406 protein-coding genes and 3 tRNA genes (1 of these 409 only partly in view) are annotated in these 461,373 nt (G+C 43.6%); 198 read left to right on the forward strand and 211 right to left on the reverse strand.

Annotated elements, in window-relative coordinates:
• Positions 1 to 215 precede the first annotated feature (215 nt).
• The gene (locus IRJ18_RS00005) at positions 216 to 710 is read left to right on the forward strand and encodes a DUF922 domain-containing protein (protein ID WP_194104149.1); all 495 of its coding nucleotides are present in this window, start codon (positions 216 to 218) and stop codon (positions 708 to 710) included.
• A gap of 137 nt (positions 711 to 847) precedes the next feature.
• Here the strand turns inward: IRJ18_RS00005 and IRJ18_RS00010 are convergent, their stop codons facing one another.
• Together IRJ18_RS00010 and uxuA (IRJ18_RS00015) are read right to left on the reverse strand one after the other, a co-directional pair.
• Complete coding sequence (locus IRJ18_RS00010; protein WP_194104150.1) at positions 848 to 1,060, reverse strand: YtxH domain-containing protein; 213 nt, start codon at positions 1,058 to 1,060, stop codon at positions 848 to 850.
• A 392-nt stretch (positions 1,061 to 1,452) separates the two neighbouring features.
• Positions 1,453 to 2,640: a mannonate dehydratase gene (uxuA, locus tag IRJ18_RS00015; RefSeq protein ID WP_228072452.1), complete on the reverse strand. Its 1,188-nt coding sequence runs from the start codon at positions 2,638 to 2,640 to the stop codon at positions 1,453 to 1,455.
• A 562-nt stretch (positions 2,641 to 3,202) separates the two neighbouring features.
• On the opposite strand from uxuA (IRJ18_RS00015), the gene IRJ18_RS00020 reads away from it, so the two are divergent.
• From IRJ18_RS00020 to IRJ18_RS00085, 14 genes are all read left to right on the forward strand, one after another.
• A complete protein-coding gene (locus IRJ18_RS00020; RefSeq protein WP_194104151.1) occupies positions 3,203 to 6,379 on the forward strand; it encodes a SusC/RagA family TonB-linked outer membrane protein in 3,177 nt (1,058 codons plus the stop codon).
• A gap of 24 nt (positions 6,380 to 6,403) precedes the next feature.
• Positions 6,404 to 7,936 (forward strand): RagB/SusD family nutrient uptake outer membrane protein, encoded by a 1,533-nt coding sequence (locus IRJ18_RS00025; RefSeq protein ID WP_194104152.1) that lies wholly within the window; start codon positions 6,404 to 6,406, stop codon positions 7,934 to 7,936.
• Between the two features lie 11 nt (positions 7,937 to 7,947).
• A complete protein-coding gene (locus IRJ18_RS00030) occupies positions 7,948 to 8,661 on the forward strand; it encodes a hypothetical protein (protein ID WP_194104153.1) in 714 nt (237 codons plus the stop codon).
• A gap of 59 nt (positions 8,662 to 8,720) precedes the next feature.
• Positions 8,721 to 11,189: a glycoside hydrolase family 2 protein gene (locus tag IRJ18_RS00035; protein ID WP_194104154.1), complete on the forward strand. Its 2,469-nt coding sequence runs from the start codon at positions 8,721 to 8,723 to the stop codon at positions 11,187 to 11,189.
• A gap of 4 nt (positions 11,190 to 11,193) precedes the next feature.
• Entirely contained in the window at positions 11,194 to 13,761 is a 2,568-nt protein-coding gene (locus tag IRJ18_RS00040; protein ID WP_194104155.1) for a glycoside hydrolase family 95 protein, read from the forward strand.
• An 11-nt stretch (positions 13,762 to 13,772) separates the two neighbouring features.
• A complete protein-coding gene (locus IRJ18_RS00045; protein ID WP_228072454.1) occupies positions 13,773 to 14,756 on the forward strand; it encodes an alpha-L-fucosidase in 984 nt (327 codons plus the stop codon).
• A gap of 13 nt (positions 14,757 to 14,769) precedes the next feature.
• A complete protein-coding gene (locus IRJ18_RS00050; RefSeq protein ID WP_194104156.1) occupies positions 14,770 to 16,896 on the forward strand; it encodes a glycoside hydrolase family 31 protein in 2,127 nt (708 codons plus the stop codon).
• A 150-nt stretch (positions 16,897 to 17,046) separates the two neighbouring features.
• Entirely contained in the window at positions 17,047 to 18,231 is a 1,185-nt protein-coding gene (locus tag IRJ18_RS00055) for an alginate lyase family protein (RefSeq protein WP_194104157.1), read from the forward strand.
• Positions 18,232 to 18,398: 167 nt separating this feature from the next.
• Complete coding sequence (locus IRJ18_RS00060; protein WP_194104158.1) at positions 18,399 to 20,291, forward strand: alpha-L-fucosidase; 1,893 nt, start codon at positions 18,399 to 18,401, stop codon at positions 20,289 to 20,291.
• A 20-nt stretch (positions 20,292 to 20,311) separates the two neighbouring features.
• Positions 20,312 to 21,496, forward strand: a complete 1,185-nt coding sequence (locus IRJ18_RS00065) for a glycoside hydrolase family 88 protein (protein WP_194104159.1) — start codon at positions 20,312 to 20,314, stop codon at positions 21,494 to 21,496.
• A gap of 52 nt (positions 21,497 to 21,548) precedes the next feature.
• Entirely contained in the window at positions 21,549 to 22,898 is a 1,350-nt protein-coding gene (locus IRJ18_RS00070) for a polysaccharide lyase 6 family protein (RefSeq protein ID WP_194104160.1), read from the forward strand.
• Between the two features lie 96 nt (positions 22,899 to 22,994).
• Positions 22,995 to 24,527, forward strand: coding sequence for a putative Ig domain-containing protein (locus tag IRJ18_RS00075; protein ID WP_194104161.1), 1,533 nt, complete (start codon positions 22,995 to 22,997; stop codon positions 24,525 to 24,527).
• A gap of 118 nt (positions 24,528 to 24,645) precedes the next feature.
• Entirely contained in the window at positions 24,646 to 26,424 is a 1,779-nt protein-coding gene (locus IRJ18_RS00080) for an alpha-L-fucosidase (RefSeq protein ID WP_194104162.1), read from the forward strand.
• 28 nt (positions 26,425 to 26,452) lie between these two features.
• Positions 26,453 to 27,244, forward strand: a complete 792-nt coding sequence (locus IRJ18_RS00085) for a heparin lyase I family protein (RefSeq protein WP_194104163.1) — start codon at positions 26,453 to 26,455, stop codon at positions 27,242 to 27,244.
• 75 nt (positions 27,245 to 27,319) lie between these two features.
• Here the strand turns inward: IRJ18_RS00085 and IRJ18_RS00090 are convergent, their stop codons facing one another.
• The 3 genes from IRJ18_RS00090 to lpdA all read right to left on the reverse strand — a co-directional run bounded on the left by IRJ18_RS00090 (position 27,320) and on the right by lpdA (position 30,971).
• Complete coding sequence (locus IRJ18_RS00090; protein WP_194104164.1) at positions 27,320 to 27,859, reverse strand: RNA polymerase sigma factor; 540 nt, start codon at positions 27,857 to 27,859, stop codon at positions 27,320 to 27,322.
• A 263-nt stretch (positions 27,860 to 28,122) separates the two neighbouring features.
• Positions 28,123 to 29,142 (reverse strand): UDP-N-acetylmuramate dehydrogenase, encoded by a 1,020-nt coding sequence (murB, locus tag IRJ18_RS00095; protein ID WP_194104165.1) that lies wholly within the window; start codon positions 29,140 to 29,142, stop codon positions 28,123 to 28,125.
• A gap of 425 nt (positions 29,143 to 29,567) precedes the next feature.
• Complete coding sequence (gene lpdA, locus IRJ18_RS00100) at positions 29,568 to 30,971, reverse strand: dihydrolipoyl dehydrogenase (RefSeq protein WP_194106596.1); 1,404 nt, start codon at positions 30,969 to 30,971, stop codon at positions 29,568 to 29,570.
• A gap of 124 nt (positions 30,972 to 31,095) precedes the next feature.
• On the opposite strand from lpdA, the gene IRJ18_RS00105 reads away from it, so the two are divergent.
• The 4 genes from IRJ18_RS00105 (at position 31,096) to IRJ18_RS00120 (ending at position 37,255) form a co-directional block, all read left to right on the forward strand.
• Entirely contained in the window at positions 31,096 to 32,385 is a 1,290-nt protein-coding gene (locus IRJ18_RS00105; RefSeq protein WP_194104166.1) for a DoxX family protein, read from the forward strand.
• An 86-nt stretch (positions 32,386 to 32,471) separates the two neighbouring features.
• Positions 32,472 to 34,376 (forward strand): CocE/NonD family hydrolase, encoded by a 1,905-nt coding sequence (locus tag IRJ18_RS00110; RefSeq protein ID WP_194104167.1) that lies wholly within the window; start codon positions 32,472 to 32,474, stop codon positions 34,374 to 34,376.
• Between the two features lie 49 nt (positions 34,377 to 34,425).
• Positions 34,426 to 35,541: a Kelch repeat-containing protein gene (locus tag IRJ18_RS00115; RefSeq protein ID WP_194104168.1), complete on the forward strand. Its 1,116-nt coding sequence runs from the start codon at positions 34,426 to 34,428 to the stop codon at positions 35,539 to 35,541.
• Between the two features lie 43 nt (positions 35,542 to 35,584).
• Complete coding sequence (locus IRJ18_RS00120; protein WP_228072459.1) at positions 35,585 to 37,255, forward strand: M1 family metallopeptidase; 1,671 nt, start codon at positions 35,585 to 35,587, stop codon at positions 37,253 to 37,255.
• A gap of 64 nt (positions 37,256 to 37,319) precedes the next feature.
• Here the strand turns inward: IRJ18_RS00120 and IRJ18_RS00125 are convergent, their stop codons facing one another.
• From IRJ18_RS00125 to IRJ18_RS00135, 3 genes are all read right to left on the reverse strand, one after another.
• On the reverse strand, positions 37,320 to 37,592 hold the full coding sequence (locus IRJ18_RS00125; RefSeq protein ID WP_194104169.1) for a hypothetical protein: 273 nt from the start codon (positions 37,590 to 37,592) through the stop codon (positions 37,320 to 37,322).
• 62 nt (positions 37,593 to 37,654) lie between these two features.
• Positions 37,655 to 37,921, reverse strand: a complete 267-nt coding sequence (locus IRJ18_RS00130; protein ID WP_194104170.1) for a hypothetical protein — start codon at positions 37,919 to 37,921, stop codon at positions 37,655 to 37,657.
• An 11-nt stretch (positions 37,922 to 37,932) separates the two neighbouring features.
• Positions 37,933 to 38,502: a sigma-70 family RNA polymerase sigma factor gene (locus IRJ18_RS00135; RefSeq protein WP_194104171.1), complete on the reverse strand. Its 570-nt coding sequence runs from the start codon at positions 38,500 to 38,502 to the stop codon at positions 37,933 to 37,935.
• Positions 38,503 to 38,824: 322 nt separating this feature from the next.
• Between IRJ18_RS00135 and IRJ18_RS00140 the strand changes: the two genes are divergently transcribed.
• The 4 genes from IRJ18_RS00140 (at position 38,825) to IRJ18_RS00155 (ending at position 41,822) form a co-directional block, all read left to right on the forward strand.
• Entirely contained in the window at positions 38,825 to 39,160 is a 336-nt protein-coding gene (locus IRJ18_RS00140) for a cupin domain-containing protein (protein WP_194104172.1), read from the forward strand.
• A gap of 124 nt (positions 39,161 to 39,284) precedes the next feature.
• The gene (locus IRJ18_RS00145; RefSeq protein ID WP_194104173.1) at positions 39,285 to 40,166 is read left to right on the forward strand and encodes an ROK family protein; all 882 of its coding nucleotides are present in this window, start codon (positions 39,285 to 39,287) and stop codon (positions 40,164 to 40,166) included.
• 145 nt (positions 40,167 to 40,311) lie between these two features.
• On the forward strand, positions 40,312 to 40,815 hold the full coding sequence (locus IRJ18_RS00150) for a hypothetical protein (protein ID WP_194104174.1): 504 nt from the start codon (positions 40,312 to 40,314) through the stop codon (positions 40,813 to 40,815).
• Between the two features lie 47 nt (positions 40,816 to 40,862).
• Positions 40,863 to 41,822 (forward strand): acetyl-CoA carboxylase carboxyltransferase subunit alpha, encoded by a 960-nt coding sequence (locus IRJ18_RS00155; RefSeq protein WP_194104175.1) that lies wholly within the window; start codon positions 40,863 to 40,865, stop codon positions 41,820 to 41,822.
• A 128-nt stretch (positions 41,823 to 41,950) separates the two neighbouring features.
• Here the strand turns inward: IRJ18_RS00155 and IRJ18_RS00160 are convergent, their stop codons facing one another.
• The 17 genes from IRJ18_RS00160 to miaB all read right to left on the reverse strand — a co-directional run bounded on the left by IRJ18_RS00160 (position 41,951) and on the right by miaB (position 62,921).
• On the reverse strand, positions 41,951 to 44,059 hold the full coding sequence (locus IRJ18_RS00160) for a M1 family metallopeptidase (RefSeq protein ID WP_194104176.1): 2,109 nt from the start codon (positions 44,057 to 44,059) through the stop codon (positions 41,951 to 41,953).
• Positions 44,060 to 44,153: 94 nt separating this feature from the next.
• Positions 44,154 to 44,507 carry a Spx/MgsR family RNA polymerase-binding regulatory protein gene (locus tag IRJ18_RS00165; RefSeq protein ID WP_194104177.1) on the reverse strand — a complete coding sequence of 118 codons (354 nt, stop codon included), beginning with the start codon at positions 44,505 to 44,507 and terminating at the stop codon, positions 44,154 to 44,156.
• A 12-nt stretch (positions 44,508 to 44,519) separates the two neighbouring features.
• Positions 44,520 to 46,976: an outer membrane beta-barrel protein gene (locus tag IRJ18_RS00170; RefSeq protein ID WP_194104178.1), complete on the reverse strand. Its 2,457-nt coding sequence runs from the start codon at positions 46,974 to 46,976 to the stop codon at positions 44,520 to 44,522.
• A 109-nt stretch (positions 46,977 to 47,085) separates the two neighbouring features.
• On the reverse strand, positions 47,086 to 49,488 hold the full coding sequence (locus IRJ18_RS00175) for an outer membrane beta-barrel family protein (protein WP_194104179.1): 2,403 nt from the start codon (positions 49,486 to 49,488) through the stop codon (positions 47,086 to 47,088).
• Positions 49,489 to 49,630: 142 nt separating this feature from the next.
• Positions 49,631 to 50,194: an aminoacyl-tRNA hydrolase gene (gene pth / locus IRJ18_RS00180; protein ID WP_194104180.1), complete on the reverse strand. Its 564-nt coding sequence runs from the start codon at positions 50,192 to 50,194 to the stop codon at positions 49,631 to 49,633.
• Positions 50,195 to 50,317: 123 nt separating this feature from the next.
• Positions 50,318 to 50,899 carry a 50S ribosomal protein L25/general stress protein Ctc gene (locus IRJ18_RS00185; RefSeq protein WP_194104181.1) on the reverse strand — a complete coding sequence of 194 codons (582 nt, stop codon included), beginning with the start codon at positions 50,897 to 50,899 and terminating at the stop codon, positions 50,318 to 50,320.
• A 66-nt stretch (positions 50,900 to 50,965) separates the two neighbouring features.
• Positions 50,966 to 51,910 carry a ribose-phosphate pyrophosphokinase gene (locus IRJ18_RS00190; RefSeq protein WP_194104182.1) on the reverse strand — a complete coding sequence of 315 codons (945 nt, stop codon included), beginning with the start codon at positions 51,908 to 51,910 and terminating at the stop codon, positions 50,966 to 50,968.
• Positions 51,911 to 52,051: 141 nt separating this feature from the next.
• Positions 52,052 to 52,122: transfer RNA gene (locus tag IRJ18_RS00195), tRNA-Gln, on the reverse strand.
• Positions 52,123 to 52,294: 172 nt separating this feature from the next.
• Entirely contained in the window at positions 52,295 to 53,722 is a 1,428-nt protein-coding gene (locus IRJ18_RS00200) for an L-serine ammonia-lyase (protein ID WP_194104183.1), read from the reverse strand.
• A gap of 46 nt (positions 53,723 to 53,768) precedes the next feature.
• Positions 53,769 to 54,644, reverse strand: coding sequence for a mechanosensitive ion channel family protein (locus IRJ18_RS00205; RefSeq protein WP_194104184.1), 876 nt, complete (start codon positions 54,642 to 54,644; stop codon positions 53,769 to 53,771).
• Positions 54,645 to 55,089: 445 nt separating this feature from the next.
• Positions 55,090 to 56,727: a chaperonin GroEL gene (gene groL, locus IRJ18_RS00210; protein ID WP_194104185.1), complete on the reverse strand. Its 1,638-nt coding sequence runs from the start codon at positions 56,725 to 56,727 to the stop codon at positions 55,090 to 55,092.
• 117 nt (positions 56,728 to 56,844) lie between these two features.
• Positions 56,845 to 57,138 carry a co-chaperone GroES gene (locus IRJ18_RS00215; RefSeq protein ID WP_194104186.1) on the reverse strand — a complete coding sequence of 98 codons (294 nt, stop codon included), beginning with the start codon at positions 57,136 to 57,138 and terminating at the stop codon, positions 56,845 to 56,847.
• A gap of 342 nt (positions 57,139 to 57,480) precedes the next feature.
• Complete coding sequence (gene secG, locus IRJ18_RS00220) at positions 57,481 to 57,837, reverse strand: preprotein translocase subunit SecG (protein WP_194104187.1); 357 nt, start codon at positions 57,835 to 57,837, stop codon at positions 57,481 to 57,483.
• Positions 57,838 to 57,849: 12 nt separating this feature from the next.
• Positions 57,850 to 59,631: a hypothetical protein gene (locus tag IRJ18_RS00225; RefSeq protein WP_194104188.1), complete on the reverse strand. Its 1,782-nt coding sequence runs from the start codon at positions 59,629 to 59,631 to the stop codon at positions 57,850 to 57,852.
• A 13-nt stretch (positions 59,632 to 59,644) separates the two neighbouring features.
• Positions 59,645 to 60,166: an LPS assembly lipoprotein LptE gene (gene lptE, locus IRJ18_RS00230; protein ID WP_194104189.1), complete on the reverse strand. Its 522-nt coding sequence runs from the start codon at positions 60,164 to 60,166 to the stop codon at positions 59,645 to 59,647.
• A gap of 17 nt (positions 60,167 to 60,183) precedes the next feature.
• A complete protein-coding gene (locus IRJ18_RS00235) occupies positions 60,184 to 61,425 on the reverse strand; it encodes a sigma-54 interaction domain-containing protein (protein WP_194104190.1) in 1,242 nt (413 codons plus the stop codon).
• Positions 61,426 to 61,475: 50 nt separating this feature from the next.
• Entirely contained in the window at positions 61,476 to 62,921 is a 1,446-nt protein-coding gene (gene miaB, locus IRJ18_RS00240; RefSeq protein ID WP_194104192.1) for a tRNA (N6-isopentenyl adenosine(37)-C2)-methylthiotransferase MiaB, read from the reverse strand.
• A 328-nt stretch (positions 62,922 to 63,249) separates the two neighbouring features.
• Here miaB and IRJ18_RS00245 point away from each other — a divergent pair, with 328 nt between their 5' ends.
• The gene (locus IRJ18_RS00245) at positions 63,250 to 65,100 is read left to right on the forward strand and encodes a hypothetical protein (protein ID WP_194104193.1); all 1,851 of its coding nucleotides are present in this window, start codon (positions 63,250 to 63,252) and stop codon (positions 65,098 to 65,100) included.
• Positions 65,101 to 65,109: 9 nt separating this feature from the next.
• Here the strand turns inward: IRJ18_RS00245 and sov are convergent, their stop codons facing one another.
• From sov to IRJ18_RS00330, 17 genes are all read right to left on the reverse strand, one after another.
• Positions 65,110 to 72,108, reverse strand: a complete 6,999-nt coding sequence (gene sov, locus IRJ18_RS00250) for a T9SS outer membrane translocon Sov/SprA (protein ID WP_194106598.1) — start codon at positions 72,106 to 72,108, stop codon at positions 65,110 to 65,112.
• Between the two features lie 77 nt (positions 72,109 to 72,185).
• On the reverse strand, positions 72,186 to 72,770 hold the full coding sequence (ruvA, locus tag IRJ18_RS00255) for a Holliday junction branch migration protein RuvA (protein ID WP_194104195.1): 585 nt from the start codon (positions 72,768 to 72,770) through the stop codon (positions 72,186 to 72,188).
• Positions 72,771 to 72,864: 94 nt separating this feature from the next.
• Positions 72,865 to 75,171 (reverse strand): NADP-dependent malic enzyme, encoded by a 2,307-nt coding sequence (locus tag IRJ18_RS00260; RefSeq protein WP_194104196.1) that lies wholly within the window; start codon positions 75,169 to 75,171, stop codon positions 72,865 to 72,867.
• A 96-nt stretch (positions 75,172 to 75,267) separates the two neighbouring features.
• Positions 75,268 to 75,660: a DUF1801 domain-containing protein gene (locus IRJ18_RS00265; protein WP_194104198.1), complete on the reverse strand. Its 393-nt coding sequence runs from the start codon at positions 75,658 to 75,660 to the stop codon at positions 75,268 to 75,270.
• Positions 75,661 to 75,755: 95 nt separating this feature from the next.
• A complete protein-coding gene (locus tag IRJ18_RS00270; protein WP_194104199.1) occupies positions 75,756 to 77,138 on the reverse strand; it encodes a lytic transglycosylase domain-containing protein in 1,383 nt (460 codons plus the stop codon).
• 61 nt (positions 77,139 to 77,199) lie between these two features.
• Complete coding sequence (gene gatA, locus IRJ18_RS00275; protein WP_194104200.1) at positions 77,200 to 78,627, reverse strand: Asp-tRNA(Asn)/Glu-tRNA(Gln) amidotransferase subunit GatA; 1,428 nt, start codon at positions 78,625 to 78,627, stop codon at positions 77,200 to 77,202.
• A gap of 233 nt (positions 78,628 to 78,860) precedes the next feature.
• Complete coding sequence (locus tag IRJ18_RS00280) at positions 78,861 to 79,031, reverse strand: Sec-independent protein translocase subunit TatA/TatB (RefSeq protein WP_194104201.1); 171 nt, start codon at positions 79,029 to 79,031, stop codon at positions 78,861 to 78,863.
• A gap of 32 nt (positions 79,032 to 79,063) precedes the next feature.
• On the reverse strand, positions 79,064 to 79,495 hold the full coding sequence (locus IRJ18_RS00285) for a Sec-independent protein translocase subunit TatA/TatB (protein WP_194104202.1): 432 nt from the start codon (positions 79,493 to 79,495) through the stop codon (positions 79,064 to 79,066).
• A gap of 54 nt (positions 79,496 to 79,549) precedes the next feature.
• Positions 79,550 to 80,842: a murein hydrolase activator EnvC family protein gene (locus IRJ18_RS00290; protein ID WP_194104203.1), complete on the reverse strand. Its 1,293-nt coding sequence runs from the start codon at positions 80,840 to 80,842 to the stop codon at positions 79,550 to 79,552.
• A 6-nt stretch (positions 80,843 to 80,848) separates the two neighbouring features.
• Positions 80,849 to 81,649 carry a DUF4292 domain-containing protein gene (locus tag IRJ18_RS00295; protein WP_194104204.1) on the reverse strand — a complete coding sequence of 267 codons (801 nt, stop codon included), beginning with the start codon at positions 81,647 to 81,649 and terminating at the stop codon, positions 80,849 to 80,851.
• Entirely contained in the window at positions 81,642 to 83,363 is a 1,722-nt protein-coding gene (locus tag IRJ18_RS00300) for a tetratricopeptide repeat protein (RefSeq protein ID WP_194104205.1), read from the reverse strand. The genes IRJ18_RS00295 and IRJ18_RS00300 overlap by 8 nt, the downstream gene beginning before the upstream one ends.
• A gap of 39 nt (positions 83,364 to 83,402) precedes the next feature.
• The gene (locus IRJ18_RS00305; protein WP_194104206.1) at positions 83,403 to 84,887 is read right to left on the reverse strand and encodes a polysaccharide biosynthesis C-terminal domain-containing protein; all 1,485 of its coding nucleotides are present in this window, start codon (positions 84,885 to 84,887) and stop codon (positions 83,403 to 83,405) included.
• Between the two features lie 34 nt (positions 84,888 to 84,921).
• Positions 84,922 to 85,206, reverse strand: a complete 285-nt coding sequence (locus tag IRJ18_RS00310; protein ID WP_228072460.1) for an acylphosphatase — start codon at positions 85,204 to 85,206, stop codon at positions 84,922 to 84,924.
• Positions 85,207 to 85,356: 150 nt separating this feature from the next.
• Positions 85,357 to 88,515: a protein O-mannosyl-transferase family gene (locus IRJ18_RS00315; protein ID WP_194104207.1), complete on the reverse strand. Its 3,159-nt coding sequence runs from the start codon at positions 88,513 to 88,515 to the stop codon at positions 85,357 to 85,359.
• 132 nt (positions 88,516 to 88,647) lie between these two features.
• Complete coding sequence (locus tag IRJ18_RS00320) at positions 88,648 to 89,361, reverse strand: SGNH/GDSL hydrolase family protein (protein ID WP_194104208.1); 714 nt, start codon at positions 89,359 to 89,361, stop codon at positions 88,648 to 88,650.
• Positions 89,358 to 90,098, reverse strand: coding sequence for a lipoyl(octanoyl) transferase LipB (gene lipB / locus IRJ18_RS00325; RefSeq protein WP_194104209.1), 741 nt, complete (start codon positions 90,096 to 90,098; stop codon positions 89,358 to 89,360). Before lipB ends, IRJ18_RS00320 begins: the two co-directional genes overlap by 4 nt.
• A gap of 2 nt (positions 90,099 to 90,100) precedes the next feature.
• Entirely contained in the window at positions 90,101 to 90,745 is a 645-nt protein-coding gene (locus tag IRJ18_RS00330; RefSeq protein WP_194104210.1) for a 4'-phosphopantetheinyl transferase family protein, read from the reverse strand.
• Positions 90,746 to 90,818: 73 nt separating this feature from the next.
• Between IRJ18_RS00330 and dcd the strand changes: the two genes are divergently transcribed.
• Positions 90,819 to 91,355, forward strand: coding sequence for a dCTP deaminase (gene dcd / locus IRJ18_RS00335; RefSeq protein WP_194104211.1), 537 nt, complete (start codon positions 90,819 to 90,821; stop codon positions 91,353 to 91,355).
• A 59-nt stretch (positions 91,356 to 91,414) separates the two neighbouring features.
• Here dcd and IRJ18_RS00340 read toward each other — a convergent pair whose 3' ends face one another.
• On the reverse strand, positions 91,415 to 92,452 hold the full coding sequence (locus IRJ18_RS00340) for a YncE family protein (RefSeq protein WP_194104212.1): 1,038 nt from the start codon (positions 92,450 to 92,452) through the stop codon (positions 91,415 to 91,417).
• A 184-nt stretch (positions 92,453 to 92,636) separates the two neighbouring features.
• On the opposite strand from IRJ18_RS00340, the gene IRJ18_RS00345 reads away from it, so the two are divergent.
• The gene (locus IRJ18_RS00345) at positions 92,637 to 95,351 is read left to right on the forward strand and encodes a carboxypeptidase-like regulatory domain-containing protein (RefSeq protein WP_194104213.1); all 2,715 of its coding nucleotides are present in this window, start codon (positions 92,637 to 92,639) and stop codon (positions 95,349 to 95,351) included.
• 83 nt (positions 95,352 to 95,434) lie between these two features.
• On the opposite strand, the gene IRJ18_RS00350 is transcribed toward IRJ18_RS00345, so the two are convergent.
• Entirely contained in the window at positions 95,435 to 96,313 is an 879-nt protein-coding gene (locus IRJ18_RS00350; RefSeq protein WP_194104214.1) for a DOMON domain-containing protein, read from the reverse strand.
• 125 nt (positions 96,314 to 96,438) lie between these two features.
• Between IRJ18_RS00350 and IRJ18_RS00355 the strand changes: the two genes are divergently transcribed.
• Positions 96,439 to 96,720, forward strand: a complete 282-nt coding sequence (locus IRJ18_RS00355; protein WP_194104215.1) for an ATP-dependent Clp protease adaptor ClpS — start codon at positions 96,439 to 96,441, stop codon at positions 96,718 to 96,720.
• Between the two features lie 283 nt (positions 96,721 to 97,003).
• Here the strand turns inward: IRJ18_RS00355 and IRJ18_RS00360 are convergent, their stop codons facing one another.
• A complete protein-coding gene (locus IRJ18_RS00360) occupies positions 97,004 to 98,071 on the reverse strand; it encodes a branched-chain amino acid aminotransferase (protein WP_194104216.1) in 1,068 nt (355 codons plus the stop codon).
• Positions 98,072 to 98,208: 137 nt separating this feature from the next.
• A complete protein-coding gene (locus IRJ18_RS00365) occupies positions 98,209 to 99,159 on the reverse strand; it encodes a tryptophan 2,3-dioxygenase family protein (protein WP_194104217.1) in 951 nt (316 codons plus the stop codon).
• Between the two features lie 114 nt (positions 99,160 to 99,273).
• Here IRJ18_RS00365 and IRJ18_RS00370 point away from each other — a divergent pair, with 114 nt between their 5' ends.
• Entirely contained in the window at positions 99,274 to 100,521 is a 1,248-nt protein-coding gene (locus tag IRJ18_RS00370) for a voltage-gated chloride channel family protein (RefSeq protein ID WP_194104218.1), read from the forward strand.
• Here IRJ18_RS00370 and IRJ18_RS00375 read toward each other — a convergent pair whose 3' ends face one another.
• Positions 100,522 to 101,058 carry a hypothetical protein gene (locus IRJ18_RS00375; protein WP_194104219.1) on the reverse strand — a complete coding sequence of 179 codons (537 nt, stop codon included), beginning with the start codon at positions 101,056 to 101,058 and terminating at the stop codon, positions 100,522 to 100,524.
• Positions 101,059 to 101,273: 215 nt separating this feature from the next.
• Between IRJ18_RS00375 and IRJ18_RS00380 the strand changes: the two genes are divergently transcribed.
• Positions 101,274 to 101,753, forward strand: a complete 480-nt coding sequence (locus tag IRJ18_RS00380) for a universal stress protein (RefSeq protein WP_194104220.1) — start codon at positions 101,274 to 101,276, stop codon at positions 101,751 to 101,753.
• Here IRJ18_RS00380 and IRJ18_RS00385 read toward each other — a convergent pair.
• Positions 101,750 to 103,390 carry a S41 family peptidase gene (locus IRJ18_RS00385; RefSeq protein ID WP_194104221.1) on the reverse strand — a complete coding sequence of 547 codons (1,641 nt, stop codon included), beginning with the start codon at positions 103,388 to 103,390 and terminating at the stop codon, positions 101,750 to 101,752. The two genes, IRJ18_RS00380 and IRJ18_RS00385, sit on opposite strands and share 4 nt — an antisense overlap.
• Before the next feature lie 110 nt (positions 103,391 to 103,500).
• Here IRJ18_RS00385 and murQ point away from each other — a divergent pair, with 110 nt between their 5' ends.
• From murQ to IRJ18_RS00405, 4 genes are all read left to right on the forward strand, one after another.
• Positions 103,501 to 104,322 (forward strand): N-acetylmuramic acid 6-phosphate etherase, encoded by an 822-nt coding sequence (gene murQ, locus IRJ18_RS00390; protein WP_194104222.1) that lies wholly within the window; start codon positions 103,501 to 103,503, stop codon positions 104,320 to 104,322.
• A 129-nt stretch (positions 104,323 to 104,451) separates the two neighbouring features.
• Positions 104,452 to 105,018 carry a hypothetical protein gene (locus IRJ18_RS00395; protein ID WP_194104223.1) on the forward strand — a complete coding sequence of 189 codons (567 nt, stop codon included), beginning with the start codon at positions 104,452 to 104,454 and terminating at the stop codon, positions 105,016 to 105,018.
• 60 nt (positions 105,019 to 105,078) lie between these two features.
• Positions 105,079 to 105,813: a Bax inhibitor-1/YccA family protein gene (locus tag IRJ18_RS00400; protein WP_194104224.1), complete on the forward strand. Its 735-nt coding sequence runs from the start codon at positions 105,079 to 105,081 to the stop codon at positions 105,811 to 105,813.
• A 194-nt stretch (positions 105,814 to 106,007) separates the two neighbouring features.
• Positions 106,008 to 106,580 (forward strand): thiamine pyrophosphokinase, encoded by a 573-nt coding sequence (locus IRJ18_RS00405; protein WP_194104225.1) that lies wholly within the window; start codon positions 106,008 to 106,010, stop codon positions 106,578 to 106,580.
• Positions 106,581 to 106,731: 151 nt separating this feature from the next.
• Here IRJ18_RS00405 and IRJ18_RS00410 read toward each other — a convergent pair whose 3' ends face one another.
• From IRJ18_RS00410 to IRJ18_RS00425, 4 genes are all read right to left on the reverse strand, one after another.
• Positions 106,732 to 107,244, reverse strand: a complete 513-nt coding sequence (locus IRJ18_RS00410) for an anti-sigma factor family protein (protein ID WP_194104226.1) — start codon at positions 107,242 to 107,244, stop codon at positions 106,732 to 106,734.
• On the reverse strand, positions 107,241 to 107,822 hold the full coding sequence (locus IRJ18_RS00415) for an RNA polymerase sigma factor (RefSeq protein ID WP_194104227.1): 582 nt from the start codon (positions 107,820 to 107,822) through the stop codon (positions 107,241 to 107,243). The genes IRJ18_RS00410 and IRJ18_RS00415 overlap by 4 nt, the downstream gene beginning before the upstream one ends.
• Positions 107,823 to 107,924: 102 nt before the next feature.
• On the reverse strand, positions 107,925 to 110,111 hold the full coding sequence (locus IRJ18_RS00420; protein WP_194104228.1) for a TonB-dependent receptor: 2,187 nt from the start codon (positions 110,109 to 110,111) through the stop codon (positions 107,925 to 107,927).
• 75 nt (positions 110,112 to 110,186) lie between these two features.
• Positions 110,187 to 110,543, reverse strand: a complete 357-nt coding sequence (locus IRJ18_RS00425; RefSeq protein ID WP_194104229.1) for a hypothetical protein — start codon at positions 110,541 to 110,543, stop codon at positions 110,187 to 110,189.
• 214 nt (positions 110,544 to 110,757) lie between these two features.
• Here IRJ18_RS00425 and IRJ18_RS00430 point away from each other — a divergent pair, with 214 nt between their 5' ends.
• The gene (locus IRJ18_RS00430) at positions 110,758 to 111,114 is read left to right on the forward strand and encodes a DUF6249 domain-containing protein (RefSeq protein ID WP_228072461.1); all 357 of its coding nucleotides are present in this window, start codon (positions 110,758 to 110,760) and stop codon (positions 111,112 to 111,114) included.
• Between the two features lie 54 nt (positions 111,115 to 111,168).
• Here IRJ18_RS00430 and IRJ18_RS00435 read toward each other — a convergent pair whose 3' ends face one another.
• Together IRJ18_RS00435 and IRJ18_RS00440 are read right to left on the reverse strand one after the other, a co-directional pair.
• Complete coding sequence (locus tag IRJ18_RS00435; protein WP_194104230.1) at positions 111,169 to 111,681, reverse strand: DinB family protein; 513 nt, start codon at positions 111,679 to 111,681, stop codon at positions 111,169 to 111,171.
• Positions 111,674 to 112,900 (reverse strand): sensor histidine kinase, encoded by a 1,227-nt coding sequence (locus IRJ18_RS00440; RefSeq protein ID WP_194104231.1) that lies wholly within the window; start codon positions 112,898 to 112,900, stop codon positions 111,674 to 111,676. The genes IRJ18_RS00435 and IRJ18_RS00440 overlap by 8 nt, the downstream gene beginning before the upstream one ends.
• A 169-nt stretch (positions 112,901 to 113,069) precedes the next feature.
• Between IRJ18_RS00440 and gltX the strand changes: the two genes are divergently transcribed.
• The gene (gltX, locus tag IRJ18_RS00445; protein ID WP_194104232.1) at positions 113,070 to 114,590 is read left to right on the forward strand and encodes a glutamate--tRNA ligase; all 1,521 of its coding nucleotides are present in this window, start codon (positions 113,070 to 113,072) and stop codon (positions 114,588 to 114,590) included.
• A gap of 68 nt (positions 114,591 to 114,658) precedes the next feature.
• Here the strand turns inward: gltX and carA are convergent, their stop codons facing one another.
• Positions 114,659 to 115,759 carry a glutamine-hydrolyzing carbamoyl-phosphate synthase small subunit gene (gene carA / locus IRJ18_RS00450; protein WP_194104233.1) on the reverse strand — a complete coding sequence of 367 codons (1,101 nt, stop codon included), beginning with the start codon at positions 115,757 to 115,759 and terminating at the stop codon, positions 114,659 to 114,661.
• A gap of 590 nt (positions 115,760 to 116,349) precedes the next feature.
• On the opposite strand from carA, the gene panB reads away from it, so the two are divergent.
• The gene (gene panB, locus IRJ18_RS00455) at positions 116,350 to 117,165 is read left to right on the forward strand and encodes a 3-methyl-2-oxobutanoate hydroxymethyltransferase (protein ID WP_194104234.1); all 816 of its coding nucleotides are present in this window, start codon (positions 116,350 to 116,352) and stop codon (positions 117,163 to 117,165) included.
• A gap of 104 nt (positions 117,166 to 117,269) precedes the next feature.
• Complete coding sequence (locus IRJ18_RS00460) at positions 117,270 to 118,019, forward strand: RluA family pseudouridine synthase (RefSeq protein ID WP_194104235.1); 750 nt, start codon at positions 117,270 to 117,272, stop codon at positions 118,017 to 118,019.
• Between the two features lie 176 nt (positions 118,020 to 118,195).
• Here IRJ18_RS00460 and sucD read toward each other — a convergent pair whose 3' ends face one another.
• The 3 genes from sucD to dctA all read right to left on the reverse strand — a co-directional run bounded on the left by sucD (position 118,196) and on the right by dctA (position 121,040).
• Entirely contained in the window at positions 118,196 to 119,071 is an 876-nt protein-coding gene (gene sucD, locus IRJ18_RS00465) for a succinate--CoA ligase subunit alpha (protein ID WP_194104236.1), read from the reverse strand.
• A 268-nt stretch (positions 119,072 to 119,339) separates the two neighbouring features.
• Positions 119,340 to 119,789 (reverse strand): hypothetical protein, encoded by a 450-nt coding sequence (locus IRJ18_RS00470; RefSeq protein WP_194104237.1) that lies wholly within the window; start codon positions 119,787 to 119,789, stop codon positions 119,340 to 119,342.
• A gap of 12 nt (positions 119,790 to 119,801) precedes the next feature.
• Positions 119,802 to 121,040 carry a C4-dicarboxylate transporter DctA gene (dctA, locus tag IRJ18_RS00475; RefSeq protein ID WP_194104238.1) on the reverse strand — a complete coding sequence of 413 codons (1,239 nt, stop codon included), beginning with the start codon at positions 121,038 to 121,040 and terminating at the stop codon, positions 119,802 to 119,804.
• A 59-nt stretch (positions 121,041 to 121,099) separates the two neighbouring features.
• Here dctA and IRJ18_RS00480 point away from each other — a divergent pair, with 59 nt between their 5' ends.
• Entirely contained in the window at positions 121,100 to 121,342 is a 243-nt protein-coding gene (locus IRJ18_RS00480; protein ID WP_194104239.1) for a MoaD/ThiS family protein, read from the forward strand.
• Between the two features lie 112 nt (positions 121,343 to 121,454).
• Positions 121,455 to 121,874 carry a molybdenum cofactor biosynthesis protein MoaE gene (locus IRJ18_RS00485; protein WP_228072462.1) on the forward strand — a complete coding sequence of 140 codons (420 nt, stop codon included), beginning with the start codon at positions 121,455 to 121,457 and terminating at the stop codon, positions 121,872 to 121,874.
• Positions 121,875 to 121,877: 3 nt separating this feature from the next.
• Here IRJ18_RS00485 and IRJ18_RS00490 read toward each other — a convergent pair whose 3' ends face one another.
• From IRJ18_RS00490 to moaA, 5 genes are all read right to left on the reverse strand, one after another.
• Positions 121,878 to 122,930 carry a HesA/MoeB/ThiF family protein gene (locus IRJ18_RS00490; RefSeq protein WP_194104240.1) on the reverse strand — a complete coding sequence of 351 codons (1,053 nt, stop codon included), beginning with the start codon at positions 122,928 to 122,930 and terminating at the stop codon, positions 121,878 to 121,880.
• Positions 122,930 to 124,102 (reverse strand): NTP transferase domain-containing protein, encoded by a 1,173-nt coding sequence (locus tag IRJ18_RS21185; protein WP_194104241.1) that lies wholly within the window; start codon positions 124,100 to 124,102, stop codon positions 122,930 to 122,932. Before IRJ18_RS21185 ends, IRJ18_RS00490 begins: the two co-directional genes overlap by 1 nt.
• On the reverse strand, positions 124,083 to 124,556 hold the full coding sequence (moaC, locus tag IRJ18_RS00500; protein ID WP_194104242.1) for a cyclic pyranopterin monophosphate synthase MoaC: 474 nt from the start codon (positions 124,554 to 124,556) through the stop codon (positions 124,083 to 124,085). The genes IRJ18_RS21185 and moaC overlap by 20 nt, the downstream gene beginning before the upstream one ends.
• A gap of 108 nt (positions 124,557 to 124,664) precedes the next feature.
• Entirely contained in the window at positions 124,665 to 125,861 is a 1,197-nt protein-coding gene (locus IRJ18_RS00505; protein WP_194104243.1) for a molybdopterin molybdotransferase MoeA, read from the reverse strand.
• A gap of 5 nt (positions 125,862 to 125,866) precedes the next feature.
• Complete coding sequence (gene moaA / locus IRJ18_RS00510) at positions 125,867 to 126,856, reverse strand: GTP 3',8-cyclase MoaA (protein ID WP_194104244.1); 990 nt, start codon at positions 126,854 to 126,856, stop codon at positions 125,867 to 125,869.
• Between the two features lie 227 nt (positions 126,857 to 127,083).
• Between moaA and IRJ18_RS00515 the strand changes: the two genes are divergently transcribed.
• Positions 127,084 to 128,532: a ligand-binding sensor domain-containing protein gene (locus IRJ18_RS00515; RefSeq protein WP_194104245.1), complete on the forward strand. Its 1,449-nt coding sequence runs from the start codon at positions 127,084 to 127,086 to the stop codon at positions 128,530 to 128,532.
• A 121-nt stretch (positions 128,533 to 128,653) separates the two neighbouring features.
• Entirely contained in the window at positions 128,654 to 131,515 is a 2,862-nt protein-coding gene (locus IRJ18_RS00520) for a M16 family metallopeptidase (protein WP_194104246.1), read from the forward strand.
• A gap of 157 nt (positions 131,516 to 131,672) precedes the next feature.
• On the opposite strand, the gene IRJ18_RS00525 is transcribed toward IRJ18_RS00520, so the two are convergent.
• The gene (locus tag IRJ18_RS00525) at positions 131,673 to 131,927 is read right to left on the reverse strand and encodes a DUF3820 family protein (protein WP_194104247.1); all 255 of its coding nucleotides are present in this window, start codon (positions 131,925 to 131,927) and stop codon (positions 131,673 to 131,675) included.
• A 39-nt stretch (positions 131,928 to 131,966) separates the two neighbouring features.
• A complete protein-coding gene (locus IRJ18_RS00530; protein ID WP_194104248.1) occupies positions 131,967 to 132,428 on the reverse strand; it encodes a hypothetical protein in 462 nt (153 codons plus the stop codon).
• A 176-nt stretch (positions 132,429 to 132,604) separates the two neighbouring features.
• On the opposite strand from IRJ18_RS00530, the gene IRJ18_RS00535 reads away from it, so the two are divergent.
• The 5 genes from IRJ18_RS00535 to IRJ18_RS00555 all read left to right on the forward strand — a co-directional run bounded on the left by IRJ18_RS00535 (position 132,605) and on the right by IRJ18_RS00555 (position 136,913).
• Positions 132,605 to 135,199, forward strand: a complete 2,595-nt coding sequence (locus tag IRJ18_RS00535) for a ligase-associated DNA damage response DEXH box helicase (RefSeq protein ID WP_194104249.1) — start codon at positions 132,605 to 132,607, stop codon at positions 135,197 to 135,199.
• Positions 135,200 to 135,327: 128 nt separating this feature from the next.
• A complete protein-coding gene (locus IRJ18_RS00540) occupies positions 135,328 to 135,720 on the forward strand; it encodes a DUF4476 domain-containing protein (protein WP_194104250.1) in 393 nt (130 codons plus the stop codon).
• The gene (locus IRJ18_RS00545) at positions 135,720 to 136,055 is read left to right on the forward strand and encodes a tRNA-binding protein (protein ID WP_194104251.1); all 336 of its coding nucleotides are present in this window, start codon (positions 135,720 to 135,722) and stop codon (positions 136,053 to 136,055) included. The genes IRJ18_RS00540 and IRJ18_RS00545 overlap by 1 nt, the downstream gene beginning before the upstream one ends.
• A 1-nt stretch (position 136,056) precedes the next feature.
• On the forward strand, positions 136,057 to 136,440 hold the full coding sequence (locus IRJ18_RS00550) for an SdpI family protein (RefSeq protein WP_194104252.1): 384 nt from the start codon (positions 136,057 to 136,059) through the stop codon (positions 136,438 to 136,440).
• Complete coding sequence (locus IRJ18_RS00555; RefSeq protein ID WP_194104253.1) at positions 136,437 to 136,913, forward strand: nucleoside deaminase; 477 nt, start codon at positions 136,437 to 136,439, stop codon at positions 136,911 to 136,913. The genes IRJ18_RS00550 and IRJ18_RS00555 overlap by 4 nt, the downstream gene beginning before the upstream one ends.
• A 1-nt stretch (position 136,914) precedes the next feature.
• Here the strand turns inward: IRJ18_RS00555 and IRJ18_RS00560 are convergent, their stop codons facing one another.
• The 5 genes from IRJ18_RS00560 to IRJ18_RS00580 are packed head-to-tail and all read right to left on the reverse strand — an operon-like array spanning position 136,915 to position 141,878.
• Complete coding sequence (locus IRJ18_RS00560) at positions 136,915 to 137,937, reverse strand: asparaginase (protein ID WP_194106602.1); 1,023 nt, start codon at positions 137,935 to 137,937, stop codon at positions 136,915 to 136,917.
• 52 nt (positions 137,938 to 137,989) lie between these two features.
• Positions 137,990 to 138,757, reverse strand: coding sequence for a TatD family hydrolase (locus tag IRJ18_RS00565; protein ID WP_194104254.1), 768 nt, complete (start codon positions 138,755 to 138,757; stop codon positions 137,990 to 137,992).
• Positions 138,758 to 138,804: 47 nt separating this feature from the next.
• Complete coding sequence (locus IRJ18_RS00570) at positions 138,805 to 139,818, reverse strand: FKBP-type peptidyl-prolyl cis-trans isomerase (protein WP_194104255.1); 1,014 nt, start codon at positions 139,816 to 139,818, stop codon at positions 138,805 to 138,807.
• Between the two features lie 58 nt (positions 139,819 to 139,876).
• The gene (locus IRJ18_RS00575) at positions 139,877 to 140,860 is read right to left on the reverse strand and encodes an FKBP-type peptidyl-prolyl cis-trans isomerase (RefSeq protein ID WP_194104256.1); all 984 of its coding nucleotides are present in this window, start codon (positions 140,858 to 140,860) and stop codon (positions 139,877 to 139,879) included.
• Positions 140,861 to 140,867: 7 nt separating this feature from the next.
• Positions 140,868 to 141,878, reverse strand: coding sequence for a DHH family phosphoesterase (locus IRJ18_RS00580; RefSeq protein WP_194104257.1), 1,011 nt, complete (start codon positions 141,876 to 141,878; stop codon positions 140,868 to 140,870).
• 193 nt (positions 141,879 to 142,071) lie between these two features.
• Between IRJ18_RS00580 and IRJ18_RS00585 the strand changes: the two genes are divergently transcribed.
• Both IRJ18_RS00585 and IRJ18_RS00590 read left to right on the forward strand, forming a co-directional pair.
• The gene (locus tag IRJ18_RS00585; protein ID WP_194104258.1) at positions 142,072 to 142,491 is read left to right on the forward strand and encodes a nucleoside-diphosphate kinase; all 420 of its coding nucleotides are present in this window, start codon (positions 142,072 to 142,074) and stop codon (positions 142,489 to 142,491) included.
• A 145-nt stretch (positions 142,492 to 142,636) separates the two neighbouring features.
• Complete coding sequence (locus IRJ18_RS00590) at positions 142,637 to 142,843, forward strand: hypothetical protein (RefSeq protein WP_194104259.1); 207 nt, start codon at positions 142,637 to 142,639, stop codon at positions 142,841 to 142,843.
• Here IRJ18_RS00590 and IRJ18_RS00595 read toward each other — a convergent pair.
• Together IRJ18_RS00595 and recF are read right to left on the reverse strand one after the other, a co-directional pair.
• Positions 142,830 to 143,120, reverse strand: coding sequence for a DUF721 domain-containing protein (locus tag IRJ18_RS00595; RefSeq protein ID WP_194104260.1), 291 nt, complete (start codon positions 143,118 to 143,120; stop codon positions 142,830 to 142,832). The genes IRJ18_RS00590 and IRJ18_RS00595 overlap by 14 nt on opposite strands.
• Entirely contained in the window at positions 143,113 to 144,213 is a 1,101-nt protein-coding gene (gene recF, locus IRJ18_RS00600) for a DNA replication/repair protein RecF (RefSeq protein WP_194104261.1), read from the reverse strand. Before recF ends, IRJ18_RS00595 begins: the two co-directional genes overlap by 8 nt.
• A gap of 139 nt (positions 144,214 to 144,352) precedes the next feature.
• Between recF and IRJ18_RS00605 the strand changes: the two genes are divergently transcribed.
• The 3 genes from IRJ18_RS00605 (at position 144,353) to ytxJ (ending at position 146,147) form a co-directional block, all read left to right on the forward strand.
• Positions 144,353 to 145,027: a tetratricopeptide repeat protein gene (locus IRJ18_RS00605; RefSeq protein ID WP_194104262.1), complete on the forward strand. Its 675-nt coding sequence runs from the start codon at positions 144,353 to 144,355 to the stop codon at positions 145,025 to 145,027.
• Positions 145,028 to 145,115: 88 nt separating this feature from the next.
• A complete protein-coding gene (gene ribH, locus IRJ18_RS00610) occupies positions 145,116 to 145,610 on the forward strand; it encodes a 6,7-dimethyl-8-ribityllumazine synthase (RefSeq protein WP_194104263.1) in 495 nt (164 codons plus the stop codon).
• A 207-nt stretch (positions 145,611 to 145,817) separates the two neighbouring features.
• Positions 145,818 to 146,147 (forward strand): bacillithiol system redox-active protein YtxJ, encoded by a 330-nt coding sequence (gene ytxJ, locus IRJ18_RS00615; RefSeq protein WP_194104264.1) that lies wholly within the window; start codon positions 145,818 to 145,820, stop codon positions 146,145 to 146,147.
• A gap of 480 nt (positions 146,148 to 146,627) precedes the next feature.
• Here the strand turns inward: ytxJ and IRJ18_RS00620 are convergent, their stop codons facing one another.
• The gene (locus IRJ18_RS00620; RefSeq protein ID WP_194104265.1) at positions 146,628 to 147,437 is read right to left on the reverse strand and encodes an SDR family oxidoreductase; all 810 of its coding nucleotides are present in this window, start codon (positions 147,435 to 147,437) and stop codon (positions 146,628 to 146,630) included.
• Between the two features lie 238 nt (positions 147,438 to 147,675).
• Between IRJ18_RS00620 and IRJ18_RS00625 the strand changes: the two genes are divergently transcribed.
• Entirely contained in the window at positions 147,676 to 148,848 is a 1,173-nt protein-coding gene (locus IRJ18_RS00625) for an acyl-CoA dehydrogenase (RefSeq protein ID WP_194104266.1), read from the forward strand.
• A 52-nt stretch (positions 148,849 to 148,900) separates the two neighbouring features.
• On the opposite strand, the gene IRJ18_RS00630 is transcribed toward IRJ18_RS00625, so the two are convergent.
• The 7 genes from IRJ18_RS00630 to IRJ18_RS00660 all read right to left on the reverse strand — a co-directional run bounded on the left by IRJ18_RS00630 (position 148,901) and on the right by IRJ18_RS00660 (position 153,362).
• A complete protein-coding gene (locus IRJ18_RS00630; RefSeq protein WP_194104267.1) occupies positions 148,901 to 149,596 on the reverse strand; it encodes a ComF family protein in 696 nt (231 codons plus the stop codon).
• Between the two features lie 74 nt (positions 149,597 to 149,670).
• Entirely contained in the window at positions 149,671 to 150,309 is a 639-nt protein-coding gene (locus IRJ18_RS00635) for an SCO family protein (RefSeq protein WP_194104268.1), read from the reverse strand.
• Positions 150,306 to 150,902 carry a toxin-antitoxin system YwqK family antitoxin gene (locus IRJ18_RS00640; RefSeq protein ID WP_194104269.1) on the reverse strand — a complete coding sequence of 199 codons (597 nt, stop codon included), beginning with the start codon at positions 150,900 to 150,902 and terminating at the stop codon, positions 150,306 to 150,308. The genes IRJ18_RS00635 and IRJ18_RS00640 overlap by 4 nt, the downstream gene beginning before the upstream one ends.
• Positions 150,859 to 151,638: a YHYH protein gene (locus IRJ18_RS00645; protein ID WP_194104270.1), complete on the reverse strand. Its 780-nt coding sequence runs from the start codon at positions 151,636 to 151,638 to the stop codon at positions 150,859 to 150,861. Before IRJ18_RS00645 ends, IRJ18_RS00640 begins: the two co-directional genes overlap by 44 nt.
• 65 nt (positions 151,639 to 151,703) lie before the next feature.
• A complete protein-coding gene (locus IRJ18_RS00650; protein WP_194104271.1) occupies positions 151,704 to 152,462 on the reverse strand; it encodes a Spy/CpxP family protein refolding chaperone in 759 nt (252 codons plus the stop codon).
• 13 nt (positions 152,463 to 152,475) lie between these two features.
• A complete protein-coding gene (locus tag IRJ18_RS00655) occupies positions 152,476 to 152,796 on the reverse strand; it encodes a hypothetical protein (RefSeq protein ID WP_194104272.1) in 321 nt (106 codons plus the stop codon).
• Positions 152,793 to 153,362: an RNA polymerase sigma factor gene (locus tag IRJ18_RS00660; protein ID WP_194104273.1), complete on the reverse strand. Its 570-nt coding sequence runs from the start codon at positions 153,360 to 153,362 to the stop codon at positions 152,793 to 152,795. Before IRJ18_RS00660 ends, IRJ18_RS00655 begins: the two co-directional genes overlap by 4 nt.
• 154 nt (positions 153,363 to 153,516) lie before the next feature.
• Here IRJ18_RS00660 and IRJ18_RS00665 point away from each other — a divergent pair, with 154 nt between their 5' ends.
• From IRJ18_RS00665 to msrB, 3 genes are read left to right on the forward strand one after another with little or no spacing between them, the layout of a single operon-like run.
• A complete protein-coding gene (locus tag IRJ18_RS00665; protein ID WP_194104274.1) occupies positions 153,517 to 154,227 on the forward strand; it encodes an ATP-binding cassette domain-containing protein in 711 nt (236 codons plus the stop codon).
• 13 nt (positions 154,228 to 154,240) lie between these two features.
• Positions 154,241 to 154,750 (forward strand): hypothetical protein, encoded by a 510-nt coding sequence (locus IRJ18_RS00670; protein ID WP_194104275.1) that lies wholly within the window; start codon positions 154,241 to 154,243, stop codon positions 154,748 to 154,750.
• 19 nt (positions 154,751 to 154,769) lie between these two features.
• Complete coding sequence (msrB, locus tag IRJ18_RS00675) at positions 154,770 to 155,294, forward strand: peptide-methionine (R)-S-oxide reductase MsrB (RefSeq protein ID WP_194104276.1); 525 nt, start codon at positions 154,770 to 154,772, stop codon at positions 155,292 to 155,294.
• A 15-nt stretch (positions 155,295 to 155,309) separates the two neighbouring features.
• On the opposite strand, the gene IRJ18_RS00680 is transcribed toward msrB, so the two are convergent.
• The 5 genes from IRJ18_RS00680 to IRJ18_RS00700 form a co-directional block, all read right to left on the reverse strand.
• Positions 155,310 to 157,382, reverse strand: a complete 2,073-nt coding sequence (locus IRJ18_RS00680; RefSeq protein ID WP_194104277.1) for a putative porin — start codon at positions 157,380 to 157,382, stop codon at positions 155,310 to 155,312.
• A complete protein-coding gene (locus IRJ18_RS00685; RefSeq protein WP_194104278.1) occupies positions 157,382 to 158,197 on the reverse strand; it encodes a purine-nucleoside phosphorylase in 816 nt (271 codons plus the stop codon). The genes IRJ18_RS00680 and IRJ18_RS00685 overlap by 1 nt, the downstream gene beginning before the upstream one ends.
• Positions 158,160 to 159,224, reverse strand: coding sequence for a tetraacyldisaccharide 4'-kinase (lpxK, locus tag IRJ18_RS00690; protein WP_194104279.1), 1,065 nt, complete (start codon positions 159,222 to 159,224; stop codon positions 158,160 to 158,162). The genes IRJ18_RS00685 and lpxK overlap by 38 nt, the downstream gene beginning before the upstream one ends.
• A gap of 86 nt (positions 159,225 to 159,310) precedes the next feature.
• Entirely contained in the window at positions 159,311 to 160,057 is a 747-nt protein-coding gene (locus IRJ18_RS00695) for a LytR/AlgR family response regulator transcription factor (protein ID WP_194104280.1), read from the reverse strand.
• A 1-nt stretch (position 160,058) separates the two neighbouring features.
• On the reverse strand, positions 160,059 to 161,084 hold the full coding sequence (locus tag IRJ18_RS00700) for a sensor histidine kinase (protein ID WP_194104281.1): 1,026 nt from the start codon (positions 161,082 to 161,084) through the stop codon (positions 160,059 to 160,061).
• 207 nt (positions 161,085 to 161,291) lie between these two features.
• Between IRJ18_RS00700 and IRJ18_RS00705 the strand changes: the two genes are divergently transcribed.
• From IRJ18_RS00705 to IRJ18_RS00715, 3 genes are read left to right on the forward strand one after another with little or no spacing between them, the layout of a single operon-like run.
• A complete protein-coding gene (locus tag IRJ18_RS00705) occupies positions 161,292 to 161,510 on the forward strand; it encodes a hypothetical protein (RefSeq protein WP_194104282.1) in 219 nt (72 codons plus the stop codon).
• Positions 161,504 to 162,409, forward strand: coding sequence for an ABC transporter ATP-binding protein (locus IRJ18_RS00710; RefSeq protein WP_194104283.1), 906 nt, complete (start codon positions 161,504 to 161,506; stop codon positions 162,407 to 162,409). The genes IRJ18_RS00705 and IRJ18_RS00710 overlap by 7 nt, the downstream gene beginning before the upstream one ends.
• Positions 162,409 to 163,215, forward strand: a complete 807-nt coding sequence (locus IRJ18_RS00715) for an ABC transporter permease (RefSeq protein ID WP_194104284.1) — start codon at positions 162,409 to 162,411, stop codon at positions 163,213 to 163,215. Before IRJ18_RS00710 ends, IRJ18_RS00715 begins: the two co-directional genes overlap by 1 nt.
• A gap of 33 nt (positions 163,216 to 163,248) precedes the next feature.
• Here IRJ18_RS00715 and IRJ18_RS00720 read toward each other — a convergent pair whose 3' ends face one another.
• The 4 genes from IRJ18_RS00720 to IRJ18_RS00735 form a co-directional block, all read right to left on the reverse strand.
• Positions 163,249 to 163,839, reverse strand: a complete 591-nt coding sequence (locus IRJ18_RS00720) for a DUF7010 family protein (protein ID WP_194104285.1) — start codon at positions 163,837 to 163,839, stop codon at positions 163,249 to 163,251.
• Positions 163,840 to 163,931: 92 nt separating this feature from the next.
• The gene (locus IRJ18_RS00725) at positions 163,932 to 165,329 is read right to left on the reverse strand and encodes a M28 family metallopeptidase (RefSeq protein WP_194104286.1); all 1,398 of its coding nucleotides are present in this window, start codon (positions 165,327 to 165,329) and stop codon (positions 163,932 to 163,934) included.
• 136 nt (positions 165,330 to 165,465) lie between these two features.
• Positions 165,466 to 168,642: an ATP-dependent helicase gene (locus IRJ18_RS00730; protein ID WP_194104287.1), complete on the reverse strand. Its 3,177-nt coding sequence runs from the start codon at positions 168,640 to 168,642 to the stop codon at positions 165,466 to 165,468.
• 148 nt (positions 168,643 to 168,790) lie between these two features.
• A complete protein-coding gene (locus tag IRJ18_RS00735; protein WP_194104288.1) occupies positions 168,791 to 170,506 on the reverse strand; it encodes a glycoside hydrolase family 3 protein in 1,716 nt (571 codons plus the stop codon).
• Between the two features lie 211 nt (positions 170,507 to 170,717).
• Between IRJ18_RS00735 and IRJ18_RS00740 the strand changes: the two genes are divergently transcribed.
• On the forward strand, positions 170,718 to 171,395 hold the full coding sequence (locus IRJ18_RS00740; RefSeq protein WP_194104289.1) for a porin family protein: 678 nt from the start codon (positions 170,718 to 170,720) through the stop codon (positions 171,393 to 171,395).
• A gap of 80 nt (positions 171,396 to 171,475) precedes the next feature.
• Here the strand turns inward: IRJ18_RS00740 and IRJ18_RS00745 are convergent, their stop codons facing one another.
• Positions 171,476 to 172,438 (reverse strand): O-fucosyltransferase family protein, encoded by a 963-nt coding sequence (locus tag IRJ18_RS00745; protein WP_194104290.1) that lies wholly within the window; start codon positions 172,436 to 172,438, stop codon positions 171,476 to 171,478.
• 201 nt (positions 172,439 to 172,639) lie between these two features.
• Here IRJ18_RS00745 and IRJ18_RS00750 point away from each other — a divergent pair, with 201 nt between their 5' ends.
• Both IRJ18_RS00750 and IRJ18_RS00755 read left to right on the forward strand, forming a co-directional pair.
• Positions 172,640 to 173,731: an acyltransferase family protein gene (locus tag IRJ18_RS00750; RefSeq protein WP_194104291.1), complete on the forward strand. Its 1,092-nt coding sequence runs from the start codon at positions 172,640 to 172,642 to the stop codon at positions 173,729 to 173,731.
• Between the two features lie 61 nt (positions 173,732 to 173,792).
• The gene (locus tag IRJ18_RS00755; protein ID WP_194104292.1) at positions 173,793 to 174,641 is read left to right on the forward strand and encodes a hypothetical protein; all 849 of its coding nucleotides are present in this window, start codon (positions 173,793 to 173,795) and stop codon (positions 174,639 to 174,641) included.
• Here IRJ18_RS00755 and IRJ18_RS00760 read toward each other — a convergent pair whose 3' ends face one another.
• The 5 genes from IRJ18_RS00760 to IRJ18_RS00780 all read right to left on the reverse strand — a co-directional run bounded on the left by IRJ18_RS00760 (position 174,642) and on the right by IRJ18_RS00780 (position 180,115).
• Complete coding sequence (locus tag IRJ18_RS00760; protein ID WP_194104293.1) at positions 174,642 to 175,733, reverse strand: glycosyltransferase family 4 protein; 1,092 nt, start codon at positions 175,731 to 175,733, stop codon at positions 174,642 to 174,644. It lies immediately after the preceding gene.
• A gap of 9 nt (positions 175,734 to 175,742) precedes the next feature.
• Complete coding sequence (locus tag IRJ18_RS00765; RefSeq protein WP_194104294.1) at positions 175,743 to 176,504, reverse strand: glycosyltransferase family 2 protein; 762 nt, start codon at positions 176,502 to 176,504, stop codon at positions 175,743 to 175,745.
• A 12-nt stretch (positions 176,505 to 176,516) separates the two neighbouring features.
• Positions 176,517 to 178,352 (reverse strand): ABC transporter ATP-binding protein, encoded by a 1,836-nt coding sequence (locus IRJ18_RS00770; protein ID WP_194104295.1) that lies wholly within the window; start codon positions 178,350 to 178,352, stop codon positions 176,517 to 176,519.
• An 87-nt stretch (positions 178,353 to 178,439) separates the two neighbouring features.
• Positions 178,440 to 179,225: a DUF5672 family protein gene (locus IRJ18_RS00775; protein ID WP_194104296.1), complete on the reverse strand. Its 786-nt coding sequence runs from the start codon at positions 179,223 to 179,225 to the stop codon at positions 178,440 to 178,442.
• Between the two features lie 11 nt (positions 179,226 to 179,236).
• Positions 179,237 to 180,115 (reverse strand): glycosyltransferase family protein, encoded by an 879-nt coding sequence (locus tag IRJ18_RS00780; protein WP_194104297.1) that lies wholly within the window; start codon positions 180,113 to 180,115, stop codon positions 179,237 to 179,239.
• A gap of 207 nt (positions 180,116 to 180,322) precedes the next feature.
• On the opposite strand from IRJ18_RS00780, the gene IRJ18_RS00785 reads away from it, so the two are divergent.
• Positions 180,323 to 181,366 (forward strand): NAD(P)-dependent alcohol dehydrogenase, encoded by a 1,044-nt coding sequence (locus tag IRJ18_RS00785; protein ID WP_194104298.1) that lies wholly within the window; start codon positions 180,323 to 180,325, stop codon positions 181,364 to 181,366.
• A 50-nt stretch (positions 181,367 to 181,416) separates the two neighbouring features.
• On the forward strand, positions 181,417 to 181,641 hold the full coding sequence (locus tag IRJ18_RS00790; protein WP_194104299.1) for a hypothetical protein: 225 nt from the start codon (positions 181,417 to 181,419) through the stop codon (positions 181,639 to 181,641).
• A gap of 67 nt (positions 181,642 to 181,708) precedes the next feature.
• Here IRJ18_RS00790 and lysS read toward each other — a convergent pair whose 3' ends face one another.
• The 3 genes from lysS to IRJ18_RS00805 form a co-directional block, all read right to left on the reverse strand.
• Entirely contained in the window at positions 181,709 to 183,430 is a 1,722-nt protein-coding gene (lysS, locus tag IRJ18_RS00795; RefSeq protein ID WP_194104300.1) for a lysine--tRNA ligase, read from the reverse strand.
• A gap of 214 nt (positions 183,431 to 183,644) precedes the next feature.
• On the reverse strand, positions 183,645 to 183,941 hold the full coding sequence (gene trxA / locus IRJ18_RS00800) for a thioredoxin (RefSeq protein WP_194104301.1): 297 nt from the start codon (positions 183,939 to 183,941) through the stop codon (positions 183,645 to 183,647).
• Between the two features lie 47 nt (positions 183,942 to 183,988).
• Positions 183,989 to 185,242, reverse strand: coding sequence for a YdcF family protein (locus IRJ18_RS00805; RefSeq protein ID WP_194104302.1), 1,254 nt, complete (start codon positions 185,240 to 185,242; stop codon positions 183,989 to 183,991).
• Positions 185,243 to 185,406: 164 nt separating this feature from the next.
• Here IRJ18_RS00805 and IRJ18_RS00810 point away from each other — a divergent pair, with 164 nt between their 5' ends.
• The 19 genes from IRJ18_RS00810 (at position 185,407) to IRJ18_RS00900 (ending at position 206,562) form a co-directional block, all read left to right on the forward strand.
• Positions 185,407 to 186,171 (forward strand): ABC transporter ATP-binding protein, encoded by a 765-nt coding sequence (locus IRJ18_RS00810; RefSeq protein ID WP_194104303.1) that lies wholly within the window; start codon positions 185,407 to 185,409, stop codon positions 186,169 to 186,171.
• Between the two features lie 85 nt (positions 186,172 to 186,256).
• Entirely contained in the window at positions 186,257 to 187,378 is a 1,122-nt protein-coding gene (locus tag IRJ18_RS00815) for an ABC transporter permease (protein WP_194104304.1), read from the forward strand.
• A gap of 144 nt (positions 187,379 to 187,522) precedes the next feature.
• A complete protein-coding gene (locus IRJ18_RS00820; protein WP_194104305.1) occupies positions 187,523 to 188,242 on the forward strand; it encodes a DUF2490 domain-containing protein in 720 nt (239 codons plus the stop codon).
• Between the two features lie 128 nt (positions 188,243 to 188,370).
• Positions 188,371 to 189,669, forward strand: coding sequence for a phosphopyruvate hydratase (eno, locus tag IRJ18_RS00825; RefSeq protein WP_194104306.1), 1,299 nt, complete (start codon positions 188,371 to 188,373; stop codon positions 189,667 to 189,669).
• 165 nt (positions 189,670 to 189,834) lie between these two features.
• Positions 189,835 to 190,341 (forward strand): hypothetical protein, encoded by a 507-nt coding sequence (locus tag IRJ18_RS00830; RefSeq protein ID WP_194104307.1) that lies wholly within the window; start codon positions 189,835 to 189,837, stop codon positions 190,339 to 190,341.
• 34 nt (positions 190,342 to 190,375) lie between these two features.
• Positions 190,376 to 191,209: a glycosyltransferase family 92 protein gene (locus tag IRJ18_RS00835; RefSeq protein ID WP_194104308.1), complete on the forward strand. Its 834-nt coding sequence runs from the start codon at positions 190,376 to 190,378 to the stop codon at positions 191,207 to 191,209.
• 130 nt (positions 191,210 to 191,339) lie between these two features.
• Positions 191,340 to 192,623 carry a DEAD/DEAH box helicase gene (locus IRJ18_RS00840; protein ID WP_194104309.1) on the forward strand — a complete coding sequence of 428 codons (1,284 nt, stop codon included), beginning with the start codon at positions 191,340 to 191,342 and terminating at the stop codon, positions 192,621 to 192,623.
• Positions 192,624 to 192,850: 227 nt separating this feature from the next.
• Entirely contained in the window at positions 192,851 to 193,843 is a 993-nt protein-coding gene (locus IRJ18_RS00845) for a glycosyltransferase family protein (protein WP_194104310.1), read from the forward strand.
• Between the two features lie 250 nt (positions 193,844 to 194,093).
• Positions 194,094 to 194,480: a response regulator gene (locus tag IRJ18_RS00850; protein ID WP_194104311.1), complete on the forward strand. Its 387-nt coding sequence runs from the start codon at positions 194,094 to 194,096 to the stop codon at positions 194,478 to 194,480.
• Positions 194,461 to 195,552, forward strand: a complete 1,092-nt coding sequence (locus tag IRJ18_RS00855; RefSeq protein WP_194104312.1) for a sugar transferase — start codon at positions 194,461 to 194,463, stop codon at positions 195,550 to 195,552. Before IRJ18_RS00850 ends, IRJ18_RS00855 begins: the two co-directional genes overlap by 20 nt.
• 3 nt (positions 195,553 to 195,555) lie before the next feature.
• Positions 195,556 to 196,272: a TolC family protein gene (locus tag IRJ18_RS00860; RefSeq protein ID WP_194104313.1), complete on the forward strand. Its 717-nt coding sequence runs from the start codon at positions 195,556 to 195,558 to the stop codon at positions 196,270 to 196,272.
• Positions 196,272 to 198,419, forward strand: a complete 2,148-nt coding sequence (locus IRJ18_RS00865; RefSeq protein WP_194104314.1) for an exopolysaccharide transport family protein — start codon at positions 196,272 to 196,274, stop codon at positions 198,417 to 198,419. The genes IRJ18_RS00860 and IRJ18_RS00865 overlap by 1 nt, the downstream gene beginning before the upstream one ends.
• 21 nt (positions 198,420 to 198,440) lie before the next feature.
• On the forward strand, positions 198,441 to 199,649 hold the full coding sequence (locus IRJ18_RS00870) for a glycosyltransferase (protein WP_194104315.1): 1,209 nt from the start codon (positions 198,441 to 198,443) through the stop codon (positions 199,647 to 199,649).
• 123 nt (positions 199,650 to 199,772) lie between these two features.
• Positions 199,773 to 201,299: an O-antigen ligase family protein gene (locus tag IRJ18_RS00875; RefSeq protein ID WP_194104316.1), complete on the forward strand. Its 1,527-nt coding sequence runs from the start codon at positions 199,773 to 199,775 to the stop codon at positions 201,297 to 201,299.
• Positions 201,296 to 202,516 (forward strand): glycosyltransferase, encoded by a 1,221-nt coding sequence (locus IRJ18_RS00880; RefSeq protein ID WP_194104317.1) that lies wholly within the window; start codon positions 201,296 to 201,298, stop codon positions 202,514 to 202,516. Before IRJ18_RS00875 ends, IRJ18_RS00880 begins: the two co-directional genes overlap by 4 nt.
• Positions 202,517 to 202,530: 14 nt before the next feature.
• Positions 202,531 to 203,418, forward strand: coding sequence for a glycosyltransferase family 8 protein (locus IRJ18_RS00885; RefSeq protein ID WP_194104318.1), 888 nt, complete (start codon positions 202,531 to 202,533; stop codon positions 203,416 to 203,418).
• Between the two features lie 50 nt (positions 203,419 to 203,468).
• On the forward strand, positions 203,469 to 204,326 hold the full coding sequence (locus tag IRJ18_RS00890; RefSeq protein WP_194104319.1) for a glycosyltransferase family 2 protein: 858 nt from the start codon (positions 203,469 to 203,471) through the stop codon (positions 204,324 to 204,326).
• Positions 204,327 to 204,411: 85 nt separating this feature from the next.
• Complete coding sequence (locus IRJ18_RS00895; RefSeq protein WP_228072464.1) at positions 204,412 to 205,755, forward strand: lipopolysaccharide biosynthesis protein; 1,344 nt, start codon at positions 204,412 to 204,414, stop codon at positions 205,753 to 205,755.
• A gap of 27 nt (positions 205,756 to 205,782) precedes the next feature.
• The gene (locus tag IRJ18_RS00900; RefSeq protein ID WP_194104321.1) at positions 205,783 to 206,562 is read left to right on the forward strand and encodes a 4'-phosphopantetheinyl transferase family protein; all 780 of its coding nucleotides are present in this window, start codon (positions 205,783 to 205,785) and stop codon (positions 206,560 to 206,562) included.
• Here the strand turns inward: IRJ18_RS00900 and IRJ18_RS00905 are convergent.
• Genes IRJ18_RS00905 through IRJ18_RS00920 form a run of 4 tightly spaced genes read right to left on the reverse strand, consistent with a single transcriptional unit; the run spans position 206,559 to position 209,072 of the window.
• Complete coding sequence (locus IRJ18_RS00905) at positions 206,559 to 207,083, reverse strand: ATP-binding protein (protein ID WP_194104322.1); 525 nt, start codon at positions 207,081 to 207,083, stop codon at positions 206,559 to 206,561. The genes IRJ18_RS00900 and IRJ18_RS00905 overlap by 4 nt on opposite strands.
• A 10-nt stretch (positions 207,084 to 207,093) precedes the next feature.
• Positions 207,094 to 207,441 carry an STAS domain-containing protein gene (locus tag IRJ18_RS00910; RefSeq protein ID WP_194104323.1) on the reverse strand — a complete coding sequence of 116 codons (348 nt, stop codon included), beginning with the start codon at positions 207,439 to 207,441 and terminating at the stop codon, positions 207,094 to 207,096.
• Complete coding sequence (locus IRJ18_RS00915; RefSeq protein WP_194104324.1) at positions 207,438 to 208,580, reverse strand: fused response regulator/phosphatase; 1,143 nt, start codon at positions 208,578 to 208,580, stop codon at positions 207,438 to 207,440. The genes IRJ18_RS00910 and IRJ18_RS00915 overlap by 4 nt, the downstream gene beginning before the upstream one ends.
• 9 nt (positions 208,581 to 208,589) lie before the next feature.
• Complete coding sequence (locus IRJ18_RS00920) at positions 208,590 to 209,072, reverse strand: hypothetical protein (RefSeq protein ID WP_194104325.1); 483 nt, start codon at positions 209,070 to 209,072, stop codon at positions 208,590 to 208,592.
• 96 nt (positions 209,073 to 209,168) lie between these two features.
• Here IRJ18_RS00920 and IRJ18_RS00925 point away from each other — a divergent pair, with 96 nt between their 5' ends.
• Both IRJ18_RS00925 and IRJ18_RS00930 read left to right on the forward strand, forming a co-directional pair.
• Positions 209,169 to 210,086 carry a glycosyltransferase family 2 protein gene (locus IRJ18_RS00925; protein WP_194104326.1) on the forward strand — a complete coding sequence of 306 codons (918 nt, stop codon included), beginning with the start codon at positions 209,169 to 209,171 and terminating at the stop codon, positions 210,084 to 210,086.
• A 63-nt stretch (positions 210,087 to 210,149) separates the two neighbouring features.
• Positions 210,150 to 211,325, forward strand: a complete 1,176-nt coding sequence (locus tag IRJ18_RS00930; RefSeq protein WP_194104327.1) for a glycosyltransferase family 2 protein — start codon at positions 210,150 to 210,152, stop codon at positions 211,323 to 211,325.
• 67 nt (positions 211,326 to 211,392) lie between these two features.
• Here IRJ18_RS00930 and IRJ18_RS00935 read toward each other — a convergent pair whose 3' ends face one another.
• Positions 211,393 to 212,922 (reverse strand): carboxylesterase/lipase family protein, encoded by a 1,530-nt coding sequence (locus IRJ18_RS00935; protein WP_194104328.1) that lies wholly within the window; start codon positions 212,920 to 212,922, stop codon positions 211,393 to 211,395.
• A gap of 114 nt (positions 212,923 to 213,036) precedes the next feature.
• On the opposite strand from IRJ18_RS00935, the gene IRJ18_RS00940 reads away from it, so the two are divergent.
• Complete coding sequence (locus IRJ18_RS00940; RefSeq protein WP_194104329.1) at positions 213,037 to 214,047, forward strand: formylglycine-generating enzyme family protein; 1,011 nt, start codon at positions 213,037 to 213,039, stop codon at positions 214,045 to 214,047.
• 93 nt (positions 214,048 to 214,140) lie between these two features.
• Here the strand turns inward: IRJ18_RS00940 and IRJ18_RS00945 are convergent, their stop codons facing one another.
• From IRJ18_RS00945 to IRJ18_RS00960, 4 genes are all read right to left on the reverse strand, one after another.
• A complete protein-coding gene (locus IRJ18_RS00945; RefSeq protein ID WP_194104330.1) occupies positions 214,141 to 214,632 on the reverse strand; it encodes a hypothetical protein in 492 nt (163 codons plus the stop codon).
• Between the two features lie 115 nt (positions 214,633 to 214,747).
• Entirely contained in the window at positions 214,748 to 215,350 is a 603-nt protein-coding gene (locus tag IRJ18_RS00950; protein ID WP_194104331.1) for a trimeric intracellular cation channel family protein, read from the reverse strand.
• A 201-nt stretch (positions 215,351 to 215,551) separates the two neighbouring features.
• Complete coding sequence (locus IRJ18_RS00955; protein WP_194104332.1) at positions 215,552 to 216,382, reverse strand: N-acetylmuramoyl-L-alanine amidase family protein; 831 nt, start codon at positions 216,380 to 216,382, stop codon at positions 215,552 to 215,554.
• A gap of 91 nt (positions 216,383 to 216,473) precedes the next feature.
• Positions 216,474 to 217,442, reverse strand: coding sequence for an NAD-dependent epimerase/dehydratase family protein (locus IRJ18_RS00960; RefSeq protein ID WP_194104333.1), 969 nt, complete (start codon positions 217,440 to 217,442; stop codon positions 216,474 to 216,476).
• A gap of 173 nt (positions 217,443 to 217,615) precedes the next feature.
• Between IRJ18_RS00960 and IRJ18_RS00965 the strand changes: the two genes are divergently transcribed.
• The 8 genes from IRJ18_RS00965 to IRJ18_RS01000 all read left to right on the forward strand — a co-directional run bounded on the left by IRJ18_RS00965 (position 217,616) and on the right by IRJ18_RS01000 (position 223,652).
• Positions 217,616 to 218,800, forward strand: coding sequence for a formimidoylglutamase (locus IRJ18_RS00965; protein ID WP_194104334.1), 1,185 nt, complete (start codon positions 217,616 to 217,618; stop codon positions 218,798 to 218,800).
• Positions 218,801 to 218,898: 98 nt separating this feature from the next.
• Positions 218,899 to 220,035: a TlpA disulfide reductase family protein gene (locus IRJ18_RS00970; protein WP_194104335.1), complete on the forward strand. Its 1,137-nt coding sequence runs from the start codon at positions 218,899 to 218,901 to the stop codon at positions 220,033 to 220,035.
• Between the two features lie 51 nt (positions 220,036 to 220,086).
• Positions 220,087 to 221,229, forward strand: coding sequence for a TlpA disulfide reductase family protein (locus IRJ18_RS00975; protein ID WP_194104336.1), 1,143 nt, complete (start codon positions 220,087 to 220,089; stop codon positions 221,227 to 221,229).
• A 133-nt stretch (positions 221,230 to 221,362) separates the two neighbouring features.
• Positions 221,363 to 221,731 carry a SpoIIAA family protein gene (locus IRJ18_RS00980; protein ID WP_194104337.1) on the forward strand — a complete coding sequence of 123 codons (369 nt, stop codon included), beginning with the start codon at positions 221,363 to 221,365 and terminating at the stop codon, positions 221,729 to 221,731.
• A gap of 12 nt (positions 221,732 to 221,743) precedes the next feature.
• Positions 221,744 to 222,511: a DUF72 domain-containing protein gene (locus IRJ18_RS00985; RefSeq protein ID WP_194104338.1), complete on the forward strand. Its 768-nt coding sequence runs from the start codon at positions 221,744 to 221,746 to the stop codon at positions 222,509 to 222,511.
• A 46-nt stretch (positions 222,512 to 222,557) separates the two neighbouring features.
• Positions 222,558 to 222,719 (forward strand): hypothetical protein, encoded by a 162-nt coding sequence (locus IRJ18_RS00990; protein ID WP_194104339.1) that lies wholly within the window; start codon positions 222,558 to 222,560, stop codon positions 222,717 to 222,719.
• 218 nt (positions 222,720 to 222,937) lie between these two features.
• Positions 222,938 to 223,168, forward strand: coding sequence for a hypothetical protein (locus IRJ18_RS00995; RefSeq protein WP_194104340.1), 231 nt, complete (start codon positions 222,938 to 222,940; stop codon positions 223,166 to 223,168).
• 10 nt (positions 223,169 to 223,178) lie between these two features.
• The gene (locus IRJ18_RS01000; RefSeq protein ID WP_194104341.1) at positions 223,179 to 223,652 is read left to right on the forward strand and encodes an inorganic diphosphatase; all 474 of its coding nucleotides are present in this window, start codon (positions 223,179 to 223,181) and stop codon (positions 223,650 to 223,652) included.
• A 7-nt stretch (positions 223,653 to 223,659) separates the two neighbouring features.
• Here the strand turns inward: IRJ18_RS01000 and IRJ18_RS01005 are convergent.
• Together IRJ18_RS01005 and IRJ18_RS01010 are read right to left on the reverse strand one after the other, a co-directional pair.
• Positions 223,660 to 223,743 (reverse strand) — tRNA-Leu (locus IRJ18_RS01005).
• 91 nt (positions 223,744 to 223,834) lie between these two features.
• A tRNA-Leu gene (locus IRJ18_RS01010) sits at positions 223,835 to 223,918 on the reverse strand.
• A gap of 166 nt (positions 223,919 to 224,084) precedes the next feature.
• Here IRJ18_RS01010 and IRJ18_RS01015 point away from each other — a divergent pair.
• Positions 224,085 to 225,110, forward strand: a complete 1,026-nt coding sequence (locus IRJ18_RS01015) for a WD40/YVTN/BNR-like repeat-containing protein (RefSeq protein WP_194104342.1) — start codon at positions 224,085 to 224,087, stop codon at positions 225,108 to 225,110.
• Positions 225,111 to 225,204: 94 nt separating this feature from the next.
• Here IRJ18_RS01015 and IRJ18_RS01020 read toward each other — a convergent pair whose 3' ends face one another.
• From IRJ18_RS01020 to IRJ18_RS01035, 4 genes are all read right to left on the reverse strand, one after another.
• Complete coding sequence (locus IRJ18_RS01020; RefSeq protein WP_194104343.1) at positions 225,205 to 225,582, reverse strand: VOC family protein; 378 nt, start codon at positions 225,580 to 225,582, stop codon at positions 225,205 to 225,207.
• Positions 225,583 to 225,662: 80 nt separating this feature from the next.
• On the reverse strand, positions 225,663 to 226,241 hold the full coding sequence (locus tag IRJ18_RS01025; RefSeq protein WP_194104344.1) for a Crp/Fnr family transcriptional regulator: 579 nt from the start codon (positions 226,239 to 226,241) through the stop codon (positions 225,663 to 225,665).
• A gap of 487 nt (positions 226,242 to 226,728) precedes the next feature.
• Positions 226,729 to 227,481, reverse strand: a complete 753-nt coding sequence (locus tag IRJ18_RS01030) for a hypothetical protein (protein ID WP_194104345.1) — start codon at positions 227,479 to 227,481, stop codon at positions 226,729 to 226,731.
• 161 nt (positions 227,482 to 227,642) lie between these two features.
• Positions 227,643 to 228,920 (reverse strand): hypothetical protein, encoded by a 1,278-nt coding sequence (locus IRJ18_RS01035; RefSeq protein ID WP_194104346.1) that lies wholly within the window; start codon positions 228,918 to 228,920, stop codon positions 227,643 to 227,645.
• Between the two features lie 429 nt (positions 228,921 to 229,349).
• Between IRJ18_RS01035 and IRJ18_RS01040 the strand changes: the two genes are divergently transcribed.
• Positions 229,350 to 231,605, forward strand: coding sequence for a DUF6259 domain-containing protein (locus IRJ18_RS01040; protein ID WP_194104347.1), 2,256 nt, complete (start codon positions 229,350 to 229,352; stop codon positions 231,603 to 231,605).
• A 684-nt stretch (positions 231,606 to 232,289) separates the two neighbouring features.
• Here the strand turns inward: IRJ18_RS01040 and IRJ18_RS01045 are convergent.
• The gene (locus tag IRJ18_RS01045; protein ID WP_194104348.1) at positions 232,290 to 233,348 is read right to left on the reverse strand and encodes a glycosyltransferase family 4 protein; all 1,059 of its coding nucleotides are present in this window, start codon (positions 233,346 to 233,348) and stop codon (positions 232,290 to 232,292) included.
• Positions 233,349 to 233,437: 89 nt separating this feature from the next.
• Between IRJ18_RS01045 and meaB the strand changes: the two genes are divergently transcribed.
• Positions 233,438 to 234,346 (forward strand): methylmalonyl Co-A mutase-associated GTPase MeaB, encoded by a 909-nt coding sequence (gene meaB, locus IRJ18_RS01050; protein WP_194104349.1) that lies wholly within the window; start codon positions 233,438 to 233,440, stop codon positions 234,344 to 234,346.
• Positions 234,347 to 234,377: 31 nt separating this feature from the next.
• On the opposite strand, the gene IRJ18_RS01055 is transcribed toward meaB, so the two are convergent.
• Positions 234,378 to 235,667: an aminopeptidase P family protein gene (locus tag IRJ18_RS01055; protein WP_194104350.1), complete on the reverse strand. Its 1,290-nt coding sequence runs from the start codon at positions 235,665 to 235,667 to the stop codon at positions 234,378 to 234,380.
• A gap of 149 nt (positions 235,668 to 235,816) precedes the next feature.
• On the opposite strand from IRJ18_RS01055, the gene IRJ18_RS01060 reads away from it, so the two are divergent.
• The 5 genes from IRJ18_RS01060 (at position 235,817) to recG (ending at position 240,909) form a co-directional block, all read left to right on the forward strand.
• Positions 235,817 to 237,169, forward strand: coding sequence for an OmpA family protein (locus tag IRJ18_RS01060; protein ID WP_194104351.1), 1,353 nt, complete (start codon positions 235,817 to 235,819; stop codon positions 237,167 to 237,169).
• Positions 237,170 to 237,251: 82 nt separating this feature from the next.
• The gene (locus tag IRJ18_RS21190; protein ID WP_317174036.1) at positions 237,252 to 237,395 is read left to right on the forward strand and encodes a DUF6728 family protein; all 144 of its coding nucleotides are present in this window, start codon (positions 237,252 to 237,254) and stop codon (positions 237,393 to 237,395) included.
• A gap of 94 nt (positions 237,396 to 237,489) precedes the next feature.
• Positions 237,490 to 237,867, forward strand: coding sequence for a RidA family protein (locus IRJ18_RS01065; RefSeq protein WP_194104352.1), 378 nt, complete (start codon positions 237,490 to 237,492; stop codon positions 237,865 to 237,867).
• Positions 237,867 to 238,787: an EamA family transporter gene (locus IRJ18_RS01070; protein WP_194104353.1), complete on the forward strand. Its 921-nt coding sequence runs from the start codon at positions 237,867 to 237,869 to the stop codon at positions 238,785 to 238,787. The genes IRJ18_RS01065 and IRJ18_RS01070 overlap by 1 nt, the downstream gene beginning before the upstream one ends.
• A gap of 4 nt (positions 238,788 to 238,791) precedes the next feature.
• Complete coding sequence (gene recG, locus IRJ18_RS01075; RefSeq protein ID WP_194104354.1) at positions 238,792 to 240,909, forward strand: ATP-dependent DNA helicase RecG; 2,118 nt, start codon at positions 238,792 to 238,794, stop codon at positions 240,907 to 240,909.
• Here recG and IRJ18_RS01080 read toward each other — a convergent pair.
• Positions 240,906 to 242,726, reverse strand: a complete 1,821-nt coding sequence (locus IRJ18_RS01080; RefSeq protein ID WP_194104355.1) for a MutS-related protein — start codon at positions 242,724 to 242,726, stop codon at positions 240,906 to 240,908. The two genes, recG and IRJ18_RS01080, sit on opposite strands and share 4 nt — an antisense overlap.
• 112 nt (positions 242,727 to 242,838) lie before the next feature.
• Between IRJ18_RS01080 and rlmH the strand changes: the two genes are divergently transcribed.
• Together rlmH and IRJ18_RS01090 are read left to right on the forward strand one after the other, a co-directional pair.
• The gene (rlmH, locus tag IRJ18_RS01085; protein WP_194104356.1) at positions 242,839 to 243,312 is read left to right on the forward strand and encodes a 23S rRNA (pseudouridine(1915)-N(3))-methyltransferase RlmH; all 474 of its coding nucleotides are present in this window, start codon (positions 242,839 to 242,841) and stop codon (positions 243,310 to 243,312) included.
• Between the two features lie 177 nt (positions 243,313 to 243,489).
• Positions 243,490 to 244,413 carry a cation diffusion facilitator family transporter gene (locus IRJ18_RS01090; RefSeq protein ID WP_194104357.1) on the forward strand — a complete coding sequence of 308 codons (924 nt, stop codon included), beginning with the start codon at positions 243,490 to 243,492 and terminating at the stop codon, positions 244,411 to 244,413.
• Between the two features lie 199 nt (positions 244,414 to 244,612).
• Here IRJ18_RS01090 and IRJ18_RS01095 read toward each other — a convergent pair whose 3' ends face one another.
• A complete protein-coding gene (locus IRJ18_RS01095) occupies positions 244,613 to 245,122 on the reverse strand; it encodes a DUF5606 family protein (RefSeq protein ID WP_194104358.1) in 510 nt (169 codons plus the stop codon).
• A gap of 84 nt (positions 245,123 to 245,206) precedes the next feature.
• The gene (locus IRJ18_RS01100; protein WP_194104359.1) at positions 245,207 to 245,665 is read right to left on the reverse strand and encodes a peptidylprolyl isomerase; all 459 of its coding nucleotides are present in this window, start codon (positions 245,663 to 245,665) and stop codon (positions 245,207 to 245,209) included.
• Between the two features lie 317 nt (positions 245,666 to 245,982).
• Here IRJ18_RS01100 and IRJ18_RS01105 point away from each other — a divergent pair, with 317 nt between their 5' ends.
• Positions 245,983 to 247,245 carry an asparagine synthetase B gene (locus tag IRJ18_RS01105; protein WP_194104360.1) on the forward strand — a complete coding sequence of 421 codons (1,263 nt, stop codon included), beginning with the start codon at positions 245,983 to 245,985 and terminating at the stop codon, positions 247,243 to 247,245.
• A 30-nt stretch (positions 247,246 to 247,275) separates the two neighbouring features.
• Here IRJ18_RS01105 and IRJ18_RS21095 read toward each other — a convergent pair whose 3' ends face one another.
• Complete coding sequence (locus IRJ18_RS21095) at positions 247,276 to 247,410, reverse strand: hypothetical protein (protein WP_262893246.1); 135 nt, start codon at positions 247,408 to 247,410, stop codon at positions 247,276 to 247,278.
• 134 nt (positions 247,411 to 247,544) lie between these two features.
• Here IRJ18_RS21095 and gldG point away from each other — a divergent pair, with 134 nt between their 5' ends.
• The 3 genes from gldG (at position 247,545) to IRJ18_RS01120 (ending at position 251,630) form a co-directional block, all read left to right on the forward strand.
• Positions 247,545 to 249,947 carry a gliding motility-associated ABC transporter substrate-binding protein GldG gene (gldG, locus tag IRJ18_RS01110; protein ID WP_194104361.1) on the forward strand — a complete coding sequence of 801 codons (2,403 nt, stop codon included), beginning with the start codon at positions 247,545 to 247,547 and terminating at the stop codon, positions 249,945 to 249,947.
• A 32-nt stretch (positions 249,948 to 249,979) separates the two neighbouring features.
• Complete coding sequence (gene dnaN, locus IRJ18_RS01115; protein ID WP_194104362.1) at positions 249,980 to 251,107, forward strand: DNA polymerase III subunit beta; 1,128 nt, start codon at positions 249,980 to 249,982, stop codon at positions 251,105 to 251,107.
• Positions 251,108 to 251,285: 178 nt separating this feature from the next.
• Positions 251,286 to 251,630, forward strand: coding sequence for an MmcQ/YjbR family DNA-binding protein (locus IRJ18_RS01120; protein ID WP_228072465.1), 345 nt, complete (start codon positions 251,286 to 251,288; stop codon positions 251,628 to 251,630).
• Between the two features lie 227 nt (positions 251,631 to 251,857).
• Here the strand turns inward: IRJ18_RS01120 and IRJ18_RS01125 are convergent, their stop codons facing one another.
• A complete protein-coding gene (locus tag IRJ18_RS01125; RefSeq protein WP_194104363.1) occupies positions 251,858 to 253,738 on the reverse strand; it encodes a M1 family metallopeptidase in 1,881 nt (626 codons plus the stop codon).
• Positions 253,739 to 253,845: 107 nt separating this feature from the next.
• Between IRJ18_RS01125 and IRJ18_RS01130 the strand changes: the two genes are divergently transcribed.
• From IRJ18_RS01130 to IRJ18_RS01140, 3 genes are all read left to right on the forward strand, one after another.
• Positions 253,846 to 254,544, forward strand: a complete 699-nt coding sequence (locus IRJ18_RS01130) for a DUF4397 domain-containing protein (RefSeq protein WP_194104364.1) — start codon at positions 253,846 to 253,848, stop codon at positions 254,542 to 254,544.
• Positions 254,541 to 255,269, forward strand: a complete 729-nt coding sequence (locus IRJ18_RS01135; protein ID WP_194104365.1) for a DUF4397 domain-containing protein — start codon at positions 254,541 to 254,543, stop codon at positions 255,267 to 255,269. The genes IRJ18_RS01130 and IRJ18_RS01135 overlap by 4 nt, the downstream gene beginning before the upstream one ends.
• Before the next feature lie 142 nt (positions 255,270 to 255,411).
• Entirely contained in the window at positions 255,412 to 256,059 is a 648-nt protein-coding gene (locus IRJ18_RS01140; protein WP_194104366.1) for a VTT domain-containing protein, read from the forward strand.
• 97 nt (positions 256,060 to 256,156) lie between these two features.
• Here the strand turns inward: IRJ18_RS01140 and IRJ18_RS01145 are convergent, their stop codons facing one another.
• A complete protein-coding gene (locus IRJ18_RS01145) occupies positions 256,157 to 256,873 on the reverse strand; it encodes a TMEM175 family protein (protein ID WP_194104367.1) in 717 nt (238 codons plus the stop codon).
• 2 nt (positions 256,874 to 256,875) lie between these two features.
• Entirely contained in the window at positions 256,876 to 257,835 is a 960-nt protein-coding gene (locus IRJ18_RS01150) for a zinc dependent phospholipase C family protein (protein ID WP_194104368.1), read from the reverse strand.
• Between the two features lie 188 nt (positions 257,836 to 258,023).
• Between IRJ18_RS01150 and IRJ18_RS01155 the strand changes: the two genes are divergently transcribed.
• From IRJ18_RS01155 to rny, 8 genes are all read left to right on the forward strand, one after another.
• Positions 258,024 to 258,722 (forward strand): DUF4397 domain-containing protein, encoded by a 699-nt coding sequence (locus tag IRJ18_RS01155; protein ID WP_194104369.1) that lies wholly within the window; start codon positions 258,024 to 258,026, stop codon positions 258,720 to 258,722.
• A 117-nt stretch (positions 258,723 to 258,839) separates the two neighbouring features.
• A complete protein-coding gene (rpsT, locus tag IRJ18_RS01160; RefSeq protein WP_194104370.1) occupies positions 258,840 to 259,094 on the forward strand; it encodes a 30S ribosomal protein S20 in 255 nt (84 codons plus the stop codon).
• An 84-nt stretch (positions 259,095 to 259,178) separates the two neighbouring features.
• Positions 259,179 to 259,877 carry a RadC family protein gene (gene radC, locus IRJ18_RS01165; RefSeq protein ID WP_194104371.1) on the forward strand — a complete coding sequence of 233 codons (699 nt, stop codon included), beginning with the start codon at positions 259,179 to 259,181 and terminating at the stop codon, positions 259,875 to 259,877.
• Positions 259,878 to 259,909: 32 nt separating this feature from the next.
• Positions 259,910 to 260,299, forward strand: a complete 390-nt coding sequence (locus IRJ18_RS01170; RefSeq protein ID WP_194104372.1) for a hypothetical protein — start codon at positions 259,910 to 259,912, stop codon at positions 260,297 to 260,299.
• A gap of 366 nt (positions 260,300 to 260,665) precedes the next feature.
• Positions 260,666 to 263,065: a phenylalanine--tRNA ligase subunit beta gene (gene pheT / locus IRJ18_RS01175; protein ID WP_194104373.1), complete on the forward strand. Its 2,400-nt coding sequence runs from the start codon at positions 260,666 to 260,668 to the stop codon at positions 263,063 to 263,065.
• 97 nt (positions 263,066 to 263,162) lie between these two features.
• Positions 263,163 to 263,450, forward strand: coding sequence for a hypothetical protein (locus IRJ18_RS01180; RefSeq protein ID WP_194104374.1), 288 nt, complete (start codon positions 263,163 to 263,165; stop codon positions 263,448 to 263,450).
• 22 nt (positions 263,451 to 263,472) lie between these two features.
• Complete coding sequence (locus IRJ18_RS01185; RefSeq protein WP_194104375.1) at positions 263,473 to 263,763, forward strand: cell division protein ZapA; 291 nt, start codon at positions 263,473 to 263,475, stop codon at positions 263,761 to 263,763.
• A 244-nt stretch (positions 263,764 to 264,007) separates the two neighbouring features.
• Positions 264,008 to 265,573, forward strand: coding sequence for a ribonuclease Y (gene rny, locus IRJ18_RS01190; RefSeq protein ID WP_194104376.1), 1,566 nt, complete (start codon positions 264,008 to 264,010; stop codon positions 265,571 to 265,573).
• Between the two features lie 116 nt (positions 265,574 to 265,689).
• Here rny and IRJ18_RS01195 read toward each other — a convergent pair whose 3' ends face one another.
• On the reverse strand, positions 265,690 to 268,584 hold the full coding sequence (locus tag IRJ18_RS01195) for a glycosyl hydrolase 115 family protein (RefSeq protein WP_194104377.1): 2,895 nt from the start codon (positions 268,582 to 268,584) through the stop codon (positions 265,690 to 265,692).
• Positions 268,585 to 268,647: 63 nt separating this feature from the next.
• On the opposite strand from IRJ18_RS01195, the gene IRJ18_RS01200 reads away from it, so the two are divergent.
• Together IRJ18_RS01200 and IRJ18_RS01205 are read left to right on the forward strand one after the other, a co-directional pair.
• Positions 268,648 to 269,511 (forward strand): NAD(P)-dependent oxidoreductase, encoded by an 864-nt coding sequence (locus tag IRJ18_RS01200; protein ID WP_228072466.1) that lies wholly within the window; start codon positions 268,648 to 268,650, stop codon positions 269,509 to 269,511.
• An 18-nt stretch (positions 269,512 to 269,529) separates the two neighbouring features.
• Positions 269,530 to 269,958 carry a VOC family protein gene (locus IRJ18_RS01205; protein ID WP_194104378.1) on the forward strand — a complete coding sequence of 143 codons (429 nt, stop codon included), beginning with the start codon at positions 269,530 to 269,532 and terminating at the stop codon, positions 269,956 to 269,958.
• A gap of 67 nt (positions 269,959 to 270,025) precedes the next feature.
• On the opposite strand, the gene uxuA (IRJ18_RS01210) is transcribed toward IRJ18_RS01205, so the two are convergent.
• The 4 genes from uxuA (IRJ18_RS01210) to IRJ18_RS01225 all read right to left on the reverse strand — a co-directional run bounded on the left by uxuA (IRJ18_RS01210) (position 270,026) and on the right by IRJ18_RS01225 (position 273,791).
• Positions 270,026 to 271,219, reverse strand: a complete 1,194-nt coding sequence (uxuA, locus tag IRJ18_RS01210) for a mannonate dehydratase (RefSeq protein WP_194104379.1) — start codon at positions 271,217 to 271,219, stop codon at positions 270,026 to 270,028.
• 192 nt (positions 271,220 to 271,411) lie between these two features.
• Complete coding sequence (locus tag IRJ18_RS01215) at positions 271,412 to 272,275, reverse strand: OmpA/MotB family protein (protein ID WP_194104380.1); 864 nt, start codon at positions 272,273 to 272,275, stop codon at positions 271,412 to 271,414.
• Between the two features lie 131 nt (positions 272,276 to 272,406).
• Positions 272,407 to 273,018 (reverse strand): gliding motility lipoprotein GldD, encoded by a 612-nt coding sequence (gene gldD, locus IRJ18_RS01220; protein ID WP_228072467.1) that lies wholly within the window; start codon positions 273,016 to 273,018, stop codon positions 272,407 to 272,409.
• On the reverse strand, positions 272,991 to 273,791 hold the full coding sequence (locus tag IRJ18_RS01225; RefSeq protein WP_194104381.1) for a shikimate dehydrogenase family protein: 801 nt from the start codon (positions 273,789 to 273,791) through the stop codon (positions 272,991 to 272,993). The genes gldD and IRJ18_RS01225 overlap by 28 nt, the downstream gene beginning before the upstream one ends.
• 124 nt (positions 273,792 to 273,915) lie before the next feature.
• Between IRJ18_RS01225 and IRJ18_RS01230 the strand changes: the two genes are divergently transcribed.
• Positions 273,916 to 276,375: a TonB-dependent receptor domain-containing protein gene (locus IRJ18_RS01230; RefSeq protein ID WP_194104382.1), complete on the forward strand. Its 2,460-nt coding sequence runs from the start codon at positions 273,916 to 273,918 to the stop codon at positions 276,373 to 276,375.
• Positions 276,376 to 276,379: 4 nt separating this feature from the next.
• Here the strand turns inward: IRJ18_RS01230 and IRJ18_RS01235 are convergent, their stop codons facing one another.
• Positions 276,380 to 277,567 (reverse strand): class I SAM-dependent rRNA methyltransferase, encoded by a 1,188-nt coding sequence (locus IRJ18_RS01235; RefSeq protein ID WP_194104383.1) that lies wholly within the window; start codon positions 277,565 to 277,567, stop codon positions 276,380 to 276,382.
• 116 nt (positions 277,568 to 277,683) lie between these two features.
• On the opposite strand from IRJ18_RS01235, the gene IRJ18_RS01240 reads away from it, so the two are divergent.
• Complete coding sequence (locus IRJ18_RS01240; protein ID WP_194104384.1) at positions 277,684 to 278,511, forward strand: N-acetylmuramoyl-L-alanine amidase; 828 nt, start codon at positions 277,684 to 277,686, stop codon at positions 278,509 to 278,511.
• Positions 278,512 to 278,605: 94 nt separating this feature from the next.
• On the opposite strand, the gene IRJ18_RS01245 is transcribed toward IRJ18_RS01240, so the two are convergent.
• The 5 genes from IRJ18_RS01245 to IRJ18_RS01265 form a co-directional block, all read right to left on the reverse strand.
• On the reverse strand, positions 278,606 to 278,929 hold the full coding sequence (locus IRJ18_RS01245; RefSeq protein WP_194104385.1) for a hypothetical protein: 324 nt from the start codon (positions 278,927 to 278,929) through the stop codon (positions 278,606 to 278,608).
• Between the two features lie 62 nt (positions 278,930 to 278,991).
• Positions 278,992 to 279,333 (reverse strand): hypothetical protein, encoded by a 342-nt coding sequence (locus IRJ18_RS01250; protein ID WP_194104386.1) that lies wholly within the window; start codon positions 279,331 to 279,333, stop codon positions 278,992 to 278,994.
• A gap of 37 nt (positions 279,334 to 279,370) precedes the next feature.
• Complete coding sequence (locus IRJ18_RS01255; RefSeq protein ID WP_194104387.1) at positions 279,371 to 280,372, reverse strand: NAD(P)H-dependent glycerol-3-phosphate dehydrogenase; 1,002 nt, start codon at positions 280,370 to 280,372, stop codon at positions 279,371 to 279,373.
• A gap of 147 nt (positions 280,373 to 280,519) precedes the next feature.
• Positions 280,520 to 281,860, reverse strand: a complete 1,341-nt coding sequence (locus tag IRJ18_RS01260) for an efflux RND transporter periplasmic adaptor subunit (protein ID WP_194104388.1) — start codon at positions 281,858 to 281,860, stop codon at positions 280,520 to 280,522.
• Between the two features lie 24 nt (positions 281,861 to 281,884).
• On the reverse strand, positions 281,885 to 283,237 hold the full coding sequence (locus IRJ18_RS01265; RefSeq protein ID WP_194104389.1) for a TolC family protein: 1,353 nt from the start codon (positions 283,235 to 283,237) through the stop codon (positions 281,885 to 281,887).
• Positions 283,238 to 283,324: 87 nt separating this feature from the next.
• Here IRJ18_RS01265 and IRJ18_RS01270 point away from each other — a divergent pair, with 87 nt between their 5' ends.
• The 3 genes from IRJ18_RS01270 to odhB all read left to right on the forward strand — a co-directional run bounded on the left by IRJ18_RS01270 (position 283,325) and on the right by odhB (position 288,699).
• Complete coding sequence (locus tag IRJ18_RS01270) at positions 283,325 to 283,942, forward strand: polysaccharide deacetylase family protein (RefSeq protein WP_194104390.1); 618 nt, start codon at positions 283,325 to 283,327, stop codon at positions 283,940 to 283,942.
• A 276-nt stretch (positions 283,943 to 284,218) separates the two neighbouring features.
• Positions 284,219 to 287,026 (forward strand): 2-oxoglutarate dehydrogenase E1 component, encoded by a 2,808-nt coding sequence (locus IRJ18_RS01275; RefSeq protein WP_194104391.1) that lies wholly within the window; start codon positions 284,219 to 284,221, stop codon positions 287,024 to 287,026.
• Positions 287,027 to 287,118: 92 nt separating this feature from the next.
• Entirely contained in the window at positions 287,119 to 288,699 is a 1,581-nt protein-coding gene (odhB, locus tag IRJ18_RS01280) for a 2-oxoglutarate dehydrogenase complex dihydrolipoyllysine-residue succinyltransferase (RefSeq protein WP_194104392.1), read from the forward strand.
• A 92-nt stretch (positions 288,700 to 288,791) separates the two neighbouring features.
• Here the strand turns inward: odhB and IRJ18_RS01285 are convergent, their stop codons facing one another.
• Positions 288,792 to 289,253: a DinB family protein gene (locus IRJ18_RS01285; protein WP_194104393.1), complete on the reverse strand. Its 462-nt coding sequence runs from the start codon at positions 289,251 to 289,253 to the stop codon at positions 288,792 to 288,794.
• 148 nt (positions 289,254 to 289,401) lie between these two features.
• Between IRJ18_RS01285 and IRJ18_RS01290 the strand changes: the two genes are divergently transcribed.
• Both IRJ18_RS01290 and IRJ18_RS01295 read left to right on the forward strand, forming a co-directional pair.
• Complete coding sequence (locus IRJ18_RS01290; protein WP_194104394.1) at positions 289,402 to 291,120, forward strand: ArnT family glycosyltransferase; 1,719 nt, start codon at positions 289,402 to 289,404, stop codon at positions 291,118 to 291,120.
• A gap of 7 nt (positions 291,121 to 291,127) precedes the next feature.
• A complete protein-coding gene (locus IRJ18_RS01295; protein WP_194104395.1) occupies positions 291,128 to 292,156 on the forward strand; it encodes a hypothetical protein in 1,029 nt (342 codons plus the stop codon).
• Between the two features lie 44 nt (positions 292,157 to 292,200).
• On the opposite strand, the gene IRJ18_RS01300 is transcribed toward IRJ18_RS01295, so the two are convergent.
• Together IRJ18_RS01300 and IRJ18_RS01305 are read right to left on the reverse strand one after the other, a co-directional pair.
• Positions 292,201 to 292,725, reverse strand: a complete 525-nt coding sequence (locus IRJ18_RS01300; protein WP_194104396.1) for a YceI family protein — start codon at positions 292,723 to 292,725, stop codon at positions 292,201 to 292,203.
• Positions 292,726 to 292,894: 169 nt separating this feature from the next.
• Entirely contained in the window at positions 292,895 to 293,779 is an 885-nt protein-coding gene (locus IRJ18_RS01305) for an NAD(P)H-binding protein (protein ID WP_194104397.1), read from the reverse strand.
• Positions 293,780 to 293,861: 82 nt separating this feature from the next.
• Here IRJ18_RS01305 and IRJ18_RS01310 point away from each other — a divergent pair, with 82 nt between their 5' ends.
• The 5 genes from IRJ18_RS01310 to IRJ18_RS01330 all read left to right on the forward strand — a co-directional run bounded on the left by IRJ18_RS01310 (position 293,862) and on the right by IRJ18_RS01330 (position 298,724).
• Positions 293,862 to 294,233 carry a winged helix-turn-helix transcriptional regulator gene (locus IRJ18_RS01310; RefSeq protein ID WP_194104398.1) on the forward strand — a complete coding sequence of 124 codons (372 nt, stop codon included), beginning with the start codon at positions 293,862 to 293,864 and terminating at the stop codon, positions 294,231 to 294,233.
• A 152-nt stretch (positions 294,234 to 294,385) separates the two neighbouring features.
• The gene (locus IRJ18_RS01315) at positions 294,386 to 295,105 is read left to right on the forward strand and encodes a DUF4397 domain-containing protein (protein WP_194104399.1); all 720 of its coding nucleotides are present in this window, start codon (positions 294,386 to 294,388) and stop codon (positions 295,103 to 295,105) included.
• A gap of 92 nt (positions 295,106 to 295,197) precedes the next feature.
• A complete protein-coding gene (locus tag IRJ18_RS01320) occupies positions 295,198 to 295,662 on the forward strand; it encodes a VOC family protein (protein ID WP_194104400.1) in 465 nt (154 codons plus the stop codon).
• Positions 295,663 to 295,720: 58 nt separating this feature from the next.
• Positions 295,721 to 296,677, forward strand: coding sequence for an EamA family transporter (locus IRJ18_RS01325; protein WP_194104401.1), 957 nt, complete (start codon positions 295,721 to 295,723; stop codon positions 296,675 to 296,677).
• A 103-nt stretch (positions 296,678 to 296,780) separates the two neighbouring features.
• Positions 296,781 to 298,724, forward strand: a complete 1,944-nt coding sequence (locus IRJ18_RS01330; protein WP_194104402.1) for a tetratricopeptide repeat-containing sensor histidine kinase — start codon at positions 296,781 to 296,783, stop codon at positions 298,722 to 298,724.
• Here the strand turns inward: IRJ18_RS01330 and IRJ18_RS01335 are convergent, their stop codons facing one another.
• From IRJ18_RS01335 to IRJ18_RS01345, 3 genes are read right to left on the reverse strand one after another with little or no spacing between them, the layout of a single operon-like run.
• A complete protein-coding gene (locus IRJ18_RS01335; RefSeq protein WP_194104403.1) occupies positions 298,725 to 300,458 on the reverse strand; it encodes a cellulase family glycosylhydrolase in 1,734 nt (577 codons plus the stop codon). It abuts the gene before it with no gap.
• A 15-nt stretch (positions 300,459 to 300,473) separates the two neighbouring features.
• On the reverse strand, positions 300,474 to 301,880 hold the full coding sequence (locus tag IRJ18_RS01340; RefSeq protein WP_194104404.1) for a glycoside hydrolase family 30 protein: 1,407 nt from the start codon (positions 301,878 to 301,880) through the stop codon (positions 300,474 to 300,476).
• Positions 301,881 to 301,888: 8 nt separating this feature from the next.
• A complete protein-coding gene (locus IRJ18_RS01345; protein WP_194104405.1) occupies positions 301,889 to 303,340 on the reverse strand; it encodes a glycoside hydrolase family 30 protein in 1,452 nt (483 codons plus the stop codon).
• Between the two features lie 397 nt (positions 303,341 to 303,737).
• On the opposite strand from IRJ18_RS01345, the gene IRJ18_RS01350 reads away from it, so the two are divergent.
• The 3 genes from IRJ18_RS01350 (at position 303,738) to IRJ18_RS01360 (ending at position 311,232) form a co-directional block, all read left to right on the forward strand.
• Positions 303,738 to 305,660 (forward strand): 7TM diverse intracellular signaling domain-containing protein, encoded by a 1,923-nt coding sequence (locus IRJ18_RS01350; protein ID WP_228072468.1) that lies wholly within the window; start codon positions 303,738 to 303,740, stop codon positions 305,658 to 305,660.
• A 500-nt stretch (positions 305,661 to 306,160) separates the two neighbouring features.
• Positions 306,161 to 309,319, forward strand: a complete 3,159-nt coding sequence (locus IRJ18_RS01355; RefSeq protein ID WP_194104406.1) for a SusC/RagA family TonB-linked outer membrane protein — start codon at positions 306,161 to 306,163, stop codon at positions 309,317 to 309,319.
• Positions 309,320 to 309,342: 23 nt separating this feature from the next.
• Positions 309,343 to 311,232, forward strand: a complete 1,890-nt coding sequence (locus tag IRJ18_RS01360) for a RagB/SusD family nutrient uptake outer membrane protein (RefSeq protein WP_194104407.1) — start codon at positions 309,343 to 309,345, stop codon at positions 311,230 to 311,232.
• Between the two features lie 216 nt (positions 311,233 to 311,448).
• Here IRJ18_RS01360 and IRJ18_RS01365 read toward each other — a convergent pair whose 3' ends face one another.
• Both IRJ18_RS01365 and IRJ18_RS01370 read right to left on the reverse strand, forming a co-directional pair.
• The gene (locus IRJ18_RS01365; RefSeq protein ID WP_194104408.1) at positions 311,449 to 312,207 is read right to left on the reverse strand and encodes a glycosyltransferase family 2 protein; all 759 of its coding nucleotides are present in this window, start codon (positions 312,205 to 312,207) and stop codon (positions 311,449 to 311,451) included.
• Positions 312,208 to 313,464 carry a glycosyltransferase family 4 protein gene (locus IRJ18_RS01370; protein WP_194104409.1) on the reverse strand — a complete coding sequence of 419 codons (1,257 nt, stop codon included), beginning with the start codon at positions 313,462 to 313,464 and terminating at the stop codon, positions 312,208 to 312,210.
• A 99-nt stretch (positions 313,465 to 313,563) separates the two neighbouring features.
• Between IRJ18_RS01370 and IRJ18_RS01375 the strand changes: the two genes are divergently transcribed.
• Genes IRJ18_RS01375 through IRJ18_RS01385 form a run of 3 tightly spaced genes read left to right on the forward strand, consistent with a single transcriptional unit; the run spans position 313,564 to position 318,118 of the window.
• Positions 313,564 to 314,097, forward strand: a complete 534-nt coding sequence (locus tag IRJ18_RS01375) for a serine acetyltransferase (RefSeq protein WP_194104410.1) — start codon at positions 313,564 to 313,566, stop codon at positions 314,095 to 314,097.
• 49 nt (positions 314,098 to 314,146) lie between these two features.
• The gene (locus IRJ18_RS01380) at positions 314,147 to 314,893 is read left to right on the forward strand and encodes a class I SAM-dependent methyltransferase (RefSeq protein ID WP_194104411.1); all 747 of its coding nucleotides are present in this window, start codon (positions 314,147 to 314,149) and stop codon (positions 314,891 to 314,893) included.
• A gap of 45 nt (positions 314,894 to 314,938) precedes the next feature.
• On the forward strand, positions 314,939 to 318,118 hold the full coding sequence (locus IRJ18_RS01385; protein WP_194104412.1) for a S41 family peptidase: 3,180 nt from the start codon (positions 314,939 to 314,941) through the stop codon (positions 318,116 to 318,118).
• Between the two features lie 118 nt (positions 318,119 to 318,236).
• On the opposite strand, the gene IRJ18_RS01390 is transcribed toward IRJ18_RS01385, so the two are convergent.
• Positions 318,237 to 319,430 (reverse strand): anhydro-N-acetylmuramic acid kinase, encoded by a 1,194-nt coding sequence (locus IRJ18_RS01390; protein ID WP_194104413.1) that lies wholly within the window; start codon positions 319,428 to 319,430, stop codon positions 318,237 to 318,239.
• Positions 319,431 to 319,554: 124 nt separating this feature from the next.
• On the opposite strand from IRJ18_RS01390, the gene nagB reads away from it, so the two are divergent.
• The 9 genes from nagB (at position 319,555) to IRJ18_RS01435 (ending at position 330,297) form a co-directional block, all read left to right on the forward strand.
• Positions 319,555 to 321,474: a glucosamine-6-phosphate deaminase gene (gene nagB / locus IRJ18_RS01395; protein ID WP_194104414.1), complete on the forward strand. Its 1,920-nt coding sequence runs from the start codon at positions 319,555 to 319,557 to the stop codon at positions 321,472 to 321,474.
• Positions 321,475 to 321,716: 242 nt separating this feature from the next.
• Positions 321,717 to 322,847, forward strand: coding sequence for an acyltransferase family protein (locus IRJ18_RS01400; RefSeq protein WP_194104415.1), 1,131 nt, complete (start codon positions 321,717 to 321,719; stop codon positions 322,845 to 322,847).
• Between the two features lie 142 nt (positions 322,848 to 322,989).
• Positions 322,990 to 323,601, forward strand: a complete 612-nt coding sequence (locus IRJ18_RS01405; protein WP_194104416.1) for a superoxide dismutase — start codon at positions 322,990 to 322,992, stop codon at positions 323,599 to 323,601.
• A gap of 174 nt (positions 323,602 to 323,775) precedes the next feature.
• Entirely contained in the window at positions 323,776 to 324,771 is a 996-nt protein-coding gene (locus tag IRJ18_RS01410) for a zinc-binding dehydrogenase (RefSeq protein ID WP_194104417.1), read from the forward strand.
• Positions 324,772 to 324,774: 3 nt separating this feature from the next.
• A complete protein-coding gene (locus tag IRJ18_RS01415) occupies positions 324,775 to 325,785 on the forward strand; it encodes a ferredoxin--NADP reductase (protein WP_194104418.1) in 1,011 nt (336 codons plus the stop codon).
• A 92-nt stretch (positions 325,786 to 325,877) separates the two neighbouring features.
• A complete protein-coding gene (gene namA / locus IRJ18_RS01420; RefSeq protein WP_194104419.1) occupies positions 325,878 to 326,954 on the forward strand; it encodes an NADPH dehydrogenase NamA in 1,077 nt (358 codons plus the stop codon).
• A 28-nt stretch (positions 326,955 to 326,982) separates the two neighbouring features.
• Complete coding sequence (locus IRJ18_RS01425) at positions 326,983 to 327,402, forward strand: OsmC family protein (RefSeq protein WP_194104420.1); 420 nt, start codon at positions 326,983 to 326,985, stop codon at positions 327,400 to 327,402.
• Between the two features lie 159 nt (positions 327,403 to 327,561).
• A complete protein-coding gene (locus IRJ18_RS01430; RefSeq protein ID WP_194104421.1) occupies positions 327,562 to 328,941 on the forward strand; it encodes a M16 family metallopeptidase in 1,380 nt (459 codons plus the stop codon).
• Between the two features lie 18 nt (positions 328,942 to 328,959).
• Positions 328,960 to 330,297, forward strand: a complete 1,338-nt coding sequence (locus IRJ18_RS01435) for a M16 family metallopeptidase (protein WP_194104422.1) — start codon at positions 328,960 to 328,962, stop codon at positions 330,295 to 330,297.
• Positions 330,298 to 330,379: 82 nt separating this feature from the next.
• On the opposite strand, the gene IRJ18_RS01440 is transcribed toward IRJ18_RS01435, so the two are convergent.
• From IRJ18_RS01440 to rlmN, 3 genes are all read right to left on the reverse strand, one after another.
• Complete coding sequence (locus IRJ18_RS01440) at positions 330,380 to 332,536, reverse strand: tetratricopeptide repeat-containing sensor histidine kinase (protein WP_194104423.1); 2,157 nt, start codon at positions 332,534 to 332,536, stop codon at positions 330,380 to 330,382.
• Between the two features lie 191 nt (positions 332,537 to 332,727).
• A complete protein-coding gene (locus IRJ18_RS01445; RefSeq protein ID WP_194104424.1) occupies positions 332,728 to 334,206 on the reverse strand; it encodes a glycine--tRNA ligase in 1,479 nt (492 codons plus the stop codon).
• A 150-nt stretch (positions 334,207 to 334,356) separates the two neighbouring features.
• Positions 334,357 to 335,433, reverse strand: a complete 1,077-nt coding sequence (gene rlmN / locus IRJ18_RS01450; protein WP_194104425.1) for a 23S rRNA (adenine(2503)-C(2))-methyltransferase RlmN — start codon at positions 335,431 to 335,433, stop codon at positions 334,357 to 334,359.
• Positions 335,434 to 335,544: 111 nt separating this feature from the next.
• On the opposite strand from rlmN, the gene IRJ18_RS01455 reads away from it, so the two are divergent.
• A complete protein-coding gene (locus IRJ18_RS01455; RefSeq protein ID WP_194104426.1) occupies positions 335,545 to 336,714 on the forward strand; it encodes an amidohydrolase family protein in 1,170 nt (389 codons plus the stop codon).
• A 52-nt stretch (positions 336,715 to 336,766) separates the two neighbouring features.
• On the opposite strand, the gene IRJ18_RS01460 is transcribed toward IRJ18_RS01455, so the two are convergent.
• Positions 336,767 to 337,534, reverse strand: coding sequence for a hypothetical protein (locus IRJ18_RS01460; protein WP_194104427.1), 768 nt, complete (start codon positions 337,532 to 337,534; stop codon positions 336,767 to 336,769).
• Between the two features lie 113 nt (positions 337,535 to 337,647).
• Here IRJ18_RS01460 and IRJ18_RS01465 point away from each other — a divergent pair, with 113 nt between their 5' ends.
• A complete protein-coding gene (locus tag IRJ18_RS01465; protein ID WP_194104428.1) occupies positions 337,648 to 338,904 on the forward strand; it encodes a prephenate dehydrogenase in 1,257 nt (418 codons plus the stop codon).
• Positions 338,905 to 338,932: 28 nt separating this feature from the next.
• Here the strand turns inward: IRJ18_RS01465 and IRJ18_RS01470 are convergent, their stop codons facing one another.
• The 5 genes from IRJ18_RS01470 to IRJ18_RS01490 all read right to left on the reverse strand — a co-directional run bounded on the left by IRJ18_RS01470 (position 338,933) and on the right by IRJ18_RS01490 (position 345,803).
• Positions 338,933 to 339,871, reverse strand: coding sequence for a PLP-dependent cysteine synthase family protein (locus IRJ18_RS01470; protein ID WP_194104429.1), 939 nt, complete (start codon positions 339,869 to 339,871; stop codon positions 338,933 to 338,935).
• Between the two features lie 253 nt (positions 339,872 to 340,124).
• Positions 340,125 to 342,596, reverse strand: a complete 2,472-nt coding sequence (locus IRJ18_RS01475; protein WP_194104430.1) for a YfhO family protein — start codon at positions 342,594 to 342,596, stop codon at positions 340,125 to 340,127.
• A 185-nt stretch (positions 342,597 to 342,781) separates the two neighbouring features.
• Positions 342,782 to 344,833 (reverse strand): PAS domain-containing protein, encoded by a 2,052-nt coding sequence (locus IRJ18_RS01480; RefSeq protein WP_194104431.1) that lies wholly within the window; start codon positions 344,831 to 344,833, stop codon positions 342,782 to 342,784.
• Positions 344,834 to 345,249: 416 nt separating this feature from the next.
• Entirely contained in the window at positions 345,250 to 345,540 is a 291-nt protein-coding gene (locus tag IRJ18_RS01485; protein WP_194104432.1) for a hypothetical protein, read from the reverse strand.
• Between the two features lie 11 nt (positions 345,541 to 345,551).
• The gene (locus IRJ18_RS01490) at positions 345,552 to 345,803 is read right to left on the reverse strand and encodes a DUF4834 family protein (RefSeq protein WP_194104433.1); all 252 of its coding nucleotides are present in this window, start codon (positions 345,801 to 345,803) and stop codon (positions 345,552 to 345,554) included.
• 479 nt (positions 345,804 to 346,282) lie between these two features.
• Between IRJ18_RS01490 and IRJ18_RS01495 the strand changes: the two genes are divergently transcribed.
• On the forward strand, positions 346,283 to 346,495 hold the full coding sequence (locus IRJ18_RS01495; protein ID WP_194104434.1) for a hypothetical protein: 213 nt from the start codon (positions 346,283 to 346,285) through the stop codon (positions 346,493 to 346,495).
• 67 nt (positions 346,496 to 346,562) lie between these two features.
• Here the strand turns inward: IRJ18_RS01495 and IRJ18_RS01500 are convergent, their stop codons facing one another.
• The 6 genes from IRJ18_RS01500 to pdhA all read right to left on the reverse strand — a co-directional run bounded on the left by IRJ18_RS01500 (position 346,563) and on the right by pdhA (position 357,235).
• Positions 346,563 to 348,047: a glycosyl hydrolase family 28 protein gene (locus IRJ18_RS01500; protein WP_194104435.1), complete on the reverse strand. Its 1,485-nt coding sequence runs from the start codon at positions 348,045 to 348,047 to the stop codon at positions 346,563 to 346,565.
• 121 nt (positions 348,048 to 348,168) lie between these two features.
• Positions 348,169 to 349,149, reverse strand: a complete 981-nt coding sequence (locus IRJ18_RS01505; protein ID WP_194104436.1) for a family 43 glycosylhydrolase — start codon at positions 349,147 to 349,149, stop codon at positions 348,169 to 348,171.
• 66 nt (positions 349,150 to 349,215) lie between these two features.
• The gene (locus IRJ18_RS01510) at positions 349,216 to 349,797 is read right to left on the reverse strand and encodes an RNA polymerase sigma factor (protein WP_194104437.1); all 582 of its coding nucleotides are present in this window, start codon (positions 349,795 to 349,797) and stop codon (positions 349,216 to 349,218) included.
• A 165-nt stretch (positions 349,798 to 349,962) separates the two neighbouring features.
• The gene (locus IRJ18_RS01515; RefSeq protein ID WP_194104438.1) at positions 349,963 to 354,114 is read right to left on the reverse strand and encodes a hybrid sensor histidine kinase/response regulator; all 4,152 of its coding nucleotides are present in this window, start codon (positions 354,112 to 354,114) and stop codon (positions 349,963 to 349,965) included.
• Between the two features lie 422 nt (positions 354,115 to 354,536).
• Positions 354,537 to 356,195, reverse strand: a complete 1,659-nt coding sequence (locus IRJ18_RS01520) for a pyruvate dehydrogenase complex dihydrolipoamide acetyltransferase (protein ID WP_194104439.1) — start codon at positions 356,193 to 356,195, stop codon at positions 354,537 to 354,539.
• Positions 356,196 to 356,239: 44 nt separating this feature from the next.
• The gene (pdhA, locus tag IRJ18_RS01525) at positions 356,240 to 357,235 is read right to left on the reverse strand and encodes a pyruvate dehydrogenase (acetyl-transferring) E1 component subunit alpha (RefSeq protein WP_194104440.1); all 996 of its coding nucleotides are present in this window, start codon (positions 357,233 to 357,235) and stop codon (positions 356,240 to 356,242) included.
• A gap of 695 nt (positions 357,236 to 357,930) precedes the next feature.
• Here pdhA and IRJ18_RS01530 point away from each other — a divergent pair.
• Positions 357,931 to 358,515: a C40 family peptidase gene (locus tag IRJ18_RS01530; RefSeq protein WP_194104441.1), complete on the forward strand. Its 585-nt coding sequence runs from the start codon at positions 357,931 to 357,933 to the stop codon at positions 358,513 to 358,515.
• 67 nt (positions 358,516 to 358,582) lie between these two features.
• Here IRJ18_RS01530 and IRJ18_RS01535 read toward each other — a convergent pair whose 3' ends face one another.
• Entirely contained in the window at positions 358,583 to 358,771 is a 189-nt protein-coding gene (locus IRJ18_RS01535) for a hypothetical protein (RefSeq protein ID WP_194104442.1), read from the reverse strand.
• 89 nt (positions 358,772 to 358,860) lie between these two features.
• Between IRJ18_RS01535 and IRJ18_RS01540 the strand changes: the two genes are divergently transcribed.
• Complete coding sequence (locus IRJ18_RS01540; protein WP_194104443.1) at positions 358,861 to 359,805, forward strand: SPFH domain-containing protein; 945 nt, start codon at positions 358,861 to 358,863, stop codon at positions 359,803 to 359,805.
• 77 nt (positions 359,806 to 359,882) lie between these two features.
• Here the strand turns inward: IRJ18_RS01540 and IRJ18_RS01545 are convergent, their stop codons facing one another.
• The 7 genes from IRJ18_RS01545 to IRJ18_RS01575 all read right to left on the reverse strand — a co-directional run bounded on the left by IRJ18_RS01545 (position 359,883) and on the right by IRJ18_RS01575 (position 370,106).
• Positions 359,883 to 360,425: a YciE/YciF ferroxidase family protein gene (locus IRJ18_RS01545; RefSeq protein WP_194104444.1), complete on the reverse strand. Its 543-nt coding sequence runs from the start codon at positions 360,423 to 360,425 to the stop codon at positions 359,883 to 359,885.
• Between the two features lie 100 nt (positions 360,426 to 360,525).
• Positions 360,526 to 361,296 carry a non-homologous end joining protein Ku gene (ku, locus tag IRJ18_RS01550; RefSeq protein WP_194104445.1) on the reverse strand — a complete coding sequence of 257 codons (771 nt, stop codon included), beginning with the start codon at positions 361,294 to 361,296 and terminating at the stop codon, positions 360,526 to 360,528.
• A gap of 91 nt (positions 361,297 to 361,387) precedes the next feature.
• On the reverse strand, positions 361,388 to 361,591 hold the full coding sequence (locus IRJ18_RS01555) for a hypothetical protein (protein WP_194104446.1): 204 nt from the start codon (positions 361,589 to 361,591) through the stop codon (positions 361,388 to 361,390).
• A gap of 72 nt (positions 361,592 to 361,663) precedes the next feature.
• Positions 361,664 to 362,836, reverse strand: coding sequence for an alginate lyase family protein (locus IRJ18_RS01560; RefSeq protein WP_228072469.1), 1,173 nt, complete (start codon positions 362,834 to 362,836; stop codon positions 361,664 to 361,666).
• On the reverse strand, positions 362,823 to 364,715 hold the full coding sequence (locus tag IRJ18_RS01565; protein ID WP_194104447.1) for a glycoside hydrolase family 97 protein: 1,893 nt from the start codon (positions 364,713 to 364,715) through the stop codon (positions 362,823 to 362,825). The genes IRJ18_RS01560 and IRJ18_RS01565 overlap by 14 nt, the downstream gene beginning before the upstream one ends.
• A gap of 286 nt (positions 364,716 to 365,001) precedes the next feature.
• Positions 365,002 to 366,819: a RagB/SusD family nutrient uptake outer membrane protein gene (locus IRJ18_RS01570; protein ID WP_194104448.1), complete on the reverse strand. Its 1,818-nt coding sequence runs from the start codon at positions 366,817 to 366,819 to the stop codon at positions 365,002 to 365,004.
• Between the two features lie 11 nt (positions 366,820 to 366,830).
• Positions 366,831 to 370,106 carry a SusC/RagA family TonB-linked outer membrane protein gene (locus IRJ18_RS01575; RefSeq protein ID WP_194104449.1) on the reverse strand — a complete coding sequence of 1,092 codons (3,276 nt, stop codon included), beginning with the start codon at positions 370,104 to 370,106 and terminating at the stop codon, positions 366,831 to 366,833.
• Between the two features lie 370 nt (positions 370,107 to 370,476).
• On the opposite strand from IRJ18_RS01575, the gene IRJ18_RS01580 reads away from it, so the two are divergent.
• On the forward strand, positions 370,477 to 370,632 hold the full coding sequence (locus tag IRJ18_RS01580) for a lmo0937 family membrane protein (protein ID WP_194104450.1): 156 nt from the start codon (positions 370,477 to 370,479) through the stop codon (positions 370,630 to 370,632).
• 70 nt (positions 370,633 to 370,702) lie between these two features.
• Here IRJ18_RS01580 and IRJ18_RS01585 read toward each other — a convergent pair whose 3' ends face one another.
• The 4 genes from IRJ18_RS01585 to IRJ18_RS01600 form a co-directional block, all read right to left on the reverse strand.
• A complete protein-coding gene (locus tag IRJ18_RS01585; protein ID WP_194104451.1) occupies positions 370,703 to 372,043 on the reverse strand; it encodes a TolB-like translocation protein in 1,341 nt (446 codons plus the stop codon).
• Positions 372,044 to 372,053: 10 nt separating this feature from the next.
• A complete protein-coding gene (locus tag IRJ18_RS01590) occupies positions 372,054 to 374,594 on the reverse strand; it encodes a glycosyl hydrolase (RefSeq protein ID WP_194104452.1) in 2,541 nt (846 codons plus the stop codon).
• 81 nt (positions 374,595 to 374,675) lie between these two features.
• Positions 374,676 to 376,028 carry an MFS transporter gene (locus tag IRJ18_RS01595; RefSeq protein ID WP_228072474.1) on the reverse strand — a complete coding sequence of 451 codons (1,353 nt, stop codon included), beginning with the start codon at positions 376,026 to 376,028 and terminating at the stop codon, positions 374,676 to 374,678.
• A 90-nt stretch (positions 376,029 to 376,118) separates the two neighbouring features.
• Entirely contained in the window at positions 376,119 to 377,327 is a 1,209-nt protein-coding gene (locus tag IRJ18_RS01600; protein ID WP_194104453.1) for a 3-deoxy-D-manno-octulosonic acid transferase, read from the reverse strand.
• Between the two features lie 55 nt (positions 377,328 to 377,382).
• Here IRJ18_RS01600 and IRJ18_RS01605 point away from each other — a divergent pair, with 55 nt between their 5' ends.
• From IRJ18_RS01605 to IRJ18_RS01625, 5 genes are read left to right on the forward strand one after another with little or no spacing between them, the layout of a single operon-like run.
• Positions 377,383 to 378,693 (forward strand): UDP-glucose dehydrogenase family protein, encoded by a 1,311-nt coding sequence (locus tag IRJ18_RS01605; RefSeq protein WP_194104454.1) that lies wholly within the window; start codon positions 377,383 to 377,385, stop codon positions 378,691 to 378,693.
• A gap of 2 nt (positions 378,694 to 378,695) precedes the next feature.
• Positions 378,696 to 379,682, forward strand: coding sequence for a UDP-glucuronic acid decarboxylase family protein (locus IRJ18_RS01610; RefSeq protein WP_194104455.1), 987 nt, complete (start codon positions 378,696 to 378,698; stop codon positions 379,680 to 379,682).
• The gene (gene galE / locus IRJ18_RS01615; RefSeq protein WP_194104456.1) at positions 379,682 to 380,707 is read left to right on the forward strand and encodes a UDP-glucose 4-epimerase GalE; all 1,026 of its coding nucleotides are present in this window, start codon (positions 379,682 to 379,684) and stop codon (positions 380,705 to 380,707) included. The genes IRJ18_RS01610 and galE overlap by 1 nt, the downstream gene beginning before the upstream one ends.
• Positions 380,708 to 380,713: 6 nt before the next feature.
• The gene (gene rfbB / locus IRJ18_RS01620; protein WP_194106609.1) at positions 380,714 to 381,766 is read left to right on the forward strand and encodes a dTDP-glucose 4,6-dehydratase; all 1,053 of its coding nucleotides are present in this window, start codon (positions 380,714 to 380,716) and stop codon (positions 381,764 to 381,766) included.
• A gap of 2 nt (positions 381,767 to 381,768) precedes the next feature.
• Positions 381,769 to 382,515 (forward strand): tyrosine-protein phosphatase, encoded by a 747-nt coding sequence (locus IRJ18_RS01625; protein WP_194104457.1) that lies wholly within the window; start codon positions 381,769 to 381,771, stop codon positions 382,513 to 382,515.
• 89 nt (positions 382,516 to 382,604) lie between these two features.
• On the opposite strand, the gene IRJ18_RS01630 is transcribed toward IRJ18_RS01625, so the two are convergent.
• The gene (locus IRJ18_RS01630) at positions 382,605 to 383,843 is read right to left on the reverse strand and encodes an ABC transporter permease (protein ID WP_194104458.1); all 1,239 of its coding nucleotides are present in this window, start codon (positions 383,841 to 383,843) and stop codon (positions 382,605 to 382,607) included.
• 146 nt (positions 383,844 to 383,989) lie between these two features.
• Here IRJ18_RS01630 and IRJ18_RS01635 point away from each other — a divergent pair, with 146 nt between their 5' ends.
• A complete protein-coding gene (locus tag IRJ18_RS01635) occupies positions 383,990 to 384,730 on the forward strand; it encodes a TlpA family protein disulfide reductase (protein ID WP_194104459.1) in 741 nt (246 codons plus the stop codon).
• A 61-nt stretch (positions 384,731 to 384,791) separates the two neighbouring features.
• On the opposite strand, the gene IRJ18_RS01640 is transcribed toward IRJ18_RS01635, so the two are convergent.
• A complete protein-coding gene (locus IRJ18_RS01640) occupies positions 384,792 to 385,145 on the reverse strand; it encodes a HesB/IscA family protein (protein ID WP_194104460.1) in 354 nt (117 codons plus the stop codon).
• A gap of 97 nt (positions 385,146 to 385,242) precedes the next feature.
• Here IRJ18_RS01640 and IRJ18_RS01645 point away from each other — a divergent pair, with 97 nt between their 5' ends.
• From IRJ18_RS01645 to IRJ18_RS01680, 8 genes are all read left to right on the forward strand, one after another.
• Positions 385,243 to 385,773 (forward strand): DUF7935 family protein, encoded by a 531-nt coding sequence (locus IRJ18_RS01645; protein WP_194104461.1) that lies wholly within the window; start codon positions 385,243 to 385,245, stop codon positions 385,771 to 385,773.
• 2 nt (positions 385,774 to 385,775) lie between these two features.
• A complete protein-coding gene (locus tag IRJ18_RS01650) occupies positions 385,776 to 387,326 on the forward strand; it encodes an acyl-CoA mutase large subunit family protein (protein ID WP_194104462.1) in 1,551 nt (516 codons plus the stop codon).
• Between the two features lie 416 nt (positions 387,327 to 387,742).
• Complete coding sequence (dnaA, locus tag IRJ18_RS01655) at positions 387,743 to 389,170, forward strand: chromosomal replication initiator protein DnaA (RefSeq protein WP_194104463.1); 1,428 nt, start codon at positions 387,743 to 387,745, stop codon at positions 389,168 to 389,170.
• A 144-nt stretch (positions 389,171 to 389,314) separates the two neighbouring features.
• Positions 389,315 to 389,953 carry an MBL fold metallo-hydrolase gene (locus IRJ18_RS01660; RefSeq protein WP_194104464.1) on the forward strand — a complete coding sequence of 213 codons (639 nt, stop codon included), beginning with the start codon at positions 389,315 to 389,317 and terminating at the stop codon, positions 389,951 to 389,953.
• Positions 389,954 to 390,038: 85 nt separating this feature from the next.
• Positions 390,039 to 391,265 carry an FtsX-like permease family protein gene (locus IRJ18_RS01665; protein WP_194104465.1) on the forward strand — a complete coding sequence of 409 codons (1,227 nt, stop codon included), beginning with the start codon at positions 390,039 to 390,041 and terminating at the stop codon, positions 391,263 to 391,265.
• A 10-nt stretch (positions 391,266 to 391,275) separates the two neighbouring features.
• Entirely contained in the window at positions 391,276 to 391,695 is a 420-nt protein-coding gene (locus IRJ18_RS01670) for a hypothetical protein (protein WP_194104466.1), read from the forward strand.
• 82 nt (positions 391,696 to 391,777) lie between these two features.
• Positions 391,778 to 392,149 carry a 30S ribosome-binding factor RbfA gene (gene rbfA, locus IRJ18_RS01675; protein ID WP_194104467.1) on the forward strand — a complete coding sequence of 124 codons (372 nt, stop codon included), beginning with the start codon at positions 391,778 to 391,780 and terminating at the stop codon, positions 392,147 to 392,149.
• Positions 392,150 to 392,165: 16 nt separating this feature from the next.
• Complete coding sequence (locus tag IRJ18_RS01680) at positions 392,166 to 392,852, forward strand: peptidoglycan DD-metalloendopeptidase family protein (protein WP_194104468.1); 687 nt, start codon at positions 392,166 to 392,168, stop codon at positions 392,850 to 392,852.
• 50 nt (positions 392,853 to 392,902) lie between these two features.
• Here IRJ18_RS01680 and IRJ18_RS01685 read toward each other — a convergent pair whose 3' ends face one another.
• From IRJ18_RS01685 to kbl, 4 genes are read right to left on the reverse strand one after another with little or no spacing between them, the layout of a single operon-like run.
• Positions 392,903 to 393,484, reverse strand: a complete 582-nt coding sequence (locus IRJ18_RS01685; protein ID WP_194104469.1) for a TetR/AcrR family transcriptional regulator — start codon at positions 393,482 to 393,484, stop codon at positions 392,903 to 392,905.
• Between the two features lie 4 nt (positions 393,485 to 393,488).
• On the reverse strand, positions 393,489 to 393,908 hold the full coding sequence (locus IRJ18_RS01690) for a Rieske (2Fe-2S) protein (protein ID WP_194104470.1): 420 nt from the start codon (positions 393,906 to 393,908) through the stop codon (positions 393,489 to 393,491).
• A complete protein-coding gene (gene pheS, locus IRJ18_RS01695) occupies positions 393,908 to 394,939 on the reverse strand; it encodes a phenylalanine--tRNA ligase subunit alpha (RefSeq protein WP_194104471.1) in 1,032 nt (343 codons plus the stop codon). The genes IRJ18_RS01690 and pheS overlap by 1 nt, the downstream gene beginning before the upstream one ends.
• A 41-nt stretch (positions 394,940 to 394,980) precedes the next feature.
• A complete protein-coding gene (gene kbl, locus IRJ18_RS01700) occupies positions 394,981 to 396,171 on the reverse strand; it encodes a glycine C-acetyltransferase (RefSeq protein WP_194104472.1) in 1,191 nt (396 codons plus the stop codon).
• 124 nt (positions 396,172 to 396,295) lie between these two features.
• On the opposite strand from kbl, the gene IRJ18_RS01705 reads away from it, so the two are divergent.
• Positions 396,296 to 398,752 carry a DUF5686 and carboxypeptidase regulatory-like domain-containing protein gene (locus IRJ18_RS01705; protein WP_194104473.1) on the forward strand — a complete coding sequence of 819 codons (2,457 nt, stop codon included), beginning with the start codon at positions 396,296 to 396,298 and terminating at the stop codon, positions 398,750 to 398,752.
• Between the two features lie 4 nt (positions 398,753 to 398,756).
• Here the strand turns inward: IRJ18_RS01705 and IRJ18_RS01710 are convergent, their stop codons facing one another.
• Positions 398,757 to 399,170 (reverse strand): hypothetical protein, encoded by a 414-nt coding sequence (locus tag IRJ18_RS01710; protein ID WP_194104474.1) that lies wholly within the window; start codon positions 399,168 to 399,170, stop codon positions 398,757 to 398,759.
• A 216-nt stretch (positions 399,171 to 399,386) separates the two neighbouring features.
• Positions 399,387 to 400,079, reverse strand: a complete 693-nt coding sequence (locus IRJ18_RS01715) for an SIMPL domain-containing protein (protein ID WP_194104475.1) — start codon at positions 400,077 to 400,079, stop codon at positions 399,387 to 399,389.
• Positions 400,080 to 400,233: 154 nt separating this feature from the next.
• Between IRJ18_RS01715 and IRJ18_RS01720 the strand changes: the two genes are divergently transcribed.
• Positions 400,234 to 401,880 carry a M28 family metallopeptidase gene (locus IRJ18_RS01720; protein WP_194104476.1) on the forward strand — a complete coding sequence of 549 codons (1,647 nt, stop codon included), beginning with the start codon at positions 400,234 to 400,236 and terminating at the stop codon, positions 401,878 to 401,880.
• Positions 401,881 to 401,925: 45 nt separating this feature from the next.
• On the opposite strand, the gene trmD is transcribed toward IRJ18_RS01720, so the two are convergent.
• Entirely contained in the window at positions 401,926 to 402,600 is a 675-nt protein-coding gene (gene trmD / locus IRJ18_RS01725) for a tRNA (guanosine(37)-N1)-methyltransferase TrmD (protein WP_194104477.1), read from the reverse strand.
• A 127-nt stretch (positions 402,601 to 402,727) separates the two neighbouring features.
• Here trmD and IRJ18_RS01730 point away from each other — a divergent pair, with 127 nt between their 5' ends.
• Complete coding sequence (locus tag IRJ18_RS01730; RefSeq protein ID WP_194104478.1) at positions 402,728 to 403,552, forward strand: patatin-like phospholipase family protein; 825 nt, start codon at positions 402,728 to 402,730, stop codon at positions 403,550 to 403,552.
• Here the strand turns inward: IRJ18_RS01730 and IRJ18_RS01735 are convergent, their stop codons facing one another.
• The 4 genes from IRJ18_RS01735 to IRJ18_RS01750 are packed head-to-tail and all read right to left on the reverse strand — an operon-like array spanning position 403,553 to position 405,508.
• On the reverse strand, positions 403,553 to 403,939 hold the full coding sequence (locus IRJ18_RS01735; protein ID WP_194104479.1) for a VOC family protein: 387 nt from the start codon (positions 403,937 to 403,939) through the stop codon (positions 403,553 to 403,555).
• 33 nt (positions 403,940 to 403,972) lie between these two features.
• Positions 403,973 to 404,173 (reverse strand): helix-turn-helix transcriptional regulator, encoded by a 201-nt coding sequence (locus IRJ18_RS01740; RefSeq protein ID WP_194104480.1) that lies wholly within the window; start codon positions 404,171 to 404,173, stop codon positions 403,973 to 403,975.
• 12 nt (positions 404,174 to 404,185) lie between these two features.
• Positions 404,186 to 404,596 carry a hypothetical protein gene (locus IRJ18_RS01745; protein ID WP_194104481.1) on the reverse strand — a complete coding sequence of 137 codons (411 nt, stop codon included), beginning with the start codon at positions 404,594 to 404,596 and terminating at the stop codon, positions 404,186 to 404,188.
• Positions 404,597 to 404,608: 12 nt separating this feature from the next.
• Positions 404,609 to 405,508, reverse strand: coding sequence for a hypothetical protein (locus IRJ18_RS01750; RefSeq protein WP_194104482.1), 900 nt, complete (start codon positions 405,506 to 405,508; stop codon positions 404,609 to 404,611).
• A 146-nt stretch (positions 405,509 to 405,654) separates the two neighbouring features.
• Between IRJ18_RS01750 and IRJ18_RS01755 the strand changes: the two genes are divergently transcribed.
• The gene (locus IRJ18_RS01755) at positions 405,655 to 405,891 is read left to right on the forward strand and encodes a hypothetical protein (protein ID WP_194104483.1); all 237 of its coding nucleotides are present in this window, start codon (positions 405,655 to 405,657) and stop codon (positions 405,889 to 405,891) included.
• Here the strand turns inward: IRJ18_RS01755 and IRJ18_RS01760 are convergent.
• Entirely contained in the window at positions 405,878 to 406,399 is a 522-nt protein-coding gene (locus IRJ18_RS01760; protein ID WP_194104484.1) for a hypothetical protein, read from the reverse strand. The two genes, IRJ18_RS01755 and IRJ18_RS01760, sit on opposite strands and share 14 nt — an antisense overlap.
• A 17-nt stretch (positions 406,400 to 406,416) precedes the next feature.
• Between IRJ18_RS01760 and IRJ18_RS01765 the strand changes: the two genes are divergently transcribed.
• Both IRJ18_RS01765 and IRJ18_RS21100 read left to right on the forward strand, forming a co-directional pair.
• On the forward strand, positions 406,417 to 407,346 hold the full coding sequence (locus IRJ18_RS01765) for an IS1595 family transposase (protein ID WP_194104485.1): 930 nt from the start codon (positions 406,417 to 406,419) through the stop codon (positions 407,344 to 407,346).
• A gap of 9 nt (positions 407,347 to 407,355) precedes the next feature.
• Complete coding sequence (locus IRJ18_RS21100; RefSeq protein ID WP_262893250.1) at positions 407,356 to 407,490, forward strand: hypothetical protein; 135 nt, start codon at positions 407,356 to 407,358, stop codon at positions 407,488 to 407,490.
• Positions 407,491 to 407,620: 130 nt separating this feature from the next.
• Here IRJ18_RS21100 and IRJ18_RS01770 read toward each other — a convergent pair whose 3' ends face one another.
• A complete protein-coding gene (locus tag IRJ18_RS01770) occupies positions 407,621 to 407,812 on the reverse strand; it encodes a hypothetical protein (protein WP_194104486.1) in 192 nt (63 codons plus the stop codon).
• Positions 407,813 to 408,609: 797 nt separating this feature from the next.
• On the opposite strand from IRJ18_RS01770, the gene IRJ18_RS01775 reads away from it, so the two are divergent.
• Positions 408,610 to 408,882 (forward strand): hypothetical protein, encoded by a 273-nt coding sequence (locus tag IRJ18_RS01775; protein ID WP_194104487.1) that lies wholly within the window; start codon positions 408,610 to 408,612, stop codon positions 408,880 to 408,882.
• Between the two features lie 140 nt (positions 408,883 to 409,022).
• On the opposite strand, the gene rimM is transcribed toward IRJ18_RS01775, so the two are convergent.
• Both rimM and IRJ18_RS01785 read right to left on the reverse strand, forming a co-directional pair.
• The gene (gene rimM / locus IRJ18_RS01780) at positions 409,023 to 409,568 is read right to left on the reverse strand and encodes a ribosome maturation factor RimM (protein WP_228072482.1); all 546 of its coding nucleotides are present in this window, start codon (positions 409,566 to 409,568) and stop codon (positions 409,023 to 409,025) included.
• 51 nt (positions 409,569 to 409,619) lie between these two features.
• Positions 409,620 to 410,201 (reverse strand): 30S ribosomal protein S16, encoded by a 582-nt coding sequence (locus IRJ18_RS01785; RefSeq protein ID WP_194104488.1) that lies wholly within the window; start codon positions 410,199 to 410,201, stop codon positions 409,620 to 409,622.
• A 148-nt stretch (positions 410,202 to 410,349) separates the two neighbouring features.
• Between IRJ18_RS01785 and IRJ18_RS01790 the strand changes: the two genes are divergently transcribed.
• Positions 410,350 to 410,922 (forward strand): 5' nucleotidase, NT5C type, encoded by a 573-nt coding sequence (locus IRJ18_RS01790; protein ID WP_228072486.1) that lies wholly within the window; start codon positions 410,350 to 410,352, stop codon positions 410,920 to 410,922.
• A gap of 87 nt (positions 410,923 to 411,009) precedes the next feature.
• Here IRJ18_RS01790 and pfkA read toward each other — a convergent pair whose 3' ends face one another.
• The 3 genes from pfkA to IRJ18_RS01805 all read right to left on the reverse strand — a co-directional run bounded on the left by pfkA (position 411,010) and on the right by IRJ18_RS01805 (position 414,373).
• Entirely contained in the window at positions 411,010 to 411,987 is a 978-nt protein-coding gene (pfkA, locus tag IRJ18_RS01795) for a 6-phosphofructokinase (RefSeq protein WP_194104489.1), read from the reverse strand.
• Positions 411,988 to 412,231: 244 nt separating this feature from the next.
• Entirely contained in the window at positions 412,232 to 413,962 is a 1,731-nt protein-coding gene (locus IRJ18_RS01800; protein WP_228072488.1) for a S41 family peptidase, read from the reverse strand.
• Between the two features lie 195 nt (positions 413,963 to 414,157).
• Complete coding sequence (locus IRJ18_RS01805) at positions 414,158 to 414,373, reverse strand: hypothetical protein (RefSeq protein ID WP_194104491.1); 216 nt, start codon at positions 414,371 to 414,373, stop codon at positions 414,158 to 414,160.
• Positions 414,374 to 414,620: 247 nt separating this feature from the next.
• On the opposite strand from IRJ18_RS01805, the gene IRJ18_RS01810 reads away from it, so the two are divergent.
• The 6 genes from IRJ18_RS01810 to IRJ18_RS01835 all read left to right on the forward strand — a co-directional run bounded on the left by IRJ18_RS01810 (position 414,621) and on the right by IRJ18_RS01835 (position 419,429).
• Positions 414,621 to 415,199: a porin family protein gene (locus IRJ18_RS01810; RefSeq protein ID WP_194104492.1), complete on the forward strand. Its 579-nt coding sequence runs from the start codon at positions 414,621 to 414,623 to the stop codon at positions 415,197 to 415,199.
• A 201-nt stretch (positions 415,200 to 415,400) separates the two neighbouring features.
• Positions 415,401 to 416,078, forward strand: a complete 678-nt coding sequence (locus IRJ18_RS01815; RefSeq protein WP_194104493.1) for an OmpA family protein — start codon at positions 415,401 to 415,403, stop codon at positions 416,076 to 416,078.
• A 138-nt stretch (positions 416,079 to 416,216) separates the two neighbouring features.
• Positions 416,217 to 416,591, forward strand: coding sequence for an HYC_CC_PP family protein (locus IRJ18_RS01820; RefSeq protein WP_194104494.1), 375 nt, complete (start codon positions 416,217 to 416,219; stop codon positions 416,589 to 416,591).
• Between the two features lie 88 nt (positions 416,592 to 416,679).
• Positions 416,680 to 417,177: a heavy-metal-associated domain-containing protein gene (locus tag IRJ18_RS01825; RefSeq protein ID WP_194104495.1), complete on the forward strand. Its 498-nt coding sequence runs from the start codon at positions 416,680 to 416,682 to the stop codon at positions 417,175 to 417,177.
• Positions 417,178 to 417,181: 4 nt separating this feature from the next.
• Positions 417,182 to 417,988, forward strand: a complete 807-nt coding sequence (locus IRJ18_RS01830) for a hypothetical protein (protein ID WP_194104496.1) — start codon at positions 417,182 to 417,184, stop codon at positions 417,986 to 417,988.
• 13 nt (positions 417,989 to 418,001) lie between these two features.
• Positions 418,002 to 419,429, forward strand: a complete 1,428-nt coding sequence (locus IRJ18_RS01835; protein ID WP_194104497.1) for a hypothetical protein — start codon at positions 418,002 to 418,004, stop codon at positions 419,427 to 419,429.
• A 2-nt stretch (positions 419,430 to 419,431) separates the two neighbouring features.
• Here IRJ18_RS01835 and IRJ18_RS01840 read toward each other — a convergent pair whose 3' ends face one another.
• The 9 genes from IRJ18_RS01840 to IRJ18_RS01880 all read right to left on the reverse strand — a co-directional run bounded on the left by IRJ18_RS01840 (position 419,432) and on the right by IRJ18_RS01880 (position 432,202).
• A complete protein-coding gene (locus IRJ18_RS01840; RefSeq protein ID WP_194104498.1) occupies positions 419,432 to 421,546 on the reverse strand; it encodes an OmpA family protein in 2,115 nt (704 codons plus the stop codon).
• A gap of 9 nt (positions 421,547 to 421,555) precedes the next feature.
• Positions 421,556 to 422,560 (reverse strand): PorP/SprF family type IX secretion system membrane protein, encoded by a 1,005-nt coding sequence (locus IRJ18_RS01845; RefSeq protein WP_228072490.1) that lies wholly within the window; start codon positions 422,558 to 422,560, stop codon positions 421,556 to 421,558.
• Positions 422,533 to 425,031 (reverse strand): T9SS type B sorting domain-containing protein, encoded by a 2,499-nt coding sequence (locus tag IRJ18_RS01850; RefSeq protein ID WP_194104499.1) that lies wholly within the window; start codon positions 425,029 to 425,031, stop codon positions 422,533 to 422,535. The genes IRJ18_RS01845 and IRJ18_RS01850 overlap by 28 nt, the downstream gene beginning before the upstream one ends.
• Before the next feature lie 216 nt (positions 425,032 to 425,247).
• Positions 425,248 to 426,918, reverse strand: coding sequence for a PAS domain-containing sensor histidine kinase (locus IRJ18_RS01855; RefSeq protein WP_194104500.1), 1,671 nt, complete (start codon positions 426,916 to 426,918; stop codon positions 425,248 to 425,250).
• Positions 426,919 to 426,926: 8 nt separating this feature from the next.
• Positions 426,927 to 427,247 (reverse strand): circadian clock KaiB family protein, encoded by a 321-nt coding sequence (locus IRJ18_RS01860; protein WP_194104501.1) that lies wholly within the window; start codon positions 427,245 to 427,247, stop codon positions 426,927 to 426,929.
• A 3-nt stretch (positions 427,248 to 427,250) separates the two neighbouring features.
• The gene (locus tag IRJ18_RS01865; RefSeq protein ID WP_194104502.1) at positions 427,251 to 427,550 is read right to left on the reverse strand and encodes a circadian clock KaiB family protein; all 300 of its coding nucleotides are present in this window, start codon (positions 427,548 to 427,550) and stop codon (positions 427,251 to 427,253) included.
• Positions 427,547 to 429,304 carry a circadian clock protein KaiC gene (kaiC, locus tag IRJ18_RS01870; RefSeq protein WP_194104503.1) on the reverse strand — a complete coding sequence of 586 codons (1,758 nt, stop codon included), beginning with the start codon at positions 429,302 to 429,304 and terminating at the stop codon, positions 427,547 to 427,549. Before kaiC ends, IRJ18_RS01865 begins: the two co-directional genes overlap by 4 nt.
• 479 nt (positions 429,305 to 429,783) lie before the next feature.
• Complete coding sequence (locus IRJ18_RS01875) at positions 429,784 to 430,995, reverse strand: peroxiredoxin family protein (protein WP_194104504.1); 1,212 nt, start codon at positions 430,993 to 430,995, stop codon at positions 429,784 to 429,786.
• Between the two features lie 67 nt (positions 430,996 to 431,062).
• On the reverse strand, positions 431,063 to 432,202 hold the full coding sequence (locus IRJ18_RS01880; RefSeq protein ID WP_194104505.1) for an acyl-CoA dehydrogenase: 1,140 nt from the start codon (positions 432,200 to 432,202) through the stop codon (positions 431,063 to 431,065).
• Positions 432,203 to 432,637: 435 nt separating this feature from the next.
• Between IRJ18_RS01880 and IRJ18_RS01885 the strand changes: the two genes are divergently transcribed.
• From IRJ18_RS01885 to pnuC, 3 genes are all read left to right on the forward strand, one after another.
• Positions 432,638 to 432,880 carry a helix-turn-helix domain-containing protein gene (locus IRJ18_RS01885; protein ID WP_194104506.1) on the forward strand — a complete coding sequence of 81 codons (243 nt, stop codon included), beginning with the start codon at positions 432,638 to 432,640 and terminating at the stop codon, positions 432,878 to 432,880.
• Between the two features lie 194 nt (positions 432,881 to 433,074).
• Positions 433,075 to 435,126, forward strand: coding sequence for a M13 family metallopeptidase (locus IRJ18_RS01890; RefSeq protein WP_194104507.1), 2,052 nt, complete (start codon positions 433,075 to 433,077; stop codon positions 435,124 to 435,126).
• A gap of 131 nt (positions 435,127 to 435,257) precedes the next feature.
• The gene (gene pnuC, locus IRJ18_RS01895; protein ID WP_317174040.1) at positions 435,258 to 435,890 is read left to right on the forward strand and encodes a nicotinamide riboside transporter PnuC; all 633 of its coding nucleotides are present in this window, start codon (positions 435,258 to 435,260) and stop codon (positions 435,888 to 435,890) included.
• A gap of 34 nt (positions 435,891 to 435,924) precedes the next feature.
• Here the strand turns inward: pnuC and pepT are convergent, their stop codons facing one another.
• Positions 435,925 to 437,175: a peptidase T gene (pepT, locus tag IRJ18_RS01900; RefSeq protein WP_194104508.1), complete on the reverse strand. Its 1,251-nt coding sequence runs from the start codon at positions 437,173 to 437,175 to the stop codon at positions 435,925 to 435,927.
• 78 nt (positions 437,176 to 437,253) lie between these two features.
• Here pepT and IRJ18_RS01905 point away from each other — a divergent pair, with 78 nt between their 5' ends.
• The 7 genes from IRJ18_RS01905 (at position 437,254) to IRJ18_RS01935 (ending at position 443,337) form a co-directional block, all read left to right on the forward strand.
• Positions 437,254 to 437,958 carry a porin family protein gene (locus IRJ18_RS01905; RefSeq protein ID WP_194104509.1) on the forward strand — a complete coding sequence of 235 codons (705 nt, stop codon included), beginning with the start codon at positions 437,254 to 437,256 and terminating at the stop codon, positions 437,956 to 437,958.
• A 9-nt stretch (positions 437,959 to 437,967) separates the two neighbouring features.
• A complete protein-coding gene (locus IRJ18_RS01910; protein ID WP_194104510.1) occupies positions 437,968 to 438,327 on the forward strand; it encodes an MmcQ/YjbR family DNA-binding protein in 360 nt (119 codons plus the stop codon).
• A 16-nt stretch (positions 438,328 to 438,343) separates the two neighbouring features.
• Positions 438,344 to 440,092 carry a M14 family zinc carboxypeptidase gene (locus IRJ18_RS01915; RefSeq protein WP_194104511.1) on the forward strand — a complete coding sequence of 583 codons (1,749 nt, stop codon included), beginning with the start codon at positions 438,344 to 438,346 and terminating at the stop codon, positions 440,090 to 440,092.
• A 90-nt stretch (positions 440,093 to 440,182) separates the two neighbouring features.
• A complete protein-coding gene (locus tag IRJ18_RS01920; RefSeq protein ID WP_377094899.1) occupies positions 440,183 to 440,701 on the forward strand; it encodes a rhomboid family intramembrane serine protease in 519 nt (172 codons plus the stop codon).
• 21 nt (positions 440,702 to 440,722) lie between these two features.
• The gene (locus IRJ18_RS01925; RefSeq protein WP_194104513.1) at positions 440,723 to 441,076 is read left to right on the forward strand and encodes a VOC family protein; all 354 of its coding nucleotides are present in this window, start codon (positions 440,723 to 440,725) and stop codon (positions 441,074 to 441,076) included.
• A 99-nt stretch (positions 441,077 to 441,175) separates the two neighbouring features.
• The gene (locus IRJ18_RS01930; RefSeq protein WP_194104514.1) at positions 441,176 to 442,672 is read left to right on the forward strand and encodes a DUF2271 domain-containing protein; all 1,497 of its coding nucleotides are present in this window, start codon (positions 441,176 to 441,178) and stop codon (positions 442,670 to 442,672) included.
• The gene (locus IRJ18_RS01935) at positions 442,672 to 443,337 is read left to right on the forward strand and encodes a PepSY-associated TM helix domain-containing protein (RefSeq protein ID WP_228072492.1); all 666 of its coding nucleotides are present in this window, start codon (positions 442,672 to 442,674) and stop codon (positions 443,335 to 443,337) included. Before IRJ18_RS01930 ends, IRJ18_RS01935 begins: the two co-directional genes overlap by 1 nt.
• 190 nt (positions 443,338 to 443,527) lie before the next feature.
• Here IRJ18_RS01935 and IRJ18_RS01940 read toward each other — a convergent pair whose 3' ends face one another.
• The 3 genes from IRJ18_RS01940 to IRJ18_RS01950 all read right to left on the reverse strand — a co-directional run bounded on the left by IRJ18_RS01940 (position 443,528) and on the right by IRJ18_RS01950 (position 445,706).
• On the reverse strand, positions 443,528 to 444,130 hold the full coding sequence (locus IRJ18_RS01940; protein WP_194104515.1) for an outer membrane beta-barrel protein: 603 nt from the start codon (positions 444,128 to 444,130) through the stop codon (positions 443,528 to 443,530).
• Between the two features lie 371 nt (positions 444,131 to 444,501).
• On the reverse strand, positions 444,502 to 445,278 hold the full coding sequence (locus IRJ18_RS01945) for an enoyl-CoA hydratase/isomerase family protein (protein ID WP_194104516.1): 777 nt from the start codon (positions 445,276 to 445,278) through the stop codon (positions 444,502 to 444,504).
• Between the two features lie 5 nt (positions 445,279 to 445,283).
• The gene (locus IRJ18_RS01950; RefSeq protein WP_194104517.1) at positions 445,284 to 445,706 is read right to left on the reverse strand and encodes a cobalamin B12-binding domain-containing protein; all 423 of its coding nucleotides are present in this window, start codon (positions 445,704 to 445,706) and stop codon (positions 445,284 to 445,286) included.
• A 189-nt stretch (positions 445,707 to 445,895) separates the two neighbouring features.
• On the opposite strand from IRJ18_RS01950, the gene IRJ18_RS01955 reads away from it, so the two are divergent.
• Positions 445,896 to 447,560, forward strand: coding sequence for a glutamine--tRNA ligase/YqeY domain fusion protein (locus IRJ18_RS01955; protein ID WP_194104518.1), 1,665 nt, complete (start codon positions 445,896 to 445,898; stop codon positions 447,558 to 447,560).
• A 285-nt stretch (positions 447,561 to 447,845) separates the two neighbouring features.
• On the opposite strand, the gene IRJ18_RS01960 is transcribed toward IRJ18_RS01955, so the two are convergent.
• The gene (locus IRJ18_RS01960; protein WP_194104519.1) at positions 447,846 to 449,684 is read right to left on the reverse strand and encodes a DEAD/DEAH box helicase; all 1,839 of its coding nucleotides are present in this window, start codon (positions 449,682 to 449,684) and stop codon (positions 447,846 to 447,848) included.
• Between the two features lie 220 nt (positions 449,685 to 449,904).
• Here IRJ18_RS01960 and IRJ18_RS01965 point away from each other — a divergent pair, with 220 nt between their 5' ends.
• Positions 449,905 to 450,465 (forward strand): NUDIX domain-containing protein, encoded by a 561-nt coding sequence (locus IRJ18_RS01965; protein ID WP_194104520.1) that lies wholly within the window; start codon positions 449,905 to 449,907, stop codon positions 450,463 to 450,465.
• A 61-nt stretch (positions 450,466 to 450,526) separates the two neighbouring features.
• Positions 450,527 to 451,264: a lysophospholipid acyltransferase family protein gene (locus IRJ18_RS01970; RefSeq protein ID WP_194104521.1), complete on the forward strand. Its 738-nt coding sequence runs from the start codon at positions 450,527 to 450,529 to the stop codon at positions 451,262 to 451,264.
• 184 nt (positions 451,265 to 451,448) lie between these two features.
• Here the strand turns inward: IRJ18_RS01970 and pyrH are convergent, their stop codons facing one another.
• The 6 genes from pyrH to rplM all read right to left on the reverse strand — a co-directional run bounded on the left by pyrH (position 451,449) and on the right by rplM (position 456,142).
• Positions 451,449 to 452,153, reverse strand: a complete 705-nt coding sequence (gene pyrH / locus IRJ18_RS01975; RefSeq protein ID WP_194104522.1) for a UMP kinase — start codon at positions 452,151 to 452,153, stop codon at positions 451,449 to 451,451.
• A 48-nt stretch (positions 452,154 to 452,201) separates the two neighbouring features.
• The gene (nagA, locus tag IRJ18_RS01980) at positions 452,202 to 453,320 is read right to left on the reverse strand and encodes an N-acetylglucosamine-6-phosphate deacetylase (RefSeq protein WP_194104523.1); all 1,119 of its coding nucleotides are present in this window, start codon (positions 453,318 to 453,320) and stop codon (positions 452,202 to 452,204) included.
• Positions 453,321 to 453,485: 165 nt separating this feature from the next.
• A complete protein-coding gene (gene tsf, locus IRJ18_RS01985; RefSeq protein ID WP_194104524.1) occupies positions 453,486 to 454,325 on the reverse strand; it encodes a translation elongation factor Ts in 840 nt (279 codons plus the stop codon).
• A gap of 89 nt (positions 454,326 to 454,414) precedes the next feature.
• Positions 454,415 to 455,272, reverse strand: a complete 858-nt coding sequence (rpsB, locus tag IRJ18_RS01990) for a 30S ribosomal protein S2 (protein WP_194104525.1) — start codon at positions 455,270 to 455,272, stop codon at positions 454,415 to 454,417.
• Positions 455,273 to 455,293: 21 nt separating this feature from the next.
• A complete protein-coding gene (rpsI, locus tag IRJ18_RS01995) occupies positions 455,294 to 455,680 on the reverse strand; it encodes a 30S ribosomal protein S9 (protein ID WP_194104526.1) in 387 nt (128 codons plus the stop codon).
• A 24-nt stretch (positions 455,681 to 455,704) separates the two neighbouring features.
• Positions 455,705 to 456,142 (reverse strand): 50S ribosomal protein L13, encoded by a 438-nt coding sequence (gene rplM, locus IRJ18_RS02000; RefSeq protein ID WP_194104527.1) that lies wholly within the window; start codon positions 456,140 to 456,142, stop codon positions 455,705 to 455,707.
• Between the two features lie 372 nt (positions 456,143 to 456,514).
• On the opposite strand from rplM, the gene IRJ18_RS02005 reads away from it, so the two are divergent.
• The 3 genes from IRJ18_RS02005 to IRJ18_RS02015 all read left to right on the forward strand — a co-directional run bounded on the left by IRJ18_RS02005 (position 456,515) and on the right by IRJ18_RS02015 (position 458,846).
• On the forward strand, positions 456,515 to 456,976 hold the full coding sequence (locus IRJ18_RS02005; RefSeq protein WP_194104528.1) for a MaoC family dehydratase: 462 nt from the start codon (positions 456,515 to 456,517) through the stop codon (positions 456,974 to 456,976).
• A gap of 87 nt (positions 456,977 to 457,063) precedes the next feature.
• Positions 457,064 to 458,014, forward strand: coding sequence for an NAD-dependent epimerase/dehydratase family protein (locus IRJ18_RS02010; RefSeq protein ID WP_194104529.1), 951 nt, complete (start codon positions 457,064 to 457,066; stop codon positions 458,012 to 458,014).
• 106 nt (positions 458,015 to 458,120) lie between these two features.
• Positions 458,121 to 458,846: a YebC/PmpR family DNA-binding transcriptional regulator gene (locus tag IRJ18_RS02015; RefSeq protein ID WP_194104530.1), complete on the forward strand. Its 726-nt coding sequence runs from the start codon at positions 458,121 to 458,123 to the stop codon at positions 458,844 to 458,846.
• Between the two features lie 70 nt (positions 458,847 to 458,916).
• Here IRJ18_RS02015 and IRJ18_RS02020 read toward each other — a convergent pair whose 3' ends face one another.
• Both IRJ18_RS02020 and ruvX read right to left on the reverse strand, forming a co-directional pair.
• Entirely contained in the window at positions 458,917 to 459,648 is a 732-nt protein-coding gene (locus IRJ18_RS02020) for an SIMPL domain-containing protein (RefSeq protein WP_194104531.1), read from the reverse strand.
• Between the two features lie 55 nt (positions 459,649 to 459,703).
• The gene (ruvX, locus tag IRJ18_RS02025) at positions 459,704 to 460,120 is read right to left on the reverse strand and encodes a Holliday junction resolvase RuvX (protein WP_194104532.1); all 417 of its coding nucleotides are present in this window, start codon (positions 460,118 to 460,120) and stop codon (positions 459,704 to 459,706) included.
• A gap of 148 nt (positions 460,121 to 460,268) precedes the next feature.
• On the opposite strand from ruvX, the gene IRJ18_RS02030 reads away from it, so the two are divergent.
• Positions 460,269 to 461,373 carry the 5' portion of a DNA polymerase III subunit gene (locus IRJ18_RS02030; RefSeq protein WP_194104533.1) on the forward strand. It continues 41 nt past the right edge of the window, so the window shows 1,105 of its 1,146 coding nt (coding positions 1-1,105); its start codon is at positions 460,269 to 460,271; its stop codon lies beyond the right edge, outside the window.

The raw sequence follows: 461,373 nt of genomic DNA on the forward strand, positions 1-461,373 counted from the left end.
AGAAGTTAAGCCCGCCAGAGCCGATGGTACTGCAGTAAAATGTGGGAGAGTAGGTCGGTGCCAAATCTTATCGTCCAGGCGACGTTAAACTTAAACCCTTCATCTATAAGATGAGGGGTTTTTTGTTATATGCACTTTTCACATCCCTCCCTTTCGTATCTCACCATAAATTGGTAATATCGTAACAAACTGCAGGCCTGCACGCTCTAAACCATATGTATATCAAAAAAGGATTAACCTTATTGCTGCTGCTATTTTTGTGCGTGCCTTTAAAGGTTTGCGCGCAATTTATTGACTGGGATGCCCACCGGCCCCTCACCTGGGCCGATTTTGAAGGAAAGTTTGATAAGGCCAACCCGTTTGATTCGTACACCCTGGCCAATGTTAGTTACACCTACCACTGGCAAAAAGGCGACAGGTTGTTATCCTACCAATTCAAGATAAAGAATGTGCTGCTTAAAGATTCATCGTGGGTGCGCAAAAATAAGGAGACGCCTGCGCTGCTAAAGCACGAGCAACTGCATTTTGATATTGCCGAACTGTATGCCCGCAAGCTGCTATTGGCTTTTAACGCTAAAATTTACACCGCTAACTACGATCAGGAGATAAAAAATATTTATGCACGGATACTAAAAGATACGCGCGATATGCAGGCCCGGTACGATTTGGAAACCGATCACTCAAAAAATAAGGCGGAGCAGGCACAGTAGGAAAGCTATATGGCTGCCCAGCTTCAACAGACCCCGCCTTATCATTAACGCCCATACCCGCTATACTAACGCTAAGCGCGGCGACACCAACAAGGCGCGACTAACTAAACTTGTGGGCCAGGTTATAAGCTCTGCCCTTAATAGGTTTGCTGGGGCGATATGGTTTGTTTAACCGCGTTTACCGCATCCTCTACAGCATGGCTGGCGTACGACTGCACATCCTTAACAATATCGGGCGGGTTATCCATAAAGTCGCTTAAAATGGACGAGCCGTCCTCGCGTTTTTTGGTGATATATTGTATCCCGTAGGCAACTGCTGCCCCCAGCACAAATGTTTTAATAAATCCCATAGTTTTTAAGTTTAATATCACAGCGCAAAGTTGTTAGGTTATAAAGGATTGAGGGGGTAGATTTGTTTGTAGGTTTTTTCGTGTACCATATTATTACCTATAATGCTACAAACTAGAATACTTACGTCCGCAAAAAAGGCTTATGAAGTTTAGCTTCATAAGCCTTTTTGGTTAATAAATGGTGGCGTAGCGGTGTCAGCGCTTAATTATATCGCTGTATTTTGGGGGCTTAGTGTATTGAGTTGGTAATCTCGCCCCTGCTAATACTTGCTGAGGGACCATCGCAGCGGGTAAAAATGTTATTTATTTTTATCTATTATTATTTATAATTATTCGTTTGTGATTTTGCCTGCCTATGCTGTTATTTATTTTAGTTGAATTTACCATGCTATTTACAGGGACCTGGCAATCCCCAGTTCCAGTCCGCGCAGCTCGGCCAATCCACGCAGGCGGCCAATGGCGCTGTAGCCCGGGTTGGTCTTTTTGGTCAGGTCGTCCAGCATCTGGTGGCCGTGGTCGGGCCGCATGGGGATGTTTACCTTCCTGTTTTGCATTATTTTAACCACCTCTTTTACAACGCTGTACATATCTACGTCGCCTTCCAGGTGATTGTCTTCATAAAAATCGCCGTCGGCATTGCGGCGGGTACTGCGCAGGTGCAGGAAGTTGATACGATCGGCAAACTGGGCCACCATAGCGGGCAGATTGTTATCCGGCCGCACCCCGAAGGAGCCGGTGCAGAAACATAAACCGTTGTTAAAGCTGGGCACGGCTTTTACAAGTGCCTCAATATCAGCGGCTGTGCTAACTACGCGCGGTAACCCTAAAATTGGGTACGGCGGGTCGTCGGGGTGTATCACCATTTTGGTGCCGCATTCATCGGCCACGGGGATAACCTGCTGCAGGAAATAGATCAGGTTGGCACGCAGCCTGTTAGCATCTACGCCTTTATAAGTATCAAGCGCCGCCTGGAATTTCTCGAGGGTGAAACTCTCCTCGCTGCCCGGCAGGCCGGCTATAATATTGCGTTGCAGCAGGGCTTTATCAGCATCGCTCATACCCTTAAAACGCTGCTCGGCACGGATGATCTCGTCGCTGGTATAATCATCTTCGGCGCCTTTACGCTTCAAAATAAACAGATCGAACGCCATAAAAGCGGCTTTCTCGAACAGCAGGGCTTTAGAGCCGTCCTGGACAGTGTAGGCCAGATCGGTACGTGTCCAATCCAGCACCGGCATAAAATTATAGGTAATTATATGGATACCGCAAGCGGCCAGGTTGCGTATGCTTTGTTTATAGTTGTCGATATATTGCAGATAATCACCGGTTTGAGTTTTAATGGCTTCGTGTACAGGTACACTTTCTACCACGTTCCATATCAGGCCGGCGTCGGTCACCTGTTGCTGCCGTTTGCGTATCTCATCTACCGTCCAAACCTGTCCGTTGGGAATGTGATGCAACGCACTCACCACGCCTGTACAACCAGCCTGGCGGATGTCGGCCAGACTAACGGGATCGGCAGGGCCATACCAGCGCATGGTTTGTATCATATGGTAAGGTTGATTTTGGGGATTGCTCATAGGTGTTTTTTTGTTAGTGTATTTAATCTGTCTTCAAAAATAAAAATACAGCTTAAACATTTGCATTTTTTATTAATTATAGCTGCGATTAGAAGTAAGCTAAATTAACATCATAAATTATAAAAAGCGATTAATTAGTGTCAAATCGACAAGAATTATAGGGCATTATATTATGCGAAATTTATAGTATTTATAAGGTTATAATGAAAAATTTAATAAAAACACACGCAAATAATAACTTTTTTTAAATGTTAAAAAAATGCCAATTTGATAATAACTCAACCATATATTCATTGTTTTGATTAAAATGGTAATTTATCATGTTAATATAGCTGAATAACTGGCTAATTTTACGAAACATTTCTATTGAATTTATGGTGTAATTGCTTTCACCAATTTTAACAGTAAACAATCATTTGTAGCGTATAGGGGAAGAGCGTCTCAATATTTTAACTGCGTGCGTAGTCAGACTGCGTGTCAGTAAAGTTTTTGGCCGGTAAAAGTTTACATAGTGTGCCGAAAGCAATTAACCAATTCCAATTATTAAACTAAAACTAAGTATATGAAAAAAAGATGTACTCACATTTTATTTAAACCTATTTCAAAAAAATCGGGAATAGCCCGATTAAAAAACAATGCGGCAGTACTATTGCTGTTATTGCTGTTCAGTGTATTTACCATCCCGGCCTGGGCGCAAAATGCTATTAAAGTTACCGGTGTTGTTAAGGATAATAAAGGAGCTACCCTGCCAGGGGTTAGTGTAAAAGTAAAGGGTACCACGGTAGGTACGTTAACAGATATTGACGGGAAGTACAGTCTTAACGTACCTAATACCTCGGCAATATTGGTATTTAGCTATGTAAGCTTTAATACCAAGGAAGTAACTGTTGGCAGTAACAAAGCTATTGATGTAATCCTGACAGACGCTTCTACAGATCTAAGCGAAATTGTTGTAACTGGCTACGGGCAATCGGTAACCAAGCGCGATTTAACAGGATCTATTGCTACTGTAAGCGCCAAACAAATCGAAGAACGCCAGCCAGTTAACTTGGCAGACGCTTTACAGGGGCAAATTGCTGGTGCACAGGTTGTTACAGATGGTGGCGATCCATTCTCGCAGGGAACCATCCAGATTCGCGGTGCTTCATCACTAAATAGCACTGGTAACGGGCCACTATATGTAATTGACGGAGTTATTAACAATGATGCTAACTTTTTGAACCCAGCTGATATTGCTTCAATTGAGGTATTGAAGGATGCATCTTCTGTAGCCATTTACGGTTCACGCGGAGCTAACGGCGTAATTATCATCACCACCAAAAGGGGTAAGGAAGGCAAGCCAAATGTAAGGGTAGATTACTATCACCTGTTTGGAAAGCTTGCACATAAACTGCATACCGTGTCGGCTAACGATTTGCGTTACTACCGTTCGCAACGCGGGGATGGTAATGCTACGCTTATTGATTCGACCAACCATTACCTGAATGCCGATAATGATTACCAGGACCTGTTGTTCAGAACCGGCAATAAAGATAATTTGAGTGTAAGCGTGAGCGGCGGTCAAAAAGGATTGACTTATTATACGGGTGTAAACTATTATTCAGACAAATCTATTGCGATTAATAGCTATGCTCAAAATGTACGGGTAACGTCAAACGTTGATTATCAGGGAAGTGAGAAACTTAAAATAAGCAATAATCTGTCTTATTCCTACATCACCGGTAATAGTATTGATGTTGGTTCATCGGCTAAACAAGTGTTTGAACGTAATCCGTGGACGTCGCTTTATAAGCCGGATGGTACTTATAATGGATATATCGAGTCAAAAAGAAACCCTGTAGCACAAGCGGTATATGGACAAAATGTACCTACGAATATTAGCGTACAGGATAATATCATGGTAAACTACCAGTTGTTAAAGGAGCTGAGGTTCACCACATCATTTAATAGTAGACTGGACAATAAAAACACTGCCAAATTCACGCCCGATATTATAACTAATGGTAGTGCGGGGCCCAATTCAGGCAGTAACGAGTTAGATAAGATACTAACTTATGAATTCCAGGCTTTTTTAAACTATAATAAAACATTTGTAAAAGATCATCACGTTACTGGTTTACTGGCATTTACCCGCGACAGGACCCGGGAAGATGATTACCAGTTTGCCGGTACCAACTATTTGAGCGAACTGGTACATACCACCAATGTAGCCACGCTTAATTTAGCCAACGGCGCCACAGCATATGATGCTACCTATTATGGGTCAGAATCTGTATTTGGCCGCCTGGGTTACGATTATAAAGGGAGGTATTTTATTAACGGAACCTTAAGGCGCGATGGTTCAAGCAGGTTTGGACCGGATAACAAATGGGGCAACTTTTACGCCGGCGCTATAGCATGGCGTTTCTCTGACGAGCCTTTTATGGCATGGACTAAAAACTGGCTGGATGATGGTAAATTACGTTATACCATAGGTACAGCAGGTAACGACAGGGTGGGTAACTTTACCTATTCATCTTTTATTGATTTTGGTGGAGGTAGCTATAATGGCAGCAATATTGCCTATCCCGATACGCAAATTGGTAATCCTACTATTAAATGGGAATCAACCAAAACGCAAAATTTTGGTTTAGACCTAACCCTGCTAAAAGGCCGGTTAACTATAACTCCTGAGTACTATATTAAAGCCACTTATGGGTTATTGTACCCAAAGAAAACACCTGAAGAATCGGGTGTAGTACAAGGTTCTATCAACTTGGGTAATATCGAAAGCCGTGGGTTTGAATTAGCTATAAGCGGTACTCCAATAAGCAAAAAAGACCTTTCATGGAATGTTAATGCTAATATTACTATCCAGAATGCAGCCGTAGTAAAATCACTGGCCGATCATCAGCCATACATTGTTAGTACATCATTCCAGATAAAAGAAGGCGGGCATGTAGGCGATTTCTATCTGCTTAAAAACTTAGGGGTTTACCAGTACGATGTATCTAACGCCTATGCAGCGGATGGAAGCCGCTTAACCCCAGTTGGCGTGGTGGTTGATAAGGCTACCAATACATCAACTGCAACCGGTTATACTTTAAATGGCCAGCCTTACACCGGCCCTATTCATCAGATATCCCGAAACGGTTATGTGCTTAAAGGTGGTAACACCATGTGGCAGGATACCAATAATGATGGTGTTATTAATGATGATGACCGTATAATTACCGGTAATGCTATACCTAAATTCTTCTTTGGTATAAATAACTACGTTAAATACAAAGGTTTTAGCCTGAACTTCTTGTTCAACGGTTCATTTGGTAATAAAGTTTATAACTCCGTGGCTAACGGACAAAATGCATTTAGTTCAACCTATTCGCCGCCTACTTATGCCGCTATTTACAATTCATGGCATAACCAGGGCGATGTTGTTACTTACCCCAACTTTAGGACTATAAATAAGGATCAATATGGCGATATTAGTAATGGTATTAATAGCCTGTATATGGAAGATGGTTCGTTTATCCGTTTATCAAGCGCTAAACTGACTTATGACCTGGGAGCAAGACTGGCTTCCAAAATCAAATCCAGATCCATTCAGCTATATATTTATGGTAACAACCTGGCCACGTGGACAAATTACGACTGGTACGATCCGGAGTTTACATCATCTAACGTACTTTCACAAGGGATAGATGGTGGTAAATACCCACGCCGCAGAGAAGTGGGTATAGGTGCGGTTGTGAATTTTTAATGTGTTATAAATAAAAAATTTGTGATGAAAAAAATATTAAATATTGCGGCCTGTGTAAGTATGATTGTACTTATTGGCAGCTGTAAAAAAGATGTTTCCCTTAACTCGCTTGACCAGGCATCGCCCGATACCTATTTTCACAGCGGTAAGGATATCACTGCTACTATTGCAGGTATATATGCCTCATTTCAAGTAGAAATGATAGGCAGTGGCAGCACTGCTAAAAGTAGCGCGTATGATGATGCTAATATTGGCGGCTTTTACCATTACTGGGGCGAAGGCAGGTCTGATAATTTTGACCGTTCTCAATATCCCAATTCCATTATTAATGAATTGGCGGCAAATAACCTTACTTATACCGATGCCGCGACAGATTGGGCGGGCCTTTACCGTACTATATTCAGGGCCAATATTGCCATTAAATATGTTCCGCAGGTTATAAAATATGATAACACGGTTACGCCAACTACTATTAATAATGCATTAGCCCAGGCTTATGCTATGCGTGCCGAAAGTTATTTTTACATTGTAAGGCTATGGGGCGATGCGGTAATATGGAAAGAACCTTATCTTGATATTACACAACAGGCCACAAGGCCACGTTCGCCGCAGGCTAAAGTAATAGATTCGGTTATTATCCCCGACCTGTTAAATGCTTATAAACTACAGCAAACACAGCAAACACCTGTGGTATGGACCATTGGCGAAGGTGCAATTTGTGCCATACTGGCTGATGTTTACATGTGGAAACATGATTATGTGAATGCTAAACTGTGGATGGAAAACCTGTGGAAAGCAAAAGGGCCAACCGGAAAAGCGTACACGGGAGGAACGGCTACTACCCTTGAACCAGCCGCTACGTGGAAAAATGTTTTTTTAACCCCGACCGCCTCAAGTGAACCTATCTGGAGTATAGCCTGGGATTATACCGTGAATGGTTGTGCCTGTATACCGCCGGCCGTGCAAAATAACAATAACCCTATTAAAGTAGATTCATTATTGCAGGCTAACTGGAAAAAGAATAAAACAGATATACGCATGCTGCAAACTATTGATACATTAACTACTACTGGCCACGCAGATAAAATGTATAAATATTATCCTTTCCAGGTAAATGTCCTTACTAAGGCGCAAGGCTTCGACCCGAATTTTACTAATATTTATTTACCAATGTACCGCCTGGCCGATATGTATTTATTGTATGCCGAAGCAGTAAACCAATTAGGGGATTTACCTACAGCACTTAAATATCTGAACTATATACACTTTAGGGCAACCGGTGTAAACTATCCAGCAACGCAATTCACAACAAAAGCCGCCATGGAAGATGCTATTTTGCAGGAAAGACAATGGGAGCTATATGGCGAGGGCAAACGCTGGTTTGATTTGGTACGTACTAATAAAGTACAAACTGTAATGGATCCTATCCTTATCCGCCGTCAGCGTAATGCAGGCAGTCCGCAGGTAGGTTTTGGCAATCCACAAAAGATCTTGTGGCCTGTTAGCCAATCAGCTTTGCATGCTAATAATTTATTAACTCAAAACCCTGGCTATTAATTACTGTAGATATGAAAAAGATAAAACTTTTATTTGCAATAACATTGCTGATATGTACGGCAGTAATTTCAAGCTGTACGTTGTTTGGCCTTAAAAAGCAAACAGATTTTAACCGTGTAACCAACGTGGATACCATTGATGCCCATTTGTATAAAACAGCATGGGCATATATAAAAGCCCGCTCGTATGCAACAAGTGTAGCCAGGGATACCATTTTCAGGCGGATGTATGATGCCATTATATATTCGGGGATTGATACTAACGAATATATTAAACCGGGACGAACCTATATTTTGATCAACAATAACTCGGTTAAGGCATTGTTTGCAAGCGTATTTACGTCAGCTAATAAAGCGGGGAAAAAGTGGCAGGACTATAGCGCTGCTGATGTTAAAACATATTTGCAATACCTGATATTGCAGGGGCAATACTCGCATTTTAGTTTACCAACCACTCCGTTTTTTGCAAAAACATTAGCCCCTGCCGGTGCATATACTACCAATCCTACAGGGTTTAATTTCAGGTCACCTGGTGTAGCTACGTATTTTCCAAACCCCGAGTCAACAATGGCTATTTGGGTGCTGCCTTCATCACCCGGTAACCAGTCTGATTATCCCTTGGTTATTAATGGTTCTGCTAATTATGTATACACAAGCGATTTAATGCCGACAAATGGTGTGATACAAGTAATGAATACCATAGTTACGCCGGTATTACCGCAATAAAAATAAATACACCCTTGGGTCAGCTATCATTTTTTTAGATGATAACTGACCCATTTTTTATGATACCTGTGAGAAAATTAAAGTCGCTGCTTATTCTATTATTGGCCACTGCCGGCCATATTACTATTGCCCAGCAAAAAACCCGGTTAATAAACAACTGGGAATTTGTGCGCCAGGATTTAGGCGGTGTGTGGGAGGCCGTACGCCCGGTAACCCCAGGCAACCCAGAAAGCCTGCCCATATGGGATAAAGTGAACCTGCCGCATTGTTTTAACGCCCGCGATGCTGTAGATCCTGATGTAAATTATTACCAGGGCCCGGGTTGGTATCGTACCACACTGAATATTAATAATCCCTATGCTAATGGCCGTACGCTTCTGCATTTTGAAGGTGCCGGACAAAAAACCGATGTATATGTATACACCACTAAAGTAACATCGCACCTGGGCGGGTATGATGAATGGACTGCCGACATTACTAAAGCGGTTGAAGATTTTAAAAAGACCGACGTTTTCAATAAACAATTTAAGGGTAAAGTACCTGTCGAGATCCGCTGCGATAACTCGCGCGATTTGGAAAGTATACCATCTCAGCTGTCGGATTTTAACGTTTATGGGGGCATTTACCGCTACCTGAATTTGGTTTATGTGCCGGCACTGTCGTTAGATAAGATCTTCGCTTCAGCGGAGGTTGATAAGGCAGGCGTTTTAGGCAAACTGGATATTAAAGCGAGGTTTTATAATCCGGGCAACAGCCAATCGGCCCAAGGCAAAATTGAAATAACAGACCCCCAGGGTAAAGTTATCGCATCAGCACCCTATAATTTAAACGCGATAAATACGGATGTAAAACTGGCGGGTTTCCAGGTGAAAAAGCCAAAGTTATGGTCGCCTGCCGACCCTGCTTTGTATAAAGTAACCGTTACGGTAAAATCGGGCGACCAAACTTTCACACAAACCGAGAAAGTAGGTTTCCGCAATTTTGAATTTGTTGATAACGGGCCATTTAACCTGAATGGAAAACGCTTGTTATTGCGCGGCACCCATCGCCACGAGGATAATGCCGGGGTTGCAGAGGCCATGACCGAAGATATGATGGTGAAGGAAATGCAATTGATGAAGGATATGGGTGTCAACTTTATACGTTTAGGGCACTACCAGCAATCGCGCATTATTTTGAACCTGTGCGATAGCCTGGGTATACTGGTTTGGGAAGAAGAGCCCTGGTGCCGCGGCGGTTTAGGCGGCGAAGTCTATAAAAACCAGGCCCGCGCCATGCTGACCAATATGATTGAACAACACTACAATCACCCGGCTATTATTTTATGGGGTTTAGGTAACGAGAACGATTGGGCGGGCGATTTTCCTGAATTCGACAAAGCCAAGATACACGCGTTTATGGCCGAGCAGAATGACCGTGCCCATCAGCTCGATCCGTCGCGCAAAACCACCATCCGCCGTTGCGATTTTTGTGCCGATGTGCCCGATGTATATTCACCTTCTATCTGGGCTGGCTGGTATCGCGGTATTTATACTGAATACAAAAAAACCACTGAAGAAGAATTTAAAAAAGTGAAGCATTTTTTCCATGCCGAATGGGGCGGGGATAGTCATGCCTTACGCCATTCGGAGAACCCGGATAATGCATTAAGCAAAGTAAAAACCGGCACAGGAACCGATGAGCGCCTAGGCGATGCATCGCTGGTTGGCGGCGCGGCCCGTGTTTCAAAAGACGGCGACTGGAGCGAAAGCTATATCTGTAACCTGTTCGACTGGCATCTGAAAGAGCAGGAAACGATGCCCTGGTTAACCGGTTCGGCATTTTGGATATTTAAGGATTTTTCAACGCCTATCCGCCCGGATAACCCTATCCCTTACATGAACCAGAAAGGGGTGGTTGAAAGAGATATGACGCCGAAGGAATCGTACTACGTATTCCAGTCGTACTGGACGGAAAAACCTATGGCGCATATCTACGGTCATACCTGGCCTATCCGCTGGGGTGAAGCCGGGGAATATAAAATGGTGAAAGTTTATTCTAACTGTGATAATGCCGAACTATTTGTAAACGGCAAAAGCATGGGCATTAAAAAGCGCAACAGCCAGGATTTTCCTGCGGCGGGGCTACATTGGCAGGTAACATTTAACAAAGGCAAAAACAATATTAAAGTAATTGCACACAAAGGGAAAACAACAGTAACCGACGAAATAGACCAGGAATATCAAACTGATAAGTGGGATAAACCAGCGCACATGGTGTTTCAGAAAATTGCCGAAGTTAACGGCATAATTACCGTACAGGTAAAACTGGTGGACAGCAAGGGTATACAATGCCTCGACGCGGTTAATTGGGTGAATTTTTCACTGGCCGGCGATGGTAAATTGCTGGACGATCTGGGTACATCAAGCGGATCGCGGAAGGTGCAGGTATATAATGGCCGCGCTATCATCAGCCTAAAAACTAATGGCGGTAAAAGCGTAGTTGGGGTGGCTTCGCCCGGGCTGCAAAGCGTATTTATAAACCTTTAATAAAATGAAACATCTGCCTAAAATAATAGGGACAATTGCCGGCGCATTATTTATACAAATAACAATCGCCCAAAGCAATGATGCTAACCTGAAATTGTGGTATAATAAGCCCGCTAACGCCTGGGAAGAAGCATTGCCTTTAGGGAATGCCACTACAGGCGCCATGGTATTTGGCCGTGTAAACATAGAACGCTACCAACTGAACGATCATACGTTATGGTCGGGCGGGCCGGTGCCGGGGAACAACCCACAGGGGCCAGCACATTTACCCGAAGTACGCCAGGCAGTGTTTGACGGTGATTATAATAAGGCTGCATTGCTTTGGAAAAAATACCTTCAAGGTCCGTATTCAGCCCGTTACCTGCCGCTGGCCGATCTGTTCCTGAACTTTAATTTAAAGGACAGTACCGCTGCAAATTACTACCGTAACCTGGATTTAAATACGGCTACGGCCACAGTAAAATATAATATTGGGGGCGTGAATTATCAGCGCGAAACCTTTATCAGTTATCCCGGCAGGGTAATGGCAGTACATATTACCGCCGATAAAAAAAGGGCGATTAATTTTACTGCAAAACTTACCAGCAAGCTGCATTTTACCACGTCGCCACAAGGCGGCAACTTACTGGTATTAAAAGGAAAAGCACCAAAGTATGTGGCTAACCGCGCCGATGAAAAAGACCAGGTATTATATGGCGACCCCAATGGCGAGGGCATGAATTTTCAGGTTGATTTGAAGATTAAAAATGTGGGTGGTAAGGTGAGCGCCGCAGGGGACGGTTTACAAGTTACTGGTGCCGACGATGTGACATTGTATTTAACTGAAGCCACCAGCTATAACGGCTTTGATAAATCGCCGGGATTGAACGGCAAGAACCCCGCAATTGAAGCTAATGCCAATTTAACAAAGGCATCGGGCCAAACCTTTACACAGTTAAGGGCAGCGCACATTGCCGATTACCAGCGCTTATTTAAACGGGTTAAATTTGATTTGGATACTAACCCGGGCATGGCAAAAATGCCGACTGACGAGCGCCTGAAAAATTTCAAACCAGCTAATCCTGATAAGCAATTACAAACGCTGTATTATCAGTTTGGCCGTTACTTGCTTATCTCCAGCTCGCGCCCGGGTACACCGCCCGCTAATTTGCAGGGTATCTGGAGCGACGCCGTGCAGCCGCCATGGGGCAGTAACTATACTACCAACATTAATACCGAAATGAATTACTGGCTGGCCGAGAATACCAATCTTTCAGAGTGCCACCAGCCGTTGTTTGATTTTTTAAAGGAATTAACAGTTAACGGCGCTGTTACCGCTAAAACAAACTATAACATTAACGAGGGCTGGGTAGAGCATCACAACTCGGATATCTGGGCAAAAACATCAACCGTAGGGAACTACGAAGTTGACCCTAAGGCCGCGCAACGCTGGTCGGCATGGCCGATGGGCGGTGCCTGGATGAGTTTGCACTTGTACGATCATTACCTGTTTACGGGCGATAAAAAATTCCTGAAGGAAACAGGCTACCCAATAATGAAAGGCGCGGCCCTTTTTATGCTTAACTGGCTGGTAACCGATCCCAAAACGGGCTTGCTGGTCACCAATCCATCTACCTCACCCGAAAACACGATGAAGAAGGATGGCAAGCAATACGAAGTAAGTATGGCTACTACCATGGATATGTCTATCATCCGTGAATTGTTCAGTAACTGCATCAATTCGGCTAATGCATTGGGTATTGATGCCGGTTTTGTGCAGCGGGTAAAGTCGGCATATGCTAAACTATACCCCTTCCACATTGGGCAGGAGGGACAGTTGCAGGAGTGGTTCGGCGATTTTGACGACCCGAAAGATACGCACCGCCATATTTCACATATTTTCAGTTTATTCCCTGGCAGGCAAATCTCGGTGTTTAACACACCCGACTTGGCAGCTGCGGCTAAGCAATCTATGATCTTCCGCGGCGATGTAAGCACAGGCTGGTCAATGGCCTGGAAGGTGAACTGGTGGGCGCGCCTGCACGATGGCAACCATGCTTATAAAATTTTAGGGGCAGCATTTAATTATATGAACCCATTGGAGCAAAAAGAAACGATGGGCGGCGGGGGCACTTACCCTAACTTGTTTGATGCCCATCCCCCGTTCCAGATTGACGGTAACTTTGGCGGCACTGCCGGCATGACCGAAATGCTGCTGCAAAGCCAAAATGGCGAGTTAGAGCTATTGCCTGCTCTACCCGATGCCTGGCCCAGCGGCACTATTAAAGGGATCAAAGCCCGCGGCAATTTTGAAGTAAGCATGAAATGGGATAAGGGTACACTTACTAATGCCACCATCCTATCTAATAATGGCGGAAATTGTCGCCTGCGTACGCCTGTGCCGGTGAAGGTTTTGGGTGCTGTGTCTGTTAAAGCAAGAGGAAATAATATCAACCCGCTTGTACAGGTACCAGTTGTGCCGGTTTATGAAAAAAACAATAAAAATGCACTGGCTGATATCACCTTTAACAAAGGATATGTGATAGATTTTAAAACTGAAAAGGGAAAGAGTTATACCATTGTAGCACAGTAATTACGGGAGCAATGAAAAAGGTTTGTGTGATAATTATACTGTTTATCTCATCGGCGCTGACCGATGCGCAAGACCGTGCAGCCTGGATGCAAACGGCCAAATTTGGCGTAATGACCCATTACCTGCCCGATTGGCTTAAACAAACCGAAAAGCTAAACATCGATGTAAAAAAATGGAACGAACTTGTCGATCATTTTGATGTGGATGGCTTAGCCGACCAGGTAAAATCTGTGGGTGCTAATTATATGATATTTACCATAGGGCAAAACTCGGGCTTCTACGTATCGCCTAATAAAACTTACGACCGGATAGTCGGGATCAGTCTCACAAAATGCTCGCGCCGCGATTTGATTGCCGATTTGGCCGATGCCATGCATAAACGCGGGTTAAAATTTATGGTATACCTGCCATCGGGTGCACCCAATGGCGATTCAGTTGCTAAAAAAGCCTTGCAGTGGCAAAACGGGGCGCATCCTAACAAGGAATTTCAAAGCAACTGGGAGCAAATTATCAGGGAGTGGTCGGTACGCTGGGGTAATAAGGTAGATGGCTGGTGGTTTGATGGCTGTTATTGGCCTAATGTGATGTATCGCGGCGAATCGGCCCCGAATTTTAAAAGTTTTGCCGCTGCCGCGCGTGCCGGTAACCCTAATAGTGCCATAGGTTTTAATATGGGGGTAATGTATCGTATTACCAGTGGTACACCTTACGAAGATTATATTGCCGGAGAGATAAATAAAGATGACCAACTAAGTATTAACAAACCTTATGACGGGAAAATTGACGGCGTGCAAATTCACGTTCTCAGTTTTTTGGGCGAGAAATGGGGAATGGGCAACCCGCGTTTTACAACAGCGCAAGTTATCGGCTACAGCCAAAAGTTATGGGATGTGAAAGGCAGCATGACCTGGGATGCGCCCATACAAAGCAACGGGCATATTTACCAGCCCTTTATTGATCAGCTAACCGAAGTAGGTAAAGCGTTAAAAAAATAGATACGAAACAAATATGAGATACAAATATATATTACTGCTTTTTATAGTTTGTTGTACTGCCGCCAGCGCACAGTCTATAGTATGGACACAGGTGCAACCGGGCGTATGGAAAGGCATAGTAGGTAAGCCCGAAGCTTTTAATTTATTAAGCGCGGCAGGTGCCACCCCATATACTGCGGGTTTGCAGCAAATGGGTAAGGCAGCTTTTCCTTTAGCGCAGCAGGATATTGCCGTAACAGTTGCTGATGGCAAAACCTATTTGCGTTTCCCCTTAGCTAAAGCCGAACAGTTATTTGGCTTTGGGTTGAATTTTCAAACGGTATACCAGCGGGGCAAAGTACTAACCTTGCATGTAGATAATTACGCCGGTAAGGATAACGGGCGCACCCATGCGCCAACGCCGTTCTATGTATCATCTAAAGGTTATGGGGTGTTTATTAATTCGGCGCGCTATATTAATGTTTACGCCGGTTCGGCTGTTAGGCGCGATAGTAAAACACCTGCCGAAGTAAAGGACAGGAACCTTGATAAAGCCTGGTCATCACACCCCTATTCCGACGCGGTAGAAATGCTGGTGCCTGCCGCCGGCGTAGAAATTTATGTATTTGCCGGACCTACTGCTATGGATGCTGTGCGCCGTTATAATCTGCTAAATGGCGGCGGTTGTTTGCCACCCCGCTGGGGCTTAGGCTTTACTCAGCGCGTGCAACGCCTAACCGACGCGCAAGGTGTAGCCGACGAAGCCAAAGCTTTTGAAGAAAAAGGTTTCCCGCTTGATTTTATTGGGTTGGAACCAGGCTGGCAAAGTAAATCGTACCCCTGCACATTCGAGTGGGATAAAACCCGTTTCCCCGAACCGCAGAAAATGGTGCAGGACATGCTGAAAAAAGGTGTGCGCATTAATTTGTGGACCAACCCTTACATATCGCCCGAATCCCCGATTTATAAAAGTATTTTGCCCTATACTGGAAGTCATACCGTTTGGAACGGCGCCGTGCCCGATCTGACCATGCCTGAAGCACGCAGGATCTTTTTCGGCGAACTTTATAAAGGCAAGGTTGATATCGGCGTAAGCGGCTACAAAATGGATGAGGTAGACGGCGGCGATGGTTACCTGTGGCCCGATGTAGCTACATTCCCATCAGGCCACAGTGCTGAACAAATGCGCCAAACTTACGGCTTAATGATGCAGCGTTATACCTATGAAATGTACCACCAGCAGAACCAGCGCACTTTTGGTTTGGTACGCGCATCCAACGGCGGCGGTTCATCTTTTCCGTATGTGATCTATAACGATTATTATAACCATCAGGATTTTATAACAGCCCTTATTAACAGCGGCTTTGCCGGGACATTATGGACGCCTGAAGTACGTGCTTCTAAAACGGCCGAGGAATGGCTGAGGCGTTTTCAATCAAACGTGTTTTCGCCGATGGCTATGATCAATGCCTGGTCGAGCGGAACCAAGCCGTGGACATTCCCCGAAGTTACCGACCAGATAAAAGCCTTCGCTAACCTGCGCATGCAGATGATGCCTTATTGGTATAGCGAATTTGCTAAATACCATTTCCAGGGTATCCCGCCGTTTAGGGCTATGAATTTAGAGCCGGGCTTTACCGTCAATGAAGCAAAAAAAGAAAATAAGAAAACCGACCTGGAGGAGAACCCCTACGAAGAAGCTTCATCAAAAGAAGTGAAAGACCAATATATGGCCGGCGAAAATTTATTGGTAGCGCCCATGTTTACGGGGCAAACCAGTCGTAAAGTGATACTGCCCAAAGGCAAGTGGTACGATTTTTACACAGGGAAATATGCGGGGAATGGCGAGGTGATCAGCGTTAACCCCGGGCTGGATAAGATCCCGGTTTATGTGAAGGACGGGGGCATTATACCTATGATGCCGGCCATGCTCCACGCACCAAAAGCTGGGCAAAAGGTAGACATTGAAGTGCGTTACTATGGCGAAAAGCCGGGTATCTATACGCTGTATGACGATGACGGCGAAACCTTTAACTACGAAAAGGGAGCATATAGCTTTCGCGAGATAAAGGTGAGCAAGGCAGGCGGCAGCATATCGCCGGCGGTAAAAGGCAAGCCGAATAATATTGGGAAAGTGACGTTTAAAATAATGACAGAGTAAGCGTGCATTAATTAGGTTGTCATTGCGAGGAGCGCAGCGACGTGGCAATCACGTAGTATGCTAATCAAACTATATGCTTGCGCTCGTCTATGACGAGTGCTTAAAATAGTTCAGCGTCTGCGACGCTTATTTTTATTAAAAAACATAAAAATGAAAAATATTAAAATATTAATCAGCAGCATGTTATTTGTATGCTGTGCCTTAAGCATATCATCGTGGAAAAGCGATGTAAAAGATGATATGAAAGCGCAGATTGTAGCTACACTGCGTAAACAAACGCTTGCCGAGGCTGCCTGGGCCCTGCAGCAAAAGCCAGTTACGGTAACTGCAGAAACCTGCCCGCGCAGTGCGGGTGGCAAGCACGATTTTTATTCGGAGGGGGATTACTGGTGGCCGGATGAAAAGAACCCCCACGGCCCGTACATCCAAAAAGATGGGATGACCAATCCTGATAACTTTGTGGCGCACCGCCACGCCATGATCCGTTTCAGCCAGATCATCGGCGCGCTGGCATCGGCCTATAAAATTACCGGCAATGTGAAATATATCAAGGCCGCGCAAATACACCTGCGTGCCTGGTTCACCGATCCTGAAACCCTGATGAACCCTAATCTGCAATATGCGCAGGCTATTAAGGGCGTTGCTACCGGCCGGGGCATCGGTATTATTGATACCATCCAGTTGATGGAAGTGGTACAAGGCTTAGAAGCAATGGAAGGCTCGGCCGCGCTGGATAAGCAAACATTGACAGGAGTGAAAGAATGGTTCAGCAAATATATTACCTGGCTAACAACGCATCCCTACGGGAAGGACGAAATGAATGCTAAGAATAACCACGGCACCTGCTGGTGTATGCAAACGGCCTGCTTTGCCAAATTTACAGGTAATACCGAAGTAATGAAGTTTTGTTCGGACAGGTTTAAAAATGTTTTACTGCCCGGCCAAATAGAGGCTAACGGCAGTTTCCCGCAGGAACTAAGGCGTACCAAACCCTATGGCTACTCTATTTTTAACCTGGATGCCATGACCACCCTTTGTCAGATATTAAGCACCAAAGAAGATAACCTGTGGGAATTTAAAACCCCCGATGGGCGAAATATCCGCAAAGGCATCGAGTTTTTACAACCCTTTTTAGCCGATAAAAGCAAGTGGCCCTACCAGCACGATGTGATGCACTGGGAAAGCTGGCCGGTGGCGCAGCCTGCACTGGCTTTTGGCGCAGTGGCCTATCACGACCAATCGTTTTTGGACACCTGGAAAAAACTGGACCATAACCCGAAGGACGAAGAGATCATCCGTAACCTGCCGGTAAGGCATGTGTTGATTTGGATGTAATGACGACGGTGGATTGAGGAAGGCTGTATAATTAATATTGCTAAGTTTTGGATAAAAAGTGATAATTCATGTCAAAAAAGCTTACTATTTGGACAAAAGCGGTAAAAAATAATCCGGCAAATAGTGCTCTATTGCAATATCCAATTAACCGTTAAAGTTTACTGATTATGTGTATCAATTATAGAAAGTTGCTTTATAGCGCATGGGCATTAGCTTTAAGTTTAGCATCGTTCTCAACCTTGGCCCAAAACACAGGTGATGAGGCCGGGATGCAAAACTCAGCCAAAGCACGGGATCAAAAAGAGATAAATAAAGCTGTTAATGGCTGGTGGACAGCCAGCATGAAAACACATGACAGCCGAATAGAATGGTGGCGCGAAGCGCGTTTTGGGATGTTTATACACTGGGGTATATATTCGTTACCCGGCGGCGAATGGAAAGGTAAGCAGGTTACCGGTTACGCAGAACACTTAATGCGTAAGGAAAAAATACCGCGTGCGGAATACCTTGAACTGGCCCATAAATTTAACCCGGTAAAATTTAATGCCGACGAATGGGTGCGCACCGCCAAGCGTGCTGGGATGAAGTATATGATCATTACTTCCAAACATCATGATGGTTTCGCCATGTATAATTCACAAGTATCTGACTATAATGTAGTAAAACAAACGGCCTGGCATCACGACCCAATGGCCGATCTGTCTGCCGCCTGCAAAAAATATGGGTTGAAATTTGGCTTCTATTACTCGCATGCGTTTGATTGGGAACATCCCGATGCGCCGGGTAACGATTGGGAATACGGCAATCCCGGCGGCGATCTGAAATTATTCGGTGGCGAATTTTGGTATGATATACATCCCGAATTGCTGCCTAAAGCCACCAAATATGTAAATGAGAAAGCTATACCGCAAATACAGGAACTGATTAGGTTGTATCACCCGGATATTTTATGGTTTGATACCCCCGGCAAATTGCCGTTCTCTGAAAACCTGCGTGTGCTTGAAGCCATTCGTGCGGTAGACCAAAATGTAGTTGTGAACGGACGGCTGGCCCGCAATGGCAATATGAACTATGGCGATTACCAAAACACAGCCGACCGCCCGGCCGAGTTTTTCCCGGTGGAAGGCGATTGGGAAGCCATCCCGACAACCAATGAATCATACGGGTATTCCAAATACGACCATAGCCATAAACCGGCCAGTCACTTTATTAAATTGGTGGCAAATTCGGCCTCAAGAGGCGGCAATTTGCTATTGAACATTGGCCCCAAAGGAGATGGCGAATTTGACACGAAAGACCAGCAAATATTGGATAGCATTGGCAAATGGATGGATGTAAATAGCGAAAGTATTTACAAAACCACCAAAACGCCGCTGCCTTTTCAAAACTGGGGCGTATCTACACGTAAAGGGAATTTGCTTTATCTGCAAGTATTTAACTGGCCCAGAAATGGTAAACTGGTAGTGGGGGGCTTGAAAAGCAATATCGCAAAAGCGTATTTATTAGCTGATGCGGGTAAAAAACCGTTATTGGTTAAACGTATCGGTCCGCTGGATGTCCAATTGAGTGTGCCGTTAACCGCTCCGGATAAGGTAAGCAGTGTAATTGTGCTGGAAACCAACGGTGCTATTGTAACCGACCCGGTGAGGGTTTTAGACGCAAAAGATTATACCAACCGCTTGCTGGCTTTCGATTCGGATATGCAACCGCATGAATTTCACTTTGGCGATGGCAAAGCCGGTAAGTATTATATAGACCGCTGGAATAAAAAAGACCACCCGGTTAGCTGGCAATTCAGGTTGTTGGATGTTGCTAAATACAAAGTGATTATTAAATATGTAGCCGATACCGATGATGCAGGGACTTACGAATTAACATTAGGCAGCCTGGATAAAAAGCAAGCAGTAGAAACAACGGATAAGGGTGATAAAACGATAACACAAACATTGGGTGAAGTAAGTTTACAACCAGGTATGCATACATTAAAAATCACTCCGGTTGAAATCCAAAAATCGGGCTTAATGAAAATACTGGAGGTGCAGTTAGTACCTTTGAAATAAGAGCCAAAATGAAACCAATTATGAAGAAGAAATATATTCTCCCATTATTATTCCTGGCGTTAAGCGCGGGTAAAACTTTCGCCCAAAACGATGCGGCTAAGGGTTTTGCTTTCGCTGAAAAGCAAACTGATCTGCTGCTGAAGGAAACCGCGGAAGCTAAAAAAATAGCAAAGCCGGGCATGGTGTCGCCGCGCTCGGTAGAGAAAGGTGAACTGGTTTTAATACCATCAAAAGACTGGTGCAGCGGCTTTTTCCCGGGTGAACTGTGGTACCTGTACCAATACACTAAAAACCCAAAATGGCTGAAGGAAGCTAAAGCCTATACTGCTAATATTGAGCAGGAAAAAACCAACGGCGGTACCCACGATATGGGCTTTAAAATATATTGCAGTGTTGGTAATGGTTACAAACTAACTAAAGACCCGCATTATAAAGAGGTAATACTGGAAGCCGCCAAAACCCTGGCCACCCGTTTTAACCCGACGGTGGGTTGCATCAAATCGTGGGATAATCGAAAGGATTGGAAATTCCCGGTGATTATTGATAATATGATGAACCTGGAATTGTTATTCGAGGCCAGCAAACTATCCGGCGATTCCAGCTTTTACAAGATAGCAGTAAGCCATGCCAATACCACCATGAAAAATCATTTCCGCGATGATTACTCATCATTCCATGTGATAGATTACGACCCCGAAACCGGAAAGGTACTGCATAAACAAACCCACCAGGGCTATGCAGATGGCTCGGCCTGGGCACGCGGGCAGGCCTGGGGCTTGTATGGCTATACGATGTGTTATCGTGAAACAAAAAATAAAATTTACCTGAAGCAAGCCGAAAACATCGCCAAATTTATATTCAACAACCCTAACCTGCCAAAAGATCTGGTGCCTTATTGGGATTTTAACGATCCGGCAATCCCCAAAGTCCCCCGCGATGCTTCTGCCGCGGCGGTAATAGCTTCAGCGTTGTATGAATTGAGCATGTATAGCGCCAACGGCAAGCAATACAAAGGCTGGGCAAATACTATTGTAAAAAACCTGACCGATAATTACCAGGCCAAGCCGGGCGAAAGCAAGGGTTTTATATTGCTTCATAGCACCGGTAACAAGCCTGCCAACGGCGAAATTGACGCGCCGATAAGCTATGCTGATTATTATTACCTGGAAGCTTTATTACGACAAAAGGGATTGTTTAAATATTAAATTTGCATAGCCGCGCATCATCACGCGGCAGCAAAACCAATTTCAATAACCAATGTTTAAGCTTAATACCCCTAAAGTCCTTTTTCTTTTGCTATGCAGCATTAGCAGCTACGCCAAGGATTACCCTGTGCATAATGCTGCCGAACTGGCATTTCTTAATTTAAAGCCCGGCGACCGTGCTATTATGCAGCCGGGGAACTGGACAAACCAGCAACTGGTATTTAAAGCCAAAGGGACTAAAGAAGCACCTGTTACCCTCATCTCATCCGACCCGGGGAAAATTATTATAAACGGTAATTCGCATTTGCTGATAGATGGCCAATGGCTGGTGGTTGACGGACTGAACTTCAGCCAGGGCAATTCACAAAAAAAAGATGTGATCACTTTCAGTAAGGATGCTGAATGGTGCCGGCTAACCAATACCTCGATAGTTGACTTTAACCCCGCCGATAAAAAACAGGATTATAAATGGGTATCCATCAACGGTTATCATAACCGGGTCGACCATTGCTATATTAAAGGAAAAACCCACCAGGGCACTACGCTGGTAGTTTGGGTAGCCGATAAGCCAAACTATCATGAAATTGACCACAATTTTTTTGATACACGGCCCGATCTGGGTAATAATGGCGGCGAAACTATCAGGATAGGCACCAGTACTGTATCCATGAATGATTCCTATACCACGGTTGAGGATAATGTTTTTTACCAGTGCAATGGCGAAATGGAAGTATTGTCCAACAAATCAGGCCATAACACTATCAGAAACAACCTGTTTTATGAGTGCGTGGGTACTTTAACCCTGCGCGAAGGTAATTTTGCCGAGGTATATGGTAACTATATGATCGGTAACGGCGTGAAAGGCACCGGCGGCATCCGGATCATCGGCGAAAGCCATAAAGTATATTACAATTATTTGCAGGGCTTAACAGGCACCGGTTTAAAAGCGGCAATTACTATAATGGACGCCATTCCTAATTCGGAGTTAAAAGGGTATATGCAGGTGAAGAACGCGGAAATTAAAAATAATACCATTATTAACTGCACAGAAGCTTTCGAGGTGGGGTCGGGTAAGCGCGATGGGCGCGGCCTGCCACCGCAAAATGTGACCATAACAAACAACCTTGTTTTAGCATCGGACCCCATCGTATATACCGATCAGCCGCAGGGGTTAAAAATATCGGGCAACATTTTGTTTAATATTAAATTAGCCGGCGATTTGCCCGATGGCTTTGATATGAAAGACCCCAGGTTGAATACCGATGCTACAAATATTTATCAGCCATCAAAGCGGAGTAAAATAGGCGCGCCGGGTTTAAGCGCCGGGCAAAAGCTGCTGTTCGATGCAGCCGGCATAGGCCCCGCCTGGTACAAAAACTTACCGGCTATCAGGGTAAAATAATTGAATATTACGCCGATTTTGGGGATAGCCTGTCTCTGGATGTTTATTAGTTTTACATGATAGCAGCTCTTGCTAACTAACCTAATATCTGTTTGTATGAAAAAATTATGGATAGCACTTGTTGTGCTATGCGGTATAGCGCAAATTACCAAAGCACAGGATACGCTTGCTAAGTATATCCTGACACCGAAGGAAAAACCCAGCCCCCAAATTAACGGCGCCAAAATATTTGGTGTAAGGCCAGGGCACCCGGTGGTATACACCATTGCCGCTACCGGTAACCGCCCAATGACTTTCTCGGCCAAAGGCCTGCCTGCCGGTTTAAAACTGGATAGCAAAACCGGGATGTTAAGCGGATCGGTAAATAAGACCGGAACATATACCATTGCATTATCAGCTAAAAATGCTTTAGGGACAGCCACCCGCAACTTTAAACTGGTGGTAGGCGAAGAAATATCCCTTACCCCGCCTATGGGCTGGAACAGCTGGAATATTTACGCTACCAAATTAACCCAGGCGCTTGTATTGGCTAACGCTAAAGCAATGGTAAGTTCAGGATTGATCAACCATGGCTGGAGTTATATGAATATCGATGACGTATGGCAAGGTAAGCGTGGGGGCGAGTTCCACGCGATACTACCCGACTCAACCACTTTCCCCAATATGCAGGCACTTGCCGACGAAGTACATGCTATGGGTTTACATATTGGTATTTATTCTACTCCCTGGATAGAATCGTACGGGCACCATGTAGGCGGTTCGGCCGATAATCCGGAAGGCGCATTTAGCCCGGTAAAAGAGAATGTGCCCCGTAACAAAAAGCTATTCCCTTACAAAATAGGGCAATATACTTTTGTTGATCAGGATGTAAAGCAGTTTGATAAATGGGGTATGGATTACCTGAAATACGACTGGAGCCCTAATGAATTGCCCGAAACCAAAAAAATGTTTGATGCTTTACGCGCGGGCAGCCGCGATATTATCTTCAGCTTATCAAACAGTACGCCATTCGCCTCTATCGGCGACTTATCAAAAGTATCCAATACCTGGCGTACCGGCGGCGATATCCGTGACAGCTGGAAAAGCCTGAAACCACGTGTGCTGGCACAGGATAAATGGGCGCCTTATGCTAAGCCCGGTCATTGGAACGACCCCGACATGATGGTGGTAGGCTGGGTAGGCTGGGGCAAAGGCCCATACCCATCGCATTTAACGCCCGACGAGCAATATACCCACATGAGCGCCTGGTGCCTGATGTCAGTTCCCCTGCTGTTAGGCAACGACCTAACCAAACTGGATGCGTTTACATTAAGCCTGCTAACTAATGATGAAGTAATAGCTGTAAACCAGGACCCCCTGGGTAAACAGGCTACCGTGATAGCAAGGAACGGAGAATTAGGCATTATGGCCAAAGACCTGTCTGATGGTACAAAAGCAGCAGGACTGTTTAATACAGGCGATGCTGGTACACAAAATATGGTACTAAGCTGGAAAGATTTAGGTATAAGCGGCAAATACATTGTACGCGACCTGTGGCGCCAAAAAGATATCGGGGTGTTTGACAACGAATTTAAAACGGATGTGCCGCAGCACGGTGTCGTGATGGTGAGTTTGAGAAAAGCGAAGTAAAATCAACCACTGTGTCATTTCGAACGAGGTACGAGGAGAAATCTTATACTTCGAGCCGGCTGCATATATAAGATTTCTCCCGCTGGTCGAAATGACACGGTGGTTAATTAAATATCATATGAAAAAATTGATCCTACCCTTGGTATTACTGATGTTGTTCAAATCGGCATCAGCCCAAACTATTACACAGGACCAGCGTATGCAGTGGTGGCGCGATGCCCGTTTCGGCATGTTTATTCATTGGGGGCTATACAGCATCCCTGCCGGTGAATGGAAAGGCAAAGAATACCCGCAGATAGGTGAATGGATCATGAAAAATGCCAGGATACCCGTAGCCGAATACAGCGAACTGGCCAAACAGTTTAACCCGGTAAAATTTGATCCGAAGGCTTTTGTGGCTACCGCTAAAAACGCGGGGATGAAGTATATTACCATCACCAGTAAGCACCACGATGGCTTTGCTATGTTTAAAAGCAATGCATCGCCGTTTAATATTGTTGATGCCACGCCTTATCATAAGGATATCATTAAACAACTGGCAGACGAGTGCCACAGGCAGGGCATTAAAATATGTTTTTACTACTCGCAATCGCGCGATTGGCATGAACCAAACGGCTTGGATAATGATTGGGATTTCCCGAAGGAGCGTAACTTTCAGCAATACCTGGATACCAAGGTTAAGCCGCAATTAACGGAATTACTGACCAACTATGGCGAAATAGGCATGATATGGTTTGATACGCCTATGTCCATTAGTAAAGACCAGGCACAAAGCTTAAAGGACCTGGTGCGCAAACTGCAACCGGCCTGTATCATCAGCGGGCGTTTAGGTGGCGGGGTAGAGACGGATTACCAGTCGACCGGCGATAACGTGATACCGGCGGCTACCATCCCCGGCGATTGGGAAGTACCGGCTACACTAAACAATACCTGGGGCTATAAAAAGAACGACCATGCCTGGAAATCGCCGGGCGAACTGACACGCCTGTTGTTTGATATTGCATCAAAAGGTGGTAATTACCTGCTAAATGTAGGCCCTACATCCGAAGGCGTTATCCCCGAAGAATCGGTAAAAATACTGGCCCGCGTGGGTGGGTGGATGAAGGTGAATAACGAAGCTATCTATAGTTCGCATGCATCGCCGTTTAATGTGGAGTTTGATTGGGGCAATATTACCAGTAAACCTGGTAAGTTATACCTTGGTTTTTACAATTGGCCTAAGGGCGATTTTTATCTTGAAGGGTTGAAAACCAAAGTAAAAAAGATCTATCTGCTTTCCGACCCGGCTAAAAAGCCATTGACATTTAAAGAAAGTTATGTGAAGGATATAGACCACCATCGCCTGCAAATTACCCTGCCTAAAATGGCGCCCGACAGTATGGTATCGGTAGTAGTTATGGAGATTGATGGCAAGACAGCAGATGTAGAAGGGCAGATCAGTCAGCAAAACGATGGCAGTGTACATTTGCCATTGGTATCGGCAATTACCACAATAGATGGGCAGCCCGTTAAGCAAAACGGGATGGCTAATTCAGGCCGGCCTTTAGATTGGAACGATACCAGGCAAGCGGCAAGCTGGACATTTAAAATTGAAAAACCCGGCACTTATAACGTCGATCTGATCACCGGGGAATCAGGGTCGCACGGTGCGCCTGTGTGGCATGGCGGGCAATTAGTGAAAATTACCTCGGGCGATCAGGCCATTGAAACCCGTATGGTGCCCGATAGTAAGGAGTATAATATCCGCGCGCATTACTGGAAAAACATCCGCACACATAGTAAAACTTTAACATTTAACAAACCGGGGACCTACACCGTATCGTTATCTGTTTTAGAAGTAGCCCCCGATAAAACAGCATTTAATTTTAAAGCCATGGAATTAAAACCGGGAAAATAAATTGCTGGTTTTATAACGTACCAATAAAATGAAGGTAATTTTAAACGTAGCACTATTGTGTTTTTTTACGGCGGCAGCAAGCGCGCAGGTAGTGCTAAAAGCCGATGGTAAAAGTGATGCCTATGCCCTTATTTCTAAAGTACTTGGCGGCGATGCCTGTGAGGTGCCGGATTGCGGGCACCCTGTAAAACACATTACCCAGCAGTTTGACCCGCAGTTAAAGGAAAACGTGTTTGTTTTTAATATCCATGCTAAATTGGATAACGACCGCTGCAAAAGCTTCGACCGCCAGCGACTGGAAATAAAAACATATGGCCCATCGGCAGCTAAACTAAAGGGCGAACGCAATGAAACTGTAGTTTACAAATGGAAGTTTAAGCTGGATAGTAATTTTAAAGCGCAGCCCACTTTTACGCATATTCACCAGATAAAGGCGGGCGATGGTGACGCCGGGGCGCCAATTATTACACTTACGCCACGTTTTGGCAACCCCGACAAGATGGAGGTGATACATACGGGTGCATCAAAAGCATCATCGCAGGGAAAACTGACGGAGGTTGACCTGGCGCCATTTAAGGGCACCTGGGTTGAAGTGACCGAGCAATTGCATTATGATACCAGGGGCACGTACAGCATCAGTATTAAACGCGTAAGCGATGGTAAGGAATTGTTGAACTACAACAACAATAATATAGACCTTTGGCGCGATAATACATCGTTCTGCCGGCCTAAATGGGGGATATACCGCAGCCTGAAAAGTCCTGATTATATTAGGGATGAAACACTGAGGTTTGCAGATATTTCCATACAGGAATTATAAAATAGGTTTAACTAAAACGCCCCCGGTAATATCGGGGGCGTTTTACTATGTAATTGAGTTTATATTGTCTGTTAATTAATCCATTTCGGCGTATACCGGTTTTTTAATACCGTTATCATAAGCCTTTAAACTCTTTTTCAATATTTTACGGGCTACGTGAATCCGTGTTTTTACGGTACCGATAGGGATAGCTAAATGATCGGCTATCTCGTGATATTTATGACCTTCAAAATACATGGTGAAAGGCACGTAGTAATCTTCGGGTAATTTATCTAAAGAACGTTTGATATCATCCATTACAAATTTCGCTTCGCCCTGGTTTTTAGTTGAACTGAATACCAGGTTAGCCGATGAGATCTCTTCGGACTTAGTTACAAAAGTGCTCATCTTAATAAAGCGGCGATAGTTATTTATGAAAGTATTTTTCATAATAGTATACAACCAGCCTTTAAGATTGGTGCCTTCTTTAAATTTATTATAATAAGTAATTGCTTTCAACATTGTATCCTGTACAAGGTCGTTAGCGTCATCCGCGTCGTGCGTGAAATGTAAGGCGTAAGAACGTAGTGAACTTGCCTGACGTAATACTAATGTGTTAAACTCAATCTTTGTCATACCAGTTAATGTTTGCTGTTAACATTAAGGCAAACATGATACCGTTTTGTCATTGTATGGTAATCCGGAATATGGTTACCAATGGCCGGCAACAAATTTTGTTTGGTAGCGATTATAAAGAGATTTTAGTAAATACGACCTAAGTGCCTATAGAATAGGCGTTTAGAATATGAAAAACAAATGAAATTACAAAGAGAGGCTTTTTTTATAACGCCGAAACAAGGTCAGTCAAGATGGTGTTATTAAATTTAAAATAAAATATTTTAACTAATTATATTCACCTCGCGTTCCAGCAAAACGCCAAATTTAGTGTACACACTGTCTATGATTTGCGACGACAATGCATAAATTTCAGTACCTGTAGCCCCGCCATGGTTCACTAATACCAGCGCCTGGTTTTTCCAGGTACCGGTATGGCCTACCGTTTTGCCTTTCCAGCCGCATTGTTCAATAAGCCAGCCGGCGGCTAATTTAATTAAGCCATCACCTGCCGGGTAGTTAACCACATCAGGAAACTTTTGTTGAATACCGGCAAATTGCCCGGCCGTAATTACAGGGTTTTTAAAAAAGCTGCCCGCGTTACCGATAGTTGAAGGATCGGGCAATTTAGATACTCGGATATGCGACACTACCTGCGATACATCTTTTATAGTAGGATTTGTAATGCCCCTGTTATTCAATTCCTGTTCAATAGCTCCATAGCGCAAATTGATATTTGGTATTAACGACAGGTGAAACTTGACACAGGTAATAATATACTGCCCCTTCAGTTCGGTTTTGAACACACTTTCGCGGTAGCCAAAGCTACAATCCTCTTTTGTGAAGGTTTTAAATGTACCAGTAGCAATTTCAAAAGCGCGGCAGCCGGCAAACACATCTTTCAGTTCAACCCCATAAGCGCCGATGTTTTGAATAGGCGATGCCCCCACCGAGCCGGGTATCAAACTCAGGTTTTCCAGTCCGGCATACTCATGGGCTACTGCATAATTCACCAGGTCGTTCCAAACCTCGCCCGCGCCAGCCTCCACAAAAACATCGTTATGACTGATGCGGTGTTCAATCCCGCGGATATTCATGCGGATCACCAAGCCATCATAATCCTTCAGCAACAGCATATTACTGCCGCCACCCATTACCAGTCGAGGCACCGCCAGCCACTGCGGGTCCATAAACAACTCCACCAACTCATCCTCGTGACTGATCTCGGCAAAGTATTTCGCCTTAGCCTCGATACCGAAGGAGTTAAAGTTTTTTAAGGAAACGTTTTGTTGGATTTGGAGCATGGTGGCGAATTTCGGAATTAAAACTGAAACTACGTAAACTACCCACCACGTCATTGCGAGGAGCTTCTATCAGCGACGTGGCAATCCCAAATTGGCAGGGCCACTCTGCCTACCGGGGATTGCCACGCCCGCGCCCGAAATGACGAATGGATATGCCGAGGTTATTAGTTGCCTATAAGTTAAATTAAACCTGAAATTTATGGTTTACACGAAAAAATATCAAGTATTTGATTATCAACATTTTAATGAAAAATATAGTCATTTTTTGTAAACCATGTAAACCATGATTTGGTATTGAAAGGGTTGTTTTTATTGCGTTTTACTTAAGCAGTCAACCCACAATGTATTAACACAAACGCCCGACCAAAGGCCGGGCGTCTTGCTATTCTTAATCGGTGAAATCACCAATCAAATCTGTGAAATTCTTAAATATGTATCGGCCGCTTATCAGTCGCCGCAAGGCAAGCTTCGCGCATCGCTTCAGTATAAGTCGGGTGGGCGTGACTGGCGCGAGTTACGTCCTCAGCGCTGGCGCGGAACTCCATGGCTACTACAGCTTCGGCAATCATATCGGCCGCGCGCGGGCCTATCATGTGCACACCTAAAATCTCGTCGGTGGTGGCATCAGCCAATACCTTTACAAAGCCGTCCAAATCGCCGCTGGCACGGGCACGCCCGCTGGCCTTAAACGGAAACTGACCTGATTTATAGGCAACACCTGCGGCCTTCAACTGCTCCTCGGTTTGGCCAACGCTGGCTACTTCAGGCCATGTATAAACTACGCCCGGTATCAGGTTGTAATTAATGTGTGGTTTTTGTCCGGCAAGCTGTTCGGCAACTAAAGTGCCTTCATCCTCGGCTTTGTGGGCCAGCATGGCGCCTTTAATTACATCACCGATAGCATATACGCCCTTAACGCTGGTTTGCAGGTGCTCATCAACAGTAATTTTGCGGCCGCGTTCTTCTACAGTTAAACCTATATTCTCCAAACCTAAACCATCAGTATAAGCAATACGGCCAACAGCTACCAGGCAGTAGTCGCCTTTAAGCTCGCCCTTTTCACCCTTAGGGGTATCAAAAGTTACGGTTACTTCTTTGCCTTTTACGGTAGCGCCGGTTACTTTATGGCCCAGGTAAAAGTCCATGCCTAATTTGGTCAGTACCTTTTGCAGTTCGCGGCCTAAGCCTTTATCCATAGTCGGGATAATGCCGTCCATGTATTCAATTACCGATACCTTGGCACCTAAACGCGCGTAAACAGAACCCAACTCCAGACCGATAACCCCGCCGCCAATCAGCACCAAATGTTTAGGTACTTCCGGCAGGCTTAAAGCCTCGGTTGATGTGATGATGCGTTTCTTATCTATCTTCAGGAAAGGCAGGCTTGATGGTTTTGAACCGGTAGCGATGATCACGTTGGTAGCGGTGATCTCGGTCGCCGTACCATCGGCCTTAGTAACCTTAATAGTATTTTTATCTTTAAACGAACCTACACCCTGGTGTACGTCAATTTTGTTCTTCTTCATTAAAAAGGTAATGCCACTGGTGTTGGCATCAACCACCTCCTGCTTGCGCTTTATCATGCGGCCGAAATCGAATTTCAGGTCTTTCAGCTTAATGCCATGGTCTTCAAAAGCATGGGCGGCGTTATGATAATGTTCAGATGAATCCAGCAGCGCCTTGCTTGGGATACAGCCCACATTTAAGCAGGTACCACCCAGGGTGCTGTATTTTTCGACAATGGCTGTTTTTAAACCCAATTGGGCACAACGTATAGCGGCAACATAACCACCAGGACCCGAACCTATAACGATAACATCATATTGCATAGCAGAAGTATTTTTTTGATAGTGCGCAAAGTTAACATTCTCTGTTATAAAGCGTGTCATGTATCATCTGTTAGCCGTAAAATTTCTATATTTAAATTATCACAATCAATAAACCTGATAAACAATGACTACCACCAACACTTTAGCCCAACCCTGGTCGCCGGCCCAAAAGGTAGGCTTTCGTTTTGCCTTACTGTTTTTTATACTCTTTATCCTTTGCGATCCTAACGGCGCGGTGCCCCTGCTAAGCAATTACGAGGGCGTTTATATGGCCCCTGTTCAAAAGTTGGTGGTGTGGATGGGTACGCATGTGTTTCATCTGACCAAACCTATTACCGCTTTTACCAATGGCAGCGGCGATACTACTTATAACTGGATAGTATTGCTATTGATATTTATCAAATCGGTGGTTGGCGCTGCTATATGGTCGTTAATAGATACCAAACCTAAAAGTTACGACAGGTTATATTACTGGCTGCTGGTTGTGCTGCGTTTTTATGTGGGCTTTACCATGTTGGGTTATGGTGGCTATAAAGTTATTAAGCTGCAATTCCCGGCGCCTGGCCCGGCCAGATTGTTGGAATCATATGGTGATTCCTCGCCAATGGGGCTGGCGTGGACGTTTATGGGCTACTCCAAAGCCTACAATTATTTTACCGGTATTGCCGAACTTACTTGCGGTATACTGTTACTGTTCCGTCGTACTACACTATTTGGGGCCGTAATAGCGTTTACGGTGATCGCTAATATTGTAGCTATCAATTATTGTTTTGATGTGCCGGTAAAAATTGTATCGAGCGCCTTGTTGCTGATGGTCATCTTTATTTTGCTGAAAGACCTGAACCGCATCATCAAATTCTTCTTCCTTAATCAAACTGCCGAACCGGCCGTGCTTACGCCGCGACGCTTTCAAAAACGCTGGAAAAATATCTCACTAACCGTTACCAAATATTTGCTGATAGCCTACACCGTGTTTAGCATTGGCGGCAATGTAATTTCGAACATGAAATACGGCGACGATGCAAAGCACCCGGTGCTTTACGGCCTTTTCAACACCCAAACCTTTATACAGGGTAAAGACACCCTGCCACCACTAACCACGGATACTACCCGCTGGAAACGCATCTCAATTAACAGCTTTGGCTCGGTGCGTATAACCACTATGAACGATAGCACACGTAATTACAGCTTTAAAGCAGACAGCGTAAAAAAACAAATCATCATTGGCTCGTTTAAAGATACAACACGCAAGTATACCTTTGCTTACACTTTATCAAAAGACAGCATATTGAACATGACCGGCAAAGGGCCAAATGGCGACATGAGCGCGACACTGAAACGCTTTGATGAAAAGAAATTCCTGTTGATGCGCCGTGGGTTCCATTTAATAAATGAATCGCCATTTAATAAGTAAGATGATTAGCTGTTCGCATGATTGTTACATCAACTTATGGAATAACCATATAACTTCGTAATACCATAAACTTAACTGATCGACATATGAAAAAAACTGCTACACTTTTATTTGCCCTGATGTTGTATTTAACCGTATTTGCGCAGGAGGTAAATGTATTATCGCAAGCATCAATAAATGCACGGTATATTAATGAACACTACACTAAAAAAGATGTATATATCCCCATGCGCGATGGAGTAAAGCTTTTTACCTCATTATATATCCCAAAAGATGCGTCGGCGAGTAAAAAATACCCAATGCTGATGCAGCGTACCTGTTATAGTATAGCACCTTATGGTGTTAACAGTTATCCAAATCGCCTGGGCCCGTCAGAAACCATCATGAAGCAGGGTTATATTTTTGTTTACCAGGATGTACGGGGCCGTTGGAAAAGCGAAGGCACCTGGACCAATATGACGCCCGAATTTGATGAACATAAAACTAATAAAGATGTAGATGAATCTACAGATACCTACGATACCATAGACTGGCTGGTAAAAAACGTTGCCGATAATAACGGACGTGTTGGCCAGTACGGGACATCATATCCCGGCTTCTATACTGCTGCAGGTATACTTTCAAACCACCCGGCATTGAAGGCTTCATCGCCGCAGGCACCAATTTCCGATTTCTTTTTTGATGATTTTCATCATAACGGGGCTTTCCTGGAAAGCTATATTTTCACGTTCCCTACTTTCGGGGTCCAGAAAAAGGACACTACTACCCATTCATGGTATAGCAACCCGGCTATCAACATTAAAAGATCAACTGCCGATGGTTACCAGTTCTTGCTTGATCAAGGCCCGCTGAGCAGCTTTAACCAGTGGTATAAAGACAACTTCTTTTGGCAGGAAACCATGAACCACCCAAGCTACGATGAATTCTGGCAAAAGCGCAGTCTGCCTAAACATTATAAAAAAGTAAGTCCGGCCGTAATGCTGGTAGGCGGCTGGTTTGATGCCGAAGATTTAACCGGTCCGCTGGCTATACACCGCGCTATCGAAAAGTCGGATCCATCGGCATATAATACTATCGTAATGGGGCCATTTGGCCATGGTCGCTGGGGACGCGAAACAGGGCACACCTTACACAGCAATGTTTACTTTGGCGATAGCATCGCTACCTTCTACCAAAGAAATATCGAAGCCAAATTCTTCGATCATTTCCTTAAAGGTTCGGGTGATAAAAAGAATTCGGGACTACCAACTGCTTACATGTACAACACCGGTAGCAAAGAGTGGAAAATGTTTGATAAATGGCCATCGCCCGGCGCTACGCACCAAAAAATGTATCTGGATGCAAATGGTAAGTTAAGCTTTACAGCCCCGGCTAAAGCAGGCTCAACGTCGTTTATAAGCGACCCTAATAAACCAGTCCCTTATACGGAAGATAACACCACTACCGAAGGCTTTACTCCGCATAATTATATGAGTGAAGACCAGCGCTTTGCCGGTCGCCGTCCGGATGTCTTGACCTTCCAAACTGATGTACTGACTGAAGATATCACTTTGGGCGGAGAGATTATGAGTCACCTGAAGGTAGCAACAACTGGTACCGATGCCGACTGGATAGTGAAACTGATCGATGTTTATCCCGGCAACGAACCGCAGCACCCGTACCTGCCGAACAAAAATATACTGATGGCAGGCTACCAGCAAATGGTACGGTCGGAAATTATGCCGGGCCGTTTCCGAAACAGCTTTGAAAAACCGGTAGCGTTTGTGCCTAACCAAAAAAGCGATGTAACCTTCCGCCTGCAGGATGTGCTGCATACCTTCAAAAAAGGTCACCGCATTATGATACAGGTGCAAAGCACAGCCTTCCCGCTATGGGCGCGCAACCCGCAAAAGTTTGTGCCGAACCCATACAAAGCAACCGCGGCCGATTACATTAAAGCAACTCACACGGTATTTAATGATAGCTTTGTGGATGTGGAAGTGTTGAGATAGGGTGGAGTTATGTAATTATAAAAACATATAATAGAGCATAGATAAACAAATGAAACGTAACCTAATCCTGGTAAGCATATGCTTATTTATTATCATAAGTTGCAAGAAAACGAGTACTACGCCTGATGATAATCAAGCAACAACGGTTAGTAGTTATTCCAAAGTAACCCTTACCGGCACGGCTAAATTATCATTGGCTCGAATTCAAATGGCGTCTGTGGGGCTGGGAAATAAAGTTGTTTTTGCCGGGGGCTTTACAAATTCATTAACCAATAATGGTATTGGGATAGTTGATAATGTAGATATCTATGATATTTCTGCCGATAAATGGTCTACCGCAAAACTTAGCGAAGCGAGAAGATATATTTCTGCAGCGGCAGCAGGTACAAAAATGGTTTTTGCCGGCGGGGCGGACTATCGCGGGCAAGCATCAGCAACTGTAGACATATATGATATTAATACAAATGCATGGTCTTCTGCTAAATTAAGTGTTGCACGATTTGGTATTAGTGCGGCAGCTATTGGTAATAAGATATATCTGATAGGCGGTAATGCTGGCACCCTTGTTATTGATATTTATGATACCGTTACCAACACATGGTCTTCAATTTCTAACGGGGTTTACTTATTCTCTCAATTAAATACCGGAGCTATCGGAAATAAGATCATTTTCGCCGGAGGGAACGAAACTGGCCTGTCTGGAATCAGTAGCCCATTTTATTATATTTTTGATACAGAAACCAATACCTGGAAAAGCGGCAAATTGAGCATGACACGGAGTTATTCGTCGAGCGCAGTTTCATTAAATAAGATGGTTGTGGTAGGCAATATGGCTAATAATAACGCTAATACGGCTGAGATTTATGATGCCACAACCGACAGTTGGTCCACTGTTCAATTAAACACTCCAAGAACTTCGTCCGCAAGTGCAGCATGCGCTAATATTATGATGTTTGCCGGAGGTATTTATCAAACTAACAACTCGCGCTATCAAAATAGTATAGATGTTTTTAACGCTGGCACCGGACAGTGGTCAACCTCAGCCTTAAGTGTTGCCCGAGGCCAGGCCTCAGGTGCGTCTGCCGGTAACAAGGTTGTATTTGCCGGAGGGATGGATGACTTTAACTATTCAGCTCAGGTAGATATTTTCACTTTATCAAATTAACTACTTTAATAGTTTTAAAGTAATTAGGACTAATATTAAACGAATGAAAATTACTATAAAATATGTATTGATGACCGTATGCGTGGTTTGCTCGGCCATCGCATCAAAAGCTCAGCTCCTAACCCCGCGCGATAAATTCTCGCGTGCCGATTCGCTGCATGGCAACCAGAATGCGCCGATGCGTACTTGCTACGATATCAATTATTATCACCTGGATGTGAAGTTTGATATCGATAAGAAATTTATCAGCGGCAGCACGCAGTTTAAGTTTACCGCTACGCGGGATTTTCAGAAGTTACAGTTCGATCTGTTTGCTAATTTGAACATTGAAAAGGTGGTTTACAAAGGGAAAGAACTGCCCTACAAACGTGAGTTCAATGCTGTGTTTCTCACCTTCCCGCGCGATATTCCGAAAGATACTAAGGATGAATTTACCGTTTATTATTCAGGCAACCCAACCATAGCCAAACGTGCCCCCTGGGATGGCGGGGTGGTGTTTACCACCGACTCGCTGGGTAAGCCATGGGTCGCCACAGCCTGCGAGGGTGTAGGGGCTTCTATCTGGTGGCCTAATAAGGATCAATTGACCGACGAGGTAGATAGTATCCTCATCAGCGTAAGTGTGCCTCAGGGCTTGAAAGATGTATCAAACGGCAGGCTGCGCAAAGTGACGGATATGAAGGACGGCTACACCAAATTCGATTGGTTTGTGGGTAACCCTATCAACAACTACGATGTGGAAGCCAACATTGCCGACTATGTGCATTTTGATGATACCTACATGGGCGAGAACGGCAAACTGACGCTGGATTATTGGGTATTACCCTATAACCTGGCGCGCGCCAAAAAGCAATTTGGAGCCAATGTTAAACCCATGCTAAAGGCTTTTGAATATTGGTTTGGCCCATATCCGTTTTATAAAGATGGTTATAAGCTGGTGGAAACCCCACACCTTGGTATGGAACACCAAAGCGGAGTAGCCTATGGCAACAAATATCGTAACGGGTACCTGGGGCGCGATCTTTCAGGCACAGGTAAAGGACTGAACTGGGACTTTATAGTAGTGCACGAAAGCGGCCACGAATGGTTTGGCAATAACATTACCGATAAGGACAACGCCGATATGTGGATACATGAGGGTTTTACCAATTATTCCGAATCGTTGTTTATTGAGAACTGGACAGGCAGCAAGGAAGCCGGGCAGGAATATGTACATGGTACCCGCCGAGCAATTGCTAACGATGAGCCGATCATCGGCATATATGGCGTTAACAAAGAAGGCAGCGGCGATATGTATTACAAAGGCGGCAACCTGCTGAACATGGTGCGCACCATAATAAACGATGATGAAAAATGGCGCGGCATTTTGCGCGGACTAAATAAAACCTTTTATCACCAAACGGTAACTACTGAGCAGGTAGTGGAATATATCAATACACAATCCGGCATAAATCTCACCAGTATTTTCGATCAGTACCTGCGTTATAAAAATATCCCTACGCTGGAATTCAGGTTTGAGAACGGGCGCGTTGTAGCCCGTTGGATAGCCGATGTAAACGGGTTTAAAATGCCGGTGCGCATACGTAGCAAAGGCGGCGAATATAAATTCATCAATGTATCTACCCGTTTTACCCCGGTTGATATGGCCGGGCTTACCAAAGATAACCTGGAAGTAGACACGTTTAATTACTACATAGGCGTATTGGTGGACTGAAATCCAGAAGGTATATAATAAAAAAGGGGCGAGAAGCCCCTTTTTTATTATAAGATCAGCACAGTTACATTTTCATTTTAGAAGAATCCTTTTTCATCTTCATTTTGTCGCCTTTCATTTTATCCTTCGACATTTTACTGTCCATTTTCATTTTATCTTTCGACATTTTGTCGTCCATCTTCATCTTGTCCTCTTTCTTCATAGCCATCTTGTCCATTTTCTTTTTGGCCATTTTGGTGGTGTCGCTGCCGTTAGCGGCTTGTACATTTACATTAAACATCATAGCCATTGCAACAAAGGCGATGGATAAAACTGATTTTTTTAAGTTGGTGTTCATTTTAAGGTTTTTTTAATTGTTATCCCCTTTGTCGCAGCAGGTTAGCTAACCTTACAAAAAATTTATTTTTTTAATTCTTCTTCAATCCGCTCTTCCATCACCTGTTTATCCTTCTCGTTTAAATGATATTGCTTGTCGCTGTATAAAATTTGGTGAACCATTTCCCCTATCAATACACTTTGCTTTTGATAAGTACGGCATACCGAGCAGCCGGCTAAATGGATACGCAGTTCTAACCGCTCAAAAAAAGTAAGCGGTTTCATGGTGCGCTTTTCTATTAAAAAAGTAGCCTTATGGCAATTGTACTGTACTTTCTTTAACTTATTCATAGCAGTAAATTTTAGATCCAGTTTTTTTGCAGGCAGGCGCGCAAGTTTACTTTAGCCCGGTGTATAATTACCCAAAAATTATTGGGGCTTATTTTTAATTCGGTACATATGTTTTCAGAAGTGGCATCGTCCATGTGTTTCATGGTAAATACCGAAAGCCATAAAGCCGGTAACTTCTGCATGCATAATTGCAATATTTTATTAAACTCCTTGTTATGCAACGGGTCGTGGTCTTCTACTCCAAATGGCAGTGGCCAATGTTCTTTTTTCCAGTGCCCGTGCTCGGTATGGAAGAACTCTTCCACAGGTTCCGATACTGATAATTCTACCTGTTTCAATCCCGACGATTTTTTGCGGTATACATCCACTATCTTATTTTTCAGAATAGCCGTAAGCCAGGTGCGTTCGCTGCTTTTGCCTTCAAAAGCATGGCTGCGCTGTAAAGCAGCTAAAAAAGTTTCCTGTACCAGGTCTTTCGCCAATTCTTCGTCATTAATACGTACAATGGCAAACGCATACAGGTAATCTGCATAGGTTTTTACCCAGCTATGCGGATTTAAAGTTGTTGGTTGTTCGATCATTAATTATAGGTAATTACATAAAAATAAAGAATTACCAGTGGTTTTGTCGGTAATAAGGCTGAATACTTACAACAAAAGAAAGCTACAATATTAAAATAGGGTGAAAACACGGTATAATAAGGTGAAAAACACGGGGTTTTCTTGAATGGATATTTTATTTATTTGTCTTAACCTAAACCTCGCCACAGAAAAACAATCCTTCTGCTGCCCGGTTCATTGGTTTACCGGGCAGTATTTAGGCCTTAAGTAACCCACAATCTTTCCGCAAAACTTTGTCTATCCGTAATAAAAACAGACATTTGGTTTTTACAAACAAGCCAACATGATACAAAGCAACATATTTCAGTTTGAGCAGGATATAAAATGGGAAGATGCCGGTAATGGGGTGCAGCGGCAGATATTTGGTTATGATGATAAAGTAATGCTGGTGAAAGCCAAATTTATAAAGGGCGGCATCGGTACACTACACAGCCACCCGCATTCGCAGGTTACTTATGTAGATAGCGGCGTGTTTGACATGACCATTGGCGATGAGACCAAAACTATCCGCAAAGGCGATGGCTATTATGTGCCGCCGCATGTGGTACACGGCGTGGTATGTATAGAGGCCGGTATGCTGATAGACGCCTTTAGCCCGCATCGCGAAGATTTTATTTAATAGGTGGATGATAGCCAGGGATGGTTATTATTTTAGCTATTGAATTTGACATATCTGCTGTCGATTTTATCAACATGTCTGTTTTTTTGAAATCAATTATTAAATTTGATTTCAATCTATATTCATGAACACAGATTTTTCCGCCGGCAATAGCGTACTGGGCGTGTATATCAGCGGGTACCATATTACCACGCTAATAGTAAATTTACAAACCCGCGAAGTGCTTCGACCTTCTTACCAGCGCAAACCTATTAACTCGCGCGGTACAGCAACCGAAATTATTGACGCCTGTAGTGCAGCCATACAGCACGCCCTTACTACCAATAATGTACAGGTTAACCGCATTGGTATTGCCATGCCAGGGCCCTTCGACTACGAGAAAGGGATATCCTATATTCATAACAATAAAAAGCATGAAGCGCTATACGGATTGAATATAAAAGAAATGCTGGCGGCCAAATTGAATATCCCAACCAGTCAGATACATATGCTGAATGATGCCGCAGCCTTTTTAAAGGGCGAAGTATTTGCCGGCGCAGCGCAAGGATATCAAAACGTTATTGGGTTAACATTGGGTACAGGTTTAGGCACAGCCCGTTTAATTAATGGTATTGCAGAAGATGCCAGTCTGTGGGATTCGCCGTTTTTAGACAGTATAGCCGAAGATTATTTAAGTGAACGCTGGTTCCTGAAACGTTACTATGAACTATCGGGCATTAATGTGGTAGATGTGAAAGAACTGGCCACATTTTACAATACATCAAATACGGTAAAGGCTGTGTTTAAAGAATTTGCCGGCAACCTGGCCCTGTTTGCTGCCAACTTTGTACGTGCAGCTAAGCCTGAAATTATAGTGCTAAGCGGTGATATTGCCAGCAAAGCTTCCGATTGTTTTTTACCTGCTTTTAAAGCGCAATTAAGCAAGCTGCAAATAGAGATACCCGTATGTGTATCTAAGTTAAACAGCGAAGCGGTGCTTATTGGCGTGGCAACAACATGGTTGTAGTTAATAAGTGTTTCCTGTTCGTTCAAAATTAAATTTATCTCTCCCGCTTTTATAATTTTTTATTTTTGTGGCGCATCTGCCTAAACATACCCACGGTTTACGGGTTGTTAATAGGTTAGCATTTGGCTGATATCTGAATAAAAACATGAAGAGAACGCTGCTTTTATTTTTCTGTCTGATTATATTTTTAAAACATGCATCGTCGCAGGCCGAACAAACTAATGCCGATCAATCGCCCGTCCGGTCGTTACGTATGGATGAGTATAATGCCTATTTAAACGGTACCGATCTGACGCGCCGGTCTTACATAGCCGAGATAAACCACTATCCGTTGCCCGATAAACTATTGCAGTATAAAAAGGAATTGGATTTAAGCCCGTCCCAAATTGCCGCCATAACCAACGTGGTAAAATTTTTGCAGATGAAAAAGAAAGAGGTGGGCGAATCGGTAATCCGGAATGAAAAAACGCTGGATAGTTTATTCCGTACGCATAAGGTTGATGAAGGATCTATTATTTTTTTTGGTAACCGCTATGGCTTATATGAAGGGGAATACCGTACAGCGGTATTACAGGCATGCTATAAAACGCAAAAACTATTAACCGAGCGCCAGATAAAGAAGTTTGAAGCACTGCAAAAGCATAATTGATAATATGCCGTTTGATTTATGTAATTTAGCACCCCCGTTAAAATTGTATGAAGATTACGTTTGATTTTGAAAAACCGCTGGCCGATCTGCTATCGCAGATAGAAAAGGTGAAGCAGGTAGAAGATAAAACCCAGGTAGATATGTCTGCCACGCTAACTGAATTAGAGGAGAAACTGGAAACGGCTAAAAAGCAGGTTTACAGCAATCTGAATGGCTGGCAGAAGGTGCAGATATCGCGCCACCCGGAACGCCCCTACACCTTACAGTACCTGGAACTGATGTGTGATGACTTTATTGAAATGCACGGCGATCGTACTGTGGGCGATGATAAGGCGATTGTTGGGGGTTTCGGTTCGTTAAATGGCGAAACGGTAATGTTTATCGGTCATCAAAAAGGGAAAAACACTAAAGAGCGCCAGTACCGTAATTTTGGTATGGCTAACCCCGAAGGTTACCGCAAGGCCCTGCGCCTGATGAAGCTGGCCGAGAAATTCAACAAGCCTGTGGTTACCCTGATAGATACCCCTGGGGCGTTCCCCGGTCTTGAGGCTGAAGAACGCGGACAAGGTGAGGCAATTGCCCGTAATTTGCTGGAAATGTCGGTACTGCGCGTACCAATCATCTGTGTTATTATTGGCGAAGGTGCATCGGGCGGCGCCTTAGGTATTGGCATTGGCGATAGGGTATTGATGCTGGAGAACAGCTGGTACTCGGTAATATCACCTGAAAACTGCTCTACTATCCTTTGGAAAACATGGGATTACAAGGAGCGTGCTGCTGAGGCATTGAAGCTAACATCAACCGAGATGCTGAAAAATAAGCTGATAGACGGCGTAATTAAGGAACCGCTTGGCGGCGCCCATCAGGATCCCGTTGCCATGGCATCTACCCTGAAGAAACACCTGATAAAAGACCTGAAAGCCCTTAAAGAAATGGATACCGATGTTATGGTTAACGAACGTATCGAAAAATTCTGCGCTATGGGTGTGGTGAACGAGAATGATTAAGTTTTTATAGTAATACGCAACAAAACGGCTTTGCATTTGCAAGGCCGTTTTTGTCGCTGGGATGACAAGTGTACCCCATAAAAAAACCCGGCACTAAGGCCGGGTCTTTCCAAAAATCAAATTAATTATTATTTCTTGTCTGCTGCAGGCCAAACGTTGTTGGCTGGGTTATAATCCGGCAGTGTGCCATCAGGGTTATAAGTTACCGATATAATCTCTTCGGTTGAAGGGTATTTGAACGACCAGCTTACATTGCGTTCCCAAATTTCTGCTGCAAAATTCACACGCTGCGTTTTACCGCTTTTTAGTTTAATATCCAGCACAACAGGCATAGCCATTTTTTCAAGGTTATCCAGGGTTATAATAGCCCCTTTTGCCGGGTTGTTATCTACATAACGTACGTTGCGTACGGCAACATCTAAACGCCAGGTATGTTCAAACCAGCCTCTCCAGAACCATTGCAAGCTTTCGCCGGCCGCATTTTCTATCGTACGGAAAAAATCATCGGGGGTTGGGTGTTTAAATGCCCAGCGGTTAATGTATGTTTTAAAGGCAAAGTCAAAACGTTCAGGGCCTAAAATTTGCTCGCGCAGCATTACTAAGCCAGCGCTTGGCTTGCTATACAATAAGGTACCATTATTAGCTTCTTTTAGGTTATCCGGATTGCTCAGTACAGGTTCCAGATCGGGACGTGTGAACGATGTGAACTGGCGCAGGTTACCTTCAGGGGTTGGCGCACGATAAAATTCGCCTTTTAATGAATAAGCGGTAGAAAGTGTATTGATGAAAGTGTTAAAGCCTTCGTCCATCCAGCCATAAAGGCGTTCGTTCGATCCAACGATCATCGGGAACCAGGTGTGGCCAAACTCGTGGTCAATAACACCCCATCCGCCGCCTAAGCTGCAAAATACAATGCCTGGGTATTCCATGCCGCCTGCTTTACCCGCAACGCCTGTAGCGTTAGGATATGGGTATTCAAACCATTTTTTAGAGTTGTATTCTAACGATGCTTTGATCATTTCGGTGCCGCGCTTCCAGCCAGCTGATTCAACAGGATAAGCTGATATAGCCATTGATTTACGGCCACTTGGCAAGTCCATTTTAGCAGCATCAATTACGAATGCCGCCGATGCACCCCACGAAGCATCGCGCGCGTTCTTGATCTGGAAGTGCCAGGTAAGTTCGGGTTTGCCGGCCGGGCGCGATTTTGGATCGGTCACTTCTTCGGCACTGCGGATAGCTACTGTGGTTTCGCTGTTAGCGGCTTTTGCCCAACGTGCAACCTGCTCGGGTGTGTAAACATCCTTAGGGTTTAATAATTCGCCTGAGCACACTACAATATCTTTAGCAGGAGCGGTAATGTTGATATCAAAATCACCATACTCGAGGTAAAACTCGCTTTCGCCGGTATAAGGCAAAGTATTCCAGCCCATAACGTCGTCATATACGCACATGCGCGGGTACCATTGCGCCACCTGGTATATCTTGCCGTTTTTAGACTGGCCTCGATCGGTGCCTTGCTGGATGATACCCATACGGTCTGAACCGTAATCGGGCGAAATAAATGAATATTTGATCTCCAGCTTTAACTGACCGCCGTTTGCCGCAACTGCTTTAGGTAAAAATACCTGCATGCGGGTATCGTTAACTAACCACTTTACCGGGGTAGCCGTAGTTTTGCCACCAGCAATGCTTAATACTTTAACCGAGTTGATTTTATAACCCGCATCAAAATCCTGGCCCTGGCCCCAGTTGCGGCTGGATTGTACAACGCCGCGTGTCGGATCGTTTGCCAAAGGCACCTGTTTATTACCACGCGAATCTAACTTGAACAGGTTTTGATCTAACTGCATCCATATAAAGGATAAGTTTTGCGGGCTGTTATTGGTATAAGTTAATATTTCTGAACCTGTGATCTCGTTCCTTTCCTCGTTCAGCTTGGCCGACAATTGATAGTCGGCCCTGTTTTGCCAGTATTTTGGGCCCGGCGAACCATCAGATGCGCGCATTTCGTTACCATTTTTTGTATAAAAAAATGGTTTCCAAAGCTCGTGATAATCGTAATTTGTGGTGGGCGTGTTTTCCTCTACAAAAGGCTGAAGGCGCTGTCTGCCGGTAAAAGCAGCACGTTGTGCAGCAGTAGGGGTAGTGGTGGTTGGCGGCGTAGTTTGTGCATCAGCAGCATACGTACCGGCCAATAATGCCAGCGACAAACCGGCAACCAGGTTAATTTTCATATTTAATAACAACTTTAGTTAATAGTAAACACAAGTATATATTAAATATGGCTGAAATTCAGCAGCGTAAAACGATTGTTACTAATAAAATACTCTATGGGTTTTGTAGGAAATGCTTTTTATAAACATCCTCGTCAAAGCCAAAAAACAGGAAACCGCCGTCTTCAATAACCGGGCGTTTAATCATACTGGTTTTTTCCTGTAATATTTTAAGCGCGGGTGTTTTGCCGGTAATGCTTTCTTTTACTTCGGGTGTCAATCCTTTATAAGTTAGCCCCTGTTTGTTCATTACTTTTTCATAGCCTGCCTTAGCTGCCCATTCTTCTAATTTATCGGCGCTAACCCCCAGCTTTTTAAAATCGTGAAACTGGTAATCAACGTTATGGGCCTTTAGCCAGTCTAACGCTTTTTTTACTGTATTGCAATTGGTAATGCCGTAAACTTTCATTTGTACAAATAATTAATTACCGCCGCCGGTATTTTTGGCGCCCCCTTTAGTGTCGTCGTTATTAATGCCACGTTGGTTCTTTTTGATCTCGCTGTTAAGCTTGCCAAATTTATAATTGAACCGTATAGCAAAATTACGATAGTAATTTTGATTAAATGAACTTTGTGCAAAATCTGCCGAGCTTGATGACGATCTAAACGTTTGATATTTGCTGTAAGGGTTATTGGCCACCAACGATATACTTGCTTTTTTATCTAAAAAGTCTTTTGATAACACGTATGATGAAAAAATGAATTTACTTGACTGGCCCTGCAGTGTGACATCGCCGCTGAAATAGCCAGAACTTATGCCAAAACGGTAGCCTTTATTAAACTTATATGCAATATTGCCAAAAGCATTACCAGTAAATCCGCTGTTTTTGTAGTACTGCCCGTTAAATGTGCCCGCCAGCCAAATTTTGCTTAATTGGCCATTTATGCTAAAGCTTAATTTTGTGGTGATGGGGAACGACATATTTATATTTAACCCCAGTGTTTTATTAGTGCCCAGGTTTTGATAAGTGGTGTTGGTAACAGTATCTGTTTTGCTGCCTTTGGTTTCTATTTGCAGCAGCGATACATTTTGGATGGCATTGTTAGAGAAAGCATAACTTAAACCAGCGTTGAACGAGTTTTTACCAAAACGGCTATAGTTCATCTCGAATGTGTTACTTAATTCGGGGCGAAGGTTAGGATTACCTGTATTTATAAACTTTGGATTAGACCTGTCAATAAACGGGTTTAATTGCTGGATACCCGGCCGCTGGATACGCTGTGTATAGCCCAAATTAATACTACTTCCTTTAAAAGCGTGTTGCACAGATACCGAAGGAATAAGGTTGTTATAATCGGGGTTTACGGCGCTGCCTGCAGATGTAAAATTCGCATTGATATTGGTATGTTCTAAACGTGCGCCAATCTTACCCGTCCATTTATCTAATTTAAATTGGTAGGTATTATACACGCTTAACACATCCTGGTGATAATCAAAATCATTGGTTTGCGAGGTGTTCGGTACAAACACGCCGGTTGTGGGGTCTTGATCTTCGCGATGGTACTCACTAAAATTATTCCGTAAAATGGCTTTAGCACCGGCTTCAACAGTTATCTTTTTTAGCGGATGTACATAATCCAATTGCAAAGTATGTTCACGGCTGCCTGAATTATTGAACTGATTATAGCTTGGGAAACTGCTGGCGGGATAACTGGTACGGTTTATAAAATTGTTAGTGGTTGATTGTGAGTTGGGCGAATTACTGTATTTGTATGAAAAAGTAAGTAACTGATCTTTACTTTTTTTAAAGCCCAACTGATAGTTTATCGCAACATCGGTACCTACAAAATTACCTCTACCGCTGTTTAGCAGGTTATATGAGTTGGCAATACCGCCCAGTTTGTTGGTGCTGAGATTGACTTGTGAACCATTGTTGTTAAACGTATTGCCAAAAGTTTCGATAGAGCCGGTTAACAGGTTCAGGCTATCCAACTCATAACTTAATTCGGCATTGGCATATTGATAATGCCCATCAAAACCGTTTATTCCATTTTGGTTAATGGCCGAGCCATCTTTAAGCAGTTGTATATTACCAAACCCGGTCTCCTGGTGGTTTTGCCGCCCAAAACCTGCATAAGCCGACATGCCAAATTTACCTTGCTTTACATTGCCGTTAATGTTCAATCCCGGGCCCCAGATAGTATTTATACGACCGTTAATGCCCACATTATATCCTTGGTCGGCATTTTTTTTAGTAATAATATTGATGATACCCGCTAAACCTTCTGCATCGTACTTAGCCGGTGGGGTGGTAATTACTTCTATCTTTTGAATATTGGTAGCCGGCATTGCTTTTAAAACATCCGATGGGTTTTTAGCCACCAACGCCGACTCCCGACCATTGATCAATATCTTATAGTTACCGCTGCCTTTTAGTTTAATATTATCCGATGCATCGACGGCCAGTAAAGGTACCTTGCGCATCATATCCAAAGCGCTCAAGGCTTTACTTTCAGGGTCGGCCTGCACATCGTAGCTTAAACGGTCTACCTCCTGTTTCATTAAAGGTTTCAGCGCCGATACAGATACTTCTTTCAACTGACTGTTTGATGGCGATAGCACAATTTTTCCTACATCAAAATCAGCATCACCTTTAACAGCAAGGGTCTTGGTTTTATACCCTACGTATACTAATGATAGAGTATAGGGTTTGGGTGCCAGGTTTTTTACCTCAAAGGTCCCTTCGTCTTTAGTTAGCGAGCTTTTTACAGGTTGTTTAGTAGCAGCATCGCTCAAGCTAATAGTTACAAACCCCAATGACTTATTAGTTGCCGAATCTATCACCGTGCCTTTAACCGTAATGGCTTTTACCGGTTGCTGGGCAAACAGTAAGCCGGTAAAAAGTAGAAATAATAAGGATAGTAGAAATTTTTTCATTGAATATAAGGCGGGGTACGACACAAAGTAAGGGCTTCGTTTCCCTGATTAAAAATGGTTTAACAAACTTTAACGGATATTTAACATATTAAATTTTTTTTGCATACTGTTAATTCCCGCGTCCTCCGGCAGCATCGTCATTATTAATGCCGCGCTGATTTTTCTTTATCTGCGCGTTCAGCTTACCAAACTTATAGCTGAAATTAAAGCCAATGGTGCGGAAGTAATTAAGATTGCTGCTATAGGTCTCAAAATCATTGGTTTTGGTAATAAAATCAAGCTTAATAAACTTTTTATAGGGGTTATTAAAATTAACGTTAACCGAGCCTTTACCTTTCCAAAGCTCTTTAGTGATACTTGCACCACCGCCCAGCCAATAATTATCACGGCCTTGTAATAACACGTACCGGCTGTCAAAACCTATATTTAAACCAATGCGGTAGCCGTTATCAAATTTATAGCTGCCATTGGTGAACACGTGGCCTTGCTGGCCGCTGTTGGTATATAGTTTACCGTTATAAAACCCATCCAGCCAAACCTGCAATAATTCGGTATTGATGTTAATATTCATTCTTTTTGTGATGGGGTAATTAACACTGACATCCAACCCAAGCCTTTTATTTTTCCCCACGTTGGCAAAGGTTTGTGTGGTGACATTTCCGTTTACGGTGGCTACGTTTTCAATAGTGTTGTTAGAGAAGGAATAGTTAGTGCTGATGTTGATGGAGCCCTTATTAAAATTACCATAACTCAATTCGAAGTTATTGTTCACCGCCGGTCTCAGATCGGGGTTACCCATGTTAATGTATAAGGGGTTGCTCCTGTCTGAAAACGGGTTCAACTGGTATATGCCGGGGCGCTGTATACGCTGCGTAAAACCAAATGTAACACTACTATTTTTTAGTATCCGCTGCGCCGAGAAAGATGGCACCAGGTTATGGTAAGACCGATCGAGCACGCCGGCTGCTGCAGACGTAAATTCGGCACCTATATTAGTGTTTTCAAAACGCAGGCCGCCTTTAAACACCCATTTGGTGAATTTCAACGTGTACGAATTGTATATGCTGTAAACATCTTGCCGGTAAGTAAAGTTGTTAGTTTGCGAAGCATCTGTAAGGTATATGCCCGAGCTATTCTGCACATCGTTACTAAAATTGCTAAAGTTATTACGCAGGATCATTTTGCCGCCGGCCTCAACGGTTAGCACTTTAGCCGGCTGAATGTAGTCGACTTGGGTAGTATATTCTTTTGTGCCCGCATCATTATTTTGGCGATAGTTGGCTACCCCAGTTTGGTTGGTGATGACATTGCTAAACTGCTTGTTATTTGAATTGCTGTATTTGTAAGAAACTGTGAGTAATTGATCTTTATGATTTTTAAAGCCCAACTGGTAATTCAGCCCTAAATCCATCCCATGCGATTTGTTATTGCCACTGTTATTTACATTATAAGCCTGTGTTAGCGTATTGGCCGCATTAAACAATTGCGTAAACTGGTTATTAGCATTATTGCCGGTGTTATTATAATTGTTAAAAGTGCCGGTAAGCAGGTTTAAAGAATCTATTTCATAACTCAGTTCAGTACTGGCGTATAAGTTACTGCCGCCATTACCTCGGTTACCATTTTGAAATAAGCCTGAAGGCTGGGTAATAAAAGTAGTTTTGTTATCAAAATCAGATGCACGCATGGGCCTGGTTCCCTGGCCTATAAAGCCATTAAATCCAAATTTGCCCTGCTTAACTGTAGTGTTTAAGTTTACCCTGTAACCGAATACCGTATTGTAGTTAGTATTGATAGAACCATTATACCCCTGATCGCCATTTTTTTGAGTGATGATATTGATAATACCCGCCAGGCCCTCGGCATCGTACTTAGCCGGCGGGGTGGTTATCACTTCTATCTTTATAATATTTGTACCCGGCATTGCTTTTAAAACATCTGAAGGGTTTCGTGCCATAATTGCCGATTCCTTTCCATTTAACAATATTTTATAGTTGCCATCGCCGCGCAGCTTAATATTGTCATTCGCATCCACCGATAACAAGGGGACCTTTCGCATCATATCCAGCGCGGTTAACGATTTGCTCTCCGGATCTGCTTGTACGTCATAACTTATGCGGTCAACCTCCTGCTTCATCAGCGGTTTCAACGCCGATACTGATACTTCTTTTAACTGACTGTTGGATGGCGATAGCAGCACTTTTCCAACGTTAATATCATTAATACCTTTAACTGTTAATATTTTAGTTTGATAACCTACATAAATAAGCGACAGTTGATAGGTTTTAGGCATTAAACCTTTTATTTCAAAACTGCCATCCTGCTTGGTCAAATTGCTTTTAACCGGCTTTTTTGTTTCCATATCAACAATAGTTATAGTTACAAAATCAAGCGGTTTATTGGTAACCGAATCAATAGCAATGCCTTTAACTGCTATAGTTTTTGTGGAGGTTTGGGCAAAAAGTGATACCGCTAAGCTGCAGCAAATAGCGGTTAGTAATAGTCTCTTCATTTGTTACGCTAATAGACGCCAGATTTGATAAAGCGTTACAGGAATAAAATTTTAATTTTTTGCAGGGGGGAACAAAAAAGACAGTATTTACCCAATAAAACTAAGGATATAGTTTTATTGGGTGGTCAAAGTAATAGAATTGTTACTTATTGTTAAATTTTGTCATAGTAAGCTCGGTACCAATAGTGGCAAAGCTTTTAATAATTTCAATAGATTTATCTATAAGTGCGGGGATCTCGGGCAATTCATCATGGTCGAAACCGCTCAGCACATAATCAACCTGGCGACCTTTGGGGAAGTTATCGCCCACGCCAAAACGCAGGCGGGCGTATTGGTCGGTACCCAGGGCAAGTTCAATATTTTTAAGGCCGTTATGCCCCGCAGCGCTGCCTTTGGGTTTCAGGCGCAGGGTGCCCAGAGGGAGGGCAATTTCGTCAACAATAACCAGCACGTTCTCAATAGGGATCTTTAACTCCTTCATCCAGTGGCTTACGGCTTTGCCACTAAGGTTCATATAAGTAGTAGGCTTTATCAGGTGCAGCATACGGCCTTTATACTTCATTTCGGTATAATAAGCCAGGCGCATATTATAAAAATGCAGACTTTCCTGTTTAGCCAACTGATCGAGCACCATAAAGCCCGCATTGTGCCGTGTATCGGCATACTCTTGTCCAATATTTCCTAAACCTACTATCAAATATTTCATACCCCAGCCCCTAAAGGGGATTCATATTGTTTGATGCAATTATACAAAAAAAGCGACGGGCCAAAACCCATCGCTTTTCAAATAATTTAGTGTAATCACCAAATTGGTGGAATATTCAATTAATTATTTTTTACCAGCAGCTTCCTGCTCAGCCTGACGTAATGCACGTGAGGTAGTGATTGAAAGAATGGTATCTTCCGGAGCGTTAGTTATGGTCAGGTTTGGAAAGCTAACCTCGCCTACACGCACAGATTTACCAACTTCTAAGCCTTCAATGCTTACTTCAATGTTATCTAAGTGGTTTTTAGGTAATGCTTTAACGCGCAGCTTACGCAGTTTTTGCACTAATTTACCACCCATTTTAACACCTGGCGAAGTACCGGTTAAACGAACCGGGATCTCAATGGTAACTTCTTTTTTATCGTCCAGCAATAAAAAGTCAACGTGCAGCATTTGTTCCGTTAACGGATGGAACTGCATGTCCTGGATAATAGCCTGTGATTTTGTACCGGCTATGTCTAAATCGATGAAATGAACTTCGGGGGTATAAACCGCCGGTTTCAAATCAGCTGCAGACACTGAAAAGTGGGTTTGAGTAGCCCCACCATAAAGAACTGCGGGGATTAAACCCTGGTAGCGCAGCTCTTTAGCGTCCCTTTTCCCTACGTTCTCTCTCAGAGAACCGCTAATAGCAATTGATTTCATTTTAATTATTTATTGTTATTTATTATTATTCCGTAGCTACTGCTACAGTGCTTTTAATTATTGTTATTAGTCAACCTTAAACAGCTGACTTATCGAGCCATGTTCGTTCACGTTAGTGATAGCACGGGCAAACAGGTCGGCCGTTGATAGTACCTTTATTTTCGAACACTCCTGCTTCAGCGGAATGGTATCGGTGACTATCAATTCGCTTAACACCGAGTTTTCTATGGTTTCGTACGCCTTTCCCGATAGTATCGGATGGGTACATACCGCCCGAACAGTGTTCGCACCTTTTTCCATAATCAGCGCGGCTGCTTTTGCAAGTGTACCGGCAGTATCGCACATATCATCAATAAGCACTATATCCAGGCCTTCAACATCACCAATTATCGTCATCGATTCTATCTCGTTGGCGCGTTTACGGCGTTTGTCGCATATTACTACCTCGGCGTTAAAATACTTAGCAAAGGTACGCGCCCTGTACGATCCGCCCATATCGGGCGATGCGATGGTCAGGTTTTTCAATTTCAGGCTTTTAATATACGGTACAAATATTACCGAGGCATCCAGGTGGTCAACCGGGATATCAAAAAAGCCTTGTATCTGCGCGGCGTGCAAGTCCATGGTCATAATACGGTTAATGCCCGAAGCTACCAGTAAGTTAGCTACCAGTTTTGACCCTATGGCCACACGTGGCTTATCTTTTCTGTCCTGGCGTGCTAAACCAAAGTATGGGATAACAGCCGTAACATAATGCGCTGATGCGCGTCGCGCGGCATCAGTCATCATTAACAGTTCCATTAAGTTATCGGTAGGCGGATTTGTTGATTGTATCAGAAATACATCGCAGCCGCGAATCGATTCGTTAAAATGGGGTTGAAACTCCCCATCGCTAAAGCGCGAAACAACCACATCGCCCAGTGGATGGCCATATTTTTCAGCTATTTTTGCTGCAAGCGCCGTAGTGCCTGAGCCTGCAAATAATTTGACCGTATTAAACTGTAATGGCATCTTTTATATTCGGATTTGGGATATTGGATTCGGATTGGTCCTTAGCACTAATTTCAAAACCTAATAAAACAGTTTCGGATTTCAAATGCCCCATTTCAAAATAAATCCGAAATCAAACATCCGAAATCCGAAATAACCTTGTTGCCCGACCAGGATTCGAACCTAGACAAACGGTACCAAAAACCGTCGTACTACCATTATACTATCAGGCAATTCACCATAACAAAAGTACCTTTTGAAACGGACTGCAAATATAAGACGATAATTTTAATCTCAAAACCTAAATTCAAAAAATATTGGACAGCCCAAGTGTTAAATATACCTGCTTGTTTAAGGGCGGTTTTTAACCTAAAACACAGCATTTAATCTGATGCAGGTGCCAAATTAACATTCCGGCAAGCTTATCGGGATATTGATAGCCAGGCCACCGTCGGCGGTTTCTTTGTATTTGGAGTTCATATCGAGGGCGGTTTGCCACATGGTTTTCACAACAGCATCCAAACTTACCTTAGCATTATCTGGATTAGTTTGCAATGCCAATTGCGAAGCAGTGATGGCTTTAATAGCGCCCATAGTATTCCGTTCGATACAGGGGATCTGAACAAGGCCACCAATAGGGTCGCAGGTCATGCCCAAGTGATGTTCCATGGCAATCTCGGCAGCCATTAATACCTGACGCTGTGAGCCTCCCAGGCACTCTGTAAGCGCTGCTGCTGCCATGGCCGATGATACACCTATCTCGGCCTGGCAACCGCCCATAGCGGCAGATATAGTGGCCCCTTTCTTAAATATACTGCCTACCTCAGACGCGGTTAGTATAAACTGAATTACCTGATCGTCTGTATAGCCATCGCAAAAAATCATATAGTAAGCCAGCACAGCCGGTATAACGCCAGCTGCGCCGTTAGTGGGCGCGGTAACTACGCGCCCAAAAGATGCGTTTTCTTCGTTCACGGCCAGGGCAAAACAGCTTACCCAGTCTAATATATTTTTAAAACCGCTGCCGGTAGCCCGGATTGCGGTCAGCCATTCATCAAAATTGGTATAAACGGCGTCACCTATCAGTCGCTTGTTCAGTGTAGCGGCACGGCGCGCAACGTTCAGGCCGCCGGGTAAGTGGCCCATAGTATGGCAACCGCGATAGATACATTCTTTCAGTACACGGAAGATATTTAATACGCCACTACGTGTTTCCTGTTCGCTGCGCCAGGCCAGTTCGTTCTCCATCACTACTTCCGATATTTTAAGGCCGGTTTTTATGCACCAGTGCAGCAAATCGCCTGCGGTATCAATAGGAAAAGGTAAGTCTACTTCGGTTTTGTTTAGTCCATTGTCGTTATCCTGAACCACAAAGCCACCGCCAATGGAATAATAGGTTCCCGACACCGCTTTGCCATTATTTAAAAACGCCTGGAACGTAACCGCGTTTGGATGAAAAGGCAGGCTCTCCAAAAACAGGAAGATTAGGTCATCATCGTAAGAAAAATTAATTTCCTGTTGATTACCTAACACTAATTTATGGTCGTTTTTTATCAGATCGACCTTATAGCCGATATTATTTACATCAAAGGTAACGGGGTCGTCACCACTTAATCCCAGTAGTATAGCTATATCTGTACCGTGCCCCTTACCTGTTTTAGCGAGCGAGCCATACAGCAATATCTTAACTTCGGTAACCAAGTCGAGCACATTCTGCGCTTTCAGCAGTTGTAAAAATTGCTGGGCGGCCCGCCACGGACCAAGCGTGTGCGAACTTGAAGGGCCAATGCCAATTTTAAAAATATCAAATACGGAGATCTGTTCGCGTTGCATTGATGCAATTTAGCAAAGTATTGGGCTAATCATCAAATAACAATAATTATGTGGCCTTTTCTTCGGTATCCTCAGCCCCTTCCTCAACAGCTGGCGGTGCCACAGGTAAGATAACCCCCGGCAATTTTATGCCCGCGGCTTTCAGATCTTTTATCACATTTTCCTGCAATTCCAGTTTAGCGGAAAGGAAATTGGCCGGTTCAACCCACACACGTACGGTGAAGCGGATGCCGTCCAATTCCAGCGCAATAACGCCTACATTGGTGGCAGGGGTAGAAAGGACATTCTTTGTTTTCTTGATTGATTTATAAATAACTTCCTTTACCTTATCCACATCCACCGCGTATTCCAGTTTCAGTTCAAAATCAAGGCGGCGCTTACCTTCGCGGGTTACGTTGGTAATAACCTCGTTAAACAATTTCCCGTTGGGGATAATAACCGTTTTATTATCAGCAGTAAGCAATACGGTGTAGAATATCTGGATAGAAATTACTTTACCATCCTGGCCCTGCGCTAAAATACTGTCATCCAAATCAAAGGGCTTAAGCAATAATATCAGTATCCCACCCGCAAAGTTTTGGAAAGTCCCCGATAATGCCAAACCTGCGGCAACGGTCAACGCGCCAAAAATAGTGGTGAACAGGGTAACGCCGATACCCATTATTTGTAGTACAATTACTACCAGTAAAATATTGAGGCCGGTTATACTAACACTAAGAAAGAAGGGTTGAAGTGAGGAGTGGACCTCCTTGTTGCTCATATGCCGCCTGATACGCGACTTTAACATTTTGATGAGCCAAAGGCCGACTATCAGTATGATCAGCCCTACTATAATCTTTGGGCCATTATTTATTACCCATTCATAAGCCTTATCGTAAAGCTCGTCTACCTTATGGGTATAAATTTGCTTCTCTATCTTCATAAAGCGGCAAATTTACTAATTATTATTTACCGTATATGGTAACAAATAATTGTGGGCCTTTAAACCATACCCAGTCGATAATGGCGTGTTGTAAGTATTTTTTTTCTGTTATGTATTTCATGATATTGTGATAAATACAAATGCTGTGCCTTAATTCTGTTATTTTGATTGACTGAACAAAATTAAGTTTAATTGTAACAGATTTAATAGTTAATCAATCATTTGATTAATAAATGACAGTGCCTTTACGTTCAAGTGACAATGCAGAGTGTTTAACACAGTGCATCATGTGTATTGAATTGTAGACAAGGTGGAGATAAACAGTACGTAGTGCTGAACTTGTTTCAGCATCCCATAACGTGTAAAACAAAAAGCGCCCCGGTTTACCGGGACGCTTTTATATTATAAGCTTTATGCTTTGGCCTTTTAGCTTTCAGCTAAAAGATTACATCATGCCGCCCATGCCGCCACCCATTGGTGGATGACCATGACCGCCTTTATCTTCTTCAGGCTCGTCGGCTAGTACGCACTCGGTTGTTAACAACATAGATGCGATAGAAGCTGCGTTCTCTAAAGCTACACGCGATACCTTAGTTGGGTCTATAACACCTGCACCAATCAGGTTCTCGTATTTATCTGTACGGGCATTGTAACCAAAGTCGGCAGAACCTTCTTTAACTTTTTGCACTACAATAGAACCTTCAATACCGGCGTTCTCGCAAATTTGACGCAATGGCTCTTCAATAGCGCGACGGATGATTTGGATACCAGTGTTCTCGTCGTCGTTAGCGCCTTTTAAGTCGGCTAAAGCCTGTACCGCGCGGATGAAAGCCACACCACCACCTGCAACTATACCTTCTTCAACAGCGGCACGGGTTGCGTGTAAAGCGTCGTCAACGCGGTCTTTTTTCTCTTTCATTTCCACTTCACTTGCAGCGCCGATATACAATACAGCTACACCGCCAGATAATTTGGCTAAACGCTCCTGTAATTTTTCTTTATCGTAATCTGAAGTAGTGTTTTCTATCTGCACACGGATCTCGTTAACACGTGCTTTAATGCTGTCCGCATCGCCATTACCGTTAACAATGGTAGTGTTATCTTTATCGATAGAAATTTTTTCAGCTTGGCCTAACATATCCAGGTCAGCGCTTTCTAACTTAAAGCCTCTTTCTTCAGAAATCACAGTACCACCAGTTAGGATAGCGATATCCTCTAACATTGCTTTACGACGATCGCCAAAGCCCGGGGCTTTAACAGCCGCAACTTTCAGTGAACCACGGATTTTGTTAACTACTAAGGTTGACAGTGCTTCGCCATCCAGGTCTTCAGCAATAATTAACAATGGTTTGCCGGTTTGTACTTGTTTTTCCAGGATAGGTAACAATTCCTTCATGGAAGAAATCTTTTTATCGTAGATCAGGATATAAGGGTTATCCAACTCTGCTTCCATTTTATCTGCATTGGTTACAAAGTATGGCGAAAGGTAACCACGGTCAAACTGCATACCTTCTACAGTTTTAACTTCAGTTTCAGTACCTTTTGCTTCTTCAACAGTGATAACACCTGAAGTGCCAACTTTTTTCATCGCGTCAGCAATCATTTCACCAATAATCTCGTCGTTATTGGCCGAGATAGAAGCTACTTGTTTAATTTTGCTGAAGTCGTCGCCAACATCCTGTTTTTGTGTTTTAAGGTTAGCAACAACAGCGGCAACTGCTTTATCAATACCGCGTTTTAAATCCATTGGGTTAGCGCCAGCGGCTACGTTTTTAATACCGGTAGTTACAATGGCCTGTGCCAATACAGTTGCAGTAGTAGTACCGTCACCTGCAATATCTGCAGTTTTTGATGCTACTTCCTTCACCATTTGCGCGCCCATGTTTTCAATAGCGTCGCTTAATTCAATTTCTTTAGCTACAGTTACACCGTCTTTAGTAATTGCCGGTGAGCCGAACTTTTTATCAATGATTACGTGGCGACCTTTAGGGCCTAATGTTACTTTAACCGCATTGGCCAAAATATCAACACCTCTTTTCAGGGCGTCGCGTGCTTCAACATTGTATTTAACTTGTTTTGCCATTTTTATTTATTTTGATTTCACCGATTTATCTATGATTTCACCGATGTGTTATGATTGTTGTTTATTGTTAATTTTCACCTGCACATTTGCATATTCACGCATTTGCACATTAATAGATTACAGAACTACGTAGATGTCCGATTCGCGCATGATCAGGTAATCTTTACCATCAAGGTTAAATTCCTGGCCGGCAAACTTTCCGTAAAGTACCTTGTCACCAACTTTTACTGTAACAGGGATTAATGCGCCTGTGGTATCGGCATATTTACCCGGGCCTACAGCCACTACAGTTCCGCGTTGAGGTTTCTCTTGTGCAGTTTCAGGAATGTAAATACCTGATGCGGTTTTTGTTTCAGCCGGAGCAGCTTCAATTAATATCCTGTCTCCAATAGGTTTAACGTTTAACGACATAAAATTTCTATTTTATTTAAGTTAGATTTATTTTTCTCAATGCTGTATCAACAGCAATTATGCCAAGCGCCATAATTGATTAATAATTGTCAGCAAACCTGTTTTATTGTCAGATTTAGGTCACCAGCTAAATTCATAGTTTAAAATAGCTTAACAATGCAGTGTCAGGTTGGCAGGTGCTTTCATATCATGGGCGTTGCCTGCGGCCCGGGCTATCCGCTCATACTACACAAAGCCTTAGCCACAGGCCGGTATCCGCTGCTATCCCTAACGCAGCGATGATTTAAAAACAAAAAGGCTTCAGGAAATCCCGAAGCCTTTTATATATCTAAAAAGATGTTATTATTTCTTAGTTGAATCTACTGGTTTAGCGGCCGGTGCAGTTGGCAATATACCAGGCGATGATACCGGTGCTGTTGGTTTCGAGGCTTTCTCGATCAGTTCCTTTTGTGCCGGATCTGAAGTTGGGGTTGCGCCGCCTTTAACAACAACGTTAATAGCCAATGATAATACCATTAAAGTGATAGCCAAAACCCAGGTACCTTTTTCAAGGAAATCGCCGGTTTTTTGTACGCCCATTAATTGTGATGACGCTGAAAAATTTGAGGATAAACCACCGCCCTTAGGATTTTGTATCAGCACAATAAACCCTAACAACACGCAAACAATAATGGCAATGATCACTAATAAAATGTACATTTTTTAATTATATTAATTCGTTTTCTTTTCTAAATTTTCAATACGGGATGCAAAGTAACGGCTTTTTTCCGGATATTTCAACATTAATTTTTTGTAAGTAGCTATCGCTTTTGGATATAGCATCTGGTCGGCGTAGATCCGGGCCAGTGTTTCAGTCACCATATCGTGGTTATCTTCCGAGCTTTTCTTGGCCTTGTTCTCACTATCCAGTTTCTCGCCTACCGGTGGGTGAATATGCGGGTCTTCGGCAATAAAGCGTTGAATTATGCGGTCTTCCTTACTTTGCATATTAAACTCCACCGTTGGCGCATCGGCATTACTGGTCAGTTCATCAACCGATGACAGGTGGAATATATTTTCAAAATACTGCTGTTGCAATTCATCCGGCATTGGTGCTTTATCAGCCGGTTTGTTAGGCGCAGTTTTGTTAACAGGGTTTGCAGGCGCTTTTACATAGGGCTGATACAGCGACCCATGCTCTTTACGGGTTTTATCCAGCCACCACATAAAAGTGTAGGGCATTTTTTCGTCGTGATAACGGGATACATTGTTTTGTGTTGGTTGCTTGTACGCAGTTTGGGGTTCATGTGGCGTTACATCCTGCGGCGTAGCGTAAAAATCGGGTTGCGCAGGCTCTTCCGGTTTTTTGTTATCTCCAAAAGCGCGGTCGAAAGTAAAATAATCCGTAGCGGCAATATTGCCCATAATCAGCTTTTCAGCTTCATCATGTTGTGCTGGTGATGTTTCCTCCTCAGTTTCCCCGTAAGGTTCTTCGTAGGCATGTTCAACCGGCACAATGGGCGATTGCTCCTCTTCAACCCAATTACCATATGTTGCGGGCTGTTCATCGGCCACTTCATTTTCGTGGTGGTCAATGGCAATGTCGTCAATAGCTGTAATTTCGTCGTAAGTTTCCTCGTCTATCACAGTTTCGCCTTCTTCGGCATAAGGTGGCCATTGCGCCGGTTCTTCTGTCGGTGCCTGGTATTCTTCGGTGGTTTCCCAGGCCAAAGGCGCTGCTTCTGTAGCCGGTTCGGGCTGCCATTGGGCATATTGTTCAGTAGTATTCTGTGGGATATATGTTTCTTCCTCACCAGTCAACTCAGTGGGCTCCTCTACATGATCAAGCAACGGTTCGGGTGCAATTTCCTCATGTGACTGCTCCTCTGCCTGCCATGGGGCAAATTCAGCCGGGGTTTCTGCTATATGCGGTTCATCTTCCTCGTCTTCCATTTCCCAAGGGGCGCGGCCTAATGGCTCGTCATCAACGGGTGCAGGGGTTATGTTGTCTTCAAATTGCACTGGTTCCGGGCTATCTTCCACGGCCGGCTCAGGGGCAGGGTATTCATCTTCAATAACCTGTTCAGGCGCTTCGTCTTTTTTCTCATCTTCTTGCTGACCCGGCCATTCCACATTAGGGAAAGCAGTTGGCTGGTCGGTAAAAATAGCATTACTGCTCTCCTCGGAAACCACCGTATCGGAAGAACTGCTGGCAGTTTGCCCGTTAAGCGGCTGGCTTTCACCCTGGATGATCAGTTGTGCTTTATCTACAGTCAGTAAACTATCGTTTTGGTGCATTAATTTGTATAGCGCGCGTCCATCAAAGTAAGCGGCGGCTACAGCCGGGTTACCCTGATTAAGCGCCCGCCCGTACAATGCACGGAATAAGCCCGATTGCGGATAGGTTTTCACCAATTCCTGCAAATTAGAAGCATAAGCTGCACCATTATCGGCCGGATTGGCCAATAATTTCTCTATAATTTCTTTTTGCCTGTTATTTAAATACTCATCCACGGGGTTGAAGCTACTAATTCCAATTTGCAAATGCCTTATTAAAAATATCTTCTGTTAGCTGTTTGTTGATATTAAGTATCAGATTTTGTTCCTGTGATGCTATATCGCCGGTAAAATCTGCTGTTTTAGTAAAGTCTTGTTCAAAATTAAGCTTTTTATCGCTTTGATTGGTATATTTTACCTTGACAGTAATACTTAACCTGCTGGCATTGGCAATTGGTGGCGCGTTGCTGTTATTGGTAGCCTGCACCGAAACGGGGGTAATAGTATAGTTTGTAATTGCGCCAGAGAATGTCGCATCTGCCTCGCCGGTACGCACTATGGTTAGCCGGGTTTGCGAGCGGATACGCTCCTTCAACGCCTCTGTAAACTGCTGACTTAAGTTATTTACTACAAACAAAGCATTATTTTCAAAAAACTCCACGTTTATGGTCTTCATATCTTTTGGGATAGAAGCGCCGTTAAGCGTAAACGAGCACCCCGAATACAAAGCCACGGTTACAGATAAAACTAATACGGATATGATCCTCTTCATCTTTGCTTATTATACAGCTACAGGTTCAATTCTTTTATTTTGCGGTACAGCGTTCTTTCAGATATACCCAATTCGTGTGCGGCCAGCTTGCGCTTGCCTTTATGTTTCTTTAAAGCTTTGCGTATCAGGTCCGACTCTTTATCTATCAGCGATAACGATTCCTCAACCTCTTCGGCATTATGCGTAATGTTAAAATGATCGCTGTTGTTGTTTATAACGGGCTGCTGCAAGGTAAATTGTGGCGCTTCGTGATGATCGCCGGCAGGCAATTCAATATCTCTGTATAACTGATTAATGGCTTGCGAGTGATTGGCATAATTGGCTGACACACCGCCGTGTTCAATAATATCAGCTACCAGTTTTTTCAATTCTACCATGTCGCGCTTCATATCAAACAGTACTTTATACAGGATATCGCGCTCAGAGAAATCTTCTTTGGGCTGGTTATCCAAGCGCATAGGCAAATTGCGGCTGTTATTTTCCAACGGGATATAATTCAGAAGCGTTTGCGCGGTAATGGTGCGGTCGCGTTCCAGTACTGCTAATTGCTCGGCCATGTTTTTTAGTTGCCTTACGTTACCCGGCCACGAGTAATTGACCAGCATTTGCTGTGCGCCTTCATCCAAATGAATTGGCGGTGTGCGGTATTTATCGGTGAAATCAGAAGTAAATTTTCTAAAGATCAGGAATATATCTTCCTTCCTGTCGCGCAAAGGTGGTATTTTTAACGGAACCGTATTTAAACGATAGTACAGGTCTTCGCGGAATTTGCCATTCTTTACTGCTTCAAAAACATCTACATTGGTTGCAGCAATTACACGCACGTTGGTTTTTTCAACCTTGGATGAACCCACTTTTATAAACTGGCCTGATTCCAACACCCTTAGCAAGCGCGCCTGGGTACCTAAAGGCATCTCGGCAATCTCATCTAAAAATATAGTACCGCCATTTACGGTCTCAAAATAACCTTTACGCTCGCCAACGGCGCCGGTGTAAGCACCTTTTTCATGGCCGAATAGTTCCGAGTCTATTGTACCTTCTGGTATAGCGCCGCAGTTTACCGCAATAAATGGCCCATGCTTACGCGGACTCATCTGATGGATAATATGCGAGAAAACCTCTTTACCGCTACCGCTTTCGCCTGTAATTAATACAGAAATATCGGTAGGTGCAACCTGGTTAGCAATATCTATAGCCCTATTCAATAACGGCGAGTTGCCGATAATGCCAAAGCGTTGTTTTATTTCTTGTATTTCCATAGATAAATGTGCAAATGTGCGTATATGCAGATGTGCAAATTTTAAATATATTAGTCAACAATATGTCCGATGAGTGTAGCTGTAGTACAGCGTTCCACTAACACGTTAGCATATTGGCCCGGTTTGTATCTTTCATCAACCGGGAATATTACCATTGCATTTTTATCACTGCGACCGGCGTAATCTTTGTCTGATTTTTTTGAGAAGCCTTCAATTAATACGCGTTGCACTTTGCCTACCTCGCGCTGGGTATTCACGTGCGAGTAATGCTGTTGCTTAGCAATTACCTCTTTTAACCGCCGCGCCTTTACTTCTTCGGGGATATCATCGGCATAACGTTTAGCAGCCAATGTACCAGGGCGTTCTGAATACATGAACATATAGGCAAAATCATATTGCACATAATCCATCATGCTCAGCGTTTCCTGGTGTTCTTCCTCGGTTTCCGTGCAGAATCCGGTGATAATATCGGTTGATATAGCACAATCCGGGATAATACGGCGGATGGCATCTACACGCTCCATATACCATTCGCGGTCATAAGTACGGTTCATCAGTTCCAGTACACGGCTGTTGCCCGATTGTACCGGCAAGTGAATATAGTTGCAAATGTTATCGTATTTAGCAATGGTATACAGCACATCATCCAATATATCCTTAGGATGCGATGTTGAAAAACGCACCCGAAGTTCAGGACTGATCTGCGCTACCATTTCTAATAAGTTGGCGAAGGTTGTGGTCTTTACATCCTGATTTAAGACTTCCGGCTCCGGACTTTCAGCCTTGTATTTATACGAGTCCACATTTTGCCCCAGCAAAGTAACCTCGCGGTAGCCGGCATTGAATAGGTCTGTACATTCCTTCACAATAGAAAGCGGTTCGCGGCTGCGTTCGCGGCCACGGGTAAATGGCACTACGCAGAATGAACACATATTATCGCAGCCACGCATAATGGATACAAAGGCGTTAATACCGTTGGTATTCAGGCGTACCGGGTTAATATCGGCGTAAGTCTCTTCGCGGCTTAATAATACGTTAACCGCTTTTTGTCCGCCATCAACGGTATCTATCAGGTTTGGCAAATCGCGGTAGGCATCAGGCCCTACTACTACGTCAACCAGTTTCTCTTCTTCTAAAAATTTTGATTTCAGTCGTTCGGCCATACAACCTAACACGCCCACTATCATACCGGGGTTGCTGGTTTTGGCTGCCTTAAATTCTTTCAGGCGGTTGCGCACCCGTACTTCGGCATTCTCGCGGATAGAGCAGGTGTTAATGAACACCACATCCGCATTATTAAAATCCTTAGTAGTTTCAAAACCGCTATCCTGTAAAATAGAGGCTACTATTTCGCTATCAGAAAAATTCATGGCACAGCCATAACTTTCTATATAAAGTTTCCTTCCGTTGTTTTTCCCCACCACAGGCTCCAGCATCAGGGCTTCACCTTGTCGTTCTTCATCGTGCGTTTTATCCGGGATAGCTAAATCGATCATTTATTTAAAACTTAAGCCCGCAAAAATACACAAACTTTTAAATAAAGCGTGACAGTTTGTCAGCCAATTAACAAAATCGAAAGTTTGTTGTTGTATTGTTGAGGGTAGATCAATATAGCCTGTAAATTAGTGGAGATATTGAAATTAACAATACCTGAATTATCCGGGGATGATAGCCGGATAAAAAAAGTAATTTCAAGCCGGCGCGCGTAATTAAAAGAAATGAGATAGCCATTCTTTTTAAAAGCATGATGAAAAGAATAAAAAAACTAAAACAATAAAAGGATAGAAAAGCAACAGGCTGGAAATGATCCCTAATAATTTATAAATGAATCTGAACTTTTTAAAACAACGCTGGCAAAGAATAACTGCACGTATATTTATTGTTATTGCCGCGCTGATATTGGTAGCGGGGGTGTTTATCAACTTCTACTTTTCGCCCATATTGGCTAACACCGTAAAAAGCACTGTGCTTAAAAGCTCGGACAGTTTGTATAACGTCAACTTTACCAAAGCCGATCTGCATATTTTTCAGGGTAAAATAGTCATCTTTAATATCGACCTGTTACCTGATACCAGTGTTTACAACCAACTTAAAAAAGTTAATAGCGCACCAAACAACCTTTACCGCCTGCATATAAAAAAACTGGTGTTAACACATATCCATCCTTTCCGGCTATACTTTAAAAAGAAACTGGATATTGGCGAAATTATATTAAGCGCACCCGAATTAGACCTTACTTATCAGCTCAACCATACAAAGGATACTACTGAAAAAGACAAACGCACCTTATACCAGCGCATTTCTAAAACCTTGCATTCCATACATGTAGGCCATATCGGTTTAAACGATGTACAGTTTAAATACAAAGATTATTCGGGTAATAAAGTAGCGATATCTGAATTGAAGGAGATGAACTTAAGTGCAACCGATCTATTGATAGATTCGGCATCAATGACCGACAAAAACCGGACTTTATATTGCACAGACGTAACTACCGAACTGAATAATTTTAGCGGGGTAACATTGAATGGTTTGTACCGATATAAAATGAAGCTGCTTAAATTTTCCACACATACAGCACAGCTCAACATCGACGATATTACCCTCGATCCTGTTAACCCCAAAAGCTTTTTTGATAAGAGCCAGCGCGACCGCTTTAGCATGCATATCGATTCGGTTCAGCTAAACCGTTTCGACTTTTTAACTTATCATAAGTACCGGAAACTTAGCGGCGGCAGTTTAATAGTGAGTAAAGGCAGGCTGGGTGTTTCTGGCAACCCCAATGCTAAACGAAAAGCTGGCGACCGGGCGATTACATTCCCCAACGCTGGTATATATTTACTTAAAACAGACCTGAAAATAGATACGGTTTTGATTAAAAATATAAACGTATCTTATACTGAGCTGAACCGCAAATCGGAAAAAACAGGTTATATCTACTTTAACAATACCAATGGCCGTATACTAAACTTAACTACAAATGCCGATGCGCTGAAACAGAATAAATACTGCGATATAGCTTTGCAAACTTTATTCATGAATAAAAGCGCATTTACGGTAAAGTTTCGATTCGATATGGCCGACCCCAGCCTGGCCTATAGTTATAAAGGGCATCTTAATGCGGTTAATTTGCAGGTTGTTAACCCCGCCGCCATGCCTTTAGGTATGGTGAAAATAAAAGAAGGCACACTTAAAAGCTTTGATTTTGATATACAGGCCAACCGTTATGTATCACACGGCAAGGTATCGGCGCTTTATAACAATTTAAAGATAATTATGCTAAAACCAGATACTGCCAATAAAAAGCTTAAGCGGATGACCATAGCATCGCTATTTGCCAATGTTTTTGTTTTAAAGCATGATAATCCTGATAAACCGGGAGATATGCCCCGCTCGTTTTATGTAAATGCCCGCCGCCCTATTGAATCAGCCTTTTTTAAAACTGTGTGGAAAACTCTGCTTGCGGGCATTAAATCGTGCGCCGGTTTTGGCGAAAAAAAGGAAAAGGAGATAAAAACTCAAATGGCCGATCGCGCGGTACAAAAGCAGGAACACCTGACAAAAAAGGCCGAACGCAAATTAAAACGTGCGGAAAGGAAGAAAGAGAAGGAACTAAAACGCCAGAAAGAGAAAGAAATGAAGGAGCGGTTAAAGGATGAGCATCCAACGCAATAAGCTTGGAGGTTATTGCAACAACAACTTCAAGTTCACCCCAAAATTGGTAACTGAGGTATTAAACGTTTGCGAAGTATAAGGCTTGGTAATGTTGGAATCGTAGAACACGTTCATGTGGAAGCGTTCGCTTAGCACATAATCAACAGAGGGGCGCACGGTGATATTTTTTTGCCCTGATGAAATCTCTGCCGACTGGATATCTGCGCGATAGATCAGCGTTTTGTTGTCCCGCACATCTACGTCAAGCTTAAAGTTCATATCGTTATTCATTTTCAGGTTACTGAACAAGCCAAATGGGAACCTGAAGTGTCTGGTACGGTACCCCATGCCAACATGCAAAGCATTCTCATTTTGCTGTGCCAGCTGACTGTTTAGTAAGCTAAGGCTCAAAATACGGCTTTTACGATATTCCAAACTGGCCGATATGCTGTTCTTAAAACGCACATTCATACCTAACAGAGGCAAAAACTGCTCAAACAAAGTAACCTGGCTGTACTGGTAATCGGGCAAAAAGTCGTTATTCACATCGCGGTTAAACGAACCACCGTTCACCACCTGGTAGCGCAATAACGAGCTGAAGCTATTTACCGTATAGGTTGAACGATAACCGTGCGTAATATCAAACGAATCGAATATATCGCTGAACATGCTTACCCGGCTTAAGCCGCTGTAGCGGATATCCCAGTTAGGGATGGGTATTTTGGGGAATCCATTCAGGCTAACCGAATTAGGGTCCTTCCCTGTATAAGCCGCCAAAAATGCCGGCACCAGTACCGATTGCGAATTAGCCCCGTAACCATCGGCAAAGCCAGCTGTAACCACACCGGTAGAATTAGGATTGGTTTTACCCAACCGCTGCGAAACCACCTGTCGCGCATCCAGGAACTGCTGGAATACGCCCGATTTATTGTCTATCCCGTAAGGCTTGGCAAATGCAGTACCTATAGATAAAAAGCTGATACTATAGCTGCCTGATGTAATAGGGCTTAAATTTTGGAAGCCCGCGCCCGGCAAATATTTAAAATTGGTTTGATAATCCAACTCGCGCTGGCGCTTGGCTATCAGGTCAATCCGCAGGTCCTTAAATGGTTCGAGCGAGCTTTTTATATCAATAACCTCATTCAGGTTGGTAGTGTATAACTGGTTTTGCAGCGTATCGGCAGATAGCCACCCCGAAGCCAAAGCTTTCGGCCTGATATCGGCCTGGCTGCCCAATAAGAAGCCCAGCCCAGGTGCATTGTAATCCAGGTCCTGCCCAAACAGGTTCGATTTTGGCAGGTAGCCCGGTAAGGTTGTACCCTCGGTACGGGTATAAATAGGAGTGATGGTTTTAATAGTGGTCAATAAACCGATAAATAATTTACTTAACGCGCTTTTCCCGTTATCACTGTCGCTATTGGCATTGCGGATAAACCTGAATTTGTTATACAGCGTAACAAAGTTCAGGGTCGAATTGATCTGGATACTGCGCTGGTTATTGATCGTATTACCCACGTTATATGCCGGGTTATTTATAGCGAACTGCGGTTGCGACACCCAATAGAAGTTGGTAGTGTAGGTAGCAATGGTGTTTGTCCAATCCAGCCCGGGCAGTTTATTTATAGGCGTGTTATAATTAAAGTTGATAGTATGGTTGTAGTTCACCGTGCGGCCCAGTTTCTTCAGGTTGTTCCACAAGGTGTCCTGCTTAAGGCCGTTAATGCGCCCCGCAGGCTCATCTACCACCGATAGGTTTTGCGCGTCAATATTCATCTCCAGCGATTTGGTTAAGTGCCAGCCAATGCCATAAACGCGAGTAATGTTAAAGTTTTTATTAAACGATGTTGGTATCGGTATAAAGTTGTTCGGGTCGTTGTTACGGATGGTGTTTTCAGAATATAAACGGTCGAACGTGATCTGGAAGTTTAACCGGGATGGCAGCAGGCTATAGTTAATATCCCTGAATACAGCCAGCAAATTGCTTTTAATGGCCTTACTAAGCGGCGCGTAGTATTTAGGCTGATTGGTATAGTTATATGCCAGCGCTAAATGATACGTACGCTGTAATTCGCTTTGGGTGTTAAAATCGTGGTGCTGGTAATCGGTATAAGCATAGGTACCGTTAAAGTTTTCTATATCCCATACATGTATCGGTGCGCCATTACTTCGGTTTTTGTGTACGTTGGTAAAGTTAAGGCTTTTGCGGATGGTATAGTCCATTGCAGCATTCCTTATCGAATCGCGCTGGCGCTGACTGGTGGCATTGGCCAGGCTTTGCTTCAATTCCACATCGGGCGTACCCGGATCATACTGCGGCATGCTGGTTTGGGTAGATACGTTTACATACATAGGGATGTGGATACCCTTTTTATCAGGGAAGAACTTGCCCAGCTCCATACTGGTAGCCACATCATAACTTTGGTTATCACTACGGCTGCGTTCGCTCAGGCGCTGGTCTATCGACCCAAACCCAATGGTGCTTTTACTGCCTAGCACGGTAAAGTCGGCAAAGTCGGCCAGTTTTGCATTAAAACGGCCAATAGCTGCCCAGCCGCCCCGTTGGTCAAAATCGGTCAACCGCAATTCGTTGAACCATATAATGGCCGATTTATCCAACCCATCATCATTAATCGTAGCCGATGTTTTTAGCGGATTGCGCACACCCAGCATAATGGCCCGCAAACGGCTCAGGTCAGGCTGTCCTTTAATGGTAATCTTGTTCTTCCCATCGCTAATAGTAAAAGGCACTGTCAGCGGCCACGGGGCGCCATTAAATTTAGCTACGTTACGCGCCAGTTTAGCTTTGGTCAGCAGGTCAAGTTCAATATCCATTGCGTTGGCATCAGGCCAAATAGCTGCCGGGTCGTTAGTGTTAGGATGTGTTACCGTCAGCGGCACTTCATACTCATAATAATTGTCCTGGTAATCTACACCCAAGCGTATGAAGGCACTCAGGTCACCATCATGCAGTTGGTCGCCTTCGGCATGCACAAACATTTGCAGGTGTTTGTACGACCGCAGATCGTTAGTAAACGTTTTAAACGCCGCGCGTGAATAGCCATCGCGCAGTTTGGTAACTTTTAACGATAGCGACTGTTCGTTCAAACGGGTATCAGTACGCAGATTATTATAATCGCGCTGACGGTCGATACCCGGTGGCAGTACATAGGGGATAGGTGTACGGGTGCCGTTCTCTTCAATGTTTACCGTACCCACATCTAAAGTGGAGTTATCCAGCGGCGGGTTTGTTCCCAGCGATGGATCGGCAATTACTTTAGTGGTGCTGTTCTCCGCATTGTAGTTGCGCCATTCGCCGCGCACCAGTTGCATGGTGGCAAAACGCATTACCGCGGTATCGGCAAAGTTGGTAGTAAACATGCGGATAAAGCGGATGGATTTAAAATCCTGAATGTTACCGTATTTAGCCTGGTAATTGGTAATAGGTATCCTGAACTGGTACCAGTTTACGGATGAAGTGGTCCCGTTCGGTAATTTCACCTGTGCGGTCACCTTATCAGTAATAAAGTTTTGACCAACGATCAGGTCCTGCGGGCGGACAGAAACCTTATATTGGAAGTACTCGTCGGCCTGGCTCATGTTATTATCTCGGTTAATATCTTCCCCATCGGGTAAAGAGGTTGAAGCCGATGTGGCCAGGCCCAGTTCCGCCTGCGATTGTTCAGCCGTTTTTGAGTTACCTTCCAACCCATTATAACGGCTGTAACGTGCCAGTATGCCCAGGTTAGCCTGATCAAGCGCGGGGCCCTGGTAATAGCGGTAATCGTCCGATGCAGGGTCGGCATCCATAGCTGCGGCTGCCTGTGGGTTTAGCTGCGCTTTTATCTGCTGCAGCACCGATGCAAATTTAGCCCGTTCGTCGGCATCGTTCAGCCCATCCAAACCAACATCCTGCAATAGCCGCGATGCCGGGTTGCTATCGAAAGCATTAATAACGGGTTGCAATTTGGGTACGCGGCCCCAATTGGTTTCATCAACCTTGCTCAGGTCGCCATCAACAGGTAAGCCGTTCTCTAAACTTTTACGCCCATCGTATAAAATATCTTCGGATATATTACCCAGGTTAAAGTACAGGTCGCCGCCTTGCGATGCAGGTTTGTAAATAAATGGGTCCAGCATCCAAAACTCAATAAACTCTACGTTTAGCGATTCAAAATCGTTAGTTTCCAGTTTGCGGAAGATACCGCCCCAACGGGTTTTGGGGTTTTGCAGCGTACCATCATTATTAATACCAGTAGCTGTAAAATTGTAAGGGCCACGCACAGTTGGATAAAAGGCCAGATCGAAAGTAGGTAATATTAAAGCCTGGCCGGTTACCGATTGCTTGTAGGGGAACACTTCCTGCTCCAGCACCTGGCGCACATAGTGGTTGGATAACTCGGTACGCGAGTTGGCCAGCGCCGGGGCGTTTGATCCCGACAGGTTATAAAATATGGGATCGATATTATAGAAAGCCAGGCGCGCGCGGTTAAAGCCGTAGCTCAGATCATTAAAATTCTTAGCCTCGCTGAATAGTTGCGGTGTGCCGGATATTTGCCAGTTTACGGCACTTTTGATATCAATTACCGAGCGGCTGTTCTCAAAATCGTCCAGGTAGGAGGTTCCTTTTGTCGATCCCGCGAAATTAAGCGCACTGGGCGAGCCGGGGTTCAGTTTGGCAAACTCGCCGCTCATATTTACAGATGATGGGACTTTGGTACTAATGAAGGGTAATTTATCTACCATCCTTGTCAGGAAACGCGATTGGGCGCTGTAATTAGCATCAAACCCCCAGATGGTATTTGAGATAGATTCATCGCCTACGGTTTCTTTTTGAGTGATGGGTTGTTCGGTAAGGTGCATAATAGTTGCACCTAATGCCAGGTTTTTATTCAGCCGGTAATCAAAACGGCTACCGTATAATGATTTTTGCTGGACGCCGAACAATTCATTATTTTCTATTTTAACCGTAATGGGCTGGCCCGATTGAAGCAACGCCTGATTAATGATGCGGATACGACCCGAATTGTAATCCATTGAATAATCAACCCCTTCTTGCAAAGCCAGACTGCCCGCGTTAACCACTACCGAACCTTGCGGGATATTGGTGGCATTTAGCTGGTATTCAGAACCTGTTTGTGCCGAGTACGTTCCTTTAATAACATAACGGTTTAGGTTTGGAAACAGCTGCTGCGCTATGGTTTTGGTCGAATCGTACAGCGGTTGGTATACGTAGCGGTCTATCAGCGCCTGCTCGCCCGGGGCAAATTGTTTGGCCAGGTCTGATCCAAAAGGCTCTATTACCGGGAACATAATACGCCCGTTCTGTGCGTCGATAGTAATATGGTCCAGGAAATCGAAATAGCCGTCGGGCTGCTTGTCATTCTGCTGGTTCAGGTTATCAAGGCCCATCAGTTGTATCCACAACTTGCTTTTGGTGCGGGCGCCCTCATCCATAATATATTTCTCGATGCTCGACTTTTCATCAAGCCGGGATATCAGCAGCTTAAAATTATCCCGGTTCACCTGGTAAGCCCCTAACGAATAGATGTTTTTCATCATCAGTTTCCAGGTTGGCAGGCTGGTTTTCAGGGTTTCATTTTTCAGCAATTTGGTATACAGCACCTTAGGGTTGGCGGGATCGACCGGGATATCGTTAGAGAATTCCCCCACCTGGTATTCCACACCATTATAAGTGTACCGGTAGGCTACAGATAAAACCTCGTCATTATTCAGCGGGTAATTCAGAGAGATATAACCCAACTGCGGTTGCAGGGTGAATTCCTTATCGGTTAACTTACGGGCATAAGTTAGTTTAGCGTAGTTATCGGTACCGCCGGTGCTGGCAAAGTATTGTACAATATCGTTAGCGTTTGTTAAACGCGCATTTGCCGGTAAATTATTTAGCAACGTGTTTGACCGCTGGGTGAAGCCCGGGCCGGTAAACCCTGCCGGCAAACCCGAAAAACCCGGACCGCCCTGCACCAGTGTAGTGTTATAAGGCTTGTTTTCGCCTAAGTCGATAAGGCCTAATACATCGCGCGAATCGGTGGTGGTATTGCTGCGGTTAGTTGTCCAAACTTCAATTTTAGTGATGGTGATGTTAGAACTGATAATGGGGATATTGGCCATAGCCTTATTGTAGTTATCCCTGAAATACTGGGCCAAAAAGTAATGCCGGTTAGCCTCATAATCAACGGGAGTTAACCTGAATTCGTTGGTTTGTGCCTGGTTGCTGATGGTAATAGTTTTAGCCTGCGACCGCTGCTGAGAAAAAATGCTGGTAATATCCAGCTTACCAAATTTCAATTTGGTTTTTACCCCAAATAAGGCTTGGCTGCCGGTAATTAAACTGGTGGGCAAGGGCATGCTCACGGTACCGGCTTCTATTTTCTGAATGATCTCGTCGGCATGGCCGGTATAGTCCAGCTTAATCTGATTATCGAACTGGTATTGGGCATCGGTGTTATAGTTGGTGGCAATTCTCAGCTTATCGCCAATGTTGCCCACCACATTCATTTGTATCCGCTGGTCGAAATTAAAGTTGAACTGCTTACGCTGATTGGTATTGAAAAGCGGATTTTGGTTACTGTTAATCTGCCCCGCAAATATCATTTCGGCCGAGCCCTGCGGGCGGATATCAATAGTATTGCTGCCAAATATTTGTTCGAATGTATGGCTGCGTATTTGGATCTGCGGAATAAAGCCCGGCTGCTGCGATTGATAGGCGTAGTTATCAGACAATTGCTGGAAATAATTGCGCCGGTTAATGCTTTGCTGTAATTGCAGATATTGTTCAAAAGTTAAGTATTGGGGCGGGCGGTACATCAGGTTACCTACCTTTTGTATCAAAATATAAGTGTTGGTTGCCGCGTCATACTCAATGGTACGCACGAGGTTTGGCGGATCAGGGTCAAAATAGCCCTGCCGTGACATGAGGTTACGGGAGTTTGGCGTGGTTACCGGGACCTTGATACGGAGTGAATCTTTACCTCGCTGGAATTGGGCAAAAGAAGTTTTAACCCCGCCCATGGCCAGAATCAAACACACACATACACCTATCCTTACAGTAAAGTTTTTAACCAAGCGTATAGCCGAATAAAATGTAATTATAAACTCTTTAACGCAAATTTTATAAGCTGTTCAACGGTTAAATTCCCGCCATTCTTATTAATTTCTGAATCCAAAACCTTTTCGGCCGCATTACGGGCAAAGCCCAGCATTACCAATGCCGAAAGCGCCTCATCTTTAACCGTAACGTTTACAGGCACCATGGTTAGGGTATCCGGGCCATCCTTTTTCAGCTTATCCTGCAATTCCAAAATCATTCGTTGCGCCGATTTAGGCCCTATCCCCTTTATACGTTGTATTTGCGATACATTACCCCCCACAATTGCCGCCTGTATTTCCTGCGGTGTTATGGATGATAATATCATGCGCCCGGTGTTTGGCCCTATCCCCGATACCGATATCAGGTGCAGGAACAACCGGCGTTCGCCTTCCTCTATAAAACCATATAACGTATGCGCGTCCTCTTTAACGTGTAACCACGTAAATAATTTACATTTTTCCCCATCGCCCAATTTTGAATAGGTATTTAACGAGATATTGATATGATAGCCTACACCACCGGCATCAATTACCACATAAGCAGGGCTTTTAAAAACTAATTTACCGTCGATATAAGCGTACATATTTCTAATTAATAGCTGAGAGCGTAAGGCTAAAAGCTAATTATTTAATATTATTTAAAATTATTCATTTTATGCTTTAGCCTGTTGTTTTTAGCTATTTTCCCGCCTTTTTGTTTTTATTTCCGGCGACAGCTTCTTTGGCTTGCGCATCAACCACCGCAATGGTGATCATGTTGACGATCTCCCTTACCGAGCTACCCAATTGCAATACGTGCACCGGTTTGTTCAACCCCAATAAAATTGGACCTACTGCTTCAGCTCCGCCCAATTCCTGTAACAGTTTATACGCTATGTTACCCGATTCCAGGTTAGGGAATATCAGTGTATTGGCCGCTTTCCCGTTCAGTGTACTAAAGGGGTAATTGTCCATCAGCAAACTTGTGTTAATAGCAAAGTTGGCCTGCATTTCGCCATCAACTACCATATCCGGATAGTTTTTGTGCAGCATTTTTACGGCTTCGCGGGTTTTTTCGGGTATAGGCCCATCGTTCGAACCGAAGTTGGAATATGATAGCAAAGCCACCCTTGGGTTATTAATAAATTGTTTTACCGAACGCTCTATCAGCACGGTAATATCTACAAGGTCCTGCACACTTGGGTCAACATTTACGGTAGTATCACCAAAAAACACAGGACCTTTCTTGGTAATCATGATATACATACCGGCTACCTTGGCCACATTGGGCTGTGTGCCAATAATTTGCAATGCTGGCTTAACTGTAGTTACATAGTTTTTGGTAAGGCCCGATATCAGCGCATCGGCATGACCGAATTGTACCATGCTGGCGCCATAATAGTTACGGTCGCGCATTAGCTTTTTGGCCTCGTAAAGGGTAATACCCCTGCGCTGGCGTTTTTTAAATAAAAACTCGGCATATTCCTGGGCATTCTCTACGCAATCAGTCCTGATGTCAATGATCTTTACATCACCCAGATCCAGTTCATTTTCGCGTAGTATCTGCTTTATCTTTTCGGTATTGCCCAACAGTATTGGTGTGGCAATGCCTTCATCCTTAACAATTTGGGCAGCACGTAAAATCTTGTAATTATCAGCTTCGGCAAATACAACTCGTTTAGGGTTTTCTTTTGCTTTCAGCGATAGGTTACGCATCAGCCTGTCATCCTTGTTAACCCGCGAACGTAATTCCTCGGTATAGGCATCCCAGTCAGTAATTACCTTGCGTGCCACGCCCGAATCAACCGCGGCTTTAGCCACTGCCGTTGATACTTCTATCAACAACCGCTGATCCATCGGTTTTGGGATGATATAATCTTTACCAAACTTTAAATTACGTGCACCATAAGCTAAGTTAACCGCTTCAGGCACTGGCTTTTTGGCCAGTTCGGCAATGGCTTTGGTAGCGGCCAGTTTCATTTCTTCGTTAATAGCAGTCGCCCTTACATCAAGCGCGCCACGGAAAATGAACGGAAAGCCCAAAACGTTGTTTACCTGGTTAGGGAAGTCAGAACGGCCGGTAGCCATGATCATATCCGGCCGGGCCTCAACTGCTATATCGTAAGCAATTTCGGGGTTGGGATTAGCCATGGCAAAAACAATTGGATTTTTGGCCATACCTTTCAGCATATCTGGCGTAACCACGTTACCTGCAGAAAGGCCGATAAACACATCGGCGTTTTTTAGGGCATCTTTCAGGTCTTTAATATCTTTCCGATCGGTAGCAAACTGCATGCGCATATCGTCCAGATCGGTGCGGCTGGTGGTTAACAGGCCGTTGATATCAAACATCACCAGGTTCTCTTTTTTAACGCCAAGCGACAGGTATATTTTGGTACAGGAAACTGCCGCGGCACCCGCGCCATTTACTACCAATTTTATTTTATCCAGCTTCTTTTTTTGAATCTCGCAGGCGTTCATCAGCGCCGCGCCCGATATAATGGCTGTACCGTGCTGGTCATCGTGCATTACGGGGATATTCATCTCTGCTTTCAACCTGCGCTCGATCTCAAAACAGGTTGGTGCCGAAATATCTTCCAGGTTAATGCCGCCAAAAGTAGGTTCCAGCGCTTTTACAATGTTTACAAATTCGTCTACGTTCTGGGTATTCAACTCCAGGTCAAACACGTCTATATCGGCATAAATTTTAAACAGCAGGCCTTTGCCCTCCATTACGGGCTTACTGGCTTCGGGGCCAATATTACCTAAACCCAATACCGCAGTACCATTACTTATTACTGCTACCAGGTTACCTTTGGCTGTATATTTATATACATCATCAACATTATTAGCAATGGCTAAGCAGGGCTCGGCAACGCCGGGCGAATAAGCCATGGTTAGATCGCGCTGTGAATTAGTGGGTTTGGTGGGGACTACCTGTATTTTACCGGGACGCCCTTTTGAGTGATAATTCAGCGCATCCTGTTTACGATTGGTTTTATTCATCTTCTCGGATTCAAGTCCCAAAATTACAATTCTTTTTTATGTGAACCATGATTTACGGGATAAAGGATATTGCACCTTGCAGGTAATATATCGCAGCTACTTTTTCTTGCGTTTTTCTAACATATCGGCGATGCTTATTGCTGCACAATCTGTAATAATTTCAGCAACGGCTTGTGGCGGCATTTCATCTGCACTATTAAAGTTTATACAACCTTTCTGAAATTTGGCAGCAGGTAGTAGTTTTTCAAACTTTTGGTAAAATGGCGCATTCATATACATAGGCAGGCAGTGCAGCGACATATAGTTTTTGGTACCGGCAAGGCCGTATTTCATATAGCTGCGTTCTTCATAAAGAATCATTTCTTTCCCCATCATTGGTTTCACCACCGGGATAACAGTTTTATCGTTGGCCATAATAGTTTCGTGCAGGGCGGTCATCAGCGCTTGCCTATCTTCGGGTTGGGTTTTGATGAATTCGGTTGGGGTCATATCTATTGAATTGGAAATGTAATTTACAAGAATTTCCCAAAAAAGCCCGGCTTGTTATTCAAACCGGGCTTTCTGCTTTAAATGTTTTTAACGTTTTATACCTTATTTATCTTCAAAGTCATGCCGGGTTGCAGCTTGCTTTGCTTAAGACCGTTCAGCTCTTTTATTTCGTCCATGCTGGCTTCAAATTTGTCGGCTACGGTGCTTAGGGTATCGCCTTTGCGCACTTTATAAATTACATATTTTTTGGCGGTAGCTTTAGTTTCGGTTGCAGGTTCCTCGCTGCCGGTATTTTCGCTCAGGCGCAGGCGTTTGCCTACTACCGCTTTATTGCCGCGCAAATTGTTCCAATCCTTCAAGTCCTGTACTTCCACGCCAGCTATATCCGCAATATAGGCCAGGGTTTCGCCGCGTTTAACAATATGGTAGGCCGGCGTTTTAACCGGTTGGGTACGTTCTGTATTTGCAGCATAAACTACGGGTGGCTGTGTATATGTAACAGGAACATCGTTATTCAAGGCATCATACAATAAACTGAATTTATTGGCGCGCACCTGCGGTAATACTAACCTGCGCGGGGCGGTTGCCGAGGCTGTAATTACCCCGCGTTTATAAGATGGATTAAGCAAGGCAACCTCGCGATAGTCTACATCCAACAAGCGGGCCAAACCACTTAACGATATTGTTTTGTTAACAATTACTGTGTCGGTTTTAGGGTTAAAGCTGCAAGCTTGCGGCATAATTCCATGCTTGTTATAATAATTCATTACGTAGGATACCGCTATATAAGCTGGCACGTACCCACGTGTTTCCTGCGGTAAATACTGCCTTATCGCCCAAAAATCAGTCGCCCCGGCTTTATCAATAGCGCGCTCTACGCTGCTTTTACCGCAGTTGTAACTCGCAATAGCCAGTAACCAGTCGCCAAACTCCATGTAGGCATCTTTTAAATAGGCGGCAGCCGCATAGCTGGCTTTTATCGGGTCGCGGCGCTCATCAACATCATCGTTAATATTCAATCCATATGTTTTACCGGTAGCGGCCATAAATTGCCACGGACCAGCCGCACCTACGCGCGATGTAGCATTGGGGTTCAGTTCAGATTCCACTATTGACAGGAATTTAATTTCTTCAGGGATACCGGCTTCGCGGAAAGCTTTCTCATAAATAGGGAAGTAGTATTTACACAAGCCCAGCATGCGGCCAATATCGCTTTTGCGGTTGCCAGAGGTATAGATATCAATATAACTTTGTACGTATTCGTTATAATTTAGCGGCACCTCTTTCTGGATAGAATCCAGCCGGCGCTTAAAAACGTTTTGATAGGGGGTATAGGCAACAGGGTTTACCACCGGCGTAAACAATGTATCGCGCTTGGCGGTTACGATGTTAGAGTCGGCTTTGGGTTTGGTAATACCAGTTGCCTGGGAAAAGTGTGATAATGCAAGGCAGATTACGAACGTAAATAGTCTTTTCATTATTAGGGGGTTTATTAAAATATAAAGTAGGGGTGGACCAGAAAATACTAAATTATTGATTTTAAGTTAATTTCAAAAAATAATCCGAAAATTCCAGCAGTTCTTTTTCACCATACTGTTTAGCTAACAGTTGTAACCCTAACGGTAAACCTTTTATATTATTGCCTGCGGGCAGCGAAATAGCCGGTACACCTGCTAATGATGCCTGTACTGTAAAAATATCGTGCAGGTAACTTACCACCGGATCTTTCTCCTCCAAACCAATTTTAAAGGCCGGTTCAGGTGCGGTCGGCATCATCATAAAATCGTATTGTTCTAATATCTCGTTGGTTTTTTGTTGAATCAGGCGGCGCACCTTCTGGGCCTTGGCGTAATAAGCATCATAATACCCTGCGCTTAGCACAAAGGTACCCAGCATAATACGGCGCTTTACTTCCTTGCCAAACCCCTCGCTGCGCGATAGTTTGTAGGTACTAACCAGGTCGGTAGCATTTGCGCTGCGGTAGCCGTAATGCACCCCATCAAACCGGGCTAAGTTGCTTGATGCTTCGGCGGTGGCTAATATATAATAAGTGGGTACAAGGTATTCCAGATATTCAAACCCTACTGGTTCCACAGTATGGCCTTCAGCGCGCAATTTCTCAATATTCGTTGTCAGCATGGCTTTCACTTCGGCATCGGTGCCTTCGTTTTCCAACGCTTCTTTTAAATAAGCTATTTTCTTTTTACCCGATGCTGGTTTTACTTCGCCTTGCGGTTGATATGGTGTTTGAATAGCCGTGCTATCATAATTATCCGGGCCTGCCAAAACATCCAGCAGCAAAGCCGCATCGCTAACCGATTGAGTGATGGGCCCAGCCTGATCAAATGATGATGCATAAGCAATAATGCCGTGGCGAGATATCCGTCCGTAAGTTGGCTTTAAGCCGATAACCCCGCAAAATGCTGCCGGCTGGCGTACCGAACCGCCGGTATCTGTCCCGATAGCCGCGTGGCACAAGCCAGCTTGTACGGCCACTGCCGAACCACCCGACGAACCACCCGATACCCGGGTTTCATCGGCATAGTTTTTTACCGGGCCATAGTACGAGTTTTCGTTAGCGCCGCCCATGGCAAATTCATCGCAATTGCAACGGCCAATAATTACGGCATCTTCAGCCAGTAAGCGTTCTACTATGGTTGATGAATAGATGGAAGTAAACCCTTCCAGTATTTTGGATGAGGCCGATACTTTATGCCCCTTAAAACAAATATTATCTTTTATGGCGATAACCATACCCGCCAATTTACCCGCTGTACCAGCTTTTATGCGGGTATCAACTGCTTTTGCCTGTTCAATGGCATCAGCATCAAATACCTCGTTAAACGCGTTCAGGTGCGCGTATGCCTTTATCCGGTTTAAATAGCCTGCAACTAATGCCTCAACCGAAACTTCGCCTTTTTGCAAAGCGGATCTAATCTCGACTAAAGTGGTATAGTTTTTTGACATGGGCGCTAAAATAAAAAAACTTCTCCGTTGACAAAGTAATTTATTAGCGTTTTTGGTGCGGTATCGTATTGCTCCGCAACAACACTGCGCTAATAAGGCAGTGCAGGACGAACTTTGTCATACTGGCACAGGAAACAAAAAAACTTACCCGCTGATAGTTTTATCAACAGGTAAGTTTAAATTTCTTTACAGCAAATGCGGGGTTAAAATAAGATATCCTGTTACAGGACGAATTATTTTTTTTCTTCAGTTGTTGTAGTAGTGCCTTCACCATTTTGCGCGTCCTTGAATTCTTTAACGCCTCGGCCAAGGCCTTTCATTAATTCAGGAATTTTTTTACCGCCAAACAGTATTAAAATTGCAATGATGATCAGAATAATTTCTGGTGCGCCTAATCCACCCATGATTTCTATTTTTTATGTTATGATTTATAATATTACTCGTGTGTTGTTTTAACCGGCTCGTTTTCGGCAATAGCCTTATGAATATCCGTATCGCGGTGATGCGTTGTATCTGCAGGCACTGCGTGCTCATCGGTTGTTACATGGTGTTCGCCTATTGGAGCTGTGCCAACCACTGGACTGGTATCAATTAACGGGCGAGATTCTGCCTCGTTAGTTTCATGTGCAGCAACTTCAGTATGCGGAGTTATCTCTTCTGCCGTTTTTTTCTCTTCGTAACTGTTGATCTGGTTATTGATCTCGCGTTTTACACCCTCAGATGCATCTTTAAAATCACGAATGCCTTTACCAAGGCCACGTGCCAGTCCGGGCAATTTGTCGCCCCCAAACAGTAGCAGCGCCACAAACATGATGAGTATCATCTCCGGCGTACCAATGTTCAGAAATCCAAGAACTAAGCCTAACATATTCACTTTATTTAATTTACAAATATATACAATTTAAAAAACACATCGGGTAAATTAATTCGGCGCCAGCCAATAAACCGGATTAACCGCATCAACACCTTTCCATAACTGGAAGTTGGCTATCGCCATTCCCGTCATATTGTCGGTTTCTACCACCCCGATGTTTTGCTTGGTAGTAACCTTCTGTCCGCGCGATACGCTTACCGACCGTAAATTTCCGTACATGGTATAATACTCGCCATGGTTTATCAGCACTACATAACTGCCGCCTACGTTTTCAACCTTAATTACCGTGCCATTAAACACCGCACGTACACTGGCCCCTTCATTAGTGCGGATATCAACGCCTTTATTATCGTTTTTTATACCGCCTATGCTATACATACCAAATCCCTGGGTAATCCCGCCATTGGCCACGGGCCATGGCAAACGCCCCTTGTTGCCTAAAAAGTCGTTTGATAGCTTGGCTGCTTCAGGCGTAGCATTCAGCACCTCGCTAACGGTTGAATTTTTAGTGATCTTTTTCACTGTCGATGGCTCAACCGCCCTGCCTTCGGCTTTAGCTTTGGCGGCTTCCGCGGCTTCGCGCCTGCGGGCTTCTTCTTCGGCCCTGCGGCGGGCTTCTTCTATCTCCCGGCGAATTGCAGCAGCATACATCCGGTTTATTTCATTTATTTTATTAATTTTTTCGCGCTGCTGTTGTTTAAGTTGTCCTTGTTGCTTAGATAAACCGGATATTACCTGGTCTTCGTCCTTCTTAGCTTTACCCAGGTTTTCCTTTTCCTTTTCCTGGTCTTTCAGCAGGTCGTTTTTATTCTTTTTGGTTTTATCCAATTCATCTATTTTCACATGCAGTTCTGTTTGCTTGCCGCGAATTGCCGCAGCCTGTCTTTCGCGGTAAGTACTAAACTCCTGCAAGTATTTCATCCGTTTATAAGCCTGGTTAAAATTATCGGATGAGAATACAAACATTAGCTGGTTATATGAACTTTTGTTATGGTAAGCAAACAATACCATAGCCGCATATTCTTTTTTTAATTGGTCTAACTGGCCCTGTAAGCTATGCACGGTTTTATTACTCTCCTGGATCTGGTTATCCAGTAAATGCATCTCCGAGTTAATAGTATTTATCTTATCCGTACGCAAGCTTATCTGCGCTTTTATCAGGTTCAGTTGCTTCAGGTTCGCTTTTTTATTATTGGTGGCTTCTTCCAGATCGTGATTAAGCTGATTAAGCTCCTCATTCAACTTATCACGACGGCGTTTCAGTTCGGCGCTGCTTTGCCCAAATGCTACGGCCGCAGCAAAAAAGCAAATGATAAAGAAGGTTATTTTATAAAATTTCATCAATTATCAATCAACAGGTGTATACCTATCGGGTATGCTAAATGTGTACTCCAGTTCCTTATCAAATTCGGCGCTGTTATAATGCAAACCCGCATTTATTTTTTTATTACCGGCCGAAGATACGATATCTATCTGCGATGGCATAATCCGGCTACCAACCTGTATAAAAGCGCTATTGCTTACCTGCAATGCCAAGGCCGCCAATTGGTTATTAATAGTTGTTTGGCTTAACTTAAAATCGGGCCCAACCGTTAATTTGTATGCCAGGCCCTGCAACTGCCCGGTTAATATCGTGTTGGCATTATCGGTACTTACATCGGCATTATCTGCCAGTAATTCGGGCATTATATTGCCCACCAACAGTGCCTGTACACTTTTAAAGCTTAACTGCTTACCACCATATTGGTAAATATAGCTGAACGGCTTTTTCATGTATACACCCTGTAATTTGTTTATTACAATAATACTATCGGGTGTAATTAAAGCGCGAGCAATCTCTAAACCCAATATAGCCGTTACCGATACCCATATTTTTTTATCATGCTGTATGCGGATGTTCAGCGTTACATCGTTGCTGTTGCCATCAATATTCAGCCTGGTTTTAGCTTTACCGGTAAAGGTATTAAAGTTTAACTGCCTGGCACGTATAGCCACCAATTTAGTATTTACTGAGGGCGCTGCAGTTTTTGCCGGACCAATTACTGTAGGTGGCGCTTCTGTTGGCCGTGTCACTAAAACCTGCTTGTGCGCTTTACAGCTTGCCAGCACTGCCAGTATCCCTATTAAAATTATTATCCTGCTATTCAATGTACTTCCTCTCGTTAATCTTGCGCTCAAGCGATTGTGATTTACCACCATCCTGCTTTGCTTTTTTCCAGTTCTCTACTGCCGCATTAGTATCGCCCAGGTAAAACATAATGTCGCCATAATGTTCTTCCTGTACGGCGCTATGGTCTTTATCGTGTACCAATGCCTTTTCTATCCAAACCCTTGCTTCAGGATAGTTTTTTTGCCTGAACAATATCCAGGCGTAAGTATCCTCGAACGATGCCGTGTTGGGCTGTAACTCGTTCGAGTGTTTCGACATTTGCGCCGCTTTGTCTAACCGCTCGCCCCGTACCGAAAGGTAGTAGGCATAGTTATTTAACGTATAAGCGTTATCGGGATTGTATGTAAGCGATTTATCATACGCTTCGTCCGATTTTGCATTGTCTTTTTGCTCGTGGTAACAGTCGCCCAGCGCAGAATAACACTGCGAAAGTAACTCCCGATCCTGAAGTTCTAATGAAGTTGTGTTTTTTATATAGCTTAAAGCTTTGGCATAATTCTTTTTTTGCAGATAGGCTACGCCTACCAAATAATTCATCCAGGCTTGGTTAGGGAATAGCGAGAGCGCGTTTTGCCCGTCTTTCAAAGCCGCATCAATATCGTTTTCACCCAAATCTAAACGCACCAACTGCTCCTGCACATTATAAACCTGGTCATCCAGTTCTATCGACCGTTTAAATACCGGCCTGGCTTCTTTAAATTTATTATTCTGCATCAGCATATCGCCATACATGGCATAGGCTTTGGCTGTAGTAGGGTGCGCTACGGTTAAAATACGGCTTAATTCCAGCGCGCTGGCTTTCGCGTTGACTTCAGGGAATTTGGGGATATACCCCAGTATGATCCTGATCTTTTGTTCGATATCCAGATCGGGGATAGCAAAGGCCAATTCAAGCTCTTTAAAACAAGCTTCGGCATCTTTTTTATCCCGGTAAACATCGGCTAAGGCTAAGTGCACCAGGCCATTGTTAGTATCTATCTTTTCGGCCTTAAGCAAAACTTTTAAAGCCTTATCGTTAAAATTGTTCGAATTGTAAATCTCGGCGAGTAACAAGTAATAGCGTATCTGGCCGGGATTACCGGCAATCAGCGTTTCAATTTCCGTGGCCGCTAAATCCACTTTTCCTTGTTTCAGGTATATCTTTTGGCGCTGGGCTGCTAAGTCGTCGGTAAGGCCGGTAAGCCCTTCTATTTGTTTGTATACCCCCAGTGCTTCATCATAGCGTTTTTGCAGAAAGTAGGCGTTGGCCTTGTCGAAATAATAATCAGGCTTATCAGGCGCAATCCTTATCAGTTGGTTAAACACATTCTCCAGCCTGGCTACATCATTACTTTTCTCGTAGCTATCGGCCAGCGCTAACCAGTACCATTCGTTATCAGTATTAATGGTGGTGGCGCGTTCCAGCAGTTGCCGAGCCTCATCATTATCTTTTTGAAGTTTTTTCAGGCCCGCCAATTCATACATGGCAGCATCGTTATTGGGGTCGGTTTGCAGTACACGATTAAACAGATCGGCAGCGAGCGGGAAATTTTCGACCGTCTTTTCGTGCAGGGCCGAGAAGAACAACTGTTTCACCATCACACTATCAATTGATGTCAGGGGTTTGCCTGTGCGTACTGTATTGCCCTTCTTTTGCCCATAAACAAAAGCCGGAACTAAAAACAAACTGAATATGACTATCCTTTTTAACATCAATACTTTACCTTATCTCTATTTAACCGGTCAATCGTGCTATCGTTTAATTAAAATTGCTTTTAATTCTTTGCCCTCCATTAGAAACGCCCCGCCTGCAAATAATATCAGCAACGCGTTACCTACAAATATATTACGATTGAACACATAGAACGATAAATAAACGAGGATAATTGAAATAATGATATAGGCAAGGTTCTTTTTTAAATGGTATGGTATAGGATAATTTTTTTGCCCCCAGGCATAAGATAGGACCATCATAACTGAATAAGACGCAAAAGAAGCCCATGCCGATGCCATATAGCTGAATTTGGGAATAAGTGCAATGTTAAGCACAATGGTAATAACTGCACCTATGCCCGATATATATAGGCCATACCTGGTTTGATCGGATAGTTTGTACCATATAGACAGGTTCATGTAAACACCTAAACTTACGTAACCGAATAATAACGGCGGTACAGCCTGCAAGCCTACCCAATAGCTACTGCCGATGAAATACTTAAGCAGTTCGATGTTTGCTATAATACCTAAAAAACCAAGGCTTACCGCAATAACAAAATAATCCATTATACGCGAATAGGTATGCCCGGCGTTTTTATTTTTAGCATGGCTGAAAAAAAACGGCTCCGCACCTAAGCGGAACGCCTGCACAAAAAGATTTAGGAAGATAGATATTTTAGCACAGGCAGCATAAATACCTAGTTGCTCGCTGGCAATATTTTCAGGTAGTATCTTGGCCAGTAGCATTTTATCCAGGTTCTCGTTAATGATAAACGAGAAATTTGCAACTAATACCGGGAAGCTGTAAACAAGCATATTCCTGAATATCGGCTTGTCCAGATTTAGTTTAAACTTAAGCACTTCAGGCAATAGTAACACCAAAGTAATTGCGCTTGCTGCAAGGTTCGACAAAAAGATATAGCCCAGCCAGCCTTTTCTAAACCAGCTACTTATCCATGCCGCACCCGGATAATGATGGCTAACTACAAACGGCAAACCATACATGAATAACAAGTTAAGACCAATGAAGGTAAGCACGTTGGTCATTTTTATAATGCCATATCGTCCTGGCCGCCCATCGGCACGCACTTTTGCAAAAGGCACAACACACCATGCATCTATCACTAAAAAGGAGATAAAGTAAAGCGCATATAGCTTATAATCGTGATAAGAAGTGGTTGGCTCAATAGCAATATATCGTGTAATCTGGTTGATAAATAGTAATGATACAGCCAAAAAAATTAATGTGATACCCATTATAGCCGCGAAGGCGTTATTGTAAACCTGGCTTTTCCTGTCTTCGTGTTTATTTAGGTACCTAAAAAATGTAGTTTCCATACCAAAAGCCATTAAGGCCTGAAGCATAGATGCGTAGGAAAACATATTGGAAAATATGCCATAAATACTTTTAGAGTATATACGCGTGTAAGCCGAGGTTAAAAAGAAGTTAAGTGTACGCGATGCTATCGTACTTAACCCGTATATGGCTGTTTGCCCGGCAAATTTTTTAGCAGTTGACAATGATCAGAGAAATTTGATTGAATATATACACGGACTAAAACAAATTCCGCCTTAGTACTTCAAAATTACGATAGTTTTTTAATTCACCCTCATGGCTTTCCAGGGAGATAACTTCGGCTCCTTCGGGGCCTTCGTGGCAAAAATCAAGGAATAGATCCAGCAGGGTATCGTTGGCCTCGGCTTCTATAGCTACGCTGCCATCCCGTTGGTTTTTTACCGTGCCGCGCACACCTAACTGGTCGGCTGTAGCTTTTGTAGCCTGCCGGAAACCAACGCCCTGTACATTGCCTTTAATGGTGATATCCAGATGTTTTATCATAAAGCAAAGTTATAGAATATCGGGATGTATTGCTACAGTATAATACTGTGTGTTCCATTAGCACGGGTAATAAGGATTCATCCTGATACCCATTAAACAAAACGCCCGGCTGTAATAACAACCGGGCGTTTTGTATTAAACTGTTCCAGCTTATTGCGCTGCGCCTATTAACGATCCAAATTTAACCTGGTAATCTTTAAATTGGGTGGTCAGTTTTTTATTAAGGGCATCCTGGTGAAAATCCTTGGTCAAGCCAATCAGGCCATTCATTACCGACATGGTTAACTGAATATCGCGGGTGTTTACATCGCCTGATCCGTTTTGAGAAACACCGGCATAGTAATCCAGCAGGTTGGTAATATAATCGTCCATTTCGTTGGTCCATTTATTAGCCAACTGGTTCGAACCTAATTTATAAGCGTACTCTGTAAGGTAATATTTACGTGCTACCACATCTACATAAGGCACAATATTTGGCATTACGTCATCGTATTTTTGCAGTGCGTTTTTAGCCAGGTCAGTATGACCTTCCTTCATCAAATGATCGGTAAGGATGGTAAACTGTTTCAGAATAAGCGGATAGAACATGGTGGTTGATTCATGATCCAGGTATTTCGCATTCTTCATATTCCCCCATTTAAACTTCTCCATCATGTTTTTGTACATGATCATGGTGTTCGATGCTTCTAACGGCTGGTTGTTTACGGTATCTGGCTTCAACGGCAGCAAGCGGTAAGCAAAGCCTTCGTTATACAGATATTTGTCCATCCCCATCATGTTTTCAGTACCAACGGTGATAGTGAAATATACGGGGCGTTTCCAGTTGTTGTGGGCTAAAATATCCATCATGGCCAGATTGTCCTTAGTCACATAGTTCGATGTATATTTCCACTCCATCTCCGGCAAAATTTTATCTTTATCTGCAGCAGGAACAACGCCATCTTTCACTAACTGATCTGGGTTGGCAGCCATTTTCAGCGATTTGGTAGGCATATAGTTCATTGGCGGGCTGTTCTCAAACAACTGCGCTTTTGCAGCCGGATCATCAGACGTTAAGAAATCAAATACTTCCTTCAGTTCGGTAGCACCGGCAATCTTCTGGTCGTTAGTATAGATCACGTCGCGCACACCGGCCTCAAATTTCTCATCAGGCATGGTGATAGGCAATGGTGCCGAATCGTTCATTTTTTGCTTCATCTGGCGGATGTACCAATCGGTACCCAGCAAGCTTAGATTTACAATACGTACATCGGGACGGATACCCTCAACTTCCTGCGCATACCATAGCGGGTAAGTATCATTATCACCATAGCTGAACAGTATCGCGTTTGGCGCGCACGATTCAAGGTAGTTGGTAGCCATATCCCGCGGAGTGAATTTTGTAGAGCGGTCGTGACCTTTCCATTCCTGGCTGGCCATTAATACAGGGGCAGCTAATAAACATATTAGGGTTGCTATAACAGCACCTACTTTGGGGCTTATCTTTTTGCCCAGGCTAAACAATTCAGCAAGACCTAACACGCCTAAACCAATCCAGACGGCAAAAGCATAGAACGAGCCGGCATAAGCATAATCACGCTCGCGCGGTTGCAGCGGGTCCTGGTTAAGATAAAGCACAATGGCCAAACCTGTAAAAAAGAACAGTAAGCCTACAATACCCGCGTCTTTTTGGTTACGGCGGAAGTGGAATACCGCGCCAAGTAAACCTATAATAAGCGGCAAGCCGTACATGCGGGCATAAGCTTTACTTTTGGTTACCGCGTATGGATAAGCTTTGTTTGGTTTCAGCGGATTGGTCCAGTTACCATCAATACCGCTGCTGCTGTTTTGCCCGTCCATTTCATTGGTGCGGCCTACAAAGTTCCACAGAAAGTAGCGGGTATACATTTGGTTAACCTGCCAGCTTAAAAAGAAACCCAGGTTATGGATAAGCGTAGGACTTTGGTCTTGCCCCAACTGCATCCAGTCTTTATAAAACTGTACCGCATCCGGCTTATCATTTTTATACATTCTTGGGAAAATGGTATTGTGATCATAAACAGTTACCTGCTTATGGCCCGCTACTTCGTATTGTGTTTTACCACGACGGTAGATGTTAGCACCATCTTTTTGGTCGATCGCTTTCGCATCAAAATATTGACCGTATAGTAATGGTGTATCGCCATATTGGTCGCGGTTTAAATAGCTGTTTAGCGTAAAGGCATCTTCGGGGTCGCTATTATTAAGGTTGGTGCCTGCCTTAGCGCGGATAACCAGCATTACAAATGAGCTGTAACCAAATAAAATAAACAATATACTAATCAGCGCCATGTTTAAAACATAACGCTTGCGACGTACCTTCACCAGGTATTCCAGCACAGCTAAAATTGCACCCCCAATGATAAACCCTAATATGCCACCACTAATGGTGAAAAGGATCATCAGGATAACAGCAGACGCAATGATATAACCGTTAGATGGTTTAATGGTATAGTAAATGCCTAATATAATGGCAGCTATTAACAGTATAAAGAAAAGCACAGCCCCACTGCCAAAGCCCATGCCCAACGTGTTTACAAAGAACAGATCGAAGTAAGCGGCGCCTTTAACCGTATATTGAATAACGCCCCATAACACCACACCTAATGCAACGCAGCCCAGTAAAAAAGCCCAAATAGTGCCCGATGCAGTAGCTTGTTTAGAACGACGGAAATAAACCAATACCGCTATAGCAGGGATAACCAGCAAGTTTAATAGGTGGATACCTATAGAAAGGCCCATAATATAGGCTATAAATATCAGCCATCTATCAGCATACGGCTCGTCAGCATGGGCATCCCATTTTAAAATAGCCCAGAATACAATAGCAGTACATAAGGATGATTGCGCGTAAACTTCCGACTCGACAGCGGAGAACCAGAAGGTATCAGACCAGGTATAAGCCAGCGCGCCAACTAAACCCGCGCCCATAATTAATATAGTATTGGTAATGTTGTAATCACCATCCTGCTTAATTAATATTTTTTTAGCTAAAGCTGTAATACTCCAAAACAGGAACATAATGGTAGCGCCGCTGGCCAGTGCCGAGGCGATGTTGGTCCAATACGCTACTTTATGCACATCGCCCATGGATAGCAGGGAGAAAACTTTACCTATCATGGTAAACAGCGGTGCACCTGGTTGGTGGGCCACCTGCAGGCGATAGATACAGGCAATAAACTCGCCGCAATCCCAAAAGCTGGCCGAAGGCTCCAGCGTTAAAATATAGGTTAACGAAGCTATAAAAAAAGCCAGCCAGCCGAAAATGTTATTGGTCTTAGTGTAATTCATGTCTATGTGTTACAATATGGTGCTGTTTAGTTGGACGAAAGTAATAAAAACAATCAGCATGTTTTATAAAAAGCCAAAGGGTTTAACATAATTTAACGCCGAGTGGAGCGTTACGCGCGGGAGAGCAACGTTTTATTTGAGCTGGCTTGTTACAACCGGCGCAATGGCCAATACCCACTGAGCATACATAGCAGGCGAGGGGTGCAGGCCATCAGCAGCTATAAGTGTGTTGTCGGTAGCCGCTTGTTTTGATATAAGGGTGATGTTGATATAATTTACGCCTGCTTTGTCGCTTTCGGCCTTATTAATGGCGTTAAACTGATCTATCTCCGGCCCGATGGTCGCTTCCCTGCTACTTGCATAGGGCGTTACGCCCCAATCGGGAATGGACACTACAAAAACCCGTTTTTTGTTTCCTTTAGCAAAAGTGATGGCCATATTTACCAGTTGCACAAACTTAGTACGATAGTTAGTTTGACTAAGCCCCTGGTATTGGTCGTTAACACCGATAAGCAGGGTTACTATATCATAAGTTTGGCCGTTAATGCCACTGCTGTTTATGGCCGCGATCAGGTTGTCGGCTGTCCAGCCGGTTTGGGCTATTACGGTAGGGTTCTGTACACCGTAATTGATTAGCTTATCCACTAACTGAAAAGGAAAAGAATCCTTTTGTGATACCGCCTCACCAATAGTATAGGAGTCGCCTAAGGCTAAATAAGTAATGGGAGTATTGCTTACAGGCATAATTTGCACGTTGGTATCAGGAGCATCCGGTAATGATATCACAGATTTTGAACAGGCCAGCAAACTGCTTATCCCTATTATGGTTAAAATTAATCCTTTCATACTATCTCCATACCAAAAAGTACGGAAATATGATGTTTAAGGATTTTTTTAACTTCTTCCATATCAACCTCGCGGCCCAGTTCGGCTTGCAGCGATGTTACCGCTTTATCGTCAATACCGCAGGGCACAATGTTTTTAAAATAATCAAGGTTCACATTAACGTTGAACGCGAAACCGTGCATGGTTACCCAGCGGCTGCACCGTACGCCCATGGCACAAATTTTACGGGCACGGTCGTTATCAGCATCAAACCAAACACCGGTATAGCCGGGGTAACGGCCGGCAGTTAGGCCATAATCGGCCAGGGTTAATATCACCGCTTCTTCCAGCGTGCGCAGGTACAGGTGAATATCTGTAAAAAAGTTATCCAGGTCTAATATCGGGTACCCTACAATTTGCCCCGGGCCATGGTAGGTAATATCCCCACCGCGATTGATCTGGTAATAAGTGGCCTGCTTATCTTTTAAACCCTGTTCATCCAGCAGCAAGTTCTCGGCATGACCACTTTTGCCCAGCGTATATACGTGCGGATGTTCGCAAAAAACAAGATAATTTGGGGTTTCTTCGGCTACACAATGGTCGTAGGTATGCTCGGTACTTCCGCTTAGGGCAAGTTCTTTATTCCGCAGGTTAAGTTTTTGCTTAACGGTTTCGTTAAAAAGCATTTCCTGGCGGTCCCAGCCCTGCTTGTAATCTACTAACCCCCAATCCTGGAAAAATACCTGTTTGTTTTTCATTATTAAGCTCCCTTAACGTATCCTACCATATAATCCTGGTATTGCAAATATCGCACAGTGTAATCCAGTTTCACGTCACCTTTATGTAATTGTGCTTGTATACTGCCTTCGGGTTCAAAGCTGAAAGGCTGCAGGGCAATGTTATCCATAAATGAAACTTCTTTTTGCCCGTAACATTTATAAACAGCTTCCTTAGCACACCAGGCTGCATAAAGCGATTTGATATACTGTTCATCCTGCGGGATAGCGGCTAATTCGCCGGGGTTCATAAACCGGGGTGCAATGCGTGCTACCTTTTGCTGTATCTGTTCAATGTCAATTCCCACGGTTGCTTTCTTGCTGATCATTACCGCGGCGTAATCAAATGAGTGGCTTAATGAAATATGATAGGGCAGGTTCACCAGGTAGGGTTTGCCGTGCGCGTCTATCTTGCAATCAATGTATTCATCGGTGCGAAGCATAGTGCGTAACAATACACGTGTGCCCAGCCAGTGCAGGTGGCGTTTGCCATGGCGCAGCTGTTCAATAAATGCTTTTTCTTCTTCATTTAACTGCAGTTTGGCATACAGGTCTTCGGCTTCTTCCTCTATCTTCCATAGGGCGAACTCGGTATCTGCATCTATCTGCTTGCTGAAGGCTATAGCCATAAAACTAAAATTAAAAAAGCATGGCAAAATTACTCCAAATAATTCTAATTTAGTCAGCCTTAAGCCCACGAATATGATATTGTCAGACAAGCGCATTTTAGAAGAGATTGATAAAGGAAATATTATCATCGAACCGTTTAAACGCGATTGTTTGGGTACAAATTCATACGATGTGCATTTAGGTAAATACCTGGCCACTTATCGCAACCGTGTGCTGGATGCCAAGGTGCATAACGAGATAGACAACTTCGAGATACCTAAGGATGGTTTTATGCTGCAACCGGGCACGCTTTATCTGGGTGTAACCCTTGAATATACCGAAACCCATAAACATATCCCTTTTTTAGAAGGTAAATCAAGCACGGGCCGTTTGGGTATCGATATCCATGCCACTGCAGGCAAGGGCGATGTGGGCTTTTGCAATACCTGGACGCTGGAAATATCATGCGCGCAACCGGTACGTATTTATGCCGGGATGCCTATCGGTCAGCTGATATATTTTGTGGTTGAAGGCGATATTGAAACCTTATATAACCATAAAGAGAACGCCAAATACAACAACCCTACTACCCGTCCGGTTGAAAGTATGATGTGGAAGAATAAGTTTTAATAGCCACAAAAAAGCCGAATTCCAAAGAACCCGGCTTCAAATGAATATAATTAATTCTACTACTTTCCTACTTCAATAATATGGAACGATCCCGGTATTTGCCTTGGGCGGGGTTTTGCATTTGTAGCGGTGGCTACGCCTGGTTCAGTTTTCGCGGCCGGTAAATATAATTTATGCGTCGTCAGGTCAACACCAATGGTGCGGGCGCTTGGTTCGGTTGTTATATTTTCAACAAACTCAAATTTATCGGCGCTTATTTCTTTAACCACGCTGATGGTGCCCTCGCCGTTTGATGCGAAAGCCATTTTCAACTCGGGGTCGAATACTAAACCATCGCTGTCGCCAATGGGGAAATTAGCCAGGTTTTTACCATTGGCGGCATCCATCACTACCATAGTTTTATTACCGCCGCAGGCAATAAACAGGCGATTGGTTTTGCGGTCGATATCCAAACCCGATGGCTCGTCGCCTTTTTCAATTTTATAGCGCGCCTCAACTTTTAAAGTGGTGGCGTTTATCATTAATACCTCGTTGGTAGTTTCGGCATTTACAAACACCTTCCCCTTTCCGTCAGATACGCACGCTTCGGGTTTAGCTCCTAAGGGGATAGTGGCTATAACTTTATCGGTAGTAACATCTATAACTGTAGCATCCATACTGCGTCCGTTAAAAGCATATACTTTTTTGCTATAGGGTTCGTAAAATATAGCATCCGGATTGGTGCCCGCCGGTATTTCACTTAATACGGCTAAGGTTTTCAGATCGAATACTATCACTTTATTGGCGCGCCCCGCGCTAATGTAACCTTTGTTTATAGCCGTAACCAAAGCAATGCCATGTACACCCGGGGTGTTAGGTATATAACCAATGGAATCGCCTGTAGTGACCGATAGAATATTTACCTGGTTACCGTGCGATGTATAAATGCGTTTATTGGTTCCATCAACAGTAATATAATCCCAGCCGCCCGTGCTATGGATAGGGATATCCTTTATTACATGGAAACCTGTTTTGCCCTGGGCCGCAGCATGGTTTAAACTAATGCCGGCTAAAGTTAAAGCGCAGGCAACAGCCATTACGCGGGTTAAGTTTTTCATTGTCCGAAATTTTACACAAGATAGTGATATAAATCTGTAGGAAAAATTGTAGATGCCGGGGCATTAAACCCTGTCTGTCATCTGATGTCTGAGTAAATGAAGAATTGATGAATTTTCGACCTATGAAGATCTGGCGTATAACTGTGCTCGATTTTTTCCGTAGCTTTAGTAATTATTTATCCCTATGAAACCTAAAAAAATACTTAGCCTTGTTGCAACTGTTTTGTCTGTTATCGCCTTATTCGTATTCGCGCGGGTGGATGATGACCCTATTAAAAAGATAGTTACCCAGCTAAATAAGTGGACGGACGAAGACCCGCAGGAAAAAGTATACCTGCACCTGGATAAGCCTTATTATGCAGCCGGCGATGATATATGGTTTAAAGCCTATATAACCATAGGTGTAAACCATCAGCTTTCGGCTTTAAGCTCTGTATTAAATGTAGAGCTGATAGATGACAGGGATTCCATTAAACGGGCTATCAAACTGCCGGTACAAAATGGTATTACCTGGGGCGATTTTAACCTGCCCGATAGCCTGGCGGCTGGCAATTATCGTATACGGGCCTACACCAATTACATGCGTAATGCAGGCGATGAATACTTTTTTGACAAAACCATACAAATTGGCAACGCTGTGAATAATACCGTTTTTACCAAAGCCGTGTACACCTATACCACAGCGCCAAATAACCAGCAAAAAGTAAACGCCTCCATAACCTACACCGATTTGAACGGCATTGCCTACGCTAACAAGGAGGTAAGCTACGATGTGCAGTTTGACGGGCGCAGCGCGGCCAGGGGCAAGGGTATTACCGATGCTAATGGGGTGATGAATGTAAGTTTTACTGCAACAGCGGCCAACCAGTTAAAACTGGGCCGCATTGTCACCAATATTAAGTATGCCGATAAAAAGGTGAGCACACAAACAGTGGCGGTAAAAGCGCTTTCCTCAAAAATAGATATACAGTTTTTTCCCGAAGGGGGCAATATGGTAGCAGGGGTGCGCGGCAAGATAGGTTTTAAAGCAACCGGCGCCGATGGCCTGGGTGTTGATGTTAAAGGTATAATTAAAGATAATGATAACCAGGATGTAGCCCGTATGGGCGCAACGCATTTTGGAATGGGATATGTAGTGATGATGCCGCAGGCCGGTAAAACTTATAAAGCAGTGGTAACCCTGCCTGATGGGTCTGAAAGTACAGTTACCCTGCCCGTTGCTGCAGCAAGTGGTTTTTTACTGAGTGTAAATACCGCCGATCCTTCAACCGTGCTGGTAAAAGTGGGCACCAGCCAGGATATTGTAGATAAAGGCAATGCCGAGATAAATTTAGTTGCACAACAAAATGGCAAAGTTTATTATGCGGCCAAAACGCATATCACCAGTGCAAGCTTCGCGGCATCTATACCCAAAAGTCGTTTCCCAACAGGGTTAGTGCAGTTTACCCTGTTCTCTTCAACCGGCGAGCCACTGAACGAGCGACTGGCTTTTATCCGAAACCCTGATGAGCTTAAGCTGGGCATAAGTACAGAAAAGCAAAGCTACACTACGCGCGAAAAGGTGAAGCTTAACCTTGCCGCTAAAGATGCTACGGATAAACCAGTCGTCGGCAGCTTTTCGGTAGCGGTAACCGACGAGACAAAAGTGCCTGTTGATGAAACAGCCGAAACTACGATATTGAGCCAGCTATTGCTTACATCCGACCTGAAAGGGTACATTGAAAAGCCAAACTATTATTTTACTAACCCAACCGAGCAAACCAACGCCGACCTGGACGCGCTGCTGCTTACCCAGGGCTACCGCCGCTTTGTTTGGAAGCAATTATTAAATGATGTATTCCCGCCGCAAACCTTTGCGGCTGAGAAATCGCTAACCATATCGGGTACTATAAAAACAAGCGGGGGCAAACCTGTGCCTAAGGCTAAGGTAATGCTGCTAAGTACCAGCGGTGGTTTTTTTGTTTTGGATACCGTGGCCGATGACCAGGGACGGTTCATTTACAAAAACCTGATATTTAAGGATAGTGTAAGATTTATTGTGCAGGCGCGCACCCAAAAAAACAGCAAGTATGTAGAAATTGAACTTGACCGTGTTGCCCCGCCATCAACCGGTAAAAACAAAAATGCGCCCGATATTCAGGTAAATATCAGCAACGGGTTATCCGATTATCTTAAAAATAGCAAAAGCCAATACCTTGAACAGGTTAAATATGGTGTGGGGAACCATGCTACCGCGTTGAAAGAGGTAGTGATAACTGAAAAGAAGAAAGCGCCGGATGTTAGTAACAACCTGAACGGTGCCGGCAATGCCGACCAGGTATTGAAGGGTGATATATTTAACTCGTGCCCCACCTTATCGCAGTGCTTAAACGGGCGCGCCAGTTTTGTAATATTCAGAGATGGGCAAGCCTTTTCAACCCGTAGCATGCATACGCCAATGTTAATTGTGCTTGACGGCATGCAAATGAGTGATGATTTTTCTATTGATGATATTAGCGCAGCTGATGTGGAAAGCATTGAAGTTTTGCGCACGACTGCTTACACGGCCATTTACGGTGGGCGCGGTGCAGGCGGTGTATTGGTAATTTCAACCAAACGGGGCGGCTCGGATACTAATTATACGCGTTATGCACCGGGCATAGTTACCTATTCGCCTAAAGGGTATTATCGCTCGCGCGAGTTTTATGCGCCTAAGTATGATGACCCTAAAACCAATGCTAAAATGGCCGACCTGCGTACTACTATTTTCTGGAAACCTAACATGGTAACCAATAAAGATGGCAGCGCATCGGTAGAATTTTTTAACGCGGATGCAAAAGGCACCTACCGGGTAGTGGTTGAAGGAATAGATAACGACGGCCATATAGGCCGGCAGGTTTATAGGTATAACGTGGAATAGTGTAGAGATCGGTTAATTAAAGATTAGAGATTAGTCGGATTTTAACTAACCTCTAATCTTTAACCTTCAATCTCTATTCCCGATCACTTATTTAAAAAATACTTCTCCCAAAAATCAACAGATTTAAATAGTTCAGCGCGGTCGGCACTTGCAGTGTTTTCTCCTATGTTACTGCCACTGCGCATACCGCCGCCACGTCGGCCGCCCATGCCGCCGCCACGCATGCCACCACCCATTCCGCCACCGCCACCGCCACCGCCGCCCATACCGCCGGCACCGCCACCACGGCGCATGCCACCCTCGCCCATTTCAGGTTTGGTTAGGCCGTTTATTTTAAAATTAAAGGCCCATTCATCTTTACCAGCTTTGAAGCTGCCGAATAGCTTTAACGGGATGGAGGCTTCATAGATCAAATAGCCATTAGCATCATAATCAATAGCTGTTTTAATGCCGTAGGTATTAGTAGTGGTTATTATATCGCCTTCAATATCCTTAAAGCCGGTCACCTTAATGTCGCGTAGCTTAGTAAGTCGGGCGCGTATTAGCTGGTCGCGGTCTTCCTGGGTTATACTTTCATCAGGCTTACGTGCACCCATACCCAGGCGGTTGTTCATACCTGCTTCAGCAATGGGGAAAGTAAGGGTATAATCGCCTTTCTTTTTGCCTTTGGTATTAATACTTAAGGTTAAGCCCGCACCCAAAATGCGTGCCTGCTCGCTGCGGTCGTTAATGCGGATGGCCGCATACAAATTGTCGTTATCATTGGCCAGCGTATAGTTTAATTTTTTTTCTTCGTTGTAATAGCGCAGGCTATCACCCCATTCGTCCAATTTGCCGTCAATTTTAACAGCCGGCGGCGGTGGTTGTAGTGTATTACTGTTAGTTTTAGATTGTGCCGGTACGGCAATTGCAAATAAAAGCTGCATGCTAATGGCACAGCCAAAAGATAAATTCTTTTTCATTGGGGTATTGATGGTTAAGGGTATTTAAAAAATATTTAACTTAATATAAACAATATATGATGTGCTGTATCAACACTATTTTAACATTTTTATTGCAGGTTTTTTGAGTAACTTTGCCTTTACATATGCCAACAGAGGTACAAGAAGAAACGTTCACCCTTGAAGAGGTGCTGGCGGGCTTAAAAGAGATGCACCGCCTGATATTATGGAACGATGACCACAATACGTTCGACCATGTTATTCATTGCATGATCAAATACCTGGACTACTCCGAACCGCAAGCCGAAAAAATAGCCTGGAAGGTACATAACGAAGGCAAGTGCGCTATATTAGAAGGCTCGTTTACTGAGGTAGAGATCTACCGGAAAATACTTCAGCAGGAAGGCTTAACTGTTTCGGTTGAATAACGTAACCATATCGTCATGCCGAAACAAGTTCGGCATGAGGGAGTGATAAATAAAAAAGGCTTATCAATAAAACCTTTCCTATTACAAGTGGGATGGTATGCGGGAAACTGTATATGACGAAATAAAAGATGTCATTTCGAACCGACAGGGAGAAATCTTATACATGCGATAGGTGGGTCGTATAAGATTTCTCCTCGTACCTCGTTCGAAATGACAAATTGTGATAAATAAAAAGGGCATTGATCAATGATCAATGCCCTTTTTGCTTGCAGCTTAAATTTAATTAAGCCACAATATGGTTCCAGCCAAACTCGTCGGGCGCGTTGCCGTAGCGTATGGCATCTAAAGTTTTTAATACTTTTTGCGAGAATTCGCGGGTGGTTGGGTCGCTTAACTTGTAATCAACGCCATCGTAATGGAATTCGCCAACCGGGGCAATAGTGGCCGCTGTACCGGCACCAAAGGCATCGGTTAGTTTGCCTGTTTTGGCCCCTTCTACAATTTCAGCTATCGATACACGGCGCTCTTCAACCGGCACACCCCAGCTGCGGGCCAATGCTAAAACAGTATCGCGGGTTACACCATCTAAAATAGTATCGCGGGTTGATGGGGTTACCAGTGTACCATCCAGCATAAACATAACGTTGGCCGCGCCCATTTCCTCGGCATATAAATGCTCTTTAGCGTCAGTCCAGATGATCTGGTCAAAGCCTTCTTCCGCAGCTTTCTTAAATGGCAGCATTGAACCGCCGTAGTTGCCGGCTGCTTTGGCATAGCCAAAACCACCTTCGGCAGCGCGGGTATAATGTGTTTCAAATTTTACACGCAGCGGCTTTGAAAAATAAGGGCCTACCGGGCAGGTTAATACCACAAACTTGTAGGTTTTTGACGGGGTAACACCCAGGTAAGGGTCGGTAGCGAACATCACCGGGCGGATATATAACGAATGCATTGGCGCGGTAGGTATCCAATCGCGCTCAAGGTCGACCAGAGCGGCAATACTGCTTACAAAAATATCTTCGGGCAGGGTAGGCATGCAAAGGCGTTCGGCCGATTTATTGGCCCGTGCCGCGTTCTTTTCCGGACGGAATACAGTTACCGTACCATCAGCATGTTTGTAAGCTTTTAAACCTTCAAAAAATGCTTGTCCGTAATGGATAGACGAAATAGCAGGACTAAGCCCGATCTCGCCATAAGGGACGATCTCAAAATTCTTCCATTCACCATCGGCGTAATCGGCCACAAACATATGGTCGGTAAAAATGCGTCCGAAGGGTAAATTACTAAAATCTGTTTGCGATAAACGCGAATTTTGCGTTTTGGTGATCTTAATGTCCAGCGTCTCAGTCATGGCGTGTAGAATTATTATTGGAAAAGTGGCAAGTTAGGAAATTTGGTTCATAGTTCATAGATGATGGTTCATGGCGTCTGTAAAAATTGACATTAACATGCTCAATATCAAGTATGACGATTATGATCGATAAGCCATCAACCCTCCAATGCTTTTTCCACCCAGGCCTTTCCCCAATTTTCCAGCTCCGCAGCACTCCATAGTTGCGGATAGAATATGCGTTTCTGGAAACGCGGGGGCAGGTATTTTTGCCAGTTGGTACCACCCGTAGCTTTAATTTCCTCGGGCTCGCGGTGCAGGTAGCGCACGGCCGATTTATAGTGCGATAGCGGCCAGTTCACATTTATATTTACATCAAGTTCGCGCAGCTGCTGTTCCAGTTGCGGGGTAGCCTGCCCGGTGGCCTTTAACTGGGTATAAAGCGAATTAAAATTTGAGGTGGCAGTCGCATGCGCTAATTCAGTAAAAATTTTGGCGTATTTTTTCTCGAACTGTTTCAGCGTCAAGGTTTTTTTACCGGTTGATAGCTCGGTAGCGCCAAATTTCCAGTAGATGTATTCAAATTGATCTTCAATAGTGCCCCCCCGCAATTCCTCGCGTTTATCTTTAGCTACCAGGTTTATAAAATCGGTTGCATAAATTTCAATCATGCGGTACTGTCCCGATTGGAACCCGCTGGCGGGAAGTAATGACATCCGGAATTTTAGGAATTGTTCCTTTTCCATCCCATCCACCATAATTTCAAACGATTGTGTTAATGCTTCAAAATAACGGTTAATACGTTTTAGCCGCGCTGCAAAAAAATCGACGTTTAACGGCGACTGCTGCGCAATTTGCCTGCACTCGTGCAGGGCCAGTTTAAAATACAGTTCGGTTATCTGGTGATAGATAATAAATATCTCCTCGTCAGGGAACGGCGTTTTGGGGCTTTGCAGGCTTAATAACGTATCCAGGTGGATATAGTCCCAATACGTCAGGAAATCGGCATATAGCAAGCCGTCCAGGTACGATGCCATATCCTGGCCCATAGCTTCGTACTTTTCCTGCAGTTCGGCAATTCTTTTTTCTATTTCGGGGGAAATGGACATAGGGCAAAGGTATGTAATTTCGGATTTCGATTTCGGATTGGTTCGCCCCCACAAAAGAAAAAAAATCGAAATCCCACATTCGAAATCCGAAATAATTATGTTTGTCTGTAGGTTATGCTTAAAAAACTGTTTTCACCGGCCATTATCCGTCCCGCGCTTGTTACCATACCTGTTGCTGTGGCTATTGGCAGTATGGTAGCCTTATTTTTATGGTTGTTAAACTGGGCCATTCATTTCCGTTTTCAGCATAACTGGTTATTGTATTTGCTGCCTGCGGCGGGCATAGTGATACATTTGCTATACAAATGGTACGGCGGTTCGTCCGAAAAAGGGAATAACCTCATCATCGATGAGATACACCAGCCCGGCGCCGGTGTGCCTAAACGCATGGCCCCGCTTATACTGGCTACTACGGTTATTACCCATTTGTTTGGCGGCTCGGCCGGGCGCGAGGGTACGGCCGTGCAAATTGGCGGCAGCCTGGCTAACCTGTTTGCCGGTTGGTTTAAACTGAATGACCATGATAAGCAAATGCTGCTGACCGCCGGTATTGCCGCCGGGTTTGGGGCCGTGTTTGGTACGCCGCTAACAGGCTTCATCTTCGCGCTGGAAGTGTTAACGGTTGGCCGTTTTAAATATGAGGCCTGGCTGCCCTGCCTTATTGCCGGGTTTGTGGGCGATTATACCGTATCGGCCTGGGGGGTAATGCACACGCCCTATCATATCGGCAATATCCCCGGCGGGTATGCTTTTTATGGGCACGCTTTCAACGCTAATGTTTTGCTGCTGCTAAAAACCATACCGGCAGCGGCCTTATTCGGACTGACAAGTTATGCTTTTGCCAAGTCGGCACATGTGGTAAAGGATACTTTTAATAAGCTGATCAAGATCAGCTGGCTGATACCCATCTGCGGCGGCCTTATCATTATTGCGCTAACCTTTCTTATCGGTAAACCCGATTATTTAAGCCTGGGTGTCAGTCCTGAATATCCCGGTGCGATAACCATTGTTTCAGCCTTTCAGCAGGGCGGCGCTGATCTCTTTAGCTGGCTATGGAAGCTGGTTTATACCGTTATCACTTTAGGCACCGGTTTTAAGGGCGGCGAAGTTACCCCGCTATTTTATATTGGCGCGACTTTAGGTAATACGCTGGCTGGTTTGCTAAACGCCCCGGTTAGCCTGTTTGCTGGCCTGGGCTTTATAGCAGTTTTTGCGGGCGCCACCAAAACGCCATTGGCCTGCACGGTTATGGGTATAGAGCTGTTTGGGATAAACTTTGTGCTTTTTTATGCGCTGGCTTGTTTTGTAGCCTATTTGTGTAGCGGAAAAGTAGGGATATATAGCGCGCAGAGACGGAAGTGATTACTTTTTGCCTTTAAACTTTTTGAATAAAGCTTCTGCTTTTTTGTTTAGGGTATCGTGCTTAGCGTTACTAATTTCTAAAAGTGAATACGTATCATCACGGTTTACAGATGTATCTTTATCATTGTCGATACTGTTGTAGTGTGAGAATTCTTCCCATATCAGATAATTAAACTTATGATTATCGGCTTTATAAATCCAGGCAACCTTCTCTAACACATCACCAGCATCACCCCATTTTTCGGCTAATTCAAAAAAATCGTTAATCGTATCTTTACGCTTGTCGTAAACAAGCAATTTAATTGAGGATGTTGAATACTGACCCGGCGTACGTGTAATTAAACCAATATTATTTTTATCAATAGTAAACTTATAAACCGCAAAGCATTCGGTATCATCCCATAGTATCCCTTTAGGAAGTAAATATAAAAGGGTAGTGTCTATCCGCTTTCCTTTGAATTTGTAGCCTGCACTATCAGTATTTTCAGCTGAAAACACTTTAAATGTATCAATATTAATAGGTTGATATAGGCTCATAATTTATCGTACTTGTTATTTTTAGTAATTGATTTTTTAATGTTTCCTGTACAATTAAACAGCAATAAAACAATCATTAAACTAAAGCAAGACAAACCCAAACGCTTCATGGATATTTATTTTGATAAACAAGATATCAATTTCTAATAGCTGTTCAAAACATATCCTTTCTTAATTGTTTATCTTTATACTTATCACCCAAAAAGCCTATCCGTATGAAAAAGATCCTTATTGGTATTGATGACAGTAAATTTGCCGAACATGCTGTTGAATATGGTTTTAATCTTGCCCATAAGCTAAAAGCCGAAGTTGGCCTGATACATATTATTGAGCCTGTTGTTACTGCACCCGCCCCCTCGGTTGATGCGGGTATAGGGATGCCATTTGATACCACCAGCGATATGGTGGTACCCGAGCTTTATCATATTCAGGATGAAAAAGCGCGTACTATGCTGACTGCTGCCACAAAAAAATATGGCAAGGATACGCCCATTACTAATTTTACCGAATATGGTGATACGGCCGAGGGTATTATAAAATGCAGTAAAGATTTTAATGCCGATATGATTGTTATTGGTACGCACAGCCGCACAGGGTTAGACCGCCTGTTAATGGGTAGCGTGGCAGAGCACGTGATACGTCATGCGGAAGTGCCCGTGCTGGTTGTACCGATGAAAGAAGAGGACAGGGATTAATTATTAGGGTAGCGGTTAGCTAATAGCACTGGTTTTTGCTGTTTCAATATGCCTACTGCCTTCATTACAGCCGGATCATCATTGTTAACTACGCGATAATAGGCCGTATCGCCCCACATAAAGCGGGCCATGTAGGCCTTTAGCAGTTTTTTAATATTGGGTTTCGATTCCCGCAACTCGCGCGAATCCATTTCTTTAATGGTGGCCGATGAATAGACAATAAAATCGGTAAACAACTGATCACTCACCTGGAAATTCCTGATAAAATCATCATCGGTAGTATACTTCTTAAAGATAGGATAAAGCCTGTCAATTAAAAAAGCGGTAAATAACTGCTGCTGGTTCAAGTCCTGGATCAGCGGGGTGTTTGTATTAGTATCGGCTGGGATAAAAATATCGGGCATAATGCCGCCGCCGCTATAAACTTTTTTACCTTTCGATGTATGGTAATAAGATACCTTACGGAATGAACTATCCTTCAACGTATTGGCGGCCGAGTATAATTCGCCTTTCTGCATCCGGTCGGCAATTTCATTATGGTAGCTATCTACTCCATTTTTGTACGATTTTTGGATAGAGCGGCCTGAAGGGGTATAATACCTGGCCACGGTTAAATTAATAGCCGAGCCATCCCCGAAAGGGAACTGTTCCTGCACCAGCCCTTTACCAAACGACCGCCGTCCTACTAAAGTGGCGCGGTCAAGGTCCTGCAGGCAGCCTGCAAGTATCTCGCTGGCCGATGCCGAATACTCATCTATCAATACCGCCAGGTTACCCTGTTGGAACATGCCCGAGTCTGACGCAAAGTAATCGGTGCGGCGCTCATGCACGCCTTTTGTATAAACTATTAGCTTTCCTTTGGGTAAAAACTCGTCGGCTAACGAGGTAGCCGCGCTAAGATACCCGCCGCCATTGCCGCGCAGGTCTATTACCAGGTTTTTTAATCCGCTGGCTTTTAATTTTTGCAGCGCCGCGCGGAAATCGGTATCGGATGTAGCTGCGAACTTGCCCAGTTTAATATAGCCAATTTTAGGTGCCGCCATATAGGCAGCATCAAGGCTGCTCAGGTCAACATGGCCCCGGGTTATAAGGCACTGTTTTAAGGGGGCTTTGCCCGCCATATCGGTTACGCCCAGGGTTAAAGTAGTCCCTTTTTCGCCTCGTAATGTTTTATTTATTAGTTCGGGCTTAAGGCTGGTGCCCGAAAAAGGTTTGTTATCTACGGTCATCACCCGGTCGCCCACCCTTACGCCGGCTTTTGCAGCGGGGCCACCGGCATACACCTGGGTAACAAACATGGTATCGCGCAGTAATTGATACTCTATTCCAATACCGTTAAATTCGCCCTCCAGCCGTTCATTAATAGATTGCGCTTGCTGAGGGGGCAAATAAAGCGAATGCGGATCGAGGTTTTGAAGGATATTATTTATAGCTTCGCCCTCAACCCGGGCTATATTAACGGTATCCACATACTTGTCTTTAACCAACTGCAAAGTTTTTTCAAGTTTGTTATCATTTGCAAATGGATAGCCTAAGTGTTGCCCCGGGAAATTTTGGCCGTTAATTAACAAGCCGATGGTAACACCGGTTAATATTAATATGATGGATCTGAAGATAATTGCCGCCGCTCTTTTCATTATTATGCACCAAAGTTAAACATTGCTGATTACAGCATATAATTTTTAATACAGGTATTGTTTAGATTATACTAAATTTTACTGATTTTTGTTTATCTGTTTATAACCTGATGAGATTAGTTACCGAAAAGGAATCGAATTATAACAACCTGGAGCAAATGCCGGTGGGCGAATTGCTTCATCATATTAATGATGAGGATAAAACTGTGGCCTACGCCGTGGAGAAAGAAATACCCAGGATTGAGAAATTGGTAGAAGTAGTTACCGAACGCATGCGTAATGGCGGCCGCTTATTTTATATAGGTGCAGGTACCAGCGGCAGGCTGGGCGTTGTTGATGCATCTGAGTGCCCACCAACCTATGGTGTGCCCTTTGATTGGGTGATAGGCATTATAGCTGGCGGCGATGGCGCCATACGCCGCGCCGTTGAATTTGCCGAGGACGATCCAGAACAGGCCTGGATAGATATGGGAGAGTATAACATTAACAGTAAGGACGTGGTTGTGGGCATAGCGGCATCGGGCACTACACCTTATGTTATTGGCGGGTTGCGTAAGGCCAACCAAATGGGTTTGGCAACAGGCTGCATTGTATGCAATAGCGGCGGCCCTGTAGCTGCCGAAGCGCAATACCCTGTTGAGGTGGTTACCGGTCCCGAGTTTGTAACCGGATCGACCCGGATGAAGGCGGGTACCGCGCAAAAGCTGGTACTGAATATGCTAAGCACTGCCGTAATGATAAAACTGGGCAGGGTAAAAGGCAATAAAATGGTAGACATGCAGTTAACCAATCATAAACTGGTTGACAGAGGCACCCGCATGGTGATGGACGAGACAGGCTTAGGTGAAGATGCTGCTGCCGAACTTTTAAAAACCTATGGCAGCGTGCGCAAGGCTGTAGAACAGCACAACCGGGTGAAGAAAGCGAAGTGATGTGCAAATATGCAGATGTGCATAGGTGCAAATGAATATCGAATTTAAACTATAAGGTGCAATGTAAATAGTGCCGATGCAAAAAATTTGCATACTTGCACATTTGCATACCCGCACATTTAAAAGATCATGCACGAGATTGAGCCATATTACAGGTGGAGGGATGATTACATTGCGGCAGAAGATATGCAATCTCCATTTTACTCAACTGAATACAACGAGTTTGAGTTTGATAAACAATTATACAACTACCTGATACACCCGCAGTGGGATTCATTCGGATCGAACACGCTGTACCTGAAGATATTATTTGTTGATTACGAGCGCGGTTACAGTATTATTGAATTTATTGGCGAATGGAACGATGCCATTAACAACGATATTATGCTGATGAAGCGCGAACTGTTTGATGTAATGGTAGACCAGGGCGTGAATAAGTTTGTGCTGATAGGCGAGAACGTGCTGAACTTCCATGCATCGGATGATTGTTATTATGAAGAATGGTTCCAAGAGGTTGAAGATGGCTGGATAGCCGGTGTGAATTTCCAGGAGCACGTGATCCGCGAGTTTAAAAACAGTAATATCGATTACTATATAAATTTTGGCGGCGCGTTAAATGAGTTGGGCTGGCGGACGCTAAAACCCTTACAGGTATTTAAAAAAGTTGAAGAAACTATGACTAAACGTCTTAACTAAATCTTCATCTAATTTGCGTAACTTTATATAAAAATCAACTAAAATCGAATAAAAATAAAAATGGAAATTAAGGATAATAATTACACTTATGATAGTGTAGTACAACTGGACGATGAGCAGACCTTATCGCGCAAGTTTTTGGCAAACGTGTTTTTATGGATGTTTGCGGCGTTGGCTATCTCAACTTTTTGTGCATACGAATTTGCAAATAACCCAGACCTGCGCGCTTATTTGTTTAACCCCCAAACCGATGGCTTAAGCGGGTTAGGCCTTTTGGCTATGTTTTCTCCTTTGGCCTTTGTGCTGTTGATCAGCTTTGGGTTCAACAGGATATCTTACCCTGTACTGGCCATACTATTTGTGGTATATGCGGCTACTTTGGGTATCAGCCTTTCGGGTATATTATTAATTTATACAGCAGCCTCGGTATTTAATGTGTTCCTTACGGCAACGGTATTGTTTGGGGTAATGGCTATAGCCGGTTATACTACTAAAACAGACCTGACACAGTTAGGGTCGCTGCTGTTTATTGCTTTGATAGGTTTGATCATTGCATCGGTAATTAATATGTTTTTGCATAGTGCGCAATTTGATTATGTGCTTAGCTTTTTTGGCGTGGCCATCTTCACTGGTTTAACCGCTTACGACGTGCAAAAATTGAAACGCATTGGTGCCGGTATTGAATACGGTGATGCCGACGGTAAAAAATTAGCATTAATGGGTGCATTATCATTATATCTTGATTTTGTGAACCTATTCTTATTTCTGCTGCGCATATTTGGCCGCAGGAAATAATTGCCGATATGATATTTAAAAGCCATCTGCAAGGATGGCTTTTTTTATGCAGTTTTGCGTAAGCAAAGCGTCATCCCGAACTTGCTTGGGGGTCTTATAAGATAGGTTGCCCTGCTAATGGGATGCCGAAACAAGGTCGGCATGACGGGAATAGGCCTAATCTCTAATCACCAATCAACTAATCACTAACCCCCATGTCCTCACACCATATTGTACGCGAAAAACAAGAGCCGGCCTTATTGATAGCCGGGTTGAATAACTTTTCTGACGAACTGCTTGGGCAACTGCTGGAATGGAGCCCAACTGTTGTGGTAACTTCCGATACGGCAGAACAGGTACAAACCTATGGTATAAAGATAGACTGGCTAATAGCCGATGAAATGATGGGCTTGCAACAATCGGATATTAAATTAATGCCTGCAGGTGGTGATGAACCAATTATAGCGGCATTGAAATATCTGGTGGGCGAGGGCTACCACGCGGTAAATTTAATTACTGACAATTTTACAGCGAGCGGGCTTGAACGCTATTTTGAACAGCTGGACCTGGTAGTTTTTTGTGGTGGTAAAAAAATAATAGCTGTGCACCCGGGCTTTAGTAAATGGAAACCTGCCGGCGACCGTATGGAATTTTTGACACAACCGAACAATTTTCTGTACACTGGATTGTCGCCTGTGGAGGGCAATATCTATAAAACTACGCACGATGGGTTTATCAGCTTGCAATTTACCAATCCGTATATGCTGCTTGCCGAGTATTTAGATTGAATAGGGTATAAATAAAAAGCCCCCCAGACTTGCTCCGGGGGACTTTCAACCTAAACCTTATCACAATTAAATTGGCAAGATTGCCAATTCACATATACTAATACAATATCTGTACCAAACATTTTTCAGTCCGGAATTTTTTTCAATTTTTTTAATGCGCCCCTTCTTGTTTGTCCTGAGTGCGTTTACGCAGGTAGCCATCAAGCAGGAACAAGCCCAACACCACGTCAAAAAACAAGAAACCTTTCATCCATGGCCCGCTGAAAAAGCCGGTCACCTTAGCCACATTTAATTGGGCCGGTACTTTTAATGCTGATGTTGAGCTGCTGCTGGCCCAGTTTATATCGCGCAACCCAACGATCAGCACTACAGATATGGTCAATATAAAAAAGGCAGCTATGCCCCATATAATACGCTTATTAATAGTGGCTTTTAATGGCACGCTGGCTTCCTGGGTGCGTATCTGCTCCATCACGTTATAGGTAAAAGCCATAGGCGGTTCGTCAAGCTCAAGGTTGCCAAACTCGCTGTGCAGTTGCATCAATTCCTGGTACAGCTGCTGGTACTCGGGGTTATGGGCAAGTTGTCGGCTTATCTGCGCGCTTTCTTCGGCGGTGCAGGTGCCATCAATGTAGCTCCATAGTTGTTCTTCTATGCTGTTCATATCAATTCGTTAACCTCATGTTTTAACAGGCGTTCCAGCTTTTCTTTTAAACGCTGGCGCGCCCTGAATAGTTTAACCTTAACTGTATTTGCCTCCATGCCTAAAGCCTCGCCAATTTCCTCAAGCGATTGTTCGCCGTTGTAAAACAAGGTAATAATAGTAGCATCATCGGGCAGTAACTGGCCAATAGCTATATTTAAGTAATACGACCGCGATTTGTTCTCGGCCAAATTCGCATCCATCCCGCCATGTGTATCCTCCAACTGCAAATAAGTATTTTCATCGTCAATTGAAGAGGTATCCACCCGTTTTTTGCGCAGATGGGTCATGGCGGTAGTATAAACAATACTATACAACCAGGTGCTGAATTTTGATTGCTGCCCAAAAGAGGCCAGCGACCTGTAAGCCTTAATAAAACAATCCTGTGCAACCTCTTCGGCGTCCTCGCGGCTTTTAGTAAAGCGCATAGCCAGCGTAAATACAAACCGCTGGTGCCGTTTTACCAGGTCGGCATAAGCCGACTGGTTCCCCGCAAGGGTTTGATCGATCAATTCTATGTCGGATAGCTTGCTTTGCATTACTGAAACTACGACGCCGTATTTTGCGCGCAGGTTACACTAAATTACAGAAATAATTAGCTGCGTTCGTTTTTCTTTTTCTGATGACTATAAGTATGGGTATTACAATTTATTGGTTAATAATTTGATCCTGACGCCCGCATTTACCACTACGCCATCTAAAGGAGTATAAATATCCCTGAATTTAGGTTTGGTGATGGTGCCGGTGTAAATACTGCCCCATTTAGTTTGGCGCTGATCGGTCAGGTTTTCCGCATTAACAAACAGGTCAAGGTGTTTCCACATTTTTTGCACCAGCATGCCAAAGGTTATATATCCCTTTCCCGTTGTGCCATCGCTTAATAGTTGCGGCCCGGTATAGAAGCTTTCCACACCAAAACGAAAGCTGCCTTCTATTTCATAGGTGGCATCAAAGCTTAGCTGGTGTTTGGGGGTTAAAGGCTGAGCACCGATTAGGTTGCTAAAGTGTTGTTTGGTATCTGTAAAAGTATAGCCCAGGTAAAACACCAGTTCATCCAGCACCAGCTTAATATTGGTTTCCGTCCCCTGCGTGTTCAGGTAGCCGGGGGCATTAATAAAAGCATTATTTTGCAGGATAAGCGGCCTGTTTACTCGTGTGGAAAAGAACAGCTGGTTGATATTAATAAAAGCTTCGTCACCCAACTTGGACCGATAGTTCAGATCGCCGTTCAGTCCGTACGATTGTTCGGCCCGGGTATTGCCAATGTTTAGAGGCTGAATATGCTCGTAGCCATCCTGCTCACTTTCGTCATTGAATAGGGTGGGCATCTTATAGCCCAAACCACCACCAATACGGCTGGTTAAATGATCGGTAATTTTAAATAACGCATTAACCCTCGGCAGGAAAAAAAGCCCACTGGATGGCGCGTCAGGAGCAGGTGTGTTTTTGTCCAGTCTTAAGCCGCTTTCTATAGAGAACCAATCGGTGGCCTTATAGGTGTTTTGTAAAAATATTCCTGTGGTAGCCTGGTTATAGCTCAACATATCTTTAGGCGGTTTGGCCGCGAAATGATCGGTTACCAGGTTGGCGCCGGCTACCCAGGAAGCCTTTTCGCCATTATGCACATAATTGATCTCGCTGAAAGATGAAAACTGCCGGCCTTTAAAGTCAAAACCCGGTTCACCCAATTGCCTGTCAAAATAACCAACGGTATTCTTAAAACCGATCCGGCTTTCACCATCGATCTTATGCGTAAAGGACAATTGCGTAGAAAAGCGGAACGTTTTATTGCGCTCAAAATATTGATGCGTGTTATCAGCTTTTCCCTCCGCTACTTGCAAGTCTCCGCCTAAGCGGTCCTCGTAGGTCGTATTCACGCCAAACCAGCCCGAATTACGATCGTCCATATATAGAAACACTTTAGGGTTGATGGTAAATCGGTTAGTTTTAGGGATGGCCGTAAAGCCCACGGCTGAAGGATCGAAAGCTTTATTGTAATTGTAGGAACCAAATAGGGTGGTACCGATATGCTGCCATTTTTGACTGTAATAAGCACTGGCATCAGCGCCTTTCGCGCTCGAACCATTTAACAGCACTGTGAGCTCGGGGTCGGTTTCAGGTACTTTACTAATCAAGTTAACTAAACCGGCAATGGCGCCCCCGCCATATAAGGTAGAGGCCGAGCCCTTAATAAATTCAACTTGTCGTAAATTAAGCGGACTGATTTGCAGCAAGCTTAAACTACCGGAAAAACCGGCATATAGGGGCATGCCATCCTGCAATAATTGGGTATAGCGGCTATCTAAACCTTGGATGCGAAAACTGGCACTGCCGCTCACCGCCGAAGTTTGCTGCACATGGATACCTGTTGTTTCGCCCAGTAACATTTTTATATCGCCCGGCCGCATGGTGGTTTTTTCATCCAGCTCTTCTAAAGGCAGGGCTTCCATCCGTGTAGGGATATCCTGCAGGTTTTGGTTAGTGCGGGTGGTTTGAATGGTTACCCCGGCCAGTTCACCTGTTGAAGGAATTAAGCCGATCTCAAAAACCTGTTCCGGATGTTGCAGCGGGAAATTATAAACCTGTTCGCTTTTTATAAAACCTATGTAAGTGATCTCGACCTGGAATTTGCCGTTAGGGATATTAGTTATGGTAATTTGCCCGCTGGTATCGGCAACTGCCGTAATTTTCAGATCGGGAATAGTAGCAGTTGCGCCCTTCAGGCCAACTTTGGTTTGGTAGTTTACCACTTTTGCTTTAAACGTATTTTGTGCAAGCGCGCTAAAGCAAGCCAGCACAATAGCCATAAGGCTGAAAAGAAACTTCATATAATTAAAATGGGAGTAGCTGGCCATTAAGCCAGCCAATAAAGTAATGGACTAAAAAATTTAATAGAATTAAGATCAGGCAAGCGGTGGCCTGAACAGCTCATTACGATAATTTGAAGTATTAAAACGCTGAATAAACAAAGGATGGGTTAACACCGAGTAAGAATCTGTTGTTAGCAGCGCAGGGTTATAAGAGAAAACAATGTTTAACGGGCTGGCCTGGTGCTGAAACTGCACATCGTTCCCTTTAGCAGGTACCTTATCATGTTCATTATGGCCAAAAATGTCTTTGCCATGCATCAGGTAATCACCTATAAAATCAATCACGCCCATTTCTTCGTTAGATGTGATCCTGGTGTAGTTCTGATACATTTGAGGGATATCCCGCAGCAGCGAAAAATCGCCCAGCGGCAAAATAAAACTGCTGATCAAAAACAGTCCAGCCCAAAAGTAACATGTAAGTTTCCTCAGCATCGGGGACAAAGATAGCATAAAAGTATAGCAGGGAATTATGTAATATGTGAAAGCTAAATAATTAAAAAAAATATGGCGGGGGTGTAACCTGATTGAAAAAGCTGTGGTCATAGCTTACATAACACAGCAATTAACAAATATTAAAAAATCAAATAACTTAAAAACTAATAAAATGGAAAACGCAGAATTACTGATCCCTATCTTAGTACCACTGGGACTTTTCGCAATGATCTTCGGGATCATTTATCTAAATAACAGGGAGAAGATGGCTATGATAGAACGTGGTATGGACCCACGCGCTTACAAAGCCCAGCCGGCACCCTATAAAAATCTTAAATGGGGTCTTTTATTAATAGGCGCGGGCTTAGGTTTGTTTTTAGCCTTTGTGCTTGACCGTAGTGTATTTAATAATATCGGCGAAGACAACCCGGCCATTTACTTTGCACTTATTGCCATATTTGGTGGTACAGGGCTGGTGATATCATACCGTGTAGAGAAAAAAGAGGTATTGGATAAGGATACCCAGTAAATAACCTTTAAACAAATAAAAAGCCCTTTATCATTAATAAAGGGCTTTTCGCTTTTACAAATATCTTTCTTTGGTTATCCGCAGGTGATGTAATTCGTGCCCGGCCATAATGTAAGCCAAAGCTCTTACCGATACGGGGTGGTTACTGGCGGTACCTATAATTTTACTTTGTTCGTCGCTAATAGCGCGCAACATATAAAGGTTGCTTTCCCTTACCGCTTTAAATTCTTCGGCCAGGTCAAGGAGGGTACGATTGTTAAAACCACCATATTCCACAAAAGCATTCTCGTCAAAACCCGGCAGGCTATTTTTATCCCCGCGCGAAAAACAAAGCAGCCGGTAAGCAAAAACGCGTTCGGCATCAATCAGGTGGCCAACTACCTGTTTAATGGTCCACTTACCTTCGGCATAAGCATAACCGGCTTTATCTGCTGGCAGGCTGTTAAAAAAAGTGAAAGTGCTGTCTTTAAGCTCTGCCAGTAGGTTTATAACATTGCCAGTATCAACCAGGCTAATGTAGCGCTCATAATAAGGGGCGTATTCGCCCGCTTGTGGTTTATCAATCATTGTTTAAGCTTTTTAATATGATACGGAAAATAGTTCCTTTACCCAGTTCAGAGTCGCGCACAAATATTTGCCCGTCGTGGTAGTTCTCTACCATGCGTTTAGTTAACGAAAGGCCTAAGCCCCAGCCGCGTTTGCGTGTGGTATACCCTGGTTGAAATACGGTTGCAAATTTAGAGCGTGGTATACCCTTGCCCGAGTCTATTACATCAATATATACTTGTTTTTTAGTTTTACTGCCCGATATTTCAACAATGATGCTGCCTGTGTCCTCAATAGCGTTAACGGCATTTTTCAGCAGGTTTTCTATCACCCAATCAAACAGCGGCTTGTTCAGTCCGGCTATCAGGTGTTGGTCGCCGTGCACTTCAAAATTTATCTTGTTGCTAACCCGTATCCTAAAATAATCTACGTAATCTTTCACCACATCATATACCGGGTAGGGTTCCAATTGTGGTTTCGAACCTATTTTTGAAAAACGGTCGGCTACAACTTCAAGGCGTTGTACATCGTTGCCCATTTCGGCCAGCAGCGGGTCGTCTTCTGCATTAAATTTATCTTTTATCAACTCTATCCAGGCCAATAATGATGATATGGGCGTACCCAGTTGGTGCGCGGTTTCTTTAGCCAGGCCCACCCAAACCTGGTCCTGTTCCGACCGGCGCGAAGAGCTGAATACCGAATAGGCCAGCAACAGGAAGATGGCAATAACCGATAACTGCACGTACGGAAAATACTTCAATTGTGTAAGCAGGAATGAATCCTTATAATAAATATAAGAGTACCCCGGTTTATCGCCCCCAATGGAAGGCATTTTCATTTTAATAGGCGCATGCTGCGATTTCATGATCTCCAATTCGGCCTTAAAATAACCCGGGTCGTATTTAGGGCCTTTGTTGCCCTTTATTTCTTCCGGTAGCTTATAATAGGTTTTAGTGCTATCCAATCCTTTCCAGGCCGTTATATTATTCTCCTCATCTACTACTATGGCCGGGACGGTTAAGCTATCGCGTACGGCAAATACATAAGGCAGAAAGTCGTTATCATCTGATGAGATGATCTGTTTCATACTTAATGCCCACACCTCGGCCCTGGTACGTTCTGACCTGGCAATGTTTTTTACCAGGTAATTGGTATAAAATAACGAGCCACATACAATAACTATCGCAAAGGCGATGAGCGAGTATTTCCAGCGTTGTTTTTGTTGGTAGGCGTTTAGCATTGGTTCAAATATAATTATTAGTCCGTAAGTCCGTGAGTCTGCAAGTCCGGAAGTTAGAAAAGATATTGGATCGAAATTAACGACTGAAGTTTCAATCTATTACATTAGTTCAACTTTCGGACTTCCGGGCTTCCCGACTTTCGGACTTTCCACCTATCTTTGCCCCATCATGACAGATAAAAAAGTGAGGGTGCGTTTTGCGCCGAGTCCTACCGGCGGGTTGCACCTGGGCGGCGTGCGTACTGTATTATTTAATTACCTATTTGCACGCCAGCATGGCGGCGATTTTGTTTTACGTATTGAAGATACCGACCAAAGCCGCTATGTAGAGGGCGCTGAACAATATATTTTAGATTGCCTGCAATGGTGCGGCATTACCCCCGATGAAAGCCCGGTGGCTGGCGGCAAATATGCACCATATCGCCAAAGCGAACGTAAAACCATCTACCGTCAGTACGCTGAAAAACTGGTGATGGAAGGTTATGCTTATTACGCTTTCGATACCCCCGAAGAACTGGATAAGAACCGAAAGGAGATACCAAACTTTCAATACGGGCATGCTTACCGCGACACGCTGCGCAATTCACTAAACCTGCCCCAGCACGAGGTTGACCAACTGCTGGACGCCGGAACGCCGCATGTTATCCGCATAAAAATGCCGGTAGATGAGCAGGTAAGCTTTACCGATATGATACGCGGGCAGGTAAGCTTTGATACCAACCAAGTTGATGATAAGGTACTATTAAAGGCCGACGGGATGCCCACCTACCATTTGGCGGTAGTAGTTGATGATTACCTGATGAAGATAACCCACGCTTTCCGCGGCGAGGAGTGGTTGCCATCGGCGCCGGTGCACTTGCTGTTATGGAAGTATTTGGGCTGGTATGATGATATGCCCCAATGGGCGCATTTGCCGCTGATATTAAAACCCGATGGCCATGGCAAACTAAGCAAGCGCGACGGAGCACGGCTGGGCTTTCCGGTTTTTGCTATGAATTGGTTTGATGCCAAAACAGGCGAATTGACCCCCGGCTTCCGCGAACTGGGTTTTTTACCCCAGGCTTTTGTGAACCTGCTGGCTATGCTGGGCTGGAACGATGGCACCGAACAGGAAATTTTTACAATGGACGAACTGGTGCAGAAATTTTCGATCGATCGGGTGAGCAAGGCCGGCGCTAAATTCGATTTCGAGAAAGCTAAATGGTATAATGCCGAATGGATAAAGAGATCGGAAGCCGAAAGTTTGAAGCCGGAAGTGATTGCGGTTTTAGCTGATAAGGGCGTTAACGCAAAGGATGACCAGTATCTGTTAACTGTAATTGACCTGATAAAGGACCGCGTTACCCTGCTGCCCGATTTTTACCAGCAATCGGTTTACTTTTTTGAACAGCCAAAGGAATACGACCTGGCCGCAGTAAAACCTAAATGGACAGATGCAAAGACGGATTTTTTTAAAGAGTTTATGACTAAAATAAACAGCTTAACCAATTACGAAGCCGTTGAGTTAGAAAACACTTTTAAAGCTTTTATGGAAGAAAAAGGCTTTAAAATGGGCGATGTAATGCTGCCCTTCCGGATTATGCTGGTAGGGGGTAAGTTTGGCCCGCATGTGTTTGATATTGCCGCGCTATTGGGTAAAGAGGAAACCATCAAAAGGATTGAAGGTGCGCTGGTTGCGTTTACAGCTTAAATTATAATTGTAACGGATAATGCCAAAAAAAGGGGAAACAATTTGTTTCCCCTTTTTTATATGTTATCTTATTTAATCATTTCCACAAAATCATCAAACAGGTACCGCGAATCGTGCGGGCCGGGTGATGACTCGGGGTGATATTGTACCGAGAATGCTTTTTTATCTTTCACCCGGATACCTTCTATCGATTGGTCGTTCAGGTTTACGTGGGTGATCTCTACCTTGTCCGAAGCCCTCACTGCGTCGGGCACTACACCAAAGCCGTGATTTTGTGAAGTAACTTCGCAGTGGTTTTTGATGATATTTTTTACCGGGTGGTTTAAGCCGCGGTGACCGTTGAACATTTTTTGGGTTGGGATATCGTTAGCCAAAGCCAGCAACTGGTGGCCAAGGCAGATACCGAACATAGGCTTATCGGCCTTCAGTATATCTTTTACTGTTTCAACCGCATAAGGCATAGCCGCCGGATCGCCGGGGCCGTTGCTAATGAAGTAACCGTTTGGTTTAAAATCGGCCTCCATATCGGCATAGCTGGTTTTAGCAGGGTATACTTTGGCAAAAACGCCGCGAGAGCTAAAGTTGCGCAGGATGTTTTTCTTCACACCTAAATCAAGCACCGCTACCCGTAATGGCGCGCTTTCATCGCCCACGGTATAAGTTTCGGTAGTGGTTACCTGCGATGATAGCTCCAGCCCGTCCATTGATGGTACTTCAGCCAGTTTGGCTTTCAGTTGTTCAATATCCAATATTTCCGACGAGATAATAGCGTTCATTGCGCCCTTATCGCGAATGTGGCGTACCAGTTGACGAGTGTCAATGTCGGATATCGAAACGATGTTCTGCTCCTGGAAATAATCCTGGATAGATTCATCGGCTTGCTTGCGGCTGTAAGCAATATTATAGTTTTTACAAACCAGGCCGGCAATTTGTATCCTTTCCGATTCTACCTCTTCGTGGCTGACACCATAGTTACCAATGTGGGCATTGGTAGTCACCATAATCTGGCCGTAGTACGATGGATCGGTAAATACCTCCTGGTAGCCGGTCATACCTGTGTTAAAACAAATTTCGCCCGTAGTGGTGCCAATTTTACCCGCAGCCTTGCCATAAAAGGCAGTACCATCGGCCAATAATAACACAGCCGGAAGTTTGGTGTAATTCGTCATTTGCTAAAAAAATTAAAAAATGGATGTTTGACCGGTTTGGCTGATATGCTTTCCGTAAAGTGGGTAGGTGAAGTATGACTGATAAATCCGTATTTCACGCCGCAAAAGTACGGTTTTTTTTGGCTTTTAAAAGGCTGTTTTTGTAATTTATTCGTCAGGATGGAGAGCACGTGAAGGCGAACCCTTGTACTTAAACCTGATTGCAACGAAAGCCCGGAGTGAAGCGCAGCGCAATGAAGACTTGTAGTGGAAAGCAGGGCTACGAAAGCAATGAAACAAGGAGCGTTAATTTCAAAATATTGAGATTTGGCAGAAAGGCGGGTTAAATACACCAAATTTCCCATTCAAGTAGCTGTTTGAAAACGAGCGTTCAGCATGCTATAGGTTCTTTAATCCCGCTATTCATTCCAAGTCCTCCTTCGTCCGGGCTTTCCATTACTATCGGGTTTAGAGTGAGCGGGCCTATTTCAGCCTATGGTGTGAAGTTAACGGTTTACGCCTCCCGCACATTTATATTTATTTGCACATTTGTATATACGCACATCTGCACATAAAATTGCACCTTTGCACCATATATCAACAGCAAAATCATGTCTGTACACAAAGAAGTTAAACGCATTACCACTCATACCCTGCAGGAAATGAAAAACCGTGGCGAAAAAATTGCCATGCTTACTGCCTACGATTATTCGATGGCTACTATAGTAGATGACGCGGGTATAGATGTGATATTGGTTGGCGATTCGGCATCGAACGTAATGGCGGGGCATGAAACCACCTTGCCAATCACATTGGACCAGATGATCTATCATGCATCGTCGGTAGTGCGGGCGGCTAAGCGCGCACTGGTCATAGTCGACCTACCATTTGGTTCATACCAGGGTAATTCAAAAGAGGCGTTGAACTCGGCTATCCGGATCATGAAAGAATCGGGAGCGCACGGCGTAAAGCTGGAGGGCGGTGTAGAAATAGCGGAATCGGTCAGCCGGATATTAGCAGCAGGCATCCCGGTAATGGGTCACCTGGGTTTAACCCCGCAATCCATTTACAAATTCGGCACTTATACCGTCAGGGCCAAACAGGACGTCGAGGCTGAAAAGCTTAGAAGCGATGCGCTGAAGCTGCAGGAACTGGGCTGTTTTGGGATAGTGCTGGAAAAAATACCCGCAGCATTAGCTAAGGAAGTTACCGATAGCCTGGTCATTCCAACTATTGGTATAGGTGCGGGCCAGCACTGCAGCGGGCAGGTGTTGGTAATTCACGATATGCTGGGCATTAATAAAGGCTTCACACCGCGATTTTTGCGCCAGTACGCTAATTTATATGAAGTAATGAGCAATGCCATTAAAGGCTACGTAACTGATGTAAAAGCCAGCGATTTTCCCAACGATAAGGAACAATATTAATGTGCAGATGAGCGGATATGCAGATGTGCAAATGATTAAAACAATTTATCCCTACGGTGTTTAGTTCATAAATCCGAATAGAGCATCCGAATTCCGAAATTAACATGAGCCAACGATTGCCATTCACCCCCAGCGGCGATATTACCGACGATGATATTATATACGAGGACAACCACCTGATAGCCGTTAACAAGCGTGCTGGCGACATAGTGCAGGTGGATGATACCGGCGATGAGCCCCTGGATGAAAAGGTTAAAAAATATCTGGCTAAAAAATACAACAAACCCAATGGCGCTTTTTTAGGGGTAATTCATCGGCTGGACAGGCCGGTAACCGGACTTATTCTGTTTGCCAAGACCAGCAAGGCGCTTGAACGCATGAACGAGTTATTTAAAACACGGCAAATGCGCAAAACCTATTTTGCCATAGTGCGCAAACGCCCCGAACCCCCTTACGGCGAATTGGTACACTGGCTGGTAAAGAACCCTAAAAACAATGTCACCACCGCCCACGGGCACGATGTAAAAGGCAGCCTGCGCAGCGAACTGCACTATCGCCTGGCGGGTGAATTAAATGGCTATTATTTAATTGAAGTAAACCCCATCACCGGGCGTTCGCACCAGATCAGGGTGCAACTGGCATCACTGGGCTGTCCCATCGTTGGCGACAACAAATACGGTTACCCGCGCGGCAGTTTGCACAATAGCATCAGTCTGCACGCACGCCGCCTGCAATTTATCCACCCCATTAAAAAAGAACCGGTTGAAATAACCGCGCCACTACCCAAAGATGGTTTTTGGGATAAGTTTGCACATTTAATGCCGGCAGTAAGTGATAGCGAAATAAAGGAATAACCATCATGTCATTTCGAACGAGGAACGAGGAGAAATCTTCTGCATGCGACCTGCTTCTTGTATAAGATTTCTCCCTTCGGTTCGAAATGACATTTTTAAATAACAAAAAAGTCCCGCTTGCAACACAAACGGGACTTTCTATTTTATACCTATTCCCCCTTCAGGGGGGTAGGGGGTTATTTCTTAGCCAATTCCTCAGCCATGGCAGCGCCAATTTCAGCAGGCGATTCTACCACGCGGATGCCGCATTCGGCCATGATTTTCATTTTCGCGGCAGCGGTATCGTCGGCACCGCCAACAATTGCACCGGCGTGACCCATACGGCGGCCCGGAGGCGCGGTTTGTCCGGCAATAAAGCCAACCACAGGTTTAGTACCATGTTCTTTTATCCAGCGGGCAGCTTCAGCTTCCATACCGCCGCCAATCTCGCCGATCATGATGATACCATGAGTGTCAGGGTCGTTCATCAGCAATTCAACCGCTTCTTTGGTTGGGGTGCCTATAATTGGGTCGCCGCCGATACCGATAGCGGTAGTGATACCTAAACCAGCTTTAACCACCTGGTCAACAGCCTCGTAAGTCAACGTGCCCGATTTTGAAACTACACCCACATTACCTTTTTTAAAGATAAAGCCCGGCATAATACCAATTTTAGCCTCGTCGGCAGTGATAATGCCCGGGCAGTTAGGACCGATCAGGCGTGCATCCTTACCAACTAAATATTCTTTAACCGCAATCATATCCTTGGTTGGGATACCCTCGGTGATACAAACAATAACTTTAATTCCGGCCTCTGCGGCTTCCATAATAGCATCGGCACCAAACGGAGGCGGAACAAATATGATAGATACATCGGCGCCGGTTTTATCAACGGCATCCTTTACGGTGTTAAAAACGGGCCTGTCCAAATGCTGCTGACCACCTTTGCCCGGTGTTACACCACCAACCAACTGGGTTCCGTAAGCAATCATTTGCTCGGCGTGGTAAGTACCTTCTTTACCGGTAAAACCCTGAACAATTACTTTAGAATTTTTATTTACAAGTACACTCATTATGTATCTGGTTATTTGTTGCGCAAAGCTAATATTATTGCGCTGAATGTCAAAAGGAATTTGCGCGGTTTATATATTCGTTTGTCATTGCGGGCATAGCGCGGCCATCGCACGGAAGTAAGGCGATATTACATTTGTTATCGAAGACTAAGCCTGCTTTTGAAAATGAATGGTCCGGCACACTTCGGTTACGGCAGCCCTGCTATGCGTTCCAAATCCTCCTCCGTGCGGGTTTTCCACTACTATCAGGTTTAGGTTGTAGGTGTGGTTACAACTTTCTTATAATAGGCCCCTTAATTGAAGCAATATTGATTACATGATCCTGACAGTTGATGGAATAATGTTTTAATTCATCACCTTCATAGATGTAAGTAAAATCAACTAAAGTTGTAGCATGGATATAATCAAGATAACTCGATTTTGAAGAGACGCAAAACAATCTTCCTATCCATTCCTCATCATCTTTAAATGTTGCGAAGCTTTCATTTATAACATGGTAAGCTCCATATGATTCGAAATAGAATTCAAAAACTCTTCCTGCGCCATCTGGGGATATCTTTTTTACCGGGCCAATCTTTTTCCCTGCTATGTCTATATAATCTTCTTTAGTGCTAATTGTCGCTTCCTTAACAGTTATCCTTAATTTATTAGCTGGTAAATCTTCAATTTTTACCAAAAACAAATACTGTATTCCATTTATCTCATCAAAAAAATCCATCCTTCTGCTACTTTAAACTGTACTTTCAATCGCCGGCGAGTTAAACTCCTTCTCACTCTTCGCAATCACTATCGTTGCTATACCGTTGCCAATTACATTTGTAATTGCCCGCGCTTCCGACATAAACCGGTCTACACCCAGCAATATGGCTACCCCTTCAACCGGGATCAGTTTCATGGCGGTAAGGGTTGAAGTCAGCACAATGAAGCCGCCGCCGGTCACCGCTGCTGCGCCTTTCGAGGTGAGCATCAGGATGCCGATAATTACCAGTTGCTGTTCCCACGAAAGTGGAATTTTAAAAACCTGCGCCAGGAATATAACCGCCATGGAAAGATAAATGGTTGTGCCATCCAGGTTAAACGAATAGCCGGTAGGGATTACCAGCCCCACTACCGATTTGCTGCAGCCAAACTGCTCCATCTTTTCCATCATGGCCGGCAACACGGGTTCAGACGACGAGGTGCCCAGCACAATTAATATTTCCTCTTTAATAAACTTCAGGTATTGCCACAGGCTGAATTTATACAGGTAACAGATCAGGTTCAGCACTATAAAAATGAAAAGGAACATGGTGAGGTAGACCGATCCCATTAAAGCCGCCAGCGGTTGCAGGGTTTTCACACCGTACTTGCTGATGGTATAAGCCATCCCCGCGAAAGCGCCAACGGGGGCCAACTTCATTACTACCTTCATAATGTTGAAGAACACTTTCGATAACCGGTCAAATGTCGCTATCAGCGGTTTGCCTGTTTCGCCCAATTTACTCAGTCCATAACCAAACAGTATAGCAAAAAACAACACCTGCAAAACATCGCCTTTGGCAAATGCATCAAATACGTTCCCGGGAACAATGTGGGCAAAAAAATCGCCCCATTTCATTTCTGCTGCAGCCTTTTGGTATTCGGCCAGCTTAGCAGTATCGGCATGTACATTAGCGTTTACGCCGTCGCCGGGGCGCAAAACGTTAGCCACAACTAAGCCTATTAACAGTGCAAAGGTAGTCACCAATTCAAAGTACAGCAGCGCCTTGCCGCCTACGCGGCCAACCTTTTTCATATCGTTCATGCCGGCAATACCCAGCACAATAGTGAGGAAAATGATAGGGACGATGAGCATGGTGATCATATTAATAAACACCTTGCTAATGGTTTGCGCTGTTGGCCCAAAACCTTTAAAGTAATAGCCAACTATTACCCCCAATACAATAGCGATTAGCACCTGGAAGGTGAGGTTGCCGAGCAGTTTTTTCATTGCATAACAATAATACAATAAAAAGATGGCGTTAAATATCTTAGTGCTAAATTTACCGTATGAAAGCAAGCATCCTGGCATTTGGCATTGCCAAAGATATTTTCGGGGCATCGGCTATTGAAGTTGACCTACCCGAACAGGCAACCGCGCGCGATTTGAAAACTGTGCTTGAGCAGCGCTACCCGCGGTTGAAGCAACTAGCATCGTACCTGTTAGCGGTGAATAATGAATATGCTAATGATGCTTTGCTATTAACTGTCCGCGACGAAATTGCGGTAATACCGCCGGTAAGCGGGGGGTAACATTATTTTGTCATTGCGAGCGATAGCGCGGCAATCTCGTAATGCAAATCAAACTATGAGATTGCCGCGTCGCTACGCTTCTCGCAATGACAAACGCTTATAAGTATTTATTTTGAACACACAGATCCATCTTTCCAACGAACCATTGAACATCCAATCCTGTATAGACTGGGTTATGGCCCCCGATTGCGGTGGTATCGACGTGTTTATTGGTACTGTGCGCAATGCTACCAAGGGCAAGCGTGTGCTGCGTTTGGAGTTTGAGGCTTACGAGAAAATGGCCCTCAGCGAAATGCAGAAACTGGCTGATAAGGCATTGCAGCAATGGCCCATCCAGCGTATAGCCCTACATCACCGCACCGGGGTTTTGGAAGTTGGCGAGGTGCCGGTAGTTATTGCCGTTGCCGCCGCCCACCGCGACGCGGCTTTTGAAGCCTGCCGGTTCATTATTGATACGCTGAAACAGACTGTCCCTATCTGGAAAAAGGAAATTTTTGAAGATGGTGAGGTTTGGGTTTCGGCTACGCCGTGATGGTTACTCGGTATCCACCCAAGCTTTTACCCCACCTTCCAGCGATACCACATTCAGCTCCGGCTTCAATTCCTTTAGCTTCCTAACCGCATCGGCACTGCGTTTACCTATTGTACAGTACAAAACCACTGTTTTCGAAGTATCGAAATTATCCAAACTGCGTTCCAGTTTGTAAGCCGGAATATGCCTGCCGCCGATGTTAAAATCTTCATGTTCTTCGCTTCCGCGGATATCAATTAATTCAATTGTTCCCGCTGTTACCCCAGCCTTAAGATCGGCAACAGATATGGTTTGAGCGGCAACGGTTTGCGGCAATTTAGTAATGTTAGCTTTGGTTACCGAACCTATCTTTATGATCCGGCTTTGCATGGTTTGTGTATCCAGTATCAGCATTTTACCCGCCAGCAATTCACCGGTCTGGGTGATATATTTTATAGCTTCATTAGCCTGCATGCAGCCAATTATCCCCGCAAGGGTGGGTATAACGCCGCCTTCGGCGCAGTTGGGCACCTGGGTTGCATCAACTTCAGGATACAGATCGCGGTAATTAAGGCTGTATGTACCATCGGGATTGGGGGTATTCCAAACGGCTACCTGCCCTTCAAACTGGTAAATAGCCCCATAGATGAGCGGCTTGCCCGATAATACTGCCGCATCGTTCAGCAAATAGCGCGTTTCAAAATTATCGGTACCATCTAAAATCACATCATACAAGGCAAACAACGCCATTGCATTTTCAGCAGTAACTTTTACGTCGTGTACTATAACGTGAATATCAGTATTTTGCGCTTGCAATCTCGCTGCTGCTACTGCAACTTTCTCCAATCCCGCATCTGCCGGTGTATATAAAATTTGCCGGTGCAGGTTGCTTATACTAATAATATCATTATCGGCTAATCCTAATGTGCCTATACCCGCTGCTGCCAGATACTGCGCCGCAGGGCAACCCAGGCCGCCCATACCTACTATCAGCACTTTAGCCTTCTGCAAACGCTGCTGGGCTTGCCTGCCAAACCCGGGCAAAGCAATCTGACAACTGTAACGGGAAATATCCATCAGGCGGTAATTGATCTCTTTTGTAAAATGCTTTGTACCCTGTCCTTTTCCTCGGGCGTGTTTACATTGGTAAGGGCTTCGGGGTTCGGCGCTTGTAGTATATTTATAGGGCTATTGATTAAAACCTTGCGCGGACAGGAATATCCCTGCGCCAAAAACGACAGTAAAACGGGGTAACTTTTAGGTTCCCAAATGGTTATCAGCGGCTCGGGGAAACCATCGTAGGAGTTTTTAAAAGCGGTGGCAATAGCCGATGTATCACGCTGATTGACAAGGTAATCCAAAGTGTCCTTATCCAGCAGCGGTAAATCGCACGCTACAACCAGCCAGGCTTTTTCAGGCTGTTCGCGAAATGCTGAAAGGATAGCCCCAAAAGGACCCATCCCTGTAAAGGTATCAGGCAGGGTTTGGTACAATGGGTCAACTTCCTGTTGCTGATCTGCACGACAGGAGATATAGACGCTGTCAGTATAGCTTTTCAGCAGGTCGGCTATGTAATAGCGCTGGTCTTTGCCATGCCAGTTGATGCTGCCTTTGTCTTTTCCCATGCGTTCGCTTTTGCCCCCGGCCAATACTAAACCATACAATTCGGGCTTTGCGTTTTTTAATTCGTTTTGGAAGAATTTAGCGATTTTCTCCGTTTCTTTTAAATTTTCTACCGGAATTGCTTGCCAATTGGGAATAGCCCCTTTTATGAAATCAAAAATCTCGGTTTCACCCTCGGCAAATAATATTAAACCAATATTGGTGAGTTGGCCTACCCGTTTTTGCAGCGATGCTTTTTTGCGGCTGTCGATAATGACCACTTGTTTTTTCCCCGGATGATGGTTGCCGTTGATCAGGATCAGGTCGGCATTGTTAAACAAAATCCGGTTCTGAAAATTATTAAACTCTCCCGAATAGTTCAGTTGCTGTCCGCCCGGTTTAGTAATATATTCCAAATCAGCCCCGGCGGTAAGTGGTGCCGATGCATGCGCTGGTTCATCCCTGTGCCGGGCGTCTACATAAGCTATTTTTGCATTCGCGGATAAGGCGGTTATCACTTGTGCCGCCAATGCTTTAATATCATCACAAGGTGCGCCAACAATTGCCCACTCGTTCCGGCCAAATTGGCCAAGATCGGGGCGGATAAGCGCGGTGTGCTTTTTATGTTTACCCTCTTTTAAAGTCACGTTTCCCTCCCGTTTTGGCCATTAGTTTGGTCTCTTTTATTACAATATCATGACTCATGGCTTTGCACATATCGTAAATAGTAAGTGCGGCTATACTGGCGCCTACCAAAGCTTCCATTTCTACGCCCGTTTTAGCGGTAAGGCTGGCTGTACAGTCAACCACCACTTCCTGCGCATCGTTCAAGCCTATTTGTATATCGCAATTATCTAATCCCAGCGGATGGCACAGCGGTATCAGTTCCCCGGTTTTTTTAGCGGCCATAATACCGGCTATTATTGCAACCTGGAATACCGAGCCTTTTTTGGTTTGCAGGTCGCCACCGGTTAACTGCTGTAATACTTCATCAGGCAAAACCACAATACTGCGCGCGGTGGCCGTGCGGAGGGTTACCGCTTTTTCACCAACGTTAACCATGGTGGGTTTGCCTTGTTCGTTTATATGAGTTAAGCTCATGGTATATTTTAAGCTTGTCATTTCGAACGAGGAACGAGGAGAAATCTTATACGTTAATACCTATCGCACGTATAAGATTTCTCCCGTTGGTCGAAATGACATGTTGTTTTATTTAAACGGCCATAGCCTGAATACCTCTCCGGCTTCAAATTCGCTTCTGTCAGCCGGTAATTCCAAAAACGCGTCCGTATCTGCTAAGTTAGCAAAATCGCCTGAACCATTACCCATTAAGGGCGATGCGATCAGACGGGCATCGGCAGTCAGCGTTGTTTTTACCTGTAAAAAGTATTGCAGGTCGGGCTCAAAGTAAAAATCTTCGGACAGCGCCGCATACATTTCATTCTTCTTATCCAAACCAACAGTTGCATTTAGCCACGGTAAAAAGTAACGGTGCAGGCACATAAATGTAGCTACCGGGTTACCGGGAAAGGCGAACACCAGCACGCCCTGATCGTTCACACCAAACCAAAATGGTTTGCCCGGCCGTTGCTGTACTTTATAGAACAGTTTGGCTACACCCACTTGCTGCAAAGCCTGCGGGATATAATCGAACTTACCCATGGAAACGCCGCCCGACAGCAAAATGACATCGTAGCTTTTTAAGCACCGGGTAATCTCTGTCCGGGTTACTGCTTCATCATCCGCGATATGCACCATATCCGCAGCGCAACCATGCTGTTGCAATACGGCATTTATAGTATGGTTATTTGATTTTCTGATCTGGTAAGGCGCAGGTGTTTCATGTACATCTACCAGTTCATCTCCCGAGGGGATAATGACGACACGCGGTTGTTTTTTTACCAGCACCTGTGTTTTTCCAACCGAAGCAATAACGCTAATGATAGCCGGGGTTATCAATTGCCCGCTTGTGACTACCACATCGCCATACCGCTTATCGCGGCCTTTGGCATGGATGTTCTGTCCTTGCTTAACGGTATCAATAATTATTTCGGCATCGCTTCCGGTAATCAGTACGTCTTCATAGCGTATTACAGTGTCCAGCGTATCAGGTAATACCGCGCCGGTCATAATCTCAATACAATGGCTGGTATCGGTAATATGCAACGGTTTATCGCCCGCGGCTTGGATGCCGCTTACGTGAAACGAGCGCAACCCATCGGCAAAAGCCGAATAACTGATAGCGATGCCATCCATAGTCACCCTGTTAAAGGGCGGCATATCGCGATCGGCATAAATATCTTCGGCCAATACCCGTCCTGCTGACCGATCGAAAGGGACCGTTTCCGTTCCATAATCGCGAATTTGGTTTTGGATAATATATGCTGCTTGTTCTACGGTGGTCATTCGCGTTATCCTCCTATTGATGCCATTGATTCATGTGCGGGGTCGCTCGCTTTTCGCTCTGCTTCAGCCTCCCAACCATCTTTGGCCCTATGGCCAATCACATTGGTTAATACCTGCTGTAGTTCGGCATCGCCTATTCCCCGCCGTAAAAGGTTTTTCACATTTAAGCCATCGCCCTCGTATAAGCAGGTTTTTAATTCCCCTTCGGGTGTTAAACGGATACGGTTACAAGTACCGCAAAAGGTGCGCGAGTAAGCCGCAATGATCCCTATGCTGCCCTGGTGGCCGGGGATATGATAATTATATGAGGTGGAATATGGCGCATCCTTCACTTTATGAATTTCAGGGTAGCTTTCGCGGATATGTTCCAGTATGCGCAGGTGGTCCCAGGCTAATCCCTTGTAGATGTGGCTATCGCCATTGAAGGGCATTTCCTCAATAAAACGCATACCTATGGGAAGGTTTTTTGTCAGATTGGCCAGCGGTACAATATCCTCTATATTCCGGCCATCCATTACCACGGCATTTATCTTCACTTCCATATCATGCTTCAGCAATTCATCAAGCGTATGCATTACGGCTGCAAATTCATCGCGGCGGGTAATGCTGAAAAACCTGCCGGCATCCAGCGTATCTAAACTTAAATTAACCGATTTAATGCCTAAGCTTTTTAATTCGGGGATATATGGCGCGGTCAGCACACCGTTGGTCGTCATGCTGATCTCTTTAAGGCCATCAATTCCGGCTAATGCGTTAAGCAAAGCCATCATATCCTTGCGCACAAATGGTTCGCCGCCGGTAATGCGGATCTTTTCGATCCCCATGCTAACCAGCAGACTGCATACGCGCAGCATTTCCTCGTAACTTAATAATTCGGCACGGCCCAGCCAGTTGATGCCCTCTTCGGGCATACAATAAAAGCAGCGCAGGTTACACCTGTCGGTTACTGCCAGGCGCAGATAAGTTATTTTTCGGCCGTGATTATCTGTCAGCAATTTGATATATTAAATATTAATTACAAATAAACCGCTTATTTGTGACTTAAAGGTAAAGCTTGTAATGTTTACATTTGCAAATAATGATGAGATAGGACTTTAGTTTGACTTTGCAACAATTTGCTTACCTGTACAATTATTAAATCATTTTATCGTTTGCTGATTTATGCCATGGGAATTTTAATTTAACTAAACAGATTGTCATATTAGCGCTAAATATGCCCCTAATGAATATCCGTAGCCTGTCGCTCGTCTTTTTCTTATTTACTTTATCTGCAGCCGGGGGTTTCGCGCAAAATTTATTCCCTCAAAAAATGGACGCCTGTACGCCCAGCAAATATTGTATGGATTGCGGCACACCGAAAGCTACGTGCGATTCTTTCACCTTATCCACTATTAACGATAAGATCAATCGCCGCTTTAATTTTAACGGCGGTTCGGGCAGTATAACCTTCCAGGTATTGGTTAACGCCAACCGTTTTAGCTGTGTGCTCAGTCATACCGATGTTACCAAAAGCCAGTTAAGTGCCGAATTGGTGATAGCCTTAAACACTTGTCTTTGGAAACCGGCCATTGTTGATGGTAAACCGGTTGATGCTTCGGTTAACGTAGTATTCACAATTGCCAACGGCAAAATATCGGGCAAAATGCAGCGGATGGATTTGGCCGAACTAAAAGCCCCCGATAACCCTATTGTTTACAACAAACAATACCAATATACCAATCCATCTATAAAAACATACGATTTTACATCGTGGAACAGGTATAACTCGCCCCTGCCCGATAACATAGGCCAGGCTTGCCTGGTTGATGATACCAATGTGCTGTGGTATGCCACATCGCAGGGGTTAACCCGCTTTGATGGCAGTATCTTTTTACCTGTAAACGAATTTAATTCGCCATTTACGGCTACCACTTCGGTAAAAGATATGGTGCAGGATAAAGAAAAAAATATATGGATGTATGCCAACCACGCGGTATACATGTGTAATAAGGAGGGTTGGAAGGTGTTTGATTCGGTGCATTTGGGTATACCCAAGCCTTACCGCATTGTGGCTGCTAAAACGGGTGAGCTTTTCTTTCCTAGCAGCAAAGGGCTGTTGATAGTGCGTAATGGCAAAGTAAGGTTAGTGGATAGTAAACTAATATGGCAACTACCATCGGACAACGTGCTGTATGCTTATTACGATACCCGGGGGCGCTTATGGATGGGTACCGACCGGGGCAGTATAATGATGGATAAAAAACAAAAGGTTATTGAATTTAATAAGTCCAACTCACCGCTTAATAATACCTGCATTACCAACGTTATTGAGGACGATAAGGGCAATATGTATTTTACCATGACTGCCTGCAAAAAGCCGACGGGAGATAACGACGAGGAAGGCATTGCAATAATGACGGCTGATGGTAAATGGCTGCACTATAACGATAAGAATTCGGGGCTGCCGGCAAACCAGGTAAACAACATCCTGTACGATAAATTTGAAAACGCTTTATGGATAGGCACTCAAAAAGCCGGCCTGGTACGTTTTGACTTGAAGGATGGCTGGGAGGACTACACCCATAACAATTCGGCTATACCCGGCCCCAACGTGGTACAAATAGCCCAGGATTCAAAAGGCGTAATATATGGGGCTACCACCAATGGCATGTTTCGCTTAGTTAAAAAATAGCATTTGCGTTATTTTTTTATGCTTACAGGCCAAAATCATCACAAAATATTTAACCTGCGCCTGCCGTTGTAACTAACGCGTTCAATTCGCATCTTAGTAACATATCTTTTATTATCCATATATGAATTTTAACAGGAAAATTTCTGTAGCGGCTTTGGCTTTTCTTATAGCCACCAGCGGCGCTTTTGCCCAGGTTAAACGTAAACCTACCCCAGCGCCCGACAGACCGCTGAACCCGACATTGCAGCTACGCGGCGATGTACTGCCGGTTGACCCGAATGTGATTATTGGCAAACTGCCAAACGGATTAACTTATTATATCCGTAAAAATGCGCAGCCTAAAAACCGGGCCGAACTTTACCTGGTGAACAAAGCGGGCTCAATTTTAGAGACAGATGCCCAGCAGGGGCTGGCCCACTTTACCGAACATATGGCCTTTAATGGCACCCGCGATTTCCCTAAAAACGAACTGGTGGATTATCTTCAAAAATCGGGGGTTAAGTTTGGCGCCGATTTGAATGCTTATACATCTTTTGATGAAACGGTTTATCAGCTGCCTTTACCAACCGATAGTGTTAAGCTGTTTGAAAAAGGCTTCAACATTTTAGCGAATTGGGCAGGCGGATTGACTTTTGATCCGAAAGAAATTGACAGTGAGCGTGGCGTTGTATTGGAAGAGTCGCGCCTGCGTGGTAAAAACGCATCTGAGCGTTTGCAACGCCAAACCATACCCGTGCTGTTAAATAACTCGCGCTACGCATCGCGTATGCCAATTGGTAAGGAAGATATTTTAAAAACTTTTAAGCCTGAAACCATTAAAAGTTTCTTCCATGATTGGTACCGTCCCGATCTTCAGGCTGTTATTGCCGTAGGCGATTTCGACCCGAAACGTGTGGAACAACTGATCAAGGAAAACTTCTCGGGCTTGAAAAACCCGGCGCAGGAAAAACCAAGGTTAAAATATAATGTACCGGCCACACCAGGCACCGCGGTAAAAATTGTGACCGATAAGGAATTTCCTTATACCATGGTGCAAATTGTGGTGAAACATCCGCAAACCACGGTGCGCACCGAAACCGATTACCTGCGCAGCATGCGCGTTAGTTTATTTAATGATATGATGAACGCGCGCCTGAGCGAACTGATGCAAAAACCGGAACCACCGTTCTTGTTCGCGCAAGCGGGTTATTCCGATTTTCTGGCCGATCAGGATGCATTTACTACCGTTGCTTATGCGAAGTCTGCCGACCAGCTGCAAGGCGCTATAAAAGCTGTTTTAGATGAGGTGGAACGCGCGCATAAATTTGGCTTTACCGAAACTGAGTTAGAAAGGGCAAAACAAAATGCCTTAACCAATATGGAAAACGCCTACAAGGAAAGGGATAAAACCAAGTCTGTAAACTTTGTACAGGAGTATCAGCAAAACTTTTTAGAGGACGAGGCTATCCCGGGTATTGAGTTTGAATATGGTTTTTATAAAAACCATATCGGCAATATTAAGCTGGATGAGATAAATGCTATGGCTGGTAAGTTCATTAGCAATCAGAACCGCGTAGTAATAGTAGAAGGCCCCGAAAAAGACAAAGCTAAGCTGCCAACCGAACAAACACTATTAAACTGGATAAACGCAGGCGGTAAAAATATTACTGCTTATGTAGATAATGTAAGCAATAAACCCTTGCTGGAAAAAGAACCTGCAGGCAGTAAAATTACCAGTGAAACTAAGGACGCCGCTATTGGTACCACCACGCTAACCTTAGCCAACGGCGTAAAAGTGATATTAAAGCCTACCGACTTTAAAAACGACCAGATACTAATGAACGGCTACAGCTTTGGCGGTACATCATTAGTTAGCGACCGCGATTATGTATCGGCCAATATTGCGGCAGGTATTGTGGGCAGCAGCGGTATTGCCGATATGACCGAGATACAACTGGGCAAAAAATTAAGTGGCAAGAATGTAAGCGTATCGCCGTTTATTACCGAAACCACCCAGGGGATTTCTGGCAGCAGTTCGCCAAAAGACCTGGAAACAGCCTTGCAACTGGTTTACCTGTATTTTACCCAACCACGCAAGGATAACGATATCTGGCAATCGCAGATATCGCAAACCAAAGCTATCTTACCTAACCGCAGTCTTGACCCTGCCGCTGTTTACGCTGATACGGTGTCGGCAGTTTTAGGTAACCACCATTATCGCCGTATGCCGCTTACGTTAGAACGCTTGAATACTGCCAGCCTGGATAAGGCATACGAGTTTTACAAAGCCCGTTTTGCCGATGCCAGCGGGTTTACCTTCACTTTTGTAGGCAACTTTGATGTAGAGAAGATCAAACCGTTATTAGAGAAATACCTGGGTGGCTTACCTGCTGCGGGCCATAAGGAAACTTTCAAAAACCTGGGGATCCATGCGCCTGCCGGTCAGTTGACTAAAGAGGTTTATAAAGGCATTGGCGATAAAAGCAATGTGCGTTTAGTATTTAGCGGCGACTTTGATTATACTGAAGCAAACAAAGTACAGTTAGACGCGCTGGAAGAAATTATGAATATTAAGCTGATAGAGCGCCTGCGTGAAAAAGAAGGCGGTGTCTATTCGCCGGGTGTACAGGCAGGGTATTCTAAATTCCCTTTAAGCCGTTACAGCATTACTGTAGTATTTACCTGTGCTCCGGCTAATGTAGATAAGCTGATTAAAGCTACGATGGAAGAGATAGAGAAGATAAAACAAAATGGTGCCCAGGAAACCGACATTAAAAAATACCAGGCTGAAGAAAAACGCAGCACCGAAGTGCAAATGCGCGAGAACGGTTTTTGGGCAAGCCTGCTGGTAAAATCGAGCCAGAACCAGGAAAACCCTGATGCCATTTTAAAACATGTGGATGATTTGAACCAGGTAACCGTGCAAAGCACCAAAGATGCTGCTAATAAATATTTAAGCGGCGTAAACCTGATCAAGCTGATATCGTATCCCGAGAAGAAGTAAACCCTCTCATTTTAGCAAAAACACCCCTGGTATGCCAGGGGTGTTTTTGTTTTATAACAGCACGTTATCCTGAGCGGCAGCGAAGGATCACAAATAAGCAAAGCGGCTTAGCAAGTAGGGGATGCTTCGCTGCGGCTCAGCCTAACGATTAATTTGTTTAATATCGCCTGTTGTTTTGTTGATCGAGCGCTTTTTTTAGCTTAAATAATATCTCGCTCAATCCATTGGTTTTTATCTCGAAGGCGGTAGACAGCAGCATGCCCATTTTGTCTTTTGTAAAACCTTTGCTGGACATCCATTCCAGGTAATACACCGGCAGATCGGCTATAATGGTGCCTTTGTACTTGCCATAAGGCATACGGGTTTGTACAATATCTATCAGGATCTTCGGGTCGGGCTGTATATTTTCCACGGAGATAAATATAGCGCTATCGATCCACAACTTATAGGGTCACTGTCCAATGTTTAAATAGGTTATCGAGCCACCATCGCGGGCAAATACAATAATGGCGGTGCAGCTATTGTTCTTAGCCACTTCAAAAGCGATCCCGTTTTTTTGGTCATTATAAACGCTGATTTCTTTTTTACTGGTTGATGTTATCTTTCGTAACGAAAAATATTTCTGCAACTCCCCAAACGGAGTCCCCACATGTATCATTTCTGAAGTACTAAACGCTGGCGATGTTATCCTGATCGCTTTAACCCGGGCAATATTTTCGTCCGTTGCCCCCATGTTATGATGGCTGAATACGTTTATCTGATAAGTTTTAGCGTTATGTTTATCATACCAGGTCATCAGCTGCGAACCCATGGCGGCGTCGCTGCTATCGGGTTTGCCTAATACCTTTACAACACTATCGGCATTCTCGCCAATAGTTATCTTCCCTATGCCGCCACCGGGGGTTATCATCATATCTATTGGTATGTGTTTAGTCCCGGGCGTGTAACATTGGGCCACAGATTTCTTTTTGGCTGGTTGGCTGCAAGCCACATCAAAACAAATAAGCATTAGCCAAAAGCCGTATTTAATCATATTTTTAGTTCGCTGATTTGAAAATAACTAAATCGGCAATCTTTTGTTTTTGAAGCATGGATAGCATAGGGCAGCAGGTCATCCGCGAATGGTACCGAAAAAAAAACTGGGAGCAGTTTCCTTTTCAAAAAGAAATGGAAGCGGCTTACCTTGGCGGCTATTCGGGTTTGCTGAACGCGCCTACCGGCAGCGGTAAAACCTTCGCGCTGTTTCTGCCTTTTTTGGAATCGTATATTAACAAATACCCCGACACTTACCTCACCCGCAAAAACAACGGCTTACTGATGCTTTGGATAACACCATTGCGTGCACTCACTAATGACATCCGCAAGGCTATGCAGGAAGTGTGTACCGATCTTGACCTGCCCTGGCAGGTAATGACCCGTACGGGGGATACATCGGCCGCGCAAAAGGCGGCCTTAAAAACCAAACTGCCCGAAGTATTGCTCACCACCCCCGAAAGCCTTCACTTAATGCTGGCCCAAAAAGAATATCCAAAGATATTTAACAGCTTAGAAGTGGTGGTTTGCGATGAGTGGCACGAATTGCTGGGCACCAAGCGCGGCGTACAGGTCGAGTTGGGGCTTTCGCGCCTCCGCGCGCTCAGCCCGAAGTCGGAAGTCGAAAGTAAAAAGTCGGTCGACTCAGAACTTAAGGCTCAGAGCTTAAGACTCAAAATATGGGGCATCAGTGCCACCATCGGTAACCTGGAGCAAGCTGCTGAAGTTTTATTGGGTAACACCTTTCCGCCCGACCAGGTGAAAATGGTACGTGCTTTGGTAGATAAAAAACTGGTGATCAAATCGGTCATCCCCGAGGATATTGAAAGCTACTCGTGGTCGGGGCATATTGGGATAAAGCTGCTGCCGCAGGTAATGGAGATAGTGGCCAAAAGCAAAACCACACTGATCTTTTGCAACACGCGTTCACAATCGGAGATATGGTACCACGCCATTTTAGATAATTACCCTGAGTATGCCGGTATTATGGCCATGCACCATGGCTCGTTGGATAACGAACTGCGTAATTGGGTTGAACAGGCCTTGCATGCCGAGGCATTAAAGGTGGTGGTATGCACTTCCAGTCTGGATTTGGGCGTCGATTTTCGTCCGGTAGATACCATTGTACAGGTAGGCAGCCCAAAAGGTGTTGCCCGTTTTATGCAGCGGGCGGGCCGGAGTGGTCACCGCCCGGGTGATACCTCGCTGGCCTATTTTGTGCCCACGCATTCGCTGGAACTATTAGAGGGCGCGGCATTAAAGCAGGCGATTAAAAACGGTGTGTTTGAAAGCCGCGACCCTGTTTTGCTGGCGATGGATGTGCTGATCCAGTACATGGTCACGCTGGCGGTATCCGATGGTTTTCGCGCCGAAGAATTATATTCCGAAGTAAAATCAACCTTCGCTTTTGCAGATTTACGGCGCGATGAGTTTGGCAAACTGCTGGAATTTATTACCAATGGCGGTAAAACCCTGGCCGCTTACGATGAGTTTTTGAAGGTTGAGATAGAAAATGGGCTTTATAAAGTAAACAGTCGCCGGGTGGCTATGCGTCATCGGTTAAGTATTGGCACCATCACCAGCGAACTGAGCCTGCGGGTAAGCTGGTTGAGTGGCGGCAGCTTGGGGACAATTGAAGAAGGTTTCATTTCCAAGCTAAAACCCGGCAACGTATTTTGGTTTGCGGGGCGTAGCCTTGAATTTGTTAAAGTGAAGGAGATGACGGCCTATGTCAAAAAATCGAATGCTAAAAAAGGTATTATCCCAAGCTGGGCAGGGGGCAGGATGCCTTTATCGTCGCAATTATCCGCAGTGTTTCGCGATAAGCTGGATGAGGTAGCGCACGGTGTTGAAAAAGACGAGGAGGTTATTGCGCTGAAACCCCTGTTTGAACTGCAAAAGCGCCTCTCGCATCTGCCGCAAAGCCACGAGTTTATGATCGAGTCGTTTTATTCGCGTGATGGCCACCATTTGTTGTTCTATCCATTTGAGGGCCGGTTGGTGCACGAAGGAATGGCGTCGCTGTTGGCCTATCGGATTTCCAAAATAAAAAGCGCCAGCTATTCCATCGCCATGAATGATTATGGATTTGAACTGTTAACCGACGAACAGATCCCCATTGAAGCTGCCCTGGAAACTGACGACCTGTTTAGCATCCATAACCTGCTGGATGACATTCAAAGCAGCTTGAACGCTAACGAAATGGCCCGCCGCCGTTTCCGCGATATTGCGCATATAGGCGGATTGGTTTTTACCGGTTACCCGGGGCAAACCATAAAAAACAAACATTTGCAGGCATCCACTTCGTTGTTATTTGAAGTGTTTAACGAATATGAACCCGATAACCTGCTGGTGCGCCAGGCTTATAACGAAGCCCTGGCTTTTCAGTTAGAGGAGTTTCGTTTGCGGGAGGCCTTGCAGCGCATTAGTAAGCAAACTATTATCCTGAAACAAATTGAACGGCCTACGCCGTTTGCCTTCCCTATAATGGTTGACAGCCTGGGCCGTGAAAAACTTACGACCGAAACCCTGGAAGAACGCGTGGCCAAAATGGCGCGACAGTACGGCGCTGAAGGCGTGAAAACCAAGTCCCGCGAAGGCGGCGAAGAGAAAAAGTTTTCGACGAAGTTAGTGCGGAAAAAAGGGTTTTAGTTATCACCGCGTTATGCTTAACATAGCGAAGATGCCAAGTTAGCAATCTATAACCCCAATTTTTGAGCTACTTTCCTACGCTTAAAATGATGATTAATTTTATATTTTTATTGCGTTAATCAAATAACATGAATAAAATAATCGTCCTGTTTGTTATTGTATTAAACGTTATCTGCATTGCCGCCGGCGCCCAAACTAAGAAGCCGGCTCACCCGGCACAGGCCATGCCCGATATGTTTGTGAACGATATACTAAAAGCCATGAAAAACCAGTATGGCGATGATGGCAAGCTAAGTATTATACAGGGCGCCGTTAAAAACAACACCGATGGCCTTACCGTTAACCAGGAACTGCGCCTGCTTAACCAGTTTTCAAACGACGATTCCAAACTGCAATGTGCTAAATTCCTGTATGCATGGTCGGTAGATTATAAGAACTACGCTAAGATCCAGTACAATTTAAACACAACAACTGCCCAAAAGGCGTTAAACGATTATATAAAAAAACAAGGTGGTAGATAATGGACTTGATTACCTGGCATGATTTTGAGAAGGTTGAACTACGGGCCGGCACTGTTTTGGAAGTGCTGGACTTTCCTGAAGCACGCAAACCAGCTTATAAGCTCAGGGTTGATTTTGGCGGATACGGCATTCGCTGGTCCAGCGCGCAAATTACTAAGCATTATACTAAAGAAGAGTTGATAGGCCGGCAAATTATCGGCGTAACTAACTTCCCTAAAAAGCAAATCGCTAATTTTATGTCGGAATTTTTGGTGACTGGTTTTGCCGATGCACACGGCGATATCGTCCTTTCGACTATTGATAAACCCGTGCCTAATGGCAGCAAATTAATTTAAAATGGGCGAAGGCGTTGCACAATGGATAATTGGCCCCCAATTGATTGGGGTGGTGTTCATTATTGCCGGTTATATCCAAAAAACCTATCCGCCTAAAAAGATCAACAACTATTACGGCTACCGTACACCCGCTGCTATGAAAAACCAAGAAACATGGGATGAGGCTAACCGGTATTCGGCCAGGGTGATGGTAAAAACAGGGTTCATATTGCTGGTGGCGGGGTTTGCACTTACCTTTTTGTTTCAGGTTATACCCATGCCCCCAAAGATAAAATTCGCGCTAACTTATTTAATGATATTGGCTGCAGCTATGGGCAGCGCCATTATTATGCTGACATCGACAGAGCGGCACCTGGAAAAAACTTTTGAAAAGAATAAAGAATGAGATATGTGAGTTTTGATGGCGAGGATACGATATCGCCCGACGATTTTTTTATGGCCGAAGCCCTGCGCGAGGCCAAACTTGCCTTAACCGAAGATGAAATACCTATTGGTGCTATTGTGGTATGCCAGGGAAAAATTATTGGCCGGGGGCATAATTTAACGGAACGTTTAACCGATGTATCGGCCCATGCCGAAATGCAGGCGTTAACCGCTGCTGCTAATTATATTGGTGGTAAATATTTAAAAGATTGCACGCTTTATGTTACCATGGAGCCTTGCGTAATGTGCGCCGGTGCCAGCTATTGGTTCCAGATAGGAAAAATTGTTTTTGGCGCTTATGATGCCCGGCTGGGCTTTGGCAGGTTAAACCAAAAGATAACCCACCCCAAAACTATTATTACCGGTGGGATCCGCGAAGCGGAGTGCTCGGAATTAGTAAAAGATTTTTTTAGAAAAAAACGATTGAAAGGATAATTTAAGAAACCGTCAATTCCCCGCGCAAATCGGTTTCCAGCCATTCCTTTATCTGCTTGGGGTCGTCGCTTTGGCCCAGCAGGTACATCATTTTGGTAACGGCCGCCTCGTAGGTCATATCATAACCGTTAGCCACCCCAATATCCTTCAACTGCTTACTGGTCTCGTAACGGCCAAGCTCAACCGTACCTACTTTACATTGCGAAATATCCAGGATCACCTTGCCCGAATCGATAGCGTTCTTCAGCAGATCAACAAACCATTGGTCGGTAGTGGTATTGCCGGCGCCAAAGGTTTCCATAATTATGCCCCGTACATCGGCATTCACAATATTCTCCACTACTTTCGGACTAATCCCCGGGTACAGTTTCAACACGGCCACTTCGTTAACCAGGTTATTATGTACAATCAGTCCTCCATCTTCTTTAGGCTGGCGGATATCGTTTATACTATAGCGCATGTGCACGCCCGATTCGGCCAGGATAGGATAGTTAGGTGAACGGAACGCCTCGAATTTTACAGAGTTGTATTTGAACGAACGGTTAGCGCGGAACAGCTTATAATCAAAATATATACAAACTTCGGGCACGCGGGCCTTATCGTTCTTTTTGGCTTTGGCTATTTCAATAGCCGTCATCAGATTTTCTTTGGCATCGGTGCGGATGGAACCGATAGGCAGCTGTGAGCCGGTGAATATTACGGGTTTAGCCAAATTCTCCAGCATAAAACTTAATGCCGATGCGGTAAACGACATCGTATCCGATCCATGCAGTATCACAAAGCCATCTACCTTGTCGTAATTTTTTTCTATCAATCCGGCCAGTTCGCCCCAAATGGTAGGGTTCATGTTCGATGAATCGATGATCTCGGCAAAGGAGTGTACCTTAATACGGCAATTCAGGCGTTCCAGTTCAGGAACATTCTCCATTATCTGCTCAAAATTGATAGGCCTGAGCACCTTTGTTTTCGGGTCGCTCATCATACCAATAGTTCCCCCGGTATATATGATCAGTATCTGGCACATGGAGTTTTCGTTTGCCATAAATATAAAATACTTTCTTTAATTAAAATGTGCCCTATATACCAAAAACTGTTTTTGAATTTGCCGTGGTAATTTCAGCAACGGTTTCCATATCGGTATTATGCAATTCAGCAACCTTTTGCGCCACATATACCAGGTACGAGCTTTCGTTACGTTTACCACGATAAGGGACGGGCGTAAGATAAGGAGAATCAGTTTCTAAAACGATATGCTTAAGGTCAATTTCCTGTACTACTTTATCAAGGCCGCCATTTTTATAGGTTACCACCCCGCCAATACCCAGGTAAAAGCCTAAGTCTATAATCTTATTAGCCTGCTCAAGCGTCCCGCTAAAGCAATGAAATATGCCGCGCAGGTGTTGGTCCTGTTCCTGTAGCAAAACCTCGTACACTTCGTTAAAAGCATCACGACAGTGAATAACTATAGGCAGCTGATTGGCTTTGGCCCAGCCTATTTGTATTTTAAATGCTTCAATCTGCTTATCAAGCGTAGTTTTATCCCAGTAAAGGTCTATCCCAATTTCGCCAATGGCATATATTTTCTGGTTGGGGATAGCAGCACTAATAGTATCCAATTGCTGCTGCCAGTCGTCCTTTACATCGCAGGGGTGCAGGCCAAGCATAGGGAAACAGTTTTCCGGGTACTCTGTCGCAAGGCCCATTACCATAGGGATCGATGCCGCATCCACATTAGGCAAAAACAAACGGGTAACGTCGTTCTCAAAGCAACGGCGCATTAGTTCGGCGCGCTTTTCGGCATCGGTTTCGTAGTATTGGTGCGTATGTGTATCGGTTAATACCATGCTGCAAAAGTAAAAAGCCTTCTGTTGTTAGCAGAAGGCTTTCCGAATTATTTTTTCACCGGAGCTGTAGCCGGTTTTTTCGCCGGTGCGGGTACCGGCTTTTTCACCGGGGCCTTAGCGCCAGGCTTGGCTGTTGTTTTAGCAGCGGTTTTGGTTTTTGCAACCACAGGTTTTGGATGGATAACCTTCACTACCTGCAAATCAAAAACCAGGGTGCTGAATGGTTTAATATCATCACCGGCACCTTGCTCGCCATATCCAAGGCTTGATGGAACAATAAATTCGGCCTTAGACCCTTCTGTTAACAATTGTAACCCTTCGTCCCAGCCTCTAATAAGTTGGGTTTGGCCAAGCACAATTTTTAACGGTTCATATGGGCGTCCTGGTTGGTATACCCCGCCGGTTTTAGCTGCAGCCTCAATGCTTGTATCAAAGATCTTGTCTTCGGTGGTGCGGCCAGTATAATTTACCAGCACCGTATCGCCCAACATTACCTTGCGGCCGGGGCCAACTTTGGTAACTACATATTTTAAGCCCGATGGCGTACTTTTCAACACCAGTTTATGACTGTTTATATATTGATCTGCCGTACGTGCCTCTTCCGATTTCATTTTGTCCATCTGCGCATTTCTTTCGGCAATGGCATCGTTAAGCGATTGTACTTTTTCAATCTTTACTATAAATACAATATTGCTGCCTTTGGGCAAAAATGGCGGGCGTGCATCCTCGTGACCTATAAATACCGAATCGGTAGGTACTTTTACTAATACGCTGTCTTTAGCCGTCAGTAAAGGGAAAACCTCCATCAGGTCGCCAATATTTGTTGATGGCTTTACCTGTGCTTTTATGGCATGGCCCAGGTTGTAAGAACTGAACAATACCGAATCTTTCTCGGTTTTTTGCACCACATGGAAGGTGATCACATCGTCCATTTTAATACGTTCGCCGGCGTTTTTGCTTACAATTTTGTATTGTACACCTTTTGGCGTGCGCATGTAACCATCCTGTGCCTTTAATGCTACAGGCGCTATTAAACAAGCTAAAAAAAGAAACTTCTTCATTATAAAACTAAAAAGCCTTCCGTTATTAAACGGAAGGCTGTAAATATAAAACTTGATATTATTTTTTTGTTGGGGCTTGTGCCTGTGGTTGCAATGCAGGGGCTACAGGTTTTGGCGCGTTAGGGTTTGGTTTAATAATATTAACCATTTCCACATCAAAAACCAGCGTACTGAATGGCGGGATAACTGGGTTCATACCTTGTTCGCCGTAACCCAAGTTATTAGGGATGATCAGTGTTGCTTTCGATCCTTTGTTCATCAATAACAAGCCTTCGTCCCAACCTGGTATTACTTGTTTCATGCCAACAGGGAAGCGGATAGGCTTGTATGGGTTCATTGGGTTGTAGGTGGCTTTATCCTTCATCGCAATTTCTTTCACGTTGGTTTCAAAAGGCTTCTCAACTCCCAGTAAATGGCCGGTATAATAAACTTCTACTGTATCGCCAACAGCCGGAGTAGGGCCTGAACCTTGTTTAGTGATAACATAGTTTAACCCTGATGCTGTTTTGGTAGTTTTTAAGTTATTATCAGCAATGTATTTTTGAATTTTTCCCGGCTCGGCTTTTTTAAGTTGCTCGCCTACGCCTTTAAAATAATCGGCAATGCGGTTTTGAAACACATCCTGCGCCAGGTTACCTTTAGGGATTACTTTTTCTACTTTAATTTGGAATACAATGTATTTCCCTTTTATGCCCGGCGGGCGCGGCTGACCTTTACGCGATGTGGAATCGATATTAACTTTAACGGTAGCGCTATCGCCTTCGCTTAACATTTGCAGGGCAGCAATAACATCACCTTTAAATTGTGATTTTGGGGTTATTGTTGGGATTGGCCTGCCGGTGGTATATGAGTTGGTTAATACCGAATCGCCTTCAGTTTTAGCGATCAGGTTAACGCTGATAAAGTCGCCTTCTTTAATTGTCGGGCCAGATTTGTCTTCGTGGATGTTGTAAAGCATGCCACCCGGGCCCTGTTTAAATCCGCCGCCGCAGCTTGTTAAGGCAATTGCGGCCACAGCTAAATACATTAAGTTTTTTTTCATTTTTAGTTTATTGAATTAATAGTGTTTTGTACTCTGGTAATATGGTTTTAAATTGATTAATTACTTGTTCTAATGTGTCATCGGATGCTCCCCCGGCCGCGTTGCGGTGGCCGCCGCCATTGAAATACTTTTTACATATCTCGTTTGCAGGGAAATCTCCTTTAGATCGTAAAGATAGTTTTACTTTATCATTTCGTTCAACAATAAATGCAGCTAATCTTATCCCGGTAATTGACAGGGCATAATTCACAATTCCCTCGGTATCGCCGGTTATTACATGGTATTGCTCTATTTCAGCTTTGGTAACTGTTATTAACGCTGTGTTAAATTCGGGCAGTACTTCCAGTTTTTCGCTAAGGCAATGCCCCAAAAAGCGCAACCGTTCTTCACTTGAATTACTGTATACTAACTCGTGTATGCGCCAGTTTATTGCCCCGGCATCAATCAGGTCGGCAACGGTGCGATGCACTGCCGATGTAGTATTAGGGAAACGGAATGAACCCGAATCCGTCATAATACCTGTATACAGGCAGGTGGCCACATCGGCGTTTATATATTGCTTTCCGTTTAATTCTTCTACAATAAATTGATAGATGAGTTGGGCGGTAGCGCAGGCGTTAATATTCCAAAAGCGGTAGTCGTCAAAGTCTTCAGGATCAAGGTGATGATCTATCATTACCTTTTTAGCCTGGCTTTTGCCCACCAGTTCGCCCATTTCATTTATACGCCCTAAGGCGTTAAAATCAAGGCAAAATATCAGGGCGGCATTGGCAATCAACTCCGCCGCGGCGGCTTGCTGCTCGGTATAGATCATTACCGAACCATTGCCCGGCATCCAGCTTAAAAATTCGGGATAATCAGTTGGCGCTATTACAGTAGCGTGGTGCCCCAGTTGTATTAAATAGTTATATAACCCCAAAGACGAACCCATAGCATCTCCATCAGGTTTATGATGGGTAGTGATCACTATTTTTTGTGGTTGCGCTAATAATTCCCTAAGCGAGGCTATATCAAACATTTTTTAAAAAAGAGTTGCAAAGCTAAATAAATTAATTAAATACAAACTATGTAATTTATATAAACGCTTTCTGGTTTTAACTTAAAAAGCCTACTTTTGCGCCAAATTAAACAATGCCCGCGGTGGTAAACAATGCCACCAATACCCGGTTACTTTATGGTAACTTAAAAAACAAAAAAAAGACAAACAAAAGATGAAAACCAACAGAACTTTTACCATGATTAAACCGGATGCTGTTGCTAACGGACATATCGGCGCCATCCTGGATCAGATCATTAAAAACGGATTTAAACCCGTTGCTTTTAAATACACTTACTTATCGCCAGAAATGGCCGGTAAATTTTACGAGGTACATAAAGAACGCCCATTTTATAATGCCCTGGTACAATTTATGTCATCGGGACCAATTGTAGCCGCTATTTTAGAAAAAGATAACGCTGTAGAAGATTTTCGTAAACTGATAGGCGCTACCGACCCATCTAAAGCTGAACCTGGAACTATCCGCCAGTTATTCGCTAAATCTATAGACGCGAATGCCGTACATGGTTCAGATTCGGACGAGAATGCCGAAATTGAAGGCAACTTTTTCTTCTCGGCCTTCGAAAGATTTTAATTATTGTTCAAGGGATATTAACTATTCCTAATTAAATGTCCGGATGGGGTAAAACTTATAAGATCCGGGCATTTTTTATTTATTATTATTTGGTTTTAAGAATAAAGCAGCGTACTTTTATGTTGCTTATAACAATGGAGCGGTTATGAAGGTAGTATTCAGATACATTATTTATTCAGTAGTAATTGTAGCATTATCAATTAGCTGTGTAAATATTTTCAGGAACCACCCCGAAGTACAATTCGCTTTTCTGATGCCTGGTCTGTTCATCATCCTCTATTCTATCATTCGCGATGATATTTACAGAAGGGCCAGCCTTGGTTTATTACGTACAGGTTTCAGAGGAAAATAATCTCTTCCACAATTACCGATTTAGCCCTTTCGTTTATCTTTTGAATGATCTGCTCGCGCATCATCAATAATTCATTTTTTATTACCGATGATTCGATACGGAGGAAAAGCTTTTTATCCCTGATAAATAATTCTTTGGTACGGTTGGCCACGGCTTTGCCTACCAGTTCAGGCCAGGCCTGGGTAATGCCGGTCTCCTCATATTTGCGCTTTATCTTGTAAACCTGCATCATCTGCTCAATAGCTTCCTTCAGGGTCTTATCATTTGTTTTACGCATCTATCTTCCCTCCATTCACTTTAAACAATTTAAAATCAACCTTAATTTTCTTAAAAACATCGGTAGCGCGCTTGGCACTGGTATCTGTAATAAAAACCTGCCCAAAATCGTGGTTAGACACCATTTGCATTAGTTTAGTAATGCGCAGGTCATCCAGTTTATCAAAAATATCATCCAGCAGCAGCAAAGGTTTAAAACCTGTTTGCTTATATAAATAGCTATTCTGCGCCAGCTTCAATGCTATCAGAAAAGATTTTTGCTGGCCCTGGCTGCCAAATTTTTTCATGGCCATGCCCTGTATGGTAAAATGAAGATCGTCTTTATGTATGCCCATGGTGGTGCGCTCCAATACGCGGTCTTTTTCTACCGACTTTTTAAGTAGCTCGCTGAAACCGGCGGTTAACAGCTGCGAATCATAAACCAGGTCTACCTGCTCGGCATCATCGCTTAAAAACCGGTAATGTGCGTTGAATATCTGCGTAAAATCTTCCATAAAGGCTTTACGTTTTGCAAAGATCTTGTTACCTGATGTTACCAGCTGTTCATCCATTACCTCTAATAGTGCCGGGTCATAGCGGCCTGTTTCGGCAATGCGTTTTAACAAAGCGTTACGGCTGCTTAGTACTTTGTTGTAGGTGATCAGTTCATCAAGGTAACGGTTGTCGGTTTGGGATATTACATTATCAACAAATTTGCGCCTTTCCTCGCTGCCTTCAATAATTATGCTGATATCATAAGGTGATATCATTACCAGCGGATACTTACCAATATGATCGGCCAGGCGCTGGTATTCTTTTTTATTACGCTTAAATTGCTTTTTCTGATTGCGTTTAACTGCACAGGCAACGGTATCCTGCTTATCATCTTTCTTAAACAGGCCGCTTATCATAAAAAAATCGGCACCCTGTTTTATCTGCTGGCTATCTATGGGGTTAAAATAGCTTTTACACAGCGACAGGTAGTGTACCGCATCCAATATATTAGTTTTGCCGGCGCCATTGTTACCGGTAAATACGTTAACGCCATCACTAAAAAGCAGTTCTGCTTCTGTGTAGTTTTTAAAGTTGATGACGGAGAGTTGTTCCAGATACATATAGGCAAACCAAAGGTAACAATACCCTTTTGTTTTGCCGATTAATTAGCCCGAAAAATTAAGTGTAACAAATTAAATTAAAAGCTATTGCTTAAAATTTTGAAAAGCGTATTTTTGCAAACTTAATTTTAAAATAGAAATGTCAAAAACTCAGGCCAATACCGTGATCCCGTCAAATGTAAAAGACTCAGCGAGCACAGCCAACTTTGTACGTGATAACCAAAAAAGCTTATTATTTATAGGTGCAGCCATACTTGCTATTGTAGCCATATACTTTGCTTATCAAAAAGTTTACATCGCTCCGCGTGAAATTGCAGCTGCCGACCAGATGCACGTAGCGCAGGACTTTTGGTCCAAAAAAGACTGGGATAAAGCTATAAAAGGCGATGGTAGCTATCCGGGCTTTGAAAAAATTATAGCCGATTATAGCAACACTAAAGCTGCTAACCTGGCTTATTTTTACCTGGGCACTGCTTATTTAAATAAAGGCGAATACCAAAAAGCTATCGATAGCTACGCCAATTATCATGGTGATGACCTGATGGTTGCTGCTGAAGCATTAGGCAGTACAGGCGACGCTTATGTAGAATTGAAAGATTATGATAAGGCAGCGTCTTATTTCCAAAAAGCCGCCGATAAAGCCAGCAATAAATTTCTGACGCCTTTCTACTTAAAAAAATTAGGGCTGGTTTATGAGGCTAAAAACGATAACAAAACCGCTGCTGACACTTACAAACAGATAAAGACCGATTATCCTGAAAGTAACGAAGCGCAAAGCATTGACGCTTATATTGCAAGGGCAGAAGCAAAGTAAATTTCGGATATCGGAGTTTCGATTTCGGATTTGTCCCGTAATTGAAATTTAAAATCCGAAATCAAACATCTCAAATCCGAAATAAATCATGGCTACCCAGCTTAAAAATTTATCCGATTTTTCTAACACAACTGTTCCATCGGCAGCGGGTTTCCGCTTTGGCATTGTGGTAGCCGAGTGGAATAGCGAGATAACCAACGCGCTTTACCAGGGCGCTTACCAAAGTCTGCTAAAATATGGCGCCGCCGAAGCCGACATTATTACTTACGCTGTTCCGGGCAGCTTTGAACTAACATCGGGGGCCGATCTTTTGCTGAAAAATGCTAAATTAGATGCGGTGATATGCCTGGGTTGTGTGATACAGGGTGAAACCCGGCATTTTGATTTTATTTGCGATGCTGTAGCAAATGGCGTAACAAATGTTGCCATAAAATACAGCAAACCCGTTATATTTGGTGTACTAACTACCGATAATCAACAGCAGGCTATAGACCGAGCAGGCGGCAAACATGGCAATAAAGGCGACGAAGCCGCTATTACAGCCATAAAAATGTCAGATTTTGCCAGGGCACTAAACAAATAAGCGGTAATTGACGTTATAAAGAAAATGAAAAAATTAGTTTACATAGCTTTCATAGCCCTGGCATTAGGCGCAGCGCTTTCTTCATGCTCACAAAAACTATGTCCTGCTTACGGTAACAGCCGGGGCAAGTAACATAAAAATCATTTTTACCTTCTCCTGAAACTAATGCGGCTATTCGGCTGTATTTTTGTGTATTAATTTATTATTATGAACTGGACTTCCTTGGAATCAGCCGAGCAGCTGGATAGTATTAAACAAAAACAGGGTTATAGTGTGATATTTAAACACAGTACTCGTTGCTCTATCAGTATGATGGCTAAAAGAAGGTTTGAAATGGATTGGGATAGGTTGCCTACTGAAGTTCCTCTTTATTTTTTAGATCTGATACGTTACCGCGATATATCCGGCAAAATAGCCGCCGATTTTAGCGTCCATCATGAGTCGCCGCAGTTGTTATTGATTAAAGATGGTGAATGCATCCTCGATCAATCGCACGGCGAAATATCTGTGGATGATGCATTGCTGATGATAGAGTAGTATTATCTTAAGACAACAGTCATTGTAGCGTGCAAAATCGAAATACGGGATTGTACGTTGCTTTGCTGTGGCATGTAATGGCATATCTTTCATAGAACGCTTACCCAGGACGCCAGGGGAGATACTTATCCTACCCATTCCTCCATTCACCGACAATTCTCTGCCGTTTACCTAATAATGCTGTGCAAAAAGTGTTTTTTGATGCAACTTTGAATCAACAAACAAAGAAAATAATCAGCTAAAAACACAAACACTTAACAACAAAACGTCATGAGCACCTTACTAAGCATCCCGGTTTTATATTTAATAGCCTCTGTTCTGGTAAAAATTTATGCCATGGTACATGTGTTGAAGTTTGTATAATAGCTTCTATCATATATCACCCCTCCCCCTTCGGGGAGGACTTATAACAAAAAACACCCGGAGTTATCCAGGTGTTTTTTGTTATATCGATCTCTCAGCGCCGAAAGCGGGAGGGCATTATTTTATCCCGTAGTGATCATTCATCAACTTCACAAACAAACCACCCGGTAAAACTGATTTAAGCGTTACCGCAATGGTTTGGCCCATAGCGCCTATCAGGTAGTTGTGTTTAGGGTTGCTTTTACCCACAATTTTAACCACTTCTTTTGCTAAGGTAGCAGGGGCGGCCCCAACACTTTCATCTTTTTCCATAGCGGCAACAGCAGCTTCAAATTCGGCTTTAAGTTTATCGTTATTTAAGGTGAACGGTACTTTTTCGCGGTTACCGGTAAAATCAGTTTTAAAATCGCCCGGGTTAAGTACGGTCACTTTTACGCCTGTATTTCTTAATTCCATTCGCAGGCTTTCAGAATAACCCTCAATAGCGAATTTGCTGGCGCTATATAAGCCCTGGTAAGGTAAACCAAACAAGCCCGCCAACGAGCTGACATTGATAACCAAACCTTGTTTCTTTTCTATCATCATCGGCAGCACAGCGCTGCACACACGTACCACGCCAAAAAAGTTAACCTCAAATTGTTTTTTAGCCATATCAACCGGCATAGCATACAGCGGGCCGGTAATGCCATTGCCGGCATTATTTACCAGTACGTCTATCCTGCCTTCGGCTTTTATAATGGTTGCAACTGCAGTGTTAACAGATGCATCTTCGGTAACATCCATTTGCAGAGGGTTAAATGCTACATCTTTAATGCGTGTTGCATCGCGGCTGGTGCCGTAAACGGTATGCCCCGCGGCAGCTAATGCATTGGCAGTAGCCAAACCTAAACCTGATGATGCGCCTGTTACAAGTATTACTTTTTTCATTTGCGGTGTTTTAACAAGGGGTAAATGTGAAATTATAGTTTTAAAACTTGCGTAAATATTGCACAAAAGCTGCTGATGAGCAATAAATTAAAAAAATATTTTCTTGTTTAAACAATTAATATGTCTCAACGCTTTACATGAGGCGCTTATTTGTACCGGATACCCGTTTGTTATAAATACTATGCATGCATAGTATTTGAATAAATTTGTATCTTGCAACACCAATTATAACACATACATGGATATATTAGCAACAGATAGCCTTGCGGGCTACGATTTTAATACCGACGAAAACCAGCAAATGGTTGGCCAAATGGCCCGCGATTTTGCCGAAAAAAATATCCGCCCGCACGTAATGGAATGGGACGAGGCACAAACTTTCCCCATAGATTTGTTTAAGCAATTAGGCGAATTGGGGTTGATGGGTGTTTTAGTACCCGAAGAATACGGCGGATCGGGCTTTGGGTATCAGGAATATGTAACTGTAATTGTAGAGATTGCCAAAGTGTGTGGTTCGATCGGGTTGTCTGTAGCCGCACATAACTCGCTTTGTACGGGTCATATCCTGGCCTTTGCCAACCAGGAGCAAAAACAACGCTGGCTGCCCAAACTGGCTACCGCCGAATGGATAGGCGCGTGGGGTTTAACCGAAGCCAATACCGGGTCGGACGCGTTGCGGATGGCGACTACCGCTGTTTTGGATGGCGACCATTACGTTGTAAACGGTTCAAAAAATTGGATAACCCATGGCAAATCAAGTAATATAGCCGTGGTGATGGTACGCACCGGAGAGCAGGGGAGTTCTAAGGGCATCTCGGCCTTGGTAATAGAAAAAGGTACGCCGGGCTTCACGCACGGTAAAAAAGAAAATAAATTGGGTATGCGCGCATCTGAAACTACGGAGCTGGTTTTTGATAACTGCCGTGTACCGAAAGAAAACCTGCTGGGTATAGAAGGCGAAGGCTTTAAACAAGCTATGAAGGTGCTGGATGGCGGTCGGATTTCTATCGCGTCATTATCATTAGGTATTGCCAAGGGCGCTTTTGAGGCTGCCGTACAATATGCTAAAGAGCGTCACCAGTTCGGTCAACCGATAGCTAATTTCCAGGGTATCTCTTTCAAACTGGCCGATATGGCTACTGAAATTGAAGCCGCCGAATTATTGATACGCCAGGCTGCCGATTTGAAAAACCGCCATTTGCCTATGACCAAAGAATCGGCCATGGCTAAATACTTTGCATCAGAAGTAGCCGTGCGCTGCGCTAATGAGGCTGTACAGATATTTGGCGGCTATGGTTACACCAAAGATTTCCCGGTTGAGAAATACTACCGCGATGCGAAACTTTGTACCATTGGCGAAGGGACAAGTGAGATACAAAAGATCGTTATCAGTAGAGAAATATTGAAATAGTTTATGGTTTTAATATAAACGCCCGCCCTATTAAGCGGGCTTTTTTATGCCATCATTCCGCATAAGCAATAGTAGCAATACTTAGTTTTAAACCCGGTACGGCGAGCAAAGCCTGCGCGCAGGCTTCCAATGTTGAGCCGGTTGTCACGACATCATCTACCAGCAACACGTGCTTATCGGCTAAAGCCTTAATATCAGCCACGGTAAAAACATCCTGCATATTAACTGCCCTGTCAAACCGGGATTTATGTGTTTGGGTGGCTGTGGCTTTGGTGCGGATAAGATTATTGATAACAACAGCCGTATTTAAAGCTTCAGCTAACCCCTCGGCAAAACATGCGCTTTGATTGTAGCCGCGTTTACGCAAGCGGCTTTTGTGCAGTGGTACCGGTATTACGGCATCAAACATGTTCAAGTGTTCAGATTTCATTAATTGCGCCCCGGCGATATGGCCCAGTTTATTGCCTACCATCGGCGCATTATTATACTTAAGTTGGTGTATCAGTTGTTGTACTTTGCCCCCCTTGGTAAAATAGAATAGCGCGTAGGCACCGTTAAGTTTTACTTTACCCCAAAACTGGCGTGCCACAATATTATCAGGCTGTTGATGAAAATTGGTATAAGGCAGGTTATACAGGCAATCGGTACAGATCAAATCCTCGTGTGCTACCAGGCTTTGGCCGCAGGCATGGCAAAGTTCAGGGAACAGCAGGGCAACAAAGTCGGCCAAATAACTACGCAGCTTCATGCCTTGAAATTAAATATTTTGGCCTACAAAGTGGTATAGATTTTATATCTATGTACCTGTCTGAAAATAACGAATTAACTGCCTGATGCTTCCAGCAATTTAATGTGGTTGATCAGGTTCACCATTTCCAATTTTATAGTGCCATTGTATACCCCGCGTATCCGGCCATGCTTATCAATCAGCAGCACGTTTTCGGTATGCAAAAACTCGTTGGTGGTTTTATTGTAACCGGTTTCATCATCGGCAAAATAGGCTTTACGGGCCAATGTGTAAATGGCATCCTTGTTACCGGTAAGCAGCCACCATTTATGGTTATCAATATGATGGATAGCCGCGTATTTAAATAAAGCCGGTACACTATCCCTTCCCGGCGTAACGCTATGAGATAGCATACGTACAGCATCATCGTTTTTAAATGCCTGCTGTACATCATTTAAGTTATCCATCATCCGCGGGCAAATGCTGCCGCATGATGCAAAAAAGAAATTAGCTACGTATATATGCCCTTTAACCTGTTTATCGGTAATTGTTTCACCCAGTTGATTAGTAAGGCTAAATGGAGAAATGGTATGTATGGCGTTATAGCCTGCATCATCTGGGCCTAACCAAACCGGCGTAAAGTCGGGCGTGTTATAAAATGGCAACGTATTATTTGTCTTCGAGCTGCTGCAAGCAGTAAGTATTGTTAAAAGAATGATAATACCGTATTTCATTTTGTTAAGTTGCGGCAAAGCTTTCTGCCAATCAAACCATATTGCTGGCCATCCTTTACTACATAATTAGCCCTTGTGGTGCCGTTATCCCACCACATTTGCTGCAAACCATCCTCGTGCCCCATGCTGTAATGAAAAAAGCGGCAAAGTTTTCCACTCTCATACCATTCTTTTACAGACCCGTTATACTCGTCATTATTAAAGCTGTATTCAAATTTAAGTTTGCCATTTGGCCACCAGCCCTTGTGTACGCCCTGCTTTTTACCGTCAACAAATAGCCGCTCCTGTTGCAGGGTACGATCAGGATACCAAAAATGCATCAGCCCATCTTGCCGGCCATTAATATAAGGTATTTGTTTAGCGAAAGTGCCATCGGGGAAACGCTCGTAGATACAACCGGTTAGCGGCTTATTGTTATAGTAACAAATGCCATTGGCCTGTATTAAATGCGCATCGCCAATTTTTACAAATACCTGGTCAGTCCATTTAGCCTTTACACCTATCCAAACTATAATTAATAGCAGCAGGATAAGTCCGGGTATATATAGCTTACTGCGAAACGGTGCCTGGCGTTCCATAAAATCCATTTCCATTAATATAAGGATCGGCAGCAGTGATATGATAGTGATAGATCCCTGCCGGATAATCAGCTGTTACACCTGTATGACCATGGTATACATCAAGGTCGGCATTGGTGATTGTTTTACCATTTTCCAACGGGCCGTATACCGGGAAACCATCTAACAGAAAGCCTACAAGGGCATCCTTGCCTTTATTAGTAGTGATATAATAAGGTTCAACATGGTAATGATATACCCCTTGCTGCTGCGGGTGGCCGCCATATTGATCAAAGCCATTAGCCTCATTGGTCAGTGGACTATACATTGCGGCGTACTGATTAAATATTGCGACCCCGTTAACAGCAACCCCCATGGCGCCAAGCGGTGTAGCGGTATGCGTAGCAGCTACTTTAGGATTAAGCGGAATTTTAAAAGTGGCGTCGTTCTCCGCAATTTTATTGGGGTTTTGCCCCCATAGCGGATTAGTACCGTTATAAGCCTCATATTTAGTAGATGCCCAGGCTGTCCCCTGGTAATAGGGCGATTTATGATCGGGCAGGCTGTTGGTTTTAATTACCACATAATCGCCTTCCACATAAATATCGGTGGCGTTATATATCTTTTTAAAAACAGCCGGAACATTTGCCCCTATAGATGGCGTAGTTAACGTTGATGTGGCAGTACTGTCGGTGGTTTGTTTGTCTTTTTTGCAGGCGATAAAAACGGCTACCGTTATCATCATTATGCCCATAGGTTTATAAATTTTCATAATTAAGGATATTTAACCATTAGATGCTTAGGGCTTAGTAATCCTTCGGTATGATGAAAATAATTTTAATCATAGCCTGGTGGCGGCCCCTCACCCGGTGGTGGACCCATTGGCCGTCCGTCCGGACCGCGTCTTCCCGGCGGCGGCGGCATTGGCCTGCCATCCGGGCCAATTCTTTCCGGTGGTGGCCCCATAGGCCTGCCGTTTGAATCCAGCCCTCCCGGCGGTGGCCCCATTCGCCTGTCACCGGGCCTCATTTCACCTGGTCGTCGGTCATCGCTTCCCCGCGGACCGTTCATTGGTTTGTTTCCGGGTTCCCCGGGTGTCGGACCGTTCAGTCCCGGTCGGTCGCCAGGCCTGCCTGCAGGATGCGACATCATATGCAATGCGGTATTAATAATACTATCAAACCTGGAAGCTTGTTTGGGGTTTAACATCACCCTGAAATTACGAAAGTGAAAAAACGTAGCCGAATCCAGTTTCGCCTGGTTCATTAGTATTCGTTTCTCAAGTTGTTTAACAACAGTAGGGTTAGCATTGGGGTTTTTCAAGTTATCAAAAAATGAATCGCGCTGTAAGCGCATTTCCTCGCTGGTTTTGCGCGTAAGTTGCATATGCTGATTGCGTAATACTTCATACTTTTTTACCTGGTTGGGAGTTAATTTCAATTCGCGGGTAAGATATTCGAATGCCTGGCCCTGGGGCTGCGGCCTTGGTTGCATACGCTTTTTATAGTTACTGCGGTACCATAGTACACCCAGTAAAACACAGTTAGCAACCATTAACAAAGTGGCCATAATAACCAGTAGTTTGATATTTTTCATCTCAATTGCTTATTTAATAACTGTAAGCACTATCTTTTGGGAAGTACTCCTGTGCTACGGCATTTATACCCGGTGTTTTTACTTTTTGTACGGCCACTTGCTGGCCTTTATTCAATATATAATAGCTGGTAACATTAACCCCCATAAAAAGTACCAATGCGGCTGATATTTTTAACACTAACCGCGCATTTTTCGATATCGCCTCCTGGCGCTCATCCAGCATGCGTTGCCTTAACTTTTGGTACAGATAGGGGTTGGCTTCGGTCTGTTGCAAATGGTCTATGCTATTCATTGCCCTTTCTGTTAGCTCTTCAATTTCCCTTAATGTTTTCATAGTGTCTGATAATAATTAAATAGAAGTTTCTTCAAATTAGCTTTTGCCCGGGATAATAGCGATTCTACCGCCCCTTCGTTAATTTGCATAATTTCCGCTATCTCGCGCTGGCTTTTATCCTGCAGTTTTTGCAGTAAAAAAGCTGTCTTCTGGTTTTCGGGCAACCGGTTAATTGCCTTAAACAGTATGGCCGATTGTTCCTTGTTTTCAGCCAGTACACCCGGGTGTACAAAATCAGGTGGTTCGTATAATACTTCCTGGTTGCTGCCAAACAGGCTTAAAATAAAACCGCCCCGTTTTTTACGGTTACGATAACGCAGCATATCAGTAGCCTGGCTAATGCTGATGCGGTAGATCCATGTGCTTAGCTTTGCCTGCTGCTTAAAGCCGCCTATGTTCTCGTAAACTTTAATAAAAACATCCTGCGTAACATCCTCGGCGTCACCGGTATTTTGTAAAAAGCCCAATACCGTGTTATATACCATATTTTTATAGGTATCTACCACCGTCTTAAACGCGTTTTCGTCGCGGTTAAGCAGTCCAGCTATCAATTCCTGTTCGGTCAATCGGGTTATTCTATGGGTTAGACGAGGGTTATCTTTTAATCCTTCGGGGGAAGTTAAATAAAATTGCGCAGATGATTAGGGCGGTTTTTGAAAGCCCTCATTTTTCTGAGATCTAACCTCTCAAATCTCATATCTAACCTCTAACTTTGAAATCATGAGTATTTCGGTCACATCCCTTACAAAAATATACGGCACACAAAAAGCGGTTGATGCCATTAGCTTCAAAGCCGAACCAGGTGTACTGGGGTTTTTAGGGCCAAACGGCGCGGGGAAATCAACTACTATGAAAATGCTGACTGGCTTTTTACCACAAACTTCAGGCTCAGCTTCGGTTGCAGGATTTGACATTACCACACAATCGCTGGAAGTACGCAGCCGCATAGGTTACCTGCCCGAAAATAACCCCCTGTATCTTGATATGTATGTGAAGGAGTCGCTGGCATTTATTGCAGGTGTGCATGGTATTAAAAATGCAGATGAACGTATTGCCCAAGTGATTGAACAAACAGGCTTAACGCCCGAACAACATAAAAAGATTGGCCAGTTGTCACGCGGATACCGGCAAAGGGTGGGATTAGCGCAGGCTATTCTGCACGATCCGGAAGTACTGATATTAGACGAACCTACATCAGGGCTTGACCCAAACCAATTGATCGGCATCCGCCAATTGATCCGCGATCTGGGTAAAACTAAAACCATTGTCCTCAGCACCCACATTATGCAGGAGGTTGAAGCGGTTTGCAACCAGGTCATCATTATAAACAAAGGCAAAATAGTGGCCGATGATACTTTGGAAGGCCTAAGAAATAAGCACGCTAAAAAAACGTTAGAAGAAATATTTATTCAACTAACAAACCATAATTAGATACCCCTTACACATGAAAAAACTATTCCTTTTATTGGTTTTACTATCGGGCGCAGTTATAAACGCCAGCGCCCAGGAAAATAGTCGCACAGCATTTAGTATAGGCCCCGAGATGAATTTGCCATCAAACAGCGTATACACTTTTGGCTACGGCGGTTCTGCTAAAATTGAATTGCCGATTGTAAATAGAGTAGGCCTGTCGTTAACAGGCGGTTATACGGAAATGCATTATAAAAGCGGGCTGATAGGCGCATTTGGTCCGCAACCGCCAAGCAAGTTTATTCCATTGAAAGCCGGCATACAGTATATAGCGGGCGGGGGCCTTTATCTGGAAGGGGAAATGGGCGATGTAATTGAAACTACGGGTAACAAAGCCAATCTGTTCACGTTTTCTATTGGCCCGGGTTTCCTGTTCAGGATTACCCCAAAACAGGCTATCGAGCTGGGTTTCCGTTACGAGAAATGGTCTAAAAATGTGCTGACACAAACCGGCATCAGGGTAGCTTACCGGTTAGGCTGGTAGGCCTCAAAAATCAATTGGCATGAAAAAGAAGATTTATTATTTAATATTGTTGTTTATTGTTACCTGTACCTCCGCTTATGCTCAAAACATAAAATCGGATAAGGGGCACGAGAATAACCCATATTATTCAAACACCGATACCAAAAAGCTAAATGTTAGCGATGCGGAGTGGAAAAAGATCTTACCTCCTGATCTATATGCAACCGCCCGCGAAGCTGCTACCGAACGCGCGTTTACGGGTAAGTATTGGAATGCTAATGCCAAAGGTACTTACTATTGCGCGGTATGTGGTAACCTGCTTTTCCGCTCTACTGCTAAATTTGCCAGCGATTGCGGCTGGCCGAGCTTCTTCCAAACCGAGCGTAAAAACAGCGTGATCTATCGTGACGATCACTCGCACGGTATGGAACGTACCGAAGTGCTATGCGCCCGCTGCGGATCGCACCTGGGTCATATTTTTGATGATGGGCCGCAGCCTACCGGTAAGCGCTTTTGTATGAATTCTATTTCTCTTGATTTTAAACCGGACAACGGCGGGTTATAAATATCCGTAGGTAAATTAATCGTAGAAGGTCCAGGAAATACCGATCTTTAATAACCTATCCTGCATAGGATAACGCACGACAGTGTAAAAACCATTGCTCTGCAGGCCCTGGTTAGCGTAATCGTATTGGATAAACAGGTTAGTGCGCTGCAAGGTAGCCTTCAGGTAAACATTGGCGTAAGGGTACGAGTTGTAGGTGACATCGGCGCCGTTATAAAACTGGCCAATGCCAATGGCGTATGATGGCGCTACATACGGTGTATTATAACGAACGCTAACCCCAGCTACCACGTCAATAGCATCAAACATACGCTTACCATAATACAAATTGCTGTATAAATAAACTTCAGGTGTGCGGATAGTGCTTTGATAATCTGTTTTTTGGTAAACCACATAGTTATCAAAATGGAACCTGCGCCAAACTAAATTTTTGCCGACGCTGATCTTCAGCATATTTATAGGCGCGGTAATTTGCGATGGTGTAGCATCGTTACCACCCGGCTGCGATTTAAAGTAAATATAATCGGATATCAGGAAATATTCCGCTTTCAGGTCCAGCTGTAGCGGGTCATTAATGTAATTGAACGACAGGTTTACTATTTTTTGATTTTTCAGATCGGTATGAAAGATATAATGGTTGGATATCCAACTTTGCTGCACCAGGGTAGGGGCGTTGTTTTGCGCATAGCCACCTAAAATTATCTTTCCCACCTTATTACCGCCAGCCAGGGTAAGTTTGGCATCGTATAAATAATCACCAAAGTTACGGCCCTGCGCTACCTGTTGAAAATCGGCATCCAGTAATACACGGTTGCTGAATTTATACCCCAGTTTTGCTTTAAGGGTAATATTTTGGAAGGTAGCGCTTTGTTTTTGAGTCTCTTCACTCACCTTGCCAAAGGCCGTTAGCACCGAATCGGATACATATTGCTTGTAGTTATACAGATCATGAACAAGTCCCAGATCAAGTTTCAACTCGTTCTTCACAAACGAAACCGATTTGGGCCGCAGATAAAAACTATAAGTAAACTCGTTGTGTATGTCCTGTAAAAAAAGTGAGTCGCGGGAATTTACCGAGTTAAAGTAATAATCGGGGAATACCCGGTAAGTATCAGAACCAGCCTGGTTAAACACATAAGTTTGTTTATTATACATAAACGTATGCGAGACGCGTTGCGTGGGCAATATACTGGCGTTTGCACCGCCATTCAATGCGCTATCAATGCGGCCTATGTAATAAAACTGCTTTAAATAAAAGCCATTGTTAGTAATCTGATATTTGGAGTTTGTTAATCGTACAGGTTCGTTAAACTGATCGAATGAACCCTTTTTAAATATGGTATCATTTAATATACCACCGCTTTCTGGGTTTTTTAAATTGTTAAAGAAAATATTGGTTAACAAGTTATACCGCTTACCCTTCGATTCGTACCAGCTAAATATATCGGCATTCAGGTCACTTACATTTTGGCGGTTATAAAACCCCTGCGAACCAATGATATTAAAGTTAGCGCCAATATTTAGCTGCGGATTGATGTTTTCTGAAACTACTGCTTTAAAAACCTGCTCTTTCCGGCCACCGGTATATAGTTGCAAATTAGTGTACGGTACACGCGCCCTATAATATTGAATATCTTGCGGATACAACATATAAGCATCCAAAAAATGCATGCCAACATCAAAGCCTACTTTTTTTACAGGTTCAAAAAGCAAACTGCGGCTGGGAAGCCCTAAACTCCCTAACCCAATTGTGGGGTGCCTGGGTTGGTAAAGGGGGCTGTAGTTTTCAAAATTAACAATACCCGTGTCTATTGGTAATACCTGGGTACTATCAGCTAACAATCGCTCGTTAGTTACCTTAATGAATTTAGCGGTGAATACAACGGTATCATGCTTATTTTCTTCCTTTTTGCGCAAACTGTCCAGCATCTGCGAATCAGTTAAGGTTTTTGTTGGCCTGCGGGTAACCGTATCGCCCCTGAACAGTTGATTTTGCTGCTGTTGCTGCGAATTTGGAAACTGTGCGAAAGCACCCCGGGTAGCCAGGCAGCTAAATAAAATTAAAAGATATTTAAGCTTATTGAACATTAAAGGCCGGCTATCAATTCTTTTAATATTAACGTCATTTTTGGTTCAGCATCATGTGCTGCTTTAATTATTTCTTCAACCGATACAGGTTTCAGGGTTTCAGGGAAACCCTCATCTGTTAATACTGATATAGCAAACACAGGTAAGCCCATGTGATTAGCCACAATAACTTCGGGCACGGTGCTCATGCCTACCGCATCGCCACCTATAATCCGCAGGAATTTGTATTCGGCACGGGTTTCCAAATTAGGCCCGGGCACGGCTACATACACCCCTTTGTGGCAGGTAATGTTATTAGCCGATGCAATATCCAGTGCTTTATCAATCAGGTCTAAACGGTATGGCTCGCTCATATCGGGGAAACGGGGGCCCAGTTCATCTTCGTTACGGCCAATCAGCGGGTTATGTAGCTGCAGGTTAATATGGTCGGATATCACCATCAAATCGCCTTTGCGAAAGTCGGGATTTAACGCACCACTGGCATTTGATACCAGCAATACTTTAATGCCCAGCATTTTCATTACCCTTACCGGAAAAGTAATTTGCTGCATATTATAGCCTTCATAATAATGCAAACGGCCCTGCATCGCCACTATCTTTTTACCGGCCAGCGTACCAAATATCAATTTGCCCGAATGAAATTCAAGAGTTGAGATAGGGAAATCGGGGATATTGGAATACATCAGTTGTTTTTCAACCTCGATCTCGTTAACCACACCACCCAGGCCTGTGCCTAATATAATGCCTACTTCGGGTTCAAAATCACCTATACGGGTTTTAATATATTGTGCTGTGTGCTGTATATTTTCTAACATAATCTGCTATTAAGGTATTAAATTGTTGTCCGCCGTTATTCAAAAACTCCACGCCGATAGGCAGGGTATAAACGGGGAGATTATTAGTAAGGGGCAGCAATTCCTGTTCTCCTAAACGCTGCATATCCTTTTCTGTTGTAATTATTATTTTTTTATCTGCTGCGCAGGCGTTAAAATCATCGGCAAGTTTAGTAATATTTTTTAAGCTAAACGGGTGATGGTCGGGGTATTTATAATGAATTATTTGTGCGGTAGATTTTGCTATATACTGATACATTGGCGCGGGATTAGCAATGCCCGTTAAAAGAAACACCTTAGTATCTCCATCTATTTTTACATCCGCAGTATCCCCGGTTTTATTTTTTAAAGGCTGATAAGCAATCCCTGAAAAAAACACCTTTTGATGGGGATAAGGCGTGACTTTGCTTCTCGTCCTTTCTATTTCCGCAGTGTCTATATCTAATGGGCACTTAGTAATGATGATTACATCGGCCCGCTTACGCCCACTGAATAATTCGCGGCGGTTACCGGCAGGTAAAAGCAGGTTAATGTTGTTTAATTGCTGATAATCGAACAGCAGGATACTGAAACCCGGTTTGATGGCACGGTGCTGGTAGGCATCATCTAAAATAATAATATCGTTAAACGATTGTAATTGTTCGGCCCCGGCAACCCTGTTCTCGCACACAGTAACATTAACATCAGGAAACTTGTGCTTTAATTGTGCCGGTTCATCCCCAACCTCGCTGGCCGTTGAATCCTGCGTGGCAATACGGTAGCCTTTGGTATCCCGGCCATAGCCCCTGCTTAAAGTAGCCAGTTGGTGGTCGTTTTTTAATAGCCCGATCAGGTATTCCGTCATGGGGGTTTTACCCGCGCCGCCTGCATCCAGGTTACCTACAGATATAATTGGCATATCAAATGCCCGACTTTTAAATAAGCCCCAGTCGTAGCACCAATTGCGGATGATGATAATCAATCCGTACACCAGTGACAGGGGAAATAAAAGCCAGCGTAGATATTTCATTTAGGGATAAAGATACGAAATTAGCCCACCCGGCCTTTATTTACAGGAAAAAGGTTCTCTTTTCGCCCCAAACCGTTTACTGAAAATTATACGTTCCTGCCTTCTATCATTTTGAAAAATTGGTCGCGGTAGGTATCGCCTACCGGGATCACCTTATCGCCGATGAAGATGCGGGAGCGTTCTATGCTATCAATTTTATTTAAGGCTACAATGTACGATTTGTGTACGCGGACAAAGTGCCTTTCGGGCAGTGCATCTTCCATCTTCTTCATGTTTTGCAGGGTAATAATGCGTTCCTGGTTAGTGAAAATGGAGATATAATCCTTTAAGCCTTCAATATAAAGGATATCGTGCAGATAAACTTTCTGAATTTTATGCTCAGTTTTTACAAAGATAAAATCGTGCGAAAAATCGTCCTGTGGTTGCTGAGGGATGGTTGCGGCCTGTGGCTGTTCGGGTATGGATGATTTTGTTGACGGATGTATAATACCCTGCGCCTTTTGCGCCGATTTAAAAAACCTGTCGAATGCTATGGGCTTCAATAAATAGTCTATTACATCCAGTTCATAACCTTCCAGCGCGTATTGCGGGTAAGCTGTTGTTAGTATCACTTTAGCCTTGCCGTTAGCTATGCGTAAAAATTGGATGCCAGTAAGTTCAGGCATTTGTACGTCCAGGTACACCAGGTCAACGCCACCATCCTGCACAATTGTAAGTGCCTCAATAGGGTTGGTGGTTGCTTTCACCAACTGCATAAATGGTATTTTTGAAATATAATCTTCTATGATGTTTAGCGCCAAAGGCTCATCATCAACTACAAGGCATCTGATCATGCTATAAAATTAATGATAATTCACAAGTATAGATATCGGCATCGTCATGAATTTCCAATTTATAAGCATTCGGGTAAAGCAGGTCAAGCCGGCGCTTCACATTACTTAAGCCGATACCACCAGATGAATCACGGTTATGTACATGCTTTCTGTTCTCCATATAAAAAGAAAGATGGCCGTCATCAAGATTGATGATCAATTTAATGGGGTGTTTCGGATCGTTCGCTACGCCGTGTTTAAAAGCATTCTCTATAAAAGCGATCAAAAGCAGCGGAACGATCCGTTGGTTGGTTACCTGTCCATTCACCTCAAAATCTACATAAGCTTTTTTACCAAAGCGTATTTTTTGCAGGTCGATATAGTTTTGAAGGTAGGTAAGTTCTTTAGCCAGGTCAACCTTGTTATCGTTGCACTCATATAACATGTAGCGCATAATCTCTGATAGCTTTAGTATCGCCTCGGGGGTTGTTTCCGATTTCTGATAAGCCAATGAATAGATACTGTTCAACGAATTAAACAAGAAATGCGGGTTTATCTGCGATTTCAAAAAAGCCAGTTCGGCAGTAAGGCGCTGGTTTTCAAGATCGCGTTGAACTCGCTCGTTCGTAAACCAATCCAGCGAGAATTGCAGCACGGTACTCAGGAAAAGGAATAATATACTGGTAAAGCAGGTTTGTGTAAAATACCACCCGAATTTTAATGCTTCGTGCGGCATTTTTTGTCCCTTTACTGTGGGGTGCATCTCTGTCCAAAAAACACTGGCCAGTCCATATTTTACCAGCCCGAAAACAATTATGGTTAAAACCAATACACCGGCATATTGCCTGTATTTCTTTTTATCTAAATACCATGGTATAAGCAACAGGTAGTTTAAATAGAACAGGGCGATATTTATAATGCCGAACCCTAAGAAAATGATCAGCAACGCGCGCATCGATATCCTTTCGCTATGTGCTATAAACACAAAGAAAGAGATAATGCTTACCCAAAAAAGCGTATGCCAAAATATTTTCCAGCCCTTTTTCATCGATGTAAATTACTATAAAACCCTGCTAAGTGCTTCAAAATTTATATATACCACTGTTTTTTTTCGATGAACAGGCAATTATTATCGATGAACAGGTTGGTAGGCCAAATTAACCGTTCATCTATAAATGCAGGCAGTTGGTCTAAATCATTTTATCACATTAAACCTTTGGTGTTTCTTTGAATCATCAAACAATCACACAGCACCATGAAAAAGTTAATTTCAAACTCAAACCCCTTTATCCTGATACTATTACCGGTATTATTTGCATTAGTAATGGGTGTTAGCTACCAGTTTGAACAAAAAGCCAGCGCCGAAGTAAAACAGGTAGGCCAGTTTAATGTTAAACATTCTACCTCGTTGTTTTATAAAGGCATTAATTTGGTTAAAACTGTTTGCGGTATAGCAAAACAAGATGTATGGTAATTGAAACCAAAGGGTTAACCTTTAATTTTGGCAACCAAACGGTTGTAAAGGCACTTTCATTACAGGTTCCCGAAGGGAGCATATATGGTTTTCTTGGCCCTAATGGCGCCGGGAAAACCACTACCATTAAATTACTGCTCAACCTACTGCAAACCCAGCAGGGCGATATTAAGATATTTGGCCTCGATTTTAAAGGGCACCGTAAACAAATACTGGCACAAATAGGTTCGCTTATTGAACAACCTGCTATATACGCGCACCTAACCGGTAAAGAAAATCTGCTTAACCGGGCTATCCTGCTACAAATTCCCGAAAGCCGGGTTGATGAAATGCTGACGCTGGTAAAATTAACTGCCGCAGCCGATAAAAAAGCGGGTAATTATTCACTGGGGATGAAACAACGCTTGGGTATTGCCCTGGCCATGTTATCGGACCCCAAATTGTTAATGCTGGACGAACCTACCAATGGCCTTGATCCTAATGGGATTATAGAGATACGCGAATTGTTAATTCGTTTGACCACCCAGCACAAAAAAACCGTATTTATATCAAGCCACCTTTTGGGCGAAATTGAGCGTATGGCTACCCACGTAGGCATTATTAATTTTGGCGAACTGCTTTTTCAGGGAGAAATAAAAGAACTGCAATCTATCAGTCAGCCAATGGTGTTAATAGAGACCGATAATACGGTTGATGCCGCTAACCTGCTTACCAAAAACGGGTACAATGTAGTTGAGGTTAAGAACGATCATTTAACGGTTACTTATCAATCAAAAGAAAAATCGGCACAGATAAATTCCCTGCTTATTCAAAATGCTTATCCGGTTTATAGCCTGCATAAAGTACAAAAAGACCTGGAAAAACTATTTTTAGATATTACCCAAAAGCCAGCCAACTAATGAAAGGGTTTATATTATCATTACAATCCGAGTTTTATAAAAGCCGTAAAACGCTTGGGTTTTGGTCGGCCATAATTTTGCCGGTGTTGATCAGCTTATTGATATTTCTGGTGATGTATAACAACGCACCCAAATTATCGCGACTGCCGGGTATGATGTTGTGGAGGGCCTATTCAGGGGCCATTATCAATGTTATGGGTATTTTGCTGCCATTTTTTGTGATCTTTATTGCTTACTCTATTAACAGCATCGAACATAAGGCCGACACATGGAAAACGCTTTTCAGCTTACCTATCTCCAAATGGGCTATTTATGCAGCTAAATACTTTTATACCGTTTTCCTAATTTTTGTTTGCCTGTTGCTTTTCCTGCTGTTTACCATTGGGACGGGAGATTTATTAGGCATGATGAAACCCGAATTGCGCTTTGCCGATTTTCATATGGAATGGGCGCTGGCACAAGTTTTCTTTAAACTGTTCCTGGCATCGTTAGGTATTTTATCTATCCAGTTTTTACTTAGTTTAGTATGGGCCGATTTTTTAAAGCCTATGGGGATAGGGTTTGTATGCACCATATCAGGCATGTTTATGGCCGGGCTTGATTGGCAATATGCTTATCTTTTACCTTATTCGCACCCAATGTCGGCACTTAAAAGTATGATGCCGCACGTAAAAGGGAAAGGCCCCAGCTTAAAAGCCGAATACATTGTAGAAATATTCACCAAAGAATTATATGTTGGCCTGGTAGTGGCCGTAATAGTTTTTATAACCGGTTATTATATTGTGCAACGAAAAAGCGTAAAGTAATAATTACCCTAACCAATCACGTATCACCATAAATTACACATCTTCCAGCAATATATCGCCCAGTCTTGAAATTCTTATACCATTTGTAGTAGTGGCCAGGGCGCAACCAATGCCAATTATAGATGCAGGCATATATGCTGGAACGTTGGCCTTGTAAATAAGTATGAAGCCCAAAATGGCCATCAGGCACATCCAAATGCCTAATATGTTATAAAAACTGCGGTTATATAACCTGGCCAAGGGAAAAAAATGCAACCCCACAATTAATGCGAAAAACGGCATGAATAAATTATCGTGACCGGTATTTAGCAGGACGTTCTTCATCACAAAAATGGCGATCCCTTCGGCAGCCAGTATGTAGTAGAATTTTTTGTCGCGCTTTTTTGCTGCTGTATCTTCAACAATTTGTTCCGTGGGAATAGATTTTGCAGCCTTAGTAAGTTTATTATAACTGATGAAAAAATATAAAATAATAACTCCGAATACGCCCGATGTTGCCCATTGATCGCGTCCCATTAAATTAGCCTCGGCAATAATTATCCATATGGTGGTAAAGACAGCCATTAAAAATAATCCGCTTGAAAGGTCTTCAAGCTGCTTTTTGGTTGGAGGGTTTGTGCTCATAACTGGTTGCATTGAAGGTAAAAGAAAGAGCGTTATATAATTTAAATATAACGCTCTTTCTTTAAATATGCAATAGTCTGATAAGCACTTATTTACCTCACCGGCTTAGGGTATATTGGCAAACTTTCATGGCCTTCGGCATCTACTGATTGCACAGCGAAAAAGTAGTTGTCTTTTGAATAATCCAGCGTCACTTCGTTGCCTGTAACATAAAACTTTTTTTCCCAATAAGGGTTGATGGTTTCGCGCATTAGGATGTAATAGCCCGCTGGTTTTTTACCTTGTTTTGGCGCTTCCCATTTTAGGGTAGTATTATTGGTTAACCCGGATGTAGTAACACCTACATTCGCCGGCGCAGCTGGTGCAGATGCCAGGTTGGCCAGTACAGAAAGGTTAGCCCGGGCTACTTTTTGTATGTAGTTATAATCGGCAAACTCAGGTAAATCGCCGTATACTATCCCCTTTTCGGTGCGCAGGTCCTGATGCTGGTGGGTGAAATCCTCGTTCATTTCGGTAAAGCGGATAGCGGTAAAGCCTTGTTGCTGGAACGAAGTATGGTCGCCGCCACGCAGAAAGCGGTCGCGGCGATAAATGAGTTTAATATCCAACTGATCGACATAACGTTCAGCAGTTTCTTTAATATACCGGGCTAATTCGCGCGATGGGCTGTCGTTCTCGCCACCGTTATTAATAAGGCTTGTAATGGCTGCATTAGCGCGGCGCAAGGCCAGGCTATCCATACCCCGGCCAGCACCATCAATAGTAGGAATACCCTCGCTAAAAACGCGCAGGTGCGTGTTGTCTTTCAGGTCGTTATCCTGGCCATGGGTATTGCCAACAATGTCGTTGTTCAACATAGCATCCACATTCCATTTTTCATCTTTAGCACGTTTGGCCATATGGGCCGATCCATTCAACCCCTGCTCTTCGCCAGGAACAGCCATAAAAATAATAGTAGCGGGGAACGCACGTTTAGCCATTACCCTGCAAATTTCCATCGATACTGCAGTGCCCGAGGCATCATCAACCGCGCCGGGTTCAACTGCGTTGGCATTCATCACATCGGTTACGCGCGAATCATAATGGCCAGATACTACATAAATACGGGTATCTGTAGGGTCGGTACCTTTCAATATAGCCAGCACGTTTTTCAGCACGGTTGGTTTATCAACACGTATGCTTACTGGTTGGGTGAAAGCGTCAAATTCCACTTTCATGCGCCCGCCCGATGCAGCGGCGTACTTTTCCATTTCGCTTTTTATCCAGTTACGTGCCGCACCAATGCCTTCGGTTTTGCTGGTAGTATCGCTTAAGGTGTTGCGGGTTTTAAAGCTCACCAGTTTGCGTACAATGGCCTCAATGTTTTGCGATGATACCTCGTCGCACATTTGTTTAATGCCCGCGTCCTGCCTGATGGTAGTTTGCGCCACGGCGGATTTACCGAGGCCAATTGCTACCAGGGGTAATAAGAGTAAAAGTTTATGTTTCATATTTTTTAGTTTGTCGTGGTTAATGTATTGTCATTGCGAGGAGCGGAGCGACGTGGTAATCTCGTAGTTCGCAAATTAAGTTACGAGATTGCCGCGCTGTCGCTCGCAATGACAAATTGGTTTTTATAACTAACCTCTAATCTCTATCCCCTTCTTCTCCCTCTGCCAGTTCCAGCATACTACCCGGTTGTTCAAAATTACTGCGTACAAAGTGGCACCAGTCGCATTCCTTTTTTCCGCAGCCGGTAGCAAAATTGTGCGCCATAATTTTTTGATAGGTTTCGGTAATTTGAGCTGTTACATCTTCTATATCCTGCGGTGTTATAATCACTTTTTCCTTATGATATTCGCCTTCGGCAATAGGCTCTACAAAATCAAATACGGTGCTTACTACCTGCCAGTCTTTGGTACGGTCGTTATCTATCAATAACTTATAAAACACCGCCTGGCGCCAGTAATCACCACCGTTTGACATGTCATCGCCGGGACGCAAAAATTTGTCTTTAGCGTTTTTAAGTTTGCCTGTTTTGTAATCCACTATCGTCACGTCCTTACCGTGAAACTCTACCTTATCCAAATTTCCTTTTACCGGTACACCCGCTATCTCCAGGTTTTTAACAGGCAGTTCAACCAGTGTTATTTTATTCCAGTAAGGGATATTCAAGTTATAATACGCGGGCAATATCTTATCGCCGTAATCCAAACGGCGTTTAAATTCTTCTTTGGTAAAAGCATCACGGTTACGGTAAATGTAGTTGCGGAAATCCTGCATAAATTCATCAACCGGCGGGAATTCGTCCTCTTTATCCTTTACTTTGCGAAAAGCCCGTTTCAAAGCATCGTGTACTGCTGAACCAAATGTGGCAGCGGGGCTTTTACCTGACGGTACCCTGATCAGGCACTGGAAGTAGAACTTTAGCGGGCAATCTAAATAATTGTTTAAGTGGGTTACCGATAGCGTATAGTTTTGTAATAGCTGATTAATATAACTGGTATCCAGCAGCTGTACTTTTGGCTTATCAGCTTCGGTGAACTGGGTAAGATAAAAATCGACCATATCATCAGGCTGTATCTTCGGATACTCAACCTTAAGGTGGGTGGTTGCCAGTATTTCGCCAATAAATTGCGATGCTTCCTGGTCTTTTTCCTTTTTATCTTTAGCCGAATAAGATACCATAAGGCATTGTTTTGCCCGGGTAAGCGATACGTAAAACAAGCGCCGTGCTTCTTCTTTCTCGGCAATATCATTAGCGGGCGCCTGCATTAAAGTATCGGGGTAACTAAAGCCGGTGTTGCGGCCTTTGCTATCCCATATTTTTTTGTTGCAGCCAATCATAAACACGTGCTCAAACTCCAATCCTTTTGAACCGTGGGCGGTTAGGAAGTTTACGCCATTGTCTGAATAGATCAATTGGTGCAGGTCCAGCCGGATGCCGTTCTTCTTCATCAGGTCGATAATACCTATAAATTCGGACAGTTTGATCTCAGGGTTTTTTCGGCTTTCGCCTTTCAGAAAATCGAAGAAATTAGTGAGCATTTGCATGAACTTGCCTTTATCCGGCTGCTTCATGATGTATTTTAACACTCCCATTTTGTTGATCACCTGCTGGAAGAACTCCTGTAGGGTGACACTTACCGAATCTTTTAACAGATCATCAATATAGCGCATAAGGTATTTGATCTCCTGGTTGGGGGGCGCATCAAACATGCCTATTTGCGATGGCATGCGCATTTCGCTGATATACCTACGCAGGGATGTTTTTGGCAGGTTTTTATTGCTGGTACTGTAATTCTCCGTTGCTACCGCAATACTGGCCTTAGCTATATCAATTGGTGGGATGTCGAAGAAATCGTAATGCAATATCTCAAATAGTTTGTCATCGCCACTGTAAGGCGTATCTATTTCGGCAGCCAGGTAACGCAATATATTAGTGATCTTTTCCCCAAAAGGATCGGTCAGCACATCAATACGGCGGCGAGTATTTACGGCTATTTTTTTGCTATCCAGGTAATGCAGCAAGTCTTCGGCCTGGTTATGGTTTCGGTAAATGACAGCTATTTCTCCCGGCGGTGTGCCTTTGGCTATCAGCTTTTCTATTTGCCGGGCTATATCTACCAGTTCCTGGTCGGGATTAGCATATTCACGGATAACCGGCTCAATAACCTCCTCCATAAACCTTGGATGGGCAGCTTGCAGGTTCTTATCTAAATTTAACTGACTGGTTAAACGTTCGCGGTTGTTATCTATCAGCGAGCGCGAAATATCCAATATATGCTGATTGGAACGGTAGTTATGCTTCAGCACAATAGTTTTCAGCGTCGCTACGTAATCACCGGCAAAATCCAGGATGTTCTTCATGTTAGCACCCTGGAAACGAAAGATGGACTGGTCATCATCGCCCACTACAAATACGTTCGGTGTATCCCAATAGCTGATAATAAATTTCAGCAGTTCGTTCTGCGCACCACTGGTATCCTGAAACTCATCAACTAAAACATATTGGTAACGCTCCTGATAACGGCGTAAAATATCCTCGTTCTCGCGAAAGGCGTTCAGCACCCAAATAATCATGTCGTCGTAATCATAACGGCTTTGATTATTCATTTTTATCTGATAGTTCTTGTATTCGCCAACAGCAGCCAGTAATTTATCCATACTGTCGCGGGCTTTGTCTATTTCTTTTTGATTAGGGTCGCCGGGTTTAATGCCTTTAGTGGCGTTACCCCTTTTATAAAAGAAACCATCCTTCAGATGGATATCCTGTAAGTATTCGTTCACCGCCGCGGTAATCTGTGCCTCGTTCCAGTTCTCCTTTTTCATGGTGCTGAACAGGCTCCGAAGGCGGGGCACATCGTAATATACATCGCCCGTAAAACGCTTCAGGGGATGGTTACTACCAAAATCGTCAACCAATTCACGAAACAACATAGCCGATTCCAAATCGGATAATGGTTCTAAACTCAGTTTGCCAAAGTATTCCAGGTTCTCCTGTATCACCTCGTTACAAAAAGCGTGGAAAGTGTGGATATGGATGCGGTAAGCATCGGGGCCAATAAATTCGAACAAGCGCTTACGCATGGCCACCGCGCCGGCATCGGTATAGGTAAGGCAAAGTATCTCGTTAGGCTGGGCATCGGTTTCAAGCAGTATTTTGCCAATGCGGGCAGCCAGTATCTGGGTTTTGCCTGTGCCGGGACCGGCAACAACCAGCACAGGGCCGTCCATTTTATTCACGGCGGCTAACTGCTCGGCATTTAAACCGGCTAAAACTTCTTCAAACTTCTGTTGATATTTTTGGTATGTAGACTGCATTTTGTATCTGTAAATATATAGAAAAGCACAGGTAATACAGCCGTTGAAATGTCAAAAGCAGGTTACAAAAATGGGTATGGGTTATTACGTGAGGGTTATAGGAAACCGCCGTGCGTCTTACTTTGCAAATGACGTGGACTATACAATCCTATAACCCACTCTGTACAATACCAGACCCGTTAGGGAAATAAGTATTTACACTTACCGATAGCTTGCCTGCCGGTTTAATTTGTTTGGTAATAACTTTGGCTGCCGCATGTTGCAATGGTGCTTCTTTTTGGTAACAAGCCAGCAGAGCGCCTGCTTTTTCTATTCCCGGCAAACCGGCAATAGTATATGGGTTGGCAAACACACTGATAACGGTATTATGGTAGGCAGCCAGGTCGGCTATCATCAGTTTTAGGTTACTGCTGTAATCCAGTTTGCTGCCGGGGCGCAGGCGGGTATCATGTATGCCGATGATGATCTGGTCGTAACTTTTCAAATCTTGCAGTATGTTGCTTATATCGGGTGTTTGTGCTTCTTTGCTTACAAAATATAGCTTACTGTTGGTAAATGTTTTGGTCAGGTCTTGTTGATAAACGGTAGTCGCTGTAGCGCCAAAACTCACAATAGCCGTACGCTTAGTTGGGTCGAGGTTTTGGATAAGTGAATCCCCTTTTAACAGGGTTACGGCTTTGTCGCTTAACTGCTGTTGTAAGTCAAGGGCATCGGCACGGTTAAGATCAGCCACCAGGTTATCCGTATTAACGGGCTGGTAATAATTTAAACCGGCCAGGTATTTTGCGGCCAGCACCTTACGTACGCGGGTATCTAATTCTTTTTGATCGATCTGGCCTTTGCGTATAGCTTTTCTGATCATCCGCATTGCCCGTTTCGAGTTTTCTGACAATTCCAAAACATCATTACCGGCAATAAAAGCACGTACGTCGGCTTCGCCGTTAGGAAAAAATTTAACTACACCCTTCATGCCCATCGCATCTGACACGACAAGGCCTTTAAAGTTAAGCGAGTCTTTCAATATGCCGGTGATGATAGGACGGGATAAAGTGGACGGAACGTTTTTGGTACTATCCAGTGCGGGGATATTCATGTGGGCTACCATTACGCCGCTCAGTCCAGCTTTGATAGCTTCGCGGAAAGGGTATTCTTCTAAGGAATCTAAACGGGCACGGCTAAAATTAAGCTGCGGTAAATCGAAGTGCGAATCTACGTCAGTATCGCCATGGCCAGGGAAATGTTTGGCGGTAGTTAGTATACCTGCGTTTTGCATCCCCTGCATGTAGGCAATACCTTTTTGCGCCACATTGTATTTATTATCACCGAATGAGCGATAGTTAATAACCGGGTTGTTGGGGTTATTGTTCACATCCATATCGGGCGCAAAATTCATTTGCATCCCCATACGCTTAAAATCATAACCTATGTATTGGCCCATTTTGTAGATCAGGGTATTATCCTGTATGGCGCCTAAAGTCATTTGATAAGGGTATGATATAGTAGAATCAAGCCGCATACCTAGCCCCCATTCGCCATCCATGGCAACAATTAAAGGAATTTTTACCAAAGCCTGGTATTTATTGGTGAGTACTGCCTGGCGCATAGGGCCGCCCTGGAAGAATACTACACCGCCTAATTGCTCTTTTTTAATCACCTTGGCTACCGAATCTTCATACTTCTGCCCCAAATTGGTATGTGCGCGTACAAATAATAGTTGTTGTATCTTCCTTTTACGGCTCAGTTTTTTGAATACCGAATCGACCCAATGGCTTTGTTGAATACTTTCGGGGATAGGGTTTTGTGCCGAGACGTTAAACCCAAAGATGCTTAACAAAAATAACAGGCAGATTAAATATTTGTACATATGGTTAGCAAATGATATGAACTGTAAAAGTAATAAAATTAGCTTCAAACCCGAAGCTTAACAAATTGATGTAGCCTAATACTTTGAATTGAATTAAAAAAACAAACCCTTTGATTTATTTGTCAATAACAGATAATTTATTGCGTAGAATAAACCTTTAAGCAAAGCGTTACTCTATAGCAATAATAAATTATTATAAAAGTTAACAACTATGAAAAATTTTATTTTTTTGGCCATAGCCTTGCTTGCTGCCGGTGCAGTAAATGCTCAACGTCGTTATCCATCGCCACGGCGTTACCCTAATCAGGGCCACAGTTATCAGCGGCAGCGCGATGATTTTTACCACGTTAAATTTGGTATTGTGGGCGGGGTAAACATCTCGAACCTGGTAAATGTAGATAATAACAACTACAGCACCGATACCAAAGCCGGTTTACACATTGGCGGTAGCCTGGATATCCCCATTATTAAACCGTTAACATTTGAAGGCGAAGTATTGTATTCGCAAAAAGGTTACCGCGCTAACACCGTTGATGGGGATTTTACCCAGCGCAGCAATTTTATTGATGTGCCTTTACTGGCTAAATTGCAGTTAGCGCCTGGGTTTAACTTAGTGGTTGGCCCACAGATCTCGTTCTTAACTTCAACCCAGAACATTTACCGTTCGGGTTTTGTGGTTACCCGCGAGGATGTGTACAACCGCGATGCCGATGGCTACAACAAAAGCCTGATTGACGGCGTAGTAGGCGTAGGCATTGATCTTAGTCCTAATGTAGAATTACGGGGCCGTTACACGCTCGATTTGCAAAATAACGATAATAACGGTCAATACGCACCGCAATATCGTAACCAGGTTTGGCAAATTGGCTTAGGCTTTAAATTCTGGTAAACTTCTGCATTGATTAAAAACGAGGGCCTAAAGATTTTAAAATCTTTAGGCCCTTTGTAGTATGTATGCGAATAACCGGGTCATTTGACCTTGTCTTTTTCAACATCGTCCCTCTCAAACTGATACCACGATGTTCGCTGCACACTAACAAACTTGTCTTCCGGCATGGTCATGCCTAAAAATATCCCCGGGTTTGTGGTGTAGGCCCCAATTGAAAGTACAGACGCGCGCATAATTTCAATCGACGAGAATAATTTGATCATATCCTCCCGCTTTTTTTCTGCACTTAGTTTTATAAAATCTCCATGCACATACCCGCGTTCTTCCTTGTTTACAAGGGTATAAAATCGAAAATCGGGGTAATCCGCTTGCAGGTCTTCAATAACCCGGTAATCGTCGGTCAGAACAAAAATATCTTTTAGGCTTGTGCGCTTGGTCACTTCATCCATATATCTGCTTGCGGATATAAAGTTCCATTCGGTATCCTTATCCCCCCGCCTGATGTTCACCGAAACGTATTGAGCCGGTAAATTGGCAGAAGCGATCATTTTTTCAATTTCGGCTTTTGTACCGGCATTAAACCGGTATACCATTTTAACAATTTCGCGCGAAACATCCCTAAGGTTTCCTTTTAAAGCAAGTTCAGGAAAATCAAATGTTTCTTTTTCGAAATCTTTATTGAAGTGCAGGTTAAAAAGGTCGTAGGTTAAATAAGTGTCTTTATTAAAAAGCTTAAAAAGGTACCATTGCAGGTAATGCTTCACCTTAATTTTAGGCTTTTGCATCCTTTTGTTAAACTTTTTAAGAAAAGGGGAATCAACGGTATCGCAAAAGGGTTCAAAAAAATCTTCCCAGCCTTTATCGGTTTTAAATTTGGAATCGCCCGAGTATAGTACGAACCGGTATTTATATTGCAGGCAATAAATTATGCCGAATACCATATTGTTCAATTCGGAATAGAAACCACCCTCTGACCCGAAATTGAAAATGTATTTTTTTGCGAAAGAACGGTTTACCCTATTGTAGGCCGCTAACTTATCCATTTACGGTACTATTAAAATTAATAAACTGAAGGCTTATACTCGGACGACAATGATGGCGCCGCCTATTATCCTGCTTTGCAATTATATCCAAATAAAACCTGACTTAATAATTTTATCCCGACGAATTGACCAGTATGGCCTATTTGCAAAAGGCGGGTTCGTTGCAGATGGATTTTTACCGTACTTTTGCCACCTGATAACATGCGGAATTTAATAAACGATACCCCGGCAAAACGCAATTATACCTTTATTGATAACATTAGGTGCATTGCCATGATGGGCATTGTGGCCGATCACGCCTTTAACGTTGGCGATTATATTTTTAAAACCCATTCTGCAAGTTTTTGGGCTTATGGGATAAACATACAGTTGGCCAAGTTTGGCACAATAACCTTTTTTTTGCTGGCTGGTTTTCTATTGGGCGATAAATTTGCCGAATATACACCAGCCCAGTATCTAAAGCGGCGCTTTAAAAACACTTTCAGGCCATGGATCATTTGGTCGTTGATATTTTTGATAGCTATTATGGCCAAATCGGCGGTAATGGCGTTGCGTATTTATCATGATCCGTTTGATGTTTGGGCATCGTTACTAAGCACATTGAAAATTGTGTACCTGTATTCTAATTATTGGTTCATTATTAACTTTTTAATATGCATAGGCATATTGCTAATGTTTAAACGCAGACTTTATTCGTGGAAATTAGGCGTTGCGTTATTAGCATGTACCTTGTTTTATAGTATAAACGTGTATTTTGAATGGATAGAACCCATACACACTACCGCGTTGTTTGGCTTTGTGTTTTTTTTATGGCTGGGTGCACAAATGCATAAAAATTGGGAGATGGTTGAACGTAAAATACGTACTATGCCGTTACTGGTTTTTACAGGAATGTTTTTAATGACATTGGCTTTAACTATGGCCGAAACCCATGTGCTTTTGCAGCGGCATAGTATCGAGCCTTATAATACCCTGCGCGTTACTAATTTGTTATATTCGTTGGCAGTGTTTGCTTTGTTGGTTAAAATACGCGACTTTAATTTACTCAGCTATTTTAAGCCCCGTGAAACCACTTTTGGCATTTACCTTATCCACTATATCATTATATATAATATCTTGCCTGAAATTTTAATCCATTTGGATGTGGTTAATGCCGCAGATATGTCATTGGCGGGTATATGTACGTATCAATACAGCCGTTTTATAATAACGTATGTGGTTACCTTTTTTATTGTGAAAGGCATAAATACTACAAGGTTTAAATGGATAATAGGTAACACTGTTAAAAGTTGATTAAATTTACTGTTATGGTTTAGATAATTGCACTTGAAATGGCTTTTTACAAATAATTCACATGGGACTAAATTTTATAAAGAGAATTACACAAATCAGGAACCTGATGACCCTAATGCTGCGTAAGCACGAAGACGACCGCGGTATACAGGTAGCACAGTTTCTGGAGAATAACCTGTACCAAAACCCCAAGTATGCCAATTCCAAGCGATTGAACAAACACGAATACCAGGTGTTTTCGCAATATGGCGAGGATGGCATTATCCAGGAAATATTTAACCGCATAGGTAGCACCAACCAATATTTTATTGAGTTTGGTGTGCAGGATGGCCTGGAGTGTAATACGCTTAACTTGTTATACAAGGGCTGGAAAGGCTTGTGGATAGAAGGAAGCCCACAATATGCCGATAAGATCAGGGCTACTTTTAATGATATGATAGGGCATGGGCAGCTTACGATAAAAAACGAATTTATCACTGCTGAAAACATTGAATCGATATTCAACTCCGCAGGCGCCCCTGCCGAGCTTGATCTTTTATCGATAGATATTGATTATAACGACTATTATATCTGGCAAGCAATAACTAACTTCAATCCACGTGTAGTAATTGTTGAATATAATGCCACCTTTAGGCCCGATACTGAATTTATAGTAAAATATAAAAGTGATACATCGGGCGATGGGAGCAGTTACTTTGGGGCTTCGTTACTGTCATTTCAGCAACTGGCCGATAAAAAAGGCTATTGCCTTGTAAGCTGTTCGTTTGCCGGGACTAATGCTTTTTTTGTGCGGAAGGATCTAATAGGTGATTTGTTTGAAGCGCCATTTACTGCCGAAAACCATTATGAACCTACCCGGTATTATTTGTACTATAAAGCGGGGCATCCCAAAAACCATATTCCGGGGTAATTACTTTGAAGCTGTTTCGTGGTAAAGGTTAAGGGTTTCAGCTACCTGCTTTTCAATGGTAAACAGTTTCAGGCGGTCATATCCTTTTTGGATATAGCTATTCCGGGTGGCATTATCCGATAGGATTTCTTTTACAATATTATATATACTGGTTTTATCGGCAGGGTTAAAGTAGGCAATGGCATCGCCGCCAATTTCGGGGAAGCAGGTATTGTTGCTGGCAGCAACTGGGCAACCGGCGCTAAATGCCTCCAGCAGCGGAATACCAAATCCTTCAATTAATGATGGGAAAACAAATACTTGCGCCTGCGCATATAATTGTTTCAATTCGGCATCAGTGGCATTGGTTTGCCGGCATTGTGCAGTGATATTTAACTGCTGTAAAAGTTGCTGCTCATCTGCATTAAAGCCCCCACCTCCAGCGCAGATTAGTTTAAGGGACCTATCCTGATTTAGCAGCGGGGCAACAGCTTCCACAAACAATGGGAAATTCTTATAGCTTACCCGCTCGCCAATGAAAAGAATATAGTTTTCCTTAGTAGCAGTGTGTTTTTCAGCAGCTTCAAACCGGTAACCGTGGTGTATAACTTTTATTTTGTCAGCTACGTGGGGGTAGAACTTAACAATATTTTTTTTGGTATGTTCGGATATGGCAATAATAGCAGTTGCGGCATTTATTAATTGCTGTTTACGTGCTACAACCGCATCATTATCAGTAAATTGCTTAGGAAACAACTCGTGGATCATATCGTGCACGGTGAGCACGAAGGGTTTCCGCAGGTCTTCTAAAAAATAGGTGTCGTAGTAAGTAGGATGAAAAACATCAAAGTTACCCGATTTTATTTTCCGGATACAGTAACGCTTGTTCCAGCGGTAAATGCGGTTGTAGTGACCCGTGAAAAGTTTTCTTCCAAGCGCGTTATTGAATGGGAAAGGCAGTTGCTTCACATATTCGTTTTCGGTATACAGCAGTGCAATTTTAGCACTGATACCGGGAATAAGGTTAAGCCCATGATTTAAGTTTGCAAAATAACGTGAAATACCACCATATCGCTGAATAGTGAATGTTTGATGGTCGAATAATACTTTCACGTTGTGCTGTTAATCGTTAGTGGGTTTTATTTTTTTGTAGTTCTGTGGCTTGTTACGTTCCTTCCACAACCTTATCATATAACGCATGCCGGTTACAAAACCGTGGTATTTAAATATCAATTTCTTTTTATCGCGCTCAAAAGCGCCATCAAGATATTGGGTAGATACGCCAGTATCATTAAAAAAAGCAAGGGTCAGATCGTGATAAACAAAACGGAACTTGCGCCAGGCCTGCATATTCAGCACATGGTCCGCTGATATTTTATACTTCGGGTCGAAGCGTAAATGTTCGTCAACAAAAACCTCTTTAGGATAGATCATGGCCTGGTGGCAAACAGCACCTTTGGCATGCTGGTAAGCAGTAACTTCCCCACGATATTTCTGACCCTGATAGTTTACATTGGCATAATAAATTATGCCGTGGTCTTTCAGCATAAAGGCCAGGGTAGAAAAATCATCATATAACACATCATCTGCACCTAAAAAATATACCCAGTCGCCGGTCACATAGTCCAATGCCTTGTTCATGGCCTGGTATATACCACTGTCCTTTTCACTTTTCCAGCAGGCAATGCGGTTGTTATTGGCTTTTAAAATATCTACAGTACCATCAGTACTCAGCCCATCCATTAAAATAATTTCAATGGCAGGGTAACGCTGGGCGTAGATACTGTCCAAACATTTTTGCAAATCGGCGGCAGCATTCAGGGTTACTATAATGATGGATATTTTTTCGTGATGGCTATTATCTTTTCCCGTTATTGTTGTCATCGTGTAATATATCTAACTGGTAAAAGTTTGCATATCTATCAACCTGCGATATAAACCATTAGCAGCCATTAATTGCTGATGATTGCCTTGTTCAACTATCCCGCCTTCCTCCAGCACCACAATTGTATCGGCGTTTTGTATGGTGCTTAAGCGGTGGGCAATAATAAGCGATGTGCGGTTCTTCATTAGGTTGTTCAAGGCGTCCTGCACCAATTTTTCCGACTCTGTATCCAGGGCCGAAGTAGCTTCGTCCAGCAGCATAATAGGTGGATTAGCCAATACCGCCCGGGCAATACATATGCGTTGGCGCTGACCGCCTGATAATTTGGTGCCCCGGTCGCCAATATTAGTATTGTAACCCTGGTCGGTATCTAAAATGAAATTATGCGCGTTGGCGATACGTGCGGCTGCTTCCACCTGTTCCATCGTTGCATCGGGTTTACCAAAGGCTATATTGTTAAAAATGGTATCGTTGAACAGGATAGATTCTTGGTTCACCAAACCAATCAATGATCTTAAAGAATGAGCGGTAATGTGTTTAATATTGTTATCGTCAATAAAAATAGCACCGGAATTAGGATCGATAAATCTTGGGATAAGATCCATCAATGTCGATTTACCACCGCCCGATGGGCCGACCAAGGCTATAGTATTCCCTTTAGGTACGCTAAAATTAATTTCTGATAAAACATTTTTCTCTCCGTAGGCAAACGATACATTTTTAAAGTGAATGCCTTCTTTAAATTCTGTAATTGCGATTGCGTCAGCTGCATCCTCTATTAACGGTTTTTCATCTATCAGGGCCAGCACACGTTCGCCTGCTGCAATGCCAGAGTGAATATTGCTAAATGCATCAGATATAGCTTTTGCAGGTCGCGTAACCTGTGAAAAGAGAGCAATATAACCTATAAATGCTGCACCATTCAATCCGCTGGAGTCATTATGTAAGATTAAATAGCCTCCATATAACACAATACAGGCAATCATTGCAACACCTAATGTTTCCGAAACAGGCGAAGCCAATTGCTGTCGTTTAGCCATTGAGCGTGAGATAGAGGAATAGCGTTTATTTTCCTGGTTGAAACGATTTTTAATAAAGGTGGAAGCATTAAATGATTTGATGATTTTTATGCCAGATAAAGCCTCATCAAGATAACTGATCATATTGGCGTAGCTGTTTTGTGCCGCTATAGCCTGCGACTTAAGCCGCTTAACAATACGTGAAATAATAAAAGCAGATATAGGTATCACTAATAATGAATAAACCGTAAGCTGGGTACTTATCAGGAAAAGCGTTACTATGTAAAATATAAGCTGTACAGGTTCTTTAAAAACAACTTGTAGCGTACCGGTGACTGAAAATTGTACCACCTGCACATCTGAAGCAACTTTTGATATAATGTCACCTTTACGTTCATTGTTGAAATAGCCCAGATGCAGATCCATGACATTATCAAAAACCGCCTTGCGTAAATTTAAGAGGGTGTGCACCCTTAAATTTTCCATTATGCGTTGTGACGCATACCTAAACAGATTGCTCAATATTACCGATGTAACCAATATAGCGCAAACATATTGGAGAGTAGCCCAGGCTGTATAATGATCTATCATGTAATGTATATAATAGTTAAAGGTAGCGGTAAGATCTGTTAATGCAGGTTTGGTTGCAGTAGATGCTTTGGCTATCGCTGTTGTTTTGTCGCCCGAAAACAAGGTTTGTAACAGTGGAACCAGCAATGTCAGGTTAAGCGTATTAAATATAATAGCAAGCAGAGTAACAATAATATATGGGATGGCAAATTTCTCAATGGGTTTAGCATAAGAGAGCAGCCTGAAATAAGTCTTCATTTAATAAAATAAGTCTGCAAAAATATTAAATAACGCTGGTTAATGCTATTAAAATAAGCAGCGATAAAGCAGGTAATTAAACGTTGTTTAAATATCGTAATTGTACAGCTTGAATATCGGGCGCCAAAAATCATCGTATTTGTCCCAATCGTGACAACCGAATGGCAAATTAGCCTTATTATAATGACGGGATTTTAACGGTGGTACCTCAAATGCGAATTGGAGTGCGGTATCTACATCAGGAATATTCATCTGTTTTGTTTCCCGGTTCACTTCAATACTCCAAAATACATCTTCATTATAAATGTTGCCGGTTTGCGATAGGTAGTGATCAATAGTAGGCTTCATACTGATACACAGGTCATAAAGTTTTTTTGTGCGGCGCAGCGAAAAGCCCCCGTTACCCACCTTCCCTTCAAAAATGTGTTTGCTGGGGATATTTAACGCATGCATCACGGTTTTTTTGGCTTTATAAAACGCCAGTCCGACCGCACTTTTATGATAAGTTTTATGTATCCATGGTGCACCAATGTAGTCCCAATCCTGGTTGCACCATTGGTTCAATTCGTCTTTGAAAACAAAAGTATCCATCTGGTAAATCAAGATATATTCGTAATTAAGGAATTGCTTATAGCATTCGGCCGAAAGCATCAGGCGGTTATAGCCCGCCAGGGATTTAAAGTAATCATCATCAAAGCTTACGACGTCTGTTAGGTTAATCAGGCCGGTTTCGGCAGGAAGGGTTAAGCTTTTAGGCTTAATGGCAATTTTGGTATAGTTAGGCAATACCCGCTGGCATTGTTCCAGCGCAATCTTCTCGTAAGCCGATAGTGTGTCTTTATAAAAGGGAATTATAATAGCTACCTTATTCATATCGATAACTGCTATTTTACAATTTTGTAGTTGCGGTATTCGCTTACACGCCAGCCGGTAAGGTCCTCAATTTTTTGCAATGCCTTGCGGCGAAAGTTCATTTTTTTATGCAGCGCTTTTAAATCAATGTTCAAATTCCAGTTGGTAGCTGCTACGCGTTTCTGCATTACTGCCGGGTGTGTGCCGGTGAAATGCACCAGCCGGTCGGCATTCTTGTAATCAAATTCGTAGGTTTCGGGTAAGTTCTCGGCCAGCCACGTATCATCATGATAAAACTGGTTAAAATTGCGCAGCTTATTCTTTAACCCGGCTGGGGGCTTTACCCAACCATAGTGATAGATATAAGCGTCAATCAGTTTCACATTTATTTTGCGGCCGTCCCAACGGAAACCCTGGGCATCGCGATAGGAATGGACGGCTTTGTTATTGCGCAGCACCCTTATCTCGCGGCGGTACCAGCGGCGCGAGTGGCCATAGTAACTGTACGATCCATAAAAGTGCAGGTATTTGAACAGGAAGCCTTCAACTTTAGGATTGTTAAGATTATCCTCCATTTCCTTTTTAATCAGCGGCAGGTATTTTTCGTGCACACACTCATCGCCCTGGATATAAAAGGCCCAGTCGGCATCGGGTGATATAGCCGCGAAAGCCTTATCCGTCTCTGCCGCAAACACTGCCCCGCCCTCGCGGATGCTTTCGTCCCATGTGGTATTAATGATCCTGATCTTTGGTGAATTGATGCCTTTCACCAGTTCTTCGGTACCATCATCGCTGTTGCCAAGCGCTACTACAAACTCATCGCAAATAGGTAAAATAGAAGTAATGGCCTCCACAACAGGATAATCATTTTTTACAGCATTCCTTATAAAAGTAAAACCGGCAACCTTCATGCGTGTGGATTTGGAGGACAAATATAGGTTTTCGGGATTATACATTATTTCATTTAAAACAAGAATCACTTTACCCGGTTCATCCTAAAGTAATCCTAAAGTCATACCTGCACTTAGCTGTTTCCTGCCATTGTGCGCAGGTTATACACTTGTATATTTGTGATAAGGAATGCCCCCGATTAATATTTACCATTAAAAATACTTCCTATGATTAAGACAAAAGCTTATGCGGCCCAGAATGAGCATACCCCACTGGCGCCGTGGACTTTCGAGCGTCGCGATGTTGGGCCACATGATGTGCAATTTGATATTTTATTTTGCGGCGTTTGCCACTCAGACCTGCACCAGATCAAGAACGATTGGTTCCCGGGTATATTCCCTATGGTGCCCGGTCATGAAATTGTTGGCCGTGTAGTAAAGGTAGGCGATCATGTAAAGCAATTTAAAGTAGGCGACCTGGCAGGTACCGGCTGTATGGTTGATTCGTGCCGTGTGTGCGAGAACTGCAAGCAGGACCTGGAGCAATATTGCCTGAACGGCAACTCGCAAACTTATAATGGTTTAGAGCAGGATAAAAAAACACCAACCTACGGCGGTTATTCAAACACTATTGTGGTAAACGAAGATTTTGTATTGCATATTTCCGAAAAACTTAACCTGGCTGCTGTTGCACCTTTATTATGCGCGGGTATTACTACCTACTCGCCGTTGCGCCATTGGAAAGTGGGCAAAGGCCACAAATTAGCTGTATTAGGTTTAGGCGGACTGGGTCATATGGCAGTTAAGTTTGGCGTAGCCTTTGGTGCTGATGTAACTGTATTAAGTACTTCGCCCGGTAAAGAAGCCGATGCTAAGAAATTAGGGGCGCATCACTTTGTGGTAACTACGGACCCTGAACAGATTAAGGCGGCCAGAGGCACCTTTGATTTTATACTAGACACCGTATCTGCCGAGCACGATTTCAACATGTATCTGTCGTTGTTACGTACTAATGGCGTGCACATTTGTGTAGGTGTTCCACCCAAACCGGCAGAAATTACCGCGTTTAGCTTATTGGGTGGCCGTAAAAGCTTAGCTGGTTCGGGCATTGGCGGGATAGCCGAAACTCAGGAAATGCTGGATTACTGTGCCGAAAACAATATCGTATCGGATATTGAAATGATCGACATTAAAGATATTCAAACCGCATACGATCGTATGCTTAAAGGTGATGTACGGTACAGGTTTGTAATTGATATGGCTACCTTATAGTGTTAAAACAACCCGCATGTATTATTGTTATTGAGATAAATTAATAAGTTATGATTAACCCAGAAGACGATATCCCAACAAACGACGCCGACCCATCAGAAGCGGACGACCAGCAAAGCCAGAAAGATATCCATTCAAATGGATTGGATGACTTTGCCGAGCCGGATGAAGACGATGGAGAAGCTGATGCCGACCGCCTGCAACAAGCTTCAAAGGCGGCTGAACCATCGTACACACTGAATTTAGACGATGCAACACCAGCAGACGACAATTAAAGTGATATATATTATAATGCGGAGCCGGATCAGTCTTGATCCGGCTTTTTATTGAAGCTGGAAAGGCTTACTCAAACCAGCCCATTACCACCTCTTTTACCGGCATGGTAATATCCAGTTTTAATTTTTTGCGCATACCGCCAAGGTCGTTAAATACTTTATTGGGGTTGGCTGCTTTTAATTCTTCTACCGTATTGAAGCCCATTTTGTTGAGTACAGGTACCCATTCGGCAGGTACCCCTACGGCTATAAAATCATCAGCAGTTGCTACTTTGGCTTTCTTTTCAGGGCGCATTTGCGGGAAGAATAACACCTCCTGTATGGTGCTTTGATTGGTCATTAGCATTACCAGGCGGTCGATACCAATACCCAGGCCCGATGTTGGGGGCATACCGTATTCCAAAGCGCGTAAAAAGTCGTCGTCCATAGCCATGGCTTCTTCATCTCCGCGGCCGGCCAGCAACAATTGGTCTTCAAAGCGTTCGCGCTGATCAATAGGGTCGTTCAGTTCAGAATAGGCATTGGCTATTTCTTTACCATTCACAAACAGCTCAAAACGTTCAACCAAACCATCTTTGGTACGATGTTTTTTGGCCAGCGGGGTCATTTCAATAGGGTAGTCGGTAATGTATGTTGGCTGTATCAGGTTAGCTTCCACTTTGGCACTAAAGATCTCGTCTATCAGCTTGCCTTTACCCATTGTAGTATCAACTTCAATAGCCAGGTCGCGGCAGGTTTGGCGTAAGGCGGCTTCGTCCATTTCAGATACGTTGATGCCGGTATATTTCAGGATAGAATCGTACATGGAAAGTTTCTCGTACGGGCCTGCAAAATTTATTTCGTTAGCGCCAACCTGTACCGCGGCTACACCATGCACGGCGCGGGCTACTTTCTCTAAACACTCTTCCACCATAGCCATCATCCACACATAATCTTTATAGGCCACATATATTTCCATGGCGGTAAATTCGGGGTTATGTGTACGGTCCATGCCCTCGTTACGGAACATTTTACCAAACTCGTAAACACCGTCAAAGCCCGCGACGATTAACCTTTTTAGATACAGTTCGTTAGCTATGCGCAGGTACAGCGGCATATCCAGGGTATTGTGATGCGTCATGAACGGGCGCGCGGCGGCACCGCCATGTACGGCTTGCAATATCGGGGTTTCTACTTCCATCCAGCCTTGTTCGTTAAAATAACTACGCATAGCGCTGATCACTTTTGAACGGGCAATAAAAATATTTTTAAACTCGGGGTTAACTGTTAAGTCAACATAGCGTTGGCGATAGCGCATTTCGGGGTCGGTAAAGCCATCGTGAATATTTCCATTCTCATCACGCTTAACTACCGGCAATGGTTTCAAGGATTTTGACAGGATGGTCAGTTCCTGTGTGTGCACCGATATCTCGCCGGTTTGGGTCAGGAATACGTAGCCTTTTATACCGACATAATCGCCAATATCCAGTAGTTTTTTAAAAACGGTATTGTATAGAGTTTTGTCCTCGTCGGGGCAAATATCATCACGTTTAATATATATCTGTAACCTGCCGGTACTATCCTGCAGTTCAAAAAACGACGCGCTGCCCATAATACGGCGGCCCATAATACGGCCGGCAACTACTACTTCCTTATAAGCACCAGATTTACTTTCAAAGTTATCGGTGATATCTTTTGCAAAGGCAGTTACCTTATATTCTTCGGCTGGGTAAGGGTTAATGCCTAAAGCACGTAATGCTTGTAACGATTCGCGACGTATAATTTCCTGTTCGGATAGGGCAATACTCATTGTTTGTTGGGTATATTATTAAAGGGGGCAAAAGTAAGGTTTTTTTAGCCTCAGCCCAAACCAGTATTCAGTAAACCAGGGAGTTTTACGAAGTTTAATGGCGATGTCACCTTTACAGGGATAGACCTCTTAGGTTTTGAAATGCATTACATTTCTTTCTTTGACGAGGAAAGAAGCTACCTAAACAATGCTCAGAATATTTTTTACAGCAAATCTATTTATACTGATCTACAATCTGTTTTAATTGAGCCGCCTGTACTACACCACTTTGCCGCCATTTAATTTGTTCGTCTTTAAACAGTATAAGCGTGGGTACGCCCTGCACATTATAGGCGCTGGCAGCGGCAGGGTTCTTATCTACATCCACCTTAATTATCCTGACATCTTCACCTGCCATGTCTTTTAGCTGTTTTAGTATCGGCGCCATCATTTTACATGGCCCGCACCACTCGGCCGAGAAATCTATCAGCACAGGTTTGTCGGATTTTATCAGATCTGCAAATGTTGTCATAGCTGCTGTTTTTACTTAAGTAACAAATGGTGCATGGGATGGTTTTGCTATCGTGGGTCTAACGGTTCCATCGGGTTTATCTGTAAGGCCTCAATAGCCGGGTACAGTTCCCAGGCGTTATCATCGTAACGGTTACCCACTTTATAAGGCACATATTTTAGTTCTCTTAAACACCGGGCTGCCATAGCTACCCCTACCGACTCGATATGACTTCTACTGCTGACCGTTAAAAACGGTTTATTGAAAGGTATTCCATAACGATAAATTAACCGTACCCCATTACGCACATTGGTAGTAGTATGCCGCGCCTGCGTTTCTACAATAATGGCATTGGCGGGTACATGTAAATTGTTCACCAGGTATTTTTTCATTTCCAGGGCCTCGCAATATTTGGTTTTGTAAGGGTGCGCCATGCCGCCTGATACGATAATGAAAGGGGCCAATCCTGAAAAATAGCGGCTTGCTCCCATGCGGCAGCGCAGCATACCAATGGGGCTGATAGCCGTATTTAAATCGCCTGGGCCGGCGCCTAATATCAATATGGATGAATATTTATACTTGTCCCAAACAGTTTGCTTAATTTTTACTAATGCGTTTTTATTAAGGCCGGCAGCCAATGGTTCAAAATTGGCGGCATCGTTGCGGCCGTTAATCTCTAATGCCTGTAGCGCATAATTCAAAACCGGCTCAAAAAACAATTTGCTGTCTTTACACGCATTTAAAACAACAGAGGCCTCATCTAAAAGTACATCGGGGTATGTTTTAGACCTTACATTAAAACTGATAGAATCAATAGCCGCATATGGTGGCTTTTTACCATCGGCATAAATGCTGATGGCATAATTTACGCCCGCTGCATCCTGCTCCCAGGCTTTTACCAATTGCTGTTGCGGAGTAAGGTTTTTATTTAAAATATACGCGCCTGAAGGGATCAGGTCGGTTTTTACCAGTAAGCCCAGCGCATTATCGGGTTGATATAACGCGGCCAGTTTATCACCTGTTTGCCTGATCTCATCCGGGCTGAATTTTAGCTGAGCGGTATAACAGGCGGCATCTTTACAGCTAAGCGATGTTTTTAACGCATTTAATTTAGTTGTGGCCAGTTTAGTCAGGTCGGCATCGCTCTCTAATAAGTGCTTTACTGCCGGGGTGTTTTGCATCAGCGTAAGCAAATAATAATTTTTTGCCGAAACATAATTGTTGCCTTTCAATTGATAATGCGGATTGGGTTGTTGGGTATAGCCGGTAAAATGTACAATGGTACAGCTAAGCAGGAATAAGAATAGTTTTTTCGACAACATAAGTAATGTTTTGAGCAGTCGCAAAGGTGGGAATATAAGTTTAAGATTTCAAAATTCAATTAGCTTTCACCTTTAAGCTTTCCTTCAAAACCACTCACGGTAAAAATTCTGCCATTCACCGAAAAGTTTATGGAAATATGGTTTTTGTACACCATTTTTACATCATGGCACAACAACCTATTATAACAGTAAATAACCTGGTGAAAAACTACGGCGATTTTGCCGCCGTAAAAGGCATTAGTTTTGAGGTTTACGAAGGCGAGATCTTCGGGCTGCTTGGCCCTAACGGTGCAGGTAAAACCACTACGCTCGAGATCATCGAGACTTTACGGGATAAAACATCGGGCAACATTACGGTAGATGGCTTTAATATTGAAACCGCTGCCGACAGCATTAAGCAGCGCATTGGTGTGCAATTGCAGGCAGCGGGCTATTATCCCAATCTGAACCTGACCGAATTGATAGAATTGTTTTGCGGTTTATATGGCGTAAATATATCGCCAGTAACAATGCTGGAAAAAGTGGCCCTGACCGATAAAGCCAAAGCCAAATACAAAGACCTATCGGGCGGGCAAAAACAACGGTTTTCTATCGCAACTACGCTGATCAATAACCCACGGATTATTTTTTTAGATGAACCGACTACCGGACTTGACCCACAAGCGCGCCGTAACCTTTGGGACCTGATACGCCAGATACGGGATAACGGGACTACGGTAGTTATTACTACTCACTATATGGATGAGGCGGAAGAATTATGCGACCGCGTAGCTTTTGTGGATGGCGGCCACATTATTGGTATTGATACGCCCGACCATTTTATAGATGAACTGATAGCGGGCGGCTTTAAACGTAGAAAAGAAGTTAAAGAAGCTAATCTGGAAGATGTATTTATAGCCAAAACAGGTAAGGAATGGCGGGAAGGATAGGTCGAAAGTTCTGAGTCTTAAGTTTTAAGTACTCAGCAATGATAGATAATCCCAAAAATGACTTACGACTTTAAACTTACGACTTATGACTAATAATAAAACATATAGCAACCTACGCGCCACGCTGGCTATTGCCCGGGCAAGTTTACGTTCCATATTGCGCAGCCCATCGGCTGTGGTATTTACCTTAGCCTTCCCGCTGATATTTATTGTGGTGTTTGCCAACATTGGCGGCAGTGGTGTAAGCGTTGATGTAGGCGTATCTAAAACCTGCGATACTACTAACGAGATCTACCAGGCGCTGAAAAAGAACCCGCTGATCAACCTTATCAAAACACAAACTGCCGATGAGATGAATAAAAACCTGGCAAAAGGCAGCCTTGACGCGGTGATAGATATTAAACCCCATGTGCAAATGACCCCGTTCAGCATCGATGTGAAGTATAGCAAAGCATCGGGCAAGGGGCCAATTCTGCAATCGGCTTTAAACAATATTTTTTACAGGGTGCAGTCGGCAGTGTTGAGTAAAATCCAAAGTTATTCTAACGTTCAGTTACCTAAAATAGTGGATTTAAAAGAAACTACTGTAAGCGGGCGCGAGTATAAATACATCGATTTTATTTTGCCGGGGCAATTAGGCTTCTCGCTGTTAAGCTCGGGGGTGTTTGGTACGGCTTTCGTGTTTCTTAGTTTGCGCCAAACGCTGGTAATTAAACGCTTTTTTGCTACCCCGGTTAAGCGCTACAGCATTGTATTGGGCGAAATGATAGCACGTATTGTATTTGCCCTGGCTGGCGCTTTAATTATTATTTTGATAGGGCATTCGCTGTTTGGCTTTACGCTGATACATGGGGTTGTAACCGTGCTTAATATGCTGTTATTATCGTTTATTGGCCTGATTATTTTTATGGGTTTTGGCTTCACTGTTTCAGGCATTGCTAAAAACGAAAGTACAGTACCGCCCTTATCAAATATTATTACGCTGCCGCAGTTCCTGTTATCAGGCACGTTTTTTAGCACCTCGGCTTTCCCAAAATGGCTGAGACCATTAAGCGAAGCATTACCGCTTACCCATCTTAACAACGCCATGCGTAAGGTGGCTTTTGAAGGCGCGGGACTTGGTGATGTTACCCATCAATTACTAATATTGCTTATTTGGGGCATCGTGATATATGCAGTAGCGATTAAGACTTTTAAATGGGAGTAATGTAAAGGTGCAGATGTGCAGATGTGCGGATATGCAGATGTACAAATGAGGAAATTAATGAATTATCAATTAAATTGGTGAAATCCTCGTTACCTCAATATTAAATAATATATTACTTTTGGCGTTGTTAACAATAACTTAACAATGCCAAAATCTTTTTACGTTTTTTTCATATTTCTCATTGCCGGCATTTCAGCATCGGCACAAAGCAAAGTTGGTACCTGGGGTATATTTACAGCAATAATGCCGGGCGATAGTGCACACCGCTGGGGTGGCTACAGCGAATTACAATTACGTGAGAACAGCACCTTTAACCAATTCAATTATTACGAAATTAAAGCAGGAATTAGTTACGACCTGGATAAAGCATTTACCGCGTTAATAGGCGGGGGCCGGTATACTACCTACGATTACCAAAATCTTGGGGCTGGCCCTAATACTATTGAAGCCAGGTTTTGGGAACAAATGATTGTTAACCAATACCTGTACCGTATAAAATTAGAACACCGTTACCGGATTGAGCAGCGCTGGCTGAACGGTATTTATCGTAACCGCTTCCGTTACAGGTTGAATGTTTTTGTACCGCTTAACTCTACCAAAATTGAGGCTAAAACCTGGTTTGTATCGGTATTTGAGGAGATTTTTCTGAATAACAAGGAACCAAACTTCGAACGTAACCGTATATCGGCCGCATTGGGCTACCAGTTTGATAAGAAATGGATTTTGCAGGCCGGCTGGATAAACCAGTATAACTATGTACCTAATCTTAGTAACGATAAAGACAATGTTTTGCTAATGCTGATGTACCGAATTAACAGAAAGAACAGCGCCAAACGCGAACATATGCCAAGTACGGGAGATTAATCTTCAATCGGTGTAATCAATTCATTATCTGTGAAATCGCAAAAAATGATTGCGATTTCCTGATTTTGGTGGTATATTAGCCGCGTTTCTTATTGTACTTTATACACTACTAACAATACACCATAAAAATGAGCTTAATTATTGATGTCCACGCCCGCCAGATATTGGATTCGCGCGGTAACCCTACTATAGAGGTTGAAGTTTTAACCGAAAATGGCGCGCTTGGCCGTGCTGCCGTTCCATCTGGCGCCTCAACCGGCGTACACGAGGCTGTTGAACTGCGTGACAACGACAAAACAAAATATATGGGCAAAGGCGTGCTGAAAGCCGTTGCCAACGTAAATGATGTTATCGCACCTGCATTAAAGGGTTTCGATGTGTTTGAACAAAACGCTATCGATAAGTTAATGATTGAACTGGATGGCACACCAAATAAAGGTAAACTAGGCGCTAACGCTATTTTAGGTGTATCGCTGGCCGCTGCTAAAGCTGCTGCCCAGGAAAGCCGCCAGCCTTTATATCGTTATGTTGGTGGTGTAAACGCCAATACGCTGCCTATCCCGATGATGAATATTGTGAACGGTGGATCACACTCGGATGCGCCTATCGCCTTCCAGGAGTTTATGATCATGCCGGTTGGCGCTTCCTCATTCTCTGAAGCATTGCGTTGGGGTACCGAAGTATTCCATAACCTGAAAAAGATATTGCACGATCGTGGCCTTTCAACCGCGGTGGGTGATGAAGGCGGTTTTGCACCAACCTTTGAAGGTACCGAAGATGGCGTAGAAACTATTTTAAAAGCTATTGAAAAAGCAGGCTACAAACCTGGAGTTGACATCTGCCTGGCGTTTGATTGTGCCGCTTCTGAGTTTTACAAAGACGGGAAATACGACTACACTAAATTTGAAGGCGCTAAAGGTGCTATCCGCACCAGTGCTGAACAAGCCGAATACCTTGCCCAGCTGACTGAAAAATATCCTGTGATCTCTATCGAAGATGGCATGGCCGAGGATGATTGGGATGGCTGGAAATTATTAACCGACCGTATTGGCAGTAAAGTACAATTAGTAGGCGACGACCTGTTCGTAACCAACGTGCTGCGCCTGCAAAAAGGGATAGATCAGGATACGGCTAACTCTATCCTGGTAAAAGTGAACCAGATCGGTTCGTTAACTGAAACTATCGACGCGGTTAGCCTGGCACAAACTAATGGTTATACCTCAGTTATGAGTCACCGCAGTGGTGAAACCGAAGATGCTACCATTGCCGATTTAGCCGTGGCCCTTAACTGCGGTCAGATAAAAACCGGTTCGGCTTCACGTTCGGACAGGATCGCTAAATACAACCAGTTATTGCGTATTGAAGAGGAACTTGGCGTTAACGCCAAGTTTATTGGTAAAGCTTTTAAATACTATAGAAACCGCTAAGCGGAAATTGCGAATTACATAAATTTTAGAAGCCCCTCAGTTATTGAGGGGCTTTTTTTATTCCCTCATTTACCAGTAACGAAATATTATCTCAGTTAATTAGCAAACGGTATCTTCAGATATATGATTTTTTGTAATTTCAAACATCAATAGTCGCAATATTAAATGAAACGTTTTTTTATATTACTTATAGGCCTTGTTACAAGCACAGTAGCGTGGTCGCAAATCCTTAAAACTGAAACGGATGCAGCAACGGGAAAGGAAATCAGATCGGCAGTCACGTTATTGGGTAACGGCATGGGGCACGAGTTAAATTTTTTTTCGAAGGGAAATGAAAGGCTTATTGAATTTGTAGAGGGAAGAGCATTAGAAAGCTGGCCGATGAAAATTTTAAAAACAATGTCCATCAACATTAAACTTAAAAACGACAGTGTGTATCATTTCCCTGTTGATACAACGAAGTATACCGCTATTGATAATCACGGAGCTATCCGCTCATCTATAGTCGCTGTGGTGAATGATGATCAACTAACACCGTTGCTAAATAACCAGGTGAGGGCAATAAGCCTGGGCTTTGGGGATGGAAAAGATCTTAATATTCCCGCTATTTCAGATAATAATCGCAGAGAAATAAAACGGGCTGTGGCTTACATATTGGGCAACAAAAGGTAAAGTTGTATAGCTATATTTGGCCTAAATTTTCGAAATGAACCATCATGTTTCAAACCTGCTTACCCTTGCTATCAATTACTTTAAGCCTCTTTTCTTCAAAACAAGATATTATATATCCATATGCTGTATCGTAAAGGATGAGAATGAATATCTTAAAGAATGGCTTTCTTATCATCTGAAAGTTGGGGTGCAGCATTTTTTTATTTATGACAATGGCAGTGTAATTCCAATTCAACTAACGATAGCGCAACTTGGATTATCAGACCAGGTTACAGTAATAAGTTTCCCGGGCACATCTAAACAAGTTGAAGCTTACCGGCACTGTCTGCGCAATTTCGGCTCACTTTCGCAATGGATAGCGTTTATAGACGTTGATGAGTTTATCGTTCCAAAATCAAAACCAAATGATTTAGCCCAGTTCTTAAGGAAGTTTGAACCGTATGGGGGGCTGGGAATAAATTGGCTGCTATTCGGATCGGGGGGGCACCAGGCAAAAAGTAAAGAGCCGCAATTGAAAAAGTTTACATTAAGGGCCAAAAATGATTTTAGTGTAAACCGGCATATTAAAAGCATTGTTCAGCCCAAATACGTGCGTATTGTCCGGGATCCGCATAGCTTCAAATACATAACAGGGAAATACTGTGTAAATGAAAAGTTCGTACGTATTGATGGCCCTTTTGCGGATGTCAGCGTGGAAGCGATCCAGATCAACCACTACTTTTGCCGGTCGTTAGAGGAGTATGTGGAAAAAATAAAACGGGGACGGGCCGATGATGCGAACATTCAAAGATCGTTAGAGCAATTCCATGGCTCCGATAAATATGCTAATGATATTGAGGATAAAACGATATTGGCTATAATTGATTAACACTAAATTAAAAACCGTATCTTTGCACTAATAATACCCGTTAGCTTACGGTTTTGATCATTTCCGCAGACGAGAGACTCTTCAGACCCGCTTATGCAATCGCGTTAGCAATAATATTTAGAAACAATACATGTCATTTCAAGATTTAAATTTAATTGAGCCTATCCTCAAGGCCTTAAACACCGAGGGATATACTACCCCAACACCTATACAAGCTAAGTCGATTCCCATCATACTTAAAAAGCGCGACCTGTTAGGCTGCGCGCAAACAGGCACAGGTAAAACTGCCGCGTTCGCTATCCCAATTTTGCAGCTACTGTACCAGGATAAACAACAGCATAAGGAACAAAAAACCATTAAAACGCTGATACTTACCCCAACACGCGAGCTGGCCATCCAGATAGATGAAAGCTTTGCGGCTTACGGTAAACATTGCGGGTTAAAGCATATGGTCATCTTCGGCGGCGTATCGCAAAACCCGCAAACCGATGCATTAAAGCGCGGAATAGATATTTTGGTAGCAACCCCGGGACGTTTACTTGACCTGATGAACCAGGGCTTTATCCGCCTGGACCATCTGAAAATTTTGGTGCTGGATGAAGCCGACCGTATGCTGGATATGGGTTTTGTGCACGATGTAAAAAAGATTATTGCTAAAGTGCCTAAACAAAGGCAAACGCTGTTTTTCTCGGCCACCATGCCGTCAGAGATACAGCAACTGGCCGATACTATTTTATATAAACCTGAAAAGGTAGAGGTAGCCCCGGTGTCTTCTACTGCCGATACTATTCAGCAAACAGTATTTTTTGTTGGCAAGGAAGATAAAAGGGGATTACTGCACCATGTGCTGAAAGATAAAAACATTGCTACAGTGCTAGTTTTTACGCGTACTAAACATGGCGCCGATAAAGTAGTAAAAGATTTAAGCCGAGCCGGCATTACGGCCGAGGCTATACATGGCAATAAATCGCAAAATGCCAGGCAGCGTGCTTTAACCAATTTTAAAAACCGTACTACCCGTGTTTTGGTAGCCACCGATATTGCCGCCCGCGGTATCGATATTGACGATTTAACCCACGTAATTAATTACGAGATACCCAACATCCCCGAAACTTATGTGCACCGTATAGGCCGTACTGGCAGGGCTGGGGCCAGCGGTATAGCATTCTCTTTTTGCGATGAGGAAGAAAAGGAATTTTTAAAGGATATTCATAAACTAATAGCTAAAACTATCCCTGTTGAAGAAGAGCATCCGTTCCCTATGAAACAATTGACAACACAGGAACGCATAGCCAAAGAGTTGAAAGGCAACCAGCATCTTAACAGCAGGCAGGGGCCGCGTAATCCATCAGCACAGCGCAACCCTAATGCTGCAAAGCCGGGCGGCAACCGCAACTGGCGCCGCAGCAGGTAGCGAAAGATAACACACATTGAACTAAACGCCAAAAGCCCCGAATTACCGGGGCTTTTGGCGTTTAGGGTGTTTTATAGCTATGTTAAGTATTTATTATCAGTTTGTTAAGTGCCTTTACGCTATGTTTAAATTAGGGATATTTAAGGCAGATTAATTTATAGAAGTTAATTTGTTGATAAATATCGGATACAAAAAACATAACCTGATCATTAATTTACTGAACAACTATGAAAATTTTATACGCCATACAAGGGACCGGTAATGGTCATTTAAGCCGCTCGATGGACATAGTGCCTTTACTGAAAGAATACGGCGATGTTGATGTATTGGTTAGCGGTATGCAGGGCGACCTTTCTGTGCCTTTCCCGGTTAAATATAAATTAAATGGACTGGGGTTTATATTCGGTAAAACAGGCGGGGTTGATCTATGGAAAAGTTTGTACAAGGCTAAACTGCGTTTATTTATTAAAGAGATAAACAAGCTGCCGGTTGAAGATTATGATTTGGTAATTAATGATTTTGAACCGGTATCTGCCTGGGCCTGCCATCTTAAAAATAGGTTTTGTATCGGGTTAAGTCACCAGGCTGCAGTGATAGCAAAAAACGCCCCCAAACCACCGGATGTGGATTTAATGGGGAATTTTATTCTCAATCATTACGCCCCAACCAACGTACAATACGGTTTTCACTTTGCCCAGTTTGATAAAAATATTTTTACACCGGTTATCCGCAAACAGGTGCGCGAGCAGGAAATAACCAATGCCGGCCACTATACAGTTTACCTGCCCGCTTATGATGATAAGCGGTTAGTGAAGCGTTTGTCGGAAATTAAACATGTTACCTGGGATGTGTTCTCTAAGCACAATAAAAAGGTTTCCAGGCATAAAAACGTGCATATACAACCCATTAATAACCAAAAATTTATTAAAAGTATGGCCAGTTCGGCTGGGGTATTATGCGGTGCGGGCTTTGAAACACCTGCGGAGGCTTTGTTTATGGGGAAAAAATTAATAGTTATCCCTATGAAAAACCAGTACGAGCAACACCTGAATGCTGCTGCACTGAAAGTAATGGGGGTACCACAGATGAAGAGCCTGAAAGAAAAACATCACCACATATTAGTAAACTGGCTCGAAAATGGTAAGCCTGTTGATGTACATTATCCCGATAAAACAAAAGAGATCATTAAAATGGTCGTTGACAAACATGTTGATCAATAAACGTGTTAAGCAATAACAACAAGGGTACTGTATTATTTAGGCTGTTAAATTTAGAATTTATAAGCTTTGTTATATACTTTTACAGTAGTTGTAAGCATTAACAAGGTTAATCATCTTTTTAAGCCTGAATAAAAGTTTAATATTTTAAATTAATTAAAGCAGATAGAATAGTACATTTTTGCTATTTTAACATGCTTTAAATAAAATTTGAATAATTAAGGCACAACGGTTAATTGTTTATTAATTTCAGATGAAAAAAGTTTTACTGATTGTTGATGATGACTTAAGTATACTAAAATTGCTTAATTTTATATTATCTAAGGATTACGACATTGTGGTGAAAACCAACGGTTTTGATGCACTTGATTGGCTGGAACAGGGTAATATGCCCGAACTAATTATATCTGACCTGGCAATGCCTACTTTTGATGGGCAGGCTTTTGTTAAAAATGTTAAAATAAGCGGTTTTTATAAGGATATCCCCGTTGTGCTGCTTTCGGCGGCGCACGATCTGGACGATCAGGTTACAACTATGCCATTTAAAGTTGACGCTTACCTGCATAAGCCATTTAATCCAACTATATTAAAATCCGAGATCAGTAAAATTCTGCAAGAGCATGACATACATAACAACTGATTGGAACGAAAGTGCGGGGTTAAGGGTTAAACTGGCTTACGCCGGAACCGAACTTAGGGATTTGATATTTGCCGAATTGCCAGCACATTACCAGATATTTGCCAGTCCGGATATTCCCCAGTTAGATGAATACCTGGCAGAGCAATCTATTTTAAGCATGCCCGATATTATTGTGGCCGAGGTTGATGAAGCAGGCGAAACTTTGAAGTTTGTTGAAAGGATAAAGAAAAACAACCTGTTTAAGCAAATGCTTATTGTGCTTGTTTCAAAAGAACAAAATTTAGAAGTGCGCCAGCAAGCTATAAAGCTTAAGGTAAACGATTTGTATGCCATGCCTATTAACCTGGCACACCTGCGCGAACGCCTTAACTTCCTGGTGAACTTTAAGCTGATAAAGCCAACCTTATCCGAACTTTCCAAAAAAGTTGATACAACCTATACACTGCCACCTGGCAAGCGCTTTATGGACATCTTCTTTTCGGGAATGGCGCTATTGCTTTTATCGCCCATTTTTATTTTTGTAGCTATTGCTATTAAGCTAGGTTCAAAAGGGCCAATTATTTATAAAAGCAAGCGTGTAGGCACCGGCTATAAGGTATTCGATTTTTACAAGTTCCGGTCGATGCGCAGTGATGCCGACCAGTTGCTGGCCAAACTTTCGGTAGAGAATAACCAGTATGCTGCCGAAACAACCGAAGGCAAATCAGCCTCTTTTGTAAAGATCAAAAACGACCCGCGGATTACCCGGCTTGGTGCATTTTTACGTAGTACAAGTATTGACGAGCTGCCGCAATTTTTCAACATCCTGAAAGGGGATATGAGTATTGTAGGTAACAGGCCTTTACCTGTATATGAAGCCGAGATGCTAACATCAAACGAATGGGCCATGCGCTTTTTAGGCCCGGCTGGCTTAACCGGCCTATGGCAGGTAACTAAACGCGGCAAGGATGATATGAGCGAGCGCGAGCGTAAAAAATTGGATAATTTTTATGCGCAAAACTATTCTTTATTACTCGACCTTAAAATTATTTTAAGCACTATACCGGCATTGTTTCAAAAAGAAAAAGTATAACAAATGCACAAAAAAATATTACTGATCATCACCTTTTTATCCGCTCTTTTTATATCAGGCAACCTGTATGCACAAACTGCGCCCCCGGCGGCCCCATATACAGCTACGCCGGACAGTTTTGTACCTGATATTTCTTATCCTTTTTTGCAAAAGTTAATAGACACCGCCAAAAAGTACTACCCAGAGGTGCGTTTAAGGCAAAAACAAGTAAACATTGCCAATACCAGTTATCACCAGGCACAGTTATCCTGGTTTGATATTATTACCCCTTCGTATCTGTACAACCCATCGCAATCAACCAATTTAATAACACCTATTGCTGCTAATAGCTATCAGTTAGCCGTTACAGTTAACTTAGGGTCGTTAATCTCCAAGCCTTTTATTATACATAATGCCAAACAAGCGGTAGATGTAGCGCTTTATCAGCAACAGGAATATATGTTGACTTTAGAGGCTACTGTTAAAAAACTTTACTTTACTTACCTTGGTTTACAGGCCGATTTACGTTTGCGATCTAAAGCAGAACAGGATGCCGGCGTAAATGTTAACCTGATGAAGTATAAGTTTACAAAAGGAGAGGCCATACTGAAGGATTATAACGATGCGATGATGATTCAATACACACAAGTATCCTACCGGATACAAGGTGAACTGGCAGTTTTTAACGCCAAGGTAAACCTGGAGGAGATTGTGGGTAAAAAATTGGAAGATATTAAATAATGGAATTAAAAGATTTTTTTAAGCTTTTAAAAAAATATAGAAATATACTGGTTATTATACCCCTGGTTATAGTAATCATCTCCTATTTCCTGGTGCGCAACCTGGCGGACGAATATGTGTCCAGCGCGAAAATAGCCACCGGGATCGTCGATCAAACCCGCCAATTACCCGGCCTGGCCAGCGCCCTGCAGGAAAGTAAGGTTTTTGCCCAGTTTAGCAACATCATGGAGGTAATGCAGCTTAAAAAGATGATCGATATGGTATCATACCAGCTCATCATTCATGATTTAAGTAGTAATGACCCATTCCACAAGTTGGATAAAAAATTTGCAGAGATGACCCCGGCCGATAAGGCCAAAGCGCTTAAAGTATTCAGATCTAAATTACAGCGGCTGGAACCGCTTTCGTTGTATGACCCTTACGAGGAATGGTTGAACAAGTTGCTGATCTCTATGCATTATGATGAGCGCTCCATCCGTAAAGCGATAAGCGTAAGGCACGACGACTCCAGCGATTTTATCACCGTAGTAGGATCATCAGATAAACCCCAATTATCGGCATTTATGGTAAATACCCTATGCCAGGGCTTTATTTCATACCATACTAATATTGTACAGCAAAATGAAACCCAGGCGGTTGAATACCTGTCAAACCTGCTTACTGAAAAGAAAAGATCGCTGGATTCGGCAACCAATACGCTGCAACAATATAAAATAGCCCATAATGTGCTTGATTTGCAGGAGCAGGCCAAATCTGCCAATGCACAGATAGCTGCTAACGAGGATAAAATTTTACAGGCTCAGAAAGATGTTGCCTCAAACCAGGGTGCTCTGGATAACATCGACAAAAAGTTTGACCCTGCCGACCGCAAATATGTAGACCAAAGCGCTACTAAATTAAACCTGGCAGTGACTACTACTATGGAGCAGATGCACCAAGCCGACGATCGCTATATCCGCAGTAATTTTGACCCTAAATTAAAAGTCAAAGTTGATTCATTACAGGCGCGCGTAACTGAACAGCTAAACCAGGCGACCGACAAATACATCTCTAACCCATTGTTAGCCAAAGAGGATCTGTTAAAACAAAAACTGGCCTTAGAAGTAGCCCGCGACTTAGCCGCTCATAGCATACAAGCTATGAACCGCCAGCAGGAGAATTTGAATAACAGCCTGAAAAGATTAGTACCCCTTAGTGCAACCATTGGCACTTACGAGTTTGCCATTGAGGTTGCCACAAAAGAATACCAGGAAGTATTGAACCGGTACAACCAGGCTAATTTGCAGGAAAAAACAAATCCTAAATTACTGATGGTGGAATATGCTGTACCCGATATTGCGCAGCCATCTAAAAAAATGCTGTTGGTGATTATAAGCGGGGTGGGCAGTTTTATAATTTGCATGGTAGCCATGTTTGTTTTGTTTTATCTGGATGATACGATAAAAACGCCATTGCAATTGGTTAATAAAACAAACCTGCCTGTGCTGGGATACCTTAACCTTATCAGCGGTTCATCTATCGATTTGCGTAAGCTTTGGGATATTGAACACAGGGATAAAATGCAGCAGTTTAAAGACCTGCTAAGGGCTATACGTTTTGAAATAGACCAGGAGATGGATGGCGAAAAAGTATTGGCTATTACCAGTATGAAAGCCGGCGAAGGCAAAACCCTGCTGGCTATTAGCCTGGCCTACTCGTACAGTATGATCAATAAAAAAGTTTTATTGATTGATGGTAACTTTGATAACCCTACCATAAGTAAAACGGTTAACCCGCGTATTTTTTTGGAGGATGTATTTAAAAATGCAGACACAAATAACGAGCAGCTTAGCAATACCAGTGGTGTTTTAGGTAACCATGGTAATGATGTTACCCTGCTGGAAATTAGCGACGAGAAATTTATCCACGAAAAGTTTAACGAGCTGAAGCGCGTTTATGATGTGATTATTATTGAGGCCCCATCGTTGGATACCATGAATAAATCGAAAGAGTGGTTATTGTTTGCAAATAAGTTTATTGCTGTTTACGAGGCGGGGAAAGAGATTGCTAATGGTAAAAAACAGTTAGTTAAATATTTGCAAAACGCAGGCGATAAGTTTGGTGGCTGGGTGCTTAACAAATCCCTGGTAGCGCCTAAAAAAAGGTAAGCATACCTAATTATTTGCAGCATGGGTATTAATATTATATACATCATATGGATTATCGTTCAGGTTGTTTTGGGCTTCAACCTGATTTTTCCCATAGTGCTTTACTTGTTTTACAGTTTAGGTAAAAAAGATACAATTGGTGATAACCCTGCATTGCCCGGTGTTGAGAATGATTATGCCATTATTGTAACCGCTTACGAGCAAACTGATACCATTAAAGCGGTAGTTGAATCCATTCTTACCCTGAAATACAGTAATTATATAGTTTACATTGTTGCCGATAAGTGCGATGTAAGCAATTTAATATTTGAAGATAAGCGCGTGGTAGTATTGCGCCCCGAACAAACACTCTCCAGCAATACACGTTCGCATTTTTACGCCATTAACCGGTTTGTACGCGCGCATACCTATTTAACTATTATAGATAGCGATAACCTGGTACACCCGGATTACCTTATCCAGCTTGATAAATATTTTAACGCCGGATTTAAAGCTGTACAGGGTATCCGCGAAGCGAAAAACCTAGATACTACTTATGCCTGTTTAGATGGCGCCCGCGATATTTATTATCATTTTTATGATGGTAAGGTGCTGTTTGGCATAGGTTCATCGGCAACCCTATCCGGTTCGGGTATGGCGTTTACTACGGCCCTGTATCGCGAAAGCCTGGAGCATTTAGATGTTACCGGAGCAGGTTTTGACAAGGTGCTGCAATCGGCTATTATTGGTAAGAATGAGCGCATAGCCTTTACCGATAAAGCTATTGTGTACGATGAAAAAACATCACAATCAGATCAATTAGTAAACCAGCGCGCCCGGTGGATCAATACCTGGTTTAAGTATTTTAAACTGGGCTTTAAATTAATAGGGGCGGGTATCAAAAACTTCAGCAAAAACCAGTTTGTATTTGGCTTGGTGTTACTAAGGCCGCCATTATTTATCTTCCTTATCTTATCCATGTTTTGCTTATTTATTAATTTTTGGATAAGCATAACTGCCGTTGTTGTTTGGGCGATAAGCTTTTTTCTGTTTGTTGCCGGGTTTCTTTTGGCATTACGCCGTTCGCATACCGATGTGCGCATTTACAAATCACTGCGAAATATTCCTATCTTTATGTTTTACCAGTTGGTTTCGCTATACAACTCCCGCAGGGCCAACAAACGCTCTGTAGCAACCAGGCATTTTCATGAAAAAAGTATTAACGATTTAATGAAAAAAGATGAGGATTGACCCCAAAGGCTATAAAACTAAACAAGCCAAACCCGAAACCGACGTTAACCATAAAAGGACAGCAGCCCTGATCTTTGTATTTATCGGTGTTTTTTATTGGTTTTATAAGGTGGTTTTTTAGGCATGTTTGATCAGCTACCCATAAACAACGAAAAGGAGAAGCTTTCTTTTTTACAAAAACTTCATAAAATTACTATTGTAGAAAAACTGGTAAACCCCGTAGGCTTTATCCTGCTATTGCTGGCTTCGTTGTTTTTTACAATGGTGGTTGTAAAAATGGGTTTTGTAATGGGGGTATTATTTCTGATCGCCGTTGTGGCTATACCGCTGGTTTATGGGATAGTAGCACATCCTAAATTTGGCATTATTGTGTTGCTCACGGGCGCTTATTTTATTATGTTTCTTATCAGGGTCGTCAGTACCACCTTCCCGTTGGGGACGCTTATGGACGCGCTGGAAGGGCTGCTTATACTTGGTTTCTTTATTAAGCAAAAGCAATATAAGGATTACAGTATTTTTAAGGGCCCCATTAGTTATATGATATTAATTTGGGTGGCTTATAATATGTTAGAAGTGGCCAATCCGTCGGCCGAATCGCGGCTGGCCTGGGTTTATACCGTGCGCACGGTAGCCTTTGTAATGTTGATGTATTTTGTATTTATGTACAATATCAACTCTATAAAATACCTGCGGGTGCTTATTATCATGTGGTTGGTATATACAGTAATAGGGGCAACATATGGCATTTGGCAGGAGGTGTTTGGTTACTCAAAAATAGAACAGGCCAGCATGGATGCCGACCCCGACCGGGCCGCCCTGTATTTTATTGACGGGCATTGGCGTAAGTTCTCAATTTTTAACGACCCGGTGGTGTTTGCCTATAACATGGTATTATCTTTCCTGCTTTGTGTGGGTTTAGTTTGGGGGCCAACCCGTCCATGGAAAAAGTTTTTACTGGTAGGCTTAGCCTTAATATGCTTTGTTTCTATGTTATTTTCGGGTACGCGGGGCGCGTTTGCTTTGATCCCCGTGGGGATGATTTTGTTTTGTATCCTAAACTTTAATAAAAAAATAATGGTACTGGGCATTATTGGCGCTGTAGGGTTCATCGTCCTTATTTTTATGCCAACCTCTAATCCCAATATCCATCGTTTTCAAACGGCATTTAAGCCCAGTAACGATGCATCCTATTTATTGCGCCAGCAAAACCAGGCACGCATAAAACCGTTTATACATACACACCCTATGGGCGGCGGGCTGGGCTCGGTAGGCGTTTGGGGGCAAAAGTTTTCACCTAACTCTATGCTGGCGCATTTCCCGCCTGATAGCGGTTATGTACGTGTAGCGGTAGAAATGGGCTGGATAGGTATTATCCTGTTTTGTATATTGATGTATACCATTTTGCGAACGGGAATAATTAATTTTTATAAGATAAAAAATGGCGAGCTTAAGGCCTATTGCCTGGCTATGACCATTATGATATTTGCTATTAACGTGGGGAACTATCCGCAGGAGGCATTGGTGCAATTTCCTACCAATATTTATTTTTATTTGATGGTAGCCATACTTAACAAATGTTTGGATTTAGATAACCAGCTTCAACTTGAAGCAGGGCAAACCACGCCATTAAAACAAGCACTTGTAGCATGATATTAGAGGGTAAATACATTTTCATATTTGCACTCATGCGGTTTGATGGTGAGTACGAATCTACCAACTACACTATTGCCCGGCACCTGGCCAAAAAAAACAAAGTATTTTATATTGATAACCCTTACACCCTAAAGGATTATATCAAACTAAAAAATACCAGGGAGTTTAATACCCGCAAACCATATTTTAAGCTTTCGTCGAACGGGATAATTGATACCGACCTGCCCAACCTTAAAGTGGTAGCCATGCCTATAGTAGCCTCGCTTAACTTTTTGCCCGAGGGCTTTTTGTACCGGATGGCCTTAAAACTAAACCAGCAACTGCTTGTTAAACGGATAAAAAAAGTTATCAGGCAATATAATATCCCCGGCTATATTTTCATCAACTCGTATAATTTCCACTACCCCAACGTTAGCGATTACCTAAAGCCCGCGTTAAAGGTATATCACTGTGTCGATCCGCTTATTTCGCCTTTTGATTTAAAGCATGGCCTGATCTCTGAAAACCATATTGTTAAAACCAGCGATGTAATTATATGCTCGAGCAAACAATTGTACCTGGAAAAGAAACAGCTGAACCCCGAAACTTATTTTGTGCCTAACGCGGCCGATATTGAGCATAGTCAGAAGGCGCTGGACCCGGACCTGAAAGTAGCCGATATAATAGCCGGTATTGTGAAACCCGTAATTGGCTATTTTGGAAATATTGAGCGCCGGATGGATTTTGATATGCTGAAGGTTGTAACAGAACAAAACCCGGATAAGAACTTTGTTTTTGTTGGGCCACAAGGGAAAATATATATTCCCGACTGGTTTTTTAATACATCAAATATTATCCTGACCGGGCGTATGCCTTATGAAGCAATGCCATCTATATTAAAAGGCTTTGATGTAGCGCTTTTACCTTTTAAAAAGGACGAAGTGAGCCGCACCATTTTCCCGTTGAAATTATTTGAATATCTTGGGGCTGGTAAACCTGTAGTTGCCACCGATTTTAATGATGATTTGCGTGATTTCACTGAAGATACAGTAACTTATTGCCGTACTGCTGAAGAGTTTTCGGCAGCGATTAACGCCGCGTTGCAGCAGGGCGAGGCCATGATACCAAAAAGGCTGGCGGTTGCAGCCAATAATACCTGGGCCAGGCGCGGGGATGAATTTTCGGAGATATTATATAACCAACTGGAACGTAAAAACGTAAAACAAATTAACTAATTACGCGCTAAAAAATGTCAGCATCAAACACCACCATACCCATAGTTGTAGTTACCGACGAGCATTATGTTATTTTGCTGGGTGTACTGCTAAAATCTATCGAGGCTAATCACAAAACCGGCGAAAAGATACATGTGTATGTAGTAGAGGATGGTGTTAAAAAAAGCAGTCAAAAGAAAATACATGCCACCGTTAATCCGGATATGTTTACCATATCATGGGTAAAAATGGAAGATGCCGTTGCGGGTGTTAAGTTACCAATTGACCATACTTCCTTCCCGCTTACTACTTATATGCGTTTATTTATCCCCAACATTGTCCCACCAGGCACTAAAAAAGCTTTGTTTTTAGATGTGGATATGATTGTGCTGGAAGACATAAGCAAACTATGGAACGAAGACTTGGGCAATTACGTAATAGGCGCCGTGCAGGACCCGCGCCTGCTTACCGTTGATAACGAGTGGGGGGGTATATTTAACTACAAAGAATTGGGCTTGGAACCTAAAACCAAATATTTTAACGCGGGCCTGTTAGTAGTAAATATCCCGCTGTGGACCGAACAAAGCTTAACCCAGCGCATTATTGATTGCGTTAACAATAATATTAAGTTTGCCAATTATCCCGACCAGTATGGGTTAAACGTGGTGCTGGCCAACCAATGGCACGAATTAGATACCCGCTGGAACTATTTTGCATCCGGCGATTTGAAGGATCCTTATCTTATTCATTTCGTATCGCGTAAGCCAATTTATACTACTTATACCAACAATCCGTACTATAAAGAGTTATTTGATAACTACCAAAAACTTACGCCATGGAAAAACGTAAAACCAATTGGCGAGTTAAACCGGTATATTAAGAAGCTTGATAACGTTTGGGTAAAAATTAAAAAGTTATTTTAGTTGCACCTTATTATCAACCGCTGCTGATTTATATTTAAACTACAATAGCAATGAATGCCTTTAGTAACCCCAAATGGCTTGATAAATATACTTTTAACTATAAAAGTATTGATGAGATACCCGATACGGTGTATAACGCTATTAATAGCAAGCTGGATAATTTGCTAAGCGAGACACCCGAAGTAAGTATTACCATTGCTGCCTGGAACGAAGAGGTGAATATGCTGCCTACCATTAGCTCACTTGCCGATAGCAGCACTAAAATTCCATTTGAAATTATTGTAGTAAACAACAACTCTACCGACAGGACACAGGAGGTATTGGATAAGTTGCATATTAAAAGTTTTCAGCAACCTATACAAGGTTGCGGCCCTGCGCGCCAGGTGGGCCTGGAACAAGCTAAAGGCAAATATATTTTAACGGCTGATGCCGATTGTATTTACCCCCCGGGTTGGATTGATGGTATGATAAATGCGCTTAAAGAATCCGGCGTGGTTTGTGTTTATGGCAGATACTCGTTCATAGCAAACGATCATGCACCTCGCTGGAAGCTGTACCTTTATGAAAAAATGAAGGACGTGATTGCCGAGGTGCGCCAGCAAAAACGCCCATATTTAAATACCCTGGGTATGACCATGGGGTATATACGTGAATATGCCTTAAAGGTAGGCTATGTAATGCAGCACATACGCGGCGAAGATGGGCGCTTAACTTTTGACCTGATGCAGTTTGGCAAAGTAAAACAGGTGAAGGATGATAAATACCGCACCTGGACAGGTACCCGCACCATCGATCAGGATAAAAGCTTGTTTAGGGCTATTTCCACCCGCGTAATTGGCGAACTGAAAAATTTAACCAGCTATTTAAAGCCCCATCCGCCGCACGATACCAAAACGTCAAAAAATTAACGGGCAGCAAGCATCATTATTAAGATATAGCCCTTACATTTAGGTTATAGTTATACATTTTATGCATATATAAAACACGCTTCAATTGGAAATAAAGCCACTTTTTAAAAACAAGCAATTCCTGTCTCTTGCGGGCAATGTTATTATGTCAATGTTAAACATTATAACTACCAGCATTTTATACCGCCATATGGCTAAGGAAGAGATTGGCGTTTGGTTTTTTTTTCAAACCACCTTTATTTTAATCGATACTTTCCGCACCGGGTTTTTACAAACGGCTTTTGTTAAGTTTTATGCGGGTGCCCAACCCGAACGGGCCGAAAACATTTTAGGTAGTACGTGGTACCTGGGGTTATTAATTACAGGCATTGTTTTTCTGATAAATATACCCGCTTTCTTTTTGCTTAACTACATAGATAACCTGGGTATAATTGAAGTAATTAAATGGACCACCATTACCTTTGTTTCTACCTTACCTATTGTAATGGCTACCTGGTTATTACAAGCACAGGCACGCTATGCCGAGATACTATACATCAGGGCGGTTAACCAGGCATCGTTCATTATATTTGTTATCACGCTTATTCTTTCTAAGCACATTACTTTAAATATGGTGTTTATTACCAATGTGCTAAGTTGCTTACTAACCTGTATTGTTATATTTTCATGCCGTTGGTCGGGTTTTAAGAGTGTAACAAAACAAACCCGCGGATCTGTAAAAGAACTATTTCATTTCGGTAAATTTAGTGTGGGCACCAGTATCAGCGCCAATCTGCTGCGCAGTTCTGATACGTTTATAATAAATTTTACCTTAGGGCCCGGCGCTATAGCCATTTACAATATTTCGCAGACGCTGACAAACTTGATTGACATTCCTTTGCGCAGTTTTGTAACCACAGGCATGACGTCTTTGGCGGCCGCGCAAAACAATAATAAAAAAGAAGAGGTAGAGTATATTTTTAAAAAATACGCCGGTGCACTAACCATTATATTTATCCCGGTTATAATAGGCGGTTTTATATTTGCCGATGTAGCCGTAAGCCTTATCGGCGGAGGTAAATATGTAGGCACGCCTGCGGCCAATATTTTCAGGATCTTTATGATCTTCGCGTTTTTTATCCCGTTGGACAGGTTCATCGGTGTAACGCTGGATGTTATTCATAAGCCAAAGTATAATTTTTATAAAGTGTTAATTATGCTGGCCATTAACGTAGTGGGCGATTTTGCAGGGATTTACTTTATGCATAGTATTTACGGTGTAGGTATTGCCAGTATTCCTACTTTTGTGTTTGGTACCGTAATAGGTTATTTCTCGCTAAAACGGTTCCTTAATTTCGATCTTACCTCCATATTTAAATTGGGCTATACCGAAACACGGATATTGATACAGACCGTCCGTAACAAGCTTGGCCGGACCAGAGAAATATAGTAATTAACCCGCTAACCAACAGCAGACATGTACGGTAGTGTTGATTGCAGTTTTATTCACCATCCAAACTGGATAGAGCGCCCCTTATTTACTGATGGCCTAAAAACAGATACAATTTATATATGGAAAGGCAATATTACGACCCTGCTTAGCTTTTATGAGGTTTGCAGCAACCTGCTGAATGATGCTGAGCGCGCAAAAGCCTCTACTTATCATCAGCAGGCCCATCAGCAGCGCTATGTGCTGCAGCATGGCATATTAAGGTGTTTATTAAGCTGGTATTTAGGTAGCCCCGCAGCAAATATTGCTTTTACCTTTAATCCTAACAAAAAACCTTATTTACTGAATAGCAACATCCCTTGCTATTTTAGCCTTTCCTACTCGGGGCCGGAAATACTGATAGCCATTAGCGATAGGGAATTAGGAGTAGATATTGAACGCATTAACCAGCAATTTGAATACCGGGATATTGCGGCCCAATATTTTAGTGCAGCCGAAGTAGCTTTTATTAACAAAGCCGATAGCCCCATTGAGGCATTCTTTTTATTGTGGACCAGGAAAGAAGCATTATTAAAAGCATGGGGCAGCGGGATTGATGATAATTTACCCGCCATACCCGCATTAAACGGAACGCATAACTCTGCGAACGCATCCGAGAACACAAGTTGGCTAACTGAAAGTTTTAATGCAGGTACCGATATTATAGCAAGCGTAGCTTACGCATCGCCTAAAAAGGAAACGGCTTTTAGTATGTTGGATACAAAATTAATAACGGCATTGCTCAAAGGTATACATAACTGCTATTAAGCCAGGTTAATAGTTACTGTAAATATACTTTGTTTACTTGATGGGTTGTATTGGTATACAAATGAATTGCTGGCGCGGCAAATAATAACCAGGCCAAAATGTTCAGATATATCGGTAAGGATCACATCATCGACAGGGTAGCTTTCTGTATAAAAACTTAGGTTATAAGGGGCGGTTACTTTGGCAAACAGGCCGTTTAATGCATCGGCGTATATGGTTATTGTAGTGTCAACTAGGTCGGTAAAAGGCCATTCGGCCGAAGGATTGGTGATATGAAAGGGGTCCCCCTCGTCTATTTTTTTTATAGTTAAAGCATCGTCGGTGATATTTAATTCCAGTCCTGTTACGTTCCCGGTGGTATGCTTAATGCTGTTGGTAAGCAGTTCGGTGACAATTACGCGGGTTTTAAAAGAAAGTTCCTCTTCTTTTTCAAGCGAATGTTGTTCAATAAAAGCTACTACACCCTTCAGAAAAGGATATATCGTTTCCACTTTGTTATTGAATGTAAATAGATGTTTCACCGTTTGTTTATTATAAGGTGTTATTTATATCAGCAATAGCCTCTGATTCATTAGTATATATTTTAAAAACTTTATCCAGTCTTATCAGGGTAAATAAGTCGGATATATCTGCCGCAAGGTTTATTACGGCAATATCTGTTTTATTAGCTACCGCGTATTTCAATGATGAAACCATTGCCCCTAAGAACGAACTGTCTACATATTGAACTTTACTAAAATCGATCAAAATATTTTTAGGTTTTTGGTCTATTAGGGTCACCATCTCTGCTTTTAACAGTTCAGATTGTGAAAGGTTGGCCTCGGGCACCAGTATTTCTGCCACCAGGGTCCCGTTATTATTATGCGTGTTTAATATCATATCAAATCTTTTTGCAAAAACACAAAACTACAATCATCTACTTGTTCCTGTGCTTTTTTTATTAAAAATTCACTTGCTTTTAAATGATCAAACGTATCCGGGCTGCCTAAAAATGGTGAAACCGCCTCTTCAAACAATTTATAATCCGATTTTTTTCGCCCTCCGGTTTCAAAATCAATAATACCATCGGTTATCATAAGCAGTTGGTCGCCGGGGTTTAGCGGTAGTATATATTCATCAAAATCACCATCCTGTCGTAACCCTAATAATAACCCGTCAGATTGTATCCTGCTGGCTTTCCTTTCAGGTTTATTATAATACAGCAAAGGCAGGTCACCAGCGCCCGAATAACTTATCTGCGATAATTGGGTATCCAGCATTACCAATGATAAGGTGGATAACACCTCGCTTACTACAGGGTCATGATGTACTACCAGGTTTATTTTTTGCAAAATGCTTTTGGTAGACAGGTCTCCTTCAAAGATACACAATCTTACCGCGGCGCGTATATAACTTAAAAACCCGAATGAAAAGAACCACGCGCCCCATTTTTTGCCCATTACATCGCCCAATACAATAAAAGTATAACGGTCATCAACCTGTATAAAGTCAATAAAATCGCCGCCAGGGTAGTTTTGGTAGGGCTTATGCCAAAAATCAACCCTAAAGCCATTCAGTACAGGTTTTTTTTGCGGTACCGAATTTAAATTAAGCGCAATTGCCGCACGGCTCAACTCGCTGATAGAACGCTCGTGCTGCTCGCGTATGGCGTTTAAAACATTGGTTATTTTAGCTACAATAACCGGAATGGGCACATCTTTAATAATATAATCAATGGCGTCCATATTCATGCCCTGCTGCATCAGTTCCGCATCATTCATTGATGTTAAAAACATGAAAGGGATATGGTTGTACTGGCCGTTTTCGCGCAGCTGCTGCCTGAATTCAAACCCATTTACCTCGGGCATGTCATAATCAGAAAGGATAATATCGGGGATATCTTTGCTTAACAACTGCATTGCCTGCTTAACCGATTCGGCTTTTTGACAAATAAACCCCTCGCGGTTAAGGGCCCGGCTCATTACTTCTAAAACAAGCGTATTGTCATCAACCAATAAAACTTTATGCTGTACTGCCATAACTGATGATTACGATTTCGGCTTCTTCATAATAGCATTAGCAAAAAGATATATCCCCGTTAATACAATAAGTAACGATAGCACGTCCATTATAGTAACCCCATCATTAGGGTTAAAATAAAAAAGAGTGAACATTTCAAAGTTAGGTGGGGCTGGCATAATGATCATCCCCAGGCCAAGTAACATCATTACAATGCCGATGATGATGATCAGGCCTTTGTTTATTTTTTCCTGTATCAGGTATTTTTTTGCAGTTGTATTGTCAAGCTGATGCTGCGATAACAATAGCTCCAGGTCATCCATTAATTCCAGTCTGTTGGTAACGGTGTCAAGTTCGCGAAAAGCTTCTAACGACTTTGGTACCGATGCATTATCCAGCGCCTCGTTTATTTTACCCTTTATTTGGATAGCCTGTTCTATGTTAGGGGGATTCTTCCTCAACAGTTCAACCAACTCGTTGACTTTAGCCTCTATCAATGGCGCATTATCCATTTCTTTATGTGTAATTAAATATTGATATTAAAGGCTTAAATTTTCAATAAATATAGTAAGGCATTTTAATAAATGTATTTTAGTGTCAACTTATAAATGAAAAAAGTTTCCATTGTTACAGTCAATTTTAATCAGCCCGAGGTAACCAGGGAGCTGCTGCTATCGATTGAAAAAGTAAATACATACAATAATATTGAAATTATTGTTGTTGATAATGGCAGCAAAACCGGCCCGGTAACCGAGTTGGTAACACAGTTTCCTGCCGTAAAGTTTCTATCCAGCAAAATAAATTTAGGTTTTGCCGGGGGAAACAATATTGGTATACATGCGGCCACCGGCGATTATTTTTTTTTGGTAAATAATGATACTGAATTTACCCCCGGTTTGGTAGAAAAACTTGTTGCTATATTAGACCAGCATCCGCAGGTAGGCATGGTATCGCCCCGGATAAATTATTTTGATGATAAAACATTAATACAATACGTAGGCTATACCCCTATGCAGTTTTACACTATGCGCAATGGTACGGTAGGCCAGTTTAGCCGAAACAACGAGGAGTATGAACAGGTTACCGGCCCTACAGCCTACGCCCATGGTGCCGCTATGATGGTAAAGCGGGAGGCTACCAATAAAGCAGGATTGATGTTTGAAAACTACTTTTTATATTACGAGGAGATGGACTGGTGCGAACGTATTAAACGCGCGGGCTATGAAATATGGATGCGTGGCGATGCACTTATCTATCATAAAGAATCAATCTCGGTTGGGAAAAACAGCTGGCTAAAAGAATACTTTATGAACCGCAATCGCATTTTATTTGCGCGCCGCAACGCCCCTGCCTTTGCCGCTTTTATATTTTATATTTATTTTATGGTATTGGTAGCGCCTCGAAATGTACTTAAATATATAAAGGAGGGCCATAAAAATTTTACCAGCTACCTGCTTAAAGCTATATGGTGGAATATAACCCACAAAAAAGACAGTGCCGATTTAGGCATTAAGCTGCAACAATAATTTGATAAGCACGGGTTAAGATTATAACGGTAATTATAAAAGAGCTGATTAAACAATAAATACATGGAGATACTGTTTTGGATAAGTTTGTTTATGGCCTTTTACACCTATGTAGGCTATGGCATACTGCTGTTCATCATCATTAAAATAAAACGGGCCATACGCGGGCGTAAAGTGGTAGCCGATGCAAATTATGCGGAACTACCCTTTTGCACACTGGTAATTGCGGCTTATAATGAGCAGGATATCATCCGCGAAAAAATTAACAATACGCTTGCGCTGAAATATTCGGAAGGAAAGCTTAAGGTGATTTTTGTTACAGATGGCTCATCAGATAAAACACCTGATATTATTGCCGGATACCCGCAAATCCAATTATTGCACCAACCCGGCCGCTCGGGCAAAATAGTGGCTGTGCACAGGGCCATGACTTTTGTGGATACAGAGATAGCAGTGTTTACCGATGCCAATACCATGCTGAACGAACAGGCGATGTTAAAAATATGCCGCCATTATGCCGATAAAACAGTAGGCGCGGTAGCGGGTGAAAAACGGGTGAAAATTGAAGAAACTGATGACGCCAGCGCGGCTGGGGAGGGCTTTTACTGGAAGTACGAGTCGGCGCTTAAAAAATGGGATTCAGAACTGTATTCTGTTGTAGGTGCCGCGGGGGAACTATTTAGCGTAAGGCGGGAATTATATAAACCTGTACCGGACGATACCATACTGGATGATTTTATGATATCCATGTATATAGCGCGCGATGGTTACCGGATAGTGTACGAACCGGATGCCTATGCCACTGAAACCGCATCTGAGAACGTGGGTGAAGAATTAAAACGTAAAGTGCGGATAGCTGCAGGCGGGATACAATCTATTATGCGCTTGTTAAGTTTGTTCAATATTTTTAAATATCCGCTGCTATCGTTCCAATATATTAGTCACCGGGTTTTACGGTGGACGGTTACCCCATTTTTTATGATACTGGCTTTTGTTTTGAATGCGGTAATTGTTGCCGGGCCGGGCGGCCTGATATATAACCTTTTAATGCTGGGGCAAGTGATGTTTTACCTGTTGGCCTTATTGGGCCTGATTATGGAAAAACGGCAAATACGTATTAAGGCGCTATTTGTACCTTATTATTTTTGTGTAATGAACTATGCTGTGCTGGCTGGTATTATCCGTTATTTTAAGGGTAAGCAAAGCGCAGTCTGGGAAAAATCCCAGCGCAAGGGTTAACAATGCCTACAAGGTTCATAAAGCGTCGGCCATTAATCATACCGTACAGACCGGGTTAACCGGGCGTTTACTTCCAGTTGTCCAGTAATGAGTATCTTGCTTCTGTTTGGGATACTGTAGGTTTACACACTACGTCGATGATCATTAAATTAGGCGAACCACTTTTATAAGTATCCCATTTTTCCAGGCCTTTCCCATTTGGGTTTCCGCTTTTAATAAAGTTTGCAAAATAGTTTTGCATGGTTTCCGAAACCTGGTAATCATCCCGTGTCCAGGCGTACACCTTATTAGTTGCCAGGTTGCCCAGCGCGTATTCAATTTCAGCCGAATGCACCGCGCCGGGACTGTTATTTGGTTTCCCATCGGCATAGGCCGGTCGTTTGTGCGTATAATAATAACGATAAACGGGCTGCCCGCTGGTTTTACTTTGCATATCAATAAACTTCCAGGTACTAAAGGCTATAAATTTGTCCGATGCCAGTTCGGTGGCTACCCGGCTAACATCCGCATCGGTAGCGGGTGCATATACTTTTAAAATATCAGCTGCACGGTTACCATATTGTTTTTGTACTGCCGCTGTATAGTTAGCTAAGTTGGGTTCATCTTTACCCAGAATGGCGGTGTAGCCACCCTCGGCCGAATTCCAACCAGCTAATAACGGCACATGCATTTGTTTTCCGGCGGCGAAAATGGTCTGCGGCTGTTCCGGTAAAAAATAACCGTCGATAGTCGCTCCGAAACGTGCTTTGGCTGATATTTCCAGCAATTTATCAGCCGGAATTTTGCGCAGGTCTGCAAGCGAAGTTGCGCCTGTGGTCATAGCAAATTTTTCGCCGTTTTGCTCGGCAGCTGCTAATGGCATAGGGGAGAGGTTGCCCAATAAAGCCCCGCTTTCGCCTATAGCCCCGGCAAACAAACCTTTTGACAGTGGGGAAGCCACTTGCCCGCTCACAGACATGGAACCCGCCGATTCACCACCAATAGTTACCCGTTTTGGATCACCGCCAAAAGCAGCTATATTTTTTTGTACCCAAACTAATGCGGCATGCTGATCAAGCAAACCATAATTCCCCGATGCATGGTTAGGTGATTCTTTAGTTAATTCGGGGTGCGCCATAAATCCGAATATGCCCAGACGATAATTTACCGTAACAGTGACTATCCCGCGTTTAGCCAATGCTTCGCCATCGTACCGGTATTCAGAACCATCGCCAGCGCTAAAACCGCCGCCGTAAAAGTATACAAGCACAGGCAATTTTTCATGGTTGGTTGTAGCGGGCGTCCAAACGTTAAGGTACAGGCAATCCTCGCTAACGCCCGCGCTGCGAAATTGCATATCGCTGTAAATGAAACGCTGCATAGCCTGCGGCCCAAAGTGATCGGCTTTGCGCACGCCGCTCCAGTTTTGCGGTGCCTGTGGTTCTTTCCAGCGTAAATCGCCAACTGGCGGTTGCGCAAAGGGAATGCCTTTGAACGATCGTATACCGCTTGCCTCTGTAATACCTTGTAATGTTCCGTTCGCTGTTTTTACTACAGGGCCTTGGGCATTAGCTTTAGCTGTGATTACAATGATTAAGAGCAGGCATGTTTTTTTCATAGGTACATCGTTTAAAAGATGGTTTTATTGGGTATAACAAACTTAATATTTATACCTCACTTTTAGTATGCCGTTATATAGTTTAACTTAGTCCTATCAATATTATTTAATTTAATGAAACAAGGCCTGTATCTTTTATTTGTATTCGCACTGGTTTGCTTTTCCTGTAATCAGCACCCAAAATCATCAGCGCAGGCAAATGTTGCTGAACCTATTGACATTGTTAAACCGGTAATGGTAAAAATACCCGGCGGCACTTTTAATATGGGCACAAACGACCCTTCGTTTCCTGACGCCAAACCAGTACATGCTGTTACGGTTGATCCGTTTTTGATGGACGAACACGAGGTGACCAACGCCGAATTTGAAGCGTTTGTAAACGCTACCCATTATGTTACAGTAGCCGAGAAAACACCGCTGGCTAAAGATTATCCCGGTGTGCCTGCCGAAAACCTGGTAGCAGGTTCGGCGGTTTTTACACCGCCGACGCAACAGGTTGATTTAAACGACCCCGGCCAGTGGTGGGTTTATGTGCATGGCGCTAACTGGCGACACCCTAAGGGCCCGCAAAGTAACGCGGCCGATCACCCGAACAATCCGGTGGTGCAGGTATGTTATGAAGATGCATTGGCTTACGCTAAATGGGCTGGTAAACGCTTGCCAACCGAAGCCGAATGGGAATTCGCGGCCAAAGGGGGTAAAGGCGACCATGTATATTACTGGGGCGACGAACTGAAACCCGGTGGCAAATTTGTAGCCAATATATACGAAGGAAATTTCCCCGACCATAATACGGCTGAGGACGGCTTTGAAGGAGTAGCGCCGGTAAAATCGTTCCCTAAAAATGGGTATGGTTTATATGATATGGATGGTAATGTGTGGGAATGGTGCAATGATTTTTACCGGCCCGATTACTATAGCAAAAGTCCCAAACTAAACCCGCAAGGCCCTATAGATAGCTATAACCCCGACGAACCTGGTACTGTTTGCCGTGTGCAGCGCGGCGGTTCATTTTTATGCAGCGATCAGTATTGTATCCGCTATAAAGCCGGCAGCAGGGGCAAAGGCGAGGTAAAAAGCGCGTCGGATAATTTAGGGTTTAGGTGTGTGGAGGATATTAAATAAATAGTATTATTCTATAAAAAGGAAGCTGTTAAAATATGCTTTAAATAACAAAGCCACCATTCAATTTGGTGGCTTTGTTGCTTAAACTGGTAATTAGATCTGAGTATCACTATCAAGATCGTCATCGTTTAGGTCTTCAGTGCTGAAACCTGGCTCGTTGCGTTGTGAGCCGGAATTGCTGCGCGAAGCTTCCTGGTCGTGGTAACCCATGTCACTTCCCGATTGCTGTTCCTGCTGATTGCCGCGGTTACTGTCCTGCTGGCCCTGGCTGGAATTCCAATCCTGGTTTTGCGAACTCCTGTTACCAGAGTTGCCCATGTCGCCACCTGTGCTGCCCATGTTACCGCTTGATTGCTGTTCCTGCTGGTTGCCGCTGTTACTGTCTTGCCGGCTCTGGCCTGAATCGCGGTCCTGGTTTTGTGAGCTGCTGTTGCCCATACTGCCCTGGCCCGAATTAGCTTGTTGTTCCTGGCCGCTGTTGCTGCCCATGTTTTGCTGATTGCCTTGTTGGCTGTTTTGATCTTGTGAACCAGAACGCTGATTCTGATCGTCGCGATTGAACGATCCTCCGTTATTGTTTTCCATAATGTATATGATTTATTTGGTAAAGGAATAACAGGGCGGGTTGTAAATTTGTTTCTTAAAAGTTAAAAATATTTATTTAACCTGCGGTTGATATCTTGCCGGGCGGCCATATCAACTATACCGATGGCAGCTTCCAATTGCGCCGTATAGCGATAATACGAATGGTGCATACCACTATAATAGCAATGGCTTCGGCAATAAATTTATCGGTGCACATCAGCAATAATATATAACAACTACCGCCGGCAATGCAGGCCGTGGCGTATATTTCCTTGCGAAAAAGGACAGGTATTTCGTTAATTAAAATATCGCGCACTACGCCGCCAAAGCAACCGGTAATAGTGCCAAGGGCAATACAGGCACCGGGGTTCAGGTGGGCGTTCAACCCTTTCTGTATCCCAATAATGGTAAACAGCCCTAACCCTAATGCATCAAACAAAAACAGGGTGATCTTTAAATTCTTAACGTACTTTTTAAACAGGATGGTGACAATAGTAGTGCCCAGAATGATCAATGGCGTCTTCATATCGCGCATCCAGGCTACGGGCACATTGCCAATTAAAATATCACGTAATGTACCGCCGCCTATAGCGGTTACAAAGCCCAGTACAAACACCCCGAAGATATCCATACGCTTTTGCATAGCCGAAAATGCGCCAGATACGGTGAAGGCAACTGTGCCCAGTAATTCAATAATGGCCGGGAAATTATCGTTCATTTAAAATTGGTTGATAATGATTGGTTATTCAAATATAAAACTCCTCATGTCATTTCGACGAACTAAAGGGGTTGAGTGTGGGCGTGAGGAGAAATCTTCTATAGGAAGCCGGCTGCACTTGGAAGATTTCTCCTCGTACCTCATTCGAAATGACATTACTTTATTGTAACGTCTCTCATCCATAGTTTATATCAATACCAATTAATTTCGATCAAACCCTTTGCGGTATTTTTTCAAAGCACGACAGATAGAGCGGGCAATTTCTTCCTGCCCCTCGTCCGAATTCAGGTACTTCTCTTCGGATGGGTTATTGATAAACCCGGTCTCTACCAGTACCGATGGCAGGGCGCTGTGGGCCAGCACCAGTAACCCTTGTTCGTGCACACCCTCGCTGCGGCGGTTATCGTGTTCAACAAATTCTTCGTTTACCAGCTTCCCAAATTTGATGCTCTGGTCGCGGTAGGTTTTCATATACATGTTCAGCATAATAAAATAGGCGGGGTCGTTGCCTTTATAGCCTTCGTATTTTTTGCTGTAATCCTTTTCCTGGTAAATAGAGGCATTCTCGCGCAAGGCTTCCAGTTGTTCGCCCTTGCGGTGGAAACCGTAAACCAACAACAGGGTGCCTTTGCGACTGCCAGTCCGCTCGGGCGATGAATTGCAGTGAATAGAAATAAACAAGTTGGCCTTATTGCGGTTGGCAATGGCTGCGCGTTCCTGCAGTTCTACAAACTTATCGGTAGTGCGGGTCATAATTACGTTTAACGATGGCATTTCATCTTTAATGATATCCCGTAGTTTTAAGGCAATGGCCAGCGCTACATTTTTTTCCTTTGCCACTTCGCCATGCGCGCCAGGGTCTTTACCGCCGTGCCCCGCATCAATCACAACCGTTTTAAACTTAAATCCAGGGCCGCTGTCATCATCACCCTGGTTTTGCGCTTCGGCACGGGCATTACCTATAAAAAGCGCGCCCAGCAAAAATATAAGGGTTAAAACCTGGGATTTGAAGCGGGTAAATATTTGCAGCATAGCTTAATAGCGAATGGATAATTAAAATGTTAATCAATACGATTAAAAGTTTGCAAGCCGCAAATATACATGCTGCAACCATAGCCTTTTATTAAACTTTTAAACGTTGGCAAACTTTAATTATAGACTGACTAATGGGCTTAAAGTTAATAGCAATGGCCTGCTTTATTTTGCTGTTATCATAATTGCGCTCCACACTGGCGCTTCGCGCCGCTACCTTATCAATAGCTGGGGCACCACCGCGTATGGCTGCCCATAAGGCCGCGCCGCGCCAGGCCAGTTCCATCATCCAGGGTTTGGCTTGTTTGGCAGGTGCGGGCAGGTTAAAGCCGCGGGCTATCTCGGTCACTATATTTTGGTAAGGCCGGTTTTCTGCATTAATAATATAGCGTTGTTCGGTAATGCCGCTTTCCATTAACATGATCATGCTTTTGGCCACATCCTCCACATCCACAAACCCAATGCTGCCCGATGTATAATATTTCAGGCCCTTACGCACAGTTTCAAACAATTGCCCGCTGCCTGCAGTACCTGCGTTGGGGCCAATTATTATAGTTGGGTTTACAATTACGGCATCTAACCCTTCGGCAATGCCGCGCCATACTTCCATTTCACTCTCGAGTTTTGATGTCGCGTAACCGTCATGGTCGCCGGTTTGGTCAAGGTGATGGTTCTCGTTAATCATTTCGCCTGGCTTGGCCTCGCCAATGGCTGCTACCGAACTTACATGTACCAGGCGGACGCCGTATTGCAGGCACAAATTAACCACATTAGCTGTACCCTCAACATTGGTACGTATCATCGGGTCCTTATCGGCCTGTTTTAATGATACCCAGGCCGCGCAGTGATATACCTGGGTTACGCCTTCAAATGCATCTTCAAGGGCTGGGTGGTCCATCATGTCGGCATCTACCCAATCAATCATATTCCCGTAAGGAAGCAACAGATCAGGAATAACAGACGAAGCCCGCTTAGTACAACGGATACGTTTGCCTTGTTCGGCAAGTTGTTTGGCCACTTCCGACCCAAGAAACCCCGTAGCACCTGTTATTAGGATCATAAAAATGTGCAAATATGCAGATGTGCAAATGTGCAGATAATTTTTTGATGTACTAATGCCTAATTCTCATCAGCATTATCCTTCATTTGCACATCTGCATATTCGCATACCTGCACATAATTTGCACATCTGCATATTTGCACATCCGCACATTATCTTACATTTGTAAGCATATGTCTTTGTCAGATTTTTTTTCGCCGGTCGACTTAAAAAAGATCGTCCCTAAAACTGGGTTTTACACCAGTCATATGGGGAGTAAAATAGAATCCTATTCGGTTGATTTCCCCGATCTGGAGGCCGACAAAATAGACATAGCCATTATAGGTGTGCTGGAAGACCGTAACGCTGTGGGTAACCCCGGCTGCGCGCTGGGTCCCGATTATGTGCGCGAGAAATTATACTTGTTGTACGAAGGGAGCTATAAAACCAAAATAGTGGACCTTGGCAATATTAAACAAGGCGCCAGCATTACCGATACCTATTTCGCACTAAAAACGGTTGTTGCCGAACTGATAAAAAAAGATATACTCCCGTTGATTATCGGCGGCGGGCAGGACCTTACCTATGCCCAATACCTGGCTTACGAGGAACTGGAACAACGGGTTGACCTGGTTGTGATAGACCCGCGTTTTGATTTGGAAGATGATTCGGTTGCCGAAACTATTGAAACCACATCTATATCCTACCTGAACAAAATTTTTCTGCACGAGCCTAATTACCTGTTCAACTTCAGCAATTTGGGCTATCAAACTTATTTTGTGAACCAGGATAGCCTGCGTGTAATGGATAAGCTTTATTTCGACACTCATCGCCTGGGCGAATTAAGCGGGGAAGTGGCAGTTGCCGAACCGGTTATCCGTAACGCCAGTATGATCAGTTTTGATATAGGCGCTGTCCGTTCGTCCGACGCTATGGGCAATGCCAACGCTACGCCCAACGGTTTTTATGGAGAAGAGGCTTGTCAGCTGGCGCGTTATGCGGGCTTTAATGATAAGCTGACTTCGATAGGCTTTTACGAGTTTAATCCGGCTTATGATAGTAACGGACAAACCGCCACGTTACTGGCGCAGATGATATGGTATTTTATTGATGGTTTTTATAACCGCAAGCGCGATTTCCCGCTAAACCCCAAATCGCAATACCTGATCTATAAAACCAGTTTGAAGCACAACGAGCATGAGCTGGTATTTGTGAAAAGCAAAAAATCAGACCGCTGGTGGATGCAGGTGCCTTACCCTACGGGAGGCTCGCAAAACGAGCGCTTCCACCTGGTGCCCTGCCGGTACGACGATTATAAAATAGCCGTATCGGGCGAAATGCCCGACCTTTGGTGGCGCACTTATCAAAAGTTAAACTGATAGTGTAATAAGCATCTTACAATAATATGGCTGATTACCAGCAGCCAAACCATAATTTTAACCCCTTATTATACGTTAGTAAGATTTATATTTAATTCATGAAGAAATTATTTTTCTATATACTGGCTTTTGTGCCCCTGTTGGCCAGTGCGCAGGACGATTTTGTAGTTACCGCGCAGGTGGGTAAACTAAACACACCCGCCAAAGCCTATTTGCTTTACCAGTTAGGTGCTAACCGTGTCCTTGATTCGGCCGCTATTATTAACGGCACCTTTGTAATTAAGGGGCGTGTACTAAACCCTGTTGGGGCTATATTGGTAATAGACCGTGCAGGCGTTGGTATTAACAAACTTGACCGCAGTTCGGATAACCTGAGTTTTTATCTTGAAAAAGGAGAGATCAATATCAGCACTGCCGATTCGGTTTCCAAAGCGCAAATAACAGGTTCGAAAATTAATGAGGATAATAAAGCCCTTACTGCTAAGTTAGCCCTGGTAAATAATAAAGCCAAAGCCGTAGCAGCCGAAGCTAAAGCTGTTCCGCAGGAGAAGCAGCAATCGGCCGAATTTCAAAACAGCCTGCAGGCTAAATTAAAAGCCCTGCAAACCGAACAGGAAGGCGTTTTAAAAACCTACATCAGGGAAAATTCTAATAGTTATTTAAGCCTGCTGGCGCTAAGCTCGTTAGGTGGGCCCTCTGCCGACCCAAAAGAGCTGGAACCGCTTTATACAGGCCTTTCTGATGCGTTGAAAAGTTCGGAAGCGGGGTATGCCATGAAAATCTCTATTGATGAGCTTAAATCGACAGCGATAGGGGCTATCGCTCCAGATTTTACACAAAATGATGCTGATGGCCACCCTATTAAATTATCATCATTCCGTGGCAAATATGTGCTGATAGATTTTTGGGCATCATGGTGCGGCCCGTGCCGCCAGGAAAACCCCAATGTAGTGCGCGCTTATAATAAATACAAAGGGCAGAAGTTTACCATAATTGGCGTATCGCTTGATCGTCCTGATGGTAAAGCCGACTGGATGGCTGCTGTGAAAAATGATGGGCTTACCTGGACCCAGGTATCCGATTTGAAATATTGGAATAATGAAGCCGCGGCCCTGTATTTTGTACGTTCTATCCCGCAAAACTACCTGATAGACCCGGATGGGAAAATTGTTGGCAAAAATTTGCGCGGCGCCGACCTGGAAAACAAACTGGCCAAAATTTTTGGGAAAATATAAGCAAACCATTATCTTGCATATGATATAATACCAAACTTAATCTTTGCGGATATGAAAAAATTAATCATTACTATACTTGCCGGCCTGCCGGCATTTGTTTTTGCACAATCGGCCTATACCATAAAAGGCAAGGCGGGCAGCATTGGCGCCCCGGCCAAAGTTTATTTAAGCTATGTAGTTGACAAAAAGCCGGTTGTGGATTCAGCTAACATTGTTAACGGTAACTTCGCTTTCGCGGGAGCTGTTAAGGATTTAACACCAGCCTCGTTAACGCTGGATTATAAAGGCGCTGGTTACATGAACCTTAACAGGAAAGTTAAACAGGATGTGATTAGCATATATCTTGAACAAGGAACTATAAGCCTGAATAGCCCTGATTCCTTAGCAAAATCAACAGTTACAGGTACCCGTACCAACCTGGAAAATGCAGAGTACAAAGCATATATGAAACCGGCCACTGATAAAATGACCATGTTAATGGCCGAATATAATGCAACCCCTGCGGAAACTAAGAAGACCAAAGAATTTGACGATGCTTTTATGCCAAGATATAATGCGGTGCAAAAAGAACAAAGTGAACTAACGAAATCGTACATTAAATCTCATCCCGATTCGTACCTGAGTTTGGTGAACTTAAACAGTGTGGGTGGTGCTTATCCGGAATATGCCGAGATGGCACCGTGGTTCAACGCTTTATCTGAAAGGGTGCGCAATACTACTACAGGTAAAACTTACGCGGGCCGTTTAGAAAAATGGAAACTGGTTGCGCTGGGACAAATGGCCCCTGAATTTTCACAGGCCGATACCAGTGGCAAAATGGTTAGCCTGTCATCATTTAAAGGTAAGTACTTGCTGATAGATTTTTGGGCTTCATGGTGCGGCCCTTGCCGTGCAGAGAACCCTAACGTGGTTAAAGCTTATAATAAATACAAAGATAAAAACTTTACTATCCTGGGGGTATCGTTAGATCAGCCGGGAGATAAAGCCAAGTGGCTGGCTGCTATCCATAAAGACGGACTAACCTGGACGCACGTATCTGATCTTCAATATTGGAACAATGCAGCATCAACTGCTTATGGCGTACAGGCTATCCCTCAAAACTATTTGTTAGACCCGACAGGTAAAATTATCGGTAAAAACTTACGCGGTAAGGACCTGGAAGATAAACTGGCGCAGATATTTGACAAAATATAATTGCTGACATTGCTAAACAAAAAGCCCGGTGCAATTAATTGCACCGGGCTTTTTGTTTACTGTAAAATCGGTTTGCACAAAATAAAACCTGTATGGCGTTGATGCGTTACTCTTTATAAAAACGAAAGAATATATGCTTCAATATATTAATGATTTGCCACCCCATGTAGTGGGTATACGCGCCACGGGCGAAGTAACCAAAGACGACATGGAAAAAGTACTGATCCCCCGCATTGATGAACTGGTAGCCCGCCAGGGTGAAATTAATTATTTACTGGTACCGCAAACTGATGTGGGCAACTTCACCTTAAGTGCCTGGTGGGACGACCTTAAACTGGGTTTGAAAAACTTTACCAAATGGAACAAAATAGCCGTGGTTACCGACCAAAAGGGTGTGGAATGGTTTAGTGATGTGTTCCGGTTTTTTGTCCCGGGAAAATCAAAGGGCTTTGCTTTGAATGAACTGGATGAAGCGGTGGCGTGGATCTCGGCAAAAGAATAATTTTAGTAGGGTATGGACGACCTGTCAGCAAGTAAATTCTTTTCCGGTACAAGCGGATTGGTATTGCCGGTACCTAACAAACAGGCATATCCGGTAGAGTTTCAGGATCAGCCCCGCCTGGCTTTTTATGCGTCGTTATTTAATAGTATCGAGATCAATAGCTCGTTCTATAACCCGCCCATGGGTAACACGGTTGCTAAATGGAGCAGTATAGTGCCGGATAATTTCAGGTTCACTTATAAGCTGTGGCGCGATATTACACATAACAAGGAACTGGTTTTTAATCCGGACAATATTTTCCGGTTTATGGAAGTTATTAACCGTGCGGAAGCAAAAAAGGGCAGCCTGCTTGTTCAATTCCCGGCATCTGTAAGGGCGGACAAGGTACCGCAACTGGAAAATCTGCTTAATTATATCAGGCAGGCTGATCCGGATATGCAATGGCAGACGGCGGTAGAGTTTCGTCATGCATCCTGGTATCAGGACAGCACCTACTATTTACTGGACAAATATGGCATGGGGATAGTACTGCATGATATGCCGGCATCGGCCGCGCCGCTAATGGAAACCGAAGCCAATTTTATATACCTCCGTTTTCATGGCCCTAATGGCGGCTACCGGGGCAGTTATACCGATGATTTTTTACAGGAATACGCGACTTACATACAGGATTGGATGGCCGATGGCAAAACCGTATATGCCTATTTTAACAATACCATGGGCAGCGCTATCGATAATCTTATCAGCCTGAATAAATTTGTAGCGGGCAATTTTTTTTAATACCACTGTTAGCCAGGTTTGGCACATTTTTGGCATTACAGGTAATATGAAAGTATTAAAATTGAATTCGCAACATCGCTTAACAGCAACCGAAAAATTTATTAAAGCGGTACTGAAAGACAATCTGGATGCTTTTAAAGCTACCAGCAGGCAATTTTTACGCAACAACCAGGTTTATTTCCCTAATAACACGGGATTAATTGCCTGATCAATATATACGTTACCTATTGAAAACATGCAAGCAGCGCTTCTATAACAGATACGCTGCTTGTTTTTTTGCCCTATGTTTTAGCAATAACAGTGTAGGATAAATCGTCCAAATGGCGTATTGCCGGTGTCTGTTTTTCTGATCGTTTTTTATTTAGTATGAGGATAAAACATTAACCACATTTTGTTGGTTATTATTAAGCATCTATCAATATCAAAATGAAAACTAAAAGTTACATCACATATTATTGCTTTAATAAAGCGTGCCATGGGTCTGTATATTTTAGTGATACGATACGTGTGGACGAGCTACCCTTAACCATTACTACTTTAACTGAAAACCATTATTGCGAGTTATGCCATTCGCGGATGATATCTATCGCTGATATTGAAGTTAAACTGGCGGTCAGCCAGATCGAGCCCCAATCTTCCCGGGTTTTGCATTATTAAGATAATAGCTATGAAAGTTATTACAGCAATGACGGAATGCCCTAAAGGCAGTAACCATAAATTAGATTACGACCCCCAAACCAACCGTTTTAAACTTAGTAAAATATTGCCCGCAGGGCTGAGTTTCCCATTCGATTTTGGTTCGATACCCGGCACCAAAGGCGAGGACGGCGACCCGCTGGACATTATTATTATATCCGAGACCACCAGCTTCCCCGGCTGCCTGATAGATTGCCGTATTATTGGCGGCATACAAGCCCTGCAAACCGAACGCGATGGTAAAACCGTTCGTAACGACAGGTTTATAGGTATACCCGAGGTTTCCCAGTTGTATGCTGAGGTTGATGAGTTGGAACAACTGTCCGAAAACATACTAAACCAGCTGGAAGCTTTTTTTAAAAACTATAATAAGCAGGCCGGTAAGCAATTTGAAGTATTGGCACGGCTGGATGCCGCAGCGGCCTACCGCTTAATAGACAGTTGATTTGAAGTGCCCGGAACGAGATTCGAACTCGTACATCCTTACGAATGCCACCCCCTCAAGATGGTGCGTCTACCAATTTCGCCACCCGGGCTTGTTTTAAAGTACAAAGTCTTAAGTTGTTAGTCATAAGTCAGTGCCGACTTTTTAGACTTTTAACTTAAGACTTTCGACTTAAAGGGATGTGCCCGAAGAGAGACTCGAACTCTCAAGAGACAATTCTCAACGGCTTCTGAGACCGCAACGTTTACCAATTTCGCCATCCGGGCCTGAAATAGCTCAAGCGCATTTTTAAATGCTGTCTTTTGCTTAACAAGGGTGCAAATATAAATCTTTTCTGCAATAACCGTTTAATAAAATCGCTAAAAAATCAGCGTTATTTTGCGTTAAGCCTTGTAAAAGCTACCTTAGTTTCCTTATCAAATCCCAATTGCTATGCGCATCATCTGTAACGTAATCCTGCCTGTTGTATTGCTGTTTTGCACCAGTTCAATTAAAGCGCAAACCATCACCTTATTGCAGCAGGGCAAGCCAACCAGCATCCGCGGCCTATCCGTTGTAGATGATAAAACGGCCTGGATAAGCGGCAGCAAAGGGTATATAGCGCAAACTACCGACGGCGGCAAAACCTGGAACTGGCAACAGGTGAAGGGTTACGAACAGTTCGACTTCAGGGATATCGAAGCATTTTCGGCTAAGGAGGCCATCATCATGAGTTCGGGCACACCGGCGGTTATTTTAAAAACTACCGATGGCGGCACTACCTGGGAGCTGAAATATAGCAATAGCGATAAAGCTTACTTTTTAGATGCGATGGATTTTGCCAATAAAAAGCACGGCTTTATTTTAGGCGACCCGATAAATAATAAGTTCCTCGTGCTGGAAACCACCGATGGCGGCAACAGCTGGCGCCCCCTGACTACCCAACCCGATGCGATGCCCGGCGAGGCGGCGTTTGCAGCCAGCGGCACATGCCTGCGGGTATATAAAGGGCAAATTAGCATAGTAACCGGCGGGAAAGTTGCGCGTTGGCTAAGCAGCCCTACTAACAACACCAAATGGACATCGGCATATTTGCCGGTTAAACACGGGGAGGGCAGCCAGGGCGCTTTTTCTATAGATGAAACAGGGAAGGTAGTTACCGGCGGGGACTACTCGCACGATAAAGTTACGGATAGTACGGCCTGCCTGTTTGATATTACTACGGCGGGTTATTTAAATAGCATTCGGCTCAGCAACACATTCCCGGCGGGTTACCAATCATGCGTGGAACATATACATGATGACGTTTATCTGTCAACAGGTACGCCGGGCAGTAACATAAGCACAGATGGCGGCCGCAATTGGCAGCCCATAGACAACGTGAGTTATAACGTTTGCCGCAAAGCCAAAAAAGGAAACCTGATACTACTGGCCGGCGACAAAGGCAAAATAGCCATTTTTACACCCGCGAAGAACTGATGCCGGAAACTGCAGTGAACAGGTTGGATTAAAGCGCAAGTATACGGCGCCCTGGTCAGCGGTGCATACTTGCGCCAGATGGGTGGCTTTACCGTTAAGCCATAGAGTGCAAGCCTATCAGGTTCCCTTCGCTATCTTCAACCAGGGCTATAAACCCAAAATCGCCAATATTCAGTTTCGGGCGCAATATCCTACCGCCCGCGGCTTCAACGCGGCTTAGTTCATCATTAATTTCCGCCGAATCAAAATATACCAAGGTGCCGCCCGCGCCGGGTTTCACCTCGTCCATTTTAACCAGGGCGCCGGCAATGCCGTTTACCCCAACCGGGAAAGTAGCGTATTTCATTTGCGAATGCCTGTCGCTGCTCACCGGCAAATCGGTCAGTTCCAATTTAAACACATCGGTATAAAACTTTTTAGCCCTGTCGAAATCTGAGGTGTATATCTCGAACCAATTAATTACGTTGTTCATAGTTTCAGCTTTTAATTTCCGTTTAATACCGTCAAAATTAATTGCAGTGCAGAACAATGCACTTGCCATATGGCAAGAAACTAACCGGCCGAAATTTCTTTCCTGATCCTGCTTAGCGAGGTATCGGTAATGCCTAAATACGAGGCTATGTACTTCAGCGGCGATTGTAAAATAATTTGCGGCTTCCTGTCCATCAGGGTTAAATACCGCTCGGTAGCGCTAATGGTCAGCGCGTCTATAGACCGCTGCTTTAAAACAAATAGCTGGTTGGTTGCCCACGCCCGCCCCCATTCCCTAAAGCCTTCTATGGTAGCAAGCAGTTCCTGGAATGCATCATACTCAATTTTCCAGGCGGTGCCATCCGTTATGGCCTGGAAGTTTTCTTTCGAAGGGATCCGTTGGAAAAGTGAGAAGGACTCGATCAATATATCGCCCGGGCAATAAAATTCGGTAGTGATCTCGTTCCCTTCATAATCATACAAAAACGACCGGAATAAGCCTTTTTCGATAAGGTAAAACGCCTTAGCCGTGCTGCCAATTTTTAAAAGCGTTGCGCCACCCGCAAATGCTATTTGTTGGTGTGCTTTAGCAATTAGCTCATAGTCTTCCTTTTTTAAAGACGGGTGATTGTAAATTTCCCGGAAAAAGCTGGCCTCCATTAATGTAGATGATAATACGCGCTCCCTTTTGATGAGAGGGTGCGCTACAAATATCTGAATTAGATTTTTAAAGTAGATGAGTATGGATAGCGTTTGCTTAGTTACCACAAGCGGGGATGCTTGCGGTAGCGGAGGGATTATGGCGTTGCCCTGATAACCATCGGGGCCCGCGCTATTCGTTCATACGCCTGCAGGCCTTAGCCACAAGGCCGGTATCCACTGCTATCGCTAACGCGGGAGGGAGCTGACGGGTTCTGTGAATCATTACTCCGTCATTGCGAGGGACAAGCAATCTACCAATTTGTGTAATTGATTAAACACACGCGACACGCGTGCGCCAGCACGGAGGGCACAAATATCTGAATTAGATTTTATTAAATGTCAGAGACTTGCGGTAGGTTTTATTACTTGGTTACAAGTGGGTGTGTGCGGTAACGGAGGGAGAGTTAAATTTATTTAAACAATAAATAATGACTTTAATAAATTATTATTTTATTTCAATATTTGCCAAATTCATTTTTTTTCCGTTGAAGACCATTTCGCTTGTGCCATCATCGATTAACTTGTCATCTAAAAGTTTGCCGTGGAAATAATAAATAACGTCTCCATTATTCCAACGCACTTTAATGACGAATCCCGGTGGTATTTTAGAATATTGAAAGTTATAGACTCCTGTAAAAATTGGGAACCGAGAATTGGGGGCTACAGAACCAATATTGGTATTAAACTCAACTTCTTCTTGTTCTTCGGGTTTTAACGGAGGTCGACGTCCTACCCATCCACCTAATGTTCTAATTTCTCTTACATGTTTTTGTGTTGCTGCGCAACTAACATCATTAACTGTACATATAACATTTTGTAACGGATACTTACCTTTATTTTCAAGATCAACATTGATTGAATAGCTATCACCTATTAATTCAAAAGGTCTTTTAAAACAATTAATTAGAATTGTTGGCTTAGTATTACCCCCAGTCACATAATTGTTTAGCTCTTCCTGCATTTGGGCATTTTTTTTATATTGCTTTGATAATTCTTCAGCCTTCTCGAGGTTTTTATTTGTTATGTCATTAATTTTCTGTTGAAGTTCAATAGTTTGTCGTTGAAATTCAATCGTTTTTTTATCGTCTTTGTTCTTCTCACTCCAAGCTACTATCCCAGCAAAAATTGCAAGAACACCAGTTAGGGTTGAAAGGAAAAGCGACCAATTGATTTTACCAAGCATATCTACAAGAGGCATATTTATATGTTAATCAAATATTTATATACACTATCTACTCCAAGGTAAGGTATAAATAAATTTAAAAACGGTTAAAGTTAATTAGCAAGAATAGTAATTTAAACACAAAACCATTGTTATCGCAATCGCTTAGTTAGAGCAGTATTTATGCTCATTTGTTGTTATATGATAGGTTGGAGCTGGGGTGTTGTACTGATGATAAATATTAAGTCATACCCTTCAGTGATATTACCCCAAGTTGATTTCTCCAGTGTTATATAGTAACAACCGTGTTTAAATTTTAATTTTTTTAAGTTTATTAAGCTACTATTTAGTTTCAACGGTGGTTCTGAGCCTACAGCGACTTTGTAGAGGATGAGAGCTTTTTCACGAAACGTGATACCCAAAGATCCTATTTTTGGGGGCTCATACACCGTTAGACGTAGCTCTAGTTCATTTGCTACTAGCTTGGTACCGGTGACGCTATAATTAATCCCGTTGCCTGACCAATCCTTATCCAGTTTCAAATTACCTGATCTAGCAGCCCATTTTCCTTCATAAACAGGATCATAAAATGTCGGCCTTAACTTTTCGTCAGACAACAATTCTTTCGCCCAATAAGGTGACCAGCCCAACTGTGGCGGAACTGTTGGAGGCGCTTTTTCCAATTGCTGTTGTGCCTTGAAGTCATTGATAGTTGCTACAATTTCACCACGAGTTTGTGGGCGTGAAAGATTCCATCGGTTTACCCACCTTTTTAGCCCAGTCAAATCATTTTTAAACTTCAATATCGCTTGACGTTCGGCGAAGCGCTGCAATTTTTTGTTTTTCAACTTAAATCTCAACAACACAAATTGCTCTTCATAAACTATCCGTAGGGACAAAGCATATAAAAATGGAATAAAAATTAAAGTCAAATTTGGAACAAGTAAAATTTGTCGGAGTGTATCTATCGAAAGTAGGTCACGAATATGCTGAATAAATGAATAACTAACATGGCAAATCACAATAACGCCAGCGATCGTCCATATGAATTTAATAAGTTTATTAACTATTCCGGATTTAGTATCGCTGCGCGTGGCCCCTTGCATACCGGCTAATAAAACTGCCATGGGTATAATAAATAGTTCAATCCATAATGGGAATGGGTATTGACCTATTAAAAATTCAAAAACAATACCGAGTTTTAAATTTTCTTTAAGCATTTGCAAAAAAAAATGTTTGCCCTCGCTGATTTTACTCGCCTTAAACATGCTGACTGTTGCTGAAAATAACATATAAAATATTGTATCTTTCAGCAGTTCGGGAGTCCACAATCCAGCCTGATAAAAACCATAAATAAAGATTGAGATATAAACAACCATAGCCAATAACCAGATCATTATTTTCCAGACAAACAATGTTTTCAGGATATCCTTTAAGCTATTTCGAACGGAATCGATACATAAACCTACTATCATGGCTATTATTAACCATATACACAAAGCGATTTCTCTAGTATTAAAAATAGTATCCAACGTATTTATCAAGTTGATGTACGTCTCTAAATTATTATAAAAATATCAGCTTGAAGCTTGATATTGTAATAACACGACATTTGCAATGTCCTTTCACCTATGCTGGTGCACGCGTGCCGCGTGTGATATAGTAGAAAAAGCGGCCGGCGTAGGCGGGAATGCCGTTTCAAATCGCCCTCTTGCGAAAATTTGAAACGCAGGGCGGGCAGAAGCTCCTTGTTCCGTCCACTGATACTATTTTATTGAATTATCAAACAAAATTGCGGACAATATTAATGTGGTAATTATCATGCTGTTTAATTGGCATATTTGATAGGGTCAACTATAAATCATCGGCGCCAGCCAAAGGAAATTTATTAAATATATCGCAAAATGATCAAAGAAAGCTTCAACCGGTTTCAATGTAAATTTTATCTTTTCACCTTATTGCTTACCGGCTTTTTAACCGCGACAGTTGCCAGGCCGCCAATCGTTGTCATTAATCAGGGCTACAGGTTAGTTATCAACTCCGATAAGGGGACTATAGAATCGTTTCAGGCTACTAATAATGGCGGTATCGATGACCTGCTAATTCCCAGGCATGGCTTGCTGCCTGTGTTCAAAATAGAGTTTATGAGCGCGCCGGGAAAGTTTCAAACGGTAAACTCGTCCGATGCGCGGAAGATCAGCGTCACCAAAACCATCGAAGCATCGGGCGATATCATAGTGCTTAATTTTGAAGGCGTAGGCAAACTTGATGTTAACGCGCGTGTAACCGTGCGCTGCCCCAACGACAAGCCGCTTACCTACTGGAGCATGGAATTGGATAACCGCACTGCAATGTGGGTGGGACACATCCAATTTCCAGTAATAGAGATACCGTTTGATGATAATCCTACTGAAGAAAATTGCGGCCATATCCTGTCGTCGCTTTACGATGGTGTGCTGCTGGGGCCTATTAAGCCGGGCATGGTGGCCGGTGCATGGCGTACCAGCAGGCGCAATACGCCGGAGACCTGGCGATCGACCAATTATCCGCGCGAGTGCACCATCCAGATGATGGCTTATTATAAACCTACTGCTGGTTTATATATGGCTTGCGAAGACCCTGCCGGCACGCCTAAACTGGTTGCACCCATGTTGGAACCCGACGGTGTGACCATGGTGGGGCATTATCCTGGTACACAAACCGGTCATACCAAGCTGCCTTACGAAGTAGTGCTGGGTACTTTTCGGGGTAACTGGTATTCCGCCGCAGCTATTTACCGGGATTGGGCCGAAAAGCAACCTTTTTGCGCTGTAAAACTTGCAGACCGTATAAATTACCCCAAATGGGTGCTCGAGCCGTTGGTTGGCGCTACCTTCCCTATGCGGGGACAGGCCGATTGGGATCCGCCTGCTGCCATTAACCCCGAATACACCCCGGCAACCAACGCTTTGCCTTATCTTGATAAGCTTGCCGCGGCATTTAATGCGCCGTTAATGCCCATTATATTTAACTGGGAAAACGCGGGCCCCTGGGTGCAACCCGGTGCTTTTCCCCCGGTTGGCGGACAAGCCAAAATGCTGGAATTTATGAAGAAGGCTAAAGCCAAAGGCTGGCACCCCATGCTTTATGGCAACGGTGTGAACTGGGTGGTTGCCCAAAAAAACACCGGGTATGATGGGATGCCTTATTTCAAAACCCATGGCGGCGATTCGGCCATTGTGCACCGCTGGGATGGCAGTACGGGTGCGGCAGTGGGTTGGCGCACGCTTTATAATACCTGCGTAGCATCCGGACCTGCGCGCAAAATGATACTGGGCATGACCCGTGGCATGGCGCAACTTAACCCGGATGCGATACAGCAGTTTGACCAGGGCGTGGGCGCCGTAGCCTGCTATTCAACCCAGCATGGGCATTCGCCGGTGCCCGGCCCGTGGATGACGGCGGCCTTTACCAGTTTGCTGAAACAGGATAACGAAACCGCGCGCTCGGTTAACCCTAAAGTGGCCATATCATCGGAAGGCGCACCGCCTGAGGTTTACTTGCAAAGTTTCGATTTTTGGGACGCACGCACAGGTGGCGGCGGGGAAATGATGTGCCCTTTATATTCCTTTGTGTATCACCAGTATTTAAATGGCCATTCGGGGTCATACACCAATTCGGTTAATGACGAGGCTTTGCGCGCCTTTGTGGCGCGGGCACTGGTATCGGGCTATTTTTTGAATTTCACCCTGCGCGATAAGGGACGGGTGGAATATGACTGGGACCAGCCTTGGGAACGATCGGTACCCGACCAGCTGGCTATTACCGATTGGGCCGCACGGGCTACAAAACTGCGGAACGGCATTGGGCGCGATTATTTAATTTACGGGCGGATGCTGCAACCCTGGAACGTCACTAATATGACCAAACGCGATTACGGCTACGGCAAGGAACCGCTGGTACAATCGGGCACCTGGCAGGCTGCCGATGGGCGCATTGCCGTTGTACTGGCCAACTATGCCGATGTTTATCAGTCGCCACGTGTAACGCTGGAAGGACGGGGTAAAAAGCATGTCATTATCTACAACGATGATCAGGTACAAGCCCTCGAGCTGGAACTACCCAGCGTAATAGACCTCCGTATGCCCGCCCGGTCGGTAGGAATGATTGAGGTGAAATAGCGCAGGCCCGGCGAAAAAAGCGTGCCGGCGCAGGCGGGAATGCCGTTTCAAATCTCTATGCTGGCGCACGCGTGCCGCGTGTGATAGAATAGACTAAAAAAAGCGTCGGCCGGACGAAAAAAGCGGGCCGGCGAAGGCGGGAATGCCGTTTCAAATCGCTCTCTTGCGAAAATTTGAAACGCAGGGCGGGCAGAAGCTTTTTTTTCGTCTTGATTTATTCACATGTTAATGTTTTTTCAAGGCGTTCATGAGATCGCTATCGCTAAGTTTTTGTTACTTTTTCATCAAGGAAAAAGTAATAGGCCCCTGCGGCTATGAGCAGACTAACGTTGATATACTTACAGCAGAAAGGACATACCCCTGACCCCTCTCAAGAGGGGAAGCGTTGTGGCCCTGCATGACGGGGATAGTTCGCTGCCGCTCACTATGACGCGGCGCGGGAGGGTGATTAAAAGTGAGCAGGCCCGACGAAAAAAGCGGGCGGTTAGCATACTCTTTTAGGTCAAAATCATGGTTTACACGATTTTTTGTTAATTTGTTGTTAATCAAATATTTAACTCGAAAAAACCCTTGATTTTGTAAACCATGTAAACCATGATTTGGGTGAAAAATGGTGTTGAGGCGCTACTAAACGGGGCAGTCCGTTGCCACTCAACCACCAGCGGCATACTTAAGCCGCCAACCCTATTCCGACCCTAACAACTGACTATATATGGCCAGGTATTGCTTGGCGGCATTCTCCCAGGTGAACTGGCCGGCATGGGCGATGATCTGCGGGGCGCGGTTGTTCTGGGCATAATGCAGCATGCCATTGGTGAAGACCTGCTGCATGTGGGGGGCTTCCAGCTCGTCAAAATAGTACGCTACACTACCCCCAACCTCGGGCAGCGAGGTGTACCTGGACAGGAACACCGGCTTGCCAAAGTGCATAGCCTCAATAACCGGCAAGCCAAAGCCCTCGGCCCGCGAGGGGAACACAAAGGCCGCGCAGTGTTGATAGTACCAGGCCTTGTCGGCCTCAGTAATTGGTCCGGTAATAATGACCCTGTCGGCTACACCGTATTGCCGGGCTGCATCCAGTATGGTTTGCTTGTGCGGGGTTTCCATACCGGCTATCACCAGCTGGTAATCGTTCCCCTGCAACAGCGGCGGTATCAAATGAAAACCCTTTTGCGGCGAGAGCAGCCCGATAGTAAACAGGAAAGGCTTACCGGGCACGTATGCCGGGGTATGGTTGGTCGGCACCACCAGTTGGTCGGCACCGTTGTGGATCACGCTCATCTTATCCCGCGCCTCGGGGATGTACTTCATAACGTCGTCGGCCACAAACCGGGATATGGCCACCACGCGATCAACCGCCAGTATCTTTTTGCGCAGTTGGTTCAAAAACGCCCGGATGCGCCAGGGCTTGCTTTTGTTAATATGCACCTTATTAATATCATGTATGGTCATGATCTTTTTGGCCTTCAGCCGCGAGGGGTGCAGGCGCGTGCGCTGGTCGGTAAGGTGTATAAGGTCGTATTGGTTGTGGTCGCTAAAGTATAGGTCGTGCAGTTTGCTGCGGCGGTTAATGGTTACCTTGCCGTCGAAGTAATCGGTTACCGGGAAAAGGTAAAACTGTAGGTCGAACTGGCCGCCGTTCTCCTTAAGCAAAGCATCGCCCAAACCCTTGCCGAACGAAAAATACCCGCAGTTGGTATCCTTCATGGAATCGAACGTGACTAACACTTTGGGTTTGGACATGCGGCAAATATAATTATAATCTTTGCTATGCAGATTAGCGCGGCGCGTTACGCACTGTCGGCAATATTTTGTTTCTTTACTGCATAATTATGCCTGCAAACTCAAATATCATACAGCCCACCTGCCACGACTTTAAAACCGTTGCCCGCGCGCTTACTGTGGTAGAGAACGACCTGCCGGGTGCCGCGGAGTTGCTTAGATCGCTTGACTTAAGTAACAAAGCGCCGGTAGTGGGCATAACCGGTCCGCCGGGTGCAGGCAAAAGCACCTTGGTTAATGCGCTGATCACGGAGTTGAACACAGGGGGCAAAAAAATAGCCGTATTGGCGATAGACCCAACTTCCCCCTTCAATTTTGGGTCGCTGCTGGGCGACAGGATACGCATGGCCACCCATTTTAACCATCCGGATGTGTTTATCCGCTCGTTGGCTACCCGCGGCTCGCTGGGCGGCCTTTCGGCTAAAACTATTGAAATGACCGATGTGCTGCGTGCGTCGGGGTTCGATTATATCCTGATAGAGACCGTAGGCGTAGGTCAATCTGAAATAGAAATAGCCGGTCTGGCCGATGCCACCTTATTGGTACTGGTACCCGAAAGCGGCGATGAGATACAGAATATCAAATCGGGCATTATGGAGATTGCCGATGCCTTTATTATAAATAAAGCCGACAGGGATGGCGCCGACACCTATTATAATACCCTGAAAAAACTGATCCATCAAAAGGAAACGGCTATACCTATATATAAGGCTATCGCATCGCAAAACACAGGCATTGCTGAGATTGCTGAATATGTCCGCCAATTACCTCACACAAGTAATGCACGACGGGCGCTGCTGCTGGCTGAAAAAGCTTACCAGTTGATACGCCACCAGCGCATGGCGGGTATAGACAAAAAAAAGCTCCAGCAGGATATTGCTGAAGCTATAGAGAAACCAGGGTTTAATATTTACGACTGGATCAGTAGTGCGAAATTCGAAATGCCAACTTCGAAATAGTTTCGCAATTGGCATTTCGCACTTCGGGTTGTTAAGAATTCATTATCTCTTCAATCTCCTCCGCCTCTATAGGTATATCAGCCATCAGATCGGTATTGCCATCTTTAGTTATCAGGATATTGTTTTCTAAACGGATACCCAAGCCTTCAGCAGGAATATAAATGCCAGGCTCGCAGGTGAGGATGTTGCCTGCCGCAAATGGCGTGTAACGCCCTGCAAAATCGTGCACGTCTATCCCTAAATGGTGCGATGTGCCGTGCATAAAGTATTTCTTGTAGGCTGGCATTTTAGGGTCCTGCTTTTCTACATCATGTTTGGTTAATAAACCAAGGCCGATCAGTTCGCTGGTCATTATTTTGCCTACTTCGTCATGATACTCGTTCCAGATGGTACCCGCAACAAGCATTTTTGTAGCAGCACGCATTACCCGCAGTACGGCATCATAAACCTCGCGCTGACGTTTAGTATAGCGGCCATTAACCGGGATAGAGCGGGTCATGTCGGCATTGTAGTTGGCGTACTCGGCAGCATAATCCATTAGTATTACATCGCCATCCTTACAAACCTGGTTATTATCTATATAATGCAATACAATAGCATTTGCCCCCGATGCGATAATAGGGCTATAAGCATGGCCGGTAGCCCGCTGGCGGATAAACTCGTGGATGATCTCGGCTTCTATTTCATACTCTGCTACACCGGGTTTAACAAATTTAAGCACGCGGTAAAATGAATCGCGGGTAATATTGCATGCTTTTCTGGTCAGTTCCACCTCAACTGTACTCTTAATAGCACGCAAATCGCGCATTATTGGTGCGGCGCGTTCATAATGGTGCAAAGGGTACTTTGCGCGCAGGTCGTCCAGGAAGCGCAAATCGCGGTAAGGGACGGTATGGGCATAACGATCATTCTCGTTAGTATTGATGTATACAGTTTCAGCATAGTGTATTACGCTATGTAAAATGCTTTCAAAATCGTTTAGCCAATATATTGCCTGTATACCCGATGCTGCGCGGGCTTCGTCTTTTGTATACTTGTGACCTTCCCAAACAGCGATATGTTCGTTGGTTTGTCTTAAAAAAAGTACTTCTTTGTATAGCGGATTAGGACAATCCGGAAATAAAAGCAGTATGCTTTGCTCCTGATCAATGCCTGTCAGATAAAAAAAGTCAGCATTTTGTTTGAAAATAAAATTTTGATCGCCACTTCTTACAAATTCATCATTGGCATTAAATAAGGCAATTGATTGCGGTTTTAATCGCGAAACGAAATTTTTTCTATTTAAAGTAAATAAATCATTACTAATAGGTAGGTATTTCATTATTCTGATATATTTTAATTTATGGCAAACAAATTTTGTATTTATTTGTCATGTAATTATGAAAAATTGGAACGGTGTTTGGTAATGAATTTCAAACATAATTACTAATTTTGAAAAAAATCACAATTAATTGTTTAATCTTAAAAACTATGAACTATTCTACATTAAAGAAAACAGTCGCCTTATCATTTGTTGCAGCGCTGGCAGTTGGGATGGCAAAAGCCCAAACAACAGACGCACCAATGACTACGTCGTCTTCAACCACTTCGGCCAAGGTATTTGGCGGTAGAGGTCAGTACAACACTTTTAGCCTTGGGGCTAATGTTGGCATCGTCTCTCCATTTTTGGGTATTGGCGGTACTAATGATTTTACAGATTTTAAAGCCGAGTTAGGGTACGGTCTTTCATTAAGAGACCAATTGGCTCATTCTTTTGGGTTACAATTAGACGTACACGGTGGTAAAGTTGCTGGTGATAACAGCAGCGCACCTGGTGGCGTTAAAAACGGCGTTAAAAGCTTTGAAACCAAATTTTGGAGCGGTACTTTAAGCGGTACAGTTAACGTTGCAACTATCGACTATATCCGTCGTAAAAACGCAGTTAACTTCTTTATTACTGGTGGTGCTGGTTTGTTGTGGTATAACCCAACATACGTAAGAACCAACGGTTCTACCGTGGATTACAAAGCAGTATTAGGACGTGACGTTAAAGAGTTAATTATCCCTGTAGGTGCAGGTGTTAAATTCAGGTTATCAGATGCGTTAGCATTAAACCTGGGTTACACAGTTAACTTCCTGGATGCTGATAACCTGGACGGTGTATGGGCTAATGGTCCATCTAACAAAGATAAATACTCTTACGGTTATGGTGGTTTAGAGTACACTTTTGGTCCTAAATCAAAACCAAACCTGGATTGGGTTAATCCTGTAGCTATGATGTATGACGAACTGTACGATGCAGAATTACGTCGCGAAGTTGCAGCTTTAAAAGGTCGTGTTAGCAACGTAGAAAGCGCTGTTAACGATCTGAAAAAAGATTCTGACGGTGACGGTGTATCTGATCAATTTGACAAATGCCCTAACACTCCTGCAGGTACTGTAGTTGATGGTGCTGGTTGCGAAATTCATTTCCCTAAAGTTGATACCACCAGGGCTGCTACTGCTACTGCTCCTGCTGCTTCAGCTTACTCAAACATCCAGTTTGATTTTGACAGCTCAGTGTTACGTACTTCATCTTACCCAGTGTTAGATGCTACTTCAGCCGACTTACGTAGCAGCTCAAGTTCAGTGACATTAAACGGTTACGCTTCATCAGAAGGTACCGCTGCTCACAACCTGCGTTTATCAAAAGACCGTGCTAATTCAGTTAAAACTTACCTGGTAAATTCAGGTGTTGATGCAAAACGCATTAAAGTTAAAGGTTACGGTGAAACTCACCCAATTGCTGATAACTCTACTGAAGAAGGCCGCGTGTTAAACCGTCGTGTTGAATTCAAAAAATAATAACTTGTAAAAAGTTATTCATTAAATAAGCAAAGCCCCCCGATATTTGTCGGGGGGCTTTCTTTTTTTATTAAATTTGTGCATGTATTTCTTTCGCAAAAAAGATCCGAACAGGCCAACCAGCTTTAACCTTAAGGTAATGCATATTATTAATGCTACGGCAATTATTATGTTTTTGCTGGGTATTATATACAAATTGGTATACTGGTTTATTTTGAAGAAGTAAAATAAGTCCGGAAGTCCGCTAAGTCGGAAAGTCCGGAAGATAAATTGTATTTGATTACTCCCGGACTTTCCGACTTCCGGACTACATAAAACACATGAAAGATATCATCAGCAAAAATGCCCCCGCGCCAATAGGCCCTTACAGTCAGGCTATAGTAGCCGGTAATTTATTATTTGTTTCAGGCCAGGTAGCCATTAACCCGGTAAACGGCGAATTGGTAACACAGGATATCCAGGCCGAGACTACCCAGGTAATGGAAAATATTAAAGCAATTTTAATCGAAGCTGGAACCGATTTTAATCGGATTGTTAAAACCACTATTTTTTTGAAAACCATGGACGATTTTGCAGCGGTGAATACGGTGTATGGATCGTATCTAAGTCAGCCATTTCCGGCTCGTGAAACTGTAGCGGTAGCTGGTCTGCCAAAAAACGTAAACGTTGAGATTTCGGTTACCGTTTTATTAGGCTAATGGCAAAAAAGCAAGGAAGCATCATATACCTTGGCTGTGCTATCGCGGCTGCCGTACTGTGGGGCTTTTTTGCATTTCCGTTAAGGCGTATACAACAATACCCGCCGCAGCAAATACTTTATTACCGCGTATTTGTTTCTTTTGCAATTGTCTGGGCAATTAATCTGTTATTCAGAAAAAAACAACTGTTAAAGGATTATCAGTTTATAAAGAATACTGATGCCCGCACTCGCAAAAAGCTTGTTTGGCTGTTCATAGGTTCGGGTGTATTTATCACCGGTAATTGGTACACGTTTATTTATGTAATGAACCATATCAATTTAAAATCGGCGGCATTTGCTTATATGATATGCCCTATTATTACAGCTGCTGGCGGTTTCCTTTTACTAAAGGAACAAGTTACCAGGCCTAAATTAATAGCTATTGGCATTGCAGTTTTAAGTGTAGGGATACTGTCAACAGCGTCTTTATCCCAAGCCATATGGTCGGTTGTGGTAGCTTTGATGTATGCTTTATATCTCATTATCCAACGGGTATTGAACGAGTTTGATAAACTGAATTTGCTGGGCATAAACCTGTTTATCTCTATGCTGGTATTATTGCCATTTTATTTATACGATAACAAGCCAGTACCCATGGCTACTGAGTTTTGGGTAGTGATCCTCATTATCGCTGTAGTTTTAACTATTGTACCATTATTGCTAAGCACTTATGCGTTGAATGGGTTGCCATCATCAACCTTGGGGATCACTATTTATATAAACCCGTTCATATCCTTTACAGTAGCATTTGTTTGGTTTCATGAGCAGGTGAGTTACCACCAGATCGCGGGTTATTTGTTATTAATGCTGGCGGTAGTTATTTTTAACTGGTCAATTATCAGGTCGGCTTTTGGGCGTAAAACCGACACGACAAATTAACCTAATGTCAGCACACTTGAACCAGCTATTTCAAACACCGGTTGAATATTTGAAAGGTGCAGGCCCGGCGAGGGCCGAGGTGCTAAAAAAGGAGTTAGGTATATATAACTTTGAGGATATGCTGCGGCATTTTCCTTATAAATATATAGACCGTACCCGGTTTTATAAGATCAAAAACATTAATATCGAATTGCCGCATGTACAGGTAATTGCCCGTTTAACACACAGGGAAATTTTAGGCGAAAAGCACACCAAACGTTTGGTAGTGCAGGTGCAGGACGATACCGGCATAATGGAACTGGTATGGTTTCAGGGAATTAAATGGATAGAAAAGCACCTGCAACCCGGGAAGGCTTATATTATATTCGGTAAGCCGGGATCGTTTAACGGGAAAGCGCAAATGGCCCACCCCGAAATAGAGCTCTACTCGCCCGCGGCTTTAAAACGCAAAGGGAACGCCACCCTACAGCCGGTATATAATTCAACCGAAAAACTAAAACAGTATACGCTTGACAGCAAGGGGCTCCAAAAACTTACTGCATTTTTAATAGAACAACATAGCAAAGATATCCCCGAAAACCTGCCCCTGTATTTGATAAATAAGCTAAAGTTAATGGGTCGTACCGATGCATACCGGCATATTCATTTCCCCGAGAACGCGGCGGCTTTAAATGAAGCTACGCGGCGGCTAAAATTTGAGGAGCTATTCTTCATCCAGTTAAAGTTGCTGCGGAATAAACTGTTACGGGTGCAAAAGTTTAGAGGCAATATATTTGATAAGGTTGGACATTACTTTAACGAATTTTATGAACATAAACTCCCTTTCCAATTAACTAATGCCCAAAAGCGGGTATTGAAGGAGATTAGGCAGGATACCCAGCGTGGCGTGCAGATGAACCGCTTACTACAGGGCGATGTGGGCAGCGGTAAAACCATTGTGGCTTTAATGAGTATACTGATAGCGCTGGATAACGGCTTCCAGGCTTGCTTTATGGCGCCGACCGAAATATTGGCCAACCAGCATTTTGAAACCGTAAAAAGCATAGTTGGCGAAGGCTTCATTAACATAGCCCTGCTTACTGGTTCTACTAAGCAAAAAGCCCGGAGTGTGATCCATCAGCAATTAGAAGATGGCTCGTTACACATCCTGTTTGGCACACATGCTTTAATAGAAGATAAGGTACAGTACAAAAACCTGGGCTTTATTGTGATAGATGAGCAGCACCGTTTCGGCGTTGAGCAACGAGCCAAACTATGGCGCAAAAATGTTGTGCCGCCGCATGTGCTGGTGATGACGGCTACACCTATCCCACGCACCCTGGCTATGACGCTTTATGGTGATCTGGATGTATCAGTAATAGATGAACTTCCCGCTGGCCGTAAACCTATAGAGACATTGCATTTTTACGAGAACCAGCGCCTGCGGATGTTTGGTTTTATGAAACAGGAGATAGCCAAAGGCCGGCAAATATATGTAGTATATCCACTGATACAGGAAAGTGAAAAGCTTGACTTGAAGAACCTGCAGGATGGTATTGAGGTTATGTCGCGCGAGTTTCCGTTGCCGCAATATCGCTTAAGCATTGTTCATGGCAAAATGAAGGCTAAGGATAAGGAAATAGAAATGCAGCGCTTTGTAAAGGGCGAAACCCATATTATGGTGGCTACCACGGTAATTGAAGTCGGGGTAAATGTGCCTAACGCGTCGGTAATGATTATTGAGAATGCGGAGCGTTTTGGGCTTTCACAACTGCACCAGTTACGCGGAAGGGTAGGTCGTGGGGCCGAACAATCGTATTGTATTTTAATGAGCGACCATAAGCTAAGCCGCGATGGGCGCATCCGTTTGGATACAATGGTGAAAACCAATAACGGTTTCGAGATATCGGAGATCGATCTGCAACTGCGCGGTCCTGGTAATATTGAAGGCACGCAGCAAAGCGGTGTGCTCGACCTGAAACTGGCCGACCTGGCTGCCGATCAGCAACTGCTATTATTAGCCCGTCGCTGTGTAGAAGAAATGTTTGAGGAAGACCCGCAACTCGCCAAGCCAGAAAACCATGTATTGCACCAGGCGTTCATGTCTAAAAAAGATGGCTTAACCTGGGATAAAATATCCTAAAAATTATCCTCACGCACATCCACTCCAATTTGCTTTAGCAATAACGATGCATTAAAGGTTTTGCATTCACCCTGTTTGATTTTGTAATCGAACAACATCTCGCCATCGACCACCTGTATATCGAAGTAAAAGTTGCGTACGTAATCCGGGTATTCGTCTTCAAGCCGGGCAATCTGCAAATCGTGCGTAGCTACCTGACCTACTCCTTTTTTATGGATCAGCTGTTTAATTACTGCTTTTGAGCCCAGGTATTTATCAACCGAATTAGTGCCGCGCAGCATTTCATCAATCAGGAAATAAACCTTGTCCTGTTCCTCAACCGCAGCCAGCAGCATTTGCAGCCGGTCAAGCTCGGCTTTAAAGGTTGAGGTACTTTCGTTCAGCGAATCTTTAATACGCATGTAGGTGATAATGTGGATAACGGATAGCTCCAAACTATCGGCACAAACCGGCGCGCCGCAAAGCCCAAGTACAGCGTTAATCCCCACTGTGCGCAGAAACGTACTTTTTCCCGCCATGTTCGACCCGGTGATGATATCTATTTTAAAAGTATCGTTCAATTCAAAATCATTTGCAACACGGTTTTGAGTTATCAGAGGGTGCGCAAGGTTTTTAGCTTTATAAGTATAGCCGTCTCCATCGGCAATGGTGGGGAAAGCCCACTCGGGATTGTTGACATGTAAACTGGCTAAACTAAGTAGCGCCTCAAATTCGCCCAGTACTTCAAAGGCGCTTTCAAGATTTTCGTGATTGGTTTTCTTCCAATTTTCAATAGCAATAACCTGCCTGATGTCCCAAAGCAGGAAAATATTCAATACAAATTGCAAAACAATATTCAGCCGCAAATTCAGCTTAGTGATCAGCCGCGAAAGCTGGTTTATGCGCTCCGAAACGGATTGCCCGCCCGCCGTTTTAATTTTCAAGGCCAGTTCCTTTAAATACGCCGACTCCCATTCCTCGCTCTCGATACTCTGAAAAGCGAGCGAAAAATGCCCTAATGTTTTGCCTATTCTGCCTGCTATCAGGTCGGTACGATCTACTATTTTCTTTTTAGATGACACCAGGCGGTTATTAAACAACGCTACGACAGGTATAAAATAGGCAGCCTGCCGATAATACGCACCGGCTATCATTAACCCTATCAATATAAAGGGCGCCGCCTGACTGTAAATGTTAAGCCAATAGGCGTCATCCAATTCAATAGGCAATTTCAGGTAACTTACCAGGTTCTGTATCTGTTCCTTTTGCTGTTTAAGCGCGAACAATAAATGAGTTTGGATGTCCAGCTTCCAGTCGTTTTTGTGGCCAATTTCCTTAATCGCCGCTTGTCGGCGCAATATAGTTGCCTTATTGGCCGGCGCATGTAGCCAGGTGCCCAGTTTGGTAATGCCCGGCAATGTAGCGCAGCGATTAATCAATTGGAATAGCGAATTGCTGCCAAATATATCCAGATCTGATGTGTAAAAATGCTTTTCGTTGGTAAACCAGCTGCCGTTATCGTAAATATTAGTGTGGGTTTGAATGCTGTTTAGTTCGTTGGCGTTTACCTTTTCCATATCAAGGTAATAGTTTTTCATGGTGTCAAAACCATTTTGTTTCCGTACAATCCAACCGAAACAAAGCAATGTTGCCGGCAATGAAAACGCGATCAGGAGTATTTCATTAGCACTAATTGCCATGCAAACCGATAAAATAAATAATACAAAAACACCAAGCCGGTACATGGAATAGGTGTCAAAGAGATTTTTATATTTCTCAGCTTCCTGCCGGGCAAAAGCCAATCGCTGTTCGTAATCCTGGATAATAGAGAGGTTCATGGTCATTTAAAGTGATGCCAAATTAAGCAGAAGTTTCGGCTTCATGATAAAAAGTCTTTTCTTTAGATTTCCTCGCTTCTCTGCTTCACACTTTCCCACTACCTTTGCGCTTATGAAGATCACGCTGCTGAGCATTGGTAAAACCGACGACGCTTATATTAAGGAAGGTATAGACAAATACCTGAAGCGCCTGAAACATTATACCAAACTGGAACTGGTTGACCTGCCCGAACTCAAAAACACCAAAGCCTTAACGCAGGATCAGCAAAAGACCAAAGAAGCCGAACTGCTGTTAAAAAAAATTGCACCTACCGATTTTGTTATTTTGTTGGATGAAAAAGGAACCGAGTTCTCGTCAAGCCAGTTTGCAGCTTACCTGGACAAGAAAGCGATATCATCTACATCAAGTATCATATTCATAATTGGCGGCCCCTACGGCTTTGATACCTCGGTCTATCAGCGTGCTAATGATAAGTTATCCCTTTCCCGTATGACCTTTTCCCATCAAATGGTGCGCCTGTTTTTTGTAGAGCAGTTATACAGGGCTTATACTATCATCAAAGGAGAGCCTTATCATCATGAATAATCTTTGGTCATTTCGCTTCGCTGTCATTATGCTTCGCGTCATTAGTCATTAGTTTGGATGGTTTGAAACTCGCAGAGTTTCCAGATGCTTGCGCTCGTCTGCGACGAGCGCAAGCAAAACAATTCACGGGGTTTAATCTTCACTATTTAATCATCTTAAAATGCCTAAATTTGCCGTATGTCACATGATCACGCGCACGGCCATGGCCACCATCATCACGATCACGCCCCCAAGCTGGATCATCTGAACGCTGCCTTTATTTGGGGTATTATCCTCAATTCCGTTTTTGTTGTTGTTGAAGTTGTGATGGGGTTGATAAGCCATTCCCTGTCCCTGTTAACCGACGCGGGACATAATTTGAGCGACGTGGCCAGTCTTGCCCTGGCGCTGTTGGCCTTTAAGCTGGCCAAAGTACAGTCAAACAAACAATATACTTATGGTTATAAACGGTCTACTATTATCGTGTCATTCTTTAACGCGCTGATATTATTTGTGGCAGTAGGTTTTATTGCTTATGAGGCTGTGATGCGTTTCATCCACCCCGAGGTTATTGCCGGCGGTACCATTGCCTTGGTAGCTTTTGTGGGAATCGGCATTAATGCCTTCACCGCCTGGCTGTTTGTAAAGGATAAGGATACCGACCTAAATGTAAAAGGCGCCTACATGCACATGGCGGTTGATGCTATAGTATCATTAGGGGTGGTTATCTCTGGTATTATCATCTACTTCACCAAATGGTATTGGGTGGATAGCGCGGTGAGTTTAATCATTGTCATCGTTATCATCGGCGGCACCTGGAGTTTATTGAAACATAGCCTGCGTTTAGAGATGGACGGCGTACCTGCCGAAATTGAAATAGATAAAATAAAAGCCGAACTGCTAAAAGCCAAAGGCGTGGTTGATGTGCACCACATGCACGTATGGGCATTAAGCACTACAGAAACCGCCCTTACCGCGCACATTGTAGTAAGCCCCGATGATTTGGGCATATTCAATAAAATTAAACACGATTTGCGCCACCGGCTACAGCATATGGAAATTACCCACTGCACTTTTGAACCCGAATTGGTGACAGAGAAATGTGAGCAGGTAGAGTGTTGAGAGCCTGCGGCAGAGATTGGAGATTAATTGATTGGAGATTAGTTTTCGTCATCCCGAACTTGTTTCGGGACCTCACTTCCTAAGTAACGACAATGCCTATGGGATGCTGAACAAGTTCGGCATGACGCAGTAAATAAAACGGCGCCATGAAATTTCATAGCGCCGTTTTTATTATTACTCCCCTTTAGGGGCTGGGGGCTTACTTCGCCGGTTTCTTCGCAGCCGGTTTCTTTTTAGCGGTCGTTTTTTCTGCTACGTTATCTTCAACAGCAACGGCCGGTTCTTCAACTTTGGCCGGTGCTTCGGCAGCAGGTGCTTGGGTTGGGTCGGCTTCGGCAAACAGGGGCAGGTCTTTCAAAATACCAAACCAGCTCACAATTTTTTTCATGTCCGACGCGTACACCTTCTCTTCGTCATGGCCAGGCGCCACTTCGCGGAAGAATGTGCGCAGCTTATTGCCGTCGGCTTTGGCATCAGGCACGCTGGCGGCGGTTTTCATGCGTTCAAAAACATCTTTCAAACGAATATCCTCATCATCGCCAAAAATAGTGATCTCATCCAGCGAAGCCAGTTTGGCGGTTGAAATATTGGCAACCAGCTTGGTTTTTTTCTCATCCAGGCTTTCCAGTATAAAACCGGTTTTATTTTGCGTAAGCGCTTTCCATAAACCCGGTTTGCCCGATACCGCTACTATTCCTTGTAAATTCATATTATCAGTTTTTAGCTTTGAGTAGTGAGTTTTGAGTTAAAATACTAACTCCGTACTCAAAACTCATCACTCATTACTTACAACTTAATCAATCACTTCTACGCTTAAAATTTTATCACCCTGACGGATCTCATCAACCAGGTCAACATTTTCAATCACTTTGCCAAAACAGGTGTGGTTCCTGTCCAAGTGCGCGGTGTTATTGCGGCTGTGGCAAATAAAGAATTGTGAACCGCCGGTATTGCGGCCGGCATGCGCCATAGAAAGTACACCGCGGTCATGGTATTGGTTTTCGCCGGTTAGTTCGCAATCAATATGGTAGCCCGGGCCACCCGAACCTGCTTTGTAAGCGGTTGCAGGGTCTTTAGAGAAAGGGCAGCCGCCTTGAATCACAAAATCGGGCAGTACACGGTGAAAAGTAACACCATTATAAAAACCTTCTTTAGCCAGTTTTTTAAAGTTAGCTACTGTGTTAGGCGCGTCTTTTTCGTAAAACTCAACGGTCATATCGCCTTTGGCGGTTTTAATTATTGCTTTGCTCATTTTATCAATTTTAAAGGACAGCAAAGGTAGTAATTTTTAGAGATTAGTTAATTAGTTGATTAGAGATTAGGTTGGCTGGTTAATTGCGATTCCCCTTGAGAGGGGGTGTAGGGGTATGTCTTTTTTACGTTTACCCTTTTTCGAAAAGCAAAGCCTGTGTTCTAATCAACTGTTGCTCCTGCTTTCCGTTGCAAGTCCTCCTTCGTCCGGGCTTTCCACTGCAATCAGGTTTAGGTTGAACGGTTGTGCCATGTAATACCCCGTTAAAAAAATCGTTACATTTAAAATCTGTTCTAGAATAACTATTTTTGAAGATAATGCGCTCCTACAAGTACCTTTTAGCTTTTGCCTTTTGCCTTTTACCTTTCCTGGGTAGAGCGGCCTCTATGCTGCTGCCTATGGACGAAGTGCAGAAAGACCACCTGAAATCGTATGGCATCGCGTTCTGGACATTACAACGCGGCGAGGAAGTAGACTGGCTGCTGAATTATCGTGGTGGTAGTTTTATGCTGAAATATGATAAAGCCATTGAGGATGAGTGCAAGGTGCGCGGTGTAAGTTATGAGATATTAGCCGATGCTAAAGTCACTGAGATTATGACCGAGGTGAGTGATCCATCGGTAAACATGGATATTGTGAAGCTGGAAAAAGCCCCTAAAATGGCGGTATACGCCCCTAAAAGTAACCTGCCCTGGGACGATGCCGTAACGCTGGTACTAAAATATGCCGAGATACCCTACGATCTGGTTTATGATGAAGAAGTGCTGCGCGGCGACCTCGCCAAATACGATTGGGTGCACCTGCATCACGAAGACTTTACCGGTCAGTACAGCAAGTTTTATAATGGTTTCCGCTTCATGCCCTGGTACCAGGAAGACGTGAAGAACCAGGAAACGCTGGCTCATAAGCTTGGCTTCCAAAAAGTGTCGAAAATGAAACTGGCCGTAGCAGAACACATTCGTGATTTTTGTGCTAATGGAGGCTTCCTGTTTGCTATGTGTTCGGGCACCGATAGTTTTGATATAGCGCTTGCGGCAGCCAATACTGATATCTGTGAATCCATGTACGATGGTGACGGCGCCGACCCTGACGCGCAATCGAAGCTTGACTTTAGCAACACGTTCGCCTTCCAGAATTTTGTGCTGGATATGAACCCTATGTCTAACCGGTTTAGTAGTATTGATGTGACCAAGGGCAGGCAGGTTGATAAAACCCGCGACTTTTTTACGCTGTTCGATTTTTCGGCCAAGTGGGATGTGGTACCCAGTATGCTTACCCAAAATCACGATAAAGTAATAAAAGGGTTTATGGGGCTAACCACCGCTTTTAACAAAAGTTATATTAAACCCAGCGTAACTATAATGGGCGAAACCAAAGCCGCCAATGAGGCACGCTATATCCACGGCGAGTATGGTAAAGGCCAATGGACTTTCTACGGCGGCCACGACCCGGAAGATTATCAGCACCAGGTAGGCGACCCGCCCACCGATTTAAAACTACACCCCAATTCGCCTGGTTACCGGTTGATACTTAATAATGTGCTTTTCCCTGCCGCGAAGAAGAAGAAACAGAAAACGTGATTTAGTGATTAGCGGTTGGTTGATTAGAGATTAGGTTTTGCTCATCAATGCCGCGTTAGGGATGGAAGCGGATACCGGCCTGTGGCTAAGGCTTTGTGCAGTATGAGCGCACAGCTCGGCCGAAGGCAACGCCATTACCAAGGACTTTGTATACTCAACCATCATATTCTAAATGATTAGAGCACTCATTGAAATAACTGTAGTTAACATACGTTTTTCATTATCCTCTTATTCTATACCTATCTCACTTCCATTCCATCAATTTTGTTCGTAATTTCGGCATTCATTAGCTAAACTACGTGTACCAGGTATTCAGGAAAGAAATTACGTCGTATTTAAGTTCGTTGGTGGCCTATGTTACCATTGGGCTGTTTTTGCTGGTACTGGGGCTATTCCTTTGGGTATTCCCCGATAGCAGTATACTTGATTATGGCTATGCCGGGTTGGACAGCCTGTTCAATATAGCACCGTTCCTGTTCATGTTCCTGATACCTGCTATCACCATGCGGTCGCTGGCCGAGGAGCGGAAGGAGGGTACTTTTGAACTGCTGGTTACCCGCCCGCTTACCGATACGCAAATAGTTTTAGGCAAGTATTTTGCCGGCGTATTATTATTGCTTTGCGCGTTGTTGCCAACGCTTTTTTACTATTTCACCGTCAGTATTTTAGGGACGCCGCAAGGTAATATAGATACAGGCGGAGTGATCGGATCGTACATTGGGTTATTCCTGTTGGGCAGTGGTTTTGTGGCTATTGGCATATTCGCTTCATCCATCACCAAAAACCAAATTATAGCTTTCGCGCTGGCAGTTTTCCTTTGCTTTTTTGTATTCAGCGGGTTTGATTCGCTGAGTGGCTTATTATCATTACAGGATTACGCCATTCAGTATTTAGGTATAAACGAACATTACCAATCGGTTAGTCGCGGAGTGCTGGATACACGCGATCTGGCCTATTTTATTATCCTTTCTACTTTATTTATAGCCTTAACGCTGCTGGTGCTGGTTCGCCAAAGGCAAAAGAAAATAAACTTAAAAGCATCGGGCATATTGGTAGGGGCGATGGTTGTGCTGTTGGTTTTAGCTAACATATCCTTTACCCGGTTCGATTTTACTAAGGAGAAACGCTACACTGTCTCTGCTATTAGCAGGCAGGTAATGGATAGTCTGCCGCAAAAGGTTAAAGTAACGTTATACTTAAAAGGCGATAACTTCCCCTCGGGGATGAAACGTCTGCAATGGGCCAGTCGAGATATGCTGAACGATCTGCAATCGTACAGTCACGGTAAACTTCAGTTTGATATTGTAGACCCGTTAAAACATAGTACCAATCAGCAAGAACAGGAGCAATTTGAACAGGATTTAGAAAGCAAAGGCCTGCTGCCTACCACACTTAGCATAGCTACTGACGGAGGGCAAACCCAAAAATTGATATATCCCGGAGCGATCATCCATGCGGGGAATAGCGAGATTGCTGTAAACCTGTTACAGAAACGCGAAGGCCTATCAGATGATGAGCAACTGAACAATACTATCCAAAACCTGGAATACGCGTTTACCTCGGCCATTAAAAAAGCGGTTACCACAGGCCGGCAGCGCATTGCTTTTACAGGCGGGCACGATGAACTAAGCAATGCCCAATTGGAGGATGCCGTAAGGGCGTTATCAGATGGATTTGATGTTGGCCGGGGGCTCGACCTGAAGCTGGTACCATTTGATACCCTGAAAACTATTAGCCTGATTATTATAGATAAACCCGAAAAGCCTTTCACCGAACTGGAAAAATTTAAGCTTGACCAATACTTAATGAACGGCGGCCGCATTATTTGGGCCATTGACCAGGTAAATGCCGATCTGGATAGCTTGCACGGGCGCGGCAACCAGCAAATGGCCTTCCCTAAAAAGTTGAACCTGGACGACCAGTTATTTACCTATGGGGTTAGAATTAATTACGATTTGATAGCTGACATGAGCTGCGCACAGATCCCCATTGCAACCGGTAATATGGGTGGCCGCCCGCAGATACAATTGTTGCCCTGGCTATTTTACCCGCTGTTTGTGCCTATGTCAAAACACCCTGTCGTTAAAAACCTGGATGCCATCCGCAGTGAATTTGCCAGCACTATTGATACGCTGGGTATAAAAAACGTAACGGAAACCGTATTGCTTAAATCATCGCCCTACAACAAAAAGTTTAATACCCCATATATGCTTTCGCTGCAGGCACTGGAGCAATTGCCCGACCCGCGGGTTTTCCAGAGCGAGCAAAAAAATGTGGCAGTATTATTAGAAGGCAATTTCAAATCGGCCTTTTTAAATAGGCCCGTACCAGAAGGGTTTACCGAACATATACAGCCGTTGCCCGTTAGCAAGCCCACAAAAATGGTAGTAATTAGCGATGGTGATATTTTTAAAAACCAATTAGCGACCGATAGTTCGGCTTATCCGCTGGGGTATGATCATTATATGCGCAAAACCTTTGGTAACCGTAATTTTCTGCTAAACCTAGCCGATGCAATGACAGGCGATAGCCGTTTAATTGATCTGCGTACCAAAGAAATACAGTTGCGCCTGCTAAACCGCGCCCGTATCCGTAACGAAAAGATGTTTTGGCAGGTGATAAATACGGTTGGGCCTTTGTTGTTGGTGTTAATATTCGCTATTTTTCAACATTATTTCCGTAAACGGAAGTATGCACACTAATTTTTATATTTTTGATAGATTAATTCCTTGATATGAGATTCATAGTTTCGACTTCTACGTTACTTAAGCAACTACAGTCTGTAAGCGGTGCGCTTAGCAATAGTACCGTATTGCCGATACTGGAAAACTTTTTGTTTGAAATAAAAGATGGTAACCTAACCATCTCGGCTACCGACCTGCAAACCAGCATGACCACTTCGCTGCAACTAAGCGAAGCAAAGGAAAATGGTCGCATAGCTATACCATCGCGCATTTTGCTGGATACGCTGAAATCACTGCCCGAGCAGCCTATCGCTTTTTCGGTTGACGACAGCACTTTCGCTATCGAAATAAATGCCGGCGATGGTAAATACAAATTAAGCGGCGAGAATGGCGACGACTTCCCTAAGATCCCGGTAGTTGACAATGCTTCATCGGTTAACCTGCCCTCATCGGTATTGGCCGAGGCTATTAACAAAACCATCTTCGCGGTTAGTAATGATGAGTTGCGCCCGGCCATGACAGGTGTATTTTGCCAACTGACCCCGCAATCGTTCACCTTTGTAGCTACCGATGCGCATAAGCTGGTACGCTACCGCCGTATGGATGCCAAGGCAGAAACTGCTACCTCGTTCATCCTGCCTAAAAAAGCTTTAAACCTGTTAAAATCGTCGTTACCATCAGAAGATGTGAATGTATCGGTTGAATATAATACCACCAGCGCTTTCTTTAAATTTGGTAACATTAACCTGGTTTGCCGTTTAATTGACGAGCGCTATCCTGATTACGAAGCAGTTATCCCGCAAAATAACCCTAACCGTATGACCATTGACCGTCAGGCGTTTTTGGGATCGTTAAGTCGTGTGGCTATTTATGCTAACAAAACTACGCACCAGGTAAGGTTAAAAATTAACGGCAGTGAATTGAATATCTCATCTGAAGACATTGACTTCAGCAACGAAGCACACGAGCGCCTGAATTGCCAATATGAAGGCGACGATATGGAAATTGGTTTCAACGCCCGTTTCCTGATAGAAATGCTGAAAAACCTTGCAGGCGAGGAAGTTGCCCTGCACATGAGTACCCCCAACAGGGCCGGTTTATTATTACCACAAGGCGGAGACGAGAACGAAGATGTGCTGATGCTGGTAATGCCGGTAATGTTGAATAGTTATGCTTAAGTGTAAACTTAAATTATAGATCCAAAATGAAAAAGCTGGGCGCGATGCCCGGCTTTTTTTGTGAAATATTGTCATTGCAAGGAGCATAACCACGGCGATTTCGTAACTATAACCGATATACTTACGATGAGATTGCCACGCTGCGCTCGCAATGACAAAATATTCTTATAACTTAGATATGATGAACGTTGAAGAAATCAGGACATTTTGCCTGTCCTTGCCGCACGTAACCGAAGATGTGAAGTGGGGCGCCGACCTTTGTTTTTGTATCGGCGGTAAAATGTTTTGTGTAACGGGCCTGGACGGGCCTTTCGGGGTATCCTTTAAAGTTAAAGATGATGAGTTTGAAGAGTTATCCACTACCGAAGATATTATCCCCGCGCCCTATGTAGCCCGGTATAAATGGATATTTATATCAAATGAAGGCAGATTTACCAGGGCGCAGTGGGAGCATTATATCAGTCAATCATACCAATTGGTTAAGGATAAATTACCCAAAGGCGTTAAGGCTAAATTAGATTAACCAAATTTATTGTGAGAGCCGCAGACTTCCGGCATTTCCAGGCACAAGTTAGGCCATCACGCTGCCGGCCCCTAAACTTGTGCCAGCGGTACGATATTTTACACTATTAAACAATTTGTCATTTCGACCAGGGGGAGAAATCTTATACATCAAACAGGGCGGCTAAACGGATAGGATTTCTCCTCACCACGCTCGCCATAATAGTTCGTTCGAAATGACACGGCTTGTTACTTTGCCAACCATATATTATCCGCCTTGTTCACATCTGGTGTATAAGTACTGCCCAACTTCATTTGTTTAACAGCCTTAGTTGCTTCAAAATTCAAAGTCACGCTGGTATTGCCCTTTTCCCAGCAGGAAATATCCCGGTGTATGTTTTTGGTGCTGCCGTCGGTGTATTCAATGTTTAAGTCAACAGGAACAGGCTTGGTGCCTATGGACTTGATCTGCACCTCGTATTTATTGCCCTGGTTATTTACTTTGGCAATAGCCAGGTCGGGCACGCCGCTGTCAAACCACCAGCGCTTCCAAAACCAGTTCATGTTGCGGCCGGCGCCAGCATTCATGCTGTTAAAAAAATCGTACGGGCCCGGGTGTTTGCCATGCCAGTTGGCAATATAGTTATGCAACGCTTTGGTGAATAGTTCATCGCCCAGCATATCTTTTACAAAAAGGTAACCCATAGCCGGTTTCGGGTACGAATCGGTAAAGCCCGATACGCCGCTAATTTGCGTGGTAAGGGTAATAATAGGCTGATCTTCTTCTGTCCCGGCTGAGTTTTCTACACCCGATACGCCATATGGATCGACAATTTTAGGGTCTATCATAGGCGATATCAGCCACTCGCCGATAGTTGCCCAGCCTTCATCCATCCAGCCGTATTTGGTTTCGTTAATACCCATATAAAACGGGAACATGGTATGGAATATTTCGTGGTCGGTTAGTTCAATGGCGTCAGTGGTATTTTCTAACGGGTTATCGTTCACCATCATAGGGTACTCCATCTGGTCAAGCCCGTCAAAAACGGTTTCGTGCGGATAGGGGTAAGGCCATTTGGGGAACTTATAGCTCATGGCATCAACGGTTTTACGAGCGTAACCTACAACAGCATAATAATCTTTATGCTGAGGATTAAATACGGCATCTACCCGGGTGCGCCTGCCGGTTTTTGGGTCGACCACCAGGCTGGCGGCTTTCCATATGTAATGGTTGCTGGTTGCGAATACAAAATCGGTAACACTATCGGCTTCAAATTTCCAGGTATGGCTATTGCCTGCGGTGGTGATATTGCCGGCCTTTACGTCGGCTTCGGTAATAATATCGGTTACGCTGTCCTGTTTGGCGGCTTCATCCATCAGGGTAATAAATTTGCGGTTCAATACCTCGGCAGGGTTTTTTAAGGTGCCTGTCGCCCAAACTACATAATCGGCCGGGAGGGTAATTTCAGCGTTGAAATGGCAAAAATCATTATAAAATTCCTGCGACCCTAAATAGGGGTACTTGTTCCAGCCGTCAATATCATCGTACACGGCTATACGCGGGAAGAAGTACGCCACAAAGAAAGAACCGTCATCAACCTGGCCAGTGCGGATGTGCGATTTTTTATTAAGGGTATAATTATAATTAAGCGTACAATGCACTGTTGCACCGGGCAATATGCCGCCATCAACAGGTACAGGCATATTAGTACCCAGGGTACGAATGGTTTTTATGTCGCGTTCTTTATCGGCAATGATCATTTTGCTGATCTCGACCCCATTGGTCAAATCATCCGGAAGGATATTGCTATCGCGGGCCACGCCTTTTTTATAAAGGTTGGGATAAAGCTTGAATAATAATTGATTTAGCGTATCGGGACTGTTGTTTACGTAATCGATATCTACCGTGCCTTTTATCGATCTTGTTTTTGGGTCGAAGTTTACTTTGATGCGGTAACTGGCGGTATTTTGCCAGTATTTAGCGCCGGGTTTGCCACTATCGCTGCGGGTATTTTTAGTGTAGGCTTTTGATACATTTACCGGACGGGGCAATGCTGTTTGTGCAAAAGTTGCCTGGTAAACCGTGCTAAAAAGAATGAAGAAAAATAATTTTCTGAAATATAACGCCATAAAAACGGGTGTAGCCAATAAAAGTAATTAGTAAATAGGAATAATAGAATTATTTTTGCGTTTATATCAATGCCGCGTTAACTATTAAGCTTACCCGGTTAAAACAAATGAAACTAAAAAACTACCGCTATCCTGCTATACTTAGCCTTATTGTTATGGCTGCCTGGGCCTGCAATAAAAGCGGTGACGATGCGCCCGTGGTTGGTGCAACATCAAAGCTGAATGTGATTAACGCGGTAACCGACATCAGGGCTATTGACTTTTATTTGAATGGGGTAAGGCAGAATACCAATTCGGCTATTTACCTGTTCAACGCTTCGGGCTATAATACGGTGTTGACCGGCGAGCAGCAATACCAGTTTAAAAACGATACGCTAGAACGGGCAATACTGGCCGATATTAAACTTAACCCTGCCAAAGCAGATAGCAGTTATACCATGATACTGGCCGGCCAGCAAAGCAAAAATAACCTGGCTACTATATTTATGAGCGATTATTTTCCGTCGGATACATCGACCAAGGCAAGGGTACGTTTTGTGCAGGCATCACCAGGGACTACCAGTTATGATATATTTGTGGGCGATACGCTTTCGTTTAAAAACCAGGCGTATAAAGCTTTTACATCGTTCCAAAAAGTAGGGGCAGGTAAAAAGACGGTAAAAGTTAACGTGGCAGGGACTACCAACAATGTGTTCACCGGTACTATTGTTTTGCAAAAAAATAGTTTTTACACGGTTTATACGGCTGGTCAGCAAGGTGGTACGGGTACAAACGCTTTGGGTGTAAGCGCTAATTTAAGCAGATGAGCAATATAGGTATGAAGCTGAAATATAATGTATTAACGCTATTGTTTTTAGCAGTAGCGGCAGTGATGTTCGTCCCGTTTATTTCATCGTGCAATAAAGAAAGTGCTAATGCATCGCCCACTGGTTTAAACACACAGCTTAATATTATCCATCTGTGCCCCGATCTGTTAAAGCCTGTTGATCTGTTTATCAACCTGCGCCAGCAAAATGCCAGATCGTTTGTGTATGGCACGCCTTCAGGCTACCTTTATCTAAGTTCGCTGGCTACCCCTTTAGAAATACGGTCGGCGCAAGCTAACCAGATACTTTTCTCGAGAGGAGATACCGCCCTGCGCCAAAACACAAGGTATACGGTGTTTATAACCGGCCTGGTAGCTGAAAATACGCGTACATACATATTTGTGACCGATACCGATGCCGCCCCCAAACAGGGGAATGGCAAAGTGCGGTTCATTAATGCGTCGGCACGGAGTGTAAATGTAGATGTGGCAGCAAACGGGGTAACGGCTTTTTCTAACCGGGGGTTTAAGGCAGTTACCAAATATCTTGAACTGCCCGCGGGTATATATGATTTTAAAATTTATCAAAACGGCACTACCACCGTATTAACAGACCTGCCGAACACCCCTATCCAGGACGGACGCCTGTACACACTTTACACGCAGGGTGTAGTAGGCCGCGCAGATAGCGCAGCGTTTGCGGCCAAGATACTTACCAATCGTTAAGCCGCCCCATAAATGGGACGGCGATGAATTGGGTTGATTTTATTCGCCTGCATTTTAGTTATTAAAATTAAGTAGGCCACTAATCTTTAATCTCTGATTAACTAATCTCTAAATCCCTATCTTTGCCAAAAATATATTCCCATTGGAGATCATTAAACACCTCATCGAGTTTATTCTGCACATTGATAAACACCTGGCAGCTATTATCCACGATTATAACTCTACAACCTATTTAATCCTTTTCGCTATAATTTTTGCCGAAACAGGTTTTGTAGTTACCCCATTTTTACCCGGCGATTCCCTGCTTTTTGCAGCCGGGGCTATCTTAGCTGCCAACCCTAATACCGGGATGAACATTTACCTGCTGGCGCTGATATTAATTATTGCAGCGTTTTTGGGAAATACGGTAAACTACTTGTTGGGTAATTACCTTGGGCCAAAAGTGTTTAAAGAACATAACAAGGTATTGAAACTTGATTACTACCTGCAAACCAAAGCCTTTTTTGACAAGCACGGCGGCAAGGCCGTTATACTGAGTCGTTTTGTGCCTATTATCCGTACTATAGCGCCGTTTGTGGCCGGTGTAGGCCGTATGCCATTTGTCAGTTATAGTTTATATAACTTAATTGGCGGCACAGCCTGGATACTGATCTTTCTATTTGCCGGTAAATGGCTGGGCGGGCTCGAGTTTTTCAAACAGCATTTCTCGCTGGTTAGCTTAGCTATTATTCTGGTGTCGGTAATACCGGCTATTATTGCCGGGATTAATAGCAGAAGGAAAACGGCTTAATTGTCAAAACGTCATTCCGGACTGTTTCGGGATCCCAACTGAAGGTCAGATTTGCAAATGAGATGCCGAAACAAGTTCGGCATGACGGATTTGCCTTTTATTGGGCAAAAGCTAATCGCGATTTTTTACCCCTGTAGCTAAACCATACAGAATAAGCTATTGGTATAAGGAAATACGTAAAACCTGATATCCCGCAGATATTGTCGGGTAGAATAATAGCCAGGGCCATGGCCAACATGCCGATGAATACGCTGAACAAATTAATATAGGCGATAGTATGCGTCTCAAAAGCTTCCTTTGGTGTCAGTTCTAAATGTACTTCCTTGCGTTTGGCATTCATATACATTAAAAAGAATAGCAGGTAAATAACGCAATAACCGATACCGTATATTAACATTAGGGTGCGGGTTTGGTCGGTACGGGTAATCATACTCATTACTTTCCCTTCTTGCACGTAGTGCCCGCCCATAAACAGTAGTTGCGAAAGGAATTTCATGGGATAAACGTAGATAAGCACTACAAAAAGCAGTATCCCGTTAAGGTTCACTGTAAGAGGGTCGTTCAATCCATAGCGTCTGAAAAATATATTCTGACTATTCCATATCAGGAATAACATAGCAAAGCAAGCAGCGAAACTAACGCCCCCTTTCATGGTTTCATATAGGTCATCGAAAGATTTTGGCACCTCGATAGATACAATGATGAGCGTAAGTGCAAAAGCGAATACCGCATCGCTAAAGGTTTCAAGGCGGTTAGGCTCGTGACTGCGCCATTCAATTGGTTGTTTTTTGTGCAGGGCTTTTTTTCGTACCATAGTTAATTAGTTAAAGCTAAGGTTTTCCCGGTTTTATACAAAGTCTCTTCCCGGGCTAATTTTTGCTTTTGTTCAGGCGGCAGCGGTTTATCAATCAACTTATCCAAATCGGGCTGACCGGCATCTATCCAGGCGGAGTACCAGAAGCTACCTACCGATAATATGGCTGCACGCATGCGCCGTTTCACCATACCGTTCAGCATTTTATGATAGGCCGTAGCATAGGCCACCGAATAATCTTTCACTTTGCGTTTGCTGCGCAGGGTCATCTCGTATTTCTTATCAGGCGGGAAAGTCGTGTTCAATTTGCGCTCGAACAAGATAACCGAATCGACACATTTATAGGATGCCCGGCAAATTTTAAAGGCTTCGGTAAGCGGGTTATCAATGTAATGTGCCTTGCCCACAAACAGGTTGTACCGATCGCTAAATAGTTCGGGCAGGCGGCTTTCCCATAGCGCATGGATACCGGTTTGATGAGTAAGCTGCCCATCGTAATTAATGGTAAGGTGCAGCGGCACGTGCGCATCGGCAATGTAATGGCCAATATTGGCCGATGTTTTCAAAATGGCAGTCGTATCGTGCGCTTTAAAGGCTTTTACCAGCCAGTAGTAATGATATTGAATAACCCAGGGCACGGTGCCATATTTATCCAAAGTATCGGCACTGTATTTCTTTACCGCATCATACCAGTTCTGCGGGATGCGGGCGAAGGGTTGCCGGCCATAATGGTCGGCATCTATAAAATGGCGCGGGCCTTCCAGCGAGTCTACGTAACGGCGTTTATCCGGGTCTATAGCGTGTTCGGTCAGGTAATCGATATTAGCTTTATAAAAGCCGGACATTTTAACCGGCAGTGTAAAAATAGCCAGTCGGTTAATGCGGTGATGCGCGAAGAAGCCCCACGAGGTGCAGCAAAATAAAATAAATACACCCGCAAGCGTCCGGAAAAAAAACTTCATTCTGATATGGCCGATGGCTGCTAAATTAGTTGTTTTTGAGTGATTTAAGAAGATAAAACAATCGGCAAGCTGGATTACGGAATTCGTAAAAATGCTATGATGTTAAACTAAAAGTTAAAAAATAGCGTTAGGGGTAAATATTTGTTTGCGGGATAACCAGCAACTATTGTTTAACTTAATCTACTTACATGAAACACATCTTTAAAAGCAGCACCTTCACGTTTTTATTAATTGCCCTGGCGGGTTTAACTACCATTACCTCATGCAGTAAGCATAGTGATTATGATTTTACAGGCACAGCTACCGCAAACGTACGGCTGGTAAATACCAGTACCGATGCGGGCCCATCAAAATTATATTTGAATGATGTGCTGCGTACAACAAATGCAGTAAGCTATGGTACAGCATCCGGGTACAGTCAAACTTACATTGCGGATAATACCATAGCAGTACAGTCGGCATCGGGTACTATGCTTGCATCAAGCAGCGCAAGTTTAGATGCCGATGGCAATTACACTTATTTCCTGACAGGCGCATCAGGTAATTATGCCATATTAACCTCTTATGATAATACCACCACGCCAACGGCAGGTAAAGCCAAAGTCAGGTTTGTACAGGCGGCCTCGGGGTTAGCATCGGCTAACCTGTTAGGGAATGGCGTTAGCTTATTTGCTGCACAAAGTTTTAAAGCAGTTACTAATTATATGGAGGTTACCGCAGGTACTTTTGTATTCACGGTAACGAGTCCGGGTAGTGAAATCACTCTGGCCAGCAGCACATCTACCACATTGCAGGCGGGCAAAAGCTATATAATTTATACCAGCGGCATTAGTGGCGCTACGGGTACAAATGCGCTTACTGTAAATGTACTTAGCACTAATCAATAACGCATTAATCTAAAACCCAGGTTATTTGTGTTTAATTTTTTTTGAATTGCATTTGTTAATTAAATAATATCACCATATATTTGCAGTCCGAAAAATTAAGAAAGAATATTAGCTAAAATGGCAAATCATAAATCATCATTAAAAAGGATCAGGTCAAACGCTGCGAAGCGCTTACGTAACAGGTATCAGGCTAAAACCACCAGGAATGCGATCAAAAAATTAAGGGGTTCAACTGATAAAGCAACTGCTGCACCACTTTTATCGAAAGTGATTTCTATGCTTGACCGTTTGGCTAAGAAGAATGTTATACACAAAAACAAAGCTTCAAACAATAAATCAAAGCTTACAAAATTTGTAAACGGCTTAAAATAAGCTTTTACTACAATCATAATAAAGGGATAATGCGCAAGTGTTATCCCTTTTTTTGTGTCGGACATTTTTCCTTACTTTAACGCTGTGGAAGCATATGAAAACAATCTCAGTATTAAAGCCTGGGCCGAAGAGGATCGCCCGCGGGAAAAGTTAGGTGCCCAAGGCAGGCGTTCGTTAAGCGACGCCGAACTGATCGCCATCCTGATAGGCTCGGGCAGCAGGAACGAGAGTGCTGTCGAACTGAGCAAGCGTATACTGCACCATTACGATAACGACCTGAATAAGCTGGGCAAAGCCAGCATTGCCGAACTGTCAAAGTTTAAAGGTATCGGCGAGGCCAAAGCCATTTCCATCATTGCCGCGCTTGAATTGGGCCGACGCAGGGGCGATACCGAAACTAAAGTGCCTGAAACTATACAAGGCAGCAAAAGCGCCTACCAGGTGCTGCGCCGCCATTTGGTCGACCTGCCGCACGAGGAGTTTTGGCTGCTGCTGTTAAGCCGTTCTTGTAAACTCATCGCTAAGGAACTCATTAGCAAAGGCGGTCTCTCCGGCACCATTGCCGACCCGAAGATCATTTTCCATATTGCCCTGCAACACCAGGCCTCATCCATTATATTAGCCCACAATCACCCTTCAAACAACCTGAAACCCAGTCAGGACGATATTAACCTTACCAAAAAACTGTACAACGCCGGTAAGATACTGGACATTAACGTGGTTGACCACCTGATCATAGGTGATAACGGTTATTATAGCTTTTCGGATGAGGGGTTGTTGTAGATGTGCAAATTAGTAGCTATGCAAATACGCAAATGAAAAAGATTATTAACTTTTTAAATGATCTATTCGCAAATAAGGCGAAGCCTGTCGCTGAAAAAAGAATTGTTCTAATAGTTGATTTCCAAAAGTTGAGTATCGACGAAAGAATTAGCCAAATTATTTTTTGTGGTGATTCTGCTGATGTTCATTATTTGCCGCTGCTGAAGTATGCCATAGTAAGCGACCCCGAGAAAGATGTAAAAATGGCCGCTTTAAAGAGAATACATCTGTTTGCTTCACATCCGGATACTAGTCCTTTTATTAAAGAATTGGCCCAACATATGAAAGTGAGTACTGTAGAACCCTATTACTCAATGGCGTTAAGCAAATTGAATATTATATCGGTTAAAGAATTTAAAGAGCGCGCCAGTAAGTGGATTTAAATCCCCTTTGGCTTCAGTCGCAGACCGAAACCAAAGGATTCGTTAAAAATCATGGTTTACACACTAATATTATAAATATCTGACTGTTAGTATGTTATAAATTGTCTATAGGTAAATTTTGTAAACCATGTAAACCATGATTTAGTTCCAAACTCCCCTCTTGAGAGGGGGGGCGACGGATAGCGCTATAGCGGGGTATGTTCTTGCCGGTAGAAGGACATACCCCTCCACCCCTCTCAAGAGGGGAATCGCACATGCCACAGTTTTTTGAACCCATAAACCTTGTAGCCAGTGTATGACTAACCGCTTCAAACCTTTTACCTTTCGCCTTTAACCTTTCAGCCTAAATTGTATCTTTGCTGTTAAATGAAAATCTCATATAACTGGCTTAAAGAATTTATAGACACCGATAAAGCCCCGGCTGAAATTTCGACCATATTGACCGGAACTGGTTTAGAGGTAGAAAGCCTTGAAAAGGTACAGGCTATCCCCGGCGGCCTGGAAGGGTTGGTAATTGGTTACGTAAAGGAGTGTATTGACCACCCAAATTCCGACCACCTCCACATCACCAAAGTTGATGTTGGCAGTGCTGAGGACCTGCAAATTGTTTGCGGCGCAAATAACGTAGCAGCTGGTCAAAAGGTAGTTGTAGCTACCGTTGGTACGATGATACACCCAACCACCGGCGAACCCTTTAAAATAAACAAATCAAAAATACGCGGCGAGGTATCTGAAGGGATGATCTGCGCCGAGGATGAGATAGGCCTGGGTACCGATCATGCGGGTATTATGGTGCTGGATGCCGATACCCCGGTGGGCACCTTAGCCAAAGATTACTTTAAACTGAACGACGATTACATGTACGAGATTGGCCTTACGCCAAACCGTGCCGATGCCGCATCGCACCTGGGTACCGCCCGCGATGTTGCCGCGTTCCTGAAACTGAATATTAAAAAGCCCGGTGTGTCGGCTTTTAAAATAGATAACCACGACCTGGATATTAAAGTTGAAGTAGAGAACACCGACTTCGCGCCACGTTATTCAGGCCTGACTATGACCGGGCTTGAGGTAAAAGAATCGCCGCAATGGTTAAAAGAACGCTTAGCTGTAATTGGCGTGCGCAGCATTAATAACGTTGTAGATGTAACCAACTACGTACTGCACGAGCTTGGTCAGCCGCTGCACGCTTTCGACGCCGACGCGATAACCGGTAACAAAGTAATTGTAAAAAGCGGTCTGGAAGGCACAAGTTTTACCACGCTTGATGAGGTAGAACGCAAACTGCACGCCGACGACCTGATGATCTGTAATGCTGAAGAACCGATGTGTATTGCCGGAGTTTTTGGCGGTACAAAATCGGGCGTGAAGGCATCGACAACCAAAATATTTTTAGAAAGCGCTTACTTTAACCCGGTAGCGGTGCGTAAAACCTCAAAACGGTTCGGCCTTAAAACCGATGCTTCTTTCAGGTTCGAGCGTGGTACCGATCCGGATATGACCGTGTTTGCCTTGAAGCGCGCGGCCCTGTTAATACAGGAAGTAGCGAGTGGCAAGGTATCGTCAGAAATATTTGATAACTACCCGGCACCGGTTGCACCGTTTGCAGTTGAGGTATCATACAAAAACATCCACCGCTTAATTGGTAAGGATATTTCGCACGATGAGATCAAAGGCATCATCACCGCGCTGGATATTCAGATAGAAAATGAAACCGAAGAAGGCCTGTCGCTGAAAGTGCCGCCTTACCGTGTGGATGTAACCCGCGATGTGGATGTGATCGAGGAGATCCTGCGTATCTATGGTTATAATAATATCGAGATACCAACGCAGATACGGGCATCGCTGAATAACGCCTCGCGCCCGGAAAAAGATACTGTGCAGAACGCCATTTCAGAATGGTTATCGGCTAATGGTTTTAACGAGATCATGTGCAACTCGCTCACCAAGTCATCGTACTACGATAACCTGAATAACGTGGTTAAAATATTGAACCCCTTAAGCAGCGACCTGGATGTGATGCGTGCCACCATGGTGTATTCGGGTCTGGAGGCTATCGCTTATAACGCTAATCGTCGTAATGGCAATTTGAAAATGTATGAGTTTGGTAAAACCTATCATATAGCCGAAGATAAATATCGCGAAGAGCAGCATTTTACGCTGTACCTGTCGGGGAGTAATGTTGCGGAGCAATGGAACCAGCAAGTAAAACCGGTGTCGTTCTATAACCTGAAGGCCGCAGTTGACGGTTTGTTGGAAAGGCTGAATATTAAAGATTTTACGGTTGATGATTCAACCTGCTCGAAAATGATGTGCGGCCTGCAATACAGCAGGGGCAACAAGCGCATTGTGAAATTTGGCCAGGTAAATGCCAAAGCTTTGAAAAAAGCCGATGTTGACCAGCCCGTATTCCATGCCGATTTTAATTTTGATTACATTTTACAACTGGTGCGTAAAAACGTAGTGGTGAATCAGGACATTCCGAAATTCCCATCGGTAAGGCGTGACCTTTCTATGCTGGTTGATAAGGCAGTTACGTTTAATCAGCTTAAACAAGTTGCCCAAAAAACCGAACGTAAGATGATAAAGGAGGTAAATGTTTTTGACGTATACGAAGGCGATAAATTACCATCGGGTAAAAAGTCGTATGCGCTAAGCTTTATCATCCAGGACGATGAAAAAACCCTGACCGATAAAGCCATTGACAGCTTAATGCAAAAATTAATTTATAACTTAGGTAAAGAGAGCGGGGCTGAGATAAGGAAATAAGGAGTGAATTTTGAATGAGTGAATGATCGATCAAACAGCTCATCTAAAAAAACATTCACTCAATCACTCATGCACTCATTCAAAAATTAAAAACGAAGTGACCACAGCAGAACAGTTAAATTCAGTTATTGATAAAGCCGAGCGCCTGATAGCGATATGCAACGCTTTGCAGGAGGAGAACGATTTGCTGAAACTGGAAAACCAGTCGCTGATGGTGGCCTTTAATGCCAGTAAAGAAAAGAGTAAAGAGCTGGATGAAAAGCTTCGTGTATTGAAGCTGGCTAAGTCGTTTTCAGAAACAAATGAAAAAACCCTTGACATAAAGCAAAAAATTAACGAATTTGTCCGGGAAATTGATAAGTGCATTGTGTTATTAAAAAAATAACGCATAAAGTGAACAAGCTCAAATGGGAGAAATCTCTATAAAAATAAATATTGCTGACAGGGTTTACCCTTTAAAGGTGAACATGGAGGAGGAAGAAATAATACGGAGGGCAGCTAAATTAATTAACGACCGCATAAAGGAATACCAGGAAAATTATGCGGTAAGGGATAAACAGGACCTGCTATCGATGTGTGTGTTGCATTACGCAACATCAACCATTAAGGCAGAGAAACGTGTAACGGTTGAAGATACAGCCGTAACCGAAAAAGTTTACCAGTTAGATAATTTGCTAACCGAATTTTTCTCGAAGTAATATAATCGTTCTTTAAATACAAGAGCAATAAAGATTTAACCGCAGTTAAATTTTTAGGTTTCACTATTAAAAACTTAACGCTTCAATATCAGCGGACAAGCAAAAAGGGTATGCGTAACTTCTATGTATTTTACGGTAACTCAAGTCCAATATCTGAGAAAAGAAGTTTTTCAATAATGATGCTTAAAATTTAGTTGCGGTTTTTTTATTTATAACCATACCATATACCACACCATACCAAATTATGACTACTGTACTATATATTATCATAGGCCTGCTGGCAGGTATCCCTACAGGGATCGTCATCGGCCGCTTCCTGCTAAGGAAGTTATTTAAAGACCAGGAGATAGCTGCTCAGAATAAAGTAAAAAAGATACTTAAGGAAGCTGAAAACGATGCGGAAATATTAAAAAAGAACCGCATGCTGGAAGCTAAAGAGCGGTTTTTACAGCTAAAATCGGAACACGAGCAGGAGATCAACAGCAAAAACAATGCGATGAACCAGCGCGAGAATGCGCTAAAGCAAAAAGAGCAATCGGTGAATCAACGGCTGGAAAACTTTAACCGCAAAGAAGCCGAGCTTGATAATGTGCGCAAGAACCTGGAAAGGCAAACCGAACTGGCTGTGAAAAAGCAGGAAGAAGTTGAAGCATTAAAAAACCAGCATGTACAGCAACTGGAAACTATTGCAGGCATAAGCGCCGAAGATGCTAAAAACCAATTGGTAGATAACCTGCGCGAAGAAGCACGTACCAAAGCCATGATGCAAATAAAAGACATTGTGGACGAGGCTAAACTTACAGCCACTAAAGAAGCTAAAAAGGTGGTTATCCAAACTATACAACGTACGGCTACCGAAAGCGCTATAGAGAATACGGTGTCAATTTTCAATATCGAGAACGATGAAATTAAAGGCCGTATCATCGGTCGCGAAGGACGTAACATCCGCGCGCTGGAAGCTGCCACCGGTATCGAGATTATTGTTGACGATACCCCCGAGGCTATCATCCTTTCGGGCTTCGACCCGGTTAGGCGCGAGATTGCCCGTTTGGCCATGCACCGTTTAGTAACCGACGGTCGTATCCACCCGGCACGTATTGAAGAGATCGTAGCTAAAACTAAAAAGCAGATAGAAGAAGAGATAGTAGAGATAGGTGAGCGTACCGTAATTGACCTGGGTATCCATGGCCTGCACCCTGAACTGATCAGGATGGTAGGGCGTATGCGTTACCGTTCGTCGTACGGGCAAAACCTGTTGCAGCACTCGCGCGAGGTGGCCAACTTCTGCGCTACCATGGCGGCTGAATTAGGCTTGAATGTGAAAATGGCTAAACGTGCCGGCTTACTGCACGATATCGGTAAAGTGCCTGATGATAACCCCGAACTGCCTCACGCTATTTTGGGTATGCAACTGGCCGAAAAATATAAAGAGCACCCGGAAGTGTGCAACGCCATTGGCGCCCACCACGACGAGATTGAAATGACCAGCATGATATCGCCGATTATCCAGGCTTGCGATGCTATTTCAGGTGCGCGCCCAGGTGCACGCCGCGAGGTGGTAGAAAGCTATATTAAGCGTTTGAAAGAGCTGGAAGAGCTGGCCATGAGTTATCCTGGTGTGGAGAAAACTTTTGCTATACAGGCCGGGCGCGAGCTGCGCGTGGTGGTAGAAAGCGAAAAGATAAGCGATGCCCAGTCTGAAGTGCTGGCTGCCGATATATCAAACCGCATCCAAACCGAAATGACTTATCCGGGCCAGATCAAGGTAACCGTGATCAGGGAAACCCGTTCGGTAGCGTTTGCGAAGTAAGGTTCATAAAAATTATTCAAGCCCTCGCCGAAAGGTTGAGGGCTTTTTTGTTTACGTAACCCTGCTATTTTCGAAAACGTTATCAGGCCGCAGTTAAAATGCCCTTTTATTTATTATTAAAAATGCGCGTTTTCCGGCAGCAGCCCGTAAAAAGGTTTCAAACCACCCAGGTCAATCACCATTCTATCAATGATTACGCCTGGGTCAATCATATAAACATGCAGTACATGTTTGCCCGCCGGCAGCGATGGCAATTTAGCTGATCGTACAGCTGAATTGCTCAACACATTTTGCTTCCACTCTTCGCTACGGCCTATGGTTTTAAAATTCAGTACGGTAGCCGGGCCCTCGTCTATACTAACTGCGTAACGCATTTCGAAATTCTTGTTTAACGGATAGGTGGGGATGGTATAAATTTTAACCTCGGCAGGTGCGGAATTAAACGTTAGGAAGTTATAGGATAACGCCGCTTGCTTTTTAATGGCTGCGTCCGTCATGTCACTTTTCACTACCGGGTTAAAGCCTAAAGGCAGCGCCTCCATGGCTTGTTCTGTACGCCCGAGACCATCCACTGCCGACCATTCGCTATCACCGTTTTTCACGTTAGCCTGATAGTTTTTGGCGTAGATAGATACATACCCATCTGCTTCAACAAAGCCTTGGTAGTGCGCTGGTACCTGATTGTTCGCTGCTTTCAACGTTAGCGTATATGCACTGTTTCCGCTTTGTACAATGATGCTGCCAGCGGCACTTTTTCCTGCCGGCAACTGCGACCAATTAATATCTACCCATAAGCGTGCTTGGTTCCCCCGGGACGAAAGTTTACCCGATGATTGCGATAACTTTATCCAACCGGCCGAACTTTTAACCGTGTAAGTAAGGGCGGTATCGCGGGTTAAAAATATATCAACAAAATGCCTGTTATTTCCTGATCTATTAAACTGAGGTAAGGTTAATGCCTCGCCACCCTCTGGTGATACCAACCAGGCTTCAGGGTGTTTAGTTATTTCATAGGTTAGTTCAGGTGCTTTAAAAACGGGCAGGTCACGCGGTTGCATAGACATAATGTGCGACCACTTGCCAGCCGCCAATTTATTATTGTAATAATCAGTCGCTTCAATAATCCGCTGATATGCTGCTTTGCTTAATGAATCGTAATTTCTGGCTGTTAAACGCCCTTGGCGGGCATACAAATAGGCCTTATCACGATATAAAAACTTCTTATTCATTAACGATGCTGCTGTTACCGGGTAATAAACCAACTGATAAAAGCAATCCTGTTTACCTGGGTTAACAGCCAATTGTAGTTTTTTAACCGATTGCTCCAAATTATCGTAAGCATCAATCCGCTGCTGTGCTTGGTCGCCATAATTAAAATGGTTATAAGCGGTAAGTTTGGGTTGGGTAGTCGGTTCTGTTTGGCTCCAGCCCATAAACTCGGGTTTACGTTCAAAAGCCAACTGGTAATATTGTTCAATCACATCAGCAATTGGGGTTGCATATTTATCGCCCAAATTTGCGCTTACCCAATTCTTTAAATGCGGTTTTAAATAAGCGCTGTTATAAAATGGTTTCACTTGGTAAGCCATATCCATAAAAAACTGGATATTGTATTCGGCAGGTTTAATATCGCCCACATTTAGCACCCAAATGTTGCGGGCATCCATATCATAGGCTTTGGTCATTTCCTCGCGCATTAATCCCGGACTGGTACTACACAACCAAATATAATCGTGTGGACGCCCCCAGTACGATGTATGATAATAGACGCCCGATCCGCCTTTTCGCCCGGCTTCCTGCTGATCATCCAGGCGCTGGATATAACCATAATTATCATCGGGCCAAACAAGGGTAATATCATCGGGGACTTTCAAACCGGCATCATAAACATCCAATACTTCCTTATAAATGGTGAAAGCCTGGGGTACTTTATTAATATAGGGGTTGACGTACTTCTTCAGTATATCACGTTGGTCGGCAAATATGCGTTCCAGCAGGGGCACAGTTTCCTTTATTGTTTTCACCCCTTCAATCCCGCTGTCGTGTACACCCCGCATCCCCATACTGTAAATCACATTATTACTCCGGCTTTCCTTCACCCGGGATTCCCAATAACTGCTTACTTTTTGCTTATTGGTGATATAGTTGAAAGGGCCCATGGTCTTCTCGTCCCATTCGCTCACATTGTTGCGCAACATGGGTTCCGCGTGCGATGAACCCACTACAATCTGATAATCTTCGGCCACTTTAATATTGCCGGGATAATGGAAAAAAGCTTTGGTGCTGGGGTGCATGGCCGGCCATATCAAGTTGGCTTTAAGGCGCAGCAACAGCTCAAACACCTTGGCGTAAGTTTTAGGGCCTATATCGCCGGTTTCGGGTTCAAATGTTTTGGCGGCCCAGGGTTGCAGCCCCCAATCCTCATCATTAATAAATATCCCACGGTACTTTACCGATGGGGTTTGCGAAGTATAATTTGTTATATCTAAATTAAGAATCGCTTTATGTTCAGGCGTGGCATCGGCCCACCAGTACCAGGCGGTAACACCAATACGTGCCGAAATATCGAAAACCCCATAAGCCGTCCCCCGGTCATCACTGCCGGTAATCACCAATGCGTTATCAATATTTTTATATGGATGCGCTATCACTTTCAAACTATAACATTCCCATTTGCCGTTAAGCTGATCGAAATATTTATCATTAAGAGCAGCAACGAGTTTAGATTGACTGGTGCCGATGATGATCACATTGCCACCGGCTTTGGAAACATCGGTATATACTTTAGGCAAATAGCCGGAAACGCGCTGGATATCCTGTGCCAATAAATTTGCTGCGATGGAATCCAGCTTATGATCGCCCGCATCGTAGACTATAGCTACTTTAGTTTGCGGGGTGACCATTGGGAATGGCATTGCGCCCGCGTTTGTAAAAATAACGCTAAACAAGGCAATCATCCCGATAAAAATTTTGGATAACCCAAGGCTATAGGGTACGTTTGTTATGCGCATTTGGTAGAAATAAATGTCAGGAATACAGGTTTATAAAACGATTAAAAGTATAAAAAAATAGCTATGAAAACGATAAAGGTAGGATGGATCGGGATAGGGAATATGGGTGTGCCGATGGTAAAGAATCTGGTAAAGGCTGGATTTAATGTTACTGTGTATAACCGGACTATAGAAAAAGCCTTTGCCCTGCAGACGGAGGTAGGCGTTAGTGTTGCCCATAGTCCGGCTGAATTGGTTGCCGGTAACGATTTTATCATCACCATGTTAGCTGACGATGCCGCGCTTACCGAAGTTTACACGGGTACCGATGGTATTTTATCAGGTCAACCTACTGCTGGCTTGTTAGCTATTGATATGAGCACCGTATCGCCTGAAACTACCAGGAGGCTTGCAGGCTTGTGTGCCGAAAAGGGAATCGGTTATATGGATGCGCCTGTATCGGGCAGTGTAAAACCAGCCGAAGATGCACAACTTATTATTATGACAGGCGGTAAACAGGCCGATTTTGATAAAGCCCAGCCATTGTTTAACGCCATGGGTAAACTATCGTTATTACTGGGCGATAATGGTGCGGGCAACAATGCTAAACTGGCTATAAATTTGTTCCTGGCTATTACTATACAGGGTTTCAGCGAGTCGATTTTATTCGCGCAGCAAAATGGGATCAGCACTCAGCAATTTTTGGATATTGTTAACAATGGAGCGGCGGGCAGCGAAATCACCAAACTAAAATCTGCCGCAATTTTGGCTGATAATTTTAAAGCCGCGTTCGCGCTGAAACACCTGGCCAAAGACCTGCGACTGGCCGAGGGGCAGGGAATGCATCTACCGGCTGGTAAGGCAGTAGCAGCCAGTTACAAGGCGGCTAATGATAACCTGGGGGATGAGGATATGATAGCCATTATTAAACATCTGCAAAACAAATAGTAAAACCGGCACCCCATTATGACACCGTTAACCCCATTCCACATTGCCATACCGGCATACGACCTTGAAGAAGCCCGTAAGTTTTACCGCGAAGTATTAGGTTGCAGCGAGGGCCGCAGCGATACGCATTGGACGGATTTCAATCTTTACGGCCATCAACTGGTGGTGCATTATAAACCGCGCCCGGCAAATGCACCGGTACATCACCACAACCCGGTTGATGGACATGATGTGCCTATACCGCACTATGGGGTTGTACTGACCTGGGAGTTATGGCACGAACTGGAAGCGAAACTGAAAGCGTTGAACATGCATTTTATTATTGAACCCGGCATACGCTTTCAAGGCAAACCTGGCGAACAGGCCACCATGTTCTTCCTCGACCCTTCGGGCAATGCGCTGGAGTTTAAAGCATTTAAGGATATGGGACAATTGTTTGCGAAGTAATGCGATAGTAAACCAACAGTTTTATGGCTAAAAAACATTTACCCCGGCATATTACCGGAACTATCGGTTAGCCTAAAAGTGTACGTTTGATTCCCATTTCCAAACCGCGCAACTCAGCCAAACCCTTCAAACGGCCAATTACAGAATAACCGGGATAGGTATTGTAATTTATATCATCCAGCAGCTTATGTCCATGATCGGGGCGCATTGGAATGGCAATATCCGTGCGACCAGCATCAGCGCGTTTTTGCTGTTCGAGTATCACATTTTTCATTACCGCGTACATATCGGTGCTGCCGGTCAGGTGGTCATCTTCATAAAAGCTGCCGTCAGCCTCGCGGCGCACATTACGCAGGTGCAGGAAATGGATATGCTGGCCTAGGCGCTCAACAATACCCGGCAAATCATTATCGGCCCGCGCCCCTAATGATCCGGTGCAGAAAGTTAAGCCATTGCTGGGCGATGGGCAGGCATCGACAATATCTTTCAAATCCTGTTCGGTTGATACCACGCGCGGCAAGCCAAGTATTGGGAACGGCGGATCATCCGGATGGATACACATTTTTATGCCAGCCTGCTCGGCATAAGGCACAATAGCCCGCAGGAAATAAGCCAGGTTGGCTTTCAGCGCAGCGGCATCGGTATCAGCATATTTTTGCAGGTGCCCACGAAATTCCTCTACCGTAAATACCTCGTCGGTGCCGGGTAAGCCCGCCATGATGGTATTGATGATATAGGTTTTTTCTTCGTGCCTAAGGCTATCCAAATACTGTTTGGCTATTTGCTGCTGTATTGGGGTAAAATCCAGGTAAGCGCCCTCGCGCTCTAAAATATACAAGTCGAAAGCAGCGACTGCAGGTGCGTAATAGCGAAGCGCCGAAGCGTTATTATCTAAACGGAAATCCAGGTTGGTACGTGTCCAGTCTAACACAGGCATAAAGTTGTAGCACACGGTTTTTAAGCCCGCAGCGCCCAGGTTTTTTAACGATGTGATATATCTATCAATGTATTCATCGCGTTCAGCGGAGGCTGTCTTTATGCTTTCGTGAATGTTCACACTTTCCACTACCGACCATTTTAAACCAGCCTGTTCTATAACATTTTTTCTTTTACTGATCTCATCAGTGCTCCATGCATCGCCTGCAGGGATGTGGTGTAAAGCGGTTACAATACCGGTAGCGCCGGTTTGCCTTATAGCTGCTAATGTTACCGGGTCAGTTGGGCCAAACCATCTAAAGGTTTGTTCTAAATTATCAATCATTTGCGGGTAGAAATTTTGGCAATATTACTTATATCCTATCATAATCCGGTACTACAAATGTTTCAATTAACCTGCCTATTGGTACAATCATCATGTTCATCATATTTGCCCTGCAAGTTGCCACGCTCCAATCAAAATATAAAGAAAAAGCCGCCCGGTTATCGGGTGGCTTCCTTATAGGTCTAATCGTTATCAACCCTGAGGTTTTTCCGGCCCTTTACCAATCAAATCCATAAACTGATCCAGCTTAGGGGTGATGATAATTTGTGTACGCCTGTTTTTACTTTTACCGGCATCGGTGCTATTATCGGCAATAGGGTTATACTCGCCACGGCCGCCTGCGGTTAAACGTTTGGGGTCGACATTGTAGTTGTTTTGTAATGCCTGCACTACAGATGAAGCACGCAGAGCGCTCAGGTCCCAGTTATTCCGGATGTTAGTCTGTTTAATCGGCACATTGTCAGTATTACCTTCAATCAGCACATCGTAACCTGAATAGTCGGTAATGATCTTAGCTATTTTACTTAGTGTAGCACCGGCTTTGTCTGATATTTCATAACTGCCCGATTTGTACAGCATATTATCCGATAAGGAAATATACACTACCCCCTTCAATACCTGTATATCCACATCTTTCATTTCCTCACGACTCAATGATCGGGTAAGGTTATTGGTCAGCACCATATTCAGCGAGTCGCTCTTATTTTTAGCTTCTATCAGGTGCTTAATATATTTGTTAGAGGCATTTATCTCGTCGGCCAGTTTTGAAATATTGATACCGCCCTGGTTGTTACCTGCCAAACATTTGTTCAGCGCGTCTTTCAATTGTGCCGAATTTGAACGCTCGGCAGCTATTTGCTCTTCCAAACTTTTTACACGGGTGGTTGCCCCGGTAAGCGCCTGCTGGCTGGTTTGGTATTTTACATTCAAATCCCGGGTATCATTCTGCAATTGGTTATAATTGCTTTGCAATTCGGTGTATTTTTTCTTACTAACACAGCTGGGCGCTGCCATTGCCGCTATCAGGAATAATCCTATCCATATGTAGTTTTTCATAGTGTAACGTTTATAAACGATCATTATGCATTTAATGATCAATCATCACAAAAACAAACTACGTATAGTAAAGTTTACAATTTTTATAAAAAGGTATGCTTATAAGCCTAAATATATATACCCCCTGCATGTTAATGCCCCGGCACCCACCTGAAACTTTTTATCATTACATCCACATCTTTCTTTACAAAATCCAGCACTGGTTTAAGGGAATCGACACGCGGCTCGCTATTAAAATATAATGCTCCGCGGATATAGTTCCGGGTGCTATCGGTTAAGTAAAATTGTGCAGATGATGCTACGTTGTTACCGTCAATAGTATAATAAATGCCGTATACCTTATAAAACGGATTGGTAATAACGCCCTGGTCAATTGCGGTGGCTTTAACCGTGTGTTTGGATGCCAGTTTGTAGCTGTCCTCGGTCAGCATATCAAATTTCTTTTTCGATGTGATGGCTTCGTAGCTTAAATGCAATGTGCCTTTAAATTGCGGGAACTGCATATTTAACCAGCAGGGTTTGGCGCCGGGTTTCAAATCGGGCTCAATTTTGGCGTATGTTGGATACTTGAATGTAAAGGGGCAGCCATCATTATAGTCCTGATATTCTTTTTTAGGTAATATAATACGGAAATAACCCCGCGGTTTTGGCGAATAATCGTGCCCGCCGCCGCAAGCGCACAGAAGACTAACCAACACTATACAAAGCAGCCCCCTCATTGCGCTACCTGGGTTGAGTTCCATATCTCCCACGATTTTTCGGCCTGTAACACCAGCATTTCAAAGCCATTTTTGGTGGCAGCCCCTTTATCAAAGCCCTGCTTTAAAAACAGGGTTTGTTCGGGGTTATAGATCAGGTCGTATAACAAATGCTGGTCAGTAATATATTCATAAGGAATAGGCGGGCATTCATCTACATTGGGCGATGTACCCAATGGTGTGGTATTAATAATAACGGTATGCTCCTCTATGATCCTTTTGTTTAGATCTTTAAACAGAATGTTCTCCCGGCCCGGCCTGCGGGTAACCAGCTGGTATTCAATACCCAGTTTATCCAGCACGCATTTAACAGCCCTGGCCGCACCGCCGTCGCCTAAAAGCAAAGCTTTGGTATGATGTTTTTTTAATAACGGTTTTAACGAGTGTTCGAAGCCATAAACATCTGTATTAAAACCTTCCAGTTTAAAATCATGATCTTGTATGCCTACCTCGCCTGAAAAGGCCGCCAATACGGGGCTTTCAGCTGAAATGCGGATGCAATTAACGGCGCCCACCTGCCGTGCTTCTTCACTTATCCAGTCCATGTAACGCACAATGCCAATTTTATGTGGTACGGTAACATTTAATCCGCACAGCCTGGTGTTGGCGCGTAACAGTTCGGGGAAATCGCTAAGGTTTTTCAACTCAAAAAGCTCGTATACATGGTCGGATATATGCTCCTTTTCAAATTTCTCAATAAAATATTTACGCGAAAACGAATGCGAAAGCGGATAGCCAATTAGCCCGTAATGTTTCATGCTGTAATAATAACAAAAACAAAGAAACGGTTTAAAAAAGAAATTCAGATAAGGATTATTTAACGCGGTAGATATAATGATATAAAAGTACTTGGTTATCTTTACGGCATCTACCTATTTACTTATGAATACCCTTAAATCATTGCTGTTTATATTTCTATTGGTGCTGTCCGGCCTGGCTATGGCCCAAACCGGCGCTATAAAAGGGACAATTATTGATGAACAAAGTAAACAGCCAATTGAATATGCGAGTATAGCCTTACTAAAAAGTTCAGATTCATCGTTGGTAAGCGGTATTGTCTCTAAAAGCAACGGCGCATTTGAATTCAGCAAACTATCATCGGGAAAATATTTGCTTAGGGCAGCATTTGTCGGCTATCATAATAAATACTCAACCATTATTAATGTTAATGCAGGCGTAGCCGATGCGGGTATAATTTCCCTGTCGCCAAGTCAGCAAATGTTAAATGAGGTGGCAGTAAAGGGTACGCAAATAAACGCCTTAAATAAGGTTGATAAACAAAGCTACAAGGCAGGGCAATTCGAGCTGGCTAAAGGCGGCTCGGCTATAGATGTAGTAAAGAACCTGCCATCGGTGGCCGTAACCGGCGAGGGCGAGATCAGTGTACGGGGCTCGGCGGGGTTTATGGTGCGTATAAATGGAAAGCCTGTGTTAACCGATGCGCAAACCGTTTTAAGCCAAATGCCGGCCAATGCCGTAGCCAATATTGAATTGATTACTGCGCCATCCGCTAAGTATGACCCGGACGGCCGCGGAGGGATCATTAATATTATTACCAAAAAAGGTGTAAACGATGGTTTTACCATCGCAGCCAACGCACAGGGAGGGCTACCCAGCACTACCGACTATGGGAATACCCGTAAACCACAACGGTATGGTGCAGATATGACACTTAATTACCGTAAAGACAAGTGGGATGTTTCTGTTGGTGGCAACTATACCCGTAACGATAATGCCGGTTACCGCGAAGGGGATGCCTATACCAAAAATTTCGTTAGCAATACTATTACCCGCTTTCCATCTACCGGTGAAAGAAGCTTTAAGAAATATAACTATTCAGGCCGCACCACCATTAATTATATGGCCGATGCGGCTAATTCCTTTTCGGCCGGGTTGTTTGTTGGGAGCCGCTTTCAGGACCGTGTGGCCGATTTGCTGTACCATAACACCACATCAAACCTGGCAACTAATGCGCCGGTTAAAAGTACAACCTACTTTAATTCGAACCTGCAAACTAAACAGGGTAATTTCTTTTTAGCCAATTTTGATTATACGCGTACCTTCCAAAATAAATCGACCCTGGTTGCCGGAATGGTTTATGAACATGCCGATCTGTATGGCAATACAAAGAACCGCAACTTAAAATACCCTAACACAAAAGATACCATCCAATATGTATACAACCCATATAAACGGCCTATAAACGGTTACCGGTTTAAGCTTGATCATAGCCTGCCCATAGGCAAAGGGAAACTGGAAAGTGGTTATCAGTTGCGTTACGATACGCAGGACGGTCAATTTGATTACCTGGTTACCCCGCCAACCGCCCAGCCCAATGCTGCTAAATTTACCGGCAGCCTGCATGCTAAAAATATGATCAACTCGGTTTATACGCAATATTCCGGCAAGGCCGCAAAACTGGAATATAGCGGAGGGTTGCGCTATGAATATGCTACACGTACTGTAAATATTTCCTATGATCAGAAACCACACCAGTTGGATTTATCCAACCTATTCCCTTCAGCTAATTTATTATACAGTTTAAATGAAGGCTGGAAAATGAAAGCAGGCTACAGCAAACGTATTAACCGGACAACAAACCTGGAATTGAACCCGATACCTGAACGGGAGCACTCGGAAACGCTGGAAGAAGGCGACCCCGACCTGTTGCCTGAATTTATTGACCTGGCCGAACTGGGGACCATACACAATTTTAAACAAGGCTCTTTTTTTACCACGCTTTATTATCAGCATATAAAAAACCCTATACAGCGCCTTAATAGTGTTTATGCTGATACCATACTTAACAGGGTTTACACTAATGCGGGAAGCGCCCGTTTGTTTGGGTTAGAAGTTGGGACTAACCTGCAACCAGTTAAATGGTGGAGTTTTTATTTGGGCGCCAACTTATATAATTATAAAATTAACGGCGATATTAATATCCTGGGGGTTGCTACCAACGTATACAATAGGGCTTGGGCTTACAGCATTAACTCTAACTCCAATTTTCAGCTAAGTAAAACGCTTAGCCTGCAGGCAAATATAAATTACCTGTCTAAACGGCCCACCGCCCAGGGCGAAGATTCCCAGTTTTTTGTGCCCGGCACGTCGGTTAAAAAAACGTTTATGAATGGCCGCTTATCGGCGGGGTTGCAATGGCAGAATATGGGCTTTTTTAGTGCCAATAAGCAGCGCATCACAACATCGGGCAGGGATTTTTATACCACCACCAATTATATTTATGAAACTGATGTATTCCTGGTAAACTTTTCCTTCAACCTTAATAAATTTACCGGGAAGCTTAAGTTGCCTAACAGTGAAATTGGCGATAAGGAATTTTAAAAACTTACCACACCCTGCAAAGTAAGCCCTTTAAATATTCTCCTTCGGGGAAGGATGACCTTACGGGATGATCTTCGGGCTGGCAAAACTGGTGGATAAATTGTACCTGCTTACCGGCATCCAGGGCCGCCCAGGCCAATACCTGTTTAAAAGTTTCCATATCCATAGCACCCGAACAGGAGTATGTGGCCAGCAAACCGCCCTTGTTTAGCAGCAGCATAGCTAAGCGGTTAAGGTCTTTATAAGCGCGGGATGCCCTGTCTAACGCCGAACGTGATGGCGCATATTTGGGCGGATCGAGCACAATGACATCAAATTTAGCGCCCTCATCACGAAACTTCCTCAATTGGCTGTTCACATCCGATTTTATAGCGGTGTGCTTAGTGGCATCCAGCTTGTTTAGCTTGATGTTATCATTGAAAGTTTCTATTGCCAGGGCCGAACTATCTACGCTGGTTACTGCCGCGGCACCTTGTTTAAGGCTGTTTAATGTAAAGCCGCCGGTATAGCAAAAGCAATCCAGTACGGTTTTACCATCTACATATCCGGCCAGTACACGGCGATTATCGCGCTGATCGCAATAGAACCCTGATTTTTGCCCTTCAGCGATATTGATACCGTAAATGATACCGTTTTCTTTTACCTCCACAATTTCGGGGGGCGGATTGCCCGCTAACACACCGAATGATTCGCCCAGACCTTCATGCGTACGGGACGAAGTATCGCTTTTATCAAATATGCCTTTAGGTTTTAGTAGCTTTTGCAGTTCATCAATTATTAGGGGCATAACCTGTTCAATACCCGATGTTAGTATCTGCACCGAAAGGTAATCGGCATATTTATCTACGATCAGGCCGGGCAGGTAATCGGCTTCACTGAAGATCAACCGGCAGGTGTTAGTGTTTTTGCCGGCCAATAAATGCGCGCGGCTTTCCACTGCCTGTGCTACACGGGCGCTAAACCAGTCCTTATTTATGGTAACGCTCTCATCCCATTCCAGCAACCGTACGGCTACACGCGATTGATCGTTATAAAAGCCATAGGCCAGGAAAACACCCTTTGCATCGGTTAAACGTACAACCTCGCCGTTGGAAGGCTTGCCTTTAACCTTTTCTATCGCGCCCGAAAATACCCAGGGATGGCGCTGCAGCACTGCTTTCTCTTTACCTTTCTTTAATAAAACGTCAATCATGATGCAAAGGTAATAGAAAAGGCCTATTCAATTGTTCCCGCTTTGGCCTTTAATATATTCTTGCATCACTGACCTCAAATTGTTAAACTTGCAATTCAACATACCTCACTGAACAAATGAAACAAGCTTGCTATTTATATCTGGGCATTTTGGTTTTGGCATTGGCAACAGCATGTTCGCCCAAGGGCCCATATGCAATTACCAACAAGTATTACACCCATCAAACCGATAGTTTTGCGCGTGTCATTAAATCAGAAGCGCCACCTTTACTGGTTGATAGCACCGGGGCGCAAATCCCTTCTAACTGGGTGGGGACGGTAAACTTTGGGATACGGAAACCTAACTATGTAATTATCCATTACACTGCCGAGGATAGCCTTAAACAAACCATCCATACATTTACGGTGAAGCATACCCAGGTAAGCGCGCATTATGTGGTTGGCAAAACAGGCCAGGTAGTACACATGGTGAACGATTACCTGCGCGCCAACCAGGCAGGTATAGGGAAATGGGGCAGCATTACCGATATGAATAGTTGCTCGATAGGTATTGAAATTGACAATAACGGGCACGAGCCTTACCCCCCGGCTCAAATTAATAGCCTGTTAGCGCTGCTGGCCAAACTAAAGAAAGATTATAGCATTCCAACGGCCAATTTTATCGGTCATCAAGACTGGGCGCCTAAACGTAAACCCGACCCGGGGCCGCTATTCCCGTGGAAATTAATGGCAGCCCATGGCTTCAGCTATTGGAGCGATGATTTACTGGAAGCAGCCCCTGATAATTACGATTATATTACAGCATTACGGCTGATTGGGTATGATACCAGCAAGCCTAAAGATGCCATTGTTGCCTTTAAGCGCCACTTTGTACAAAAGGATATTACCCCAACAATGACACAGTTTGATCTGAATGTACTTTATAATTTGAGTAAAAAGTATTAAGAAGCAAAAGGCTAAACCTGCCAGGGAAAGAAAATATACTATTGATAGAATAGTTATCTCTACGGTACAGCAATCCTGCGGAAGAATAAAAAGATTATTGCCGTACGAATGCTATACTGATCGAATCGGGGTAAAGCAAATTCAGGTTGTGGTCATCAACTTTTAACACCACAAATTTGGTGAAAGGCTGGTTACCTTCGAACGAAGTATAAATAGTATCGCCTTTCATAAAATAATCTTCAGTTACGGGCGTACCGGTATCCTCGGTAAATTTATCTGATGATATTTTTAATCGGGTGCTGCCATCTTTTGATTTCCACTCACCTTTCAATTTGTTTTTGGCCGAGTGTGAGCACGAACCGATAAATAGCATAACTGCCGATGCCAGGTGGATGAATATAAGGATGAATGTTTTCATAATATGATTTAGTTAACAGTCGCCCGGCAGCGAGCGACTGTTGTTTAGATATGTTATTTTGCTTAAGGTTTATCTACCAGCTGAGATTTTTTCAAATAAACCCTGTGGCCTTTTTTGTTAATGTAATAATATTGCGAGTGGTCATTAATGTAAACAGTTTGTCCACCAGGTGCTACTTTGCCGTCGTATTTTTTATCTGCAACAGCGGCAGCGCCCTTGGCAGCAACCTCAGATGTTTTATGACCGACTTTTTTAGCCGCCTCAGAGGTTTCGTTGCCTACTTTTTTGGCTGTTTTGCTTATTTTGTGTCCTAAAGTAGAATCTTTATGGGTTGTTTGTGCGTTTGCCTGGCCTGCCACATACAAGCTTGCCGCAAACAAAACCACTTTAAACATAGTTTTCATAACAATTATAATTTAGTTAATCCTGTGTACGATATAACTAACTCAATTGTTCTGCCAAACTTTTCATTTCAAATAATGGAGAGCGTTTTTGATATAAAATTGCGTAAACAGCATCGCAGATGGGCATAAAAACTTTATACTGCTTGTTTACCTGGTAAAGGCAGTTAACGGCATAATAACCCTCGGCCACCATATTCATTTCTAACTGGGCCGATGTTACGGTGTACCCTTTGCCTATCATATTACCAAAGGTGCGGTTACGGCTAAACTGGGAGTAAGCGGTAACCATCAGATCGCCCAGGTAGGCAGATTCCTTAATGTCGCGGTCGATAGGGTGTACTGCCTCTACAAAGCGTTCCATTTCGCGTATGGCGTTTGATATCAGTACAGCCTGGAAGTTATCGCCATAGCCCAAACCATGGCAAATACCGCTGGCCACCGCATAAATATTTTTTAGTACAGCCCCATATTCGGTACCATAAATATCATCAGATACAATGGTTTTAATGTAGCGGGTACTGATCATGCCGGCAAAGCGCGCTGCCAATTCGGTATCGTGCGATGCGATGGTGAGGTACGATAGCTTTTCCAGCGCCACTTCCTCGGCGTGGCACGGTCCGCTAATCACCAACAAATTATTAAAATCTACACCATAGCGTTGGTTCAAAAACTCGCCGATGATCAGGTTCTCATCGGGCACAATACCTTTTATGGCCGAAATGATCTTTTTACCCTGCAGGTCCTGCGGTGTTATACCATCCAGCGCATTTTTTAAAAAGGCTGCAGGTACATTCAATAAAATAAACTCAGCCTGGCTGATTAATTCTTTCAGATTGGTACTGATATGCTGGGGGGGCACATTGATCTCAACAGAACTTAAATAGTGGGGGTTATGTTTGAATTTTATAATATGGTCCACCGCCTCCTGGTTACGCATCCACCAAAAAATTTCCTTTGGCGATGTATTATCGGCCAGCATTTTAATATTAGCGGTAGCCCAACTACCCCCACCTATAACAGCTATGGAGTTTTTATTCATTCAGCCCCCCGACCCCCTAAAGGGGGAGTACGTTAGGACAACAAAATTAATAAACTTATCCGTGAATAATCCGCTTAACCGAAAAGAGGCGTCACAATGGACGCCTCTTTTACTTAATCTTATTCCCTCCTTCAGGGGTTAGGGCTTTTACTTTTTCGTATCGGCGGAAAATAGTTTGCTCTTATCTACCTTTTCAACATCCATTTTATCTTTCAATGTTTTAGAGATCGCTTCAAACGGGGCCGAAACAATTTCATCGCCTGCTTTAATACCGCTTAATACTTGTATGTAAGTATCGTCCTGTATGCCTGTTTTAACTTCTACCTGTTTCACCTTGCCGGCTGAATACACAAACACATAGGTTTTTACATCGCTATTGGTTGTTTTTACCTTTTTATCATCGTCGGGTTTGGCTATAGCGCCGGGATCCTTTTTCTTATCGTCGCGGGTAGTTACTGATTGAATCGGTACCGACAGCGAAGTTGTTTTGTTGGTTTGGATATCGACAGTAGCTGTTAAACCCGGACGGAATGGAGATGGGTTTTTAGCCGATTTATTAATGATGTTGGCATACGATGCAGGGTCGATACGTACTTTAACCGTAAAATTGGTTACCTGGTCGGCGTTGGTACCCACTACATTGGCCGAACTGCCAATTTCGGTAACTACCCCATTAAACTTGCGGCCCAGAAAGGCATCCACTTCAATTTTTGATGAATCGCCAATTACTACACGGTTAATATCGTTTTCGTTCACATCCACGTTTACGTCCATCTGGCTTAGGTCGGATATGGTCATGATCTCAGTGCCGGCAAATTGTGCAGTACCCAGTACGCGCTCGCCTTTTTCAACCGAAAGTTTTGACACTACGCCATCCACGGGGGCATATATGCTGGTTTTTGCCAGATTATCCGATGCTTCCTTAACCGTCGCGGCAGATTGCGCCAAACCATAAGTTGACCCGGTTACATTTTGCTTGGCAGCTTCTAAGCTTGCCTTGGCGCTGGCGTAATCCGCGCGGGCTGCGTCAAATTCAGATGCGGTCAGTACTTTTTGATCGTACAATTCCTTGCTGCGTTTATATTTTGCCTGGGCGTTTTCAAACAAAGCTTTGGCCTGGTTCAGCATCTGTGCAGAGTTACCTACACTGGCTTTTTGGGTATTGTATGATGCCACAGCACGCTCGTAACCCGATTTCAAAATATCCGGACGGATACGTACCAATAGCTGGCCTTTTTTAACCACATCGCCCTCTTTAATAGGGAGTTCGACAATCTCGCCCGATACTTCCGAACTGATTTTTACTTCAACCTCGGGCTTAATTTTGCCGCTGGCCGATACGGTTTCATTAATGCTGCGTACTTCGGCTTTTTCGGTAGCAACCTGTGTGGTTTTAGGTTTGCCAATAATACCGGTCATTTTACCAATGATCAGTAATACGATCAGGCCGCCTACGCCGTAAATTACATATTTAGTAGTCTTTCCCATGGGGTGTGATTATAGTTTTTAAAATTATAGTATGATAGGGTTTCCTAAGTAATAATCGATCACTTTGCTACGAAACACCACCATGTATTGTGCCTGTATCATATCAAATTGCGATTTATTTAAGTTTGTTAATGATGTATTATAATCAAGTGAATTTACTAAACCTACATTGTAACGTTGCTGTATAACGTTAAAGGCATCTTTATTGGCCTGGTAGGTTTGCAGTGATGATTGATATTGTTTTTGTGATGCCTGCAAATCCCAAACTGCCTGATAAATGATTTTATTCAGGTTATTTTTTGCCAATTGTGCGGTAACCTCGGCATTTTGGTAAGTAATTTGGGCTTTACGAACGTTTGTACGTGTGTTAAAACGGGTAAAAATAGGGATTTGTAAGCTTACGCCTAAGGCCTGGTTAAAGTTATCGCTTAACTGATTAAAAAACTGATACTTGCTCCCGTTAAATAAGCGTGCATCCGAATAGTTTGTCCCTAACTGGCCAAATAACACCAACGACGGATAGTAAGCGCCTTTAGCTATTTTAATATTTTGCGCGCTTGCATTTTTCCTTATATCTGCCAGCAACACATCCGGGTTAACCCTAAGCGCAGAAGTAAATACCTCCTGCGGGTCGTAAGTGGTTTTTACATTAGTAAGCTTGCTAATATCCGGGCGCTCTACTTTAATATTGGTAGCCGGATCCATTTCCATATATTGTTTTAATGCCAATAACGATGATTCCAATTGATTCTCGGCATTTACCTGGTTTAATTCCGCAGTGGAAATTTGTGCTTTGGCTTGCGACAGATCTGCCTGTGTTAAATTACCTACTTTAAAACTTTTCTCAGTCCTGTCCATTGCCAGTTTGGAAATATCCATTTGCTGTTTGGCCGCTACTACAAGGTCCTGGTTGCTTAACACCTGCAAAAAGGTGGTCACAACATTTAAAACCAGGTCGTTTTTAACTTTAGCCGTGGCGCTTTTATCTGCATCCAATAAAATTTTATTCTCGATGATTTGATTTTTCAACTGGAAACCCTGGAATAAAGCTATCTGCGAACCTACGGTCGCTGAAAAGCCAAACACCCGCTGGTTAACAAACTGGTTGGTTGAAAAGTCGATATTGCGGCCAAAATTAACCGTTGGCGATGTACTGGCAGATAAATTAGGTAAGCGGTTATTTTTAGATTGATTAAGCGTTTCCTGATCAAAAGCCTCGTTAAATTGCGATTGCTTAACGGTTAGGTTGCGGGTTAAAGCCAAATCTACCGCTTTTTGAAGTGTAATTACTTCCTGGGCATTGGCCGTAAGGGCCACAACGCAGGTCAGCAATGCGCAAATACCGGTAGTTTTAAAGTTGAATAATAGTTTTTTCATATTTATTGTACTAACACGGAAGCTATATAGCCGCGTTATAAGTGTGATATTTAGTTGCGTTTAGCACTTTTTAATTTAATTTGCAGAATGTACCTGGTAAAAACGCCCTGGCTGCTTAAAAAGCTTTATCCTGCATTAACGTGGCATAAAAACAGGGATAACCGCTGTATTTATCTCACCTTTGACGACGGACCTATACCCATTGTTACACCATTTGTATTAAATATTTTAAAACAATACAATGCCCGCGCAACATTCTTTTGTATTGGCGACAATGTAAACAAGCATCCCGACATTTACAACACCTTATTAGCTGACGGCCACCGCGTTGGCAACCATACCTATAACCACTTGAAAGGCTGGAAGACGGATGATGAAACTTATACGGCTAATTTTTTAAAATGCGATGAGTTGCTGCACACCAATTTGTTCCGCCCGCCATATGGACGGATAAAGAGATCGCAGATACAAAGCTTGCGGAAAATCAACCCCGAATTAGAAATAATGATGTGGGATGTATTAAGCGGCGACTTTGACCAGCAGTTAACGCCCGAAGCCTGCTTGAAGAATGTAATAAAGCACACTGAAAATGGATCGGTAGTGGTGTTTCATGACAGTCTAAAAGCTTTCCCGCGGCTGGAATATGTTCTGCCACGAGCGCTGGGGTATTGGAGTGAACAGGGGTTTAGTTTTGAGGTGTTGTGAATCCCCGATCCGTACTGCGCTGAATCTCCACCAATGAAATGATGTCGGGGTGCGTCTATGATCACGAATTTTAACTTAATCTTCACCTCTATATGCCGATAACCCCTGAAATCCAAACTTAGTGTATCGGCGGATAAAATACCTATTGGTATATTTCCTTGTTGAAAATTGAGAAATATGCTCATTTCCTGATATTTTACGTCATTTAAACAATTATTTCTTTCAGGGTTTGGGTTAAATGTTTTAGTTTTGCAGGTACTTACAGATCAATTTTACATGGATCGTCTTAATTACATCAATAGCGGAAACGCAGCCTACATCAGCGAATTATACGAAGCTTACCAGCAAGACCCGGAATCGGTGGATTTTGGCTGGCAGAAATTTTTTGAAGGATTTGACTTTGGCCTTAGCGCCGAAGGTATGGCAGCGGCAGGGACAACGGGATCGACCCCGGAGCATGTGTTGAAAGAAATTAATGTGCTGAACATGATTGATGGCTACCGCTCGCGGGGCCACCTGTTCACCAAAACCAACCCGGTGCGCGAACGCCGCAAGTATTTCCCCGGTAAGGAACTGGAAACCTTTGGGCTGAGCGATGCGGACATGGATACCGTATTTAACGCTGGTGTTGAATTGGGCTTGGGTCCGGCCAAACTGCGCGATATACGCCAGCTGCTGGAAGATACCTATTGCCAAACCATAGGCGCCGAATATAAATACATGCGTAACCCTATAAAGGTTAAATGGTTTCAGGACCGCATGGAGCCTAAGCGCAATACGCCTAATTATACTGTTGAAGAAAAGAAGCAAATATTGGCCAAACTTAACCAGGCAGTAATATTTGAAAGCTTTTTGGGTACTAAGTTTTTAGGGCAGAAACGCTTCTCGCTGGAAGGTGCCGAGGCATTGATACCGGCGCTAAACTCGGTAATTGTGAACGGTGCCGATATGGGTATCGAGGAATTTACCATTGGTATGGCCCACCGCGGCAGGTTGAACGTGCTGGCCAATATTATGGAGAAATCTTACAAAGAGATCTTCGCCGAATTCCAGGGTAAAAATTATGATGCCGATTCATCACACGGCGGCGACGTAAAATATCACCTGGGTTATTCAACCGACGTAGAGACCACCAGCGGTAAAAAAGTGCATTTAAGCCTTTGCCCCAACCCATCGCACCTGGAAACAGTTGACCCGGTGGTAGAAGGTTTAACCCGCTCTAAAATCGACTTTAAATACAACGGCGACTACAATAAAATAGCGCCTATACTTATCCATGGCGATGCTTCGGTAGCAGGCCAGGGTATTGTTTACGAAGTTTTACAAATGGAAAAACTGGAAGGTTACCGCACCGGCGGTACCATTCACCTGGTTATAAATAACCAGATAGGTTTTACCACCAATTATAAAGACGCGCGCAGCAGCACTTACTGTACTGATGTAGCTAAAACGGTATTAGCGCCCGTATTTCACGTAAATGGCGATGATGTAGAAGCCCTTGCCTACGTAATTAATCTGGCCATGGAATACCGCCAAACATTTAACGGTGATGTTTTTATTGATATATTGTGCTACCGCCGCTTCGGTCATAACGAGTCGGACGAGCCCAAGTTTACCCAGCCGGTATTATATAAGGCTATCGAAGCGCATCCTAATCCATTAGAGATATACAAGCAAAAATTAATTGCCGAAAAGGTAATGGATGAAGCGGCTGCTAAAAAAGTGGAAACCGATTTCCGTGCGGTGCTGCAAAAAGATCTGGATGCCAGCAAAGCCGAAGATAAATTTATTGAAAGCAAACCGATGTTCCTGGGTGCGTGGCAAGGTTTACACCTGGCTACCGACAAAGAAGTGACAGCCACCCAGGATACCGCTGTCCCTGAAAAGGAATTGGTTGAAATTGGCCAAAAAATAACAGAACTGCCTAAAGACAAGCAATTCTTCAAAAAAATTGAAAAGTTGTTTGAAGACCGCCGCAAAATGGTGGATACCACCAAAACCTTCGATTGGGCTATGGGCGAGTTATTGGCCTACGGAACTTTATTAAAAGAAGGCCACCCGGTAAGGCTAAGCGGCGAGGACGTTAAACGTGGCACCTTCTCGCATCGCCATGCGGTGTTAACGCTGGTTGATTCGGAAGAGGAATATACACCGCTTAATACACTTGATACAGAAGTAAAGTTTAGCATTTATAACTCGTTATTGTCTGAATATGGTGTATTGGGTTTTGAATATGGTTACGCTTTGGCTAACCCCAATGCCCTTACGATTTGGGAAGCGCAATTTGGCGATTTCCTGAATGGAGCACAGATAATTGTTGACCAATACATTGCCAGTTCTGAAACCAAATGGCAACGTGGCAATGGTTTAGTATTGTTACTGCCACATGGATTTGAAGGCCAGGGTCCCGAGCATTCATCGGCACGTATTGAGCGCTTTATGGAGCTTTGCGCCGATAATAATATCCAGGTTGCCAATTGCACTACCCCGGCTAACTTCTTCCATATTATGCGCCGCCAGTTAAAGCGCGATTTCCGTAAGCCGTTGGTGATCTTTTCACCAAAAAGCTTACTGCGTCACCCGGCTTGTGTATCGCCAATGAAAGACTTTACCGAGGGCAAATTCCAGGAAATTATTGACGATACATACGTGGATGCTAAAAAAGTAAAACGTGTGCTGTTTGTATCAGGTAAATTATATTATGAATTACTGGAGAAACAACAGGCCGATAAACGCAAAGATGTAGCCATTGTACGTGTAGAACAATTGTACCCTACGCCGATCATCCAAATGCAGAAAATAAAAGCGAAATACAGCAATGCTAAGGATTTTATCTGGATACAGGAAGAACCTGAAAATATGGGTGCCTGGCCATATATGCTGCGCAAATTCCGCAACAGCGATCTGAATCTGGATGTAATTTCGCGTAAGGAAAGCGCCAGCACAGCTACCGGTTATGCCAAGCAGCATGCATCGCAACAGGCGTATATCATTAGCAAAGCTTTTGAATCACCTGTAAGCGAAGCAACAAAAGAGAAAATAACAAAGACAACGGCAAAAATGGATAAAGTTGTTGCCGACTAATTAGTTTTGAGTAATAAGTTTTGAGTGATGAGTTGACTCAAAACTCACTACTCAAAACCCATCACTACATAAAACTTATAACCTAAAGAAACATGAGTTTAGAGATCAAAGTGCCTGCCGTAGGCGAATCTATTACCGAAGTAACGCTATCGCGCTGGATAAAAAAAACCGGCGACGTGGTAGCCATGGATGAAGTGATAGCCGAACTGGAATCGGACAAAGCCACCTTTGAATTAACTGCCGAAAAAGCCGGCACTTTAACTACACTGGTAAATGAGGGCGACACTTTGCCAATTGGCGCTGCTGTAGCTAAAATAGACGAAGGCGCTGGTGCACCAGTGGCAGCAGAAGGTAGCAATACCACTCCTGCTTCGCAACCTGTAGTTGCTGAAAGCAAACCGGCTGCAACGGTCGCTGCCCCGGCAACCGGAGCGACTATTGAAGTTAAAGTACCAGCCGTAGGCGAATCTATAACCGAAGTAACCTTGTCGCGCTGGATAAAAAAAGACGGCGACCAGGTGGCTATGGACGAAGCTATTGCCGAGCTGGAATCGGATAAAGCTACTTTTGAATTGACTGCCGAACAAGCAGGTACACTTAAAACTCTGGCTAAAGAAGGTGATGTATTGCCAATTGGCGCGGTAGTTTGTTCTATTGCAGCCTCTGGCCAAGCAGCAGTTGCAAGTAGCAGTAGCACTCCTGCTGCAGCAACTGCCACTGCTCCTGCAACTCAAAACACTTCTTACGCCGCAGGCACACCATCACCTGCTGCCGGTAAAATATTGGCTGAAAAAGGTGTTGACCCTGCATCGGTGAGTGGTACAGGCGTAGGTGGCCGTATCACTAAGGCTGATGCTATTACTGCAGATAAGGTGAACGAAAATCCGCAAACAACCAGTTCGCCATCGCCTACAAAAATACCTTTACCACCGGCTACGCCTGCCGTAAGCGCTGCGCCAAGCAAGCCTGACGAACGTGGCGAGCGTCGCGAAAAAATGTCGAACCTGCGTAAAACTGTAGCACGACGTTTAGTTGCTGTGAAAAACGAAACTGCCATGCTGACCACCTTTAACGAGGTGGACATGTCGCCGATTATGGAATTGCGTGGTAAGTACAAAGATAAATTTAAAGAGAAGCATGGTGTTGGCCTGGGCTTTATGTCTTTCTTTACCAAAGCGGTAACTGAAGCATTAAAAGAATGGCCTGCAGTTGGCGCACGTATAGAGAACGAGGAGATCGTTTACAGCAACTTTGCTGATATTTCTATCGCGGTATCGGCCCCTAAAGGTTTAGTAGTTCCGGTAATTCGTAATGCCGATAGCATGAGCCTGGCTGAAATTGAAAAAGCTATAGTAGTATTAGCAGGTAAAGCCCGCGAAAGCAAACTGACTTTAGAAGAAATGACCGGCGGTACCTTCACTATCACCAATGGTGGGGTGTTTGGTTCTATGATGTCTACGCCGATCATCAACTCGCCGCAGTCGGCCATATTGGGTATGCACAATATTATTGAGCGCCCTGTTGCTGTAAACGGACAAGTAGTAATACGCCCGATGATGTACCTGGCCCTGTCATACGATCATCGTATCATTGATGGCCGCGAGTCGGTAAGCTTCCTGGTACGCGTTAAACAATTACTGGAAGACCCAGCAAGGTTGTTGTTGGGGGTGTAAGTTAGTGATTAGAGATTAGTTAATCAGAGATTAGTCTTTGCAATATTAAAACCCGGCTTTTAGCCGGGTTTTTTGTTTTTACACGTTGGTTATCACACTAACTTCCTTAGCGCTACAATCGCCCCGATATGCAAACCTTCATGGAATGGTATAAAAGCAACCGCGTCTTCAACACTGTGCAATTCGGCGCCGTAACGGGTTGTCCAGGTAGGGTAATTGTCGAACATATCAGTTTTCCGGTCGGCTTCAAACTGTGCAAGTGTGCTGAAGAATAACTCTCTTATTTGATTCAGATCGTCGGCTGCATAAAACCTTTCGGGTTTGGTGCCGGGTTTGTAGGTTTCAAAAAACTCTTCGCTTACCATAACGGGTAACGATAAACCCGCGCGTTTATACCATATGCCACATTGCGCGGCAATCATATGGCCCAGATTCCATATAATGTTATTATTGAACCCGACAGGGATGGTGTTCAGTTGGTCAATTGTAAGCGCGTCTAAAGTGTTAAGTATAGTTTGGCGTGGTTTTGTGATAATATCCATGTGTTGGCTCATGTGCATTTTTAGTTATGTTGCTGCAAACATAATTAATTCAATCCTTCCAACGTTTTAAAAAATCGCCGCCGGTTTGTAGTCTCTATACAGAATTACCGCCTTAACGGTGTTTTATTATACCTTTACAAAAAATTCACAGCTGCCATAAATGCCGGATACTGCACTAAATACCCCTCAACGATCGGACAAGCCCATCTGGTATTTCCTGCTTTGCTGGACGCTGCTGAATACCCTGCAATCCTACACGCTGGAACTGCACCCCGATGAAGCTTACTACTGGCTTTATTCCCGCTTTTTAGATTGGGGTTATTATGACCACCCGCCTATGGTGGCTATTTTTATTAAGTTGGGCGATGCCATAATGCATAACGAATTGGGCTTGCGCCTGATGACCATTTTAGCCAGCAGCACCTCAATTTATTTACTTTGGCTGATATTAAAGCGTTATGCTATTGAAGCGCGGTGGTTTATTTTGGTCATGTCGGGGGTGCTCATCTTTCATATTTATGGTTTTACTACTACGCCCGATGTTCCGCTGTTTTTCTTCACCACGCTGTTCTATTACATCTACCAAAAATATATTGATGAGGATAAATTGAAGTGGGCATTGTTGCTAGCGGTGATTATTGCCGGTTTACTGTACAGTAAATACCATGGCGTGTTGCTCATCGGCTTTACCGTTTTATCAAATATTAAGTTGCTGAAACGCCGCAGTTTTTATCTCATTGTTGGGTTGTCAGCCATATTATACTTGCCGCATATTTTATGGCAGGTAAACCATAACTATCCATCACTAAATTACCATTTGTACGAGCGCTCGGCCGAGGTATACGATCCTATAACTACGCTGCTTTATTTTCCCGGACAAATATTAATGGCAGGCCCCCTGATAGGCTGGTTCCTGTTCTACCTGGCGTTTAGCATCAGGGTGAAAGATACTTTTATCCGCGGTCTGCTGGTTAACCTGATTGGGACGGTAATTTTCTTTTGGCTGAATACCCTGAAAGGCGAAGTACAATCGCATTGGACTTTAATTGCCTTTGCGCCGCTGACCATGCTGGTATTGATCCGCTTTAAGCAGCTGAACAATTTCCCCAAGTGGTTTGCTAAACTGGCGGTGGCTAACCTGCTTTTAATAGTTGCGCTGAGGATAGCCTTAATATCGCCTCCTGATTTTATCAAAAACAGTTCACGTTTTCAAAGCTATTATGGCTACCGCCAGTGGGCAAAGCAAGTGAAGCAGCGGGCAGGCAATAACTACGTGATATTTATCAGCGGTTTTCAGGAACCGTCCAAGTATTGTTATTATACCAATTCGCTGAAAGGGTTCTCGTACGATGGCCGCGAGTACCGCCGCACCCAGTTTGATATTTGGCCTATCGAGGATAATATGCAGCACAAGCGCGCCTATTACATTATGGACTTCCGTGGCAGTGGCTTAGTGCTGGATAGTTTTAAAACCGCACGGGGGTTATGGCATGGCATATGGGTAGATAGTGTACGGACATTTCAAAAAGTGGATATTAGTACTAAAGAACATACTATTAAAGCAAGTCCCGGACAAAGTATTGTAATGGATTTGACGATTAACAACCCGTATAATTATCCCATCAATTTTAAGAATGAAACTTACCCGCATGAGACGGTGATGGCTGCCTGTTTTTTGCAAAATGAAAAGAATAAGTTCCCATTCAGGGCTGGGGCCGATTTTGGGCTAATTACTATTCAGCCACATCAAGCCGTGCCTTATCACTTTATATTTAAAGCGCCGCCTGTAAAAGGGAAATACGAATTGATTTTTTCTATCCGCACCAACCCTTTCCCGGGCGGGCGTAACAGTCGTGCCATTAACTTTACTGTTGAATAATATTGCTATGATCAAAAAGATATATCTGCCATTAATTCTATTTATCGCCTGTTTCATCACAACCCGCGCGCAAACTGTCGATGTGCACTTTAACGGGTTGGGTTTTTTAGATAACCACGAATACAAAGAGTTTGTAGACCGCTCGCACACGTATTCCGGTACACGCCTGGCGCTTGATTTTGGCCTGCGCCTTGATTCGGTAAACAGCTTTGTGGTAGGGGTGAACGGATTGCATGAATTTGGTGCGAAGCCTTTCTTTGGTAAGGTTGACCCGGTAGCTTACTACCAATACAAAAGTTCGAAATGGCAGTTTAACGCTGGCGAATTCCCCCGCGAAGGTTTAGTAAGCAACTACCCCCGCGCTTTGCTGAATGATACACTGCGTTACTTTCGACCCAATATTGAAGGTTTGCTGGCGCGGTATCAAAGCCATCACGGCTATGAAACATTTTGGCTGGACTGGGTAAGCCGCCAAACAGTTACCGACCGCGAGCAATTTATTTTTGGCGCATCGGGGAAATACACACCTAAAAAGGATGGCAGCTTTTATATCTCACACTATTTTTTATTACTGCACGATGCCGGTGCGGAGGTATTATTACCCACCGACCATATCAACGACAACGGCGGCGCACAGGTGCGCCTGGGTATGGACTTTAGCCGTAAACAGTCTACATTCGATTCGCTTTCTGTTGAGGCGGGAGGCATGATATCGCTGGAACGCTCACGCGGGGTAGATGGTTTCCAGGTGCCTAAAGGATTCGTAGCCAGTGTTTACCTGAGTTACCATAAAATAGCCTTGTTTGATGAGTTTTATGCCGGGCAGGGCCACCATATTGTATATGGCGATTCCTACTACTCGAAAAAGACATATAACCGCTTAGATGTGATCTATACGCCTTTCCTGTTTAAGAACATTAAGGGACAGTTTGTGTTCAGTTTTCACCAAACCCCTGAAAGTACAGGCAGCAACCAGGAGGTATTCCGGATAACTTACGATTTGGGGCGAAAAACTATAGCTAAATTTAAAGATTGATCGAAAGAAAAGCCCCGAATTCGTCAGGGCTTTTTTTATGCAGCTCAGGATTTGCTTACCGGGACAACCAGTTCGATGTTAACCTGGTCGGGTGTGCCGCTGCGGTCAATCCCATATTCTTTGGGGTTTACCTTAAAGCCGCCTTTAAACACGCCTTCGTTGCCTTTATCATCAAAAGTAAAGCGGATGGTTACGGGCTTGGTAACGCCTTTCATAGTCAGGTTGCCCTCGGCCTCGTAACCATTCCCGGCTTTTTTTACCGACGATGACACGAAGCGGATGGTAGGATATTTTTCAGCGCCCAGGGCATCCTTAGCATGGCTGTTTTTCAGAAAAAAGCCTGTCGCTATGTTTTCCACCTCAATACTTGCTGAAATTTTAGCCTGCTCAGGGTGTGCCTTGTCAAAGTTTATATCGGCTTTCAGGCCCTCAAAGGCACCATGGATCTTCCCGCCCGAAAATTTCACTATAGATTCGCCGCTTTTTACTTTCCAGTTGCCCAGTAATAAGGCAAATGCCGATGTGCTGATGATCAGTAAGGCAATCACCGGATACATAATTTTTTTCATAGAGTCGTTTTTTAGATGTTAATGATAAACTTTGAGATCAAAGCCCTTTACTACAACTACGCACCATTTTTACAAGCGGTTGCCTATGAGTTAACCCTAATCTAAATAAACTGCAAAAAGCCGCATCGACTGTAAGTCTATGCGGCTTCGCTGGATTCAATAATTTATTTTAATTATTAAATAACGTTGCAAACTCGTTGGCAAAATCTTCCAGCTTGGTTTTACCCTGAGCGGCGGGTTTATTGGTATAGTAATGTTCAAACAATATGCCACTGCGCACAGCCGTACCCATTTCAACATACATTGATGCAATAGGTTTAGGGAAGCCAGCCTTTAGCATACCATCCAGTGCTTGCTCATCTGTAAATTCCATCCATTTTAAATCGGGTTTGCCAATTGCAGTGCCTAACGTTTTTACCACATCGCTTATCGGATGTTCAGCGCTGGTTACATAGCGTACACTTTTTCCCGTGAAAGAAGCCTGGATTTCCTCGGCGGCAGCATCAGCAATATCATCAGGATGTACCATAACCAAATTGGTATCGCTGCTGTAGTTTGATCCCATAAATCCCGCGTTTTTTATCATTGGTATATCGTGAAAGAAGTTTACATAAAAGAAACCGGCGCGCAGATGTTTCACAGCCACGCCATCCAGACCGGCAAAAATGTTTTCCACATCGTGTAAGCCTGCAATTGGTCCGGTACCACCATCTAAATGTGCACCTATGCTGCTTAAGTTAACCACTTTTTTTACACCGGCCTTTTGAATAGCTTGTGCATACTTTTCACCGGTTTCCGCAATGTATTTGCGATAGTCGCTAACACCAAAGTTTGGTGGTACCATGGTATAAACAACATCGGCACCGGTAAAGGCTTTGGTAAGAAAGTCTATATCGCTTACTGAGCCTATGGCAGGGGTTGCACCTAATGCTTCAATTTCTGCTGCTTTATCTGCTTTACTGCTAATAATCGTTACTTGATGCCCTGCAGCAATTAGTTTTTTGGCAAGTGGCTTACTAATATTACCTAACGAGCCTGTGAGTGTGATTTTCATGCTATTTTTTATTGTTAATGTTCGGAACAAAAGTATATTTGTACTTACTTTTTTACAAGTACTTACCCTAAAGTATGTAGCTATGGAAGTTAAAGAAAGTTCGACAAGGAATTTTAATAAAGGAGTAGCCACCTTATTATGCCCGGTATCGTACGTAATGAATAAAATTGGGGGCTATTGGAAACCTATTATCTTATACCAGCTAATGAGCGGCCCAAAGCGCTATAGCGAGATAAAGCGCGCCATCCCCGATATTACTGAAAAGATGCTGATACAGCACCTAAAACAGCTACAGGCCGATAACCTGGTGATACGCAAAGCCGAACCGGTAGTACCGCCTGTTGTTACTTATTATTTGAGTGAAGCGGGCGAGAGCCTAACCCCGGTTATGAACGCTATGGCCGAATGGGCTTATCGCGATAATCAAAAACATGCCGTTAATAGCAATAATTAAACTTTGTAGTTAATCTGTTGTCTTATAATGGTTTACTGCATTTTAATATGCGGAAAGACGAAAAAATGGAAATTTTATTTAACTAATAGTAGCGAAATGTTTTTTTGCTGCGTAATGGCTGTATAAAGTTTAATTTTTACATGATATAATTTATGAAAAAACCTCAGCAAATTTTAAAGGGGGCAGGCATGATCGGGATGGTATGTTTGCTGGCCGCAATGTTTTCATCGTGTTTAAAAAACCATGATAATGACGATGCTGTGAATGTTCCATATGCATTAGTAACGGTTATAAACACATCGCCAAATTCACTTGCTCAGGATTTTTACCTGGACAATAACCGTGCAAACACAGCGCCGATTGTTTATGGAGATGGCCTGGATTATATCCGTGCTTATACCGGCAAACGGACAGCAGCTTTTTATAACAGTGGTACCTCAATCAAAACAATATCGGATACTGTTACGCTAAAAGCCGATCAGTATTACTCTGTTTACCTGGCAAACGTGATAACTACACCGGATATAGTGATACTTAAAGACAATATTGTTAAACCAGCTACAGGCATGGCGACTATCCGTTTTGTAAACCTTAGTCCAAACGCTCCTGCTGCCGACTTGGCTATAAAAGGCGGGGCAGTATTGGTTTCTAACAAGGCATACAAGGGTTATTCAGATTTTGTTCCGGTTAACGGCAACACAACTTACACATTAGAAGTGCGGCAAACCGGTACATCAACGGTGCTGGCCAGTATAAACACAGCCTCGCTGCAAAGCGGATCGGTTTATACTGTATGGTTGCAGGGGCTGTCAGGCGCTACCGACCAAACTAAGCTGACCGCAGGTTTGCAAACCAACGTTTACTATTATTAAATTACCTAAAAATCAACATAAAGGCGCCATGGTATCCAGGGCGCCTTTTTTAATGTTGAAAATTTGACCATCTTTAAGGAAAGCTTTTACCCATGAAAACCATATTTCTTTTCGCCATAGTAATTACGTTGCTTAGTCCGTTGCAAAAAGCATTTGCACAAACCGAAACAAAACCAATAACTGCTAAACTAAACCATATAGCCATTTACGTTACCGATTTAAAGCAATCGACCGATTTTTATCACGATCTGTTTAACCTGGAAATAGGTCCTGAACCCTTTCATGATGGTAAGCATACCTGGTTTAATCTGGGCAATGGCGTTAATTTACATGTGATACAAGGGCGCAAAACGCCTCAGGTATTCGAAAAAAATGAACATTTGTGTTTTAGTGTGCCATCGGTAGAAAACTTTGTCAAAATATTGAACAATAAGCACATTAAATTTGAGAATGTAGCCGGTGCAGCGGGCACAATAACCGCCCGTGTTGATGGCGTAAAACAAATTTACTTTCAGGATCCTGACGGGCATTGGCTTGAAGTTAACGATGCGAAATGATAAACATTGAATAATGCTGACATAGACGGCCTTACAAATAATTATATTTGCCCGCCTTATGAAAGCTAATCAACCCGCCGCCTCACCTGTTCTGGTTATTGCCGCCTTTGCTGTTGTATGGGTAGTATGGGGGTCAACTTATTTTTTTATACAGGTGGCTATACATGGCTTCCCTCCAATGCTTATGGGGGCCGTTCGCTTTCTTACCGCAGGTATTTTAATGCTGGTTTGGTGTTTTATAAAGGGCGATAAAATATGGTCGCGCAAAGATATTATTACCTCAGGGCTTAGTGGGTTTCTGATGTTGTTTATAGGCATGGGGATCGTTATATGGGCCGAACGCAGCCTGCCAAGTGCAATGGTAGCTATTATGGTGTCCACTAACCCCATTTGGTTTGTAGTACTTGATAAAGACAACTGGAAAGTAAACCTGAAAAGTAAGTCGACCATTAGCGGATTGGTGTTGGGTTTTGGCGGCGTATTCCTGCTTTTTGGCGAAGCCATATTTAAATCATCCCAAGGTGCTTTCAGTCGCGAACAGTTGGTTGGCTTGTTGTTGCTGCTTATTGGGCCTATTGCCTGGTGCTCCGGTTCATTAGTATCTAAAAAACGCGGTAGTACAGCACCGGCGCGGTTAAATACAGCCTGGCAAATGGTTATAGCAGGCATACTTTACGTTTTTGCAGGCGCCATACATGGCGAGACAGGCGCATTCCATCCCACAGAAATACCTTTAAAGGCTTGGTTAGCTGTAAGCTATTTAATTGTATTTGGATCGATAATTGGGTTTAGCGCTTATGTTTGGCTGCTATCGGTAAGGCCAGCTACCCAGGTAAGCACACACTCATATGTAAATCCCGTGATAGCGGTTTTATTGGGGACTTTGTTTGGTAGCGAACATATTTCTATCCTGCAGCTAATTGGTCTTTTTGTGATATTGTTTAGCGTTTTATTAGTGAACCTGACCAAGTATTCTTTTAAAAAATCAAAAGCGGTCGAAAAAATATTAGTGTAATTAATATGAGAGAGCATAAGATTTACATAATTAATTACCATTATATTTCATTGGTTGAACAATTTTACGCTTTGTAGCGTACACAGAATACTTAAACCTTGCTATGCGATATTTTTCCATCCTGTTTTTATTTATTTCATCTGCTGTTTTTGCACAGCAAACTACTTCGCAGTTACGCGAAAAGCTGGTGAAGGATGCCGAAAGCGATAAAATAAAAACCAGCCTGCAGTTAAGTAAAGCTTATGCTGCTACCCAACCCGATTCGGCGGTTGATTTCTGCAACCAGGCTATGCGATTGGCCCAAAAACATAATGACAGGCACGATGAAGCTTCGATATTGCTGGAATTAGGCCGGATAAATGAATTACATCATCATAACGATCTGGCCCGCCGTTTTACCAACGAATCTTTATCGATATTTAGGACTATAAAGGAATCCGAAGGTATTGCGCTGGCTTATGATCAACTGGGCATGGTTGAGGGCTTGCAGGAAAATATCGCTTTGGCTACCCGGGATATGAACCGGGCTATGAAATTTTATGAAGATACACATGATACATCGGGCATACTGGAAACCTACCATGGCTTAGGTGCGGTTTATGAACAAAAGGGTGAAATTGAAAAAGCCTTAACTTATTACCTGCGCGCTTTAGTACAGTACGAACATCGGTCGATTAAGCCTGAAGCATATTTTATTTTACTGGAACGCATTGGGCATTTGTACCTTAAAAAGGGTGACCCTAAAAATGCGTTGCGCTACCTGGAGGAAGGGGTGCGTAATAGCAGTAACCCATCTAACCGGGATACACAAATTACATTGCTGGATGAGGAAGGCAAGGTGTTTGAGCAGGAGGGTGAAAAAGCCAGGGCATTGGCCTATTATAAAAAGGCATTAGCAGAGGCCAAAACATTTAACAAACCCCAAGAAGAAGCCCAGGCGTTAATAAGTATTGCCGCTGTGCTGAAAAAACAGGATGCCAAACAAAGTCTTAACGATTTGAAAACGGCTTTAAATATTGCCCGTGATCTGCATCAGCCGCAACTGGAGGCTAATATTTACCAGGCATTAGCTGGGATATACCAGCAACAGAAAGACTATAAAGAAGCGATGGAGGCGCTGGAAGAGCATCATCGCCTGCTGGATAGCCTGCTTGGCGCCGATACCACTAAAGATATTGCCGAACTGGATAGCAGCTATGCGCTGGAAAGTTCGCGCGAGAAGCTGGGGCAGTTGCAGCAGGTAAATAAAAAAGAAAATACCGAACTAAACTTGGGTATTGTAATACTGATTGCTGCATTAGTAATATTGGTATTATTGGTGTTTTATTTGCGTAAAGTGAAACGGCTTAATGCTGAGCTTACCGCGTCAAATAAAGTAAAAGACACGCTTTTTTCTATCATTGGGCACGATTTAAAGGGGCCAGCAGGCAGTGCCGCGCAACTATTTGCCATGATGGAAACCGAGGAGTTCTCTGAAGAAGAATTACGGGTGATGATATCTGAATTACGCGAACAAACATCAGCATCGTTTGAATTACTGAATGCTTTGTTTGAATGGGGGCGTTCGCAACTACAAGGCGTAAAGGTTCATCAGGAACTGGTGGAAACTAAACCTATCATTAGTAAAAATATAGCGGTACTATCGCAACAAGCGGCTATTAAAAACATTACCATTACCGACAATACCCCTGCCGATGCCAGGGTGTTTATGGATGCTAACCATTTTGATTTTATTATTCGGAACCTGCTTTCAAATGCTATTAAGTTCACATTTGCCGATGGCAAGGTTGATGTTACATTTATTGCCGGTGAAAAGGAAATGATATATGGTGTAAGGGATACCGGCATAGGCATTAGCGAAGTACAACAAAAGGCGTTCCTTAAAACAAATATTAACGTAAGCTTTGGCACAAAAGGCGAAAAGGGTAGTGGTTTGGGTTTATTACTTATAAAAGAATTTGTGAAAGCTAACCATGGCCGCATATGGCTGGAAAGCACAGAAGGGCAAGGCACCACTTTTTATTTCGCGTTCCCTGTAAATAACTGATCATTTACTAAACCTCATCTCCCTGAAATTCCAGCCGCCTCTATCGACGTAAACGCGCAATTTGTTAACCCCCGCTTTTAGAACTATATTCTTAAAGGAAACCGAAGACCATTTATCCATGCCACCGGTATTAGGTACAGCTTGTGTTTTAACCAGGTCGGCGCCATTATTGGTTAATGATAACCGACCATTACCATCACCAGCTACGGTTAGCGTAATAGTGTAATTGCCTGGTTGTTTAACATTCAGCGTATACTGCAGCCATTCGCCGTCTTCAATACTCATTACGTACGGGCCCGCAGCATCGGTTTTTATATCAACACCATCGTTGCGGTAGCTGTGGCCTTTATTGCCCACAGTGTTTACCCCGGGGGTGTATTGATAGCTGGAGGTATCCTTATCATAATAAGCTGAACGCTGACGCCCCATATCAAAATCGGCAGCCAAAATGGTGGCGTTATTAGTAATTACATTGAGTTTAAATGGTTTTGCTTCCGCGGATTGCACCTGCCTGAACATGGCGTCTATCACGTCGTGATGAATAATGTTGTTTTCAAACTTCAGGTTGCTTAACCATTGGTCCAGTATAATCTGTGCTTCAGCAGGCGATGGCTTGAGGCCCTTGCCGCTCCAGTAATCCAGCAGCTTTTGATAACCTTCAGGCTGTTTAATTTCCAGCGGATTATTGCCGCCCATCTTTTTTAATGGCCACCAGCTCCAGCCAATATCATTATGTTCTGCCAGACTGATGCATTCGGTAAACCAGGTGTTTGAGTTTTCGCCCGATTCGCCCAGCCATAGTGGTACGTTGTATTTATCGCGTAGGTTTAAAAAGTTTTGGATTGACTTTTGGGTATTAAAGTTGCCGTATTTATGAAAGCTGAGCACCATGTTATTATCCCAGGTGGGCAGCACGCCGTTATAGTTGTTGCCAAAGCCGTTACCTTCAATAATTACCATGTGTTTTTTATCAACCGTGCGGATGGCTGCAGTAATTTCCATCATCAGCTTTTTCAGCGGCGCGTTGGTTTTTTCGGCGGTGCCACGAATGTCTTTTGGGTCGTCAAATCCATAATTTGGCTCGTTAATAATATCGTAGCCGCCAATATTGGGTTCATCCTTGTAACGCTCGGCCAGTTTCTTCCAAAGGGCAACCATTTTTTGCTGGTTGGCCGGACTATCCCACAAATTAGGCTGATCGGGATGACGGTCGGCTATGGGCAAATCATTGCCTTGTCCGCCCGGTGTGGCGTGCAGGTCCAGGATAAGGTACATATGGTTGGCTTTGCACCAGCTCAGCAGTTCATCAACCATGGCAAAGCCTTTAGGCAGCCAGGTGTTTTGCCCGGCCACTTTTTCATCAGCTACGGGTAAGGTGAACAGGTTAAAATGCATAGGCAGGCGTATGGAGTTAAAACCCCAGCGCGCCATGCTATCCACATCAATTTTGCGGGTATTATTAGCCAGCCAGGTATCGTAAAACTTAGCAGTCTTTTCAGCGCCAACTAAGTCTTCAATTCCCGCGCGTATTTTATATTGCTGGTTTAGCATGGCTACTTTAAACATGTAACCTTCCTGCAGCATATCGCCACCCAGGCCCATGCCGCGTAATATTACTTTTTCGCCTTTCTCGTTAACGATCAGCTTGCCCTGCGCTTTTAAAAATCCCTGACTGCTGGCGTAGTTGCTGATAAATAATCCTGATAAAAGAATTACGATTGATTTGAGTTTCATAGTGATAGATTGTTATTAATCCCAGGTGTAGGTACCCACGGCGCCCTTGTTTAGCGTGGTCGCGACGGTTTTTCCTTTATATTGAATATTGAATGATTGTCTGTCTGCTCCGCTGTTGGTTACAATTAAAACCTTTTTTCCCTTTGGGGTAATAAAGGCCACGTTTGGCAGCGTTTCAATATTGTTGGATGCCACCCGCACCGACCCCGGCCGTACAAATTTTGAAGCATGGGCCATGGCGTAGTAGGCAATGTTACGCGTGAAATTATCCTTATCAACCGTAATAGCGCCCTGGCACATAGGGCAGCCACCGCGGTCGGTATGGGGTTGATTGTTTACATCGGCAGCCATGTTCCATTCCAGCACATTGCGGCTCCAGTTGCGGGTAGCGCCAATAAATAATTTCCTCACCGGCGATGATACATTGGTGGTTGGCGTGTTATCTTTCTCAATCACCATCTGTTCGGTAAAGTAAAGGTTCTTGTCGGGATGTGCATTGTGCAGGTCGGTCATCGCCTCAATTTTGCCGCCATATAGATGAAAGCCCGAGCCATCCACGTATTTAGCTGCGGCCGGGTCGTTTAAAATAGAATCGGCATAGTCGGGGCGGTCGCAGTTATGGTCGTAAACAATAATGCGGCTTTTTATTCCTGCTGATTTGAATGCCGGGCCAAGATTGTTCTTAATAAAATCGGCCTGTTCGTGTGCCTGCATCACCATGCTGGGGTTATTCTTAGGATTTAGCGGCTCGTTCTGCACGGTGATGGCGTCAATGCTTATTCCCTGCCCTTTAAAGCCCTTAATGTATTTCACTAAGTAGTTGGCATAGGTTTGGTAATATTCGGCCTTCAGCGCGCCGCCACGGGTGTCTCCGTTGGTCTTCATCCAGGTCGGTGCCGACCATGGAGAGCCCAGGATCTTGATTTTAGGGTTGATGGCCAAAATCTCTTTCAGTAATGGGATCACATCCAGTTTATCGGGACCCAAGTCAAAATGTTCCAGCTTTGGATCGGTTGAACCGGCGGGCAGGTCGTCGTACGAAAATACCCGCTCGTTCAGGTCCGATGCGCCGATGCTGACGCGCAGGTAGCTTACGCCGATATTTTGGTCGTTATTGGCAAACAGTTCTTTCAGCAAAGCTGCCCTTGCCGGGGCACTCATACGCATGATATGAATAGCGCTGCCGCCGGTTAAGGCAAAACCAAATCCATCAATAGGCTGATAGGTGATTTTATCGTCTATAACGATTGTTGGGTTGGCATCGGCTTTAGCCTGGAAAATCAGCGTTTGTTTTTGCTGCTGAAACATGGCCGACCTATCAGCATTGGTAAGCCACAAACTAACCGCCGACTTTTGCGCTTGGCTATTTAAGGCAGCCAGGGTTAATAACCCACCGGCTGCTATTATTGATTTGAATTTCATTTATCAAACTATGATTTTACGATAAGAGTAGCAATAGAGTGCGGCAGGGCTGCAACCGATGCCGCTTTACCTTTAATCCATAACAGGTAGTTCACCTTATCGTCGCTGCTGTTCATTACCACAACCACCAGTTTGCCATCGGCATTTATAAAGGCAGTGCTGCTCAGTTTATCCCTGCTTGCTGCTACCGCAATGCGGTGCGCGCCCGGTTTCACAAATTTGGAGAACTGACCCATGTAGTAGTAAATATTGGTATAGATGAGTTTACCTGTTTGCGTATCGCCAATTATCGGTGCGAAACAATAGTTACCTACGTGATTTGCCCCCCCTTTTTCATCAAGCAGCACGTTCCAGTCTGTCCATCCGCAGGTACCTGCGTTAAAATCGTTGATCATACTGTAGCCGTACTTTTCACCCAGCGACCAATCATCCACACGTTTCATGTCAAATTTTTCAACGCAGCCTTCGGTAAACAGCAGGTGCGTATTAGGGAACGCGTCGTTCACGCGCTTAACATTCTCAAAACGCATGGCGCTGCCGGTCCAGGTTTCGTACCAGTGGTAACCAATCCCCCAAATGTATTTAGCTGCTTCGGGGTCTTCCAGCATCTTGCTGGCACGCTGGTAAACCATGTCGCGGTTATGGTCCCAAGCTATAATTTTAGTATTAGCCAAACCACTTTTATGGAACGTTGGGCCTAAATGGTTTTTAACAAACAGGCGCTCATCATCAGCCGTAAATATGCACGATTCCCATTTCTGTGTAGCCATCGGCTCGTTTTGCACGGTAACACCCCAAATAGGGATGCCCTGTTTTTGGTAAGCGCCGATGAATTTCACAAACATATTGGCCCAGACCTGCGCGTATTCGGGCTTTAGTTTACCCCCATGTAAAACATCGTTATTGGTTTTCATCCAGGCAGGCGGGCTCCACGGACTGGCAAACATCGTCAGTTTACCACCGGCAGTTTTAATAGCTTCTTTTATAAAGGGCACGCGATATTTCAGATCGTGGTTAATATTGAAGCTTTTCAGCGATATGTCCTTATCAGCCACATAGCTGTAGCTATCGCTGCTGAAATCGCAGCTTTGTATATTGGTACGGCCCAGGGTATAGCCTATCCCTTTCTCCGGGTCATAATAAGCACGCATAAACTCTTGCTGCGCGGCTTTAGGCAACTTGTAAAAAGTCTCGGCCGAAGCATCTGTTAAGGCGCCGCCAATACCGATCATAGTTTGGAATTTTTTGGCCGGATCAACAAATACAGATATCTCAGTTTCCAATGGCTGTGGCTTGTCCTCAAACTTCAGGGTTTCGGTTTTGGTGATCTTGTAATCGGTGCCTTTTGCTGTGGTGTACACCTCAACGGTTTTAGCAGGCTTAGCCGATTGTGCGTTGGCTTTAAATACCGGCAGCAATACTGCGAAAAATACAAGTAGCTTAAAATAGATTGGCTTCATGGTCAATATTCAAACTTTGGTTATAGCTTTCTTAAGCTCACAATAAACAATACTTTACTGATCCGCCCAATTTGTGTTTTGTGCAGCTGTACTTAAGAAAGGATCAATAATGTTTAAGAGGCGATAAATTGGTTATATACCGATCTTAAATTTGATTGTATGGTCAAAACTATTAAAAAAAATCACAAATTAGCAAGCGATATTAGGGTTATATTGCTGATAATTAGCGTGTTGTATTTTGTTTTGATACGGAATAGGCACAAGATAAATTTGTGGGTATTTAGTAGTACTTATGCCACCAAAGCGTATTATTGCATTAACCAATTGATACGGATAAATCTCAGTCAAATTTTTTTTAAATAATTAGTCGGATACTTTATAAAGCTGTTTTTTTAATATGCGTATACCTATACTAAAAAGGCTTTTTGTTGCTTTTATGCTTTTGCTGCCATTCAATTTAGCGGCGCAGCAGTTGGTGCCGATTGACAGTACTATCCAGGAACATGTATTCGGGGCCAAACAGATCAAATGGCTGCCTGATAGTAATGGTTCGTTAACCCTGCAGCAGGTAATGTCGCAGGAATATGACCGGAAGTTTAACGAGAATAAAGCTTACTATCCTCAAAATTACAATCTGCATACCTGGTATTGGTATAAAATTAAGGTGCGGTTTAATCAGACTATGAAGGGTAGGGATTGCCTGATAGAGTTTTTTGACCAAACTACCGATGATATAACCGCTTTTATTCCGGACACGAACGGCAATTATATCTCATCGCGCGCAGGCGCCAAATTTAATTTTAAGGACAGGCTTTTCAGGCATAAAAACTTCGAGTTTAAAGTGCTGAACTATAAAAAAGGCGAGTATACTTACTATTTCAGGGTAAAATCGGTCGAGCAGGTTAACGTAATTATAGTATACCGCAGGATTGATTACTTTATCCATTACGCGCTTACTGAATATCTTACCTATGGCCTTTTCTACGGCATGATCTTGATATTCTGCTTCCACAACCTGCTCATGTTTATGGCGGTAAAGCGGTTGCAATATCTGTTTTATGTATTATATATATTAAGCGTAGGCTTTTATGAGATGAGCGTGGATGGCATTGCCTTCCAATACCTGTGGCCGAAATCGCCCGCCTGGAATGAGTATGCCTATGGTATTGCCTTGTATATGATCAGCGTATTTGCACTGATATTTACTAAAGAGTTATTACAGGTGAAAACCCGCGCCAAAAGTTTGTACAACCTAATAAATGTGGTGTTAGTTTTGCGCACGTTATACTTTATTTATTGTTTTCTTTTCAATAAAAGCTTCTTCATTTACAAGTTTGTTGATGCTATTCCGCTGGCCGTGGCCTTTTATACAGGCATAAAAGTTTGGAGCGAAGGGTTTAAACCCGCCCGCTTTTTTGTACTTGGCTATACCTTCCTGTTTATTGGGTTTTTAATAAAGTTATCGGTAGTACTGGGGCTTTTCCCTATTTTGAACCGGGTGCTGGGGCATTACAGTTTAAGTTTATCATTTGTGTTGGAAATGGTTTTCCTGTCATTTTCCATCGGCGACCAGGTGCGGTTGCTGCGCAGGGAAAAAGATGAAGCTCAGGAAGAGACCATCAGACAAATGGCTATAAATGTTGAGCTGAAGGATTCCATTAACCGGGAACTGGAGCACCAGGTGAAGATACGTACCGCCGAAGTGATCCAGAAATCAGATGAGATCATTAAGCAATCGCACATTATAGAGGAACAGAACGAAGAACTGCTGGCCACTAATGAACAACTGGAATTGCAGGCCGCCGAAATATCGCGCATGAACCAGTTGCTGCAAAAAGATAATATCCAGCTGAAGACCAATATTGAAAAAGTGACCGATGCCCGGGCACTGTCAACCGAGTTAAGCTTTGAAGAGTTTAGCGCCAAATATCCCGATCAGGAAACCTGCTATAAATTCCTTTCAGAACTAAAGTGGGCAAATGGGTATCAGTGTTCGCGCTGTGGTAACAATAACTATTGTGGCGGGCGCATGCCTTACAGCAGGCGTTGTACTAAATGTACCTATGAAGAATCGGCACTACAAAAAACCATATTCCATAATAACCGCATACCTATAAATAAAGCTTTTTATTTGGTGTATCTGATGTATACCAGCAAAGGCACCATCTCATCACATCAACTCTCTGAAAAACTGGAAATTAGGCAAAGTACCTGCTGGTCGTATGCTATCCGTGTTAAAAAAGCCATGGCCGAGCGTAAAAAGGAATCAAAGAAGGGAAGTACCCAAGGCTGGAGCAAATTGGTAATCGAAAATTCGTAACTGGTTTTTTGCTTAATCTGCCTTTTTACGCCGTTTTCGCCTGTTTTTATGCCTTATAATATTGGCAAATACTACCTATAATTGCCCAAAAACGCCCGTTTTTCCTGTTTTGCCGAAGCTAAATACCTATTTTTTTAATTGCGCAATAAGCGTATCACACCAATTGTGGTAAAAAAGCATAAAGTGCCCCTGCGTTAAAATTGAGGCTTTTTTAATTTTTTATTGTTTGCGCATTAAACGTATCAAAATATTTGTAAATAACTAATTATCAGTTATTTATGAAATATTTTTCTTGTTTTTAAGCTTAAAAGTAGCTTAAATTTACCTCACCAGTTATTACTAAGAAAACATAAAACTTTAACCAATTAATGAAAATCCTCCTTTCGTAAACGGGCAGGCTATCCTGTCGGCACGGGGAATGAACAAGGTTCAGTTTTCCCGGAATACTTAATTCAGACCTATGTTTCTGATTGTAAATTAATTACCAACCAAATTAAATTATGAAAAAACAAATTACTCTTCTTATTACTGTTTTACTTACTGCCTGCCTGTACTCTTTTGCGCAAACTAACGTGAAGGGCACGGTATCAGATAGTAAAAACACGCCCATTCCCGGGGCAACCGTAAAGGTTAAAGAAACGGGAAAAGCCGTAGCTACCGATATTAACGGTAATTACACCATATCCGCTGCTGCAAACAGCACGCTGATATTTTCAAGTGTTGGTTATACAACAGTTGAACAAAAGGTAAATAACCGCAGCACGGTAAACGTACAGCTTGCCGATGATAGCAAGCAGTTAAGCGACGTAGTGGTTATCGGTTATGGTACACGCGCGGTAAAAGATGTTACCGGCGCTATCTCAAGTGTTAAGGCTGAAAAGTTGGAGAACGAAAATCCAACCAGTGTTACAGATCTGATCAGGGGTAATGTACCGGGTATCACTGTAAGTATGAATACATCTGCTAAAGGCGGTGGCGCCGGCGATTTATTAGTGCGTGGTAAGGCAACATTATCGGCTAATACACAACCTTTAATTGTGTTGGACGGGGTTATATACAATGGACAACTGGCCGATATCAATCCAAATGATATTGAACGTGTAGATATTTTGCGCGATCCAAGCGCCCTGGCTGTTTACGGTTCAACATCGGCAGCAGGTGTTGTAGCTGTTACTACTAAAAAGGGTAAGAACGGTGCACCGCAAATTACTTTAAACGCTAATACCGGTATTTCGCAGTTAGAGAAAAATCAAAAATTTTATGGCCCCGAGGGCTTTTTGAACTGGCGGGCCGACGGTGCGCGTAGTTCAAACACCACCAACCCGTATTATTTTTACAGCAACCCTAATGCTTTGCCTGATGGTGTTACCTTAGCGCAATTTATGGGTACATCAACCGGCGACCCAACCACTGTTTGGCTGCAACGTTTAGGTTTGCAAAACAACGAGATTGCCAATTACTTTGCCGGTAAAACTACCGATTGGGCTAAACTGGTATTCCGTAATGGCCTGCGCCAGGATTATACTGCGAGTTTATCGGGCCGTAACGATAATACCAACTATTATATGTCGGGTAATTTTACCAAAAACCAAAACCTGATACAAGGGGGCGAATACAAAAACTATCGCGTACGTGTAAACCTTGAGGGCAAAGCTTCAAAGTTTTTAACAGTTGGTGTTAACGCCCAGTTTGCCAGCCGTGATGAAGGCGGTAACGAGGCCGACTGGAACCAGATCATCAACTCATCGCCTTATGGTGATATGTACCTGGCCGATGGTGTTACCCTGCGTCGTATTGATACCGATGATAGCGGTTTGAACCAGCGTAACCCTTTCCTGGCTATGCATTATAACCAAACTGTGGCCGTGCAAAATGTTTTATTTGCCAATATGTTTGCCAAGGTAAATCTGCCTTTCGGGATATTATATACCTTAAACTATAGCCCTTCTATTGAAGCGTACCGCAACTTTAACTTTATCCCGGTGGCTAACCCTAACGAATTGGCGGGTGGCGAGGTATCGCGTACGATGGAAAACAGGTACCGCTACAACCTGGATAACATCCTGTCATGGAATAAAACATTCGGTATCCACAATTTTGATGTTACAGGGTTATTAAATAAAGAGAAATACCAATCATGGTATACCTCTACTTCAAACTCTAACTTATCGCCAAGCGATCTTTTAGGATACCACAGCGTTGGTGCCGGTACGTTGCCAATTGAAAGCAGCGATGACCGCGTGTATAACGCCGATGCTTTGATGGGCCGTGTTAACTATACCCTGATGGGGCGTTATATTTTAACCGGTACTATCCGCCGCGACGGCTTCTCCCCATTTGGTTTGCAATACCCAAGGGCTACCTATAAATCGGGTGCCTTAGCCTGGATACTGAGCGATGAGAGCTTTATGAAAACCGATAAGTTTAAATGGCTGAATTTTGCAAAACTGCGCTTAGGTTATGGTGATAACGGTAACCGTTTAACCGCAGGGTCAGGAACCAGTACGGTTGACCCATTAGTGGCACTGGCCGTGCTGGCAAGCCCCAAATATCCAACAGTAACATCGGCCGGTGTGGTAACTAATAACCCAACACTGGTGGCAACATCATTGCAAAACCCTAACCTGAAATGGGAGCGTACTACAGGGATTAACATTGGTTTGGACTTCACTATACTGAACAATCGCCTAAATGGTAGTATTGATTTGTATAACCGTAAAACTACCAACCTTATTGTAAGGCGTGCGTTATCGGCCATACAAGGGTTAAACGATTCACAGATCCCACTTACGGGAACTACTTATTTAAGCAATAATTCCAGCTTATTTTCAAACATTGGCGAGGTTAATAATAAAGGCTTCGAGATTAACCTGAATGGGAAAATATTAAGCACCAAAAACTTTAGGTGGGATGCTTCGGGCAACTTCTTTGTTAACCGTAATAAAATTGTGCACCTATACGGTTCACAAACCATTGTTGATGCTGCGGGAAACACCACCACGGTTGAAAAAGATGATATTGGCAACGGCTGGTTTATTGGCCACGATGTAAACACTGTTTGGGATTATAATATCCAGGGTGTATGGAAAACTACTGAAGCTACGGAGGCTGCTACCTATGGTGCTAAGCCTGGCGACTTTAAATTACAGGATGTAAACGGAGACCACGTTTATACTAATGCCGATAAGCAATTTTTGGGTAGCACAAGCGGCTTGTGGAACTGGTCGTTACGCAACGATTTTAATATCTACAAAAACTTCGATTTTTCATTCCTTATCGTATCGCAAATTGGCCAGCTAAGAAAGTATAACCAGGCGCTTAATAACCCCGGCAGCGTTGGTTTCGCCCGCCAGAGCTCATATGTATTGCCTTACTGGACACCTGATAACCAGATTGACAATTATGCGCGTTTAAGTTCAGGATCTGAAGGTACCACTATAAACGTTTGGCGTAAGGCATCATTTGCCAGGGTTCAAACCGTATCTGTAGGTTACACATTTAACAAGAACCTGGTTAAAAAAGTAGGCATGCAAAGCGCTAAAATATTTGCGAGCGCCAACAATTTGTGGGTATATGACCCAAGCTGGGATTTTTGGGACCCGCAAAATGATGGCCCAACACCACGCTTATTATCTGTAGGCTTAAACGTAACTTTTTAACTGGATAAAAGAATTAGTGAAACATGAAAAAAATAAATAAAAGTATTATAACAGCCTTTGCAGTTGCAGCTGTTATTATTGCCGATGGTTGTACTAAAAGAGCCGATCTTACACCCGATCCTCTTTCGAAACTAACCCCCGATCAAACGTTAAATACCCCTGCGGCATTTAAAAGCGCAATAGAAACCTTAAACCTTACTATGCGTACCGAATACTTTGGCGATTCGGCGCCTATGCTTACCGAATCTATTTTTACAGATTCGGGTGTAGAGGGTACAACAGATAAAACTACCCCAGCCCAGGACCTGAATGCGCGTATTACGCCAACCGCTAACCTGGACAGTGATGACTACAACAAAATTGGGCGTTACTGGTATATGTGGTGGCAAGGCGTGCATGATGCTAATGTGGTCATCTCGCGCATAGATAACGCTACCTGGCCAACAACGGCAGCACGTAACGCGGTACTTGGCGCGGCATATTTTCACCGTGCTTACCGCTATTACCGTTTAACACATCAGTTTGGTGATGTGCCATTGATTTTAAAAGAAGAAACCGCAGTAAATACTTCTTATTATAGTACACAGCGTTTAGTGATTTTAAAACAAATGAAAACCGATTTGGAATTTGCAGCAGCAAACCTCCCGGTAACGGTAGATAAGGGCGAGATATCAAAAGGCGCTGCTAATCATTTACTTACCAAAGTTAATCTGGCATTAGGTTTATTTGACGACGCAATCGCATCGGCCACAGCCGTAATTAATGGTCCTTATCATTTAATGACCAGCCGTTTTGGTATTGTAGCTAATGACGCAACCAGGAACGTGATATGGGATCTGCACCGTCCGGAAAATAAATCGTTAGGCTCAAATACTGAAGCTATATTAAACGTAATTGACCGTGAAACCTTAGACGGCGCTACACCAAACGGTTCGCAAATTATGCGTAACAATATACCTATGTGGCATAACGGTACTATTTTAACACCTGTTGGCCACAAACCGGGTATTGTTGACGCGGTAACCGCCGAATTCCCCCTCACATTGTATTATGGCCGTGGTATTGGCCGTGCCCGCCCTACATCATACGCCACACAAGCTATATGGGCTGATAGCGGCCCTGATTTGCGCCACGCACCGGGTAACTGGATAAACATGACAGACCTTGTTTACAATAATGCTGCATTAAAAACATCCGATCCTTCGGCTTATGGCCAACATCTGGTGCAATATACAGCAGCTACAGTGAACAGTGTTTTCCTGAATGGGGCAAAGGATACCATACGTGCGTGGTTTAGCTGGCCGCATTACAAAATATTTGTAAACCCTGGTGGTGTTAATGTTTTAACCTCAGCATCCGACAAATGGTGGAGCCCGCCGCGCGGCACCAATACAGATTGGTACATCTTCCGCGAAGCGGAAACGTATATCTTACGTGCTGAAGCATATGTGTGGAAAGGGCAGACCGCTTTAGCTATGGCCGATTTAAACGTAGTAAGGGCGCGTGCGCAAGCCACACTATTCACCGATCCGTCCAAGATCAATATCGGTACCATACTTGACGAGCGCCAAAGGGAATTATATTGGGAAGAACCGCGTAAAACCGAACTTACCCGTATAGCTTTCATTTTTGCACAAACAGGTATACCATCATACACCGGTAAGGTTTACAACACGGCTAATTTTTCGACCGATAATTTCTTCTACGATCGTATTATGGCCAAGAACGATTTTTACCGGAACCCTGCGGTTGTTACCAACTCGGGTAATCACTTTACCATTTCGCCTTATCACGTATTGTGGCCAATCCCGCAATCGGATATTGATTTGAATATTAACGGGCACCTTAATCAAAACAAAGGATATGCAGGCTCGGAAACGAATGTGCCGGCGCTTGATCACATAGTGCCATAGCACAAAAGATAAACTAAACCTTATACAATTTAGTTTTATAAATGGGAGGCCCTTAGTCGTAATAGCTAAGGGCCTTTTTTGTGGCCAATGCAATTTAAAAATCTAACCTGTCATTTCGACGAACCCGTAGGGCATAGTGATGGCGTGAGGAGAAATCTTATACGCGAGATAATTATGTAGAAGATTTTTTTCGTTTCTCGTCGAAATGACACTAATTTAATCGTTAGTGGTTTTGTGCCACAACTTATGCCAGCCCAGTTTGGCTGCAATTACCACATGGTTTAATAGCGTGGGGATTAAACCGTAATGTCGTTTCATAATGTCGAAACGCTCGTTTAAACTTTGGCGATGGCGTTTTTTGGACATGCCGCCTACCAAGTATCTGGCTACATAACCATCAATCTTCACTATCTTTTTGGCTTTCTTAGCCGCGCGAATGATCCAGTCGATGTCTGAACTTAACTGGTATTGGCGGTCATAAGGTTCAGCCAATTCCCGGCGGATATAAATGGCCTGGTGACTAACACTCATGCCATATTTAAAATCGCGCCAGGTGAAGTTTTCGGGCACTCTATGCCGGCGCCGGCCAAGACTTTCTAACCGGTCGTTTATCATTTCGGTTTCGCCATAATAAATATCGGCACCCGGGCTGGTAACAAATACTTTGGCTACGGTATCGTTACTATAAAACTCGTCGCCGCTGTTCATAAATATCACATAGTCACCGGTAGCCGCGGCCAGGCCTTTGTTCATGGCGTCATAAATACCTTCATCCGTTTCGCTGATGAGTTTGCTTATGCGGTCTTGGTATTTGCTGATGACATCAAGTGTTCCATCGGTTGAAAGGCCATCTATTATTATATATTCAATATTTGGATGGGTTTGATTGATGACCGAAAGCATTGTGCGTTCAATATCCTTTACATTATTGTAAACAATGGTAATAACCGATAGGACAGGTGCAACAGGGGGCATTTAAAGTAAGGATTTATAAAGGGCAATATACTTATCCGCTACTATTTCATTAGTGAAATTTTGCAGCACTTTATTGCGGGCATTAACGGCTAAAGTTTGCGCGTTGGAACTATCCAGCACAAAACGTATCCCCGCGGCAAAATCGGCCGAAGATTTGTATTCGGCAAGATAACCGTTTTGCAAATGATCTACCATATCTGGTATACCTCCAGTATTAAACGCAACCACAGGCGTACCGCAAGCCAGCGCTTCCATTACCGTGTTAGGCAGGTTATCTTCAATAGCAGGCGTTACAAAAACATCTGCCAGGCTGTAGAGTTCGGCAATATCATACTGCGAATTGATCACGTTCAGTTCATATACCTTAAAAGGTAATACAGTTACGTCAAATAACTTATTTTTTCCAAAGATAACTATCTCTACTTCATCGGTATAAGTATCTCTTAGCTTCTCTAAAGCCTCTATAAGGTAAACTATACCTTTGCGGCGGTCCATAATATTGGCAGCCCCAAAAAGAATGATCTTTTTATGAGGTGGTATTCCCCATTTCTGACGGGTAACATTATTATTCTTCGGTGAAAAAATTTCGGTATCGATAGGGTTAGGTATAGCTTCTATTCGGTAACCTTTCAGCAACGAACTTTGCCGGGCCGTATCGGCCAGCCAGTTGCTGCAGGTTACAAACACGATACTTTCGGTATCAGATAGTAAGTGCATTTTGCGTAGCCAGCCCTTATTAGACAGGTCTTTTGCATCGGGGTCTTTCAGCATCCAGCAGTAACCACATTGATGTAAAAAATGATTGCAATCGCCGGCGTAATGGCAGCCGCCGGTAAAGGCCCACATATCGTGCAGGGTCCATACCACCGGTTTACCCAGCCGCACTAATCTAATTAAGTCATTGGTAGAAAGAAAGCCCTGGTTGATCCAATGCAGATGCAGCAGATCGGCATTTTTTACTAGCGCTTCGCCTGAGATATCTGTGCCCCGTTTAGCGGTAGAGAAGGCAAACCTTACCCATTTGGTATCTGCATCAAAAACAATAAAAGGAATCCGTTCGGCAAAAAAATTATAGGTTGCCCTTAGTTTGGCCCATATGCCTGTTGCGGTGGGATATACACGATCACCACCTGTCTGTTTTTTTTGTACCAGTAAGTGTGTGTCTACCTGTCTAAATTGCAAAGCCTTCAGCAAACGCATGCAAGCCGCGGGTGCTCCGCCACCGGCATCGGACGTGTTAATAAGGGTAACTTTCATTCAGGCAATTGTATTTGCAGGCAATTATACTGATTATAACAATGAAAATTTTACTTTTGGTGTTGGGCATCTGTAGTTAATTTATATCCCAAAGTTATAATGGATTTTTTTACGTATTTGTTTTGCGACTGGAAAGCTAACCGTGGTAACCCCAAGGGAAAACTGGTGATGCTGATGTTTCGGTTGGTGCAATATGTGAACCGTTATCTTTTATTGAAGATCATTTTTATCCCATACCTTATCTGGTACCGTTTTTTTGTGGAATGGGTGCTGTGTATTGAATTGCCCCGTAAACTAACTATAGGCAAAGGGCTGGCATTATATCACGGACAAGCGCTGGTAGTTAATTTAAGAACGATTATAGGCGAGAATTGCACGCTGCGTAACGGCATTACCATAGGCCACAAAAAACTGGCCGACGGCACCCTAAGCGGCAGCCCACGCATTGGTAACAATGTAGATATAGGGGCCAATGCCTGTATTATTGGCGATATAACCATTGGCGATAATGTAATAATAGGCGCCGGGGCGGTAGTGGTGAAAGATATACCGGCAAATAGTGTGGCGGTAGGTAACCCGGCAAGGTGCCTCACCCCAACCCCCTCCCAAGGAGAGGGAGTTAATGTGAATTAATTATTAAACTCAAAAGTCCGCTCCTTTGGAGAGGATTTAGGTGAGGCTTATGGAGCAAAATTTAACAGACCGTAACTTTTGGAAGGCTTTTTGGGAATCGAAAAAAGACCTGATATTTTCTATTAAACCCGATTATTATTTCGGCAGCATTATGGCGAAGCTGATCACTGATAAGGGCGTAAAAACGGCTATTGAATTGGGGGGCTTCCCCGGCTATTATGCTACCTACCTGAAGAAATATCAGCATTTAGATACAACATTGTTTGATTATTATATAGACGAGGATATTATTAACCGCCTGCTGGAAAAGAACGGACTTAAACCCGGCGATATCCATATCATTGAATCAGACCTGTTTACTTATCAAACACAGCAATTGTATGATATGGTGCTTTCCTTTGGTTTGATAGAGCATTTCAGCGATACCAAAGATATTATCAGCCGCCACCTGCAGTTTTTGAAACCGGGTGGGGTGCTGTTTATCACGCTGCCAAACTTTAAAGGGGTTAACGGCTGGGTGCAGCGCAAGTTCGACCGTAGTAATTACGATAAGCACTTCATTGAAAGTATGAACCTGCAACTCCTGGCTCAAACATGCCGCGATTTAGGTTTAACCGAAGTAGAATCATTTTATCATGGTAAATTCTCGGTATGGCTGGAGAACCGCGCCGAGCAAAGCGGTTTGGTGAAAGGTTTGGTGAAAACCATTTGGCTGGCCGGAAAGGGGTTCACAAAAATTCTCCCGATAGAAACAAAGGTGTTTTCGCCATATATTGTTTTAAAGGCAATTAAGTAAATTGCAAAGGACACTACGACTTCTATTATTAACTTATCAATAATTATGAGAAAACTTTACCCTTTCTTATGTGCTTTGCTATTATCTGCATTTGTACACGCCCAAAGCCACGACGTTTACTTCACATCAAATCCAACCTTAACACCCGATGGCAAAACAGTGATCTTTAGTTTTGAAGGCGACCTTTGGAAAGCCGACGTAAGCAACCCTGTAGCTACCCGGTTAACCGCCATGCAGGGCGAAGAGACCAGTCCGCGGGTATCACCTGATGGGCAATGGCTGGCATTTTCATCAAACCAGTATGGAAATAACGATGTATATGTAATGCCTATGGGCGGTGGCGATATCAAACAGTTAACCTGGCACGATGCCAGCGACGAGGTGGATTCCTGGAGTTGGGATTCAAAAACCATTTACTTTACATCGGGCAGGTATAATAGCTTTTCTGAGTATAAGGTTAGTCGCGATGGGGGTACGCCGTCAAGATTGTTCGGTAACTATTTTAACACCATACACGGGGTGGTTGAACATCCCAAAACCGGCGAATTATTTTTTAGCGATACCTGGGAAAGCTATCGCTTCCCGCAGCGTAAGCATTATAAGGGGGCTTATAACCCCGATATCGAATCGTACAACCCCAAAACCAAAGCTTTTAAACAATATACCAATTGGATAGGTAAGGATTTTTGGACAACTATTGACCAAAAAGGCGATGTTTATTTCGTATCCGACGAGGCTAATGGCGAATACAACCTGTATACTTTCATCAACGGCAAAAAAACCGCGCTGACCGATTTTAAAACCTCTATAAAACGCCCGTTTGTAAGCGCCAATGGAGAACGGGTGGTATTTGAAAAAGATTACCAACTGTATACTTATGATGTGGCCGGTAAAAAAGTACAGAAGTTGAACTTTACCATCTTCCGCAACAATGTATTACCTAAAGAACAGGAGTTTGAGATAGCCGGGCATATTGAAGCCATGGACTTATCGGTCGATGGCAAAAAGATGGCCTTTGTATCGCGTGGTGAATTGTTTGTAAGCGATGCCGAAGGCAAATTCATCCGCCAAATTCAACGCGGCAATAGTGAGCGTGTAACTGAGGTGAAATGGATGCCTGATAACCGTACGCTGATTTACTGCCGTACAGTTGGCGGTTACCCCAACCTATTCACCATTGCTGCCGATGGTACCGGCACTGAAAAGCAGTTAACCAGTGATAAAGGAACCGACCGCCTGATGACGGTTGATAAAACCCATACCCATGCCGTTTATCTGAGCGGCCGTAACGAGGTAAGGCTAATCAACCTGAAAACAATGGAGAACAAAACCATTGTAAAGGATGAACTGTGGGGTTTCCAAAACTCGCAGCCGGGCTTTTCGCCTAATGGCGAATATGTGATATATACTGCCATCCGCAATTTTGAACAGGATATTTTTGTATACAAGATCAGCAATGGCAAAATCACCAACCTAACCAACACCGGCGTTACTGAAAGTGAACCGGTATGGTCGCCCGATGGCAAGTATATTTTTTTTGCTTCCTCGCTGACGCATCCCCAGTACCCATACGGGTCAACCGATGCGCACATTTATCGTATGCCGCTGCAAAAATATGATGAGTACTTCCGCCTGAACAAGTTTAACGACTTATTTAACGAGGTTAAAAAAGACAGTACCGACACCCAGAAAAAACTGGTGGCCTTAAAACTTGACGATAAAAAACCGTCGGTACAGCCTACGCCAAAAGCGCCTGCTGATATTATGATCGACACTGAAGATATTATGAAGCGCCTGGAGCGGATCAGTCCGGCATTTGGCATACAGCGTTCGCTTGATGTGATACAGAAAGGCGAGAAAACTTTTGTTTATTACGCATCAAATCATGGCGAGGGCAAGCCGGCTATTTACCGCACTACCTTAGAACCTTTTGAGGCCAACAAAACTGAAAAGGTAATGGGCGCCGACTTTTTTGGTTACGATATTGTAAAAGGTGCCGATAAATTTTACATGCTGGCCAATGGCAACATTTATAAACTAAATATTGATCAAAATAAGGTGGACAAAGTGGATATGAACTATCATTTTGACCGCAACCTGGCTGGTGAGTTTGCCCAAATGTTTGACGAAAGTTGGGCAGGTTTAGATGAGAACTATTACGATGGCAGTTTCCACGGCGCAAACTGGGCCAAAGTGCACGATGATTATAAAGCGTTTATTCCCTATGTAAATAACCGCGCCGATTTACGCCTGTTATTAAACGATATGCTGGGCGAGCTGAACTCATCGCACCAGGGCTTTAACTCGTCAGGGGCTGAGGAACGTCCTTACCTGCGTTACCGTACCATGGAAACTGGGATAGTATTTGATAACGACGACCCATATAAAGTAACACAGATTATAAAAGACAGCAATGCCGATAGAAAAGGTATAAACATACAACCAGGCGACCGCCTGAAAGCAGTGAACGGCATAGCTGTTGATGAAAAGATGGACCGTAATTTCTATTTCACCAAACCATCACTGGATGCTGAACTGGAATTGACCTTTGAGCGCGGAGGAAAAAATATCACTTCGAAATTACATCCTGAAGCATCAGGGCAGTTTAAAGGCGACCTGTATGATGACTGGATAGATCATAACAAAAAAGAGGTGGAGCAAAAAAGCAAAAACCGTATTGCTTATGCTTATATGAAAGATATGTCGGGCCAGGCATTGGAAAAGTTCCTGACTGATATGGTGGACGACGCTTACAAAAAAGATGCCCTGATATTGGATTTGCGCTATAATACCGGCGGCAACGTGCACGACGGCGTACTGCAATTTTTATCCCAGCGCCCTTATTTACAATGGCAATACCGGGGCGGCGCTAAAACCCCGCAGCCAAATTTTGGGCCGGCAGCCAAACCTATCGTTTTGCTGGTGAACGAACAAACCCTGAGCGATGGAGAAATGACAGCCACCGGCTTCAAATCGCTTGGTTTGGGTAAGATCATCGGCACGGAAACCTACCGTTGGATCATTTTCACCAGCGCCAAAGGGTTGGTTGATGGCTCAAGCTATCGGGTACCTGCCTGGGGCTGTTTTACCCTTGATGGCCAGGATATTGAGAAAACCGGCGTCAAACCAGATATCAACATTAAAACCGGCTTTACCGACAGGCTGAACAACAACGACCCGCAGTTGGACAAAGCCATTAATGAAATAATGGGACAGTTGAAATAGGTGAGTCCAAAAGACCGGAAGATAAAAGAGCGCCCCCGAGGAAATCGGGGCGCTCTTTTATTATATCCCTCCCATGGGAAGGGAATTGCGCGCCCATACTTATTCGTTATCTTGAAGGTTATCCCGCAAAACTAAATTTACCCATCAGCACCGCAGGATTATTGCCAATAATCAGCGGTTCGCCCACCAAAGCTTCGTTGCCCAGCAATGCAAAAAGAATAGCCTCCTTAGCATCAGGATCAATACCCAAATAATCTGTATTGCTAATAATAGCCGGGGCGAGGGCCTTAGTTAGTCTGTCAACTATAAACCGGTTTTTAGCACCGCCGCCACTTATTAAAATACGCTGAGCCGATTGCATGCCGTTATCGTTTACAAAACTAACAATGCTTTGTACAGTAAAGGCGCTAAGAGTAGCGACAATATCTTGCGGGGGTATTTCTATAGTTCCCGATTGTTGTTGTGCTTTAGCAAGATAATCTAAACTAAATAGTTCGGGCCCGGTGGTTTTGGGGGCTTTGGCTTTAAAAAACGGATCGGCAAGCAGGGCTTGCAATAAATTATCATTCACCGTTCCCGACAAGGCAATTTTTGAATCCTCATCATACGGTTTGTCAAAATATTTACGGCAGGCAGCATCTATTAGGGTGTTGCCAGGGCCGGTATCGCAGCAAATAATTTGGTTGGTGTTGCCATTGCCCGGTAGCCAGGTAAGGTTAGCAATACCGCCAATGTTAAGCAGTATGCGGTTTTCACCAGATTGGCTGCCAAATATCACATCGCCATACAAAGCCAGGGGTGCACCCTCACCACCGGCGGCGATATGCTTCTGGCGGAAATCGCTGATGGTAAGTATCCCGGTTTTAACCGCTATGTGGTCGCCATCGCCAATTTGCAGGGTGGCGTTTGGATAACCGGCTAAACCATGAAGGCGTTGAGGGGCATGGTATATAGTTTGGCCGTGGCTGGCAATAAAATCAACACTGGCGGGCGCAACATTCCACTGTTTTAGCATTTTCAAAATTAGTTGTGCATGGAAAGAACCTATATAAGCATTCAATAGGCATAATTTTTCCAGGTCGACAGTTTTTTTTGCAAACAGTTGATGGATGTCGGCCTTAAAATCATTTTGATAGGGGACGGTGGTAAATTCCAGCAGTTGGAATTTAGTGGCCATTCCGTGGCCGCTGAACCGGCACAAGGCAATATCCAACCCATCCAGCGAGGTGCCCGACATGAGGCCGATAGCCAAACGTTCGGGTTTTTGCGCAATAGTAAAAAGGTGTTGCAGATTATGGTTTAAAACAGGCATAATAAGAGCTAATATACAATGTCCACTGATATTGTATAAATTATTATGTATTGTTTACCCTAACTTATATATTTGCTGCTCCGCCCTATTTCTTAACCCAAAATCAAAAAGACCATCTACCACTATGGCCAGACTAAATCTATTAGAGGAAACACGTTACGAGAAACTTGCTGTAACTGTTTACCCCGATCAACATGTCGCGTCGGTTAAAGTAGCCCAACGCATTGCCGAAGTTATCCGCAGAAAACAGGAAGAACACCAGAAAGCCGTATTGGGCCTTGCTACCGGTGTTACTCCAATAGGTGTTTATAACGAACTGGTGCGCCTGCACAAAGAGGACGGTTTAAGTTTCAGAAACGTTATTACCTTTAATTTGGACGAATATTATCCCATGAAGCCTGACGCTGCACAAAGTTACGTTACCTTCATGAACGAAAATTTATTCAACCATATTGATATCGATCCTCAAAACGTACACATCCCTGATGGTACACTTGCGGCAGATGATGTAGCTGAATGGTGTTTGGAGTATGAAAAACAAATAGAAGCACTTGGCGGGCTCGACCTGCAAATATTGGGTATCGGTCGTACCGGTCACATTGGTTTTAATGAGCCGGGTTCAGCCCCAAACTCAGGCACCCGTTTAGTAACACTTGACGATTTGACCCGCGCCGATGCCGCGCGCGATTTCGGCGGTAAGGCCAACGTGCCAACCAAGGCCATCACGATGGGCGTGGGTACCATTTTTAAAGCACGGGAAATTATCCTGATGGCCTGGAGCAAAAAGAAAGCGCCGATTATTAAGAAAGCTATCGAAGGTGAAATATCCGGAGAGGTGCCGGCAACTTATTTGCAGTTAAGCGATAATGTAGAGTTTGTACTTGACCAGGACGCCGCATCAGACCTTACCCGCTTTGATACACCGTGGCTGGTAAAAGACTGTGTGTGGGATAAACAACTGAAAAAGAAAGCGGTGATTTGGCTGGCTACAGAGTTAAAGAAGCCTATCCTGAAACTTACCGAGGAAGATTATAATACCCACGGTATGGCGCAACTGGCTACTGAACAGGGGCCAGTGTATAACATCAATATTGATATTTTTAACCAGATACAACACACTATTACCGGCTGGCCGGGAGGTAAACCCGATTCGGATGACCGCCAGCGCCCGGAACGTGCCAACCCGGCTAAAAAGCGTGTGATCATCTTTTCGCCACACCCGGATGATGATGTGATCTCTATGGGCGGTACCTTTATTCGTTTGGTTGACCAGGGGCACGATGTACATGTGGCCTACCAAACATCGGGTAATACAGCCGTTTGGGATGATGATGTGCTGCGTTATATGGAATTTGCCATTGATTTTGATAGCAGCATAGGTAAAGATAATACCGATTTAAAAAAGATATACGAAGATATGCGCAAGTTTATCGATCGTAAAAAACCAAACCAGATCGACACCAAAGAAATTCGTGATGTTAAAGGCTTCATCCGCAAAAGCGAGGCCATTAGTGGTGCACGCTATGCAGGTTTGCAGGACGATCATATCCACTTTATGGCCTTACCTTTTTATGAAACCGGCAAAACTCAAAAAAATTCAGTTGGTGAAGCTGATATCAAAATGACGATGGAATTGCTGCAGCAAGTAAAGCCACAGCAGATATTTGCCGCCGGCGATTTTGCCGATCCGCATGGTACACACATTGTTTGTTTTAAGATAATTTTAGCAGCATTAGAACGCCTGAAAAAAACCGAAGATTGGGTAAAAGATTGCTGGCTATGGATGTACCGTGGCGCCTGGCACGAGTTTGAAACACATGAAATTGAAATGGCCGTGCCATTGTCTCCGCAAGAAGTTATTCGCAAGCGTAACGCCATATTTAAACATCAATCGCAGAAAGACAGGCCGGTGTTCCCCGGCGATGATGCCCGTGAATTTTGGGTACGCGCCGAAGACCGCAACCGCGAAACCGCTCACCGTTATGATGAATTAGGTTTAGCAGAGTATGAAGCTATGGAGGCGTTTGTGAGGTATAAATATTAGAAGGTACGTAAGAATGTATAGAGAGACGGATGATTATCTGTCTCTTTTTGTTTAGGTAGTAGTCAACGTCATGCCGAACTTGTTTCGGCATCTCATCATACTGGCAACTATGCATGTATGATCCTGAAACAAGTTCAGGATAACGTGCATAGTAATAGTTGTTTTAAGGGGAAGTAACAATTGACAATCTTTTATAATATTTCCGATAAATGTCTAAATTGCTTTAGTGTAAAACCTAAAAAATGAAACAAATTTCCGAAAAACAACGCCTACTCTCTCTCGACGTTATGCGCGGCGCCACCATTGCTGCCATGACATTGGTTAACAACCCCGGCGATTGGGGCCATATTTATGCGCCGCTGGAACACTCGGAGTGGAACGGCTGTACCCCAACCGACCTGATCTTTCCGTTCTTCCTCTTTATGGTGGGCGTATCGACGGTGTTTTCTATGGAAACCAAAAAGGCTGATCCCAAAAACCACGGGAAAATGATATTGGGTGCTTTGCGCCGGATGGTGACGCTGATCATTATCAGTTGGTGTATACAATTGTTTTATCACCATACGCCATTTGTGCATAGTTTAACGCACCTGCGTTTTCCAGGCGTACTGCAGCGTATTGCACTGGTGTTTTTTATATGTAGCGTGCTATATATAAAATGCACACAAAAAACCCGTGACTGGTTTATGGCCTTTGCATTGGTAGGTTACTATATCATCATGACGTTTATCCCGGTACCTGATGGCCACGCGGCTAATCTTAACCCTGAAACCAATATGGGTGCCTGGTTGGATAGGCTGGTGTTTGGTACTAACCACCTATGGAAATCATCCAAAACCTGGGACCCTGAAGGCTTGCTGGGTACACTACCCGCTATTGGTACGGGTCTGTTTGGTATCCGTGTAGGCAGCTGGTTAAAACGGGCAGACCGCGAAAATAGCGTAAAAGTAACCTGGCTTTTTGTTTACGGCGTTGCTGCGGTTGTGGTAGCACTAATATGGGACTTGTTTTTCCCGATAAATAAAGCATTGTGGACAAGCAGCTTTGTGCTTTATGCCGGGGGCTTGGCAACTATTGCCTTAGCTTTTACCTATTGGCTGATAGACGTGCAAGGCAATAAAAAATATGCGTGGATACTGGTAGTGTTCGGTATGAATGCGATTACCGCTTTTGTATTAGGCGATATTTTACAGGGACTGGTGGATTTTATCCCGGTTACCGGCAGCAAGGCCAGCACCTGGCTGTATCAGCATGGCATAGCGCCTTATTTTACGCCGTACAACGCATCGTTAGTGCGGGCTATTTGTTATGTGATACTCACCTGGCTGCCTATGGTATGGCTGTACAAAAAGAAGATTTATATTAAAGTTTAGATCTATCACAATGATGAGTCTAAAAAATCCTCCGGGAATCATTAAATCATGGTCAAAAACTGACATTAATTTAGAACAATAACACGCCGCATCGCTTATATTTGCAGGCATACATTGATATTCACCTTAAAAAATAACCATTATGGCATTTGAATTACCGGCGTTACCTTACGCCACCGACGCACTGGAACCACACATTGATAAAATGACCATGGAAATTCACCATGGTAAACACCACCAGGCTTATGTTACTAATTTAAATAAAGCTTTAGAAGGCAAACCCGAGGCTAACAGCAGCATCGAGGAGATCATAAAAAACATATCAAAATTCCCGCCTGCGGTTCGCAACAACGGTGGTGGCCACTATAACCACACCATGTTTTGGACACTGTTATCGCCAAATGGCGGCGGCGAGCCAACCGGCGAACTGGCTGAGGCTATCAAAAGCACTTTCGGTTCTTTTTCTGAATTGAAAACAAAAATATCTGAAGCAGGTGCTACCCGCTTTGGTTCGGGCTGGGCATGGTTAATTGTAACTGCCGATAAAAAACTGGCGGTAACATCAACCCCTAACCAGGATAACCCTTTAATGGACCTGCCTGAAGTAACCAAAGGCACCCCGATTTTAGGTATCGACGTTTGGGAGCATGCTTACTACTTGAAATACCAAAACCGCCGCCCCGATTACCTGGCAGCTATTTGGAACGTAATTAACTGGAACCACGTAGCCGAGCTGTACGCAAAAGCTAAGTAAGCCAAAATATATTTAAAGCGGCCCCGACATTCGGGGCCGCTTTTTGTTTAAATATTTACCTGCACGTCATAGCGAGGAGCGAAAGCGACGTGGCTATCCCAAATATGCGAAGCAACTCTGTATACCGGGGATTGCCACGCTACGCTCGCAATGACGGGTACAATACACCCAACCATGAAAGCAATCGTCCTTGAATCAAAAGACAACCCGGTAGTTTATAAAGAAGTGCCCAAGCCAACGCTGCAACCCGGCGAGGTATTGGTGCAGATAAAAGCTGCCGCGCTAAACCGCCGCGATTACTGGATCACCATTAACAAATACGCCGGGATTAAATACCCTACCATATTAGGTTCGGATGGTTCGGGCATAGTAACAGAGGTTGGCAGCGATGCCGATAAGCACTGGATAGGTAAGGAAGTGATCATCAATCCATCCAACAACTGGGGAGATTCACCTGATTTCCAGGGCAGTGATTTTAAAATATTAGGTCTGCCTGACGACGGTACCTTTGCCGAATTTGTAAAGACCGAAGCAAAATATCTTTACACAAAGCCCGCGCATTTAAACTGGGAGCAAGCCGCTGCCTTGCCGTTGGCGGGCTTAACAGCATACCGGGCATTATTTACCAAGGGTCGGGCTAAAAAAGGGGACAAAGTATTAATAGTAGGTGTGGGTAGCGGTACAGGTACGTTTGTGCTGCAATATGCCGTTGCTGCAGGCTGCCAGGTATTCGTCACATCGGGCACGGGCGGGAAGATACAGCAGGCGCACGCCCTTGGCGCTTGCGCTGGTGTAAACTACAAAGCACAGGACTGGGCTGAGCAGTTAAAACAGCTGGCAGGCGGTTTTGATGTGGTGATAGACAGTGTATTGGGTGAAGGCTTTGGTAAAATACCCGACCTTTGCAACCCCGGTGCACGTATTGTAACCTTTGGTGCTACCATGGGCGACACGCCGCCACTTAATGGACGTAAGGTATATTGGAAGCAATTACAAATTATAGGCACCACGATGGGTACCCCCGAAGATTTTAAAGCCATGGTGGACTTTGTGGCGCAGCACGAGATAGTCCCGGTTATTGATGAGGTATATGCTTTAGCCGATGCTAAGAAAGCGCTTGATAAAATGGGCAGCTCATCGCAATTTGGCAAAATTGTATTGCGGGCATAAGTGATGCTTCAGTTACAGGTTGAGGATATTAAATGGGAAGCGCCGGATACGGCTACTTATTTCCTGCGCGATGTTGCGGATAAGAAGATCATATATAAAGCCGGGCAGTTCCTTACTCTTGTATTCAATCATCATAATGAGGAATTAAGGCGGTCGTATTCCATTAGTTCATCACCCGATGAAGGCAGGCTTGCCATTACTATAAAACGTGTCCCGAACGGAGAGCTGTCGCGCTTTTTATTAACCCATGCTAAAATTGGTGATATTTGGCAAGCAGTTGAACCAGCAGGCAGGTTTATTGTCAGTAATTTTGAACAGGCGAAAGATATCTTCTTTTTCGCGGCAGGCAGCGGGATTACGCCCATATTATCACAAATAAAATATGTGTTAAACCGTGAAGGTAAAAGCAAACTGCACCTTATTTATAGCAGCCGCAGCGCCGGTAATATCCTGTTTAAAGCCAGTCTAGATATACTTCAGCAACAACATCACGAAAGATTAAATATCGTTCATCTGCTTAGTAACGACGCCAGGCGGCTTAATAATGTAATGGCCGAGCAATTAGTGCGGCAACAAGCCCGGTTCGATTTGCAGCAAGCCCAATTTTATTTATGCGGCCCATTTGATTATATGCGCATGATCCGGTTAACGCTGATCTATATGGGGTTGCCTGCAGATAATATCCGCAAGGAAAATTTTGTGCTGGAAACAGTTACGGTGAGTAACGCTAGAACAAGCTTTGCCCCGCATAAGGTCCGCATTGTTTTTGGTGATGAAACCCATGATATTATGGCCGGTGAGAACCAATCAATACTACAGGCCGCTTTGCAAAATAAAATTGGGTTGCCTTATAGTTGCCGCGCAGGCATCTGTTCTACCTGCACCGCTAAATGTAAAAGCGGCAAAGTAGTTATGACGGTAAACGAAGTATTAACAGATGCAGATTTGGCCGACGGCCTGGTGTTAACCTGTACAGGTTATGCAGTTACCGATGATGTTGTGATAGAATTTTGATTTTATTAACCGCCGTCAATCATCATATAAACTTCATTTAATTATGACAAAACGATAGCCTGTGCTGCCTGTTAGTACACTACATTTGACGCATGACACCACAACTATTCACACCCTATAAAATTAAATCAATTGAACTACGGAACCGCATTGTAGTATCGCCCATGTGCGAATACTCCAGTAAGGATGGTTTTGCCAATAACTGGCATTTAGTACACTTAGGTGCACGTGCCGTGGGCGGTGCGGGACTGATCATTACCGAGGCTGCAGCCATATCGCCCGAAGGACGAATTAGCTATGCCGATTTGGGTATTTACAAGGATGAACACATTGAAAAACTAAAAGAGATTACCGGGTTTATTCATCAGCAGGGTGCTGTGGCGGGCATACAATTAGCACATGCCGGCCGCAAAGCCAGTCATCAAACACCCTGGGATGGCAACGCGCAGATCCCATCAAACCAACTCAACGGGTGGAAATCCTTCGCGCCAAGCGCTATCCCGTTTACCGCCACCGAAGAAGCGCCGGTTGAGCTGGACAAAGCCGGGATTGAAAAAGTTAAAGCCGATTTTAAAGCAGCTGCTGCCCGTGCACTTGAAGCTGGGTTTAAGGTAATAGAAATACATGGCGCGCATGGGTATCTGATCCATCAATTCTTATCGCCCATAAGTAACCAGCGTACAGATGAATACGGCGGATCGTTTGAAAACCGTATTCGTTTATTGCTGGAGATTATTGAGGGAATAAAGCAAGTTTGGCCGGATAATCTGCCGTTGTTTGTCCGTATTTCCGCAACCGAATGGACTGAAGGCGGCTGGAGTATTGAAAATTCGGTAGAATTAGCTAAATTGCTAAAGCAAGCGGGGATAGATTTGATAGATTGCTCGACAGGGGGCAATGTAGCTGGTGCGAAAATCCCCGTTGGCCCGGGTTACCAGGCGCCGTTTGCAGCACAAGTGCGCGCGCAGGCTGATATCCCTACTGGGGCGGTAGGTTTAATAACGGAAGCGCAACAAGCCGAAGATATTTTGCAGGCAGGGGATGCCGATTTAATTATTATAGCGCGCGAAATATTGCGCGATCCGCATTTCCCACTTAGGGCAGCACACCAGTTGGGTTACGATATAAAATGGCCGGTACAATACGAGCGGGCCAAATGGCACAAATAACACAATCACAAACAAATACACAAAAACTATGAAACGTACAGCAAATGCACATTGGAACGGTACTTTACAAGCCGGCCAGGGCGAGATCAGCACACAAAGCACTGTGCTTAACAAAACCCAATATTCGTTTAAAACCCGTTTTGCCGATGGTATTGGCACCAATCCTGAAGAATTGATAGCTGCGGCCCACGCGGGTTGCTTCACCATGGCGGTAGGTGCGGCTTTAAGTCAGGCAGGTTTTACCCCAGGCGATTTGACAACAGATGCTATCCTTGACCTGGATATGCAGGCATTAAGCATTACCGGCATACACCTGGAACTAAAAGCCAGTGCTATTGATGGTGTTGACGAAGCAAAATTTAAAGAGGTTGCCGAAGGTGCTAAAGCCAATTGTATCATATCAAAAGCGCTGAATGTGCCTATTACCTTAAATGTGACTTACGCTTAAAAGCATCGCCCCAATTTTTATAGGCCGGCTTTAGCCGGCCTTTTTTGTTTATGTGTTTAGCCTAATAAATACGGAATATGCGAGAATCACTTTTGCATTTAAAATTATTAAATAGCCTAAATAACTAATAACTTAGGCTTTAGATTAAACAACGAAACTATGACCCGAAAAATTACCAAACTATGTATGCTGGGCGTTTTTGCACTTTTAGGTGTAATTGGCGCAAAAGCACAGCCAAGGTTACAACCCGGCTATTTCTGGAAAAAGCTGCCAAACGGCCTGGAAGTAGTAGTAATAGAGAACGCTAAGGTTCCGCTGGCTACGGTTGAAATTGCTGTAAAGAATGGGGCCTACACAGAAGGCCCGGAATATAGCGGCTTATCGCACCTGTTCGAACACATGTTTTTTAAAGCCAACAAGGATTTTCCATCTCAGGAAAAACTGTTACACCGTACCCAGGAATTGGGGGCCATTTGGAACGGCACTACCGATGTGGAACGGGTGAACTATTTTTTTACGTTTAATAAGGATAGCTTAAGGGGCGGCCTTAACTTTTTGAACTCGTGCATACGCTATCCTATTTACCGTACCGAGGATATGCAGAAAGAGCGCCCTGTAGTTGATGGCGAGTTTCAGCGGGCCGAGAGCGATCCGGGGTTTCTGCTGGCTTATGAAAGCAGTAAATACCTGTGGGGTGATCAGATCACCCGTAAAAACCCTATCGGTATCCACGAGATCATTAATACAGCTACGCCCGAGAAAATGATGATCATTAAGAATAAATACTATTATCCAAATAATAGCCTGCTTACCATTTGCGGCGATGTGAAACACGAACAAGCCTTTAAACTGGCCGAAGCCATATTTGGAAGCTGGCAAAGCAGCGGTTTCAACCCGCATGAAAAATACCCTGTGCCGCCATTCGAGCCGGTTAAAAAAAGCGTGGCTTTTGTAAAGGAATCGTCCATAGCACAAACACCATCAATGAGCTTTTCATGGCAGGGGCCATCTTATGTGGCAGATTCAGCCGGTACTCTTGCTGCAGATGTTTTTAACCGCATCACAGCTTTAAACTCATCTAAATTCCGCCAGGCATTAATTGATAAAAGGTTAGCCGCAGGGGCAAGGGTGAGTTATAGTACCACCCACTACACAGGCGAGATCAATATATCGGTAACACCAAATGCCGATAAGATAAAAGAATGCTACGATGAAGTACTGAACCAGATAGCAATGTGGAGCAGCCCGGATTATTATACCGACGAGCAATTAGACGATGCCAAAGCCGCATTAATACGTTCTATAAGCCGCGCTAAAGAAAAACCATCATCGCTGAACAGCCAGTTAAGCTATGCCTGGTGCAGCACCTCGTATGAATATGATACCGACATGGCTGATAATTATAAGAAAATTACACGCGCAGATATTAAGCGGTATATTGATAAGTACATTGTGGGCAAACCTATGATATCGGGGATTATATTAAAGCCCGAAGTGAATAAACAATATAATGTGGCCTCGTTTTTTGTAGCCAAATAACCCTAAACTGATAAAGCAATGAAAAAACATATGTTTTTGCTGTTATTAACAGCATCAGTATTCAGTATAAATGCGGCTAACGCCCAAACAACGCAACCTTATGAAATGACCGTAAGCGGCGTAAAAGTTATTGTGCAACCCAGCGGTAACGACATTGTAGAGATACAAACAGTTATTAAAGGCGGTGTACAGAATTATCCCGCTGCTAAAGCAGGTATCGAATCGCTGGCGATGACCGGCCTTACCGAATGCGGCACTGCGCAGCAGGATAAAAACAGCTTTAAAAATAAACTGGAAAAATTAGGCGCGCAAATAAGCGCCGGTACCAGTAAGGATTACTCCGTTGTACGTATGAATTGTATTAAAAGCGATTTTGAGGGATCGTGGAAATTGTATGTAGAAGCATTGACTATGCCTAAATATGATGAAAAGGAGTTTGCCCGCATTAAACAAAATGCGCTGACCGGATTGAAAAGAATGGAGTCGATCCCGGATATAGCGATAGATAACTTTGCCGATAGGGTAGCTTTTGAGGGCCGTGCTTATGCCGTTAATCCTTCGGGTACAATTGAATCGGTTACAGCATTAACCGCAGCTGATGTAAAAGCATACTATCAGGGGATACTGACCAAATCAAAAATGTTTATTGTAGTAGTAGCCGACCTTGACCGTGCAGATATTGAAGGTAAGGTAAAAGCGATGTTAAGCGGCATAAAACAAGGCGCCCCATTTACCCTGAAGAAATCATTCTTCAGGCCATATAAAAGCACTTTTTCAGCCGATTCGCGCGAACTTGCAACCAACTATATTGAAGGTGTAACCAGCGGCCCCCAACCCGGTGAGGCTGATTTTGATGCTTTCAACATTGCCATGCGCATATTTTATGACCGTCATTTTCTTGATGTACGTACCAATAATGGCCTGTCATATGCGCCGCAAACCCGCTTTGCCGTTGGCACAACCTCGGTAGCTAAGGTAAACGTAAGCACTACGCAACCCGACAAATATATCGCTGTATTTGATAAATTAGTTGATAAGACAAAATCGGGCGGTTTTACCGAAGATGAAGTAAAAAATATGAAAGCCACCTATTTAACCGGTGTTTATTATAGGAATGAAACCAACAGTGCACAAGCCGGTGCTTTAGCCAGTAACGAAGTGCTGTTTAACGATTGGAAACGTACCAATAACCTGGTTGACCATATTAAAAAGTTAACCCCAACACAAATTAGTGATGCTTTCCGCAAATACATTGGTAATATGGTTTGGGTTTACCAGGGCGACACTAAGAAAGTTACTCCAACCTTGTTCACCAACGGTACTCTGCACAAAGCAGACAACCCGGTAATGCAATAAATGGTTAAATATTTATAAAAAAACCCGGGCTTTACCGGGTTTTTTTATAGACTTATTACTTGTCGTTTTTTTGCAAAGTATACTATGCAGGTAATTTAAAACCTAATTCGGTACCATTTACGGTATTTTTTGCCCATATAGCACCTTTGTATTTTTCGATAATATCTTTACAAAAATAAAGGCCCATGCCGGTTCCGCTCTCATTTTCGGTTCCAGGCACACTGGTTACCCTGTTTTTAAATAAGGCATCAAGCAGTTCCGGTTTAATCCCTGCACCAGTATCGGTTACGGTGAAATGGATTTCATTATTGTGTTTTGCAGCGGTAATGGTTATTTGGCCATTGCGCGGCGAAAATTTAATAGCATTAGTTAAAAAATTATGAATAACCCTCCTAACCGAGCCAGGTTCGGCAAGTACAACTGCATCCGGGGCTATGTTAACTGTTGGCGCAATCTGTTTCCGCTGCATTAATTCATCCACATATATCAGTTCTTGCTTTACCGTGTCATTTAAATTAACCGGTGTTAAAGCTTCGGGGGTACGATCGACCTGGCTATTTATCCACGAAAGCAGCGTGTCTAAAAAATCAGAAGTATGCTCGAGTTTATTAAATACCTGGGGTATCATTTTTGCAAACTCTTCATGACTTATACTTTCATCGGACATTAAGGCGAACAAACCCCGTAAAGTGCTTAACGGTGCCCGAAGATCGTGGGCCAACACGGCTATCAGGCGGTCTTTTAAATTATTAAGATCGTGCAGCTTATCGGCCTGTTCGTCGAGGCTGTTTTTTTGTGTTAGTATTTCCGCGTTTTTATCTATTAAAACAAGGTTTATTTTTTGCTGTTTGTTTTTCGCATTTACATACACAAAAATCATAGCCAGCAAAATAAGTATGGCAATTATACTAATGCCAATTGCGCGCTTTTGAAGCAGGATACTGTTCTCGTACTTCAGATCTATCTCTTTTTGCCGTCTGCCAAAATCAACTTCAAGGTTATAGGCTATGGCTTGTTGGATAACCTCATCACCTTTTAAGCTATCCTTTAACGCAGTATATAACTGCTGCTGATTGTAGGCATCTTCATAACGTTTTAACCCTGCCAGCGCTTTGCCGGTCTGTAGCACTGCATCAGTTTTAATACCTAAACTTCCTAAGCTATCGGCCATGCTTCGCGCTGATAAAGCATTAGCATAAGCTTCGGGATACTTTTTTTCAGCATTATAAACCATAGCCAGGCCAACGTAGGCAGCTGCTTTGGTAGGTTTGATATGATATTGTGAAGCTGCCTGAAGCGCATGCTGCAAATGATGCAGCGCGCTATCGGGATGCCCGGTATAATAATTGTGTAAGCCTAAATTATAATAGATCCGGCTTTGGCCTCTTTTATCGCCTATTTGTCGAAAAACAGCATCTGCTTTATTGAAATGGTGCATGGCATCCGCATATTTTTTTTGCGACATTAAAACTTCGCCGGTGTTTTGCCAGGCTGCGGTAATTCCTTGTTTATTATTAAACCGCGTCCAAATAGCTATTGCCTTATTAAAATAATCAAGCGCATCATCATAGAGGCCAAGTTGTTGCATAATAACGCCTACATAGTAATCGTTATTTGCTATCTCTATTTTATTGCCATACTTTACGGCCCGTGTTAATGCTTTAAAATTAGCATTAAGCGCGTTTGAAAACTCGCCTTTGTTAATATAGGTAGCCCCCATTACGCTGAGGCACCTGATCGTCATCATTTTACCAAAAGCTTCACGTATGGTCTCTGCCTTCTTAAAATAGTTTAGCGCATTATTATAATTCCCCAGGTAATCCTGTATCTGCCCTAAGCCAATATAACATTCGCTAATGCCAAGCTTGCTATTTATTTGCTTATAAAGTGTTAATGCGCTGTTAAGGTTTCGAGTGGCGGTGTTATAATCACCTTTGAAAGTAGTTACACTTGCTAATTGTACGTAAGCATCGGCTATGCCTTTTTTGTAACCTAACTTTTTGGAAAATTCCAGTGCCAGGCCCGAAAAATAAGCAGTGCTATCGGGTGCCGAGCCGTAAAGGTACCCGGCTAATGTGTTAAGCCTGTTTACTGTTAAGGTGTCCGAAAGTTTTGAGTGCTGGGCTAAAGCTGGCTTGATAAGTTTTTTTAAACTATCAGCCTCCGGGTACTGGTAACCGGCTAATAGATTTAAACTGAGCAGATTGAATATTATTAATAAAAGGGATAGCCGTTTCAATCTTAATAGAGAATAATAGTTGATGCTAATATAATTTTTTAAATCCTTAAACAAAACAAATGCGAAGGAATATATAACAGTACTATCGTTAAACGGATCATAAAATCCTGCTTATTTTCTGAAGCACACAAAAAAGCCCCGAAATTTTTCGGGGCTGATATGAATAGGTTAGTAGCCTTAGTATCCGTTTTTTATTTCAAAAGGTTTCTCCAGCTTACCAGATCGCCGATAATTTTATCTAACTGGTCGGCCGGTACACGCTCCTGGGCCATACTGTCGCGGTGACGAATGGTTACAGTGTTATCTTCTAAGGTCTGATGATCGACCGTGATGCAGAATGGCGTACCGATGGCATCCTGGCGACGGTAACGTTTACCAATAGCGTCTTTTTCTTCGTACTGGATATTGAAATCAACCTTCAGTTTGTCCATAATCTCACGGGCCTTTTCAGGCAGGCCGTCTTTTTTCGTTAATGGGAAAATAGCGGCTTTAACCGGTGCCAGGCAAGGGTGCAGGTGCAGCACGGTACGGCTGTCCTGGCGTTCCTCGTTGCTCAGGTCTTCCTCTTCGTAAGCGTTTATCATGGTTAGCAAAAACATGCGGTCTAAACCTATCGAAGTTTCTATTACGTATGGCACATAGTTCCCGTAAGGCTTGCCGTTCTCGTCCAGTTCCGGATCGAAGTACTGCATTTTTTTACCCGAGAATTTTTGGTGCTGGCTCAAATCAAAATCAGTACGGCTATGGATGCCTTCCACTTCTTTAAAACCAAAAGGGAATTCAAATTCGATATCAAACGCGGCATCGGCATAATGGGCCAGCTTAGTATGTTCGTGATAGCGATATTTAGTCGCTTCGGTACCTAAAGCCAGGTGCCATTGCAGGCGCGTTTCTTTCCATTTCTCAAACCATTCGGCTTGTGTGCCGGGGCGAACAAAAAATTGCATCTCCATTTGCTCAAACTCACGCATGCGGATAATGAACTGGCGCGCAATTACTTCGTTACGGAAAGCCTTACCAATTTGTGCTATCCCGAAAGGGATCTTCATTCTGCCCGATTTTTGCACGTTCAGGTAATTTACAAATATGCCTTGCGCTGTTTCAGGGCGCAGGTATATAGTGTCCGATTCATCGGCAATAGCGCCAACCTGGGTGCTGAACATCAGGTTAAACTGGCGCACTTCGGTCCAGTTGCCGGTTTTGCTGATAGGGCATTTTATTTGATGTTCGATGATCAGTTCGCGCAGGCGGGGCAGGTTTTCAGCTTTTAAAGCGTTGTCCATCTCCGTTTGCAGCAGCTCGGCTATATCGGTTTGTCCGGCTTCGTCATAGGCAGCAATTTTATCTTCCAGTAATTGATCGGCGCGGTAACGTTTGTTGCTGTCCTTGTTATCAATCATCGGGTCGCTAAAACCATCTACGTGGCCGCTGGCTTTCCATATTTTTGGGTGCATAAATATGGCCGAATCAATCCCGACAATATTATCATGCATTTGCACCATGGCTTTCCACCAATAGGTTTTAATATTGTTTTTCAGCTCGGCGCCAAACTGGCCGTAATCGTAAACAGCGCTAAGGCCGTCATAAATTTCGCTCGATGGAAAAACAAAGCCATACTCTTTAGCATGGGCAATTACATTTTTAAATAATTCGTCGGTAGTTGTACTCATAACGCTGCAAATATACAATTTAGAGGGAAAGCTGAAAGTCGAAAAAGTGTGAACCTCACCCCAATCCCTCTCAAAGAGATGGGCTTAGATAGACATATTGAATAGGAGAATTTATGAAGTCCTCTCCTTTGGAGAGGATTAGGTGAGGCTTTATCCTTTAATAGCTAACTGCCCGCAGGCGGCGTCGATATCTTTACCGCGGCTGCGGCGTACATTGGTGATAATGCCTTGTTTACGCAGATAATCGGCGAATGCTTCTATTTTATCTACATCCGCATTAGTGTAGTCGGCAAATGATATGGGGTTGTATTCAATAATATTTACCTTGCAGGGCAGGTGCTTGCAAAATTTAGCCAGTTCGGCGGCATCCTCAATATTATCGTTAAAATCGTTAAAAACAATATACTCGTAAGTTACCGGGTTTTTTGTTTTGGCGTAATAATACTTCAACGCATCAGCCAGGGCCTTCAGCGAGTTTTGCTCGTTAATGGGCATTATGGTGTTGCGCTTCTCGTCGTTTGCGGCATGTAGCGAAAGGGCCAGGTTAAACTTCACCGCGTCATCACCCAGTTTGCGTATCATTTTGGCAATACCGGCGGTTGATACAGTGATGCGTTTTGGCGACATATTTAACCCTTCTTCCGAGGTGATCTTTTCTATCGACTGCATCACGTTGCTGTAATTCAGCAAAGGTTCGCCCATACCCATGTATACAATATTACTTAGCGGAAGGCCATAGTTTTGTACAGCCTGCTGATGAATAAGTACTACCTGGTCGTAAATTTCGTCGGGATTCAGGTTGCGTTTGCGCTCCATGTATCCTGTAGCACAAAATTTACAGGTGAGGCTGCAACCCACCTGTGATGATACACAGGCCGTCATTCGTTCGGGGGCAGGAATTAAAACACCCTCAATTAAATGACTATCGTGTAAAATAAAAGAATTTTTTATAGTTTTATCAGCACTAAACTGCGAGTTGTGGATTTTAACATTATTAATGGTAAAACTTTCATGTAGCTTAGTACGCAGTTCTTTAGAAATATTGCTCATCTCATCGAAAGAGACACATGATTTTTTCCACAGCCATTCGTAAACTTGCTTAGCCCGGAAAGCCTTTTCATCCATATGGATAAAATGCTCCTGGAGTTGCAGCAGGCTTAGGCTGCGAATATCAATTTTGTCCTTTGCGTTATTCACTGCGCAAAGGTACTCAATTTTTAAAATCATATATTGTGGACAATCTTTTTTAATTGTAAAATTAAAAAACACAACTGTGGGTTAACTGTACTTATTATATAAGGATTGTTGTTTCGAAGGAGATGGGCTAAGTAAAATACCATGAGAAGTTTTAGAGCCGATTACGTTTTTCCTGTTTATGCCGATCCTGTTAAAAATGGAATTGTTACCGTTGATGACACTGGTAAGATTGTCTCCATGTCCGATAACCCTGCGGACCACCACGACCCCCACGTTGAAAAACTGACAGGCATTATTTGCCCCGGCTTTATTAATGCCCATTGCCATTTGGAATTATCGCACATGGCTAATAAAATTGCCGCGGGTACTGGTCTGATCGATTTTATTAAAAACCTGCAAACTACACGCAACGCTGAACAGGCTGAAATAGAGGAAGCTGCCATCCGTGCCGATCAATATATGTACGATCATGGTATAGTGGCGGTGGGCGATATCTCTAACAGCGCGGTTACTGCCGCCATTAAAGCTAAAAGTAAACTGTATTACCATACTTTTGTTGAAACTTTTGGGTTTTTGCCCGATAGGGCCACGGATGTTTTTGATAAAGCTTTGGCCTTGATGGAACAGTTTAAGCCGCAATCGGTATCGGTAACCCCGCATGCGCCTTATTCAGTGTCGAAAGAACTATTTAAGCTGATAAAAAATTATTCAGATAAGCATGAAAATTTATTGAGCATGCACAACCAGGAATGCGATGACGAGAATAAATTTTATCGGTACAAGCTGGGCGGTTTTCTTGACCTGTATGATTACTTTGGTATTGATATTAGCTTTTTTAAACCACAGGCGCGTAATTCGTTGCAATCGGTGCTGCCCTTATTAAGCAGTCAACAGCCAATATTAATGGTACATAACACTTGTACCAACCTAAAGGATATTTACTTTATAAAGCGCTTTGATAAAAAAATAAACTGGTGCTTTTGCCCTAATGCCAATCTGTATATTGAAAAAAAGTTACCCAAAATAGACTTGTTTCTTGATCAGGGAAATAATATTACGCTTGGGACAGACAGCCTGGCATCAAATGATAAACTTTGCATATTAAGCGAGATGCGCACCCTGCAGCAACACTTTCCATCACTGGAAACCAGCAGACTGATGCAGTGGGCAACAATTAACGGGGCCAGGTTTTTGGGTATCGATAACGATAAAGGCAGCCTGGAAGCAGGTAAAACACCCGGTTTGAATTTGATAAGTGGTATGGACGGCTTGAAGCTTACAAGTGAAAGTAAGGTGACCAAATTGGTATAGCTACTTTAATAAGTATGTATCAATGAGCCACGGAGGTATCTGATCTTAAATTCTATCCTCTTCCCATTAACTCATCAACCTTGTTGCGTTCGGTTTGTAGTTCACGCGCAAGTTTCTTTTCTTTCTCGTTGGCTTTGGCTTTATAAGCTGTGAATTCGTCGTTTAATTCGTCGTATAATTTGGTGCGATATTTAGCTTCGCGGACAGCGCCACCTGTTCTCAGGATAACAATTAACAAGGCCAGGCCGAAAGCTATTACCAATCCCCACATCATCAGGTTGTAAGCGGTTTTTGTAAAATAAATACCAAGCACGCTGATCTCGTCGCGGCGGGCATTGCTTTCGGTAATATTTTGCTCCTTGGTTTTTACATCGTTTTGCAAATTGCTGATCGATTGATTTTGAGTGTTCAGCTTTGCCTGCACATCTCTTAAAGCCTTTTTAGTGGCATTAAGCGAATCGGTAATATTTTTCCATAAAGCCGCGATCATGGGCTGTTGGTAACGGTAGGTTTTACTTAATACATATTGGTATTGGCCTGCAAGGCTTTTATCAGTGCTTGCAGGGGTTTCAACGGGAGGCTGTGCTGCAGATTGAGCGCCTGGCGTAGTATTTGCCGCATTTGTTACTGGCGGTACCTGGGTTGTAGGTTTTGCCTGGTAAGTACGTACAGGGTATTTTGCTGCGCCGGGTTTGGCATACAAAGGTTTAGCTATAGGCTGTGTAGTTTTAGCCTTGGCACTATCCTGCGCATATAGGGTTACACTGCCTAAGATTAACAATGTAAAAAGTGCAGGGCTTATTAAAAATAGCTTCTTCATTTATGTCTGTAGCGTTATAAGTTAACAAAAGATAGCATCAATAGTTTATAGGTTTACGTTGCGAATATAACGTTTCATACCACATTTGTGGTAAGCATAGTTATATTAGCATCATGAATATTGGTTTTATTGGTTTGGGTGACATGGGTAAGTTATACGCAAAAGCGTTCGCAAAAGTTGGCTATTCTGTTTGCGGAGCTGATTTACCTGCTAATCGTGAGCAGTTGGAGGCGGAATTAGGCCCCCTGGGCATAAGTATTAAAGAAAATGGCCGGGATGTATCCCGTATCAGCGACCTGATCATTTACTCTGTCGAGGCCGATAGTATGGAAAAAGTGGTGGCCGAATGCGCCGTGGCTACCAAGGCCGGTGCTATTGTAGCCGGGCAAACATCTGTAAAACATCCGGAAATAGCGCTATTTGAAAAATACCTGCCCGATGATGCGCAGATCATTACTTTCCATGCTATGCATGGGCCGGGGTTCGAGCCAAAAGGGCAAAAACTGATATTAATACCGCACCGCAGCACCCCCGAGGCTTACCAGCGTATGTATGACTTGTTTACAGCCGTAGAAACCGATATTGTAGAGATAGCCGACTATCATGAGCACGACAAGATTGTTGCCGATACACAAGCCGTCACCCACGTAGGTTTTGAGAGCATGGGCACCGCCTGGAAATCGGCGGGCTTTTTCCCATGGGAGAACGCATCATACATTGGGGGGATAGACAATGTGAAGATATTGACCACGCTGCGCATTTTTGGTTACAAGGCTCACGTTTATGCGGGGTTGGCCATACTTAACCCCTATGCTAAACAGCAGGTAAGGCAATATGCCGTATCAGAATCGGAACTGTTTAAGCTGATGATTAAGGAAGAGGCCGCCGCGTTTAGGGACAGACTGTACAAGGCGCGAGACTTTGTTTTTCACGAAAGCCGTAAACCAATTATGTTGAACGACAGCGTGATGCGCGAGTTTTCGTTAGCGGATAATGCCCACCTGCGCAAGCCAAACTCGCATTTAAGTATACTAAGCATGGTTGATGCCTGGTATCACCTGGGTGTAAACCCTTACGATAACCTGATATGCCAAACCCCGCCATTCCGTTTGCGCCTGGGTATTGCCGAATATTTATTTAAAGATGATGACTTGCTGGAAGAATCGATAGAAACCGCCCTGTACGATAAAACTATCCGCGGCGACGACCTGGAATTTCACTCGGCGGTTAGGGAATGGTCAGCTATTATAGGATATGGCGATATGGAAGGCTACAAAAAGCATTTTAACGAAGTCCAGGCCTTTTTTGCCGACAGGCTGGAAGAAGGCAAGCAGCAAAGCGCCGAACTAATAAGGCGGTTGATGGAATAGTTATCCCGTTAAACCAGTTGTCTTTTATTTACTGGTATAAATCTCCGGCCAAATACTTCATGCCCGAATCGCAGGCCACAGTAACTACATTATGGCCGGGCCCAAGTTCTTTAGCCAATTGCAGCGCTGCTACTACATTTAACCCTGATGATGTGCCGGCAAATATACCTTCTTTGGTTGCTAATAACCGTGCCATGGCCCGGGCTTCCTGTTCATCAATGGCGCGCACTTCATCGTACTGGGTGGTTTTCAACTTAAGCAGGGGCGGTACAAAGCCCGAGCCGATACCCTCTACTTTATGATTGCCTTTTACGCCCTGCGATATTACCGGCGATGCGGCCGGTTCCAGTACTACTATTTTAGTATTCGCGTCGGCCGCCTTTAAAGCCCGGGATACCCCGCTGATCATCCCGGCGGTACCCGCTGCCCCGCAAAATGCGGCAATGGGTTGGGGCAATTGCTGCAATATTTCTTTACCTATAGCACTGTAACCAGTCACGGCATCGGCGTTTTCAAACTGACGGGTGGCAAAAGTACCCGGTTGCTGGCATATTTCCTGCGCCCGGGCCATAGCACGGGGAATAAGGTCGGGGGTAATTTCACCAGTAGGACTGTGGATCAGTTCCAGTTGGCCGCCAAACAGTTTGATAGCCTGTAGCTTTTCCTTCGCAAAGGCGTTTGATGATACCGCTATAAATTTGTAGCCCTTCATGCTGCACACCCAGGCCAGCGATGTACCGGTACTACCGCCGGTATATTCAACCACAGTCATGCCGGGTTTTAATTCGCCACGTTTTTCAGCCTCGTCAATCATGGCATAAGCCATCCGGTCTTTGTATGACCCGGTTGGATTAAAGTACTCCAGTTTTACGAAAACATTGGCGCTGCCATCGGGCACAATTTTTTGTAATTGCACCAATGGGGTATTGCCGATAGATGAAATAATGTGGTAGGATGAATATGACATTTTGGAAAGGATTTGACGCCCGCAATATCGGGATAAATGCGCGATTTTAAAGTGACACAGATGTGCGGATTAAAAAAACGGTAAGTTTTGGTAAGTAGTGTTAAAATTAGATAAGATTGGGTAAAAACGGGTAAAAATCAATAATTATTGAAAGACCCTGTCTTTATTGTCCGATAGTCTTAAAAAAACAAAAGAGCGATGATTTTGTCATCGCTCTTTTGTTTGCTACCCCTTGTTTTAAGGGTGCTGTTTTCTACTGTTTTTTCTTAATGCCACTATAAGCAGCGCCGCCCAGGGCAAGTACCAACAGGATAGAGCCGGCCAGCGAGATCTTCTCGCCGGTATAGTATGAGGCCGGGTGGAAGATAAACTCAACCTTGTGGTTACCCACCGGGATTTGCGCCGCACGTAAAACATAATCGGCGCGGAAATAAGGCGACTCTTTACCGTCTATCAGCATTTTCCAGCCTTTGTTATAATATATCTCCGAGAACACAGCTATCTGCCCGGTGGCCGATGTGCTTTGGTAGGTCATATGGTCGGGTTGATAATCAGTCAGGAGGATCTTAGCGCTGGTATCGCCGCCCAATTGCTGGTCGGTGATCATACTTTTAAACCTTTTATCAACCATGGCCTCATCTTTAGGCGAGAATGCCGTAATAGCCTGCATTTCCTGGTCGGCGTTATCAACAAAGGTTACCTTTTTTACAAACCAAGCATGGCCGCAGGCGCTGCTATTTACATGCATACTTGCTGTTTGTGTTTTCGGGTCGGTGGTGATAATGTATTTGGTATTCAACATATCCAGCACGTTGCTATTTACGCTGTTGGTAAACTGATTATCTATCAATTCATCAAAACGTTTTAAGCGTGCTGCCGAATAACCACCGACAGATTTGTGGAAGAACGGATTGAATGTATCTTGTTTTAAACCTATGGAGGTATCAAATACACGATAATCCGGATCGGTGTCGCGCTGAATAAACTGGTCAACTTCGCGTGGTTTTACCAGGGCATCAACATCAACTTTATCCTGGAAACTGCTGTCTTTCAGATAGCGTTTGTCAACCTGCCACATATCAATTAAAATAAGTGCAAACAAAGCCAGGGACACTACGGTAAGGTTTATCTTTTGTTTGATAAACGCCCAGATAAGCCCGAAAGTGATCAGCACAAATATCAACGTGCGGAATGCATCAGCACGCTCAAGCGCAATACGGTCGCGGGTTAAGGCATTGGCAATGGTAGTTGCAAAGGCGGTGTCGCCATTCAGCGCACGCCCTAAATTTGCTATACCCATGGCCTGGTCTTCGGGGTGGAAGGCCAGCAAACTATCGGGGATAGCTAAAAATAATAAGGTAACACCTCCAACAATATACAGGGTGATCATCAGCTTTTTGAGAATAACGGTCTTATCAGCTGTGTTTATTACTTCCTGTATAGCTAAAAATGCCAGTATCGGAAAGCATAAGCTGGCTACGGCCAAAATAGATTCAACCGCGCGGAACTTATTATATAGCGGGAAATAGTTAAAGAATAAGTCGGAAAGGAACGGCAGGTTACGCCCGAAAGACAACAACATGGTTAAAAGCACGGTGCCCAGTATCCACCATTTCAACCTGTTTTTTACAATCAATAACCCAAATACAAACAGGAAACATATTACAGCACCAAAATACCACGGGCCGCTGGTGCCGGGCTTATTACCCCAATAAAGCGATAAGCCCTGGAAGTTCGATATTTGTTGTGCGGCGTTTAAGGCTTGTTCATCAGTAGCGCCTTTAGCTACAAATGCTTTAACGGTTTCAGATGATTGGTCTAAAGTTTCGGTACCCGAACCGCCACCATACATATTAGGGATAAGGAAAGTAAAACACTCGCCAACGCCCTGGCTCCACTGGTAGGCGTATTCTTTATCAAGTCCGTTTTTAGGCTCCTTGGTGTTTTTTGTAAGGTTGGATTGGCCGCGATAGCTATCCTTGCTATATTCGGCTGTGCTCCATAATACGGCTGCGTTTACCATAATAGCCAGTAATAAAGCGCCGCCCAGGTAAGCCAAAGCTTTAAAGAACGCCGGGGTGGTTTTGGTTTTTACGGCATGATAAAGCTCGATACCCAGTAAAATAATTAACGCCAGCAAAAGGTAATAGGTCATTTGGATATGGTTCGATTTGATCTCCATAGCCAAAAAGAAAGCGGTTAACGCACCGCCGGTGAGATACTTGCCACGCAGTGTAAGAATAATACCCGCCAGTATAGGGGCAAAAAAAGCAATGGCAAAAGCCTGGTTAGCGTGCCCTGCCACCAGTAAAATTATATTGTAGGACGAGAACGTGAAGGCGATTGCGCCCGCCGCGGCAAGCCAGGGGTTCAGCTTTAAAACGCAGAATAGTAAGTATGCGCCCAGCATTAACAGCATTACGGTGCCAACCGGGTTAGGGAATATGGCCTGCACGGCTTTAATTACCCAGGTAGTTATACTGGCGCTGTAAGGGGCCCATATTTGATAAGCCGGCATGCCGCCAAATATTTGGTTGGTCCACAAAATAGTGGTGCCTTTGGCTTTGTAATCATTAATTTCTTTTTGGGTAGATTGTGCTCCAACCACGTCGCTTTGTCCAAGCGTTTTACCATTAAAGGCAGGGGTAAAGTAAAAAAAACAGATCCCTAAAAAGATCCCGATAATGGCCAGGTGAATACCATTTTGCTTGAACCAGTTATTCATTTGAATTTTTGAAATGATAATATAATCCTCAAAAATATAAATTTGAGTGAGAATAGGAATTAAAGTTTTTACGGGACACTCTTTACCTGTGTTTAGCCAGTGCAGCAAACAGAATTAAAATAGTATGCCCCCCAGTGCTGGGGGACGTCGCAATGAGAGACTGTTGCGTTGAAAGCGAAAAGAACTCATGCCGGAGGCATTGTATTTTTATCTCCAAAATCATCTTCTATTTTAAATAACGAATTCCGTTTATCCACCAGCAAAGAAAAATCGATATTGAGCGCATTGATTTGTCGTTTCTGTTCATATACCTGATTTAACTCCCTCATGAACTTATCCATTTCCTGGGCAACCGGATGCAACTGACGGGCAAAATGCACCATTTCTTCGCGATCCAGCCCACCTTCGCTCATGAGTGTGGTAATACCCAGCATGGATGAAATGGGCCGTCGCATGACGTGCGAAATATCAAATAGGATCTGCTCGACCGACGTGATATAATCTACCAAAGCAGTGATGTCGCGGGTCGCCCCATACCAGATTACTTTACCCTCTTTGTTTTTTTCAGGAACAGCCTGTAGCCAGCGCCACCGGATCATATCTTTAACCACGATGCGGTATTGGAAACTTATGGGCGCCCCCGACTGATAGGCTTCTTTCATCTTTTCATGCAAAAGATCCCGGTCGTCTTCATGCCAAACCTCCAATACTTTATTTCCATCCCGGGAAATTTCTTCCAGATCAGCCGTAAAATTAAAATCCTCCGTGCCCCGATTAACAAAGAGGATGTTCGGTTTTCCGCTTTCTTCTATTTCAAACATATACGTATTACCAGGCACCTGGCTGGTGATCTTTTTGATCAAGCGTTCACTCTCTTTGATCTTTTCCTCGGCTTTGACACGTTCGGAAATATCAGTATGTGTTCCGAGGGTAATATTGGTTATGTTGCCATCCTTATCAAGCAACCTTCTGGCACGCGACCAGATCCAAACCCAATCTCCGTTTTTATGCTGCATACGGAAAATGCTCTCATATAACTCCGTTGTACCCCCTGATAAAAATTTATCGAAAATTTTTACAGCACGCTCGCGGTCATCGGGGTGGAGACGGTCAACCCATGACATACCCGCTGTATCCTCCCAAACGCCATCGGGCTGGTCAATGCCAAGCATCGCGAAATATTGTGTGCTGTACCATACCTGGTGTGTATCAGCATTGTATTCCCAGGCACCGGTATTGGAAACGGTGATAATAGATTTGTACCGTTCCTCGCTTGCTCGCAGCTGTTCCAGGGCTTCCTTTTTCCGGGTGATATCCCCATTGATGGACATATACTGATAGACCTTGCCCGAAGCATTCAAAAACGGCACGATCGTGGTATCCACCCAGTACAACGAGCCATCCTTTGCCCGATTGCAAAATTCTCCGCGGTAAGATTTGCCTTCCTGCATGGCCAGGCCTAAACCAGCAAAATACTCCGGTGGGTGCTCACCTGACCAAAGCACGCTATGCGATTGGCCTATCAATTCTTCCGCGCTGTATTTACTAACGGTACAGAAATTTTCGTTAACAAAGGTAAAAGTCCCATCTACTGCCGAAATGCTGACGATAGAAGAAGTATCTAAGGCATATTTGTAATCCTGTAGTTCCTGAACAGCCGCTTTCCGCTTAATCGTTTCTCGTTGCAGGGTAATCAAACTGCTGCGCAGGTGATTGATCGCATAATATTGTAAGACCATTACGGTACAAAAGGGAATAATGGCGCTGATCCAGCGGCTAATCGGATCATGTATAACCACCGGGGCAGGTAAATGACCGGTGGCTTCCAGCCAGGCCAACCCGAAATCTGCGACGATGGTTAATAAGCCGATGGCCAGCCCGCCTCTGCGGCCTAATAAAAACCCTGCAGTGAGGATGACACTCATTTGAGATAGAATGCCCGGAGCGAAAATCCCTCCGGCGGAGTAACAGGGAATGGTAATATATAGCCAGAGCATACCTGTCAGCGACCAGCTGGCAGCCCGGGTGCGTCCAAAATGGTTCAGCGTCAGGTTAAAGAGGGCTATAAAAAGAGCGATGCTTAGTAACAGCAACCAGCGCAACCATAATTGAGGGAAATAAAAGAACCCGGTAGCCACTACGATGCCGGTGACCATGGACCAGATAAGGGTCAGGGCATACACCATATAGCTTTGATAGTCCTTTTCTTTGTCCGGTACCAGGAAGATATTTTTCATAACGCAATTTAAGGTTAGCTTCGGGTATGCATAGAATAGGAAGTTGTCAGGTGATTTCAACCCAGTAAATAAATCTACATAACTTTTACTATAATTAAGTGGTCTATAAATGTTCGGATATGTTACACCTCTATTCCGTGGCAAAACCGAGAGCGGCATACTGGCAAAAAGATGCAGCAGATGCATTAGTAATATAACCAATATGGTGATTTGTCTTTTTGCTATTGATACTTAAATGGAAAATGCCTGTTCCGCTAGCTTGGGGGATTGTTAAGGGTTATTATAAAGCGTAGAACAAACCCGCTAACCTTTGAGAGAAACTACCACTGTCAGCGCATTATGGGGGCAAATATCTGTTTATAACTGACTTACTATAAGAGTAGCCCCCTCAACGAGATATGTAAATATGCGGGAACTTAGCAAGGCTGCGCTTTCAACCTGAACAGGACAAACATCAGCACCAAACCCGCCAGGCTAACGATATAGCCAATGATGTTGTTTTTGCCGTACTCGTCGCGGTTGCGGCGTATGGTGTAGTAATTGTAAAAGGCAAGTCCGCCTAAAATTACCCAGAAAAACCAGTTGATTTTGGTGCACATGGCAAATATTTCAACCCCTACGGCAACCACTACATAATTAACAACAATTAATATCAGCGATTCGGGCGTGCCGAAATGTTTGCGTTTGTACAATTCTTCGGGTAACATGGTTGTAAGGTTTATTTAATTTCCTCGTAATCTACAAAATCGCCTTCAGAATCAGGAACCGAGCTTTTGTTTTGCGGCATGTGGTCAATTTTTATGGAACCTTCGCGCGGTTGCTGTTGCTGACGGTAATTTTGCTGATGGCCTTGTTGCTGGGTGGCCTTATTTATTACACTTTGTAGTATGGAAGGTAAGAACCAGCGCACTAAGCTGCGTATAATATAAAGTATACAAATTGATATGATCAGAAAGCGTATAAGTATCATCTGATTTTAGTTTTAGCTTGCAAATATAAGTATATAACGCTTAAAAAGTTAGCTTATGATAAAACCTGTGTTCCCTCATCGCGAAAATACAATACTATGGCAATTCGGATAGGATTAGCTGCCTGCTCCGCGTGTTAACGGACGATTTTGCCGCGCCCGCCATGCTATAGTACAGCCATCAAAACCGACCTGATTATGCTTCATGTTTTAATGCAGGCGTTCCATAACAGTGCTTATTTTTTGTACTTGTGAAAGGGCAATATTATAAAACATGTCTGCTTTAACTGACATCCATTTTTATAAGCTACAAGTATTACGAGTGTGATTTGAAAGAAACTTCGGCAGTTTAAATTAGGTTTCAAGTCATTTAATTAGAAAGAAACATGTGGAGAATTACACGTCTATTTATAGCATTAATTTAACAATCGGGCATCTTTTTTGCGGTAATCATTTTAGTATTTAATTGTTAAGCATTTGTAATGGAAAGACTTCAACTTGAGTGCGGTGGGTGTGGTTCAAACTATGAACTTTCCTCAGAAGGAACCGAAAAATTAAACGAAGGTGTAATCTCGTGCTTTGTGTGCGGGCAGACTATATTTCAATACAATGGATTGGTAGCCTATTATCCATTTCTTAAAGATCGGAAAGAAAATCATATTAAGGTTGATGGCGGTCTTGCTTTTCCAGATTAGAATAGAACATATCGTAAAATATGCTTTGGTTTAACTAAAGCCTAAATCAAGGAGTTCGCAACTTTCATTATAGTTGGGTTTTTACAAATTTTATCCCGTCTACATGTTCGCCAATAAAAATATTTGCCATATCTCCGGTTTTGTAAAATGGGGGCTTCCCGGCCATATCATCAGTAATCAATTGACCGTTGATCTTTAGGTTTTCAAATAGTATGTTCCTGATCAACCTGTTTTCGTCATAACCTGCAATTACCGACATGCCTGTATGATTCCCGTTGCTGCTGACATTTATGAAACTGATATTTTCGATCCTGTTACCGGGCGAGGTATTATATTTTTTATTATACATTACCCGTAAATTAACTAACTGGCCTTTTCTGATATCTTCAATACGGATATCATTGAACTTAATGTTTGTGATAAGGTTATTATCGCCGGCATTCAATGCTAAACATCCCTGATAATCTAATTGGTTTTCATGTTGGTCAAGGATGTCGATATTTTCAAACAGCATATTTGCCAGGGTGTCGGGATGTTGGGTATCACCATGGGTGCCCACCATAATGGGGTGCGCAACATCGGCCCATAAAACAGCGTTTTTAATCAGTATGTTGCGGGTATTGCCGTAGTAATTCCACCTGTGCCCATAAATAGCAATACAATCATCAGCATTCCGCATAAAAATGTGGTCCAACTTAATATCGTTGCTGCAGAAAATATCAATACCGTCGGCATTACCTTCCGAACTAAAAGATTTGAAATTATTTACCAAAACCTCGCTTGACTGACCAATGGTAATTGAATACTTATGCGGTAAAATAATAAGCCCTTCAATTACAACATTCTTTGAATAATTCACTGTGATGGCATCATTACGCGATAAAGTTACTGCCTGGTTATCAACAGGTGCCGTGTCGGGCACAGCGTTTTCCAACTGGGTAAAAATACCGCGGCCCCGAACTTTTACATTTTCTGCATGATCCATATACAGGTTGCCCTGAACAACCGCCCCTCCGGCTATATATACTGTTTTTCCGGAAGGGATATTTAACTTCCCGGCCCTGTGTGCACCCGGCCCAAAGTAAATAACACTGGGATCATTTGGGCTGGGGCTGTCTGTTTCCAGCGGATTGGCGAAAAGCTGTAAATTATTAAATATATCCCCATTTATTTCAATAGACAGCTGATCGGAAATATTCATTAAAAAGGTAATTTTATTACCATGTATAAGCGGGACAATGCCTTTGGCTGTTGGCCGTATACGGACTGATTTGATTGGCTGATCATTAACCAATACGGTTACTTCCACCTTACCTGAACAATCGAAATAGCCGAAGGATGTTTTTTTAACGGTGCCTTTTGTGCCTGTAACGTCAGTTACATGGGCAAAATAAGTGGCTACTGTTTGCCATGGTAGGTTGGCCTCCCGTACCTGCACAGTGTAAGTATTGCTTAATATATTACAATGGGGTGCTTTATAAGTAATAAGTTTGGGGTAAGCAAATAGGGTAAAATGAAAAGCAATGGAAAAAAACAGAAGCTTCAAACGCATAGTAATATGTAAGCAAGGTGATAATTAGATAAGAATTATCTCATTGACACCCGTACTACTTTTCTATACTCAAACAAGCCATGTTTAATTCAAAATAATTATTCAATTGTATTACCATTAATTATTTTATCTGGGTTTCGCCCGTTTTAACATTAATGGTAAAAGCCGCTGGCTTGGGTAGCCACAACTTTCCATCACCAATTTCTAAAGGCATCCATAAGTAGCGCGAATCCCATTGAGCTTTGGGTTTCCATATATCACCCAAAAAAATTACACTGGTTGTTTTACTGCCTGTTATTTTCAGCATAAGTGTTGATTGTGCACCATAAGTATTAGTTTCAGGCGGGGCAATATCTTTAAACTCTGACCATGGGCCTGCAAGTGATCTCGCTGTAGCGTATTTATTGGGGTTGGCCCGCCATCCGGTAAGCGCCGACCCTATAGCGTAGTACAGCCCTTTGTAATGCACAATAGCACCGCCTTCCATATGCTGCGGTATCAGGCATATTTCTTTTTCCAAACTAAGGTAATCATCAGCTAACCGGGCTATTCTGAAACCGAATGGCCGATCTTCAAAAATTAAATAGGCGCTTCCATCATCGTCTACAAACTGCCCGATATCCCTGCTTTCATGATCGAGCGGGCGAAAACTTTTCACAAATTTAAATTCGCCATCTGCCCGGTCGCTAATCGCAATCCCAACGCGGGCATATTTGTAGGCCGCGTTATCAAGATGGAAATACATCACATACTTTTGGGTTTTATGATTATAGAAAACCTTAGGGCGTTCCAATATCCACTTTCTGCCCAGGTTTTCAGGATCGCTCATCTGTATCACATCGCCTTTAAAGGTCCAGTCGGCAAGGTTTTTGGATGCATAACAGCTTACATAACGTTTATTGGTATCAAGCCCTTTGCGGCGTTCTTCTCCATACCAATAGTAGGTATCTTTAATTTTAGTTATACCGCCGCCATGCGCCTGTATATGCTCGCCTTTAGTATCCGGCCACACCTCGCCGGGCCTTATTTCAGCTTGCCCGAAAGCGGTAAAAGCAGCTATTATAAAAGCGCCAGCCAAAGCAAGGCCTTTTCCTTTATGCATTTTAAACATGTAAACTAAATTGATGTAAAATTTCAATTATTCAAAAACAACCCCGATTTAAAACTATTAAACCGTAAGCAGACATGATTGAAGAGGGTTTGCATTGGTTATACCGCCCCGTAACTGTATAATGCCGCGGTGGACATGGTTCACTACCGACTGGTAATTAATGCCGGTTACGGCTGATATCTCATCATAACTCCAGCCATCAAAGTATTTTAAAAATATCATTTCCCGCTGACGTTTTGGCAACGTATTTAAAGCCATGGTTAGTATTTTGGATACCTCGGCGTGATGCTCGTTTCCCATCAATACCTCTTCCGGCGAAAAAACCATATCGGGTTCCATGCCTTCTTCAAAGGGCACATTGTTATTTTTTAAACACTTAAGGTGGTTGATAGCTAACGATCGTGCCGTTCTGAAAAAATAAACCTTTACAAAACGGATAGGACCTATGGTTCCTTTCCGCTCCCATAACTTTACAAAAACATCCTGCAGCAGGTCCTGGCAAATGTCTTCATCTTTAATGATCTTGAACATATAACGGTATAATACCGGATATAATTCGCGATGGATATAACCGAAAGCGTTAACATTTCCCAGTCGGGATTCATCCCACCAGTTTGATAATTGGTTGTTATTACTCATAAGGGCTACTGAAGTAAAAGTTTACCGATAATTCAATAATTGGTTTATAGCAGCTAATATGATGGGATTAAAAAAAAAATAAAGGGTATAAAATGACCATTTAAAGGGTACAATATGACCAAAAAGGTCCTTTATAATGATTTCAGATAATGTAGGGCCTGTTGATTAATCGATAACGTTATAACGCTTTTTAAATGCCGGGCGGTTTTGCCTGGCAAAATCGGATGGGTTGGCGTTGAATAATTTGTGGAACTGGGTCCTGAAATACTTTATTTCGTTAAACCCGGTTTCCAGGGCCACTTCGTTGACATTCATTTCCGTCTGGATCAACAGTTCGGCTGCCTTGCGCAGGCGGATATACCTGATGAACCCGTTAATGTTATGACCCGATAACGATTTCACCTTGCGGAACAAATTAGACCGGCTAACACCCAGTTCGGCTGCCAGTACCTGAATGTTAAAGTTTGGATCGGTCATGTGCGCTTCAACAATAACTATACATTTTTCTAGGAACTGTTTATATTCATCAGAAATACTGATCTCTGCAGATTTGAGGGTAATGGCATTATAAAAATATGTTTGCAAATTGCTTCTGATGAGTAAAAGGTTTGCAACCCGCGCCATAAGCACATCTTTTTCAAAGGGCTTGCTGATATAATCGTCTGCGCCGCTTTCCAGCCCTTTTATTTTCCCTTCGGGTGATGAACTGGCCGTAAGCAGTATCATGGGGATAAAATTCATCGATGGGTCCTGTTTAATAAGCGCGCAAAGTTCAAGCCCGTTCATTCCGGGCATCATCACATCGCAAATAATTAACGAGGGGTGTTTTTCCCTGGCGGCAAGCAACCCCGCGTTCCCATCTTCCGCTTCAAAAATGATGTATTGTTCTTCCAGTGTGCTCTTAATATATTTGCGGATATCATAGTCATCGTCGATAATAAGCACCGACTTCCTGTCCGTAAAAATTTCAGTGCTCTGAAACTCTTCAGCTTTTAAATTAACGCCCGGATTATCAAACTGTACAAACGATTGATCTGCCAGTTCGCTGAATATTCCGGAAGATGCATCAGCAACAAGTGAAACCGTATTTTCGGGGTAATGCGCAATCCCCTTTTGCAATTGCAGGTAAAAAGTAGTGCCTAATGAAGGTTCACTTTTATAGGTGAGTGTCCCGTGGTGGTCGTCGGTAAACTGTTTTGCAAGGTATAACCCAATACCGAAACCGGTTTTTACGGGCTGACTGGTTTCCCTTGAGCGATAGAATTTATTAAATATTTTTTCTTCAACATCTTTTGGAATGCCATTACCTGTATCTGCCACGCTGATGACTACATCATCCGGATTTGATTGTAGATTAACGGTCACCTTTTTACCAGGGGGTGAGTATTTAATAGCGTTAGATACCAAATTAAACAGAATGATCTCTATTTTTTCACGGTCGCCATAAATGATCACTTCCTCTTCGGGCATTGTCAGCTCGAATGTGAGTGACGCTGCTTTGGCCTGTTGTACAAAACAAAGATAAACATCGTGGCAAACCTGGCCGATATTTAATGGCCCTGCATTAATATCTGTGGCGCCCGATTCTGCTTTACGGAACAGCAGCAACTGATCGACCAAGCTTAGCAACCGTCTGGCGTTGCGATAAACCAGGCTCAGATCGGTTTTATTATCATTCTCATTACGTACTAAAATATCCTTAATAGGGTTGATAATAAGCGATAGCGGTGTTCGGAATTCATGTGATATCCCGGTAAAAAAGTCCACCCGGCGTTCGTTCAGCTCCCGCTCTTTTTCCTGTAACTTTTTTTGATTATCCGCATTGGCTTTTGCCATTTTTATTTCATAGCGCAAACGGGTTTCCCTGAACTTATAATTAAGGTACCAGTAAATGCAGCAACCTATTAGAGTGGTATAAATTAAATAGGCCCACCACGTAAGGTACCAGGGGGGCAAAACAACCACCCATAATGATGCCGTTTTGTTTATCCATTGCCCCTCTGCATTGGTGCAGTTGATAAGAAGCCTGTAAGTGCCGGGGTTAAGGCGCGTATATACTGCATTGCGCACATGCCCTGAATTGTTCCAGCCGCGATCCCATCCCTTCATCATGTAACGGTAACCAATGCGTTCCTGGGCCGTAAATTCTATAGCCGCAAATTCAACCGATAAAGAAGCTTCATTATAAGGAACGGTAATTTTGCTGATCTGCTGGTCGTTAATAGCCGAGATGTAGTTTGGTTGATCGCTGACTGACCGGTTATTCAGTTTTATTGATGTGGCTACCAGGTTAGGCGTGTTTTGCACCGGCAATATGTTTTCAGGAAAAAAAAGGCTTACCCCGTTGATACCCCCAAATGCCAATTCGCCGTTATAAAGGGTAAGCGAGGCATTAAAATTAAATTCCCTGTTTTGCAGGCCATCGCTCAGGTTAAAATTAGTAAAGAACTTTTTGCCCGGGTTAAACCTTGAAAGGCCATTATAGGTGCTCAACCAAAGGTTACCGGCCTTATCTTCCTCAATGCCCAAAATATTGTTACTACTCACCCCGTCATCAGTAGTATATTGCTTTACAACAGTTTTATGTTGGCGGTCAAACAACATCAGCCCCGCTTCCGTCCCGAGCCATAATTGGCCCTTTCCGTCTTCGTGGATGACCCTTACCGGCTTACCTATAGCATAGTACCGGTGTTTTTTATCGTTTACACCTATCCTGTACAGTCCATCAAATGTCCCGGCCCAAAGCTGCCCGCCCGAATCTTCCTGAAAGGCGAGGATATTTCTCACAGATGCATCAAACAGTTTGAACTGGTCGTTCGCCCTGTCATAAATGAAAAGACCGTTCTGAAGCCCGCTTGCCCATAAGTTATGATTGTGATCTTCATACAGCAACCAAAAAAACTGATACCTGGCATTACCCAGTGTATCCAGCCCCGCATAGGTTTTAAAGGTTTTTGTTTGCGGTTGATAAAGGTTTATACCCGAGCTGTATGTGGCCACCCAAATTTTACCGGTATGGTCTTGTTTAATACTTGTGATAAAATTGGAGCTAAGGCTGCCGGGTTTATTAGCCTGATGAATGTAGTTTTCATATTTATCATTCCGCCTGTTCCATATGCTTAGCCCGCCGCCATCTGTGCCTATCCATAGCCTGTTTTGCTGATCTTCATAAAGCGATTTAACAAAATTATTGATCAGGCTACTGGGATGTGTCGGGTCCTGTACAATGTTCTGAAACCGGTTTTTAACATCGTCGATAATATTGATTCCGCCCCTAAGCGTACCTATCCATTTCCGATGCTCTTTATCCAGAAATATGGAGTAAACGGCGTTACTGGACAAATTATACCTTCCATATCCTTCTGTGAGGTACTTCATTTTCCCAGTCTGTTTATTTAGTATACTGATGCCGCCGCCATCGGTACCTATCCATAACTCGTTGCCGGGCATTGACCGCGCACAGGTTATTCTGCCCGAACTAAGCCCACCGGTTGTCTCTGTCAAAACCTGTTCATAGTGTTTGGAAAAGATATTATAACGGTACAAGCCGGCATTGGTGCCTATCCACAGATCATCGTTTTCGCCATAAATACAACTGGCGGTTTTTAGTAATGGGTCTAATAATGTCAGTTTGTGCTTTAAGCTATCATAACGGCACAATCCCTTACCATCAACAAAAAGGTAAACCTGGCCGGCGGTTACAAATAAGGCAGAAACAGCATAATTCCATTCCTTTTGCAAACCATTCGAAAACGGGATCTCCAAGCCCGGCCCATTATTCAAATGATCAAAAATGATCAGTCCGTTTTTTTGGGTTGCTACAAAAATTTCTCCACGTTCGTTAGTTTGAATAGCGGTAATATACGAGTGTAGCCGGTAGGTTTGTTTTATTCCCGGGCGGGTAACAAATACACCCGCGAATTTTTCGGAGACCGGGTTTAGCACGCTAATCCCTTGCCGCGTACCCACCCAGATGCTGTGCCGGCTGTCCTCGGCAATCGTATTGATAAAACTATGAATAACAGAACCCGAATCATTTGGGTTATTCCTGAATATTTTAAAATCGTAGCCATCGTAGCGGTTCAGTCCATCATAGGTGCCAAACCACATAAACCCGCGCGAATCCTGAAATATGTACCTAACTTCGTTATTTGAAAGGCCATCTTTAAGGCCAAGCTGTTCAATAAACGGCGTCGCCGTTACTAAAAACGGAAATACCAGCAAAACGCCTATTAGCATGTGTGCCTTCAGTTTTTTCCAGCAGGCCACATGAAAATACAGCAGTTTCAATGCAGTAATCAGATTTAATTTTTTCAATATACCGGCTTTGCGCTAATATCACGAAACGTAAATCAGGCGTGGTTTATAGTATAACAGCTACGGAATGTAGCTTAAATTTTACCGCGTCCTAACGTAGCGTTATTATGGTTTACTATGGTTTTTCTTTTGTTTCAGTCGACAATATCTTTGCCAGAACACCCGTCCAGTGTTTCAAAATTTTCCGATCACTAACCCTCATTTTTTTTATTTTGAAGATCTTATTATCAGATGTTTCCGTGGCCGGCTTTTTCATTATTGCAAATTAGGATTATTAACCTGTTTTATCAAAAATAATTACGGGCTATAACGCCCATCCTGTATATATGCAATAGCAAGGAGAGGGATAAAGCAAAAAAAGCGCCCTGAAACTCAGGACGCTTTTTTTTATTGACTTAAGACTTTCGACTCAAGGCTTAGGACTATACCAGTAATCTCACCGGTTCTTCTAATAACGATTTTAGTGTTTGCAGGAAGGCTGCAGCCAGGGCGCCGTCAACCACACGGTGATCGGAGCTTAAGGTTACCTTCATGATATTGCCTGGTACAACTGCGCCGTTTTTAACTACCGGCACTTGTTGTATGCCGCTAACTGCAAGGATACAAGCGTTTGGTGTATTAATAATAGCGGTAAACTCGTCAACACCAAACATACCTAGGTTTGATATGGTGAAGGTTGAGCCTTCCATTTCGGCAGGTTGTAATTTTTTGCTTTTTGCTTTGCCGGCAAAGTCTTTCACTTCTAATGAAATATGGCTTAACGATTTGCCATCGGCAAATTTAATTACCGGTACCAGCAAGCCCTCATCAACAGCAACGGCAACACCTATGTGTACGTGCTCGTTAGTGCGTATCTTATCGCCCAGGAACGATGAGTTAATGGCCGGGTGCGATTTTAAGGCTACAGCACACGCTTTAACTACCAAGTCGTTAAACGATATTTTAACCGGGGCGTACTCGTTCATTTTAGTGCGCGCCGCTATTGCCGAATCCATATCAATAGACATGGTTACGTAGAAATGCGGTGCGGTAAACAAGCTTTCGGATAAACGCCGGCTAATAGCCTTACGCATTTGCGTAACCGGGCGCTCGCTGAATTTTTCCTCGCCGGTATAAGTTGGCAGGGTTACAGGGGCTTTATCTGTTTTAGCCGGAGCAGCTTCGGCAGCTTTGTGGGCTTCCTGTACCTGCTGGGTTGATGGCGTAAAGCCTTCAATATCTTTCTTAATAATGCGGCCACCATCAGCGCTGCCTTTTACATCATTAAGGTTTATGCCCTTTTCTTTAGCTATTTTACGTGCCAGCGGCGATGCTTTTACCCGGCTGTCGTCAGCACTTGACGGTGCGGCAGTAGCAGCAGATTCCTGTGCGGCCGGAGTGGTTTCTTTTTTATCTGCCGGCGCGACTTCAGCGGCGGGTGCATCGGCGCCATCTTGCAGTAAAGGAGTAATGTCAGTCCCTTCTTTACCAACAATAGCTATGATAGAATTTACTTTGGCGGCTTCGCCTTCTTTTACACCTATATATAAAAGGGTGCCGGCTTCGTAACCAACCACCTCCATGGTAGCTTTATCGGTAGCTACATCTGCCAGTGAATCATCGGCTTTTACTTTATCGCCAACCTTAAAGTTCCATTTTTCAATAGTGCCTTCGGTCATGGTATCGCTAAGCAAAGGCATGCGGATAACCGTTGCCGGGATGCTGCTTGTGTCAACTTTTGGTTTGGCTTCAGGCGCCGGGGTTGCGGCAGAGGCTTTATCAGCAGCGGGGGCAGGGGCTGCCTTCTCTTCAGCAGGAGCAGCAGGTGCAGATGCGCCTTCCAAAGCAGTTTTGTAATCTTCGCCTTCTTTCCCTAAAACAGCAATTACGCTATCAACAGGGGCGGCTTTGCCTTCTTCAATACCAATGTACAGCAGTACGCCATCCTGGTACGATTCAAAATCCATAGTGGCTTTATCAGTTTCAATCTCGGCAATTACATCGCCCGATTTTACTTTGTCGCCTACTTTTTTATGCCATTTAGCAATAACACCCTCAGTCATGGTGTCGCTCATTTTAGGCATTTTAACTACATCAGCCATATCTCAGTTTTGATGAATTCTGTTATTGTATGTTAGTAAAAGGGTTAGTCGCGAATATATGGGTAATCTTGCTGCACATATACATCAGTATATAGTTCAGAAGCCTCAGGCCATGGTGATTCCTCAGCAAATTGTACCGATTCGTCAACAATGCCTTTTATTTTTGCATCCATCTCGTCAAACCATTTCTCATCAGCATAAGCTTCTTTAAGGATAGTTTGTTTTACCGCCTCAATAGGATCTTTCGCTTTGTAGCTTTCCAGCTCTTCTTTAGTGCGATATTTTTGTGGGTCGCTCATAGAGTGGCCTTTGTAACGGTAAGTACGCATTTCCAAAAAGGTAGGGCCTTCGCCGGCACGTGCACGCTGGGCTGCTTCGTCCATAGCATTGTGTACCGCAACAGGGTCCATGCCATCAACCGGTGATGACGGGATGCCATAAGGTAAACCTAACTTATAAATATCAGTTTGGGCGGTGGTACGCTCAACAGAGGTACCCATGGCATAACCATTGTTTTCGCAAATAAATATGCAAGGCAGTTTCCATAAAGCGGCCATGTTAAAGGTTTCGGTAAGTGCACCCTGGCGCACAGCACCGTCGCCCATATAAGCAACGCTTAAAAAGTCGGTACCTTTATATTTCTCGGCAAATGCGATACCGGCACCCAGTGGTACCTGTCCGCCAACAATACCGTGCCCGCCGTAAAAATGGTTTTCTTTATCAAACATGTGCATGCTGCCACCTTTACCTTTAGAGCAACCGGTAGCTTTGCCATACATTTCAGCCATTACGGCTTTTGGGGCAGTACCCATTGCTATAGCATGCGCGTGGTCGCGGTAGGCGGTTATCATGCTGTCGCCTTTTTTCAATACAGACATGGCGCCGGCCAAAACGGCTTCCTGGCCAATGTATAAGTGGCAAAAGCCCCTTATTTTTTGTTGTCCGTATAATTGCCCTGTTTTTTCTTCAAACCTGCGCATAAGCAGCATCTGCTCATACCACATCAGGTAAGTTTCTTTTGTAATAGCTATTGAACCCATTTGTTTTCTTAAACGATCAATCTTTTTTGTTGAGAAGCGCAAATCTAATTATATCCTGCCATATATCGAAACTGCAACAGGCTTGTTATAAAGAATTATTCATGCATAATATTTTAGATGGTTTTACTGCACTTTGTAATGAAGAAAAAATGCAAAATAAGATTTTGGGTATCGCTGCTTAGTGTGTTGGAAGTGGCGGTAATTTGCGCATATGGCGTAATAATCTTTTAATGGTAACAATGTTATTTTTGTGTGCAATTTTTTAAGGAATTTGCTGTTTTTATTGTTTTGGGAACGTTTTTCCGATAAAATACTAACAATAAGTACAATTTGTTGTTGCGGATGGTAATAAAACAGGGAAATTATTGAATGATGATTATCGGATACTTTTTACCCCGGTAATGCTTTATCAATGCTGCAACTTCTCTGCCTGGTTTTGTAATGAGACAGTCAAATTCTATGATTAGGAAATAGGCTCAGAAAATTTAAAAGATAATACAAATTCGTCCCGTGGTGTTAATTTTTGCGCAATTTTATTAACAATGGTTTAAAACTTTTTCCAATTTACCTATGGAAAAAGATTTCATCAGGATTTGGTATTTTAAAAAATTTGTATAGTTTTGTACTCAACAATAGGCAAGGTGTCCCCTTTTAGAAACACTTTGTGGTAATTAACCCGAATAAACTAAGGATTAATGAAGAAATTTACTCTTGTTATTGCGTTATTTTTCAGCGTTTTAGCTGCACAAGCGCAAACAAAAACTGTTCCAAATCAAGCACCTGATAAGTCAGACGATCAGGAAAGCTTAGCCAAAGATTATATGTCGCAAATTATGGGTGTAGCGTTAAATGCTACCTCAAACGTTAAACTTTTTCAATTTGTTTACGATTGGATAGGCACCCCTTACCGTTTTGGCGGCTCATCAAAAAAAGGCATTGATTGCTCGGCTTTCACAAAAGAACTTTACGAAAAGGTTTTTAACCTGGATATCAAACGCAATTCGCGCGATATTTTTAGCATGGTTACCCCCGTTGCTAAAGATGATCTGAAAGAAGGCGACCTGATGTTCTTTAAAATACACAGCCGTAGTATTACCCACGTTGGTATTTACCTGGGCAGCGGGCGTTTTGCGCATGCGTCATCAAAAGGTGTCGCCATCAGCAATATCGATGATAGCTACTACAGCCGTTATTTTTACAGGGGTGGACGTATGTTGGCATCCTTCAAAAACGAACTTACCTCGGGCCCGTCTGCCGAGGATAAAAACACGAATAACTAAAACTAAAACCCGATACAAATGAAAAATCCTTCCCTGAAAAGTGGAAGGATTTTTTTTATGCCCGTTTTTATTTTGCGGTATCGGCTGTATTACGTACCAGGCTTATCCCTGTAAAGAAGAATATTAAACCAATAAGGCCTACCACTACCAGGGTGGTCATTTGTCCTGTATGCTGTACAATCTCTACTCCTGTGTAGATCACACCGATAATACCTAACACAGTAAGTATTGCTCCGAAGGTTCGTTTTAAGTTCATAATGCAGTTTATTTGAATTTGCTATTTTAATTAAGCAAATTGTACTCCAAATAATTATCTATATTTAATTATCTAAATAAACCCCTTTTATGGAATCATATGTCCCCTTATTAATTATCGTTTTTATAGCCCTTATTATCCTGTCGACTTCGTTTGTAACTATCAGGCAAGGTACGGTTGGTGTTATTACCGTGTTTGGCAAATATCGCCGTGTATTAATGCCGGGCTTAAATTTTAAGGTGCCTTTTATAGAACAGATATATGCCCGTATCTCTATCCAGAACCGCTCCGTCGAACTGGAGTTCCAGGCCGTAACTGTCGATCAGGCTAATGTATACTTTAAGGCCATGCTGCTATATTCGGTTTTAGACCAGCAGGAAGAAACCATTAAAAATGTAGCCTTTAAGTTTGTTGATGACCGCAACCTGATGCAGGCGCTGATACGCACCGTTGAAGGGTCTATCAGGGCCTTTGTAGCTACCAAACGCCAATCGGATGTGCTGATACTTCGCCGCGATATTGTGGAGCATGTAAAAGAGCAATTAGACCAGATACTGGAAAGCTGGGGTTATCACCTGCAGGATCTGCAGCTGAACGATATTACGTTTGACGACGTTATTATGAAATCGATGAGCCAGGTAGTTGCATCGAACAACCTGAAAGCTGCAGCCGAGAATGAAGGCCAGGCCTTACTGATCACCAAAACCAAAGGCGCCGAAGCTGAAGGTAACGCCATTAAAATTGCCGCCGAGGCCGAACGCCAGGCCGCCCAGCTGCGCGGACAAGGTATTGCCTTATTCCGCGAGGAAGTAGCTAAGGGTATGACCGTTGCCGCTAAAGAAATGCAGGAAGCCAATATGGATACCTCGGTTATCCTGTTTACCATGTGGACGGAAGCCATTAAACACTTCTCTGAAAACTCGCAGGGTAATGTGATATTCCTTGATGGTTCTGCCGATAGCATGCAGCGCACCATGAAGGAAATGATGAGTCTTGACCAGCTACACGTAGATAGATTGGGTAAGAAGAAGTAAGATACTTTGCAAAAAATTTAAAAACAAGGAAGCCGCTCAATTGAGCGGCTTTCCTTGCCTTATAGTAATCTTAGAAACTATTCCTTTTCGGTGCTGGCTTCCTGGTTTATCCAGCTTTCGGCAATTTGAGTAAGCAATTCATCGCAGGTTTTTTCTTCTTTCAGCGTAGCTTCCAGTAGGTCTGCCGCTTCATTGTACCCTAAAGTAAGGGCTAATGTGCGCAGGGTACCGTACGAGGCTATTTCATAATGCTCAACTTTTTGTGCAGATGAGATAAGGCCGGCATCGCGGGTTATGCTGCCATCCTCAGTGTCCTTAATAATTTCCTGGCCTTCTTCAATCAGGCCTTCCATAGCAGGGCATTTTTTAGCTGCCGCTTTTTCACCTATCGATTCAAAAACATCTTCAAGGCGGGTAATATGGTTTTCTGTTTCCCCCCGGTGGTTTTCAATGGCCTGCCTCAACTCATCAGATGTAGCAGCTTTTGCCATTTTAACCAAAGCTTTTGCCAGGTGTTTTTCCGCCCAATAAATATCTTTTAATTCGTCTAAAAATAATTCGTTTAATGCCGACTCCTGTACCTCGGTAGTTGTTTCCGGCTGTGATGATTTTGTTCTCATGTTCTTCTGTTTTAAATTTTCGATGTATGAGAATAACCATTTGAAAAACTTTAAGTTTTTATTTTTTCTTAAAAATCAATAATATAACTTAAAATGATATTTATGCACCCTTTTTGGCACTCAAGCTCTGCATTAACTGATCGTACAGGTCATCACTTTTAGTTTTATGCGGTTTAAGTTTTTTAATGGTAGGTCTTTTCCCTTTGGCTTTGGCGTGGATGATCTTCAGCAACTCATCATGGTAATCATCCTTAAATTTCGAGACGTCAAATTTTTCGGAATACTGGTTAATAAGCGCTAAACCCATGTCCAGTTCCTTTTTGGTTACCTCTACACTTTTGGGGACGTTCAAATCCTCGGTACTGCGTATTTCCTGGGCAAAGCGTATCCGGGTAATCACCATTACATTATTTACAGGGTGCACAATACACAGGTTCTCGGTACTACGCAATACAAACCGGGCCAGTCCGGCTTTTTTTGATTTGGTCATAGCCTGCATTAGCAGTGCATAGGCTTTGTTGCTTTTTGTATCCGGCTCGGCATAGTACGATGTTTCGTAATACATCGGGTTTACTTCATCAATATTTACAAAGCTTTCAATCTCAATATTCTTGCTTTTCTCGGGGCTGGCATCCTCAAAATCGCGTTCTTCCAGTATCACATAGTCATCGTCCATTTTATAACCTTTCACAATTTTTTCGTAGGGCACTTCCTTATGGGTGTGTTCATTCACGCGTTGAAAGCGTATACGTGAGTGGTCGCGACTATCCAGCATATCCAAATCGAGCGAGCTTTTTTGCACCGCCGAATACAATTTAACGGGTATGCTTACCAGGCCAAACCCTATGGAGCCTTTCCAGATCGATCTCATAATACGCTGATTTTGATTAATTATAACCAATAAAACAGTGAAAGGGTTTTTCGTTATGGATAGCGATATTAAATAAAATTTGTATCCCGGTTTATAATGGGTTCAGGCCATTGGGATTATTAGCCTGGCTATCGTCTTTTATTTCTGTCCCATTGTTTTTTGGGTTGGCCGAATTATCCTCCCCCAGCTGAAGAAGTATAGCGTTCCAATGCTCATTGACCATCTTTTTGGTAACGGCAGGCTGCAAAAATTGTATGTCCAGATCTTTCGAAGGATCTAAGGGATGTTTATGCATAACCTTAAGACAAAAAATACCAGCAATTATACTCAATTCCTGTTGTGAAGGTCAAGTAAGCTGATCAACTCATTAATTTACTGAAAAAAGAAAGGTGCCAAAGGCGGGCTGATCACGGTCAAAGCCTTCGGGCCCAACCTTATCTATCACCTGTTTTGTATAGGGCATTTTTAAACCTTTGCGTATCACATAATGATGATAGGCCATGTAGTAAATAGGGATGAACCTGCCACGCCCTTTTGCAGAGATGGTTGTCCAGTCACTGTATTTACCCGTAATATCATGCCATGTGGTAAAAGGGACACCATCGTCGCCAAGATTATATCTTGCCACATATTCAAACCCTTTTAACAAGCGGTTTTCCAGTGCAGCGTACAGATCATCACCTTGTTGCCAGGCTTCTTCGCAGGTGGTGGCTAAGGCTCCAATACCTAACTGACTATGGCCCTGGTCCCTTCCGCTTTCCTGTAATTGCCCGGTCTTGCCACTGATATAATTTTTTAACGAGCCATTATCGTTACCATTATAATAAAAATCGATCGCCTTATTATACATGGGCCGATTGTCCAGAAATATGGCTGCGGCTATATAGGCTTTAGTTACAATGGCGCCCCAGTTTCCGTTGGTATAAGGTTTAGTATTATAAAACCCATCCATAACTGGTAAAAAAACAGTTGTGATCATGCTTGTGATCTTTGCCAGTTGCACTGCATCCATATCCTTGTAGGTATAATGCAAAACCTCAGCTGTATAAATTATTTTAAAGCCTTCCAGGCCTGCCAGCAAAGGTGAATCATTTGTTGAGGGTATTGTTTTTAGCGTGTCGGCATATGCCTCCAGAATATGGAGTGATGTTTTAGCATGTGCTTTGTCACCGGTAACCATCCACATAATGGCATTTAAATATGCCGCGCTGAAATCGGCCTCCATTTTAGGTTTGGTCCAGGCATATTCACCATCCCTCGCAATAACTTTATAGGGTCCGTTCATCCGGTAATTTGCCGCGGCCGCGGGGTTCGATCTTAACAACAGGTAAGAGCTATAGCCGGGTTCAATTTTATGATCGACCGTTTTTTTTAACTGACCGAATTCTTTAAAAGTATGTAATACCCCCGGATGAATAAATGTTTTTGTTTGCGCTGTTGCGTAGATTGATAAAAAGCAGCAAAACCAAAGCACAGCGCCTGCCGCAAATATTTTTTTCGTCATTGCTATCATCACGTTATTTAATTTATTGGTGTTCATTTGGGCAGATAATTACTGCCTGGCCGCTCTTTTCGGCTATATCAACAACAAGCTGGTCTTTTGATGTCACCTTCCGGGTGCTGATCCTTATGCCGTTTTTACCATCATCCTCGTAAATGGTCGCGGTATAAGTAAAGTGCTTTTTTAAAAAGTTTAGGTTAAGATGCGTCGTCAGGGGCGTTAACCCTGATGCGCTGCCTAAATACCATACATCTTTTTTACGCCGTGCTACACTTATAGATTTCCCGATCTCGCCCTGAAGGTAGTGCGACTCGTCCCATACCGTCGGGACCGATTTAAAAAATCCCAGGTCCGGATCGTCGGTATTATAATCCTGCGGCTTGCCATACCAAAATATAGCCTGTAAAGGATCAAAGTAAACCACAGTTAATGCCAGTTGTTGTGCTTTACTTACTTTTAAATTTTTACTAAAGGCGTTTGTGGCGTTTGGATAGCAAAATGTAAAATCGGCAGGGCCTGCTAAATAACGTGTGTAGGGCAACACAGTGTTATGAAAGGCATCAGGGCTGTTTTCATCACCGCGAATACCTTCCTGCGATAATTGGTAGGGGTACCTGCGGCTTAGTCCGGTAGGTTTGTAATGGTCATGTACATTAAGTATAAAACCATAATCATTTACCTTTTGCATGGCCGAATCCAGCCAGGAAAGCCCTTTTTGAGTGCCGCCATCTACAAATCCGAATTTCAAGCCGCTTACACCCCATTTTTTATAAAGGGGCAAAATAGTATCCAGCTTGGCTTTCAGCCCCACGTAATTAACATATAGTATAACGCCTATGCCTTTAGACTGACCATAAGCAATCACTTTTGGAAGATCCAGTTCCGGAATGGTTTGGGTTGGGTCGGAAGTTGTACGGAATTCTGCACCATACCAGCCTGCATCAAACATAATGTATTGAAAATTCATTCTTTTGGCCAGTTCAATCCCGTCTAACCCGCCCTGGGTATTTACAGGTACCCTGAAAACTTTTCCGGGTTTAACATTAACCGGAGGGGCGTCCGTTAATGGTTCTGTCAATTTTAAATTAAGCTCGCTAAACGCGTGCAGGCCAATGGCCGTCCCGGTACAGCTAATCGTCCGCCAGGGTGTAATCAGGCTATCCCGGAATTCCACTTGAGTATCTTTGTTTACAGCTTTAATTTCATTGTTCCGATAAATCGTATCTGTATAAAAATCAAAACGAAGGCTATTGGGTTTTGGCCCTTTAATTAATACGCATTTGGTGTAATTACGGTTTTCTGCTTCGCCTATGCTCAGATAAAGCGGTTGGCCGGAAACAAGTGTAGCGGGCATATCGCAAATTCCCGGCAGGTCATTTAAACGTACCGGGCGGAAAATAGACTCCTCGTGATATTGGTAGATCTCATAAATGTCAGACAGGTTGAACTCCGTTAACTCTTTTTTTAACTTTACTATGCCTTTGCCTATGTCCCTGCAAATGTAACGAAAGGCGAAACTGCCATTGTAAGCGCGCATAACTACATCAAACCTGGCGTTTATTGATGAACAGTGCAACACTAACTGCTGGTAATGGTTATCAATTTTGCTATCTTCACCCAGTGGCCAGTCAAAACTTTTTTTATGATCAGTTTTTACCTGGCTTTTGATCTTAATCCCTTTCGACAATTCCGGCCCGTTCGTCTCTAAGCCCAGGGCCGACCATTCAGCCACCCCGTGCCCGTTAAACTTCATTTGATAGGCCAGTTGCCCGGTCTCAGTTATTTTTAATTCAATTTTAGTTTGATGATCGGGAGATTCCAGCCGGGCAGCGGCTTTAGTTTGTGCCAGTAAACTTGAATAAGTCCCAGCTAATAATAAGCTTGCCAACAATAACTGGTAACATATTTTACGCTTCATTTTTTTCCTATCGTTTATATTTTCGGCCGCTTGTTATTCCAAACAGATAATGCAAAGACAGCAGATGAGTTGTTTTATACTCTGGATAGCCCCTTATAACAAACATATTATTATTTATCTAAGATAATTAAAGGCGCCCATCCCGGAATTACACGCTATATAGGATAATAATTGTTCATCAGCTGAAATGATTAAACTGCAACGTCATTCATATTGGCCTATGTCCCTAATAGGGGACAATAAAAAAAATGCCGTCTGTGAAAGCAGACGGCATTTGTAGATTGGTTTACCAGCCCGGATTTTGCTTCAGTTGCGGGTTTAAAGCTATCTCCGTAGTTGGAATTGGATACAGATAATTTTTTTCGGTGAATGACCGTGCAGTTTGATCGAGTATCAGGTTGCCATTCGAGTCCAGCGCATTAGAAGGCTTGGGGCTGAGCGCATTTGGCCCTAACTCGGCTTGTGTGCCTTTGTAGCGGATACTTACAGGCCATGGACTGATAAAACCAGCCACATTGCCATAGGCGGTACCCCCTGTATTGCTAACCAAATCGGTTGTGGCACTATGCCAGCGCTTAATGTCATCGAACCGGAAATTCTCGAAATATAATTCCACAAAACGCTCGCGTCTGATTTCTGTCCGCATATCCAGTCCGTTAGCCGATACGAAAGCATTGGTTAGGGGTGGCATCCCATTTTTTTGATTCGCCCGTAAACGCACCAGATTCAATGATTTATTTAGGTCAGCATCGGTGATAGTCCCATTACGTTCATAAACGGCTTCTGCATAATTTAACAACACTTCTGCATAACGGATAACGGGATAATCTTCAGATTCTTTTTGGTCGGGAACGGCTCTTTCAGACATCCATTTTTGATTCCCATAACCACCTACCTGCGTAACCTGGCCAAGCGAGCTCGCGCGGTCTGGCGCATCATTTAACCAGGTAACACGCGGATTGAAGGCGCCATACCAATAATACATCCCATAAACTTTAATGGAATATCTAAGTCGGTTGTCGCGATTGGCGAACTGGGAACCATACGTAGCGTACCCTTGAAATTTGGGCGATTTCTCGATAGGTAACCCATCGGTACAAACAGGGGCGTTCACCCATTTCTGCTGCGGGCCAATGGCATTACCCATCCGGCTTACACTCACATTAATCGGTTTCAGCACATCATCATAACGGTAGGATAGGACATACTCATGATTAGCCGCTTTAGTGATACTGGCAGGATTTGACTTGGGATTTTCCAGAATGAACATATATTTCATGGCCGAATCGCCCAACGCTACACTATTCCCTCCACCCAATGCATCATTTGCCGCTGTACCAAACAGCGCATACTGGTTGGTGGTCATTACGGAGTTCGATGCCGCTATAGATTTATCAAACAAGGCGTTATAGCGCGTGGCGTCGCCATTTCTGAATTTTTGCCAGGTCGCCTCGTAAAGTGTAACCCTTCCCAAAAATGCCTGCGCGGCAGCTTTGGTCAGCCGTCCATAATCCGCAGAGCTGGGGGCAATTGTGGCAGGCAAATTTGCGGCTGCTGCCTCCAGGTCGGCAATGATCTGATCAACTACTGCATCCCTGGTAGCACGCGGCCCATACAGGGAAGGATCATCCAGGGCCAGCAATTTGGTTACCACCGGCACTTCACCGTAAAGCTGTAAAAGGTCAAAGTAGCAATACGCCCTAAAAAATTTGGCCTCGGCCACATAAGCGGCAATGTCCGCAGCATTTGCATAATTGGCGGCGCGGTCAAGCAGGTAATTGCAGTTGCGGATCCGGGAATAATTAGAGTTCCAGTTTCCGTCTGTTGTCACAAGGGTGTTTGTACCGGCCCCGAATGCGCCGCCACCGCCGAAGATATCGGCGCGGCCATCGTAATGGGGATTATCGGTCATTAACTGGCCAAAATTACGGAGGTAGCCATAATATTGATTTGCAAAAGTTTTGAAGTCGGATGGTTTCTGCCAGTAAGCGGCATCGGACAACTGGTCCAGCGGCTTCAGGTCCAATGATTTTTTACAAGCCAATTGAACTGAAATTAGTGTGGCCAGTAAAAATGTTATTTTGAGTTTATTATGATTTTTCATGTAATCAGGAATTAAAATGTGATGTTAGCACCCAGGGTCAAATACCGGTAAAACGGATATCGTTCATTACCACTGGCAGTTCTCGTAGTTTCGGGGTCCCACCCGTCGTGGATTGCTGATACTTCCCATAGGTCGCTTCCGGAAATGTAGAACCGAACAGAACTTAATGCTTTTGTCCGCTGCAATAACGCCTTGGGAAGGCTGTAACCTATCACAAGGTTTTTTAACCGCAGATAAGCGCCGTTCTCCACCGACCAGGTAGATGCCTGATAGTTATAATTGTTAATGGCATTATTGTTAGCTGAATGGAGATTAGGATAGTAAGCGCTTGGATTTTCCGGCGACCAAACGTTTCCTACCCAACTGGTGGTTTGCATTTGGTTGATGGAAGTAAAAGGAACACGCCAGTTATTGGCGCTGCCTGCACGGAAAATAGTACGCTTTCCAACGCCTTGCAAAATGGCAAAGAAATCAAAACCATTCCATTGGGCACCCAGGTTCAGACCATATGCATAGCGCGGAACATCGGACCCTAAGTAAACAAAGTCGCCCATGTCTTTGGTCGAAGTGCCTGCGGTAAGTTTACCGTCCCCATTCACATCCGCAAAAGAATTGTCGCCGGGGCGCAGACCGGAAAACTGACCTGCCGGATTAGCCAGGGGTGTGGCAGCAGGCAATCCTATGGTATTACCGGTATAAAATTTATTGTAAGCATCTACCTGACTTTGACTCTGTAGCTTGCCATCGTATTTTAGGCCAAAATAAGAGCCCAGCGGATAGCCTTCTACCGTAGCATTGTAGCCGCTGGCAATGAGAGGCACACCGTTATAATAAATCAACTTGTTCTGGCTGTCTGTAATATTTCCCGCGATTGAGAAACTAACTTTGCCTATATGATCGCGATAAGTCAACTGTCCTTCCCAGCCCCAGGTTTTTAGATTGCCATTGTTGCTGGCAGGAGCTGCTGCCCCCAGGGTGCCCGGATAAGTTACCTGGATCAGCATATTATCATTCCGGTTTTGGAAAACTTCAAAAGTGCCGCTTAATTTATTTTTCAGTATAGCGAAGTCGACACCAAGGTTCGCTTTTTTTACAGTTTCCCAGGTACGGTCAAGCGATACGAGCGAACCGGTGGTGGTTACCTGTGAGGCAATTGTGGATCCCAACAAACTACCGCTGCTTCCACCATTCAAAGACTGGAGATAATCGTAGCGCCCGATACCCGTTTGGTTACCTGAAGTACCGTAGCTTACCCTCAATTTCAGGTCATCAAAAAAGTTCAGCTTCTTGATCAAACCCTCTTCTGATAAACGCCAGGCTGCAGAGGCACCATAAAAGGCCTTCCACCTTTTATAATCTATAAGACGTGAGGAACCGTCATAGCGTCCTATAGCTTCAAGCATATATTTTCCTTTGTAATTATAGGTAAAACGCCCGAAGTAAGAACCTAAGGCTGTATGGTACCTTTCTTCACCATCAGTAACATAACCGGCAGTTCCGCTGCTGAGCCCGAGGCCCAATGCAGGAATATCATCACTAAGCAAATTAAAGGTGCGGGCGTTAAACATATCGTATTCATCGCGTTCATACGATGTGCCGGCCATCAGCATTACATTGTGTACCTTGTTAAAGGTATTGGTATAGGCAACTGTTCCGGTTAAGGTATAAAAAGGATCAGTGATGTTTTGGCGATAATAATTGGAACTTAAGTTGCCGCCGCTGGCGCTGGTGCCACCTGCACTCGGATTTGTTACAATCAAATTCGTATCATAGTAGCTGTACATCTGAACCTGCTTGGTTTGCACCCGCTGATCCTGATACCAGGTATTATAACCAATGTTGGCACTGGCTGTAAAATGTTCCAGAAAATTAAAGTTCAACTTGGTATTTAGTAAAATACGTGTATTGGCTTCGAGGTTGTCACCGCCATCTCTTAACAAGCCCGGCGGGCTGTAGGTTGTGCCCCAGGCGTAAGGCCTGCCCGAAACGGTCAGGGCTGGAACACCCGGCATAAAGGAAGTGCCTAAAGCGCTATAGCTTGTAAAGCTGTAAAGTGTTGGCTGCTGGATGTCATTTTTTTCCAGCGAAACAGTATTGGACATATTGAATGCCGGTCCAAACTTATAATCGTTATTAAACCGCAGGTTATAACGCTGATTACCGTTATTGCCCCATCTTAGCTGGCTGCCATCATTCAGATAACCTGCCGAAAAGCGATATTGTTCTTTTTCGCTACCCCCGGAAACGTTCAAATTATGTTCCGTTGAGGTTGCCCGGCCCCACAATACATCGGACATTTTTGTATCCAGAAAATCAAACTCTTTCACATCAGTAAAAACCGGGACCGGTGTCCCGTTATAAAACAGGCCTGCGGTTATTGCCGTGCCATTATAGCCAGGAATGGCTGTCGCGGGTATCACTTTGCCTAAATTGGCCAGTGCCAACTGTGCATACAGGTACCAAATATAGGTTGTAGGTGCAACACCATAGGCATCGTTCGTCAGCGCCTGTGATGCGCCGCTGGCCCATGTAGCCAGATCAACGGTCTTCGGCTGTAAACCAATCAGCTTTTCGGAAACAGAAGGATTATACTGGATCGTCATCTTGCCGGCCTTTCCTCTTTTGGTTGTAATTAACACCACACCATAAGCTGCCCTGGCCCCATAAATAGAGGCGGCAGCGTCTTTCAGGAAAGAAATATTATCAATATCATTAGGGTTAAGGGAGTTTAGCTCATTGTTATTATTTAAAGCTATACCATCCAGGATAACCAGCGGGTCCTGGGCATTAACAGATGTGGCACCGCGTATCTGAAAATTCCAGTTTTCGCGGCCTGGCTGAGCTGAGGTCCTGGTAACCACTACGCCAGGGACCTGGCCCTGAAGATTTGCGATCGGGTTGTTTGTTGGGCCCCTGTCCTCAAAAGTATGGGCATCTACAGTAGCAATAGCCCCGGTAACTGTCGCTTTTCTCTGCTGTCCGTAACCAACTACAATAACTTCGTTCAGCCCGGTTTTATCCGGCGCCAATTTTATAACCATTGGTTTAGTGAAATCGGCCTGCGCTTTAACACTAATATAACCAACACTATTAAACCGAAGTATTGCCCCCGCCGGCACATTGATCTTAAAAGACCCGTTAACATCTGCGGCTACACCGGTAGTTGAGTTAACTAACACAACGGTTGCGCCTATTACCGGATCGCCTGTGCTGCTGTCAATAACCTTTCCGGTAACTGTTTGGGTTTGACCAAACGCTAAACTATAGGATAGTGAAACAAACAGCAAAGCAAGAAGACGACAGGTTCGCCACTTTTTACTGTAAAAAGAAATCATAATCATTTGATTTAAGGTGTATAATCTGTTAATTCAAGCTTAAATGATTCCCGCGGAAGGTTATTCTAAGCTCTTGGTTATAACACAGACAAGCATACAGGATATATATACTCAATATTCGGCCTTTTTTTAAATATGATTTTGCCTAGAAGTATTAAGGTACGTTGATTTACTGGCATTACCAGTCTGTTTGCTGCAGCGGCTAATCCGGTGAACATGAGGATGTCGATATTTATATGCTCACTAAATAAATAATATTAAAACCTTTTGTCGCTTCAGGTATTATCATAGTAGAAAAACATTATTAATTAAACAATCTACTATGAGATCACTATTGTATATCATCGCCGTTATCCTCATCATCGGGTGGGCATTAGGCGTATTTTTGTATTCAGCCGGGGGCTTGATACATGTATTACTGGTTATTGCCATTATCGCGCTGCTGTTAGGCCTTATCAGAAGGTCGACCGCTGTCTGATTATAAATTACGTATAAAAAAGCCCGGTTATTAACCGGGCTTTTTTATTTATGGGCGTTAGTGTAAGCTTTTAGTACTTCCTTTTCAACCAGCTTTCCGGTACGGGGATAATGCAGATATTCATTGATTTATTATCTGCCGATAGCATAGCCGATTCTATTTCAATGCGTGTACCGTCTGGACTAAAGGTAGGGTGCGGGTGGTCGGTGGCGGTGGGTTTATGGCCGGTACTCAGCATTAGCATTTCACGGGTATGGCGGTCTATTAAATATATGCTGCGCGAAAAATCATCGCCCACGGCCCAGCGCCCGTCGCCCGAACCATTGACATGCCACAAACCGCTACCACTTGGTGTTTGGCCGATGATAACCATCTCGCGGGTACGCAAATTCACTATACCAAGCCCGGTCGGTTTTTCGCGTGTGCCCGATGGCCCCCAGTCGGCTTCCTGACCAGGATTAGCGCCCGCTACAGGTGTGCCAACTGTAGTTTTACCAGTGCCGGGAATAGGGCGGTGCCCCATTATGGCTATAGCCACCTCATCTTTGGTGATCACCGCCTCGTGGGTTACCCATTCGTACGGCGCTTCGGGGTACAGCGGGCGCAGGCCTGTGCCATCGGCCATCACTGTCCAGGTACGCTGTGGCGATTTACCGCCGGTTTCCCAGCAAAAAATAATCTCACCCGGCACCCATGGGTTCACCTGCACGTGACCGATCTGGAACGGTACGGATACTACATATTTTAAACTGCCATCTTTCACATTCATGCTCATCAGCCCTGCAGGACCGGCACCCATATGCCGCGGACCAAAAGCTGGCTCCAGTTTGGCATCGGGCGCCAAATGTTTGGCGGCCTCAGGCCCCGCTATGCGGAAATACAATACATCTTCATTGGCGTCTAAAGCCATATCGCCGCCAGCGCGCAAATTGGCCGGGACGATACCGCATACCCGCTGATATGTTGCGGCTGGTTGCATTTTACCAGCTTTGCTATTTGCGAATACTTTGGCCAGGTCAACCTCTACAATTTGCAGGTCACCGCCGCGAGCGCCAGGGTTTGGGTTCCGCATCAGATATAGTTTCATGCTTTTGCGGGCCAGGTTAAGCATGCCGGTGTAACCGCCTTCGGTTACCTGCACAATATCACCTGTTTTTTCGTTCACGGCCAGTGCTTCGTTACGGGCGCGGCCCGAACGGAACACCAGCCATTGCCCGTCGGATGTCCATTGCGGATGGGTTTGATATATTTTAGCATCACCCGCCGGTGTGCTGGTTAAAAAAGTGAGCATGGTGCCCGTCACCGGGTCCTTCACTATCTTTTTCTCTGATGGGAACCTGCGGCCAATTTGCGCCTGGGTGGTTAAAGCCAGTGCTACACAAATACTTAAAGCGGCAATCAGTTTTTTCATAGTAATGTGTTTATCGGTACAATATTTTAACATTATTGGTGCTTAATCCCGATGGCATTATTGGCCATTTGGAAGCATTAAAAGGCTGGTAGGTAATATCTACTATATTGGCATCATAAAACTTCTTCCATTCAGGATGCTCCTTATCATAAACCCGCATGTAATTTGCAGATAGGTTGGTCACCGCAATTTCCAGCGTGTTTTCTCCGGCCTTAATCACATTTTGCGGAATGGTCAACCTGAACGGAATGGCCCAGGCAGTGCCTATCATCTTTCCGTTTATTTTAACCGTTGCCGATTCGTTTACGGTTCCCAAATCAATCACCATATCTTTTTTATCTGTAACTTTCGCCGGTATATTTATAATTCCGGTATACTTAGCCGTGCCTGTATAAAATGCGGCGGTATCGCTCAGGTTGGTCCACGATTGCAGGGTATCTATTTTGAACGATTTGTGATAGTTTGGCCTGCCGCCCATAAACTGCACCTCCCATTTGGTATTAACAGCATAACTATCGTACTTTTTAGGTTCAGTACCGCCAGGCGTTGCTGTTGGTTGCTCCATTACAAAGCATGATTGTCCCGGCGGCAAAGACAGATATATCTTTTTGCCTTTTTTAGCAAAGCCGAATTTTTTGCTGGTCAGCGGGTCGTAGCCCGATACTTTTTCATTGCCGATGCTAAGGTTTACCCATCCTTCTGAAAATTTATTACTAAGATTACTGATGAAGTAAACCGTTTTGCCGTGTTGTTTTTTACGAATGCAGGATAAGCCATTTTCACTGATAATGGTTTCCTGTGTGGCCCCGTGCTTTAACATATCGGCAACTAAATTCCGGCTTACCGTAAAATGCTTTTTATCTGCTTCACTAGCTGTTTTTATTTTCTCAAAAATGTCGGCATTGGTTTCAAAATTATGATAACCCATAGGGAAATGCGGTAAGGCTTCGTCAAAAATTATAGTAGCGCCCTGCCGGCTAAGCAATTGCAAACGTTGTAGCGTTTCTACAGAAAGATATGTACAATTAGGCACCACTATCATTTTATAAGTGGCGCCGGCAGCCCGTAATTTCCCCCCTGTTACTTTAATATCGTTCAGTTGTTTATCTGAAATGTAATCGAACAAGAAACCTTTTTGCGAAAGTTCTGTGCACATCTTACCGAAAGGCTGCGCCATAAACCAGCTGTCGTAATGGTGAACATCTAATTGATGAATGCCATAGTTGCCGCTGTTTTTATCGGCCCAAATATCCTGTACGGGAAAATACACCAGCACATCATTATCCGGCCTGCTGTTTTGCAGGATATTTTGGCAATTGTAAATGTATTTGTTCAGCAAAGGCAACTCGTTATAAAAGTGCGAGCTTGGCCCCCAATTGGTCGACGCATAAAATAGCCAGCCGGGGTATTTTTCGTCCTGTGGCGAATAGGTAGTGCCGTGGAAAAAAACGTGATTGATACCCGCGGCAAATAATTCGTCTACCTGCGGCTTCGCCTGCGACAAAGACACCTTAAAATGATTAGCCAGCCAGGTACAGGTTTCAGAACTGATCAGTTGTTTATTACTCACCCCCCCTGCTGATGACGCGAATTTCATCATCAGTGGGTTTGGCCTGCCAAAGTTTTTAGGTTCGTAATCGGGTTCTACCCTTAATAAAGGGATTTTGAAATTGCTACTGCCGAATGCCTCGGTTTCAGGGATGCTGGCTAAGCTATACAGATCGAGCAAATTACCCGGCGAGCCGTGTGCCTGGTAGCGGGTAATAAATCCATGCGCTGCCGACCAGTCGGCCCAGGTTTTATAACTATCGTATAATAATTCCGAAAGGGTTTGCTGATAGTCTATCTTTACCAAACGGCTTTGCGGGTTATTGGTAGTGTCTAAAAACAACGGCGCTACCGATTGAAGATCATATCCCCGGCGGTTTTTAAATTCGGTTAAAAAGTTACCCGTCCAGTTAGCACCAAACACCTCGTACGAGTCGCAATACATAGCACGCAGACCGGTCATGTTTTTATTAGCAAAAGCACTGTCGAAGCGCAGCAGGTATTGCTGCATCATGTTTTTATCAAAGGGGTCTTCCACATAACCCGCGCCACCGGGGCTTGGCCGTTTTACCTTTTGCTGGGTACTGGCTGTTATAAACTGTCCGTTTTTTAACACCCACTTTTTGGCGCTTTGTGACTCGCTCACGTTTGGCCCGCCAAATGGCCAGCCACTACCGGTTGATAAGTCGACACCTATACCCAGCTTTTTTCCTTCGGCAATTGTAAAGGCCAACTGGTGCATCCACTTATCGCCCAAAAAAGGTTTAAATTCTTTTTCATAACCCCTTACCCCATAAATGGGGATAATGTGCACGCCGCCAATGCCAATGCGTTTAAACTCCAGTAAACTATGCTGTATATCTTTTTCGTTAACTGCGCCACCCATCCACCACCAATATGTCCAGGGTTTGGCGGTGCTAATTTGAGCGTTAACAGTAGTTTTGATTATAAAAACGCAGGCAAAAGCCAGCAATAAAATTCGGGTACGGTAGAAGAGGGCCATTACGGTTTACTTTGGTAAATCAATATTATAAAATAATATGCAGCTAACTTACCTGTTGCATCCTGCCCTATAAATTAAGGGTTAACCAGTTGTGCCTCGTTCTTTAAACCGGCTGAATACCAAAAAGGCTGCTATACAAAGTACAAACCCGCAAATGCCGTTCAACCGCAGTCCATAATCACGATCGGGATCTTTGCCATATATAGTAAGGAAGGCAAACAGCGCGATGCCTAATGATTGCCCTAATTTTACGAACAGATATTTTACGGCAAAAAACATCCCTTCACGGTTTTCACCGGTGAGCTGGGCTTCATGTTCGGCAATTTCAGCTAATATGGCGTTGGGTAGTATGCCCAGAGAAGCCAGGGGGAAAGAGGCCCCGAGCGCCAGCGCATAAATTTGCACATTAGCAGATACCGGAAATTTCCCCAGGAAAAATATGGTTATAAAAATCAGGCTCAGCAATGCAAATGAGAATAAAACGATAGGCTTTTTACCTATCTTTTTTGACAGGTAAATAATTAAGGGATAAAACAATAAAGATGTTAGCACCATTACGGCCAGCATTACGCCCCCCCGGGTTGCAGGTAATTTTAAAAGCACGGTAACAAAATATAGCAAGCCACTGCTGATGATGCTAAGTGCCATGTAATATGAAAAATCGGAAATGAGGTAATATTTAAAATTGCGGTTACCAAACGTTTTTTTAATAGCAGGCAGCAATGGCAAATGCGATGGTTTGCTGTTAGAGTATTGTTTCTCATTAATAGCTAAAACAGGTATCAGCATCATTGCCCCGGCAAACAGGCACAGCCCCCAAATAGTGTATTGTATGGCCTGGTCGGCATTAACTATGTGAAAAGCGGTTTGCAGTGCCCGTGCATAGTTATTTACCAGGCCCGAAATGATCATCCCGATAATAAAACCAATTTGTTGAAAGGAAGATAATTTGACCTTTTCAGATGAGGTATTTGTCAGTTCGGGCAGCAAGGCGTTATAGGGGATGATATAAGTAGTAAGGCTCATGAAAAAAAGCATCAGGGCTATGGCCAGGCCAAAAGCATTATATATACTTTCACCCATGGCAACCGGCTTAAAAACAAGACAGCAAAAAAGCACCGAGGGAAGAATAGCCCATTTCATAAAAGGTATGCGCCTGCCTGCCGGATTATTGCTTTTGTCGCTTATTGAGGCGATAAAAGGATCGAACAGGGCATCAACCAAACGCCCCGAAGCGGCTATAAGCGGAAGGATGTTCAGTAGGCCAAATATGAGTAATTGCGGAAGCAATGGTGTTAGCCCGGCATTTGACGGCGGTAAATAAAAATAGGGCAGCATCACAATAATAATATTGGTCATAATGCTCCATCCTATCATGCCGCTGGCGTAAGCAAGTTGTTTCTGGAAGGGTAATTTATCAACCGTCATGGCCATGGCAAGATGTGAATATTATGACTAAAACGGATGTGCCGGTTGTTATATTACAAATAAAGATGGGTAGTTAACTTTATATCCCTGCCTTTATCAAATATGCTGCACAATCATTTCTGTGGCCCCAATATGGCCCCTCACATATTCTTTTATTTTCTGGCGGGTAAATTCCCGGTATTCCGTGTCGTTCATTAACAGATCGGTTGCCTGTTTCAAACTTTCTGCATCGTTAATACTTATCCCGGCTTTAAGGTGAATAAGCTCGCGGGCTTCACGGAATTTATGATAGTTGGGGCCAAAAATGACAGGCAGGCCAAACGCCGCAGCTTCCAGGGTGTTATGTATACCCGCGCCAAAGCCACCGCCAATATAAGCCACCTCGCCATATTGGTACAGGGATGATAGCGTGCCTATATTATCTATCACCAACACTTTGAAGTTTGAGATTTGAGATGTGGGATCAATATCGGAAAAGCGCACAGTAGTTTCTTCGGGTAATAGTCCCATCAAATGGTTTATCTTTTCTTTGCCTATCTCATGTGGGGCAAAAATAAATTTCCAGTGGGGGTAATGGTTTATCAGCTTCGCCAATAGTTCTTCGTCTTTTGGCCAGGTACTGCCGGCAATAAATACTTTTTGTCCGGCTTTAAAAGCTTCAATTACCGGCAGCTGTTTAGGTTGCAGCGCGTTTGCCCATACCCTGTCAAAGCGGGTATCGCCGCTAACCGAGACGTTACTTATATTTATGGAGCTGAGCAAATCTGCAGATGTATCATCCTGTACAAAAAAATGACTTACCATAGCCAACATTTTGCGGTGAAGGTTACCGTACCATTTAAAAAATACCTGCCCGGGGCGAAATATCCCTGAGATGATATATAATGGGATTTGCCTTTGGTGTAATTCATTAAAAAAATAGTACCAGTATTCGTATTTGGTAAATATGGCTATTCCGGGTTGCAGGGTATTAATGAAATCCCGGGCGTTGTCAGCAGTATCTAAGGGCAGATAGTATACCGCATCGGCCAGCGGTGTGTTTTTCCTGATCTCGTACCCCGATGGCGAAAAGAACGTTACTACAACTGCTTTTGCGGGGTATTTCTCTTTTAATGCTTCAAGTACAGGGCGGCCTTGTTCAAACTCGCCCAGCGAGGCAAAGTGGAACCAAATACAACCTTTATACGGTTTTACCGCATTGTTTTTGCGGCCGTTGATCCATAAGGCAGCCTTCTTGTTGAAAAAAGATGCCAGGAAAATTAACGCGTAATAAATCCTAATTACAATGGTATACGTAAACAACATTTAAATGCGAAATTACTATCTTCGCCGTAATAAGTTAGCCTAAAAAAATTTAGTAATGAAAATAGCTGTAGTTGGAACAGGATATGTTGGATTAGTAACCGGAACTTGTCTTGCCGAAACAGGCAATCACGTAATTTGTGTAGATATTAACGTAAAAAAGGTAGAAGCCATGCGCAATGGCGAATTACCTATTTATGAACCGGGGCTGGAGTTATTGTTTAACCGTAACATTAAGCAGGAGCGGTTGTCGTTTACATCAAACCTGGCCGAGGCTATTGAAGAAGCTAAAATTATATTCCTGGCGCTGCCTACTCCGCCGGGTGCCGATGGCGCTGCCGACCTTAGTTATGTATTAGGTGCGGGTAAGGATATTGCCCTTTTACTGAAAGAATATAAGGTTATTGTAACCAAATCTACCGTACCTGTTGGTACTGCCGATAAATTGACTGCCGTATTAAAAGCACATACCGATGTTGAATTTGCGGTGGTATCGAACCCCGAATTTTTACGTGAAGGTGTGGCGGTAGACGATTTTATGAAGCCCGACCGGGTAGTTGTTGGTACCCGTGATGAGCGTGCGCAAAAATTAATGGCCGAATTATACGGCCCATATGTGCGCCAGGGCAACCCTATCATTTTTATGGACGAGCGTTCGTCTGAGCTGACAAAATATGCAGCCAATTCTTTCCTGGCTACTAAAATATCCTTTATGAACGAGATAGCTAACCTGTGCGAACTGGTAGGCGCCGATGTGGATATGGTACGGCGTGGTATCGGATCTGACGAACGTATTGGGAAACGCTTTCTTTTCTCGGGCATTGGTTATGGCGGCAGTTGCTTCCCTAAAGATGTACAGGCTTTGGCAAAGGCATCCGAAGAATATAATTACGATTTTAAAATATTGAACGCTGTGATGGATGTAAACACCATCCAGAAGAAGGTGCTGGTAGAAAAAGTAAAACAATACTTTAAAGGTGATATTAAAGGCAAGAAATTTGCGCTGTGGGGTTTAGCGTTCAAGCCCGAAACTGACGATATCCGCGAAGCCCCGGCCCTATATATTATTGATGAATTGTTAAAAGAAGGCGCTACTGTAGCTGCCTTCGACCCGGAAGGCATGAATAATGTAAAAGCTTTAATTGGCGATACCATTACTTATGGCAGCAACCAATATGATATACTTGAAAGTGCCGATGCATTATTAATTGTTACCGAATGGTCGGTGTTCCGTACCCCTGATTTGGACGAAGTGGAAAGGTTACTTAAAAATAAAGTGATATTTGACGGACGTAACCTTTACGATCTGCAAAAAATGATAGATTGTGGCTTCTACTACAACAGTATTGGCCGTAAAATTGTTAGTTAAACATGAAACAGCGTAAACGTATATTAATAACCGGCGCCGCAGGTTTTTTAGGGTCGCACCTGTGCGACAGGTTTATTAAGGAAGATTACCATGTAATTGGCATGGATAACCTGATTACCGGCGACCTGCGCAATATTGAACACCTGTTTAAACTGGAAAACTTTGATTTTTACAACCACGATGTTTCCAAATTTGTGTTTGTGCCGGGCGAGTTACACTATATTTTACATTTTGCATCGCCGGCCAGCCCTATAGATTATTTAAAGATACCGATACAAACTCTTAAAGTAGGTTCGTTAGGCACACATAACCTGCTGGGCCTGGCGCGCAGCAAAGGCGCGCGCATGCTCATCGCATCTACATCTGAAGTATATGGCGACCCGAACGTGAACCCGCAACCCGAGGAATACTGGGGTAATGTTAACCCTGTTGGCCCGCGCGGTGTTTATGACGAAGCTAAGCGTTTTCAGGAAGCAATTACGATGGCTTACCACACCTTCCATGACCTGGAAACCCGGATAGTGCGCATATTTAATACTTATGGCCCCCGCATGCGGCTGAATGACGGACGTGTGCTGCCGGCATTTATTGGCCAGGCTTTACGCGGCGAACCATTAACCATGTTTGGCGATGGGTCGCAAACCCGGTCGTTTTGCTATGTTGATGATTTGATAGAAGGCATCTATCGTTTATTACACAGTGATTATGCCCAACCTATGAATATTGGCAACCCTGATGAAATTACCATTCGCGAGTTTGGCGAAGAAATTATTAAACTGACAGGTACAAATCAAAAACTGATCAGTTTGCCATTGCCTACAGACGACCCGAAACAACGCCGTCCGGATATTAGCAAAGCCAAAAGTATTTTGGGTTGGGAGCCTAAGGTATCGCGTAGCGAAGGTTTGAAGATCACATACGATTATTTTAAATCGTTACCCAAAAAAGAAATTTTACATAAAGATTTTACCTATTATAATAAACATTAATGTCTAAAATATTAGTAACCGGAGGCTTAGGGTTTATTGGCTCACATACAGTAGTTGAGCTGGTAAGGGCAGGGTATGAACCTGTTATTGCTGATGATCTGTCGAACTCGCAACTGGCAATATTAGACCAACTGACCAAAATAATTGGATATAAGCCAATTTTTTACCAGTTAGACCTTACGCTTGATGCTGATATCCAATCGCTTGTTTTAGCCGAACCCGATATTGAAGGTATTATACACTTCGCGGCATTTAAAGCAGTTGGCGAATCGGTGGCGCACCCAATGAAATACTACCGGAATAACTTTTATTCGTTAATTAACCTGCTCGATGCTTATTATGCAAAACCGGTAAATTTTGTTTTCTCATCAAGCTGTACTGTTTATGGGCAGCCTGCAAAATTACCCGTAACAGAGGATGCGCCTGTACAGCCCGCGCAATCACCCTACGGCAATACCAAGCAAGTAGCCGAGGAAATACTAAAAGATATGATAGCATCTGGCGGCAGCAAATATAAGGTGGTAGCCTTGCGCTACTTCAACCCGGTTGGCGCGCACGAAAGCGCGTTAATAGGCGAACTGCCAATTGGTGTACCACAAAACCTGGTGCCTTTTATTACGCAATCGGCTATTGGAAAACGCGGACCGATCACGGTATATGGCAGCGACTATAATACCCCTGATGGCAGCGCTATAAGGGACTACATACACGTTGTTGATTTAGCAAAGGCACACGTAGCAGCGCTGAAACTGATGGAAAAAGAAACCTTTACCGGTTACGACGTATTTAATATCGGGACTGGCAAAGGCTCATCGGTATTGGAGGTAATACATGCCTTTGAAAGTTCTACCAGTGTAAAATTGAATTATAATATAGGCCCGCGCCGCGCCGGCGATGTAGAGCAGGTTTGGGGAGATGTAACTAAATCGACCGAGAAGCTGGGCTGGAAAACTGAATTAGATATCGATGTAATGATGTCGTCGGCCTGGGAGTGGGAAAAGTATATAGCACAAAACCCATTATAAATGGATATTAAAAAAATTATTATAACCGGCGGTGCCGGCTTTATCGGTTCGCATGTAGTGCGCCGCTTTGTAACACAACATCCCGAATATCATATTATTAATCTGGATAAATTAACCTATGCAGGCAACCTGGCAAATTTACGCGATATTGAAAATGCGCCCAATTATGAGTTTGTAAAAGGCGATATTGTTGATGCTGATTTTATAGACAAGCTATTTGAAACCTATCAGCCGGATGCGGTGGTGCACTTGGCTGCTGAATCACACGTAGACAGGTCTATTGCCAGTCCGCTTGAGTTTGTGATGACCAATGTGATAGGTACCGTTAATTTATTAAACGCGGCCAAACAGCATTGGAAAGGCCGTTATGACAGCACCCGTTTTTACCATGTATCAACAGATGAGGTTTATGGTACATTGGGCGAAGAGGGACTGTTTACTGAAGAAACCGGCTACGACCCGCATTCGCCATATTCGGCCTCTAAAGCAAGTTCAGATCATTTTGTGCGTGCCTACCAGGATACTTATGGGCTTAACGCGGTGATTTCTAACTGTTCAAATAATTATGGTTCGTATCACTTTCCTGAAAAACTGATACCGCTGGCTATTCATAACATTAAACAGAAAAAGCCTATTCCAGTATATGGGAAGGGCGAAAACATCCGCGATTGGCTGTGGGTAGAAGACCATGCGCGCGCTATTGAGCTAATATTTCATAAAGCCGAATCGGGTAAAACCTATAATATTGGCGGACATAACGAGTGGAAAAATATCGACCTGATCCGTTTATTGTGCCAGGTAATGGACAGGAAATTGGGCCGCCAGGCGGGAGAATCGGAACAGTTGATCACATTTGTAACTGATCGGGCTGGGCACGACCTGCGTTATGCCATTGATGCTACCAAGCTAAAAAATGAATTAGGTTGGGTACCAAGCATTACATTTGAAGAAGGTTTGGAAAAAACGGTTGATTGGTACCTGGATAACCAGGAATGGCTGGATGATGTAACATCGGGACATTATCAGCAATATTATAATGAGCAATACGCAAATCGCTAAAAATGTTCGGTCTTTTTAAAAAGAAAGAAAAGTTAAAAAAGGCAATCACCTTCGATTACAGCACGCTGCAAGTGGATATGCATTCGCATATATTGCCGGGCATTGATGATGGTGCGCAAAACCCTGAAGAATCTATTTACCTGATCAGGAAAATGATGGAGCTTGGCATAAAGAAAATTATTGCCACGCCGCACATTATGATAGATTACTACCGGAACACGCCCGAAACTATTAACGGTGCTTTAGCTGTTTTAAAAGAAGAATTAGTAAAAGAAGGCATTGATATAGTTGTGGAGGCAGCCGCCGAGCACTATTTTGATGAAACCTTTGAAGCCCGTGTTGACGCTGATGGCCTGATGGTAATGAAAGGTGGCTATGTACTATTCGAGTTTTCTTTTATAAGCAAACCACCCAATATGATCCCTGTTGTACAGAAACTTTTGGATAAGGGATATAAACCGATATTAGCACATCCGGAAAGATATTCATATTTAACTATAGATGAATTGCGTAACCTGCGCAGTTGGGGCTGTTGTCTGCAACTTAACACAATATCGTTAACAGGCTATTACGGGCCGGAAGCCAAAAGGATAGCAGAAACGCTGGTAGATAACCAAATGGTTGATTTTATATCCAGCGATATGCACCATCCGCGGCATGCCGAAGCGTTTAAACGGGCATTACTAATGCCCTACCTTGAAAAATTGATAGCTGAGGATTACCCGTTAAAGAATACACTGCTTTTATAATGTGCAGATATGCAAATGTGCTTATGTGCAGATGATTGATTATTAAATCATAGGATCATTCGAATATCCACTCATTTGCACATTAGCAACTACTCGTACCTTAAAGCTTCCACCGGGTCAAGTCCTGCTGCTTTTTTTGCCGGGTAGTAGCCTGAAAGCAGGCCAATACCGGTACAAAGCGCTATGGCACAAAATAGCCATACCCAGGGTACAATAAATGTCCCGCTAATTTGTACAGCAATCAGGTTGCCCACGCCCATGCCCAAAAGTATGCCGCCTACACCGCCTATCAGGCATATTACTACCGCCTCAATTAAGAATTGTTTGCGAATAATAGCCGGTGTTGCCCCAATGGCTTTACGTACCCCAATTTCTCGGGTACGTTCGGTAACCGATACCAGCATAATATTCATTAAGCCAATAGCGGCACCTATTAAGGTGATTAACCCTATGCCAAAGCCGGCGGCTTGTATCCCATTTAACTGGCTGGATAACTGCTGTTGCAGCGAGTCGCTGCGTGTTATTTCAAAATTATCGTCCTGTCCCATGCGTAATCCGCGTATGTTGCGAAAAAGCGATGTTGCTTCGCCGGTTGCCGCATCCTGCTCGGCTGCGCTGCCAACCATAACCGATATGGTGTAAGTTGGATTTTTATTAGTGGTAATTTGCTTGGCTTTGTAAAGCGGGATGATACATAGCTGGTCGCCGCCAAAACCCGAGCTTGAACCTTTAACCTTACATAAGCCAATAACCCTGAATTTGTTGGCGCCTAATAGTATCATTTTATTAATAGGGTCGCCATCTTTAAACAAGCGGTTTTTTATCTCATCGCCAATAATAACAACGTTAGCGCCATGTTCAAGTTCGGATTGCGAGAAATTACGGCCGGACGCCAGCAGGAAGCCCCCGGTAAGCAGGTAATTTTCATCGCCGCCTAAAATAGATATGTTGGGGTTGGTTTTTTGATCGCCATATTTAACGGTAGCCGCAAAAGAAGCATAGGTATTTACAGAAACAGTGGCCGGAATTTTAAGTCGTTGTTTAAAACGTACGGCCTGTTCATAGGTTATGGGCGCATACACCTTGGCCCTGCCACCGCCAAATTTTATACCTGTACCACGGTTGCGTATAGTAAAAGCATTAGCGCCCATGCGCGAAAAAGTATCAGTAGTGAATTGGCGAATACCTTCAATCGCGGTTAATATACCTACCAGGGCAGTAATACCAATGGCAATAATAAGGGCTGTAAGCGAGGTGCGTAACCTGTTGCCACCTATTGATTGCAGCGCAATTGCCACGTTTTCCCTGAATGTTGTTTTTACCGCCATATTATAAAGATAGTGAAATCACGGGATTTAGACTGTGGTGCAGGCCCCTTTGTTACAGCTGAAGTATTTTAAATAATTGCCATAACATTTGTGCAAATACACCGTATTATGTAACTTGTAAAACCTAAATAAGGAATCACACCAAAATGAAAAAGGTCATTATTCTTACCATCCTGTTATTAGCAGTTATTATTGCACAGGCACAAACCACAAACACCGCGAGGCCAAAACTGGATCAAAATAGCATTGTAAAAGACTCATCAGGGATGGTCTATCCCTATGTAATATGGCAAAAAATGCTGCAAAGCGGTGATTACGCTATGAAGAGTCGTCCGATGATGAAAGATGGTAAACCTGATTACAGCGAATGGGAGTTTATGATAGTGCCGCAAACTGCACAGCAAAAGGCCGAAAAGTTTGCCCGCATGCCACGCCCGGCGGACAGCAAGTTTTTTACTACAGGCGAAACTATTAAGCCATTTAAAGTACATGATATTAACGGAAAAAAGGTGGAAGCTAAGGACTGGGCCGGCAAAACAGTAGTGCTGAATTACTGGTTTATTGGCTGTCCGCCATGCCGTGCAGAGATACCCGACCTGAACAAACTTGCCTTAAAATATAAAGACAACCCCAATGTGATATTTATAGCCATAGCGTTAGACCAGGATTATGATGTAGTCGATTTTATAAAAAAGAACCCCTTGGCTTATCATGTAGTGGGCGATGGGCGTTATTTTGCCGATATGTTCAAAATTCATTTATATCCAACCAATGTGGTGATAGATAAACAAGGCAAAGTACAACTGCATTATTCAGGCGGTTACCAAAACGGGCCTTATTGGCTGGATAAAACTATACAGGAAAGCGAAAAAAGCACGTCATTATAAAACAAAAACGGCCCCGAATTTCGGGGCCGTTTTTGTTTATCGTATATATTCTGCAAAATATTTATACCGAGAATGATGTGCCGCAGCCACAGGTGCTGGCCGCGTTAGGGTTATTAAAGGTAAAACCGCGCGAATTCAGGCCGTCCTGCCAATCTATTTGCATGCCGGCTAAATAAAGGCCGTGTGCTTTGTGCATATAAACCTTCACACCGTTTATCAAATACTCCTGGTCGCCGTCCTTTTTCTGGTCGAAGCCTAAAACATAGCTCATGCCCGAGCAGCCACCACCTTCAACACCAACACGTAAGCCAAAATCGTCACCCAGGTCCTGCTGATCTTTCAATTTATGGATTTCCTTTACTGCACCTTCTGTAAAGCTGACAGGCGCCATCGCAGTTTCAACAACAGTACTCATCTTAATTTTAATTAATGTGTTCAAATATAAGGTAAAATGTCCAAATTTGCTCCCGCAAACCTATTTATGACCCCTGCTTAACATTTTATAAACAGCCATGATGATCTATTCGTTTTTATTAGAGGTATTGAAATTTACTTTAGCAGGGATAGGAATTGTAATGGTAGCGTTTTACATGGCCAAACCCTACCTGGAAAACCGGGAAAAACTGCAATTGCTGGATCTGAAAAAATCGGCATCGGCGCAAACCCTGCCACTGCGTTTACAGGCTTATGAAAGGGTGGTGCTATTAATAGACCGTGTTAACCCCGCTAATTTATTACCCCGCTTAAATGCTACAGCTTATACCGCTGCCGAATTGCATAGTATAATAGTAAGCGAAGTGCGTAACGAGTTTCAGCATAACGTTACCCAGCAGCTTTATGTGAGCGGCCGTGCATGGCAACTGGTAAAACGGATAAAAGACGATACCCTTAACCTGGTTAACAATGTTTCCAAAAGCCTGCCCGAGGGATCAAGCGGGCTGGATTTTAGCCGCGCTATCCTATCGCACCTGAGCAAGCTGGAGGCCGACCCCTATGATACGGCTGTAAGCATGATCCGTACGGACCTGGAAGAATTATTTTAATTATGGCCGAAGAAAAACGCGTTGATACCACATCGGGTATTGTAATTAAGGAAGTTTATACCGAACCATCGGGCATGAATGAGTTGCCCGGGCAATTTCCGTATACCCGCGGTATTCAAAAAGATATGTACCGCGGCCGCTTATGGACCATGCGGCAATATGCCGGGTTTTCAACCGCTGCCGAATCAAATAAACGCTATCATTACTTATTAAGCCAGGGTACTATGGGCTTATCTGTAGCGTTTGACCTGCCTACGCAAATAGGCTACGATTCAGACCATGCCATGGCAGAAGGTGAGGTGGGCAAAGTTGGCGTAGCGATAGATTCATTGAAAGATATGGAAACGCTGTTTAATGGTATCGAACTGCAAAAAATAACCACCAGCATGACCATCAATGCCACGGCGCCTATATTATTGGCCATGTACATCGCACTGGCCAAAAAACAGGGTGCCGATCTGAAGCTGTTATCCGGTACTATCCAAAACGATATACTAAAGGAATACGCGGCGCGCGGTACTTATATATACCCGCCAACACAGTCTATGCGGTTAATTACCGATGTATTTGAATATTGCAGTAAGGAGGTGCCTAAGTGGAACACCATATCCATATCAGGCTACCATATCCGTGAAGCAGGGTCAACTGCGGTACAGGAATTGGCTTTTACTTTGGCTAACGGTAAAGCTTATTTAAAGGCCGCGCTGGAAAAAGGTTTAGATATTAACATATTTGCCCGCCGTTTATCTTTTTTCTTCAACTGCCACAATAACTTTTTTGAGGAGATAGCTAAGTTCCGTGCTGCCCGCCGCATGTGGGCGCATATTACTGCCGGGTTGGGCGCTACCCACCCCGATGCGCAAAAGCTGCGTTTCCATACCCAAACAGGCGGATCGACACTTACGGCGCAGCAGCCTTATAATAATATAGTACGTGTAAGTAACCAGGCCATGGCCGCAGTACTGGGCGGCACACAATCGCTGCATACCAATGGGTACGATGAAGCCTTATCCTTACCAACCGAGGCAGCAGCCAAGATAGCTTTGCGCACCCAGCAGATCATCGCTTTTGAAAGCGGGGTGACCGATACGGTCGATCCGCTGGCAGGATCGTACTTTATTGAGGCGCTGACAGACGAGATGGAGGCTGCGGCCAAAATATATATAGACAGGATTGACGCCATGGGCGGATCGGTAAAAGCTATTGAGCAGGATTATATCCAGCAGGAGATAGGCCGCGCGGCATATGCTTACCAAACTGCCATTGAAACAGGCGAGCGGATAATTGTAGGCGTAAATAAATTTACCCAGCCCGAAGAAGACCACGGCGACGTATTTAGGGTTGATGATACCATTCGCAAGCAGCAATCGGCTCAAATTGAAGCCCTTAAAAATAGCCGTGACAACACCATTGTAGCCTCCAATTTGGCCCGGTTAAAAGAGGCCGCAAAAGGCACTGAAAACCTGATGCCTTTTATCCTTGAAGCGGTAGAAAATTATGCCACCTTAGGCGAGGTTTCAGACGCCCTTCGCGAGGTGTTTGGCGAGTATTAAAAGGCTGTATAACTGTACTTTACCCCGCGTTTTTTAAAGTAATTTTAGTATAACGAAAATATTTTATGGCACCTGTTTGTGTGTGTAAATAACTAATAATCAATAATTTATATTGATGGTTAAAATTGCATTGCCTGCAAATATCCCCAAAACAAATGTTGTTGCGCAATGTTAGTAACTTTGGGCGTTTTAACGCCGCGCGTTGTCAGCCAGTTATCAAAAACCGGCCTTTGTCAATGCCAATTTATCCACAAAAAACAGGGTAAAAACCCCCTCAGTTGGGCTGATTGAGACAATTAAAATTTATTTGAAATTTTAATTTTTTAATAGCTTTTTTTTTTGAATATTCGATGTTCCGTAACCGTCGCATCGAAAGCTTCTGTGAAGGGTGTAAATCAATATTTTAAGAAAACCGTATGGAAAAAACTTGTACTAACGTTTGGAATAGTTGTCTGCAAATCATTAAAGATAATATCCCCGCCCAGAGTTTTAAGACCTGGTTCGAGCCTATAAAATCTTTAAGGCTGGAGGGCAGCATCCTGACGATACAGGTGCCAAGTTTGTTTTTTTATGAGTGGCTGGAAGAACACTATGTGGGCTTGCTGCGCAAAACCATAAAGAAACAACTGGGCGAGGACGGACGCTTAGAATATAACATTGTGGTAGAGCAATCATCATCAAGTAAACCCTACACCACCAACATGCCAAGCAATGGCAATGGTGCAGAAGGTAAAAACCAATCGATGCCTATCCCTATTTCAATTAATAAGGATATAAAGAACCCGTTTGTAATACCGGGTCTTAAAAAACTGAATGTAGACCCTCAGTTAAATCAGAACTATACCTTTGATAATTTTGTAGAAGGCGATTGTAACCGCCTGGCCCGTTCGGCTGGCTACGCAGTAGCTGCTAAACCGGGGGGCACTTCATTTAACCCGCTTATGATTTATGGCGGCGTAGGTTTGGGCAAAACCCACCTGGCGCAGGCTATAGGGAACGAGATAAAACGCTCGCTGCCCGATAAAGTAGTATTATATGTAAGCTGCGAGAAATTTACCCAACAGTTTGTTGACGCGCTGAAACATAACAACATTAACGACTTTGTTAATTTTTACCAGGCCATTGATGTACTGATTATGGATGACGTACACAATTTTGCGGGTAAAGAGAAAACACAGGACTTTTTCTTCCATATATTTAACCACCTGCATCAAACCGGCAAACAGCTGATCATTACATCAGACAAAGCACCTAAAGACCTGGCTGGTTTGGAAGAACGTTTGCTGTCGCGTTTTAAATGGGGCCTCTCTGCCGATTTGCAGGTGCCCGATCTGGAAACCCGCATGGCTATCCTTAAAACCAAAGTTTATCAGGATGGCATTGATTTGCCAAACGAGGTGTTGGAATACGTTGCCCACAACATTGATAACAATGTGCGCGAACTGGAAGGAGCCATGGTATCGTTACTGGCGCAATCAACCCTTAACCGTAAGGAGATTGACCTGAACCTGGCTAAGCAAATGCTAAAGAACTTCATTAAAAACTCTACCAAGGAGATTTCGATGGAGTATATCCAGAACCTGGTATGCGAGTATTTTGAAGTACCTATTGAAATGGTAAAATCACAAACCCGCAAGCGCGAAATTGTTCAGGCACGCCAAATTTCAATGTACCTGGCTAAGGCACATACCAAAAGCTCATTAAAATCAATAGGCCATTTCTTTGGCGGCCGCGACCACTCAACCGTAATATACGCCTGCCAAACTGTGGAAGACTTAATTGATACTGATAAAAAATTTAAAGGCTACGTTGCCGATATCCAAAAGAAACTTAAAATGTCGTAGACCGACAACAACTATCACTCTTTTGAAAAAGCGATGTCCGAAAGGATGTCGCTTTTTTTGTATGCTAAATTTGTCATTGCTGTAAGGGTTTATTATTCAAGATTGAAATTCCGAAATGCCAGATGGTCTGCGTATTTTTACCCCATGTCATCTATTAAAATGTTTGTGAACAGCCTTATTGGCGAAAATACCTATATAGTTTACGACAACAGCGGCGAGTGTGCCATTATCGATCCGGGAATGTATACTGCATTCGATCAGAACCAGGTAGTAAACTTTATCAGGAATAACGACCTTAGGCCCACCATACTGTTAAACACCCATTGCCATTACGACCATGTATTAGGCAATAAATTCATATTTGATAATTATGGTTTAAAGCCGCAGTTTAACAAAGGCGAATTGGAACTATTGCTTGCAGCCCCGGCCTGGACAGCAGAGATGGGTATACAGTACGAGCCATCGCCTCTGCCGGAAGTGTTTTTGCCCGAGACCGGCACAGTAACTTTTGGTCAAACCACGTTCGAATTGATCTTCGCACCGGGCCATTCGCCCGCGCACCTGTGTTTTTATAATAAAAAGAAGAATTTTTTGGTAGGCGGCGATGTATTATTCAGGCGTAGCATTGGCCGCACCGATTTCCCCGGGGGCAGTCATGAATTATTGATCAGCAATATCCACGAAAAGCTATTTACCCTGCCCGAAGATTGTACGGTTTACCCCGGCCACGGCCCCGAAACTACTATCGGGTTTGAGAAACGGAATAATCCGTTTTTAACGTAATGCCCCCTAACCCCCTAAAGGGGGAATAGAAGTATTTATTTACTTCCCCTTCAGGGGGTCGGGGGGTTTTATATCTTTGCATATCTTGAATACCTCCATCTACATAGCTAAACGATATTTGTTCTCGCGCAAAAAAATGCACGCTATCAATATTATATCGGGCATATCCATGCTTGGGGTGTTTGTGGGCAGCGCTGCATTAATTATTATCCTGTCAGCGTTTAACGGGTTAGAGAAAGTCATTTTATCCCTGTACAGTAATTTTACGCCCGAAATAAGAATAGAACCACGCGAAGGAAAAACTTTCGACCCGAATACCGGCTACTTTAAAACCCTGCATAAGGATGTCCGTGTGCTTTCGTTTACCGAGGTATTGCAGGAGAAGGCCCTGATGCGTTATGGCGACAAACAATTTATTGGCACGATACAGGGTGTAACTGACGAGTTTTTACGAAACCCCCAGTTGGATAGTACTATTCAGGATGGTTCGTTTACCTTACATTCTGGCGGTGAGGATAGGGCTGTGATTGGTGCTATTGTGCAAAATAGCTTAGGCGTAAATATTAACGATAGGTTTAGCGATCTGCAGATCTATTCGCCCCGGCGCAATGCGGTAAGTTCATTAAACCCATTGAATGAGTTTGTGGTGCGCAGCATTTCTCCCGCCGGCATTTTTTCCGTTCAGCAGGATTTTGACGATATTATGGTTACGCCCATTAGCTTCACCCGCGATCTGCTGGACGAGCCTACGCAGGTATCGGCTATCAATTTAAACTTTAAAAAAGGGACAGATTTAAAGCAGGCAGAAAAAGAGATCGCTCAAAAAGCAGGCAATAAATACATTATCAAAAACCGGATAGTACAAAATGCCGGGCTGTACAAAACTTTGAATTACGAGCGATGGTCTATTTATATGATCCTCACTTTCGTAGTAATTATTGCCATATTTAATATTGTGGGCTCGCTTACTATGCTGGTAATGGATAAGCAAAAAGATATTGCCATTTTAACCAGCCTGGGCGCGGGCAAAAAATTAGTGCAGGGCATATTTTTTTATGAAGGTATGATGATATCCTTGTTTGGCTGCTTAGCCGGTTTGGTTGCAGGCTGGATATTTTGCATGGCACAGCAGCACTATGGCTTTATAAAAATGGGCAGCAAATTAACCGTAATGGATGCCTACCCCATAGCAATTAAGTTTATTGATTTTATTATTGTATTTTTAACTGTGAGCACAATTGCCGTAATTGCATCGGGCATTAGCGCCAGGCTAAGTGTAAAAAGATTGGATGAGATAAAGCACGAATTATAAACTTACCACAATGAAAACCATATTGAACAAGGGATTTATATTGCTGATGCTGATAACGGTTTTCAGTTGCAATAACAACCCGCCAAAAGAAACTGCTAAAAAAACTTCTCAGATAATTTACCGCGGCTTATATAGCTTTGGCCCCGAAGTAAAATCGTTTAAGGATTGCAAAAGCGAGCAGGAGTTTTGGGCGGCAGATAGTTCGGCCAAATTAGAGCTGGGCTATTCGCAATTACATTTCGAAAAACCTTATGAGCCCGTTTATGTTGAAGTAGAAGGCAGAAAAATAAAGTCGGGTAAAGAAGGCGCTGCTGCTGAATTTGACAGCACTTTAATAGTGACCAAAGTGGTTAAACTAACTAAAGATATACCCGGCGATATGTGCAATACAGAACCGAAGCAGGAAAGCACTAAGCCTAAAGCAAAATAAAACGGGTAAAGCCCAATACATTAATCAACCACGGTGAAGGTAAAGCTTTGGCTTTTACACTTTCACCTTTAAGCTTTAAAACATGGAATCAAAACGTCAGCAAAAATTCGCCGGGGTAATACAACAGGACCTGGCCGCCATATTTCAACGTGAAGGCATGAACTACCTGCCTAATACCATGGTAACTATCACCAAAGTAAGGGTAACACCCGATTTGGCGCTGGCCCGAATATTCTTAAGCTTTTTTAACAGCGGCAATACCCAATTGGCCCTGCAAACCATCAAATCGCACGCTAACGAAATACGCTATAAACTGGGCGCCCGAATTAAAGACCAGGTAAGGGTAATACCCCAGCTGGAGTTTTTTGTGGATGATACCAGCGAATATGTTGAGCGTATGGATAAAATATTTGATAAAATAAGTAAAGAAGACAGGCAGCCCGAAACCGAATAAAGCGGCTTTAAACGCCATGGACAAACAAGGGCAGTTAACGAGATACTTACAAGATCATCCTGAAGCAATTGGTAAAGTAGTGGATTATAATCCGGCTACCGACCGTCTGTACCCATTTGATTTTACCGCCAACAACACCGAATTATCATTAACCGACCTGATAGAAACTGATCGTTTCAGCGCCTGGGTAAATGATAAATTATCGAAAGGCAATTACAAGTACGGCGTTGGTGGTTATATGGAACACCGTACCATTTATAGTCGCAGCGAATTGTTTAATAGCGCTGAAGAGCCACGCCGCCTGCATTTGGGTATAGACATTTGGGCCGCGGCAGGCACGCCCGTTTACGCGCCATTTAATGGCAAGGTACATAGCTTTAACAATAATAATAACTTTGGTGACTACGGCCCAACGATCATCCTGGAGCATAACCTGGATGGCTTGCTGCTTTATAGCTTATACGGGCATCTAAACACTGGAAGCCTGGAAGATCTATATCCCGGCAAGCCTATCACCCAAAACCAGCAGATAGCCGAGTTTGGTAATACCGCTGATAATGGCAATTGGCCGCCGCACCTGCATTTTCAATTAATGTTTGATATGGAAGGGTATGTAGGTGATTATCCGGGCGTAGGCCGCTTCTCTGAGCATGAAAAGCTAAAAGCCAATATCCCTGACCCTAATTTAGTACTGAGGTTTTAATTATTCAAACCTCCGGTAAACGAACAAATATCTGCCGGGCCAAAACTACCTTAAATAGTAATGGCTGCTTTAACCAGGTATGGTAAAATTTCTTTTTGAAAGGAGACGAAATTTTTACGCACGTCCGAATCGCTTACCGATGTAAATGCGAAACTGAAAACAATGCTTTTGCTGCACTTGATCAGAAAACGAAGGCGTTGCAAATAAGTGTCGTGTTTGCGTATACCGCCCAATTGTGCAAATGACGCAATTAATAATTCCTCCAGTTCGTTGCTCAGGTTTTTAAGAAATTCCTGCGAATTGGTTGATTCACGAATGAAATCCCAGCCGATAAACTCGTTACAAACGGTGTAAGAAAGACGGCTGGTTTTTATAATAAGGCTGTTCAGGTGGGCTTCCTCATCCATGTCCGGGCTATCGGCATGTATCAGGTCATCCACGCTAACACGGATATAGTCCATCAGCAATGAATGCAAAACATCCTCTTTACTATCAAAGTATTTGTAGATGGTAGCCTTAGCTATTTTGGCCCGCCTGGCAATCTCGTTCACGCTGGTTTTATGGTAACCAAATTTGCGGAATAGTTCCTGCGCGGCCTTTTTTATACTTTCTTTTATCTTGTCGGCTTCCATGCGTTTAGTTAGTTACAAATAATTGGAAATTAACTACATACGCATCATAAACACGCAGGGATTTTGAAGCCGGTGCTTTTACCGGCGAACCGTCATCTAACGAGAATTTTGAACCGCTGCATGGGTCGGTTACCGTAAAGCCGGTATCATCAATAGTTACCGCGCATTTATTTTGCGGCTGATAACTGCTGCAACGGTCGTAGGCGTGATAATTTCCAACGGCATCCCGGTACAGCAGCAGACCCGCTATACCATAACCGCTAACAGTTACAGCGCCCCCGGGGCTATTTAATTTACTTATCCGTGTATCAGACAGGGCCGCCTGGAAATTCACCGGCACGCTGGGGATATAATCGCCACTGTCCTTCCCGCAGGAAAAGATCGTAAGAGAAAGAATAGCCAGCAAGCCGTATTTTTTGGTCATTAGATAATTTCTGTTTTGAACTGGCGTAAAAAGCGGACATCGTTTTCCGAGAATAAACGCAGATCGCGGATAACCCATTTCAGGTTGGCAATACGCTCTATACCCATACCAAACGCAAAACCCGTGTATTTCTTACTGTCTATACCGCAATTTTCTAATACGTTGGGGTCAACCATCCCGCAACCCAAAATCTCCACCCAGCCAGTATATTTACACATGTTACAGCCACTGCCTTTACAAATGGTACAGGAAATATCCATCTCGGCCGATGGTTCGGTAAATGGAAAATACGACGGCCGAAAACGCACTTTTGTCCCCTCGCCATACAGTTCGGTAACGAAATGGAAAAGTGTTTGCTTCAAATCGGCAAAGGATACATTTTCATCAATATACAAACCTTCAACCTGGTGGAAAAAGCAATGTGCCCGGGCAGAGATAGCTTCATTACGATAAACGCGGCCCGGCATAATAGCACGGAACGGTGGTTTGCCCTGTTCCATCATCCGCACCTGTACCGATGAGGTATGGGTACGTAAAGCTATATCATTACCCGCTTCCTTTTTAATAAAAAAAGTGTCCTGCATATCGCGCGCGGGGTGTTCTTCAGGAAAATTAAGTGCCGAGAAGTTATGCCAGTCGTCCTCTATCTCGGGGCCTTCAGCAACCACAAAACCTAAACGTTTAAAAATATCGATGATCTCGTTCCGCACCAGCGATAACGGATGACGCGAGCCAACAGCAAAACCTTCGCCTGGTAGTGTCAGGTCAATATCGGCAGCACCGTTTTGGCCTTCTGATTCAAAGCCATCCTTAAACTCGTTATATTTAGCTTCGGCCAGTTGTTTAAATTGATTTAATACCTTACCTAATACGCGTTTCTCTTCAGGGCTAACCGCTTTAAACTGCTCAAACAGGTCTTTCACAATTCCCTTGGTACCTAAAAAACGGATACGATATTCTTCCAGCTGCGCGGCGTTTGCCGGCGCAAATTCTTCTATTTCTACAGTATATTGATTGATCTGGTCTTGCATTATAATAAATTACTGAGCTGCAAATTTAACATAAGTTATCATTACTTAATCACGCCAAGCTCTTTGCCCACTTTTGTAAAGGCACCAATAGCCTTATCCAGGTGATGCCTGTCGTGCGCGGCGCTGATCTGTACCCTGATGCGGGCCTTGCCCTGTGGTACTACCGGGTAATAAAAACCAATTACATAAATACCTTCTTCCAGCATTTTAGCGGCAAACTGTTGCGATAGCTTAGCATCATATAACATTACAGGCACAATAGGGTGTACGCCCGGTTTAATATCAAATCCTGCGGCCGTCATAGCCTCGCGAAAGTATTTGGTATTGCTTTCCAGTTTGTCACGCAGTTCGGTGGTTTCGCTTAACATATCCAGCACAGCAATTGATGCACCGGTAATAGCAGGGGCAAGCGTATTACTAAATAAATACGGCCTCGAGCGCTGGCGCAGCATATCAATGATCTCTTTCCTGCCGGATGTAAAACCGCCCGATGCACCACCCAGCGCTTTGCCAAGTGTACCGGTAATAATATCGATACGGCCCATTACCTGGTGATGTTCATGCGTGCCGCGACCGGTTTTCCCCATAAAACCTGAGCAATGGCTTTCGTCTATCATTACCAGTGCTTTGTATTTATCAGCCAGGTCGCAAATTTTATCCAACTGGGCAATGGTGCCATCCATACTGAATGCCCCGTCGGTTACAATAATGCGATGGCGGCAATCGGCAGTAGCTTTTAACTTCTCTTCCAGATCGGCCATGTCATCGTGCTTGTAACGCTGGCGCTGGGCTTTGCACAGGCGCACACCATCTATAATAGAAGCATGGTTCAACTCATCGGATATAATGGCGTCCTGTTCATTAAAAAGCGGTTCAAACACGCCGCCGTTGGCATCAAATGCCGCGGCGTAAAGTATAGTATCTTCTGTGCCTAAAAATTCGGCTATTTTTTGCTCAAGTTGCTTATGTATATCCTGTGTGCCGCAAATAAAACGTACTGATGATAAGCCGTAGCCATGCGTATCCATTACTTTTTTTGCAGCCTCAATAACTTTTGCATTGCCCGATAGCCCAAGGTAATTATTGGCGCAAAAATTAATCACCTGCTGCCCGCCCTGCACGGTAATATCAGCCCCTTGCGGCGAAGTGATGATGCGTTCTCTTTTATATAACCCGGCTTTTTCTATTTCGGCTAATTCCTGTTCAAGCACAGGTTTCAAAGTATCATACATAAGCGTTGTGATTTTAAAACATCAAAATTAAGCATTTAGCGGGCATTAAAGCAGGTTTGGCATTGAATTTATTATGCGCGCATAAAACATTTTAGCCCTATTTGTACTTATGAAGTATAGTTTTATGAGTAAATTTTTACGCTTACTGGTTATTTTATTGTTTGCCTTAAAAGCCGCCGGGCAAACCTATCAGCTATCGGGTCGCATTACCGATTTGCAAAATAAACCTATCGGCTTTGCTTCCATTTATATTAAAAATACCACCTACGGTACATCAGCTAACGAAAATGGGTATTATTCGTTTAACCTGAAGGCCGGTAATTACAATGTGATATACCGGTTTGTGGGCTATAAGGAACGAATAGAAAATATTACCATTGGTAACCACGACGAATTGCGCGATGTGAAGATGATACCCGACAGTTTCCTGCTTAAAACGGTGAACATCCGGTCTCAGCGCGGTAATGCCGGTAAAGAGATTATGCGGCAGGTGATCAATAAGCGGGAGTTTTACTTAAACCAAGTTAAAGAATACAGCGCCGTAGTTTATATCAAGGGCGTGCAAAAGTTGGTAAAGGCCCCTAAAAAGTTGTTGGGGCGCGATGTTTCAAATATTCTGGAACTGGATAGTACCGGCAAAGGGATACTTTATCAGTCGGAGTCGTTATCAAATTACAGTTTTAAACAGCCTAATAAGGTTAAAGAAGAAATGATTGCCTCGAAAGTAGCCGGGCAAAACACTGCTTTCAGTTACAACAAGGCATCGGACATGAAAGTAAATTTTTATCACAATTTATTTCATGTACCCGGTTTAAGTGCGCGTGGTTTTGTTTCGCCGGTGGCGTCTGAAGCAATGCTTTTTTATAATTATAAGCTGCTGGGTTCTACAACCGAAAATGGTAAAACAATTGACAAGATACAGGTAATACCCAAACGCAGACACGATCCCGTTTTCCGCGGAGTGATATATATTGTAGAAGATGACTGGCGCATTTATGGCAGCGACCTTTTAATTACAAAAGATGCTAATATCAACCTGGTAGACACCCTGGAGATCAGTCAGCAATATATGCCGGTAAGGGATAGTATCTGGATGCCCGGCGCCACCCAGTTTAATTTTAAAGGCGATGTTTTGGGTTTTAAATTTGAAGGCTATTACGCCGTAATTTTTAATAACTATAACCTGGATCCCCAGTTCCCCGATGGTTATTTTAATGCTGAAATTATGCGGATAGACACGGCGGCCAATAAGAAAGACAGTAACTATTGGGCGCAAACACGTCCGTTACCTTTAACGCTACAGGAAGCTAAGGATTATAGAAAAAAGGATAGTATAACAACCATCAGGCAATCGTTACCCTACCTGGATTCGCTGGAACATGCTAACAACCAGTTAAGCCCTTTTAACTTTACAATTACGGGGTACCAACATAGTAACCGGGTCAAAGGTGAAGCTTTTTACGTGTATCCGTTTTATCAGACTATATATTTTAATACGGTTGAAGGATATGGATTAATACCCAAAGTGAAATTTACAAAGACCTTTAAAAATGGTAGTTCATACGCTATTACACCGGCGCTGCGCTATGGGTTCTCTAACAAAATGTTCAATGCCAATGTAAACTTTGCCTATCATTATGATCCACCGCACAAAGGGACATACTTTGTAGCCTTCGGCAGCGATATACTTGACCTGAGTGATGTGGGTACCCGTTCACTTACATTTAATACCTTAAGTACATTACTCAGTGAAAGTAATTTCGTTAAATATTACCGTTCGCGCTATGGCAGGCTGGGCTGGGAGCATGAATTAGCCGATGGTATTTTGTTTAATACAGAGCTTTCCTATGCAACCCGCGACCAATTGTATAATACATCTGCTAACCATTGGTTTGATAATCCCAACAAACAATATACTTCGAACAATCCCTTAACACCATTAGAAGAATCGCCATTGTTCCCCCATCATAATGCACTTACATTTAAAGCTTCATTATTATTCACTTTTGATCAGCGATATGTTACCAGGCCAACAGGGCGGGTTTATGAACAACCGAAACTTCCGCAACTACGGCTTAATTACCGCAAAGGGGTTAGCGGAATATTAAATTCGGGAGTGGATTATGATCTGGTATCTGCCGATATTTTCGATGACCGGGTTTCAGAAGGCCTGCTTGGCTTTTCATCCTACAAAATATCAGCAGGGACATTTTTAAACAGCAATAAACTATACTTTATGGATTTCAATCACTTCCTGGGTAACCAGGGTACGGTTTTCGATCCCACTATCGGAAGTTTCCGGTATTTGCCATTTTATACCAATAGTGCAAACAGCGCTTTTGTTGAAGCCCATTTTGAGCACAACTTTACCGGGAATTTGCTTAATAATATTCCAGGGGTACGGTCGCTTAAGTTAGAGGAGGTGATAGGGGCCAACTATCTTACAGAACGAAATAAAAATAATTATTATGAGTTCTATTTCGGGATTAAACGCCTGTTCCTGCGTTTTGATTATGGTTTTGCATACAACGGCAACCGCAAAGTTACCCAGGGTATCCGTATATTTTACGGCTTAAAATAAACAGTTAATAGCTGGCTTCGGCCATTGGGCTGATCATCCGGGCTTCCAGCATTTCACTTAATGCTTTAACCGTTTTGTTTTTCTTTACAGGCTGTTGTTTTATATCCTCGGCATATATAAAATATCTTACCCCAAGCGTATGCAAAAAATCATCAACCTTGGTGTGCGAGGCGGGCTTGTAGCAATGTATTTTAATTTTATGGTAAAAAGGGTTGCTGCTTAAACGGCGCAAAACTTTTTCCATTTGCGGGCCCAGCAGCTCATAATCCAGCACAATGCTATCTGGCAACTGTGCATGTATAACCGGGAAGATCCGATCGGGATTAGTGATATGGATCACCTGTTTCTTCGATGGGATGGGAACAGCCGATGTAGCCGGGGCTACAACCAATAGTTTGCCTGATTTAATACGGATCATGCGCTAAAAGTTAGTTTGTGTACAAAAGTTTTCCACACACTTTTACGGCATAAGGTGAAAAAAAGTTTTGTAGTTTAAATATAGCACGTAAAAACCAGTTTGTCAAGCACTTAATTAGCTTAAGATGCAAGAAAAGAGCCTATAATACTCGTAATAAATATGCCCATAAGTTGTATAAAACGCGTGCTTTACAATTTATGGGCATAAAAGTTTTAATTATTTGGCTATTTCAAATACGGCATGTACCTGGAAACTTAACTTGATCTTCTTAACATCAATGTCCGATTCGGCAACGTTGCCATCGGCCATTGCGGCCTTAGCCATGTACATAACCGGCCGGGGCGAAGGGAAATTACTGTCCTCATTTTCAACAATATTAATTGCCATGCCAAGCTTTTCACCAATACCATTTAACAGGTAGGCAGCCTTCTCTTTAGCAGACAACAAAGCCTTTAGTTTCAACTCATTTTTCAAGTCGTTAATTTTTGAATAATCGTAGCTGTCAATATTGGTCGATTGGATACCTTTTGCATCTAACTTGCTCATTATCTGGTTGAAATGATTTAAGTCATGGAACTTTATGCCATATTGTTTACTGGCCAAAAAGTCGGGGTTTTTCTTTTTTTGATATACATAATTGTACGATGAAAGATTATTTATTGTGAAATCTTCCTTAGGTATACCAGCCTCGTTAACAGCTTTTTCCAACTGATTTTCCAGCTGGCTGATAGTGACTTTATTTTTTCCATCCATGTATTCCTTTAACGTAATGGAGACATTAATAATGTCGGGGGTTACCTCTTTTTCTGCTGTTCCGTTCACTTCAATTTTTCGGCGTAGGTCAACTGTTTGCGCAAATCCGGTTAATGCTATCGATACTAATAGTATCAGTGTGCTTATCTTTTTCATATTATTTATTCTATTTATGGGATGGATGGTACGAACGGCAAAAATCCACAACCTTAACAAATTTGTTACACAATTGTTGCATTTCTTTTTGCCTGCTGCGGCAGTATATTGATAAACAAGCTATTTGTTTTTACATTTGATAAAACCATTACATATGAAGTTTAATAAACCCCACCTGTTGGTTATTACAGCGCTTGCTTTAGCGGCAGGATGCAATCAGCCGAAAAAAAATGAAACCACCACCACTATTAGCGGCGATGATATTAAAAGTAACCTGGCCGTATTGGCTAACGATTCGTTGATGGGGCGCAAGCCTTTTACCGAAGGTGAAACAAAAACCATTAAATTCCTTTCCGAACAATATAAAAAATTGGGGCTGAAACCTGGTAACAATGGCAGCTATTTTCAGGATGTGCCCATGGTTGAGATCACCAGCACGCCCTCGCCTATACAGGTTAGCGGTAAAATTAACTTAACGCTAAACCCCTCTGCCGATTTTGTGGCCCTTACCCGCCGCGAAGTTGATACAGTTGCTTTGAAAAACTCGCCACTGGTATTTGCCGGGTATGGTGTGGTTGCACCTGAATATCACTGGAACGATTATGCCGGGTTAGATGTAAAAGGCAAAACGGTAGTGGTGCTGGTAAACGATCCGGGTTTTAAGTCGGGCGATAAAACATTATTCCACGGGGATACCATGACCTACTACGGCCGCTGGACCTACAAATATGAGGAGGCTGCCCGTCAGGGTGCGGCAGGTGTGCTAATTGTACACCAAACAGAACCCGCCAGTTACCCATGGCAGGTGGTTAATACCAGCAACACCGGCGCCAAGCTGGAACTGACCCAAACCGACAAGCACATGAACCGCTGCAAGGTAGAAGGTTGGATACAGGAAGAAGCCGCCAATAAATTGTTCGCTGCAGCCGGCATTACCGGCGATATCCGCGCTTATGCCCGTAAAAAAGATTTTAAGGCGGTACCGCTGAATTCAAGCATATCTATGTCTTTGAAAACCAAGTTAAAATATTCAACATCGCACAATGTGGTGGCTATGCTTAAAGGAAGTACTTCGCCAGGCGAATACATTATCTATTCGGCACATTGGGACCACCTGGGCATTGGAAAACCTGATGCCAAGGGCGACAGTATATATAACGGCGCGGTTGATAATGGCAGCGGCAGTGCAGCTATTTTAGCCATTGCCAAAGCTTTCATTAACGCAAAGGAGAAACCGAAAAGATCTATTGTATTCTTGTCGGTCACTGCCGAAGAGCAGGGCTTGCTGGGCTCGGAATATTATGCTACCCATCCAATTTTCCCGGTAAATAAAACTGTGGCTAACTTAAATATGGATGCATTGCACCCTTATGGCGAAAGCAACGATATTGCTGTAACCGGCAAAGGCCAAAACGAACTGGAAGATGAATTGGGCGAATTGGCTAAGGCGGATGGCCGTGTATTGGTTGGCGACCCTAAACCAGGCGCGGGCAGCTACTATCGTTCAGACCATTTTAATTTTGCCAAGGTTGGTATCCCTGCCCTGGATATTAATGGCGGTACCGACAGCAAAGCCCATGGCAAAGAGTGGGGCCTGAAACAGGAGGAAGATTATACCAGCAACCATTACCATCAGCCATCTGATAATTATTCGCCGGATATGGATGTGACCGGCATGGTACAGACCGCCGATATACTTTACCGTTTAGGCGCCAAACTGGCCAACGAAACTACATGGCCCGGCTGGAAAGCAGGATCGGAATTTAAAGCGATTAGAGATAAATCGATAAGGGCGAAGTAAGAGATTAAGATTTTAAGACATACCGGCAGTTGCTATACAAAGAAGTTATTTCAAAAGATCTGGCCTTCTTTGCCGGGTGCGTTCCAGCGCTTGTTCAAAACGCCACTTCTCAATTTCGGGGGTGTTGCCGCTAAGTAGTATATCGGGCACACGATGGCCGTTCCAATCGGCGGGGCGTGTATATACCGGGGCATCCAGCATATCGTCCTGGAAGGAGTCGGACAGCGCCGAGGTCTCATCAGATAATACGCCGGGTATCAGCCTCACCACGGCATCAACCAGCACCGCTGCGGGCAGTTCTCCGCCCGATAATACATAGTCACCAATAGATATCTCGCGGGTTACGAACAGGTCGCGTATGCGCTGATCGATCCCCTTATAATGCCCGCATAGCAAAATGATGTTTTGTTTAATAGAAAGCTGGTTGGCGATGCCCTGGTTCAGCGTTTCACCATCGGGCGATAGAAAGATGATTTCATCATACTCACGGTCTGCTTTTAATTTCCCTATGCAGGCAGCAAAGGGCTCAATGGTCATCACCATGCCGCTACCACCGCCGTAAGGATAGTCGTCTACGCTTTTTTGTTTGTTAGTAGCATAATCGCGCAGGTTATGCACGTGTATTTCGGCAATGCCTTTTTTTTGTGCACGCTGCAAAATAGAATGGGCAAAAGGGCTTTCCAGCAAACCTGGCAAAACGGTAATGATATCAAAACGCATGGGGCAAATTTAGAGATTAACAAGCAGAGATTAGCGATTAGTTTTTCGGACGAATAAATAGCGATAAGTAAGTTGCGTAAACATCGTTTAACTATAAACTTTATATCTTTAAAACCGTCTAATAATTATGTATACAGAACACCAAACACCCCCTAAAATAGGATTAGCCTTATCAGGCGGCGGCATCAGGGCAGTATCTCATTTAGGGGTAATCCAGGCACTTACCGATCATGGCATTCAATTTTCGCACATTTCGGGCACAAGTGCGGGAGCTATTGCAGCTGCCTTTTTTGCTGAAGGATATTCGCCACGCGATTTTCTAAAGATCATTACAGAAACACGTTTATTCAGGTTATTGCGCCCATCACTGGGCCACACAGGGCTGGTATCTATATTGAATGCCAGGTTTTTACTAAACCGTTACATCCCACATAACTCGTTTGAAAAATTAAAGATCAAGATCACTATTGCTGCTGTCGACTTTGGCGAAGGTAAACTGGTTTACTTTACCGATGGTGAATTAGACCTGATCATATTAGCAGCGTGCTGCTTGCCAGGCATTTTTAAGCCAATTATTATTAACGACCATATGTATGTCGACGGCGGTATCCTTAACAATTTTCCTGTTGAACCATTAGTAGGTAATTGCGACCTGATCATTGGCTCGTTTTGCAATCATTTACCTTCGGTAACCAATATCAAATCGTTCGGTAGTATGATAGACCGAGCGGCCATGATTGCCATTAATGCCAGTTTAGATCCGCATAAAAAATTGTGTGATGTTATTATTGAGCCCCATGGCTTAGGCGGCTATGGCATATTTGATACCGAAGCTGCCGAAGAAATATTTTTAATAGGTTACGAAGAAGGCCTGAAAGCTATTAAAAGTAACGAGGTATTGAAAAATCTTATTGCCGAACTTAACCCTGCAAAAAGGCTTGGCCGCCGTTAATTACAGCTTCTTTTCAATGATCCACTTATGCCCAAACGGATCAACCAATTCGCCCTGGCGATAGCCGTATTCAAAATCGGTTACAGGCATAACAGTGCGTGCCCCGGCAGCAATTGCACTGTCAAATACACTATGCACATCATCAGTAAATAGCCCAACGGTTACCACACCTGTGTGTGCGGCTGGGTCAAAATCCTGTGTGTGCGGGTATATCTCGTGAATATGAAATACGGCGCCATCGATATCAAATTCGGCCACATGCACAGTACCGTCATCATTATTAATGCGGAAATGCTCTACCGCGCCAAAGGCGTTCTTATAAAAATCAAGATCGGTTACGCCATTGCGTATGCGTAGCATAGGTGCGAAGGATGTTTGTGTTTTCATATGATAATTTATGCCTTACTTTCCGACTTTCAATTAATCTCCTTCCTCTAATATAAATACTTCCTCCACAGGTTTGCCAAAAACCCGGGCAATTTTTAAGGCCAGTATTGTTGATGGAACATAGCGGTTACTCTCAATGGTGTTAATCGTTTGCCGCGATACACTAACCAGTTCGGCCAAATCGGCCTGGGTTATGTTTTTTATGGCGCGTTCAACGCGGATGTTGTTTGTCATAACGGGCCAAATTTAATTTAATGAACGGTTTAAACGATACAGCATCCACCGGAAACGAATAATGAAAAACATTAACGGCAGCCACAGGTTTACACTCAGGATATCCTTATAATCGGCAGCGGTAGTAAACACAAGGGACCCGATGAGCAGGAAATAATTCAGATAGATGGCCCATTGTAAGGAATCCAAACGTAATTGGGTGATCTGTTCATCTTCTATCTTCTCCTTAGAGAAGGCGATCATCACCAGGCCGGTTACCATCAACACAACCGTAAAAATAAAGAATAAGTGGTGCGGACTTAGAAAGCCATGTTCGGGACTACTATGTCCGGTCCTCCAGAACATTACCAGCGGCACATGTACCAGAAATAGCACTATGCCAATAAACTTAAAATAATAGGGAAATAAAAAGCGTGTTTTCATTGTGATGGCAGATTATAAACAACTTAAGTTTAATTTGTTGCGGGCATCCTGCCTGCGCAAATAGAATAAAAGGTATTGGAAACGGATTTGAAATATCAGCGGAATGGTTACAAAATTGATGATCTGTATCATCAGGAAATCAATGCCATAGAAGAAAAAGTTAGATAATAGCAGTATAATATAGTTGGTATAAACCGCTATTTGCATGGCATCAAGGCGCAGTGCATTAATATACTCGTCCTCGTTCTTCTCTTTGGCGTATACCCACAATAACAGTGTTAAAGGCAATACCCAATAAATATTATCAACAGTATTGTTTTGTGTAAATACAAGATTGAACGTAATAATACCTATAATAATTAAAGACAAGCCCTTACCAATGATATTATAGGGTGCATGTTTAAGTAAATGGATCTCGGGTACTTTGCAATCGGCCTTATTCCTGTAAATCAGATAATTAAAGCGGCCAATAAAAATAACCAACGGCGTATAAAAATTATAGATAAGGAAAGCGTCGCCGCTATTAATAGCGTTTAATAACTGAGTAATAGGTTCTATTTTAAATAAAAAGTTAATGAAGGAAAGCGCCATAAATATCGCAAATCCGCAAAAGTTGGTCAGTATAGCCCAGTAAAGTGCGTTCAGCCTTATTTTACCTGTCAGTTCATCTTCTTTTTTAATCTTTGAAAAAGCGATAAATAACAATCCTGCAATAACCAGCGTTAAAGCCAATTCATTAGTGAAGTTTTCGGTTGTGCTTAGTAAAAGTGTGCGTTGCTTTCTTATTTCAAAACTCAGAGCAGCTATCTGGTATTTCTGATAAACCACAAAATAACCCAGTACAAAACCGGGAAGTGCCAGCAGGTAACCGATATACCTGAAAAACCGGGGAAAAAGAAATTGTGCTTTCATGTTGTAAAGTTTGATTTACCAAATGTAAAATAAACTTTACAAATGTCAAATATATTGGTAACTATATACCTATTGGGACAAACAACTCACCGTTAAACCATCCCAAAAACTTATAGTCTTTTACCATTCACTTAAATTGACAAATTATGACATTTACAGAATACGATTTATTTGTTATCCTTGAAAGGGATGGCTACTACATAAAAGAATTTGACGGCCTAATATACATTGACTGCGATATAGCACAAATGATTGCCGACGATTATAACGAACGGAACGGATATAGAGATAAAACCAACGGTGGGTTTGCTGATGTGTATAATATCGCGGAATTGGTTGAATTAAGGGGCAACAGTGCCGTTTGGAACGCTACTTGCGATTAGCTGGCGGAACGAGCGTGTTATAAAGTGTCATGGTTTCATCTTTGATTGTTAGAATGCGCTCAATAAGCTTTCCAAATAGTTCTTGTGTGTACCAATGCGTTAATGAACCATCCTTATATTCTACATACCCTATTTTATCAGGGAATGCTTGCAATCCTTCATCCGTTGTATTCAGTATATGGTGAGCAAATATATTTCTTTCCCGGTTAACACCGCCTAAAGCATCAACATACTTAGTGAATGATTTTTTCTGCTGTTTATTTGGGTAAAGTTCATTATAGTTCACAAGCAGGGTGTTGATAACCTCTTTCTTAGCATGAAACGTCATTCTGCCTAATAGCAAAATAGCGATTTTGCCTCGTGTTTGAGGGTCGCCACTAAGATGTGAGGTTATTATAAGCTCAACACATTTTTCAAGTTTCGCCCATTCATTAATAACAGAACCCCGATAAAACGTACCTATTTTTTCAATAGCCTCAAAAGTGGCTTTTTTAACATCATCTTCCATTTAACTAATCTACTACTATGACTTCACAATTCAAAAGCCTTAAACAGGTGATACACTACTTTAAGGACGAAACTACATGTAAAGCCTACCTTGCTAAACAACGCTGGGGAGATACGCCGTCATGCCCGCATTGTGGTAACGTTGGTGCCTATGTAACTAACAGAGGTTTTAAATGTAAGGCTAAAGAGTGTGCTAAGAAATTCAGCGTTACTTCCGGTACTATATTTGAAAACACAAAGATACCTTTGAGTGATTGGTTTGCCGCTATTTACCTGGCGACCGCACATAAGAAAGGTATCAGTAGTTTACAGTTATCGCGCGATCTGAATATCACCCAAAAAAGCGCATGGTTTATATTACATCGTGTCCGTGAAATGCTGACAGAGAACGCACCCGAAATGCTGACAGGCACAGTTGAGGTTGATGAAACCTACGTAGGTGGCGCGACCAAAAATAAGAGTAATAAAAAACGCGCGGAACTAAGATTAACAGGCGGCCAGTACTTTAGCAAAACAAGTGTAGTGGCTATGTTAGAGCGCGAAAGCGGAACGGTACAAACTACCGTGTTTAAGGCCAATAGCGTAAAGACATCTGATGTGCTGCCAATTATACAAAGCACCGTTGGTGAACAAGCCTTAATTATTACTGATAGCAGTACTATGTATGGTAGCCTGAAACAGTCCTATAAACATGAAGTTGTTAACCATGTTCAAAAGGAATATGTCAGGGGTGCAATGCACACTAATACTATTGAGGGTTTCTTTAGCCAGCTTAAACGAGGCATTGTAGGCGTATATCATTTTGTATCAACCAAACACCTGCACCGCTACTGCCATGAGTTCGGCTATCGTTATAACACCCGTAAGATACTCGACCCGGTAAGATTTGAGGGCGCAATTAAGAACGTGAACGGCAAACGCTTGACGTATAAGAAACTTATTGCGTAAATTTGCCGTATGGCAAAGCAAAATAAATCTAAAGACCGCATTATGGAAGTCGTTGAGATTAAGGACGACAAACTTAAGATTAACGGCACCTTAGAGAGTGTAATTAAAGCCGCTTTTGTTAAGCCTAAAACACCTAAAAAATAAACACCAATGATCAAAAAAATCACGCATCTTTATTTCAATAAAGAGCATAAACTCACAGAATTAAAAAAGATTTTCGTTTATTTTTTAGGCATTAGGGTTTACACCCACTCAACAGAACTTCACTACCCTATTAAAAAATAGTAATACTATCTTCTTCGCTCGGCTTTACCATCTCCACCATAAAGCCTGTCGCGTATGGGTGTATTTTATCTATATAATACCCATCTTTAAAGTACTCATCCAGTCCGCCATATACTTCGGTTTTTATTTGACCGTTCGTTGTTTTATTCTCTGGAATGCTAATGATTATTAATTTCTTCATGTTTTGTGATTAATGGTTTAAATATATTGTTTAGACTAAAGTTTTGTTTTATAATAAGCAAATCTACTATCTGTTAGAAACGTTGTGTTATATATAACGCGCCTCAGTCTCGCGTATGTTGGCACAACCTCTACAATAAACAACAAAATCATGGTAGTGTCCCAGGCACCCGATGGCCTGCTTAAAAACGATACAAGGTAGAAAAACAATATTAAAGACACAACCAAAGAAGCACACACAATAACTATACTCCAAGTATAGTCTGGTTTATATTTATTTATTAGTAAATAACCATATCCCATAATTATACTTCCGGCTAAAAAGAATATAAAAGCTATTGGGGCAAACGCTAAAGCAAACCAAAACCACCGTAACCATACTATTAAATTAGCGAGCCAAAAAGGAACATAAAGCAATATACAGGTTAATAAAAATGTAATAATAAAGGTGCCTATAGAGAATAGCACCCAGTGAATCGTTTTCATTAATGTGGTAATTTAAGGATAAAACAAAATAAGCGTGACTGCTTAATCTTCGCTATCCTCGGCTTACCACAGCCTTATACACACAAAGAGACACAGCCACGCCTTTACAGCGTACCTCTCATCTCGGTGTGTGCATACTATTTGTGGTAATTCAGGATAGCACTCCGATATTCAGTACAGTACTTTTAACACCACTAATGTAAGTAATGCTGTATAAATATCAAAGCTACATAGTTTTACAACCCTTAGGAATATATAAATTACCACTAATTAATCATTTATATTTAAACAAATAATCTAAATCACAATTTTATGAATTACGAAAACGGAATAAAGCTAATCAGTCAGAACCTACACCTGATTGATACCATGTATAATGAAATGTTAATTTCAGCAATAGTAGCTGTGCCAATAAATGCAGATATTAACGGGATTGCCAATTTAATTATCGACGGCGAATGGGACGAAATCCAACATACCATCCAAGGTCAACAAATTCAAGTGGTTGTTTTGTTTGACCTTGATGAGTACGAACCTGGCGACCTTGCAAAGTGGATGCCTCTTTCTCATTTGATTGGACAATAACGGTATTTGAAGTGATTTTACTCATGGTTGTTACCTTTAAATCAGACAAATATACAAATTAAAAGTATAAATGTCTGATTTTTTATTTTGTTTTTGTCCCAGGTTGTATATAGTTACCAATATATTTGACAAATAATTTTTTAGTCCAAATAAATATCGAGCAAACCTACCGGCAAATCAACGGTTACAATATTCCTCACCACATCAATCCCTTTTATAGTAGCTTCATTTAGGGGGAAAAGAATTTCGGTGCCATCATAATCACAAGCTGCAATAATTTGCTGCGGATATTCGTGCACGGCGGTAATTATGCCCAGTTCTCCTTCGTCAATATCAACAGCTATAAAACCTTCCAGGTCAAACAAGGTAAAATCTTCTTCGTCTTTCACAGGTTTCAGTTTGTTAGGCAGGTATACTTCTTTTTTTAGCAGCGCGCTGGCTTTCTCAATCGTGTCCACATCTTCCAAATAAATATAAGCTGTGTTTTTTAACGATGGCTTGTACGATGCTACAAAGTAGGGCACCAGCTTACCGGCTATATCAATAAACACCGCGTTAAATTTGATATCCTCCAGCCCGTCAACATCTACATAAAGCTGCATCTCGCCTTTTAGGCCTTTGGTTTTGCCAACAGTGGCTACCTTAAAATGATCAGGGAATTTCATTTCGTAATTGTCGTCTAACAAAAATAGCCCCGATAATGGTCGGGGCTATTTTTGAATGTGTTTTGTCTGAAATTATTCAGCGGCAGGTGCTTCGTCGGCAGCAGGTGCAGCTTCTTCAGCAGCAGGTGCTTCAACTTCAGCAGCCGGAGCTTCTTCAGCTTCAGCAACTGGTGCTTCTTCAACTTCCTCAGCCGGTGGAGTGTTTTTAGCAACAATGGCTGCTGCTCTTTCTTCCTTCTTTTTAGCTTCAGCAACTAAAGCAGCTTTTTTAGCTTCTTCTTTTGCTGATGATAAAGAATCTTTTTTACCGGTAATCTTGTTGTCTTTTTGCTCTAACCAGGCGTTGAATTTAGCTTCAACTTGTTCTTCGGTCAGTGCGCCTTTCTTTAAGCCACCTTGTAAGTGTTTTTTGTATAAAACACCTTTGTATGACAGTATTGCACGGCAGGTATCGGTTGGTTGTGCACCATTGTTTACCCAGTCAAGCGTTTTGTCAAAGTTAATGTCGATAGTAGCCGGATTGGTGTTTGGGTTGTATGAACCTAAACGCTCAATAAAGCGACCGTCTCTTGGAGCGCGGGAATCCGCTACCACGATATAATAAAAAGGTTTACCTTTTTTACCGTGTCTTTGCAGTCTGATTTTAGTTGCCATTTTTAATTTTTATGTATTCAACATTGCCCCCGGAGTATTCTGCGGGGCTGCAAAGGTAATTATAATATCCATACCGTGCAAATGATTATTAATCAATATCAAACAAACGGTTATGCCTACCTTTGTATTAATTATACTATCATCAAATATGTCAGACAAAGTTACTAACCCACCATTTTACCAACCGCCACCAACCAACAAATTACGCTTAGCTATTGATATGGATGAAGTACTGGCCGACCCGGTAGCTAAATTTACTGAGATTTATCAGCGTGAACATGGCTACACTTACACGCACGATCAACTGAAAAATAAAGAGTTTCGTGATGTTCTGCCTACAGAAATTGGCCACACCTTGCGGGAATACATTAATCAGAAAGGATTTTTTCGCGATCTGAATGTGATACCCGGCGCTATTGAGGTGGTTAGGCAACTATGCCAGAAATACGATGTGTATATTGTATCTGCCGCCATGGAATTCCCGAATTCATTACAGGACAAGCTGGAATGGCTTGGTGATCATTTCCCCTTCATCCCCTGGACTAACATTATTTTTTGTGGCTATAAAATTGTAAATGTAGATATAATGATAGACGACCGCATCCGTAACTTTATTGGATTTGAGGGCCGCAAGTTACTATTCACTTCGCATCATAATATCAGTTTAACAGAATATGAGCGGGTAAATACCTGGGAAGAAGTGGCTGGGAAGTTGTTATAGGTTATACGTCATGCCGAACTTGTTTCGGCATCCCACAAGTATATAATGCGTTATGAGATCCCGAAACAAGTTCGGGATGACGGTTTCTTAAAGAGACAGTATCTCCAGTATCTTCAAAAAGTTATCGTTTATTTCTATATTATGTTTAATAGCATGTTCAAACGGGGTGAAGGCAATTTCGTTACTTATAATGCCCACCATCTCGTTACGCCGGCCTGCAATTAAAGCTTCCACTGCTGCTACACCTATACGGCTGGCCAGTACCCTATCCATACAGCTTGGGCGGCCACCGCGCTGAATATGGCCCAGAATAGAAATGCGGGTATCATATTGAGGGTAACGTTCTTTTATCTGGCGGCCAATTTCAAAAGCATTACCTGCTTCGCCGCTTTCGGCTACCATTACAATCTTTGACGATTTATCTTTACGGCCTTTCTCCAAACGTTCATAAAGTGCGTTCAGGTCGGTTTTTGATTCGGGGATCAAAATGGCTTCGGCGCCTGCTGCAATACCTGTGCGCAGGGCAATTAAACCACAATCGCGCCCCATAACCTCCACTATAAATAAACGGTCGTGCGATTCGGCGGTGTCACGTATTTTATCTACCGCGTCAACCACGGTATTAATGGCGGTATCGTAGCCAATGGTAAAATCGGTACCGGCCAAATCGTTATCAATAGTGCCGGGTAAACCTAATACGGGCATATCATATTCCTGTCCAAACACACGGGCGCCGGTAAACGTACCATCGCCGCCAATAGCCACCAGGGCGCCGATATTATTTTTCTTTAACTGTTCATAGGCTTTTTTGCGGCCTTCAGGCGTACGGAATTGATCGCTGCGGGCCGTTTTTAAAATAGTGCCCCCCCGCTGTATAATGTTGGCAACCGATTTACGGTCCATATTAAATATATCCCCGCTTATCATCCCTTCGTACCCGCGGCGGATACCTGCAACTTCTAAATTATAATATAAGGCGCTGCGTACTACCGCCCTGATAGCGGCATTCATGCCAGGTGCATCGCCACCGGATGTGAAAACACCTATTTTCTTTATTTCAGCCATTGGTTCCCTTTGAAAAAGCGGCTGCACCGCAGTTCATAGTTTATTGATGTATGTTACTTAGTGTAAGTTTTACGCTTGCGAATTTACACTAATTTTTAAATCGGGAGGATATTATTTAACAGAATGGCCAAGTAAGGTATAAGGGCAGATATAATTCAAAAATCAGAAAAGCGTTCATTTTAGGAAATGAACGCTTTTCTGCAAATGTTAATAACCCCGAAATTGAAATTCTGCAATCCGAATCCTAATTATCTTCCCCGCTATCCTTTTTCTTACCAGCCATGGCCAGTTGCGGTTTGCCAATAACTTTATAACTGCCTTCGCCTTTTAATATGGCGGCAACCTGGTTTTTATCCTGCATGGTTTTCACCGCGCGAGCCAGTTCCTTATCATATTTAAAGTTTACTTCGTAGCGGCCTTTATCAAAATAATAGCGCGATGCTATTTCATTTTCAAGCACCTGCTTTATCTCGTCTTTATGCTGTTGCAGGTCGTTTTTTTTGCTGGCCAGCATTTTGGCTTTCAGGGCATCGTATTCGGTTTGTACTTCGCTAAATCCCTTCTCTTTAGTCGCCTCGGTCTTAAAGGCGTCAAGCACTTTTTCCGACGCAGTACTGTACGAATAGTTTTTATCCGACAGATATTTTACAAAATCTGCGTAATCAGCATCGCTAAGGGTAAACCCTTTTACCGGGGCAATTTGCGGATGGGTATTGCGGTATTTGTTAGCATAATCAAAAATGAAAAGCTTGCCCACCAGGGTTTGGGTAATATCGGCAAACTTCTCCTGCTTCATAAACAGATCGGGGTATACACCACTGCCATCGTAAACCGAGCGACCATCCTTGGTCTTAAATTCGTGCATCATCGAATCGGCAACTTTTGAAAGGCTGCCGTCATCCTTGCGGTGGGTATAATCAACCTCCTGCACGCAACGGCCCGATGGGATATAGTATTTAGCGATAGTGATTTTAACTAAACTATTATAAGGAAGATTAAAGGTTTGCTGCACCAGCCCTTTGCCATAGCTGCGCTGACCGATCACCACGGCGCGGTCTAAATCCTGCAAAGCCCCTGCGGTAATTTCTGAAGCCGAGGCCGAATGCGCGTTCACCAGCACTACCAATGGCAGGTTAGGTTCCAGTGGGTCGCTTACCGTACGGTAGCTGTAATTTTTTTCTTTAACCTTTCCTTTTTGGGATACAACTTCCTGGTCTTTTGCTACAAACAAGTTCACAATTTTTACAGCTTCCTGCAAAATACCTCCACCGTTCGACCTTAGATCGAGGATAATACCGTTAGGGTTGTTCTTTTTCAGCGACACTAACGCGTTAGTTACCTCCTCGGCCGAATTTTCCAGGAACTTATCCAGCTTTATGTAACCCATATTGCCATCAACCATACCGAAATAGGATACGTTGGGTTGTTTGATCTCCTCGCGCACCAGGTTTTTTTCAACCGGGGCGGCAGCATCGCGCTTTACCAATATTTTAATGGCTGCGCCTTTGGCCCCTTTTAGCAGCAAACTTACCTGATCGTTATTTTTACCGTTAAGGTCAATATCATTAATTTTTAAAAGCTGATCGCCGGGGCGCATATCGGCTTTTTGGGCCGGGAACCCTTCAAATACATCCGATACATATATTTTATTATCGCGCACAAAAATGCCTGCGCCAATGCCGCCATATTGGGTACTTACATAGCGTAGCTTGTAATCTTCAATTTCCGATTCGGGGACGAATTCCGTATAGGGATCAAGGTTATCCAGCATGGCATCCACACCGGTTTTCAGCATTTTAGCCGAATTTATATCATCAACATAGTTAATATTGACTTCTTTATAAAGGGAGGCAAATACGTCCAGATTTTTGGATATCTGGAACAGGTCGTCGTTGAAACTCCATACAAGCAGGGCCAAACCTATCACACCTGCCGAAAATCCTATTGCTTTATAACTGCTTTTTATTTTTGCCATGCTTTTCATGCTCAACACTTTTATCTCGGGAAGATAAAGTTACAAAAAGCATTTCTTGTTTTACAATGTTCCTTAACTTACAAATAGGAATTGTTTAATATAAATGTCAAGGTCATGCCGAATTTGTTACCGGCATGTGAGATGCCGAAATAAATTCGGCATGACGCTGTTTGCAAAGCAGGTAAAATATAATATTTAAAGCCGGTTGTTATCAATATTAACCAGGGCTTTTTTTAGTGTAAAAACCACGTAAGCGCGGTTGCGGTTAACCAACGCTTCCAGTTTGCTGATCAGGTTTTCTTCCTGCCCTTCGGTGTATTCCAGTTGTTCGTCGGTTAAGTGGTTGTATTTGCGTTGTAGCTTAATTTTTACACGCGGCCAGTCTTTATTACTGATGCTAATCTCTGCCATAATAATTATTTGCGGCAAAAATATGAAATTTAGTGATTAGTGTTTAGTTAATTGGAGATTAAGGTTTATGCCAAAATAGCTTCAATTAAGCTTTGCAGTGGCCTGATATATGGTATGCGAATGCAACCATTATGAAGATTTATTATAGCAGCACGAACATTTTTGGCAAGGCTATTGCAAGGCATTATACAATAAATGGCTGTAAAAGCAGTTTTTACATCCAGTATTAATCTACATCTGATAAATTATGAAAAAGTACGTATTGAGTATAGCAATGCTGATGGCCGTGGCCATTGGTGCTAAAGCACAATTTAATTTGGGTATTAAGGGCGGTGTAAACTTCTCGAAGATAAATACCGATAACCTGAACGAGTCGACCAAGACTGGCTATCAGGCAGGCTTATTTGCCCGTTTTGGCGGCGGTTTGTACCTACAGCCCGAAATTTACCTGGGCAGCCGCGGCGGCAAGTTTGAAACATCAAACAACAATTTTAGCGGTGATGTTAATTTTACTACACTGAATGTGCCTTTATTAATAGGCGGCCGTGTAATAGGTACCAACAAGGTTAATTTGCGGGTAATGGCTGGCCCGATTTATTCTTACAACATTAGCAAAAGCCAAAGTTTTGCTGATAATTTTAATGGCGCTTATGCCGATTTTGGCAACTACAAAAAAAGCACGCTGGGTTACCAGGCCGGTGCCGGGGTTGATTTAGGCGCTATTACCGCCGATTTGCGTTACGAAGGCAGCCTGACAAAAATTAACGATAATTATGGCCAGCGACCAAGCCTGTGGGCAGTAAGCGTAGGGTTTAAAATATTCTAATAAAAAGGAATATTGTTAAATTATAAAAGCCACCCGATTTTATCGGGCGGCTTTTGTTTTATAGTCGCCAGGTAACGCGGGAAGAAAATTAATTTCAGCAAATGAAAATTTGTGCCACGGCTTTATAATATACAGCCATCTTTAAAACAATCTCATCAAAATGGCATTTACTTTGTAATCTAAATATTACAGAAAAGATATATGAAAACTTTAAGAATTAAGATAGCGGCGTTAAGCATAGCTGTCGTAACAACGGGATTATTAGCGCCCGGTTGTAACTCATTTACAAAAACACAAAAAGGCGCGGCTATCGGCGCAGGCGCAGGCGGCGTTGTAGGCGCCTTTATAGGTAAAGCGGCAGGTAACACTGCTTTAGGAGCTGTAATTGGCGGCGCGGTTGGCGGTACTGCCGGCGCAGTGATAGGCCATAAAATGGATAAACAGGCAGCTGAAATAAAGCAAACCGTTCCGGGTGCTACGGTAGTGCGCCAGGGCGAAGGTATTATTGTGAAGTTTGATTCGGGCATTTTATTTGATGTGGATAAAACCGGATTGAAACCTGCTGCAAAAAGTAATCTTGAAAATCTGGCTAAATCGCTGGCAAATAATCCACAAACCAACATACTTATTGTGGGCCATACCGATAATACCGGTACCGATACACATAATATGGATCTGTCTATCCGCCGTGCCGAAGCTGTAAAATCGTATTTGGTAAGCAGTGGGGTAGATGGGGCTCGTTTAAATACACAGGGTAAAGGCGAAATTGAACCTATTGCCGATAACGCCACTGCCGATGGGCGCTCGCAAAACCGCCGTGTAGAGATAGCCATTGTTGCTAACGAACAAATGAAGGCTGAAGCAAAGCAGGGGCAATAAGAATTTAAGGTCTTTGATTTGTAAAAATAGCGATGGGTTTTAGACCCCATCGCTATTTTTTGCTTGCTAACTGAGGTACACAATATCTAACTAATTATTTCGTTTGTAAATTATCACACAACCACATACCTTTGCATTATGTTTAAAAAAATAAGCGTTTTAACTTTGGTGCTGCTGTACTTTGTTACAGCATCGGGCTTTGCGCTTAATTTACATTATTGTGGTAAAACATTAGCATCGGTTAAAATAGATGCGCCGGCCAAAAAATGCAGCCCGGTAAAAATGAAATGCTGCCACGATAAGCAAGTGGTAGTTAAGGTAAAAGACGCCCACCAGGCAAAAACGCCATCGCTTTTAAGCAAACTATTTTATGTAGACCTGCCCAAGCTACCCTTCGAGGATTATATTTTCCCGCCGCAGGATGAAGCTACTGACGAACCCGCCCAGCGTGGCCCGCCTAATGGGGGATGCAGCACACCTGTATATATCCAAAATTGCTCACTCCGTATTTGATCTGTCGATAATATTCCTGTTTAAGAAATTGACCTGCGCGATAACATCGCTGCATAATCATGTTTTAACATTAATTATTCGACACATTATGAAATTTCTGAAAATATTTTCTTTATTGCTGGCTTTAGGTATAGGCGCAGCAAAAGCCCAATTTGTTAAAGCCGAGGTACAGGTAAGCGGCCTCACCTGTTCCATGTGTTCAAAGGCAACCGAGAAAGCCCTCCGTACACTTGAATTCATCGGTGATATTAAACCCGATCTTAACCGCAACGTTTTTGTGATTACTTTTAAAAGCAACACTCCGGTCAGTTTAGATCAGATCAGCAAAAAAGTGCAGAATGCAGGTTTTTCTGTTAATAACCTGAAAGCTACGTTCAATTTTGCCTCTACTAAACTTAACAGCAATACGTTTAGCTATTCTGGCGATACCTATTTGGTGGTAGCCGGTGCCGATAAAGCCCCAAGCGGCCCAACAACAGTTACTGTGGTTGATAAAGGATTTGCTCCCCCATCTGTTTATAAAAAGTATGCAGGTATTAACCCCGCTGATGCTAAAACAGGCCGGGTTTACCGGGTAATAATTTAAGTGTATGATTAAGCGATTAATTATTGCACTGGGGTTGATTATCCCGGCTGCACCAGCATTGGCGCAGGAACTGTATGTAAACACCGAGCCGGCCAGTAACATGGCCGCTAGATCTTTAGGGATACGGATAGAGAACCAGGGCTATAATGCCAACGGGTTTAAAAACCGCAGCACGCTTGAACTAATGTATGGCGCAGGCAAAAGCCTGATGCTGCATACCGCATTTTACGCATCGGATTATGATCAACCCGGTCAAAAGTTTGGAGGGGTAAGCGCTTATGCCAAATACCGTTTTTTATCGGTCGATTCTGTTCAGCGGCACTTTCGGGGGGCAGTATTTGCCAAGATATCTACTATCAATAATCCGTTTATTAATCAGGAGATCAGCTTAGAAGGCGATAACTCTGGTTGGCAAAGCGGTTTGGTATTTACCCAATTACTGCATAAGTTGGCCATATCCGGCTCAGCAAGTTATCTGCATGCCTTGGATAACCGTGGCGGATATCATTTACCCGTTGGCAGCGCCAGGGATGCGATAGGCTATACCCTTTCTGCCGGGTACCTGCTGTTCCCTAAAACCTATACGGATTATAAACAGGTTAACGTGAATTTATATGCTGAATTACTTGGTAAGAGCAATCCCGGTTACGGGCAAGGTTATTTGGATATAGCCCCTGCCGTCCAGTTTATTTTTAACAGCGTATTCCGGGTCGATCTGGCTTATCGTGCACCCTTATATAGCAACATGGTACGCAACAGCGAAAACACTTACCTGGTGCGACTGGAATACAATTTGTTCAATATTTTTTAACTACCTAATCATTATGAAAAGATATTTTTTCACTTATATATTATTGTTGGCTGGCTTTGTGGCTAATGCGCAGCATCATATGGCTGATAGCGCCAAAATGAAAATGCCAACTGCCAAACCCACGCAGCATAAGATGCCGATGAATATGGACAAAATGAAAAAGGACAGCATGAAACATGCCATGCCAATGGATATGCCCGGCATGAAAATGAACATGGATACCATGAAGCATACCATGCCGATGAGCATGAGTAGTATGTATTCGCCTGATTTGCCTATGAGCCGCGATGGTTCGGGCACCTCGTGGCTGCCGGATGCCAGCCCGATGTATGCTTACATGAAACACAGCAACGGTTGGATGAGTATGCTGCATTTTAACCAGTTTGTGCGTTATAATGTGCAGGATATATTTAAAGCGGGCAGCCGCGGCGGGCACCACTTTGATGCACCCAACATGATTATGGGGATGACGCAGCGCAAAGTAGGCAAAAACGGCTTGTTCGGCATTAATGCCATGCTATCGTTTGACCCGTTTTTAGTTGGTAATGCCGGCTACCCATTGTTATATCAAACAGGGGAGTCGTACAAAGGTCAAAAACTGGTAGACCGTCAGCACCCGCACGATCTGTTTGCAGAATTAAGCCTGAGCTACAATCAGCACTTGGCTAAAAACACCGATGCTTATGTAAGTGTAGGGTACCCCGGCGAACCAGCTTTGGGGCCACCGGTATTTATGCACCGCTTATCGGGTATGAGCAATCCCGACGCGCCGTTAACCCATCATTATGCTGATGCCACACACATTACCTTTGGCGTAACAACCTTAGGCTTCCGCTACAAAAATGTGAAATTAGAAGGTTCGGCTTTTACCGGCCGCGAACCGGATGAGCACCGCTATGATTTTGACCCGACTAAATTTGATTCATATTCCTTAAGGTTATCCTATAACCCATCTCGCGAATGGGCCTTGCAGGTGTCAAACGGTTGGATCCATAGCCCGGAAGATTTGGAACCGCAGCAGAATGTGGACAGGTTTACAGCATCGGCTATCCACACCAAAATGCTTGACGACCATAGTTATATAGCCACCAGCCTGGTATACGGACAAAATCATTATTCGGATAATGGTAAAACATTGCCATCGGCTTTGCTGGAAAGTACGTTGCAATTAAGTAAGGCGGCCATTTATACGCGTTATGAGTTTGTGCGAAAAGATGCGGAAGAGCTTGACCTGCATGCGCTTTATCCAACAAACCCCAATTTTAATATCAACGCATTTACTTTAGGTACCAATCGTATTATCGGCACGTTTAAAAATACCGATGTGCGCCTGGGCCTGCAGGGTACGGTGAATTTTTCCCCAACGCAGTTGCATACTTTATATGGCACCGCGCCAGTGGGATTCGAGGTTTACCTGAGGGTTAGTCCATCCATGATGTAAGGCTACCTGGTAAAGGTACCCCCAATTACTTTGATCTCGGTACGGCGGTTAAACTGGTGGTCTTCTTCGCTACACGGCACACCGTTGGCACATTGGTTAAGTAAGCGGGTTTCGCCGTAACCTATGGCTACCATACGGTTTTCTGCAATGCCATGACGTTTAAGGTAGGCTACTGCCGATATAGCGCGTGCATACGAGAGCAACATGTTATAATAATCAGATCCACGGGAATCTGTATGCGATGAAAGCTCGATCCTCATGGTCGGGTTTTCGCGCATTATAGCTACCAGTTTATCCAGTTCAACCATAGCATCGGGGCGTATATTAGCCCGGTTCAGGTCATAGTAAATATTACGGATGATAAAGGTTTTCCCTATTTCCAGGTGTTCGATGGTTAGGTTTAAGTTGACGGTTACTACCTTATTGCCTGATGCATCCATGCCAGCGGTTGAAATACGCTGCGTTGATGGATAATAACCTACCCGGCGTGCCTCTACCAGGTAATCCTGCCCCGAGGTAACCGGGAATGAAAACATTTGATTTTTTAAGGCCATGCCGCCACCAATTGTTTCGCCGTGCGCGTTTTTCAATAGCACTGTTACCGAATCTATTGGCTGCCTACTAGTACTTTCAAAAATTTTACCCTGTAACGTAATGAGGCGTGTTGGTACATTGCCTGATGAAATGGTTGGTGTGGCATTTGCCAATCCTTCGCCAGGAGCAGGGACACCCACTGCTGCTTTATTAGTAGCAGGTATAGTATTTGGCGGTTTTATTGCCGCTATTGGTTTTTCGGGATTATCATGCCCGGTGTAAATAAAGCTGTAAATGTCATCACTGCCTTGTCCGCCTTGCCTGTCTGATGACAGATAACCGGTTCTGCCATCTATACTTACAAAGCAAAAATCGTCGCTTGTAGAATTTAGTGGATATTTCAGGTTAACTGGTGTGCTCCAAATGGCCCCCGACCCCTTAGCCGAAAAAATATCATAGCCGCCCATTCCCGGTAACCCGCGCGACGAAAAATAAAGTTTGCCATCACCACCTATGGAAGGGAAAGCTTCATCGGCCGGGGTATTAATGGTATTGCCACAGTTAACGGGTTTGCCCCATTTTCCATCGGATGTTTTTTCGCTATACCAGATATCGGTTTTACCAAACCCGCCGGGCATATCAGAGGTAAAGTAAAGTATCTGGCCGTTTTTTGAAAGCGCCGCATGGCCTATGGAGTAAGCATTCACATTATTATAAGGGAACCTTTTAAAATTACCCCACTTGCCATTGCCCGCTTTTGTGGCCATTATCAACTCTAGCCGCCTGATATACAGGTGCTGGTCAAACGGTGTCTTAATATCGGGAAGATCGCCTGTGCTTAAACGTGTGGTAACCGTAATGTAGGCGGTATCGCCGGTAGCATTTACGGCCATTGGCCCTGTGTGGTAATCTTTGCTTAAATTAATATCTCCGGTGTTGTCAAATGCAATTTCTTCAGTTTCGTTATGCGCAACATCATATTTGAACAGTTTAAGCCACTCGTTACCGGTACGGTAATAAATACCCTTATCGCCCTTATAATCCCCTGTTGACCGGTCGGAAGTATAGATCAGGCGGTCGGTATTCAGGTAGCTTACACCCCAGTCGCCGTAAATGCTGTTCATCTTCTTTTCGTTGGTTACTTTATAGTTGCCAACCCGGCTGCTCCAGGCAACTGCCGAATCACAAGCGGCCAGTTTAAAATCAAGCTGATCTTTCGGGCCGCCGGCAAAGTAACGTTTATATTGTTCTTTGGCTTTTTCAAACTTTTTATCGCGTAGCAAAACTTCGGCGTAGTAATATATCGATATAGGTTTTACCCCTTTCATGGCAGCGGCGCGGGCATACCATTCCTCGGCCTGTTCATAATTATTCATCAGGCGGTAGCAATCGGCTACGCGTTCAATCACAGATGGTTGAGGCTTATCAGCCTCGGCCAGTTTGAGGTATAAATCAAGGCTTTTAAAATATTCGGCCCTTTCAAATAAACGGTCGGCCTGGGTACGGCGACTTGTCAGCTCCTGTGCTTGCAGGGGTTGGATAAGTAGCGATACAAACAAGAAGACAAGTATATATTTGATCATAGTAATAGTTTAAAAATATCGCGGACTTAATATCCGTTCTTTTCTCCGGCTAAAGCTTATCCCTAACGAAAGTTCGTGCGTACCGTTAGAATAGCTGGCCAGCTTATTCATATTCACATCATACGAGTAACCGATACGGAAACGATCGCTGACATAGTATTGTACTATCCCCGAAATAGCATCGTAATGACTTAAACTTGTTTGCAATGCCGTTTTGCTAAAGGTAGGCACGCCTGTACGATAGGATGCCCCAAGCCACAATGTTTTTCCTAATAAAAAATTAGTACTGAGGTCTACATTTGTAGGGCCTTTAAGGTCTTCTTTTATCAGGATAGATGGTTTCCAGTCCAGGCTGCCTGTTAAGGGCATCATATAACCGGCCGTAAGATAAAACGTGCGCGATTCCCGCACTACGGCTGCATTATCTTTAAAATTAGCATCGGCCAGTATATTTAGCGCAGATGCCCCTATGTAAAATGTGGGTGAATTGTAAAAAACGCCAAAACGAAAATCGGGCGACAGTTTACTAATGTTACCTGCCCCAATGCCAGGGTCGTTAATGTCGGTAGCCTGAAATTTTGATTCATCTACACTATACTGCGATACGCCAAATCCTATCCCAAAACTAAGGCGACGTGTATCTTCATCATCCAGTTGCAAACGGTAAGCATAATTTGCGTAGGCCGATGAGGTAGTTTGCGGCCCAAGCTGATCGGCCGTAACTACCGCTCCGAGGCCCACGTTTTTATAAATATCGTCAGTAAGCCCGTCAATAGATACAGCTCCTGTTTTTGGCGCACCCGGGATGCCCGTCCATTGCAGGCGACTTACCATGTTCAGCGTCCAGTCTTCTTTATATCCCGCATAAGCAGGGTTTACAGTTAAACCGGTAAAAGCATACTGACTAAATTGAATGCCCTGCTGTGCATAGCCTTTTACACCTAAGCTAAGCAATAATATCAGCGTATATTTTTTCACAGCTTTTATCATTTTCCCCGTCGTAAAAATATCCATCCTTTAAAAGTTGTGAAATTACCGCTAAGCTCTTTTTTATTCAGCACATAATAATAGGTCCCTTCGCTAAGGCCATTGCCGTCCCAAGTGTTCTGGTAATTGTTTGAGCGATAGACCTCGTTCCCCCAACGGTTAAAAATAAGCAGCTGCGAGCCCGGGAACGACAAGATACCTGGTATAGTGAAGGTGTCATTTTTACCATCGCCATTAGGGGTGAAAACACTCGGGATATCTACTGTTTTTGGTACAACAGTTATTAGTACGGTATCAACACAACCCGATGCATTAGCGCGTATAAAGGTATATACACCCACATCATTAAACCCGCTAACGGTAGTAGTTAAGGCTGTGGGTGCAGCTATGGTAGTTTGCGGTATACTGGCATATTCAGACCATACGCCGGGGTTTGTATCGGTTAAGGTAACTACATCTCCCTGGTAAATGCTTTGATCGAGGCCTGCATTTGGCAAGGCCAAAAAGTTAAGTGTGTTAGTTTTGACATTATTACAGCCGGTGCCAGATGGTGCGCTGTCACATTCAGCCTGGGCATCTGTTGGCGCGGCGCCGTCGGGGTTTGTAGCATCAGGATCGGTAACGTCGGCGGTACGTAATATGCTGGCAGTTACTGCAACATTGCCGCCACCTGGTGTGGCCGTTACCTTTCCGGTTACGGTATAGGTGCGTATGGCGCCATTAGCAAGGTTAAGCGTGGCAGTATAAGCCGCTGTTGTTGTACTTTCGTTACTCGATGAAGATATACCCGTAGTAGCAGCTCCCACAACAGTTACGTTGGTTAAGTTAGATGGGAAAGTAAAGTTGAATGTGCTGCCGGTTACATCGGTAGGGCCGTTGTTTTTTACGGTAAAGGTGTAAGTTACAGTTTGGCCAACACAACCGCCCCCGCCATTAACATTAATGTCGGTTACTTCTAAATCAGCCTCCCGCACCTGAAAGCTAACAGTACTTGCCGCGGGCGTATTGGCAATGAACGACCATGTGTCTAACCCTTTGGTATCACCAAAATCGGTTGGGCTTGTACCCGCGCTGCCCCATTTATGCCCGTTGATCTGGCTGTTTTGGCCTGTTGTATTCTTTATGGGAGAAGACGGAGTGCTGGGCGGGGCAAATGTAATTTGGCTATCATCCCAATATACCGTAAAATCGGGCGATGACTGGCCATTAAGCCTAGTTAACAAAATGCCATTAACATTCCGTTCCACATCAAAAAATGGGAAGTGTACCTCGCCCCCAAAAAGTATGGCATTAAGGGTTGATGAATAATTACCGACGGGTACTTTACCGCCTAAGCCATTGGTGCCATCCCAATTGGCAGTATTAGTGCCGTTTATGATCTGGCCGGTTATTTGTTTATCGATAGGATCATTAAATACACCGTTATTATTTACATCTATTGATATGGTATAAGTGCCATTTTTATTAGCGCCGAAAGAAAAAATACCGCCCAGGGGTGATGTTCCAGCTTTGCCTAAAGTGCCTTCTGTACCTGTAAAGCTAAGCTGCGCTGTTATACGCGGGGTAACAAATGGAGTTAGCAGCCAGGTGGTGCCCGTGGGTGTTGGCGCTGTGGCAGGCAGATCGGCTGCAGGTGAATTAAAAAATAGTTTGTGGGTAATATCTGTAGGCGTATCGGCTGCGCGGGGGTCTTGTATATCTATTCCCCCCAGCGTGTTTACACTAAGGTACGATGCTGTACCACCGGCTTTTCTGAAACCTTTATTATTTGCAAAGAACGAGAAACCATTACCCGCCTGGCCGTTATTGTCAAACTTGTATAGGTACCCATCATTTGTCAGTACTTGGAATATGCCGTTAAAACCAACATCAAAAGTGCCCAATATGCCCGAAAATATATTGGTGTATACCCTTCCGGTTAAAAAAGCTGTATTGGCAACATTACGCACAGAAACATCAAATGCAGTAATGTATTGCCCGCTTGGCTGTACCCAATCGGCATCGGATGATACAGGTTCAGGGTTCTCTAAACTTACCTGTCCGCCGTTTTCGGGCATAAAATCAACCTCCCAAACACCGTCTTCGCCAGCTAATACAGTATGTTGATAGGGAATATAACCACCCGCTGTTGGCAGTGGGCCAGCCAATTCCTGCGATCTGTTAACAATGCGCCCAACTGTTGTTGAACTACCGCTGGTATAGGTATTGCCGTTAGGGGCCCGCAAATTTATAGTACCCGACCCCATACCCTGTGCGCTTGAACCTACGTTGATCACCTCGCCCACTTTGGCATAAACTTTCATAGTGCCATTAGTGGGAAAATTGAAGGATTGAGTTGCAGTTGTGCCCGATACCAGGAAAGCCCTGCTGCCATGGTTGGCATTCAGTTCCTTACTTCCTTCGGCAAAAATGGCCTGTACCGGAAATAGAATAGCGGTAAAAAAAATACATATAAGGTTTATATGACGGTTTTTAGACAGGTAATTCACACTGCGCATTAAATAGGTTAGCAATTAAATGTTGAAGTTATAAAATTTAATGAGTGTATACTATAAGAACAAAATTTAATTTTAACTATATAGTTATCCATCATCCCGTTTTACGGATAATTACATAATTCGTTCGCTTAGCGTCGAAATATTTTTTTCGTTAAGTTAAATTCACACGAAAAAAGTAAGATATAGCGGTATGGAAAAAGGATATTTGCCTGGTGGTTATTGATTTTTAGGTAAAAGAGGCAATTCAAAATAAAATGTTGAGCCTTTTTTTAACTGACTTTCTACATTGATAACACCTTTATGATGTTTAATAATTTCAGATGAGATATATAGCCCCATGCCAAGTCCGCTGGTGCTAAATGATTTATCCTCTACACGGTAAAAGCGTTCAAATATTTTTTCGCGCTGTTCTTCAGAAAGGCCAATCCCAAAATCGGTAACCGATACACGCACATGGCCATCCAGTTTAACGGCTTTAACAATTATTCTGCCTCCCTCGTCTGAATACTTAGTGGCATTGCTTACCAGGTTCATCAATACCTGTTCCAGGCGTTCGGGATTGCCATGCACCATTAATTCGGGGTCAATTTCATGCTCGAAATGAAACGCCGGGTATATCTGGGCAGCATTTTCAACACCAGTAGTGATCATATTTGCCAGGTTAACGTCGGTTAACGGATAGGTAAGGCGGCCAGCTTGTATCTTACTAACATCAAGCAGGTCGTTGATTAGGTGGTGCAGTTTATTTATGGATATGTTGGCCTTATCTATATATTGTTTAACCGTAGAGGGGATATCCTCTCTACGATAAATACTCATAATTTGCAGATACCCTTTCAAGCTGGTTAATGGTGTTTTAAGTTCATGGCTGGCTATGCCTATAAACTCGTCCTTTTTATCCATTTCCTGCTTTTGCTGTTCAATATCGGTGGCAGTACCTACCCAAAAAAGTATCTCGCCAAGCTCGTTCTTAAGCGGGATACCCCTGCTTAAATGCCAGCGATACTCACCATCGGCCCTTTTATAACGGTTCTCTACTTCAAAAATGCCTCCCGTTTCTAAAGCGGTCATGTACCGTTCCATAGTAAGGGGCACGTCTTCAGGGTGTACAACCTCTTTCCAGCCCCATCCTTTAGTATCTTCGTGGTTTAAGCCGGTGTAGGTATACCAGCGTTGATTATAGAATGTTACTTCGCCATTGGGTAGGTTGGTCCAGGTCATTTGGGGGATATTATCAGTTAGCAACTTTAAATATTCCCTGCTAATGGTCAGATCCTTGGTACGCTCTTTTACGGTTTCTTCCAGTTCATCATTCAGTTTTTTGGTAAGCAGTTGTGCCTCTTCCAGCTTGTCAAACTGCAATTCAAGCTGTAGCTGGTTTTCTTTTTGGATGGTCAGATCGGTAATAATAAGGCTTAAAGCTTCTCCGCCATCAAACTCTATTACATTACAGGATAACAGGCAAGGGATTAAATTGCTTGATTTACTTAAGATACCCAGTTCTGCCTTGCAATCCGCTATCCACGAACCGTTAAATATTTCGGCCAGTTTTTCCCATTCGGTCTCAGGTACGAATTTATTAAAATGATAGCCTATCACGTTTTCCAGCGGATGCCCTACCAGGCTGGCAAACTTTGAATTACTGTACAATATTACACCGTTCCGGTTCAGCGATATGGCACCTTCGTTCATTTTCTCAATAAACATGCGGTAACTCTGATCGGCACTTTTTAGCGTAAATAATTGCGGGCCTGCCTCATTCTTAACAATAAGGGCATCAACCTGGCCGCTGCGTATAGCGTCAATTGCATCGTTGGCTTCGGCTAACTGCCAATGCAATTCGCGTAGCTCTGACTGCAGTTGTTCATATGTCGGTCGCTGTTCCATACTTTCAATTACAGGCTAACGTTAAAACACTCCAATAGTTTTTTTGTGTCAGAAAGGTCGCCAATAAAGCGGCGTTCCGGTGCCGGGCTTTTCTTTATCAGCAATGGCAGGGCAATAATCTGTTCCTGCTCGGCAATACCAGGGCGCTGATAAACATCGATAATTTCCAGCTGGTAATTATCCTTTAAATGCGCCTCGCAAAAGGCTTTTATATTGTCCACAGCGCGGATAGAATTAGGTGAAGCCCCGGTAATATACAGGCGCAACAAATACATGCCATCGTACTGGCCTGTTCCATTATTTTGCTTCATCCATGTTTTTGCTTTCATCGGCTATAATTGCGCGGGGCGTATATTCAGCCCTACTAACACTTTCTCTTCGTTTGATAGGTCTCCGATGATCTTACGTATCGGCTCGGGTACTTTACGCACCAGCGTAGGCACCGCAAATATCTGGTCGCCTTCGGCCAGTTGTGGCTTTTCCAGCAGGTCTACTACCTCTATTACATACTGTCCTTTTAAATACTCCTCGCAATATTTTTTCAGGTTGGTTAAAGCGGTGATAGATTTTTGTGTTTTACCGGCAACATACAACCGTAGTTCCCAGGCTTTTTTAGATTTTACTGTTGTCATTTCTTTTTACCGGATTTTTTTGCCGGTGGGTTTTCTTTTTCTGCTTCCGCTTCGCGCCTCATTTTTATCATTTCCTGGCGGGTTTTTTCCATAATATCTTTTCTCAGTTCTTCTTCCAGGTAAACCTTGTTCAGTTCTTCTTCAACAGATTCAAACTCGGTTTGTAAACTGGATATTTTTGACTCTAATACTTTACGTTTCCGTAAAATTTCGCGGTCTTTTCTATCCAAGGCATAATTATGTAATGCTTTCCCGGTATTTTCCTTCAATTGTTCTGCTTCCCTGGCCGACCCCGTTAATACTCCTTCCGGGCCGAGGTACACGTCTACAAGATTCAAGCCATTATCTGTAATAATAAATTCGCGCACCTGGTTGCTGTGCTTCATCCCGCGCGATTTCATAACATACATGCCCCGGTTGCGCTCCCCGTTAAATTCAATGTCGCGCACCAGCAGCCAGGCATCTACCAGCGATGATACCCCTTCGTCGGTTTGCTCGTTCACAATGGTATTTAGTGACAAAGCGGTAAACATAACGGTGATCTGTTCTTCCATTAAAAAATCCAGCAGGCGCACCAGCATCGATTTTACATCCCCTACCGAGCCGATAGTGATCAGGTTGGTAATAGGGTCAAGCACTACGCAACTGGGTTTGAATTTGCGAATGTGCTTATGCATAGCTACCAGATGCATTTCAAGCCCATAAAGCGTTGGCCGCGAAGCGTGAAAGTTTAACAGGCCTTTATCTAAGTACTGCTGCAGATCTAATCCGATAGAACGCATATTACGAATGATCTGCTTTGGCGACTCTTCGAACGAAAAATAAATGCAGCGCTCGCCACGCTTGCAGGTTTCGGCAGCAAAATAAGCGGCTATACTTGTTTTACCGGTACCGGCAGTGCCCGATACCAAAATACTGCTGCCTTTAAAAAAGCCCTTGCCGCCCAACATCTGATCAAGTCCGTGTATACCCGTTGGCATGCGCTCGGTTTGTACATCTTTAGATAAATGCAGCGATGTAACCGGCAGCACAGATATGCCTTCCTCATCAATTAAAAAAGGATATTCATTTGTGCCATGCAATGTGCCACGGTATTTTACAATACGCAACCGGCGGGTTGATATTTGATCTATCACCCTATGGTCAAGCAGGATAACACAATCTGAAATGTATTCCTCCAGCCCCTGGCGGGTAAATTTGCCCTGGCCCCGTTCCCCGGTAACAATAGCAGTAACCCCTTTATCTTTCAACCAATGAAACAGGCGCACCAGTTCGGCACGCAGGATACGCTGGTTGTTTAATCCCGCAAACAAGTTTTCTATGGTATCCAGTACCACGCGTTTGGCGCCTATAGAGTTAATGGCATGTTCAAGCCTGATAAACAATCCGTCAAGGTCGTACTCGCCGGTTTCTTCTATTTCAATGCGTTCTATATGAACATGATCGACTCGTATCTTTTTTTCTTTTTGCAGTTTGTTAAGGTCGAACCCCAGCGATGCTACGTTTTGTGCCAGTTCATCGGCTTTTTCTTCAAACGCCATAAACACGCCCGGTTCATTAAATTCGGTTGCGCCCCGTATAATAAATTCTAACGATAACAACGTTTTACCACAGCCTGCTTCGCCGCATACCAGTGTTGGCCTACCTGTAGGCAATCCACCGCCGGTAACCTGGTCGAGCCCTATGATACCTGTAGGCGTTTTGGGCAGGGTTTGCCTTATAACTGCTTGTTTGTTTTCCCTGGATTTACTCATTGATATATTTCTTATGTATAATGCCGCCGCTTAGCTGTCAACTAATTGAACAGGCATTACCTTATTATTTAACATTTATAATTAATGTGGCTTGCAACAGGGATCAGCTGATGAAGCCGTCTGGCGTATTTTTTTTGTTGCTGCACACGCTGCAACTAATACGCGGTTTGACAACAACAGGGATAAGAATATTGTTTTTTAACCCTCGGCAGGGTGACAATATTTTTACAAATATTATTTTACGGAATAATATTTTGCTTATTGGGTAAATTTTAATTTAATGAAATAGGGGAGCTTTGACAAGTTTTTTGTTAAACAAATAAGTTTAAAAATTGGGGGAAGCGAAGCTGTTTGTACAAGAATGAGATATATGATTTTGCCGGCTAAGACATGAATATGTGTGTTAAACAAAAAAGAGACACTATAGAAAGTGTCTCTAAAAAAATATCGGGAAAATTTTTCGCTTCTTTATTGAAATTTTATTTCTCAGCCAACAAGTCGTCGGTTAGTTTTTCAAACTCATTCACAAATGCTATGTAATGTTCGCCGGTACCTGGGCCGCTGTACCCGGTGTGTATTTTACGCACATCGCCTTTTTTATCAATAATAACAGTGGTTGGGAAAGCCACAAAATTAGCCAGCATTGGCAGGCTTTTCGCTGTTTCGTCTTTATTATTGGTAAAGCCGGTTATTAATAAAGGATATGGTACATTAAAGCGGTTTTTTAGTTGCATCAAGGTTTTTTGCGAACGTGCGAAATCTGTAGTACGTTCATATGCCAGGCCTACTATCTCTACACCCTTTGGGTGATATTTTTTGTAATAATTAACCAGGTAAGCGGTTTCATCCATACAATTGGGGCACCACGATCCCATAAACTGTACAATAACCACCTTGCCCTTAAATCGGTCGTCGGTAAGTGATACTTTATTGCCGTTGATGTCTTTAAATGTAAAGGCCAGCTTTTTATAACCGGGTTTAAGCGCAGTAAGCGAGTAAGCATCAGGCAGTTTGGCTTGTTCGTTCTTTACAGCTTCCCAACTATCGGCACCAAACTTACCATTATCTATGTTAACACTATCTTTAATGTTAGCGGTGAACAGGAATGCATGGCCACCATCAAAGCACGAAAGGTATAATTTATCGGCGTTAACGGCCCCCTCAAGGTAGCGGTAATCGCCGGTGGTGGTTAAAAAGGTACCTGTTATTTTGTTTCCCGCTTGCTTAAATTCGCCTATGGTAGTATCGCGCACGCCATCGCTGGTGAATACTGCCGACCAGCGCCCACTTAAATTTGCGGCTGGTTTATCCGGCGATTCAAAAAACCGGTAGGGTTGTCCGGGTGTGGCGGTAAATGCCAGCACATTATCTTTTTGGGCCAGGTGCTTTATCCATTTACCTTCCAGTTTGCCATCCTGCTGTTTCAGTTTAAATTCGGAATCGAACAGAGGCATCTTAATAAATACCGAATCGCCATCCATGCGCACATCTGGCACACGAAAGTGTTCGGCACCGTTAATAATAGCTATTTCCTGCTTACCCGCTGTGTCTTTTACCTCGAAGTTAAAGGGCAGCTCATCGCCGGTTTTCATTTTTAAAACCCCGCGCCAGATACCTGTTGTTAATTTAGGTGGGGCGCTTGTGCAGCCGCAAATGGCCGCTATTAGCAGCAAAAGGCCTATTCTTTTCATAGTTACAAGATGTAAAATGCCTACTAAATTAGTATTCTTTTAATAGTAAGCTATCTTTTAAATGTAACTATTTCAATATATCGCGGGATATGACTATCTTCTGAATTTCGGAAGTGCCTTCATATATCTGGGTGATCTTGGCATCGCGCATTAATCGCTCTACATGGTATTCTTTCACAAAACCATACCCGCCATGTATTTGCACTGCCTCAACTGTTGTGTCCATTGCCACTTTAGATGCGAATAGTTTTGCTGTTGCGCTGGCCCTACCGTAAGGCTGATGATTATCTTTTAACCAGGCCGCTTTCAGGCATAATAAGCGTGCTGCCTCAATTTCGGTAGCCATGTCGGCCAGTTTAAATTGGATGGCCTGGTGTTCGGCAATGGGCTTACCAAAAGTTTTTCGTTCTTTGGCATAAGCAAGCGCCAGTTCATATGCCCCCGAGGCTATGCCTAAAGCTTGCGCAGCTATGCCAATGCGGCCGCCTTCCAGGGTGTTCATGGCAAATTTAAAACCGAAGCCATCCTCGCCAATACGGTTGGCTTTGGGTACTTTAACATCGGTAAACATTAACGAATGAGTATCAGAACCACGGATGCCTAACTTATTTTCTTTAGGGCCAACGGTAAAACCCGGCATACCTTTTTCTACTATCAGGGCGTTAATGCCTTTATGCCCTTTAGCTGCATCGGTTTGGGCAATAACCAGATAGGTTGATGCCGTACCACCGTTAGTGATCCAGTTTTTGGTGCCGTTCAACAAGTAATGATCGCCCATATCAATAGCCGTTGTATGCTGTGATGTGGCGTCGCTGCCGGCTTCCGGTTCCGATAAGCAGAACGCGCCAATCACTTCGCCGCTGGCCAATGGTACCAGGTATTTTTGTTTTTGCTCTTCGCTGCCATATTTTTCTAATCCATAACATACCAGCGAATTATTTACAGATACTACAACCGATGCCGATGCGTCAATTTTAGATAGTTCTTCCATAGCCAGCACATAGCTAATGGCATCCATACCGGCACCACCATATTCAGGCGATGTCATCAAGCCCAAAAAGCCCAGTTCGCCTAATTTTTTAATTTGTTCGGCCGGGAATTTCTGATGTTCATCGCGCTCAATTACGCCGGGTTTAAGTTCGGTTTGGGCAAAGTCGCGGGCGGCTTGCCTAATCATTAACTGTTCTTCTGTAAATTCAAAATGCATGGGTCGTTATGGAATTATCTGACAAAAATAATTATTATGCGTGCATAGTAAAATTTATTACAAAATAAATGTGAAAGATGAGGGTTAGAGATTTGTCCAAAAAAAAAGAGAGCTCTTGCGAAGCTCCCTTTCCCCTAATTAATTTAAACTATTGATTAAACCCAAAACAAAGAACAAAAAACCTCAGCTTGGGCGTCTGAGAATTCAAAATAAAGTTTTTCACTGGTAGATGTAACCCTTTATATTTTATAATCTTTTCACAGATATTGTAGTGCCGTGCAATTATAATAACAAATGTAAAGCCATTAATTCATCACTACAACTACTTATACGTCAGAATTTGGAAATGGGTGTTTTTTTAAAATGGATATTGAGGGGCAAACTTTAAATTTCTATTTTTAACCAATTCAATACTCATTAAAATTATCTAAATATATGTTACTAACTGATTTTGAATATCTTAACAATTCAGAAGAGGCTTTTAAGAAGAAAGTAGCGTTACAAATAAAACGGCTGCGCAGGCAAAATCAGGTTACTCAGGAGAAGTTTTACAGCGAAACAAATATCAATATTGCCCGGTTAGAGTCGGGTAAAATAGATGTTCGCCTCGACACTTTGCGTAAGGTTTGCTATTATTTTGATGTTTCTTTATCTGGTTTTTTTCAAGGGATTTATTAATTATTAAATAATTGGGCTTGTTTGCCTGTATAAATTATTGTCCATTTTTCTATTATTGTATACAGTGCTGTATTTTTCTACGGACAAAACCGTACAAAATGATCAATCATTCATCTAAACACATTGTTACAATGCATGCATAGTAAATAGATGCATTTTTAATTAGGTTTGTTTAATAAAGTAAACTCATTCGTATGAATTTCAATAAGACATATGCGGCGGGCATAGTGTTGCTATCAGCTGTTATTTTTAGTGCTTACCAAAAAGCGGCTTTGCCCGGCAAATCAGGCGACCCGGTTTTTGACAACCTTGACCCATCTGTTAAACCAGGCGACAACTTTTTTCTGTATGCCAATGGCGGCTGGATAAAACGCAACCCTATCCCTAATGCCTATTCAAGCTGGGGTATTGGCAATGTGGTAGGCGAGGATATCCGCGAACGCCTGCGCCAGATAAATGAAGGGGCATTGAAAGCTAACGCGGCTAAAGGCACCACCACCCAAAAGATCGGCGATTTTTATTACAGCGGGTTAGATACCATTAGTATTGAAAAAGAAGGCACTAATCCTATTAAAACGCAGCTGGATATGATAGACCGTGCACAAGATATGAAAGGTATACTTGCAGCTTCGGCCAATTTAAGCCAGTACGGCGTGCGCAGTATAATAGGCGCGCGTGTGGGGCAGGACGAAAAGAACAGCGTGAAAATGATGCTGCAACTGGGCCAGGCTGGTTTAGGGTTACCCAACCGGGATTACTATTTTAAAACAGATGCCCGTACCACCCGCGTACGTACCGATTACCAAACCAACCACTTGCCAACCATGCTTAGGTTATCCGGCAGGGATGCGGACAGGGCGGCCAAAGGCGCGGAAAGCGTTTATAAAATTGAAAAGTTTTTAGCCGACAGCACCCGCAAGCTGGAAGACTTGCGCGACCCTTACCGCAACTATAATAAAATGACAGTTGCAAAGTTGAACAAACTTACCCCCGCCATTAATTGGAACGACCTGTTCCGCGAGATGGGTTACAAGCCGGTAGATACTGTAATTGTTGGTCAGCCAGAATATTACCGCGCTGTTAATAAAGCTTTAACCACCTTCAGTATAGACGACTGGAAAGCCTATTTGCGCTGGAAAACCGTATCTGCTTATGCTTCTTATCTTAATAAAGCATTTGAAGATGAAAGCTTCCGCTTTAGCGGCAAAGTGCTGGCGGGGCGCAAAGAGCAGCTTCCACGTATTAAACGAGTAACCGATACCGAAAACCAACTGATGGGCGAACTATTGGGACAATTATTTGTGAAGGAGTATTTCCCTCAGGCATCAAAGGTGCGCTATAATCAAATGGTGGAAGCCATGCGCCAGTCATACCGCGAGCATATTGCCAAACTGGATTGGATGAGCCCCGCAACCAAACAAAAAGCGCTGGCCAAACTCAACGCTATTCATCCTAAAGTGGGTTACCCGGATAAGTGGAAAGATTTTTCGACACTGGAGATTGATCGTGTATCTTATGCCGGAAACGTAATGCGTGCCAGGCACTGGGCTTATTTGAATAACATTAATAAACTTGGTAAACCGGTTGACCATACCGAGTGGGGGATGACACCACAAACTTATAATGCCAGCTATAGCCCGTCTAACAACGAGATCACCCTGCCGGCAGCTCAGTTTATGATACCGGGCATTAAGGATGCTGACGTAGATGACGCTGTTGCTTATGGCTATGCTGCAGCATCAACCATTGGCCACGAAATTACCCATGGCTTTGATGATCAGGGTCGCCAGTTTGACGCTAAAGGAAACCTGAAAAGCTGGTGGAGCAAGCTGGATTCAGCTAAATTTACCCAGCGTGCGCAAATGTTAGTAAACCAGTTTAACGGTTACGTAGTGCTGGATAGCCTGCATATAAACGGCAAAGCTACCCTGGGTGAAAACATTGCCGACCTGGGCGGCATTGTATTAGGTATTGACGCGTTTAAAAAAACCAAACAATATAAAGAAGGCAGAAAGATAAACGGGCTTACGCCTATGCAGCGTTTCTTTTTGGGCTATGCTTTGGGCTGGTTGGGCCATACCCGCGATGAAGCCCTGGCTAATCAAATACTAACCGATGTACACTCGCCCGGGTTTTTACGTGTGAACGGGCCGTTTACCGACGTGCCCGAATTTTATACCGCTTTCAATATTAAAAAAGGCGATAAAATGTGGCTTGACCCGGATAAACGGGTACGGATCTGGTAGGACCTGGATTTGCTTGATTAAAGGATTAAATTGATTTAGGGATAACAGAATTTAAATGCTGTAGTCCCTTTTTATTTTAAAATTCTACTTAACAGAATATTTATCTTGTCATCCAATAAATCTGCTTGATTGTGGTTCAGTCATTGTTACACTCATTAGCTACTTACTGGCACCAGCTAAGCTGGCTGGAAATAATAGCTGTTATTACCGGCTTGCTGTGCGTTTACCTGGCGGCTGTTAATAATATCTGGAACTGGCCTATTGCAATCATCAGTACGGTTATTACGGTTTATGTGATGGCAACGCGGGCGCTTTATGCGGATATGTTGCAGTACACTTATTTAACCGGGATTAATATTTACGGCTGGTATGTTTGGAGCCATAAAAGCAATGCGGAGGATAAACGTCCTGTAATATCCATATCGCGCAAGCAAATTTTGTGGACTTTAGGGGCTGTAATTTTTATTACCCCCGCATTAGGTTTTGCGTTAATAACCTTTGCTGATAAGCTGCATTACCAGCCACCCGCATTCCCTTATCTTGATAGTTTTTGCACCGTAGTTAGTTTGGCGGCCCAAATATTAATGGCGCGTAAGGTTTTGGAAAACTGGTTGATATGGGTATTCGTTGATATTATTTATGTGATCATTTACAGTATAAAAGACCTCGAAGTCTATGCTTTTATGTTTGTCATTTACATCATTATTGCCGTTATAGGGTATTTTGACTGGCGGAAGGTGTTGAGAACGCAGTTGCAGTCATAAAAGTAGCAGGTGCATATTAGTTGCGCTACTGCCACTAACTACGCTCTTCCCAAACCATGCACAAATGCAATATGGTTTGCACAGCTTTTTGCATATCCTGTACCGATACCCACTCCTGCCGCCCATGAAAAGCATGTTCGCCAGCGAAAATGTTAGGACAGGGCAGCCCCATAAACGACAGTCGAGAACCATCTGTACCGCCACGGATACTTTGTAAATGTGGCTGCATACCTGCGCGCCTGATGGCTTCTATGCCATATTCGGTTATGTGCGGGTATTTATCCAGCACCTGTTTCATGTTACGGTATTGGGGTTTAATAATTAAGTTATAGCTTGAACCCGGAAATTGCTGCAATACTTTCTCCGTAATAATCCGTATCACGTTGGCGTGGTCGTCCAGTTTGGCATCTTCAAAATCGCGGATGATAAATTCTATTTCGGCTTGTTCCACGTGTCCTTTAATGCCAACAGGATGCACAAAACCCTGTTTGTCGCTAGTGCCTTCGGGCGATAGGTCAAACGGCAGGGCGGCAACAATTTGCCCGGCAATTTTTATAGCGCTTTCCATATTGCCTTTAGCAAAACCCGGGTGCGCACTCACACCGTTTATAATTAATTTGGCGCCATCGGCGCTAAAGGTTTCATTCTCTATATGCCCGGCGCTTTCGCCATCTATGGTGTAGCCGGCAAAGGCGCCCAGCTTAGCAATATCGGCCTTATCTACCCCGCGGCCAATCTCTTCATCAGGTGTGAACAATATCCTGATCTTGCCATGCTTTATTTCAGGATGATTGATGAGTTGGTAGCAGGCATCCATAATTTCGGCAACTCCCGCTTTATTATCGGCCCCTAAAAGGGTTGTCCCGCTGGCGGTAATAATATCGTTCCCTATTTGGTTTTTAAGATCAGGATGCTCGCTTAGCTGTAAAACCTGGGTAGTGTCATCTGGTAATATCAAATCCTGCCCCTGGTAATTATAATGAATGATGGGCTTAACGCCTGCGCCGCTGCAATCGGGTGCAGTATCCATGTGCGAGCAGAAACAGATAACCGGCACATCCTTATCTGTGTTGGATGGAATGGTGGCATAAATATATCCATATTCATCTAAATGCGCGTCTGTTACGCCCATTTCCAGTAGCTCCTGCACCAGCAAACGGCCCAGGTCTTTCTGTTTTTGTGTAGATGGGCAGGTTGGCGATTCCGGGTCGGATTGCGTATCTATTATCACATAACGCAAAAATCTTTCAGCTGCCGTAAATCGTAAATCATCTAAATTCATCATATTATACTACAACATTAAAGATGTTATTTTATTTTTGAGCATATTTAAACAATTTCGATTGATTATAACCCCAAAGCATTGAAAAAAATTACCCTGATCATTTGTTTGTTGGTTATCTGTGTTGCTGCGAAAGCACAATACAATTATGCCGAATTTGGTGTGGGGGGCGGCTACGGAACAACCAAACCATATGCCGATTTGAAGGTGAGCGATACCAACAAGGAAATGTATTTCAACTTGTTTTATAATTACAGCCCATACTTACCTTTTGCATTTGAAATGCAACTGGGCAGATTATCTGGCGGCGATAATGCAACAGATCCATCGCACCGCTACTTTATAAACAACTACCTGGCTTTTAATATCCATGGCGACCTACAATTGGGCGAGATAACCGATTATGAAGGCGATTTTTTTATGGAGCGGATGAAAGGACTGTATATGGGTTTTGGCATAGGCGCAATTTTCAATAGTATCAGCGATATCAGGCGTTATGCAGCCAATGATCCGACCTATTTGTTCCCGGGAAAAGACCACTCCATTAACGCCCTGATACCTGTTAGGTTTGGCTACGAGTTTAAAATATATAATAGTAACGATGAGCCATTTGCGTGTATAGATTTCACTTATACCCACAATTTTACCTTTGCCGAAGGGTTAGATGGCTACGCCGATCCGAGCAGCAAGTTTAAAAATAACTCGCAGGATATGTTTAGGGCTATTACTGTGGGGATAAAAATCAATTTTGGCAATACAGCTACCTACATTAAATCAATACGTTAAGCATCAACTGTGAATATTGAAGTATTACGCGAATACTGTATCGACAAACCGGGTGTAACCGAAGGTTTCCCCTTTGGTGAAGATACGCTGGTTTTTAAAGTAGGCGGCAAGCTATTTTTACTGATCGGCCTTGCCGAAGCCAACCGCTTTAATGTGAAATGCGATCCGGAATGGGCTGTTGAATTGCGCGAGCGCCATAACGAAGTGAAGCCGGGCTATCACATGAATAAAATTCACTGGAATACGGTTTACATGGACGGTGCACTTACCGAAAATCAGTTGCGCGAAATGATAGATCACTCGTATAACCTGGTATTCAAAAGTCTATCAAAGATATTACAAGCCGAAATTTCAGCAAATCAACAATAAACCCGTACTTTTTACTATGAAAAAAATCCTGACCGTGCTAATGGTTACTATAGTAACCATTACCGCCTATGCGCAATTAACCCCGTTTGAATTAAGCAAGGATAAAAACTATACAGCCACCTATGCCCAGGTAATTAGCTATTACCAGAAACTGAGCAAGCAACACCCGCAAATGAAGCTGATAAACTACGGTATGACGGATATTGGTAAACCCTTAACACTTGTAATACTTTCCAAAGATAAGATGTTTGATCCGGCACTGATAAAAAAGCAAAACAAACGGGTATTGCTTATTAATAACGGGATACACCCCGGCGAGCCGGAAGGCATTGATGCCAGTATGATGCTGGTGCGCGACCTGCTGACAAAAAACCAACTGCCCAACGATGTGGTACTATGTTTTATAGCAGTTTATAATATTGATGGCTGCCTTAACCGTGGGCTTTCACGTGTGAGTCAGAACGGGCCCGAGGCTTATGGCTTCCGCGGGAATTACCGAAATTTGGATCTAAACCGCGATTTTATAAAAGCCGACAGCCGCAACGCGTTAGCCTTTATGAAAATATTGAACACCTGGAACCCCGAAGTTTTTTTAGATAATCACACCAGCGACGGTGCCGATTATCAGTATATAATGACCTTGATAGAAACGCAGAAAGATAAACAAAACCCTATTCTGGCTGATTATACCAGTAAAACCTTATCGCCCGAGTTATATAAGCGCATGAAGCAAACCGGTTACGAAATGATCCCTTATGTGGAAGGTGGTCGTGGTGGTACGCCCGATTCGGGGATTGTGGCTTACCTGGAAACCCCGCGATATGCTACCGGCTATACTGCGCAACACAATATCATTAGCTACATTACTGAAACACACATGCTGAAACCTTTTGACAAACGCGTTTATGGCACTTACAATTTTATGCAACACCTCATCAGTATAGTGCAGCGCGACCATAAACTAATTGGTGAATTGAAACACCGGGCCGATGAGCAGGTGAGCAAACAAACCAGCTTTGCCATGAACTGGGAACTGGATGCCAGCCGTTACGATACGATCACTTTTAAAGGTTATGCCGCCCTGCACAAACCCAGCGAGGTAAGCGGCATGAGCCGTTTATACTACGACCGTAGCAAACTGTGGACTCGCACCATAAAATACTATAACACTTATAAAGTAACCCAAACCGTTGATAAGCCCATGGCTTATGTGATCCCGCAGGCCTGGGGCAAAATTATCGACCTGTATAAGCTGAATAATGTGGTGATGCACCAACTGGCGCATGATACAACTGTGGGCGTGCAGATGTATTACATAGGTGATTTTCGCAACGGCCAGCGTCCGTACGAGGGGCATTACCTACATAGCGGTGTGCAGCTAAAACCAACCGACCAGAAAGTTAAATTTTATGTCGGCGACTATGTGGTATACACTAACCAGCCACTTAACCGTTATATTGTTGAAACACTGGAACCACAGGGCGTCGACTCGTTTTTTGCGTGGAACTTTTTCGATTCGGTGTTGGGGCAAAAGGAAGGTTATTCGGATTATGTATTTGAAGATACTGCAGCCGAATATCTGAGGAAAAACCCCGATGTGCGCAAAAAACTGGAAGAAGAAAAAGCGAAAAACCCGCAACTGGCAGGCAGTGGCCGGGCGCAATTGAACTGGGTATACAACAACTCGCCTTATGCCGAGAAAACATACCAGCGCTACCCGGTAGGCCGTGTAACAACCGATATTAAATTTGACTTTGTTAGATAAATGGAATACTTAACCTTAGCACCTGTTGCATCGGCAATTTTTGTAATCACGCTTATTATTAGCCTTTTGGCTTTCTCAAGCGAAAGTTTAATGAGTAAATTAATACTTCATCCTTACAGCATTTACCGGGGCGAAAAAACGTATACTATTATTACCAGTGGCTTTATACATAAAGATTGGACACACCTGATCTTTAATATGATATCGTACTTCTTTTTTGCTTTCCGATTAGAAGCCTATCTGGGCCATTGGCAATTTGCGTTACTGTATATGGTAAGTTTGGTTTTTAGCGATTTACCCAGTATAGTAAAGCATAAAGATGATTACTGGTACCATAGTCTTGGCGCTTCGGGGGCTATTAGCGCGGTAATATTTAGCGGTATATTATTCGATCCCCGCAGCAGCATGTATATCATGTTTTTACCTATACCCATCCCATCGTGGTTATTTGGTATTTTATACCTGGTTTATTGCTGGTATGCCTCAAAACAATCCCGCGATGCTATTAACCACGACGCCCACTTTTTCGGCGCTATCAGCGGCATTTTTATCACCATTATTTTGTATCATCAAATTATACCTCATTTTCTGCAACAGTTTGGATTATAACTATACTAAACCAATTATCATATGAAGTTTTTATCACTCGAACCATTTGTACCTTCAGGCAGTAATTTTGAAGGTTCGAAGCAGTTTTTCCTGGAATTGGGGTTTCATATCAACTGGGAAGTAAATGGCTATGCCGGCTTACAGCGCGATGAATGCCGGTTTATTTTGCAAGCTTATGATCATAAAGATTTTGCTGAAAACTTTATGCTGAGTGTAAAAGTTGATAATGTAGATGCGTTTAGAAATGATGTGCTCGATAAGAAACTGCCCGAAAAATATGGCATTCGCATTGGCCAGATTACAAAGCAGCCCTACGGCCGCGAAGTAAATATTATAGATATCGCAGGTGTTTGCTGGCATTTTGTTGAACAATAACACAGTTGTTACAGCCCTGCTTACAATAAATTTAAACTTATTGTTGCTATTACTGTCCTACTTGTTATATTTGTCATTATTTATAATCATTCTAAATAGATGAAACCATTCTTAACATTTCTTGTAGGTTGCTTCTTGCTGCTGGTGTGCAGTAACTTCAAAGTCCCGTCAAATAAAACGCGCATGTATGTATCTGATTACGAAAATGTTCTCGGTACATCATTAGAGATAAAGGTCTCAGCCGTATCCCAGGCCCAGGCCACCGTTGCGGAAGATGCCGCAATGGCTGAAATTGACCGCCTGAATAACATATTAAGCGGCTACAACTCAAAAAGTGAGTTTCGCCAATGGATAAGTGGTACAAACGAGGCTGTAAAAGTATCACCCGAATTATTTGAAGTATTAAACTTGTTTGATAAATGGCATGCCCAAACCAACGGCGCGCTTGATGCATCGGCGGAAGTTGTAGGCAAAGTATGGAAAGCCGGCGCAGCCCGCAACCAAATGCCAACCCAAGAAGAAATTAACGCGGCTTTAACCCAGGTAAAACAACCGCACTGGCAATTAGATGAAACCAGCAAAACCGCTACTCACCTGGATAACGCAGCACTAATGCTTAACACTTTTACCAAAAGTTATGTGATGAACAAGGCTTGCGAGGCTGCTATGGCTACCAGCGGCGTTAGCGCTATTGTACTGAATATAGGCGGCGACATTATGGTTCTTGGCGAACATACCGAGCAAATCAACATAGCCAATCCTAAAGCCGACGCCGAGAATGACGCCCCGGTTGTGATGATAAACATCAGCAATAAAACTGTGGCTACCAGCGGTAATTATCGCCGCGGCGAAATGATACAGGGCAAATGGTATTCGCACATTGTCGATCCGCGTACGGGTAAACCAGCCGGCGAAGTAATTAGCGCTACCGTTGTAGCGCCGAATGCGGTTGATGCCGGAGCATTAGCCACTGCTTTAAACGTTACCGGCGCTGTTGAAGGTGTTAAATTAATGGAAAGGAACCCTGAAGCGGAATATATGATGATAATCGCCAACGGTAAACGTATAGAGAGCAAGGGCTGGAAAGCTATGGAAATCGCTGCTTCCGCACCGGTTGTTAAAACATCGGCCAAAGACAAAACCTGGGATCCGAAATATGAACTAAGCATCAATATCGAACTTGCACAAATTGAAGGCATGCGCGTACACCGCCCGTACCTGGCGGTTTGGGTAGTTGATGCAGATAAAAAACCCGTACGCAGTATAGCATTATGGTATAATAAGCCCCGTTATTTGAATGATATGCGTGCCTGGTACAGTGCTTATTATGATGAATTTACTTCAAACAGCAACAATATAAGCTCAACAACCAGCGCTACCCGTGGCCCGGGCAAATACACTTTAAAGTGGGACGGTAAAAACGATAAAGGCGAGTTTGTTAAGCAAGGCAAATACACCATTTATATTGAGGCTGCCAGGGAGCACGGCACTTACCAGTTAATTACACAGGATATGGATTTTAAAAAACCTGAGCAAATTACCTTAACTCCAAATACTGAAATTGCAGCAGCTTCATTAGATTATCATAAAAAATAATGTCCGAACATAAAAGCGGTCAGCCGCGCATGCTGATAAGACACCCACGGACGGTAGAAAAAAAAGCCAAATCAGCCTGGCAGAAAAATATGGCGGCAGTTTCGCGCTGGTTACATATTTACCTGTCGATGGTGAGCTTTGCGGTGGTGCTTTTTTTCTCGGTGACAGGGCTTACCCTTAACCATGCCGACTGGTTTGGCGATAAGGAGCACCTGGTAAAATACAAAGGTAAAGTACCCACTGAATGGGTGAGCGCCAAAGATACCAACGCTATAAAAAAGCTGGAGATTGTTGAACGCCTGCGAACCTCGCACCACATTAAAGGCGCGGTAAGCGATTTTTTAATTGAAGATAACCAATGCTCTGTTTCGTTCAAAGGCCCGGCCTATAGTGCAGACGCGTTTATTGACCGCCAAACAGGCGAGTATAAGCTAAACGAAACTACACTTGGCCTGGTAGCCGTGCTAAACGACCTGCACAAAGGCCGCGATGCAGGCAAAGGCTGGGGCTGGTTGATAGATATCTCGGCTGTTTTTCTAACACTGGTTTCCCTTACAGGGATCATCATGATCTGTTTTATGAAAAAGAAACGCGTTAGCGGCCTGCTTTGGGCTGTAGGCGGGATTGTGATTTGTTACCTGCTGTATGTGTGGCTGGTGCCGTGAGTTAATTAAAATTACTTGGAAGCCGTTATGCCGAACTTGTTTCGGCATCTCACTTGCTAAACGAATACCATATAAATCCGACTAATGGATGGGATGCCGAAACAAGTTCGGCATGACGATAAAAAACACAAAAGGCTCCGACAAGTCGGAGCCTTTTGTGTTTTTTTCAAAGGTTGATGTAGGGATCGGATTACAAATTGAAAGAGTAAGCTACACGTAAAGCTACAAAGTTGAGGGTAGAACCATCAACATCGGCATACTTGGTAGAACCTTCGTAACGCACGCCTAAATCAAGGTTGCTGCTGGCGGTAAGCGGCAATAACACACCTACTTGCGGAGCATAAATAAACGCGGTTGATTTAGTGTAACCCAAATCTTTTTTGTTTAGTAAAAACCCGGCACCACCCTCGGCCTGTACATAAAAGTTGTTAACCGGGAAGAATTTTAAACCTGCTTTAACTGGTAACAATTGAATGTTCTGTACATCGCCTTTAATGGTTGTGGTAGTATTTCCGGTAACAGTAGTAAAAGTTACGTCCTTTTTACCAAAAATGTTGTTGTACCCTGCGTTAACAGTTAAAAACAATTGGTTGGCAATAGGAAATTCTACTTGTGCAGAACCACCCAGGTTCCAGTTGTACCCATCAGATAATTTGCCGGTTGGGATGCCAGCATCGGCACCAATACTTAAACGCGGACCAGTTGGGGTAGTTGTTGATTTTGTTTGTGCTTTTGCGCCAAAAGTAAATGCAGCTAAGGCTAATACTAAGGCTGAAATTTTTAAACTTTTCATGATATTATGTATTTAGATCAATGTCCTTTTGTTTAAAGACAGGGCAAAGTAAATACATAAAACAGCTACGTTTTTTCACAGAAATGTCAGGAATATTTAATCGTTTGATTAACAGAAAGATAATTTTTGACCATTATGGTAATTTGGTCAATTTGTTGTCAAATTCACTCAAAATGCAGTTTTAGTGTCAAAAATTATGGTGTATTTCACACACTTTCATATAGAGGCATAACAAGTAAGCTTATAAAATGCGCAAGTTTAGCCGAGGTAGGTGTGGTGGATATTAAAATATAAAAATGCCACCAATGCAAGTAATAGAAATACCAGCATTATTAGTTTAAATGGTGTAAAGGCGGCAGGCTTTTTCATGACTACTTACCGGTAAAAACCGGTTTCCGTTTATTCAGGAAAGCATCAACGCCTTCCTTCATATCGGCTGTGCCAAAGCATTGACCGAATGCTGCAATTTCCTGCTCAAAACCATCGGCCGATCCGGACGCGTTAACAGCAGTAATAGCGGCTTTCACAGCCATGGGCGAGCGCTGTAATATTTTCCCCAATATCTCTTCGGCTTTGGCTAATAAACCTTCAGGGGTGGTTACATTGTTTACCAATCCGCATTGCAGGGCCTGGTCAGCCGTAAGCATGTCCGATGTCAGGATCATTTCCATGGCTTTGCCTTTGCCAATCAGTTGCGGTAAACGCTGTGTGCCACCATAGCCGGGTATCAAGCCTAAAGTCAATTCAGGTAACCCCATCTTCGCATTGTCCGAAGCTACGCGGATGTGGCATGCCATGGCCAGTTCCAGCCCGCCGCCTAAAGCAAAACCATTTACAGCAGCAATAACGGGCTTAGGGCCGTTAGCTATCAGATCAAATACCTGTGTTTGTCCTTCACGCGCCAATTGTGTACCTCCAGCAGCATCAAGTGCCGGGAAGCCCAAGATATCAGCGCCGGCAACAAAAGCCTTTGTCCCCGCGCCGGTAATGATCAGGCCACCTATTTGCTCATCGGCAAAAGCCGCCACAAGCGCGGTATGCAGTTCGGCCAGGGTAGCTGCATTCAGCGCGTTCAGTTTGCTTTCGCGGTTGATAGTGATATAGTGAATGCGCTGTTTGGTTTCGGTAAGGATGTTTTGGTAGCTCATAGCGGTTAGAAATTGCGGTGCTGGTGCACCCATTCGGTAATATATTTTACAATGTCAACGGTGCTTGTTCCGGGTGGGAACAGTTCGCCTACACCCATACTTTTCAGTTCGGCCATATCTTTTGCGGGAATAATGCCGCCGCCGGTTACCAGCACATCATCCATTCCTTTTTCTTTTATCAGGGCCAGTATCTTCGGAAAAACGGTCATGTGTGCACCCGAAAGTATAGATACGCCAATAGCGTCTACGTCTTCCTGCAGGGCGGTGTTCACCACCATTTCTGGTGTCTGGCGCAAACCGGTGTAAATTACTTCCATGCCGGCATCGCGCAGCGATGTGGCAATAATGCGGGCGCCCCGGTCGTGCCCGTCTAAGCCTACTTTGGCAACTAATACACGTATGGGGCGGTTAAATTTGTTGATGCTCATATAAACTATGCAAACATAACAAATGTGGGTAATTATTTGGGTGTTGGCAATAGGGGGACATGATTGACTTGATTTAGTGAAATATGTTGGGGGAGACTCAGCAGCTAAAGCAGGAGAAAGGGGCGCATCTGCATATTTGCACACCGCACAGCCCCGCATCCGCACATTTTTACTATTTTTGCCTTCAGTATGAGCGAAGAAAGATCATTAAATTTTATAGAAGAGATTGTTGAAGAAGATATTCGCACGGGCAAGCATGGCGGCCGGGTTTTAACCCGTTTCCCGCCCGAGCCTAACGGGTATTTACATATTGGCCACGCCAAATCTATCTGTTTGAATTTTGGACTGGCACAAAAATATAATGGTAAAACTAACCTTAGGTTTGATGATACCAACCCCGTTAAAGAGGATATAGAATACGTAGATAGTATTAAGGCCGATGTGAAATGGCTGGGCTTTGAGTGGGCGCAGGAACTTTACGCATCCGACTATTTTGAGCAATTATATCAATTTGCAGTTACCCTGATCAAAGCGGGTTTAGCTTACGTGGATGACAGCACCGCCGAAGAGATTGCAGCTCAAAAAGGTACGCCTACAGAGCCGGGTACACCCAACCAATACCGCAGCCGCAGTGTTGAGGAAAACCTGCAATTATTTGCTGACATGCGTGCCGGCAAATATGCCGATGGTGAAAAAGTATTGCGTGCTAAGGTTGACTTGGCATCGCCCAACATGCACCTGCGCGACCCTTTGATGTACCGTATTAAACATGCGCATCATCATCGTACCGGCGATGCCTGGTGTATTTACCCCATGTATGATTTTGCACACGGACAAAGTGATGCGATTGAAGAGATTACCCATTCTATCTGTACGCTGGAGTTTATTCCCCATCGTGCCTTGTATGATTGGTTTATTGAAAAACTAAACCTGTTCGATTCGCACCAGTATGAGTTTGCCCGCCTGAACATGACCTATACCGTAATGAGCAAGCGCAAATTGCTGCAACTGGTTACCGACGGACATGTAGAAGATTGGGACGACCCGCGTATGCCTACCATTAGCGGAATGCGCCGCCGGGGCTATCCAGCTGCCGCCATCCGCGATTTTTGCGAGCGTATTGGGGTAGCTAAACGCGAGAACATGATTGACCTTAGCTTGCTGGAGTTTTGCGTGCGCGAAAACCTGAACAAAAGCACCTGGCGCCGCATGGCTGTGCTTGATCCGATAAAACTGGTCATTACCAACTACCCAGCCGGGCAAACCGAGATGTTTACTGGCGAAAACAACCCTGAAGTTGAAGGTGGCGATGGCAACCGCGAGTTCCCTTTCAGTAATGAATTGTGGATTGAACGTGACGACTTTATGGAAGAACCGCCGAAGAAATTCTTCCGCCTGGGTGTAGGCCTGATGGTACGTTTAAAGAACGCTTACATTGTACAATGCGATAGTTTTGTTAAGGATGCCAATGGCAACGTAACTGAAGTGCATTGCAGCTATATCCCCGAAAGTAAATCGGGTAACGACACCAGCGGCTTAAGTCCTAAAGGAACTATCCACTGGGTAAGTGTGCCACATGCTAAAACTGCCGAGGTGAGGTTGTACGATCGTTTATTCAGGGTTGAAGATCCAAGTAACGAAGACGGCGACTTTAAAGAATATCTGAATCCTGATAGCCTGCAGATCATCAACGCCTACGTAGAACCCGATTTGGCTAACGCTCAACCAGGCATAGCTGTGCAGTTTATGCGTAAAGGCTATTTCACGCTGGACAGCAAACATACCACAGCCGATAAGCTGGTATTTAACCGCACAGTGACATTGAAAGACGGGTGGAAAGCAGTGGCGAAATAAGCTAAAAGCATTCTTGTCATTCCCCCATAGGGAAATATGCCTATACCTTAAGGGAAATTTTATACAATAGTTCATTTACGTATAAAGTTTCCCTTTCATGCTTATGTCCTTCGGTATTGTTTTGAATGACAAAATGATACCCAAAACAAAGGCCCCGCTGCTTTCACATCCGGAGCCTTGTTAAACTAAAACTAAAAAACTGTCTTTATAATTATTAAGTGAGTTTTGAATGAGTGATTGAGCGAATATTTCTTTATTCACCCAATCACTCATTCGCTCAATCAATTAAAACCTTCTACGGCGCTCGCCACGGTCCTCTTTGCGCTTGCCAGAGAAATCGCGGAAGCCACCGCCGCCTTCGCGACGTTCGCCGCCACCAGCAGGTCTTTCACGACGTTCGCCACCGCTATAGTTGCCGCCGCGATAACCACCGCCGCTGTTGCCACCATAGCTTCTGCGTTCGCCACGCGGGGCGCCGCCTTCACGACGCTGGCTGCTGCCTTCGCCAGATATCTCGATGCGCACATCGCGGCCCTGGAAATCGGCGCCTTTAAAGCCGGCTTGTACTTTTTCAACCTCTTCGTTCGGTACTTCAAAGAAAGAGTATACACCCTTTACGTCAATTTTCCCTACAGTGCGGCCGCTTATTTTTGAAGTGTTGCAAATATAACCTAACAGGTCGCCGCGGCTAAAGCCGTCAACCGAACCAAGGTTGATAAACAAACGCGTAAATTCGGCACTGCCACCACGCGGGGCGCGATCACCACGCTCACCATCGCGGGCAAAGCGGTCATCAGCAGGCGCGTTCAAGTCGGGCGCGTTCTTATAATATTCTAAGAAGCTGTTAAACTCTAATGAAGCAAAACGTTTGATGATATCTTCTTTCGAAAGATCGGCAAATTCGTTCATAATGCGTGGCAGGTATTGCTCTATCTGCTGCTCGTTCACTTCTACATTATGTACTTTGTGAATTAACGCAAACAGCTGTTTTTCGCAAACATCAAACCCGGTAGGGATCTCAGCCTTCACGAATTTTTTACCTATCACACGCTCAATCTGGCGTATTTTACCCAACTCTTTAGAGTTAATGATAGCTATAGAAACACCCGATTTACCGGCACGTGCCGTACGGCCGCTGCGGTGAGTGTAATTTTCTATCTCATCAGGTAAGCTGTAGTTAATAACGTGAGTAACGTCGTTAACATCAATACCACGTGCAGCTACATCGGTTGCAATAAGCAATTGTAAGCTGCGGTCGCGGTAACGCTTCATTACCTTATCCCGTTGTTGCTGCGAAAGGTCGCCATGCAAGCTATCGGCATTGTAGCCGTCTTTCATCAGCGCTTCGGCAATTTCCTGGGTTTCAATTTTAGTACGGCAAAATACGATACCAAAAATCTCAGGGTTAAAATCAACAATACGTTTAAAGGCAGCATATTTATCGCGGGCACGCACTACATAGTATTCGTGCTCGATATTTACGTTACCGGTATTTTTTTCGCCCATGGTTAACTCAAAAGGGTTATCCATGTATTTTTTGGCGATCCTTCTAACTTCAGAAGGCATAGTGGCTGAGAACAGCCAGGTTTTTTTCTCGTCCGGAGTGGTAGACAAAATACTGTCAATATCCTCCTGAAAGCCCATGTTGAGCATTTCATCAGCTTCATCCAAAACTACATACTGCACCTGCGAAAAATCAATAGCCTTGCGGTTAATGATATCTAACATACGGCCAGGTGTAGCCACAACAATTTGTACGCCACGTTTAATAGTGCGTAATTGGTCTGAAATGCTTGCGCCCCCGTAAACAGCTACAACGTGTACGTTGTTCATGTTTTTGGCGTAATTTTTCAGATCGTTAGTGATTTGCAAACAAAGTTCGCGTGTAGGGCACAATACAAGCGCCTGCGGATAATTTTCTTCGAAATCCAGCAACTCTAAAAGTGGCAGTCCGAAGGCAGCAGTTTTACCGGTCCCGGTTTGGGCTAATCCGACAAAATCGTTGCTGCCTGTTAACAATACCGGAATTGACTGTTCCTGGATTGGCGTAGGGTTTTCGAACCCTAATGCGGAGATGGCATTAACAATATCATGACGGATTCCCAGATTACTAAATGGGTTCATGAATTAAAATAACGGACCTGGCAACATCGCCAAATCGGGCGCAAAGGTAGCGTTAAAATTTGGAAAATCAAAGACAAGGGCCGCCTTTCGATAAGGCGTTGGTATAATGACAGTTGAATGATGGAATAAGCGCGTTGTTATTCATTATTAGTTATTATTATTTTTTTTCGTAAAAGCATTATTTAGGGCAAAATTAGCTTTGATTAGCTATTTTCACACCATGCAACACACGCACGAAAATCCCTGGAAGATCGTATCTGAAAAAGAAGTTTATGATAACCCCTGGATAAACCTGACCGAATATCAGGTAATCAACCCATCGGATAAACCGGGTATCTATGGTAAAGTTCATTTTAAAAACCTGGCCATTGGCATTGTGGTACTGGATGAGGATATGCATACTTATTTAGTAGGCCAATACCGCTTTCCCCTTAACCAATATAGCTGGGAAATACCAGAAGGTGGCGGTATCCTGGGCATTGACCCGCTTGACTCGGCCAAACGGGAGTTATTGGAGGAAACCGGTTTAAAAGCCGAAAACTGGATAGAGATACAACGACTGCATTTATCAAACTCGGTAACCGACGAGTTAAGCATACTATACCTGGCCCGCAACTTGCAACAATTTGAAGCTGAACCTGAAGAAACCGAGCAACTACAGGTGAAGAAAATACCATTTAAGCAGGCTTATGAAATGGTTTGCAATGGACAAATCACTGATGCGATGTCGGTTGCTGCCATTATGAAGGTACAATTAATGATCTTGGAAGGGAAAATATAGCATCCATTCGCTTGAACGCGTTATTTTACTTCAATTCCTAAATCAATATCTTTGCACCTGTATGAGGAAATTTTTAGGTTACATTCTTTCACCACTACATTACATTAGTTTCGGGCTTGCGCTTTTAATATTTCACCCTATACAATGGCTTTGTTTTAACCTGTTTGGTTATAAAGCACATAAAAGATCGGTTGATATACTGAATTGGTTTTTAATGGCCAGCTATTATTGGCTGGGTAATACAGTCACTTTTGTGAACAAGCAAAAGCTGCCTATAGGCCGGTCAATTATATTTATGGCTAACCACCAAAGCACTTATGATATACCACCATTAATATGGTACCTGCGCAAATATCACGCTAAGTTTATCTCAAAAATAGAACTGGCTAAAGGCATTCCATCAGTATCCTATAATTTAAGGCATGGCGGCGGCGCCAATATCGACCGTAAAGATAACCGCCAGTCAATAAGTGAATTAGTTAAGCTGGGTACACGCATGAAAGAGAACAACTGGTCGGCAGTGATATTCCCTGAAGGAACCCGGAGTAAAGATGGACACGTGAAAATGTTTCAGGGGGGCGGGGTTGGCGCATTGTTAAAAAAATGCCCCGATGCGTTAATCGTCCCTGTTGCTATCAGTAACTCGTGGAAGGTGATCAGATATGGGCAATACCCGTTAAATACTTTTATTCCTATGCGTTGGGAAGTATTAGCGCCTATTGAACCCGGCGAAAAATCGGCTAACGAATTAGCTTTGATGGTGGAGAATAGGATAAAGGAGTGTTTGAAACAAGAATAAGCCTATCTTCCGTCATTCTGAGCAACAGCGAAGAATCCCCAATTTGTTAAAGTGGCATGCAAACCTGGGATGTTTCGCTATCGCTCAACATGACGGAGTGGTTATAAACAGAGAAGGAGATGCATTGCATCTCCTTCTCTGTTTATACAGATTAAACTAATCTTTAACCTTCAATATCTAATCTTTATTTCACTAACGTCCCGATTGGTTCGCCGTTGGCAATTTTCATAAAGTTTCCTTCCTTGTTCATATCAAATACAATGATAGGTAGTTTATTTTCCTGACAAAGGGTAATGGCGGTCATGTCCATTACGTTAAGACCTTTGGTAAATACTTCGTGGAAGGTGATCTCGTCATAGCGGGTAGCTGTCGGGTCTTTCTCCGGGTCGGCGGTATAAATACCATCCACACGGGTCCCTTTTAGTACTACATCGGCTTTTATTTCAATAGCACGTAGTGATGCTGCTGTATCGGTAGTAAAGTAAGGGTTACCTGTACCTGCACCGAAGATAACGATCTTACGCATCTCTAAATGGTGCATAGCACGGCGACGGATATAAGGCTCGCAGATCTGCTCCATTTTAATGGCCGACTGTAAACGCGTTTCCACACCGATAGATTCCAGCGCGTTTTGCAGCGCCATGCAGTTAATTACGGTGGCCAGCATGCCCATATAATCAGCCTGCGCACGCTCCATGCCCGATTTTTCGGCGCTCAATCCACGGAAGATATTGCCTCCGCCTACAACAACCGCAATTTCAACCCCTTTTTCGTGAACGCTTTTAATATCGTGTGCGTATTGCAAAACCTGGTTATTATCAATACCATATTGCCTTTCGCCCATTAGCGATTCGCCGCTTAATTTTAGTAGGATCCTTTTGTATTTCATTAGGCCGGAGTTTATCAAAAATATAGAAATATAATTATTGTTAAAATTTTATGTAGACATTGTTAATTCGCCCCCAAGCATTACGCCTTGCAGGTCAAAATCGCTGTTAAATATGGTCAGGTCGGCAACAAAACCGACTTCAATTTTTCCTTTATCAGCTAATTTAGCTAATTGCGCCGGGTACAAGGTTGCCATATTAACAGCTTCGGGCAGGGAAATGTTGGCTTTCTGAATTATATTTTGCACAGCTTTCAGCATGGTAAGGCACGATCCGGATAACGTCCCATCGGGCATTACAAACCTATCGCCGGTGAAATGATGCTGATAAGTGCCTTCACTGGCTTCTGCCACCGCATCGGTAATAAGGAATAGCTTATCACCCAATTCGCGCTTAGCCAGTTTAATCATGGTAAAATTTACGTGGATACCATCGGCAACTACGCTGGTATAAGGCCTGTCCTCGAATATAGCCGGTATAATGCCGGGCTCGCGATGATGCATGGGCGGCATAGCATTATATAAATGCGTGATAGCACTTACCGGTTTATGAATAAAGCTTTTAGCTTCGGTGTAAGTGGCATCACTATGGCCCGAGGATAAAACAATGCCCTGTCCATCCAAATAAGCCAATACTTCAGCATCTTGTAGTTCAGGCGCCAGGGTAATTATTTTTATTTCACCACCGGCCATATCAACCCAATGTTTCACTTCAGATAGGGTAGCTTTCTTTATCAGTTCGGCAGGGTGTGCGCCGCGGCGTTTGGGGTTAAGATAAGGGCCTTCCAAATGCAAACCTAAAAAGTTGCCTTTTGCCTGCGGGCGATATTCCTTTGCAGCCGCGATGCCGGCTTCCACAATATCGTTGGTATTGGTGGCAATGGTTGCCATAAAGCCAGTACAGCCCTGTGCCAGTAAGCCTTCCTCCATCCCTTTAAGGTTTGCAGCTGATGGTTGTCCCCCGAAGAAGTATGCGCCTGTACCGTAAATTTGGAGATCGATGAAACCGGGGGCAAGGTATGCGCTATTCAGGTTAATCTTGTTAGCGTCTGCCGGGATGGCATCTGCATTAGTAACTGCCTTTATTTTACCGTTTTCAACTAAAACAGTTTTACCGGAGAGGATCTCTCCGTTGCTGATAATTTGCGCGTTATATAAGGCTGTTATCATATTATGATTTATCACATCGTCATTGCGAGCGTAGCGTGGCAATCCCCGATAAGCAGAGCGGCATTGCATATTGGGGATTGCCACGTCGCTCCGCTCCTCGCAATGACGCGAGGAAACAAAAGGTCAAAAAAAATCCCTCCCGATACATCGGGAGGGATTTTAATATTAAGCTCCTAAAGCTACTCGCTTAAAGGCGGTAACGGTAAGGCCTTTATCAACAGTGCTTAAAAACTGGGCAACTGTTTTTGAAGAATCTTTCACAAACTCCTGGTTTAACAGGGTCGAATCTTTGTAGAACTTGTTAAGTTTACCTGCGGCAATTTTCTCAACCATTTCTTCTGGTTTGCCTTCAGCGCGAATTTGCTCTTTAGCAATCTCTAACTCGCGGTTAATAGTAGTGGCATCAACACCGTCTTTATCAACAGCAATTGGGTTCATTGCAGCAATTTGCATCGCCACATCTTTACCAGCCTCATCAGCGCCTGCAGGGGCAGCAGTTAAAGCTACTAATACACCTAAACGGTAGTTACCGTGAATATAAGCAACAACTTTTTCACCTTCAATAACTTCGTATTTAGATACGCCAATTTTCTCGCCAATTTTACCGGTTTGCTCAACACATGCTTCAGCAATGGTAACGCCATTAAGCGGCAATTGGTTCAAAGCCTCTAAGTTAGCAGGGTTTGCGTTAACGGCTGCATCAGCAATTGTATTAGCAAATGCAACAAAATCTGCATTTTTAGCTACGAAGTCGGTTTCGCAATTCAATTCAATTACAACACCACGTTTGCCATCGGCACTGGTGCGTGCTATAACAACACCTTCGTTGCTTTCGCGGTCCTGACGGCTCGCAGCAACTTTAGCGCCTTTTTTCCTTAAATAATCAACTGCAGCTTCAAAATCACCATTGGCTTCAGTTAAAGCTTTTTTGCAATCCATCATGCCTGCTCCAGTTTGCTGGCGCAGTTTATTTACATCCGATGCAGAAATTTGTACTGTGGACATTCTTTTATTTTTTTATATTAAGTTAAAAGTCGCAAGTCTAAAGTCCTAAGTCACTTAAGACTTACGACTCAAGACTTGCGACTATAAAATTATTCTTCTGTAGCTTCAGTTGCGTCGGCAGCAGGGGCAGCGGCTTCAGCTTCAGCAGCTACGCGTTTCCTTTTACCACCTTCGGCCGGTGCAGATGCAGCAGCTTCCGGAGCATCAGCTTTAGCTTTAGCAGCTACTGCTTCTTTTTCAGCTTCGTCTTCTTTTTCGCGTTTGCGTTCGTCTAAGCCTTCCTGTATAGCCTGGATAATGATACCGGTAACCAATGAAATTGATTTAGTAGCGTCATCATTTGCAGGGATAGGGAAATCGATGTTTGATGGGTCTGAATTGGTATCCACCATTGCAAAGGTTGGGATATTCAATTTCAAAGCTTCAGATACAGCAATGTGCTCTTTCTTAACGTCGATCAGGAATAATGCAGCAGGTAAACGGTTCAGATCAGAGATACCACCTAACAGGGTTTCTAATTTGATACGCTCACGCTGGATCATCAGTCTTTCTTTTTTAGAAAGGTTGCCATAAGTACCGTCTTTAGTCAGCTTATCAATGTTAGACATCTTTTTGATAGACTTGCGTACGGTTGCAAAGTTAGTTAACATACCACCTAACCAACGTTCGGTTACGAAAGGCATATTTACGGTTTTTGCATAATCGGCAACAATATCCTTAGCTTGTTTTTTGGTAGCTACGAATAATACCTTACGGCCTGATTTTACAATTTGTTTTATAGCTGTAGCAGCTTCTTCAACCTTTACTAAGGTTTTATTTAAATCGATAATGTGGATACCGTTACGCTCCATAAAAATGTACTGAGACATTTTTGGATCCCATTTGCGGGTAAGGTGGCCAAAGTGTACACCTGCATCCAGTAAATCCTGATATGTTGTTCTTGCCATTGTTGTTGTCCTCCTAAAATATTAACGTTTACTGAATTGGAATCTCTTACGTGCTTTCTTGCGTCCTGGTTTTTTACGCTCAACCATACGGTCATCGCGGGTCATGATACCTTTAGCACGCAGCGCTGGTTTCTTTTCAGCATCCAGTTCAACAATAGCTTTAGCAATAGCTAAACGAACGGCTTCTGCCTGTCCCTTTACGCCGCCACCTGCAACATTTGCTTTCACATCAAACTGTCCGGTTGAACCAGAAACCTCGGTTGATTGTGTTACAATGTATTGCAAAGGCAATGTAGGGAAGTAATCTTTGTAATCTTTACCGTTTACGGTAATGGCACCGCTACCTGCAGTAAGGTAAATGCGGGCAACGGCTGTTTTTCTTCTGCCTGAAGTGTTAGTTGTTGGCATTTCTTTCTCTTTTTAAATTAAAAATTAAATGGCTTTTGGGTTTTGTGCTGCATGCGGGTGCTCTGCGCCTGCATAAACATGCAGATTACCATACAATGCACGGCCCAAACGATTTTTAGGTAACATACCACGTACCGCTTTTTCAATTATGCGTGTTGGATGTTTTGCCATTAACTCCTTAGGAGAAATGAAACGCTGACCACCTGGGTAACCAGTGTAAGAAACATACTGCTTTTCGCTGAATTTGTTTCCGGTCAGTTTTACCTTGTCTGCATTGATAACAATAACGTTATCGCCGCAGTCTACGTTCGGGGTGAACTCTGGCTTGTGTTTTCCACGGATCATCATCGCGATCTTAGAAGACAAGCGCCCCAAAATCTCGCCTTGTGCGTCAACAACAACCCATTGTTTGTTAACGGTTTTTTTGTTGGCTGAGACAGTTTTGTAACTTAACGTATTCACTTGCTTTAAATTAAATTAATTGAACTTTAATAATACCCCGCTTTTTCGGGACTGCAAAGATACGCCTATTTGTTTAATTTACAAGTGGGTGAATGGGAAAAAGTTAAAATTGTTGCGGGTGCGGATTGTTGTGTTGTTAAAAGGGGTGAGGAAGTTAAATTAAAGTGTTTTTGATATTCTCACCAACGTCATTGCGAGGAACGAAGCAATCTCTAAGGAGGAGAGTAAACCATCTATTAAATACAAATGCGAGTTATCGGTGAAGTCATCCCCAAATCTGTGAAATCCCCAAAATACTCTCATTTTACAATCCCCAACCAAATCCTTATTTTGCAAAACCAATTGCTAAACTTTTTCTTATATCTATTATATATGATCACCATAAACAACTATGCCGAGTTTGAGGCGCACCTTGGCCAGGTATTGGGCACATCGCCCTGGCATATTATTACCCAGCAGCAGATCAGTCAATTTGCCGAGGCTACTATAGATCACCAGTGGATACACACCGACCCTGAACGCGCCGCTACCGAAAGCCCGTTTAAGGCCACAATTGCCCATGGCTATTTAACCGTCTCGCTGCTCCCTTACTTTTGGAACCAGATAGCTGATGTGCGTAACTTAAAAATGCAGATAAACTATAGTATAGAAAATATCAGGTTTGCACAAGCGGTTGTGGTTAACAGTAAGGTGCGGCTGATAGCCAAGCTTAATGCCATAGTAAACCTTAGGGGTATTACCAAAGCTACCATAGGGGTAATCATGGAAATTGAAGGCGAGAAAAAACCGGCCTACACTGGCGAAGTGGTGTTCCTATATCATTTTAATGACTAACAGATTTCTTCCGGACTTCGGGACTTCCCGCCTTTCCGACTTCCAGACTAATTTTTACCTTTGTCCCATATAACCAGGTAAAACTGCATGAGCGAAAAAATATTGGTAATAGGTGCTAACGGGCAAATTGGTACCGAATTGGTTACCGCCCTCAGGGCTGTTCATGGCGCGGGGCAGGTTATCGCCTCGGACATTAATAACCCGGCTTATGCTATCCGCAACAGCGGGCCTTTTGAATTTGTAAATGTGCTGGATAAAGATAACCTGCACCACATATTCCATAAGCATCAGCCTACACAGGTTTATTTGTTAGCCGCCATATTATCGGCAGTAGGCGAGCAAAAACCGAAGATGGCCTGGGATCTGAACATGACCGGCCTTATACATGTGCTTGATTTAGCTGTAGAGTTTAATGTAGCCAAAGTTTTTTGGCCAAGCAGTATTGCCGTTTTTGGCCCGCATTCGCCACAGTATAACACCCCGCAGTATTGCGTGATGGATCCAAACACGGTTTATGGTTTCAGCAAATTAGCCGGCGAGCGCTGGTGTGAATATTATAATACCAAATATGGGCTTGATGTGCGCAGCTTACGGTATCCCGGCCTGATTGGCTGGCGGGCAAATCCGGGCGGCGGCACTACCGATTACGCGGTACATATTTTTCATGAAGCATTGAAGCATGGCAAGTATGAGAGTTTCCTTTCGGCTGATACCGCCTTACCAATGATGTATATGGATGATGCCATCCGTGCTACATTAACCTTAATGGACGCCCCTGCTGAAAAATTGAGTATTCGCAGTAGCTATAACCTGGCAGGGATTAGCTTTACACCAAAGGAACTGGCAGCCCTGATAAAGGATCGCATACCAAACTTTGAGATAAGCTACGCCGATAGCGACCCGCGCCAGGCTATTGCCGATAGCTGGCCTAAATCGATAGATGACAGCCAGGCCACGATAGATTGGGGCTGGAAAATTGAATATGATCTGCCCAAAATGGTGGATGATATGCTGGCGAACCTGAAGAAAATACTATAAGCTGAAAGCGAAAAGACCAAAGCTTAAAGCCGAATATAAACAATTATTATATTTTTGCGGTTGATGGTGCCATTAACTATGGACCATCAACTATGAACTAAGAAACATGGGAAGAGCATTCGAATTCCGTAAAGAGAGAAAATTTAAGCGCTGGGCCAAAATGGCGGTGCAGTTTACCCGTTTGGGTAAAGAAATTGTAATGGCCGTAAAAGCCGGTGGCGGCGATGTAAATACTAACTCGCGCCTGCGTACTGCGGTGCAGAACGCCAAGGCAGTTAACATGCCTAAAGACCGTGTGGAGGCCGCCATAAAACGCGCCACCAACCGCGATGAGAAAGATTACGAAGAACTGGTATATGAAGGCTATGCGCCGCATGGCGTGGCTGTATTGGTTGAAACCGCTACTGATAACACCAACCGCACTGTAGCCAACGTACGTAGTTACTTTACTAAATATGGCGGTGCGCTGGGTAAAACCGGCTCGCTCGATTTTATTTTTACCCGCAAAGCCGTGTTTACTTTTGACCCTGGTGACCGCGACCTGGAAGAACTGGAGTTTGAATTAATAGACGCTGGTTTAGAAGACCTGTTTGTGGAGGCCGATGAAGCAGGAAACGATATAGCCGTTATCCACACCGCTTTTGAAGATTTTGGTAAAATGCAAAAAGCCTTGGAAGAGATCGGTATCGAAACCAAATCGGCTAAACTTGAACGTGTGCCACAATCATTCCATGAAGTTACGGAAGAGCAGGCAGTTGATATTATGAAGCTAATTGACAGGCTTGAAGAAGACGATGACGTGCAGGCGGTATATCATAATATGGCCGAGTAGCACATATTATTAGGCATCCTAACGGATATCTTGCACAAGATATCCGTTACTAAATCGGCAGATTTATTGCTTAGTTAGCCTCAAATTCCATCTTAATAGTTATAGAACCTGTTTTAAAACGGTTTGATGTATTGAATGCGCCACCATAGCTATAATCCTCATTGCTGTTTTTCCCTGTGATCTGAAAAACGCCCATAGTTGCTTTCTTTAATTTACCTAATGAACTGCCGGCATTTTTAGCAATTGTTTCCGCGCGTGTTTTAGCATCGGCGCTGGCCTGGCCTAACAGTTCCATCTTTACCTGCTTTAGCTTGGTATTGTAAAACAAAGGTGCTGACGAATTGAATTCGATACCGCTTTGAATGAGTTCAGTTGCTTCGCGCGAAATATGGTCCACCTTATCTATATTTGATGATTCTACACTAACGGTTTGCGTTAAGTTGTAACCATCAAACTCTTGTCCAATATTTCTACCATTTCCATCTAACCGGGGAGCAAACGATTTAGTAATTACCACTGCAGAAAAAACCATTTCATTAACAGATACCCCTTTTTTAAGCAGGTAATTCCGAATGGAATTTTCATCGGTTTTTAACTCGGCATAAGCAGTTTTTAAGTCCATGGATTTGCGCGAATATGATCCGTTCCATACAATCAAATCGCTATTGAAATCTTTTTCAGCAAGCCCGGTCACAACAATGGTTTCCATAGTTGTTGAACGATACTTATAGGCATGGGCAATAATAGCGAAAGACACAATTGCGGCAACGCCGATGATAATTGCGGTAATTACAGGTTTCATTTGGGGTGGGGGTTATATTGATTTAAATATAACCTTTTTCAAACAAATAGTATAATCAAAAAGACATTCCCTGCATATAGGATTGCAGCAGTATGGTGGCCGATACGGTATCTACCAAACCTTTATCCTGCCGATCTTTTTTATTGCGTCCGCTGGCCAGGATGGCTGCCGAAGCCATTTTTGATGTGAAACGTTCATCCAGCATGGAGATGTGGATATCCGGGAACTGCTTCTTCAGCAAATTAACAAATCCCTTTACATGCTGTGCCGATTGCGAGGGCGTGTTATCCATTTGTTTTGGTTCGCCCACTATAAAGCGTTCAATCTGCTCGGTTTGCATGTATTTTTTCAAATACGCTATAATATCGTTAGGGTGTATGGTATCCAGTCCGGTGGCAATAATTTGCAGCGGATCTGTTACGGCTATGCCGATGCGTTTGGTGCCGTAATCGAAGGCCATTAACCTTGCCATCAATTGAGAGATATGAAATTTGAGATTTGAGATAGAAGCATCATACAAAGGTAATTATTCTGTCATGGATAGTATCAATGTAAACACACTTGTCTCAAATCTTAAATCTAACAACTCAAATTTCCACACCAATTACTATCTTGCACCAATGCAGTTTAAAGAAATAGTTGGACAGGCAGCGGTAAAGCAAAGGCTCATTGCTTCGGTAACGGAGAACCGGGTAAGTCATGCACAATTATTTTTAGGGCCGGAGGGCTCGGGTAATTTACCGCTGGCAGTGGCCTATGCGCAGTATGTATCGTGCGAAGACCGCCAGCCTGACGATTCCTGCGGGGCATGTGCATCGTGCCGTAAATATCAAAAACTGGCCCACCCCGATCTGCATTTCTCGTACCCGTTCTTTGCTAAGCACAAAGATGATACCGCGCTTACATTTATTGAACAATGGCGTGAAGCGTTGCTGGCCAATCCATATGTAAGCCTTGATACCTGGCGCGGGTACCTGGATGCCGAAAATAAACAAGCTAATATTAATATCGCCGAATGCCATCAGATCATCAAAAAGCTGAGCCTGAAGCCATTCGAATCGATTTATAAAGTACTGATACTTTGGTTACCCGAATACCTGGACAAAGAAGGGAACTCGCTGCTGAAGATCATAGAAGAGCCCCAGCCCAACACCCTGTTTTTATTAGTGGCGCAAAACCAGGACCAAATACTGAATACCATCCTCTCGCGCACGCAACTGATAAAGATCCCGTCGCTGGAATATAACGATATTAAAGACTATTTAACCTACCATCAGGGGCAGACCCAGCATGCAGCCGAAGAGATTGCCTACCTGAGCAATGGCAACATGACGGAAGCGCTAAGCATGATCAACCAGGAAGGCAGCAATTATCATCAACTGTTTGTTAAATGGTTGCGCATGTGCTTTGGTAATAAAGGCAGCGAGGTGGTAAGTTTTACAGACCAACTGGCAAAGCTGGGCCGCGAGAACCAAAAGAATTTTTTAAAGTATGGCATTAGCTTTATCCGGGAATGCTGCCTGCTGCTAGCTGGTGCCGGTAACCTGGTGCACTTGCCTGCCGCAGAACTGGAAACAGCACAAAAAATGATAGGTGTAATGAATATGGCGCAGGCTGAAGCCATTAGTGCCGAGCTTGAAAAAGCGCATTATCATGTAGAGAGAAATGCTAATCCTAAAATATTGTTTTTAGATGTATCTTTACAAATTATTAAGATACTGTTTT

It is taken from the genome of Mucilaginibacter boryungensis, from assembly GCF_015221995.1.
Classification (GTDB): domain Bacteria; phylum Bacteroidota; class Bacteroidia; order Sphingobacteriales; family Sphingobacteriaceae; genus Mucilaginibacter; species Mucilaginibacter boryungensis.

Bases quoted from the DNA above. Each gene is read 5' to 3' on its own strand.
- IRJ18_RS00270 (WP_194104199.1), bottom strand. From the start codon at position 77,138: ATGAAAAGACTATTTACGTTCGTAATCTGCCTTGCATTATCACACTTT.
- IRJ18_RS00055 (WP_194104157.1), top strand. From the start codon at position 17,047: ATGAAAAATATTAAAATATTAATCAGCAGCATGTTATTTGTATGCTGT.
- IRJ18_RS00290 (WP_194104203.1), bottom strand. From the start codon at position 80,842: ATGAAATTTTATAAAATAACCTTCTTTATCATTTGCTTTTTTGCTGCG.
- pth (WP_194104180.1), bottom strand. From the start codon at position 50,194: ATGAAATATTTGATAGTAGGTTTAGGAAATATTGGACAAGAGTATGCC.
- IRJ18_RS00380 (WP_194104220.1), top strand. From the start codon at position 101,274: ATGAAAAAGATCCTTATTGGTATTGATGACAGTAAATTTGCCGAACAT.
- IRJ18_RS00815 (WP_194104304.1), top strand. From the start codon at position 186,257: ATGACTAATAATAAAACATATAGCAACCTACGCGCCACGCTGGCTATT.
- IRJ18_RS00090 (WP_194104164.1), bottom strand. From the start codon at position 27,859: ATGACAAAGATTGAGTTTAACACATTAGTATTACGTCAGGCAAGTTCA.
- IRJ18_RS21190 (WP_317174036.1), top strand. From the start codon at position 237,252: ATGTATTTCTTTCGCAAAAAAGATCCGAACAGGCCAACCAGCTTTAAC.
- odhB (WP_194104392.1), top strand. From the start codon at position 287,119: ATGAGTTTAGAGATCAAAGTGCCTGCCGTAGGCGAATCTATTACCGAA.
- IRJ18_RS01710 (WP_194104474.1), bottom strand. From the start codon at position 399,170: ATGATCCGTATTAAATCAGGCAAACTATTGGTTGTAGCCCCGGCTACA.
- IRJ18_RS01805 (WP_194104491.1), bottom strand. From the start codon at position 414,373: ATGGCAGAGATTAGCATCAGTAATAAAGACTGGCCGCGTGTAAAAATT.
- nagB (WP_194104414.1), top strand. From the start codon at position 319,555: ATGGCCAGACTAAATCTATTAGAGGAAACACGTTACGAGAAACTTGCT.
- namA (WP_194104419.1), top strand. From the start codon at position 325,878: ATGACACCACAACTATTCACACCCTATAAAATTAAATCAATTGAACTA.
- lipB (WP_194104209.1), bottom strand. From the start codon at position 90,098: ATGAAAAACAAACAGGTATTTTTCCAGGATTGGGGGTTAGTAGATTAC.
- IRJ18_RS00050 (WP_194104156.1), top strand. From the start codon at position 14,770: ATGAGATACAAATATATATTACTGCTTTTTATAGTTTGTTGTACTGCC.
- IRJ18_RS01320 (WP_194104400.1), top strand. From the start codon at position 295,198: ATGAAAACCATATTTCTTTTCGCCATAGTAATTACGTTGCTTAGTCCG.
- IRJ18_RS01060 (WP_194104351.1), top strand. From the start codon at position 235,817: ATGAACTATTCTACATTAAAGAAAACAGTCGCCTTATCATTTGTTGCA.
- uxuA (WP_228072452.1), bottom strand. From the start codon at position 2,640: ATGAGCAATCCCCAAAATCAACCTTACCATATGATACAAACCATGCGC.
- murB (WP_194104165.1), bottom strand. From the start codon at position 29,142: ATGCTCCAAATCCAACAAAACGTTTCCTTAAAAAACTTTAACTCCTTC.
- IRJ18_RS00135 (WP_194104171.1), bottom strand. From the start codon at position 38,502: ATGATCGAACAACCAACAACTTTAAATCCGCATAGCTGGGTAAAAACC.
- IRJ18_RS01530 (WP_194104441.1), top strand. From the start codon at position 357,931: ATGAAGAAATTTACTCTTGTTATTGCGTTATTTTTCAGCGTTTTAGCT.
- IRJ18_RS01875 (WP_194104504.1), bottom strand. From the start codon at position 430,995: ATGAAAAGAATAGGCCTTTTGCTGCTAATAGCGGCCATTTGCGGCTGC.
- IRJ18_RS00890 (WP_194104319.1), top strand. From the start codon at position 203,469: ATGAATGCCTTTAGTAACCCCAAATGGCTTGATAAATATACTTTTAAC.
- IRJ18_RS00430 (WP_228072461.1), top strand. From the start codon at position 110,758: ATGGAAAACGCAGAATTACTGATCCCTATCTTAGTACCACTGGGACTT.
- IRJ18_RS00875 (WP_194104316.1), top strand. From the start codon at position 199,773: ATGTTTGATCAGCTACCCATAAACAACGAAAAGGAGAAGCTTTCTTTT.
- IRJ18_RS01775 (WP_194104487.1), top strand. From the start codon at position 408,610: ATGAATTACGAAAACGGAATAAAGCTAATCAGTCAGAACCTACACCTG.
- IRJ18_RS00245 (WP_194104193.1), top strand. From the start codon at position 63,250: ATGAATCTGAACTTTTTAAAACAACGCTGGCAAAGAATAACTGCACGT.
- groL (WP_194104185.1), bottom strand. From the start codon at position 56,727: ATGGCAAAACAAGTTAAATACAATGTTGAAGCACGCGACGCCCTGAAA.
- IRJ18_RS00755 (WP_194104292.1), top strand. From the start codon at position 173,793: ATGGGACTAAATTTTATAAAGAGAATTACACAAATCAGGAACCTGATG.
- rlmH (WP_194104356.1), top strand. From the start codon at position 242,839: ATGAAGATCACGCTGCTGAGCATTGGTAAAACCGACGACGCTTATATT.
- IRJ18_RS00940 (WP_194104329.1), top strand. From the start codon at position 213,037: ATGAAACAAGGCCTGTATCTTTTATTTGTATTCGCACTGGTTTGCTTT.
- IRJ18_RS00410 (WP_194104226.1), bottom strand. From the start codon at position 107,244: ATGAACAGCATAGAAGAACAACTATGGAGCTACATTGATGGCACCTGC.
- IRJ18_RS00165 (WP_194104177.1), bottom strand. From the start codon at position 44,507: ATGAAAGTTTACGGCATTACCAATTGCAATACAGTAAAAAAAGCGTTA.
- IRJ18_RS01310 (WP_194104398.1), top strand. From the start codon at position 293,862: ATGGAAGTTAAAGAAAGTTCGACAAGGAATTTTAATAAAGGAGTAGCC.
- IRJ18_RS00120 (WP_228072459.1), top strand. From the start codon at position 35,585: ATGAAAATTACTATAAAATATGTATTGATGACCGTATGCGTGGTTTGC.
- IRJ18_RS00105 (WP_194104166.1), top strand. From the start codon at position 31,096: ATGACTACCACCAACACTTTAGCCCAACCCTGGTCGCCGGCCCAAAAG.
- rpsI (WP_194104526.1), bottom strand. From the start codon at position 455,680: ATGCCAACAACTAACACTTCAGGCAGAAGAAAAACAGCCGTTGCCCGC.
- IRJ18_RS00785 (WP_194104298.1), top strand. From the start codon at position 180,323: ATGATTAAGACAAAAGCTTATGCGGCCCAGAATGAGCATACCCCACTG.
- IRJ18_RS01435 (WP_194104422.1), top strand. From the start codon at position 328,960: ATGAAAAAACATATGTTTTTGCTGTTATTAACAGCATCAGTATTCAGT.
- IRJ18_RS01295 (WP_194104395.1), top strand. From the start codon at position 291,128: ATGATCAAAAAGATATATCTGCCATTAATTCTATTTATCGCCTGTTTC.
- IRJ18_RS02010 (WP_194104529.1), top strand. From the start codon at position 457,064: ATGAGCGAAAAAATATTGGTAATAGGTGCTAACGGGCAAATTGGTACC.
- IRJ18_RS01730 (WP_194104478.1), top strand. From the start codon at position 402,728: ATGTATACAGAACACCAAACACCCCCTAAAATAGGATTAGCCTTATCA.
- IRJ18_RS01600 (WP_194104453.1), bottom strand. From the start codon at position 377,327: ATGTTGTTTACGTATACCATTGTAATTAGGATTTATTACGCGTTAATT.
- IRJ18_RS00005 (WP_194104149.1), top strand. From the start codon at position 216: ATGTATATCAAAAAAGGATTAACCTTATTGCTGCTGCTATTTTTGTGC.
- IRJ18_RS01260 (WP_194104388.1), bottom strand. From the start codon at position 281,860: ATGGGAAAGACTACTAAATATGTAATTTACGGCGTAGGCGGCCTGATC.
- IRJ18_RS01355 (WP_194104406.1), top strand. From the start codon at position 306,161: ATGAAAAAACAAATTACTCTTCTTATTACTGTTTTACTTACTGCCTGC.
- IRJ18_RS01230 (WP_194104382.1), top strand. From the start codon at position 273,916: ATGAATACCCTTAAATCATTGCTGTTTATATTTCTATTGGTGCTGTCC.
- IRJ18_RS01255 (WP_194104387.1), bottom strand. From the start codon at position 280,372: ATGAATAAAAACTCCATAGCTGTTATAGGTGGGGGTAGTTGGGCTACC.
- IRJ18_RS00030 (WP_194104153.1), top strand. From the start codon at position 7,948: ATGAAAAAGATAAAACTTTTATTTGCAATAACATTGCTGATATGTACG.
- IRJ18_RS00860 (WP_194104313.1), top strand. From the start codon at position 195,556: ATGCACAAAAAAATATTACTGATCATCACCTTTTTATCCGCTCTTTTT.
- IRJ18_RS00010 (WP_194104150.1), bottom strand. From the start codon at position 1,060: ATGGGATTTATTAAAACATTTGTGCTGGGGGCAGCAGTTGCCTACGGG.
- IRJ18_RS00835 (WP_194104308.1), top strand. From the start codon at position 190,376: ATGAACCATCATGTTTCAAACCTGCTTACCCTTGCTATCAATTACTTT.
- IRJ18_RS00570 (WP_194104255.1), bottom strand. From the start codon at position 139,818: ATGAAGAAGTTTCTTTTTTTAGCTTGTTTAATAGCGCCTGTAGCATTA.
- IRJ18_RS00535 (WP_194104249.1), top strand. From the start codon at position 132,605: ATGGATAGCATAGGGCAGCAGGTCATCCGCGAATGGTACCGAAAAAAA.
- IRJ18_RS00460 (WP_194104235.1), top strand. From the start codon at position 117,270: ATGAGCCAACGATTGCCATTCACCCCCAGCGGCGATATTACCGACGAT.
- IRJ18_RS01950 (WP_194104517.1), bottom strand. From the start codon at position 445,706: ATGAGCATCAACAAATTTAACCGCCCCATACGTGTATTAGTTGCCAAA.
- IRJ18_RS00635 (WP_194104268.1), bottom strand. From the start codon at position 150,309: ATGAAATACGGTATTATCATTCTTTTAACAATACTTACTGCTTGCAGC.
- IRJ18_RS00740 (WP_194104289.1), top strand. From the start codon at position 170,718: ATGAAAAATTTTATTTTTTTGGCCATAGCCTTGCTTGCTGCCGGTGCA.
- IRJ18_RS00520 (WP_194104246.1), top strand. From the start codon at position 128,654: ATGAATTTTAACAGGAAAATTTCTGTAGCGGCTTTGGCTTTTCTTATA.
- dnaN (WP_194104362.1), top strand. From the start codon at position 249,980: ATGAGATTCATAGTTTCGACTTCTACGTTACTTAAGCAACTACAGTCT.
- trxA (WP_194104301.1), bottom strand. From the start codon at position 183,941: ATGACAACATTTGCAGATCTGATAAAATCCGACAAACCTGTGCTGATA.
- IRJ18_RS00215 (WP_194104186.1), bottom strand. From the start codon at position 57,138: ATGTCGTTAAACGTTAAACCTATTGGAGACAGGATATTAATTGAAGCT.
- IRJ18_RS00075 (WP_194104161.1), top strand. From the start codon at position 22,995: ATGAAAAAATTATGGATAGCACTTGTTGTGCTATGCGGTATAGCGCAA.
- IRJ18_RS00020 (WP_194104151.1), top strand. From the start codon at position 3,203: ATGAAAAAAAGATGTACTCACATTTTATTTAAACCTATTTCAAAAAAA.
- IRJ18_RS00990 (WP_194104339.1), top strand. From the start codon at position 222,558: ATGAAAGTATTAAAATTGAATTCGCAACATCGCTTAACAGCAACCGAA.
- IRJ18_RS01915 (WP_194104511.1), top strand. From the start codon at position 438,344: ATGAAAAAAATCCTGACCGTGCTAATGGTTACTATAGTAACCATTACC.
- IRJ18_RS00745 (WP_194104290.1), bottom strand. From the start codon at position 172,438: ATGGATAAGTTAGCGGCCTACAATAGGGTAAACCGTTCTTTCGCAAAA.
- IRJ18_RS00870 (WP_194104315.1), top strand. From the start codon at position 198,441: ATGGGTATTAATATTATATACATCATATGGATTATCGTTCAGGTTGTT.
- IRJ18_RS00555 (WP_194104253.1), top strand. From the start codon at position 136,437: ATGAGATATGTGAGTTTTGATGGCGAGGATACGATATCGCCCGACGAT.
- IRJ18_RS00200 (WP_194104183.1), bottom strand. From the start codon at position 53,722: ATGCAACGCGAACAGATCTCCGTATTTGATATTTTTAAAATTGGCATT.
- IRJ18_RS00060 (WP_194104158.1), top strand. From the start codon at position 18,399: ATGTGTATCAATTATAGAAAGTTGCTTTATAGCGCATGGGCATTAGCT.
- IRJ18_RS01715 (WP_194104475.1), bottom strand. From the start codon at position 400,079: ATGAAAAAGATAAGCACACTGATACTATTAGTATCGATAGCATTAACC.
- IRJ18_RS01745 (WP_194104481.1), bottom strand. From the start codon at position 404,596: ATGAAAACACGCTTTTTATTTCCCTATTATTTTAAGTTTATTGGCATA.
- IRJ18_RS01740 (WP_194104480.1), bottom strand. From the start codon at position 404,173: ATGACAAACAACATCCGCGTTGAACGCGCCATAAAAAACATAACCCAG.
- IRJ18_RS01120 (WP_228072465.1), top strand. From the start codon at position 251,286: ATGATGAACGTTGAAGAAATCAGGACATTTTGCCTGTCCTTGCCGCAC.
- ruvA (WP_194104195.1), bottom strand. From the start codon at position 72,770: ATGTACGCTTATATCGACGGTAAATTAGTTTTTAAAAGCCCTGCTTAT.
- pdhA (WP_194104440.1), bottom strand. From the start codon at position 357,235: ATGGGTTCAATAGCTATTACAAAAGAAACTTACCTGATGTGGTATGAG.
- IRJ18_RS00930 (WP_194104327.1), top strand. From the start codon at position 210,150: ATGGAGATACTGTTTTGGATAAGTTTGTTTATGGCCTTTTACACCTAT.
- IRJ18_RS01100 (WP_194104359.1), bottom strand. From the start codon at position 245,665: ATGAGCAAAGCAATAATTAAAACCGCCAAAGGCGATATGACCGTTGAG.
- IRJ18_RS00665 (WP_194104274.1), top strand. From the start codon at position 153,517: ATGAGTATTTCGGTCACATCCCTTACAAAAATATACGGCACACAAAAA.
- IRJ18_RS01690 (WP_194104470.1), bottom strand. From the start codon at position 393,908: ATGACCAAAAAATACGGCTTGCTGGCTATTCTTTCTCTTACGATCTTT.
- IRJ18_RS00790 (WP_194104299.1), top strand. From the start codon at position 181,417: ATGATTAACCCAGAAGACGATATCCCAACAAACGACGCCGACCCATCA.
- IRJ18_RS01520 (WP_194104439.1), bottom strand. From the start codon at position 356,195: ATGGCTGATGTAGTTAAAATGCCTAAAATGAGCGACACCATGACTGAG.
- IRJ18_RS01945 (WP_194104516.1), bottom strand. From the start codon at position 445,278: ATGAGCTACCAAAACATCCTTACCGAAACCAAACAGCGCATTCACTAT.
- IRJ18_RS01920 (WP_377094899.1), top strand. From the start codon at position 440,183: ATGAGTAAATTAATACTTCATCCTTACAGCATTTACCGGGGCGAAAAA.
- IRJ18_RS01300 (WP_194104396.1), bottom strand. From the start codon at position 292,725: ATGAAAAAAATTATGTATCCGGTGATTGCCTTACTGATCATCAGCACA.
- pheS (WP_194104471.1), bottom strand. From the start codon at position 394,939: ATGCAAGACCAGATCAATCAATATACTGTAGAAATAGAAGAATTTGCG.
- pheT (WP_194104373.1), top strand. From the start codon at position 260,666: ATGAAAATCTCATATAACTGGCTTAAAGAATTTATAGACACCGATAAA.
- IRJ18_RS01065 (WP_194104352.1), top strand. From the start codon at position 237,490: ATGAAAGATATCATCAGCAAAAATGCCCCCGCGCCAATAGGCCCTTAC.
- IRJ18_RS00725 (WP_194104286.1), bottom strand. From the start codon at position 165,329: ATGAAACATAAACTTTTACTCTTATTACCCCTGGTAGCAATTGGCCTC.
- IRJ18_RS00285 (WP_194104202.1), bottom strand. From the start codon at position 79,495: ATGTTAGGCTTAGTTCTTGGATTTCTGAACATTGGTACGCCGGAGATG.
- IRJ18_RS01650 (WP_194104462.1), top strand. From the start codon at position 385,776: ATGGCCGAAGAAAAACGCGTTGATACCACATCGGGTATTGTAATTAAG.
- IRJ18_RS01275 (WP_194104391.1), top strand. From the start codon at position 284,219: ATGGATCGTCTTAATTACATCAATAGCGGAAACGCAGCCTACATCAGC.
- IRJ18_RS01810 (WP_194104492.1), top strand. From the start codon at position 414,621: ATGAAAAAGTACGTATTGAGTATAGCAATGCTGATGGCCGTGGCCATT.
- IRJ18_RS01015 (WP_194104342.1), top strand. From the start codon at position 224,085: ATGCGCATCATCTGTAACGTAATCCTGCCTGTTGTATTGCTGTTTTGC.
- IRJ18_RS00705 (WP_194104282.1), top strand. From the start codon at position 161,292: ATGAAAAAGTTAATTTCAAACTCAAACCCCTTTATCCTGATACTATTA.
- IRJ18_RS00720 (WP_194104285.1), bottom strand. From the start codon at position 163,839: ATGAGCACAAACCCTCCAACCAAAAAGCAGCTTGAAGACCTTTCAAGC.
- IRJ18_RS01580 (WP_194104450.1), top strand. From the start codon at position 370,477: ATGAGATCACTATTGTATATCATCGCCGTTATCCTCATCATCGGGTGG.
- IRJ18_RS00415 (WP_194104227.1), bottom strand. From the start codon at position 107,822: ATGCAAAGCAAGCTATCCGACATAGAATTGATCGATCAAACCCTTGCG.
- IRJ18_RS00910 (WP_194104323.1), bottom strand. From the start codon at position 207,441: ATGATATTAAACACGCATAATAATAACGGGACCCTGGTGGCAGAAATA.
- IRJ18_RS00170 (WP_194104178.1), bottom strand. From the start codon at position 46,976: ATGAAAAAATTTCTACTATCCTTATTATTTCTACTTTTTACCGGCTTA.
- recF (WP_194104261.1), bottom strand. From the start codon at position 144,213: ATGTATCTGGAACAACTCTCCGTCATCAACTTTAAAAACTACACAGAA.
- IRJ18_RS00810 (WP_194104303.1), top strand. From the start codon at position 185,407: ATGGCACAACAACCTATTATAACAGTAAATAACCTGGTGAAAAACTAC.
- IRJ18_RS00115 (WP_194104168.1), top strand. From the start codon at position 34,426: ATGAAACGTAACCTAATCCTGGTAAGCATATGCTTATTTATTATCATA.
- IRJ18_RS00110 (WP_194104167.1), top strand. From the start codon at position 32,472: ATGAAAAAAACTGCTACACTTTTATTTGCCCTGATGTTGTATTTAACC.
- IRJ18_RS00640 (WP_194104269.1), bottom strand. From the start codon at position 150,902: ATGGAAATGGATTTTATGGAACGCCAGGCACCGTTTCGCAGTAAGCTA.
- IRJ18_RS00515 (WP_194104245.1), top strand. From the start codon at position 127,084: ATGAATATCCGTAGCCTGTCGCTCGTCTTTTTCTTATTTACTTTATCT.
- IRJ18_RS21100 (WP_262893250.1), top strand. From the start codon at position 407,356: ATGGCAAAGCAAAATAAATCTAAAGACCGCATTATGGAAGTCGTTGAG.
- moaC (WP_194104242.1), bottom strand. From the start codon at position 124,556: ATGAGCTTAACTCATATAAACGAACAAGGCAAACCCACCATGGTTAAC.
- IRJ18_RS01955 (WP_194104518.1), top strand. From the start codon at position 445,896: ATGAGCGAAGAAAGATCATTAAATTTTATAGAAGAGATTGTTGAAGAA.
- IRJ18_RS01670 (WP_194104466.1), top strand. From the start codon at position 391,276: ATGAAAACCATATTGAACAAGGGATTTATATTGCTGATGCTGATAACG.
- IRJ18_RS00150 (WP_194104174.1), top strand. From the start codon at position 40,312: ATGAAGAGAACGCTGCTTTTATTTTTCTGTCTGATTATATTTTTAAAA.
- IRJ18_RS01965 (WP_194104520.1), top strand. From the start codon at position 449,905: ATGCAACACACGCACGAAAATCCCTGGAAGATCGTATCTGAAAAAGAA.
- IRJ18_RS01365 (WP_194104408.1), bottom strand. From the start codon at position 312,207: ATGCCCCCTGTTGCACCTGTCCTATCGGTTATTACCATTGTTTACAAT.
- IRJ18_RS00385 (WP_194104221.1), bottom strand. From the start codon at position 103,390: ATGAAAAGAGCGGCGGCAATTATCTTCAGATCCATCATATTAATATTA.
- IRJ18_RS00160 (WP_194104176.1), bottom strand. From the start codon at position 44,059: ATGAAAATTAACCTGGTTGCCGGTTTGTCGCTGGCATTATTGGCCGGT.
- IRJ18_RS00315 (WP_194104207.1), bottom strand. From the start codon at position 88,515: ATGAATTACACTAAGACCAATAACATTTTCGGCTGGCTGGCTTTTTTT.
- IRJ18_RS00540 (WP_194104250.1), top strand. From the start codon at position 135,328: ATGAATAAAATAATCGTCCTGTTTGTTATTGTATTAAACGTTATCTGC.
- IRJ18_RS00265 (WP_194104198.1), bottom strand. From the start codon at position 75,660: ATGACCCCAACCGAATTCATCAAAACCCAACCCGAAGATAGGCAAGCG.
- IRJ18_RS00935 (WP_194104328.1), bottom strand. From the start codon at position 212,922: ATGAAAAAAACATGCCTGCTCTTAATCATTGTAATCACAGCTAAAGCT.
- IRJ18_RS00840 (WP_194104309.1), top strand. From the start codon at position 191,340: ATGTCATTTCAAGATTTAAATTTAATTGAGCCTATCCTCAAGGCCTTA.
- uxuA (WP_194104379.1), bottom strand. From the start codon at position 271,219: ATGATTGATAATTTAGAACAAACCTTTAGATGGTTTGGCCCAACTGAC.
- kaiC (WP_194104503.1), bottom strand. From the start codon at position 429,304: ATGAGTAAATCCAGGGAAAACAAACAAGCAGTTATAAGGCAAACCCTG.
- IRJ18_RS01560 (WP_228072469.1), bottom strand. From the start codon at position 362,836: ATGAACACCAATAAATTAAATAACGTGATGATAGCAATGACGAAAAAA.
- IRJ18_RS00590 (WP_194104259.1), top strand. From the start codon at position 142,637: ATGAAGGTAGTATTCAGATACATTATTTATTCAGTAGTAATTGTAGCA.
- IRJ18_RS01290 (WP_194104394.1), top strand. From the start codon at position 289,402: ATGCCGGATACTGCACTAAATACCCCTCAACGATCGGACAAGCCCATC.
- IRJ18_RS00025 (WP_194104152.1), top strand. From the start codon at position 6,404: ATGAAAAAAATATTAAATATTGCGGCCTGTGTAAGTATGATTGTACTT.
- IRJ18_RS01465 (WP_194104428.1), top strand. From the start codon at position 337,648: ATGAATATTGGTTTTATTGGTTTGGGTGACATGGGTAAGTTATACGCA.
- IRJ18_RS00155 (WP_194104175.1), top strand. From the start codon at position 40,863: ATGAAGATTACGTTTGATTTTGAAAAACCGCTGGCCGATCTGCTATCG.
- IRJ18_RS00830 (WP_194104307.1), top strand. From the start codon at position 189,835: ATGAAACGTTTTTTTATATTACTTATAGGCCTTGTTACAAGCACAGTA.
- IRJ18_RS01880 (WP_194104505.1), bottom strand. From the start codon at position 432,202: ATGCATTTTGAATTTACAGAAGAACAGTTAATGATTAGGCAAGCCGCC.
- IRJ18_RS01565 (WP_194104447.1), bottom strand. From the start codon at position 364,715: ATGAAGCGTAAAATATGTTACCAGTTATTGTTGGCAAGCTTATTATTA.
- ytxJ (WP_194104264.1), top strand. From the start codon at position 145,818: ATGAACTGGACTTCCTTGGAATCAGCCGAGCAGCTGGATAGTATTAAA.
- IRJ18_RS00375 (WP_194104219.1), bottom strand. From the start codon at position 101,058: ATGAGCCTATATCAACCTATTAATATTGATACATTTAAAGTGTTTTCA.
- IRJ18_RS01610 (WP_194104455.1), top strand. From the start codon at position 378,696: ATGAAACAGCGTAAACGTATATTAATAACCGGCGCCGCAGGTTTTTTA.
- IRJ18_RS01155 (WP_194104369.1), top strand. From the start codon at position 258,024: ATGAAACACATCTTTAAAAGCAGCACCTTCACGTTTTTATTAATTGCC.
- IRJ18_RS00765 (WP_194104294.1), bottom strand. From the start codon at position 176,504: ATGACAACAATAACGGGAAAAGATAATAGCCATCACGAAAAAATATCC.
- rlmN (WP_194104425.1), bottom strand. From the start codon at position 335,433: ATGATTTTAAAAATTGAGTACCTTTGCGCAGTGAATAACGCAAAGGAC.
- IRJ18_RS00645 (WP_194104270.1), bottom strand. From the start codon at position 151,638: ATGAAAATTTATAAACCTATGGGCATAATGATGATAACGGTAGCCGTT.
- IRJ18_RS00435 (WP_194104230.1), bottom strand. From the start codon at position 111,681: ATGATTGATAAACCACAAGCGGGCGAATACGCCCCTTATTATGAGCGC.
- lysS (WP_194104300.1), bottom strand. From the start codon at position 183,430: ATGAGTATTGCCCTATCCGAACAGGAAATTATACGTCGCGAATCGTTA.
- IRJ18_RS01345 (WP_194104405.1), bottom strand. From the start codon at position 303,340: ATGAAGCCAATCTATTTTAAGCTACTTGTATTTTTCGCAGTATTGCTG.
- IRJ18_RS00260 (WP_194104196.1), bottom strand. From the start codon at position 75,171: ATGAATAAAACCAATCGTAAACAGGATGCGCTGAATTATCACTCAAAA.
- IRJ18_RS00310 (WP_228072460.1), bottom strand. From the start codon at position 85,206: ATGATAAAACATCTGGATATCACCATTAAAGGCAATGTACAGGGCGTT.
- IRJ18_RS01485 (WP_194104432.1), bottom strand. From the start codon at position 345,540: ATGTTACCCGAAGAATTGTACAAACGCAAACATTTCGGCACGCCCGAA.
- IRJ18_RS01185 (WP_194104375.1), top strand. From the start codon at position 263,473: ATGGGAGAAATCTCTATAAAAATAAATATTGCTGACAGGGTTTACCCT.
- IRJ18_RS01845 (WP_228072490.1), bottom strand. From the start codon at position 422,560: ATGGATATTTTTACGACGGGGAAAATGATAAAAGCTGTGAAAAAATAT.
- IRJ18_RS01835 (WP_194104497.1), top strand. From the start codon at position 418,002: ATGAAAAGATATTTTTTCACTTATATATTATTGTTGGCTGGCTTTGTG.
- IRJ18_RS01235 (WP_194104383.1), bottom strand. From the start codon at position 277,567: ATGATTGACGTTTTATTAAAGAAAGGTAAAGAGAAAGCAGTGCTGCAG.
- IRJ18_RS00545 (WP_194104251.1), top strand. From the start codon at position 135,720: ATGGACTTGATTACCTGGCATGATTTTGAGAAGGTTGAACTACGGGCC.
- nagA (WP_194104523.1), bottom strand. From the start codon at position 453,320: ATGATAACAGCCTTATATAACGCGCAAATTATCAGCAACGGAGAGATC.
- IRJ18_RS01635 (WP_194104459.1), top strand. From the start codon at position 383,990: ATGAAAAAGGTCATTATTCTTACCATCCTGTTATTAGCAGTTATTATT.
- IRJ18_RS01890 (WP_194104507.1), top strand. From the start codon at position 433,075: ATGAATTTCAATAAGACATATGCGGCGGGCATAGTGTTGCTATCAGCT.
- IRJ18_RS00345 (WP_194104213.1), top strand. From the start codon at position 92,637: ATGAAACCTAAAAAAATACTTAGCCTTGTTGCAACTGTTTTGTCTGTT.
- sov (WP_194106598.1), bottom strand. From the start codon at position 72,108: ATGGGCGGGGTTAAAACTTCTTTTGCCCAATTCCAGCGAGGTAAAGAT.
- IRJ18_RS01460 (WP_194104427.1), bottom strand. From the start codon at position 337,534: ATGAAGAAGCTATTTTTAATAAGCCCTGCACTTTTTACATTGTTAATC.
- panB (WP_194104234.1), top strand. From the start codon at position 116,350: ATGTCTGTACACAAAGAAGTTAAACGCATTACCACTCATACCCTGCAG.
- IRJ18_RS01680 (WP_194104468.1), top strand. From the start codon at position 392,166: ATGGACAAACAAGGGCAGTTAACGAGATACTTACAAGATCATCCTGAA.
- trmD (WP_194104477.1), bottom strand. From the start codon at position 402,600: ATGCGTTTTGATATCATTACCGTTTTGCCAGGTTTGCTGGAAAGCCCT.
- IRJ18_RS00070 (WP_194104160.1), top strand. From the start codon at position 21,549: ATGTTTAAGCTTAATACCCCTAAAGTCCTTTTTCTTTTGCTATGCAGC.
- IRJ18_RS01885 (WP_194104506.1), top strand. From the start codon at position 432,638: ATGTTACTAACTGATTTTGAATATCTTAACAATTCAGAAGAGGCTTTT.
- IRJ18_RS00185 (WP_194104181.1), bottom strand. From the start codon at position 50,899: ATGAAATCAATTGCTATTAGCGGTTCTCTGAGAGAGAACGTAGGGAAA.
- IRJ18_RS01830 (WP_194104496.1), top strand. From the start codon at position 417,182: ATGATTAAGCGATTAATTATTGCACTGGGGTTGATTATCCCGGCTGCA.
- IRJ18_RS01040 (WP_194104347.1), top strand. From the start codon at position 229,350: ATGATCAAAGAAAGCTTCAACCGGTTTCAATGTAAATTTTATCTTTTC.
- IRJ18_RS01080 (WP_194104355.1), bottom strand. From the start codon at position 242,726: ATGAACCTCTCTATTATCCAGGATTACGAACAGCGATTGGCTTTTGCC.
- IRJ18_RS01315 (WP_194104399.1), top strand. From the start codon at position 294,386: ATGAAAAAACCTCAGCAAATTTTAAAGGGGGCAGGCATGATCGGGATG.
- IRJ18_RS00865 (WP_194104314.1), top strand. From the start codon at position 196,272: ATGGAATTAAAAGATTTTTTTAAGCTTTTAAAAAAATATAGAAATATA.
- IRJ18_RS00235 (WP_194104190.1), bottom strand. From the start codon at position 61,425: ATGGAAATACAAGAAATAAAACAACGCTTTGGCATTATCGGCAACTCG.
- IRJ18_RS21095 (WP_262893246.1), bottom strand. From the start codon at position 247,410: ATGATGGTTGAGTATACAAAGTCCTTGGTAATGGCGTTGCCTTCGGCC.
- IRJ18_RS01400 (WP_194104415.1), top strand. From the start codon at position 321,717: ATGAAACAAATTTCCGAAAAACAACGCCTACTCTCTCTCGACGTTATG.
- IRJ18_RS00580 (WP_194104257.1), bottom strand. From the start codon at position 141,878: ATGTTTGATATAGCCTCGCTTAGGGAATTATTAGCGCAACCACAAAAA.
- IRJ18_RS00960 (WP_194104333.1), bottom strand. From the start codon at position 217,442: ATGATCCTAATAACAGGTGCTACGGGGTTTCTTGGGTCGGAAGTGGCC.
- IRJ18_RS00965 (WP_194104334.1), top strand. From the start codon at position 217,616: ATGTCTTTGTCAGATTTTTTTTCGCCGGTCGACTTAAAAAAGATCGTC.
- IRJ18_RS01940 (WP_194104515.1), bottom strand. From the start codon at position 444,130: ATGAAAAGTTTAAAAATTTCAGCCTTAGTATTAGCCTTAGCTGCATTT.
- IRJ18_RS01330 (WP_194104402.1), top strand. From the start codon at position 296,781: ATGCGATATTTTTCCATCCTGTTTTTATTTATTTCATCTGCTGTTTTT.
- lptE (WP_194104189.1), bottom strand. From the start codon at position 60,166: ATGAAGAGGATCATATCCGTATTAGTTTTATCTGTAACCGTGGCTTTG.
- IRJ18_RS01605 (WP_194104454.1), top strand. From the start codon at position 377,383: ATGAAAATAGCTGTAGTTGGAACAGGATATGTTGGATTAGTAACCGGA.
- IRJ18_RS01385 (WP_194104412.1), top strand. From the start codon at position 314,939: ATGAGAAAACTTTACCCTTTCTTATGTGCTTTGCTATTATCTGCATTT.
- IRJ18_RS01215 (WP_194104380.1), bottom strand. From the start codon at position 272,275: ATGAAAAACTACATATGGATAGGATTATTCCTGATAGCGGCAATGGCA.
- IRJ18_RS01020 (WP_194104343.1), bottom strand. From the start codon at position 225,582: ATGAACAACGTAATTAATTGGTTCGAGATATACACCTCAGATTTCGAC.
- gldD (WP_228072467.1), bottom strand. From the start codon at position 273,018: ATGGAACTCAACCCAGGTAGCGCAATGAGGGGGCTGCTTTGTATAGTG.
- IRJ18_RS00480 (WP_194104239.1), top strand. From the start codon at position 121,100: ATGAAAGCAAGCATCCTGGCATTTGGCATTGCCAAAGATATTTTCGGG.
- IRJ18_RS00140 (WP_194104172.1), top strand. From the start codon at position 38,825: ATGATACAAAGCAACATATTTCAGTTTGAGCAGGATATAAAATGGGAA.
- IRJ18_RS00685 (WP_194104278.1), bottom strand. From the start codon at position 158,197: ATGTTAGAAAATATACAGCACACAGCACAATATATTAAAACCCGTATA.
- rpsT (WP_194104370.1), top strand. From the start codon at position 258,840: ATGGCAAATCATAAATCATCATTAAAAAGGATCAGGTCAAACGCTGCG.
- IRJ18_RS01270 (WP_194104390.1), top strand. From the start codon at position 283,325: ATGTACCTGGTAAAAACGCCCTGGCTGCTTAAAAAGCTTTATCCTGCA.
- IRJ18_RS01590 (WP_194104452.1), bottom strand. From the start codon at position 374,594: ATGGCCCTCTTCTACCGTACCCGAATTTTATTGCTGGCTTTTGCCTGC.
- IRJ18_RS00470 (WP_194104237.1), bottom strand. From the start codon at position 119,789: ATGGATTTTTTTGATGAGATAAATGGAATACAGTATTTGTTTTTGGTA.
- IRJ18_RS00775 (WP_194104296.1), bottom strand. From the start codon at position 179,225: ATGAATAAGGTAGCTATTATAATTCCCTTTTATAAAGACACACTATCG.
- IRJ18_RS00190 (WP_194104182.1), bottom strand. From the start codon at position 51,910: ATGCCATTACAGTTTAATACGGTCAAATTATTTGCAGGCTCAGGCACT.
- IRJ18_RS01480 (WP_194104431.1), bottom strand. From the start codon at position 344,833: ATGAAAAATATCTTCCTGGTACCGGACAAAGAAAAGGACTATCAAAGC.
- IRJ18_RS01350 (WP_228072468.1), top strand. From the start codon at position 303,738: ATGCGTATACCTATACTAAAAAGGCTTTTTGTTGCTTTTATGCTTTTG.
- IRJ18_RS00605 (WP_194104262.1), top strand. From the start codon at position 144,353: ATGTCAAAAACTCAGGCCAATACCGTGATCCCGTCAAATGTAAAAGAC.
- IRJ18_RS01770 (WP_194104486.1), bottom strand. From the start codon at position 407,812: ATGAAGAAATTAATAATCATTAGCATTCCAGAGAATAAAACAACGAAC.
- IRJ18_RS00730 (WP_194104287.1), bottom strand. From the start codon at position 168,642: ATGCAGTCTACATACCAAAAATATCAACAGAAGTTTGAAGAAGTTTTA.
- IRJ18_RS01250 (WP_194104386.1), bottom strand. From the start codon at position 279,333: ATGAAAACTATGTTTAAAGTGGTTTTGTTTGCGGCAAGCTTGTATGTG.
- IRJ18_RS01960 (WP_194104519.1), bottom strand. From the start codon at position 449,684: ATGAACCCATTTAGTAATCTGGGAATCCGTCATGATATTGTTAATGCC.
- pfkA (WP_194104489.1), bottom strand. From the start codon at position 411,987: ATGGCTGAAATAAAGAAAATAGGTGTTTTCACATCCGGTGGCGATGCA.
- IRJ18_RS00920 (WP_194104325.1), bottom strand. From the start codon at position 209,072: ATGGATAATGCGCCATTGATAGAGGCTAAAGTCAACGAGTTGGTTGAA.
- meaB (WP_194104349.1), top strand. From the start codon at position 233,438: ATGCCTGCAAACTCAAATATCATACAGCCCACCTGCCACGACTTTAAA.
- IRJ18_RS01825 (WP_194104495.1), top strand. From the start codon at position 416,680: ATGAAATTTCTGAAAATATTTTCTTTATTGCTGGCTTTAGGTATAGGC.
- IRJ18_RS01735 (WP_194104479.1), bottom strand. From the start codon at position 403,939: ATGAAAACACAAACATCCTTCGCACCTATGCTACGCATACGCAATGGC.
- IRJ18_RS01470 (WP_194104429.1), bottom strand. From the start codon at position 339,871: ATGTCATATTCATCCTACCACATTATTTCATCTATCGGCAATACCCCA.
- IRJ18_RS00780 (WP_194104297.1), bottom strand. From the start codon at position 180,115: ATGAAGGTTGCCGGTTTTACTTTTATAAGGAATGCTGTAAAAAATGAT.
- IRJ18_RS00880 (WP_194104317.1), top strand. From the start codon at position 201,296: ATGATATTAGAGGGTAAATACATTTTCATATTTGCACTCATGCGGTTT.
- IRJ18_RS01855 (WP_194104500.1), bottom strand. From the start codon at position 426,918: ATGGAACAGCGACCGACATATGAACAACTGCAGTCAGAGCTACGCGAA.
- IRJ18_RS01090 (WP_194104357.1), top strand. From the start codon at position 243,490: ATGTCACATGATCACGCGCACGGCCATGGCCACCATCATCACGATCAC.
- IRJ18_RS00205 (WP_194104184.1), bottom strand. From the start codon at position 54,644: ATGAAGATAGAGAAGCAAATTTATACCCATAAGGTAGACGAGCTTTAC.
- IRJ18_RS01625 (WP_194104457.1), top strand. From the start codon at position 381,769: ATGTTCGGTCTTTTTAAAAAGAAAGAAAAGTTAAAAAAGGCAATCACC.
- IRJ18_RS01390 (WP_194104413.1), bottom strand. From the start codon at position 319,430: ATGCCTGTTTTAAACCATAATCTGCAACACCTTTTTACTATTGCGCAA.
- secG (WP_194104187.1), bottom strand. From the start codon at position 57,837: ATGTACATTTTATTAGTGATCATTGCCATTATTGTTTGCGTGTTGTTA.
- IRJ18_RS01380 (WP_194104411.1), top strand. From the start codon at position 314,147: ATGGAGCAAAATTTAACAGACCGTAACTTTTGGAAGGCTTTTTGGGAA.
- IRJ18_RS01540 (WP_194104443.1), top strand. From the start codon at position 358,861: ATGGAATCATATGTCCCCTTATTAATTATCGTTTTTATAGCCCTTATT.
- IRJ18_RS00620 (WP_194104265.1), bottom strand. From the start codon at position 147,437: ATGAAAAAAGTAATACTTGTAACAGGCGCATCATCAGGTTTAGGTTTG.
- IRJ18_RS00040 (WP_194104155.1), top strand. From the start codon at position 11,194: ATGAAACATCTGCCTAAAATAATAGGGACAATTGCCGGCGCATTATTT.
- IRJ18_RS00300 (WP_194104205.1), bottom strand. From the start codon at position 83,363: ATGTTAAAAAGGATAGTCATATTCAGTTTGTTTTTAGTTCCGGCTTTT.
- kbl (WP_194104472.1), bottom strand. From the start codon at position 396,171: ATGTATGATACTTTGAAACCTGTGCTTGAACAGGAATTAGCCGAAATA.
- IRJ18_RS01820 (WP_194104494.1), top strand. From the start codon at position 416,217: ATGTTTAAAAAAATAAGCGTTTTAACTTTGGTGCTGCTGTACTTTGTT.
- IRJ18_RS00995 (WP_194104340.1), top strand. From the start codon at position 222,938: ATGAAAACTAAAAGTTACATCACATATTATTGCTTTAATAAAGCGTGC.
- IRJ18_RS00085 (WP_194104163.1), top strand. From the start codon at position 26,453: ATGAAGGTAATTTTAAACGTAGCACTATTGTGTTTTTTTACGGCGGCA.
- IRJ18_RS01750 (WP_194104482.1), bottom strand. From the start codon at position 405,508: ATGAAAGCACAATTTCTTTTTCCCCGGTTTTTCAGGTATATCGGTTAC.
- IRJ18_RS01660 (WP_194104464.1), top strand. From the start codon at position 389,315: ATGTCATCTATTAAAATGTTTGTGAACAGCCTTATTGGCGAAAATACC.
- IRJ18_RS00630 (WP_194104267.1), bottom strand. From the start codon at position 149,596: ATGAAGCTGCGTAGTTATTTGGCCGACTTTGTTGCCCTGCTGTTCCCT.
- IRJ18_RS01195 (WP_194104377.1), bottom strand. From the start codon at position 268,584: ATGCGCATAACAAACGTACCCTATAGCCTTGGGTTATCCAAAATTTTT.
- IRJ18_RS00370 (WP_194104218.1), top strand. From the start codon at position 99,274: ATGCTTAAAAAACTGTTTTCACCGGCCATTATCCGTCCCGCGCTTGTT.
- IRJ18_RS01705 (WP_194104473.1), top strand. From the start codon at position 396,296: ATGAGTAAATTTTTACGCTTACTGGTTATTTTATTGTTTGCCTTAAAA.
- IRJ18_RS00975 (WP_194104336.1), top strand. From the start codon at position 220,087: ATGAAAAAATTAATCATTACTATACTTGCCGGCCTGCCGGCATTTGTT.
- miaB (WP_194104192.1), bottom strand. From the start codon at position 62,921: ATGATCGATTTAGCTATCCCGGATAAAACGCACGATGAAGAACGACAA.
- IRJ18_RS01760 (WP_194104484.1), bottom strand. From the start codon at position 406,399: ATGGAAGATGATGTTAAAAAAGCCACTTTTGAGGCTATTGAAAAAATA.
- IRJ18_RS00700 (WP_194104281.1), bottom strand. From the start codon at position 161,084: ATGAAAAAGGGCTGGAAAATATTTTGGCATACGCTTTTTTGGGTAAGC.
- IRJ18_RS01055 (WP_194104350.1), bottom strand. From the start codon at position 235,667: ATGAAATACCTACCTATTAGTAATGATTTATTTACTTTAAATAGAAAA.
- IRJ18_RS00985 (WP_194104338.1), top strand. From the start codon at position 221,744: ATGGACGACCTGTCAGCAAGTAAATTCTTTTCCGGTACAAGCGGATTG.
- IRJ18_RS00950 (WP_194104331.1), bottom strand. From the start codon at position 215,350: ATGAACGATAATTTCCCGGCCATTATTGAATTACTGGGCACAGTTGCC.
- IRJ18_RS01535 (WP_194104442.1), bottom strand. From the start codon at position 358,771: ATGAACTTAAAACGAACCTTCGGAGCAATACTTACTGTGTTAGGTATT.
- IRJ18_RS00770 (WP_194104295.1), bottom strand. From the start codon at position 178,352: ATGAAGACTTATTTCAGGCTGCTCTCTTATGCTAAACCCATTGAGAAA.
- IRJ18_RS00655 (WP_194104272.1), bottom strand. From the start codon at position 152,796: ATGAAAACATTAAGGGAAATTGAAGAGCTAACAGAAAGGGCAATGAAT.
- IRJ18_RS00350 (WP_194104214.1), bottom strand. From the start codon at position 96,313: ATGAAAAAGAATTTATCTTTTGGCTGTGCCATTAGCATGCAGCTTTTA.
- IRJ18_RS00900 (WP_194104321.1), top strand. From the start codon at position 205,783: ATGTACGGTAGTGTTGATTGCAGTTTTATTCACCATCCAAACTGGATA.
- IRJ18_RS01325 (WP_194104401.1), top strand. From the start codon at position 295,721: ATGAAAGCTAATCAACCCGCCGCCTCACCTGTTCTGGTTATTGCCGCC.
- IRJ18_RS01865 (WP_194104502.1), bottom strand. From the start codon at position 427,550: ATGACAACAGTAAAATCTAAAAAAGCCTGGGAACTACGGTTGTATGTT.
- IRJ18_RS00530 (WP_194104248.1), bottom strand. From the start codon at position 132,428: ATGATGATAACCCCCGGTGGCGGCATAGGGAAGATAACTATTGGCGAG.
- IRJ18_RS00490 (WP_194104240.1), bottom strand. From the start codon at position 122,930: ATGGATATTTCCCGTTACAGTTGTCAGATTGCTTTGCCCGGGTTTGGC.
- IRJ18_RS01335 (WP_194104403.1), bottom strand. From the start codon at position 300,458: ATGAAACTCAAATCAATCGTAATTCTTTTATCAGGATTATTTATCAGC.
- IRJ18_RS00035 (WP_194104154.1), top strand. From the start codon at position 8,721: ATGATACCTGTGAGAAAATTAAAGTCGCTGCTTATTCTATTATTGGCC.
- IRJ18_RS00045 (WP_228072454.1), top strand. From the start codon at position 13,773: ATGAAAAAGGTTTGTGTGATAATTATACTGTTTATCTCATCGGCGCTG.
- IRJ18_RS01445 (WP_194104424.1), bottom strand. From the start codon at position 334,206: ATGAGTACAACTACCGACGAATTATTTAAAAATGTAATTGCCCATGCT.
- IRJ18_RS01595 (WP_228072474.1), bottom strand. From the start codon at position 376,028: ATGGCCATGACGGTTGATAAATTACCCTTCCAGAAACAACTTGCTTAC.
- IRJ18_RS01495 (WP_194104434.1), top strand. From the start codon at position 346,283: ATGGAAAGACTTCAACTTGAGTGCGGTGGGTGTGGTTCAAACTATGAA.
- dctA (WP_194104238.1), bottom strand. From the start codon at position 121,040: ATGAAAAAACTGCTCGGCAACCTCACCTTCCAGGTGCTAATCGCTATT.
- IRJ18_RS00365 (WP_194104217.1), bottom strand. From the start codon at position 99,159: ATGTCCATTTCCCCCGAAATAGAAAAAAGAATTGCCGAACTGCAGGAA.
- IRJ18_RS01405 (WP_194104416.1), top strand. From the start codon at position 322,990: ATGGCATTTGAATTACCGGCGTTACCTTACGCCACCGACGCACTGGAA.
- IRJ18_RS00980 (WP_194104337.1), top strand. From the start codon at position 221,363: ATGCTTCAATATATTAATGATTTGCCACCCCATGTAGTGGGTATACGC.
- IRJ18_RS01840 (WP_194104498.1), bottom strand. From the start codon at position 421,546: ATGATCAAATATATACTTGTCTTCTTGTTTGTATCGCTACTTATCCAA.
- carA (WP_194104233.1), bottom strand. From the start codon at position 115,759: ATGACGAATTACACCAAACTTCCGGCTGTGTTATTATTGGCCGATGGT.
- pyrH (WP_194104522.1), bottom strand. From the start codon at position 452,153: ATGAAATACAAAAGGATCCTACTAAAATTAAGCGGCGAATCGCTAATG.
- IRJ18_RS00330 (WP_194104210.1), bottom strand. From the start codon at position 90,745: ATGGCTATAGCCTTCAGCAAGCAGATAGATGCAGATACCGAGTTCGCC.
- ku (WP_194104445.1), bottom strand. From the start codon at position 361,296: ATGAGATCGATCTGGAAAGGCTCCATAGGGTTTGGCCTGGTAAGCATA.
- IRJ18_RS01135 (WP_194104365.1), top strand. From the start codon at position 254,541: ATGAGCAATATAGGTATGAAGCTGAAATATAATGTATTAACGCTATTG.
- tsf (WP_194104524.1), bottom strand. From the start codon at position 454,325: ATGTCCACAGTACAAATTTCTGCATCGGATGTAAATAAACTGCGCCAG.
- IRJ18_RS01645 (WP_194104461.1), top strand. From the start codon at position 385,243: ATGATGATCTATTCGTTTTTATTAGAGGTATTGAAATTTACTTTAGCA.
- IRJ18_RS00915 (WP_194104324.1), bottom strand. From the start codon at position 208,580: ATGGCAGTACAGCATAAAGTTTTATTGGTTGATGACAATACGCTTGTT.
- IRJ18_RS01205 (WP_194104378.1), top strand. From the start codon at position 269,530: ATGACACCGTTAACCCCATTCCACATTGCCATACCGGCATACGACCTT.
- IRJ18_RS01000 (WP_194104341.1), top strand. From the start codon at position 223,179: ATGAAAGTTATTACAGCAATGACGGAATGCCCTAAAGGCAGTAACCAT.
- lpxK (WP_194104279.1), bottom strand. From the start codon at position 159,224: ATGAAATATCTACGCTGGCTTTTATTTCCCCTGTCACTGGTGTACGGA.
- IRJ18_RS00125 (WP_194104169.1), bottom strand. From the start codon at position 37,592: ATGAACACCAACTTAAAAAAATCAGTTTTATCCATCGCCTTTGTTGCA.
- dcd (WP_194104211.1), top strand. From the start codon at position 90,819: ATGATATTGTCAGACAAGCGCATTTTAGAAGAGATTGATAAAGGAAAT.
- IRJ18_RS01555 (WP_194104446.1), bottom strand. From the start codon at position 361,591: ATGCATAAACATCCCTTAGATCCTTCGAAAGATCTGGACATACAATTT.
- galE (WP_194104456.1), top strand. From the start codon at position 379,682: ATGTCTAAAATATTAGTAACCGGAGGCTTAGGGTTTATTGGCTCACAT.
- IRJ18_RS01045 (WP_194104348.1), bottom strand. From the start codon at position 233,348: ATGTCCAAACCCAAAGTGTTAGTCACGTTCGATTCCATGAAGGATACC.
- IRJ18_RS00065 (WP_194104159.1), top strand. From the start codon at position 20,312: ATGAAGAAGAAATATATTCTCCCATTATTATTCCTGGCGTTAAGCGCG.
- IRJ18_RS01425 (WP_194104420.1), top strand. From the start codon at position 326,983: ATGAAACGTACAGCAAATGCACATTGGAACGGTACTTTACAAGCCGGC.
- IRJ18_RS01225 (WP_194104381.1), bottom strand. From the start codon at position 273,791: ATGAAACATTACGGGCTAATTGGCTATCCGCTTTCGCATTCGTTTTCG.
- IRJ18_RS01935 (WP_228072492.1), top strand. From the start codon at position 442,672: ATGTCCGAACATAAAAGCGGTCAGCCGCGCATGCTGATAAGACACCCA.
- IRJ18_RS00820 (WP_194104305.1), top strand. From the start codon at position 187,523: ATGCCAAAATCTTTTTACGTTTTTTTCATATTTCTCATTGCCGGCATT.
- IRJ18_RS01240 (WP_194104384.1), top strand. From the start codon at position 277,684: ATGAAACAAGCTTGCTATTTATATCTGGGCATTTTGGTTTTGGCATTG.
- murQ (WP_194104222.1), top strand. From the start codon at position 103,501: ATGAGATTAGTTACCGAAAAGGAATCGAATTATAACAACCTGGAGCAA.
- IRJ18_RS00750 (WP_194104291.1), top strand. From the start codon at position 172,640: ATGCGGAATTTAATAAACGATACCCCGGCAAAACGCAATTATACCTTT.
- IRJ18_RS00585 (WP_194104258.1), top strand. From the start codon at position 142,072: ATGAAAACCAACAGAACTTTTACCATGATTAAACCGGATGCTGTTGCT.
- IRJ18_RS02005 (WP_194104528.1), top strand. From the start codon at position 456,515: ATGATCACCATAAACAACTATGCCGAGTTTGAGGCGCACCTTGGCCAG.
- IRJ18_RS01685 (WP_194104469.1), bottom strand. From the start codon at position 393,484: ATGGAAGCCGACAAGATAAAAGAAAGTATAAAAAAGGCCGCGCAGGAA.
- IRJ18_RS00340 (WP_194104212.1), bottom strand. From the start codon at position 92,452: ATGAAAAACTTAACCCGCGTAATGGCTGTTGCCTGCGCTTTAACTTTA.
- IRJ18_RS00505 (WP_194104243.1), bottom strand. From the start codon at position 125,861: ATGACCACCGTAGAACAAGCAGCATATATTATCCAAAACCAAATTCGC.
- IRJ18_RS01305 (WP_194104397.1), bottom strand. From the start codon at position 293,779: ATGAAAATCACACTCACAGGCTCGTTAGGTAATATTAGTAAGCCACTT.
- IRJ18_RS01265 (WP_194104389.1), bottom strand. From the start codon at position 283,237: ATGAAAAAACTATTATTCAACTTTAAAACTACCGGTATTTGCGCATTG.
- IRJ18_RS00320 (WP_194104208.1), bottom strand. From the start codon at position 89,361: ATGAAAGGATTAATTTTAACCATAATAGGGATAAGCAGTTTGCTGGCC.
- rny (WP_194104376.1), top strand. From the start codon at position 264,008: ATGACTACTGTACTATATATTATCATAGGCCTGCTGGCAGGTATCCCT.
- IRJ18_RS01570 (WP_194104448.1), bottom strand. From the start codon at position 366,819: ATGAAAAATCATAATAAACTCAAAATAACATTTTTACTGGCCACACTA.
- IRJ18_RS01630 (WP_194104458.1), bottom strand. From the start codon at position 383,843: ATGGCGGTAAAAACAACATTCAGGGAAAACGTGGCAATTGCGCTGCAA.
- recG (WP_194104354.1), top strand. From the start codon at position 238,792: ATGTCAGCACACTTGAACCAGCTATTTCAAACACCGGTTGAATATTTG.
- IRJ18_RS01375 (WP_194104410.1), top strand. From the start codon at position 313,564: ATGGATTTTTTTACGTATTTGTTTTGCGACTGGAAAGCTAACCGTGGT.
- IRJ18_RS01145 (WP_194104367.1), bottom strand. From the start codon at position 256,873: ATGGTACGAAAAAAAGCCCTGCACAAAAAACAACCAATTGAATGGCGC.
- IRJ18_RS00405 (WP_194104225.1), top strand. From the start codon at position 106,008: ATGTCCTCACACCATATTGTACGCGAAAAACAAGAGCCGGCCTTATTG.
- IRJ18_RS01930 (WP_194104514.1), top strand. From the start codon at position 441,176: ATGAAACCATTCTTAACATTTCTTGTAGGTTGCTTCTTGCTGCTGGTG.
- IRJ18_RS00970 (WP_194104335.1), top strand. From the start codon at position 218,899: ATGAAGAAATTATTTTTCTATATACTGGCTTTTGTGCCCCTGTTGGCC.
- IRJ18_RS01545 (WP_194104444.1), bottom strand. From the start codon at position 360,425: ATGAGAACAAAATCATCACAGCCGGAAACAACTACCGAGGTACAGGAG.
- IRJ18_RS01130 (WP_194104364.1), top strand. From the start codon at position 253,846: ATGAAACTAAAAAACTACCGCTATCCTGCTATACTTAGCCTTATTGTT.
- IRJ18_RS01455 (WP_194104426.1), top strand. From the start codon at position 335,545: ATGAGAAGTTTTAGAGCCGATTACGTTTTTCCTGTTTATGCCGATCCT.
- IRJ18_RS01505 (WP_194104436.1), bottom strand. From the start codon at position 349,149: ATGCATAAAGGAAAAGGCCTTGCTTTGGCTGGCGCTTTTATAATAGCT.
- IRJ18_RS00850 (WP_194104311.1), top strand. From the start codon at position 194,094: ATGAAAAAAGTTTTACTGATTGTTGATGATGACTTAAGTATACTAAAA.
- IRJ18_RS01170 (WP_194104372.1), top strand. From the start codon at position 259,910: ATGAAAAAGATTATTAACTTTTTAAATGATCTATTCGCAAATAAGGCG.
- IRJ18_RS00130 (WP_194104170.1), bottom strand. From the start codon at position 37,921: ATGAATAAGTTAAAGAAAGTACAGTACAATTGCCATAAGGCTACTTTT.
- ribH (WP_194104263.1), top strand. From the start codon at position 145,116: ATGGCTACCCAGCTTAAAAATTTATCCGATTTTTCTAACACAACTGTT.
- IRJ18_RS01800 (WP_228072488.1), bottom strand. From the start codon at position 413,962: ATGGCAAAAATAAAAAGCAGTTATAAAGCAATAGGATTTTCGGCAGGT.
- IRJ18_RS01500 (WP_194104435.1), bottom strand. From the start codon at position 348,047: ATGCGTTTGAAGCTTCTGTTTTTTTCCATTGCTTTTCATTTTACCCTA.
- IRJ18_RS00355 (WP_194104215.1), top strand. From the start codon at position 96,439: ATGCCAACAGAGGTACAAGAAGAAACGTTCACCCTTGAAGAGGTGCTG.
- IRJ18_RS00280 (WP_194104201.1), bottom strand. From the start codon at position 79,031: ATGGGTGGATTAGGCGCACCAGAAATTATTCTGATCATCATTGCAATT.
- IRJ18_RS01510 (WP_194104437.1), bottom strand. From the start codon at position 349,797: ATGAGTAATAACAACCAATTATCAAACTGGTGGGATGAATCCCGACTG.
- IRJ18_RS00715 (WP_194104284.1), top strand. From the start codon at position 162,409: ATGAAAGGGTTTATATTATCATTACAATCCGAGTTTTATAAAAGCCGT.
- IRJ18_RS02020 (WP_194104531.1), bottom strand. From the start codon at position 459,648: ATGAAACCTGTAATTACCGCAATTATCATCGGCGTTGCCGCAATTGTG.
- IRJ18_RS00080 (WP_194104162.1), top strand. From the start codon at position 24,646: ATGAAAAAATTGATCCTACCCTTGGTATTACTGATGTTGTTCAAATCG.
- IRJ18_RS01035 (WP_194104346.1), bottom strand. From the start codon at position 228,920: ATGATAGTAGGTTTATGTATCGATTCCGTTCGAAATAGCTTAAAGGAT.
- IRJ18_RS01150 (WP_194104368.1), bottom strand. From the start codon at position 257,835: ATGAAGTTTTTTTTCCGGACGCTTGCGGGTGTATTTATTTTATTTTGC.
- IRJ18_RS00575 (WP_194104256.1), bottom strand. From the start codon at position 140,860: ATGAAAAAAAACTTAATGTATTTAGCTGTGGCCGCAATTGCCTTAACA.
- gatA (WP_194104200.1), bottom strand. From the start codon at position 78,627: ATGTCAAAAAACTATACCACTTTAGTCGAGATTAGATCCGCTTTGCAA.
- IRJ18_RS01720 (WP_194104476.1), top strand. From the start codon at position 400,234: ATGAAGTTTAATAAACCCCACCTGTTGGTTATTACAGCGCTTGCTTTA.
- gltX (WP_194104232.1), top strand. From the start codon at position 113,070: ATGACAGATAAAAAAGTGAGGGTGCGTTTTGCGCCGAGTCCTACCGGC.
- IRJ18_RS01370 (WP_194104409.1), bottom strand. From the start codon at position 313,464: ATGAAAGTTACCCTTATTAACACGTCCGATGCCGGTGGCGGAGCACCC.
- IRJ18_RS00805 (WP_194104302.1), bottom strand. From the start codon at position 185,242: ATGTTGTCGAAAAAACTATTCTTATTCCTGCTTAGCTGTACCATTGTA.
- IRJ18_RS02015 (WP_194104530.1), top strand. From the start codon at position 458,121: ATGGGAAGAGCATTCGAATTCCGTAAAGAGAGAAAATTTAAGCGCTGG.
- IRJ18_RS00400 (WP_194104224.1), top strand. From the start codon at position 105,079: ATGGAAATTAAGGATAATAATTACACTTATGATAGTGTAGTACAACTG.
- IRJ18_RS00360 (WP_194104216.1), bottom strand. From the start codon at position 98,071: ATGACTGAGACGCTGGACATTAAGATCACCAAAACGCAAAATTCGCGT.
- IRJ18_RS01030 (WP_194104345.1), bottom strand. From the start codon at position 227,481: ATGCCTCTTGTAGATATGCTTGGTAAAATCAATTGGTCGCTTTTCCTT.
- lpdA (WP_194106596.1), bottom strand. From the start codon at position 30,971: ATGCAATATGATGTTATCGTTATAGGTTCGGGTCCTGGTGGTTATGTT.
- IRJ18_RS00945 (WP_194104330.1), bottom strand. From the start codon at position 214,632: ATGGAAAACAATAACGGAGGATCGTTCAATCGCGACGATCAGAATCAG.
- IRJ18_RS01415 (WP_194104418.1), top strand. From the start codon at position 324,775: ATGCTTCAGTTACAGGTTGAGGATATTAAATGGGAAGCGCCGGATACG.
- IRJ18_RS01475 (WP_194104430.1), bottom strand. From the start codon at position 342,596: ATGAATAACTGGTTCAAGCAAAATGGTATTCACCTGGCCATTATCGGG.
- IRJ18_RS01095 (WP_194104358.1), bottom strand. From the start codon at position 245,122: ATGAATTTACAAGGAATAGTAGCGGTATCGGGCAAACCGGGTTTATGG.
- IRJ18_RS00925 (WP_194104326.1), top strand. From the start codon at position 209,169: ATGAAAAAAGTTTCCATTGTTACAGTCAATTTTAATCAGCCCGAGGTA.
- IRJ18_RS01200 (WP_228072466.1), top strand. From the start codon at position 268,648: ATGAAAACGATAAAGGTAGGATGGATCGGGATAGGGAATATGGGTGTG.
- IRJ18_RS00955 (WP_194104332.1), bottom strand. From the start codon at position 216,382: ATGCTGCAAATATTTACCCGCTTCAAATCCCAGGTTTTAACCCTTATA.
- IRJ18_RS01340 (WP_194104404.1), bottom strand. From the start codon at position 301,880: ATGAAATTCAAATCAATAATAGCAGCCGGTGGGTTATTAACCCTGGCT.
- IRJ18_RS01790 (WP_228072486.1), top strand. From the start codon at position 410,350: ATGTCAGACAAAGTTACTAACCCACCATTTTACCAACCGCCACCAACC.
- IRJ18_RS00650 (WP_194104271.1), bottom strand. From the start codon at position 152,462: ATGAAAAATATCAAACTACTGGTTATTATGGCCACTTTGTTAATGGTT.
- IRJ18_RS00395 (WP_194104223.1), top strand. From the start codon at position 104,452: ATGCACGAGATTGAGCCATATTACAGGTGGAGGGATGATTACATTGCG.
- IRJ18_RS00625 (WP_194104266.1), top strand. From the start codon at position 147,676: ATGGATATATTAGCAACAGATAGCCTTGCGGGCTACGATTTTAATACC.
- IRJ18_RS01285 (WP_194104393.1), bottom strand. From the start codon at position 289,253: ATGAGCCAACACATGGATATTATCACAAAACCACGCCAAACTATACTT.
- IRJ18_RS00420 (WP_194104228.1), bottom strand. From the start codon at position 110,111: ATGAAGTTTCTTTTCAGCCTTATGGCTATTGTGCTGGCTTGCTTTAGC.
- msrB (WP_194104276.1), top strand. From the start codon at position 154,770: ATGAAAAAGAAGATTTATTATTTAATATTGTTGTTTATTGTTACCTGT.
- eno (WP_194104306.1), top strand. From the start codon at position 188,371: ATGAGCTTAATTATTGATGTCCACGCCCGCCAGATATTGGATTCGCGC.
- IRJ18_RS01970 (WP_194104521.1), top strand. From the start codon at position 450,527: ATGAGGAAATTTTTAGGTTACATTCTTTCACCACTACATTACATTAGT.
- IRJ18_RS01765 (WP_194104485.1), top strand. From the start codon at position 406,417: ATGACTTCACAATTCAAAAGCCTTAAACAGGTGATACACTACTTTAAG.
- IRJ18_RS01755 (WP_194104483.1), top strand. From the start codon at position 405,655: ATGACATTTACAGAATACGATTTATTTGTTATCCTTGAAAGGGATGGC.
- IRJ18_RS00440 (WP_194104231.1), bottom strand. From the start codon at position 112,900: ATGCTAAACGCCTACCAACAAAAACAACGCTGGAAATACTCGCTCATC.
- IRJ18_RS01815 (WP_194104493.1), top strand. From the start codon at position 415,401: ATGAAAACTTTAAGAATTAAGATAGCGGCGTTAAGCATAGCTGTCGTA.
- IRJ18_RS01585 (WP_194104451.1), bottom strand. From the start codon at position 372,043: ATGAAAAAACTGATTGCCGCTTTAAGTATTTGTGTAGCACTGGCTTTA.
- ruvX (WP_194104532.1), bottom strand. From the start codon at position 460,120: ATGGCAAGGTTAATGGCCTTCGATTACGGCACCAAACGCATCGGCATA.
- IRJ18_RS01850 (WP_194104499.1), bottom strand. From the start codon at position 425,031: ATGCGCAGTGTGAATTACCTGTCTAAAAACCGTCATATAAACCTTATA.
- IRJ18_RS00710 (WP_194104283.1), top strand. From the start codon at position 161,504: ATGGTAATTGAAACCAAAGGGTTAACCTTTAATTTTGGCAACCAAACG.
- IRJ18_RS00845 (WP_194104310.1), top strand. From the start codon at position 192,851: ATGAAAATTTTATACGCCATACAAGGGACCGGTAATGGTCATTTAAGC.
- IRJ18_RS01860 (WP_194104501.1), bottom strand. From the start codon at position 427,247: ATGAAAGCAAAAACATGGATGAAGCAAAATAATGGAACAGGCCAGTAC.
- IRJ18_RS00885 (WP_194104318.1), top strand. From the start codon at position 202,531: ATGTCAGCATCAAACACCACCATACCCATAGTTGTAGTTACCGACGAG.
- IRJ18_RS00560 (WP_194106602.1), bottom strand. From the start codon at position 137,937: ATGTGCCAGATACTGATCATATATACCGGGGGAACTATTGGTATGATG.
- IRJ18_RS01410 (WP_194104417.1), top strand. From the start codon at position 323,776: ATGAAAGCAATCGTCCTTGAATCAAAAGACAACCCGGTAGTTTATAAA.
- IRJ18_RS01490 (WP_194104433.1), bottom strand. From the start codon at position 345,803: ATGATACTTATACGCTTTCTGATCATATCAATTTGTATACTTTATATT.
- IRJ18_RS01070 (WP_194104353.1), top strand. From the start codon at position 237,867: ATGGCAAAAAAGCAAGGAAGCATCATATACCTTGGCTGTGCTATCGCG.
- IRJ18_RS01025 (WP_194104344.1), bottom strand. From the start codon at position 226,241: ATGGAGGCCAGCTTTTTCCGGGAAATTTACAATCACCCGTCTTTAAAA.
- IRJ18_RS00680 (WP_194104277.1), bottom strand. From the start codon at position 157,382: ATGTTCAATAAGCTTAAATATCTTTTAATTTTATTTAGCTGCCTGGCT.
- IRJ18_RS00695 (WP_194104280.1), bottom strand. From the start codon at position 160,057: ATGATCAGATGCCTTGTAGTTGATGATGAGCCTTTGGCGCTAAACATC.
- IRJ18_RS00145 (WP_194104173.1), top strand. From the start codon at position 39,285: ATGAACACAGATTTTTCCGCCGGCAATAGCGTACTGGGCGTGTATATC.
- IRJ18_RS01125 (WP_194104363.1), bottom strand. From the start codon at position 253,738: ATGGCGTTATATTTCAGAAAATTATTTTTCTTCATTCTTTTTAGCACG.
- IRJ18_RS01245 (WP_194104385.1), bottom strand. From the start codon at position 278,929: ATGAAAACATTCATCCTTATATTCATCCACCTGGCATCGGCAGTTATG.
- IRJ18_RS01105 (WP_194104360.1), top strand. From the start codon at position 245,983: ATGCGCTCCTACAAGTACCTTTTAGCTTTTGCCTTTTGCCTTTTACCT.
- IRJ18_RS01925 (WP_194104513.1), top strand. From the start codon at position 440,723: ATGAAGTTTTTATCACTCGAACCATTTGTACCTTCAGGCAGTAATTTT.
- rpsB (WP_194104525.1), bottom strand. From the start codon at position 455,272: ATGGCAAGAACAACATATCAGGATTTACTGGATGCAGGTGTACACTTT.
- IRJ18_RS01360 (WP_194104407.1), top strand. From the start codon at position 309,343: ATGAAAAAAATAAATAAAAGTATTATAACAGCCTTTGCAGTTGCAGCT.
- IRJ18_RS00670 (WP_194104275.1), top strand. From the start codon at position 154,241: ATGAAAAAACTATTCCTTTTATTGGTTTTACTATCGGGCGCAGTTATA.
- IRJ18_RS01640 (WP_194104460.1), bottom strand. From the start codon at position 385,145: ATGAGTACTGTTGTTGAAACTGCGATGGCGCCTGTCAGCTTTACAGAA.
- rbfA (WP_194104467.1), top strand. From the start codon at position 391,778: ATGGAATCAAAACGTCAGCAAAAATTCGCCGGGGTAATACAACAGGAC.
- sucD (WP_194104236.1), bottom strand. From the start codon at position 119,071: ATGAGTGTACTTGTAAATAAAAATTCTAAAGTAATTGTTCAGGGTTTT.
- IRJ18_RS00595 (WP_194104260.1), bottom strand. From the start codon at position 143,120: ATGCGTAAAACAAATGATAAGACCCTGAAGGAAGCTATTGAGCAGATG.
- IRJ18_RS00565 (WP_194104254.1), bottom strand. From the start codon at position 138,757: ATGGTATTAACCGATACACATACGCACCAATACTACGAAACCGATGCC.
- IRJ18_RS00175 (WP_194104179.1), bottom strand. From the start codon at position 49,488: ATGAAGAGACTATTACTAACCGCTATTTGCTGCAGCTTAGCGGTATCA.
- IRJ18_RS00855 (WP_194104312.1), top strand. From the start codon at position 194,461: ATGACATACATAACAACTGATTGGAACGAAAGTGCGGGGTTAAGGGTT.
- IRJ18_RS01430 (WP_194104421.1), top strand. From the start codon at position 327,562: ATGACCCGAAAAATTACCAAACTATGTATGCTGGGCGTTTTTGCACTT.
- pepT (WP_194104508.1), bottom strand. From the start codon at position 437,175: ATGATGAATTTAGATGATTTACGATTTACGGCAGCTGAAAGATTTTTG.
- dnaA (WP_194104463.1), top strand. From the start codon at position 387,743: ATGGAAAAAACTTGTACTAACGTTTGGAATAGTTGTCTGCAAATCATT.
- IRJ18_RS01785 (WP_194104488.1), bottom strand. From the start codon at position 410,201: ATGGCAACTAAAATCAGACTGCAAAGACACGGTAAAAAAGGTAAACCT.
- IRJ18_RS00550 (WP_194104252.1), top strand. From the start codon at position 136,057: ATGGGCGAAGGCGTTGCACAATGGATAATTGGCCCCCAATTGATTGGG.
- IRJ18_RS00735 (WP_194104288.1), bottom strand. From the start codon at position 170,506: ATGTACAAATATTTAATCTGCCTGTTATTTTTGTTAAGCATCTTTGGG.